Origin of the sequence: Actinomadura sp. 3N508 (genome assembly GCF_044326375.1) — a bacterium.
Taxonomy (GTDB): Bacteria; Actinomycetota; Actinomycetes; order Streptosporangiales; family Streptosporangiaceae; genus Spirillospora.
Map to the genome: position 1 here is coordinate 567,171 of NZ_JBIRAX010000002.1, position 461,373 is coordinate 1,028,543.

Sequence of the window (461,373 nt, forward strand, 5' to 3'; positions counted from 1 at the left end):
ACCTACAACGTGCTCCGGCTGGCCGCGCAGCGCCTCAGCCGCAACGACCTCGTCGACGGCGAGCGGGGAGCGATCGTGCTGACCGCCTCGGTGGCGGCCTTCGACGGCCAGATCGGGCAGACGTCGTACTCGGCGTCCAAAGCGGGCGTGCACGGCATGGTGCTGGTGGCAGCCCGGGACCTGGCCTCGCGCGGAATCCGGGTCAACGCGATCGCGCCCGGCATCTTCGACACGCCCATGCTGGCCCGGCTGCCGGAGTCGACCCGTGCATCGCTGTCCGCGACGGTTCCCTATCCGAAGCGGCTCGGCGACCCGGCCGAATACTCCGAGCTCGCTCTCCACCTGCTCTCCAACGGCTACCTCAACGGGGAGACGATCCGGCTGGACGGCGCGATCCGGATGGCGCCACGCTGACCCGGACAAGACCACACCGACGGCGAGGCGGGACCGGTGCGGTTCCGCCTCGCCGTTTCGCCGTGTGTCCCGTTCAGGCGGCTCAGGCCGTCGGTACCAGGCTGACCTGTCGCGCGAGCCGCTCCGCCTCGGTGGCCAGCTGCGCGACCCGCTGGCCGAGCCAGGACAGCGGGCCTTCGAGCGAGAAGCCGATCGCGCCGTAGGTCTGATGCGCTTGGTAGACCGCCTGCCGGGAGGCGCGCGCCGCGGCGCGCAGCGCGATGTGCACGCCGATCTCGGCAGCGCGCGGGTCGCCGGCGCCATCGAGCGCGTCCGCGGCCCGCCGCGTCAGCAGCATCGCCGCCCGAACCTGCGCGTCGACCTCGGCCAGCGGATGGGCGACGGCGGTGAAGTCGCCGATCCGGGTCCGGAACTGGGTGCGTTGTCCCGCATAGGCGACGACATCGGACAGCACGCGCTGGCCCGCGCCCGACAGATAGGCCGCCAGACCGAGCCGGGCCAGCAGCGCCCCGCGGGGCTCGACCAGCGACTCCGGGCTCGCGGGAACGAGTTCCGCGGCGACCACGGGCTCGTGGCCGAGGGAGACCCAGGCTTCTCGCACCTCGCCGAGCGAGACCAGCCGAACCCGCCAGCCGGCTTCGTCGTACGGGCCCAGCTCGAAGATCCGGTCAGCGGTGGCGCCCCACGGGATCGCCGTCGCGGTGCCGGCGGTCAGCACCAGCGTGCCGGCCATCGCCGCCTCCGCGTCCTCGGCCGGTAGCGCGTCCAAGGTCAGCAGGGTCTGCCACCACGGGCCCGGGCAGCCGCCCTGACCGAGCGCGTCGCCGGCCGCGACCACGTCCATGGCGCCGGCGCCGGACTCGGGTGCGGTGAGCGCCAGCGCTCCCGCCTCGGCGATCGCGGTCCATCGGCCCTGGGGGAAGACCGGCTTCGCCTCCGGTTCGGGCAGATCGGACAGGATGCGCGCCAATGTGCGCTGGAAATCGCGCTGTTCCTGAGAGTAGGACCAGTCAATGCTCATCGAGCCACCTCTTCAGCGCTCGCTTATCGATCTTCATCGCGGTGGTCAACGGCATCGCATCGCGGACGACGATCCGCTTGGGCACCTTGTACTTGGCGAGCCGTTCTCGGCAGTGGCGGTCCAGGTCGCCGACCAGGGCGTCCGCAGGCGCCGCCGCGGGCACCACCACCGCCTCGACCCGTTCACCCCAGTCGTGATCGGAGACCCCGACGACGGCGGCCTGCGCGACGTCCGGGTGCTCGCACAGCACCCGTTCCACCTCGATGGGGTAGACGTTCTCGCCGCCGGTGATGATCAGTTCTTTGAGCCGGCCGCGCAGCTCGATGCTGCCGTCAGGTGCGCGGACGGCCAGGTCGCCCGAGCGCACGCCCTCGTCGGGCACCGGCTGCAGCACCCCCTCGGCAAGGTAGCCCGCCATCTGCCACGGCGCCCGCACCACGAGCTCGCCGACCTCGCCCGCCTCGACCGGCTCACCGGCCGCCGAGACGATTCGCAACTCGGCGCCGGGAACCGGCCAGCCGATCCCGCTCATCTTCCCGCCGTTCTCCCACGAACGGAGCCGGGCCACCGCGCCGAACTCGGTGGCTCCGTAGCCGGTGATCAGCGTGGCGCCGCCGAAGCCGCGGCTGAGCCGCTCGGGCAGGTCGGGCTCGGAGGCGGTCGAGCCGAAGAGCACGGCGCGGACGTGTCCGGTACGGGACGGGTCGAACGCGGCATGGTCGAGGATCCGGTTGAGCGCGGTCGGGGGGCCGAACAGCCGGTTCGCGCGCCCGGCGAGCAGCAGGTCCACCGCCCGGCCGGCGTCGAAGCGGGGCTCGACCACCAGACCGCCTCCGGCGTACAGCGTCGAGAGCGCGCAGGTGGCGAGCGCGACGTGGAAGAACGGCGCGAAGTACAGCTCGGTGTCGGTGCGGCGCGCTTCGAGGACGAGCGCGCTGCAGGCGAGGTAGTCCACGAGCCCGGCGGTCGACCAGACCGCGCCGCGCGGCGTACCCGTCGTCCCGCCAGTGCCGAAGACGATCGCCGGCGCGTCGCCGGACGTCCGGTGGTGCTCCCAGGACGCGTCCGCCCCGGCGAGTTCGCCACTCGGGTAGGACGGCACCCGTGCCCGCGGGTGATGTCCGTCGCCGACCACGATCGCCGACGGCCGGACCGCCTCCAGGTATCGCGCCAGTTCGGCGGGCGCGAGCTTGACGTTCAGCGGCGCCGCCGTCGCACCGCAGGCCATGATCCCGATCAGGACGGCGAGGTGCTCCGCTCCCGGGTCCAGCGCCGTCCCGACCCGGTCGCCCGGGCCGACGCCACGGTCCGCCAGCGCGCCGCCGACCTGGCGCGCACGCCGCCACAGATCCGTCCAGCTCCAGGCGGTCACGGGATCGGCGACCGCCGGTGCCCGCGGGGTCTGCGACGCATGGCGGTGCACCACGTCCACGAACGAGCCGGTCATCGGCCACCGAGCCCGAACTCGGCGCGCGCCAGCACGCCGCGCATGATCTCCGACGTCCCGCCGGCCAGGGTCTCCATCATCGACTCGCGCCACAGGAAGGCCAGGTCGTCCTCGCGGCGAGTGGCCTCCAGGTGGCCGAGTTCCAGCGCCGCCCGCGCGATCTCCTGAGTCGCCCGCGACCCCACCAGCTTCACGCGCGCGGCCTCCGCGGTGCAGTCGGCGCCCTCCAGGGTGCGCGCCAACGCCTCGGCGGCAAGCACCTCGACCGCCTGGACGTCGACCGAGAGCTGCTCGATCCGGTCCCACAGCAGCGGGTCGCCGAGGAGGCCCTGCGCCCGTGCCCAGCACACCAGGCTCTCCAGGTCGCGGCGGACGCGGCCGGGCAGCACCATCAGGTGGCGTTCGACCGCCAGCGCTTCCCGGATCAGCCTCCAGGCCTGACCTTCCGCACCGACCCGGTCGGTCGCCGGCACGACCACGCCGTCGAGGAAGACCTCGTTGAGGCGGTGCCCGTCGATGGTCTCGATCGGCCTGATATCGACTCCGGCCGCTCGCAAGTCGAGGATGAGCAGCGTGTGCGGGTCGCCCTCGGCCACGCCGTCGGCCCGGCAGAGCAGCCAGAGGTAGTCGGAGTGGTGGGCGTCGGACGTCCAGCGCTTCTCCCCGGTGACCCGGTAGACGTCGCCGTCGCGGACCGCCCGGGTGCGCACGCCGCGCAGGTCCGAACCCGCCTCCGGCTCGGAGTAGCCGAGCGCGAAGGAGATGTCGCCGCGCGCGATCCCGGGCAGGAAGCGCTCCTTCTGGTCCGCGGTGCCGTGCACGACGAGCGTCTTCGCGACGATGCCGGCGGCGAGGTCGGGGCGTGCGGCGCGGGCGTAGGCGAGCTCGTCCCAGAGCACGAACTCGTGGACGAGCGTTCCCGGAGCGGTGCCGTCCTCACCGGGCCAGCCCAGCGACAGCCAGCCGCGCCGGCCGAGCTCGCGGTAGAGGTCGCGTGTCGCGCCGCCGCGGCCGTGGAAGAACTGACGTGGGTGAAGACCATCGCCGATCTCGTCCAGCAATGCCCTGATCTCGGCCCGGAAGGCGTCAACGTCGGCGGGCTCAGCCGTCATGACCGGCCGTCCACCGCGCCGGGCGCTTCTCGGCGAAGGCGCGGGCGCCCTCCAGGAAGTCGGGGTGCGACCAGTGCCGCTGAGCCTGTCGCCAGGCCTCCTCGGCGGCATCGTGCGGGCGACGGCCCAGCGAGTCCCACAGCAGAGCGCGGGACAACTCGACGGCTCGCGGCGAGTTCGCGGCGATGCAGGAAGCCACGTGCAGCGCGGTCGGCTCCAGTTCGGCGGCGGGGACCACCTCGTCGACCAGTCCGAGCGTGTACGCGCGCGCGGCGCCGAGCCGGAAGGAGGAGCCCTGAAGCGTCATCCGCATCGCCGTCCCGAAGGGCAGCCGGTGGGTCAGGCCGATGTTCTCGACCGCCCCGACCTGGCCGACGCTGACATGGGTGTCCAGGAACGTGGCGTGCTCGGCGGCGATCACCACGTCGGAGTCGACGACGAAGTGCAGCCCGCCTCCGGCCACGATGCCGTTGACCGCGCACACCACCGGCTTGCGGACGCCTGCGGCCACAGGCGACCAGACGATCGGTTCCTGCGCGGCGGCCGCGGACGGGGCCTCGCCGGTCTCGGCGATCTCCTTGACGTCGGCACCCGTGCAGAAGTGCCGGTCGCCCGAGCCGGTCAGCACCACGGCGCGGATATCGTCGTCCTCATTGACCCGTGCCCAGATGCGCGCCATCGGCTCGCGCATCCGGCGGCTCAGGGCGTTGCCGACCTCCGGCCGGTCGAGCCGGACGACGAGAACGCGGTCGACGGCCGAGACATCGAACCCGTCGTACCCCGCGGCGCCGCCGCGGTCGGACTGCGAAGGTGAAGTCATCGGACACTCATTCACTATAAAGAACGTTATTCACTAGAGAATACGAGCGTCGCGTGGCCGAGGTCAAGGACGCCCGGGCGCGCGGAAGACCGCACGGGCGTCGCAGAGCCCGTCGATCTCCGCCCTGTCCAGGCCCAGCTCCGCGAGCAGTTCGGCGGTGTCCGCCGCCTGCCCGCACCGGGGCCGGGCCACCGCGGGACTCGCCGAGAGCCGCGGCGCGGGCGCCGGCTGCGGCACGCCGTCCCAGTCCACGAAGACCTCGCGCACGGCGAGCTCGGGGTCGGCGACCGCCTCGGCCGGAGTGGAGACCGCGGTGACGCAGGCGTCGGTCCCGCGAAACCGCTCCACCCATTCGGCCCGGGTCCGGCAGGCGAAGATCTCGGCCATCGCGATCCGCTGCTCCGCCCAGCGGGACCGGTCGTGCTGTGGCCACTGGGCCGGATCAAGGCCGAGGCCGTCCATGAGCGCACGGTAGAAGGCGGGCTCGATCGCACCCACCGCGACGTACCGGCCGTCGGCCGTGCCGTAGGTGCGGTAGAAGGGCGCGGCCCCGTCCAGCAGGTTGGCGCCGCGCTCCGGACGCCAGGCGCCGGAGCCGAGCATGGCGTGGATCATCGTGGTCAGCGACGCCGCGCCGTCGACCATCGCGCAGTCGATCACCTGGCCCCGTCCGGTCCGCTCGCGCTGGATGAGCGCCGCGAGCACGCCGAGCACCAGGTAGGCGCCACCGCCGCCGAAGTCGGCCACGAGGTTCAGCGGGACGGCGGGCGGCCGGTCGGGGTCACCGATCGGGTGCAGCGCCCCGGAACGAGCGATGTAGTTGATGTCGTGCCCGACGGTCTGGGCGAGCGGTCCGTCCTGTCCCCAGCCGGTCGCCCGGCCGTAGACCAGCAGCGGATTGACCGTGTGCAGGTCCGCCGGCCCCAGGCCCAGGCGCTCCATCGCCCCCGGACGCATGCCTTCGAGGAGGACGTCCGCGGAGGCTGCGAGCCGGGTGGCTATCGCGCGCCCCTCCGGATGCTTCAGGTCTATTCCGATCGAGCGCTGGCCACGGGTCCGCGGATCATCGGCCAGCGCCGTGCCGATCACCCCGGCGGCCCCGGCGCGGTCGATACGGATCACCTCGGCGCCCAGGTCCGCGAGCAGCATCGCCGCGAACGGCACCGGGCCCAGCGCCGTGGGGAAGACCACGCGGATGCCGGTGAGCGCCTGCTCTCCGGTCGGAGGAACGAACGTCGGGAACAGGGCCAAACCGGTACCTACCTACTGAGTTGCCGCGACTGCATGCTGACCTCGCCGATCCGGTCGCAGACCTGGCGCAGCTGGGCGCCGTACTCGGCCGCGGTGTCGTCGTCGATGAGATTGGAGAAGACCACCGCGGCCACCACCAGGGTGACCCGCCCGTCGGCGTCGAAGATCGGGGCCGCGACCGTGGAGATGCCGAGCGCGTATCCCTCGTGGTCGACCGCCCATCCGCGCTCGCGGACCAGCTCCAGCTCCCGCCGGAACGCCGCGACGTCGGTGAGGCTCTTGGGGGTGAAGGCCTGCAGCCCGTGCCGCAGGACCAACTCGAGCGAGTGCGGGTCCTCGTAGGCGAGGAACGCGCGACCGAACGAGCCGCCCTGGATCGGGATCCGCTCGCCCGGCTGAAGGGTGATCCGGACCCGGTGGGGGCGCTCCAGCTTGTCCAGCAGCGAGATCTCCTCGGTGCTCACCCGCCGGTAGATCACGATGGTGGCCTGCAGTTTCTCCAGCAGCTCACCGAGGTAACGGCGGGCCAGGGAGAGCTCGCCGAACTGACCGCTCGCCGCCGCGCCCAGCTCGAGCAGGGCCGGGCCGAGCCGGTAGGTGCGCATCCGCTCGTCATAGTCGACGGCCTCAAGGTTGGTGAGGGTGCGCAGGATGTAGAAGACCGTGCTCTTGTTGATGCCGGTCGTCTCCACGATGTCGGCGAGCACCGAGGGTCCACCCTGCGCCAAGGCGCCAAGCACCGCGAAGGCACGTGTCACCGCGGGTGCCCGGTCCTTGTCATCGGCCATGGATGTCGTCCTTTCGGGGCCACGTGGTCAACAGCGCTTCCACAACGCGCGATACAGCCAGGAGAAATGATCCCAGACGTGCGCCGCCCTCCTCTCCGGAATCAAAGATCACGTTCACCGGCGAGCAGGCGGCGGGCGACGAGCCGGCGCAGGATCTCCGCGGACCCGTCGGCGATCTGGACGGTGCGGACCATCTGCCATGCCTCGGCCATCCCCACCTCGGTCGTGATGCCCATCCCGCCCAGGGTCTGCATCGCCCGGTCGATCGTCCGAGTCGCCATCTCGGTGGAGAGGATCTTGCACATCGCCGACTCCTTGAGGGCGCCTTCGCCGGCGTCGATCCGGGCGGCGGTGTCCAGGCCGAGGACGTGCGCGGCGTGTACGTACGTCGCCGATTCCGCCAGCGGGAACATCACTCCCTGGTGCTCGGCCAGCACCTTCCCGAAGGAGCGCCGCTCCGAGGCGTAGTCGAGCGCCTGGTCGAGCGCCCAGCGCGCCAGCCCGACGGACTTGGCGCAGTTGTACATCCGGCCCAGGCTGATCCCGCCCAGGCCGATGCCGGCCGCCCGGCCCTCCTCACCCACGAGCAGCTCGGCCGCCACGGGGACGTCGTCGAGCGAAATGATCGCGTGGTTGCCGCCGCTCTCGCCGTACAGGCCGATGACGCTGTCCACCCGGAGCCCGGGCGCGTCCGCGTCGACGAGGAAGGCAGAGAGGCCGCCGCTGCGCTCGGCCAGCGCGGCCGGGTCGGTCACCGCGAAGACGAGGCCGTAATCGGCGTAGGGACCGTTCGTCGTCCACTGTTTGGTGCCGGTCAAACGCCATCCGCCGGACGGGTCGGGCACCGCCCTGGTCCGCATCGACCAGGCGTCGGACCCCGCCTCGGGCTCCGACATCATGAAGCACATCGTCTTCTCGCCGGACATCAAGCCCGGCAGCACCCGATCGCGAACGTCCGCGGAGACCAGCCCGAAGACAAAGCTCGGGCCGGTCGCCCAATGCGCCAGCGCCTCATGGGCGAGCCAGCGATGCGGCCCGCTCAGCCGGTAGATCAGCTCCCAGGCGGCATACGTCGTGACGGCTCCCTGACCGCCGCCGCCGAGATCCTCCGGTGCGGTCATCGTGAAGAAACCGGCCTCCGCGGACGAAGTACGGACCTGGCGGCGAAGCTCCTCGACCTGGGGCACGTGCCGCCCGGTGTCGTCGTAGCGGCGGCGCGGGTCGTTGAGGACGGCCGAGTGCTCCTCGTGCAGCGGGAAGACCTCTGCCTGAAGGAAGCCCTCCAGGCCGCTCAGGATCGCGGACGTCTCCTCGGACAATCCGGTCATCGCCATGACCAACTCCCTTTTTGAACGCCGTTCTGAATATAGAATAACATGGCCGGGCCAGCCTGGGACGTCCGAGGAGGACACATGGAGAAGGACACAGGTGCCGCCGTCCTGGTGGACGCGCACGAGGGGATCCTCACGATCACGCTGAACCGGCCCGAGAAGCGCAACGCGGTCAACCGTCCGGTCGCCGAGGCCGTCTCCGCGGCACTGGACCGGCTGGAGGACGACGACGCGCTGCGGGTGGGCGTGATCACGGGCGCCGGCGGCACGTTCTGCGCTGGACTCGACCTGGACGCGTTCGCCCGCGGCGAGACCGCCCGCTCGGCGACCCGTGGTTTTGCCGGCATCGTGGAGCGCCCGCCGTCAAAGCCCCTGATCGCGGCCGTGGAAGGCTGGGCGCTCGGCGGGGGGTTCGAGATCCTGCTCTCCTGCGACCTCCGGGTCGCCTCCTCGACCGCCGTCCTCGGCCTGCCCGAGGTCAAGCGCGGACTGGTGGCCCGTGGCGGCGGAGCACTCCGCCTTCCGCACCACCTGCCGCGCGGCCGCGCCCTGGAACTGCTGCTCACCGGCGACCCGATCACCGCCGCGGACGCCCACGCCTACGGGCTGGTGAACCGGCTGACCGAGCCGGGCCGGGCACTGAAGGTCGCCCAGGACCTCGCGCGCACCATCTCGGCGAACGCCCCGATGGCAGTGTCCGCGGCGAAGCAGATCATCACCGAGGCGCCGGGCTGGCAGCCCGACGAGGCGTTCCGCCGCCAAGGCGAGATCCTCGCCCCGGTCTTCGACTCCGCCGACGCCCGCGAGGGCGCCCTCGCCTTCAAGGAGAAACGAGCCCCCGTCTGGCAGGGCCGATAGGCAGAACCTCAAACGCCCACAACAACTCGGTATGCCGACACAGCGATACTCGGGGTACATCGGATCCGCTGCACGTCGCCGGTCGTGGTCCTCGGAGCTTTCCGTTATCGACCTCGGCCTGGCGGACCCAGAAACGCCGCACCGAGGGCTTGGGCTCAGGCGAGGTGGAAGGCGAGCAGTGTGTTGCCATGTGCGGCGGCGAGGGTGTGGCCGTTGGTGCTGAGTTCCCATTGCCTGTTGGAGGCAGGGGTTGTTACGGGGTAGTTCCAGATGATTCGCCCTGTCTTGGCGTCCCAGGCGTAGAGCCCCGAGCCCGTGCCGCCTGCCACGCCGAGGCAGATCAGCCCGCCGGCAACGACCAGTGGGGCGGTGCCGGGCGCGGGGGTGTCGGCGGACCAGAGACGCCTGCCGGTGCGGGCATCGAGGGCGACCAGTTGTGGGCTGTCCAGGACGTAGGCGTATCTCCCGTCGACCAGGAAGTTTCCTGCCCGGCCACCGGGTGGGGTCGGCGTGTAGGTCCACCGCTGCCGGCCGGTGGCCGCGTCCAGGGCGTAGATGGTCGGCCCGTTCATGTAGACCAGTCCGTTGGCCACGGTCACGTTGAGCAAGAGCGCGTTCTTGCCGTCTGGGTCCCTTGCGGCGTTGGGGAGGTCGGCGCTCCAGACCTTCTGGCCGGTGTCGACCGACAGCGCGTCGAGAGTGGTGTGAGAAGGGCTCCTGAAGATCAGGTCACCGTTACCCGGCACCATGAGCATCGTCTCGCGCGGACTGGACCACCGGACCGCGCCCGTCGTGATGTCGAGAGCGATGTGTCGGCTCTCGCCTTTCTCCCTGGCTGCCTCGCCGAGAAGGGTGCGGCCCTGGATGCCGTAGAGAACGGTGTACGACGCCTGCGGCCACTGGCGAATCCAGAGCCGGCGGCCGGTGCCGGGATCCAGGCCGGTGATCGTCTGATCCCCGCTGAGGGCCAGCAGTTCGTTGGCCGAAATCATGAGTTCGGGATACCGATATTTCTCCGGTGCGTTGTAGGTCCACTCGACCGTCTGGGACTCGTCCATGGCGACGACCGTGCCTTCGGAGTTGGCCGTCGTATAGATGAGCGTCGGCCCGGCGGCCATCTCGCCGGTTTGCGACCAGATCTGCCGTCCGGTGGCCAGCGAGTAGCCGCGGGAATCGTCCTCGAAGACCTTGCGGGCGGTCGAGATGATCGATCGAGAGCGGACCAGGAGAGTTATGTCGTCCTCGTCCTGGATCGAGGTTCGCCACAGCAGCTTCGGCGGGGCGAGCCGGTGTCCCTTCGCGTCCTGGGTCGCGGCCAGTGCCGCGGCGGTTCCGCCGCCGATGGCGGCGAGCCCGGCGATGGCGGCCCCGCCGGCCAGCAGCCGTCGCCTGGTGCGGGCGACGGCGACCGTTCGCAGATCCAGGACGAGGGTGTCCTCCCGCTGCTGCAACACGTCGCCCATGTCGTCCGGGAGCCAGCCGGGCGTGACCGGCTGGGCGGCCGGCAGCGTCGGCAGCAACTTCGCGGGCGGGCGCCGGTCGGGATCCCGGCTGAGGCAGGCGCTCACCAGCTGCGCCAGGGAAGCCGGGACGCCGCGCAGGTCGGGTTCTTCGTGCAGGGTCCGATGGATGATCGTGGGAACCGCGTCCCTGCCGAACGGCGGGCGGCCGGTGGCGGCGAAGGCCAGCACGGCGCCGTAGGCGAACACGTCGGCGGCCGGCGTGAGCCGTGCTCCGTGGATCTGCTCGGGGGACATGTAGCCGGGAGAGCCGATGAACTGGCCCTCCGCGGTGAGCGTGGCGGTGCCGGCGGCCTTGCTGATGCCGAAGTCGATGACCTTGGGGCCGTCCTTGGCGAGCAGGATGTTGGCTGGTTTGAGGTCGCGGTGCAGCAGGCCCGCCTCGTGGATGGCGACCAGGGCCTCGCCCAGCCCGGCGCCGAGGGTGCGCAGCGGCGCCTCGGGCATGGGTCCGTACCGTTCGATCGTCTCCTTCAGGCTGAGGCCGTTGACGTACGCGATCGCCAGCCACGGGACGGTGCCGTCGGGTTCGGCCTCGACGACCGGGCTGGTGAACGCGCCGCTGACCTTCTGGGCGGCCTCGACCTCACCCCGGAATCTGGCGCGGAAACCGGGATCTCCGGCGAGCTCGGGCCGCAGGACCTTGATGGCCACCGCCCGTCCCGCCGGGGACGCGCCCAGGTAGACCACCCCCATGCCGCCCTCGCCCAGGCGCCGCAGCAGGCGGTACCGCCCGATGCGTTCGGGGTCGCCGGGCTCCAGCGCCGCCGCCGTCATCGCCCCGCCTGGAAGCGGTAGAGCCGCTCGTGGTCGGTCGCGAAGACCGACGAGCCGGACGCCGCGACCTCCCAGCCGCGCTGCGTGTCCGCCGGCCCCCGGTGCGCCCACAGTGCCCGGCCATCGGTCCCGGCGACGAGAATGCCCTGGGACGGGCCTGCCGGGTCGTTGAAGGCGGCCGCGACGAGGCCGCCGGTCGCCGCGACGTGTCCCCGGTCGTCGGCGAACGGTTCTGGACCGGCCAGCGTCCACCGGGCGGCGCCGGTCGCCTGGTCGTAGGCCTGGAGAACCTCTTCCTTGAAGATCACGTTGGCGCCTGCGGGAACGACGGTGTCGAATTGCTTGTCTGCGTCTCGCGACCACACGGGCCTCCCGGTGGCGGTGTCAACCGCCTGGAGGGTGTCGCCGAAGTTACCGAACACCCGTCCGCCGGCGACCACGATGTCCAGGCTCCGCCCGTCCCGGTTGCCGCCGCTTTCGTACCATGCGCGGACCCAGCGCTTGCGGCCCGTGGCGGGGTCCAGGGCGGTGAGGGAAGGCTCGGTACTGAGGTAGAGGCTGGACTGGTCGACCGCTCCGGAGGTCAGCCCTTCGCCGGAGAGGTGCCACCGAATCTCGCCGCTGGTCAGATCCAGCGCCCAGACGTCCCTGCTCGAACGCACGATGACCGTGTCGCCGACCACACCGAGGACGGACGAGGGGTTGACGTCGCGCGGCGTGGGAAGGTTCGTGGTCCTGCCGGTCGGAGCATCGACCAGCGTGATCGTCTGGTCCTCGAAGTCGCCGACCACGCCGCCGAGGACGACGAACGTCGATCCGCGGGCGGGGTTGCCCGAGTACGCGGCGTTGGCTTTGTCCTTCGCCCACAGTTGCCGCCCTGAGCCGGCGTCCACCCCGTACATCTCCTGTTCGCCGCCCCACAGCACGACACCGTCCGCCACCAGCACCATCGACGTCCCGGTGACAGGCCGAGGCGGGGTGAACGTCCACGCGGGCGGGGGCGCCGCGGCGGGGGCGGTGGCGCGGGGAGCGGGCCTGGCGGGCTTGGATCTCCCGCGGGTCAGCACCCAGCCCGTCGTCCCCGCGCCGATGCCGGCGACGGCGACCGCACCAGCCAGTCCCAGGAACCGGCGTCGCCCGACCCTGCCCGCCTCCGTGTCATCGACCCGCAGCGGCGGTGGGGGCGTGACCGGCTCCGACGCCACCTTGGTCGCCTCGGCCTCCCTGGCCGCCACCTCCTGACGCAGCGCGGGTGAGTTCAGTGCCTGGGGATCGGCAGGGGTCAGTGCGGCGAGCACGGACTCCAGGGCGGGACGTTCGGCCGGCTCCTTGGCCAGGCAGGCGGCCAGCAGTTCACGCAGTGACGCGGGCACGCCGTCGAGGCACGGCTCTTCGTACATGACCTCGTAAAGCACTCTGGCCGGGTCCCGCTCGCCGAACGGCTTGGCCCCCGAGGCCGCGTAGACCAGCACGGCCCCCAGCGAGAACACGTCCACCGCGGGCCCGGCGTCCGCGCTTCCGGCAATCTGCTCGGGAGCCATGTAGGCCAGCGTGCCGATCATGGCGCCGGTGCGGGTGAGCCGCGTGTCGTCGGTGACCTTGGCGATCCCGAAGTCGATGATCTTGGGGCCGTCCTCGGCCAGCAGGATGTTGCCGGGCTTCAGATCGCGGTGCACCAGGCCGACCCCGTGGATCGCTCGCAGCGCTTCCGCCAGTCCCGCGCCCAGAGCCCGGACGGCGGGCTCGGGCAACGTTCCGACGCTCGCGAGGGCCTCGCTGAGCGTGGGCGCAGGGACGTAGCCGGCGGCGAACCAGGGCTGTGGCGCGTCGGCGTCGGAGTCCAGCACCGGGGCCGTGTACAGCCCACTCACCTTGCTCGCGGCGGCGACCTCGCGGCGAAATCGCACCCGGAAGGCCGCGTCGTCGGCGAACTCCCGCCGGATGAGCTTCAGTGCGGCCAGGCGGGCGCCCGGCGACCGCGCGAGAAAGACGATCCCCATCCCGCCCGCGCCGAGCCGGGCGAGGATCCGGTACGGCCCGACCCACACGGGGTCCCCCGGTTGCAGCGACCGCACGCCCACCCCCACTTCAAATGAACATATGTATCTATACGTTCATGAGGACGCACACAACCCGGCGCAGTTCAGCTCTCCCACCTCAACCAGTCCCCGGCCCTGGTGGAGCCGAGGACGCCCACCAACGACGGTGCGCTCGCCGCTACGCCCTGGTTCGTCCACCAGGGGCTCTTGGAGCGGGGCGGCCGTTGGGCGGTTCACGCTTGCCGCCACACGCCACCTACGGGCGACGATCGGATCACGCCGGGGCGTAGTCGGCGAGTGAGGGCTCCAGCAGGGCGAATGCGCGGTCGGCCTCGGCGGTGACGGTGGCGGAGATCCGGGCGTTGTCCTGGCCCGCGAGGGTGAGTTCCTGGATGCGCTGGAACAGGGTGCGGTGGACGGCGCCCAGCAGGGCGGCGGCGGCGCGGGGGGTGATGTCGTCGCGGGTGGCGCCGGTGGCCTCGGTCAGGGCGTCGGCCAGGGCCGCCTCGCGCAGGTCGTGCAGGTCGCGCAGGCGGGTGGAGAGGGTGGGGCTGTCGGCGATCATGCGGGCGAAGTCGGGGCCGGAGAACCCGGCGACCGGGTCGGCGGCCGTGGCCGCGGCGGTGAATGCTCGGTGAAGCGCGGTCAGGGCCGACTCGCCGGATCGGCGGGCGGTCACGGTGCGGGCCAGGGAGGCGATGAAGGCGTCCTGGTGGTCCAGGGCCAGGTCTTCCTTGCGCGGGAAGTAGTTGGTCACCGTCTTCTTGGCGACCCGTGCGGCGGCGGCGATCTCGGCGATGGTGGTCTGCTCGAAGCCCTGGGCGATGAACAGGCGGGTGGCGTGGTCGGAGATGAGCCGCCGGGTCTCCTGCTTCTTCGATTCCCGCAGGCCGGAGGTGGGTGCGGACGAGGTGGCGTCGGTAGTCATGGGGCAATCTTACGCTCATAGTATTTTTATGTTGACACTATCAGGGAACCAGGCTAAGTTTACGTCCGTCGTAAGTTTTTGGATCGCGGCTAGCCCGACCCGGATCCGACCGGCACCCGAAACTCCCCCTAGCGGAAACCACCGAGGAGACCCATTGCAGATCACCGCCTCCACCGTCTCGCTCACCGTCGACGACGTCGCCGCCTCCCAGCGGTTCTTCACCACCCACCTGGGCTACACCGAGCAGGCCGCCGCCGAGGGCTTCGCCTCCCTGGCCCGCCAGGATGCGGCGGTAGACATCGTCCTGCTCGCCCGCGGCACCCAGGTCCTGCCGGCCGACCAGCGCGACCGGCACGCCTCCGGCCTGATTCTCGCCTTCACCACCACCGGCATCCAGGACGAGGAGAAGCGCCTGCACGCCGCGGGCGTGGACATCACCATGCCGCTGCGGGAGGAACCCTGGGGCGAACGCCTCTTCCAGGTCACTGACCCCAACGGCGTGATCGTCCAGTTCGTCGAGTGGGCCGAACCGGCCGCTCCCTGATCCCACGAGCGATCCCACGTCGCCGCCGTCACGCCCTACTCCCGCACAGAGGAGACATCCCATAGGACCTCCGCTACCCCCTGGCCGGCCTTGCTGCGCCCCGCCTCGCGCGGCGCGCACGGAAACGTCATCGAACGACATCGACCGGCCCGGCCGAGAACAGGGGAACAGCGCCATGCGTACCTCACAACTGATTCTTCGCGACATCACCAAGCGGTACGGCGACCACGTCGTACTCGACCGGGTGAGCCTCACCGTCAAGCCGGGCGAGAAGGTCGGTGTCATCGGCGACAACGGCTCTGGAAAGTCCACGCTGCTCCGACTCATCGCCCGGCAGGAGCGCTTCGAGAGCGGCGAGTTGACCGCGATCTGCGCCTGCGCGTGGGAGAACTCTCCAACGGACAGCGGCGCCGGATCGAGCTGGCCCGGCTGGTGAGCCACCCGGTGGACCTGCTGCTCCTCGACGAACCCACCAACCACCTCGCACCCGCCCTCATCGAGGAGCTGGAAGAAGCGCTGGCCGACTACCAGGGCGCCCTGGTAGTCGTCACCCACGACCGCCGGATGCGGTCCCGGTTCACCGGATCGCACCTCGAACTGCGCGACGGCCGCATCGCCACGCACCAAGCGGCGGCCTGACCCCCTGCTGCGGCCGGGCGCGGGGAGTCCCGCGCCCGGCCCACGCGGGCCCCCCGACCACCTGATCCGAACAAAGAGACTGAGAGGGGGCCGCGAGTTGGTCGCGGCTGAGGTCGGCCCCGCACACGCGGAGATGGTTCGCAGAAAGCCGGTAGTCACGGTCCTGCCGGAAGACCGGCACTCACTGGGATGGTGTGCAGAGACGACCACTCCGACCGATGCCTGGTGAGCTCCACACGGGGAAGATTCGAGCATTTAGAAAGCCGAGTCAACCGTGGGCTCCGCATCCAGAGGCATGCTTCTCAGGCTCCTCACGGCCCAGGACAAGGGAGCACGGGAACCACTTCCTGGGCGGGGGCTGCGTGCGTGAAGGCCGGTTCTGGCCCGGCCGTCTCGGGTCAGGCGTAGTGCATGGCGAGCCGCCGAATCGCCCGATATGGTTCACCCACGCTGGGACGGAAGGGCAGCAATGCGGGGGCTTGGGCCGGTTCGGTATGCGCTCCTCACCCTTCTCATATCCGTCTCCGTCTTCTTGACCGACGATCCCGCCGCGGCCGCCACCACGGACACTGCCGAGGACGCCCGCCTCGTCTACTGCCTCGACCCCACGCACCAGGTTGAGCTGGTCAACGCGGCGGTCACTCTGGGGGTCGGAGGACGAGCCACAGCTCGTACTCACGTCACGGTCGCGGGCAAGGCGATGTCCCTGGACACTTGGCGCAAGCAGAATCCCAAGGCCTTCGACCGGGTGTGCAACGCGCTGTACGAGGCGTCAGCGCGAGGCGGTTCGAGCGGAGGCGGCTCGGGCGGCCTGAGCGTGTCGGAACTGCTGAAAATCCTGCTCGCTGCCTTGGTGGGGGCGGGGCTCACCATGTTCGTGGGCGACTGGCGCAGCGCGCGCGACACCGGCATGCTCCGGGCCGACGGGCTGCGCCGCGCCGTACGCGAGTACAGCTCGGCGGCCTCCGAATACGCGCAGGCGTGGGCCGCGTACAGCGCCGGCCCGTTGCCTTCTGACGCGGCGGTCGCCAGGACCCGGGCCGAGCTGGACGCGCAGTTGCGCCGCTACGAGCTCTTGCGGAAGAAGTGGCGCGTCCCCACCAAGCTTCGCATCGAGCTGGCGACCGCTCCGCTGGGCGATGCGCTCAGCGGCGGGTGGGGCGGCACGTCGCCCGGCGACCGCGCGGCCCGTGGCCTGACCATCGACAGGGCGCTGGGCGTCCTGCGGGACGGCTGCGAGGAACTGGCCTTGGCGCTGGAGCGTCCAGGCCGTCCTCACTCCGAGATGAGGGCATGACGTGATCCTGAAGGAGCGAAGGTGATCCCGTTCCCCGAGCTTGGGCCGCTGTGCCCTTGGAAGTCCCCGGAGCATGGCGGCCACTATGCCGCCGTGGACCATGCTCAGCACGCTTTCGAGGAGTTCCAGCGGGGGCTTCCAGACTGCGGCCCACTTCTGGGGAGGGGACGGATGGTGCTGGTCTCGGGCGGTAGCAAGTGCGGTAAGACCTCGCTGATCCACCGGTGCGCGCACTGGCTGAAGGACCACCCGCCCGCCGGCCACCAGGTCGGGATCACCAATCTGACCCGGGACGACGCGAAGGGTGCATCGATCGATGTCCGCATGCGGGACGTCTGGAAGCGGCTCCTGCACGAGCTCAGGTTCTCCGGGATCTTCGAGAGGCATGAGCTCGATCTGCTGAGCGAGCAGATCGACGAGCCGCCCGTGCAGGCCTATGACACCCTCTCACGGCTGCTCAGGCCCAAGAGCTGGATCTTGGTCCTGCTGCTGCCGCAGTCGTCGGTGGCCGAGGAACTGGTCCGCTTCGGGCACCTGGCCGCCGAGCCCAACCTTCTGTTCTTCACCGAGACCTCGTACGAGGGCGTCGCCAGGGACGGGGTGCGGTTGTTGTCCCCGGATGCGCCGCCGCTCTGGCTCAGCGTCGGCACGCTGGACGTGGAGGACGGCTGGGCGTATCTGAGCCACTTCGTCGCGGACGGCTCCTCGCCCGCCGTCACCGAGGAGACCATGCGCAAGGTCGTCCAGGAGCGCAACCTGGGAGTTCAGCCGATGACGGTCACCGGGCTGCAGCGGTTGATGCGGGGCATGTGGCAGTACGCCGTCGAGCATGGCAAGACCGACCTGACCTTCGAGGACTTCATGACTTACGCGTACCGCACGGCGGAGTACTAGTGAACGCCGCGCGGAGCACGGGCAACCCGTTCCCGGCCGCCGCCGTCGCCCGGCGCTCGGCGCTGTCCGACGACCTCATCACCGTCCCGACCGCGGCCATCCAGCAGGCGCTGTCCTTCGCCGACGACTACCTCGCGGGCTGGAACGCCGGCGGCGGGGCAAAGGCCGCCTCGGGCAACGTGGTCGCCGTGGTCGGCGAGTACGGCATGGGCAAGACCCACCTGGCCTTGGAACTCCTGCGGCACATTTCGCGGGCCGCCGGCCAGGACGTCCGGCACCTCTATCTGGACGCGCCCGCCGACACCTTCCTGGCCCTCTACAAGCAACGCTTCATGGCCGAGCTGACCAAGGACGAACTGCGGCAGCGGGTCCAGGACTACTACGCGGACCTCGTCGCGGACTCGCTCTCCCAGTCGAAGCTGACCGACCACGCCGCGCAACGGCTGCGCGACCGCAAGGTCCAGGCCGAGGCGGTCATCGAACGCCTCGGCCTCATGGAGAGCGCGTTCGTCCAGACGCTTCGGGAACGGCTGGGGGCCATCACCGAGAACGAGGCGTTCGCCACGGCGCTCACGCTGTTCCTGCAGCCCGAGTTCGAGTACGCGGTCTGGGAGTGGCTGTGCGGTCACGTCCCCGATCAGGCACTGGTGGAGCGGGGGATCACCACGGCGATCGACACCGACACCGCCGCGCTGGAGGCCATCGGCGTGGTGGCCTTCCTGTACGGGCGGCAGAGCCGCCGGTTCGTGCTGGTGATCGACGAACTGGAGAAGGTGCTCTCCCCGCCGCACTCCCCCGGGACCGACACGGCGCGGGCGTTCAAGAAACTGCTGGAGGTGTTCGGCGCCGCGCGCGCGTTCCTGGTGCTGTGCGGGCTGCCCGACTTCCTGGAGGCCCTGCCGGAGGACGTGCGCCAGCGGGTCGGCTGCATCGTCCGCCCGTCGGCGCTCAGCCCCGCCGAGACGCGGCAGTACATCCTCGACAGCCAGGAACGCGCCGGTCACCCCCGCGAGCTCACCCCCTTCACCGACGCGACGATCGACTACCTGGTGACGCTGGCCAACGGGAACGCGCGCACGATCGTCAAGCTCTGCTACCACGGCTACCGCATGGCACTCGCGAAGGGCACCAACGTGACCCAGGCGATGATCCGGGAGGTCGCCCGGGAGCAGTTCCAGCTGGCCACCCGCGACGACGTTCGCTCCGAGATCGCCCGCGTCCTGGACCTCGGCGGCTGGCTGTTCCAGGCACAGGCCGCGCCGAAGGGCACCAAGGCAAGCGCCGACTTCTGGGTCGTCCACGGCGAGGACGGCGGCGGCTGCGCGGTGCTGATCGCCGACTCGGTCCTCGGCCAGAAGGACGGCTCGGCCCTGGCCAGGCAGGTCGAGAAGGTGAAGGACGGCCGCGAGGACCGCGCCGTCCTGCTGGTGGTCAACGGCTACCTCGCCGAGACCGCGATTCCCGTCCTTTCCGGCGCCGGGGACCGTCCGCCGCTGGTGCACAGCCAGCGCCGCTTCGCCGAGGACTTCGACGCCGCGATCAAGGGCGTCATGCAGCGGCTCGAGGCCGCCGACCGGGAGAGCGAGCTGAAGGTCCTGCGCCGGCAGATCGACCGGCAGGGCCGGCAGCAGTCGCAGATCCTCAGGGAGATCCAGTCGGTCGGGCAGGAGCGGGACGAGGTTCGCCGCGTCCTCGCCGACCTCGGCGACAGCCACCGCCAGGACACCGAGGCCCTCTCCGCGTCGCTGAACGAGCTCGCACGGCTGACCCAGCAGATTTCCGAGTCGGGCGTCGCGGGAGCACGAAATTCCTACGACTCCACGACGGGGCTGAACGAGCCGACGATCCACGGCGACGTTCATATGCATTTTCACGGGCCCGCCGAAAACTCACCGGAGCCCACAAAGCCCCGCGTCCTGCCAGAGCAGGTCGACGCACTGTTCACCGACGCCCTCGACCGGCTCGAGAAACTGACCCCGCAAACAGAGGTCATCGCGTCGATGTTCGGCGGCCAGGCCGACCGCTCCGCGCACCGGAGCATCACAGACGTCACATCGGACTTCCTGCTGGTGGTCGGCACCTGGACCGTGCTGCGGGAGACCATCGTGGCTTTCCGCGCCGCGATCGACGCCTGGTTCCGTTCCGACCCGAAACAGCCCGAGGAACTAAGGGACCTGTGCCGAAGCTACGACTCGGCCTTCAGCTTCCTGTCACCACGGGCGATCGAGGATCTATCGAGGTCGATGGGCCCCGACAACAGCGGCAACGTCCACCGCACCTTCGCGGACCTGGGCCTCCGCATCTTCGACGCCGCCCGCGACGCTCACATCTGACGAATAGGCGGACCCATGACCGGCCACCGCACAGGGCGCTGGTTCTCCGGTCGTCAGCAGGGGCCGTTGTCGGTCCAGACGTCCTGGGAGTTCTCGCCGGGGACGTCGCCCTGGGTCCACCATCTGGCGGTCCAGGTGCGGTCCTTGTACGACACTTGCTGACCACCGGTGTAGGCCACCGAAGACTCCCACTCGGGTACGGAGCACGTCCCCGGGGGGCCGTCGGTCTTCCACGGCACCTGGCTCGATCGGTAGAAGTCGATGCCCATGACCTGCCACCGCGGTCCCTGTGCGCCCAGCCGCTGCCGGAAGGCGCTCCAGTTGTGGGTGGACTGCGGCGACCAGCCGAGCTCGGCGATGGCCGGCAGGCGGGGGAAGGCCATGAACTCGATGTCGTCGATGTTCTGCAGCGTCTCCGACCACAGCGGCGCCTCGATGCCGAACAGCTGCGATTCGGTCACGCCGGACAGGTACGCACCGGGGTTCCACTCGTAGGCGGTCTGCACCTCGATGAAGCCGGCCCAGCTCAGCCCGAGTCGCGTGCTGGAGTTGTACTTCATGTCGAGGTAGGCCTTGTTGGCGGGTGACATGAGGATCTTGTTGCCGCGGCGAGCGGCCGCCTGGACGCCCGCGTGCGACGTCCCCGTCTGCCAGTACTGCGGCACGGCCGAGGTCGGCGGGGTGGCGTCGACGATGTCGTGCCAGCCCATCGCGGTCTTGCCCTGCTGCTGGACGAGCGGCAGCACCTTGTTGAGGAACGTGTTGTAGTCCTGCTGGGACGTGGAGTTGGCCTCGTCGCCGCCGATGTGGAGGTAGGGGCCGGGGGTGAGCGCCGCGACCTCGCGGATGACGTCGGCGACGAACTTGTAGGTGACGTCCTTGCTGATGCACAGCGAGCTGTAGCCGACCGCGATGTCGGTGCGGCGCGGCACCGCGACGCCGTTGCAGTTGAGCTCCGCGTACGAGGCCAGCGCCGCGTTGGTGTGGCCGGGCATGTCGATCTCGGGAACGACGGTGATGTGGCGGCTCTGCGCGTACGCGACGATGTCCCGGTACTGGTCCTGGGTGTAGTAACCGCCGGGGGTGCCGCCGACTTCGAGCTCGCCGCCGTACGTCGCGAGCCGGGGCCAGCTGTTGATCTGTATCCGCCAGCCCTGGTCGTCGGTCAGATGCAGGTGCAGGTGGTTGATCTTGTACAGGGAGATCTCGTCTATGTACCGCTTGACCTCGTCGACGGTGAAGAAATGGCGGGCGACGTCGAGGTGGGCGCCGCGATAGGCGAACCGCGGATGGTCGACGATGCGGCCACCGGGGATCTGCCAGGGACCCGGCTGCGTACTGGTGCTCTCGACCGCCGCCGGGAGAAGCTGCCGCAGCGTCTGCACGCCTGCGAACAGCCCGGCGGGCTGATTCGCCCGGATCACCACCGCGGACGCCTTGACCTCAAGCTGGTAGCCCTGGTTGCCCACGGTCGGGTCGGCGCCGGTGAGCAGCAACGATATGCCGTCGGCGGGCGTGGCGGGCGCGGTCTTGACCGGCAGCGGGTAGCCGGTCGAGCGGCGCAGGAGGGCGGCGAGATAGTCGCCCACCCCGGCCGAACCGGGCTGGACGTAGATCGACGTGTCGCTTGTGATCGTGTGGTCGGCGCCGGTGGCCGGCTCGGTCGTGACCGGCACCGGAACCACGTCCTGCATGCTCGCGACCTGGGCGGCGGCCGCCGGATGAACGCCCGCACTCACCACCGGCCCCGCACCGCCGACTGACAGCGCCAGCGCGGAGAGGATGACCATGAGCTGCTTGGAGCGCGATCGTGCGCGTGGAAGCCGGTCGGTGTTCATCGGAGCGGACCCTTCAGCGGCGGGTAATTGAAAGGTTTGTTGCCAGTTAGACCTCTCCCCGCCCCGCTGTCAAGGGCTCTCCGTGCCCGACCGACCCGCCACCCCGGTTCCAGGCGCCGACCAGCCGACCGGCCGCCGCGCCGACCACCGCCACAGCCGCGAGCCTCGGGTGCGGCCATCGAGGTGAAGGCGTTCGGGGACCTTGGGATGGTTGTCAAGATGTGTCGTTCATGGCGTCTTTTATGGACTTGATGGCGTCCTCTAGCGCTGCCACGAGTGCCGCGCGTTCGGTTTCATAGGTGCCGACAAGCCCGCCGGAGGCATGAAAAACTGCAGAATATTCCAGCCAGCACCGATAGACCGACCCTACTCCTTCGAGGGCCAGCAGACCGTAAAGAGTCTTGTCTTTGAAGGACTTCGGGGGGTCATGTTGCTCTGCCCAGATCGTGAACTCGGCCTGGAGGGCCACATGTCCCCCTACGAGCTTGATGATGTCGTTTCCTATGATCCCGCTGCCGAGCAAGATCACAGCAAGGTTGAGGTGCGGGGATCTAGCCGGGTACCGCAGTTCCTTCGGAGGTTCCCACGACGGCGGGAGTTCGCTCACCCATTTCCACTCGTCCGGAATCGAGGCCATCAGAGCCTCCTTCGCGGATAGGCTAAATTCGGCAACCTGCCCACAACGTTCTCCGTTCCCATGTGCGACGGTGGCCTTGACCGCGGTGATCTGGACGTGGGTGCCCGAGCTTGTCCGGAGCCACATGCCGGGTTTGAGCCGGCCGACTTGGGTCCATTGCTTCTGCTCGGGGGTTCAGAAGGGTGGTGTCAGCGGCAACGAGGATGCTGGGTTTGGTGCCCTGAGTGCTGTCGGTGTCAATAGTCAGTGATGAGGAGGGGCATGGCGAACTTTGAGCGGACTCAGGAGTTGATCGAATTCGGCATCTGAGAGGGGGCCACCCCGACCAAACCCGACCCACGCTTCAGTTTCTCTCAGCACCTCCACTGGAATTATGAAGGCTTCAAAGAAATACCGAATGAAGTGGAAGAATTTTGTGATATCGACTTGCCCAACCAGCCACGCAGCGATCCTGGTAGGAGAATCCCCTTGCAAAGCCATCCGCTGCATCTCAGCGATGATTGCCTCGTCGTTGTGCATGTCAGAAGAACACCATCATCGCGCTGGCATATTCCCCTGGTGGTCCCACCAGAGATTCGAATCGGACATTAGAGAATCCATGCCTCGCTGCCATCTTGCCCGTGAAAGTATTCAGTGCCGCTTCTTCCCCTTATGGCGCATTTCGCGGACAGACTCGACTAGCCCAGCCACGAGGTCGGGGCTGTCGATGTACTTAAGACCTGCTTCCCGGCCTCCTGCACAGTCAGGCCTTTCGATGCCGCCCAGCCACGCCGCTCGCCATGGCGGCGACCTCGGGCTCGACGTCCGACTCAAGGCGAGCAAGGGCCGGCATTGCCTCCTCGAACGCGCGATCCACCGCAGTTTCCCACTCGATCTTATCGGCGTAGTTGCCAACGTATTCAGGTTGAGCATTTCTGGCCGAACTTCGCCAGGCATGCGAAGAACGAGATATCTCAACCACGAGTTGCATCAATTCCTTCCTAATGACGGATTTATTGGTCGCGATGATGTCGATCAATATCGGCAGGGCGGCAGCGGTCCGCTGGTTGACCGCAACGCCTTGAGGGCAGATCTTCATGCGGAGGTGAAACAGTGCGTCGAGAGCTGCTTCCGCTTCGCCGCATTTAATCTCCTGAAGCAGGTCCGGTAGTTCACGGCTTTCCGGCAATGGAACCTCGCGTCGTCATCTTGACTTATCCGAATATCGTCGAAATTCCCAGTCTGGGAAGGAGTGCCTCACAGGCTTCAGGACACGGCGCGATAGGGGTGAGATGGTGGGGCGTGCCAGGCGCGAAATGCACCGACTCCATCACCGCATCATCCATGGGATCCCAAGCTTCGAACGCGTCGCTGATACAACCGATTTCAGCGCACCCCATGTGGTGTCCCCCGGCCGCATCGATTGCCTGGCGAGCGTCCCAGTCGACGTCCCCGACTTCACTTCGATTCATGTTGTGCCCGAAATAGCCGCGAGGGTTCAGCCGAGTGGTCAGACGTGAGACTACGTGGATGCCCTCATCCTCAGGCAACCCAGCTGCATATTCCGCCAACTCGGGTGAACAGTTGTGTGTGAGAACCGGAGTGGTGCCCGCGAGTACATAGTAGGTGTGGTCGGTGTCGACGGTGAGGTTGTGGACACGCTGCACGGACCTCGTCCACGCCTGGGTCTCCGTGACCTGAACAGATGTGCCAGCGCTGGTGCGGAGCACCATGCCGGGCCGGAGTTCGCCCGCGTCGATCCACTTGCCCGCCGCGGGTACCCAGAAGGGGTGGCCGTCGGTGGCGGTCAGTACGCCGGTCTTGTGTCCCTTCTTGCCGTCGCTGTCGACGGTGAGCCGGACCATGCGTTTGGAGCCGGTGCCGGTGATGGTGGCGACGACCGGGCGGGACGTAATCCTTCCGGTGGCGGGGTCGGTGGCCTGGACCCTGTCGCCGACCTTGACGTCCTTGATGGGTTTGCGCGTCCCGTCGGCCATGAGGACCGAGGCGCTCGGGACGAAGCTGTTACATGGGGGGTTTCCGCCACCGCTCGCTACAGGTTTGCTCGCTGCGGCCTTACCGGGGTTCTTGGCCGCCGGGGGCGCGGTTTTCGCCGCGGGGTTGCCGGCCGTGCCCGCGCCGCCGCCCTTCGGCCTGCCGCGAAGCTTGTCGAGAACCTTGGGAGCGACTCTCTTGACCAGGGGGCCGACGACTTTGGCGACCTTGAGGCCCGTCACCGTCATGCCGACTTCTAATGCCGCACCGGTCAGGGCCGCTTTGAAGCCGCCCAGAAGGGATTGTTGGTCGGCTGGTGTGTTCTGGTGGTAGCTGACGGCGCCGTAGACCCATCCGGCGATGGCGGCGCAGCCGACGACCGCGGTGCCGCCCGTCGCGGCGGCGCATGCCACGCCCGCCGCGATTCCGGCGATGGTCGCCCGGTGTTTCTTGACGAAGCCGCCGACTTTGCCGACTTTGCATTTCCAGCCGCACGGCTTCTTGACCGGTACGGGGTCTCCGCCAACGGTGCCCCTGCACCCGACCCAGCAACCACCGCCTCCCGGCAGCGAAGGCTGCCGGATGTGGGAGCGTCCGCCTCCGCCACGCCGGAACGCGTTGCTGTGCTGGTGCGCGTTGTCCCAGCGTTCGGCGTTTCCGTGGTTGCCATGGCTGCTGCCGCCTGGACGGAATCCGCCGTCGCGGTATTGGCCGGTGGGGTCGGCGTGGTCGATGGGGTTGTTGCCGGCGTAGGAGTAGCCGTTGGCGGTGAGGGGGTCTCCGCCGCCGGTGACGGGGTCGGTGCTGAGGAAGCGTCCGGTGCCGGGGTCGTATTCGCGGGCGCCGAGGTGGGTGAGGCCGGTGCTGGTGTCCTTGGTGCCGCCGACGTAGCCCTTGTCGAGAATGGCGGGCCAGACGCCAAGGGGGCTGCTGCGTTCGGTGCCGAAGGGCGCGAACCGGCGGCGGCTCCAGGTGTTCTGGTCGACGGCGTTGACGGTGGTGTCGGTGCTGCCCTGGTAGTCGGGGATGAGGAACTGGATGGTGGAGCTTGAGGTCCCGGTTCGGTAGGCGACGGTCTGCCCGGCGTGGCTGTAGTAGCGGATCGCGCTGACGGTTCCGGTGGTGGAGACCTTCACCTCTTGGCTGGGCAGGTAGAGGGTCTTGCCGTTGGGGTCCTTGCGGATCAGACGGTTCCCGGAGGCGTCGTAAATGAAGCCGGCCAGTTCCTTGTTGTTGTCGTCGGTGACTTTGACAAGGTGGCCTTCGGCGTCCCAGTGGAGTTTCTGGCCGGGACGGGCGGTGGTGTTGCCGGCCTGGTCGTAGGTGTACAGGTCGGTGACGCTGTTGCCGCCTTGCGTTTGGGTGAGCGACTTCAGCGCGTGCGGGCTGTCGGTGCCGCTGTTTCCGAGCGGGGCGGGGTAGTCGTAGGTGCGGGTCTTGTCGGTGGCGGGTCCGCCGGTAAAGGCGTGCTGGATCTCCTTGGTGCGGTTGCCGACCTTGTCGCCGTAGTTGCCGGACGCGTCGTACTGGTAGCTGGTCCAGTAGGGGGCGGGCCCGCCGATGGTGGCGGCGGTGGGCGCGGCCGAGCAGTCGGTGCTGGTGGTGGACCAGGCCTCGGTCAGGCGTTGGGCGTAGTCGTAGGTGAAGCACTGCCGGTCGGCGGGCTGGTCGGGGGTGTTGGTCAGGATGGATCTGATCGAGCCGGCGTCGGTGTAGTCGTACTTGGTTTCCTGGTCGTAGGCGGCGGGTGAGGACTGCCGCTTGACGGTGGTGCGGGTGAGCCGGTTGGTGGCGGGGTCGCGGTCGAAGGTCTGCCAGATGAACTTGTCCGACACCGACGCCATGGCCAGCTGGGTGATCTCGCCGTGCCCGTCGTAGACGGTGTCGGCCACGTAGGCGGCCAGCCCGTGCGTCCAATCGGGCAGGCCGTCCCCGTTGTACTCGGTGGTGACGTCCTCGGCGGGCAGTCCGGTGGCGCCGCCGACCGCGGGATAGGACGTGGTTAGCGGGGAGCCGTTGAAGTTGTAGGACTGCGTGGTGGTGTAGGTCCCGGCGAGCGCGCCCTCGGACGCCGGGATCGTGACGGTCGTCCCCTTGGCCTGATAGAGCGCGTCATATCCGGTGACGGCGGTGGTGTACTCGTCGGTGCCGACGTGGCGGGTGGCGGTGGCGGGCAGGCCCTTGGCATACGGGACGGTGTCGTAGGTCATGGAGGTCAGCGGCGTGGTGCCGTTCTTGGCCTCCAGCGGGCGGCCGAGCCGGTCGTAGCTGAGGCTCAGCGTCGTGCCGCGGGCGTCGGTGCTGGTGCTGACCTGGTCGAAGAAGTCGTAGGTGAGGGACGAGGTGCCCTTGTCCGGGGTGGTGCTGGTGGCCGGACGGCCCTGGACGTCGTAGGTGGTCTTCCAGACGTTGCCCGCGGCGTCGCGGGCCTCGGCGGGACGGCCCGCGCCGTCGTAGGAGATCTTGGTCGCCAGGTAGGCGCCGTTCAGGTCGGTGGTCTTGTACTGGCGGTTCTCCACCGTCCGGCCGAGAGCGTCGGTGAGGGTCGCCGTGGGCATCGCCCCCGAGGGCGGGATGACGGTGGTGCGCTCGCCCTCGTACTTGTTGGTGGTGGTCCACTTCTTGGTGGAGTGGCTGTAGAGCGTGGTGGCCAGGATCCGTTCGGCGCCGTCGTAGGTGCTGAGGGTCTGGCTCGGGACCTGGTTGTCGTCGGCGCTGGTCAGGACGCCGGACGGGTCGCCGGTGAGCAGGTAGGCGGCGTTGGTCTTGAAGACCAGGCCGCGGCTGTCGTACTTGGTGTCGGTGACCATCCGGCCGCCGCCCGCGGCCTCGTTCTGGGACTGGCGGGGCCGCAGCAGGCCGTCGAACAGGTCGACGGAGGTCTCGTAGGTGACCGGGTCGGTCTTGGTGAGCGTCTTGGTGGTGATCGAGACGGGGTTGCCGTCGCTGGGGAAGGCGTAGGCGTAGGTGGTGGAGGGCCGGTCCGGGTTGGTCCGGCGGGTGTTGTTGGGCAGCCAGGCTCGGACGAGGCGTCCGAGCCCGTCGTATTCGCCCTCACCGACTCGTCCGTTCGGGTCGGTGATCTTGGTGGGGGTGCCGCGGGCGGGGTTGTACTCGGTGGTGGTGGTGAAACCGGCCGGGGCGGCGCCGCCGACGCTGACCGGCGGCGTGGTCACGGTGCTGGATTTCAGCCAGCCCTCGGGGGCGCTGGTGTAGGTGGAGGTGGTGGTGCGGTCGTCGGCGGGGGTGGCGGGGTCGCCGACCCTGGTGGTCTCCAGCACGCGGCCGTAGCCGTCATAGGTGGTGGTGGCGGCGGGCGCCATGACCGAGCGGCCACCGGAGACGCCGGTGACCTTCTCCGTGCGGGTGGCGTTGCCGACGGTCGGGTACGCGCCGTAGGCCTTGCCGTCGTACATGATCTTCGCGTCGGAGATCATGTCGGCGGCGACCAGGTTGGGTTCGTGGCTGGCGTCGTCGTCGCAGTCGACCGCCACCGCCAGGGTGCGGATCGGCAGGGTCTGGATCGCGCCGGCGGGGGCGGTGCCGCTGGGGAAGACCGTGCGGGTGCAGGTGTCGTCGTGGGCGGTGGTGACGTCGCCCTCGTCGTCGACGGCGACGATCCGGCCCAGGGAGTCGTAGGCGTTGGTGATCTGGGTGACGAAGTCGGTGCCGTCGGCCTTGCGGGAACGGCTCTTGGTCCACGCCGCCTGGACGCGTCCGCCGTCGACGGTGATGTCGTCGTCGGAGTTGGTGTCGCGGAAGGTGCGGCTGACGGTCCTGTCCCATTTGGGCCGCGCCACGGTCGCGCCGATTTCGGCGGCGTCGGTGAACGCCCCGTTGAAGGTGCGGGTCTCCAGGACGGTGCCGGCGAGCGGGTCGATGTCGTCGATTCCGCCGAGCAGGTTCTTGGAGTCGGTTACCGTGACGCTCTGGCGGGAGTTGCCCTTGCCCTGGTAGTTGCCGTCCATTCCGCGGGCGTAGGTGGTCTCGGTACGCGACTGCTGTTCGCCGTTCTGCCCGTCGCCCACGACGGTGTGGACCTTGGCGTAGCCGCGCCACTGCGACCAGGTACGCCATTTGTCCTTGGTCATCCCGTCGTCCTCGGTGTACCGCCAGGCGGCGCCGCCGAGATAGGAGTATTTCGTGATCTGGGATCTGGATTGGCCGGTGTTGTCGGCCTCGATGATGTAGTCGGCGACGTACTTGTGGTACCAGTCGTTGATCAGTTTCCCGTCGGGCTGTTCCCATTTCACCGGGAAACAGCGTCTGGTGTTGTTCTTCGGGTCGGGCATTCCACCGGCCGAATAGACGCACTCCCCCGCCGGAGTGGGCGCGGCGTAGGGGTCGGAATAGGCGACGGTGGTGGTCGCGCCCGTGCCGTTGTCGATGCCCACCAGGCGGGGCCGGTCGTAGCCGGGCAGGGCGTCGACGCCGGTGCCGGACCGTCCGGTGATCACACGGTTGGTCATGAGCTGGCCGAACAGCGTGATGCGCGGGGCCTTGGTGTCGGGGCCGTCCCGTCCGGTCTGGTCGATGGTGTGCAGCCAGAGCGCACGGTTCTGGTAGGTCTGGCCCAGATCCCACGTGTCGACGACCTTGTAGCCGGGGTCCTCGGTCCCGGTCACCTTGTCGTCGCGGAGCTTGGCGGTGACCTTCGTGAGCCGTTTGCGGTCGAAGAACGTCGGCGATGTCTTGGCGTATCCGCAGGTCTCGTCGGCGTCGCAGATCCGGTCGTCGGGAATGTCGGTGCGAGAGGAGACGGAGAAACGGACGCGGGCGGTGGCCTTGGCGCCGTAGGTGGAGCCCTTGCGCTGGCCGTAGTCGATGTGGTCCAGGTACCCGCCGGAGTTGTACCGGGTGCCGTCGCTGGTCTGCAGATAGCGGGTGTAGTGGTTGGTCTCTTTCTTGTAGAAGTAGGTGATGGTGCTGTTGTGCGGGTCGACGACGTGGTCGAGGTTCCACCGCCACGCCTTCTGGCACCAGGCGTCCTTGAAATTGCTGTCGTAGCAGGGTTCGCCGTCGTTGTCACCGTAGACCGGGACGGTCCAGGCGGAATTGGTCTCGGTGTTGCCGTTCTTCCAATCGTCCGGACGGTTCACGCCGAAGTAGTACTCGACGCCGTCCATGTCGGTCAGCTTCCAGTACTCGCCGTCGTGGTCGCCGTTGGTGGCGCCGGTCAGCCGCTCGATGGTGGAGCCGTCGTCGATACGGGGACGCCAGGTCTTGGCCGCGGTGTCGTACAGCAGTTCGGTGGAGCGGCCGTTGAGCGACAGAACGGCATTGTGACGGCCCCAGCAGAAGTCACCGGAGGCGTGGCCGGCGTCGATGCACGGCTTGTACTTGCGTTCGATGAACCCGGGCCAGTAGTCGAAGCCGTCGCCGATCCAGGACGCCTGGGAATTGTCGGCGGCGGTCTTGCCGTCCACCGCGCCGGAGCTGTAGGCGATGGTGACCTCGGGCACCAGCTCGCCGGGGACCGGCGGCAGCCGCACCGGGTAGTTCCAGGAGAACTCGCCGGTGTTGGTGCCCGCGTTCCAGTTGGACGCCGGGGACAGGCTGGTCGCGCCCCAGTCGCCCGACGGCCCGGACGGCCCGGATTCGACGGCCAGCACCGTCGCCGCCGCCGCGGTGGAGGGGACGGACACGTCGGACGACAATGTCGCGGTCTTGGCGTCGTTCACGGTCGGCAGCACGGTGCGCTTCAGGCATCGCGCCTGCTCGGGCGTGGTCAGGGCGCACGCGGGCAGCTGCACCAGGCGGAGCCGGGACGCCCAGTCACCGCCGTGGGCGTTCTTGAACGTCGCGTAGCTGAGCCCGACCTTGACGCTGCCGGCCTGTGATCCCGACACGGCCGCGATCACTTCGCTGTGCGCCTTTTCGGCCGCCTTGCGGTCGGCCAAGCTCACCTGGACTCGCGGTGGGATTCCTGACGCGGCCGCGCGCTCTCCCTTGCGAGCGGTGGGGGCGCCGACCCAAACGGGCAGCTTGCCGGCCCGCACCCAATCCCCGGAGCTCCGGGGAACGGGGCCCCGCGCGCCGGAGTCCCGTCCCCCGGAGTTCCGTCCGCCGGGGCTCCGTTCGCCGGGAGCCCGGCCGTCCCTGGTGGTCAGCGCGGACAGATCGGCGGTGCCCTGGCCCTGCTCCGGCCAGACCGGCGCGACGCGCGGGTCGGTGATCGGCGACCCCGGCGTACCGGGAAGCTCGGCGGGCCGGGCCTTGACCGGCTCGCCCTTGACGCGAGGCGTCTTCTGGGTGTCCGGACGGCGACCGGCGCCGTCCTCCGACAGGGTGGGCCGCGCCGCGGCGGCCGCCTCGCCCGCCATCCCGGCCAGCAGCACCGTGGCGAGCACGACCGCCACCGCGGTGATCAGGCCGTTCGCCCGGCCGAGGGCGCGTGTCACACCGCTCATCGACGCCTCGCTTCCGCGCGCCGTGGCCTTCGCCGTCATGGCCGGTACTCCAGCTTCCAGATGTGGCGTGATGGGATCGGCTCCGCCGGATCGGCCTGGAGCACGCGCGCGTTCTCCGGCGCTCCGTCGTCCTTCGCGTCGGCGACCAGGGCGCTGTGTTTGGCGATCAGGCGATAGCCGAGTCCGCCGTCGTCGGCGACTCCGGCGACCTTCCACAGCTGGTACTCAGCTCCCGGTTCGCACGTGCCCTGCTGGACGGTGGCACCGGCCTGTGTCTGGCCGTCCGCCACCTCAAGGCACCGGACCGCCGCCGGATCGCCCTTCAACGTGTTGACGTTGATGAGCATGAAATAGCCGTCGCCGTAATCAGCGAACTTCCAGTCCTGCCAGGCGCCGCCATTGCAGGCCCACGGCATCACGAAGGTCTTGTCGGCGGTGGAGCCGCCCGCGACGTCCAGGCATTTCTGGGTACTGGCGACACGCAGCCGGTACTTGATGCCGTCGAGGTGATGGCGCTTGAGCGCGGTGATGTTCCACAACTGCTCCTCGGCGACCGGTTCAGCGCAGGACCACTGCACGACGTTCGCTCCCGGGTTCGCCGATCCCGAGTCCACGGTCAAGCACTTGTCGCTCCGCCGGGATTTCAGCCGGTAGCCTCCGGCCTTCTTCTCCGGTTTCCACTGCTGGCCCGTGCTGCCGTTGCACTCGAACTGCCACACGTTGCGTCCGTCGGCGGTGCCCGAACCGTCCGTGCCGTCGACGTCCAGGCATTTGCCGCTGTTGGAACTGGTCAGCGTGTAGTAGCCGTCACCGACATCGGTGAACTGCCAATCCTGCGCCGGGTGCGAGTTGCAGTTCCACTGCTGCACGTTGGTGCCGTTGCCCGTACCGGCGCCCGCGACGTCCAGGCAGTGACCGGAACTGACGCTGTTCAGGCGCAGTGTCTTACCGGCGAATTCGCGATCCTGGACCGACTCGGCGTAGATCACGTCCAGGACGGATTCGTCCGGGTGCGCGAGCGGCCACAGCTGGGAATCGTCCACCCAGCCGTTCCAGAACGCGCTCCTGCCTGCGGCGGCGCCGGGTGTCGCGCCGACCAGCAGGGAGCCCGAGCCCGCGGCCGGTGTCCAGGCCGTGGCGACCGACTTGATCTCCGGTGGCATGACCCGCTGCGTTGAACAGTTCCACGGTTCCTTGGGGTCGCACACCTGGCGGCTCCCTTCGGCCTGGGTCCGCAGCCAGATCTCCTTCTTGTTCGGGTCGTAGCCGGCCATCAGCGAGACCCAGTGAGCGGTCCATGGCTGCCCGTCCCCGGCCTGCGCCATGTCGCGGGTCACGGCCGACAGGACCGTGCCGTCGGCCTTGCGGTGGCGGAACGTCCACCTTCCGGCCAGCCAGCCGAGCTCGAAGACCGTCCCGTCGGACGCGGCCTGGCTGACCGCCACCTGGTCACCCTGGACGGAGGCGAGCTTCAGCCAGGTCGAGAACATGAACCGGCGGCTGGTGTCGACCAGCGTGACCGGCTTGCCCTCCAGGTCCGTCCACGGCTTCACCTCGCCGAACTGCGTCGAGCCGTCGAGCCGGACCGCACGGTCCGTGGGCGACGCCGCGCCGAGGTTGCCCGGCTGCCCGAACGCCGGGCCGCCGCCGAACACCAGGTCGGCGTTCGGGTTCACCGAGCCGCTCGGGCCGATCGCGCGGGCGACGTTCCCGGTGGGCTCGTCCATCGACCAGGCCGCGTCGCGCGGCGGCTGCTCCACGCCGAACTCGTACTTCTTCGCCACGCTCGGATTGCCGGCCCGGTCGAAGGTCGTGACCTCGACCCACTGGGGCCCGAACCGCTTCGGCGTCCAGGCGATGGAGGACGACGCCCCCGCCGCGACCGCCTTCGTTCCTTCGGTCCCATCGGCGAACTTGTAGTGGTAGGTCACCACGTCGCCGGAACCGGCGGGCGCGAACGTGAAGTTGCCCGGCACATATCTGCGGGCCACCGGGTCATATCCCGATGTCGCACCGGCGGGGTACTCGGGTGAGGCCACCTCCGGCGTGTTCGGTCTGCGCGCGTCCACCGTGTATTCGCACCATTCCGACCACGGGCCGCGCAGGTTCGTGTCGTCCATCCCGCGGACTCGCCACATCCAACTCGTCCCGCCGTCGGGGGTGGCCGGGAAGTCATCTCCCTTGACCACCGTCAACGACGCGTGCAAATAGCCGTCAGCGCTGGCATGTTGGAATTTGCCTTGTGCGGGGACGTAGCGGTTCCAGCTCTCCGCCGGCTTGCCGAGGGGCGCCAGCTCGTATTCGGCCGCCAGCGGCTGCCCGTCGAACCCGCCCGAGTTGTCGCCGTCATAGTCGGTGACCAGAGCGTTGGCGGTCCGGTCCCGGGAAACCCCGACCCATGGACGGCCGCTACCGCGCACGCATCCGTACTTGGCCGTCCCGCCGTTCTTCATGTGGACGTCCTTGACCGGCATGGGATAGCGGGAGAACTTCACGACCATCCGCGGATCGACGTCCATCACCTTCCAGGTGTGGGTGTCGTTGTGGTCCGCGTCCGGGAAGAGCCCGATCGTGAAGAAATCCCAGCGGTGGTCCGTCGCCCACTGGACGAGACGGGTGAGATGGGAATGGGTGAACTTCACGTCGTTCGACGACCCGCCATCGCCGCACCCGGGGCGACCGACATTGACCGACGCGGTCGCAAGCCCATTCGTGGACCAGCCCGACCCCGGAGGGATGAACGACCCCGGACGCGAGTTGTACGTCGTGGACGAGGAGATGTGCTCGACGTTGTACAAGCGGACGTCGCGTGCCGTGCACGACCACGCGTGCATCACGTCAAAGGTGATCGCCGCCGAGTTCACCTTGACCTGCACGCTGCCCGACCATGCGTGCAGCGGCGTGGAGTCCATCCGGATATAGGAACGCTTGTTGGTGTGGTCCTCGATTTCACGACCAGTGGGCAGCCGATCCGGCTTCCAGTACGGCTGGTTCGGAAACACCTGGTCGACATAGGCCCAACCGGACTTCTTGGCGCTACCTCCGTCGCCGTCGCCCTCCCGGTGACCGGTCCAGGTCTGCCAGGACGGGTCCAGGACGATCGGGAACGTGGCGTCGGCGGCCGTGAGCAGATCAGGGTCGGGAGTCAATGTGAGCACGCCATTCTCCGCCGCCACCGACATCGGCGCCACGCTCGCCTTCGGAGCCGGCCCCGCCGCGATCTCCTCGGTATTCGCGGACTCGTTCGACGCCTCCGCAGCCTCTGTCCGCCCCTCCCACATCAAAGGCGCGGGCGCGGTGAACACCTCGTTGCCGGCCTCGTCCACGGCCGCGAGCCGGTTGCCGGACAGCTCCTTCAACTGGACGCCCGCAGCACGGACCCCGAACTCGATCTTGGCCAGCCCCGGATCCTTCGCCGCCTCCGGCGTCTTCACCACCACGTAGTGGGACCACCCGGTCGGCGTCGAGCGCACCATCAGGTCCACTCCGGCGCCGCCGCCGTCCACGAAGGTCGCGCTCTGCCCGTCGAGCACGGGCGCCGGAAGCCTGGCCCCCGGCCAGGTGAGCGTCAGGCTCTTTCCGTCCCTGGTCATCGTGGCCAGCACGTCATCGCCACCGGCGCCGAACGTCACCCCGTTGACCGACATCCGCGACGCGTAACCGCCTCCGGCCGTCCGCTCCAGCGTCAGATCGGCGTCGTGGAAGACACCGTCCCGCTTGACACGAACGGGGACCGGCGCGGTCTCCAACTCGAACTGCCCGTCGGGCAGGGCGGTCAGCTTCCGGGTCTCCGACGTCCGCTCGGCGACCTCGACCGGACCACCGGTCCGTCTGGCCTTCGCCGACGCGGCGTCCAAGGGCGCCGGAGCAGGCGAAGTGACCTCTTCCGCCTGCGCCGGGACGACAGGCACCGAAACCAACGAGGCCACCAGGGCCAATGACATCAAACCCGACAGAAGCCGGGAGCGCCGACACATTCCGTCAGCAAGTAATGACGGGAAGGATAAGAACCGATCAGCCGAGATGCGCACAATGACCTCGCCAAGTAAAGCTCGTCAAAGTTGCGTTAAAAGTAAGCCGTAGATCACCGGGCCGGAAGATCAACCCATGTGGAACTTTTGTGATCTAGGTCACATTGCCATTCGAGGACTTGCGTGGAATGCGCGCGCGCGATCTCTTTTCAACCCATGTCGAGACCGGCGACGAAAGGTGAACACCCGGCTTCGGAACGCAATCAGAGGCCTGACCAGATCCGGCCGCCAGTAGACACTTCAATGAAATGTTCCTACGTCAGGCCGCGGAACAGCGCCACTCTTCCCCGCCAAGTCCGTGACCTGGCACACCGCAACAGAGCGGGAGAACGCGGCATTTGAGAGCCCGACGGCGAAACCCCAGATACGGCGGCGCCACCATCACGAACGACACCGCTCAACGCGCTCCAACCTGGCCGGCTCGTGGAGGTCTCGGCGTCAGCTGTCGGTAGTCCTTCACCGTGACCTGGGCAAAGTATGAGCGTTGATCGGTGTGCCGCCGAGCGCACGATTCACGTCGCGGCGTCAACTTCTTGCACGGGGGTCATGGCGGAGCCGGGGTCGACCGCACTGGACAGGGAGTCTCGACCGATGAAACTCGACTACAGGACGATCTCGCGGCGGTCCCGGAACCCATCGGCACGGGGCTCGATGGAGTCACGCCTCCTGCGCCGCCCGGCGCGCTTGCTGCTCGTCGCGGTGCTCTCGTTCTTCCTGGCCGGAGCATCGCCGGCACCGGGAATCGCGCTAGCCACAAAGTCCGGTGACCGCAGCACGACGGTCTGCTTCGTCGCTCGCAACCACCCAGACCGGGAACGTGCGATGCGCGTGCCGTCGCACGCCGTACCGAAGATCCTGCGCACGTCGCTGTCGTATCTCGGCCCATGCGCGGAGTACGGCCACCCGATATCACTCGGCGACGGCGCGCTGCGCACGTACACCCAGCGTGTACGCAGCCGTCCGCTCGCGATGGGCGTGACGTTCCCGGCGTCGACATTGCGGAACCTGCCCGTTCCGGTGAGCGACGGCAAGCACTGCTTCGACAAGGACGGCGACGGCGAACTCGACCTGCACAAAGAATGCGCCGTCGGCCATGAGCACGTCCTCGACCTCCCGCGCGGGTTCCGCAAAGCCATCGACACGCCATTCGAGTGGTCGCTGACGAACTGGAACCCCGAAGGGCACATGCCGAGCGGCGTCTACAGCGTGCCCCACTTCGATTTCCACTTCTACATCCAGCCGCTGGCGGAACGGAACCAGATCCGCCCCGGCCCATGCCCGATACTCACCAACTGCGACGACTACGCACGCGCGAAACTGCCGGTGCCCGAGCGCTACCGCGCACCGGACTTCACCGATGTCGACGCCGTAGAGCCCGCCATGGGCAACCACCTCATCGACCTGACCAGCCCGGAGTTCCACGGCCGGCCGTTCACGCACACATGGATCTACGGCCAATACGACGGTGAGATCACGTTCTATGAAGCGATGATCACCAAGGCTTGGTTCAACGGTCAGCGCGCCAGCAAGACCCGCGACATCTGCGTGCCGTTCAAGCAGCCGCGCGAATGGCAGCGGTCCGGCTGGTATCCGACGAACTACTGCATCGCCTTCCGCGAAAACCGCGACGACTACACCGTCGCCCTAACCAACTTCCGCTACCAAAAAGCGTCTTGACGGAAACTCGCTTGTTCACGAACCCGCACAGGTGCGCGATCTGATCAACCACACCGTGCACCAGGTTCGCAGCGCGGCCCACCAGCGGCAGGTCGACGAAGCACGCGCCCCCGCGGGTGCGAGGTCCCCCTGGGGTACTGGGATCAGTTATCTTCTTGGGTTTTGGTGGTGGGGTGGTGGTGAGCTGTGAGGCCCATGGCGGGTTGGCTAGGAGAGGGTTGGTGGCGGGGATAGAGGGGTTCTGCTGGTGGGACGCTCCGGGCGGGGTTCTTCCCTCGGCTCGGCTGGACGACGAACGGTTCCGGGCCCTGGCCGACCTGCTGACCAGTGACATCCGGACCGACAGGGCCGGTCTGCTGGAAGCCCTGATGCTGGTCGAATGGGCACGCGAGGGCAGGGCGGGCATCGATGAGTGGCAGGGCGACTCCTCCGTCGCCGAGTTCCGGCCGGACGGCGTGCTCATCACCGATCTCGGTCCCGACCCGAAGACCGAGCAGTACTCCCTGGACGAGGTTCACGAGGCGCTCGTCAGGTATTGGCAATTCATCTTTCCCGGCACTGGGCAACGTCAGAGCGCCTTGGAGGCATGGGCGCGTGGCTTCGAGCGGGAGAACCCGGGGGGCGAGAACCCGCGGCATCCTTGCCTTGCGCATCTGCCGCTCTGATACCGCTCCAGTTCGCTCTCAGTTTCGCGCTGCGTTCTGTGAGTGAGCGAGGGCGCCGTTGACGCATATCGGACCCGACGAAAACGCGGTCTGAGGCACGGGCACTGGCGGCCGTGTCCTGGTGCGGACGTTCGGGGGAAACCAGCAGGTCATCCCTGGAATGACCATGTGCGGACACAGACCGGCGATGACCCGGCCCCGTAGCTGATGCACGATGTGCGTGCGGTGGACGAAAAGCCGTCCTCCGCGGACGCTCCCCTTTCAGTCGCGTTTCTCTCTTGAGCTCGGCATCAAGAATCGCTCGGTCAATTCGGCCTGCCCATAACTGCGGACGGCGTCGATTTCCAATGTTTCCCTCTAGGCAACCCCATCGGTTCCGGAAACACCCGCCACCGGATCGTCCGGCATGGCTTGCAAAGAAGGAGAGGGTTGATGAAGGCACGATTCAAGCTCGGGATGACCGCACTCGCCGCCGCCGCGACGTTGGTCGCCGTGGCTCCGGGCAGTGGCTCGGCCGATGCCGTCCGGCTGAAGGCGTACGGGATCTCCAGCGACGGCACGCTGATGGCCGCGTTCAAGACCGACACCCCAGAGGTGCTCGACTGGGTGCGGAACCCGGTTGGGCTCGTCACCGACACGGCGCTGATAGGGATCGACTTCCGGGTGCAGGACGGCAAGCTCTACGCCGTCGGCAACTACGGCGGCATCTACACGGTGTCGCTCGCCGCGGGATCCGAATGCACCCTCACGAAGGTCTCCCAGCTCACCGTTGCGTTGAAGGGCACGTATTTCGGGGTCGATTTCAACCCGGCCGCTGACCGGCTGCGCGTGATCAGCGATAACGGGCAGAACCTCCGGCATGACCTCAACACCAACACCACCGCCATCGACAGCCCCCTGTCGGCCACGTACGTCTCCGCCGCCGCCTACACCAACAACGACCTGAACGCCGACACCGCGACCACGCTGTTCGACGTCAACACCGACACCGACCAGACCGTCATCCAGTCCCCGCCCAACAACGGCACCCTGGCCGCGACCGGCTCTCTCGGCGTGAACGCGGCGGCCAACGCCGGCCTCGACGTCTACAGCGTCCTCGGCCGCGGCAAGACGGTCTCGAACTCGGCCTTCGGGACCTTCATCTCGGCGCTCGGCAGTTCCACCTTCTACACCGTCGACCTGCTCACCGGCGCCGCCACCGCGGTTGGCAAGTTCCCGCTCGCCATCACCGACGTCGCCGTCGCACTCGACCAGAGCTGACCCCACCGGCCTACCGCCACGGTGCGCCCGTCCCGGCTGGCGGGACGGGACGGGCTCACCACCCGCCTCAGGCGGATCTGCTGATATCTGGGACGTCGGGGCCGGTCAGCCAGTGCCGGTCCAGCGGTTCGGGCGGCGTCGGGGTGGCGTTCGACGTGTCGCGGCCGAGGTCCGAGGGGCGGGGGCCGATGCGCCGGGCGATCGGGATCAGTTCCGCGCGGTCGAAATGGAACATCTCCACGGCCGCCTCGCCGAGCATCACCCGGGTCTCGTCCTCCGGGATGTCGGCGAAGGTGTAGGCGATCCATTCCCTGGTGTGCGGCCAGCTTCCCTCCGAGTGCGGGAAGTCGTTGCCCCACAGGATGTTGCCCACCCCGATCTGGTGGCGGTCGGCGAGTTCCCTGCGCTTGGCCGTCGAGGCGCCGACGAAGCAGTTGGTGTCGAAGTACTCGCTCGGCCGCCGCTTCATGTGCGTGCCGAGATCCGCGAGCTTGCGCGTGCCGTGCTCGCGCTCGAAGGCCACGTCCATCTGCCAGAGCAGGCTCGCCACCCACCACAGGCCGCACTCCTGGACGCCGAACCTCAGCCCGGGGAAGCGCTCGAAGACGCCGCTCCAGATGAGGAACCACATGGGACGCGCCGACCACCAGGAGACCTCCGTGGCGTACAGCCCCAGGTAGAGGCCGAGGTCCTCGCTTGGGGCGGCGGAGGCGTGCGTCTGGACGGGCAGGCCCAGCTCCTCGCAGACGGCCCAGATCGCGTCGTACTCCCGATCGTGGTAGGGCCGGTTCCCGTGCCCCCAGAGGGACGGGATCATGACGCCGCCGCGCAGCCCGTCGGCATGGGCGCGGCGGATCTCGGCCGCCGCGGCCTCGACGTTCCCGACGATGGGGGCGACGATCACGCCGCGCCGGCGTGCCGGGCTCTGCGCGCACAAGCCGGCCAGCCATCTGTTGTGCGCGCGGGCGCCCGCGAGCGCGAGGCTCGGGTCGTAGCCGCTGCCGGACATGCCGAGGCCCGCGCTGAAGGGCACCGCCGTGGCACCGGACTCGCCGTCGGCGTCCGGGAAGATCACTTCGCCGGTGACGCCGTCCCGGTCCAGTTCCTGGTCCCTGCGCGCGGCGTCCCAGCCGCCCGCCAGGCCCTCGTCGTGCTCCGCGCGCCACTCGCTCACGAACTCCTGGTCGTAGAGCTTCTCGCGCATTCCGGTCGACGCCCGCATCCGCTCCAGGTAGCGATCCAATTGCGGATGGTATCTGGACTCGAGAAAGTCCCGGTACTGGTCGGTGCGCAGCCCGGCATGGGTGTCGGACGAGATGATCAGGTAGGGGGCGTTCTCGGCTGCATTGCCGGCGGATTCGGGCACGCTCTTTCTCCTCTGCGACGTGATGCGTGATCTGGCGGCCGGTCCGGTGCTCGGCCGGCGGACGCGGCCGCCCGCCGCTCAAGGCGCCGCGTGGTGCGCGGGAAGATGCCGTCCCATCCCGGGAATTCTCCCGCCGGCCGACGGCCGATCAATAGTCATTGCTGGGGAGAGTCACACTTTCTATGTATGCCGAAGGTACTTCTCCGCGGTTCCCTGAAGAGCTTGACGTCCTTTCTTCGGCATACCAGCATGACGGGGCGTCAGGAAAGGGAAGGTGGCTGGGAAGCATGATTATCGGCTTCATCGTGGCCTGCGAGATCGGCTTCTGGGCCGTTCTCGGTGCCGGGCTGGCCGCACGCTACCTGCTCGGCCGGCGGCGGCTCGGCGCCGTGCTGCTCGCGGGGGTTCCGCTCCTCGACCTCTTCCTGCTCGTCGCCTCCTATCTCGATCTGCGCGCGGGAGCGTCGGCCGGGGCCGAGCACGGGCTCGCGGCCGTCTACATCGGGTTCTCCGTGGTGTTCGGCCCGGGCATGGTCCGGTGGGCCGACGCCCGGTTCGCGCACCGCTGGGCCGGCGGCCCTCCCCCGCCCCGCAAGCGCCCCACGGGCAAGGCGCACGTACGTTACGAGTGGCGCCAGTTCGGCAAGGCATGCCTGACCTGGCTCATCACCTGCGGGCTGCTGCTCGCGATCATCCTGTCGATCGACGACTCCGATCGCACCAAGGAACTGTGGCCATGGATCAGGTCCATGTCGACCATGCTGTCGGTCTGGATCATCTGGCCCATCTGGGCGTGGTTCTCGCCCCGCGAGGATGAGAAGGACCCGCCGCAGGACGAGCCGTCGAACTGAGCCGTCGAGCTGATCCGTTGAGCTGATCCGTTGAGCTGAGCCCCGCCGTCCGGAGAGCCCCTGTCGACGAGCGGTCTTCGCGCGCGGTCGCCGAACTGTAGCCGCCGGACGGAGTGCCGCCTGTTCCGCCGCGCGGCCCAGGCCACCATCTCCCCATCCCGAAAGCGCCTCATTCCTGACTGACTACCGGTGACCTGACGCTACTTATTTCGCAGTAGTCCGCCTACCGATTCCGGATGAGCACGCCACCGGGAAAACCTCGGTCTACCAGGGGCGATGCACCGGGACTATGCATTTTGATGGACGACCCTCTCCTTAATCTAAATATCTATACGGCGCCGGAATCCAGCGACTTGATCGACCTTGACACCCCGCATAGCGGTGCGCATTATTGCCCTTGCGTATCTGACCTTGAATCGGATTGCGAGACGGGCGAATGACGGATCTTTCTGTGTCCAGCGGCCGGCGGGCCGACTCTGTGGAAGTCTCGGCGGAAAAGCTCCGTGCCGTCTTTCCGGGTGGAGAAATCCACGCGGTGAGCGACGACGAGACGCTTCTCGGCGCGGCCTCCCGGTACGGGCTCGCGAGCACCCCGATGGCCGAGGTCGATGAGCTTCCGGCCGGGGCCAACGTGGTCCTGTTCCTCCGGAACGCGCTGCTGAGCCGGGAGCTTCGCAAGAGGTTCCGCAAGTTCAGGGTCCTTTTCGTCCCCATCTCCAGCTTCGACGGCGGGATCGAGGCGGCCCTCTACACGCTGCGCCTCACGCTGCTGACGGATTACGCGGCCGCCTGCGAGCGGTCCCGCGGCTGGATCGACGAGCTCAGCAGCCACACCGAACCGCTCACCTTCGTCTCGAAGCGCCCGTGCTCGGACGGCGAACCCGGGACGAACTTCGTCTGCACCCTCGGCGACGACATCTCGATCGACGCCTGGGCCTCGCTCGTCATCGAGCCCGGGCAGTGGATCAGTGTGGGGAGCTACTGCGAGCTCGCCATCACCACCCGGCCCTCGCCGGACCGCCCGCGTCCCTTCACCATCGACGGCACCGCCGTGGCCTCCAGCGTCCTGGTCGCGCGGGACCCGCGGTTCGACGAGGCCGGCGACGCCCGGATCCGGGCCGCGGACGACCTCCGGCGCGAGCTCAACCGGCGGGCGCCGATCGTGCTGCGGCTCAAGGGCGGGGTGCTCTCCGACGTGCGCGCCGGCGGTGAGGACTTCACCGAGGCGCTCCGCGAGGTGACCAACCCGGCGTACGGGCTGCACGCCCTCGAACTGGGTCTCGGCACCAACCAGCACGTGCTGCCGCACGTGGACTGGTCGTTCAACTCGCAGCTCAACGAGGGCGCGGGGCCGGTGCACATCGGGTTCGGCGAGGGCATGACCGGCGCTCACATGGACTTCGTCGTCGCTGAGGCGACGCACCATTTCGGCTCGTCGCACTGACGGCCGTCATTGATTTCCCATCCGTTCGAGATGGCGAGAGGAGGTGAATGTCAAATGCGCAACCTGGTGATCCGTGACCAGTCTTGGACCATGTCCGAGACGCCGGACGAGCTGGTCGAGGCTCCTGAGGTGAAGGAGCAGGAGTCGGAGGAGAGCGAGTACACCCTCTCGTTCTCTTACGCTCGCGTCTGATCTGAGCACGTCCAGTGGGGCGGCGGCGGCCACGGCTCCGCCGCCCCACTGTTCTATTCGGAAGGGATTCATCAATGGTCGCATCAGACCGGCACATCGTGATCTCGGCGGACTGCCACGGCGGTGCCCCGCTCTTCGGATACCGGGATTATCTGGAGTCGTCCTATCTGGAGGAGTTCGATAGCTGGGCGGCGGCCTACGAGATCCCGTACGAGGACATGAAGGGCGAGGACGGCCCCCGGAACTGGGACTCCGGCCGCCGCCTGCACGATCTGGAACAGGACGGGATCGTCGCGGAGGTCATCTACCCCAACACCGTCCCGCCGTTCTTCTCCCTCTCCTCCCTGGCCAGCGGGCAGATCGCCGTGCGGGACGCGGCGGAGCTGCGCCGCCGGCGGGCGGGGCTGCAGGCGCACAACCGCTGGGCGGCGGACTTCTGCGGCATGGCGAAGGGACGCCGCGCCGCGGTGATCCAGGTCGTGCTGCACGACATCGACGCGGCGATCGCCGACATCCGCGCGGCGGTCGACGCGGGGGCGCGCGGAGGGGTGCTCCTCCCGGGCGCACCGCCGGGATCGGGCCTGCCGCCGCTCTACTACCACGACTACTACGGCCCCCTGTGGGAGACGTGCATCGAGCTGGGCATCCCCATCAACTGCCACAGCGGGGGCTCGGGCCCGAGGACGGGCGACCGTCCCGAGGACGACATGTTCTTCCTCATGGACATGAAGTGGTGGGACCAGCGGACGCTGCGCCAGCTCGTCCTCGGCGGCGTCCTTGAGAAGTACCCCCAGCTGAGGGTCGTGTTCACCGAGGTGGGCGTCAACTGGATCCCGGCGCTGCTCAGGTCCATGGACCGGTTCTTCGAGTCGGCGCGCACGTCGTCCGGGCTGGCGGGCGACGGGGTGACCTATCACGGGTCGCATGCGATCGACCAGCTGTCCATGCGCCCGAGCGACTACTGGAAGCGCCAGTGCTACGTGGGCGCGAGCTTCCTGCACCCGGCCGAGACCGCCAAGAGGGATCTGGTCGGTGTCGGCAACATCATGTGGGGCAGCGACTACCCGCACGTCGAGGCGAGCTTCCCCTACTCCCGGGAGGCCATCCGGTTCGCCTTCGCGGGCGTGCCCGCCGACGAGACGGCGGCGATGCTCGCCGGGAACGCCGCCGACCTCTACGGGTTCTCGCTGGCCGAGCTCCGCACGGTGGCCGAGCGCATCGGCCCGGGACGGGACGAGGTGGTCGCCGGAGTGGATCCGGCGACGCTGCCGCCCGCCGCGGCCCAGTGCCCCGCCTTCGCCGGCGCGATGCCCGGGGCCGCGACGACGCAGATGGGCGACAACCGCAAGCTCGTCGAAAAGTGACCATGGACGCGGGCTACGCGATCCAGGCCGAGGGCCTGGTGAAGCGCTTCGGGGAGACCGAGGCGCTGGCGGGCGTGTCGTTCACCGCCGAGGCGGGGACGGTCCTCGGCGTGCTCGGTCCCAACGGGGCCGGGAAGACCACCGCCACCCGCGTCCTCGCCACCCTGGTCGAGCCGACCGAGGGCACGGCCAGGGTCGGCGGCCACGACGTGGTCCGCGCGGCTCACCAGGTGCGCCGGCTGATCGGCCTGACCGGGCAGTACGCCGGGGTCGACGAGCTGCTCACCGGCACCGAGAACCTGCTCATGATCGGCCGGCTGCTGGGGTTCTCGCGCCGCGACTCCAGGGCGCGCGCGGCGGAGCTGCTGACCCGGTTCGGTCTCAGCGACGCCGCCGAGCGTCCCGCCAGGACGTACTCGGGCGGGATGCGCCGCCGCCTGGACCTGGCCGCCAGCCTGGTCGGCCGCCCGCGGATCCTGTTCCTGGACGAGCCCACCACCGGTCTCGACCCGCGCAGCCGCACCGAACTGTGGGACATGGTCCGCGGCCTGACCGCCGGCGGTGCCACGGTGCTGCTGACCACCCAGTATCTGGAGGAGGCCGACCGGCTGGCCGACGACATCATCGTGCTGGACCGCGGGCGGCTCATCGCGCACGGCACGCCCGACGAGCTCAAGGCCCAGGTCGGCGGGCACGTGCTGGAGATGCGCGTCCGCCATGAGGGCGACACCGCCGGCGCGGCCCGGCTCGCCGCGGAGCTGGCCGGTGCCGCCGCCGAGGTGCGCGAGGACGGGCTGATCGCCGTGGCGATCACCGATCCGGCGATCATGCCCGCGATGGTCCGGCGCCTCGACGACGCGCACCTCGTCCTGACCGAGCTGTCCATGCGCAAGCCGGGCCTGGACGAGGTCTTCTTCTCCCTCACCGGCCACCGTCCCGACAACACCGGAACCGAGGCCGAGGCCGACGACCTCGACGCCAAGGAAGGGGCCGCGGCGTGAGCGCCACGGGAATCGTGTCCCCGGCGGCCCGCGGCCTGCCCCGGCGGGTGCCGCCGGGGACGGCCGCGCGCAACACCGCGACGCTCGCCTGGCGGAGCCTGCTGCAGATCAAGCACAACCCGGGGGAGCTGATCACGCTCAGCCTCCAGCCGATCATGCTCGTGCTGCTGTTCACCTACATGTTCGGCCCGGCGATGGCGGGCAGCGTCGAGGCGTACCTGCCGGTGGTGATCCCCGGGATCATCGCCCAGAACGCGCTGTACGCTGGCATGACCACCGGTTTCGGGCTCAATACCGACATCGAGCAGGGCGTGTTCGACCGGTTCCGCAGCCTGCCCATCAGCCGCTTCGCGCCGCTGACCGGGCGGATCATCGCCGACACCGCCAGGCACGCCTGGTCGATGCTGGTCCTGCTGGCGGTGGGCTTCGCCATCGGCTTCCGGCTCGGGACCTCGATCCCGTCGCTGCTGCTGGCGTTCGCGCTGCTGCTCGCCTTCGTCGTGCTGTTCTCGTGGACGCCGGTCTACATCGCCATGAAGGTCAAGCAGGCGGAGAAGGTGCAGATCTTCGGCTTCGTGGTGATCTTTCCGTTGAGCCTGCTCAGCACGTCGCTCGTTCCCACGACCCAGGGCGTCCCGAGGGCGGTCGGCTGGATCATGGAGAACAATCCGGTCAGCCATCTCGGTGTGGCCATGCGCGGCCTGCTGGTCGGCGGCCCGGTCCTGGACCACGCGCTCATCGCGCTGGCCTGGGGCGCGGGGATCACGCTGGTGTTCGCCCCGCTGTCCCTGCGCGCCTTCAAGAAGCGCACCTGAGCACCTGAGCACCCGAGTACCTGTGCGCCTGCGCGCCTGAGTCAGACCAGGTCGAGTTCCTGCGCCAGGATCGCCGCCTGGACCCTGCTGTTCATGCCGAGCTTGGCGAGCACGCGGCTGACATGGGTCTTGGCGGTGTTCTCGGCGAGCCCGAGCTTGGTGGCGATCTGCCGGTTGGACAGGCCGCGGCCCACGCAGACCAGCACCTCCTGCTCCCGCGCGGTGAGCGGCTCCAGCACCTTCGCCTGCTGCTCGCGCGCCTCGGGCGGCGACATCCGGGTGGCGTAGTCGGCGATCAGCCGTCGCGTCACGCTCGGCGACAGCACCCCGCCCCCGGTCGCCACGGACCGCAGCGCCGCGATGAGCGAGTCGGCGTCGGTGTCCTTCAGGATGAATCCGGCCGCGCCCGCGCGCAGCGCCCCGAACAGGTACTCGTCGCCGTCGTAGGCCGTGGTCAGCAGGACGTTGGTCACGCCCAGCACGCCCATCCGCCGGGTGGTGGCGATGCCGTCCAGGCCGGGCATGCGGATGTCCATGAGGACGACGTCCGGGCGGAGCACCTGCGCCAGCCGCAGCGCCTGCTCGCCGCCGGCGGCCTCGCCCACCACCTCCAGGTCGTCGGCCGAATTGATGATCATGCCGAGGCCCAGCCGGACGGACAGGTGGTCGTCGACGACGAGAACGCGGATGGTCATGATCAAGAACCTCCGGACAGGGACGGTTCCGGACGCACCCGTCCGGACGGGCTCAGCGGAAGCACGGCGTGCACCGTCCACCCGGCCGTGTCGCGCCGGGCGGTGCACGTCCCGCCGACTCGCGCGGCACGTTCCGCCATGCTGAACAGGCCGACCCCGGAGCCGCCGAGCGCCAGGTCGGGGTTCGTCCGGGACAGGTCGTTCGCCACGGTGATCACCACCCGGTCGGGCAGGTAGGCGAGGACGGTCTCGACGGCGGCCCCGCCGGCGTGCTTGAGCGCGTTGGTGAGCGATTCCTGGACGATCCGGCAGGCGGCCGCCTCGATCTCCCCGTGCAGCTCGACGGGCGTGCCGACCGTCCGCAGCCGCGCCGGTGACCCCAGGTTCGCCATGCGGTCGACGAGCGAGCGCGCCAGGTCCAGCACCCCGGGCCCGGGCTCGGGCGCCGTCGCGCCGGTGCGCAGCGTCGCGATCAGGCGGCGGGCCTCGGCGACGCCGTCCAGGCTGCTCTGCCGGATCGCCGCCAGGACCGTCAGGTGCTTCTCGTCGTCGCGCGGCGCGGTGGCCGTCGCGGCCGTGGACAGCAGCGCGATGGCGCTCAGGTGGTTGCAGACGATGTCGTGGATGTCGCCCGTCACCCGCGCCCTCTCCCGCAGCACCGACTCGCGGCATTCCACGGCGCTCCTACGTCGCGCCTGCTCGGCGCGTTCGGCTTGCTCGCGGTGCCTGCGGACCGTCAGCCCCATCGCGAACGGCCAGGCCGACAGCAGAAAGGTGCAAGCCGCGGCGGGCAGCGCGCCCCGGTCGGACCGCATGGACGCCAGGACGACCAGCGTCGCCAGCCCGGACACGGCACAGCCCCCAACGACCAGCCACGGAACCACGCGCGCAGATCCGTACAGGGTCGCGTTGTAAAGCAGGTCGGCCAGGACGAGCACGGGGAGAAAGGACGGGCCCACCAGCAGGTCGGCGGCGACGGCGACCGCCGCCAGCACCAGCCCGAGCAGGGGTCTGGCGCGGCGTAGCGCCAAGGACCCGCAGGCCAGGACCAGCGGAGGGACGAGCCACACCGCGCCCGCCGTAGCCGAATAAAGGTAAAAGGCGTCGACCCCTAATAGAACACAACCCGAAAGCAGCGCGGCGATCGCGATCAGGGCGTCGTTCGCTCCGGGTGCCCGGTGCCGTCGCGCACGATTCATGAGCGCCAGCAGCCGATCAGTTCGCATAGGAATCATCAGAGCCGAAAGTTGATCGCTTTGCAAGCCTGTCGGACCATGGACTCTACTCTCAATTGAGTACACCGCCGACGACGTACTGCCTGAAGTATCACGCCAGTTCAGCATGCGCGGCACACGCGCCGCAACCGAGAGCGGACTGAGCGCGACTAACTTGTATAGCCGGAATATAGCCCGCTCTTGGACACTCCGTAGCGTCAGGCCGGAACACCTCACGACAACGATTATGAATGACGGAAACAGGACCTGTCGGCCGCTTCCATTCGTGTCGGACGATGAAATGGACATGGCCCATTCACGCGGGCTCCGAAGGCCGCGGATGAAGCCACGGTGAACGATCGGGAGCCGACCCCACGCTCGGTGCGAGCCGCGACCGCGAACGGGCGGCGCACACCGCCCCCCGTGATCATTCCCCGGATAGGGTGGGACCGGCCTGAACAGTGACTGGTGGAGCCTATGGACATCCGGCTTCTCGGGCCGGTGGAGGTCTGGACCTCGACCGGGCGGATCGGGCTGAGCGCCACCAAGGTGCGGACCGTCCTGGCGATGCTCGTGCTGGCCCGCGGGCATGTCGTCTCCGACGCCAAACTGACGGAGACGCTGTGGGGCGACGAGCCGCCGGCGACGTCCAACGCGCAGATCCAGACCTACGTGTCCAGGCTGCGCGGGACGCTCGGCGCCGCGGTCGAGATCCGCAGGCAGTCCCCCGGATACGTGATGGCGACGGGCACCGCGCGGGTGGATCTCGTCGAGTTCGAGACGCTGGTGTCCCGTGGCCAGGCCGCGTCGTCGGCCGGGCGGGCGGCGGAGGCCGCCGGGATCCTCCGGGACGCGCTGGCCCTCTGGCGCGGCCCCGCGCTGTCCGGTGTCACCGAGTACCTCGGCGACGCCTGGCGTCCCCAGCTGGAGGAGGCCAAGCTCGCCACGCTGGAGGACCGCATCGGCGCCGACATGGACCTCGGCCGCCACGACGAGCTGATCTCCGAGCTGATCGGGCTGGTCGCCACGCATCCGCTGCGGGAGCGGACCCGCGGGCACCTCATGCTCGCGCTGTACCGGTGCGGCCGCCTCGCGGAGGCGCTGGCCACCTACCGGGAGCATCGCGGCATCCTCGCCGCGGAGCTGGGCATCGACCCGGGCCCGGAGCTGGAGGCGCTGCACCGCAGGATCCTGGCGACCGACGCTTCGCTGGCGCTTCCGGCGCGCCGGGCGACGCCCCGTCCCGCCGTGGCGGAGGTCCGTGGCGCCGACGTCCGGCCCACCCACCTGCCCCCGGACATCGCCGACTTCACCGGGCGGCAGCGGGAGGTCACGTCCATCGGAACGTCGCTGGCCTTCGGGACCGGGCCGGAGCCCAAGCCCCGCGTCGTCATCTCCGGCGCCGCCGGCGTGGGCAAGACGACCACGGCCCTGCACGCCGCGCACCGCGCGCTCGGCGAGTATCCGGAAGGGCGGTTCTTCGTCGATCTGCGGGGCTCGCGGCCGCGCCCGGCGGACCCCGCCGAAGTGCTCGGCGGGATGGTGCAGTGGCTGGGCGTCCCCGCCCGCGAGATCCCGTACGGGCTCGACGCCCGCGTCCGGCTGTTCCGCAGCAGGGCGCACGGCCGCAGGGTGCTCGTGGTGTTCGACGACGCCGCCGACGAGAAGCAGCTCAGGCCGTTGCTGCCGGCCGGGACGGGAAGCGCCGCCATCGTGACCACCCGGCGGCGGCTGACCGCGATCGAGGGCGTCCGGCTGATCGATCTGCCGATGTTCTCCGCCGCCGAGGCGCTGGACCTGCTGGCGAAGATCGTCGGGCGGGGACGGGTGGCGGCCGAGCACGCCGCCGCGGAACGGATCGTGGCCTCCTGCGGCGGGCTGCCGCTGGCGGTCCGGATCGCCGGGGGGCGGCTCGCGGCCAAGCCGCACTGGTCGCTGTGCTCGTTCGCGGACGCGCTCGCCGACGGCCGCAGCCGGCTGACCGAGCTGGCCCTCGCCGACCTGGAGGTCCGGGGCCGCATCGAGGACAGCTACTGCCTGCTGCCCGAACCGGCCCGCCGGGCGTTCCGGCTCCTGGCGCTGCTGGACGCGCCCCGCTTCGGGGTCTGGACCGTCGCGCTCGCGCTGGACGCGACGATCGCGCGGGCGCGGGAGCTGGTGGAGCAGCTCGTCGACGCGCGGCTGCTGGAGGCCGTCAACGAGGGCCGGTCACCGAACCACGCCTGGTACGCCTTCCACGACCTGATCCGCGCCGTGGGCTTCGACCTCGCGGTTCGCGACGAGAGCTCGGAAGAGCGCTGGGCGTCGCTGAACCGGCTCTTCCGGCCCGCCGACCGGACGCTGGAGACCGGCTGACCACAGCCCCCCGGGCCAGGTCGCCGCCGCGGGCCCGGATCCGGGCACCGGCCGGACGGCGAGCCGGTGCAGCCGCGGCACCGGCCGCACGCGTGACCTGCGGCCCAGCTCGTCGAGCAGCGGCACCAGCGCGTCGGCGGCGAACAGGTGGCGGATCAGGTCGTGGCTCAGCCCGGTTCCCGTGCGGTCGCAGAGCGTGCCGCACGGCACGATGACCACATCGGCGACCGGCAGCGGCGAGTGTCCCCCGAGCCGTGTCCGGACGATGGCCTTCAACCGGGCCGCGACGTCCGAGCAGGCGGTGTCGCCGTCCAGTTCCACGACCACCGCGATCTCCCTGCCCAGGGGAATCGTGAACACCCGGTGGACCTCCTGGGCGAGCAGGCCGCCCAGCCGCCGGACCCGCTGCTCGATCGCCTCGGGATGGATCGTGCGGCCACCGATGACCAGGCGCTCGTCCAGCTTCCCGACGAGGTAGAGCTCGCCGCCTTGGACGGCGCCGAGGTCCCCGGTGCGCAGGAAGCCCCCGTGTGGTGCGCGCGCAGCCGGGTCTTCACGCCAGTGGCCTTTGGTCACGCCTGGGACGCGGGTCCAGACCTCGCCGATGATCCCCGTCGGCTGCACGCTCCCGGAGGCGGGGTCGACGATCCGGATGTCGTCGCCGTCCACGGGCCCGTGGGCGACGAGTTCCAGGCCGCCCGCCTCCTCGTCCACCTCGACGAGTCGTCCCCGCTGGAGGCTCTCCACGCACACGGGCAGCACGCGCGGCGGCCCGCCGGCCGGACCGGCGGTGACGATCATGGTCGCTTCGGCCAGGCCGTAGGCGGCCGCGAAGGCCTCCGGGCGGAACCCCGCCTTGGTGAAGCGCTCGGCGAAGTCGCCGATGGTCTTCGCCCGCACGGGCCGTCCGATGGTGACCGCCTGCCGCCATCGGGACAGGTCGAGCCGGACCAGTTCGTCGTCGCTCACTTGTCCGGCGCACCGCTCGTAGCCGTTGTCGGGCGCGATGGTGATGTCGACGCCGTAGCGATCGATGATGTCCAGCCAGCCGGACGGGTGCCGCGCGGGATCGGCGGACGCCATCTGCACGGTGGTGGCCCCGACGACGAGCGCCTCAAGGAAGGCGATCAGGCCCGTGGGGTGATGCAGGGGGAACCAGGCGCTTAACCGCATGGCGGGGCCCCAGCCCAGGAGGCGTGCCGCCCTCGCCGCGTTGCCGGTCAGGTTCCGGTGCGAGACCGCCACGCCGCGCTGGTCGCCGCCCGTCATGGACGCGTACTGCAACAACGCGGTGTCGTCCGCGGTGATCTGGGGTGGCTTCCACTGGGTGGGCGCCAGGTCCGCCGCCCCGTCGCTCGACAGGCAGCCGATCCGGCCGAGCCCGTCCTGATCGGCCCACGCGTGCACGGTCGGCAGGTGCGCCGGATCGGTGAGCGCCACCCGGGGCGAGGCGTCCAGGGCGATGCCGGTCGCCCGCGCCAGGTGGTGGGGCCCGGAATCGTCCGGCACGGGGCAGGCGATCGGTACGGCCCCCGCGTACAGGCAGCCGACGACGCTCGTCACGAATTCGATGCCCGGCCGGTGCAGCACCAGGACCCGGTCACCCGGTTCGACCTGGCTCCGCAGGTAGGCGGCCATCGCCCGGGCGCAGCGATCGAGTTCCGCGTACGAGAGGGCCTCGGCCGAAAGGGGGTCGTTCGGGCCGGAGGCGAACACCACCGCCAGGCTCTCGGGGGTCCTGAGCGCGTGGCCGATGACCCGGCCCGGCACCGTTTCGTCAATCGAGGTCATTACCGTGTCCTCCCCGTGGATCGACGCGCTGGCCAGCAACGTTCCATCTGCCGGAGGGCGATGACGCCAACCGGGCCAAAGCCCGAGAAAAACTCATGATTGGCGGTTCGCATTACTCCGGGTGGCGCACCGAACACAGATTTCATTCCCCGCCCCGATAGCCCAGTACTTGACCGCCCGGATCCATTGTCATCGACCTTGGCTTACCGTTCGCTAACCGCTTCTCAGCAGTTCTGTGAACCATCAACCAAACACGCCGGGAGCGCCGACCCGAATCCGGATCGAAATAACGGAACGTATCCGGAAAAGAGGAAAGCGTGACATGCGCCACCGGGGAGCGCTCGGCGAGGCCGCCCGGTTCGCAGGGGAGGTGGGCGAACGCGAAAGCAGTGCGGCCATGGACGAACCTGACCGCACTGCTCGGCGACTCTCTAACGGAGCTCTGCTCCAAGCCCTATCTGAGGACGGCTCCACGAACCATCGGAGGTGCCACGGTCACGATGCGACCGCGCGGGAGAGCCTCCCGGTTTCGGGGACGGCGACGCCGCGACCGGGACGACCTTCACCGCCGCCCGGGTCGGCCGCGATGCCCCGGCCACGGACGATGACGCCGTGCTCGATCGCGTAGATGGCCGCCTGCACCCGCGAACGCAGGTTCAGCTTGGCGAGCACGTGATTGACGTGGATCTTCACGGTCCCCTCGCCGATCTTCAGGATGCTCGCGATCGCGCGGTTGCTGTGTCCCTGCGCGAGGAGCGACAGCACGTCGTCCTCCCGTGCGGTGAGGCTGCGGAGCTCGGGGGACAGCGGCAGCGGCGAGAGCACGGCCAGCCGTTCGATGACCCGCCGCGTCACCAGCGGGTCCAGCAGCCCGTGCCCGCGGTGGGTCCGCCTGATCGCCTCGGCGAGCACCGCGGGGTCGGCGTCCTTCAGCAGGAAGCCGGACACGCCGGCCTGGAGCACGTCGAAGAGCTGGTCGTCATCGATGTCCGCGCTCATCGCGATCACCGCCTGCGGCATGTCCGGGGCGGTCAGGATCCGCCGGATGGCCGCCGTCCCGCCCATCTGCGGCATGTCCAGGTCCATGAGGACGACGTCGGGCAGGGTCCGTCCCGCCAGGTCGACCGCCTCGACGCCGTCCGCCGCCTCGCCGACGACCTCGACGTCGGCCACCGGCGCGAGGAGGCTCCGCAGCGTTCGCCGGCCCGCCGGATCACCGTCGGCGATGAGAACCCTGACGGCCGGCCCCGGCCCCGGCCTTCCCGCATCCATCAGCTGACGCCCGTGTGTCCGGGTCGGTTGTTTCCTGTTGCGAGCATGCATCCACCGGCTCCTTCCACGGATACCGATCTGTTCCACGCTCACTATTGGGGCCCGTCCTATATCCGCGCTATATACGTGACCTGAAGGGATTACGCGACGCGCTCAGGCGACCGGGACGGGCGTTTCCAGAAGGGGGTTCAGCCGGTCCGGGCCGATGCGGTCGCGCAACTGCTCATCGGTGACGCCCAGGCCGGATTCGGGGGCCATGCACAGCACGCCCACCTTTCCCATATGGGCGTTCCGCTGGACGAGCCGGACCGCTTCTGCGGCCTCGTCCAGCGGGTAGACCCGCGACAGCGTCGGCATCAGGTGGCCGCGCTCGAACAGCCGCATGCACTCCCACTGCTCGCGCAGGTTCGCGCCGTGGCTGCCGATGACCCGCTTGAGGTTCATCCACAGATAGCGGTTGTCGTACCTGTGCTGGTAGCCGGTGCTCGAACCGCAGGTGACCACCGTGCCGCCGCGTGCGGCGAGGAAGATCGACAGGCCGAACGTCGCCCGGCCGACGTAGTCGAAGACGATGTCCGGATCGCCCCCGGTCTCGGCCCGGATGGCCCTCCCGAGGCCCTTGCCGAGCCGGATGGTCTCGTCCGGGGCGAGGTCATCGCCGCCGATGCCGAACTCGGTGCGGTCGAGGACCACGTCGCAGCCCAGCGCCCGCAGCCGCTCCGCCTTGTCGGCCGAGCCGACCACGCCGACGGCGATCCCGCCCCCGTTCCGCACCATCTGCACCGCGAACGCGCCGAGCCCGCCCGTGGCCCCCCAGATCAGCACCGTGTCGCCCTGCTTCATGCGGGCACCGTGCGGGCCGACCAGCATCCGGTAGGCGGTTCCCCCGCACAGCGGGATGCACGCGGCCTCCTCCCAGGTCAGATGCGCCGGCTTGGGGATGAGCTGGCTCGCGCGCACGACGCCGTAGCAGGCCAGGCCGCCGAAGTTGGTCTCGAAGCCCCACGCTCGCATCTCGGTGCCGAGCATGCCGTCGTCGTGCGTGGCGGCCTGCTGGTCGTCGACGTGGACGGGGCTGACCACGACCCGGTCGCCCACCCGCCAGCGCCTGACCCCCGACCCGGCCCGCACGATGACGCCCGCGGCGTCCGAGCCCACCACCTGGTAGGGCCGGTCGTGGCGGGACGCGTGACCGCCGGTGCGGCCGAGGCGCTTCAGGAACTCGAAGGTCGGCACCGGCTCGAACATCGCCGACCACACGGTGTTGTAGTTGACCGAGCTGGCCATCACCGCGACCAGCACCTCGTCCGGGGCGAGTTCCGGCATGGGCACCGGGCCGACGCGCAGCGACGCGCGCACGTCCTTGTCGCCCGTGACGCCGCTGAACATGCCGGCGTCTTCGGCGCGCAGGTGCAGGGCGGTGTACTCGTCCGGCACCGGAGTCCGTTCCAGCACTTCCGCCGGGGCGTCGCCCAGCAGGGCCTCGGTCATCGGATCCATGTCGCTCCCCTGTGCATCGTGGTCGTCCTCCTGTGCGGACGCGCGGGCCCCGGCACCTGCGCCGGGCGCGCGCGAGCGGGAGCCGCCTTTCCTGGATATCCGTCCATTGCAAATATGCCGGGGCGCGGCGATGGCGTTTCGATCCCGCATTTCGGAAGTGTGCTGAACAGGGCAAGATTCGCCAACTCGGGGCCGCCGTGTCAACCCCTTGCAAGCCAATGAAGGGCGGTGGCGAGCGCTCTATATCAATGGGTGTATAGACAAGGATAGATGGCATATATGTGATCGCGCTGGAAGGATCGTGCGCATGTCTGACCTGGCTATGGATTCGAGGTGGAATTGGCGATGACGATTTCGCTGGAGGCGTCCGATGTCGACCTGAGCGAATCCATGGTGGACGTGCTGCGCCGGCTCGCCCGGCACGACCCGGCGGCGCCGGCCTTCACCTTCGTCGAGTTCGGCGGCGGGCGCCGGTCGGAGTCGGCCGCGCTGACGTTCGGCGAGCTGGACCTGCGGGCGCGGGCGGTCGCCGCCGAACTGCAGGCGCTGACCGTCCCCGGTGACCGGGTCGCGCTCCTGCTTCCCCAGGACGCCTCTTACGTCGTCGCGTTCTTCGGGTGCCTCTACGCCGGTGTCCTGGCCGTGCCGCTCTTCCCGCCGGACGGGCGGCAGGCCGAACGCCTCCGCTCCGTCCTCGCCGACTGCGGCCCGCGCTACGTCCTCAGCACCGTCGCGGGCAGGGAATCCGTCGACGCGTTCCTGGACGAGTTCCCGGACCACACCGTCCAGCAGGTGATTCCCGTCGACGAGATCCCGGCCGGGGTCGCCGAGCAGTGGCACCCGCCCGAGGTGGACCTCGACCAGGTCGCCTACCTCCAGTACACCTCCGGCTCCACCAGCCGCCCGGCCGGTGTGCGCGTCACGCACCGCAACATCGTCACGGCGTGCTGGCAGACCCGCCACCGCGGCGGGTTCTCGCGGAACGGCGTCGTGGTCTCGTGGCTGCCGTTCTTCCACGACCTGGGCCTCGTCGTCGGGCTGCTGATGTCGGCCAGCGTCGGCGCCCACGCCGTGCACCTCACCGCGTGGGCGTTCGTCCAGGACCCGCGCCGCTGGCTCGACGTCATCACCCGGTACCGGGGCACCTACACGGCCGCGCCCAACTTCGCGCTCGACCTGTGCGTGCGCCGGGTGACCGGGGACCGCAAGCAGGGCCTCGACCTGAGCTCGCTCAAAGACCTGCTCAGCGGCGGCGAGCAGGTGCGTCCCGCGAGCATGGCGGAGTTCGAGGCGGCCTTCGCCGTGTGCGGGCTGCCCGAGCACACCCAGGCCGCGGGCTACGGCCTCGCCGAGGCCACCCTGGGCGTCACGTCCTCGACGCCGGTCAAGGGCAGGATCGTCGGCCACTTCGACCGGGACGCGCTCGGCCGCGGGCACGCGCTGACCGCCGACCCGCCCACCGGCTCGTCCACCGCCGACTGCCTGCCGCTGACCAGCTGCGGGACGCCGCTGCCGGACGTCGAGCTGCGGATCGTCGACCCGTACGGCCGCCAGGCGCTGCCGCCCGGCCGGGTCGGCGAGGTCTGGGTGCGGGGACCCAACGTCGCCGACGGCTACTGGGCCCGGCCCGACCGCGACGCCGAGGTCTTCGGCGCGCACCTGGCGGACGGGACCGGCCCCTGGCTCCGCACCGGAGACCTCGGTTTCCAGCGCGACGGGGAGCTGTTCATCACCGGCCGCCGCAAGGACCTGATCATCGTGGACGGCCGGAACCACTACCCGGACGACATCGAGGCCACGATCATGGAATCGCCGGCCGCGGCCGCGCTCGGCCGGGCGGCGGCCTTCGCCGTCGACTCCGGCGACGGCGAGTCCCTGGTGGTCGTCGCGGAGGTGCATCCGGCCAAGGCGCGGGCCGAGGCGCTCACCGTCGAGTCGATCGAGCGGACCGTCCGGGAGCGCGTGGCCGCGCACCACGGGCTGGCGACCGGCACGGTCGTCCTGACCCGGCCCGGTACGATCCCGCGGACCAGCAGCGGCAAGGTGCGGCGCCGATCCTGCCGGGACCTGTTCCTGTCCGGCGGGCTGCCGAAGCAGGACTGGTCATGACCGCGCCCACCGCGCCGGGCACACGACCGGACCCGGCGCCGCGCTCGTGCCTGGTGACCGGCGGCAACCGCGGCATCGGGCTGGCCATCGCGGCGGACCTGGCCCGGCACGGCGACGACGTCGCCGTCACCTACCGGACCGGGGAACCGCCGCCGGGCCTGCTGGGCGTCCAGTGCGACGTGACCGACAGTGCGCAGGTCGACGCGGCGTTCAAGACCGTCGAGGAGCGGCAGGGGCGGGTGGAGGTGCTCGTCGCCAACGCCGGCATCACCCGCGACAGCCTGCTCCCGCTGATGTCCGACGAGGAGTTCATCTCGGTCATCGACACCAACCTGATCGGCGTCTACCGGGTGGTCCGCCGCGCGATGCGCGGGATCCTGCGGGCGCGGCGCGGCCGCATCATCCTGATCTCCTCCACGGTGGGGATGCTCGGCGAGGCGGGCCAGACCAACTACGCGGCGTCCAAGGCGGGCCTGATCGGGTTCGCGCGGTCGCTGGTCCGCGAGGTCGGCGCGCGCGACATCACGGTCAACGTCGTCGCGCCCGGCTACGTCCAGACGGACATGACCGCGAGCCTGCCGGAGAGCGTGCTCGCCAAGTTCGTCGAGCACACACCGCTCGGACGGGCCGCGGCGCCCGCCGAGATCGCCTCCGTGGTGCGCTTCCTGGCCGGCGACGAGGCCGCGTTCATCACCGGAGCCGTGATCCCGGTGGACGGCGGCGCCTCCATGGGCCTTTGACCGCCGGCCGACAGGAGCCCCCGATGCCTTCCCCCTCCACCCCAGACGAGTCGCCCATCGACGAGCGGCTCATCCCCGACGAGGTCCCGCGTTTCGGGCCGCCGTACGACTGGGCGGCCATCGATACGGCGGTGCTGGAGTGGGGAGCGGCCGTCGTCGGCGGGCTGGTCGAGCGTGAGCTGCGCGACCGCGTCAACCAGGAGGTGGACGCCTGGCTGACGCAGGACCGGGAGGAGTCCGGGCTCCCCCACAGCGGGACACCGGCCTACGACACCTTCCTCGGGTTCCGGACGGTCCGCCTGCTGGGCCTGGCCACCAGGTTCCCCAGCGCCCGCGAGCTGATCGCCCATGAGCAGCTCCTGGCCTGGGGGAACCGGATGCTCGCACCGCTGTGCCGGCGGATCCTGCTCAACAGCGCCGACATCATCCAGATCGGCCCGCGGGAGACCCCGCAGATCATGCACCGCGACACCGACGGCTGGTGGCCCGAGCTGCTGCACCAGGAGCACCCGGTGGGCGTGACCGCGATGCTGGCGCTCACGCCCTTCACCGCCGAGAACGGGGCGACGCGCGTCGTGCCGGGCAGCCATCGCTGGCCGCTCGGGCGGCGGGCCACCAGGTCGATGCTCCGCCCGGCGATCATGGCCGAGGGCGACGTGCTGCTCTTCCGCGACGACGTCGTCCACGCGGGCGGGGGCAACCGCACCAGGGACCAGTACCGGCGCGGGTGCGCCGTGAGCTACTGCGTCGGGTGGCTGCGCCAGCGGGAGAACGGCACCCTGGTCGCCCCGCCCGACGTGGCCGCAGACCTGCCCGTCGAGATCGCCGAGCTGCTCGGCTACGCCGCGCACGACACCACGTCCACGGGCGGCGGGCTCATCGGGATGTACGACAACGGCGATCCGCGCGTCCTGCTCCGGCGCCAACCGGCCGGCCGCCCGTGATAGGCGGGTCGGCCGTGGTTGGCGCGCCGGCCGGGCTGAACGCGCCGGCCGGGCTAGGCGCCCATCGCGTGCGCGCCGCCGTCGACATGGACGATCTCGCCGGTCGTCGCCGGGAACCAGCCGGACAGCAGCGCCACGCACGCCTGCGCCGTCGCGGTCTGGTCGCGGGTGTCCCAGCCGAGCGGCGCCCTGCGGTTCCAGGACTCGTCGGACTCGTCGAACCCCGGGATGCTCCGCGCCGCGGTGGTGCGCAGCGGCCCTGCGGCGACCAGGTTGACCCGGATGCCGTGCGGCCCGAGGTCGCGGGCCAGGTAGCGGGCGCAGGATTCCAGGCCCGCCTTGGCCACGCCCATCCAGTCGTAGCCGTCCCAGGCCACCCGCGCGTCGAAATCCAGCCCGACGATGGACGAGCCCTTCCGCAGAATCGGCAGCATGGCGGCGGCGAGCGCCTTGAGCGAATAGGTGGAAACGTGCAGCGCCGTCGCGACATCGTCCCAGCCGGTGTTCATGAAATTGCCGCCAATGGCCGACTGCGGAGCGAAGGCGATGGCGTGCAGAACGCCGTCGAAAGCGTCCAGGTGTTCACTGGCGCGGGCGCTGAGCGTCGCCAGCTGGCGGTCGTCGGTCACATCGAGCTCGATGACCGGGCAGGGCTCGGGAAGCCGCTGCGCCATCCGGTTGACCAGGCTCATCCGGCCGTAGCCCGTCAGCACGACCTGGGCGCCCTCCCGCTGCGCGAGGCGGGCCGCGTGAAAGGCGATCGAGGAGTCGGTGATAACTCCGGTGATCAGAATGTTCTTGCCGTCCAGAATGCCCACGAAATCCTCCAGCCAAAGGAGTGCCTGCAACGCTCGCTAAACAATTAGTCGACGGTCGTCGGGGTGTCAACCTTTACATCGGATTTTCCATCCATTTTTCATCAATCGTCCGGCGGTCATTTCGGGCTGTCTTTTCAGAGGTGAGGATCTCGCGATGGTGCGCAGAGGGCAGGTGCGCGACTGGCTGATCGGCTGGCTGGCCGGACGGGTGAACGAGCCGCCGGGCGCCGTCGACCCCGACCGGACGTTCGACGCCTACGGCCTGCGCTCGCGCGACCTGGTGGAGCTCTCGGGCGAGCTGGGCGAGCTTCTGGACCGGCCTCTCGATCCGCAGGTCGTCTACAGCCATCCGACCATCACCCTGCTCGCCGGCTACTGCGCGGAGCCGACGGAGGGCGTCACGGCCGGCGCGGCGGAGGCCGGCGGTCAGGCCGCTGCCGCCGCTCGTCCGGACGAGCCCGTCGCCGTCGTGGGGCTGGGCTGCCGGTTCCCCGGACGGGCCCACGACCCGGCCGAATACGCCGCGCTGCTCCTGTCCGGGCGTTCCGGCACCCGGGACTTCCCCGCCGAGCGCTGGGGAGATCGGGACCGGACCACCGGCGGCAGGGGCGGCTACCTCGACTGCGACATCGCGGAGTTCGACGCCGACTTCTTCGCGATCACGCCGAGGGAGGCGGCGGCGATGGACCCGCAGCAGCGGCTCGTCCTGGAGGTGACCCAGGAGGCGCTGGAGCACGCCGGCCTGGCCACCCGCTCGCTCGCGGGTTCCCGGACGGGCGTGTTCATCGGCGCCTCCACCTCCGACTACAGCCTGCTGCAGCTGCGGGACCCGGCCGCGGTCGACGCCTGGACCGCCACCGGCTCCTCCCCCAGCATCCTGGCGAACCGGGTCTCCCACCTGTTCGGGCTGCGCGGGCCCAGCATGGTGATCGATACCGCCTGCTCGTCGTCGCTGGTCGCCGTGCATCTGGCCGTGCGGAGCCTGCGGTCGGGCGAGAGCGACGTCGCGCTGGCCGGCGGGGTGAACCTGATCATCTCCCCGGCCATCGCGATGGGCTTCACCCAGGCCGGTGTCATGGCGCGCGACGGCAGGTGCAAGACCTTCGACGCCGCCGCCGACGGCTACGGGCGCGGCGAAGGCTGCGGGATCGTCGTGCTGAAGCGGCTGAGCGACGCGGCGCGCGACGGCGATCGGGTGCTGGCGGTCGTCCGGGGCAGCGCGGTCAACTCCGACGGCGCCACCAACGGCCTGATGGCGCCCAACCCCGCGGCCCAGGAGTCCGTGCTGAGGGACGCGTACGCCGCGGCGGGGATCGACCCGCGCGAGGTCGACTACGTGGAGGCGCACGGCACCGGGACCCTGCTCGGGGACCCCATCGAGGCGAACGCGCTCGGCGCCGTCCTGGGCGGCGGCCGGCGGGCCAGCAGGCCGCTGCTGATCGGGTCGGTCAAGTCCAACCTCGGGCATCTGGAGGCCGCGGCCGGCATCGCCGGGCTGATCAAGGTGGTGCTCGCGCTGTCGCACCGGCGGCTGCCCGCCAGCCTGCACTTCCACGCGCCCAACCCGCACATCCGCTTCGACGAGCTTCGGCTGCGCGTCATCACCGCGCCGGTCTCGTGGCCGCGCTACCGGGGCGCGAAGCCGCCGGTCGCGGGCGTGTCGTCGTTCGGGTTCGGCGGCACCAACGCCCACGTCGTCCTTGAGGCGGCTGCTGGAGGGCGCGAGGCCGGGAACGCGGCTCCGGACGCGCTGCCCGCGCCGGGCATCTTCCTGATCGGCGGGAGCCGGCCCGAACGCCTGGCCGACGCGTCATCGACGCTGCGGAGGCGGCTGGATTCGCCGGGCTCCGGCCCCTCGCTGACCGACATCGGCTATTCCCTGGCCCGGCGGGATCGCACGGCACACGCGGCGGTCCTGGCGCGGACGGCCGGCGAACTGCGCGAGGGACTCGACGTCCTCGCCGAGGGCGGGGAAAGCCCCCACGTCGTGCGCGCTCCGGACGGAGGCCCGCTGAACGGACCCGTCTGGGTCTTCTCCGGGCAGGGATCGCAGTGGCCGGGCATGGGGCGGCGGCTGCTGGAGGAGGATCGCGCGTTCTCCGATGCGGTGGACGCCCTGGATCCGCTCTTCGTCGCGGAGGCCGGGTTCTCGCTGCGCGGGCTGCTGGAGTCCGGGGAGGCGCCGTCGTCGGTGGACCGGATCCAGCCGGTGCTGTTCGGGATGCAGGTCGCCCTCGCCCGGACCTGGGAGGCGATGGGCATCCGGCCCGCGGCGGTCATCGGCCATTCGATGGGCGAGGTCGCGGCGGCGGTGGTCGCGGGGGCGCTGTCGAGCGAGCACGGGCTCGCGGTGATCGCGCGCAGGTCGCGCCTGCTGCTGGACGTGGCCGGGCACGGCACGATGGCCTCGCTCGACCTCGCCGAGGACGAGGTGCTGAAGCTCGTCGCCCCCTACGAGGGGGTCGAGGTGGCGGTGCGCTCCTCGCCCCACCAGACGGTGATCGCCGGCGGCACGCGGCAGGTGCGGGCGGTGGTCGAGCAGGTGGTGCGGGACGGCGGCCGGGCCAGGCTGGTGGCGGTCGACTACGCGAGCCACTCGTCCCACATCGACCCGATCCGGGAGCGGCTGGAGGCCGCGCTCGCCGGCGTCCGGGGCGGCCCTCCGGCGGTGCCGTTCTACGGCACCGTCCTGGACGATCCGCGGGAGGTCCCCGCCTTCGACGCCGCCTACTGGGCGGCGAACCTCCGCCGCACGGTCCGGTTCAGCGCGGCCGTCACGCACGCGGCGGACGACGGTTTCACCTGCTTCGTCGAGGTGTCTCCGCATCCGCTGCTGCTGCAGGCGGTCAGCGAGACCCTGGAGGACCGCGCGCGCCGTCCGGCCGTCCTGCCCACGCTGATCCGGGACCGCGACGAGGCCGCGACCATGCGCGCGCAGGCGGCGACGATCCTGCTCGGCGGCCGTCCGTCCGCCCCGGACCGGCTGTTCCCCGGCGGCCGTGTCATCGACCTGCCCACCACCGCGTGGCGGCGCAGCCGGCACTGGATCGACGAGGCCCGGCTGGGGACGGGCAGCGGCGGCGGCCGTGCAGCCCCGAAGGCCGGGACATTGCTCGGCGAGCGCGTGGACGTGCCGGGCGTCCACGGGCTGGCGGTCTGGCAGGCGCGTCTCGGCCCCGGCACGCTCCCCTACCCCGGGCGGCACTCGGTGGAAGGGGTCTCCCTGGTACCAGCCTCCGTGCTGGTGCACACGGCGCTGCGCGCGGCTCCCGGGACGGAGGTCTCGGCGATCCGGCTGATCCGTCCCGTGCTGCCGGACCAGGAGCAGGACGTGCAGGTGACGGTCCGGGACCATGCGCTGGACGTCCACGTGCGACCGGCCGGACAGGACGGCGCCTGGGTGCACAGCATGACCGCCGACGTGCTCCCGTCCGCTGCCGTCGCGGAGCCGCGCGCGACACCCGGCGGAGACGAGAGCGCCACCGACCCGGCCACGGTCCAGTCGGCGTTGACCGCCGCCGGGATAGAGGGCAACGCGTATCCATGGCAGGTCACGTCCCTGTCGATGGGGGCGACCGGCCTGACGGCAGGCATCGTCTTCGCAGATGACGACCCGACATGGGCGGGTGTTCTCGACGCCGCGCTGAGCATCGCGCCCTTGGCGGCGCCGGACGCGGCCGTTCGAGTGCCCGCAAGTATCGACCGTCTATCGGCGTACTCGCAGGCGGGCTCCCGCTTCGTTCTGCGCGTCGTCCAGCGTCAGGGCGAGTCGGAGCACGGCGAGCTGGTAGTCGACATCAGCGCTGAAGACCAGCAGGCAGGGCATCGCATTCTGGGCCTGACCGGCGTCCGCTACGCGTCTCTCCAGGAAGACGAGACGCTGGACGTGCGGCGGCTGGTCCACACCGTGGGATGGCGACCGCTAGGCGAAGGCTCCGCAACACGAACGACACCCCCAGCGGACGTCACCCTGCTAGGCCCACGCTCGGAGCTGGCCGACCTACTCCGCAACCGCATGCAGGACGCGGGCGCCACCGTCCGGCAGCTCGTGGACATCGAAGCGTCCACGCTGTGGGACGCGCCGCCGGGGACGTTCGTCCTGCTGCCGCCCGCCCCGGCGACCATGCTCGACGGCTGCCGCCGCGCCCTGCAAGTGATCAACACGCTCGCCGAGCGCCACCGCGCCGGCGGGGCCGTCCTATGGCTCGTGACGGACGGGGTGCAGGCGGCCACGGACGAGAACGCACCGGCCGCGGCCACCCTGTGGGGCCTGGCCAAGGTCGCGGCGGCCGAGTACCCGCACCTGCGATGTGCCGTGGCCGACCTGTCCCCGGGAAGCGTCCCCGAGCGGGCCACTTGGCTGGCGCGGCTGCTGCTCGATCCGCCGGACGAGAGCGTCGTGGTCGCGGCCGACGAGCCCCTGGTCCCGGCCGTCCGTCCGGCGGAACCCGGGCAGGATCAGGGCGCAGGGCAGCCGCTGAGCTGCGCACCGGACGCCGGATACCTCATCACCGGCGGCCTGGGCGCGCTCGGCCTCCGCACGGCGCGGTGGCTCGCCGATCGCGGCGCCCGCAGGCTCGTCCTCGCGGGCCGCACCGGACCGCCGCCCCGCAATACGTGGGACGGCACCGTCGACGAACGCTGGCAGGACCCGATCGCCGCCATCCGGCGGCTGGAGCGGCAGGGAGTCGCGGTAAGAGTCGCTCCGCTCGACGTGGCCGACCCCGAGGCTGTCGCCCGGCTGCTGGCCGACCTCGACCGCGAAGGCCATCCGCCGATCCGCGGGGTCGTGCACGCGGCCGGGGTCCTCGCCGACCGGATGCTCGCCGACACCGGCGCCGCAGACCTGGAGGCGGTGCTGCGGGCGAAGGCGGTGGGCGCGTCCGTCCTCCATCACGCCTTCCCGCCCGGCACCGTCGACTTCTTCGTGCTGTTCTCGTCCGCCGGCACCTTGGCCGGAGTGCCGGGACAGGGCGCTTACGCGGCGGCCAACGCCTCCCTCGACGCCCTCGCTCACCTGCGACGGAACCGGGGATGCGCCGCGACGAGCATCAACTGGGGCGTGTGGGACGGTCTCGGTTTCGCCCGGCACCCGGCGGCCAGGCTCGCCATCGACGAGCTGCGCGCGGCGGGACTGCGGCCGCTCCGCCCCGGGGAGGCGTTCACCGGCTGGGACCACGCGCACCGCGTCGGCGCCGCGCAGGCGATCGTGGTCCCGGTCACCGGAACCGCGCCGGAGATCAAACCGCCCGGCCTGCTGGGCGAAGTCGTCGCCCAGGCGAATGCCTCGAACTCCAGCCCCGGCGTCCAGGAGGCGGATGTCTGGGCCGGGCTCGCCCCCGCTGAGCGGCGCTCGCGGGTCGAGGCGACGGTCACCGCCATCGCGGCCGACGTCATGGGCACGCGCCCCGGCGACGTGGAGACCCGGCGCCCGCTCGCCGAGCTGGGCCTGGACTCGATCATGGCGCTGATGATCCGCAACAGGGCCGAGCGGGCGTTCGGCCTCCGCATCCCGGCGACCGCGCTGTGGAACCACCCGACGATCGACGCCCTGACCACCTTCCTGGACGGGCGGCTGGGGGACGCGGACGACGCCCCCCCGGCAGAACCACCCGGCCCCGCGGCCCGTGGCTGGAACGACCTGCTCACCCATATCGAGAGCGCCGAAAGGAGCTGAGCCATGACAGGCATCACCGAACGGCTCACCGATCTGTCCGAGGACCAGCTCGCCGCGCTGTCGGACCGGCTCGCGGACGCGGCCGGGACGATCGCGGCCGAACCGATCGCGGTCGTCGGCATGGCGTGCCGCTTCCCCGGCGGAGCGGACAGCCCCGAGGCGTTCTGGAACCTGCTCGTCGAGGGACGCGACGCCGTGACCGATGTCCCGGCCACCCGCTGGGAGTCCGCGGACCGTTCCGCCGCCTCGCAGCGAGGCGGGTTCCTGACTGACGTCAGCGGCTTCGACGCCACGTTCTTCGGCATCTCGCCGCGCGAGGCCGAGGCGATGGACCCGCAGCAGCGGATGCTCCTGGAGACCGTGTGGGAGGCGCTGGAGCGGGCCGGTATCGGACCGGGCTCGCTGGCGGGCAGCCGGACGGGGGTGTTCGCCGGGATCTACCACACCGACTACCAGCAGCTCACGACCGAGATCGACGCCTACAGCAGCACGGGCAACGCGCACAGCGTGGCCGTGGGCCGGATCGCCTACCTCCTCGACCTGCACGGCCCCTGCACGGCCGTGGACACGGCCTGCTCCTCCTCCCTCGTGGCGGTGCACCTCGCGGCGCAGAGCCTCCGCCTCCGGGAGAGCGACCTGGCCCTGGCGGGCGGCGTCAACATGATCCTGAACCCGTCCACGCACGAGGCCATCGGGCAGTGGGGGGCGTTCGCCGCAGACGGCCGCTGCAAGTCCTTCGACGCCGCCGCGGACGGCATGGTGCGCGGCGAGGGATGCGGCGTCGTCGTGCTGAAACGCCTCGGGGACGCGCTGCGCGACGGGGACCGCGTGCTGGCGGTCGTGCGCGGCTCGGCGGTCAACTCCGATGGACGCTCGCAAGGCGTGACGGCACCGAACGCGAACGCCCAGGCGGCGGTGCTCAAGGACGCGCTCAAATACGCGGACGCGCCACCGGCCTCAGTCGGGCTGATCGAGGCGCACGGCACGGGCACGCACCTCGGCGACCCGATCGAGTTCGAGGCGCTCGACCGGGTCTACGGAACCGGCGACCTGCCGTGCGCGCTCGGCGCGGTCAAGACCAACATCGGGCATACGGAGGCGGCGGCCGGGATCGCCGGGCTCATCAAGTCCGTGCTGGCGCTCCAGCACGGCGTCATCCCCCCGAACCTGCATTTCACCAAGTGGAACCCGGCCATCGACGCGGACGGCGGCCGCTTCTTCGTGCCGACCGAGCCGGTCCCGTGGCCCGCCACCGCCGTCGCGAGCGAGCCGCGCCGGGCCGCGGTCTCCTCGTTCGGGCTCGGCGGCACCAACGCGCACGTCGTCCTGGAGGCCGGGCCCGCAGCCGTATCGAGTGCCGGCGCCGAGTCCGGTGCGGGCGTGTACCTGGTCTCCGGATGGAACAGCGAACGGTGCGCCGAGTCGGCCGGCCTTCTCGCGGACTGGCTGGACGGGCCCGGCGCCGGCGTCCCGCTGCCGGACATCGGCATGACGCTGGCCCGGCGGGCGGGCGTCCGGCATCGCGGGGCGGTCGTGGCGGCCGGTCGCGACGAACTCGTCGCGGGGCTGCGCGGCCTGGCCGCGGGGCGCGCCACACCGGGTGTCGTGGCGCCGCAACGGTGGGGGGAGCGTCGCCAGGGGCCGGTTTGGGTGTTCTCCGGGCACGGATCACAGTGGCCAGAGATGGGCCGCGAGCTCCTGGAGTCGGAGCCGGCGTTCGCGGCGGCGATCGCGGAGCTGGAACCGGTGATCAAGGAAGAGGTGGGCCTTTCGCTGAGCGAGACGCTGGCGGCGGGCCGCCCTCCGACCGCGCTCGCGGAGATCCAGGCGCTCATCTTCTCCATGCAGGTCGCCCTCGCCGCGACGTGGCGGTCCTACGGGGTGGAGCCGGCGGCGGTGATCGGCCATTCGATGGGTGAGGCGGCCGCGGCGGTCGTCGCGGGTGCCCTCAGCCCCGAGGAGGGCGCCAGAATCTTGTGCCGCCGTGTCCACGTGATCGCGGACGTGGACGGCGAGGGCGCCATGGGGTCGATCGAGGCGCCGCCCGGCGAGGTCGCGGCCCGGCTGACCGAGCTGGGCGTGGCCGGCGCGGTCGGCGTGGCGGTGCTGGCCGGGCCCTCGCTGACGGGCATCGCCGGACGTCCGGACGAGGTCGCAAGGGTCATCGCCGACTTCGAGGCGCGGGACGTCCCCGCCAGGTCCCTCCCGATGGGCGTCGCGTCGCACACCGCGCTGATGGACCCGCTCGCCGAGAAGGTGCTCACCGCGCTGGACGGTCTAGGCCCGGGATCCACCGAGCCGCAGCCGCCGGGCCGCCCCTTCTTCTACTCGACGGTGACCGACGATCCGCGCGAGACGCCGTCCTTCGACGGACCGTACTGGGCGGACAACCTCCGCAAGCCGGTCCGGCTGTCCGCCGCGATCACGGCGGCGGCCGAGGACGGGCACGAGGTCTTCGTCGAGGTGAGCCCGCATCCGATGCTGAAATGGGCGCTGGAGTCGACGCTGGAGGCGGCCAAGGTCCGCGACCCGCTCGTACTGCCGACCCTGCGGCGGGACCAGCCCGCGCAGGCCACGATGCTCGCCCAGCTCGCCGCGCTGTGCTGCGACCACCTGCCGGTCCCGGGAGAGCGGTTGTTCCCTGGTGGCGGCGTCGCGCCGCTCCCCACCACCGTCTGGCATCGCCGCAGCTACTGGAGGTCGTCGCCACCCGACGCGGGCGCAGCGGGTGCCGCGATCGGGCGCGTCGCCCCGCAGCCGGTGCCGAGCCTCACGAGCAGCGAGGCGGCCCACCCGCTCCTGGGCGCGCGCACGAAGCCAGCGATCAGCCCCGGAACCCATCTCTGGCACGGCCGGCTCGATCCAGCATGGACGGACGGAAGCTCCGGCCTGCCGGAGGAAACGGTCTCGCTCGCCATGTTCGGGGAGATGGCGCTGGCCGCCGCACGAGCCGCCGGACTGCACGCCGCCGTGGCGCGCGACCTCTGCGTCCACGAGCCGCTCCAGCCGGGCGAGCGAGCGGACATCCAGACCGCCCTGACCCCAGAGGATCACGGCGGCGGGACCCTGTTCGGTGTGAAGATCTTCACCCCGGACGGCGGCACGGACGGCTGGCGGCTGCGCGCGTCCGCCAGGATCCACCGGGCGCCCGGGGAGCCCGCCACCGGCAACGGTTCGGAAGGCGCCGGACGTGCGGCGGCACTCGCCAGATGCCTCCACGACCTGGCGGCGGAGGTGGCCGAGAAGGCACAAGTCTCCGGGGCGGTGGTGCCCGTGGGCGCCGACACCCTCACCTGGGATCCGGCCGCGGACGCTGTGAGCGCGCGCCTGCTGTCGGTCGAACCCGCTAACGCGGGCCCGGGGCTGGCGGTGTCGGCAACGCTGGACGGCGCCAACGGCCATCGGGGATCGCTGCGAGGGCTCCGCCTTGAGCCCGCCCCCGGGCCGGTGCCGAGCTCATGGGTGCACACGGTCGGCTGGCAGGAGCGTCCCCTTCCGGACGGCGGTCCGGCCGATGAGGGCGGCTGGCTCATCGTGAGCGATGGGTCCGGCGTGGCCGACGCCCTGGTCCGCGACCTGGCCCAGGCCGGGGCCGAACACCGCGTCGTCCCGATCCAGGACCTGACGGCGTCCGAGGCCGAGGAGCGGATCGCCCGCCTAGGAACGCTGAGCAGCAGCACCAGGGTCGTCCTGCCGGTGGGCTTGGACGCAGGCGAAGGCGAAAATGGCGACGATCCCGCGACCGCCCATCGCCTGACCCTCCAGGCGTGGCGGCTCGTCCACGACCTCGCGTCCGCAGGCGCGGACACCCCCCGCCTCTGGCTGGTGACCCGGTTCGCCCAGGCGGCGCGCCCCGGGGACCCGGTGCACGCCGCGCGGGCGGCGGTCTGGGGCGCGGCGCGGAGCCTCCTGCCCGCCCATGCCGGGCTGCACGGCGGCCTGATCGACCTGGACGACGGCCCGGCGGAACGCGCGGCCGAGCTGATCCGCCGGGAGATCACCGCCCCGGCGGCCGAGGACGAGGTCTGCCATCGCGCCGAGACCCGGCTGGTGCCGCGGCTCATGCCGGGCGCGCTGCCGTCCGGTCCGCCGCTGTCGATCGACCCCGGCGGCTGCGAGCTGGTGGTGGGCGCGACCGGGCGGGTCGGCCCGCTCGTGCTGCGGCAGCTCGCCGACCTCGGCGCCCAGCATCTGGTCGCCCTCTCGCGCCGCGGGCTCCCGGACACGGCCCCCATCGTCCAGGAGCTTCGCGACCGCGGCGTCACCATAACCAGCGTCGCCGCCGACGTCGGGGACGAGGCCGCCATGCAGGCCCTGAGCGACCGCTTCGGAACCGACCTCCCCCCGCTCCGTGGCATCTACCAGGCGGCCGTCACCGGCGCGATGACCCCCCTCGACCAGATGGACGAGGACCACCTCGCCGCGATGTTCGGCTCAAAGGTCACCGGCACGCACCTGCTGCACCGGCTCGCCGAGTCCCACCAGGTCACGCGGTTCGTGTGCTTCTCCGCGCTGGGCGCGCTGCTCGGCGGCTGGGACGCCGCCTACTCGGCCGCCAACTGCTTCCAGGACGCGCTCGTCCTGCACCGGCGCTCCCGCGGCCTCCCCGGGCACACCGTGAACTGGGGGGCGTGGCGCGAGGGGCTCGCCGGGGTCCCGCAGCAGAAGCTGTTCGAGGGAGCGGGGCTCCGGCTGATGCCGGGTCGCAGGCTCACCGCCGTGCTCGGGCTGCTGGACGGCCGGGCCGCCCCCGGCCGGCTGGTCATCGCCGACGCCGAGTGGTCGCAGGTCGGGACGGCCGACGGAAGCCGCCCGCCCAGCCTGCTCGCCGGCTACCTCGCCGAACCCGCACAGAGCGGTGCGCCACTGCCCGCAGACGTCGGGACCGGCCTCCACGACCAGGTCAGGGCCGTGATCGCCGAGGTGCTCAAACTTCCCTCCCCCGAGGCGCTCGACCCCGACCAGAACATCTACGACCTGGGCATGGACTCGCTGATGAGCATCCTGATCATGCGCGGGCTGCGGTCCCTGCTCGGGCATCCGCTGCCGCTGGTGGAGCTGCGCCAGCACCCCACCGTCAACGCCCTGACCGGACGGATCGAGGAGATCCTTCGCCGGGGGGAAAGGCTCTGATGTACGCGTTCGCGACCGCGCCGCCCGGCGGCCCGGCGGGACCCACGCCCGGCACCCGGGCCCGCGGGGACCTCCAGCAGGTGCACGACCAGTCCATGGACCTGGTCGCCGCCGGCCTCGAATCGCAGCGGCGGCTGCTGGAGGTGCTCACCGAGATCACGCCCTACGACGCCGCCCGCGACGAGCTGCACCGGGCCGTCCGCACGCTGACCGGCGCGACCTGGGAGATCGCCCGGAGCGACCCGGGCAGGCTCGGCCGGGTCGCGGTCTTCCTGCCCTCCAACAACGTCTTCTACTCGTACGTGCTGTTCGGGCTGGTCCCGGCCCTGTACGCGGACGAGGTCGCGATCCGGCCGTCGATGCGCACCCGGGACACCGCCCTGGCGCTGCACGAGACGATGCTCGCCCGGCGCCCGTGGCTGCGCGACCGGATCAGGCTCGCCGACGCGTCGCAGCGCGACTTCGTGAAGGTGTGCGCCGACGCGGACGCCGTCGTGTTCACCGGCCAGTACGACAACGGCCGCAACGTGCTGGAGCGCGTCGGCCCCGACCCGCTCTTCCTGATCATGGGCTCGGGTCCGAACCCGATGGTGGTGGGCCCGGCCGCCGATCCCGCCGAGGCGGTCCGGGCGCTGCTGATCTCCCGCCTCTACAACAGCGGTCAGGACTGCCTGTGCACCGATCTGGTGTTCGTCCACCGGTCCCGGCTGGACGCCCTGCTCGGCCTGCTCCGTGACCACCTGGACGGCCTGCCGGTCGGCGACCGGAAGCGTCCGGGAACGGTGGTCGCGCCGCTGGTCTACGAGGACGCTGTGCAGGGGGCGGCCGAGTTCCTGACCGCCTACCGCGAGCATGTGGTGTACGGCGGGGAGGTCCGTGCGGAAGAGGGCCACGTCGACCCCAGCATCGTGGTCCTGCCGCATGCCGCCGGGTTCGCGCCGCCGGAGCTGTTCGCCCCGATCTTCTGCCTGTGCCCGTACGACGACGTGGCCGAGATCCGGGAGTGGGCGGAGACCCCGGCCGAACTCGACCGCGGCATGTACGCCACGGTCTTCGGCGAACCGGCCCTCACCGGGGAGCTGCTCGGCAGCGCGGTGATCCGCCGGGACCAGACCACCTTCGACGCCGAGGACGGCAACCAGCCGTTCGGCGGCTACGGCCCGCAGGCGTCCAGCGTCCACCTCGGCGGGGAGCTGGTGGCCAGGCCGCTGCTGCTGTCCGCCGAGGCGGGGCGGGCGCGCCGCCGGGCGGAGGGCGCGCGATGACCGGCGTGTGGGACCTGGTCGCGGCCACGCTGGCGGAGGCCGGCTGCGGTGTGGTGGTCGGGCTTCCGTCCGACGAGCCGGGCCTGCTGGACGCCGTGCGGCGCCGGCCGGACCCGGCCCTGGCGGCGGTGGCCGTGCGCGACCAGCGCGCGGGCGCGTGCGCGGCGGTCGGCCACGCCGTGGTGTCGGGACGGCCCGCCGTGCTGGCCCTCACCTCCGGGCCGCCGTTCCCCAACGCGCTCACCGGGCTGCTCGAAGGGGCCTCGCTGTGCGCGCCCGTCGTCGTGGTGACGACCCGCATCCCCGCCTCGGGCCTGGGGCGCGGCGGATTCCAGGAGGTGGACCAGGCGGCGCTGGCCCGTCCGGTCGCCAAGGCCCACCTGCTCGTCGACGACCCCGACCGGCTGGTCTGGGCGCTGCGCCGCGCGGTGCACCTGGCCGTCAACGGCAGGCCGGGCGTGACCGTGGTGGAGATCGCCGACGAGGTGCTGCACCGCCCGGCGCCGCCTCCCGGCCAGGGCGGGCTCGTCCGCCGGTTGCGCGCGCTGCCGCCCGGACCGGAGCTGGAGCGCGCCGCGGAACTGCTCGCCGGTGCCGAGCGGCCGCTGATACTGCTCGGCGGCGGCGCCAGGGCGGCCGAGGCGGGACGGGCCGCCATCGCCCTCGCCGAGCGCTGGCAGGCACCGGTCCTGACGACGGCGGCCGGACGCGGCGTGATCGACGAGGGGCACCCGCTCGCGCTCGGCCTGGCCGGGCTGTATCTCACCCCACCGCTGGACCTGGTGACCTGCGACGTCGACGTGCTGCTGGCCGTCGGCACCCGGCTTGAGGAGACCGCCCGGATGGGCTGGCCCGAGCTGGACGCCGTACGGCTGCTGCACGTGGACTGCGATCCGGAGGCGTTCGGCACGTCGCTGGAACCCGTCCAGGCGCTGCTGGGCGATGCCGCCCTGACCCTCGCCGCGCTGGACGAACGATTCGCCACCCGCGCCGGGCGGACCGCCGGGAAGAACCGCGCCAACTGGCTGGACCAGGCGGCTCGGCTGCGGCAGGCGGCGCTGGACGACCACGCGGCGCCGCCGCCGTTCGACCAGAGCCCGGTACGGGCGACGCTGGCCGCCGTCGCGGAGGTCTTCGGCGACGGCGCGGTGCTGGTGCAGGAGAACGGGCTGAACGACCTCTGGTCGTATCACTGGCCGGTGCTCAGCGTCGGCGCCCGCACGTCCGTCGTGGTCCCCGGCGAGCAGACGATGATGGGGTTCGGGGTGGCCGCCGCGCTGGGCGCCGCCGTGGCCGACCCGGGCAGGCCGACCGTGGTGCTGTGCGGTGACGGCGCCCTCACCATGAGCCTCCCGGCGCTCGCGAGCGCCGCCGAGCTGCGCCGCGGGCTCGTCGTGGTCGTCTTCGACAACGCCGGTTTCGGCTGGCCCCGGTGGCTGCGCGGGCAGGAGGGCGCGCCCGACGAGCTGACCCGCTTCCAGGCCCGCCTCCCCTTGGACGCCATCGCCACCGGCCTCGGCGGAACCTACGCGGCTCCGGCCGGCGACGCCGGACTACGAGAAGCCATGCGGAAGGCGAGGAAAGCCGCGGCGGACGGACGACTCGCCATCGTCACCGTCCAGCCACGAGAGGACGACGTGCCGGCAGGCGTCCGCCGCCTCTTCGGAACCGCGCTATAGCCCCCGCTCCGGGAGCCCGGAACGACTCGGCCGGGTCCGGCGTCACGCCGGCCCGGCCGATCCACGGCGCCCCGGACCTAGTGGCCGAGTCCGGCCCCACGGTTCAGCAGCAGGGAGAGATGGTCCTGCGGCCGGTTCGCCAGATACTCCTGGAAGACCTTGAACGCCTCCCGCTTCTCCGCCTGCGGGACGGTGTCCGGCTGGAGCTGCAGCGTCCGGACGAGCTCGTAGTAGTCGTCGCGGAGCAGGGAGAACACGACCGCGTCGTGATACTCGCCGTCGAGGAAGTAGTAGTCGCGGAGGATGCCCTCCAGGACCATGACGCCCTGGGTGACCATCCGCATCGGCTGCCGGTTGAAGAGCCCGGCCTTCATCTCCACCCGGTGCGCGTTGCGCGCGTGGAAGATGTACTGCAGGAGCAGCAGCACGGCCTCGACGCCGTACCCGTCCGTCCAGGCGCTCTCGTCACCGATCGCGACGCCCAGCTCGTAGCTTCCGACGTACTGCAGCTGCCGCCACGACACGACGCCGATCCGCTCGCCGCCGTTGCGGACGACCATCAGGAAGGTGTCGGCGCCGCGGCTCAGGTCCTCGGGGCGGATGAAGTGCGGGGAGCCGGCACCGTAGGTCCCGACGCGCCCGCCGATCCAGTCGGCCAGCAGCTCGAAGTCGCCGTCCTTCATGCGCCGCAGCGAGACGTAGTCGCCCTTCATGCCCTCACTCCCCATCCTGGTCGGTCATGGTCGCCTCCGGCCATCGCTTGGCGACCAGCACGGCGTTGTGCCCGCCGAAGCCGAACGAGTCGCTCATCACGACGTCCGGCTCGTGCCGCCGCGCGACGTGCGGGACGAAGTCCAGCTCCGGGTCCTCCGGGTCGTCGCAGTTGATGGTCGGCGGCAGCATCCCGGTCCGCAGCGTCTGGACCGCCGCGACGAACTCCACGGCCCCGGCCGCCCCGATCATGTGGCCGAGCATCGACTTGATCGAGCTGATCGGGATGCGGGGGGCGTCCGCGCCGAAGACCGCGCGGATCGCCGCGATCTCGATGCGGTCGTTCAGCACGGTGCTGGTCCCGTGCGCGTTGATGTAGTCCACCTCGCCGGGACGGACGCCCGCCTCGGCGAGGGCCAGGCGCATCGCCCGCTGGGCGCCGAGCCCCTCGGGGTGCGGGGCCGTGAGGTGGTAGGCGTCGGTGGTGGCGCCATATCCCGCGAGCTCGGCAAGGATGGTCGCGCCTCTCTGAGCCGCGTGCTCGGCGTCCTCCAGGATCACCACTCCGGCGCCCGCCCCGTACACGAAGCCGGTCCGCTCCCGGTCGAAGGGACGGCTGGCCCGCTCCGGCTCGTCGTTGCGGCGCGACAGCGCACCCGCGATGGCCGTGCCGGCGATGTTGAGGGCGCTGATGGAATCGTCGCAGCCACCCGCGATCACGACATCGGCCTCGCCGCGCTGGATCAGCCGCATCCCTTCGCCGATGCTGGTCGCGCCCGTCGCGCACGCCGTGTTGATCGACGCGGACGGGCCGCCCGCCCCCACCCACAGGGCGATCTGGCTGCCCGCGATCCCGCCGGACGCGGTCGCCGCGTAGTGCGGCGGCACCTTCCGGTATCCGTGGTCGCGCAGCCGCATCTGGCACTCGGTGATGAACCGGTCGGGGCCGTCGCTGCTGCCGACCAGCACCGCGGTGCGCTCGCCCAGCGCGGGATCGATCTTCAAACCGGCCTGGGCGAGCGCCTCCTCGGCGGCGGCCAGCGCGAACAGCGCCGACCGGTCGAGGCGGCGGACGATCTCGCGCGGCCAGTCCTCGGGCGGGGTGAACCCGTGGACCTCGGCGGCGAACCGGACCGGCAGGTCACTGGCGTCGAACCCGGTGATCGGGCCCGCTCCGCTGCGGCCCTCGAGCAGGGCCGCCCACCACTCCGCGACCGACGTGCCCACCGAAGTGATCACACCGGTGCCGGTGACCGCGACCCGGCGGCGCGGCGGCTGGTACTTGTCGTTGGTCATAACGATCTCGGTTCCCTTCCCGCGCCATGGCACGGCTGAGGTATCCAGACGGGGTCATGCACGGGAATCTCCACCGGCCGCCGATGCGGGCGGCCCGAACACCGCCTCCCGGCAGATGCGGTGGAGCTCGGTGCGGTCGGTCTTGCCATTGCGGTTGACCGGGAACCGGTCAAGGACGACCACCTGGTCGGGCTGTTCGTAGGGAGCCAGGTGGGCGCCGATCCGCCGCCGCCACGTCCGGGCGTCCTCGGCACCGGGCTCGGGGTCCTCGACGGCGAAGATCAGCGTGCAGCCGCGCCGCTCGTCGTCGAGCGGGACCACCGCGACCGCCCGGCCGATCGCCTCCGCCCTGCGCTCCAGCGCCTCGGGGTAGAGCGTGTGGCCGAGCCGGTGCACCGCCTGCTTGCGGCCCAGGACGAAGAGATGGCCTCGATCGTCCAGGTAGCCGAGATCCCGGGTGCGGTAGGGGGGAGGCGGCGCCGGGTCGACGGTGCCGTCCGCCGTGAGATACCCCGCCATCATGTCGGGGGACGAGACGACGACCTCACCGACCTCGCCGGCGGGCGCGGCACGGCCGTCCTCGCGCAGGATCCCGAGCTTGATGCCGTCGAGTGCGTGACCGCACCCCACGGGCGTCTCCGGGGTCGCCAGGGCGACGTTGCCGAGCTCCGTGCTCCCGTACCCGTCGAGCAGGGGGTGCCCGAGCACCTCTCGGAACCGTTCCGAGAAGCGCGCATCCATCGGCGCGCCTCCGGTGCAGTACAACCGCACCGACCGCAGCCGCTCCGCAAGTTCCGGTCTGCGTTCCAGGAGCGACACCAGGCTCCGGTGCGTCGCGGGCGTGGCGTCCAGGACGGTCGCACGCTGCGCCGCACGCAGCACGACGCCCAGCCGGCGATACGGGCCGACCAGCACTCCGGCACCCGATAGCAGCGCCAGGAACAACAGCGAAAGCCCATACTGATGGGAGAACGGAAGCAGCGGGAGGAACATATCCGTGGGCCGATAGCCCATCGCCTTCCCGGTGCGTTCGATATTCCCGAGAAACGCCTCACCGGTCCGCACGACGCCCTTCGGCCGGCCGGTGGACCCGGACGACCAAGTGATCAACGCATCGCGCCTGCGCCGCCATCCGCCGAGATCCAGGGCGTCCGCCCCGCTCCCCGCGGGCGCCTTTCCCTCCAGCAGCCGCTCAAAACGAATCACCCGCACCCCCGAGGGCGCGGGAATATCCTCGCCGAGCAGCGCCCATTCCACTTTCGCCAGCTCAATAACGCGCCGGCTCTCCGCCACCGTCTGCTGGTGATCGACCAGGACCAGCGAGACATCGAGATGGATCAGCGCGAACAGCACGACGGCGAGGGCCACCGAGTTGTCGGCCTTGAGCATCACCCGGTCACCTGCGGAGACACCGGTGTCTCGCAGTCGCCGGGACATCTCGATGGAAGCGGGCATGTCGGCGGCCGAGTACTCCCCCACGCCGGCGGGTGACAGCACGGTATCCACTTGCCGTCACCTCCCCAGGGCGAGTGATCATCGGCCGGACAGTGGCATAGTAGCCACCACAAACAATGCCGACAAGAGCCGACAAAGCCAACTCCACCCACGGCTATGCAATTCGATATAGCACATCTATCAATGGTTATAGATTTTCGCCGCCACCCTGAACAAAAGTGGGCAACACCTTGTTAGACGAGGGCGGCCGGTACATAGTTGTCGGCATATCATCCACCGCCGCTCATGGTGGCGGCAGGGATCCCTCGATCAACCCGGAGGTGTTTGATGGAAGTGTCCGAGACACAGGTTCTGCAGGGGATCGGTGAAATTGTGGAGGACATCATCGGCGTACCCGCCGAGGGCCTCACGCTGGACTCGCACCTCGTGGACGACCGCGGTCTCGACTCGCTGGCCATGGTCGAGCTCGGGTTCGCGCTGGAGGACAGGTTCGGCGTGGAGATCGCCGAAGAGAACATCAAGGACCTCGTCGTCGTCCGCGACATGGTCGGCTACGTCATCGGCCGCGCGGCCAGCGTGGCGAGCTGAGCCCGCCGGCGTCCGGTTCACCTCACCCGGAGGCCCTCGCGGCACCGCGGCCGCGCATCGTCCTCGATCGGGACGTTCGGTGCGGCGCCCAGATCACCGCGAGGGCAGGGTGAACAGCCCGGACAGCCGCGTCAGCCGTTCGGGGATGACGCGGTAGTACACCCAGGTGCCGCGGCGTTCGCCGTCGATCAGGCCGGCCTGGCGCAGCACCTTCAGATGGTGGGAGATGGTCGGCGCGGTCAGCTCGAAGGGGACGGTCAGGTCGCACACGCACGCCTCGCCGCCCTGCGCCGAGGCGATCATGTTGAGCAGCCGCAGCCGGATCGGGTCGGCGAGCGCCTTGAACACCGCGGCGAGCTCGACGGCCTCCGCCTCGCCGAGACCGGCGGCGCTGAGCGGAGCACAGCACACCGGGGCGGTGACGTCTTCCAGGACGATCGACTTCGACATGCTTCTAATTTGACATCCATCTATGCACGGATGCAAACTGGCGCTTGATTAGAAGAACATCGAAGCAGTTCTTCCGAGCGGGAAGGGAGACAGGATGAGCGAGGCGAAGCCGTCCGGGGAGACCACCGAGACGGCGGTCGAGAGCGCCTGTTGCGGAGTCGGCGGCTGCTGCACCGATGCCGAGCAGTCCCTGGATCCGGCGGTCACCGTGACAGAAGCCAAGACGAACGCGGGCTGCGGATGCGTCAACGGCGCCGAGGATGCCACGACCGGGCTGCCGGTGGTGGTCATCGGGGCCGGGCCGGTGGGGCTGGCCACGGCGGCGCATCTGGCCGAGCGGGGGCTGGACTTCGTCGTCCTGGAGGCCGGGCCGCGGGTGGGGGCGGCGATCTCCGAGTGGGGCCACGTCCGGTTGTTCTCGCCGTGGCGCTACGACACCGACGCCGCCGCCCGCCGCCTCCTGGAGCCGACCGGCTGGCGGCTGCCCGACCCCGACACCCTCCCGACCGGGGCCGAACTGGTCCGCGACTACCTGGCCCCGCTCGCCGAGGTGCCCGCGCTGGCCGGACGGATCCGCACCGGCACCCGCGTCGTCGCCGTCACCCGGCAGGGCATGGACGTCACCCGCACCATCGGCCGCGACGAACAGCCCCTCCTCGTCCGGGCCGCCGGCCCGGACGGCACCGTCACAGACCTGGCCGCCCGCGCGGTGATCGACGCGTCCGGGACGTGGGGCCACGCCAACCCGCTCGGCCATTCCGGCCTGCCCGCGCCCGGAGAGGACGAGGCCGCCGCGCATCTGACCGGCCCGCTGCCGGACGTCCTGGGCCGTGACCGTGACCGTTTCGCCGGACGCCGTACGCTGGTCGTCGGCATGGGACACTCGGCTGCCAACACGCTGCTCGCCTTGGCCGAACTCGCCAAGGCGGCGCCCGGCACGCGCATCACCTGGGCGGTGCGCGGAGCGTCGGTCGCCCGCCTGTACGGCGGCGGTGACGCCGACGGCCTGCCCGCCCGCGGCGCGCTCGGCACCCGCCTCAAGAAAGCCGTGACCGACGGCGAGATCGAGTTGATCCGCGCCTTCACCATCACACAGTTCACCACCGGCGACGGAGCCGTCCAGGTCACCGGCACCACCCCGGACGGGCAGCACGTGATCGCGGCCGACACCGTGGTCGCGGCCACCGGGTTCCGTCCCGACCTCGACATGCTCCGCGAGATCCGCCTCGACCTCGATCCCGGCACCCAGGCCCCGGCCAAGCTGGCCCCGCTGATCGACCCCAACTTCCATTCCTGCGGGACCGTCCCGCCACACGGCGAACGCGACCTCGCCCACCCCGAAGCCGGGTTCTACCTGGCCGGGATGAAGAGCTACGGCCGCGCCCCCACCTTCCTGATGGCCACCGGATACGAGCAGGTCCGCTCCATCGTCGCCGCGCTCGCCGGGGACCGGGAGGCGGCCGACACCGTCCAGCTCGACCTGCCCGCGACCGGCGTCTGCTCCACCTCACTGGCGCCCGAGCCCGCGACCCAAGCCGAATCCACGGCCGAATCCGCGGCAGGTGGCGGCTCATGCTGCGGCGGCGGACCGGCACCCGAGCCGATCAGCATCGGCATCGGCGCGCCCGCCGGGCTGGGCTTCACGACCGGAACCGAGCACGGCTACTCAGGCGAGGCCGAACGCCCCGATGCCTGACGCGGCCGAACCAGCCGCCCGAGACCGGGCACCGGAGGCACCGCCCGCCGGTGCCCGGTCGGTGCGTGACCACGCCCGGCGGGCGGTGAACAGCCCGCTGGCCGCGCTGTGCGTCACCGAGATCACCAGCTGGGGCGTGCTGTACTACGCCTTCCCCGTCCTGGCTCCCGCGATCACCCGCGACACCGGCTGGTCCACCGGCGCCATCACCGCCGCGTTCTCCGCCGCCCTGATCGTGGCCGCGCTGGGCGGCATACCGGTCGGCCGCGCTTTGGACCGCCGCGGCCCGCGCGCGCTGATGACCGGCGGGTCGGCGCTGGCGGTGCTGTCGGTCCTGGGGCTGGCGGCGGCACCGAACCTGTGGTGGTTCACCGCCTGCTGGCTGCTGGCCGGTGCGTCGATGGCCGCCGTCCTCTACCAGCCCGCGTTCGCCGCGCTCACCCGCTACTACGCACCCCGGCACGTCACCGCCCTGACGACCCTCACCCTCGCCGCCGGACTCGCCAGCACCGTGTTCGCGCCGCTCACCGACGCGCTGTCGTCCCAGCTGTCGTGGCGCGGGACCTACCTGACGCTGGCCGTCGTCCTCGCCGTGGTGACCATCCCGCTGCACTGGCTGGCCCTGCGCCGCCCCTTGCCCCCACCACATGATGGCGCGACGCACCCCAACGCCCCCGCCAAAAGCCACGCCACAGGACGCGCCGCCGTGTGGAGCACCGTGGGCACCCGGCCGTTCCTCCTCCTCACCGCAGCGCTGACCCTGTCGGCCTTCACCGCGTTCGCGGTCGTGGTCAACCTCATCCCGCTGCTCACCTCGCGCGGAGCCGACGCCAGCCTCGCCGCCTGGGCGCTCGGCCTCGGCGGCGTCGGCCAGGTCGCCGGACGCCTCGGCTACCGCACGCTGGCCCGCCGCACCGGCGTCCGCGCCCGCACCGTGGCGATTCTGGCCCTGTCGGCCGCGACCACCGCCGCCCTCGCCCTGATCCCCGGCCCGATCGCCCTGCTCATCACCGTTGCCTTCCTCGCCGGGATGACCCGCGGCATAGCCACGCTCCTCCAGGCCACCGCCGTCTCCGACCGCTGGGGCACCGCCGCCTACGGCTCCCTGTCCGGAATCCTCGCCGCCCCCATCACCACCGCCAGCGCCACCGCGCCCTTCGCCGGAGCCGCCCTCGCAGCCGTACTCGGCGGCTACCCGAACATGTTCCTCGCGCTCACCGCAGCGGCCGCCCTGGCGGCCGTCCTCGCCCTCGGCACCGCACCACCCGCCCCAAAGGGCCGATGACGCGGACGGACGGCCCTCTCAGGCCAGCCGTTTCCAGATTTCTCTGGACGTCCTGCCGCCGCTGCCGGTCGACTCCATTTCGAGCTCGTCGGCCGTCACCCGGACGACGTCGTAATCGATGAGCTCGTCGTCGTCGAGTACGTTCCGGACGCGATTCCCCAGGACGGGAATGACACGACCGGCGGACCGGAGGAAGCTCCAGAGCGGATTGGCCAGATCGGTGACCCTCATTTCGAGCCTCGGCGGCCGGTCGGGGTCTGCCCGCCCAACGCGCCATTCGCCGCTGATTTCACCGAGCAGCGCGCGTGCGCTGTAGGTCGACCACGTGTCCTTCAGCCGGAGAATGCGGAAGGTGAATCTCTCGTCGGGGCGGAAGTCGATCACGCCGTACGGATCGCCCGGGTCGTTGACCTGCCTGCACTCCCATCGTCCGAGGAAGGCGGAGTCGGCGGCTGCCAGACCACCCCCACCCGACCCGGCTCTTGCCGGTTCGCGGAGATGCAGCCAGCCGACGGCACGGGTCTCTTTCACATCGACCTCGATGCGCCGGAATTCGCCGGGGTCGACCGCGCCGGGCCAGCCCTGGATCACCTCGCGGTAGAACGGGTCGGAGACCACCAGGCCGAGCGGCGCGGACGAGGAGCCGAACTCGCGCTTGAACGCGGGGGCGTCCAGGAGGCGCGCGACGTGGTTGACGGTGTCGCCGACGATGCCGTTGTCGTCGGAACGCACGAGCCCCGCGTGCAGGGCGACGCGGAGGCGCATCCGCGCGTCCTTCGTGGAGTGCTTGTTGTACCAGCGCAATGCGCCGCGCAAATGGTCCGCCAGCGGATGGACGAGCCGCAGCGGCTGGTGTTCCTGGTGCGGGACGATGATGGCTCCGTCCCCGCGGTCCTCCCGGTAGCAGAGGTGCCAGGGCAGGTCGGACGCGTCGAAACTCTTTTCCAGCGCGGCGTACAACTCGCCGCGCAGCCTGGCCTGCGTATCGTTCGGCCGTCCCGAGAATGCGGCGATGTCGCAGGCGAAGACGCTGCAGTGCCTGGTCCAGCCGCTTTCGCCTTGGCCTGCGGGTGCACGCATCGGCTCGGGGCTCCCTCCCGATGAAGGGTCTCCAATGTGCCCGCGTGCCGGCTCCGCCGACAAGCGGATCAACAGATTCCCAGTGTCTCAACAGCATCGCCGGAGGTCGGTATCTTTGCCCGGTCGGGATTCTGATCCGCGCGATCGGAGGGGTGATGCCGGGCTATCCGCATTCTGAAAGCGACGGGTTCGTGCCCCTTCCGTTCGGTGCGCAGATCGTCCCGGCGCTGGGCGGCCCCGGCGCGCCCGTGCGGGTCGTGGACTGCGGCCTGGTGGACGGGCGGCCGGTCGTGATCAGCGACGGGCCCGACCACCTGGTCCGCCTCTGGGATCTGGCGTCCCACCGGCAGATCGGCCCGCCGCTGGAGGGCGAGTCCTCGATCTCGGTCTGGTCGCTGGCGTTCGGGACCCTGGACGGGCGGCCCGTCGCCGTCCGGGGCCACGGCGACCTGACGATCTGGGAGCTGACCGGGCACGGGCGGACCGAGCGGCCCGCCGAGCCTCGCTACGTCAGGTACAACGCCAGGGGTTCGATCTACGCGGTGGCCTGCGGTGTGCTCGGCGAACGTTCGATCGCGGTGACCGGCGCCTACGACCGGACCGTCCGCGTGTGGGACCTGGCCGACGGCACCCCGGTCGGCGCGCCGCTGACCGGCCACGAATCCGTGGTGCGGGCGGTGGCGGTCGGCGTGCTCGCCCAGCGGACCATCGCGGTCACCGGCGGCGAGGACAACACCGTCCGGGTCTGGGACCTGTCCAAGGGCGGGCGGCATGGACGGCCCCTGACCGGGCACACCGAACCGGTCCGCGCGGTGGCCGTGGGCATGCTCGACGGCCGGCCCGTCGCCGTCAGCGGCAGCGACGATCACACCCTGCGGCTGTGGGACCTGCCGACCGGCCGGCAGATCGGCCCCACGATGACCGGCCATACCGGGGCGGTCCGGTCCGTGGCCCTCGCCGCGCCGGACGGCGTCCCGATCATCATCAGCGGCAGCTCCGATTACAGCGTGCGCGTCTGGGACGCACGCACAGGCGAGCAGATAGGAATGCCCCTCACGGACGGCCGTACCCTCGGCATCGATTCGGTCGCCTATTCGCTCCTGGGCGGCCGACCCAGGGTGGTGGCCGCCGACGGCTACGGATTCGCCCGGATCTGGAACCTCGACGCGCACCGCGCGATGGGTCCGGGCTCGCCCACCCGCTACGCCGCCGAATTGCCCGGCACATGGACCGACCCCGATTCCGGCGACGTCTACGACCTGACCGGCCCGCTGGTCGACGACGAGGGCGGCGAGTGGAAGTACGTCGACTTCGACGGCTTCGAACCGCTCGTCACCGATACCGACGACCCCCGTCTCGGGCTGAGCGTCGCCTTCGCCCACTATGAATGGGGCTTCAGCGACATCGTCACTCCCGGCCCGCCGGCGCCCGCCTTCACCCCGATCACCACCGAGGAATGCCCGTCCTGGGGACCCGCCGGCGCGTCCGCGGCCATGGCCGCCGAGGGTCGGGAGCGGCGACCTCCTGTTCACGTCCTATGACGACGCTCCGCAGGACATGACCCTGCCGGTCCCCACGGAACTCGCCGACCAGATAGGCACCGGCTGGACGGTATGGGTCCGTCTCGTCCAGACCGAATCCGCCGGCTGGCAGTTCAGCCAGATCGGAACCGTCTTCCCCTGACCACCACTCCGCCTGCGACGGCGCCGTCCGGCTCGGCGATGCGGTGATTTCTTCAGAACTGGCGGGTGGTCGGCGGCGTCTATAGCGGTGGCGATTGACGAGTCCATGGGCGGGACGTGATGGCTGACCCCTTGCTCTCAGGTGATCCTCGGCAGCTCGGTTCGTACTGGCTCGCGGGACGGCTCGGCGCCGGTGGCCAGGGCGTCGTCTACGAGGGATATGACGGCGCGGGCGGCCGGGTGGCGGTGAAGGCGCTGCGCGGCGACCGGGTCGGCGACGCGTTCCGCGACCAGCTGGGCCGGGAGGTGGAGGCGCTCGGACGGGTGGCGCCGTTCTGCACGGCGCGGATCATCGAGGTCGGTCTCGATGACGTCCAGCCCTATCTGGTCAGCGAATACGTACCGGGCCCGGATCTGCGGACCTGGGTGGAAGAGAACGGCCCGTACGATTCCGGGGAGCTTTTCCGGCTGGCGATCGGCGTCGCGACCGCGCTGGCGTCGATCCACCGCGCGGGCGTGACGCACCGGGATCTGAAGCCGGCGAACGTGCTGCTGGGGCCCGATGGCCCGCGCGTCATCGATTTCGGCATCGCGCGTACCGAGGAAATGACGCGGAGCGCGACCGGGCAGATCAAGGGCACTCCGCGATGGATGGCCCCGGAACTGTTCCAGGGAGAGCACGCCTCACCGGCCGTCGACGTGTGGGCGTGGGGCGCGATCGTCTTGTTCGCGGCGACCGCCCGGCCGCCGTTCGACGCCGACACCCTCCCCGCGCTGGCCTTCCAGATCCGCAACAAGGACATTGATCTGGGCGTGCTGCCGGAGCCGTTGCGTTCCCTCACCGGAAAGGCGTTGTCGCGGGATCCGGAACAGCGGCCCAGCGCCATGGAACTGCTGGAGGGCCTGCTCGGCGACGAGCACGCGGACTCGCGGCTGGAGGCGGGCACCCGCGCCGCGGGTGGTCTGCCGGCGGGCTCCGTCCGCCCATCACTGGGCGAGGTCGCGGAGGACGCATACGCCCGGCTCGCCCCGGAAGCGCAGGCCGTGGTGCCGCGCATGCTGCTGCGGATGATCATCACCGCCTCGGACGCCGACCACGCATTCCGGCAGGTCACCGCAGAAGAGCTCAACGACACCGAAACAAGCGCGGAAAGCGTCCAACAGGCCCTCGATGGATTGTGTGAGGCCGGCCTGCTGGTGCGCGAGGGCGACGCGGTCAGCCTGGCGACACCCGCCCTCGTCCGCGCCTGGCCCAGGCTGCGGGAATGGGTGGACGACGAGCGCGACGCCCTCGCAGGCCACCATCGGCTCACCGACGGCGCGCGGCGCTGGAACGATCACGGCCGCAAGACCGGTGACCTGCTGCAGGGCACGCCGCTGGACGAGGCCGTCACCCGTGCCGTCGCCGGCCACCGCCATCTCGCGCTCAACCCGCTCGAACGCACCTTCCTCGATCACTCGGTGCGCGCGGCCCGGCGCAGGAACCGTAACCGCACGCTGGTGAGCGCCGCGCTTGCGATCCTGCTGGTCGTCGCCACGGCGACGGCCGGGTTCGCGGTCGCCCAGGGCCGTACCGTCGCCCGGCAGCGGGACACCGTCGTCCAGCAGCGCGACCGGGCGGTCGGCACCCGGATCGCGGCCGTGGCCGCCACGCTGCGCCACACCGACCCGGCCACCGCCCGGCAGTTCGCGGTCGCCGCGGCGAGCCTGTCGCCCGGCGGCTACGAGGCCAGGAACGCGCTGCTGACCACGGACAACCAGCCGGTTCAGTACACCTATCGTCCGCCCGGGATCGACCGGACCTGGCGCTCGGCCGCCGACCGGACCGGCCACCTGCGGGTGTACGTCCGCGGCAACGAGGTGAAGGTCGCCGACATCGACGCGCGCCGGGTGATCTCGTCGTTCCGGTTCCCGGGCGAGCCGCTCGACACCCGGTCCCCGTCCGCGGGCATCGTGTCGCTCAGCGCGGACGGCAAGGTCCTGTCGCTGGTCCTGAGGGATCACACGATCGGGATCTACGACACGATGACCGGACGGCGGTTCCCCGCGAGTCTCCGGGCCCCCACCCCGATCCAGCAACTCGACAGGCACGGCAAGCGGCTGCTGGTCGCCGAGTCCGACGGTATGAGCGTGCGGGACACCACGTCCGGAAAGCCGCTGCTGACGATCCCGTACGCGATGGGGATGGTGGACTTCACACCAGACGACAAGTACCTGGTCACCACCCATGGACCTGAGGTGGACCTCTGGGACCTGGAGGCGGGCCGCAAGGCGCGCACGCTCCGCCTCGTCCCGGGCAAGGAACGGATCTCGAACCTGGCACTCAGCCCTGACGGCACGCTCATCGCCCTGCACCAGGGCGACGAACTGTGGGTCGGGCCGTTCGACGAACCCAACCCATCACAAATGGCATTCCAGAAGGTCCCGGAACCCGCCATCGGCGAGAACCTGGCCTTCAGTTCTGGTGGACGATATGTGACTCTCCAGGGCTCGGTCTGGGACACCCAGGACCTTTCCTCGTGGATCACCGACCGGCAGCCGACCTTCAAATACTCCGACCCCGGTTGCCGCGCCGGAACGTTCGGCCCCGGGGACCGGACGCTCCGCTGCATCAGCTTCGACAACGTCGTCACCGTGGTGTCGCTGGGCGCGATTCTCGACCCGGTCGAGATATTCGGGCAGCGCAACCTCGTCGGCAACCCTCTGCTGAGCCAGGACGGTTCGACTCTCGCAGGGGTCGTACGGACCTCGTCCAACGTAGAAATGTGGAACCCCATCAAGCAGGCGCGCCGAGGATCGCTGCCGTTCCAAGGAAACAGCCCGGTAGTGAGAGGCGAACTGTCCACGGACGGGCGGCTGCTGGCAAAGGCCCATGCGAACGGGGACATCGAGATCTGGGACGTCCGCTCCAAAACACGGAAGACCACCCTGAAGACGCGCCGCCACCTGGAGTACGAACCCTTCACCGGAGACACCGTTCAGATCGCGATCTCTCCCGATGGCAGGTCACTCGCCGTGCTCACCAACGCGACCGGCCGGGCGAGCCTGCTCGAATTGTGGGACATCGCCTCGGGAGCCCGGCTCTCCGCGTCCAACGGGCAGCCGCCCGCGGGAGGACAGGACCGGATCGAGGCGGAGCACCAGACCGGCGGCGTCCGGATCCTTTTCAGCGGTGACAGCCGGACGGTGGTGTCCGCCCCGGACCAGGGCGTCGTCGAAGCCGCCACCGGCAGGCGGCTGGCCGCCCCGAATTTCGCGGTCGGCATGCCCTTGGCCGTGAACAGGAACGGCCTCGTCGCGGCGAAGAACCCCGACGGAAAGATCGCGCTCTGGGACGGACGGTCGCTCCGGCACGTCGCCGACATCACCCTCGCCAGCACCGGACCGCACGCTCCGGCGGCCTTCTCCCCCGATGGGCGCCTCCTGGCCGTCGCGGACGAGATGACGAACCAGATCCGGCTGTGGGACCTCACCCGAGGTCAAGCCCTCGGCGCACCGCTCACCGGTTTCTACCGCGACAAGAAGGACTACGGCGCCCCCATGATCGGGCGGCTGGCCTTCACTCCGGACAGCTCGGCCATCATCGCCATCGACACCCGCGGCCGGCTCCGCACCCACCGGATCGCCCCCGACAAAATCAAAACCGCTCTCTGCGCGCAGTTCGGCCCCCTGTCCGAAGCGACCTGGAGAGCACACATCCCCGAAGTCCCATACCGAAGCACCTGCTGACTAGACAGGACGACCCCACTACCGCCCGCGGCCATTCTTCGATCGCGATGGAGGCGAACACCGGCAGGAGGGGGGAACGGGCAGCAGCCAGGGAGCAACGCCTGAGCATTCAAGTGCGGCGAAGGCGAGCGGCCTCGTCCTGCAAAGCCGTCATCATCGCCTGCGCCTGGGCCGACGGCCGCGGCCGAGTCACGGCGACGGTCGCACGCCCGGTCCAGCCGCTGTCGGTGACGGCCACGGCTCGCAGGCCCGCTGGCAGGGCTGGGAGCGCCAGGGTGGGGACGACCGTGATGCCCAGCCCGGCCGCGACCAGCCCGAGACGCGTCGACCAGCTGCGCGCGGTGCGGGCGATCCGCGGGCTGGACAGGGTCGGCCAGGCACCGAACTGCGGCTCGCCGGACGCGCCGTCCCCCGCGATCCACTGCTCTTGGGCCAGGTCCGCCACGGTGACGGCGGCGTGGCTCGCGAACCGGTGCGTGTCCGGAACGGCCACCAGAAGATCCCCCTGAAGGACCGTGGTCTGCCGGAGGTCGCTCAGGTCGTAGTCCGGCAGGCCGTGGCCGACCCCGATGACCGCCACCTCCAGCCGCCCCGCCCGCAGCCGCCGGAGCAGGGCGGGCGTCGAGGCCTCGTCCAGGACCACGGCGAGCCCCGGATGGCCGGACGCCACCCGCGCGATCGCCTGCGGGACCAGCGCCATCGCGGCGGTGGGATAGGCACCGACCGTGAGGCGGCCCGCGAGCCGGTCACGCAGCCCGGCGAGCTCCAGCTCGGTCGTGGCCAGGTCGGCGAGGATCTCCGTCGCACGCCGGACGAGCACCTGCCCCGCCGGAGTGAGCGCCACGCCCCGCCGCCCGCGGTCGAAGATCGGCGCTCCGGCCGCCGCCTCCATGGCGGCGACCTGGCGAGAAACGGCCGACTGCGTGTAGCCGAGCGACTCGGCGGCCCGCGTGAACGACCCGGTGGCGGCGACCTGGTGAACGATGCGCAGGCCAGTAAGAGTGAACTCGGCCATGCCCGGACGCTACCATGCGCATTCCTCATGCAAAGGATGCCAAACCATCGTTAGACAACATGGCTTACGGCGGGCAGCCTGGATGACATGACGACGACACAGCAATTCACCAGAGATGAACTCGTAGCGCGCCTGGTCCGCGCCGGGGAGCTGGAGGTGTCGGGCGAGGACCTCACCGAGGCCGCGTCGTACTTCGACACGGAGAAGTTCCGCTTCCACGGGCCAGACGGCTTCGAGTCCGACTTCGACGGCCTGAGCGACTACTTCGCGGCAGTGCGCGAGGCGTTCGACGACCGGTCGATCCGGCGCGGGATCGTGGTGGCGGAAGGCGACCACCTGGCCTGCCAGACCTGGATCGAAGGCACTTTCGCCCGCACGTTCAGCCAGTCGCCGGCGGGCCCGCTGCCACCCAACGGCGAACGCGTCGTCTTCGACCTGATCAACATCTTCCGCTTCGACGCCCAGGGCCGCATCGTCGAAGAATGGGTGCGCACAGACAACCGCTCCCTCCTCCGCCAGCTAGACGCCAAAGGCGCTGTTGCAGCTGATTGGTGACGGCCTTATCCGGCCCGGCGGCGGAGGCTTTCTACAGCTGTGACCCAAATCCCCAAACGTGAGCGAGCGGGCTGTCCAGCAATCGACTGCATTCTCCGTGTATCGGATTCCGAGTCGCGAACGCTCAGGCGAGTACGGCGGCTACACGGCGCCTTGGCTCGGCTCCCCTGTCCGTAGCGGAGCGGATGCGTCGCGGGCGCCGGCCGGGCAAGCCGATCCGCGCGAGTAACTCCTCAATCTCGTCCGCCACGCAAGCGGGTCAGCCCCCGGGCACCTCTTCGCTGGCAAGTACGGCCACTGGGCTCAGTTGAGTTCGTACGTACCTCGCACAGTCGTGCGGTGGCCGTCGGCCTTCACGCCAGCATGTGGTTCCTCATGCTGGACGGGGGATCTCCCGGGCGATCGAGTCGATGAGTCCCTGCGGGTCTTCGAGGATCTCGATCGTGGCCTGGTCGACGAGGAAGTACTGGCCGCCGTCCTCGCGCGGGTTGGTGTAGGCGGCGGTCGCGACGAGCCGGTGGAAGTCCGCGATCACCGCGATCGGATAGCCCTGGTCGAAGACCTGGCCGTGCGCGGCCGTGGCGACCGTCCCGGCCTCGTACCAGGTGATGAAGTACTGCGCCGGGCCGATCTTGAAGACGCGCAGCGTCGGCTCCGTCTGCTGCACGCCGGTGAAGTCGCCGGACATGCCGGTCCACACCATGGTCGACTCGTCCGCGTAGTGCTGTTGCAGCACGTTGCCGGATCCGTAGTGGAAGTTGGCGCGCAGGCCGACGAGGTCGGTGCTGACGGGATGCGTGCCGGGCACGGGGAAGAAGCGCATGTCGAGGTCCATGCGGCGCCTCCTTGGCGTGGTAGCGGGACAGTGGCCGGAGGGACGGACGCCCTGGGACGTCACCCTCCGGCAATGTCGTTTGCTACCAAACAATATCGGGTCGGCGGCTCCCGGCACAGGTGTTGGTGGGCCTTGCCTCGGGGGCGGCCCAGAACGCGCCGCCAGGGCGGGACGGGCGTCCATCGTCCGGATGGCGGGAAAGTGTCGGCTCGCGGGCGTGGTGTGCCGGGCTGCCTGCTGAGACCGTGGGCACCCTGGTTGGACGAACCGTACGGACATGGGAGGTCGCGGTGCAGGAGAGGTCGGCAGGGGCGCGGGTTCGCCGGTTGCGGGTGCGGCGTGCGCTCACGCAGGAACAACTGGCTGAGGCGGCCGGTGTCGCGGTCCGTACCGTCCAGCGGGCGGAGGAGGGGTCGATGTCGGCCGAGACGGTGACGGCCCTGGCCGCCGCGCTGGAGGTGCCGGTCGAGACGCTCACCACCGCCGGCGAGACCGGGGACTACCCGCAGATCACGCCGATGCTGTACTACGCGGACGTCCGCAGCCTGGACTGGCTGGTGCGGGTGTTCGGCCTGACCGAGCGGACGCGGTACGTCGCACCGGACGGGCGGATCGAGCACGCCGAGTTGTGCCTGGGCGAGGGAGTCATCATGGCCATCGGCCCGTCCGAGGCGGGCGTCTCGACGACGCCTGCGGCGCTGGGCGGAGCGTCCACGCAGAGCCTGTACGTGATGGTCGACGACGTCGACAAGCATTGCGAACACGCCCGCGAGCACGGCGCCGAGATCATCACCGAGCCGGAGAACGCGCACGGCCACCGCCGCTACCTCGCCGCCGACCCGGAGGGCCATCACTGGCAGTTCTGGACGGCCCTCCCATAACCCGCGCGGGCGCGGGCACGCTGCACCCGGGGTGAACATCGCCGCCCGCAACAGATCAGGCGTAGCCCCCGCCCCTCCTGGTGCGCGCGGCCTGCATGACGGTTATGCGTCGGTCATTCGGGGTGGGTTACGCGGATTTTGGATTGGCCGTGCGGGAGTTCTTCCCAGTCGTCCATGAAGCGAGCGGCGAAACCGTGCCGCTCGGCGAGGGAGATCAGCGTTTCGGTGCGGTAGTAGAAATCCTCGCGGAGGACGTGATGCTCGGTCCCCTCGGTGCGGTCGAAGGTGAAGTCGAAGAAGCCGTCGGGTGCGAGAACGCGGCCGACGTTGGCGAGGCATTGGTCGATCACCTCGATGGGCGAGTGGCTGAACACGCTGTGCGCGTGGACGACGGAGAAGTGCTTGGATGGGAGGAACTGCAGCGTCAGGTCGTCGACCAGCGTCAGGTGCGGCAGTTTCTCACGCAGTTCCTGACGGACGAGCGTGTTCTGCGCGGCGAGCAGGATGTCCGGGGAGATGTCGATGCCGTAGTAGTTCCCGGCGTCGAGGTAGTCGATGAAGCGCCACCCGGCCCGCAGGTTGCCGCAGCCGATCTCCAGGACGCGGTCGTCCGGCTTGAGGCCGTGTTTGCGCAGGTAGTCGAACTGCATCTGGCCGAGCGCAAGCCAGCGTTCGTGGCTGCGGCTCCCGACCGCGGCCTCCGGGTTCTTGGCCGTGTCGGATCTCATCACGGCCCGGTAGTAGGCGACGTGGTCGCGGCTGGAAAGCCGGAATTTGAGGTCCCTGGTCACCCGTGCCAGGTATGACTTGATGCGATCCGGATTCTGCGCGGCATAACGCACTTTGTACGTCAGGCTCGCGCGGTTTCTGCGGGTCGGCGGGAGCGGTTCGGTCATCGGTCTCGTCCCCTGGTACGCACTCCGCGGGCCGATTCGTCGCCCGCCCCATGTCCGGCCCCTCGATGAGAGAACCGGCTGGAAGGGCCCCTACCCAGCCCCCTAGCCGATAAGCCGCCACCCGCACGCCCACGGCACGGCCCCGGCGCCGCGCGACCGCGGCACAGCACGACCGCGGCACAGCACGACCGCGGCACAGCACGACCGCGGCACAGCACGACCGCGGCACAGCACGACCGCGGCACAGCACGACCGCGGCACAGCACGACCGCGGCACAGCACGGCCGCCGCGCCACACGACCGCGCACGACCCGCCGCCTGCCTCGGGTCGGCTTCGCGTCCGATGAGTTTCGCCTCACCGGATCGTCTACATAGTGACAATGTCCCTTCCGCGTCTGCGGGGGAAGCCCGAGACGAGATCACGAGGAGCGTGCGCACGATGGTCGAGGAGAACGTGAGCGCCACCCTGGTGTTCAGCGTGCCCGCCGCGAGGGTGTTCGCCGTGCTGGCGGACCCGACGACGCATGCCTCGATCGACGGCACCGGCTGGGTCCAGCAATCCGCCGACCAGGCGCCGCTGACCGAGGTGGGGCAGATATTCCGGATGGACATGCATCACCCGAACCATCCCAACGGCGGCTACCGGACCGCCAACAAGGTCCACGTGCTTGACCCGCCGCGCGCCATCGGCTGGTTCACGGGGACGGAGGACGACGACGGCCGTCTGGAGTTCGGCGGCTGGTTCTGGCGCTACGACCTCGCACCGCGCGGCCCGTCCGAGACCGAGGTCACGCTCACCTACGACTGGTCGGCGGTGCCACCGTCCATCCGCGAATACCTCACGTTCCCGCCGTTCGGCCCCGAGCATCTCATCAACTCGCTGCACCACCTGGCCGAGCTGAGCGCCGACCCCTCGAAAGGCTAGAGGCGCAGGTCAGCGGCATAGTCGGCGAAACGAGCGTCGACCTGTTCGCCGGTCAGCCCGAAATCTTGCAGCGCGTACCGATGCGCCGGTTTGGCAGCCCCGGAGGCGCTTTCGCGGTGCAGATCCGTCATAGCCCTCCGCGCGGCGTCGGTGAACGGCAGGCCGAAATGGCGGTAGACGCCCTCCACCGTCCCGATCGGGTCGCGGACGAAGTCGTCATACCGCACGTCCGCGAACTGCGCCGGATCATGCCGGGCCCGCTCGCTCCGGAACCGGTCGAGGCCGCGGCTCCACAGGTCGAGCTGGTCACGGCCGATGGTCGCGCCGGTGAACACGTCCGACCAGCCCGCGGTGGCGTGCGCGGCGAGGCTGCACATGGACGCCATCGCGGTACGGGGCGCCCGGTGCGTCTGGACGATCAGCGCGTCCGGGTAGACCTCCAGCAGCGCGTCCAGGGCGAACAGGTGGCTGGGGTTCTTCAGCACCCACCGCCGTCCCGCATCGTTCAGGCCGATGAGCTGCAGGTTGCGGCGATGCCTGCGGTAGGCGGGCGCCCAGTCCTGTTCGGCGAGCCAGGACGAGTAGGCCGGGACGTGCGCCAGGCACTCGAACGAGATCGACTGCATGCTCTGCCGCAGGAGCTGCCAGCACTCCTCGACCGTGTCCGCCGAGATGTAGTGGACGCCCATGAACTCGGGATTCTCGACGTGATGCCAGCGGTATCCGGCGTCGATCGCTTGGAAGACCGGGTCGTCCGCCCAGGTCTCGCGAGGCGGGCGCGGTTGCGGCACCTCGGCCAGCCAGAGGTCGAGGCCCTGGTGGGCGGGGTCGGCGGTGAGCAGCCGGTGCAGCGCGGTCGTGCCGGTGCGCGGCAGCCCGGTCACGAAGATCGGACGCTCCACCGCGACGTCGGCGTGCCCGGGGTTCCGCCGCCACGCCGCCTCGGAGAACTGCCGGGCGACCAGGGCACCGCGCAGCATCGCGCGCTGCGCCTTGTTGCCGAGCGGGGTCAGCCCGGCGTCCTCGGCAAGGGACTCCAGCAGGACCCTCAACCCGGCCAGGTACGCGCCGTCGCCGAAGTCGTCCAGGCCGGTTACCCTGGCGGCGGAGGCATGGAGATCCTCGACCGTGCCGACGCTGTCGCGTCCTGTACTCATCGACGCCTTCCCGGGGATGCGATGGGTGCTCAGTGGTGCCATTCGCCGGAATTGACGTCCAGGCACTGGCCGGTGATCGCGCGGGCCAGCGGCGACAGCATGAACACCACGGCGTCGGCGACCTCGTCCGGCTCGGGCAGCCTGCGCAGATCGGTGGTCGCGGCGTTCTCGTCGTACACCTGCTGCGCCGGGACGCCCCGCTTCTTGGCGAGGTGGTCGAAATACCACTTCAGGTTGTCGGCCCAGATGTATCCGGGCGCGATCGTGTTGACCCGGACACCGCGCGGCCCCAGCTCCGTCGACAGGTTCTGCGCCATCGCGAGCAGCGCCGCCTTGGCCATCTTGTACGCACCGAACGTCCGCCGCGAGTGCCGCAGCACCGCTGAGTTGATCATGACGACGGAGCCGCGGGACTCTTCCAGCATGGGGACGAACAGGCGGGTGAGGCGCAGCGCGGCCAGCAGGTTCGTCTCGAAACCGGCCCGTACCGCGTCGAGGTCGACCTTGGTGAGGTCGGTCAGCGGCGGTGTCGCGAACGCGTTGTTGACCAGGCCGTCCACGCGCCCGAAGGTCTCGCGGGCCACGTCCGCCAGCCGCTCACAGGCCGCCGGATCGGTGATGTCGGTAGGGACGGTGACAGCCCGTCGCCCGACCCCCTCGACCTCCTCGGCGACGTCGGCAAGCCGCTTCTCATTGCGCGCAGCAAGGACGACGTCCGCCCCAACCTTGGCGCACTGAATCGCCAGCCCACGTCCCAAACCGGGCCCGACCCCAGAGATGACAACGACCTTCCCACCCAGCAGCCCGGGCCCCAACGCCTCAACACCCGACACCTCGGCAGACACCTCACCCACCACCCGAAGATTCAGCACCCGGCAGGCCGACACCCCGCGCGCCGCCGTCGCCCGACAGCCCGGCGGATGACGCCTCGATGGCCAACGAGTAGACGACCGAAAGTCCGGCACCCGGCAATCGTGTGGACGACGGGGCGGCAGACGCCCCATTGACAACGGGCAAGTCGGCGAACAACAGGCGGGCGCCTGACGATCCGACGACCGAGGGCCCGGCACCCGGCGGCCCGGCGGCAGGCGGCCAGGCGGCTGGCGATCCCACGACCGAAGGTCCAGCGGACGGCGCATCGGCGCCCAGCGGAGCGGCGTCCGGCGAAGCGGCGAACGGTCCATCGGCGGACGGCCCATCGGCGGCCAGGGCATCGGCGCCGGGCAAGCCGGCGGATGGCGGGTTGGCGGGCATCAGCCGAGCATCCGGCGGGCGACGGCGACCTGGCGGGTCGCGATCCGTTGCGTCCATTCGGGTTCGGTGACGCGCTGCCGCTCGTAGTAGGGGAGCCGGCGCGGCAGCTCACCGAACGGCATCACCTCCACGGACGGGCCGTCAGCCGGCGTGAGGTCGCGGGTGAGGCGCTGCCAGCGGAACTGCAGGTAGCCACGACGGTGTCCGGTGCGTTCGACCCAGTTGGCGAGGCCGGGGTCGCGCTCGCTGACCACGTAGCGGATCATGCCGTCCTCGTCCACGCGGGCCTGGTCGGCGGTGAGGCTCGTCTGGTGGTTGATGTAGTCGAGCGAGATGTACCACATACTCCCGAGCTGAAATCCCTGGTAGGGCGCCACGGCGCGGTCGACGGCCGGGGCGGTGATCACCATCACCTCGTCGTCGTCCAACTCGTAGTGGCCGACGGACGAGAACTGTGTGGCCAGCCCACCCGGCGTGGGTCGCGGCTCCGTCAGCGTGTTGACCGGCAGCTTCAGGTAGTGCCATTCAGGAAAGGCCAGAAAGGTGCGCAGCCTGGCCAGCAGCATCTTGCCCGCGACCTCGTACCGCCTGGCCATCCGCTCGGACGGGACGGGTGACGGCGACGTCCCGAGCGTGTCGGCGCGATGGATGCGGATCTCACCCGGCCGCTCGTTCTCCCAGTCGCTGAACACCTCGCGGACGATCAGCATCGCCGAACCCGGAGGCAGCGCCACGTACCCGGAGCCCGCGCCCGGTCTCGGCGGGCCGAAGCGGAGCTGGAACGTCCCGTCCTCGGCGATGTCCAGCTCACGGTCGTCGAAGGCGGTGAGGCTGTCGGGCGACCTGCTGGGCGAGTAGTCGCCGTTCATGATCTGAAAGCTCAGATCGGCGGTCGTGCCACGCCGCCCGGTGACCACATACTCGGCGTCGTCTCGCAGGTAGGCGTGGAAGTACAGCGTGTCGGGATTGTCGAGGCCCAGCTTCGTGTAGGGCCCGGTGGAGGACGCGAAGTAGGGGTGTTCGTGCTGGTAGGCGCCCACCATGTGCAGCGACGCCTTGATGCTGCCCGCGAGGTAGTCGAGCCCCTCCGCCAGATCCTGATCGGACGTGACGTGCGGCGCGCTGCGGATGATCCGCTCCGCCTCGACGACCGCTTCAGCGAACGACTGCGTCGCCGACCCGGAATGGCCGATCTGGCTCGCGGCTGGGTCGATGGCCACCGGACACTCCTGGGATCAGAAACGGCATGCAGCGCACGTCCTCGGAACGGACGACGCTAGAACCCGTTCTATATCGAGTCAACGCGCTGTCCCGGTCAATGAGAAGTGGTGAACTTCAGGCTCGGTGCGTCGTCCAGGGAGACCGTGTACTCGTACGTCCGCCGGTGGCCCGTCCGCTCGACCCGCCACTGCCCGTCCGCGCCCCGCCGGTACGCGTCGTGGTAGAACGCGGCACCTCGGATGAGCAGGCGATGCTCCGGAATGATGATCGTGTCGTCCAGCGACCAGATGCCGGTGGCGCGCTCACCGTCCACGTCGATCTCGGGGCAGCCCGCCGTGTGCGTGGAGATCTTGTCGGGCCCGAGGTTCGCCCGCATGTACTCGATGATCGCGTCCCGCCCCTCCAGCCTGAGCGTCTTACCGAGCAGCGGAGTGTCGTACTCCGCAACAGCATCTTCGGTGAACACTTCGCTGAACTCGTCCCACAGCTTCAGGTCGACGCACCGCAGGTACCGATGCTTCAACCGGCGGATCTCTTCCAGCGCAACAAGGTCCATGCATCCACCCTGACGGATGAGACAACCCCAGACAAGAACGTGTTCTAACTCAACTCATCACCCAAGGGGCCCGACCGCCACGCTCCCCTAGAGCACAATGGCGAACACCCAACTCAAACCGTCCGGAGAGCTCGCCCGCCCCCATGAAGAACCTCGGCCAGCAGCAACCACCCACGATCGGCCGCTTTCACCACACCGCCGACTGGCCGGCACTGACCCACGCCTACGGCCGGACCGCAGCAGCCGTGCCCGAACTGCTGGAGCAAGCCGCCTCGGACGATCCGACACTGGCCGAAAAAGCCCTGCACAACCTGTCCGGCACGATTTACCACCAAGGCTGGGTCTACCCGGCAACAGAGCCTGCCGTCGCCGCACTCTACGAACTGGTCTCGGCCCCGGCCACCCACCACCGCCCGCGCATTCTGGGACTTCTCTCCGACATCGCCACCGCGATCTGGGACCTGGACGAGCACGACGAGGCCGAATACGACGACCCGTCCCTCGCAACCGTCCTCGACTGGGCACGAGCGGCCCGCAGCGCGGTGGAGGCCGGCGTCCCAGCACTCCTGACCCTGCTGGACGACGCCGACCCATCCGTAAGGGCAGCGGCCCCATTCGTCCTAGCCGACTTCCCCACCCACGCCCCCGACCTCGTGCCACGCCTCCAAGAAGCGACAGCCACCGAACAAGACGCGGGCGCCGCCGCAAGCATGATCCTCGCCATCGGCGACATCTGCTCGGACCGCAGCGACCGGCCGCTGACCTGGCTCACCAAGCGATCGACCGACCCGAGACGCGAGGTACGAGCCGCCGCCGCGGTGGCGGCGCTCTGGTGCGGCACCGGCGATGACCTGCTGGAAGCCATCACCGAGGAGGTCCAGGCGGCCGAGTCGGCGCTTGACGACCAGCTATGGGTCCTGGACGGTGGCCGCACTGCCCTCCTCCTCGCCGCAGTGAACGAACACCCCGTCCAGCACATCCGCCTGACCCGCGACGCACTCACGGCACCCAGCACGCCAACCGTCCATCGCACAGGCGAGATCATGCGCACATGGCGCGCGGCCCCGGCGGAGCTCCTCCCTGCACTCGCCGACCTCCTCACCACGGACCTCACCAAAGAAGCCATCTGGGAGATCAAACAAGGCGGCCCGGACATCGCCCTCGTCGCCGATGCCCTCCTCCCCCTCCTCACCCATCCCGACGATCTGATCGCGGGCAGCGCCCTGGAGGCCCTGGCCCGAACAGGCGACGCGCGATGCATCCACGCATTAGCCGCCGATCTGGCCGAGCCGCGCCTGTCATTCCACCCATCCGCGGCACTCGCCGGCATGAAAGACCACACCGCCGCACTCCTCACTCCCATCCAGGAATTCCTAGCCACCCCAAAGAAGGGCACGGACTTCGCAGGCAATTACCTGATAAGCATCCTGAAAGCACTACCCACATGGGGCGACCAAGCCCTGCCCCTGCTCCCCGAACTAATAACCCTCCTAGAACGACGCAAGGCAGTCCCCGCCACCGCAGAAGCCTTGGCCGCTCTCGGCCCCGCCGCCACGGAGGCCGTCCCCGCCCTACGCCGCTTCCTGGGACGCAAGCACGGCCCCCACACCAGCCAGAACGCGGCCTGGGCCCTATGGCAAATAACCGGCGAAGCCGAGGAACCCCTCCGCTACCTCCAGAGCACTTTCCACCCAGCCCTACAAGACGAAGACGCCGAACGCCTCTTCAACTTGGGGCCGGCCGCCAAGCCCGCACTTCCCTTCCTAGACCTAGAAGCCGCCCCCGCAATCATCCACCGAATAACAAACGACATCGATAGAACGCTCCCACACCTACTAAACGCCGTAGCCGCGACCCCCACCGGGATGCTCGCACTCCACTGCCTAGCCGAAATCGGCCCGCCCGCAGCAGCCGCCATCCCACCCATCCGCGAAATCGCCGAGAGCCCACGCGTCCTAGCAGCCGGCCCCAGCGCGGAAAGAATCGCCACCGACCGCACCTACCAGGCCACAGCCACCACAGCCCTGGCACGAATAGAAATCAATCGAGGGCCCTCAAGCGAGCGGCAACATTCCTAGCCAGGCCCACCACCTGCGCCCGCTCCTTCTCCCCCGGCTCCGTATGCGTACGAGCCGACACGTCCACAACCACGTTCGAGATCCGAAACTTGGCGTGAATGTCGAAAACCTCAACCCGAGCAAACACAATCACATAAGAGGCTCTATCAGTGGCCCCGTAAATCTTCTCCGCACCATCCACCACCGACACCTGCGATCCGCGCCGAACCCGATTCTCGTACCAGCGAGCCAGATCCTCCTTCGCACGCTCCGGCCCCGAGCCGCCCGGGCTCGCATGCACCGTCTCGGCGAACACCCGAACCGTCCGGAACGGGCGGTCGACCCCTCTAGGAACGCTGCTCCACTTGCACTCCGACTGAGCATCGCCACCCAGCCCAAGAAATCCCCGAGGCTCGGAATCCCCGGGTTCCCGCCCCCCATTGCTCACCAAAGTCGCGAGCGTCGCCGCATCAGGCAAGATCCGGCAGGCGTCGACGTCCTCGAACCGCCCATCCGAGTTGAACACCCCCAACTGCCACCCCGCCATCGCCCCACACCCACCAAGAAGGGCGACAAGCCCCGGCACAAGTACGAACACCAGCCGCGAACGCCCCCTGGCCCGAACCGCTGCAACCACCCACTCAGAGTGACACACCGCACCACCACACCAACCCCAGACGACCAAGAACCCAACAGCCAGATCAACACCGACCCATCAATTCTCAGGAGGGCAGCGCCTGATGACCGCTAGTTCATGGCACGCTTCGCCCCCGAGAACATCACAGCTCACCTTCCGGGCTGGCGACCGCAGGCGTACTGCCGAGCGAGACGGCCCGCGCTGCCGCATCCGCGCCTTACCTTCCCGGTAAGCCCGCGTTTCACTACCCGAACAGACAAACATCTAGCCCTAGCCAATCGCATAGCGACTACCGGCGCCCGGACGCCATATCCCCACACCTGGCGCGACGTCCAGCAGGCAAGCGACTGCGGCCGCTCCGTGTAAGAGAGGGGCCGGCCACGGCGCTGAGATCTGCGTGACCAGATTCGGCGACGGCTGGGCCGCAGCCCGCCCGTGGTCAACACGCCGAGGCCTGTCGACAGCGGTGGCCCTCGAGTTGACAGCAACGCTCCTGGCATGCGGCTACGACATGTCGCTTCTCGCCTCCCCGGTGAACGGACCCGCAACGATCTCTCGCTAGCCGCGCCAGTCACCCTGGGCTCGACGGCACTCCTGGACGACGAAGTATGGCGCCCGAACGGCCGTGCGCGGGCCTCTGACCGCCGCCGCCTTGCCTCAGCACGTCCGCCGTACGCGAACATGTCCAGAATGTCGGTACATTCCGCCAGAATCTGACCATGGCCGCATCGACGATGCTTTCTGTCGGACAGATCGTCAGGTATCCGGACCCGCCTGCCCCGGAGCCTGAGCACCTTGACGGCTACCGGAACTTCTTCAACCTGACAGCCATGCCGGCAAGCCGCCGACTCATCATGAACCGCGGCATCGACCACCCCGCGTGGGTCTCCGCACCAGAGGGCCGGAGGCGACCAGTGATCTTCCTCCGGTCCAATCCGCTCCAGGCTGGCTCGTCCAAGACACCGTGGCATGACGAGATTGATGTGGTAGGCGGGCGAGTTGTCTACTACGGCGACCACCGTCCGGACACACCCGCCCCTTTGGGGAGTACCCGCGGCAACGCCATCCTCCTTCAAACGGCAGAGGCTCATACGTCCGATATCGCTGATGTACGAGCAGCAGCGCCTCCGCTTCTCATCTTCCGCTCGACTCAGCGCAACCAGAGCAGCAAGGGGTACCTCGAGTTCTGCGGTATCGGAATTATTGAGCACGCCACGATCGCCGAACTCGAAGACCCAGGTAGTCACAAGCATTTCTCCAACTACGTGTTCCATATCTCGCTACTCGATCTCCGCCCCGAAGGCAACCGTCTGGACTGGCGTTGGATAAACGCGCGACGCGACCCCACTTCCACCCTCGACACGACGACCGCCCTCGCACCGGACTCTTGGGTGAACTGGGTCAAGGGCGGCGCCATCAAGAAAAGCCGAGTGGAGCCCAAGATGAGATCACCAGACTGGGTATGGGATGAACTGGTCCTGGCATGTGCACTCGTCCACCGAAATAACTGGCACGAGGTGAAGCATTACGACAAGCGCGCCTCCGAACTGTCCGAACTTTTGCAGCAACTACCATTCCATCCTCCGACGAATCGCGGTAGCGACTTCCGCAACACCAACAGCGTCCAGCGGAAGACCGCCGACATCGTGACCGCTCATCCGGACTACACAGGAGCAACCACACGAGGTGGCAGAGCAACGCGACAGATCGTCGAAGCCTTCCTCGCCGATCCACCGAGAATGCTCGCCGCCGCCGACCGCATCGCGGCGGCGATAACTTCAGGAGATCAGAACCTTCGCGAGGTTATCGCGACTCCGAGCCCTGACGAGGACGAGGAGACCGCGCTCGAAGGGCGGAGCCTTGAACGCCTGCACCGCTTCCGTGAGCGTGATCGCGGGCTACGAAAGAAGAGAATAGACAAGACCCTCGCGGAGGGAGGCGACCTCGCCTGCGAGGTCTGTGGGTTTAACTTCACTCGGGCCTACGGCACGCATGGCGACGGTTATATCGAGGTCCATCACCTGATTCCGTTGCATGAAGCCGGGGAATCGGAGACGAAACTGAGTGACCTTGTTCTCCTCTGCGCCAACTGCCACCGGATGAGCCATCGGCGTCTTCAGACGACAGGCACGTGGCCTTCGCCTGACGAACTACGTGACCTCATCAAATAGCTACCCTTCCACCAAGCCGTCTCGCCTGCCGGTCACGACGGATTGGGATTCGCCTCGCCGAGGCCATTCGGCTACTTGCGGAGAACTTACCGATTCACTCATTCTGGCCACTGTTGGTCGGACGCAAGCGCTCTATGGGCTCGACTCACATCAGGGCCCGCGAAAGTCGTCAAGTTGGCTCTGAGGCGCACGAAGTGAATCTCTGGTTAAGCCGTGGCCTGCGGTCGCGAATGTGCGGTTGGGCGGGATTGTGATGTAACTCCTTTCTGTGTTCAGGTTGCCGACAGATTAGTTGCCGTGTTCACGATGGGGCCACTGCTGCAGCGCTTCAGAGAGTTGCGCACGGCAAGACAAAATGGCTTAGGACGCGGCACCAGAATTGGAAGATAGCGGCAGAACAGAGTTAACTGGCGGCGAAGCTTCTAGGCTCAAAACGAGTTCTGGGAGGTGCTTGGGTCATTCGATGGTAGGGAGGTGGTCATTTGGTGTTTATCTGGTGACCAAGTTTGGGCGGTAGTTGTGGGGGGTGCGTGTTGTTCTGGGGGTTTTGCTGGGTTTTGTGCTCGTGGGGTGTTCGGCTGCGGGGGCTTCTGTTTCGGGCGGCGATGTCGTCGTGGTCGGGGTGAAGGCCGATCAGCCTGGGCTCGGGTTCAGGGAGGGTGCTGTCTTCCGGGGGTTCGAGGTCGATGTGGGGACGTACATCGCCCGGCATATCGGGGCCTCGCGGGTGGAGTTCCGGGAGGTCAGGTCGGATGACCGGGAAGAGAAGCTGGACGAGCGGCAGGTTGATCTGGTGCTCGCCTCGTACTCGATCACGCCGGATCGGGCGAAGCTCGTCACGTTCGGTGGGCCCTACTACGTGGCGCACCAGGACATCATGGTGCGGCGCGGGGAGACCCGGATTCGGGGGGTGCGTGACCTGGCGGGGCAGCGGATGTGCCAGGCCAGCGGGTCGGTTTCCACCGAGCGGGTGGTCACGGGGCTGAGCATTCCCGCGAGGCTTGTTCCGGGGTCGTCCTATAGCGATTGTGTGGCCAAGTTGCGCGGTGGGATTGTTGACGCCGTTTCCACGGGGGATCTGGTGCTGGCCGGGTTCGCGGCCCAGGATCTGGAGATCGTGAACGCGCCGTTCACCGATGAGCGGTACGGGGTCGGGCTGCGGAAGGGCGACGTCGACGGGTGTGAGGCGGTGAACCGGGCCCTCACGACCATGTATCAGGACGGGACGGCCGGGCAGTTGCTGCGCAAGTGGTTCGGGAAGAGCGGGATCGAGCTGGTCGAAGAGGTGCCGCAGTTCGAGGGCTGCTCATAATGTCGGTGCCGCTGCCTAGAGTGGGCGGGTGGCTGAGGACAGGGTTGTTTGGGACGAGCTCCTGGCGGCCGGCTTCCTGCATGCGCTGAGGGAGGCCCACCGGGACGCGACGCTGGCCGTCCTGGGGTCCTTGAGCCGGGCGGCGGGGTTCACGGAACGGTCGTACGGGGTCAGCGCGTTCGACGTGCTGGCGACGTGGATCGACCGGGTCTTCGAGGACGAGCCGCAGGTCGTCCGGGACGATCTGAACGGCTCGCCCGGCTGGCGGTATGGGCCCTACCGGGTGCTGCTGAAGCGGCACGAGTTCGGGAACGTGCGGGGCATCCGGTGGGATCGGGACAGTCCCACCAAGCAGGCCGTGGCGCGGCAGGGATATGTCGAGGATCCGCAGCTGGAGCTGCCGCTCGGCATCGGCCGCGACACGCCCGGGGTCGTGACATTGGTGCTCGCGCACAGCGCGACCGATGAGCCGCTGGAAATGGAGCTTTTCCTGGGGCGGCCCAGGTGGAACGCGGACGGAGGGACGGCCTGGCACTGGGTGCGGCAGCTGGACGACGCCATTGGCCCCGATCCACGTCGTAAGCTCGTCGAGCGGACGATGCCGTTGTGGGACGACGGGGAAGCGGATGTCCCGATGCGGCTCCGTGGGGAGACGAAATCGGCCTAGCAAAGGGTGGCGCGGGTGCTGTTCGACTGCGAGCGGCTGACGCTTGCCCGGCGGCTCAGGGGGTTGCGTAAGAATCAGGTCGCGCAGGCGGTGGGGACGACGCCGAAGGCGATCGGGCGATACGAGGCCGGGGTGCAGGCGCCCGAAGAGCCGATGGTGCGGCGTTTGGCGATCGCGCTCGGCGTCCCCGTGGAGTTCTTCCAGGGCGGGCAGAGCCGCGTTTCGCTGGACGGGGCGCATTTCCGCTCGCTGAGGTCGACCAGCCAGATCGAACGTGACCAGGCCCTTGCTTACGGGCGGATTGCCACGGATGTGGTCGGCGCGCTGGAGGCCCTAGTCGATTTTCCCGAGGTCGATCTGCCGGAATACACGGTGTCGCCGGACGAGATCGCCGGAAACGGACCGGTCGAGGCGGCGCGGGTCGCGCGAAAGGCGCTGGTCGGGGAACCGGGCCCGGTGCCGCATATGGTGCGGCTGCTGGAAGGGCACGGTGTGATCGTGCTCGTCCTGCCGGACGCTGCGGAGCGGGTCGACGCGTTCAGCGTGGGCGTCCATCCGCGGCCGATGGTGTTCTTCAATCCGGCCAAGGGCGATTACTGGCGCAACCGTTTCGACGCCGCGCACGAACTGGGCCATTTGGTCATGCACGCCGATGCCGAGCCTGGGGAGAAAATCGTCGAGGATCAGGCGCACCGGTTCGCGGCGGAGTTCCTCATGCCGGAGGACGACATCGGCGGCGAACTGCCTGCAAGCCCTGAGTGGGATCGTCTGGCAGAACTGAAAGCGGCGTGGGGCGTCAGCATGGCGGCTCTCCTCTATCGGGCGCGCACATTGCGCATCATGAAAGAGGCCGTGTACCGGAACGCGATGAGCGTGCTGAGTTCGCGTGGATGGCGGCGTCAGGAACCAGGGCCGGCGAAGCCGCTTGAGCAGCCCACGATGCTGACCCGGGCGATCGAGATCGTCGGTGCGGCGGGCACGGACCGCGACCGCGTGGCGGAGCGGGCGCGGGTGACGAGAGCCGATCTCGATCTGCTCGTTCCACCGCGCTGAGGCCGTAAAAGTGGAACGATCCTGCCTGGACGTTCACGGACAATGATGTGATTTGTACACCAGGTCGGCGGTTACATACCTCTGACCGGAGGTTGCCTGCGCGTCCAACTTGCCTGTGAGACGCTCCGAGAGTTGTCGCGACGTACGAGACGCTGGAGATCTTGTGCTTGACCATCGGCAGGCCGGCCCGACCGCGCTGCGCATGCAGATCGGCGCGCGGCTGCGGCGGTTACGGGAAGAGAAGGGCATCGGACGGGCGGAGGCGGGGGCCGCGATCCGCGGGTCGGCGTCCAAAATGTGCCGGCTCGAGCTCGGGCGCCACGGTTTCAAGGTGCGGGACGTCCTCGACCTCCTCGACCTGTACGGCCTGGACGACGAGGACGAGCGCAAGAGCTTCCTCGATCTCGTCCGGGAGGCGAAGAAGCCGGGCTGGTGGCAGAGCTACGGCGATGTGGTGCCGACCTGGTTCGAGCAGTACGTCGGGCTGGAGCAGTCGGCGTCGACGATCCGTAACTACGAGGTCCAGTACGTCCCGGGGCTGCTGCAGACGGTCGACTACGCGCGGGCGGTCATCGGGCTGGAGCACCACCGTGCGCCGTACGACGAGCTCGACCGGCGCCTCAAGGTGCGGATGACCAGGCAGGACGTCCTGCTCCGCCCGGTCAACCCGGTCAGGTTCTGGACGGTGATCGACGAGGCCGCGCTGCGCCGCCCGATCGGCGGAGCCGACACGATGCGCGCCCAGATCGAGCACCTGATCAACGTGGCGGAATGCATGCCCAACGTGAAGGTGCAGCTCCTGCCGTTCTCCGCCGGCGGCCATCTCGCGCTCGGCGGCCCCATCACGGTCATCCGGTTCGCGGAGCACGACCTGGACGACGTCGTCTACCTCGAACAGCTGACCGGCGCCCGCTATCCGGAGGGCAGGGAGGCCGACCGCTACAAGGAGATCATGGATTCGCTGGCCGTCCGCGCCGCGCCGCCCGTCCGCACCGTCGCGCTCCTCACCAACATGCTGAAGGCTCTCTGACCGCCCCTGATCGAACAGATGTTTGACTGGCCGGGTACAGTGGGCGCATGTTCCAGGCCTCGCTGCTGGACGACACGGACGAGCGCGGTCCGCGTCCGCTGAGCTCGGCGCGGCGGACACCGCTGGCGCACGGCGCCTGGGTGGACGTCCTGCCCGGCTGGATTCCGGGTGCGGACGCGCTGTTCGAGCGGCTGCACACGTCCGTCCCGTGGCGCGCGGAGAGCCGCCGCATGTACGAGCGTGTCGTGGACGTGCCACGCCTCCTGGCGTTCTACGACGAAACCGACGCGCTACCCGATCCAGTGCTGGACGAAGCCAAGACAGCGCTCGACGACCACTACGCGGAGGAACTCGGCGAGCCGTTCCGCACCGTCGGCCTGTGCCTGTACCGGGACGGCCGCGACAGCGTCGCATGGCACGGCGACAGGATCGGCCGCGGCGCCACGGAAGACACGATGGTCGCGATCCTGTCCGTAGGGACGCCGCGGAACCTGCTGCTCCGCCCACGTGGTGGCGGCCAGACGATCCGCCACGAACTCGGACACGGCGACCTCATCGTGATGGGCGGGAGCTGCCAGCGGACATGGGAGCACGCGATCCCCAAGACCACCCGCGCCACCGGCCCCCGAATCAGCATCCAGTTCCGCCCCCGCAACGTCCGCTGACCCCACGTACAACCCAAGACCACGCAGAACCACCCGCTCAAGCGAGACCGTGCAAGCGCATGGGAGCCCGCGCGGCACCGAGGCCGCGCAGTCCGCGGCCCGACCGAGCCCCGTACTCCAGGGGAACCTGTGGGACGCGGGCGACGCTGCAGACCGCGTGAACCGCGCAGGGTCTGACAGCGCGGGGCTGAGCAAGCCACGGGAACCGGCGACGCTGCGCAACCAGGGCGAGCCCAAGCGGGGCGGGACGTACCGGGGCGGGACGTACCCGGGCGGTGGCGCTGTGCGGTAGCCGGGGAAGACTGCGCCGCCGTTCTCGCTGGGGGTTCCGACGTCGTGCGATCATGACGGTTGTCCGGTCGGAGGGCGGGCTGGCTCGTGCGTCATCGGACGTCGTGCGCGGGGCGTCCCGAGGAGGTGCGGGACGGCAGGAGCGGCGGCGCGACTTTCTCGCTCGCCACCGGGACGAACCGGGGCATCGACCTCGAATAGTGCAGGCAGCTCGCGGCACGAAAGGTAGTCCGATGATCTTAGTTACCGGCGCCACCGGCACGATCGGCTCCGAGCTCGTCGGTCTTCTGACAGCGGCGGGCGTCCCCGTCCGAGCCCTCGTTCGCCGGCCGCCATCCGGTCAGGTAGACGGTGTCGAGTACGTCACCGGCGACCTCGACGACCCCGCCTCGCTCGCCCCGGCGCTGGACGGCGTCCAAGGCGTCTTCTCCCTCCCCGGCTACCGCGACATGCCGGGCGTCTTCGCCGAGGCCCGCCGCGCCGGGGTGGAGCGCGTCGTCCAACTTTCGGGCGCATCGGCGGCCAGCGGCGACATGACCAACGCGGTCACGCGCTACATGGTCGCCACCGAACGCGCGCTCCACGACTCGGGCCTGCCGTGGACGATCCTGCGGCCCAGCGCCTTCATGTCGAACGCGCTGCGCTGGCTCCCGCAGCTCCAGGCCGGCGACACGGTCCGGCTCCCGTTCGCTCACGTCCGCGCCGCCGCCGTCGACCCGCGCGACATTGCCGCCGTCGCCGCCAAGGCCCTGCTGGACGACGGTCACGAAGGGCAGACCTACTACCCGACCGGCCCCGAGTCGCTCCTGCCCGCCCAGCAGGTCGCCGTCCTCGGCGATGTGCTCGGCCGTGACCTGCGCTTCGAGGCCCAGCCCGACGACGAGGCCCGGGCCGAGATGACCACTCAGATGCCCGCCGAGTACGTCGACGCGTTCTTCGACTTCTACGTAAACGGCTCCCTGGACGAATCAATCGTCCGCTCGACCGTGCAGGACATCACCGGCACGCCACCTCGAACCTTCCGCCAGTGGGCCGAAACCCACAGCTCCGCCTTCGCATGATCGCCCCGAAGCCGCCAAGCCGGCCGGACCACCCGGGTCACGCGGCCAGGCGCGCCGACGCCGCCGAACTCGCCGGCCGGGGCGAGCGATCGAGCAAGGCGCCGCCTGCTGGACGCACGTCGAGTCGCGTGAAACCGCCGAGGCGGGCTGATCAGGCAAGGTGGAGAGGGTGTCGGGTGTGTTGACGGATCCAGAGCGGCCGCTTGTAGCGCTTGCCACTATCGATGCGGCGACGCGGTCCCTTCTTGCCACGGCGGAGGGCTTCGATGACGGTGATGTCCGCGCGGCGTCGCTGCTGCCCGGCTGGACGCGCGGGCACGTCCTCACCCACATCGCCAGGAACGCCGCTGGCGGCACCCGCCTGCTCACCTGGGCCCGGACGGGCGTCGAGTCCTATGAGTACCCGAGCATGGAGGCCCGCGCCGCCGAGATCGACGCCGGTGCCGGACGTCCCGCCGCTGAGCTCGTCGACGATGTGCGGGAGAGCGCCCGGCGGTTCGCCGACGCTTACGCGCTGATGCCGGACGAGGCGTGGGCGCGGACCGTCCAGTGGACGTCGGGCGCACGCCACCCGGCCGCCCGCGCCGCCGACGCCCGCCTGACCGAGGTTCTAGTGCACCATGTCGATCTCGACGCCGGCTTCACGCCCCGCGACTGGCCTGCGGCGTTCACGTCACGGGCGCTCGACAGCGTCGCCGCCGCCTTCGCCCGCCGTGCCGATGCCCCGCGCCTGCGGTTGCGCGCCACCGACACGGGACGCGAACTCGGCGAAGCCGAAACCGTCGGCACCGGCGAATCCAAAGCCGTCGGCGATGGCGAAGCCTCCCGCGCCAGCGAAGCCACCCGCACCGGTGACGGCGAAGCCACCCGCACCGGCTACGGCGACGCCACCCGCGCGGGCGAAGCCCTCGGCAACACCGGAGCCGTGCGCGCGGGCGAGGCCCTCGGCGACGCCGGAGCCTCCGTCGACGGCGGGGCTTCCGGCGCCGGCGGCGGCCCCGGTGATGGCGACGGGCTGGTGGTCGTCGCGGGGGCGGAGGCGTCTCTGCTCGCCTGGCTGATGGGGCGCTCCCGGGGTGAGGACCTCACCGGCGCCGCAGGCGTGACACTTCCCTTTCTCTACTGAACACCCCGGCTTACGTCCGCGCCGACGCACGCGGCATCTGCGCAGCTCGGGCGGCCTCCCGACCTCGGGCGGCCTCTCGAAGGAGAAGAAGTTCTTCCACCACTTCCCCCGTTTCGTCCGCCGCGGGACGGGCGGCGGTATACGGAGATCGGCCTGCCGGAGACCGGCTCGTGAACGTCGCTCGACGACCGACCGCGGCGGTGCCGTTTCGGGGCGCCGACGACGGCTCGGCTACTCACCGGCGGTGACGATACGGGTGGTTCCGCCGCCGCGACGGAGTGGTCAGGTACGGTTCAGGCCCGATTCAGGTTTCGCTCAGGGTCACTGGACCGTCCCCGGTTCGCAGGATTGTCAATAATAGCCAGTCAAGGCTTCCGGCCGTCGCCAGGTTCGACAATTTCCGCGATAGCCCCGAAAAAGAGTCCCGCGACTCAACGTCCGTCGAGATCACCGCTCTGGATCGCGCTCAGCAGTCGATTCCACTGGCTGGAATCAAGGGCGATGACGCCCGCCGAGTGGTCGCGTGAGTCCCGGACCAGCACCGACGGGCCCAGCGCCGCCACCTCGACGCAATCATTTCCGCCCTGGCTTCGCCTGGCCTTGCGCCAGTTCAGCACCGTTCCGCGAATCGATCGGCACACCATCCAGCAACCCTCCATCCATTGCCGGCGGGTGCCGTCTCGCCAACCGATCGGACAAGAACACCCGCCCGGCGAGCACCAAGCAGGGCACGGCAAACCACGACCTTGTGGATAATTTCCCGGTCATGAGTGTAAACGGTTCTAGTTATTCCGCCTACAAGGGACCACAAGATCACTCTGCGTGCTATGAAGGCCACTCGCCTTGGGGTTGCCCGATGCGGCCGTCACCTCCCGGTCGTGTGGAGTCGAGTTGCGGTACTGGAGTCAGGCCAGGGCCGGCGGCGGGGGCCATGGCCTGATGTGAGGCGATGGCTCCGGAGGTCAGGCCATGAGATCTTCGGCGGCCTGGCGGAGCAGCTCGATCGACTTCTCGGCCGGCAGTGCCTGCTCCAGCAGGAGCTCGAACGTGTCCCGGTACTCGGGGATCCGGTCGTCATCACCGCTGATCATCAGGCTGGCTCCCGCCCGGCCTTCCAGGTAGAGGATGTCGTCCAGGTCGCCGTCGAACTCCAGGAGGCTGAACGGCCCTTCGAGTCCGAGGTGCGCGCCCGTGCTGAACGGGAGGACCCGGATGGTCAGCCGGTCATCGCGCTCGGCGGTGTCGGCGATGCGGATCAGCTGGTTCGGCATGATCGCGGGATCGACCCTGATGCCGACATGGCGGCGGATCACGGCCTCGTCCACGATGTAGTGCTGGCGCGGCGGGTTCTGCCGCTTGGCGAGCTCCTGCTGACGCTGGATGCGCAGTTTCGCGCCGAGAGCGCGGCCCTGCTCGGACACCTTGCCGGTGGAGAGCACCTCGGCGTATTCGGGCGTCTGGATCAACCCCGGGATGACCGACCCGTGGAACTGCCGGATGTAGGCCGCACCCGCCGAATAGCCGACATAGTTCAGGAAGTTCGGGTCGAACTCGCCACGGTAGGTGTTCCACCACGCGGGCTCCCGCGCGCCGCGGGCCAGCGACTGGAGCCGTTCCTGCCGCCCCTCAGAGGTCACGTCGTACACCCTGAGCAATGCCTGCAGGTCCGTCCGGGTGATGGCGTTCTTCCCCCCTTCGACCCGGATGAGCTTGGACGGAGACCATTCGAGCTGCCGCGCCACCTGGTCCTGCGTCAGTTTCTTCTCTTTGCGCAGGCGGACGAGTTCGGCGCGGAGCAGCGCGCTCTGGACGATCGGCCCCTGGTCACTGGTCATCTCAATCGCTCACTCTATGTAGTAGATGCCACCAGCTCGCATGCAACCTGGCAGCCCGCCATGTAGCGCGTTACGTCCCGCCAGGGCGCTACCTGACCGGTCCGTGAGAACCCGTCCCCGAGGGCCAGACCCGTCATATCGCTCGAAACTCGGCGATGGAGCTGCCAGACTGCTGCATGCCCGTAGACTATGTTGTAATGTGCTAGGTAGCAAAGTAGCAGACGCCGACCTGCAACCCGACGTGTTGCTACATAAGAAACAGGGAAAGACTTGACGCAGGGTGAGGGCTTGGACGAGCCGCACGCGCTCCGTCCCGGGCCTCCCCGTCGGCGAACACGGGGACGGGCGCCGACGCGACGAAACAACTGATACGCGCCGGGACGGGGAGGACAGGACGCCACGAAACGCCGAACATTCCGGAAACACCAGAAAAGAGAATAGAGTCGCCCGCCGCCTTCCACCGATCACCGGTTGCGAGCCAAGACGATCGAAGGATGGCGGAGAGCGACTCCTCGAGACCGCGCGAGACCGTACCGGCCGGTCCTGTCGGACTTTCGTGCGAAGCCGTGAAAGATCCGGCCTGACCTGCTTAAACGTTCTCTGCGGACTCACCCAGTCTAACCGCGATCATGCGGTTCGGGCTAGTAGGTGAATGCGACTCGGTCCCCCCTGAACGAGCCGACGCCTGGCTTCATCCCAGGCAGCCGGACGTATGGCGTCCGAAGTCGCGATTCGAGACAGGGGTTCTCGACATGTCAAGACTTCAAATTCTTGCACGGACCATTGACGTCCACCGCCCCGCGAACACACCATTCGTTACCCCCCGATTGCCCCTCCGACCACCCTCTACCACCCGGTCGGCCGACTGGCGGGTGCGCTGATGGACGACCACGCCCGCCAGCACGACCCCGACCAGATCGTCGCGTCCGAAACCGGCCCCGCCGCCGACATCGCGTGGCCGCCGGCTCACGACCGTCCCGAGAGCGGCCACCGGGAGGTCGAACACCAGCACCTGCCCATCCACCAGCACCTGCCCATCCCGCCGGCCCGGACGGGCTGGCAGGTCCGGCCGGTTTCGCCGCCCCCGAGCCAGGGTTTCTGGGGCTACCTCACCGAGAGCGAGCGGAACGACCTCCTCGCGCGCGCTGACGAGGTCGTCTACCCGGTCGGCACCGTGCTCTGGTTCGAGGGCCAGAACGCCGACCAGGCCGTCGTGATCCAGTCCGGCTCGATCCGGGTGTCGATCAACCGGGGTGGACGCGAGCGCATCATCGCGTTCCGCCGACCCGGCGACATCGTCGGCGAGCGCGCGGCACTGTGGCTGCGCCGCCGGTCCGCGACGATCGTCGCCATGGACATCGTCCGCGGCCTGCGCATCACCACGCAGCAGTTCGTGTCCTACCTGAGCGACCACCCCCGCGTGGTCGCCGTCCTGGAACGCGAGCTGTACGACCGGCTCACCGAGCAGTCCGACCTGACGTTCCAGCAGCAGCCGCCGTCCCAGTACATGGCGGCCGTCCAGTACCCGCCCAACGCACCGCACGACCCCGCCGTCCAGTACGGCTCCATCACCTCGCACGGCTTCGCCGGGCCGGCGCAGCAGCAGCCCACCGCACCGCTGGCGCCCGTCCCGCCGCAGCTACCGAACCCAACGCAGCTGCCAGACGCGTCGCAAATGCCTGACACCTCTCAAGCGCCCTACACGCAGAGCGGGGCGCAGGGGTACGCGACCGTACCGATGCCGATGCCGATGCCGGTCCGCACGCCGCAGGCTGATCACGTCCACCACGCGGGGGCGGTGAACGGCGGAGCGGCCTACCTGATGCGATCGTCCGCCCTCGGCCCGTTCGAGGACGAGCCGACGCAGCCCATGACCGTCAACCGGAACGAGCCCGCCGGAGCGACGTGGGCAGGCCAGAACTGCACGATCGTGTTCACCGACATCGCGGGCTTCAGCGCGACCCACCGCAACGACCGTGACCGCCTCGCCATGCGCCGCGCCATGTACGCGCTGCTCAGCGAAGCGTTCATGGAGTCGGGAGTGCCCTGGGAAGCGTGCCACATCGAGGACCGCGGCGACGGCGCGCTGATCGTCGTCCCGCCCGAGGTGCCGACCGCCGCCGTCATCGATCCCATGATCGCCTCGCTGGCGGAGGGGCTGCGCCACCACAACCAGCAGTCGAGGGACGCCGTCCGCATCCAACTCCGGGTCGCGGTGCACGTCGGTCCCGTGATGCCCGACCCACCCGGAATGTCCGGCTGGGCGCTGATCCGCACCGCCCGGCTGCTGGACGCGCGCCCCCTCAAGGACCGCCTCGCCGCGACCGGCGCCGACCTCGGCTTCATCGCGTCGACGTTCGTCTACGAGTCCGTCATCGCCCACGGCCCCGGCTACGTGAATCCGGCAGAGTTCAAACCCGTCAGCTTCACCGTGAAGAAGCTCAAGACCGAAGGCTGGATCCACCTGCGCGGCGTACCCGCCCGCTCCGCGATCTGACCTGCCGCCCCGCCGGCCCGTTCCCGCACGGGCCGCTCCAGCCCCCCGCTACCACCCCCGCGTGCACCACATACGCGGGGTTTTCCGCTTTCTATGCGCCCTCTCTCCTGCGCGGCGCCCGCACTCAGGGCGCCGCGCAGGCGACGGCGTCCCGGCCGCCGGCCACCGTCCCAGTCACGTGCCTCGACGCGCCCCTGGCCGCAGGCCGCCCTGAGCCGGCCACCGCCTACAGGGCCTGACGCCGCACGCGCGCGCCGCCGCGCCCCAGCCACACGGGCCGCTCGCGCCCGCCGACAGCCGACAGGACGCACGTCAGCCATGCAGGTTGCCTGTTCTGGACGCAGGCTACGAGTTCTGGACGGCTCGGTCTCGCGGGATTCGGAGGACGAAGCGGGCACCCTTGGGGCTGTCCTCGATGGTGAGCGTCCCGCCGTGGAGCCGGGCGATCTCGCGGGCGATGGGGAGACCGAGCCCGGTGCCGGCCGGATCGCGGGACTTGCTGGCCGCCAGGCGGGCGAAACGCTGGAAGACGAGGTCCCGGTCCTGTTCGGCGATGCCCGCGCCGTCGTCCAGGACCTCCAGGACGGCGACCGAACCGGCGGCCGAACCGGCGGCCGAACCGGCGGGCGAACCGGCGCTTGCCCCCCCGGCGGGCGAACCGGCGGGTGAGTCTTCGCGGCGGACGGTGATGTCGATCCGCGACTCGGCGTGCCGTTCGGCGTTGTCCAGCAGGTTCGTCAGCAGCCGGACGAGCCGGAGCCGGTCGCCGAGCACCGTCACGCCCTCCTGGATGTGCGGGACGATCCGCTTCGTCCGGTCCGACCTCGCGACCTCGATCGTGACGAGCGCGCCGAGGTCGACGAGTTCGGTGTCCTGCCAGGCCGCGGCGTCCAGGCGGGCGAGCTGGAGCAGGTCCGTCACGATCGCCTGGAGGCGTTCCAGGCTCTGCAGGACGGCCCGTCCCGTCTTCGGCCAGTCGGTCTGGTCCGGATACAGCAGCGCCTCCTCGATCATGGCGCGCGCGCCGGCGATGGGGCTGCGCAGGTCATGGGACGCGTCCGAGGTGAAGCTGCGCTGCCGCGCCAGGGCACTGTCGAGGCGGTCGAGGGTCTCGTTCGCCGCCTCCGCGAGCAGCCTGATCTCGTCCCGGTTCTCCGGTACCGTCACGCGCCGGCCCGACTCGCCGGCGGTGATCTCCGCGAGCTCGGCGCGGATCGCGTCCACCGGGGCGAGGGTCTGGTCGACGGTCCCCCAGGCGCGCAGCGACACCAGCAGGACGGCCAGCAGCGACACGCACACCAGGAACATGATCAGGCTCGGATTGACGTACCAGGGGACGGTGGGGATCGCCGCGTAGACGATCCAGTCCCCGTCCGGCTGGTACACGCGGATCGAGACCACCCACATGCAGCCGCTGAACCCGCGCGGCGGGCACACGACCCTGGTGGAGTAGATGTCCCGCTCCGCCGGGCGGAACCGGGCGATCGGCAGGCCGCGCAGCGCCTTGCCGGTTCCCGCGATCACTCGGTGCCGGCTGTCCAGGAGTTGCAGGACGACCTCGTCCGGCGCGGAGAGCCCGCCCTTCAGGGCCGGTTCCCGCCTGACCTGGTAGGCGAGCCGCGCAGCCGCAGCGGTGGCCTTGCTGCGCTTGTAGTCGCCCGCCTCGCCGCGCACCCCGACGACGATCAGGACGATCAGCACGGCGCAGATCAGGGCGGTGACCGTTCCGGCAATCACGGTCATCCGCACCCGTATGGACCATGTGCGCCGTCTGTTCACCCGACCTCCTGCAGGTGAGGTAATCACCGTCCAGACCGGAATCAGTCCTCTGAACAGCCGCAGAACGCCTAAGAGAGGACAAAGAAATGGTCTGCCGCACCGCTGGCCCGTCCCGGCCACTCCAGAAGCCCCAGCGCTGGACAAGGCCGCTGTTAGCATCGCCGGTTATGGAGCTGCGCCAGCTTGAGTACTTCGTCGCGGTGGCGGAGGAGGCCGGCTTCACCAGGGCCGCGGCCCGGTTGCACGTCGCCCAGCCGGGCGTGAGCGCCCAGATCAAGCAGCTCGAACGGGAACTCGGCCAGCCGCTGTTCGACCGGTCGGCGCGGACCGTCCGGCTGACCGAGGTGGGCGAGGCCGTCCTGCCCTACGCGCGGGCGGCGCTCGCGGCGGTCGAGGGGGCACGGCTGTCGGTGGACGCGCTGGCGGGCCTGCTGCGCGGGCGCGTCACGATCGGCACCAGCGACTGGATCGAGTCTCTGGACCTTCCGGGCATGCTCGCCGGTTTCCGCCACGACCATCCGAACGTGGAGATCACGGTCGTCCAGGAGAAGGCCGACGCCCTGTTCGGCGCCCTTCGGGACGGACGGATCGATCTCGCGTTCCTCAGCATGGGCTCCGAGCCGCCCGAGGGCATCACGACCCACGTCGTCACCGAGCAGGACCTCTACGCGGCCGTCGGGCGCGGCCATCCGCTGGCCCGGCGATCCACGATCCCGCTGCGCGCCCTCGCCGACGAGGACCTGATCTGCCCGCCGAAGGGCACCGGCCCGCGGATCGTCCTGGACGCGGCGTGCGCCGACGCCGGCTTCAGCCCGCGCGTCGCGTTCGAGGCCGGCGAGGCACCCGTGCTCGCGCAGCTCGCCGCGCACGGGCTGGGCATGGCCGTCGTGCCCGAGCCCGCCACCCGTGCCCGCCCGGACGGCCTGCACGCGATACCGGTCGTCCGCCCACGCCTCATCGCCCGCACCGCCCTCGCCTGGCGAACCGAGGCCCCCCGAAGCCCCGCCGCCCGCGCCCTGATCACCCGGGCCCGCGACCACCTACGCCCACCCGGCACCTGACCGGCACCCGCCACAGCCGCCCCCGGCCGGGCACCCGATCCAGCCGGGCGGGCGCCCGGAAAAGGCGCTGAGGCGGCCGGACAAGGCGATCAGGCGGCCGGACCAGGCGATCAGGCGGCCGGACAAGGCGATCAGGCGGCCAGATAGGGCGCCAGGCGTCAGGGGTCGGGGGTCGGGGGTCAGGCGGCTGAGCGGTTGGAGGCGGCGGTCTCGGTCAGGACGCGGCGGAGCACATCCGGCTTGTTGGTGATGACGCCGTCGACGCCGAGCTGGACGGCCTTCCTCATGTCGCCGCTGTCGTCGACCGTCCAGGTGAGCACGTCCATGCGGGACGCGTGCACCTGCTTCACATAGGACGCGGTCAGATCGCGGAACGGCGGATTGATCTGGTCCGCGTAGGTGGCGAGCTCGGGCAGGTCCCCGGCCTTCGGCGTGCCGAGCAGCCCGATCGGGACGTTCGGCAGCACCGAGTGGAAGCGTCGCATCGACTCCCAGTCGAACGACTGGACGGCGAGGCGGCGTTCCGCCGGGTCGGGCTTCAGCCAGGACGGCGAGTTCCGCAGGGCCGTGGCGACGCGCTTCTCGATGCCCGGGTACAGGTTCGGGCTCTTGATCTCCACCAGGAGCCCGAGGCCCCGGTCGCGCATGGCGCTGAGCGTCTGGTCGAGCGTCGGGACGCGTTCGCCCTTGTACTTCGCCCCGAACCAGGAGCCCGCGTCCAGTTTCTGGATCTCGGCGAGGGTGAAGTCGGAGACCTTCCAGGGCCCGCGGCCGGGGTACAGCTGCTCGACGTTCGTCGTCCGGGCGAGCGTGGTGTCGTGCATGATGACGAGCTTGTGGTCCTTGGACTCCTGGACGTCGAGCTCGAACACGTCCGCACGCTGCTTCACGGCCAGCCTGAACGCCGCGAGCGTGTTCTCGGGCGCGTAGGCGGACGCGCCGCGATGCGCGACGTTCGTGACGTCGGCGGCGGCGATACCGTGCGCGGTGCCCGCGCGCGGGTGGGGTTCCGGGACGCCGGACCGCGCGGCCGAACCCGGCCCGGCGCCCGCGGCAGCGGGCAGCACCGGGACGATGATCGCCGTCGAAGCGGTGACGGCGACGAGCGCGAGACGATTCCGTCGGTGCATCTTCACCTCTCGGGGAGCCAGTCGGGAGCCGGGGTTCGCCGCGCGGCTTGCCGCGGCCCTGCCGCTCCCAACCCTCGGGCCGTCCGGTGACACGAGCGTTACGGGCCGGTAGCAGACCGTGTACTGCCGGGGACGATACGCATCGTCGCGCATCCGGCACGGCCGCGAGCGCGACTTTGATCAGAAATGGACGGCGCCGTCCGGGCCCGATTCCGGCTTGTCGGGTTTGCCGTCCATCCGTGCGTCCTTGGCCGCCCTGGACAGGATCAGCGCCCCGAGCAGCAGCTTCCGGCTCCGCCGCAGCGGCCGCGGAAAGCGGACACGACGGATGAACGCCCTGCCCACGGGCGCCCCTGTGGGCGCCTCCACCCCCACCGCCCCGTCCACTCCTGACACCCCGTCCACCCCGGTCCGTCCCGCCGACAAGGCCGGCGACATCGACGGCGCCGGCGTACGCGGCGTGCCCAACCGCGTCGGGCGGCTCCGCCCGCGCAGCGTCACCGACCCCTCAAGATCCCACTCAGCGGCCTCGCCACGATGCGCCAGATCCAGGACGGCCGCCGAGGCCAGCACCTTCCCGGGCGTCCCCTTCGCCAGGTCGCTGAGCCGGGCCGCCTCGTTCACCGGATCGCCGATCACCGTGTACTCGAACCGCTCCTTCGCGCCGATGTATCCGGCGACGACCTCTCCCGCGGACACGCCGATCCCCGCGTCCAGCATCGGCACCTCCGCGCGCAGCCGCCGCGCCAGCTCCCGGGCGGTGCCGAGCGCCGCGCCCGCCGAGTCCTCCAGCTGCGTCGGCGCCCCGAAGATCGCGAGCGCCGCGTCGCCCTCGAACTTGTTGATCCAGCCGCCGTGCCCCGCCACCACCGTCACCACGACGCCGAAGAACCGGTTCAGCAGCCCGACGACCTCGTCCGGGCTCCGCGTGTCCGCCAGCCGCGTCGAGCCGGTGAGATCGACGAACAAGACGGCCACCTCACGCGTCTCGCCGCCGAGCGTGATGTCGCCGCGCTCCAGCGCGAGGTCGGCGACCTCCTCCCCCACGTGCCGTCCGAACAGGTCGCGCAGCCGTTCATGCTCGCGGAGCCCCGCCACCATGTGGTTGAAGCCGGCCTGCAGCTGCCCGACCTCGCTCGCGTCGTACACGTCGACCTCCGCGCCGAGGTCGCCCCGCTCCACCTGCGCCATGCCCTTCCGGACGGCCCGGATCGGATCGGCGATCGCCTGTGTCGCCATATAGGTGACATAGACCCCGGCGACGAGCGCGGCACCACCAAGGCCCAGGATCGTGATGGCGAGCTGGGTGACGTTGATGTCCGGCGCGGCCAGCGCGGCAACGGCAACGCAGATCAGCCCGAGCACCGGGATCGCCGTCCCCAGCGCCCACGCGAGCATGACCCGCGTCGTCACCCCCGGCAGCCGGGTCCTCCGCGGCCGCTCCGCCGCCAGCACCAGCGCCGCGGCCGGACGCAGCAACCGCTCCGACAACAGATAGACGATCGTGCAGGTCGTGGCCGCGCCCAGCAGGCACGTCAAGCTGGTCTTCACCGCCAGCCGTCCGGTGAACAACACAAGATCGAGAACAGCCCACCCCAGCGCCCCGACGACCCACAACGCGCCGATGAGAAGCGTCAACCGCAACGGCCCAAGGAGCACCGCCCGCCGCTGTTGCCGATCGGGCGTCCCCCCGTCCCGAACAAACGACACAACAGGCCGCCACAGCCACAACCCCAGAAACAAAGCCACAGGCACCGCAACGACCGGATAGCTGAAGAACGCCACCGCATTGACCAGATGGGCGTAGTCGCGATCCTTTAGCGGCGGATCGGGCACCACGAACGTCGCGAACAGCAGCACCACCACCGAGCCGACCGCGTTGGCGACGCCGACCACCACGAGCAGGACCCAGCGCACACGGATCTCGAGCATGCTCGTCACGTGCGCCTCCGGAGGGATGGAACCGCCCACAGGGATCATCGCACGCCACGAAACGTCCCGGCGGCCGGGGCCGCCGGGACGTCCCGCTCAGACGCCGGTGCTCGTCTCCACGGCGACCTTCACGCCCGTGGCGTCCTGCGAGGCACGCCGCACGAACGGCCACCCCACCACCACCATCACGGCCCACGCCGCCATCACGTACAACGCGATCCGGGTGTCGGCCTCCCAGGCAATCGTCACCGTCACGAAAGCGAAGAACGCCAGCACGGCCCAACTGCTGTACGGCGCCCAAGGCATCCGGTAGGACGACGTCTTCAACGCCCCCGCCTTGGCCTTCCGCCGGTAGATCATGTGCGACACCACGATGACGGTCCACACCGCAAGCGCGCCGCCGGTCGACACCGACGTGATGTATTCGAACGCCTTCTCCGGCACCACCGCGTTGATCACGACCCCGATGCCCATCACGAGCGCTGAAATGACCACCGTCAGCACGGGCACACCCCGCCCGTTCAGCCGCGACAGGAGCCGCGGGCCGTCACCGTTCACCCCGGCCGTCCGCAGCATCCGCGACGTCGAATACAGCCCGCCCGCGTTGCAGGACGACAGCGCCGCCGTGAGCACCACGAAGTTCACGATGTCCGCGCCGCCCGGAATACCGATCTTGTCGAACGCCAGCACGAACGGGCTCGCGCCGCCCTTGAACGCCGTCCAGGGCACCACCGCGAGGATGACCAGCAGCGACCCGAGGTAGAACAGCGCGAACCGCAGCGGCAGCGCATTGATCGCCCGCGGAATGTTCTTCTCGGGATCCTTGGCCTCGCTCGCCGTCACACCCACCAGCTCGACGCCCAGATACGCGAACATCACCATCTGCAACGTCATGATCGTCGCGCTGTATCCCTCGGGGAACACACCCCCGTGATCCCACAGGTTCCCGACCGCCGCCGTCTCCCCGGCGTCACTGAACCCGAAGGCCAGCACCCCGATCCCCACCATGATCATCATCACGATCGCGGCGACCTTGATCATGGCGAACCAGAACTCCAGCTCACCGAACAGCTTGACCGAGATCAGGTTCACCACGAACAGGATCAGCAGCGCCACCAGCGCCGTCTGCCACTGCTCGACCCCGGGCCACCACTTCTGGATGTAGGTGCCGGCCGCGGTCAGCTCCGCCATGCCGGTCGTGACCCAGATGATCCAGTACGTCCAGGTCGTGGCGTATCCCCAGAACGGACCGAGGAACTCCCGGGCATACCCGGCGAACCCGCCCTCCGTCCGCCGGTACGTCAGCAGCTCACCGAGCGCCCGCATGACGAAGAACAACGCCAGCCCCGCGACGGCGTACGTCAGGATCAGGCTCGGCCCGGCCTTGGCGATGTTCTCCCCTGCTCCGAGGAACAGCCCGGTACCGATCGTCCCGCCGATCGCCAGCATCTGGATCTGGCGCGTCCCCAACCCTCGCTGATAACTCTCCGCACCCTGGTCTGGGAGCTTTGCGACCACGCGGCCTCCCTCGCATCTAGGGCACCGTCCCTCCTGGAACGGCGCCACCCTCCGGTCACGCACCGCTGCGCAACCCGGACAGACTAGGAGCCCCGGGCGCATAACACGAAACACGGCCGACAAACCGGTAACGCCCCGGTATCTCTCCGTGACGACCTTCCCCCTCAACCCGACCGTTAACGAGTTGGCGACCACCTCGGGCATCGCGTATGCTCTCGGACGTCGCCAAGCGTTAAGCGCGCCCCTCCGGAGCCGCTAGGCTCGGAGCAGCAAGGTCCTGTGGAGCAGCTAGGAGTGCTCGCCACCCTGTCAAGGTGGAGGCCGCGGGTTCAAATCCCGTCAGGACCGCCCAGACGTGCACCAGCACGTCCCGGGCAGGTAGCTCAGTCGGTACGAGCGTCCGCCTGAAAAGCGGAAGGTCGGCGGTTCGACCCCGCCCCTGCCCACCTCAAATGACCAGCGAAAACGCCCCGGAGCCACACGGCCCCGGGGCGTTTTGACGACAACGCTGACGACAACCTACGCGGATGCCCTAGTGACGCTCCCTCCAAGCACCCTGTTCAAGGAATCGCACACGATTGGGTTGGGCTCAATCTCTCCTGAGAGCACCTGGCGCACCGCCGTCACCAGGCCCCTAGGCGAGATCACATAGACGTGCCGTGTCGCCTGGTGATCTTCGAGGACCTCGGGCCAAAGCACGTAGCCAGCCCGCGCAAGCTCCGCACGGAGACCATCGACGCGCGGCCGGCTGGTCTTCTCCCAAGGCAGTCCACGATCTTGTGCGTAAGCCTGGACTACATCACCGAGCTTGAAACATTCGATGCCACCGATAGTCGCATCGACCTTGCGCTTAATCTCGTCGAGCAGCACGACGACCTCCATAAGTGGGAACAGGGGAAAATCACAGCGTCCCAGAGGATTGAACCTCTGGGACGCCGATGGCCTCATACGGTCTTATTGGAGGGCGTCCCCCAGCTTCCGAAGGGCCGCGCGCTTCTCGTCGAGGGCCGCGTGTGCGTAGATCGTCATCGTCACCTCAATGTCGCTGTGTCCGACGATCTCTCGCACGATGTGCGGCGGGACGCCGAGGTCCAGGAGCAGCGAGACGCAGGTGTGCCGCATGTCGTGCAGGCGCATCGAGCCGAGGCCCGCAGCGGCGCGGATACGGCCCCAGCTACGGCGGAGGTTGTCCGGCTCCATAGGAGTGCCGAGGCGGGATGGGAAGACGAGCCCGTGATCCTGCCAGCGTGGCCAGGCGTCGGACCGTTCGGCGTCCTGCTTCACCCGATGCTCGCAAAGCGCCGTGACGCACAGGTCCGGCAGCGGGATGGTTCGCGTTGAGTCGTCGGTCTTGGGCGGGACGAACCGCAGTTCTCCGGCGACCCGTTGGAGGGTCTGCACCACCTCAAGCTTGGCGTCTTGAATTCCCGTTTCGGCGCAGTGCGCGCACGGGTCGCCGTCGAGGGTGCCGCCCTCTCCCCCGCAGGCGCGACACGGCGTCAGGGTGATGTCCTGCCAGCGCAGGCCGAGCAGTTCCCCGCGCCGCAGGCCGAGGCACAGCGCCAGGACGTAGAGCGCGTAGAGCCGCTCATCCTGGGCCGCCTTGAGGACGGCCCTCGCCTGGTCGACCGTGAGGCCCCGGTTGACCTTGTACTTGGGTGTGGTGACCGTGACGAGCCGAGCGACGTTCCTCATGAGAATCTCCTCGCGGACAGCCGACTGCAGAGCATTGCGGAGCACGGCCAGGACGAACTGAACCATGCGCGCCGAGAGCCGGGACTTGCAGCATTCGCCGCCCTTGAGGGCGCAGCACTGGGGCGTTTCCCGGCTGGCGTCCCATCCGTGGCGGCAGCACTGGCACGACTCGCGGACGGTGGTGATGAACGCCCGGACGTCACGGGCCGTCAGCTTGCCGAGCCGCTTCTTGCCCAGCCCGGGGACCAAGTGGAGCCGGATGACACTCTCGTATCCCTGGACGGTCTTGGGGCGCCGTTCGACGCGTACGACGTTGTCCAGCCAGTACGCGAGGTACTGCTCTACCGTCCAGCTCACGGAAGCGACCGGGACACCGGCGTCGGCCTGTGCCTTGAGCTTGACGTACTTCGCGTGGCATTCCTCGCGGGTCTTGCCGTACACGCTGACGCGCTTGATCGTCCCGGCAGTCGTCGGGACGAAGACCTTCGCCTCATACCGTCCGTCCTTACGCTGGACGATCGTCCCCTCACCGTTGGCACGCCGACGAGTGCGAGCCTTACGAGGCTTGCGCCGCTCGGGCTCCTCGGGCTCCTCGGGCACGGCGAGCAGGGTCGTGGTCATCAGGCAGCAACCTCCGTGAGCTTGTCGAGGTACTCGGCGAGGGCGTTGACAGGGACGAGTCGGCGACGGCCGATCTTGACCGTGCGGAGCTGGTTAGAGCGGATGAGGTTGTAGAGCGTCCAGCGGCTCACGCGGAGCCGTTCGGCGGCTTCATCAACGGTCATGAGCAGGTCGGTCACGCGGGACTCCTCGCGGGCATGGCGGACGGGCCGAGGGACGGCAGGGGTTTGCCGGTGAGGGCAGCGGTCAGGAGCGCCTCACCTGGGGTGAGTCCCTGGCCGAGGTAGCGCCAGTGGGCGATCACGAGGACCTGGTCGTCCTCGAACGGAAGGCGGCCGGTGGTGATCTGGTCGTGTTCGCGGCGGTTGTGCTCGATGCGGTCGGCGCGCAGGCGGCCGAGGGTGACCGAGTAGCGGCGGGACTTGGTGGAGAAGTGGCCGCGGAAGCCGAGCATGTGAGCCCACTCGGCCAGCCGCAGGCCCGCGTATTCGTCGAGCGCACCCAAGCGGAGGCATTCGGCGATGAGCCGCCGCGCGTGCCCGGACACCGGCAGGTCGGCCGGGTCGTCGGTGGGGCGTATGCGCCGGTCGAGGGTGCCGACGCACTCAGCGGCTTTGGTGGCGTATTTGGCGATGTAGCCCGCCACCGCGGTATCGGTCAGTTCTCCGGTGGTGGTGATCGGCCGGACGTCGATCTGGGTGCCCCACACGTGCTCTTTGGCCGGGACGTCGCCCGCCGCCGGAGTCGACACCGTCACCGCTCCGGCCGCGTGATCCACCGCCGCCTTGAGCAGTTCGAGGGTGGCCCAAGAGGGTGGGGCGGCCGTTGGGCCGCCGGGTCCGTCGAAGCGGATGACGGCGTGAAAGTGCACCAGGCCGCGCCGCTGGTATTCGGCGACCTTGGCGAAGGAGACCGTGAGCACCTCGCGCAGGTCGGAGACCCGTAGACCGGCCGAGCGCGCGACGTAGCGGCGGAAGGCCAGGGTGAACCGGCGCCATAGTTCGGGGGCGTGTGCGTTCCACAGCACGGCGCCGGTGTAGTCGAAGCAGTCGGGACAGATCGGTTGTCCGAGCCGTGTGTCATCGGCGGAGTGCCGGACGGTGCAGGACACCGGCCGCCCGTGTGGGCAGGTCCCGCCGCGCCGGGGACGGCACGCCACCACGGCGCCGCTCTTACCGGTGCGGCGAGTGTGCACCGGGCCGAACGAGGGCGCGGTCAGAGTGACGAACGCGGCCGGGTGTGCGGTGACCGAGGCCGGGACGCCTTTGCCGCCGACCAGGCCCGCGCGGATGAGTTGGTAGGTGTCAGCGCGGTAGGTCTCGGCGCAGGCAGGGCAGCGGGACGCGCGCCGGGTCTTGCACGCCACGCGCAGCACTCCGCCCGGTTCCCGCGCGGTCGAGTAGTGGTGCAAAACCTCGCCCGTGGCCGGGTCGAGGTGGGTGACGCGGCCGCGGAGGTGGACGGGTTGGGCACAGCCGCCGGTGGTGTGCGCGCGGCGGGCCCAGGCGCGGAAGTCGGACCGGTTGTACCGAGCCGCCATGTCGCGGGCCGCAACGTCGGTGACGAGTGGAGCAGGGTGAGGCACGATGAACGGGTCTCCTTATCCGTGGATGCGGATGGTTGGGGATGGGGCCCGGCGTGGCCGCGTGTGCTTGCCGGCGACTGCGGCCACGCCGGGCGATCAGAACGCGGTGGTGAACCGGGCGAGTGCGTCAGCGACCAGCGCCAGGCCGCCGACGAAGGCGCGGGTGGCGCGTGCGGCCCGTTCGGGCTGACGGGTCAGGAACAGGCCGAGGACGAGCCAGAAGCAGACGAAGGCGCAGCGGCGCAGGAACATCGAGGCGCCCCCTTCAGTAGGTGTGGCCGTGGCCGTTGCAGTCGAGGCAGGTGGAGCCGTCGGAGGCGACGCCGCCCCCGCCGCACGTCCCGCACACCCAGCCGAGCGCGATCCCGACGAGCGTGAGGAACGTGACCAGCGGTCGCGGGTGACCGGTGCAGACGTACATCAGGCGGCCCGTCCGGTGTCCTGGTCGCCGTCCTGGCCGGTGTGGGTGGTCATGGCGGTTTTCCTCCAGTGCTTAGGAGAGGGACGCGGTTTCGGTGCGGAGTTGGCGGAGCAGTTCGGAGGCGAGCTGGTTGGACACGCCGAGCCGGGCCCGGAGTGCGTCACGAGTGATCGGCCGTCCGTGCTCGGTCTGGTGTTCGGCGGCGACACGGCGCGCGAAGTCGACCAGCGGCCCCGCCGCAGCCGACGAAGCCGAGGAGGGTGCGGTCGGTGCCTGCTGGGCGGGAACGGGGATGAAGGTCTGTCCATCCCGCTCGCCCCGCGCGTGGTCGGTGTCGCGCTGTGTTGCCGGGACGGCAGCGGCGGCCGTGGGACGGTCGTCCTCCCACACGACCCACGGGGACGAGGACGAGCCCGACGAAGATGGGGACGGGGACGGCGTCGAGGACGGACGGCCGAAGGAGTCCGGGACCGCCGAGGGTTGCGCCGTCGCAGGGGTGACGGCCTTTCGGCGCTCCAGCATGGAGACGGCGACCAGGAACGCGCCCGCCGGAGTTCCGGCCGTGATCCAGCCCCACACCGACGGGTCGGCTTGCGCGAGGTTCGCGGCGAGCGAGAGCAGGATGCCGCCGACCAGGACCAGGGTCGGCCAGGTCAGCCGCCCTGTCTGGCGTCCGGTGCGCTTGTCGCGCTGGCGTTCTCCGGCCGCCATGACGCAGGTCAGGTCGATGCAGACCGCGATGGCCCAGGCCATCCAGCCGTGTTGACCGTGTTCGGTGGCGGTGTCGCGGATATGGGTGAACGACCCGGCCGCCGCGATGCCCGCCAGCACGACGACCGGCCCGGAGTCGGCCACGGCGGCGAGGATGCGGCGGGTCATGCCGCCCGCCGGACGGTGATGAGCGCCAGTAGCGCGGCCAGCTCAGGGTCACACCGGTGCGTGTCGGCCCAGTCGTCCACCTCGCCCGTGCGGGACGAGGTGAAGGAGTCGGCGCAGCGCTGGCACCGGGCGATGTGCAGGGACCGGAACTCGTCCCACTCGACGCCGACCGGCCACACGTCCCAGGACGAGACAGGGGACGGCCGGGACGGGGACGAGGACGAGAGCGAGGACGGGCCGGACGAGACGACGACGAATCGAGGACGGGGACGGGCGGAGTGCGCGCGGGAAGTCATCGGGCAGCCTCCAGGGAGCCGGTTTCGGGCATGGATCGGGTAGGGACCTGGCGCGATCAGAGCTCACGCCGAGCCGAATGTGAGGAAGGGAGAGAACCCGGTTACGCGGCCGGGCGAGCGGTCGGGACAGAGCCGGTCAGCGCGTCCCAGTCCGGGGTCAGGTGGGCGTAGTCGTGGGCGGCTTGCTCGGCGGCGGACTCGGGGACATTCACCGACCGGGCCCGGTGCCAGGAGCCGTCTTGACCGGCGACCACGCACACGCCCGGAGTCTCGGCCGGGATGGCGCGGGCAGCGTCCAGGGCGGCCGGGTCCAGGTCCCCGAGCGTCATGTTCGCCGTCTCCGGGTCGTTGACCCGGTGGCACACCCGCCCCGAGAGTTGCGCCCGCAGCGCGGTCACGCCGGGCCCCAGGTCGGAGCCGATGCGTTGCCCGCACACCACCAGATAGACCGCGAACGCCCGCCCGAGCTGTGCGAGCCGCAGCAGCGCGGTAGCCGTCCGCGCCACCTGGTCTTTCTCGGATTTGTCGGCAATCAGGAACAGTTCGGCGACCTCGTCGACCAGGACCACGACCGGCACCGGCCGCAGCGGTTCAGCAAGGGTCCACACGTTGCGGGCACCGTGTGCGCGGCACAGCGCCATGCGGTTCTCGACCTCGCCGACCAGATCGGCCAGCAGATCCACCGACTCCTTACGGGTAGTCGCCAGCGCCGACAGCCGAGGCGCGTACGGGGTGAACTCCACCCCGCCCTTGAGGTCGAACCCGACCAGCGCAACCGGTTGCGGAGCCAAACCCTTAATGAGCGCATTGGCCAGGTTCGACTTGCCGGACTGTGTCGCCCCGGCGTTGATCCAGTGCGGCACGGTGCGGAAGTCGATCACCCAGTCTCGGCCGTTCTCCAGCTTGCCGGGACGCACCCGCAGCAGTTCACCGGTCTCCGGCTCAGCGACCACGTCCACCAGCGGGTCACGCATCGTGGCCCACAGCGTGACGAACCCAGGCCGGACGTCGACCACCCGCACCGAGTGCACCCGCCAGGCGTGCGCGACCCCTTCGGCCGCTTTCTCGTAGTCGGCCGGGACCTGGCCGTCATGCAGCCGCACCCGCATCCGCCAGCCCAACCGGGTAGGCCGCAGTACCCCCAGCCGCGGAGAGCGCTCGACATCCACCCGCCGCACCCGCCGCTTCTGCTCGACGACGGTCGCGGCCGAGCGACTTGCCGGCCCCACCACGGGGATGGCGTCGAGGGTGAGCCGGAACCGCCGCCGGTTGCGGGTCAGGCGGCAGCCCGAGGCGACGTGATGCCAGGTCAGGTACACCAGGACCGCCCGAGCCGGGAAGCCTACGCCGTACCAGAACGAGACCGGTTGCCACCGGCGCCAGGCCCAGAGCCCGACCGCCGCAGCGGCCAGGACTCCGAGCACCAGGACGAGATCAGTCATGACCAGGCCGCCGTTCAGGCCACGTCCGCCGACGCCGAACCAGCCACGGGACCGGACGCGTGGCCAGACGCCGAGACCGGGCCGATCTGGTCGGCGCGGTAGGCCACGCCCCACCGCTTCTCACCGCCCAAGACGGCCTCCCACGGGAAGGCGACCAGCCCGACCGGCGTGACGATCTCGCCGATGGTCACCGACTGGTCGCCGACCACCGCCACGTTCAGCAGCTCCACCCGCCCCGCGGCGTCGGCCGCCGACAGCCCGACCGTGAACACCGTCTGCCCGTTGCGGTCCACCTTCACCTCCCCCGTGTCCTGGTTGATGACCTTGGGACGCGGCGCGGACACGCACACGAACGTCAGCGCCGACACGTCCACCGGGATGTTGCGCATGAGGAACCTCCGAGGTTCGTTGAACTACTTAGCCAACATAGTCGACTTGGTCGTCTAAGTTGTCAAGGACGCCATGGTTTTCTTGGCCGGTCAGGTGTGCTGAACTTGGGGGAGGCCCCCGATGGAAGGCGGACGATGGTCGAGAGGACCGGACGGCCGGGATATCTCCAAATAGCCGATGACCTGCGGCAACAGATCAGAGACGGACGACTGCCCCCGGGACGCTCCCTGCCGTCGACGGCCAAACTCGGCGACGAGTACAAGGTGTCCGCCGGAGTGGTGAAGGCCGCCATCAGCGTGTTGCGGACCGAAGGTCTCGTCATCGGCCAGCAGGGCAAGGGCGTGTTCGTTCGCGACAACGCAGACGCCCACGCGGCGACCCACGCCGCGCCGTCCATCGCCGAAGGCGACATCACCGTGAACCAGCTCACGGAAGTACTGGCCGCCGTCCGCGACCTCGGCGAACGCGTCGCCCGGATCGAGCGGACCGTGTTTCCAGAGCCTCCGCCAACTGATCGACCCGGCAAGTAAGGTCGTTCAGCTCCGCAAGGATCTCGTCCAGCAGCTCCCGAGGTGTTCGCCCGTGCTCGCCGTCCGCCGCCATCGGTGGCCGCCTCCCGTAATGATGCGTTCTCTCGTTCGGCACACCGATATTTCACTTCGGGAGGCACGCAAAGCCCATCACTAATGCGTCATCGGGTTCTTACACGCGCGCTTATACGTCCGCTTTCACGTCCCTCAAACACACGGCGCACCCGCCCGAAAAATGCCGATCTCCGCGCTAACGAAAGGCCGGAAGTTTGACCACGTCCAAGCAGCGAAACGGCTGGCAGCCGCACAGGCTCCGTGAACGCAGGGAGAGCCACGGCTTGACCCTTGAGGCCGCAGGCGACAAGCTGCGCCAGGTCGCCGACCGGGGAGGGCTGAGAGTCGCGGCGAACTTCCAAACGCTGTGGGGACACGAGAGCGGCACCATGTACCCAGGCCCGCACTACCGTCGCGCCTACTGCCTCATGTACGAGGCCACCGAGCCCGAGCTCGGCTTTCGCCTCCCTCTCCCCGCCGAAGAGTCCGGAGACCTCACCCTCCCGTTGCCCAACCCCCTCACCCCCGCAGCCACCGAGGACGCCGCCAACGCGATCACCCAGGGCCTGAACCGAGTCTCTGACCAAACCCAGGGCCAGGACCCCACCGCCGGCGACGCACTCAAGGCCCGCGTGGTCAGCGCATGGCGTGGCCGAGCCATGAGCGGCAGCCTCACGACAACGACTCTCGCCCTGGTCGGCGGCTACGCCGGATCAGGCAAGACGGAATTCGCGCGATTCCTCGGCGACATCTCAGGCTGGGCATTTCTCGACAAGGACTCCCTAACCCGCCGACTCGCCGAACGCCTACTGATCTCCATGGGCGGCGACCCACACGACCGCCACACCGACCTCTACCTGAACGAGGTCAGGCCACTGGAATACAAGTGCCTCATGGACACCGCAAACGACAACATCGACTGCGGCATATCCACCATCCTCGCCGCCCCGTTCATCGCCGAGTTGAAAGACAACGCGTGGTTGAGCCGCCTCACCAACCGGTGCAAGGCCAAGGGCGTGGACGTCGCCGTGATCTGGGTCCGGTGCGACGTCGACTCCATGCGCGAGTACATCGAGTTCCGCGACGCCCCGCGCGACGCCTGGAAACTCGCCAACTGGGACGAGTACGCCAGCACACTCGACACCCAGACCAGCCCGCCCGGCGTCCACCTCACCGTCGACAACCGCCTGGGCGCAGCGATCAGCATCGCCGACCAGACCAGGGAAGCCCTGCGTAGAGTCCTGCCATGACCAGTCCCGGCGTGATCCTCTACGGCCCACCGGCCAGCGGCAAGGACACCGTCACCGCCGAACTGGCCCACCTGGACGACCGGTACACCCTCCTGCCCAAGCTGAAACTCGGCACTGGCCGCAGCACCGGCTACCACCACGTCTCACCCGCCGACCTGGAGAAGCTGCGCGCCACCGGCCGCCTGGTCGTGGAGACCCACCGTTACGGCAACGTCTACGCCATCGACCGCGACGACATCGCCGCCCTGGTCGAGGCCGACAAGGTCCCCATCGTCCACATGGGCAACCTCGCCGATCTCCAGCGCCTACGCGCAGCCGTCCCACTCGACTGGACGGCCGTCCTCCTCTGGATACCCCGCACCGTCTGCGCCGACCGCTCCAAGCACCGCGGGGACGCCGACACACCCGAACGCCTTCAGGCATGGGACGAGACGCGCAACGACCTCCGCAGCACCGACGCGCCCGCCATCCATCTGCTCGTCCGCACTGACCAGGTCGACCCCACCGACACGGCCCGCCGCATCATCGCCGCCGTCGCCACCGGCCCCGCACACCCTGTGGCCGTCCCGCCCGATCTCGAATAGCGATGACCGCGCGGCAGGGACCCGGCCCCACCGTTCACCCGCCGCGCGGTCATCAGGGCCACGGCCACCCGCCGGGGCACGTGATAGCCATGGCCAGCTCTCGAAGCGACAACGCCCCCACCAGCCGCCGCCACGGAACTCCGAAGCGTTCCGCCACCTCATTCAGGGCCGCCCCGGCAATCATCAGACTTCGCCCGTCCTCCCGGACGAGCCCGCTACCGACACCCACGGCCGGAGCAGAGCCGAAACCTCCGACACCGCCAGGTCGACATCCGAGCATGGCGCGAGCAACTGCCCCGTACTCGATCGGAACCACCACCCGCTATCGACCCGGATAACGGTGATGCTGTCCCCGCCACACGGAGAGGCCGCGGAGTAGACCCGTAGCATCACGAGCGGCTCGTCGTACCGGCGCTCCACCGTCCACCCCTCGCGCCGCAGCGCCCGCCGAAGCCGGTTGAGCAGCAGTCGCGCGGTCAGCGGCCGAGGCGGCGCAGCAGGTGCATCCGGGGGGATCGGTACCCGCCGCGCCGCCTCAACCTCCCCCGGGACCGCGCCGGGCTCAGACGCGGCCCCAGCCGGTGACAGTGGGAAGGTCCACACCACCATCACCAGGCCCTCTTGGTCTCACACCCCGCACGCTGCCTCTCCTGCACCAGCGCCTCACGCAACGCCGCCGAGTCTGAGCGGATCACCGTCGGGTCAACGCCGGCGGCCGGGTCGACGAGCGTCGCCACCCAGTCACCAGGACGCCCGTCCCCTCGCCGGGACCGCCAGATCCGGTGTCCGGTGAAGTCCTCCCGGAGCTGGCGGAGCACCGGGTCATCAGTCTGCGCACGCGTTTCCATCGGGAGAGTCCTCATGGGGGTTCGTCGTCGGGCCGGACCGGCCCACGCGGCATCTCGTCAACCGCCCCGCCAGCGTCCCGCCGCCCCGTGATTTACAAAGGAGCCTGACAGGGGGCCAGCCGGGGGCCACACTGGGTGACGGGAGGTAGCCGCCCATGACCACCGAGGCACGACGAGCGTTCGGCGCATACCTGGCCCGCCTACGCGGCAGCAGAAGCCAACGCGCCTTAGCCGCCCAGCTCTGCGACCTCGCCGGTACTGACACACTCACCCGACACGAGGTGTCCCGCTGGGAACGCGGTCTACGCATCCCCGACGACTGGCTTCCCTACCTCGCCCGCGCGCACAACGTCCCGTTGCCCGTCCTAGAACGCATGGCCGCCCAAGCCCACGGCCGCACCCCCGACCAGGACGGCACTCCGTTCGACCTCTCGGCCTTCTTCTCCGGAGGCCACACGCTCAAGACGCGCCTGGCCAACGCCTGGCACGGCCGAGCCGTAGCCAACGCCGGAGGCAATCCCTTGCTCATCCTGGTCGGCGGCTACGCCGGATCAGGCAAGACCGAGTTCGCTCGCTTCCTCTCCGACCTCTCCGGCTGGGCCTTCCTCGACAAGGACGCCCTCACCCGCCGCATGACCGAACGCCTCCTAATCTCACTCGGCGCCGACCAGCACGACCGCCACACCGACCTCTACCGCACCGAGGTCCGCCCCCACGAGTACCGCTCCCTGATGAACGCCGCCTACGGCAACATCGACTGCGGCGTCTCCATCATCCTGGCCGCCCCCTTTGTCGCCGAGCTGAACAACCCGAGCTGGCTGCAACGCCTCACCCACCGATGCCGGGCCAAGGGCGTAGACGTCACCTCCATCTGGGTCCACAGCGACCTAGAGACCATGCACGAGTACATCGAACTCCGCGACGCCCCACGCGACGCATGGAAGCTAGCCAACTGGGACGCCTACACCAGCACCCTCGCCCCAGACGACCCACCCGACGCCGCCCACCTCACCATCGACAACCGCCTAGGCGCAGCCGTAAGCCTCGCCGACCAGACCCGCCGAGCCCTTACCAGACTCATGGCTTAACCCAGGTCAGCGAGGCGTACCCCGCGCCCGATGAGAACTTTCTCTACGTCTTCAAGGGCGCCCGCTACGCGGCCGCCAGCGGGCGGTCGGGGCCGGGCATGCGGCCTCTCCGGGCCGACCCGGACCCGAACGCCCGCTCTAGTTACGAAGTGCGAGGCGCTGTCAGTCGTCGTCCAGCGCTGAGACCTCGAGGATTGTCAGGGTGCGGCGCACGTGACCGTCGGGTTGCTCTTGCAGAGCGACCCGTACACGGAGCACGACCGCGGCGCCGATGTGCCATTTGCTGATCTCTTGCGGCGGTAGCTCCTTCGCGCTCATCTTCACCGTCTCGCCATCAGGGAGCGCGACCAGCCAATGCTGCAGGTCACTTACCGTCCGCAAGGTCCCAGTAAATGTCTGCTCCTCGGAGTCGAGACCTCGCCCGGCCACAAAGCTCTGCATACGCCGAGCCGTCATTGGTGTGATGCTTGCCCTGACGATACCCAAGCCGGGCTCAGCCCATGTGGCATCGAGCGTGATGTCAGAACGGCTGATCGCCCTGGCGAGATTGGCTAGGGTACTCCCGACGCGGGGGCCAAGGTCCCGCAACGACGTGGCTACGCTGTCATCAATGACAGGACGGTCTGTGTCGAATCTGCCGAGTAGACCAATGAGGGCTTCAGAGGCACGATCGGCGAGTGGCCGAGGAGTTTCGATCATTGACACGTTTCCCCCAGGCTCGACCTCATCCATGGGAGAAGCCTGCGGTTCCAGGCTTAGAACGATGGACCCTGCCGAGGGCGCAGCATTCAAAACTAGGGTCGTGCGTTGGACGATATCGGCGGGAAGCACCCCTCGAAGTGCCTTGGACTTCTCAAGCGCTGCTCCGGTAGCGGAGACAGCCCGCTGCCAGCCCGCCGCGATCAAGCCAAGTTGGCCAAGCTCAGCTGAGTGGCCACGGACCCCGTTGCCGTGCAAACGAAGCTCTCCTCGGGAGCGCACGGCGCGTACGGTACCGGTCCGTCGAGCAATAGACGCCTCGATGCTCCGTCGGTTCCACTCGGCTGACCCTGCTGATGCAAGAGTGGACTCCCCAGGCTCAGGGGTGTGCTCAAAGAACCAGGCCAGTTCATCTGTACCCATCGATGATCACCTCCAGGTAGCCACGCCGTGGAATGGAGCCCAGGCGAGGGTCCGCATCACGAATCCGACTCCACAGGTCATCCCAGTAGCCTCGGGCTTCCCTGTATTGGCGCGCTTCTGGCTCGGGATCAGGACCGGGGGTCGGCATCCATTGCAGAATGTACGAATCAATACGCACGCCATAGATGTCCTTAATCTGGCCTGTTGCTGCGGCGGAAAGGAGAGCCAGCGCTCGCGGGTCTGAGGCTGCAGCGTTTTGAAACTTCACGGCGTCGACCAAGTAGACGCAGTCGATATCCGCCGGATCTGGCTTAGCCGAGAAAAAGCTGCCCGAGAGCCAGCATGCTGGCACCTCGCCGACAAGCTGCCGAAGTGCCCCTGTGAGCTGCTGCCACTCAGCCCAGATCGCCTGCCGCTCACCGGGCTGACCCGTCACGTAGGTGGACTCAGCTTCCTCCACCGTGCAGACCCATCGACCTAGCGGGATCTGACCGTCGACCAGTTGGGGCGGCGTCACTGTGATGCTCCTGTGGGCATGCATGCATCATGGCTGCTCACCCATGCTAGCCACATGCGGCGGCCGCATTAGGTCACAGAACAATCCCTGCCCAGTCGGGATACACCCAAACTTGCAGCAGCGTCCTGCTGTGTGTCCGGCAGGTCACTTGGGGCGGCGAGCAACGGCACGTGGTCACGTCAATCTTTCCTTGATCATCTCATCGCCGACTTATCACCTCGCAAGCACTAGGAGCTTGGTCGGACCCGCTCGAACCAGGGGGCTGCGCCGCCCCCTGGACCCCCGCGAGCCGGGGCACTCGTTCGCGCGAGACGGTCTGTCATACCTTGCGCGCCGTTCGCGCGAACGAGCACCCCGGACCGGCGCCAACGTGCGGCGTGCGCGCGAGCACAGGCGCAGTTAGGCCCAAGCTGTCACAGCGTCTGGCCCTGGAGCCGCCGGGGGCGCACGATGAGCGTGGTGTCGGATGGGCAGAGGGGGAGATGAGCTGCGACCTCTCTCAGTGAGATCGAGATGCGACTTCGGGCCGTCGAGGTGCCGGTAGGTCGGCATGAGGAGGACATAGCCGTGCTCGTGGACACTGGCAGTCAGACGCTCACTCTCGTAAAGGCTCTTGCCCGTCGTGCGGGTTTGGACGTTGAGGAGCTTGCTCGCCGAGGTCGAGGAAGACGCCGAGGACTAGCAGGTCAGCGCCGCCGAAACTGACGACAGCCCTGACGACAACGTGGGCAATCAACCGGCACCATGGGCGTACGTCGAGCACCGTCCGACCTCGGTAGACGCCACGGCGGCAGGGTGGTTGTTACTTCTGAAAAGCGGAAGGTCGGCGGTTCGACCCCGCCCCTGCCCACACAGGTCCTCTGACCAGCGGGAACACCGATAACGAGTTGATCACCGTCGGTGTACACCGCTTGAACAGAGGAAAACTATCTCCCGATGGGTACCGCCCGTACGCGGCGCCCGAAGGACCTCCGAGCAGGTACCTTCCAGCCCGCGATCAACTCGTTCACCCTCCACCTCAACGCTGAGGGGAAGTCCCCGAAGACCGTCCGCACCTACGCCGAAGCAGCGCAGTGGTTCGCGGCCGAGCACCTTCGACGCAACACCGAACACTCCGGCTGGGAAGACGTCACCGCCGACGACGTCCGCGCCTGGACGGTGTGGCTCCTCAACACCTACTCCGACAGCTACGCCAACAACCAGTACCGAGCCCTGCAGCAGTTCTTCAAGTGGTGGTCCACCGACGAGGAACTGCCCAACCCCATGGCCAAACTCCGCCCGCCCGTCATCCACGACAGAGCCCCGGCGCACACGGCGCCGGGGCTTCGCCTTGATTCAGCCCTTCCTCCGCGCCTGGGCCGACCGCTTGGCCAGCCGCAACATGTAGGCCCGCTTGGCCAGTTCAGCACGCTCCCGCCGCTCTTCGGCCGGTAGCACACCTTCCGGATCGACCTCCCGCTCGAACCTGGCCAGGAATGCATCCCTGGCTGGCCTGGTACGCCGCTTCCTATCCTCGGTCCTGCTCCAGGACAGAAGAACAGCGATTCGCTTGTCGATCCCCGCCATGGCAACCTCCGCGTCCCGCGATGGAAAATTTCAGGCCATCTCCCTCCGCCGCCAATGCCAAGAGCACCTAAGACACCCGAAGTGTCTTGTCCATGCCCCGCGCTCCGCAAGATGCCCCTGCCCACACCAGCGTAACCATCAGCCGGGTACACCACTTGCCTTCCCCTAACGTGACCACAAGTCGCCCACTCCGAGCCGTCCTGAATCTACCTAATCGCCCAATGCCGCAGCCAGCAATGGCGGGTGGCACCCGGCCGGCACATTAGCGCTTACGAAAGTCATCTCATTGCGAGCCTCGCTCGCAATGAGAGCGGGCGCCACGATGTCCCAAGAGCTCTTGCCCTCGCCCGCCGGCGAAGGCGGCCGCCACCTCGCACGCCGACGCGCACGGCCAGACCATTCCCGCGTTTCGATCCTCGCCCGCCGGTGAAGGCGGGCGCCACAGCAACTGACCTCGCAATACTACGCGCAGCTACATCGAAGTCACTTGCATGAACTGCACAATAATACATAAAACGGCCCAGACCTCCTTCGGAACTTCGCAGGTATCGCGTGCGCACTAGAGGTTCCGAAGGAGGTCTGGATCTGATGGCATCAGCGAAGCTTCTTTCCTTCCCTCACCTTCGACCCAACGCCACATTCCGCCGAAGAGAAGGAGCTTCACCGCAATCTCCTGAGTTCGATCGGAACACCCGCGCAGCTGGAAGACCTGGGCCTACCTCTTGATCAAGTGATGGCAGACACGCCGAATGTCTACTGGGGGACCATGTCGTACGTCGGACTGCGCATCGAAGACGACGAGGTGCACGTCGCACTCCAGAAGTGGCAGAGCATACCCCACGACGTGATCAACAATCTCGCGAAGTGGTATGGCAATATGTCTGGAGATACATGGTCCGTACGCCAGCACAATTGGATCCTCGTTGACCACAAGACCGGCGAACCAATTTTCTAGATTCTGAAACAAACGATGCTCGGAAACCAACGCGGGGAGGGCTGGGAAGAGGCGTGGTCGCCGGTGTTTCACCGGCGACCAGGGGTGTGCCCCGGTGGTCACCGGGACGGGCGGAGGGTGCGGGTCGGGGTGTAGCGGGTGAAGGCGGGCGGCATGACCTTGTTCTCCTTGCCGTACTCCGCGACCTGGTGGAAGCGCGGATCGAACCGGTTCGCGGCGGCGTTCAGGTGCCGGGTGCCGGTTTGCGGCCAGTCACCGGTGTCGATCTTGGTCAGCAGGCTGCGCAGGGCGGTGATCTCCTCTGCGGCGTTGAACGAACAGTGCCCGCCGCGTTCCACGTACAGCTGGCGCAGCAGGCTCGGGTGGCCGTTGCCGCGGACCTGCCCGGCGTACCAGCGCCCCTGGTCCGGGGGAACACCGGCGTCTCCCGTGGTGTGCAGCGACACCATCGGGACCCGAATGCGCCCGGCCGGTACCCCGTACCGGTACATGTAGCCGAGCGCGTCCTTCTCGGGTGCGATGCGGGGGGCGTCGGCCAGGGTGGCCAGGTCGGTGCGAAGGCTCAGGCCCGCCTCCCGGTACGCCCGCTCGACGACGCGCCGCTGGCTGGAGCGGGCGAGTTGCCCGGAGTAGTTCACGCCGACGTTCCACAGCGGATTGCCGCCCGCCCGCTCGGCGATGTCGGCGAACGCGGCCGTGCCGTTGCCGTGCACCTTCGCCCACTTGACCCATTCGGACTGCTGCCGGGTCCACTCGGCCGTGTCGGTCGGCTCGGGCTCCTGCGGATGGAACCAGCCGGTGACGTTGCCGAGCGCGGCGGCCAGCGTGAGGCGGGCGCGTCCTGCGGGGGTCTCGCGGGCCTGGTCGATCGCGGCGACCAGCGCGTCCCGTCCGCCTGGCGGGTCGGCGGAGTTCACCAGGTCGATGTCCTGGCCGGGAGCGAGGAGCGTCTTGACCGCGAAGTTGACGTCCAGAGCGGTGTTGAAGGTGTTCAACGGGTCGTAGAGGGCGCACAGGTTCAGCACGCCGTCGAACCGCTGCGGATACCGCTCGGCGAGCAGCGTCGCGATCGCTCCACCCATTGACTGGCCGCTCAGCACGGTCCGCCGTGGCCGTCCGACGTTGGCGTTGAACCAGTCCAGCAGCGCCAGTTGGTCGTTCATCGCTTCCTTGACCAGGTAGCCGACGCCCTTGTTCTGGTACTCCGAGGCGGCCAGCGCATAGCCGTTGTCCAGCAGCCATTCCCGGGTCTGCTCGTTGTTGGAAACGAACACCTGGTTGAAGACGAAGCCCTCCGGCTGGTAGCCGTGGCTGTAGAGCAGCAGCGTGCCGTTCCAGCGTTCCGGCATCTCGACCCGGTAGCGGGCGCCGTTGATGGTGCCTTCGTGGGGAGGTGGCTCCTGCGCCACCGCCGGTGTGGCCGGCCGACCGCCGCTGCGCAGACCAGAACGCCCGCGAGGAGGGCGGCAAGCATTCTCTTCATGATCATCATCTTCCTGGCTCGTCCGGGCCCTGTCCCGGAGACCTTCCGATCACAGGTCGAACGGGCGGCCCGCGGATCGACACGATCGGAAGATCACTTCGCACGAACGTCGTACGGCGCGGTTCACTCGGGGATGGTGGTGACGCGAACGCGGACGCGGTCGGTCAGGGCGGTCAGGGCGCCGTCCAGTACGCGCCGGTCACCAACCGCACGGAGGTTGGACGGTCGCCATGCTCGGGCCGGGATAATCGTGGTACTCCTGTACCTGCCAGATGGCCGGAGTCAGCAAGATGAGAGCCAGGAATAGCGAGGGGACGCTGATGAAGCTCGCCCAGAAGGGCGACCTCCGCACGACGGTGAATGCGACCAAGGCTGAGATCATTGCGAGCACGAGCGCCGTCAGCGAGAACACCGGAACAATGAACGGATACCCTTTCGTCCAGTGCGCCGTCGACGGGTTCACCTCACATGCCCGATAGGTGGCACGGACGGCCCGGTCTCCAAGAAGATCCATCAGCCAGAGAAGCAGGGCCCCCGAGACGCTGAAAACCGCCGCGGCCAGGCAGGGCCACCTCCAGAGCCGTTGGCTTCTTCCCCTTGGTCCCACAGCAGATCCCGTCGTCAAGACGACCCCTGGGCGGGCTGCGCCTCGCGGAGACGCCTCCCACCCAGGGGTGTCAGGAAATCGCGGTCACAGCGTCGGGTCGCTACCCCTCATTCGAGCACGTAAGCGAAGCCGAGTGCGCTGTAACGCCCGCTGGCCAGCCCTTTCCACAGAGGCTTGTAGCTGTCGTGGTTCGGCGAGTTGTGCTGAGCATAGTAGATCGAGTACTGATCGGGGCCATCGACCCGGGAGACGATGGACGCGTGGGTGAGAATCCCCTTCGACTTGCTCTCCCAGTACATCGAGTCGCCGACGGTTACCTCACTGTACGATTTCTCCCAGTAGACCCGGCCCTGGCCACTGAAATGGCGATGGTGGTTCACCACCGCGCCCCAGGTGTACGAGTTCTTCCAGAAGAACAACTTGACTTTTCTGTGAAACCACCAGGCCTTGTCGCTCTTCCTGTCCCCGTCCCTCTCCGGGGCCTCTCCGCCGAAGCGGATCGCTTTGGAGATGAAGTTGGTGCAGTCCGGGGATTCGTCGTGCACCTCCGTCGGCGCGTGCTCCGCGGCCCAGACCCCGATGTTGTGGTTGTCGATGTCCCCGCGACGGGCGACGCGCTTCTTGGCCGCCGTCACCGTCCCGCCGGCGCTGTCGAGGGGGAATGACTGGCCGCTCTCTAGCCCTTGAAGCCGCCGGGCCTGCTCGGTCGTAAAGGCGTTGATGCGCTCGTGGCCGGTGATTTCGCCATCGGCCGCAACGGCCGCGACCGACTGCACCAGTGACGGCGGAGCATCGGCGGCCGAACCGGCTCCGCCCCCGGGTGGAAGCGCGAAGGTGAAGTCCCCGGTGCGGACGAAGTTGTTGGTGACGCGTTTCTCGGCTTCGGTCCCATGGCCGTTCGCGTAAATCGTCTTGCCGCGCAGGGTCGTGCGGACGGTGACGGTCTGATCCGCGGCCGAATAGCTCACCAAGGTGTCGGACGGATCCATCTCGGTGCTGACCTGAGCGGCTTTACCGGCCGCCCCATAGGCACGAGTCGCGAGAAGCTCCTCGGCCTCCGTGTAAAGGACGGGACGGAACATCCCACCCTGAGAATTGGCGCCGACCGCCTGCTCAGTGTCACGGTACCGGCCCTCCACCAGCCCCTCGCGGCTCAGCGCGTACTGGCTGACGCCATCGAGGTAACGCTGCTGGCCACCGGGCACCGCCTTGGGTGTGAAAACGCTGCTCTCCTTCCATGCGCCGACGCCGTAGGCGGTCCGTGCGCGCACCCGGAACGTGTAGGACTTGCCGTTCTCCAGGCCGGTCACCACGGCACGAAGGCCCTTCACGTAGAGCGTTCGCTCAACGGTGTCGTAGGTGTCCAGAACCTGGAGTTCGTAGTCCTGGACGACATTCTGGTCCCCGGGTGCGTGCGCGCCGAGATCCTCCGGAGGCGCCCAGACCGCGAGCGCGCCGCCGTCCCCGGCGCGGCCCGAGATGTCCGGCGCCTTGCCCGGGGGGCCGGCGGGAAGGTATTCCAGCACCACCGACATCTTCTCCGGCGCACCATCCGCGCCGAAGGCCACCGGATCGGCGGCGTTCTTGGCGGTCAGCGCCACGCCAGTCGCGGCACCCGGAGTGTTCTGCCAGATATTGGCGAGCCCGCCGAGGCCGAGTTCCGCGCCGTCCAGCACCGACTCCGAGGTCGGATCCGGCGACAGGTTCGTGGAAACGTCATTGCCTGTGGGGTTGTCCGGCAGCGACGACGTCACCTGGTGCGCCACCACCCTGCCCTCTCCAGGACAACCGGGCGCGCACGACGCCGTGCCGAGCTTCAGCTTCGCCGAAACGATTCTGGCTCCCGCGGGCAGCGAGCTCAGGTCGACCTTGACCAGCGACACGAGCGCCTCGGAGCCATTCCCGCCGACGCGGACCTGTGAATCCGAACCGAGAGGACACGGTTTACCCGAGCAGGCGTCCGCCGCCGATTTCGCGGTGGCGATACTGAGCTTGTCCTTGCCCAGGGTCACGGTCTGGGTCGTGGGCTCGGGCGGTGCGGCCGGCACGGTGAACCGCTTGTCACCGACCGTCTCGTTGCATATCCACTGAACGCACGCCTTCAACTGCCAGCGGTAGGTCTTGCCCGTCTTGACGAAATTGTCCGGCAGACGCAGCGATACGCGCGGGTTTTCGCTTGACGAGGCGACGCCGGTTGCGTACGGACGTGGCTCGACCGGGTTTCCGGCTTCGTCGTAGAGGAAGAATTCCCCTGTGGCGGGCCGACCGGATGGCCGTGACACGATACCGGAAAGGACGGGGTTCTCCGGATCGATCCGGGTCGTGGTCGTGCTCCCTCGCGGTGTCAGCCCTGTCGGGGCCAAGGGGGCGTCCACGGTGAACTGTTTCCACCCGGACCAGCCGCTGGAGCCGGTTTCATCGGACGCACGCGCCCGGAACTTGAACACCCCGGGATTACGCAGTTTCGCGGTCACGACTGCCCGCGCCTCCTGCCCCGAGGGTACCCCTTCGGCGGTAACGGTCTGCACCGCTCCGGTGGCTTCGTCCAGGAGCTCGAAGGCGTAGTTCAGCTTGTCGCCGTCCGGGTCGACCGCCGTCGCCTTGAGCGCGGGCTTATCACTGAACACGACGGCACTGCCGGGCGTTTCCACCGGCCCGGCCTTCAGATCCGCCGGTGTCTGCGGCGGCCCCGCGGCGATCGCCGTGCCTGGCACCGCGACAAGCACCAGCAGGCAGCCCATGGCCGCTGCCAGGACGCCTACGACCCTGCGTCTTAATTCCGTCATTGGTCGAGTTCTCTATCCTGCCGGTTACTGGACACATGCGCTCTCGGGAGCATTCGCGCCTAACCTCCTGTGTGGACGTCGTCCTTTTTGATTGGCCGCCCGAATAGACGCTACGAAAACCTGATCACGCGAACAAGAGATCGAACGCACACGAACGGCAACAAGAATCATAACCAGTGGTCATGTGGTGTGTCATAGGTCGGCCGCATCAGGTCAGAGCCGCAGGTAAACCGAAGGACTCGATTAAACGTCGACTGAGGCCGGCCAGCCTCCGCCCCATCCGCCGCCCGTCCCCGAGCCGTTGTCTGTGAAGTTCGCCCGGTTCGTTCCACGGCGGCAGGCCCCGACCGCGTTGCGGGTGCCCCTACGTCCTGGTGTCCGGCGAGCGTCCATGCGCTTCGCGCGCACCAGAGCGACGAAGAGGCCGCTTCCGGAAGATCGGAAGGGCCTCTGAGGATGCTGTGTACTGGGTGGGCGAGACTCGAACCCGACCCGCACAGGGGGCGTGGGGGCGGAGCCCCACATCGGGGGTTGCCCCCGGAAAACACTGCGGGCCACTGGGAAGGCGTTCTTGCGCCTACTACAGTGAGCCCTTTCGCTTGCGGTCAGGAGCCCGCTGATCACGTGATGATCGCGGGCGGTGTGTCGGGCCCGGAACGTGGTGAAGCCCCTGGTAGGAGAGGTGATCACCACAACCTCCACCCCTGACCAGAGGCTTCGCATGCTGTTGTACCGTGCTTCGCTGCCGTTGTCGCGTTCGACCCTGAAATACGTGACCGGAGTCGTCCGCCGGCACCGCACCGGTCTGGGCGGCAATCCCCGGGCGCTGCCGCCGGGCAGCCAGGCACTGATGGTGCTGGTCTACCTGCGCAAAGGCGAGACATTCGCCGAACTCGGCGCCGGGTTCGGGGTGTCGACCACGACCGCCTGGCGGTACATCAACGAGACCGTCGAACTGCTGGCCGCCCGTTCACCCACGCTCACCCGGGCGCTGCGCAAGGCCGTCCAGGACGGGCAGCTCTACCTGGTGCTGGACGGCACCCTCATCCCGATCGACCGGGTCGCCGCCGACCGGCCGTTCTACTCTGGCAAACACAAGCAGCACGGAATGAACCTGCAGGTCATCGCCGACCCGGACGGCTCGGTCGTGTGAGTGTCGGGGGCGCTGCCCGGCAGTGCACACGACCTGAAGGCCGCGCGGATCTGGGGCATCCCGCGCGCACTGCAGGCCGCCGGACTGCCGGTGCTGGCCGACAAGGGCTACCACGGCGCGGAAGAACCGCTGCTCATCCCCTACAAGGGCAAGGGCAAACCAGAGCCGCAGAAGGACGCCAACCGTTCCCACGCCCGCCTGCGCGGACCAGGCGAACGCGCGAACGCGCAGCTCAAGAACTGACAGATCCTCCGCAAGCTCCGCTGCTGCCCACACCGCGCCGGACACCTCGCCAAAGCCGTCCACGTTCTACAAACCCGCGAAGCACACGCCTCCTGAAAAAGGTTCACTGATGAGTCCGGCGGCCTTGGCGGTGTCCATGTTCTGTTGCGATCCTCGCCCGCCTGCGAGGGCGGGCGCCACGGCACTTGAACTGCAGTTACTACAACCAGTAGCTGTCACACCGCAGATTCGATTGCCGGCAAGCCTCTCAAAGCAGAACATACGTCCTTCGGAACCTCCCCGGCTTCCCGTGAGCACTCCAGGTTCCGAACCGACCCACTATCACTCGGCCCAGGACACTCCTAGCGCATGAATGCCGCTCCCACTGGGTAATGGCCGAGTAGCGCGCTGTGCTATAGCCTAGCGGGGAACACAATCCGCTTATCGGCTTCTCGCTCGTGGGCGACCTGGGTTTTCGCAGGTCAGTACAGCGCTCAGGCGTTGTGACCTGAAAAGCGGAAGGTCGGCGGTTCGACCCCGCCCCTGCCCACCTCCACACCTCTGACCAGCGCAAACACGGTCAGAGGTGCTTCACTTTCCGGCCCGAAACGGCCTCAAGCGGACGCACGCCGCTCGAACACCTTCCGCCTATCGACTTCGACCGGTCCAGGGAACGACAACTTCTCGACTGCCACGTCCGCCAGGTCCCGTGACCGGCTCCTGCCACACGGCAAACCTTGCCCCCACCACGCTCAGCGGCATGAGAATGAGCCCAGCCGGCTGGTGAAGGGCCTGTCAACGACACGACCACGTCCGACCCCAAATCGGTCACCCGGCCACTCCCGCGGGAACGCCGCGATACGCACGCTCGCTGTGTCGATGTGGGGGCTCACGACATGCTTAACCGTTTGTTCTCAGGACAGGCTTGACCGAACGCGGCAAGATGCTCGCCCAGGGTGACCGTGGTGTCGGATGTGTCCTTGGGTGGTGTGCGTGGATCAGGCGGCGTTGGCGGAGTATCGGTACCGGGCGGTGCGTGAGGTGTTGGCTGGTTCTCCGATCGGTGAGGTGGCGGTCCGGTACGGCACGTCGAGGCAGTCGCTGCATGCGTGGCGAGAGCGGTTCCAGCGGGAGGGGATTCCGGGTCTGGCGGATCGGTCGCGGCGGCCGAAGACGAGCCCGAGCCGGGTCGCCGCCGGCATTGAGGCGTTGGTGTGTGAGCTGCGGCGGTTGCATCCGCGGTGGGGTGCTCGACGGATCGTCTTCGAGCTCGGGCAGCGTGGTGTGGATCCGGTGCCGGCTCGCGCCACGGTGCATCGGATCCTGGTGCGCAACGGTCTGGTGCAGCGCCAGGAGCAGGAGCACCAGCGCAAGTACCGGCGGTGGCAGCGCGAGGCGCCGATGCATCTGTGGCAGCTGGACATCATGGGTGGTGTCCCGTTGGCCGATGGCCGGGAGTGCAAGCTGGTCACAGGCATCGACGATCACTCGCGGTTCGTGGTGATCGCCGCGGTCGTGGCCGTCCCCAGTGGACGCGCGGTCTGCGCCGCGTTCACCGCCGCGATGCGCCGTTACGGAGTTCCGTTCGAGGTGCTGAGCGATAACGGCAAGCAGTTCACCGGCAAGCACATGAAGCCGCAGCCGGTCGAGGTGATGTTCGAGCGGATCTGCCGGGAGAACGGCATCACTCAGCGGCGGACCAAGCCCCGCTCACCCACCACCACCGGCAAGATCGAACGGTTCCACAAGACGTTCCGCCGTGAGTTCCTCGACCATGTGGCCCCGTTCGAGTCCCTGACCGCTGCTCAGGAGGCGATCGACGGGTGGGTGCAGGCCTACAACCACCAGCGCCCGCACCAGGCCCTGCAGATGGTGACCCCGGCCAGCCTGTTCCGGCCGCACCATCCACCCGCAAAGACTCCGCCCGTTGACGTCGGGCCCGGCCTGGACGAGGTGTTCCCCGCCGAGCTGATCGTGCCGCCGACGCCTTCGGGCGAGGCCGCCGTCGAGTTCGAGCTGCGGGTCCCGCCCAGCGGCGAGCTCGTCCTGGTCCCGGGCGGGCAACGCACATCCGTCCCGCGCGCTCTGGCCGGCCGGACTTTGACCATCTGGGCCGACCTGCGCAGCCTGCACCTCACCCTCGACGGCGAGCTGATCCGGACCATCGTCTCCCGGCTACTGCCCGAGCACCTGGCCTACCTGACCATGCGCGGCGCCCGCCCGGCAGGCGCGGCCCCGGCCGCGCCCGCGATCCGCCGGGTCAACGGCAACCTCGTCCTGACGGCCGGAGAAGCGATCGAGATCGACCGGAGCGTCCACCGCGACGGCCACATCAACCTCGCCGGAACCAAACACCAGATCGCCTTCGCCCTGGCCCACCGCACCATCACCCTTCGGCTGGACGGTCACCTCATGCACGCCATCGCCGACAACGCCCTGGTCGGCACCTGGCCCTGTCCCATCACCCTCGAACGCGCCGCCCGCCTGCCCGGGGCGCGAACCGCCACCACCGCGCTACCTCCGCCACCGCTGCCCGCCGGATCCCTGCGCGCTCAACGCCGCGTCCACGCCAGCGGCCGCATCGTGATCAACAAGCAGCACATCAAGCTCGGCCCCCGCCACGCCGGCAAGCTCGTCACCGTCGTCATCGAAGACACGCATTACCGCATCCTCCATGGCGACGAAGAGCTCGCTGTCCGGCCTCGCCGCGACACCAGCCCCATCACCCGCCTCCACGTCCGAGGCAAGGGCACCCACGGGCCAGCCACGTCAAGCAACTCCTGAGAACAAACGGTTAAGCAAGTCCCGAGACCGCACATTGACATGGCCGAGTTTGTTTTGCTTGTGCCGCATTACGGCCATCGAGTGCGACGGCGCGGTCGAATCGTGTGGTGCTGGAAGAATTTGGCGCCTGAACCGTGGTCGCGGGCCTTCTGGGGCCTGCTTTCTGTCGGGCCCGAATTCGGTTTCATGTCGGGCTGCCGCCTCGCTGGGCCCGGCAAGGATCCAGGGCATCCTGTGTGCGCGGGGCGGGTGGCGACGTCATAATCGGTTCTTCGCGGACCCACAGGCGGTGGAGTATTTATGGCAGACAAGCGTTCCCAGTTGCTGGAAGTGGTACTGCCCGACGGAACGGTGGTGTTAGCCGAAGCCTCTGGGAGCGCTGGCGGGGATGTCGGTGGCGGTCTCAGGCGGTTCTCGCTGGACGAGGCCGCCACGGCCTTGAGTGGAGTGGGCCAGTGGGCGCTCGAAACCGTCCGCGCGTCCCTTCCGGAACAGCCCGACACCCTTGAGGTCGAGTTCGGGCTCAAGCTCGCGGTGAAGACGGGGAAGCTGTTCGGTGTCCTCGCCGAGGCGAGCGGCGAGTCCTCGCTGCTCATCCGGATGACCTGGGACAAGGAGACCGGCACGGATGCTGCGCGGGTTGGCTGACCTGGCGCGCCGTCATGCGGTCGCCTTGTTCGACGGCGACGGGTTCGTCGGCGGAGGCTTCCTGGTCACCGCGGACACCGTCGTCACCTGCGCTCATGTTGTGGCGTACCGGGGCCCGCTCCACATCTTGCGAGACGGCACGTGTTTTCCCGCGGAGCTAGTCTCACTGTTTCCCGCCGATCCGGGCGATGGCGACTACCACGCCTATCCCGACCTGGCGTTGCTCGCGCTCAAGGACCCCGTCGAGGACGGCCTTGAGGGGGTGTGGCTCGCGGACGAGCCCCCGCGGGAGGGCGCGACGGTCGTCGCGTACGGCTACAGCGACCACACCCCCGAGCCCGGCGTCGCGCCCGACACGCTCCGCCTCACCGTCGCCGGGGTGGGCGGCGGGTTCGTCCGCGTGCTCGGGGACAGGGTGGTTCCCGGGTTCAGCGGCAGCCTGGTGCTCGATGAGGTGACCGGCCGGGTCTGCGGCGTTGTCAAGGCGTCCCGCGACTGGGATGAAGTCCAGGGCGGGTGGATCGTCCCGGCGCCCGTCCTGCCGGCCGTTTTTGCCGGACTGGCCGCCCGGCTGCCCGAGCATCGGCCTGGGGGAACGTGGTTCGACCTGGCCCGTGAGCGCGCGCGGCGGCAGGAGGAGATCTTCGGCCGGGATTTCAGAGGCCGCGCCCGCACGCCCGCCTCGCTGCTCGTCGCCGCTCAGGAGACGATCCCGTTCGTGCACCGCGCGGAACTCGCCGATCTCGTCGAATGGTGTGAGGGCCGCGGCGACGTCCAGGGCATCGTTCGGCTGGTGCACGCGCCGGGAGGCGCGGGCAAGACGCGGCTCGCGGCCCGGCTCTGCGCTGACCGGCGCGAACACGGCTGGCTCGCCGGGTTCCTCGCCGGCGGGGATCTGGCCGCCCACGCGGAGAAGATCGTCGATGGACTCGACGCGGGGTTTCCCGTCCTGCTGGTCCTGGACTACGCGCAGGACCGCCTGGCCTCGCTCGGTGCGCTGCTCGATCACCTCGCCCGATATGTCGAGCCGGACGCGCCGATCCGTGTCCTTCTTCTCGCCCGGTCGCACCGGCCCTGGTGGGAGGCACTGCCCGCCGAGTTGGGCGCTGCGGGCGACTGGGCGCTGTACCGGTCCCGCGCCGTCGCGCTGCCGCATCTGACCGACAGCATCCCGGCGGCCGACCTCGCCGAGGACGCTTTCCGTGTCTTCTCCGAACAGCTCGGCGGTCCCGGGGGCGAGCCGCCCGCCTCCCTTCGCGTTGCCGCGCGCGGGCACCGGTCCGTGCTCGCCGTCCACGCGCTCGCGCTCGACGCCGCACTGACGCTCCGGCAGGGTGACAGCTGGGACCACTGGAACGATCCGCTGGTGCGGATTCTCCGGCACGAGGCCCAGGCGTGGCGGAGAGGGCTCGCCCGCCGGGGTGCACCGGACCTGGCGGAGCAGATCCTCCCGGAGGCTCTGCTGCTCGTGCCGACGCTGGTGCCGGGGCTGGGTGAGCGGGACACGACCGCGGTCCTGCGCCGGGTGCTCGATGCGCTCCCCGCGGCGCCGGCCCTCGACCCGGAACCAGTGTGGAGAACGCTGCGTGAGCTGTACGGCCGCCGGGACGGCACCCTCGCCCCGGTCGAGCCGGACCGGATCACCGAGGTGCTCGTCCGCACGGTCTTCCGCGCGCTGGCCGACGCCCCCTCCGCGGCCGGCTATCTGATCGCTGTGGCGGAGGGCGGCCGGCACGCCTTCGACGCCGGCCTCCAAGTGCTGGCCCGGGCCCGCGGCTGCACGACGACGGGCCGGATCGTCGATGACGACGCCTATCCGGTCCTGGACGCCGCCCTGGACCGGTTGCTGCGCCGGAATCCCGCGGCGCTGCTGCCCTCCCTCGCGGGGATCTGCGGCGTGCTGCCGCACGCCGAACCGATGGCCCCGCTCATGACGGACCTGGCCCGCGAGTGCGAACCGGCGGTCCTGCACGCCACCGAACCGCGTCTTCCCCGCTACCACACGGCGCTGTCCGCACCGGCGGCCGTGATCTACCGCCGGCTGCTGGAGGACCTCGGCGACGCGGACGGCACCCCCGCCCGGCTCCGCCGCGTCCATCTGCTGACCCACGCCGCCTTCCGGTTCGGCGAGACCGGACGGTACGAGGAGGGCCTGAGCGCCGCCGCCGAGGCCGCCGCCATCTGCGAGGACCTGGCCCGCGGCGGGGACGGCGCGCACCGGGCCGCGCACGCCGCCGCCTTGAACAACCTCAGTCTCCTGCTGGGAGCACGTGACGACGCCGGCGGATCGCTGCGGCACAACCTCAGCGCCGAGCGGATCTACCGTGAACTCATCGACGACCCCGAGCAGCCGGGCGACCACCGCATCGACCTCGCCGCCATCCTCAACAACCAGGCGATCCTGCTGAATCGCCGCGACCGTCCCGCCGAGGCCGTCATCGCCGCGGCCAGCGCCGTGCGGCTCTACGAGCAGATCATGCCAAGCCCCCGCCAGGAGGACGGCATCGCCAAAGCCCTGCACAACCTCGCGCTGGCGCAACCCGCACAAGGCGACCTCGCCGAGGCGCTTGCCTCCTCCCGCCGCGCGGTGGACGTCTACCGCGACCTCGCCGTCCAGAACCCGGGCCGCCACCTGCTCGACATGCTGGACGCCATGCAGATCAACGCCGTCCTGCTCAGCCTGCACGACGACGGCGCCCTCCGCTCCGCCTACCTCATGATGAGCGAGGTGGCCCGGCGCCGGCGGTCGTTCGTCCACGACCGCCGAGACCTCCGGCACAAACAGCGGCAGGCGCTCTCCTTCCTCCAGCAGTGGGCCGCGCGCCTTCCGGAGTTCACCAAGGACCGTGCGGAGTGGTCCAATGAGTCGGACATGCACGCGGCACTCCCGGACACCTGAGAGGGCGAAGCGATCAGCGCCACACCGGCCGACCCCCCGGCCCCGATCGAGCGGACCCGGGCGGTCGAGGTCTTCCGCAACGCCTTCGGCCGGCTCTACAACGACGAAGTGGTATCACCGCACGGGCGGCGCGGACGCTACCTTCGCTGGCAGTGGCGCGACGACGGGGTGGTCGCCGTACCGCACCGCGACGGGCGGTTCGCCCTGGTGCCCATGTTCCGCTACCCGATCGGCAGGGTGTCGCTGGAATTCCCTCGCGGAGCACGCGAACCGGACGAGGCCGCCACCACGGCCGCGCTGCGCGAGCTTCGCGAAGAGGCCGGGCTGGCGGGTTCGGAAGCCGTGGTCGTGGGACGCCTGCACGCCGAGACCGGCCTGATCGAGTCGCCGGTGGACGTGGTGCGCGTGGACGTCCCCGCCGGCGCCGAGTGCGCGCTGAGCCCGGAGGCCATGGAATCCGTGGGCGCGCCTTGGTGGCTGTCAGGCGCCGACATCGCCCGCCACGTCGGCGAAGGCCGGATCACCTGCGGCATCACGCTCGCCGCGCTCGCGATCGTGCTGCTCGCCTAGACCGCCGCCGGTGTGCGGACGATGGCCCGCGACATCGCGTCCTCGATGTCATCGCGCGGCACCGGCGGCTGGTCCGTCGCGATGGGGCTGGCCTGGCTGAACAGCTCGCAGAACCCCGGAACGGGCTCCCCCTCGGCGGACACGACGTCCAGAGCCGCCGCCTCGGAGCCGTCCTCGCCCACGATGTGCCGGCAGCGCAGCTGAGCCTCATGCCAGCGCAGCACGTTCAGCGCCTTGGCGTCCGCGCCCCCGAAGCTCTCCAGCGCACTGCGATGGAACGTTTCCACGAACTCGGCCAAGCCGTCCAGCAGCTCGCCGCCAACGTGCTCACCGTCCCGGATACGCGCCATCGCCGCCAGCGCCGCGCCGCGCGCCGGTGACGCAAGCGCCGCGACCAGCACGTCCGCGTGCACCCGGCTGAGCGCGCCCGCCCTGAGGATCGTCGGCGGCAGACGCACCTCCCCGCGGCTGCCGCGGCCCTGCGCCGACACCCGCAGGACGCTGCTGCGGTCGGCCATCGCCGACCCGAGCGCGGCCGGCAGCGCCGAACGGTAGGCCAGGCTCGTGCACGACTCCAGTACCCCCAGAGCCGTCAGCGCGTCCCCTGACCGATCCGGATATTCGTCCTTCCAGTCCCTGATCGCCTTGTAGAAGAGCTGCTCCTGCCCTTCGACCCACACCCGCGCGTCCTCCAGCACCTCCCGGTACCGTCCCGTCGCACGCGTCACCGCTCCCGCCAGCTGACTCCGCAGCCCGGACCGGAAACGAGACGCCACCTCGGCCCCGTCGTAGACGACCAGGTGCCCGGCGGTCACCTCATCCAGCCACTCGGCGTACTCGGGCGAAGGCACGTTCTCCACCCCGCGAACGGCCTGCTCGTCACGAACCGCGCGGAAGGACGGCGCAGACGCGCGCCGCGCCAACCGCAAATACCCTTTCTGTAACAGGACCGCCAGGTCATGCGGGCGCTCCGGCCCCACCATGAACAGCTCCCGCAGATAGGGATTGTTCAGGCTCTGCGAATCCCCCAGAACCAGCGTCTCACCGAAAAGCATATGCAGGACGACACGAGCCCGCAGATCCGCCGCCGCCCGGAAAGGCTCAGGCAAATGCGGCTCCGCATCCGCCAAATACACCGGAACCTGCTCGCGACCGGACACCGGATCCCCCTTACACAGTCACCAACAAGGGCCCAAAGGCCCCTGAGACAGGACACAGCCCCGCGAGGCGGAGCGTAACCCATCAACACTGCTTTCGACCGCGTTCTCCGCAAGCCTCTATGGCACTGCTACAGAAGTCGCCGGCATCCAGGAACCGCCTCCCCCGCGGGCACAGCGTTCAATCGGAGGTTGTCCGGCTCCATGGGAATGGCGAGGCGGGACGGGGAGACGAGCCCGTGACGGGCGAGCTCGTCGCGGGGTGTGTCACGCGGGGCCGTCGAACGTCGCGACCTTGGCGATGCGTTCGGCGGCGAGCTGCATGCGCGTGATCAGGTCGTCGATCCGGTCGTCGCCGAGCCGGACCGCCGGGGCCTCGATGCACAGTCCCGCCACCGTCTCCCCGCCCGGGCCCTTGACGGGGACGGCCAGCGCCCGCACCCCGACGTTCATCTGGCCCTCGTTGACGGCGTAGCCGTCGGCGCGGATCGCGGCGAACTCGTCGAGCAGCTTCTTAGGGTCGGTGACGGTGTCGGGCGTGTACGCCTTCAGCGGACCGAGGGCCTCGATCATCTGCGCGGGAGCCCGCGTCGAAGGGATGTCGGCGCGGATCGACCTCGTCCCAGGTCAGCGACCACGGCGCCATGGGATATTTCACGCCGCGAGCATCCCACGGCGAAAGGGCATGATCCACTGGATAACCGGGCGACACCGACGGTCACGAGTCGTGGCGCGGGGCATGGGGTCTTGGCGCTATTCGCGCGGCCAGAGGCCGGCCAGGCGGGCTATTCGTAGGCCCGCGTGCAGGTCCAGCCGGGTCGAGCCGTCGGCGATGTCGCAGCCGGTTATCTCGCGGATCCGGTCCAGCCGGTGGTACAGCGTGCTGCGGTGGATGTTCAGCCGCCGGGCCGTCCGCTGGATCTCACCGCCGCTGTCGAGGTAACCCTCCAGGGTGTCGGCAAGTTCGACGCCCTGTGGGGAGGCCAGCAGGCGTTGCACTCCGACAGGCAACTGGTCTGGCGTCAACCGGTCAAAGGGCAGTTCGAGGAGGAGGCGATCGAGCCCCAGGTCCTCCCAGAAGACGCGCCTGCCGTAGCGTCGCGGATCCGCGGCTGACGCACGGTATGCGATCTGTGCCTCCCGGTAGGAGTCGACCGCATCCGGCAGTGCGGATTTCGCGCTTCCCACTCCGGCTGAGACCGGTTCCAAGCCGGGTCTCGCGAGAACCCGGTCCAGCCTCGCCCGGTTGACCGGACGCGGGAACAGCACGACTCCATCACCGCCCAGGACGCCGCCCACGATCTTCACTGTCGTCGATCGGGTGGTGAATTCCAGAGTCGCCTCGACCGCCAGCCGGGTGAGCGATCTCGGATGTGGGTCCGGAGTCCGGTACAGCAGAACCGAGTAGTGCTCGACGTCTTCGATCAGCCCCTCACGCAACAGGGCCTGCGCTGATTCTCCGCGTGCCGTCGCCGAATCACCCAGCAATGCCGACAGCAGTTCTGTTGAGCGTCCCGCGCCTCGCCTTAGATCGGACAGGCGCAATGCCAACAGCATTCCGAGTTCCGGGCCCGCGGATTCCAGAAGGCGCATGTCGTCGGCGTCCGACGTTTCCCGGTCGGCCCGGTCGTCCCGGTCGTCCAAATAGTAGATGTAGCCGAGCAGCCGGTTCTCGTGGCGCAGCGGCAGGACCACCAAGGGCGCGGATTCTGCGTCCGGAAGTATTCGCACCGGGTGCGCGGCGGTGCGCAGCCGGTGCTCCTTCACCAGGGACTCGGTCAGCGGCGTCGCGGATTCCGCGAGCAGCCCGGCGAGCCGGGCCCGCCGTGGACCGGTGTCGTGGATGCTGTACGCCGCCACCTTCAGGTCGAGGTCCAGGACGACGAGCGGGACGCCCAGCCGGTCGGCCACGTCCTGGACGGTGTCGTCAAGGCTCATCGGATCGTTCCTCTCTCCGACGCGGCCGACGCGACACGGCGTCGGGTCGCGGCCGACAAATCGCGACAGAACGTATGAAGCACATGCGCCTGCCGCCTGGCTAGGGTGAATACCATCACACAAAGTTAGCAATGTGTGAGGTAAAAGGTGATGGCCGCCGTGCTCGCAGCCCGTGCGAGTGGCGGCCGGGAAAAGACTGCCCGGTCCCTGACCCGCAAAGCCGGTAGCTCAGGTGGCGCCGGGACGAATACCGATACGTCGCGGTACACGATGTCGCCTGCCCGTGTCTCCGGCATTCCATGAGACGCGTTTGGCGCTACCGGAAACGCGATGAAAGGAACCGATTCAAGTGACCGAGATCGCCGAACGCACCGTCGAAACGAATGGCTATTCCACGCTCCTCCTGGACGGCGGCGGCGGCGAGCGCGCGCATCCCGAGACCGTGATTCTTCTCCACGGCGGTGGTCCGGGGGCCAACGCCTCGTCGAACTGGCGCGGTTTCATCCCGGAGCTAGCCGGCGACTACCGGGTTCTGGCGCCGGACCTGGTCGGCTACGGTCGCACCGACCATCCGGAGGACATGCCGCGCAGCCTCACCGGATGGATGCGCATGCGGGTGGATCAGGTGCTGGCCATGATGGACGCCCTGGGCATCGACAAGGCACATCTTGTCGGCAACTCCATGGGCGGCGCCCTCGCCATGCACCTCACGATGACCGCGCCGGAGCGCTTCGTGCGGGTCTCCCTGATGGGCAGCGCGGGCGGGGAGTCGCACCCGACTCCCGAAGTGATCCGGATGGTCTCCTTCTACAAGGATCCGTCGATCAGCTCCCTGGAGAACCTCACCAAGTGGTTCGTCCATGACGAGACGGCGCTGGGCGAATCGCTCACGGCGATCGTGGAGCAGCGCTACCGGGAGGTCATGCGGCCGGAGGTCCGCCGCTCCTACGAATGCTTCTTCTCCTCCCCGCCGACGGAGATGGCCGTCCCTCCGTCCGCGCTGCGGCGGATGCCCCACCCGTTCCTCATCGTCCACGGCCGCGAGGACCGGTTCGTGCTCCCCGAATCCAGCGTTTACCTGCAGAGGCACCTGCCCAACGCGCAACTGCACATCTTCGATCACTGCGGCCACTGGGTGCAGATCGAGCGCGCGCGTGGCTACGCGGCCCTGCTCCGCGACTTCCTCACCGACTCGTACTGACGGCCTCGGCCGATCTCCCATCCGAACAGTCAGGTTGGAGCCAGACAATGGACATCAAGCAGCTCGGATACCTGGGACTCTCCGCGCGCGAACCGGACGCTTTCGCCGAGTACGCCACGAGCATCCTCGGAATGCAGCGCGTGCCGGGAGAAGACGGTGTCACGCACTTCCGCATCGATGATCGGCACCACCGCGTCTCGGTCGAGGCGGCGGAGCACGACGGCGGCGCCTACTACGGCTGGGAGCTCGCCGACGCCTCCTCGCTGAGCGCCGCGATGGACGAGCTCAGCGACCGGGGCATCGAGGCCGTGCCCGCGACGCAGCGCGAGCTGGAGATCCGGCGCGTGGCGGGGATGGCGCACTTCCTCGATCCGGCCGGCAACCGGGTCGAGCTCTACCACGGGGCCGCGGCGGGCGACGGCGAGTTCACCTCCGCCCGCGACGTCGAAAGGTTCGTCACCGGCGATCTCGGCCTCGGGCACGTCGTCCTCGCCAGCCCGGACGTGGCCGCTCAGCAGCGGTTCTACACCGACGTGCTGGGCTTCAAGATCAGCGACACGATGCGGGCGCCCTTCCACGCGTCGTTCCTGCACACGAATCCGCGGCACCACAGCATCGCCTTCGTGGACGGTCCGTTCTTCGGCGTCGACCATCCGTTCCTGCACCATTTCATGCTCGAGGTCCCCGACATGGACCAGGTCGGGCACACCTACGACCTCGCGCTCGACCGCAACGTACCGATCACGATGACGCTCGGCAGGCACACCAACGACAAGGTGTTCTCGTTCTACGCCGAGTCCCCTGTCGGGGTGCACACCGAGTTCGGCAGCGGCGGCGTCCTCATCGACGACGCGACCTGGGAGGTCACCGAGATCCCCGGCCCCGACCTCTGGGGACATCGGCACTGAGCCCCCGGCTTCGCCGGGCCGCCCCCGCCGGGCCGGCTCCGCCGAGCCACACCCTGCCACCCGTCCAACCCGTCCACCCGTCCACCCGCGAGACGCGTCGCCGAGGGACGGTGTTGACCGGCCCGCGCCGACGCGGCGCTTCCCGCTCCCTTCCCGCCCGGCCTTCCCAACGCCGGCTCGGGCCGCGATAGCCGCGTTCAGGGCGCGGCGACTCCCCTATCTCTAGGAGCAACGACACATGGAAACTCTCAGCGGGGTTCTGGAAACGGAAGTCCTCGTCGTCGGCGCCGGACCGGCCGGCGCCACGGCCGCCGCCCTGCTCTCGACGTACGGCATCAAGAACGTGCTGCTCAACAAGCATGCCGGAGTCTCGAATTCGCCCCGGGCCCACATCACCAACCAGCGGGGCGTCGAGGTGCTCCGGGATCTCGGCATCGAAGAGGAACTGCTCAAGCACGCGACGCCGCAGCACCTGATGGGCGAGCACGTCTACGCGACCAGCCTCGCCGGGCCCGAGCTCGGGCGGCTGCGCACCTGGTACACCCATCCGCACTTCAAAGCCGAACACGACCTCGCCAGTCCCTGCTCGGTGTGCGACATGCCGCAGCACCTCATGGAGCCCATCCTGGTCAACACGGCCGCCTCGCGCGGATCGGTGGTGCGCTTCAACACCGAGTTGCTGACGTTCGCGCAGGACGCGGACGGCGTGACCGCCCGGGTGAAGGACCGGGTGACCGGCGCGGAGTACGACATCCGCTGCCAGTACATGATCGGCGCGGACGGCGGCAACTCGATCGTCGCCGAGCGGCTCGGCCTGCCGCTCGAAGGGGAGATGGGGCTCGGCGGCTCGATCAACGTCGTGTTCGAGGCGGACCTCACGCGTTTCGTCGAGCACCGGCCGGGCGACATGTACTGGCTCGTCCAGCCGGGCGTCGGGCATGACGGGAACGGGATCGGCGTCCTGCGGATGGTGCGCCCGTGGACGCGGTGGATCGGCGTGTGGGGCTACGACGTGAGCGCGGGAAAGCCGTCGCTCACCGAACAGGACGGCATCCGGATCGCCCACCAGCTGATCGGCGACGACAGTGTCCCGGTGAAGGTCGACTCGATGTCCACCTGGGCCGTCAACCACATGTACGCGACGGACAATATGAAGGGCCGGGTGATGTGCGTCGGCGACGCCGTGCACCGCCACTCGCCGATGAACGGCCTCGGCTCCAACACGTCCATGCAGGACAGCTACAACCTGTGCTGGAAGCTGATGCTGGTCCTGCGCGGCCAGGCGGCGCCGACGCTGCTCGACACCTATCGCGACGAGCGGGTGCCGGTCGGCCGGCAGATCGTCGATCGGGCCACCAGGAGCAACGGGCTCATGCCGCCGATCTTCGCCGCGCTCGAGCTGCCGACCGCGCCGGACGAGCAGACGATGAGCAAGGCGATCACGGCCCTCGCGGAGCCGACGCCCGCGGGGACCGAGCGCCGCCGCGTGTTCGACGCCGCACTGCAGGGCACGCTCATGTGCTTCAACACGCACGGGGTCGAGACCAACCAGCATTACCGTTCCGCCGCCGTCGTACCTGACGGCACCCCGGAGCCGGAGGCGCCGCGCGACGAGGAGGTCTACTACTTCGCGACCACCCGTCCTGGACGTCATCTGCCGCACGTGTGGCTGACGCGGGACCAGCACCGGGTGTCCACGTTCGATCTCTGCGGCAGGGGCGAGTTCACCTTGCTGATCGAGATCAATGGAGCGGCCTGGCGGGAGGCGGCGGATCGCGTCGCCGAGCGCTTCGGGGTGCCCATCCGGGTGCGCTCCATCGGTCGCGGCTGCGACTACGAGGACAGTTACGGCGACTACCGCACCATGTCGGAGGTCGAGGAGGACGGCGCGGTTCTGGTCCGTCCCGATCACATGGTGGCCTGGCGGGCGGCTTCGATGCCCGCGGATCCGGCCGCCGTGCTGTGCTCGGTCTTCGAGCAGATCCTGGGCCAGGCCGACCGCGCCGAACAGGACGGCTGGGCCGGCCAGGCCGTGGCGGCGGCGCCGCCCGAGCCGCTCGGAGCCTCCGGCTAAGACGACGCCCGGTCCGGCGCGACCTCGCGCGAGCCGCCGGACCCGGACGTCTCCGTGCACCGCGTCCATCCCCGCGGTGCCTGATCGAGGAGCAGTGATTCATGCGTATCGCAGTGGCGGGCGGCGGGCCCGGCGGGCTGTTCTTCGCCGCCCTGATCAGGCTGGCGGACCCGTCGGTCGAGGTCAGCGTGTTCGAGCGCAACCGCGCCGATGACACCTTCGGCTTCGGCGTCGTCTTCTCCGACCGCACCCTGGCGGCGATCCACGCCGCCGATCCCGTGCTGCGCCGCGCGCTGGCCGAGCACGGCCGGCACTGGGACGACATCGAGGTCCGCCTCAAGGGCGAGCGCATCCGCTGCGGCGGCAACGGGATGGCCGCGGTCGCGCGGCGGACACTGCTCCTGCTGCTCCAGGAGCGTGCCCGCGACGTCGGAGCCGACCTGCGGTTCTCCACCGAGGTGACGCTCGACGACCTGCACGGCTACGACCTCGTCGTCGCCGCGGACGGGGCCGGGTCGAAGATCCGCGACGCGCTCGGCCCCGGCCTGGGCACGGCGGTGGAGACGGCCACCGCCAAGTTCATCTGGTTCGGCACCGACCATCTCTTCGACGGGCTCACGTTCGTCCACGAAAGGAGCCCGGACGGCGTCTTCGCGGTGCACGGCTATCCGATCTCCGACACCGTGTCGACGTTCATCGTCGAGACCGACGAGGCGTCCTGGCGGCGCGCCGGCCTCGACGAGTTCGACGTGACCAGCCCTCCCGGCCCGAGCGACATGCGCTCGAAGGAGTACCTGGAGGAGTTGTTCGCCGACCAGATCAACGGCGCCAGGCTGCTGACCAACAACTCTCGCTGGGCCGGCTTCCGCACCCGCCGTACCCGCCACTGGCACACCCTGGTCCCGCGCCCCGTCGTGCTGGTCGGCGACGCCGCGCACACGGCGCACTTCTCCGTGGGATCGGGCACCAAGATGGCGATGGAGGACGCCGTCTCACTCACCCGAGCCCTGACCGATCACCCCGGCGATCTGGCCGCCGCCCTGAGCGCCTACGAAGGGGCGGCCCAGCCCTCGGTCCGCGGTATCCAGGACTCGGCGCGGCCGAGCCTCGCCTGGTGGGAGAACTTCGCGCGCTACTACGACGCGCTCGAACCGTGGCAGTTCGCCTACCACTTCCTCACCCGCAGCATCACCGACGGCCGCCTTGCGCGCCGCGCACCGGACTACGTCGAGGCGGCCCACCGCAGATGGCGCGGGGAGTACGGCACGGAGCCGCTGGACACGCCCTTCGAGACGCCCCGCTGGTCCGCGCCCGCCCGCCTCGTGGACGTCACGACCGCCGCGGACGGCACCCCGGCCGCGGTACGGGGCATGGGCGACCTGACGCTGTCCGCGCACCCGGCGCCCGGCGCGTGGGGCGCCCTCCTCGACGCACCGGACACCGAAGCAGACCTGCCCACGCTGTTCGACCAGCTCGACGGACTCAACCGGCTCCCCGGTCACAGCGACCCAGTGCTGGTCGCCGTACGCGGAGGCACCCCGCTGACCCGCACCCTGCTCTGCGAGCGAGCCAGGCTGCGGAACGGGCTCCCGGCCCTGTACATAGAGCCGGAACCCGACCGGGATCGGGCGCTGACCACCGTACTCTCCGGCCGCGCCGACCTCGTAGGGGTACTGAGATGACCAGTGCCCCGCACCCCGCGCTCGCCGAACCGGGCAGGCCCGCGCCGGTAAAGCCGCTCGACGCCGTCATCCTCACCAGGAAGGCCGACGATGCCCACCCCGCTCGCTGAGAACACCGTGCCCTGGCCGGACGAGGACCGCGAACGCTACGTCGCCGAGGGCTACTGGGCCGGAATCCCGATCGGCACGCTGCTCCGCGAGGTCGCCGACCGGACCCCCGGCGCGCCGGCCCTCGTCGACCCGGTTGCGCTCGGCGGGGCCGGGCTCCGGCTCACGCACGCGGAACTGGCCGAGCGCGCCGACGCCACCGCCGTGCGCCTGCTGGACCTCGGGATCACCGCGGGCGACCGGATCGTCGTGCAGCTCGGCAACTCCTGGGAGTTCGTCGTCCTCACCCTGGCCTGCCTGCGCGCGGGGATCGTGCCGGTGATGGCGCTCCCCGCGCACCGCCGCACCGAGCTCGGCCACCTGGCGGTCCACGCCGAGGCGGTCGCGATCGCCGTCCCGGACCGGATGCGCGGCTTCGACCACCAGCCTCTCGGCCACCAGCTGGCGCCGGAGGTGCGCGCCGCCACCGGGGCGGACTGGCACGTCCTGGTCGCCGGGGAGGACGTCCAGAACGGCAGCGTCGACCTGCGCGCACTGTGCGCGCCGGCCACGGACGCCGAGGCCGACCGCCGCCACCTCGACGCGGCCGCGCCCTCGCCCGGAGACGTTGCCGTATTCCTGCTCTCCGGAGGCACGACAGGGCTTCCCAAACTGATCGCCCGGACCCACGACGACTACGCCTACAACGCCCGGGCCAGCGCCGAACTCGCCGGGATCGCGCCGGACAGCGCCTACCTCGTCAGCCTGCCCGCCGGGCACAACTTCCCGCTCGCCTGCCCTGGCATCCTGGGCACGCTCCTCGCCGGCGGCCGGGTCGTCATCCTGCCGTCCCCGGAGCCCGAGCGCGCCTTCGCCACCATCGCCACAGAGGGCGTCACTCACACCGCCGTCGTCCCCGCCATCGCCGGCCGGTGGCTGGAGTACGCCGCGGAGCACGGTGCGGATCGGCTGCGCGGCCTCCGCGTCCTCCAGGTCGGCGGCGCCCGGCTGGCCGACGAGCTGGCGTACAAGGTGCGGCCCGTGCTCGGGGCGTCGCTGCAGCAGGTGTTCGGGATGGCCGAAGGGCTACTGAACGTCACCCGGCTCGACGATCCGGAGACCGTCGTGTGCACCACCCAAGGCCGGCCGATGTGCCCCGCCGACGAGATCCGGATCGTCGACGAGCTGGACCGGGACGTACCCGAGGGGCAGCCCGGCCTGCTGCTCACCCGCGGCCCCTACACCCCGCGCGGCTACTACCGGGCCGCGGAGCAGAACGCCCGCGCCTTCACCGCCGACGGCTGGTACCGCTCCGGCGACATCTGCCGGCGCACTCCCCAGGGCAACCTGGTGGTGGAGGGCCGCGACAAGGACATGATCAACCGGGGCGGGGAGAAGATCTCCGCCGAGGAGGTCGAGAACCTCGTCTACCAGCTCCCCTCGGTGAGCCAGGTCGCCGCGGTGGCCATGCCGGACCCCCGGCTCGGCGAGCGCGTATGCCTCTACGTCGTCCCCCGGCAGGGCGAGACGGTCACGCTGGAGGAGATCCGCGCACTGATGGAGAAGGCGGAGGTCGCCCGATTCAAGCTGCCCGAACGGCTGGTGATCGTGGACGAACTGGCGGCGACAAAGGTCGGAAAGATCGACAAAAAGGCACTACGCGCGGACATCGAACTGCGCCTCACCGCAGAGCCGACCCCCTGACCGCCCGCCCCGGCAACGCTCGGCGCGACGCTCCATCCAGCCCACGCCGCTCCTGCAGACGGAGGGCATCGTGGCGATCACCAGGAGGGATGGATGTTCGCCTTGCCGTCACCGGATGGGTGCCGACACTGCCGAGTGAGTGGTTGTTGGGATGGTCACTCGGGTTGGGCTGGTGGCGGCGTTGTTGGGGTGTTCAGGAGGGTGTCGAAGCGTAGGCCGCTTGAGGCCTCGCCTCGGCCTGTGCCGCGGTGGGCGCTTAGCCAGAGGACTACGCGGCCGTCTCGCCAGCGGGTTCGGTTGAAGGCTACGGAGAGGCGGGTGCCCGCTTGCGGGACTTCCTCTTCGTTGACGAAGTACTGCTTTCCTGCGTCGAAGCCATAGCGGAGGAGAGTGGTGCGAGCGGGAACGGGTTTGCCGTCCAGGACGCTCGGCATTGCGGCGCGTTGTAGTTGGATTTCGCGGTTGTCGCCTGGCACGCGCACTGGGATGAACGGGATCCAGTGTTCCGGGATTGTGTTCATCGCCTGATATGAGATCGGGGCGCGTGGGGGGTCGTCGGCGGGTGGTGGCGGTGCGTGGCGCCGGCGGAACGCCAGGGCCTCGGCCGCGGCCTCGCTGCCGCGGCGGGGTTCGCCGGTCGGCATCCGCACGGTCTGCTCGATGCCCCAGACCAGGTTGGCGTTCTCGTCGCGGATCAGGAGGACCTCTTCCAGCGCGGGCCCCTCGGCCACCTTCGGGACGCTCGGCGGGAGCAGGAGGTCGGTGTCCGCGGGGACGTGGGCGGTGCCGATGGTGTCCAGGGTGAACATCGACCAGCGCCGCTGGTCCTCGTCGTCGCCGGCGCCGGCGGGGGTGAGCCAGAGTTTCTCCCCGAAGACGTCGGTGACCACCAGGCCGCGGATCTTGTTCATCGTGCCCACGGGCAGGTCGCAGGGCAGCTGGTACCAGTCGTTGCTGAACACGAGCGCGAATTCCAGGAAGATCAGGCGCGCCAGGTCGGTGCTGTCCGGACGGACGGCGGCGAAGTTGGTGCGGCCGTCCTCGATCGCCCACCAGCGCGGCAGCGGCATTCCCGAGAAGCGGACCGGGGCCGGGAAGACCGTGCGGCTGAGGGTCTTCTCCGGGGGCTTCGTCCCGCCGAGGCGCGGTCCGGGGTCGACGGAGAAGGCGTGCCAGTCCAGTTCGCCGCCGGGGTATTCCTGGGCGGTGATGACCTTCTCACCGCCGCCGGGCACCGAGGCGGAGACGGAGAAGCGGTGTTCGAGGCGGCGCGGGTCCCAGGTGGCGTCGCCGTCGGGGCGTTCGGCGGTGACGCCGGTCGGCTGGTCGATCAGCGCGTCGAACCAGGCGACCAGGCGCTTGCCGAGGTTGTTGAGGGTGGTGCGGTGCAGCAGGCCGTTGATGCCGTCGGCGGCGTTCCCGCCGCCCTTGATGTGCCGGTAGAGCAGGTAGCCGTCCAGCCGGCGGCCGGCGATCGTCTGCATCGTCGCCCAGACCTCGGGGTGCGCGAGCCGGGCGGTGTCCTCCGCCGCGGGGTGCTCGGGGTCTGGCAGCGCGATGGGGTACTTGGCGATGTACTGCCGCTCGAAGCGGAAGAGGTCCAGGCCGAGCAGGTTGTGCTTGCCGAGCAGCTTCAGCCAGCGGTGGCCGATCAGCACGCGCAGGTCGAAGGCGATCTCCTCGTCGCCGAACGCGAACGGAAGCAGGCGGCGTTCGGCCATGGTCTCCAGCGGCCGGTCGGTGGGCAGGTCCTCGGGCGGGCCGCCGTGCGGGCGGAACCGGGTGGGGCGCGACGGGCTGACCGAGTAGGTGGCGGTGACGGGCGATCCCGCGTCCGTGCCGCGGAACTCGCCGAGCTGCCACTGCCGGGTCAGCATCCACAGCGGGTCGCGCACCTCGACGCGCAGCGCCCGCTCGAAGTCGGCGGTGCGGGGGCGGCCCTCCAGCCGGTTCCACACGCCCACGGTCGGGTGGCGGCGTTCGGCCAGTTCCGCGGCGAACGTCGGCGGGACGGGGTTCGGCTCACTCATGGGCGGCCCTCCAGCGCAGGTTGGCGATCGCCAGGTCGGTGCCGATGGTGATCTGCCGCCGGGTCGCGGACATCACCGTGGCCGGGAGCAGGTGCGCGTACGCCGTGCCGCCGAGATGCTCCGGCTCGACGGCGCGGGTCTTCGCCAGGTCGAAGGTCTCGACGATCGCGTCGATGAGGTCGCCGGGCGTCCAGTGCCCGGCGGGGTCGCGTACCGGCGGGACGACGAGGAGCATCGCCTGCGGGGGTTCGGCGTCCGGGCCGTCGTAGTGCATCGCGATGCCGGTGGTCTCGCGCTCGGCCGGGATCACCTCGGTCCATTCGTCGAACACCAGCCCGCACTGGTCACCGATCAGCGGGGACGTGTAGTGCGCGGTGAACAGGAGGCGGTCCTCGTCGAGCTGGTCTGGCAGGTTCGGGTCCTTCGCGAATTCCATGGCGAGCCAGTGGTCACCCGCGACGTACGGCAGCTGGACGGGCGACAGCGCCGGTTCCTTCCAGCCGAGGATTCCGAGGAGCCCGCCGGGCCCGAGGAGCCCGCCTGCGAGGGTCACGGTCTTTTCCCACAGCCGCGGCTTCTCTCTGACGCGGGCCATGCCGTGCAGCCAGTCGTCGACGGGGAAGTCCCGTGCGGGGGTGAGGTGCGCGACGAGTCTGTCGCTGTCGTTGCGGGCCTTGCTCCATTGCTGGAGGAGCTGGCTGGGCGGGGTGAACTGGGGCACGGCCAGGACGTCCTCGCCGAGCATGGCTTTGAGCGCGTCGAGGGCGGCCTGTACCCGGTCCGGGCCGGGGAGTGCCTTGTCGTAGGTCTGGAGGGCGGTGTTCGCGGCCTCGCCGCGGGCGGACAGCTCGTCTTTCAGCTTGCCTGCGCGGGTGAGGAGTTCGCTGCCGAAAGCGATCACCTGGTCTTCGTAGGGCGTTAGGTCTAGCCCGGCGGGGTCTACGTCTGTCAGCGGCAGGTGGGCCGCTACCTCGGCTAGCAGGCCGCTCAGGGTCGTTTTGGTGGTCTTGGCTATCCGGTTCAGCTTCTCCAGGCGCTCGGCGAAGTCGTCGCGGAGGTCGTCCACGCGGTCCCGGAGGTCGTCCACGTCCGGTGGGCGCGGGCCCGGCCTGGTGGTGAGCAGGCCCTCGGCCTGCTGCAGGATCCGGAACCGCTCCTCCACGGGGGCGGACGGCGGCAGCGCGTCGTACTGGGCGAGCAGCGCGTCGGCGGCCCCGAGCGCGCGGGTCATCCGCGCGGCCACCTCGGCGACGGCGGCCAGGACGGCGGCGAACACGCCGCGCCGCCACAGCGCCACCTCGCCCCAGCTGCTGCGCACCAGGCCGAACCCGCCGGCCGCCGCGGTCAGCTTCGCGTACCGGGCCAGGAACGTGTCGATCCCGCTGATCAGCGCGGCGCGCGCCGGGGGCGCGCCCGCGGGGTACAGCTCCCCGAGGTCGGTGATGTATTCGGCGACGTCGTCCCGCAGGCCGGTCAGGGCCTCAAGGACCTTGGCCGGACGTTCCCGCGGCAGCGTGACGGCGTCGTCCGCGGCCCGCGCGACCGGGGCGCTCCCGGCGGCCGGGGCCAGATCGCTCGGACGCAGCGGACGCGCGGTCGTCAGCAGCGTGCGCAGCGCCGCGACCAGCGGTGACAGCTCGAAGAAGCCGATCTTGCCGGCGAATCCGATGCCGTCCTGGTCGGAGATGCGGGTGGTGTACTCGATCGTCAGCTCGACGTCCGGGCGCGGCTTCGACTGCTCGATGACGACGCCGAGGATCCGGTCGTCCAGGTCGGTCATCGCCGCTTCGTCCGCCGGGCGCAGGGCCCAGAGCAGGTCGATCGCTTCCAGGCCGGTCTCGTGCTGGGTGACCAGGCGGTGCCGCCGGGCTCCGCTGTCCGGGTCCTTCCAGGTGACCAGGGCGGCCACGGCCGTGGGGCTCGGCAGCACCGCGGGCAGCCAGGCGTTCACCGCCGGTTCGGCCCTGGCGCGGGGCGTGCCGAGGCCGGGGGGACGGTCCGCCATGAGCTGGAGCCCGAAGCGGTGCGTCAGGGTGGTGCCGCTGCGCGGGGTCTCCACGATGGACGGCTCGGGCGCGACGCCCTCCTTGGCGTAGGCGTCCATGGTCGCCGAAGCGCGTTCCGGGTGGCCTTGCAACGCCTGGTGGGTGCCCTCGGCCACGGCGAGATCCGCGAGCGCGTCGTGGACGTTGCGCAGCGCGTCGATCTCCTTGCCGATGTCCGCGACCACGCCCTCGTCGGCGGGTGGCAGGTCCGTGAAGCCGAACGGGTAGTGCTGGTCCGCCTCGGGCAGCGCGTTCACGTGCCGGAGCAGCGCCAGCCCGTCGATCACGATGCGGGCCTCGACTTCCTCGATGCGCTCGGGCGGCGCGGGATCGTCCGGTCCGGGGGCGGTCTCGTCGATCTTGTTGGCGCGGAGCGGGAACTTCAGCCGCAGGTCGGCGATGTACCGATCGAGGCCGATCCTGCGGTCGTGCAGGCCGCGTTCGAAGCGGTAGCCGAGCAGGGCGGCCAGTGACTGGCCCTGGCGCATGCCGTCCAGGATGGTGAGGGCGAGCCGGACGCGCTCGGAGCTCAGGTTCACGGCGAACGCGCTCGTGTCCGGCGTCCTGTTGGCCAGATATCCGGCGCGGAGCACGGCGGCCGTCCGCGCGTGGGCGGGCGACGGCGCGTGGACGTAGCCGCCGTTGTCCGTGTCGATCGGGATCGGGGCGGTGCCGAACACGGTCGCGAGGTCGGCGGGCGGGGTGACGTGCTCGACCTCGTCGCTCTCCCGCCGGGTGATGTTCTCCAGCCAGCCGTACGCGCCCAGATGGACGCCCCGCTTCGCCGGGGCCGTGCCGTCAGGGCCGTAGCGCAGTTCGGCGAGGCGCTCGTTCGCCAGGCCGAGCCGCCACGCGTCAAGCCGGTAGGTGGCGCAGTCGATGTGCTCGGCGAGCACCCGCTCCAGCCGCGCCGTGGGCAGCCCGGCCAGCAGGCCGAGCGCCTTGGTCTGCTCGTCCAGTTCCGTGGTGGCCGGGTGGGCGCCGAGGACCGTGCGGAGGTGTTCGTGCACCAGCGTGGTCTGGCTGCCGGTCATCGGCGGGTTCGTCGAGTACAGCGTGCGGTACCGGCTCTCGCTCGGGATCGGCCGGCCCGGCCTGGGGATCTTGATGTGGACGAACGGCGCGTCCCGCGGATCGGGTACCGCGGAACCCGGGGTGGCGAGCGCGAGCCGCCGCGCCGCCTCCGCCCAGCCGAGCAGCACCGCGTGCCGGGCCAGCAGGTACAGCAGGGCCGATGGCGGCAGGTTGTCGAGGAAGCCCTCCTCCTTGCGCACCCTGTCCAGGTCGTCGCGGGCGTGGTCGGCGAGCCAGCGCAGGTAGTTGCGGCGGTCGGCGGTGTAGGCGCGGATCGGCTCGGTCTCCGACAGCGGCCGGTCGTCGACCAGCGGTGCCAGCAGCGGATGGTGGACGTCGGTGAACAGCCGGCGCAGCAGGTCGGGGTCGGCCGCCGGGTCGCTCGTCGGGCGGCCGAACCGGGCGAGCAGCGCGCGGATCGGCTGCGGCATGGCCAGCTGGTCGAGCGCGCCCTGCACCTGGGGGCCGAGCGCGCGCAGGTTCTCCCGGTTGAAGATGTCCTCGACGCTCTGCGCGTAGCGGTGGTGGAACTCCGCTGACGTCGGGTGCAGAGCCAGGATGTCCAGGAGTTTCTGGTGCGGGGCGTCCGCCTGGTCTTCGGCCGGGCCGTTCAGGTGCTTGACGTGTGCCAGCGCGGCCTGCCAGTCCTTCGCCGCCTCCTTGAGGACGACGTTCAGCGCCCTGCGGTGCCTCGCCGCGTCCGGCCAGGCCAGCCGGGAGAACACGGTCGTCGGCAGGATGCCGTACGGCTGGCGGCCGATCTTCACCGCGGAGAGCGGGCCGCGCCCGGACACGTGCTCAAGGAAGAATCTCCTGGTCTGCGCGATCTGCTCGTCGCCGAGCACGCCGTTCAGCAGGGCATGCAGGTAGTGGCCCCAGGTCGCGGGCCAGAGCGCGGTGTGCGCGGCCCGCGCGTCGCGCCGGTCGGTGCCTTCGGCGTTCGGCATCCCGGCCAGCACCGCCGGGTCGAGGCCGAGCAGCTCGGCGAACCACTCGCCGTCGGTCTTGGTCGTCCAGTCCGCCGCGGTGGCGGCGAACCCGGCGGCCGTGGCAAGCGCCGCCTCGGCCTCGGTCTCGGCGTCCTGGCCGGCGGGGGCCTGCTCGGTGTTGTTCGTCGGCGTGCCCTGGGGCAGGAGGGTGAACCCGGACGGGCTGCGGAGCTGGCGCGTGAACAGGCCGCCGAGCGCCGTCGCGGACTGCTCCGGCGTGGCCTGCTCCCGCAACCCCAGCACGATGAGCCGGTCGACCCCGTTCCGGAACGCGGCTTCGAGGGGGATCCGGATTCCCATCCCGGCGTTGACCGCCTCGTTGAAGTCGGTCAGCCAGCGCAGCGCGGGCGGCACGGTCAGCACGCCCGTGGTCTCGTCGATCTTGAGCTGGTTCGCCTTCGTCTCGCCCGGATCCGGGCTCACCGCGAGCGCCGGCCGCACCGGGCCGCCGGGCTTGGCGAACACCTGCGCGCCGTTCACGTACCCGAAGACGACGAACCGGTCGGGCAGCAGCGTGGCCTTCGCGGCCACGGTCCAGGACTGCGGCGCGATCTGGTCCGCGGGCGGCGGGGGCAGCACGAGGAACGCGACCACGACGTTGTTTCCGCTGGTGACCGCAGCGTTGTCCACACCGTGTGGACGGCGGGCGCGGATCGCGTCGGCCCGGGTCTTCCCGACGGACGCGAGCAGCGCGATGTCGGCGTCGCGCAGCTTGGCGCGGTCGCCGTGCGCGCGCCAGACGGCCGTCCAGTACGTGACGGCGGGCTGGCGGTCGTTCGCGGCGAGCGGTGCGGCGCTGACGATCACCAGTACGGTCGTCTCCGCCGGCACCCCGGCCGGGCGATCGGCCGGGTTGGCCGGGCGGTGCCCCTGTAGCAGCCACCCCGCGCGCCCGGCGGGGACGCGGCCGGCCAGCTCCTGCCAGGCGGCGCGCTCCCCCGCCGCCGACCCGCCGGACGCCCAGATGCCCGTCCAGTAGGCGTCCAGGGCGGCGATCTCGGCCCGGGTGGGGCGGGGCTCGAACTTGTCGATGGCCCACTCGTCGGGGAAGACCCGGACGAGCAGCTCGTCCTGCGTGAAGCGCGTCTCCACCCGGACGGGGCCGAGCAGCACCGGGAAGTCAAGACTGAGGTCGGGCATCCGGCAGCATCTCCTGTGCGTGTACGGCCACCAGAACCGGTGCTTGGAAGAGGATGTAGGCGACGTCCGCCGAGCTGATGTCGGACTGCCAGCCCGCGAGGATCTTCACGTCGTCCAGGCGCTGTTCTGCTTTTTCCTGGTCGTCCTCGTCGCCGTTGAACTCGTCGGCGAGCTTGACCTTGATGTCGGCGTCGAACTGGATGAAGCCGTGCCGGTCCTGCGGGTCGACGCGGCCCCAGGACAGGTCGTTCCACACCTCGACCGGGGGCAGCTCGCCCGGCGGGTCCTCGTCGACGCCGAAGCGCGGGTCGCCCGGCCGCTCCTTGATCACGAAGAACCAGCCGAGGTCGCCGCCCTCGCCGCGCGCCTCGTCCGCGTCGAGATCGAAGCCGAGCAGGTGGACGTCGGGCTCCACCCTGGCCTCGTAGACCGGCAGTTTGACCAGCTCGGGAGGCGGGGGCAGGTTCGCCGGGAGCTTCGCGAGCTCGCGCTCGCCGCTGGTGTCGGGCGCCCCGGGCGGGTCCTTCAGGACGGGCCACGCCGCCTTGTGCGCGTAGATCGCCGCGTTCGGGTACTTCTTCAGCAGCTCGCCGCGGATCACCAGCACGAGGTCGTTCTTCCGGCGGCTGTTCCCGCCCAGCCCGGTGGTGGTGCTCCACCTGTGGACCGGCGGGATGTCGTACAGCCGCTCGCGCCGCTCGGCGGCCGTCTCGCCCGGCCGGGGCAGTGCCGTCCGCGGATCCCAGAACTGCCGGAACGGGGTCCCGCGCGAGTCGGACGGGAACTCCCGCCAGAGCATCTCCCGCGCCATCTCGTGGTTGAGCCCGACCAGATAGGACTCGATGAACCGGCGGTTGTTCTCCAGCAACGTGATCGAGTTCGCCGGGATCAGCCCGAGGTTGGGCACGAACGTGTCCACCGACATCTTCAGCAGGTCCTCGTACATCGGCATGTCGAACACCGGGTAGGCCATCACCTCGGTCAGCTCGGACAGCTCGCCGGTGGGGGGCCGCAGCCGGGCCGGCAGGTTCATCGAGGCGAGGAGGTTGTCCAGGACGGTCTTGTCGGAGCGCAGGCCGGTCATCATGTCGGCGGTCGCGTCGACCACGCCCAGTTTGGGCGGGTCGTCGACGTGGCCTCCCGCGGCGGCGGCGTCCCATCCGGCGTAGAGCTCCCGCAGCGCGTGCTTGAACGCCGCCGCCTCGTCGCTGTCGTGGTCCCCGACCGGCGTGGTGGCGGTCTCGCCGTACTCCCGCAGCTCGAACAGCGGGTTGGGGGGCAGCACGTCGACCGGGTGGCCCGGCGGCTTCGGCGGGAGCCGTTCGTCCAGCTCGGCGGGGGTGACGACGGCGGGCGGGGTGCCCTTGGCGGGCGCGGCCGTGACGTCCAGCTCGTCGATGCGCGACACGAGCGTCTCGGCGGGTCTGACCTCCGGGAACTCCAGCACCTTCATCAGCCGCGAGCCCGGCCGGGTGATCCGGCGCATCGCCGCCGACACCGGGGCCGCCGCGACGCGGCTGCGCGCGACCTTGAACCCGACCGCGAGCTGCTCGCCGGGGTCCGGGAGGGCGGTGAGCGTCCCGGATGCGCGGGAGAGCGCCTCGGGTCCGCGGGAGACGGGTGCGCGTTCGACCACGCGGCCGTGTGCGGGCGCGGTCAGTGTCAGCGTCCTGGCCGAGGCCAGCGGCGGCGGCTCCGCCGCGGCGCGCGCATCGGCCACGGCGGGCGGCGCGGCGGGGAGTTCGAAGTGCTTGTCGTGCAGGCGGTTGCCGACCTCGCGGGCGAGCTGCGCCGCCCGGATCTTCTCGTTCGCCCGCCGGGCCTCGCCGAGCTGGTTCCAGGCGGCGGCCATCAGCTCCTCCTGCCGCTCCTGGACGACCTGCGCCCCGAACTGCGCGGCGACCCGGAAACGCGGATCCAGGTTGAGCCGGTGCACCCAGTTGCGGAGGACGGCGTCGCCGACCGGGTCGCCTTCGGCGTCGATGAGCAGCTGCGGCGTCAGCGCGTGCCAGCGCCCGTACAGCGGCGGCGTGATCACCGGGTCGGTCTGCGCTGCCAGGCCGGAGACGTTCGCCGCGAGCGCGGTGTTCGCCGTCGCCGCCGGCTGCCGCTGGTACGCCTCGGCCAGGTTGATCAGCCCGGCCATCGCCTGCTGCCACTGGTTCGGATACTGCGGCGCGGGCGGCGGGCGCAGCTTGTAGAAGTTGTCCCAGTTCTCCCAGTCGTCGGGGTTCTCGTCGGAGTCGGGGAGCTGCAGCGCGCCGCCGAGCCGCAGCACACCGTCCGGCCGGGTCGGGGTCGTGACGCCGGGCAGGCCGAAGCCGGGGCTGCGGTGCGCGTCCATGTCGCGGCGGCCGACCGGCTCCTTGGCCTCGAACGGCTTCAGCAGCCGGACGAGGTACTCGAAGTCGCCCACCGAGCCCGTCGTGAACGACCAGCGGTGGTAGTAGGGCAGCTGGCCCGTGGCCACCTCCTGCGGCACGCCCCAGCTCGGCGTCATCGCCGCGATCGCGCCCGGCTCGATGCCGAGCCCGGCCCGCCGCCCGGTCTCGAACGCGGGCACCAGGAACGCGTCGTAGGACGTCTTGGGCGACAGGTGCCGCGGGCAGATCACCCGGGAGCACGCGCTGTCCGGGGCCTCGCGCAGCACGCGCCCGAGGTTCGCGAGCGCCGTGCCCATGCCGGCGGGATCGTCGACCGCCAGCGGGTCGTCGAGCTCGCCGTTGACGTGGACGTGCGCCCACGCCCCCAGCTCGCCGGGCGGCTGCAGCGCCCGCGGATCGGTGACGGTGATGAACGGCAGCGGCCGGTCCGGCGCGGCGCCGTCCTCGAACTCCGTCTCGGCCAGCACGATCAGGGCGAGCCATGGCGCCAGCCGTTTCGTGCCGCCGTCCGGCGCGGCCGGGCTGTACCGCCACGGGAGGATCTCGTCGTAGAACTCGATGTGCGCCAGGAAGTTGGGCTCGAAGGTGGCGATGTACGGCAGCGGCTCGACCCGCGAGATCGCCCGCGGGTCAACGCCGATGACGTCGCCGGGGCCGTAGAGCTGGAGCGGCTGTTCGACCAGGCGGCTCGGCGGCTGGTCGCCGTCCTTGAGGGCGTCTCCGGTGAGCTTCAGCTCGACGTTGATCGTGGCCCGGGGCGCGGTTCCAGGGGGCTCGGTGATCTGTGTCGTCAGGCCCGTCCGCAGCCAGGGCAGGAAGGAGTACGCGTTCGCGCTCACGAACCGCTCCCCCGCCGCTCGGACGTCTTGGTCAGCTCGGTGCCCTGCCCGGTGGCGGCGGCGAGCCCGGTGCGGGCCACGCCGCCCACGACGATCACATTCGCCCCGGACGCCGCGGCGGCGAAACCCCACCGGCCCTCGGCGAGGCCCGACACCGCCGTCCACGTGCCCGCGGAGTACTCCAGGGCGCTGCGGAATCCGGCCTCGTTGCGGACGTCGTCGGTGCCGCCGACCACCAGGACCTTCCCCGAGCCCAGCGAGACCGCGCGGTGCAGCGCCCGGCCCGCGGGCATCGGCGCGGTGTCCTGCCAGGTCCCCGGTGTCAGGTTGTAGATCTCGGCGGTGGCGCGGGCGAACGGGTCGAAGCTGCCGTCGCCGGGCGCCCCGGGCGCGCGGCCGCCCGTGACGAGCACGGTCGTGTCGGACAGCGCCGTCGCGGTGTGCGCGCTGCGCGGGTGGCGCAGGCTGCCGGTCGGCGTCCAGGTCTTGGCGTCGGTGTCGTAGAGCTCGCAGAACGCCAGCGCGGGGTCGTCGCCGGTCCCGACCGGGACGCTGCCGCCGCAGACCAGCACCTTCTTACCGGCCTGGAGGACGACCGCGGTGTGCCCGGTGCGGGCGTCGGTCATGTCCTTGGCGGCGGTCCAGGTCTCGTCGGCCGGGTTGAACAGCTCCGCCGAGCGGACCGCCATCACCGCGCCGCCCGGCCTGGTGGTGCTGCCGCCCGCGACCAGGACCTGGCCGTTCGACAGCAGGACCGCGCTGTGCCCCCAGCGTCCGGCGGCCATCGGATGCTTGGTCGCCGTCCACGTGCCCTGGGCCGGGTCGTACAGCTCGGCGGTGGCGAGCGCGGGCGCGCCGGGGCCGCCCCTGCCGCCGGTGACCAGCACCTTTCCGCTCGGCAGCAGGGTCAGCGCGTGGAGCTGCCTGGCCGTGCCGAGCAGGACGGGCGCCGCCCACGTGTGCTGCTCCAGGTCGTACACCGCGCTCTGCCGGACGGCGGCGGACGCGGCATCGGCACCGCCCGCGACCAGCACCTTCTTGCCGTCCTTGAGCACCACGGCGGCGTCGTGCCGGCCGAGCCAGCTCACCGAAGCGGCGTAGTCGGGGGCGGACGACCACGCGTCGGCGGCCGCCAGTGTGGCACTGGTCATCGCGTTGCACCCTTCGCCAGGGAATTCGTCAGGGGATTCGTCAGGGGAGGTAGATCTCGGCGGTGGCGGCCGGTTCGGTGGGATCGGGGCCGGGCGCGGCGGCTCCGGACAGGGCCAGGCCGCCGGACACGAACACCCGGCCGTCCGCGAGGTCGACGGCCGGGAAGTCCCAGCGGCCCGTGCCCAGGGGGTCGGTGGTCGTCCAGGTGCCGGAGGACGGGTCGAAGACGATGACGTTGCGGTAACCGGTGGTCGGACGTGGCCGTCCGGTGCCGCCGGTCACGACCACGCCGGTGGGCGTCCAGACGCCGCGGTGCCCGCTGCGTCCTCCGCCCGGCATGTCCGGGACGCGGGTCCAGGTCCCGGCGTCCGGGTCGTACAGCTCGGCCGAGGCCAGGCTGTCCGGGCGGTACGGAACGGCCGGGACCGCATCGCCTCCGGTGACGAGCACCCGGCCGTCGCCCAGCAGCGTCGCCTGGTGGCCCTTCCGCGGCACGAGCAGGCTGCCGGTCGGCGTCCATGATCCGGTTTCCGGGTCGTAGATCTCGCAGAACGCGAGCGCGCGCTCGCCCTCGCCGGTCGGCAGCGCGCCGCCGATGACGAGCACCTTGCCGTCGATCGGCACCGCCTGGTGGCCGCTGCGGGCGCAGTTCATCGGCGTGACCTCGGTCCATTTCAGCGTTCCGGGATCGAGCAGCTCGGCCGACGCCAGCGCGGCGCCCCGCGTTCGGGTGCCGCCCGCTACCAGGAGCCGGTCGCCCGCCGCCGTGGCGGAATGCCCTGACCTGGCGGTGTTCAGGCTGGTCTGGGGGGTGCTCCAGACGGCGGCGACCGGCTCGAACACCTCGAACGAGGCCAGCGGCACGCCGTCGGCGCCGAGCCCGCCCGCGGCCACGACCCGTCCGTCCGCGAGCTTCGTCGTCGTGTGCCGCCGCCGGGCCGTCTTCAGCGGCGGGGTCGCGTCGGCCCAGGTCCCGGCGATCGGGTCGTACACGGCGGCGGCCGCCACGGCCTTCCCGGCGGCGTCGGCGCCGCCCGCGATGAGCACCTTGCCGCCGGTCAGCCGTACCGCGTCGGCGCCCGAGACGGCGGACGGCGGCGGGCTCGCCACCGTCCACGTCCCCGGCTCGGCCGCCGCGCCTCCGCCGGCCTCGGCCTGGGGCAGCACGTGCAGCTGCCCGGCCAGGGTCGCGTCGGCGCGGACCCAGTCGGCCATGGCGTCGGCCGCGGTCGCCGCGCTGCGGAAGCTGGAGGTGGTGGAGCCCGCCGTCGCGGGCGGGAACGCCTGACGGTTGTTGCGCCGGTACGCGACGACGAAGCGGTCGCCGGTGACGCGCACGGTCTCGTCCGCCGCGAAGGGCTGCCGCAGCCGCGCCTCCCGCTGCGAGATCGGCGACCGGGCGGTGCTGCTGCCGTCCAGCAGCTGCCCGAACACCGCCGGCGGCGGGCTGTAGAGCTTCGGCGCCCGGGGTACCGCTGCCGCAGCCGCCTGCCCGTTCGCAGCCATGCGGGTGACTGTGCCTGCGGACGTCGCCGGCCTTGGGGGCTTGCTGTCGATGATGTGCAGCTCGTACCGCGCGCTGCGCCGGACCACCCGCGGCGACGCGATCGCGCCCTGCTCGGCGGTCAGCTCGATGCCGGCGTCCTGCTGCTCGTACGCGGGACGCGACAGCTTCGCGGCGTCGTCCATGTCCTGGAACTGGGCCATGGCGAACTGGTCGTCGGTGTCCGACACCCGCTCCAGGCCGCTGCCCCGTACCGGCGCGACGGTGAACCGCTTGCCATCGCTCGGCCGCTGCGCGCCGACCCGGTCGATCCGCACGCCGAGCGGAACGGCCCGCTGATGGATGAACAGCGTGCCGAGCGGATGCAGCACCAGCTCGTCGCCCGCGGGCAGCTGGCGCAGCGTGACCAGCGGGTTCGCGCCGCCCGCCGGGAGCCGGGTCTGCCAGCCCTCGGGCTTGCGCACCTCGCGCTCCAGCAGTTCGAGCACCGCGACCGGCGGCAGCGTGGTGGCGCGCTCCTCGCCCCAGGAGATGTCGAAGTCCGCGGAGATCTCGAAGAACAGCAGGGAGATCGAGCCGCGGCCGTGCGCCCGCCAGGCGTTCGGCCCCTCCAGCTTGAAGTGCAGGTCGATGCCGAACAGGCCGACCCCGAACGCCTTCAGGGAGACGCCGGCGGAGATCTCGATGACGAACGCGAACGGCGAGAACCGGAAGAGCGCGTCGAACGCGAGGTGCCCCTCCAGTCCGAAGTCGTCGAAGCCCAGCCGGATCTCCGCCTTCGCGCCGAACTGGGCCGTGTTGCTGGTGACCGCGAAGTAGCCGGACACCCGGATCAGCCGTCCGGGGGCGTTCAGGATGTCCATCGACACCCGCGGCGGGATCGGGAACGGCAGCGGCGGCGGTTTGAACGACGGGTGGAACCCGCCGACCGTGAGGACGAAGTCGGGATTGTCCCCCATGTCGATGAGGAGGCCCATCCCGCCGTCGATGGTGATGGTCAGGACGCGGGAGTCGAACAGCTGCGCGTAGAACCACAGCCGCGACTTGTCGACCTCGAACGCGCCGATGAAGTTGACCTGGAGGACGAGCAGCGCCACGTCCTGGCTGGGCAGGGCGCACCTGAGCACGCCGAGGATCGCGATGTTGCCCGGCGGGATCTCGACGATCAGCCCGAGCGAGACGCTGACCAGCGTCGGCGTGCCCCAGCCGATCTTCGCCATCGGCCCGACGAGGAAGCGGCCCTCCTCCGGCGGGAAGAACCTCCGCAGGTCGCTGACGATCCGCGGCGCGTTCGCGATCACGTCGCGCGGGAACATCACCGACTCGACCGCCCCGGTGGCGACCCCTTCGGCGAGCGCCGCGAGGTCCATCCGGCGGTTCAGCCCGAGGATGCCGCCGACGCCGAGCAGCGTGAACCCGAACCCGAGCTGGATCCCGCCGCCGCCGAACTCGGCAGTCAGGACGATCAGCAGCGAGAACCCGGGCCGGCCGTCCGGCATCCGGGTGGTGATCAGCCCGATCGCCTTGACCTCGATGAACCCGGCGAACTCCAGCTCCAGCGCCCCGGCGTACTCGCCCCGCTCCGGGTCGAAGGACAGGTACCCGCCGCCGGCCACGATCCCGGCGTCGATCGCCAGGCCGACGCCCTTCGGCGGCTTGAACCCGAGCGCGAGGTCGACGGGGCCGAGGTTGCCGCCCCCTTCGGGGAAGCGCGGCGTGGCGACGATGCCGACGCGCTCGACCGACGCCTTGACCGGCCCGAGCGCGCCCTTGAAGTCGGCGGAGACCTCGATCGGCAGGGAGCCGTCTGCGGGCAGGCCGACGCTCAGGTGCAGCGTCGTGATCTCCAGCGGGCCGAGCTTCAGATGCAGGGGCAGGGCGAGTTCGAGCGTCTCGCTGCCCTCCAGCTGGAGGCCGGACGACGGCGTCCACAGCAGCCGCAGGTCGAAGTCGGTCTCCAGCTTCGCGCCGACCAGCTTGCTGATGAAGCCGTCGGCTCCCGACAGGTCGATGACCAGGCGGCCGCCGGTGAGCTCCACCTGGGCGGACGGCTCCACCGTCGCGGTTCCGTCGAGGCCCGCCCGGGCGTTGAGCGACACCCCCAGGCTCACCGTCTCGATGCTCAGGCCACCGATCCGGGTGTCGCCGATCAGCGTGATCGGCTCACCGGCCTTGCCCGCGGTGAAGGTGACCGTGGTGGAGAACGCGGCCGAGGGCGCGCCCGCCGGGGACACGACCGTCACGTCCAGGGCGGGCGAGAGGCGCAGCTCGGAGCCCGCGGTGAGGCTGCCGTCGACGCCGACGGTGACTGCGGTGTGTTCGCCGAGCGGGAACTGCTGCGTCGCCTTGCCGGCGATGCCGAGCCGCAGCGGGAAGGCGAGGCCGCCGTCGCGCACGCCGGCGATGAGCGCCGGTCCGATGAAGACGGCGCCGACCCCGCCCGCGCCGGTGGTGATGTACGGGCGGTCGAAGCGTTCGTCACCGGTGTCCATCAGCTGGGCGAGCAGCTCGAACAGCAGCTTCCCGTCGAAGCCGGGCGCGCCGAGGCCGTAGGCGTCGCGGAGCACCGACGGCGGGTCCCCGAAGAACCGCCCGATCCGGCCCCAGTGGATCGTCCAGGAGAAGTGCGGCGGGAACATCGGGTCGGCCGGATCGCCCCGGTGGTCGCGCCCTTCGAGCAGCCCGGACGCGGCGAGGAACATCGTCACCTTGGGCAGCCGCACGCGGAGCCGGTCGACGACCATGCGGGTGATGATCAGACTGGGCAGATCGTCCAGCAGCGCCTGCGCCCGGGCGCGCTGCTCGGGCGTGATCGAGGCCGAGTTCAGCGCCGCGTTCACGCCGTTCTCCACGCTCGCCAGCCCGGTCAGGACCGTGCCGATCCGCTGCGCGACCGCCGCCCCGTTGGCCGTGATCGCGATGCCGTCGTCGGTGTCGATCGCCACGTTGAGCGCGGTGACGAAGTTGCCCAGGTCGACGATCGCGCGGGCGGTGTCCGCCGCGGCGCCCGCGACTCCGGCCAGCGCGTCGTGGTCGATCGCGACGCCGAACTCGACGAGCAGCTCGCCCGGATCGGCCAGGGCGTCGGCGAGCGGCCGCAGCGCCTCGCCGATCAGCGCGGCGACCCGTTCGAACGTTCCGGCCTCGCTCATGGCGTGCTCGCAGGGGTCGCCGCCAGCGCGGCGGCCGCGTCGAGCTTGCCCGCACCCCACACCGCGTTGGGCAGCACCAGCTCGGGCGGGATGTGGTCTTTCTTCGTCGTCGCGGCGAGGATCCGCCGCACGTCGACGTACGTGAGCTTCGGGTTCTTCTGGAACATCAGCGCGATGACCCCGGTCACGTGCGGCGCGGCCTGGCTCGTGCCGGAGAAGATGACGTGGTGGTCGAGCATCCAGCCGCCGAAGCGGGCCCTGATCAACTCTGGGCGCCTTTCCTCCGAGTCACAGGAGGAGATGATCCGCCGGCCGGGCGCGACCATGTGGGGACGGACGCGATCGGGCGGCACGCCGGAGGCACTGTCCAGGCCGCGGCTTGAGCCTTCCGCGATCGAGCCGTAGGACTTGAAGTCGCTGCCCGGCTCGGACGTGTAGGCGCCGACCGCGATGACGCTGCGGGCCGTGGCCGGCGAGGTGACGGTGTTGTCGGTGATGTTGTCGCCGAACGCGAGCCGCGGCCACGCGTCGAGGTTCTCCCGCTCGACCCACACGTCGACCGCCGCCGCCGCACCGCCGATCTCGTGCAGCTCGATCTTCCAGATCCCCCTGCGCACGGGACCGACGAGCGTCACGTCGATCTTGCGCTTGCCGTTGCTCGGGTCGGGCTGCGGCGGTGACACGACGGTCGCGACCTTCGTTCCGCCGACGGAGATCGTGCTCTGCTGGCCCGGCTGCGTCCACCCGCTCGGGGTCGACCGCGGCGGCGTGAGGCGTAACTCGATCTTCGCCGCGCCGTCGTACCAGAAGTAGAGCTGATCGTCGTTGCGGTCGTCGGACAGCTTGCTCCCGTTCGGGAAGACGATCTCTTCCACCTCCAGCCGGAACGACACGTTGCCGGACGCGTTGATGTTCTTGCGGCCGTGGCGGCGGGCATCGCCCTCGTTTCCGGCGGAGACCACGATCGCCCGCCCGGGGATGGGGTTGCCGTTCGCGTCGTGCATCAGCTTGTCGATCGCCAGCTCCATCGCGCTCGACCCGTCGCGCGCCCCTTCGTGCGTGCCGAAGCTCATGTTGATGACGCAGGGGGCGCCGCGCTTCGCCGCGAGCTGGTGGATCAGCGCGGTGGCCTCGCTGACGCCCTTGGCGGTGGTGAGCATGGCCGCGTTGGCGAAGACGAGGTCGGCCTCCGGCGCGACGCCCACGAACGTGAACGGCGCGAACGGGCCGTCCTTTCTCGACCCGCTGCCCACGGCGATGCCGGCGACGTGCGTGCCGTGGTCGAACTCGGCGCTGGTCCAGATCTCGTGGAAGAGGTTGTGGGCGACGACATGGGCGACGGCGGCCTCGTCCCACCAGACGCCGTAGTTGAGCCCGGCCGAGAATCCGAATTCGCTCGGCGGCTTCTGTCCTGGCTTGGCTCCGGAGATCTGGTCCCAGTAGCCGACGATGCGCGACTTCGGCGGCGTCGTGTTCGGCACGACGAACGTCGGGTGGGTGACCGTGAGGCGATTGTCGATGACGCCGACGAGGACGCCCTTGCCGGTGAGGCCGGGCAGCCCGCCCGCGTTGTACGGCGGCGAGTTCGCGCGGAGCGAGGTGGCCTTGATCTCGCCCATGCTGCGATCGATGTGCAGATGCGGGCGCGCGGACGCGGCGACCCAGCGCACACCTTCCGCCGCCGCGAGCCCGGCGACGTCGGCGAGGGCGACCGTCCCGGTGACGAGATCGCCGTTGACATGGCCGGGGTCGAGGCCCGTTTCGGCCAGCTCCTTGACATCCCCGTCGAACGTGACGAACACGTCGACGCGCTCGTCCGGATCCGCACCGCGCCCTTCCCAGGCGACAAGGGCGCGCAGCACTTCAGCGTCACAGTTCGAGCACGTCGTGAGGGCCGACGTCGATGTGACGACCTCCGACGAAGCAGCAGTCACGCCAGGCCTGCCTTCGATCGCCATGACAACCCCTTAACTCGCGCCCGTTGGCAAGGTGACACAGAACACCGATGACTTAACAGTCCGTGGCCAGTCCCGGCCTCTCCGTAGCCCCCCACCGAACTCTCGAACCGGGCTCGGAGGTGCACCGACATCGGATCGATCTCACGAAAAAGCAGCGACCCCTGGGCGTCCTGACGCGCCCGCACAACTCCCGCCTGAACCACCGCCGAGGAACTCGACCAGTTCCCAGTCGCCTCACCCACGGGCGCTTCCTCATCGCCGCCCCTCCAACCGGGCCCGGCGGGGCGGGAGGCGGGATCAGGCGGCTCCGGCGCGATTCAGGAATTCGTGCATGGTGTCGACGGGGAGGGCCGGGTTGCTCGCCGCGTGCTCGGCCAGCTTGTCGTCGTCGAGTAGGCCGAGCAGGATCTCCAGCGGCAGCCGCGGGTCAGCCGCCGCGCCGCGGTGCAGGCGGTAGCGGACGCTGGGGTCGAACTCGAACTCGAACTCGATCGCCGACCGCTCCTCTTCGCTGAGCGCGGGATGGGTCGCGGCAGCGCGGCGCACCCTTGGGTCCTCATCGGTGGCGAGCGTCCTGACGAGGTCGGCGGGCAGATGCGGGTTGCCGGCCACATAACCGCGCACCCGCGCTTCCGCGTGCGCCGCAAGCCGTTCCGCCAGCTCGCGCCCGAGCATCCGGCTCTCCACAACAACCTCATCGGCGAGCCGGCGGCGGACGACGCCCCTGATGTGCTCGGGGTCATGGTCGAGCAGCCACAACACGACCGGGACGGGGGCCTTCGGGTTCTCAGCCAGCCCGAGGAGCCAGGCCCGGGGCGGGGGCACCGGATCACCGAGCAGGAACACCGCCATGCTGCCCCTCCCCGCCCGGCACGGCGTGATCTTAACCGGGCCGCGGACGCCGCGACGGGAAGAGGCGGCGGATCAGGAGATTATTGATGCCCCCGCGCCGGCCGGGCGTCACCAGACATTTCGGCAACTGACAGCGCGGCTCAGTTTGGTGACGACGATTCCAACCTTGTTTGCTGAATGGCGGCCCGTCACGGCGTGTCCGCCTTAGGGAGTTTCGGAACATGCGCTCGTCGGGCACGTCCGAATGGCGGCTTGATATCGCCGTGGAGCGGTGTGCTCATTCAGGATTAGGCAGGGAGGATGTTGTGGGTGCGCCGGAATACGTTGCCGGGGTCGTAGCGGCGTTTGACCGCGGCCAGGCGCCGGTAGGTGTCCGGCGGGTAGGCCGCCGCGACGTCCGCGGGTTCGGCCGAGCCGAGGAATCCGACGTAGGCGCCCGAGCCCAGGGCGCTGACCCGCGACCACCGGTGCAACGCCTGTTCCAGGAGCTCGGGCGGTGCGGCGTCCGGGACCAGGAAGGCGGCCGCGACCATGACTTCGGCGTCCCGGTGGGCGAAGGCGGTCGCGTTCTGGCTGACGCGCGCGGCCTCGCCGCCCATGCTGCGCAGTGAAAGCGCCGCTCCGCCGCCGGTGAACAGTTCGTCGACGGCGGCGACGCGTGCGTCGTTGAGCGTGCTGAAGAAGGTGTTGCGCACCTCCATGCGCAGTCCGGGAGGCAGTGGCCCGGCGTCTTCGAGCACGTCGGCGTAGGGCATGGCCCTGATGTCGTCGGAAATGACCGGCGCGAGTGCTCGGAACGGGCGCAGCGCCTGCTCCGCCTCGCCGGCGTCCGAATCGGCGTAGCAGCATGTCAGCGTGACGCCCGCCGGATGCCCCGGCATCGCCGGCATGAAGCTGAGCGTCGTGGTCAGCTTCTCGTCGGCGGCCCGCATCAGGTCGCGCCAGCCGGCGATGAGTCCCGGCAGGTCGCCGACCTGGTAGGTGATCGTCCCGAACTGCACGGAGGTGATCGGCTGGGCGATGAAGTCGAAGCCGACCGCGACGCCGAAGTTGCCGCCGCCACCGCGTAGCGCCCAGAACAGATCGGCGTGCTCGACGGTGTCCGCGCCGATCAGCCGGCCCTCCGCGGTGACCAGCTGGACCGCCGCGAGGTTGTCGATGGCCAGACCGTGCAGTCGTACCATCCAGCCGATGCCGCCGCCCAGCGTCAGCCCGCCCACACCGACCTGCCTGGTGTCTCCCGCGGTCAGCCCCAGCCCGTGCGGGCTCAGCGCCGCGGCCACCGCACCCCAGGTCGCGCCCGCGCCGACGCGCACCCGCCCGGAGGCCGGGTCCAGCAGGCGCACACCGTTGAGCCGCCGCGTGTCGATGATCATTCCGCCGGTGCTCGTGCTCAGCCCCGCCATGCTGTGCCCGCCGGACCGCACCGTCACGTCCAGCCCGGTGTCGGCCGCGTGGCGCAGCGCCGCCGCCACCCCGGCCGCATCGCGGGGACGGACCACCAGGTCGGGCGTGCCGTCGGCGAACAAGACCGCCGCAGCCTCGGGGTAGCCGTCGTCTCCCGGCCTCAGCACCTCCGCGGCCGTGTCCAGCACCGCTGCGGGACGTTCGCTGCTCGATATCTGTGTCATGGGGACGATGCTGCCGACCCCGCAGGCCTCCGGTCGTCGGGCACAGGGAGTGTCTTTCTCCTGCTCAGCGGGGAGTCAGCCGACCGCCCATGTACTACGGCGGGAGTAGGCGGCAATGGGTCCGCCGGGAGGATGTGCCTGCGGGACCGGCCCGTATCCTCGGAGAATGCGTACCGATCGCGGCTTGCGGAGGCTCTACGGGGCCGGATGGCTCATCTCCGCGGGCGTCATGCTCGTCGCCGCCCGCATGTGGCGGCTTCATCTGCGCGAGGTGGAGCAGCGCGCGGAAGAGGCGGAACGGACCAAGGACGAGGCCGCCAGGCGCAGGGCCGTGGAGGAGCGGTTGCGCATCGCGCGGGAACTGCACGATTCGCTCACGCACAGCATCTCGGTGATCCAGGTGCACGCCGGCGTCGAGGTGCACCTGGCGGGCAAGCGCGGCGAGCAGGTGCCGCCCGCGCTGCTGGCGATCCAGGAGGCCGGCGCGGACGCCGCCAGGGAACTGCGGGCCACACTCAGCGTGCTGCGCGCCGACGAGAACAGCCGGCCCAGCGGCCTCGGCCAGCTGGAGAACCTGGTGGCGCGGGCGCGCACGGCCGGGCTGCAGGTCACCGTGACGGTGACCGGCACCCGCCGCCGGCTCGCGCACGACGTCGACCAGGCCGCCTACCGCATCGTGCAGGAGGCGCTCACCAACGTCTCGCGGCACGCCGCGGGGGCGAGCGCCACGGTCGAGGTGTGCTACGGGCCGGACGAGCTGATCATCCAGGTGGTCGACGACGGCGCCGTGACCAGCGTCCCGTCGACGGGCCAGGGGCTCGGCCTGATCGGCATGCGCGAACGGGTCACCGAGCTCGGCGGCCGCCTGCACGCCGGACCGCGCCAGGACGGCGGCTTCCGCGTACGCGCCGAACTGCCGATCCGGGCGGCGGCATGATCCGTGTCCTGCTGGCCGACGACCAGGTACTGATCCGCAACGGGATCCGGTCCCTGCTCGACTCCGAGGACGACATCGAAGTGGTCGCCGAGGCCGCCGACGGGCAGCAGGCGATCGCACTGGCCGCCGAGCATCGCCCGGACATCGCACTGGTCGACATCCAGATGCCGGTGCTCGACGGCATCGAGGCGACCCGGCAGATCGTCGCCGACCCGCGGCTGGCGGGCGTCCGCGTCGTCATCCTCACCAACTACGGGCTGGACGAGTACATCTTCCGCGCGCTGCGGGCAGGCGCCAGCGGCTTCCTGCTCAAGGACACCCACCCCGCCGAGCTGCTCCAGGCGCTGCGCGTGGCCGAGCGCGGCGACGCGCTGCTTTCTCCCGCGGTCACCCGCCGGCTGATCAGCGAGTTCGTCGCCCGGCCACCGGACGTGCTGGCCGCGGCGGGAATGGAGTCGCTGACCAACAGGGAACGCGAAGTCGTCGCCCTGGTCGCCCACGGGCTGAACAACGACGAAATAGCCGAAACCATGGTGCTCAGCCCCACCACGGCCAAGACCCACGTCAGCAGAGCGATGACCAAGCTCGGCGCCCGCGACCGCGCCCAACTCGTCGTGTTCGCCTACCAGAGCGGCCTGGTAAGCCCCCGCGACCCCAGCCCACCCACCAGCGACACCCGCTGAACCAACCGCCCCCTTCGAAAGCTCTCACGAGACCGTCCGCGACACAGATATGCCGCTTCGGCCGGATCTGCGGAGGGTGCGGCGGCTGAGCCGGGGCGGCGGTCGTCAGGACAGCAGGCCCACGATCACGATCATGAGCGCCAGCGCCACGAGGGGAACGAGTGCGAAGATCGCGAGTTGGAGCAGGCAGCCCCGCTGCTTCACGGTGCCGGGAGCTCCGATGGCGCCCGCGAGGTACAGGGCCGCAGGGCCGCGGTACTCCAGGTCAGGTGGCTGCTCAGGGGTGAGAACCGTGGTGGCGACGCCGATCTGACCGCTTCCCTGCGACACGGCGACGTGCACCGGCCTGTCCGCCGGGATCTCGAAGGCCGCCCTCCCCCAACGCTGGTGGTAGTGGGCACCGTCGATACCGACGGTGACACCGGCCTTGGCAACCGCCCCGCGGCGCGTGCGGAGATGCAGAATCCTGGTGGGGCCGTCGTGGTGGCCGGCGTAGGGGATGGGCATCTCGCTCATGCCCGCCATCGTTATCACAGGGCTCTTTGCCGGACCAGCTAGGGCGTCACCGTGGAAGGCAGCGCAAAGACGTCACCACGCAGACAGTCACTCCTGGGCTCTGGGCGCAGGGGAAACGGCTCATTGACCACGATCTCCGCACGCCACCCGCCCACCGTGAGGCCGTCCGCGGCGAGATCAAAGAGTCGGCCGTCGGCTGCATCGCCGAGCAGACCGGCATGCTCGAGAATGACGAAGAGCGCGTCCGTGGCGGAGGTCACCACTTCAATGGCTTCGGCAGCGTCGGCACCCGGGTTGAGCTCACCGTAGAGGCGGCGCGCGGCGGCAAGGAGACGATCGGCATCGGCGACGGTGAAGTCACGCCGCAGCCGCACTGACAAGGCCATCGCGTCCGCAAGCGGCTCATCCCCGACCACGCCGTCATCGCCCGCCATGCGGACATCGTACGGAACCACCCCGGACGGCAGGCGCCGCCAAATCGGCCGCGGAACATTCGGTGGCTCCACCCGGCCGGCGGTGGCGAAGTGACGGGGTGAAAAAGCAGAGTGAGCGGTCGACGCTCCTGCCCGTTCGTCATCACGCGCCCCTAACCGCAGTTCAGAGTGGCGATAGGTGCTCGCGGACACGTGAGATCCTCCGCCAGGGCCGCTTCTGGGATTGCCATGCCCTACGAGCTCCTCTCACGGGCGCGAACTAGGGCGACGTGATGAGTTCAGCGGCGATGAAATGGGGGGCGTCGTGTCAGCAGGCGTCTCTGGGGCGTCGCCGGGCCCGCACTCAGGGGGCCGCCGTTCCTCGTTCGGTAAACGATCATTCCCGTGGCCTTCACGCCAGTCCTCTCCGCCTACACACCAAGTAGGCGCCGTTAGGAGCCCATTTTAGGGCGATGGTCCTGGACGCGATGCGAAACCGCTGGTTGGATGGCAGATTTCCATACGGCCTCTCGGGACCTCACTGTCCGACGGTAAGCTGCTGGTGGAAGTGTCAAGATCGTTCCACCTTGGGCGCGCTCGATCATCTTGGGACGGTCCTCGGTGATCTTGACAGGCGGGCAACGTCCATCTTTCTAACCTCGATGAGATCGCAATGACGGCAAGGCACGTCGATTCACGCTCCTACTCTGCCGATGTGGAGCGCATTTTTCAGGCATGCGCCGACGCCATCCAGCCGTGTGGGTTCACCGTGGTTTCGCTGGACCGACGACAAAGGATCGTTCACGCGACCGTGTCTTCGGTCGAGCAGTTTGACGACACGGGCATCGGAGCAGCCGTGCTTCTCGGTATGTTCCGAAAGAAGTTCGAGGATACCTTCGGCGAAGATATCCGTTTGCAGGTGCGCTCCGACGGTTCGGTGGAAATCGAAAGCATTTCCCGGCCGCGGACGACCGTGTTGGACCAAGGCAGAAACAAGCGAAACGTCACACGACTGTGGGCAAAATTAGATGAGTATCTTCGTCATCCGCCGGGAGGTATCGTGAACGTGCACGGCAGCAATAATGTTACGATTTCCGGGAACCATGGGCCAGTGCAGTATGCAGGTTCCAATGCTCGTCAGAACATTCAGGGGTCAGAGAGGTCTGATCTCGATCGGATAGCCGACTTCCTGAAGCGGTTCGATTCCGAGGCCCATCAGCTCGGGCTGAGCGGTGATGACTACAACGAGTTGCAAGCAGAAGCGGAAACGATCCGGGCCCAGATCAGGTCGCCGAAGCCCAAGTGGCACGTCATCGCTGAAAGCGTTCGCTCGATCCGTTCGATCCTCGAAGGCACGTGCGGAGGCTTGGTTGCAGCGGGTCTGCTAGAAGCCCTCCCGCAGATTCATTTGTGACGAGACCTTCCACCCATGAGGGCGCAGCGGCGCGGGCCCCAGGGTTGGGTCATTCGGTTTGGGAGCGTAGGTAGGTCATTAGGGCCTTGCCTCGTCGGGAGAGGCGGTAGCCGGTCTCCAGGCTTTCGGTGAGGCCTAGGGCCTTGAGGCGGCGGACGTCCGCCTTGAAAGGGAGTTTGTCGCGGTTCAGGCGTTCGGCCAGGTCCAGGGCGCGCAGGCCGGGGTGTTCCTCGATGAGGCGGAGCACCTCCCGGGTCCAGGGGCCGCGGCGGCTGCGGGTATCGATGGTGTCCAGGGTGGCTTTGAGGTCGGCCAGTTCCTGGTCGGACAGGTCGGCGTTGTCGGCCAGCTCCGATCTGGGGTCGGGGCCGCCCAGATGGAGCATGACGCGGTGGTAGCCGCCCTCCTTGGTGCTCTTGGACAGGGCGGTCAGCAGGGCCGCGCGGTCTTTGAAGCCCGAGCGGACGGCGTCCTGTTCGGTGATCTCCTCGGGGGTGACTGGGGTGACCGAGTCGATGACGATGATCCCCGCCCAGGTGCGCTGGGTGCTCCCTGCGCGGACCCGGGGTTCGGCCCACACCCGGAACACCCGGTCGATCCGTCCGCCGGCGATCCCCTCAAGGACCTCTCGCTTGAACAGCATCGTTCCCTCCCGGTGATGCGCCTCTTCTTCCCCCATTCTTCTTCGGAAGCACTTGGGAAGGGCCATAGGGGTCCTCGCCAATCTCCCGCTTCGCAGGAGGCGCGTCGTGGTCGCGTCCAGGAGGTGGATCATGGCTATCTGCCTCGGGGGACGGGCGCGGGCTGTCGGGCGATAGCGTTCGCGTGTGTGGCAAACGAGGTCTGGGGGTGAACGGGATGGCTGACGCCGAGGACGTTTGCCGGTTGGCGGCTGCGCTGCCTCACGTGGTCGAGATCGACAGCGACGGCTTCGATTTCCGGGTCGGCGGCAAAGGGTTCGTCTGGTCCTATCCCGAGCGCAGACCCGGTAAGCCGCGCGTCATCCGGACCGATATCGCTGTGCTGTACGTCGGCGACGAGGCGGAGAAGCAGGCGTTGCTCCTCGGTGAGCCAGAACGCTTCTTCACCACGCCCGCCTACGACGGGATGCCTCTGGTCATGCTGTGGCTGGACCGAGTGGACACCGACCGTCTGGAAGAGCTCGTCACCGACGCCTGGCGCATGCGTGCGCCGAACGCGCTCGTCGGTGATCTCGACGTCGAGGCCGATTAGTCCAGATTGGTAATTCGGTTCAGGACGGCCGTGTAGATGCCTCTGCGGTCTGGTCTTGCGCGGCCGGTGGTGTGCTTGAGGGCCGGGACGGCGGGTTCGCCGATCAGCACGAGTCCGTCGGACGCGGCGCGGCGCACGGTTGCGCGTTTGTCGGTGAGCAGGGCGATCAGGGCCGGGATGGCCGGCTCCCAACTCGCGTGGGACAGCGTCCTAGCGGCCGAGATGACGACGTTGGAGCGGTTGTCGTCCAGCAGCCGTGTGGTCTGCTCCAGGTAGGCGGGACGGTCCATGACCCGGCGGGCGATCCGGTGGGCGTGCAGGCGGACCGACGGTTCGGAGTGGCCGATCAGCTCTGTCAGCAAGTCTTCTAGGTCTTGGTCGGGTTTGTTCGCCGTCCATGCTTCGGCGAGGAGGGTGAGTGCCTGCCGGACTTGTGTGGTGGTGCCGGTTCGAGCCGTGTGCAGCAGGTCCTGGTGTGAGGGGCGGTCCCGGTGAGTGGCCGGGGCGAGGGAGCGGTCGCGGAGTGCGGCCAGCACTGCGGCGTCCTCGGCCGCCGCGTCTGGATCGCGCAGCGGGCCGTCCAGGAGGGTGATCGGGTCGGTCAGGTTCTGGCGTCCCTCGGCGTGCAGCCGTTGCCATGCCCTGGTCAGGGCCGGTGTGCGCCGGAGGTGGGACCCCTTGAGCAAGTCGAGGACGCCCCAGGCGCCGACGTCGAGGTGGGCGGTCAGCGCTTCGGCCAGCTGGTCGGGGTGGGCGCCGCGCAGGAACTGCTCGATCGTGGTGCGGGTCGTGGCGGAGCTGTCGGTCCACCATTCCAGCAGCAGCGGGATCAACGGCGCCCGCGACGGGGCGTCCAGGTGGACGGCGAGGCGGACGAGGCGCTCCCGGACGTCGCCGGACGCCTCCCGCAGTTCGGACTCGTCCAGCTGGCACAGGGTGCGGGCGAGTCGGTCGGTGCCTGGGAGGTCCGCCTTTCCGTGCAGGTAGGCGCGGAGGACGGCGACACGGGTTTCGGGTTCCGGCCAGCTGAGCAGGGTGTTGGCGGCGGTGGCCGACCGGGCGGGATCGTCGAGCATCGTCAGCAGACGTTCGCGCTGGGCCTGTGAACGCGGTTGATCCAGGTCGCCGGGGCGGGGCGTGCGGGCGTCGTCGTCGTCGGGTGCCGGTTGGTGTGCCTGTTCGGCGAGGGTCCAGGGCGGTGCCCCCAGCGGTTGTAGTTCGAGCATCTGGTCCAGTAGTTCCCTGCGGGCACTGGTGTCGGCGGTGGGGAAGGCCTTGATCAAAGCTTCGAGCTGTTCCCGTGAATCGAGCTGGTGCCCGTCGGGAGGTCTGGGGGCGAGATCGAACGCCTCTCGCAATACCGGCTCCTCGGCTGTGGGCGCCGTGGCCAAGGCCCGCTCCAGGTCGTCGCGCGTCGGAACCCCGCCGCATTTGCGCAGCACAGCCAACTCCGGTGCGCCTAGCACTGGCAGCGCTCGGATCTGTTCGGCGATTTGCGGTGCCTGACCATCGGGCAGGCGCGCGACGGCCTCACCTATCAGCGCGAGCAGCCGGGGGCGGTGAGTCGCTCCGATCTCGGCCAGGCCGGCGGCGAGTGTCGGCAGGGAGCGGGCGAAGGCTTCGAGTTCGTCCGCGCTCCAGGGTGGTGGGCACAGCCGCATCGTCAGCCGCAGGACCGCGTCCCGGTCCGCCGTCACGGCCAGGTCGAGCCAGTGCGCGAGCATCGGCCGTAGGCGGGACATACGTCGCAAGCCGGGCGCGTCGGGGTCCTTCTCATGCAGGTCCACCGCTTGCCGCGCGACCTCGACCGTCCAGCCGCGGTCGGCCAGGTCGTCCACCGGGCTGCTGGACGGGTCGGCGCCCGCGTCCGGGAGCCTGGCGAGCAAGGCCAGCCCGGCCGGTGAGCCCTGAGCGGCCAGCGCGCGGATCGCGCGGTCGGAAAGCGTGCCCGAGAGGCTGTCGACCAGCAACGATCGGGTGCGCGCGTCTGCGGCGCGGTCGGCAGCGGCGACGACGGTTGCGGCGTAACCGTCGCCGAGCACCGTTCGCAAGCTCCCTGTCAGTTCCGCACGCAGTCCCGGGTTCTCATGGCGGCCGAGCCAGGTCAGCAGCTTCGGCACCACCATCGGGGTGCCGGTATGGGCAAGCGCCGCGGCAGCGGTCTTCTTGACGTTCATGTTGGGGTGGTCGAGGCACGCCGCGATCGCCTGGGCCGCGCCGTGGCCGCCGGCGTGCCCGAGTGCCAGCAGCGCCTGCCGGACGGTCTGGACGTCCGCCGCGGCGGTCAGCGGGATCAGGCTGGCCGACACCGCCCGCGCGTCGCAGCTGCCGGGGTCGCGGGCGAGCAGGGCGATGGCGTGCTTGCGCACATGGGGGTCGCGGTCGCGTAGGAGCGGGTGGATTCGCTCTCGGATGCGCCGGTACGGGACGTCCATGAGCATCCGCAGCAGGACGGTCCGTTCGGCCGGCGTCGCGTCGGCTTCGTCCAGCAGGTCCAGGGCGATTTCGGCCAGCAGGGCGTCGCCCGCCTCGCGTGCGTCTGCCGCGTCCAGCAGGCAGCGGGGCCTGATCTTGCCGCGTTCGTAGAGCCGCCCGCCCAGCTCGCGGACGGCTGCCACGACCTGCGGCGGAATCTGCGGCGCCTGCGGGCGCTGCGGAGCAGGCGGTGGCTGCGGCGGCTGGTTGTCCTGGACATGCGACGCGACCCTCATGAGGAGGTCGGCGATGGCCGGGACGGTGCCGGCATCGCCGTTGCGCGCGAGCGTGCACAGCGCGTCCACCGGCTGGTCCGGGTCCAGACCTGCGCGTAGCAGGGCGAGTTCTCGGACATCCGGGCCGCCCAGGTCCGAGGCGATCCGTGGGGGCAGGTCGCGTGGGTCGAGCCTGTCCAGGAGCGCACGTCGAGCCTCGGGGTCTTCGGTGAGATGCCACAGGAGTTCGAGGGCGCGGTGCCGGACGGGTATCAGGTACGGCGCGATCTCGCCTTCCAATGCCTCACGCAGGACGGCGGCTGTTCGCTCACCGCCCACGGCCTCCAGGGCATCCAGCGCCGCCGCCGGTGAGCGGGGCAACGTCTGGAGAACGACCTCCTCGGCCCGCGTGTGCCTCAGGGCGCGGATCGCCTCCAGGAAGAGGGCGGGGTCGGGGGCGACCGGCAGCAGCGCGGCGACGGCGTCGCCGATCGGCAAGTCCCCCGTACCCTGCGCCGCCAGCGCGACCAGCAACTCCAACCGGCGGGGCCAGGTGGTGTCGTCGTGGGCCGCGTCGGTCGCCTCGCGCAGCAGGGCGCGCCGGACCGTGTAGAGCAGTGTCGCCACATCTTCGGCGTCGACCGAATGGTCGGCGAGCGCCAGCGCCACGATTGCCGGAACGTGCTCGTCACCGGGGAAATGTCCCCGCTGGTGCATTTCCCGTAGGCAGCGGATGGCGGGCACCGCGAGGAGCAGCGGGTCCGTGCCGGCGATATGCACCAGGTCGCCGACGTCGTCGCGGGTCGCCAGGCTGCCTAGCAGTTCCAGGGCGCGGCGTCTCAGCGCGGGCGGCCGTTCCGGATCGGCGGCGGTTTCGCGCAGCACCTCCCCGTGACCGTGCCGAGCCGCCGCCTCGACGGCCTGGTCAGCCGCAACGGGATCCCCGATGAACCGGACGAACCACTCGCCGGGCACGGGATCGAACAACGCCCACGGCTCGGCGAGTTCGCCCAGCACGCCCGCTGCGAGATCGGGCGCGGCATCGTCCAGGAGCGCCAAGAGCAGGCGCCTGGCGCGGGCCGGCGCGAACAAGCCCAGGCGCACGCCCTCACGCGTGACGCGCAGCGCCTCCCCGCGCAGCACCGCATCGTCCTGCCTGGCCAACATCCGGGCGAGACCTTCCAGATCCGCGACGTCGGCCGCGTCCAGACCGTGCACGGCCTGGTACAGAAGCTCGCCAGGGGGTTCGGTCGCCAGAGTCGCAGGGTTGGACGCGATCTCGGCCCGCAGCCAGGCGATCCGCACCGGCATCGGCAGATCGGCCGTACGCCACCGTGGCCACGGTTCCGGCCCGGGAGATCGCACATACCGCTGCGCCATCGCCAGCGCCGCCTCCGGCGACCCATCCCATTCGTCAGGCCCTGTCACCATGTCCACCGATCCTAGAAACGAACAGTTCTCGTACTTGGGTCTTGGGCGCTCGCTCCCAGCGCGAAGATCACCACTGACGCGGCGAGAGCTGGTCAACCGGTGTTGAGGAACCAGCGGAGTTGGCCGGCTTGGTGGGGGCCGATGACCGGTTCGGCTGTGTCGATCAGTTGACGGAGTCGTAGCACCATTGGCTCCGCGGGTGGGCGGTATGTGGTTGCCGCGTTGTGGTGGATCCAGTCGGTCAGGTCGGCGCGTGCTCGGGTGCTCAGTTCTGGGTCGCTGGCGGCCAGGAGGTGGAGGTCGACGTGGACGCGGGTCCAGGAGCCTTTCTCGCGCAGCTGGTCGTAAGCGCCCAGCCGGACGTGCGGGGGTGAATCGGCGGCCAGCAGGGGCCACAGGCGCTCGGCCGGTACCGCGTCGGGCTCGTGGCGAAGTGCCTGCTTGACGGCTCGGACGACCACCGGGGCCGGATCGGCGAGCATGCCGGTGATCTGGGTCATGGGACCGCCCAGGCGCCGGACGGCCCGTACCGCTTCGGCCCGTACGCGGGGACTCGGGTGCTCCAGGTACGGCAGGAGCACGTCCACATCCTGACCTGTGCCGCACTCCCCAAGCCCGGCGACCAGCGCGCGAGCCCTCGGCCGGTTCGCGGTCAGGGCTTCGCGGTAGATCGCGGCTGGAGAGCGGCCGGCGCGCCGGGCGGCCCACTGGGCGGTGGCGCGCATCAACGCCGAGCGATCCGTCAAATGGGCCACACCCGCTTCAGGACGGCCGAGTTTCACCAGAGCGGTGAGCGCCTCGACACCGACCATCGCGCTTCCCTGGCTCAGCAACCGCTCCAGCACATCGACGCGGGAGGCGCCGCCGGACGCCAGCCACTCCGCGCAGCGGAGCCGGCTGATTCCATCGGGTTCGTCCAAGGCGGCACGCATGACCTCCTCGTCGCGGCAACGGCCTGATGCGAGCCACAACCGGTACGCCAGCCGCCGCACGCCGAGGTCGGAATGGCCGCGGGCTGACGCCAGCATCTCGTCCGGAGCCGCGGCGAGCGCCGCGGTGGCGGCGTCCAAGGCAGGTCCGCCGCGGGCCCATGAGCCGATCGCCACCGCCATGCTCACCGCCGACAGCAGACCTGGAGCGCTCGCCGACCGGAACGCCGTCGCCAGTGATCGGCGTGCACGCTCGCGCACCTGCGGTACCCAGTCGGCGGTTCGCAGCACCAGAACGGGCAGCAGGGACTCGTCGGTGAGTGACGCGACCGCCGACTCCCGTTGGCGGCCGTCCCAGGAGCAGGCAGTCACCAGGCGCGACAGTCCTTCGTCCGGTGTCGGGCCGTTCGGTGGGGCGGTCGCGCTTCCGAAGCACGTTGTCGCCCGTAGTGCCCGGTCCAGTTCCACCCAGGTCTTCGCTCCGGCGACCGAGAGCATCGCCGTGACCTCGTCCGGAGATTCCCGGCCGGCGGCCGCTTCGATGACCCGTGCCGCCAGCCGGCCGTGCCCGGGAGCGTGGAACTCGCGGACGACGCGGATCTGGCCGACGAGGTGAGCGTTGAATTCGTCCAGTTCCCCGGCCGGAACCCACAGCTCCAGAATGGTCCGGCCGCCCGCCTGCCGCACCGGGTAACGGCGCGCGAAGTCCGCGTCGACCGCGAAACGCGTCACGAATCCGGCGCCCGAGGCCGGCACATTCCAGTCCCGGGCGATCCGCACCGCGTACGCCTCGTTCAGCACCGGGTAGAAGATCGGCTGATCCGGGCGCCGGAGCGGCCAGGCCCGCCATTCTGACGCGTGCAGCGACGACAGCTCAGCCGGTCCGACCGGGCGCCACAACGTCACCGTCCCCCGCCCGCGCTGACGCGCCTCATCGGTCATGGCAATTGAGTCTGGCGGCGTGGCCGGACTCCGACAACCGGATAACCTGCGGCGCCGCGCCGGCGGCAGGCGGCTTCGAGTTCGACGATTGAGTGGTGACGTTTCGCCGGTGACGGAGGGCCGGCCGACGATCGTCCGGCTCGCGGCCCTGTCCGGCTGGCGGCCCGGCCGGTTCGCGGTGGCTAGGACCGTGCGGCGGGGCGGTTTCGAGATCGCCGGCACCTCCCGCGATCGCCCAGCGTCGCCGCCGAGGTGCTGGCCAGGGGCGGCACGCCTATCGGGCGTTCCGCGCTCGTGCAGGGGTCAGTCGTGTGAGGACGGCTCGTCGCGGCCGGGCTCGATGGCCTCGATGTCCGCGGGTCCTTCCTTGAGGGTGCGGTAGCGGTCGAGGATGCGTTCCAGCTCGCGGCGGTCCCGCTTGGTCGGACGGCCCGCTCCGCGCTCGCGGCGGCCGACCGGGATGAGCGCCTCGCGCGGTGGCGGGGGCGGGCTCTTGTCGATCAGGCATTCCGCCGCGGCGGGCGCCCCGACCCGCTTGCGGATGATCCGCTGCACGATGACGATGCGTTCCCGCCCGTCGTGGCGGAGCCGGATCTCGTCGCCGGGCTTCACGGCCGTGGACGGCTTCGCGCGCTCGTCGTTCACGCGGACATGGCCCGCGCGGCAGGCGGTCGTCGCCATCGAGCGGGTCTTCAGCAGGCGCACGGACCAGATCCACAGATCGACCCGCACCGTCCCCTCGTCGCCCATACGTCCATGATGGCACCAGGCGACGGGTGCGCGGCCGGTCAGCGGGTCCGCGGCCGGGCGTGGGTTCGGAGGCCGTGGCCGTAGGGGAACAGCGGGTCGTAGTCACGGTCGCCGATGTTGGTGGGTTCCTGATCTTCGCTGCGCGGCCAGGTCACGGGGAGGCGGCCGGTGAACGGGCGCTTGCCGAACAGGACGTCGGCGACGCCCGCGCCCTCGCTGCCGGGCAGCCAGGACATGACGAGCGCGTCCATCGCGGGCAGCCGGTCGGTGACGATCTGGGGGCGTCCGGCCACGTCCAGGACGACGCACGTCCTGATCGCGCCGCAGACGCGGTCGATGTTCGCCCTGTCGGCGGCCGACAGGTTCAGCGTGTGGCCGTTGCCGACGTCGCCGGCGCCTTCCGCGTACGGCCTCTCGCCGATCACGACGATGCCGACGTCATGGCCCGCCATGGGCGCCGACGCGTCCGGGCTGTAGCTGACGTGGGACGAGTTCTGCCTGATCCCGTCCAGGATCGTCGTGCCGGGGATGGTGTCGCCGGACGAGCCCTGCCACGTGACCGTCCAGCCGCCGGCCTGGTTGCCGATGTCGTCGGCGCTGACGCCCGCGACGTAGATCTTCTCGTTCCGCTCCAGCGGCAGCGCGCGCCCGGAGTTCTTCAGCAACACCTGCGATGCGGCGACGGCCCGGCGGGCGACGGCGCGGTGCCGCGGCGAGCCGATCGTCCCGGCGTACCGGCGGTCGGTGTACGGGTGCTCGAAGAGGCCGAGCTCGAACTTCGCCTTCAGGATGCGGCGGACGGCGTCGTCGATGCGGGAGGTCTTCACCCGCCCGGCGTCGACCTCCGCGAGCAACGTCCGGACGAACCGCGGGGCGGTGTGCGGCTCCATGAACATGTCCATGCCGGCGTTGACGGCCGTGCGGACCTGCGTGGCGTAGTCACCTGGGATCTGGTGGACGGCCGACCAGTCGCTGATCAGGAACCCGCCGAACCCGATCTTCCGCTTCAGGACGTCGGTCAGCAGCTCCCTGCTCGCGCTCATTTTCACCGGGTTGCCGACGCCGTCCTCCGTCCAGTCGACGCTGGAGAACGACGGCATGATGCTGCCGACGCCGTACTTCCGCACGGCCGGCACGTACGGCGCGAGGTCGATCTTCCCGAACGTCCGGCGGTCGGTGACGGTGACGCCCTGGTCAATGGTGAACGTTCCGGTGGTGGACGAGCCGAATTTCGTGTCGCCATCCCCCGCAAAGTGCTTGGCGGTGGCGAGGACGTGCCGGGGGCGGGCCAGGTCGCTCTTTCTCCGCCCCTGGAAGCCCTCGATGCCGGTCTCCATCTGGATGACGAGCCCAGGTTCCTCGCCATAGCTCTCATACGTCCGGCCCCAGCGCAGGTCACGTACGACGCAGACGCACGGCGCGAACGCCCACTGCGGGCCGGTCGCCCTCGTCTCCATGGCGGTGATCTGCTGTTGCTCGCGCACCAGCCCCGGATCGCGGGTGGCGCCCATGGCGAGGTTGTGCGGGAAGATCGTGGCGCCGATGAGGTTGTTGTGGCCGTGGACGGAGTCGACCCCGTACAGCAGCGGGATCTTCAACCGGGTGGCGAGGGCCTTCGACTGGTAGGCGTCCACCATGTCCGCCCAGCCCTTGGGCGTGTTGCTCGCAGGGACCGAGCCGCCGCCCGACAGCACCGACCCGAGGCCCAGCTTCGTGATCTGGTCGCGATCGCCGTCGATGGCCACGCGCTCGGCCTGGGCCATCTGCCCGATCTTCTCTTCCAGCGTCATGCGCCCGAGCAGGTCGTCCACCCGCTCTCGTACGGGCAGCCGCGAATCGGGATAGGCGGCAGGAGTTCCGGCCGTTGCGGGTGGTGCGGCGACGATCGGCGGGAGCGCGGCGACGGTCGCGAGCGCGGCCAGGGTGGCGATGGCGCGCCTGCGGGGGTGTGGCAACTCGTCCCTCCAGGGTGCGCCGCAAGGTCACTTGGAACCTCTCCCGCACCCCGGCCACCTGTCAACGAACCTGACCGTTGATTACCGCAGCCCGGCGAAACCCTGAATCAGGGCAGAAGGGCAGAAAGGACGGGCGCCCGGCCGCGCCGGCGGGTGAACGGCCGGCCAGGCGCACCGTCATCCTGGATGGCGGGCGGACGCCCCGGCCGGTCGGCGTTGGGGTGACCGGCCGGGACGGGTCATTTGGAGGGGCCGCGCTCGGAGGAGCGCTCGCCGCCGTGCCCTTCGTCGCGGGTGACCTCGACGCGCTCCTTGCGGAGCTCGCCGCGGACGGTCTGCTCGTCCTGCACCCGCTCGGTCCGGACCCGGACCCGCTCGACCGGGACGGCCTCCTTCGCGACGATCGGGCGCTCCTCGTAAAGGATCAGCTCCAGATCGTCCTCGGAGATGGTGACCTCCGGGCCCGGCCTGCCGTCCGCGATCGGCTCGCGGTCGATCTTGAGCTCGTCGTGCCCGACGGGGATCGTGCGCTCGACCATCTCGGTCTCGATCCACTTGTGCACGTGGACGCGGCCCGACTCGTGCCGTTCGGTGTCGACGCGCATCCGCTCCTCCGACCGGGTGATCTCGGTCAGCGGCGCCTCCGCGCCGCGCGGCGAGCGCTGCGGCATCCCCTTCTCGCGGTCGGGGTCGCCTTCGCGTCCGCGCTTGCCCTTCTCGGGGCGGACGGCCATCCCGGCCGCCCCCGCCATCCCGGCGGTCCCGGCCGCGCCCGCCATGCTCTCCGACCCCGTGCCGGAGGAGGTGCTCTCGGCCCCGGCCTTGCCTTCGCCCTTGCCCTCGGCGCCGGCCATGCGGCGATCTTCGGACGAGGTGTCCGCCTCGCCACCGGTGCGGCGCCCGGCCGGGGGACGCACGCCGTAGTGGCGGTAGAGGTCCACGATCTGGGCGTGCGACAGATGCTCGTCAGCGTCCACGTTCGGTGCGCCCTTGATGGTCTCCTTGTCGTACGGGACCTGCAGCATGCCCTCGGCCTTCCGCGCTCCGGACAGGGGGACGAAGCTCTCCCGCATCCCGAACCAGCCGGTGTGCACGGTCACCCATTCGGGGGCTCCGGAGTCGTCGTTGAGGTAGACCTGCTTGATCGTGCCGACCTTCGTCCCGTGGGTGTCGGTCACGCTCATGCCCATCAGTTCCCGCACCTGTGTCTGCGTCTGCACGTTGAACACCTCTGCTTCCGTGAACGCTGCCGGACGGCGGGGGGTGAGGGGAGGCGTGCCCGCCACGCGGTAGCGGTGAATCTCGGCCGGACACCGGCAACTCCGTCGTCTTGTGCTGTTGATCCCGAGTTGCCGGATTACTCCTGGCTTTTCCGTGCAGCCCATCGATAAACACGTTTACCAGATTATTGGCATTGATTGACCGAAGACTTACGCGGCCACCTCCGACATTTCCGGCGACAAATTCGCCGAACCGGCCGATTCTGAATGACCTCTTTCGCGAGATGGTGATCATTTTATCGGCCGGCGGTTTCTCTTTTCCCGCCCCACGCAAAGACTCCGGAGGACGCGCTCCCACACATCGGAGAACTCAGATGCACGGATTCTCACGCGGCGCCAAAGCGACGAGCGTGCTGGCCGCCGCCTTCGCCTGCACGGCGGCGACCGGTGCCGTCCCCGCCCGGCCGGAAGCGCGTCCCCCCACCTGGTGCAAGACCGGCGGGACGCTGTCCGCCCGCGCGATGCCGCAGAAGGTCAGGATCGCCGACTGCGACCTGCGCGGCCGCGCCGTCCGCGGCCCGAACGGCCTCACCGCCGTGGTTCCGGCCGACGGAACGTCCCTGGTCGCACACTCCCTGCGCACCGGCGGAGCCTCCGGCCTGCGCATCCTGGTCGACGACCAGGCAGGCGAGATCACCATCACCACACGCGGCGGACGGGTGCCGGAGGGCAGGCCGCGCACGTCCCAGGCCCCGCAGGACGCCTGCAAGGACGGCACGTACCAGACCGAGCCGAGCAAATGGCCGAAGGGCGGCACCGTCCAATGGCGCTACCACGCCGGGAGGGGGCGGCTGCCGAGGACGGCCGTGGCCAAGGGCGTCGCCAATATGGTCAACGCCAATACCGACTGCACCGACGAAGGCCGCTTCACGCCCGCTCCGGACATCCGCGAGCGCTATGCCGGGCTGTCGGCCCGCGGCCCCAACGTGACCCGCGACGCGACCTGCGGCACCCGCGACCGCGTCAACACGTTCGGCGGAAAGGCGATGACCGGCGCCGAAAGCGACGTCCTGGCCGCAACGTGCATCTGGTTCCTGGGAACACGAACCGTAGAGACGGACATGGCCCTACAGGAGCACGGCAAGCGCTGGTGGTCAGGCGGCCTGTGCTTCCCCGGAAGCTATTCGATCGAGGCGGTCGTAACACACGAGACGAGCCACGTCCTGGGCCTGGCCCACGTAGAGGGCGCGGACCACACGAACCTGACAATGGCCCCCGCCGTAGCGGCCTGCAACAAGGACCTGGCCACCCTAGGCAAGGGCGACTACGACGGCCTGATCTCCCTCTACGGCCCCCGCTAGGGAACCCCCAGAACACAGCCAGGGACATCGAGCCAGACCGGCCAGTGGTGTGCGGCAGGCGTCATGGAACGCAAAACGGCCCCGGCCGGCGGGCGAACGACGCGGGCGAACGACGCTGACGGCCGAGCGGGATGAGGCGGGCGGCAGCGGGACGCGCTTTTCTAGGGGCTCAGCGTGCGTGGCCCCCGCCTGGTTGAGGCGGGGGCCTGGGAGGTTAGGTGGTGCGTTTGTGGGTCAGTTTGCCGACTACTACTAGGCGTCGGCGGTCTGAGCCCTTCGGGGTGCAGGTTATGAGCGTTATGTACTGGCCGTCGGGTGCGCTCAGCGGCTTGAACGGGACCGGTTCCAGGGCGCGGCGGTCCCTTGGCTTGATCACTCGCATGGTCCGCATCGTGTAGGTGTAGGTCGTGCGGCCCGCGCGCAGGACGATCCGGTCGCCGCGGCGCATCCGGTCGAGATCGTGGAACGGGCGGAGCCAGGTGGTCCGGTGGCCCAGCAGGACCGTGTTGCCCTCCCGTCCGGGAAGGGCCGTCCCCGGGTAGTGTCCGGCGCCGCGCCGCAGCACCCGGTCGCCGACGCCCTCCCTGACCGCGACCTTCAGGCCGATCCGCTTGATCCTCAGTTGCGCGAGCACCGCGCCTTTCTGCGGGCGCGCCACAACGGACATCGTCTGCGCATGCGCCGCCTGCGGGACGCCCGTAACGGGCAGGCCGCAGCAGACGGCGATGGCCGCCGCCGGGACCGACTTCCGATCGAGCATGGGTTCACTTCCATCGATTCCAGGGTCTGGTGACAAGGGGAAAGGGGCGGCACGTCTGCCGCCCCCTTCCGCCGGGCATCGGGCGCGGATCGTCACCCGTGCCGATGCCGATTCGGTTCAGTGCTGTTGGGTCACTTCAGGATGGGGGTGCCGATCTTGACGGGGACGCCGTCCTTCGACGGCAGCTCGGGGCCGATCTGCCCCGGCTTGACGTCCACCCCGGGAATCTTGACGGACCCCTTGAGCGAGTTGATGAACTGGTTCACGGCGGGCAGCTTGTCCGCCTTGCGGTAGCCGGACGCGGCGGGTCCCGCCATCCGGTACCTGGACGTGGCCGGCTGCATCCGCTGGGCCTGCTGGGACTGGTACGCGGCGGCCTTCTTCGCCTGCCGGGCCTTGGCCGCGGCGTCCGACTCCGCCGACCGCAGGGTCGACGGCAGCTTCTTCTTCCCGGCCGCGGGACGGTGCTTGGACGGCTTGTACTTCGGCGTCCGGAGCGTGGGCGGCAGCGGCTTCGGCTTCTCGCCGCCGCCGACCGTCGCGCCGCCCTTGCACTGCGCCTGCGCCAGGCCGAGGACGGCGACCGCGTTGCCGCAGATGTTGATCGGAACGCTGATCGGCGCGTACACCTGGTTGCCGCCCAGGATGCTGAAGTTGCCCGAGGTCTTCATCTTCGGGTCTCCGCCGGACTTGCGCTCGACGGACGCGCCGCCCTTGCACTGCGCCCGCGACAGCCCGAGCACCGAGACGGAGTTGCCGCACACGTTCACCGGGACGCTGATCGGCGCGTACACCTGGTTGCCGCCCAGGATGCTGAAGTTGCCGGAGGTCTGCATGCCTCCGCCGCCCTTGCCGCGCTCCGCGCTGCCGGTCGCGGTGCGGTAGCCGGAGCTCTCCCAGCCGCCGGCCGACCGGTGGTGGGACTTGACGCTGGCGCCGCCCTTGCACTGCGCCTTCGCGAGCCCGATGATCGCGACCGCGTTGCCGCAGACGTCCACGGGGACGCTGATCGGCAGCTTCACCTGGTTGCCGCCGCCGACCGAGAAGTTCCCGGACGTCTCCATGCCGCCCCCGCCGCCGTGGCGGGCGCCCTTGACCGAGGCGCCGCCCTTCGACTGGGCCTGCGCCGCGCCGATCGCGCCGACGGCGTTGCCGCTCGCCTCGACCGGGACGGAGATCGGAGCCTGCACCTGGTTGCCGCCCAGCACGCTGAAGTTGCCGGACGTCGTATCGGCGACGGCCCCGGATCCGAACGCCGCGCCGACGGCGACGGCGCCCGCGGCGACCAGGGCGGCACGGCCGGTGTTCCTAGCCCACATGCGCATGGTGTTTCTCCTTTGTTGCTCGATTCGGTGGTGATCGCTGCGCGCGTAGCGCAGCCCGCGACCGGCCGGGCTAGGCCGGTGCTGATCGAAGAAAGATCGTTGGAATGGCCGGGGCGGCGGCGCGCGGCGCGTGAGCGGGGCGCGGGCCGTCCGGGGACGTCCTAGTCAGGGACGACGGAAGGGCCGCCGGGCGCGGACACGTCCGTCAGCGCCGTGCGGTGAAAGGTGCCCGGCCCGATGGCGGGCGGGGCCGCCGGGGAGCGGACGCTCCTCAGCTCGGCGACCGGCGCGAGCTGGTGCCCGCCGGAGGAGCCGCTCCACGGCTCGTCCTGGTCGGCGGGCAGCAGCGGACCGTGCCGCTCGCCGCCCTGGCAGCCGGTGCAGTCGCGCGTGTCCCGGCCGCTTTCCGCTTTGCCGGTGGACGCGTCGCGCGAGGGCGCGGCGTGGTCGCCGGGCCGCTCGGTCGCGAGGTGGCCGGACGCCTGCTTCGCGTGGCCGTGCTCCGGCCGCACTGCGTCCGGGGCGGAGTCCGGCTTCACGACATCGCGCACGATGGGCGCGTGCCGGACGTCCGCCAGCTTCACCCGCGGCACCCCGGCCGCGTCGGTCAGGCCCTGCAGCCCGTGGACGGCCCGGTCCTTGCGGTCGAACACCTCGTGCCGCCGCTTCTGCAGGTACCGGACGGGGTCGTCTTCGAGGTCCCGCACGTTGCCGGTGAGGTCTCCGACGTCGTCCTGCCACGTCCGGAGGAGGCGGTCGGGACGGTCGCCGGACTCCCACGACCCGGCCGGGGTCTCGCCCGGCCGCGCCCCGAGGTCCTTCAGCGGACGGTCGCCGATCTTCTCCACGCGGCTGGACAGGAGGTCCCACGAGTCAGGACGGTCCGCGGTGGCGCTCTTGTGCGGGGTGCCCGGCTCTGCCGCGGAGGCGGGGCCGCCGCCCAGCGCGGAAAGGGCCAGCCAGCCGGCGAATGCGAATCCGGCTATGGCGATAAGGCGGACAAGGAGCGAAATCAAGGCATGGCGCGGCCGACCCAGGGGGCGAACCGCCCCGCTCCGGATCGGTGCGGACTCCATTGCCTGTCCTCTCCTCGTCCTGGTTCGGTCGGCACGAACGTAGCACCGCGGAACGCGCGATCAAGGAGCCATTGTTTCTCTCCCGGCGTGTCTCGCCATCATTTACCGGACCATTGTTTTCGCTTTTACCGTGATCGACCATGCCCGCATTGCCGGGTTTCGGGGAATTGCGGGCGGATCGTGGGGCGGCACCGGCCGTTCATCCGAAGTTGGCATGCCGGATGGCGGACGGTATCGAGTGCGCTACATTCGGTGAAACGGGTGGCCGCGGGGGCCGTCCGACCGAGGAGCCTGCGATGCCCGTCCGCTCGTCCGCGATAGCGCGTCTGCGGCCCGCGCGCCGCCGTTCCGCGCCGCGCCGGTTCGTCACCCGCGCGGACGTCCACCTCATCGTCCTGCCCGGCGATTCCGCAGGTGAGAGGGACCGTTCGCGGAGCGCGCGAACCTGCATCTGGACGCTGTACTCCCGCTGGGAGTGGACCATGGCCATCGCGCGCGCCGAACGCGCCCGCCGCCGCGCCCGTCCACCCTGGGTGTAGCGGGGCCCGGGAACCACCCGCCCGCACCCGCGGGCCCCGCCATGCCAGGCACCGGAGGAAGATTCTCCACCGCTGATTTTTCTTACTCCGCGAGCGCTCCGCTTCGGGGGTTCGGACGGCGGGTGGGCGGGCGCATGGCGGGCGTGCTGCGGATGATGTGGTGCGCGATCCGGCGGGCGGCGAAGTCGGCGCCGTGGACGAACCGCATCACCGGCCCGAAGGTGGCCGCCGCGGCGAGGCCCGCGAAGTAGAGACCGGGCGCCGAGGCCTCGAAGTCGCGGCTGAGGACCGGGACGCCGAACCGGGTCGCGACGCGGCGGCGCAGGTCGGACGAGAGCAGCGTGAGGCGGTCGAGGTCCGGGACGAATCCGGTGGCGGCGATGACGTGGTCGGCCTCGGTCACGAGGCGGCGGCCGGTGCGGTCGGTGGTCGTGACGGCGACGCCGCCGTCGTGCTCGACCGCCTTGGCCAGGAACCGGCCGGTCGAGACGCGGACGCGCCGGTCCAGCCGGTCGCGCAGCCACCACGCGCCCGCGGGCGGAAGCGTCTCCTTGATGATCCGCTGCCGCGTCCGCTCCGGCAGGTGCCGGACGAGCCCGGGATGCTCCGCCCACACCCACGTCCGGTACCCGGCGCCGAGCCCGGACCGGGGCCCGCCGAGCAGCTTGGTCCGCAGGGAGCGCGTCCGCTCGGGCACCGCGTTCCAGTCGATCTCGCGCCTGCGGGCGAGGACCTGCGGGTACGCGCCCGCGTCGGCGAGCAGCACCGCCGTCTCCAGCGCGGACTGCCCAGCACCGACCACGGCGACCTCCTGGCCTGCGAACATGCCGAAGTCCCGGTGCGCGGTGCTGTGCGAGACGAGCCAGGACGGCAGCCCGGCCAGCTCGTCCGGGATGTGGGCGAACGGGCCGACGCCGACGGCGACGACGACCGTGCGCGTCGCGATCGTCTCGCCCGTGGACAGCGTGACGGTGTAGCCGCTCGCGCCGCCTCGCTCGACGTTCACGACCTGCGCGTCCTCGGTGCCGGGGATCACGACGGACGCGAACCAGCGCCCGTACTCGATGAACGTCTCCAGCGGGATCGGCTCGCCGACCCGCCAGTCCGGGTGCCGGTCGGTGAAGCCCATGCCCCGCTGCGGCGCCCCGAAGTTGGACGCGAACGGCTCGGATTTCAGGAACATGCCGAGCGGCATGTGCTCGTCCCAGAACCGCATCGGCTTGCCGATGATCCGCACGTCGAGCCCGAGGTTCTGCAGGTAGGCGGCCGTGGACAGGCCGTAGGGTCCGGCGCCGGCGATGACGACGTCACAGGCCGAGTCGTTCATGATCGTTCCCCCCGTGTGAAAAGTGGATTACCTGGTGCGGAGCCGCCCTACCGCGCGGAGCACGCTCTGCCGGCCCATCGCGAGGAACGGCGGCAGGTCGTCGCCGGCGTACCAGGCGAACTCGTCGGCCTCGCGCAACGGACGGAGGGTCGCCGGCCGAGACCGGATGGCCTCGGGCAGCGCGCGGAGGGTCGCGGGCAGGGGGAGGAAGGGCCTTGGGTGAGGGACGGCGGATCTGCGGAAGGGGGCGACGGTTCTGGGCAGGGCGCGCAGCGAGCGGGCGGCCGACTGCTGGAGGTAGTGGTTCTCGACCAGCAGGTTGCGGCCGAACGCCGGGCGGACGGCCGGGACGCGCCGCCCGGACTGGGCCAGGTGCAGGACGCGGATCTGGTCGAGCCCGTTCTGGTCGGTGAAGAGCCGGAACTGCGCCCCGAGGCGGGGATTGAAGTCGAGCAGGTGGTAGCCGCCGCCGTCCGGGTCCAGCCGGAAGTCGAGGTCGACGAGCCCGCGGCAGCCGAGCAGCCGGACGATCCGGACCGCGAGCCGCCCGAGCTCGGCGTTGTCGACCCATTCGCCGGAGACCGTGTGCCCGGCCTGCGGCGGATGCGACAGGTGCTTGCGGCCGACCCCGCCGAACAGGCACTCGAGGGACTCGTCGAAGTAGCCCTGGAAGAACCAGTCGCCCCCGCCCGGCGGGATGTGCCGCTGCAGGATGAGCCGGCCCGCCTCGCCGTCCAGGTCGCGGTCGCGGACGCGGGCGTTGTCGCGGCTCGCGGCGAACAGCCGGTGCGCCTCTGCGAGCGTCCGGACGAGCGTGGTGCTGCGCAGACCCGGGCCGCGTAGCCACGGCCGCGCCCATTTGGCGATCAGCGGCAGGCCCCAGTCGCGGGCCGCCTCGTCGACCTCGCGGGCGGACGTGGGCGTCCGGCTCGGCGGGCACTGGATGCCGTAGCGGGCGCACGCGTCCAGCAGCAGGCTCTTGTCGGCGACGCCGAGGGGGACGTCCGGGTCCTGGTGGGGGAAGGCGAAGTGGGGGGCCAGCGCGTCCGCGTGCTCGGCGACGAAGATCGCTCCGGCGTCGTCCAGCGGGACGAGCAGGGCCTGGCGGCCGACCCGCTCGCCGATCGTGCGCAGGTGGCTCAGCAGCGCGGCCGGGCGGGCGGCGGGCGGCGCCCACGGGTGCCCGCGATGCAGGTAGCGGGAGCGGGACGACGGATTCCCGCGGCCCTCCAGGATGGCGTGCACCGGCACCCCGGCGCGGCCGAGGCTCCGGATGGCGGCGAGCGTCCCGTGGTGGAAATGGTTGCGGTCGGTGCGCAGCAGCAGGGCGGGCAGGCCGGTGTCGAGCCGCGCCTCGGCGGCGGACGGGACGTGCGTGTCGAAGAACATCCGTTCAGCGGACCCGGTCCAGCGAAGGGCGGGGCACCGCGACCCTCCTTTGTCGTGATGATTCTTTTCGCCCGAATTACGAGGGCGATCCCCCTGCAAATTCCGACGATACGCCTGCGGCCCGCCGATATCCATTTGCGCGGTCGCCGCTTTTGGCGGCGGCGCCGGCAAAAGGCATTTTCCTTTCTGTCCGCTATTCGGCCGCACTGGTCAATATGTGTGATCGAGGACGCGCGCGAGCTCGGCGTCGGGTATTCCGTCGAGGCCGCCCAGTACGTCGATGTCGCTCAAGGCTTCGCCCGGGGTGCCGGGAACGCCGGGGAAGCCGGGGACGGTGGGCGCGTCCGGCAGCCCGGCGACCTCGCGGGTCAGGGCGGCCAGGAGCGCGACCGTCCGGGAGATGTCGTAGGCGGCGGACGCGGCGGCCGCCTCCCTGCCCTCCTGCTCGGCGATGCTCGGGTAGAGGAGCCGGCGGGCGATCTCGTCCGCGAGCGCGGCGGGATCGTCCACGGGCACGAGCGCCCCGGCCCCGGGCCGGACGACCTCCGCGATGCCGGGAATGTCCGTCCCGACGAGGGGGCGTCCGGTGGCGAGGGCCTCCAGCGCGGTCAGCGGCAGCCCCTCCCACCGGGACGGCAGGACGACGACGTTGGACGCCGCCAGCCAGTCCCGCGGATCACGGACGGCCGGGACGAACAGCACCCCGGCCACGGATTTGCGGCGCAGTACGTCCAGGTCCTCGCCGTCCCCGACGATGGCGAGCCGCGCGGACGGGCACCGCGCGACGACGCCCGGCCATGCCGCGACCAGGACGTCCTGCCCCTTCTGCCGGGTCAGCCTGCCGATGCAGACGGCGAGGGGCGTCCCGGCGGGCAGGCCGAGCCGGGTCCGCGCGCCGACCCGGGCGATGGCGTCGGCGGGCCCGAAGCGGCCGCGGTCCACGCCGTTGCGGACGAGCCGGTACGGCCCGCGCACGCCCGCCCGCATCCCCTCCCGCAGCTCCCCGACCCCGACGCAGACGATCGCGTCGCTCCAGCGGGACGCGAGCCGTTCCCATCGGCGGCTGAGGGCGTCCTGCCGTCCGGTCACGGCGAGCCAGGACCAGCCGTGCGGCTGGAAGATCGTGGGCGTCCCGTGCGGGCGGCGCAGCAGCCGTCCCGCCAGGCCCGCCTTGGACGAGTGCAGATGGACGACGTCCGGCCCGAAGCTCTTCACCAGGCGGCGCAGGCCGAGGGATTCGAGCAGTGTGCGCGGCCCGGGAGCGCGCCCGGCGGGCCAGTTGAACCAGGGCACGCCCGCCGCCGCGCACCGCGCGGGCAGATCACCGCCCGCCGGGCACGCGACCCCCACCTCCCAGCCGCGTTTACGCTGGTCACCGGCCACCTGACCGACATAGACGGCGACCCCGCCCGCATTCGGCTGGCTGACGTGCAGCACCCGGATCGGCGCCGAGGCCCCGCCCGGCGCCGCCACGCCGCCGCAGTCAGCCATGCGCGACGGGCCATCGACGGCGACGGCGGCGCGCGGCGAAGAACGCGAGGATCTCCGTCACGAACCCACCTCGGCCTCGACGCGTTCGGCGGGCGACTGCCCGGCGGACACCTCTCGCGCATCCGCTCTGCCGCCATCCGGGCGACGGCGCCGCCGCTGCGTGCTCAGCACGGCCGCGCTGAGCCCGGCGAGCAGCACCCCGGAGGCGGTGCCGACCGCGACGCCGAGCGGCAGGTTCGGCGACGACGGCGCCGGGGGCGGGGCCGCGCGCCCCATCAGCGCGACGCGGACACCGGTGTCGGCGCGATGGGACGTCCCGTACCGGACGAGCGCGTCGGCAGCACCATTCGCGAACGCGGCGGCGTCGCGCGGCGTGCGCCCGCTGCCCGCCAGCCTGATCACCGGCGTGTCCGGCGACGTGGACGCCCGGACGTGCTCGCGCGTGGAGCCGGGCGGCGCGTCCGGCAGCGGGAGCGCGGAGTACCGGAGCGTCTCCTCCAGCGGCGCGAGCCGCCCGTACAGCTGCGCGAAACTCAACGCCGCCGGACCGGACCTGTCGGGCCCCACCTCGTCCACCACCAGGACGAACGCGCTCGCGGTATAGGTGGCGGGCGCGTACAGGGCGTATCCGAGCCCGCCGAGCACCCCCGCCGCGACGAACGCGATGGACGGCCCGCACCATCGGGGCAACACGGCGAACGGCATACGCGGACGCCTCCTCACACCGGTCGCCCGCCGCCCGCTCTGCCCGGCGTCACGTCGCGGCATCTGTCGCGGCATCTTGAGCCCTTTCTCGCATCGGAATGACCTCGCTGGACGGCGGCTCCGGGCGGTAGAGCCGGGCGAGCTCGGCGGCCTGCGCCGCGATGGCGTACCGGCCGGTGACGGCCTCCGGCACGCGCGTCCTGTCGCGGGTCTCATGCACGGTGCGCCGGATCTCCTCGGCCCAGATCCGCACGTCGGACGGCAGGCGCCGGGCGGCACCATCCGGGACGGCTTCGCCGCGCGGAAGGTCGTCGAGCGCCGGGCACGTCGTGTAGAGGACGGGCAGCCCGGCGGCCAGCGCCTCCACGACACCGAGCCCGAACGTCTCCTGGACGGACGGCGCCGCGAGCACGTCCATCGCCGCCAGCGCGCCCGCCACATCCGACGTCCCGCCCGCGAAGTGGACGGCGGCGCCGACGTCGTCCGCCAGCCGTTGGAGCGTTCCGCGCAGCGGTCCCGTCCCGACCAGCAGCAGCCGGACGCCGTCGAGCCGCGCCACTGCCTCGATCAACAGGTCGAACCGCTTGGTCGGCACGAGCCGTCCGACGGCCCCGACGACCGCCTCGTCCGCCCCGATGCCGAGGCGCCGCCGCGTCGCGGCCCTGCGCGCGGCATCGAACGTGAAGTCATCAGCGTCGATCCCATTCGGGATCACGACGATCCGCCCCGGCCGGACGCCCCAGCGGCGCAGCCGCGCCGCGACGGTCGGCGACACCGCGACGGTCGCCGTCCCGAGCCGTTCGGTCGCCCGGTACAGGGCCCGGACGCCGCGCGTCACGGCACGCCCTTCGATATGCCCGTCGCCCAGCGAGTGCTCAGTGGCGATGATCCGGGGCGTCCCAGCCATCCACGCCGCGACGCGCCCATAGACGCACGCCCGGTACAGGTGCGTGTGGACGACGTCGTACCGCCCCCGCCGGATCAGCCGCGCGAGCCGAGGCAACGCGGCAAAGTCCCGATTTCCATGCATACCGACCTCATGCACAGGCACGCCCGCCGCGCGAATCTCCGCACCGACCGCCCCCACCCGCGTCAAGGTCGCGACCTCACACCGCACAGACGGAGGCAGATGGCGGAGCAGCAGCGCGAGCTGGCGTTCGGCGCCGCCGTGCTCCAGCCCCGTGATGACGTGCAGGACCCGGGTCACACGCGGCTCCGTCCGCGCAGCTCGTGCCGGACGAGCTTGGCGCGCATCCGCAGCGGCCCGTCCCGGTCGCCCACATAGGTGCGAGGCAGCGCATGCCGGCTGGCCTCATCAGGGACGATGTCGCACGCGTAGTCGTAGCCGGCCGCCCGCACCGCATCGACCTCCCGCGACGTGGCGTGCCCATACGGATAGGCGAACCCGGTGACGGGCCCGTCGACCAGCTCCTCCAGGGCCGCCCGGCTCTCCTCCAGCTCCTCGCGCAGTTCGGTGTCGTCCGTCCTGGGCAGCGAGACGTGGTGCCGCCCATGCGACGCGATCTCGATGCCCGCCCCCGCCACCGTGCGGATCTGGTCGGCCGTCATGAGGGGTTTGCGCGGCCCGTCGTCCCACGCGTTGTAGGTTCCGATCCGTCCGGTCACGATGAACGCCGTCGCGCCGAACCCGTACCGCAGCAGCGCCGGGACGGCCCGGGTCGCGAAGTCGGCGTACCCGTCGTCGAAGGTGAGCCCGACGAGGCCGCGCCCCCGTCCGGCGGCGTGCGCGTCGAGCAGCTCGCGCATGCCGACGCCGCGCAGGCCCCGCGCCCGCAGCCAGGCGAGCTGCCGCTCGAAGCGGGCGGGCGACACCGTCACCAGGTGCGGGTCCTCATCGAAGTGATCGACCGAGTGGTACATCAGCACCAGCGGCGCCGGCCGGATCTCCTCCGGCGGGCGCGGGGGCGCCGGTTCGGTCACTCGTGTCGGTTCGGTCGGCTGGCTCACTGGTCTCCCCCGATTCGATACGGCCGCGCCAGGAGGCGACGAGGCCGGGTCCCGCCAGGACGATCAGGACGGCGAACACCGCCGCGGTCACCAGCCCCCCGGCGGCGAGCTGGACGATCGGCGGCATCCGCCCGCCGGACGCGCCCGCGACGGCGACCCCGGCCGCGCAGGCCCCGGCCGCCGCGAGCACTAGCCGCGCCACGTCGGCGGCGATCCGCCGGACCGCGACGGGCGCGACGCCCGCGCGCAGCCCGGCCAGCAGCAGGACGGCGGCGAGCGTGATCCCGGCGGCGTTCGCGGCGGCCAGCGCGACCGTCCCGGCGGACGCGGCGAACGCGCCCCCGATCGCCGCCGTGACCGCGAGGCCGCCGAACAGCACGGCGGCGGGCCGCCAGGTCGGGCGGCGCTGCGCGAAGAACGCCCGCGTCGCGAGCCCGACCGCCATCTGCCCCCAGAGGCCGAGGGCGTAGACGCGCATGACGGACGCGGTGCTGCGCGTGTCCGCCGCCGTGAACTCGCCGTGCTCGAACAGCACCTTGATCACGACGGGCGCGAACGCGATGAGGAACGCGGTCGCGGCCAGCACCATCGCGCTCGCGACCGCCAGGTCCTGCTGGATACGGCGCGCGACGAGCCGGGTGTCGCCGTCCGCCGACGCGCGGGCGAGCCGCGGGAACGTCACCGTGACGATCAGCAGCGACAGGATCATCGGCACCTGCGCGACCTTCTGCGCGTAGTTCAGGTGGGAGATCGACCCGGCGGCCAGCTCCGACCCGAAGAACCGCTCGACGAACACCTGCGCCTGCCGGGTCACCGTGTACACGACGACGGGCGCGGCGGCCGCGAGCCCGACCCAGACATCGACATCCCTCTGGACGGGGCCGCCGTCGACGATGCCGGGCCGGGATTCGCGCAGGCAGCGCACGAAGGCGGGCCCCTGAACCACGACCATCAGAACGCTCCCGCACGCGACACCGATCGCCGCGCTCGTGACGCCGACGGCCCCCGACAGCCCGGCGATCAGCGCGAGGATGCCCACGTTGTACGCGAGGTAGATCGCGGCGGGCGGCCCGAACCGGTGATGGGCGCGCAGCGTCGCGCTCATGAATCCCGCGACGCCGAACGTCACCACCGTGATCGCCGTCAGCCGGACGCACCGGATCGCCGGGTCCCGTTCGGTGAGGCCGGGGGCGAGGGCGTCCACCAGGATCGGCGCGGCGGCCATGAGCGCGACCGTGACCACCGACAGGCCGAGGATCATGCGCGGCAGCGTCGTCCCGACGAGCGGACGCAGCCCGCCGCCGCGCGCGAGCAGCCGCGTGACCGCGGGGATCATGAGGAGGGCCATGGCGTCCTCGATGAGCAGCGGCGAGACGGTCTCGGGGATCGTCCACGCGACGAGGAACGCGTCCGTGCTGCCGCTGGCGCCGAACAGGTGCGCCATCTGCAGGTCACGCAGGAATCCGAGCCCGGTCCCGGCGGCGATCAGCACCCCGGAAAGCGCGGCGGCCCGTCCAACGGAGGACCCGGCGAAGTTCCCGCCAGACGCCGCCTTAGCAGAGGCGGAGGCGGAAGCGGAGGCGGCGGTCATTCGCGCACCACCCCGAACGCACGAGACGCGACAACCCCGAACATGATCGCCACCAGCGCGCACGTGGCCCCGCCCAGGTCGGCATACAGGAAGTCGACCAGCAGAAACGCCACGAGCCCGACACTCACGAGCCAGAACGGGTCACGAACATCGCGCCGCCGCCACAACCCGCCCACCATCACGCCCACCAAAGCCGCGAAACCCGCGAAACCCACCACACCCTGCTCCGACAGGAACAGCAGATACTCGCTGTGCGGTGACAGAAGCGGCTGCCGGGCGTATCCATGCACCGGATCATCGGTCTCGCTGCCGGACGACAGCTCGATCCCGGCATAGGCATCACGGAAAGCCGGGAAATTCTTGACCCCCACGCCCGTGCCGGGATTGTCCTCCCAGATCCGGATGGCGGCCGTCCACAGGCTGTACCGGTCGTCCACCGACTGGTCGGGGTCGCTGATCGAGCCGACCATGCTCTTGGACCGCTCGACGACGGCCTGCGCCCCACCACCGAATCCCCCGCCGACGACCAGCACGAGCAAGAGGGAGCAGCAGGCGAGCACCTTGACCGCCGTCCACCGGTCGAAGAGCACCAGGACGAGAACGGCGGCGGCACCGATCGCGATCCAGGTCCCACGGCTGAGCGAGGCGGCCAGCGCAACACCCAGAACCCCGAGCCCGCCCACCGCAACGACGACGGCACCAACGCCCCACGCACGAGCGAACAACGCAAAAGCCGTCAACGTCAGGAACGCGATCCCGACCACGACGGACATGCCCATCACGTTGCCCGCGCCGAACGTCCCGACGGCCCGGATGTAGGCGCCGCCCATCGACGCGCCGTTCCCGGTGACCGACTGCCAGATCCCGAACCCGGCCTCCCAGAACCCGAGGGCGAGCACCGCCGAGCAGACGATCGCGAAGTCGCGGCGGTCGCGGACGAGCAGCACGACGGCCAGCGGCACCAGCACGAAGATCTGCATGTCCCGGACGAATCCCGGCAGGCTGGACGCGATGTCGGCGGAGCACACCGTGCTGATCCCGAGCCCGGCCACCAGCGGCCCGAACGCGAGGAGAGCCCCGCGCGGCATCGCGACCCGCCCCGCGACCAGCAGCGACGTCGCGACGAGGACCAGCACGGCACCGGCCACGTCCCCGGCCGTGACCTGCATCCCGTCGCCGATCACCTCCGACCCGGGCGGCACCCCGACACTGACCACACCGGCGGCGACCAGCCAACCCGGCCGCCTGACCAGCCCACGACCACCCGCCAAGGGCGCGGCGGACCCCGCGGCGAAGGGCGGCGCGGACGCCGTCATCCCGCCCCCCGGAAGATCATCGCCCGGACGGTCAGCAGCAGGATCTTCAGATCACCGCTGAACGACCAGTGGTCGATGTAGTGGTTGTCGAGCCTGGCGCGCAGCTCGATGGAGGTGTCCCCCCGGAACCCGTGGATCTGCGCCCACCCCGTCATCCCGGCCGGAACGCGATGCCGCAGCATGTATCCGGGACAGCTCCGCGAGAACTGCTCCACGAAATGCGGCCGCTCCGGACGCGGCCCGACCAGGCTCATATCGCCGCGGATAACGTTCCAAAGCTGCGGCAGCTCGTCCAGCGACGTAGCCCGAAGGAACCGCCCCACGCGCCCGATCCGGTCGTCGTCCCGCACCGTCCAGCGGGTGTCGGACTCGCGCTCGTCCACCTTCCGCAACGTCCGGAACTTCAGCAAGACGAACTCCTCGCCCCCAAGCCCAATGCGCCGCTGCCGGAAAACGACACCTGGCCCGCCTTCCAGCCGCACCGCCACGGCGCACACCGCGATCACCGGCAGCGCCGCGCAAAGGATCAGCGACCCGGCGACGAGATCGAGCACCCGCTTGGCAAACCGGGCGGACGGCCCGCGAAGCCGCCAGTCGACCCGCGCGCACGGCAGCCCGGCGAGCCGCTCCCGCCGCGTCGCCGCAACAGGCACGACATCCGACGGCGGCTGGACGAGGAGCGTCTCGCACGGCAGCCCGAACGAGATCCGCAGCACGGTGCCCAGATGGTTCGGGTGGACGTCCTCCGCGATCACGACGAGCGTGTCGATCCCGTGCCGTTCGACGAGCGAGGGCAGGTCGACGGTCTCCCCGAGAACGGGCACCACAGACCGTCCACCGGAGCCTTCTTCCGCCACGGGAATCCCAGCCGCCACCTGCCCGACCGCCGCGAGCCCGAGCTCCGCCCGCTCCCGCAGGATCCGGGTCAGATGCGCCGCCATCCCGCCCGTTCCCACGATCAGCGCAGAACGCCCCCTCGACCGCTGACACCGATACGTCCTGATAGCGAAATAGGCGACTCCACGAGCCCCCAGCGCCGCGACCCCGCCCACAACACTCACCCACAACCAGGCCGCCGCACCCCCGCCGCCCACTAGAACCACAAACGCACCCACGCCGGCCACCCGCCAAACAACCAACGGCATATCCGCGAGCAGTGAAGGAGTACGGCGAGCCCGATAAAGCCCGCCCCACCCGTTGAACGCGACGACCATCACAGCCGCCACACCGGTCAACCCGACGCCCGCCCCCGGTGACACCAACACCACGGCGACCGCCATGGCCCAGCCGTCCACCACCGCAAGACAGACCGGATACAGGACGCCAAGGACCCGCGCTCCCGTAATTCCACGCCGGTACGGAACGGCCGGAGCGAGCAGAGCCGGCCCGTCGGCCGAAATGAGATCCGCAGGGGCTTCCGAGTCGATGGAAGGACTCAGCCCCTGGGCTCTCATCGCGCGTCCCTTCACAGACAAGAACTCACCGGGAGGTGACCTGGCGGGGCCGTCGCGGGCCACCACGACCCAGCATCGCAGCGCTTCCCAGCGCGGATCACCGCTTTTAACCGCGCCCACCCCAATCTTGAATAGAAGATCAAGACCGAAGTGGCGACCTGCGAAAGGCACCCCGATAATGCTCATCGAGAGGTCAAAACAAGAACCAATGCGCGGCCAACCCCAGCACATTTCCTTATTGGCCCGATTAAGCCATTTTCATCCGCCCGCGCCACGCCACCCCGCCACCGACCCCGCAGCCCGCGCCGCCCACCCACCGCCGGCAGCCGGGAAAAGATCTGAGAACCGCCCACCCGGACCGAACCTTCGGGGGACCATGGACGTTACAACTAATCGGACGCCGAGAACCCGCCGCCCGCGACCGCGCAGGCCGGCGACGCGAGGGCCGTTCCGTAAGCGATCTTGTTGCCGTCCCGCCGTCGCGCGGGCCCGGCGGGCTGATGAGGGAGACCGGTGCGAGGTAAGGCGTTGGCGATGGCCCTGGTCCTGGGGCTGGCGGCGGCATGCGGCGGCGGTGACGGAGGCGGCGGGACGACCGCCAAGGGCGGCGACGACGGCACGCCGAAGGTGACGATCACCCCCGCGAACGGCGAGGGCAAGGCCCGCCCCGACAACGGCGTGACGGTCACCGCCGCGGGCGGCGCGCTCAACCAGGTCTCCGTGAAGCTCAAGGGCACGGACGTCCCCGGCACCTTCTCCGCCGACAAGAAGACATGGCGTTCCACCTGGACGCTCCGCCCGGGCGGCAGCTACCAGGTGTCGGCCACCGCGGCGGCCCCGAACGGCAAGTCCACCACCGCGACCAGCGCGTTCCGCACCACCCGCGCCGTCGCCGCGACCCGCGTCAACAACGTCGTCCCGAGCCAGAATGAGACGGTCGGCACCGGAATGCCGGTGTTCGTCCAGTTCAACAAGGCCGTCCCAGAGAAGGCGAAGGCCGCGATCGAGCGCAGCATCGAGATCTCCTCCTCGACCCCAACCGAGGGCGCCTGGCGCTGGCTCGCCCCAGGCGAATCGTTCAACGGCCTCCCCTCCGTCGTCTTCCGCCCCCAGCGCCCCTGGAAGCCGCGCCAGAAGGTGACGGTCACCGTCCACTACGCGGGCCTGAAGATCGGCGACGACGTCTTCGGCGACCGCGACGTGACCCGCACCTTCCAGATCGGCGACTCGCACGTCGTCAACATCAACGCCAAAACGCACCGCGCCACCGTCAAGAAGAACGGCCGCGTCATCCGCACGTGGGGCGTCAGCCTCGGCAGCGGCGGCGACGTCCAGCGGGACGGCGTCGACCATCTGCTCACGACGAGCGGCGTCCACCTCACCATGGACCGCAGCCGCCTGGAGCGCATGCGCCCGCCCGGCAAGAAGAAGGGCGACCCGGGCTGGTATGACGAGAAAGTCCCGTGGGCCACGCGCATTTCCAACAGCGGCGAATACATTCACCAGAACATGGACGACCCGTCCTGCCTGGGCCGCCGCAACTGCAGCCACGGCTGCGTCCGCTCCCCCGCCGAGGACGCCAAGTGGTTCTACGGCTGGTCCTACCGCGGCGACATCGTCACCATCACTGGCACCAAGCGCAGCCTCGCCTGGTGGAACGGCTGGGGCTACTGGCAACTCCCCTTCACGAAATGGGCCAGCGGCAGCGCCCTGGGCAAACCGGTCACCACAACCGCCCTCCGCTGAGGCTCCACGGATTCACCCGGGCCAGATGGCACAGTAGGTAACTGCGCCATCACCCGGGGGATCCATGGCCGCGAAGGTCGTCCTGCACATCGGCCTGCAGAAGTCGGGAACGACGTTCCTGCAACACATGCTGCACGCAAACCACCAAGAACTCGCCGAAGCAGGCGTCCACTACCCCATACCCCGCGACTGGACGCGCGGGAAACGAACCGTCCCCAACCACGAATGGTCGACCTACGGCCTCCTCGGCACCGAGTACCCCTGGGTGTCCCCCGAACGCGCGGCCAAGGAGTCAACGTCCTGGCAGGACCTGCTCAACCAGACCAGAACATGCCCCGGCACGGTGCTGCTCTCCGCCGAGGCCCTCTCAGTGATCCGGACGCCCGCCGTCCGCCACCTCCTGACCTGCCTGGACACCGACGACATCGAGGTCGTCGTCACGACCCGGAGCCTGGACCGCGCACTGCCGTCCCTCTGGCAGCAGCACATCCGCAACGGCAACAGCATCAGCTTCAACGACTACCTGGAAAACCTGGCCCGCCACCGAGAAAGGAACCTGGAGGACGACCCGTCCGCGCACATATGGAGAGCGTTCACCCTGAGCAAACTGATACAACGCTGGTCTAAAGCAGGCACGACGAAAATCTCCGTAGTAACCACCCCCGGCTCCCCGCCAAGCCTCCTCTGGGGCCGCTTCACCCAGGCGATCGGAACACCCTCCCTAGCCCAAGCCCCTCTTACCAAGGAAGCCCACACCGGCCTGACAGCCCCAGAGACCCTGTTCCTCTCCACCCTGAACGCAACCCTGAACTCCCCCAAACGAGAAGCAGACCGCATAAGACAGACCATCACCGAAAGACTCCAGACCCGCCCCCAACGCGGCGGCAAGATCACCATCCCGCCCGAATGGCACCCTCGCCTCACCGAATGGACAGAGGAAGACCTGGCCGCCCTCCAGGAAACACCCGCGCACATCATCGGCAACCTCAACGACCTGCGCCCGTCCGCCACCCGGACGAGCCCGCCAACCCCGGAAGAGACCGCCCAGGCAGGCGCCGAAGCGGCCCTGGCCGTGGCCGGTCTCACCCCGAACCCGTCCCAACTCCACCGAACGGCCCGCCGCCTCCGCCGCCTCTTGCCCTGACTCACCAGGTGGACGGGTACATGCGGTGCTTCAACAGCAAGTCGACCCGCTTCGCCGCCGCCTTGGCGTCCCCGCACGGGTACAGGTAACCGGCCGTCCCCCGCCGGACGTCGTGGTAGGCCCAGATCCACCCGCCGTACAGCCGCGCCCCGACCATCACCCCGACGTCCTCAGCGACACCGCTCGCATAGACCCACAGCATCGGCCTGGGGAATTCAGGCCCGTAAAGCCTGACGCACCGCCACCCGAGCACCCTGACCGCGAGTGCCAGCGCGTCAAGCTGCCGGACGGCCGTCCGCCGCCCCCGCCACGTCCGAACCGGATCAGCACGCGACCGCCGCCCACACCCACTTCCCGACGGGCGCCGTCTCCCTGACCCCACACTCGGACGCCAGCCCGCGGACGATCTGAAGCCCCCGTCCGCCCTCCTCGTGCCCCGGCTCCAGGGCCAGCGCGTCGGCCACGATGTCGTCCAGCGACATCTCCACGACCGGCCGGACGACGGGCCTTTCCTCGCCCGAGTCCCACACCGCGAAGACCACGCCCCGGGCCTCCCGCGTGAACCGAACCCGGATCTCCATGTCCGGCGTGCTCCGCACCGCATTCGCGACGAGCTCGCCAACGATCAAAAGCACATCGTCCGCGACCCGCACGAGCCCCCATTCAGCGAGCCGGAATTCCACCAACGACCGCACCATCCTCGGCACCGTCCGCGAAGCCCGACAAGAAATGTCCAACTCGCCCGTTTCCACGGCTTTCGCGACCATTTCACCCACCTTCCAGTTCCGTGGTTTGCGGGACAAGAATGGCCACACTCGGTTAACTTTGGATGGTTTGGTTCAACACACAAAACCAAAGGGATCTTTCATGGCCCCCAGGGAGGATCTCGACCCCGACTCCTCCGTATGGCACTGGATCGCCGCTGAGCTGCGCCTCTTCCGCGAGCTCTTCAATCTCAGAGGCACCGAGGTGGCAGAGATCCTGGGCCTGGAAAAATCATCGGTTTCGAACATGGAAGCGGGCCGCACAAAACTCCGCATGGAGCACGCCGAAAAGCTGGACCAGCGATACAGGACCGGCGGCCACTTCCGTCGCCTCGTGCGCCTCGCGGAGACGGCGCATGATCCCGACTGGTTCGCCCAATTCACGAGGTATGAGCGCCGATCCACCACGATTAGGCCATATTCCGCACTAGTGGTGCCCGGCCTGCTCCAGACCCCCGACTACGCCCGAGCCCTCATCGAGTGCAGTCAGTTTGTGGGTGACATCGACCACGCCCTCGCTGACCGCATGGCACGCCAGGAGATCCTGAACGGCGACGCTCCTCCTGAGCTACATGCCTTGATCAAGCAGTCCGTACTGGAGGACCCAATCGGTGGCCCAGAAGTCATGCGAGAGCAACTGGCCCACCTGATCACCATGAGCCACCTCAAGAACGTCATCGTCCGGATCATCCCCCGATCGCTAGGGGCTCACCCCGGGGTGGACGGCTCATTCACCCTGCTCACAACCCCCAACGCGGAGTACGCGTGGTCTGAAGCCGTCGGCGGTGGGAGACTGGTCTCAGACCCCACCAAGGTGCGCTTTTACCTCAATCGGTACGACCAGCTAGGGGCAGACGCTCTGCCCAGAGGCTCCAGCAGGAGTCTTATCGCTAATGTCATGGAGGCTATGCAGTGAGTGAACTCATGTGGCGCAAGTCCAGCCATTCCGGCACAGGCGACGCCGGTGGCCAAGAGTGCGTCGAGGTTGCCAAGCTCTCACACGCCATCGCCGTCAGGGACAGCCAAGCCCCTGAGACCGGCCACCTCACCCTGACACCCCACGCCTTCGCCACCCTCCTCGCCCAGGCGAAGCGCAACGAGCTGCCCCACTGAGGAGGGCCGTGATGCCATCCGCGTGGCGCAAGAGCAGCCGAAGCACTCAAGGCACCTCAGAACAGTGCGTGGAACTCGCGCAACTCCCCAACGGAATCGGCCTCCGAGACAGCCAGTCCCCCCACACCGGCCACCTGATCCTCACACCCCACGCCTTCGCCACCCTCCTCACCCAGGCGAAGCGAGACGAGCTGCCACACTGAGGAGAGGCGTGAACCCACCGATCTGGCGCAAGAGCAGCCGAAGCACAGGCGGCACCTCCGAGCAATGCGTGGAACTCGCGCAATTCCCCAACGGCATCGCCATCCGAGACAGCAAGGCCCCCGAGACCGGCCACCTCACCCTCACACCCCACGCCTTCGCCACCCTCCTCGCCCAGTCGAAGCAAGACGAGCTGCCCCACGGAGAGAAGCCATGGCCAGATGGCGGAAGTCCAGCCACAGCGGAAGCACCTCAACCCAGTCCGACTGCATCGAGATTGCCGATCTAGGCACGTCCATCGGCATCCGCGACAGCAAGTCGCCCGATGCGGGCCACCTCGTCCTCACACCCGCTGCCTTCGCCGACCTCGTCGTCCGGGCGAAGCGGGACGAGTTGAGCCTCTGACCTTGTCCTTTGATCGCCTGAGGCTTCTCCGCTGGGGAGACGATGGAGCCGACACCGATCAGCCGTGAGGACTTCCGCGCGCTGTTCCACTCGTCCCGCCGGGCGTTCCACCTGGAGTTGAGGGACGCCTATGGGGTCGATGAGGAGAACGGGCCGTTCCTTGCGTGGCTTAACGGTGAGCCGGACGACTATCAATGGCGTACGTCCTGGCTAGCCCATATCCGAGCGGTCGCCTCGGCGGGGGTGACCGTCCAGCGCTTGCGGGTGGTGACCGAGCCGCACACGGACTACGTCCGGTGGGAGTTGGCCATGGACCCGGCCAACATCGAGGCCGGCGAAGACGTCCGGTATCTGCCCCGTCACCAGGCCAAGGACATTCTGTTCCCGGACGAGGATTGCTGGCTGTTCGACGATGAAGTCCTCGTACTGAGCCTCTTTCAGCCGGACGGCCGGTCCGGCGGCTTCGCCTTGGCCCACGATTCCGGCCTTCTGGATCGGTACCGCCGCGTCCGAGACACCGCTTGGCGTCGCGCCATCCCGTCGACCGATTACGCCGTTTGACCTGAGCCCGTTGTCACCCCCAGCTCGTCAAGCCCGCGAAGCCATACGGCTGGTAGCAAGAGAATGACCGCCTGAAAGCTCTTTGGCCACCGCCCCGGCTCCGGTTTGTCGTGCAGGAGATCGGCCCTGAAGTTCTCGGACGATGTGACGCCGCCTGCTTACTCCCAGGGCGCCTCGATTTCCCCATTGGCGTCCAAGCCGAAGCGGCGGAGTCGTTCGGCGCTTTCAGGGTCTCCGGCGCGCTCGCGCAGCCTCGCCAAGCGCCACAGCCCATTGCCTCCGGCGTCGAGGATCTGTCGGTACAGCCGTTCGGCCCCAGCGCGGTCACCGGCTTCCTCGCGCAGCCTCGCCAGCTCCTCCGTTGCCTCGATGTCTCCGGCGGCGGCGACCTGCTGGTACAGCCGTTCAGCCTCGGCACGGTCACCGGCTTCCTTGCGGAGCCTCGCCACGTCCCTTAGCGCGTAAATGTGTCCGTTGTCGACGGCCTCCCGGTACAGCCGTTCGATCCCAGCACGGTCACCGTCGGGCCTTCGCATTTGTTCCAGGCTCCACAGTGCTTCGATATCTCCGGCATCGGTGGCCTCCTGCGCAAGTCGTTCGGCCTCCGCATGGTCACCGGATTTCTCTCGAAGCATCGCCAGGTCCGTCAGCGCGCCGACGTCTCCAGCGTCGACGACCTGCCAGTACAGCCGTTCGGCCCCAGCACGGTCACCGGCCCTCTCGCGAAGCCTCGCCAGGTGCAACAGCCCGCCGATGCCTCCGGCGTCGGCGGCCTGCTGGTACAGGCGTTCAGCCCCAGCACGGTCACCGACCTCCTCGCGCAACCCCGCCACCTCCTCCAGTGCCTCGATGTCTCCGGCGTCGGCGGCCTGCCGGTACAGCCGTTCAGCCCCAGCACGGTCACCGCGCCGTCGATGCAGTATCGCCAGACCCCATAGCACGCGGGCGCCTCCGGCATCGGCGCGCTCCTGCGCAAGTCGTTCGGCCTCCGCATGGTCACCGGCCTCCGCGTGCAATATCGCCAGGTGCCACAGCGCACCGCCGTGTCCGGCGTCGGCGGCCTGCCGGTACAGCCGTTCAGCCCCAGCCGGGTCACCGAGCGCCCCACGCAGCCTTGCCAGACGCACCAGCGCGTCGGTGCTTCCGGCATCGGCGGCCTGCCGGTACAGGTGGGCGGCCTGGCGATAGCGGCCACGAGCCTTTGCGGCATCGCCGAGGGTGGCCAGGTCTGCCGGGGTGTGGGCGGGGGCGTCCCAGAAGGCTGCGGGCGGACACAACAGGATGCGTTCGCGGCGGCCATGCTGTTCTAGGTAGTCGGCCAGCCGGTACAGCGGGACGGGTGGGGACGGCTCACCGGGGCGAGGCCGATGCTGGATCAGGGGGCCCGGAAGCTGCCGGTGCGGGGCGGTCAGCCGGTCCAGCACGGGGATGAACCAGTCCGTGCCGCCGACCTGGTCCCAGGTGTGATCACCCAGGTAGCCGGGGGCGGCCTCGCGGAGCAGCGGCTCGGGCAGGTAGAGGCCGTGGCCCAGGCGGCGGGCGTCCATCGCGGCCCACAGCACCGCACGCTCGGCCGGGCCGCCGTGCCGGTAGCGGCGCAGCAGTTCCGGTGCACCGGCCAGCTCCTGGGTGATCTGTCCGCTCGGCGCCCGCTCCGCGGCCGTTTTCAACCGGGGGTCGGACGAGATGGTCACGCCAAGCGCGGTGAGCTGCCCGGGGGTGAAGGTGGGCGGGACAGTGACCTCCAGGGCCTGGCCGAGCAGGGTGCGGGCGGCCCGGTGCGGGTCCGGGCCCGACGGCTGGTGGGGCGTTGCGGTGAGCGTCCGCCAGAAGTCCGGCCACATCGTTCCCAGGATCAGCACCGGTCCTCGGTCGTTGTCGGCCAGCAGCGCTTGCAGCTCGGCGGCGACCCGCTCTCCCGCCTGCGGTGCTTGGAGGTAGAACTGGGCCTCGTTCAACCGGATGACCGTCCGTCCGGCGATCCGGTCGCTCCGCAGCGCCTCCACCACCGCCAGCGGCCGTTCCGGGGTCAGCGGATGCCAGATCCGCCAGTCCGGCAACTCCGCGCGGACCGCCTCCCAGCAAGCCCGTGTCTTGCCCGCCGAGGAGCCGCCGACCACCATCACCAGGCGGCTGCCGTCCACGGCAGCCGCCACTTCCCCACGCAATCGGTCGTCGAACCCTGGCCGTTCCAGATACGGCGGCAGCACCGGTGCCGCATGGGAGGACGGACTCGCAGCCGCGAAGGCCTGGTGCACCTCCAGCGACAGGGCGTCCTGTTCCTCCAACTCAGCGATCACCCGCCCGAGCGGCTCGTCGCCGGGCCGGGCCGGATCAGGTGCAGGACACGCGCGTGCCGCCCGCGCGGCGGCGACCAGTCGCGCCCGCGCCGCCAGCCACGGCCCCGGATCCTCACCGCACGCCTGGACGAAGCTCTCCAGCGTTCTCACCCGCGGGAGCGCGGTGGCGCCGTTGATCAGTGCGTGCACGGTCGCCGCGCTCAACCCCGCGTCGGTGGCCAGGCGATGGATGCCGTGCGGGTACCGGGCGGCCAGCAGGGCCACTTGCTCGGCCAGCTGCCGGCTGGTCGTGATCCGGTCAGCGTCGACCGCCGCCATCCGCACTCCCCGACCGTTCGGAAACGTTCGGGTTCACCTTTACATCCGACGCAGCGACCTGGTCATGCGATCAGGGTCATCCGTTATCGCCCAACCTCCTCGAACCCGAACACCCACCGGCGCGACCGTGCTGTCCTTAGCCACCCAGCAGCAAGGGAGACCAAGTGGACGGCACCACTCGCAACCCTCACCCCCGTGGACGCGGCCCCGGCGTCTTCGTGCCACGGCATGTGATCATCGCGGCCATCTGCCTCTCCGTGGGCGTGGTGGCCGGAGTCCTGGTGTGGCTCGTTCCTGGCGTGGGGCTGCCCGTCGGGGCCGGAATCTCGGTGACCGGGCTGTCGCTGGCGCTGTGCGGACTCTGGCGTGGTCGCCATAGCCCCTGACCCCGCAGCCTTCGCCGCCGCCCTCGCCCAGGTGAAACGAGCTGCCCGTTGCCAGCAATAGAGGTCGTGCCTCAGATCGTCGTCCAGGGGCGGAGTTTGTCGGGGTTACGGATCACCCAGATGTGCTTGATCCGGTTGCCCGTGACCTCGAACGCGAACACCGTCACGATGACGCCGTCTTCCAGGGCCACCAGGCCGGGCTGGCCGTTGACCGTGCGTTCCTGGAGGGTCATGGTGTCGAGCCTGCGGTCGGCTAGGTCGGCCCAGACGCGGGCGATCTGCTCGCCGCCTTCGATGGGGTCGAGGAAGGTGGAGGCGAGGCCGCCACTGTCGGCGGTCGCCGTGGCGGTGGGGTCGAGAAGGCCGATGAGGGCGGTGATGTCCTTGGTCTCCCAGGCCCGCTTGAAATCCCGGACGACGTCATCGGGCCGGACGGCCGAAGTCGTCGCAGAAGGTTGCGCGGCCCGGATGCGGCGGCGGGCCGAGGAGGCCAGCTGGCGGCAGGCCGCCGGGGTCCGGCCGACGATCTCGGCCACTTCGGCGAATGGGTGGCAGAACACGTCGTGCAGGATGAACGCGACGCGTTCGGCCGGGGTCATCGATTCCAGCACGACCAGGAAGGCCAGGCTGACCGACTCGTCCAGGGTGACCTGGTCGGCGGGGTCTGCGACGGTGCCGTCCGGGATCGGCTCGGGGATCCAGTCGCCCACGTAGGTCTCGCGCCGGGCCCGTGCCGAGCGGAGCTGGTTGAGGCAGATACGGCTGGCGACCGTCGTCAGCCACGCACCGGGCGACTCGATGGCGTCCCGCTGGCGCCGGGACATGGCGTACCAGCGGGTGTAGGTCTCCTGGACGGCGTCCTCGGCCTCGGCCAGCGAGCCCAGCAGCCGGTACGCGAGATTGATCAGGTGGCGCCGCTCGCTCATGATCGCGTCCAGGCCCGGGTCGGGCCGGACCTGCTCTGGCTCGGATCGGGTGGTCACGCCGTCGGCTCCCTGTGTCGCGTCGGTCCTCACCAGTACGACACGACGGCGCACCGGAGTGTCAGGCGAGGCACCGGCCTCACATTTCTGAGGGCTGCATTGTCGAACCGCTGAGACCAGCACATCATCCAGCGGACAGGGAGCTCAGACCCATCATGACCACCTCGGTTCCGGAAACGTCATTCGCCGACGCCGCGTCCGGGCGGCGTCTGGAGCGGGCGGCCGCCGCGCTGGCCGCGCACGGCTTCACCGTCGAGATCCTCGATGACGCCGCCGCCGCGCGTAACCGTGTCAGAGAGCTGATACCCGAGGGAGCCAGCGTGTTCACCGGGTCCAGCGAGACCCTCCGCCTGTCCGGCATCGACGCCGACATCAACACCGGTGGGCGCTACGAGGCTGTCAAGCCGCGCGCCCTGGCCATGGACCGCGCCACCCAGGCGGACGAGATCCGGCGGTTGTGCGCCAGCCCGGACGTCGTCGTGGGCAGCGTCCACGCGGTCACCGAGACCGGGTCTCTCGTGATCGCCTCGGGAAGCGGAACCCAGTTGCCGAGCTACTCCGGGGGCGCCGCCCGCGCGATCTGGGTCGTCGGGGCGCAGAAGGTGGTGCCCGATCTGAGCGTCGCGCTGCGTCGCGTCGAAGAGCACTGCCTGCCGCTGGAGAACGCCCGCACCCTGGAGACCTACGGGTGGCCCAGCGCCATCAACCGCCTTCTCGTCCTAAACGCGGAGTACCAGCCCGGACGTGGCACCGTCCTGCTGCTCCGCGAAACCATCGGTTTCTGAACCCGCGCGCCGGAACCACAGCCGCCAACGGGCCTGTATGTATTCGTTGACACGAATATTCGTTGTAGTGAATACTTGACTCATGGACGCAGCACTCCTCGCCGCGCTGGCTGACCCGGCTCGTTGGCGGCTCGTATGCCTGCTGGCTGAGCGGCCACGGTCGGTCGGCGTCCTGGCCCAGCTCGCCGACGCGCGCCAACCCCAGACGACCAAGCATCTCCAGACCCTCGAACGCGCGGGCGTCGTCACGTCCCAGCGGAACGGCCAGCGCCGCCTGTACACGCTTCGGCCCGGCCCACTGCGAAACCTGGCGGCCACGCTCAACCAGCTCGCCGACACCGCGGGCCGGCCCGGTGGCCCGCTCGAGACCCACGACCGCCACGCGGCCAGCCTCGACGCGGAACGGCGCGCCGCTCAGGAGCCGGGCTGGGCCGACGGCCGCACCTTCGGGTTCCGCCGGACGCTGGCCGCACCTCCCGAGCCGGTCTGGCGCCACCTGACCGAGCCCTCGCTCTTGACCCGCTGGTGGACGCCCAACGACCTTCGCGTCTCCGAACTCGTCTTTGATGCGCAGCCCGGCGGACGAATCGTCCTGGAATACCGCGATGCCGAAGACGCCGACGACTCCGACCTGGTCGTCGGACGCGCCGAAGGCGTCGTCGAGGAGGTGCATCCCCAGAAGCGCCTCACCTACCGGATGTCCCCGCTGCTTCCCAATGGCGAGCGGGCCTTCACCGCCCACGTCGCCTTCACCCTGCGGTCCACCGGCACCGGCACGCAGCTCGACGCGCAATGGCGGATCGACGGCAGCACCGTCGAGTCCGCCGACTTCGTCGCGGGGATCGAGATCGGCTTCGGCCAGAGCCTCGACAAACTCGCTGAAACCCTTACCGCCACCGCATGACGTCACACCGACCACTGACACAAAAGGAGCGTCCCGTGGGACGACTGATCATCAACGTCGCAATGACCGTCAACGGCGCCTTCGAGGCACCTGCCGCTGAACCGCAGGGCGGCTGGCTTGTCACCGACCCCTACAGCATGCAGGCCGGGCTGGAGATGTGGCAGGCAGCCGACGCCATGGTGCTCGGACGCAGGACCTACGAGGGACTGGCCGCCGCCTGGCCGCAGCTCGCCCACGTCCCCGGCTTCGAGGCGTACGCGGCCCGGATGAACGGCATGCCCAAGTACGTCGCGTCGCGGTCCCTGACCGGACCGCTGGAATGGAACGCCACCCTGCTCGAAGGCGACCTCGCCACCACCATGCGCCACCTCAAGGACGAACACGACGGCAACCTGATCGTCCCGTCCGCCGGAGAGTTCGCCCGCGACCTCATCGCCCACGATCTCGTCGACGAGTTTTGGTTCACCGTCAGCCCCTACCTATGGGCTACCGGACCGCGCATCTTCGACGACATCGGCCCCGTCCGGCTGAACCTCGTCAACACCACGACCTTCCCCTCGGGCGTGGTGCGCCTCTGCTACCAACCCACCCCCGCGTCCACCACCTAGCCCCCAACCCCGGACGGACCCCGCCCCTGGCCGGTCCTATGCACGGTCTTGGCCCCGCCCGCCACCGCCCGTAGCGTGGGCGCCATGACGCGGGCCGAGGTGCTGCGGGATCTTGTGGCCAGAGGGCGGGAGTTCGACACTGCGAGGCTGCACGAACTGGCGGACGAGCTGGGTCTGCCCATCTCAGACCTATTCGTGATCGCGGGGCATCCGGTGCCGGCTCGCCTGCTGCCCCCGGACCGCGATCGTGAGGTCATGCGTGATTTCGCCTATCGGGTGACCTTCTGCGACCACGCGCAGCTTTCCTCCCTGAGGGATTTCGTGTCATGCCTGGCGTCGACCAATCCGGCGCGGGCAGGCGAGTTACCTCGGGACGCGGAAGCCGCTCCCATAGGTGTGGACGGTTTCCCGAGGATCTTCGACGGGCTCCTGCGCAACCGCGGTTTCCGCAGGGTTCCGGATCTGCCGTTCACCGGGATGTCCCGCAGCACGATCAACGGCATGCTGAGCGGACGCTGGTACAGCCTGCCGCAGCTCAAAACGATTGCTGGGCCGCTGGGCTGGGAATTCGCTGACCTGGCCGCCGTGGCAGGCGAGCCGCTGGGAACCTACGGCGTCGGTCCTGTGCTCTGCCATCACGTAGGCCGGGTGTACGTGGCCGCCATTCCCCTCACGACCGCGCAACTGATGCAGGCCGCCGTCGAGGCGGATCGCCGGAGCGGGCGGGAAGACCAGGGTGCGTGGCGACCGTGGGTCGCCAACCTGTGCCCAGACGGATCCTCGCCTTAGACCGACGTCGAGCATCCCCGCTCCCGACCCTTCTACGATCGCGTTGGTGCGGTACCTCACGAGCTCGTTCGCCGCCGGCGCCGTGCGCCGGGGGCGGGCGATCAGCCAGTTGCTCGGTCGTTCGAGGAGGACGGACGCCGCACTTCTCGACGGCAGGGTCAGTGTGAATGAACCTGGGAATGGGCCTCTTCGAGAGAAGAGCCTGCCAGGAGCGCTGCGACCGCGCTGGCGAAGTTGGAGCACTCGAAGATGTCCTCGTGCGGGCAGGCCAGGCCATGGGCGATGGCGGTGCGCGCCACCTGAGCCTGGGCGATCCGTTGGTCCAGCTCAGCGAGCTTGCTCTGGTACAGCTCCCGCCAGCCGTCGCCGGCCGGCGAACGAGAGGTCATGAGCGCGTTGACCTCGCGCAACGTGAAACCGACATTTCGCAGCGCTAGAACCACACCGACCAGCTCGACCGCCGATGGCGGATAGCGCCGCTGGCCTGAGACCCGGGCCGGCGCCGGTAGCAGGCCGAGTTCCTCCCAGTAGCGCAGCGCGGAGGTGGCGACACCGGTGCGGCTCGCCAGCTCGCCGATCGTCAGGTGCTCGCTCATTTGACTTCAAGCGTACTTGAAGTCGTTGCCTGGCGATCATGCAGGCAAAGGACGCAGCTCCCAAGCAGCGCGCGATCAGATGTCTGGTGCACCAGGCCCGTCACCCACGGGGGGTCGTCGGGTGGGCGTTCGGCTGGATGTTCGCTCTTCGCCCCTCCAACCGGCGGCGCAACATCTGGGCGGTGTCGTTGCTGGACGTGCAGCCCACCGACCGGCTACTGGAGATCGGCTTCGGTCCCGGCGTCGCCATCGCCGCGCTCGCCGCCCGCGCCACCCGGAGCCATGTCTTCGGCATCGATCACTCCCAGGCCATGGTCCGGCATGCCGCTCGTCGCAACGCCGCCGCCGTGCGTGCCCACCGCGTGCACCTCACGCGCGCGTCCGTGGAGCAGTTGCCGAGCTTCGGTGATCCGCTCGATGCCATCCTCGCCGTCAACTCCGTGGGGTTCTGGCCCGACCCAGTGGAGCGGCTTCGTGAGCTGCGCCGCCTGCTCCTCCCCGCAGGACGCATCGCGCTCGTCAGCCAGCCCCGCAGCCCCGGCGCCACCCGGGACACCACCACCCGAGCCGCCCAGATGCTCCAGGCCATGCTCACCGAGGCCGGCTTCGCCCACACCCGGGTCAGAACCCTCGACCTCGACCCGCCCGTCGCCTGCGTACTCGCCACCAACCCGACCGACATGACCTCATGACCGCCGACTTCACACCGGCCAGCGGTCAGTAGCTCCAGATGTAGAGCCCGCCACCCGTGTTCAACGTAGACGTCGCGAGCCGGGCTATTCCTGCAAGACCGCCGGTAGGTCGTCCTCAGTCATGTCGTCGCCGTCCTCAGACCAGAGCCGCGTGGTCCAGCCGATCGCCGAGAGGGCCGCCACCGGTTCCGAGCACCAGCGCGCCGCGATGCTCGCCCTCGCGCACGCCCTGGCCGCGGCCGACGAAGCGGCGCTCCACGCCGCCTACTCCGCGGCGATCGGCAGCACACCCATCAGGCTCACCAGCATCCCCAGCCCTGCCGCACCGCCCGTCGCCGCCGGGCTGGACGTCCTGCACCGGACGCTCCAACGGGAGACCGCTCTCGTCCTCGGTTTCGGCGCCTGATCACGGCCCGACCCGGCCTCAGTTCGGCGGCTCACTCCGGCGACTCGCGTCTTGCCGACCCGCGTCCCGTCCCACCGGCCGCCGGTCGGCCCCCGGAGACCGGCGTATCCTTCGGCCGTGGAACTGCGCTTCGAGACGCGCCCGTCCGACTCGCCGTGGGTCGACACCGTGTGGACCTGCACGAGCGAGCAGGTCACGGAGATGACGTCCGTGGCGGCTGTGCGCTGGGGTCTGGTGTTCTGGCAGCAGGACGGCCGCACGTACGCGAGCGTCACCGGTCCCGAGACCCGGACCGGTACGGCGCCGGTACCGGAGGGCGCGAGTTTCACGGGCATCGAGTTCGCGGTGGGTACCTCGTTGCGGGCCGTGGCCACGTCGGCGCTGGTCAACGCGGGGCTCGAACTCCCCGACACCACGCGCCGGACGTTCCGGCTGGACGGCGCGCGCTGGGAGACGCCCGGCCCCGACGACGCCGAGGCCCTGGTCGAGCGTCTCGTCCGGGCCGGGATCGTGGTCAGCGACCCGCTCGTCGCCGAGGTGCTGCGCGGTCATCGGCCGGACGTCTCGGAGCGCACGGTCGAACGCCGGTTCCGTGCCGTGACCGGGCTGACGCAGGGCGCCGTCCGGCAGATCGAGCGGGCCCGCACGGCGGCGGGTCTGCTGGCGGCCGGTGATCCGGCCGCCGACGTCGTCGCCAAGCTCGACTACTTCGACGAGCCGCATCTGGCCAGGGCGCTGCGGTCCTACGTCGGACGGACCGCCGGGCAGTTGCGCGAGGGCGCCGTCGGCGCGATCGCCCTGGACCTGGATCAGCGCTCGACGTCGATCGGCGCCGGACCTGGATCAGGCGCTTGACGTCGACCAGCGCTTGACCTCGTTCAGCGCTTGACCTCGTTCAGCGCTTGACCTCGATCAGTGCTTGACCTGGTAGACCAGCTTCGTGATCCCGTTCGGGTAGGTCTCCGACTCCCGGAGCGTCAGCATCTGCTTGTCGCGGTCGGCCCGCCCGAACAGGCTCTTCCCGGCACCGAGCAGGACGGGGAAGACGAGCAGGTTGTACTGGTCGATCAGGCCCGCGTCCGACAGGCCCCGGGCCAGTTCCGCGCTCCCGTGGATGAAGATCGCGCCGCCCTCGCCCTCCTTGAGCGCGACGACGTCCTCGGTCGAGCGCAGGATCGTCGTCGGGCCCCATCCGTCGACAAGGGCGTCCTCGGACAGCGTGCTCGACACCACGTACTTGGGGAGTTCCTTGTAAGCGGCGTGGTCATCCGAGTCGCGCCAGACCGGTGCGAACGCCTCGTAGCTGCGGCGGCCGAACATCAGCGCCGTCGTGTCGGCGAGTTCCTCGGCCTTCAGCGACCAGGCTTCCGGGACGAACTCGAGGTCCTTGAACACCCAGCCGCCGCTGCGGTGCTCCTCTCCAGGGCCTCCGCCGGGCGAGTCCACAACGCCGTCGAGCGACATGAAACCGGTGTAGACCAGGTCACGCATAACATTTTCTCCTCATGAGTCTGGCGAGCTGCCGGGATTCACTCTAGGTCGCGGACGCGGCGCCGTCTTGGACGGAAACGACAGCGGCCGGCACGCGTATCGGAACGAACGGCGTCGCCGATGCACGTTCGGGCCCTAGGACGGGGTGGAGGTGAGCGCGTCCCAGGCGGCCATCGCGCAGGTGATGACCGCCTCCAACTCGTCACGGGTGGCGCCGTCCCGGGCCTGGACGGACAGGCCCTGCACCACGGTCGTGTAGTAGCGGGCGATGCCGTCGAGCGCGGCGGGCGGCACGGCGAGGTCGCCGTCGTCGACGCCGCGGACGAGCCGGTCCCTGACGGCGCTGAGCTGGCCGCGCCGCAGCTCGGCCAGGAACTCCCGGACCTCGTGGTTCTCCTCGGCGCCGGTCGGCGCGGCCAGGATGAGCATGCAGTAGTGCGGCGCGTCCGGACGGGTGATCTCGTCGGCGGTGGCGCGCAGCATGGCGTGCATCGCGGCGCGCGTGGTCGGGTGTTCGCGCAGCGCACGCCTGGGCCGCTCGCCCGACGTCGCGCCGTAGAGCGCCATGACCTTGCGGAACAGCTCCTGCTTGCTGCCGAAGCAGGCGTAGATGCTGGCCGACGCGATTCCCATGGCCTGGGCGAGGTCGTTGAGCGAGGTGCCCTCGTAGCCCCGCTCCCAGAACAGGTCGAGAGCCGTGCGCAGGGCGATGTCGGGGTCGAACGTGCGCGGCCTGCCGCGAGCGGCCATCCAGCGTCCCTCCACGATTTCTTTGTCGTTCGACCAACTTTACCTTGACCTGCGCCACGCCGTCATGGCACGGTTTGTTGGCCGTTCGATAAACAAATAAGGGAGGCGGCCGCCGTGAGCATCCCGTCCACCATGCGCGCCCTGCGACAGACGTCGCTGGACGGCCCGCAAGACCTGCGCCTGATCCCCGACGCGCCGGTACCGGCCCCGGGGCCGGGCGAGATCCTGATCCGGGTCGCCGCCGCCGGGGTCAACTTCGTCGACATCTCGCAGTCCCGCGGCACGTTCGCGGGCGGCCCGCAGCCGCCGTACGTGGCGGGCATCGAGGGGGCCGGTGAGGTCGCCGCCGTCGGCGAGGGCGTGTCCAGCCCGGAGCCCGGCGACCATGTCATCGGCGTCGCCATCGGAGGCGGCGCCTTCGCCGAGTACATGCTCCTGCCCGCGGCCGCCGCACTCCCCATCCCGGCCGGGTGGACGGACGAGCAGGCGCTGGGCCTGGTCGTGAACTGGCCGACCGCGCTGGCGGCACTCAAGCCACTCGGCGACCTCACCGCAGGACAGACCGTCCTGATCCAGGCTGCGGCCGGAGGAACGGGCCAGGCCGCCGTGAAGATGGCCAAGCACTACGGCGCGACGGTGATCGCCGCCGCCTCACCGGACAAGCACGAGACCGTCCGGGAACTGGGCGCCGACCACGTCATCGACTCCCGTGCCGGCGACCTCGCCGCCGAGGTCCTCGCCCTGACCGGTGGCGCGGGCGCCGACCTGGTGCTCGAGTCGTCCAGAGGCCCCGCCCTGGACGCCGCCCTCGCCGCCGCCAAACGAGTCACGGGCCGCGTCATCGTCTACGGCCTGGCAGGCGGCGAGGCCGCGATCACCAACTGGGACCTCGTCTACAAGCACCAGGTCCACATCATCGGCCTGAACATCGGCATCCTGATCCGGTCCGCACCGCACATCTTCGGCGAAGTCATGGGCGAGCTGTTCGGCCTCCTGACGGCCGGGGTGCTGGGCCCCGCCCAACCCACCACGCACGACCTGTCCGAGGGCCCCAAAGCGCTAACCGAACTGGAAGCAAGAGCCACCACAGGCAAACTCGCCCTAACCCCCTGAACAGTCTGCGGAGATCTTCGCCAAGGCTCGTTGCGCCGAGACACGGACCGCGGACCATTCCGCGGAGGTTCGCACGCTCTGTCCCGTCCAGGCACCGGCCCCCTGCCTGGTCATCTCCGCAAAGCGCGCATCAACCTCGGACAGCGCACCAAGGACGGTGGCGGAAACGGAACCTTCGGCGACCCTGGCCCGGACAACGTTGAGCGCGTCATCGAAGGTGCCGGCCACCCTCCAGGCGGTTCGGGTCAGCGCGGGGAGAAGAGCCAGGGGTTTCGTAGGTCGTAGAAGGTGGGTTCTTCTATGTAGTGGGACATCTCATTGTCCCGCCACGCCTTGAGGTCTGGGGGCATCGGCCTGCGCTCGCCCTCGCGGGCGTCCTCCTCGGTGGTGAAGTAGACCGCGATGGTGCAGCCGCCGTCCGGGTGGACGATGAACAGCCCGCCGATGGTGTCCGGACGCGCCTCGGCCATGGCCCGGCCTTCGTCGTCCGTCCAGAACGGGCGCAGCGCCTCCCGGTCGCGGACGCGCGTCTGGATCAGCTGGACGAACTCGGCCGAGTCCGAACCGCCCGCCCCGAACGACTCGATGTCGGTGCAGTCGTGGACGGTGGGTTCCCCGTCGAGCAGCGCGGACGTCGACTCCCACCACTCGCGCTGTGCCCGCCGTTTCTCGTTGCGGTGCGCCGCGCGGGGCGACTTGAAGCGCTCCAGCCAGATGAACACGCCGTCGTCGGTGAGCCCGGCGGTCGTGCCCAGCCAGCCCCGGGAGCCGGGAGCCAGCTCGCGGTTCCAGCGGTTGACGGCGTCGCGCAGCCCGGCGGGGTCCCGCACCCTTCCCTGCACGATCCGAACGTGCATCCTGCCCTGGAATGGCATCCCGCTCCCGCACCTACTTTGCCCCGGTCAGGCCGGACGTCGCCGTCCGGACACTCCTACCCTGCGTCGCCGCGTCCTCACATTGCGACATGTGCGTGGACGACCCGCTCGACAAACGCGGTTCGCAAGGGGGGAGGTGCAAATCAGGGCATTTCACTAGGATGCCCCCGTGCACGAAGATCAGGGTGTCCCGGACGACGGCGTGCTGACCGCGCCGCTCCGGTCGGCGGGCAACGGTCCGGCCGCTGGGCCGGCCGACGAGCTGGTCGGCGGACCAGCAGACATATTGGCCGGCGGGCCGGCGGACATGCCGCTCGGTGTGCCGGTCACCAGGGGCGAGGCCGCGGCCGCCGCCGGGGCCAGGGTCGATCCGGGGCCCGTCCGGGAGTTCGGCAAGGACGTCGAGCGGCTCGCCGAGCTGGTCCGGCGCCTCGCCGCGACGGCGTCCACCCTGGGTGATCGCCTGGACGGCGAAGTGCGCAGCGCGCTCGACAGCGCGGAATCGGCGCTGGCCGAGGCGAGCGGCGCACGCGCGGAGGCCGCCGAGGCCGACGACCGGACGCGGCAGGCCGAAGCACGCGCCGAGGCGGCGCTGAAGGAGGCCGCCGACGCGAAGGAAGAGCTGGAGAAGGTCACCGCGGCGGCGCAGGCCAGCGTCGCGGCGGCGCAGGAGAGCGAGGCCAACGCGTGGAAGGAGGCCGGGGCGTCGCAGCAGGCCCGCGCCACCTCCGCCAACGAGGCCGCGCACGCCGACGGGCTCCGCAAGCGCGCCGAGGCGGCGTGGAGCACCGAGCACCAGGCCCGCACGGACGCCGAACGGGAACGCGACGACCTGTCCGTCCGGCTGACGAACGAGCAGACCGCGCTCGCCACCGCCCGGACGGAACTCGCGAACATGCGCGCCGACCTGACGGACGCGCGCGACAAGCTGGAGGCCGCCACCGAGACCGAGCGGCAGCTGCGCGCCGAGCTGGCCGCCGCGAAGGGCGAGATCGCGGGACTGACCGTCGAGCGCGACTCCGTCGTCGCCCGCGCCACCGAGCTCGCCACGCGCGCCGACCGCGCCGAGAGCCGGGCCGAGGCCGCCGAGATCCGGGCGGAACGGGCCGAGCAGCGCGCCGACACCGCCGAGATCCGCATCGACCGCGACTCCACCGCCGCCCGCGCGCTGCAGGACACCCTGCGCGCGGCGCTGGACCTGCCGTCCATGGAGGAGCTGGCCGACGGGCTCGGGGTGCGGGTCGGCGAGACCGGCGCGGTCACCGCCAAGCCCGACGCGCTGATCGGCGTCGAGCACGTCCCCGACACCATGGACGGCGAGCTGGCGGGACGGTTCGCGCGGGCTCTTCTGGCCGTCCGCGTCCACCAGGCCACGCGCCGCTCCGTCCACGACGACCTGGAACATCCGGCGGACGCCGAGGACACCGACACCGACGGCGAAGAGGACACCGCCGCCACCGAAGACTGAACCTCCGGACGCACGGACGCGAGCGCGACGATCCGAGGTCGGGCGGTGAACCCAGGCGCACCAGGTGCCTGGACGGGGCACAGCAGCAGTAGTAGGGGTTCGCATGCAGGACCAAGTGCAGGACGCGATCGAGCGGCTCGTCGAGTCGGGGGCGGAGACGGGGATACAGGTCGCCGTCTACCAGCGGGGCGAGGCCGTGGTGGACGCCGTCGCGGGCGTGGCCGACGCTGAGACGGGGCGTCCGATGACGTCCGATACGCCCGTGTACGGGACGTCCGCCGGGAAGGCGCTCACGGCGACGGTCGTGCACGTGCTGGTGGAGAAGGGCGTCCTGGAGTACGACACGCCAATCGTGGAGTTCTGGCCGGAATTCGGCGCGCACGGCAAGGAGGGGACGACCGTCCGGCACGCGCTGACGCATTCGACGGGCGTGCCCGGCGTCCCCGAGGACACCACCCCCGAGGATCTCTGCGACTGGGACAAGATGTGCGCGGCCATCGAGGCGGCGCGGCCCTGGTGGGCGCCCGGCGAGAAGACCGGATACCACGCCCAGTCGTTCGGCTACATCCTCGGCGAGGTGGTGCGGCGCGCGACAGGGCGGCGGATCTCCGCGGTGCTGCGGGACGAGATCGCCGGTCCGCTCGGCGTCGCCGGCGAACTGTTCCTCGGCGTCCCGGCGGCCGACCTGCCCAGGGTGGCGCGGCTGGACGACCCGTCCGGCACGAGCGAGATCCCGGCGGAGATGCTCGCGTCGATGCCGATGTTCCAGGTCGTCAACGGGTACACGGCGGGCCCGCCGAAGGCGATGCCGAGCGCCGGGTTCGGGAACCGTCCCGACGTGCTGGCGGCGGACATCCCGGCGGGTGGCACGATGACCGCGCGGGCCGTGGCGCGCATGATGGCGGCGCTCATGGACGAGGTGGACGGCGTCCGGCTCGTGTCGCCTGAGCGGTTCCGCGAACTGTCGGCCGTCGCCCGCGACGACAGGGACGAGATGTTCGGCGGCCCCTCGGCGAAGTCGCTCGGCTTCCTCATCGGCGCACCGTGGCCGGCCGAGGGCCGGACCGTGATCGGCTGGGGCGGCAGTGGCGGCAACGGCGTGTTCGCCGACGTCGAGTCACGGACGGTCGTCGCCGTCTCCAAGAACCGGTTCAGCGCGGGCGACTTCACAACAGTGCAGAAACTCGCCCCCATCTTCACCTGACACACGACGCTCCCCTACGCCGCCCGCCAACCGAAACCGCCCGCCACACGAACGCGCTCGCCAGGCGAACGCGCCCGCCACACGAAACCGGTCGTCGCCTGGACGACGGCGGGCGTTAGCGGAGGGCGGCGGGGGCCGTTTTCGGGACAGCGGGGTGGTCTGGCAGGACGCGGTCTACGCGCTGGTAGGCCGACCCCGGCTCGGGGCGCGTGTCCTTCTCGCCCCGGTTCGGCCAGAACGCCATCGCGCGTTCGGCCATGGCCGTGATCGTGAGGGACGGGTTGACGCCCAGGTTCGCCGTCACCGCCGACCCGTCCACGATGTGCAGGCCCGGGTACCCGTGGACGCGGTGATACGGGTCGATCACCCCCGTTTCCGGGGTCTCCCCGATGACACAGCCACCGAGGAAATGTGCGGTCGTCGGAATGTTGAACAAGTCGAACCAGGTACCGCCGGGGGTTGCGTCGAGTTCCTCGGCGAGCATCCGGACCGCGTCGTGCGCGACGGGGATCCAGGTCGGGTTGGGGTCGCCGTCGCCCTGCCTGGCGACGAGTTTCCGGCGCCCCAGCCGCCCGCGCTTCTCGCCGAGGGTGATGGAGTTGTCGGCGGTCTGCATCACGAGGGCGATGACAGTGCGCTTCGCCCAGTCCTTGAGGGACAGGCCGCGCAGGATGATCGTCGGATGCCGGGCGGCCTGCCCGAGGAACTTGAGCCAGCGAGGCGGTCCGCCGCCGTCGACCAGCAGGGTGCGGATGACGCCCATCGCGTTGTTTCCGGCGCCGTACCGGGTCGGCTCGATGTGGGTCCGCTCGTCGGGGTGGAAGGACGAGGTGATGGCGAGTCCGGTGCTGTGGTCGACGTCCTTCTTGCGGTGCCACACGGTCATGCGCTCGACGCCGAGCAGCGCCTCGGAGTTGGTGCGGGTGAGTTCGCCGAGGCGGGACGACAGGTGCGGGAGCCGTCCGGCGGCGCGCATGCGGTGCAGGAGGCGCTGCGTCCCGTACGTCCCGGCGGCGAGGACGACGTGCTCGGCCGTCAACGTCTTCCGGCGTTTCCGGAGCGGCCGGGTCTGTTCGGTGCCGACCTCGTACCCGCCGCCGTCGCGGGGCGTGACCGCGATGACGGTCGTGTCGGGCACGACCTGAACACCGGCCCGCTCGGCCAGGTACAGGTAGTTCTTGGTGAGCATGTTCTTCGCGCCGACCTTGCAGCCGATCATGCAGGAGCCGCAGCCGGTGCACGTCGTGCGGCGCGGTCCGGCGCCGCCGAAGTAGGGGTCGTCGGCGTCCTCGCCGCCTCGTTCGCCGAAGAACACCCCGACCGGGGTGGCGTGGTAGGTGTCGCCGACGCCCATCCGGTCGGCGACCCGCTTCATCGCCTCGTCGGCGGGCGTGACCAGCGGGTTGACCGTGACGCCGAGCATCCGGCGGGCCTGGTCGTAGTAGGGCTTCAGCTCGTCCTGCCAATCGGTGATGTGGCCCCACTGGCGGTCGGTGAAGAACGGGCGCGGCGGCTCGTACAGCGTGTTCGCGTACACCAGCGAGCCGCCGCCGACGCCCGCGCCCGCCAGCACCAGCACGCCCGCCTTGCCCCCGATCAGGTGGACGCGCTGGATGCCGCGCATCCCGAGGCGCGGCGCCCACACGTATTTCCGGAGCCGCCAGGACGTCTTCGGAAGCGACTCCTCGTCGAAGCGGCGTCCGGCCTCCAGCACGGCGACCCGGTACCCCTTCTCGGCCAGCCGCAGCGCCGTGACGCTGCCGCCGAACCCCGAACCCACCACGATCACGTCGAAGTCGTAGGCGTCACCGGACACCGCACACCACCCTCGTCGCGGAGATCACAAAGCCTCCGAGTGTGGACCTCCGCTCCGTCGCCCGCCATGCACGCGGAGCAACGATTCGAGAACGCGTTTATCACTCAAGTGACAAATTCGAGGGCACGATCCATCGCCGCCGGGAGAACCGCATCATGCCGCTTCGGGTTCCGGCGCGGTGGCGCGCCGCCGGGCCGTCCCCGCCGGCAGGCGTAATGGACCGCGGGCTAGCGCGGCGGGGCCGCAATCCTGCCGATGCCGAGCGTGTTCTGGGCGGGCATCAGGCCGGTCTCCAGGACCTTGACCAGGATCGGCATCGTGAGTTCCGCAAGGCGTCCGGCCTTGCCGGCGCCGAGCGTCCGCCACGGCTCGTAGGCCAGGTCGTCGGTGGTCCGTTCGACGGAATCGCGCAGCTCACGGCCCCGGCCGGTGGCGGTGCCGTCCGCGTTGACGAGCCCGCGGGACGCGAGACGGTCGTGGGCGGCGGACCATTCGGCGTCCGTCCAGCCCCGGCTCGCGAACACCGTCGCGGGCGCGGCGCCGACCGCGGCGAACGAGACGAGCGCCTCGACCGGGTCGAGACCGGCGGTGAGCAGCGCGGCCACATGCCCGTCGCCGCGCTGCTCGCGCAGGATGCCGATGGCGTGCCAGAGGACGAGGTGCGGCTCGTCCGGCCAGGGCAGGCCGGCGTTGGCGGCGGCGAGCGGTCGTCCCGCGGTGCTCGCGGCCTCGGCGGCGGCACGGGCCAGGCCGGCGGCCTCCGCGAGCTCGGGGGCGTGGACGCCGGCGTCGCCGAGCAGCGCACGGTACATCCGGTCGACGGCGCGGGTGCGCGCCTCCAGGACGCGGTCGGGCGACGCGACCGTCCAGGCCGCGGGGATGTGCTCGGCGACCATCCGCGGGCTGAAGCTGTAGAAGGCGGACGAGACCGCCTCGGGCCCGGCCGCGCCGAGGGGTGCGGCACGCCAGGCGAAGTAGCTCGGCCAGCGGTCATCGACCTTGTAGCCGAGCGCCGCGGCTTCGGCGAACACCTCGGGCGAGTACCAGAACAGGGCGTGCACGGCTTCGAGCTGGTGCCACATCTGCCGCGCCAGGCCGGGATCGTCCGTCATCGGTCGTCTCCTTGTCTCCATCACTAATCTAGTCATTGTCAAGATTAGCCGATGGGTACGCTCGGCCGCCGGACGGGGTGGACGTTCCCCGCCGGGCGGCGTTCGTCGCTTGGGTACGCTGGTCCGACCATGGCGACGACCGGCGGGCTGCGCGAGCGCAAGAAGGAGTCGACGCGCCGCGCGCTGCACGACGCCGCGATGCGCCTGGCCGCCGAGCACGGCCTGGACGAGGTCACCGTCGAGGCCATCGCCGACGCCGCGGGCGTCTCCCGCCGCACCTTCTCCAACTACTTCGGCGGCAAGGAAGAGGCGCTCCTCTACGGCGCCGAACGGCGGATGCGCGCCCTGCTGGAAGCGTTCGAGGCGCGTCCGCGCGGCGAACCGTCCTGGACCGCCCTCCGCGCCGCGCTCGACGAGCAGGCCGACGGCGACGGCGTGACGGCGTGCGCCCCGGTGTGCGCCGAGCAGGCCCGGCTCGCGCGCGAGAACCCGGCCGTCCTGGCCCGGCTCCTCGCCCACTACGCCGGGTTCGAGCGCGACTTCGCCGACCTGATCGCCGCCCGCGAGGGGCTGCCGCCCGGCGGTGTCCGTCCCCGCGTCCTGGCCGGGGCCTTCATGACGGCGCTCCGCATCGCCACGCTGGCCGAGATCGACGAGCGCCCCGCCCGTCCCCTGGCGGACGCGACCGACGAGACCCTCGCCGAAATGGCCCGCCCCTTCCATTAGCCGGGAGCCGCTCGGCGGGCTTTTTCCTTGTCCGAGCCCGCCTCCCCACCCGGAAGACGCGCCCCCTTGTGAGCGGTGAGCTGGTCGCCGAGCGGGCTGCGCCGGTACAGGACGCGACGTCCCTGGCGGGCACGGCTGACCAGGCCGGCCCCGTGCAGCACACGCAGGTGCTGGGACACCGCACTCGGCGTCACCCTCAGCCGGTGGGCGAGTTCGACCGTCGCCAGCGGTTCGTCCAAGAGGCGGAGCAGTCTGGCCTTGGGTTCGCCGACCAGCGCCCCAAGCGCGGTCACGTCGGGCGCCGGCGCGGGGGCCCACAGCGTCGCCACCGCACGGCAGGGGTAGGCGAGCAGCGGCGGCTCGTCCGCGCTCACCGGAGGCGCGGGCCGGTGGGCGAACACCGACGGGATCAGCAGCAGTCCCCGCCCGGACGACACGACGCGATGCTCGCCGATCGTCCTGTCGATCGTGAGGACGCCGTCCCGCCAGCGCAGGTCGGGGTGCATGTCGGAGAAGAGCAGCCGCGCGCCGCCCATGGCCAGCCGCCGCGCGCGGTAGGTCATGTCCGCCTCCAGCACCAGCCGCATCTGCGGCCAGACCGGTTCGACGGCCACCCTCCAGTACCGGAGCAGTGCGTCGCAGATCGCGTCACCGAGCCGGGCCACGGACGCGTCGTCCCCGCTGACCGCCGCACGCAGCGCCTCGGGCACCGGGCCCGGCGCATGGACACCGGCGAGATCCCGGCGCACCACATCGGGACGGCTGCGGCGGACGACGTCCAGCTCGTCCTCGAAGGCGGGAGCGAACGCGGCCGGCGGCGGCGTCAGGAAGTCGGGCAGGGCGAGGCGCCGTCCGATCAGCGACATCAGCAGCGCGGAGTCGACGTCCCCGAGCCGGGTGAGGGCCGACCTGCGCCACAGCAGATGCAACGCGTGCAACCCGGGGTCGCGCAGCACCCGCAGGCTGAGCACGGCCTCTTGCAAGGGCGAGACGGCGAACCGGGCGTCGGCGAGGTCCTCGACGTCGAGCACAAAGCTGACCATTAAGCCGCACGCTACCTTCATTGGCACCGGACCACCGCCGCCATGAAATGTCGGCATGACGCACGAATCCTCCGGCGACCGCCCGGCCCGTCCCGTCCTGGCGCCCAGCATGCAGGCCCAGCTCGACTCCTCCTCCTACATGGGGGTGCCGACGTTCGGGCTCCGCCCGCACCTGACCGAGCCGGAGCAGCTCGACGAGTGGCGTCCCGACGTCGCCGTGATCGGCGCGCCGTGGGACGACAACACCACCAACCGTCCCGGCGCCCGCTTCGGCCCCCGGGCGCTGCGCGCGAACGCCTACGACGCGGGCAGCTACCACCTCGACCTGCAAGTCGAGATCTTCGACCACCTGACGGTGGTCGACTACGGCGACGCGCTGGTCTCGCCCGGCATGTGGGAGGCGTCCCGCGAGGCGATCCACCGGCGGGTGCTGGACGTCGCCGGCCGCGGCATCATCCCCGTGGCGATCGGCGGCGACCACTCGGTGACCTGGCCGAGCGGGACGGCGATCGCCGCCGCCCACCCGGGCCGGATCGGGATGGTCCATTTCGACGCGCATGCCGACACCGCGGACATCCTCCGCGGCAACCTCGCCAGCCACGGGACGCCGATGCGGCGGCTGATCGAGTCGGGTGCGATCGCGGGGCGGGACTTCGTCCAGGTGGGGCTGCGCGGCTACTGGCCCCCGGCCGACGTGCAGGAGTGGATGCGCGAGCAGGGCATGCGGCATCACACCATGCAGGAGATCTGGGAGCGCGGGATCAAGGCCGTGATGGACGACGCCGTCACCGAGGCGTGCGACGGCACCGACGGGATCTACCTGTCCATCGACATCGACGTCCTCGATCCGGGCTTCGCGCCCGGCACCGGCACGCCCGAACCCGGCGGGCTGAGCCCGGCCGACCTCCTCCGCGCCGTCCGCCAGGTCGCGCTGCACACCAACATCGTGGCGATGGACGTCACAGAGGTCTGCCCGCCCTACGACCACGCGGATCTGACGGTGAACAACGCCCATCGCCTGATCTGGGAAGTACTCGCCGCCCTAGCCCACAAGAAGAGCGTCGAAACGCCGTGACCACGCTGCACCCCGCGGGTATCGCGCCGGCGGTGCCTGGTGTTCTATGACGCATGACCGATCTGAGCAGTGACGTCCTGCACTACACCGCCTTCGCGACCGACCCCGGGGGCGGCAACCCGGCCGGGGTCGTCCTCGACGCGTCCAAGCTGGACGACGCGGCCATGCTGGCGGTCGCGGCGGACCTCGGCTATTCGGAGAGCGCCTTCCTCACCGCGCCGCCGGACGGCCTCGGCGAGCCGGGCAGGGCGTTCACGCTGCGCTATTTCAGTCCCAAGGCCGAGGTGCCGTTCTGCGGGCACGCCACCGTCGCCACCGCGGTGGCCCTGGCGGAACGGCTAGGACCGGGCGCGTTCACGTTCGCCACCAGGAGCGGCACGGTTCCCGTCGAGGTCGCCGAGGTCGGCGGCGTCCTCAACGCGACCCTCACCAGCGTGGAGCCGTACCTGGAGGAGGCGGCCGACGTCGCCGAGGCCCTGGACGCCCTGCGCTGGGACGACAACGACCTCGATCCCGGCCTCCCGCCCCGCTTCGCCTACGCGGGAGCCCGCCACCTGGTCCTGGCCGCCGCCACCCGCGAACGCCTCGCCGACCTGGACTACGACTTCGACCGCCTGCTCGCCTACATGACCGCGCACGACCTGACCACCGTCCAGCTGGTGTGGCGGGCGTCGTGGTACGTCTTCCACGCCCGCGACCCGTTCCCGGTCGGCGGTGTGGTCGAGGATCCGGCCACCGGCGCCGCCGCGGCCGCGTTCGGCGCGTACCTGCGCGAACTCGGCGAGATCGCCTCCGCCGCGACGCTCACGCTTCACCAGGGCGAGGACATGGGCCGTCCCGGGCTCCTCACGGTCGAACTCCGCGACGGCGATCCCCGCGTCCGCGTCTCAGGCGCCGCCGTCCGTATCCCGACCTGAAAATCGCCGCCCGGTCACGGTCTTGGGATGTTGCGGAGGTTGCTCCGGGCCAGGTCCAGCATTTTGCCGACGCCGCCGGTGAGAACGGTCTTCCCGGCGGCGAGGGCGAAGCCCTTCACCTGCTGCGGGGTGATGTGCGGCGGAATGGAGAGGGCGTTCGCGTCGGTGACGACGTCCAGGAGGTAGGGGCCGGGGGCGGCCAGGGCGCGTTCCATGACGGTGCGGACGTCGGCAGGGCGTTCCACGCGGGCCGATTCGATGCCGATCGCTTCGGCGATCGCCGCGTAGTCGACGGCTTCGTGGTCGGTTTCGTAGGACGGGAGGCCGTCCACCATCATCTCCAGCTTCACCATGCCCAGCGACGCGTTGTTGAACACGATGATCTTCACGGGAACGCGGTGCAGTTTCACCGTGAGGAGTTCGCCGAGCAGCATTCCGAGACCGCCGTCGCCGGACACGGAGATGACCTGGCGGCCGGGCGCGCCGTACTGGGCGCCGATGGCGTGCGGGAGCGCGTTCGCCATGGACCCGTGGACGAACGAGCCCATCACGCGACGCTGTCCATTGGGGGTTATGTAGCGGGCCACCCAGACGTTGCACATGCCGGTGTCGACGGTGAATATCGCGTCGTCGGCGGCGAGGTCGTCCAGGACGCTCGCGACGTATTCGGGGTGGATCGGGATGTGTTTCTCGATGTCGCGCGTGTAGGCGGAGACGACGTTCTCCAGGGCGCGGGCGTGGCGGTGCAGCATCTCGTCCAGGTACGACTGGTCGCGCTTCTGCTCAACCTTCTCCAGGACGAGCCGGAGCGTTTCCCCGATGTCGCCGTGAACCGCCAGGTCGAGAGGAGTGCGGCGGCCCGGCTTGGACGCGTCGTCATCGATCTGAATGGTGTTCTTGCCCGGCAGGAACGGATCGTACGGAAAGTCGGTGCCGAGCAGCAGGACGAGATCCGCCTCCTGCATGGCCTCGTAGCAGGCGCCGTAGCCGAGCAGCCCGCTCATTCCCACGTCGAACGGGTTGTCGAACTGGATCCATTCCTTGCCGCGCAGCGCGTGCCCCACGGGCGAGAGTAGTTTGTGGGCGAGCTCCATCACCTCGGAATGGGCGTCCCTGACGCCGTAGCCGCAGAACAGCATGACCTTGCGCGCCCGGTTGAGCGCGCCCGCGAGCTGCGCCACCTGGTCGGACGGCGGCACGACGATCCCCTTCCGGAAAAGGAAGTCGTGCTCGCCGGTCGCGTTCGCGGCGTCCTGGCTGGCGATGTCGCCCGGCAGGGTCAGCACGGCGACGCCGCCGAGCCCGACCGCGTGCTGGATCGCCGTCCGGAGGATGCGCGGCATCTGGGCGGGCGTGCTGATCGACTCGCAGTAGTGGCTGCAGTCGACGAAGGTCCGTTCGGGATGGGTCTCCTGGAAGTAGCCGCTGCCGACCTGGATGCTCGGGATCTGCGAGGCCAGCGCCAGGACGGGCGCGCCCGAGCGGTGCGCGTCGTACAGGCCCTGGATGAGGTGGGTGTTGCCGGGGCCGCAGCTCCCGGCGCACACGGCGAGGCGTCCGGTCGTCTGGGACTCGGCCGCCGCGGCGAACGCGCCCGCCTCCTCGTTGCGGACATGCACCCATTCGATGCCGTCCGTGCGGCGGACGGCGTCCACGACCGGGTTGAGGCTGTCGCCCACCACCCCGTAGATCCGCCGGACGCCGGCCTGCCGCAACACCTCGATGAACTGGTCGGCGACCGTCGCCATCGTCCCTCCCCGAGCACGCTTCCCCTGGAGATGCCCGATGATCTCCGGCTGACACCCGGCGCCCCTCCGCGCCACCCGGCGCCGACCGGCTGACACCCGCGCCGCGATCGAGTTAAATAGTCAAACCATGAATCACATTGGGAAGGATCCGGCCGCGAACGGCACCGGCGAGCAGCTCGACTTCTGGTCGTTCGTCGACCTCGCCGGGCACCGGCTCGCGGACGAGTTCGGCTTCCCGCACCGGCTCGCGACCCGGCTGCTGCTGACGCTGAACCGGGCGTCGGCGATCGTCACCTACGACCTGGAGTCCACCGTCCACCGGCCGCGCGGGCATTCGTGGGCGGCGTTCCGGCTCCTGTTCGTCACCTGGCTGGCGGGCCCGCTGGAGCCCGGACGCGCCGCGACGCTCGCCGGGATGAGCAGGGCCGCCGTCTCGAACCTGGCCAAGACGCTCGTCGCGGACGGGATGCTCGCCCGCACGCCCGGTGAGCGCGACGGCCGGTCGGTGATCATGTCGCTGACCGAGGACGGGCGCCGCGCCATGCTGGAGATCTTCGCCGTGCAGAACGAGCGCGAGCGGCAGTGGGCGGACGTGCTCACCGAGACCGAGCAGCAGATGCTGATCATGCTGCTGGACAAGCTGATCGCGGGCCGCGAGCAGTTCGACGCCCGCGAACGCAGCTGATGACGAGCCGGCGACCAAGCCGGCGACCAAGCCGGCGACTTCCCCGACGTTAGGCCCTTCCCTCCTCCGGAGAAGAGTCGTAGTGTCGGCACAAACTAGTTAACACATTAACCATCGGAGGCGAGGGAGCATGGCCCACTACCGCCGGGTCGGCCACGTGCCGCCGAAACGCCACACCCAGCACCGTCACATCGAGCACGGGGACGGCGAAGAGCGGCTCTACTTCGAGGAACTGATGGGCGAGGAGGGGTTCTCGTCGGACTCCTCCCTCCTGTACCACCGGGAGATCCCGTCCGCGATCGTCGACTCACAGGTCTGGGAGACCCCCGACGGGACGACGACGCCCAACCATCCGCTCAAGCCGCGCCATCTCAAGCTGCACGAGCTGTTCCCGAAGGAGACGTGGGCCGAGACCGACGTCGTCACCGGGCGGCGCCTGATCCTCGGCAACAGCGACGTGAGGCTGTCGTACGTCGTGTCCGCCGCCGACTCCCCGCTGTACCGCAACTCGACCGGCGACGAGATCGTCTACATCGAGTCCGGCACCGCCACCGTCGAGACGATCTTCGGGACGCTGGCGGCGAAGCAGGGCGACTACGTCATCATCCCGACGTCCACCACGCACCGCTGGCTGCCGACCGGCGACCAGCCGCTCCGCGCGTACGCCATCGAGGCCAGGGGCCACATCGCGCCGCCGAAGCGCTACCTGTCGCGCTTCGGGCAGTTCCTGGAGAACGCCCCCTACTGCGAGCGCGACCTGCACGGCCCGGCCGAGCCGCTCCAGTCGGACGCGACCGACGTCGAAGTCCTCGTCAAGCACCGCAGCTCGCGCGGCATCACCGGCACCCGCATGACCTACGCCCGGCACCCGTTCGACGTCGTCGGCTGGGACGGCTGCCTGTACCCGTTCACGTTCAGCGTCCACGACTTCGAGCCGATCACGGGACGCGTGCACCAGCCGCCGCCCGTCCACCAGGTGTTCGAGGGCCACAACTTCGTGGTGTGCAACTTCGTCCCGCGCAAGGTCGACTATCACCCGCTGTCGATTCCGGTGCCCTACTACCACTCCAACGTGGACTCCGACGAGATCATGTTCTACTGCGGCGGCGACTACGGAGCGCGCAAGGGCTCCGGCATCGGGCCGGGGTCGATCTCCGTCCATCCCGGTGGGCTCGCGCACGGCCCGCAGCCCGGCGCGTACGAGCGCAGCATCGGCGTCGAGTTCTTCGACGAGCTGGCCGTCATGGTCGACACCTTCCACCCGCTGGAACTCGGCGAGGGCGGCCTGGCCTGCGAGGACGAGGCGTACGCCTGGACCTGGGCGAGGCGGGGGCAGTGAGCCCCTCGTCCGGCTTCGCCGGTTTCCCGATCTTCCCCGCCTTCGCCGCCGGGCTCTTCGACGACGCGGCCGTGTTCCCGCCGGGGCTCGCGCCGCTGGACGTCGCCGTCCCGGCCCACCGCGCCCACCGCTCGGCCCGCTACGCGGAACTCGTCGGCCCGCTCATCCTCCCGGCCAGCGCACTCGACGCGCTGGACGAACTCATCGGCGACGCGAGCAGCACCGGCGGCGCCCCGCCGCTCGACCTGGCGATCACGGCGCCGGACGGCCCGTGCGAGGCCGCGAAGGCGCTGGCCAAGGCGGCGGAACTGCCCGTCGACCTGCGCGGGCTGGAGGTCGCCGTGCCGGCCGGGATGGAGGCGGACGAGTTCTTCCGCCTGCTCGGCACCGTCGACGTGCCCGTGTACGTCGAGGTCCCGCGCGACGCGCGCCGCCCGTCGATCATCGACGCCGTCGCCGAGCTCGGGCACCGCGCGAAGTTCCGTACCGGCGGCGTGAAGCCGCACCTCTACCCGAGCCCGGACGAGCTGGCCACCGCGATCAAGTCGGTCGTGGACGCCGGAGTCCCGTTCAAGGCGACCGCCGGCCTGCACCATCCGGTCCGCAACACCGACCCGGAGACCGGCTTCCACCAGCACGGATTCCTCAACCTGCTGCTAGCGACCGACGCCGCCGCCGAAGGCCGCCCGGTGGCCGAACTGTCCGCCATCCTGGCCGACCGGGACGCGCCGTCGATCGCGTCCCGCGTGGACGCCCTGGACATGGACCGGACGGACGCCGCCCGCGCCCGCTTCCTCTCGTTCGGAACGTGCAGCATCACCGACCCACTGAACGAACTCACGGACCTGGGCCTGCTCGCGCCCGTCCTTCTGGAGACCACCCGATGACCCGTATCCCGATACCGGAAGACTCCCTCTTCGGGCTCGCCAACCTCCCCTACGGCGTGTTCTCCGCCCCTGGTCTGGCCACCCCGCGCGTGGGCGTCCGCGTGGCCGATCACGTCGTCGACCTCACGCTCGTCGACGCGGTCTTCGACGCGCCATCCCTCAACCCGTTCATGGCGCAGGGCCATGCGCGCTGGGTGGAGGTCCGCGAGCGGATCCGCGCCCTCGTCGCGGGCGACATCGACGACAACGCCGTCCATCCCATCGGCACCGTGACGCTGCACATGCCGTTCGAGGTCGCCGACTACGTCGACTTCTACGCGTCCGAGCACCACGCGTCCAACCTCGGGCGGCTGTTCCGGCCCGGCTCCGAGCCGCTCATGCCGAACTGGAAGCATCTCCCGGTCGGCTACCACGGCCGCGCCGGGACGGTCGTGCCGTCCGGGACGGACATCGTCCGGCCCAGCGGCCAGCGCAAGGCCCCCGCCGACACCGCGCCCACCTACGGGGCGAGCCGCCGCCTGGACATCGAGGCAGAGGTCGGCTTCGTCGTCGGCACGGGCTCCCCCATCGGCGCCCAAATAACCGCGGACGATTTCGACCAGCACGTCTTCGGCGTCGTCCTCGTCAACGACTGGTCGGCACGCGACATCCAGGCCTGGGAGTACGTGCCGCTAGGCCCGTTCCTCGGGAAGAGTTTCGCGACGTCCATCTCGCCTTGGGTCGTCCCCCTCCTCGCCTTGGAATCGGCCCGCGTCGCCACACCGCCCCAAGACCCGGAGCCTCTCCCGTACCTGCGGGAGAAGAACCCCTGGGGGCTGGACCTCGATCTGACCGTCTCCTGGAACGGGCAGGTCGTGTCCCGGCCGCCCTACCGGCAGATGTACTGGTCGCCTGCGCAGATGCTCGCGCACCTGACGGTGAACGGCGCGTCGTCCCGTACCGGCGACCTGTTCGCGTCCGGCACGGTCTCCGGCCCGGACAAGGACCAGCGCGGCGCGTTCATCGAGCTCACCTGGGGCGGCAAGGAACCGGTCGAGGTCAACGGCGAACCCCGCACGTTCCTGGAGGACGGGGACGAGGTCGCCATCACCGCCACCGCCCCGGGCCCGTCCGGCACCCGGCTCGGCTTCGGCGAGGTGACCGGCCGGATCCTCCCGGCCCGCTGACATGCCCCCCGCGCACGAACGCGCAACCAGGATCCAGAGCGCGACACATCGGGCATTAGAGTCGGGCTTTGTGACGCCCGCGAGCCCGAGCCCCACCTTCCGCACCGCGACCCCGGCCGATGTCCCCGGCCTCGTCGCCCTCATCGAGTCCGCCTACCGCGGCGACGCCAGCCGCGCCGGCTGGACGACCGAGGCGGACCTGCTCGGCGGCCAGCGCACGGACGCCGACATGGTCCTGGCGGTGGTGACCGACGCCTCCGGCCGGATGCTCGTCGCCGAGACCGGCGACGGCGTCCTGGCCGCCTGCTGCCAGCTGGAGAACCGCGACGGCCACGCCTATTTCGGCACGTTCGCGGTGCGCCCGGACATGCAGGGCGGCGGCCTCGGCAAGCAGGTCCTCGCCGAGGCCGAACGGCTGGCCCGCGACGAGTGGGGCGCGGCGGAGATGCGCATGACGGTGATCAGCGCCCGCGCGGAGCTGATCGCCTGGTACGTCCGCCGCGGCTACGTCCGGACGGGCGAGCTGTCACCGTTCCCGTACGGCGACGAGCGCTTCGGCCTCCCCAAACGCGACGACCTGCAGTTCGAGATCCTCACCAAGAAACTCCGCTGACGACTCAACGCCCCGCTATGCGCCGGTCGCGCCGTCGGCGAGTTCGCGGACGACGTCGAGCTGCCCCACGTGACGGGCGTACTCCTGCAGAACGTGGAACAGGATCCAGATCAGGGCCGGGTGGTGTTCGGGCGGGGTGAAGCCGCCGCCGGTGCGGGCCACGTCCTGGAGGTCGGCCGCGGCGACGATCTCGCGGGTGCGGGCGCACTCGTCCAGGAAGAGGGCCCTGATCTCCTCCGCCGACTCGTCGGGACGGACGTGGAAGGCGCCCGTGTCCGGATCCCGGTCGCCGCCGGTGTCGTCCAGCCGCTCGGCGGCGAAGCCCCAGCGGAACCAGCGGCGTTCCACGTACGCCAGGTGTTTGAGCAGCCCGAGCGGTGACCAGCCGGACGGGAGCCTGCTGGCACGCAGGTCCTCCTCCGGCATGCCGTCCAGCTTCCGCAGCAGGGCGTCGCGGTAGAAGTCGAGGTAGCCGAGCAGTAGTTCGCGGGTGCCGGTCAACGTGTCCGGCGGCTCTTCGCTCATGCCCGGACGCTAACCCGCGCCAGACCACCCCCACGACCGGTTTTCAACACCCTCCGACGGCCTTCCGACGCCCTCCCGAGCCCCTTTGACGAAATTACGTAGTTACGTAGTATTGCCATCATGGAGGAGCAGGGGCTGCCGGAACGGGTCACGCGGCTGGAGGAGCGCGTGGCCGGGCTGGAACGCACGCGTCCCCACGACGCCGAATCCCCACGGCGGGACGACGACACGTTCTGGGCCCTGGACACGCTGAAGGACCGCGTCGACGACCCCGGCGCGGTGCTGTTCACCGGCTCGGTGACCCTGCCGGGCGGCGAGCACTACGAGTGGCAGCAGGGCCATCCGGTGGACGACCTCCTGGCGGACGACTGGTCGCAGTCGGCCGAGAGGCTGGCGGCGCTGGCGCACCCCGTCCGGCTCCTGCTGCTCCGGGAGATCCTGCACGGTGCCCGCACGACCGCCGAGCTGGCCTCGCTGGAGCGGCTCGGCACGACCGGGCAGCTCTACCACCATCTGCGTCAGCTGGTCGCCGCCGGCTGGCTCCGTACCACCGCGCGGGGGCGCTACAGCGTCCCCGGCGAGCGGGTAGTGCCGATACTCACGATGCTCGCGGCGAGCCGCCGCTGAGCGCTCCCATCGGAGGCGGAAATGCACAGGACTTTGGCTCGGTTCAGGACGCTCTTCGTCCTGCTGGGAATGGGCTTGGCGCTGACCGCGCCGCTGCACGGCGTGGGCGCGGTGACGGTGGCGGGGTTCGTCCTGATCGCCGCCGGGGTCGTACTGATCTTCGTGCCCGGTGCCGCCTCGGGGCGGGAGCCCGTCGTCCTGCGGTGCCCGGTGGAGGGGCGGTGGGTGCCGGTGAACAGTCCCGCCGACAAGGTTCCCAGCCACGGGACGCACGAGCTGGGCCAGGCGTACGCGATCGACCTCGTCCACGTGCCCGATCCGGACCGGGAATGGCGACCGCTGCGGAAGGGGCTGCTCGCGCCCCGGCCGGAGACGTTCCCCGCGTTCGGACGTGCCGTCACCGCCCCCGCCGACGGCGTCGTCGTCCAGGCGGGCGACCGGCAGCGCGACCACTGGGGCCGCAACACCCCGCTGGCGTTCGCATACCTGCTGGTGGAGGGGCTCGTGTTCCGGCCGGTGCTGTCCCTGCTGACGCTGTCGGCGGGACGGTTCGTCATCGGCAACTCCGTCGTGCTCGATCTCGGCGACGGGGTGTACGCGCTGTTCGCGCACCTGCGGCACGGGTCGCTGCGGGTCAGGAAGGGCGACCGGGTGCGGGCCGGGGACGTGCTCGCCGAGGTCGGAAACTCGGGAAATACGTCCGAGCCGCATCTGCACTTCCACCTCATGGACCGTCCGCGCCCGCTGGCCGCCGCCGGGCTGCCGTTCGCGTTCCGCTACGAGAGCGACGGCGAGACCCACACCGGCGTGCCGGGCGGGCGCAGGCCGTTCGTCCCCGCCACCGGCGAACCCGCCTCGGCCTCCTAGCCGGGCCTGCGCCAGCCCGGGTCCCGGCCGGAGGCGGCCAGCGCGCTCTCGAACGGCGACGCGCCTTCACCCGGCGACGGCACGGCGGCACCGAACCCGTCGTACTGGCGATACATCTCCGCGTACTGCTCGACGACCTGGAGGATGAACCGGCCGGTCTCCGGCGAGACGCGATAGTCCTGGCCGGTGGCCTTCGCGACGTCCCAGCCGTGCAGGGCCATCTCCAGGATCATCATCGCGGCGATGTCGGGGGCGGGCGTGCCGTTGATGTCGCCGTCCCATACGGCCGGGTCGGCCCAGGCGGCGACCGCGCGGTCGAGCTGCGCCGCGTACTCGTCCGGCCAGGCGGTGCCGGCGGTGAAGTCGCGCCCGGTCAGCTCGTCCGGGAGTTCCTTGCGCAGCGCGCGGTGCTCCAGCCCGTGGGAGGTGTAGAGGACCAGATGGTTGACCAGCGCCCGGAGGTCGAACTCCGCGCACGGGGTCGGGTCCGTCCACCGGTCGTGCGGGACGGCCCGCGCCACGCGAGCGGCCTCGGCGGCGCATTCCTTCATGTGAGAGTGCTGTTCGTGCATGGCCCTCACGCTACGGACGCCCGCCGGGCCGCCTCTTGGACAAACGCGCCAAGTACGCTGGTCAGGTGGCGGACTTCGGACGCGGAGTGCTGTATCCCCACGAGCACGCGAGCATCGCGAAACTGGACCGGCGAGCCCCTTCCACCGCCCTGGCGCGCTTCGTGGAGTTCTACTGGCACGTCCGGTGGCGGACGGACGAACCGTACGAGACGAAGGTGCTCTCGCACCCGAACGTCCACCTCGTCTTCGAGGAGCCCGCCCCGCTGGTGTACGGGGTGGACCGGAGCCTCTTCGTCCGCCGTCTCGAAGGCCGGGGCCAGGTCCTCGGCGTGAAGTTCCGGCCCGGCTGTTTCCGCCCGTTCGCGGGCGGGCCCGTCATCGACCTCGCCGACCGCCGGGTCCCCGCCGCGACCGTCTTCCCCTCCCGGGTGGACGAGGTCGGCCACGCCGTCCTCCGGCACACCGGCCTGGACTCGATGGTGCGCCTGGCCGAGGAATTCCTGCTGGACGGCGACGTCCTCCCGGCGCCGGATCCCGTGGCCGAGGAGGTGGCGGCCATGGTCGAGACGATCACCGCCGACCCGGCCCTGTTCCGCGTCGACCAGGCCGCCGAGGCGTTGCACGTGTCCGCCCGCACGCTCCAGCGGCTCTTCGCCGAATACGTGGGCGCGAGCCCCAAATGGGTGCTGCGCCGGGCGCGGCTGCACGAGGCCGCGTCGCGTGCGGACGAGGGCGTCCGCGTCGACTGGGCGGCGCTGGCCGACGACCTCGGCTATTTCGACCAGTCGCACCTCACCCGCGACTTCACGGCCACGGTCGGCGTCTCCCCGGCCAGATACGCCGGTCTAAGCTCGTGACGCGGAAAAGGCGATCGTGGAGGTGGGGCCGTGAAGTTCGTCCTGGAAGTCGACATGACCGAAGGCGCCGTAGCCGATGACGCCGTCCGCGAGCTGCAGCGAATCCTGCGTTACTGGGGCGGGAACCTGCACCACTACGAGCTGAAGCCGGGCGACGAGTCGGTCATCTACGACTCCGCTTACAGCGAGGTCGGCGCGTGGCGCATCATCTCGGAGGACGCGGCGGCGGCCCCGGAGCCGGAATGAGGCGGAAGGCTATGAAGGCCGGGTGGTCCTCCAGTTTCGCGTGGTCCTCGGGATAGCGGTCGGCCATTTCGGGGACGGGACGCGGCTCCAGCAGTTCCTCGATGAGAAATCCGGCTTCACGGAACTCGGCGCAGATCGCGGTCAGCGGGCGGCGCCAGGCCCGGATCGGCCAGTCCCGCTCCGGGCTCAACGATTCCTCGACGGGTTCCTCGGTGAAATAGGAGCCGCCCAGGCGCGCCCATGCCGTGGTCGGATGCTCGGTCGACAGGACCAGCGCACCGGACGGCGCCAGTATCCGGCGGAACTCGCGAAGCAGCGCCACCCGGTCGTCGATGTAGTGCAGCGCCAGGGCGAACACGACCAGGTCGGCGGAGCCGTCCCGGACCCAGGTCAGCGGTTCGGACAGGTCGTGGACGCGCAGGTCGGCGCGGCCTCCGCAGCGGGCGCGGGCGAGGTCGACCAGGGTGGGGCTCACGTCGCAGCCGGTGACGCGGGCGCCGCGGTCCAGCAGTGCGCGGGCGTACAGGCCGGGGCCGCAGGCCGCGTCGAACACGGCGCGGCCGGCGACGTCGCCGGCGAGGCCGAGCACGGCGGGACGGTCGTAAAGGGCGTTGTAGGCGCTGTCCTCGGCATGGGCGGCGTATTCGTGGGCGAAACGCTCGTACATGCATCCGATCTTCCCAGAAGGGGTCAATCGGTTTTGTCAGGAGCGCACTACCGAATTGTCATGGGTTCTGGTATCAGCTCCGCTGGGCCTCGCGTTGTGCGTCTCGGGACTCTTCCGCAATGCGGTCCAGTTGTGCGACGCGTTCCTCGTCGCGGGTGAGGTTCTCCCCGGTGGACGGGTCGAAAATGTGAATTCTGGACGTGTCGATCCACAATTCCGCCTCCCGCCCCGGCTTGATCTCGCTGGCCGCGTCCAGCGCCACGACGGCCTGCGTGCGGAGCTGGTCGCTGTCGAGCTCGCGGGACAGGGCGCGGAGCTGCGCGGCGAGATCTGCGGGCGCCTCGTACGGGACGTAGGCGTACTGCTCGTTGCCCAGCCATTCGGTCACGTCCACCCGCGCGCGGACGATGCTGCCGTGCGGCTTCTTCTCTTCGGGCACCAGCGACGCGTCCTCGAAGTGCTCCGGACGGATCCCGACCAGCACCACGTCGAGGTCGCCGGCGGCGGCGACCTTGCGCTCGTCGTGCACCTCGAAGCGCCCGAGCGGCGTTTCCAGGAAGGCGCCGTCGACCGACGCGGGCAGGAAGTTCATCGACGGCGACCCGATGAACCCGGCCACGAACAGGTTGACGGGCTCCTCGTACAGCTCGCGCGGGCTCCCGACCTGCTGCAGGACGCCCGTGCGCAGCACCGCGACACGGTCGCCGAGCGTCATCGCCTCCGTCTGGTCGTGCGTGACGTACACGGTCGTGACGCCGAGCCGCTTCTGCAGCCGGGAGATCTCGGTGCGCATCTGGCCGCGGAGCTTCGCGTCCAGGTTCGACAGCGGCTCGTCGAACAGGAACGCGTCCGCCTGCCGGACGATCGCGCGGCCCATCGCGACGCGCTGCCGCTGCCCGCCGGACAGGTTCGCGGGTTTCCGGTTCAGATGCTCGGTCAGCTCCAGCGTCTCGGCGGTCTCGTTGACGCGGCGGCGCACCTCGTCGTCCGGCGTCTTGGCGAGGCGCAGCGGGAACGCGATGTTCTCGAACACGGTGAGGTGCGGGTACAGCGCGTAGTTCTGGAAGACCATCGACAGGTTCCGCTCGCGCGGCGCGACCTTGTTGACGACCTTCTCGCCGATGCGCATCTCGCCGGACGTGATGTCCTCCAGCCCGACGATCATCCGCAGCAGCGTCGACTTCCCGCAGCCGGACGGGCCGACCAGGATCATGAACTCGCCGTCCCGGACGTCCAGGGACACGTCGTTCACGGCCGGGAAGCCGTCGCCGTACTTCTTCACGATGTTCTTCATGCTGATGGCGGCCATTGCTCTCCTCGGACGGGCTCCCTGGGACTCAGCCCTTGACGGCGCCGGACGTCAGCCCGGCCACGATGCGGCGCTGGAACGCCAGGACGACGATGACGACCGGGACCGTGACGACCACGGCGGCCGCGCAGATCGCGGTGGTGGGCTGCTCGAAGTAGGACTCCCCGGTGAAGAACGCCAGCGCCGCCGGCACGGGCCTGGCCCGGTCGGTCGAGGTCAGCGAGATCCCGAAGACGAAGTCGTTCCAGCAGAAGAAGAAGGTCAGGATCGCGGCGGTGAACACCCCGGGCGCGGCCAGCGGGACGATCACCTTCCGGAACGCCTGCCAGGAGGTGGCGCCGTCCACCTGCGCGGCCTGCTCCATCTCCCACGGGATCTCGCGGAAGAACGCCGACAGCGTCCAGATCGCCAGCGGCAGCGCGAACGAGATGTAGGGGATGATCAGGCCGGGCCAGGTGTCGTACAGGCCGATGTTGCGCCACAGGTCGAACAGCGGCCCGACCAGCGACACGACCGGGAACATCGCGATAGCCAGCGCGAACGACAGGATCAGCTTCTTGCCGGGGAACTCGAGCCGCGCGATCGCGTAGGCGACCAGCGTCGCGAACACCACCCCAACGAACGTCGCGATCAGCGAGATGCCGATCGAGTTGATCAGCGCGGAGGTGAACAGGTCGGTCTTGAAGACCGTCTCGTAGTTCTGCCAGGTCCAGTCCTGCGGGAAGAAACCCTGGACGTTGCCGATCTCGCTGGGCGTCTTGAACGACAGCATCACGATCCACAGGATCGGGAACGCCGTCCACACCAGGATCAGCAGCGACGCGACGATCCACAGCGTCTTCGAGCGTGCCGTCTCCATCACCGATCACCTCGCACCTGGGAAAGATCCACGCGGAACCCCTTGATGAACACGGCCGCGATCAGCACCACCGACAGGAACAGCAGCACGCCGACCGCGTTGCCGAGACCGAGCGCCGTCCGGGTGATGATCTGCTGGTAGGTGAGGAACGACAGCACCTGGGTCTTCTCCTGGCCCGCCGTCATGATGAACACGTTGTCGAAGATCCGCCACGCGTCGAGCGTGCGGAACAGCACGGCGACGAGGATGGCGGCCTTCATGTTCGGAATCGTGACGCGCCTGAGCCGCTGCCACGCGGTGGCGCCGTCCACCGTCGCCGCCTCCCCCAGGTCGCGCGGGACCTGCGCGAGCCCGGCGAGGAGCAGCAGCGACACGAACGGCGTCGTCTTCCAGATCTCCGACAGGACGATCACGAACAGCGCGGCCCAGCGGTCGGAGAACCAGGCGTAGTCGCCGAGCCCGAACCACGAGTTGACGAACCCGGACTGGACGTCGAACGCGTACTTCCACGCGAACGCCGAGATGACCGTGACGATGCCGTAGGGCAGCAGGATCGCGGTCCGGACCGTCCGGCGCCCGAACACCGCCCGGTGCATGACCACGGCGAGCCCGAACCCGATGACCAGCTCCACGCCCACCGTGAGCACCGTGATGATCAGGGTGGTGAGGACGGTCTGCCAGAACAGCGGGTCGGTCAGCGCGGTCGCGTAGTTGCCGAGGCCGACGAAGCGCCGGTCGTCCGGCGCGGTGAGCCGGTAGCTGAACAGCGACTGGTACAGGGCGCTGCCCAGCGGATACGCGGTGACCAGCAGCATCACGACCACCGCGGGCGCGGACAGCAGCAGCCCCAGCCGGCGCTCCCCCCGTTCCCGGTCGGAGATCTCCGCGCGCTTGGCCGGCCGCCCGCTCTTCGGCGCCGTTTCGACGGTTGTCATCCGAACACCTCCGTTAAAGCCGTCGGGGCCTCAGAGCAGGGCCTTGTCACGCAGGACCTCGCGGATGAACCGGGCGGACTCGCGCGGCGTCGTGTCCGGGCGCACCGACGCGGGCGGGTGCCAGCGGTTCTGGATGGCGCCGGAGACGTCCGCGTAGTACGGCGTGGCCGGACGGGGCTCGGCGGCGGCGATGGAGTCCCGCATCAGCGGGGCCATCGGGAACTCCTTGACGATGTCGGGATCGTCGAAGATCGCCGGACGGGCGGCGACGTTGCCCTCGTCGAGCATGTACTGCTTCATGCTCGCCGGGGACGTGATGCAGCGGACCGCCTCTATCGCCAGGTCGTTGCGGTGCTTCCCGTACGCGCTGACGCCGATCTCGATGCCACCGAACGGGGGCTTGCTCTCCTGCTGCGGGTTCACCCGCGGATAGCGCGCCCAATCCAGGTCGTCGACGATCCGCTTGTCGATGGCGCCCGCCTCGGCGTCGCCCTTCTCCGCGCGCCAGACGTAGCCCCAGTTCAGCAGGAAGCCACCGCGCGGGCCGTTGATCGTCGCCCGGGACTGCTCCTCGATGTCGGTCGACAGCGTCGGGCCGGCGGCGGTCGATCTGGCCAGCTTGCCGATGATCGCGGCGGCCTGCCGCCCTGCCGGGGAGTCGATCTCGATGGTGGCCTCGTCGCCCTTCTCCGCGTCGCTGATGATCCGGCCGCCGGCGGACGCGATGAGCGCGTTGATCCACACCATGTAGCCCTCGTACCGGTTGCCCTGCACGCCGATCGTGGTGTTGGTGCGGACGGCGGCGTCGATCAGCTTGTCCCAGGTGAAGTCGGGGGCCTTCGGGTCGATGCCCGCCTTCTGCGCGACGGACTTGCGGTACCAGAGGAGCTGGGTGTTCGCCCAGAACGGCGCCGCGTAGAGCTTGTCCTCCCAGGTGGAGCTCTGCACCGCGGACTCGAAGACGCCCTCGGTCAGCGGCGCCGCCTCGCTCGCGGTGAACGGACGGAGGAACCCGGCGTTCGCGGCCTCCGCCACGAAGACGGGGTCAAGGCTCATGAGGTCGACGCCGGAGTCCTTGGCCGCGAGCCGCCTGATCAGCTGCTCGCGCTGCCCGCTCGCGTCGCTGGGGAGCAGCGCGGTCTTGATCCGGTACTTGCCGCCCGCCGCCTTAGTGCACGCCGCGGCGATCTTCGCCTGGCCGCCGTTGTCCGGGTTGATGTACCAGTTCAGGGCGGGGATCCCGCCGCCGCCCCCGCAGGCCGTCACCCCTCCGGCCAGCAGCGCCAGCGCGACTCCGGCCCGCAGCGGCCCCGCCCGCGCAATCCGCGCGGCTCCTGCGGTTCGCGCGGCCCCTGCGGTTCCCGCAGCTCGCGCGGCTCTTGCGACGTGTCCGATTCGTCCGACTGGTCCGACCATCGGGCCTCCCGAAGCCTCCCACCAGGTGCGACACTTCGCCGGGCCGCGTCCGTGGCGGTTCCGTCCCCATTCGATCACCGGATTCGGTGACTGTCGAGATCCAGAGAGTGATCTAAAGAGACCGTGTCCCGCGCGTAACAATCGCTTCACACGTCCCGACATGCGCTCTTATCACAGAAGCGCTCCTTGATCAACACTGTGGAAGGCGCACGTCGCCGCACTCGAAACCACGGAATCCAGCCGCTCTTTAATAGCCGAATCTCGTCGTCTCAACCGGGGTCGTAGATGTAGCCGTGGTAAAGGATTCCCTTGATGGTCGTCCGGATCAGATGGAAGTGCGCGGGCGGCAATGCGCAAAAGCCGCTGCAGACGACTTCACGGAAGATCTGGTCGGAAACGATGAGCGCGACGTTCCGCTCCGGATGGACGACCAGATAACGGCGCAGCGGGCGGGCGTCGAGCAGCCGGCTCACGACCACCGGCGCGTCCCCGGCCGGCCGAAGAACGCCTCCGGCCCCATGATCAGGGCACCGTGGTGGAGCGCGAGCCGCACGCGCAGGCGGCGATCGGGAGCGGCCGTGCGGTTGGTCGCGGCGAGCGCGCGTTCAAGGGCGGGGGCGTAGCGGCCGACGACCGTGACGATGTCGTCGTCTCCCGGTAAGACGTCCAGCTCGCCGTCACCGCTGACCTGCTGCGTCCAGCGTTCCCGGTCCAGCCCGGATTCGTCCGCCGCGACCTCCATCGCGGCCAGCAGATCCATTTGGGCCTCGAACTGCATACGGGGCGTCCGGGCGCTGTAGCCCATGATGTCGATGGCCAGCAGCGGGGAAAAGCAGCCGACCGGACGGGCCGGAGCCGCCGGACGCGTGATCGTCATGTGCCGATGGTTCCAGTGCCGGAACAACTGTCATGGCGTCCCACCCCGAATGGACCCTTGAGATCGGCTAGACTCGGCTGAGTCGCCTTCAGGATGGCACCTAAGAAGGCCACCGAAAAGGCATTATCCGCGTGTGAGCGGGCAGAATGCCACCTTGCACCGAGCCACCCGGCGCACCGCCACGGAGCATTGTGTGACGTGCCTATTCCGGGGCCGGGTGAACGCGCTGGTAATGGATTTCAGCGGGCGAGCCACAAGACGTTCTGCCACCTGGCACGGCGACAGTTGATAACACCTATCCATCCGGCCATATCTCCGTGCACGGCCGCCAAGAAGGCGCGGAGGATCGCGAACCCCGACCGACCCGCGAGCCCTCCGCGCCTTCGCCCGTGGGGCGGCTAGCGCGACGGGTGCTGCTCAGTAGCCTCCACCCGTCCCGTAGCCGCCGCCGTTCCCATTGCCGTTTCCGTTGCCGTAGCCACCGTTGCCGTTGCCGTTGCCCGAACCCGAGCCCTGACCCGAGCCGGTGACGGCGGCGCGCTTGCCCTCGGGCGTCGTGGCCCACCACACGCCGCCGACGCCCTGACCGTTCACGTCACCGGGCTGCTCGTCCTTCTCGTAGTAGTACATGGGCCAGCCGTTGATGGTGAGCTGGCACTTGCCGTCGTCCTTGCGCTCGATGAAGTCGACCAGCTTCCGGTCGACGCCCTCGACCTTGAGCTTCTTCCAGCTCCTGAAGATGACCGGCGGCCACGCCTTCTTGCACGCGCCGAAGCAGTTCGTGGTGGGCGGCTTGTCGGTGTCCTTGTCGAAGCGATACATCGTGCGGCCGTTGCCGTCCGTCAGGATGAGGCCGAGTTTCGGGTCGGTCCTCGCCTTGACGACCGTCCAGCCCTTCCAGCGGTCGTCGGTCTGCGGCTTCGCCGGGGCGGCCTTCGTCCCGGTCGGGGACGCGGCGTACCAGGTGCCGCCCACGCCCTGCCCCTTCACGTCGCCGAGGCTCTCGTCCTTGGCGTACCGGTACAGCGGCCACCCGCCGAGCGTGACCTGCCACTGGCCGTCCGGCCGCTTGACCTTGCCGACCAGCGACTTCTTCACGCCGTCGACCTCCGGCGCCGCCTCGGTCGCCATGACCGGCGGCCACGCCTTGGCGCAGTCGTCCGCGCAGGTCGACGCGGGCGGACGGGCCGTGTCGTTGTCGAACCGGTAGAGCGTCCTGCCGTCCCCGTCGGTGACGACCTTGCCGAGCCGCGTGAAGTTCGCGACCTCCAGCGAGGTCGGTTCGGGCACCGGTTCGGCGGACGGGTCCGCCGACGGGTCGGCCGGGGCCTGCCCCTGGGTGCCCGCGGCGTTCTGCTGTTTCCCGCCGTTCTCCTGCCCGCATGCGGTGAGCACCAGCCCGGACGCGGTCAGGGCGGCTGCAGCGGGAATCACCCATCGTGGGATCTTCATCGTCGTTGGTCCTCCGTGTCGTCCGGGTCCCGGCTCTGGTTCGAGGTCCCCTACGTCCGATCCCGGTCGAGCCGCCGCACCGCTCGCCCGGATCGAGGAGCAGTACGGTGAATCCCTCGGATCGGGTTCAACCCCCCGGAACCGGCAGCCCGCGGGCCGGGTCAGATGCACAGCTGTTCCATCGACGGTTCGCAAGGCAGGCATTAGTGACAACCGGCGACGACTCCCCCGCGGACGCCCCGATCAACCTGAGCAAGAACCGGCAGCCCGCCCCGGCGCGGCCGGCTGCCCCGGCGGGCCCGGCCGGTCCGGCGTGGATCGTGGTCCCGGCGCGCGTGATCGCGCTGATCGTGCTGGTCCCGTTGCGGCTGGTCCACGACCTCGTCGTGGTGACCGCCCGGGCCGTCCGGGCGGTGTGGAACGGTCTGATGCGGGCGCCGGGATGGCTCGCCCGGCTCATCGGCCGGATGCTGGGCGCCTTCGGCCTCGCGCTCTACCGCTGGCTGATCGCCCCGATCGGACGGCTCCTTCACCTCCTCATCGTCCGGCCGCTGCGGTGGCTCGCCGTCGTCGTGATCCTCGGCTTCCTGCGCTGGATCTACCGCTGGCTGATCGCCCCGGTCGGACGCTTCTTCGCCCTCGTAGGACGCGGCCTGGCCTGGCTCCTGAACCTGCTCCTGCTCACGCCGCTCCAGGCGCTCGGCCGCGGCCTGCTCTGGCTGCTGTCCCTCATCGGCCAGGGGTTCGTCCTGCTGGCCAAGGGAATCGGGCTGCTGATCGGCGTGCTCGTGATCATGCCGCTCGTGCTGCTGTGGCGGTACGTCCTGCGGCCGCCGCTGGCCGCCCTCGCCTGGCTCGCCCGGGGCATCTGGCGCGGCCTCGCCTGGCTGGGACGCGGCACCCTCTCGTTCCTCGGCGCGATCGACGGCCTGCTCGCGGCCGGATGGCGCGCGTTCGCGGCGACGCTCGTGTGGTCGTGGCGGCTGATCGGCCGGGGGCTGGCGTGGCTGGTCCGCGTCCTGATCGTCCTGCCCGCCCGGACGGTCTGGCGGTATCTGCTGGCGCCGATCGTCGCCGGATTCGTCGGCACGTGGCGGCTCGCCGCCCGCGTCCTGCGGTGGCTGTGGCGGACGTTCGTCGTCGTTCCGACCCGGGTCCTGATCGTCGCGCCCGCGCGCTGGGTCAAGGTGAGCGTGCTCCGCCCGATCGGCCGCGGCATGCGCGAGACCTGGCGGGTCGGCGTCAGCGAGCCGGTCCGGGCGGCCCGCCGGACGATGCGCGACGCGGGCCGGGACGTCCGCCTCCAGCTCCGCCGCACCTTCCGCGGACGCTGATCGTCGCCCCGCCGCGGGCGGCTGAGATACTTGCGGACGATGTACCGACTCCTGTTCGCACTGGTCATCTCCCGGATCCCGGCGGAGACCGTCCACCACCTGACCTTGCGCGCGCTCCGCGCGGTCCAGGCCGTGCCCGGCGCGGCGCCGCTGCTGCGGCGGCTGTTCGCGCCCCGCGACCCGGCGCTGGCCGTGCGCGCGCTCGGGCTGGACTTCCCGTCCCCGCTCGGCCTCGCCGCCGGATTCGACAAGGACGCCGTCGCCTACGAGGCGCTCGGCGCGTTCGGGTTCGGCCATGTCGAGATCGGCACCGTGACGGGACGCCCGCAGCCCGGCAACCCGCGCCCGCGGCTGTTCCGCCTCGCCCCCGACCGGGCGGTCATCAACCGGATGGGCTTCAACAACGCGGGCTCGGAGGCCGCCGCGCACCGGCTGCGCACCCGGGGCCCCGGCCGGACGGTCATCGGGGTCAACATCGGCAAGACCAAGATCGTCCCGGAGGCCGAGGCCGCCGCCGACTACGTGGCGAGCACCGGGCGGCTCGCCCCGTACGCGGACTACCTCGTCGTCAACGTCAGCTCCCCCAACACGCCCGGCCTGCGGAACCTCCAGGCCGTCGAGCATCTCCGCCCGCTGCTGACCGCCGTGCGCGAGGCCGCCGACCGGTCGTCGCCCGCGCGCCGCGTCCCGCTGCTCGTCAAGATCGCGCCGGACCTGGCGGACGACGACATCGACGCGGTCGCCGACCTCGCCGTCGACCTCGGCCTGGACGGCATCATCGCGACCAACACCACCATCGCCCGCGACGCCCTGCTCAGCCCGCCCGCCCTGGTGAAGGAGACCGGCGGGCTGTCGGGCGCGCCGCTGAAGGACCGCTCCCTCGACGTCCTGCGCCGGCTGCGCGCCCGCACCGGCGACCGGCTCGTGCTGATCTCGGTCGGCGGTGTCGAGTCGGCCGATGACGTGTGGGAACGCGTCCGCGCGGGCGCGACCCTCGTCCAGGCGTACACGGGCATGATCTACGGCGGCCCCTTCTGGGCGCACCGCGTGAACCGCGCCCTGTCCCGTCGCCTTCGCGAGAGCGCGTTCCGCACCCTCCCCGAAGCCCGCCGCTGACCGCGCTAGACCACCGCGAAGAACCCGTCGGCGATCAGTGCGGGCAGGACGGCGTCGGCATGCGCGCGGACCTGCTCGGGGTCCATGCCGGTGAGCTGTGCGATGGCGTCCAGCAGGGGGTCGAGGGGCAGCGAGCCGTCGCAGACGCCCGCGAGGGCGGCCTCGACCGTCCCGACACCGGCGGCGCGGCGGAGGCGTCCGGTCTGGCGCAGCACGATCCGCTCAGGATCTTCGGCGCCGGGCGGGCCGATCTGCTCCTGGACGAGACCCGGCACCGCACTCACCGTCTGTCCACAGGCTGTGGAAAACTCCTTGCCCTTGACGAAGCCGTCAAGGACGTCCGGGACGTAGGCGCCGACCGGCTGATCGACGGCGTGCCGCACCTCCTCGACCCGGACGGCGCCGCTCCCGCCCCGCCTGAGCGTGATCCATCCGAACCCGATCCCGGTGACGCCGTTCCGCTCGAAGTGGTCGAGCCACGCCTCGTACCGGGCGCGGTACTCCGGCGTTCCCGCCTCGCAGGAATCCCGGAGCCACAACTCAGCGTATTCCGCCGGATCCTGGACGTCCCGCTGGACGATCCACGCGTCGCACCCGTCCACCCACGACCCGACACGCTCCTCCCAGGGAACGCCCTCGACATGCAGCCAATTCGCCAGGAGCTGGCAATATCCGCCGTCGGTGAGGTGCTCTGGAGCCTCGGCGACCAGCCGCCGGCAGAAGTCGTCGCCCGGTAGGCCGGACTCGCGGTAGGTGAAGCGGCGGTCCCCCGGCGGCGCGACGACGAACGGCGGATTCGACACGATCAGATCGAACCGGCGCCCGTGGACCGGCTCCAGCAGCGAGCCCTCAAGGAACTCGACCGCACCCTCCGGCGTGCCGGACAGCGCGCAGCTCATCCCGGCAAGATCGAGAGCCCGCGGATTGACGTCCGTCGCGGTGACGCGCGCCCCCGGATTGCGGCTCGCCACGTGCACCGCCTGGACGCCGCATCCCGTCCCGACATCGAGCACGTTATCCACAGCCCTGTGGATAACCAGCCGCGCCAGGTTGCCGGACGCGCCGCCCGCACCCACCACATGATCCGCCGCCGGGAGGCCCCCGCTCCCCGGCCGGACCTTGAGATCGGACACGACATACCCGGCATGCCCGCCCCCGTCCGCGACCGCTTCGACCGGCTCGACCCGGAGCCGGGCCCGCAGCTCCCCTCCGGACGCCTCCACCAAGCCCGCCGCGACGAGATCGTCCGCCCGGATCGACGGCGCGTCCACGGGCACCTGCAACCAGAACAGCCGCGTCAGGGTCTCCAGCGGCGAGCCGCCACCGGTCGCCCGCAGCGCCGGGACGATCTCGTCCCGCGCGAGCGCACCGCCCGCGACGGGCCCGAGCAGTTCCCGCACCCCCGCGACCGTGTAGCCGGCCCCGGTCAGCAGCTCGCGCACGCGAAGAAGATCAGCCACCCGCCCATCCTGCCCGCCCGGGGGCCGGGGCGAAGCTCAACCGAAGGCGAACGTCAACGGAGGGCGAAGGTCAGCGGAGGTACGCCTCGAAGCCCTTGGCCAGGGACTCGGCGATGCGCTGGCGGAACGGCGCGCTGGACAGCTTGGCCGCGTCGCCCTTGTTCCGCATGTTGCCGCACTCGATGAACACCTTCGGGACGGTCGACAGGTTGAGGCCGCCGAGGTCGTCGCGCCGGTCGATGGCGTCCTTGCCGAGGTAGTTGGAGTACGGGATGCCGGTGCCCGCGCGGTAGGAGTCGCGCAGCGCCTTGCCCAGCTTCGCGGACCGCGGCACCATCGCGGCGTTCCCGGGGACGGCGAGCGGCTCGATGATGTGGAACCCGTGCCCGGACGCCGACGACCCGTCCGCGTGGATCGACACGGACGCGTCGGCCTTGAGCCGGTTGCCGATCGCCGCGCGCTCGGTGATGCAGGGGCCGACGCCCTTGTCGTCCTTGCGCGTCAGCGTGACCTTGGCGCCCTTCGCCCGCAGGAGCTTCGCGAGCCGGTTGGAGACGTCCCAGGTGAACGCGTGCTCGCCGTAACCGGCCGCGGTGCTGGTGCCGGTCGTGTCGCACGCCTTGCTGCCGTTGCCGATCTTGACCTGCTTGTTGATCTGGGCCGGATGGCGCGCGTTGCCGCCGTTGTGCCCGGGATCGATGACGATCACCTTGCCGTCCAGCGCGGACGGGCCGCCGCCGGACGCCGGGTCGGTCCCGTCCTCCGGGGCACCCGAAGCCCGGCCTGTCGCGGTCGGCGGGTTCACCGTCCCGCCGTCGTCACCCTGCGGATCGGCGGAGGCGTCGCACGCGACGAGCGCGCCGAGGCACAGCGCGAGACCGGCGGTCGCGAGACCGCCTCGATGGATGCGCACCGGCCGTTCCTCCGTGATGACTTCGTTACCGATCGGACCCTGACAGTCTGCACACCGCCGAGGGTTCGTCAAACGAAGTCCGCGAAACCCGGCGGTCAGGTGAGCGGGTCGTCGTCCTTGCCCAGCAGGGCGGCGAGGGCACGCGCCTCGTCCGCGTCCAGGCCGAGGACCACGCGGGGACGGCCCCACGGGTGATCGATCGAATGGGCGACATAGCTGGCCACGGACTCCGAGACCTGCTCGGCCAGCCCCCGCGCGTGCCGCCATTCCGACCACGCGCGTTCCAATTCGCTCGCCGCGTGCTGCGCGCACGACACCAGTTCCGGATCACGCACGACTGAACCCCCTAGTGGACTGTGTCCGTCCGGCGGGTCCGGGGCCCTCCCGGTGGTCTCGCCCGGGCGGCCTCCCCTCTAGGCCACCCGGACCTTCAGGCCGCCCGGCCCCACCCGCCTTACGGTGAGTCCATTAACCCGCCGGGGACGGGGCGCGGGCCGGGGAATGCGGCAGTCTTGGCCTGCCCCTTACCTACCGCAGACCGGTTCTTATCCGACGCACGCAGGCACACCGCCCAACACGCCGCACGCACCCGGCGTACGCCGCCGGACGTGCCCGCGTACGCGGGTGCACCCACCCGGCCGTACGCGGGCACGCCGGAAGACCGGCCGTCGCCAACGTTCCAGGCGCATGGCCGGGAACGGCCACGGCGGCCGCTGTGGGGTGGGTCGAACCTTGGGAGCGATTCGAGGCGGGGGGTCTACGCCCTGTGACCGGGGCTCACAGGGTGGGAGCAGGCCCCGTCGTCGAACGGACCACCAGGTGCGGGACGACCAGGTTCTGCCGGGCCACCCGGGACGGGTCGCCGATGCGCGCGGTCAGCATCTCGGCGGCCACCCGTCCCATGTCCCTGCGGGGCTGGTCGACGCTGGTCAGCGAGATGTGCCGGATCGCCGCGAGGTGGGTGTTGTCGTACCCCACGATCGACAGCTGTGCCGGCACCCGCATCTCCAGCTCGTCGGCCGCCGACAGCGCACCGGTCGCGACCAGGTCGTTGGGCGCGAAGATGGCGGTCGGGCGCGGGTCACGGCGCAGCAGCGCGCGGGCGGCGCGGTAGCCTCCGTCCTCGGTGAAGTCGCCGGGCTCGACGACGATCTCGTCGGCGAGCCCGTGCCGGTGCATCGCCTTCTCGTACCCGTCGCGGCGGTAGCGGGCCGTGGTGGAGCGCGCCCCTTCGATGTGCGCGATCCGCCGGTGCCCGAGCTCGACGAGATGGTCGACGGCGAGGCTCGCACCGAGCTCGTCGTCGTCCACGACGATGTCGACACCGACGACGTCGCGCTCACCGACGACCACGACCGGGACGCTCGCCGCGGCCTCCTTGAGCGACTCTGGGACGACGCTGAGCAGTACCAGCCCGTCCACCCGCATCTCCAGGAACGCCTCGACCGCCTCCGCCTCGAACAGCGGATCCCAGCGGCCGCTGCCGACCAGCATCCGCAGGCCGGCGCCGTGCAGGCTCTCCTGGAGCCCGTCGAGGAACTCGGCGAAGAAGGGGTTGTGCAGGTCGGCGACGATCGCGCCGATGAGCCTGGTGCGGCCTTCGACGAGGCTTCGCGCGACGGCGTTCGGGCGGTAACCCAGCTCGCGCGCGGCCTGTAGGACGGCCTGTCTCCGCCTTTCGCTCACATGGGGTGACCCTCGCATCACGAGGGAGACGAGTGATTTCGAGACGCCGGCGCGTTCGGCGACGTTGCGGATCGTCGGTTTGGGCGCCGGTACGGCTCTACCCTCGTCGCGTCTGGCGGGAGACGGTTCATTGCGCGGCCTTGGCACCGCGGTCTGTTCCCGCATGTTTTGCGGGGTATTCGCCTGATCAGCTGACATGGCACTCCGTCCAGGGGGACCTGTGGGACCTGCCTCGACGGCGCGCGGCGGGGTGTGGAACGCGCCGTCCTCCACTCGAGGGGGAGTTGCCATGATGCCGCGCCTTTCCCCCAAAGCGCCGCAACAGTGAGTAACGGGCATCCGACAATGGTGGTTCGGGCCTGTGGTGTTCGGTATCACAGTCCGGCCGGAGAGTGATCATGGGCGGCGAAAAGCCCGTTCCAGCCCACTTTCGGGCGACCGTGCGGCCGTCCTGGCTCGGATACGCTGCCCAGGTGGGAGATCGCGCGGTGGCCGGCAAGGCGCGTAGCCGGCAGAGCGGTGGCCGTGGCCGCCGCAGGCTCAGCGTCGACGAACGGCGGGACGAGCTGATCGAGGCGGCGCTGCAGCTGTTCAGCACGCGCTCGCCCGAAGACATCTCGATCGACGACGTCGCGGCCAGGGCGGGCGCGTCCCGCGCGCTGGTCTACCACTACTTCGGCGGCAAGTACGAGCTGTACATCGCGGCGCTCGGCAGCGCGGCGAAGAAGCTGTCGGTGCTGCTCGAACCGCCTACGGAGGGCAAGCCGCTCGACCGGCTGCGGATCTCGCTGCGCCGCTATTTCGACTTCGTGGAGAGCCACGCGGCCGGTTACACAGCGTTGCTGCGCGGTGGCCCGGCCGACCGCTCGGGTGAGGCCGGCGAGATCGTCGACGGCATCCGCCAGCTGCTGCTCGACCGGATCCTGCACTCGCTGGACGTCGAGACGCCGCAGCCGATCCTGCGGATCACGCTCCGGGCCTGGATGGCGGCGGTCGAGACCGCGGGCCTGGACTGGCTGGAGAACCGCGACGTTCCCCGTCCTCAGCTGGAAGGACTGCTGATCGACCACCTGGTGGTCATGTTCCACGCGGCCGGGCGCCACGACCCCGGCACGGGCAGATTGTTCGACCGCCTGGCCCAAGAAGAGATGGGCTGACCTCAAGAAAGGTGGGCTCGGCCCAGGTGAAAGGCGGCTGACCCCGGGAAACAGCCGGGTCGGCGCCCTCGTCCGAACGGGCATTTCCGGCCCGGACGGCTTCGCTTTTGGACGCTTTACCCAAGAGTGACGAGCAACGTCCTAAATGGAGACTCTGTCCTCATGTGGACAAAAAGTCGTCCATGTCCCAAATTCCGTGCACGTCAGCGGCGCTTTTCGGCCAAGCCGGCCACCCGCTCGCCCTTGGGCAGGGCACTGGACGCGCCCGGATCCCAAGGGCGACGCGGGTGAGCACGGCTACAACGGCCATCCCCCCAACGCCATGACCGATCCCGGCCGCCGGAATCGTCCGGCAACGGCACCGGCCATCGCGATTCGCGTGCGACACCGGGCCCGCACGAGGCGAGAGCCCGAACGCACACGGCGACGGCGAACCGCCTCCCTACTCCGAGCGCTGCTGCGGGATTCCCGCGAGCAGCGCCCGCACCTCCGCCTCGCGGTAGCGGCGGTGCCCCCCGAGCGTCCGGATGGACGTGAGCTTTCCCGCCTTCGCCCACCGCGTGACGGTCTTGGGGTCGACGCGGAACATCGTCGCCACCTCCGCCGGCGTCAGCAGGGGCTCGGCCTCTGGCGTACGTGCTGACATGTTTGCGGCCTCTCCTCCGTGGACCGATGACAGCGATCCTGCGATTGATCCTCGCGTGGTCACTGATGTCCCCTATGGCCCAAGTTGGGTCACTATGACATCACAACGTGTAACCTTGCCACCACTCAGCGCAACAAGCAAGTCCCTGGCGGTAGTTGCGTGCAAACATCCCCACGAGTGCGGGGAGCGGCGTGTATCCGGTGGCCAGCGGGTCACGCTGCGTGATTCTAGCGATACGTATAGTCGTATCGCGCGCGGATTCGGGAAATTTGTTTTAGTTCGCCGCCTCAAGGGCCCGGATGGGCCTCCAGCGGGCGAGGAGCCGCTTGTACATCGCGACGGTCAGCTCGACCTCACCGCGCTCCATCCCGGTGATCGCCACGGCCATCTCGGCCACCGACTCGTCCAGGCTGAGCGTCCGGTCGTCCAGCAGATGGACGAGCCCGCCGTAGTCGAGCTCGACGAGCGCGCTCGGGTGGAAACCGTCGAGCCACCGGCCGAGCGTGTCCAGCCGGCCCGCCGACAGCAGGTAGACCTCACCGGTCCCGTCGCCGAGGTTCTCCCGGACGACGGGCAGCGCGTGCGCCACCCTCCGGCGCGCCTCGTCCATCGAGGTGACGTAGATGAGCGTACGCGCGGGCGCGGCCGTCGCAGAGCTCTGACCTGGGGCGGGCGGTTCGGCGTGTTCCTCGGACGCGTCGCCGGCCTTGCGGTACCCGGTCCCCGGCGTGCCGAGCATCAGGCACCGCTCCTCGCGCGTGAAGGGCACGAACCAGTCCAGCGGGATGTGCCAGGTGCTCGTCAGGATGTGCGGGCGCAGGGGCTTGCCCGCCCGCTTCCACTGCTCGAAGTCGCCCGTCACCCGCTCCGAGACCGGCGGCGGGACGAACGCGGCCGCGAGCGCCGCGGCGTGCTCGTCCCGGAAGCGCTCGAAGGCCAGCCACGAGCGCAGCCGCGTCTCCCACGGGCACACGTAGATCATGTCGTCCAGGCGGCGGACGTAGGCGTCCCTGCTCTCGCGTTCCGGGACGACGTCGGGCGGCGAGCCGATAAGCCGGAGCGAGGCGGCACGGTGCTCGACGCCCAGCGCGTGGATCCGCCGCGGACGCCGCCGGGAGTCGGCATAGACCGTCCACAGGGTCCGCGCGGGCTCCGGGAAGGCGGTCACCGGTTCATAAACCCGTAGGTACGCGGCGTACGGAAGCACCATCGCATCGTGACATGAGATTCGGCCGGGCGCGGTGGCATCACGCGCCCTAGGCTGATCTTAGAGACAGAGAGGAGGGCACTACCGTGCCTAATGTCTTCGGGGCGCCCCACAAGGGCACCGAACCCCGTCACGAGCAGGTCGTCTTCTGCCAGGACGAGGCCAGCGGCCTGCGTGCCATCATCGCGATCTACTCAACCGCGCTAGGCCCGTCCCTGGGAGGTACCCGCTTTTTCCCTTACGGGACCGAGGAAGAGGCCCTCGCCGACGTGCTGAACCTGTCCCGCGGCATGGCGTACAAGAACGCCCTGGCGGGGCTGGACCTCGGTGGCGGCAAGGCCGTCATCATCGGCGACCCGGCCATCGACAAGTCCGAGGCCATGCTGAGGGCCTACGGGCGGTTCGTCGAGTCGCTGAACGGCCGCTACTACACGGCCTGCGACGTCGGCACGTTCAGCGAGGACATGGACATCGTGGCGCGGGAGAGCCGGTACGTCACCGGCCGTACGGTCGCGCACGGAGGTGCGGGCGACTCGTCGATCCTCACCGCGTTCGGCGTGTTCCAGGGCATGCGCGCCGCGGCCAAGACCGTGTGGGGGGCGCCCACGCTCCGCGGCAAGCGGGTCGGCGTCGAAGGGGTCGGGAAGGTCGGTCATCGGCTGGTGGAGCACCTCGTGGAGGACGGGGCCGACGTCGTCATCTGTGATGTGAACCAGTCGGCCGTCGACCGGGTCAGGTCGGCGCATCCCGAAGTCGAGGTCGTCGCGGACACCGACGTGATGGTCCGCACAGAACTCGACGTGTACGCGCCGTGCGCGCTCGGCGGCTCCCTGAACGACGACACCGTGCCCGTACTGGCGGCCAAGGTGGTGTGCGGGGCCGCGAACAACCAGCTCGCCCACACCGGCGTGGAGAAGAGCCTTGCCGACCGCGGCGTGCTGTACGCGCCCGACTACGTGGTGAACTCCGGCGGTGTGATCCAGGTCGCGGACGAGATCGGCGGCTTCAACTTCGACCGCGCCAAGGCCCGCGCCACCGGGATCTACGACACCACCCTGAAGATCTTCGCGCTGGCCGCCGACGAGGGCGTCCCGCCGGCCGTGGCGGCCGACCGCCTGGCCGAACGGCGGATGACGGAGATCGGCAGACTGCGCGGCATCCTGCTCTGAGACCGGTCTTGCCCGTGGCCAGAGACCGGGTTTGCCCGAGACCATGGGCCGCCGTGGGGAGCCCCCAGGGGTGTACTGCGGCGGCCCTTAGCACGCCCTCGGGACCACCGGATACACTGTTGTCATAAGCAACAGAAGCGCCGCCACGTTCCGTCCATGTACCGAGCCGGGCGCAAAACGGGTACGGTTGTACCCGTGACTGACGCATGGCTCATCAGGCACCAGTTCGTGTGGTACACGCGCGCGTTGATGGGCCCACGAAAGCCCTGACCATCGAGGGGGTCGAGCCAATGGGTCGCGGCCGAGCCAAGGCCAAGCAGGTAAAGGTTGCCCGACAGCTCAAGTACAACAGCGGCAACACGGACCTCGACCGCCTGAAGAGCGAGCTGGGAGTCAACGAGACGGGGGACGACTCCTACGACGAACTCGCCGAGAAGTACGCCGACTACGCCGACGATTACGGCACGGAGGAGCGCAAGGACGGCACCTCCGGTTGACCGGCTGACACCGACGCCACTGCCCGCGCCATCGGGCAGTGGCGTTCGTCATTCGGAGCCCCTGAACGCGTCCGTGAGCCGCGTTCGACGTCCCTTGGTACTCGTGTGACCCTTGGGGCCCGAGAGACCCTCAGCGGCCACCTCAGCCCCGTCCATGGACGGTTGCGGCGCCGCGGCGCGCGTCGCCGGGTGGGCGTGACAATGATCACGCTGGTCGCGGATCGCGGGATCAGACGAGGGTCGCCTTGCCGGTGCCCGCGGTGATCTCGCCGAGGTGCCAGGCCGGAACGCCGCGGGACGCCAGGACGCGCAGAGCCTCGTCGGCGGCGTCCGGTGCGACGACGGCGGCCATGCCTACGCCCAGGTTGAACGTCGTGTCCATGGCTGCCTGGGAGACGTCCCCGTAGCCCTGGAGGACACGGAACAGAGCCGGTACCTCCCAGGAGGAGCGGTTCAGCACGGCGTCCATGGTCGGGGGCAGTGAGCGGGCCAGGTTCGCGGCCAGGCCGCCGCCCGTGATGTGAGCGAACGCGTGCACACCACCCTTGCCCGTCAGCTCAAGGCAGTCCTTGGCGTAGATGCGGGTCGGGGTGAGAAGTTCCTCGCCCATGGGACGATCGAGGTCCGCGGGCTTGGAGTCGAGGTCCAGGTCGGTCGTGGCCAGGATGTGCCGGACGAGCGAGTACCCGTTGGAGTGGATCCCGGACGACGCCATCGCCAGGACGGCGTCCCCCACGCGAACACGGTCGGGGCCCAGGACATCGTCCGCTTCGACCACGCCCGTCCCTGCGCCGGCGAGATCGAACTCGTCCGCCTCCAGGAGGCCGGGGTGCTCGGCGGTCTCGCCGCCGACGAGGGCACAGCCGGCCAGGGCGCAGGCGTCCGCGATACCGCCGACGATGTCGGCGATCCGTTCCGGGACGACCTTTCCGCAGGCGATGTAGTCGGTCATGAACAACGGTTCGGCACCGCATACGGCGAGGTCGTCGATGACCATGCCGACCAGGTCGTGACCGACCGTGTCGTACACGCCGAGGCGGCGCGCCAGGTCGACCTTGGTTCCGACGCCGTCCGTGGACGTGGCGAGCAACGGACGCTTGTAGCGCGCGAGAGCGGACGCGTCGAAAAGCCCGGCGAACCCGCTGACGTCGTCCACGACCTCCGGACGCCGTGAACGCGCCACCCGCGACTTCATCAGCTCGACGGCGCGTTCGCCCGCCGCTATGTCGACCCCTGCGTCCTCGTAGGACGTCATCGGATGACTTCCAGGACGTGCTTGCCGCGGGCGTCCTCATCCACCGGGATGGGGTAGACGCCGTCGAAGCACGCCCGGCACAGGTTGTCCTTGGGGATTTGCGACGCGGAGATGAGCTCGTCCAGGGAGATGTAGCCGAGCGAGTCGGCGCCGATGGAGTCGCGGATCTCCTCGACCGACAGGTTCCCGGCGATCAGCTCGGCGCGGGTGGCGAAGTCGATGCCGTAGAAGCACGGCCAGGAGACGGGCGGGCTGGAGATCCGCACATGGACCTCGGCGGCGCCCGCGTCCCGCAGCATTCCGACGATCGCGCGCTGGGTGTTGCCGCGCACGATCGAGTCGTCCACCACGACCAGCCGCTTGCCCTCGATCGCCTCGCGCAGCGGGTTGAGCTTCAGCCGGATGCCGAGCTGGCGGATCGTCTGGGACGGCTGGATGAACGTCCGGCCGACGTAGGAGTTCTTCACCAGGCCCTGGCCGTAGGGGATGCCCGACGCCTCGGCGTAGCCGATCGCGGCCGGGGTGCCCGACTCCGGCGTCGGGATGACCAGGTCGGCCTCGACGGGATGCTCGCGGGCCAGGCGGCGCCCGACCTCCACCCGGGTGGCCTGGACGCTGCGCCCCGCGATCGACGTGTCGGGCCTGGCCAGGTATACGTACTCGAACAGGCAGCCCTTGGGCCGCGCCTCGGCGAACCGCTCGGAGCGCACACCGCCGCCGTCGATCGCGACCAGTTCCCCGGGCTCGATCTCGCGGACGAAGCGGGCGCCGACGATGTCGAGCCCGGCGGTCTCGGACGCCACGACCCAGCCGCTGTCTTCCAGGGCGCCGAGGACGAGCGGCCGGATGCCCTCCGGGTCGCGGGCGGCGTACAGGGTGCCCTCGTCCATGAAGACCAGGGAGTACGCGCCACGGGTGGCGGGCAGGATCTCTCTGGCCGCCGCCAGGGGGCCGCCCTCACCGCCGTAGGCGAGCAGGGCCGTCAGCACCTCGGTGTCGGTGGTGGCGGTCAGCACGCCGGGCTCCAGCCGCTTGGCCAGATCGAGGGTGTTGATGAGGTTGCCGTTGTGGACGAGCGCCAGCCCGCCCGCGTCCGACGACCGGAACGTGGGCTGCGCGTTCTCCCACGTGGGCGAGCCCGTCGTGGAGTAGCGGCAGTGGCCCACGGCGATGTGGCCGCGCAGGGTGTTCAGCACCGACTCGTCGAAGACCTGGGCGACGAGGCCCATGTCCTTGAACACGACGATGCGGGAGCCGTCGCTGACGGCGATGCCCGCGGACTCCTGCCCGCGGTGCTGGAGCGCGTACAGGCCGTAGTAGGTGAGCTTGCTCACCTCGGCCCGGGACGCCTGGTCAGCGGGGACCCAGACGCCGAAGACCCCGCAAGCGTCCTGCGGGGGGCGGTCGGTGGGATCGATGTCGTGGCTCAGACGTCCGTCACGGAGAGGCACGTTCATCAGTCTAGATGCCTGATTCACCTGCTCCGATCGGCGGTATCTCCTTAAGGGACCTTTACCCCGCGGAACCACGGGCATCAAGTGAAGCGGGGGAATCTGGTGACCGACACGTGGAGGATCGCATGACGCTGCCCGGGTACCAGACGTATTCGCCACCGGCTCCGCCCAAGCGGAGCACTCTGGCGAGGGCTTCTCAGGTGCTCGGAATCGTTGGCCTGGTGGGCCTCGTCCTGTGTCTGGCGGGTGTGATCCCCGCGCTCATCGGGGTCGTCTTGGGGGCGGTGTCCCTTGTGCGCCGTGACGCTGACCGCCGCCCTGCGATCGTGGGCGTCGTCTGCTCGTCCCTCGCCCTCGTCATAGGCGCCACGATGCTGTTCGTGCTGCTGAGCAAGGCGGCCCAGTGCGGCGACGAGGCGCGGTACCCGGACGACACGTCGCGTCGAGACTGCGTCGAACGCGAATTCCCCTTCGCCCAGGCGAACCGGACCCCGTAGGCAGAAGCCCGTAGGTCACCCGGGCTGGGTGCCCTCCCGGTCGAGGGGCAGCGGTACATGCCCTGACAAGTCCGCGCGAGCGCCGCTGGCACGGACCCGTCCGTCCGCTACGGCGTCGTCCCAGGCCAACCGGCCCGTGGCCAGACCGATCCAGGCGGCGGCGTCCATCTCGACCACATTCGGGGGTGTACCCCGGGTATGGTGCGGGCCGTCGATGCATTGAACGGCGGCATAAGGAGGAACACGGACCTCCACCGAACGGCCGGGCGCGAGCTCGGCGAGCCGGTCCAGCAGGAACCGCACCGCTCCCATCACGACCGGCCGGGACGGTTCGGCGCTCCCTGCCTCGATACCGGCCAGAACGGTGTCCAGCGCCGCGCGACGCAGCTCGGCGGGTTCGTCGGCGCCGGCGTACGGCGGCAGGCCGAACGCGCCGCGCTGGTCGTTCAGAACGGCGAGGGTGAGCGGTTTCCGCGACATCGCCACCGACGCTACCGGGTCGCGGCCGATGGACCGCTCCGGCCCGCGATGGCCCCTCGGCGCCGCGCAGACGGTAAAAAGGACGCGGTGCCAGGCCAGGGGGTGGCCGCGGGAGTGAAGAAGACGGGGACGCCGGGGACGCTCCCCGGAGGACACGGAGGTTCGTCAGATGCCCGAGGCGCTGCCCCTGCAGCCGGGTGACCCGCGAAGACTCGGCGCGTTCGAGATCACGGGACGGCTCGGTGTCGGCGAGCAGGGCGCCGTCTTCCTCGGCAGGGACCAGGTAGGCGGCCCCGTCGCCGTGAAGGTCCTGCACGTCCGGCTCAGCGGCGAGCCCGCCGCCAGGACGCGGTTCGCGAACGCGTTCACCTCCGCTAGGAAGGTCTCCGGTTTCTGCACGGCGGCGATCCTGAGCGCCGATGTGGAAGGCGACCGTCCGTATGTGGTGAGCCAGTTGGTCGACGGGCCGTCCCTCCAGCAGCTCGTGGACGAAGAGGGCCCGCGGGGTGGCGCCGTCGTCGAGCGCATGGCCGTCGGTACGGCGATCGCGCTCACGGCCGTCCACCGGGCCGGTGCGCTACATCACAATCTGAAGCCCGGGAACGTTCTCCTGGGGCGGGACGGGCCACGCCTGAGCGATTTCGGTATCGCCCATGCGCTGGAGGCAGTGAACGCGTCCTTCAGCGGGCACATCACCGAGGACCCGTCCTACAAGTCGCCCGAGCAGCTCAGCGGCACCGGCATCGGCCAGCCCGCGGACGTTTTCGCCTGGGCGTCGACCATTCTGTTCGCCGCCACGGCACAGCCGCCGTTCGGGGACGGTTCCCCGTCCGAGGTGATGCAGCGGATCGTCTACGACGAGGTGGACCTGTCGGACGTCCCCGATTCACTCCGCGAGATCCTGGCCGACGCCTTCGTCAAGGACCCGGCCCACCGTCCGACGGCCAAGGACGTCCTCCAGCGTCTCCTGGACGAGAACGGCTCGCTGATAGGCCGCATGCCGCCCTCGATGGCGGTCGAGGGCCGAGCACTGGCCTTCGGCGCCCCCATGCCGCAACCCGCCCAGATGGCACCGCCACCGATGCCGCCACGGACGCCCATGGGAGCACCGCCGCGTCCCATGGCCACCGGCCCAGGCGCCCCCACCGCGTTCACCCCCGCCCCTGGGCCTCCGCCGAGCGCCCCGCCGACCCCGGTGCAGGGAACCCCGACGCCGTCCGTCCCGCTCCTGGGAAAGCTTTCACGCAAGCGCCGGTCGCGCCCGGAGTCCCAGCCCGAGCCTCCCGCACCGCCCGCGGCCGACCTGGATCCGGCCGCTTTCGAGGAGACGGCGACCTTCAAGGCGTTCGCCTCAGATGACCCGAACCAGCCCGCCCAATCGGACAAGACGGCGGCGTTCAGCGCGGTAGGCCCCGACCCAACGGCGACATTCGACGCCGTAGACCTGGACGAGCACCCCAACGCCACCGAACCGACCCCGCACCTCATCCCTGGGCTGGGACAGGGCCGAGACGCCACCGAACGGCCTCCCTCCCCGTTCGCGCGGATGCGGCGCCCCAGCAACCACGTGCTCGGTGTCGCGCTGTCGCTGTTCATCGGGGTCGGCGTGGGCATCGCGATCATCGCGCTGGTGCTGTGGCCCCAGCTCAAGGCCGACGACGACGGGTCGCCGCCCGACAGCACCAACGCGTCCAACAACCGCCCGGTGACGACCATCCCGTCATCGTTCGCCGGGACGTGGAAGGGAACGGTCGTCAACACCAACCGCAACGTCTCGTTCCCGGTAGAGGTCACGTTCCAATCCGGCGGGACGACCGGGCGGGTGTTCTATCCGAAGGAGAAATGCGTCGGGGCGCTCCAACTGACGAGGGGCACGGAAAGCGCGCTGAAAATGTCGCTGTCGGTCGCTAAGCCGTGCACGTCCGGAGTCGTCCAGATCACCCGCCAGCCGGACGGCACGCTCCAGTACACATGGAGCCGACCAGGCACGAGCCTCGGCTACGGGGGCCGGCTGAACCGTGGATGAGTCCCGTCCCGTACCTGGAGAAGTGACTGTGAGTCGTGTCACGTAAGATGGCTCGGCCCCCAGCGAGCGAGCAGGGCTTATTGCGCTTCGCACCGCCCCACCCATCCCTGGGGTTTAACCTTGGCGATGCACTGATGGCACTTTAAGGTCCATTGACCTACGGCCAGGACGAGAGGAGAACACGTGGAGACCCCCGCCTCCGCACGCCCACGCGGTGGAAGGCGCGCCGCCATGGCTCTCGTGGCCTTCGCCGCCGCGCTGCCTCTGGTCGGCACCGCCACCCCGTCCGCGGCGGCCCCGCCCGCCCTGGCCGCGCTCAACGCCTACGCCGCCGACCCCGGCGACAGCAAGAAGTTCAACCAGCTGAGCCGGCAGATCGAGAAGCTCGACAAGCAGTACGGCGGCGACCTCGCCAAGCTCAAGGACGTCCAGTACGCGGCGGAGAAGTCGCTCAAGAAGGCCAAGGACCTCCAGCAGGACCTCGTCGAGGCCCGCAACCTCGTCGCCCAGCTCGCCGCCACCCAGTACATGATGAACGGCGAGGACCCCACGATCACGGTCGTGACGTCCACGAACCCGAGCGACCTCCTCAGCAACGCCACCCTGGTCAGCCACCTGTCGCAGAACAAGGCCGCGAAGGTCGCGCAGATCCAGAAGCTCGTCAACGAACAGCTCCAGGCCCGCCAGCAGGCCCAGGCGAAGATGGCGGAGCTGCGGAAAGAGATCAAGGACCTGCTCAGCCGGAAGTCCAAGATCCAGGCCCTGGTCAAGCAGTACAAGCCCGAGTCGCCGAGCATCGGCATGGGCGGCATCACCCCCCGCATGCTCAAGGTCAAGAACACCATCGACCTGGAGACCGGCCCGTTCCCCGTGATCGGCTGCACCCGTCCCGGCGACCCGCAGGACCACGGCACCGGCCGCGCCTGCGACTTCATGGTGACGACCGGCGGCGCGATGGCCTCCGGCAGCGCCCAGGCCCAGGGCGACCAGGCCGCCCAGTACGCGATCTCCCACGCGAACGCCCTCGGCATCAAGTACGTGATCTGGCGCCAGCGCATCTACGACATGCGCAGCCCCGGCTGGCGCATGATGGAGAACCGCGGCGGCACCACCGCCAACCACTACGACCACGTCCACATCTCGGTCTTCTAGCCGTATCCCGTAGACGTATCCGCACTAACGCGAAGGGCGCCCCCGGTCTGGGAGGCGCCCTTCGCGTTGAGTGGACGGGTCAGTCGGCGTAGCTGGGGAGCATGTGTTCGTGGGCCTCGCGTAGTTCGTGCAGAGGGATGCTGAACAGCTCCTGCTGGTCGCCTTCTGGGGCGCGGCCCGTCACGGTCAGGCTGTCGCCGCCCGCGACGCCGAGCTGGGCCACGGGGACGCCTGCCGACTCGCACAGGGCCGCCAGGCGCGCTTCGGCGCCCGGCATGACCACGACCATCGCGCGGGCCACCGACTCGCTGAACAGCGCGACGAACGGGTCGCCATGCAGGGTGATCTTGGCGCCGAGGCCGCCGCGCAGGCACGACTCCACCAGGGTCTGGGACAGGCCGCCGTCCGACAGGTCGTGGACGGCGGTGACCAGCCCGTCCCGGATGGCGTTGACCAGCACGGACGCGAGCGCCGCCTCCGCCTTCAGGTCCACCAGCGGGGGCAGGCCGCCCAGGTGGCCGTAGACGACGTGCGCCCATTCCGAGCCGCCGAACTCCTCGCGGGTCTCGCCGAGCAGCGCGATCGTGGCGCCGTCGGTGGTGAGCGACATGTTCACGCGGCGGCGGACGTCGTCGTGGACGCCGAGGACGCCGATGACCGGGGTCGGGTTGATCGCCGCGGTGCCGGTCTGGTTGTAGAAGCTGACGTTGCCGCCGGTGACCGGGACGCCGAGGTACTGGCAGCCGTCCGCGAGGCCCTCGACCGCGCGGGCGAACTGCCACATGACGCCCGGGTCTTCCGGAGAGCCGAAATTGAGGCAGTTTGTAACGGCCAGGGGGCGCGCGCCCGTGGCGGCGACGTTGCGGTACGCCTCGGAGAGGGCGAGTTGCGCGCCCGCGTACGGGTCGAGGCGCGTGTAGCGGCCGTTGCCGTCCAGGGACAGGGCGATGCCCAGGCCCGACTCGTCGTCGATGCGCACGACGCCCGCGTTCTCCGGCATGGCCATGACGGTGTTGCCCATGACGTAGCGGTCGTACTGGGACGTCACCCACGTCTTGCCCGCGAGGTTCGGCGAACCCGCCAGCCACAGGACGGTGCGGCGCAGCTCGTCGCCGTTGGACGGGCGCGTCAGCCGCCCTGGCGTGTCCGATTGGAGGGCGCCGAGGTCGGGCGGCGGCTGGAGCGGGCGCTGGTACACCGGGCCCTCGTCGGCGGCGGTGACCGGCGGGATGTCGACGATCGTCTCGCCGCGCCACGTCATGACGAGGCGTCCCGTGTCGGTGACCGTCCCGATCACGGTCGCCGGGATCTCCCAGCGGGCGCAGATCTCCAGGAAGCGGTCGACCTTGCCGGGCTCGACCACCGCCATCATGCGCTCCTGCGACTCGCTCATGAGGATCTCCTCGGGGAGGAGGGTCTCGTCGCGGAGCGGGACGGTGTCGAGGTCGACGTGCATGCCGCCGGTGCCGGCCGCGGCCAGCTCGGTGGTCGCGCAGGACACGCCGGCCGCGCCGAGGTCCTGGATGCCGACGACGAGGTCTTCGCCGAACAGCTCCAGGCAGCACTCGATCAGCAGCTTCTCCATGAACGGGTCGCCCACCTGGACGGACGGCCGCTTGCGGTGCGACTCCTCGTCGAACGTCGCGGAGGCGAGGACGGACGCGCCGCCGATGCCGTCCGGGCCGGTGAGCGCGCCGAAGAGGATCACCTTGTTGCCGGGGCCGTGGGCCACCGCGCGCTTGATGTCCTCGTGCTTCAGCACGCCGACGCAGAGGGCGTTGACCAGCGGGTTCTGCTCGTAGCAGGCGTCGAAGACCGTCTCGCCGCCGATGTTGGGCAGGCCGAGCGAGTTGCCGTAGCCGCCGATGCCCGCGACCACGCCGGGCAGGACGCGCTGGGTGTCGGGGGCGTCCGCCGGGCCGAAGCGCAGCGAGTCCATGACCGCTACGGGCCGCGCGCCCATCGAGATGATGTCGCGGACGATCCCGCCCACGCCGGTCGCGGCGCCCTGGTACGGCTCGACGTAGGAGGGGTGGTTGTGCGACTCCACCTTGAAGGTGACCGCCCAGCCCTGCCCGATGTCGACGACACCGGCGTTCTCCCCCATGCCGACGAGGAGCTTGTCGGTCTTCGGGGCCTTCTCACCGAACTGGCGCAGGTGCACCTTGGAGCTCTTGTACGAGCAGTGCTCGCTCCACATGACCGAGTAGATCGCCAGCTCGGCCGACGTCGGGCGCCGCCCCAGGATGCTGCGGACGCGCCGGTACTCGTCTTCGTTCATGCCCAGCTCGGCGAACGGCTGGGGGCGGTCCGGGGACGCGGCGGCGACGGCGACCGTGTCCGTGCCGGAGTAGCCCGGCGCCGGGGCCTCGATGGCCGGTTGCGGGCCCGTCCCGGGGCCGACGGCGGGCAGCGGGCCCGTGCCAGGACCCACGGCGGGCAGCGGGCCCGTGCCAGGGCCCACGGCGGCCTGCGGGCCGGTGCCCGTGCCTATGGCGGGTTGAGGTCCGGTGGTCCGGCCGATGGCGGGCTGCGGGCCGGTGCCGGGGCCGACGGCCGGCTGCGGGCCCGTGCCGGGACCCATGCCGAGTGCGGGCAGCGGACCCGTTCCGAGGCCGATGGCGGGCTGCGGGCCGGTGCCCGGGCCCACGAGGGGCTGCGGGCCGGTGCCCGGACGGACCGCTGGCTGCGGGCCTGTGCCACTGCCGACGGCGGGCTGCGGGCCTGTGCCGGTGCCTACGGCGGGCTGCGGCCCTGTGTTCGGGCCGACTGCGGGCTGCGGGCCCGTGTTGAGGCCGACCGCAGGCTGAGGGCCCGTGTTGGGGCCGACTGCGCGCTGTGGGCCCGTGTTCGGGCCTACGGCCGGTTGGGGGCCGGTGCCGGTGCCGATGGCGGGCTGCGGGCCCGTACCGGAGCCTACGGCGGGCTGCGGGCCGGTGTTCGGGCCGACCGCGGGCTGCGGGCCGGTGTTCGGGCCCACGGCCGGTTGCGGGCCCGTGCCCGTTCCTACGGCGGGCTGCGGGCCGGTGCCGGGGCCGTGGACGGCCGGGTTCGACGGGGCGGCGGGCCCCATGTACTCGCTCACGTCAGGAGTGGTGAGCGTCGGGTCGGCCAGGGTGGACGAAGGGTCGCCGGAGGCGCGCTCCTCGGCGAGGGCGCGGGCGAACTCGCCCTCGGGCCCGCCAAGCACACCGCCGGGCGGTACCTGGAGGGGGCCAGGGGCGGGCTGGGCGGCGACGAACGCGTCCTGCACGGCCGGGTCGACGCGGATGGCGGGATCGACGCGGACGCCCGGCTCAGGCCGCGCGGCCTGCTCCGGCCGGGCCGGGCGGGCGGACGGGTCCGCGGGCTTGGCCTCTTCGAGCATCGCCTCGAACGCCTGGGTCACCGAGGGGTCGACCGGCTGGAGTTCGGGGTCGTCGGCGTCGGACTTGAGCTCGCCGAGCCACTCCATCGAGGGCTCGTCCTCCGCGGACTCCCGAGGTGCTCGGGCGGGGGGCTGGGGCCGTTGCTCGCTCATGCGGTGACCAAACTCTTGACGATCGAGGTGAAGAAGCCGAGCCCGTCGGTGGACGGGCCGGTCAGGGACTCCACTGCGTGCTCGGGATGGGGCATGAGACCGACGACGTTCCCGGCCTCGTTGCAGATTCCGGCGATGTCGTCGAGGGAGCCGTTGGGGTTCAGGTCGACGTAGCGGGCGACGATCCGGCCGGTGTCGGCCAGTTCGGTCAGGGTCTCGCGGTCGGCGGTGTAGCGGCCGTCACGGTTCTTGACCGGGATCACCAGCTCCTGCCCTTCCCGGTAGTCGGCGGTCCATGCGGTGGCGGTGTTCTCGACCCGGAGCCGCTGGTCGCGGCACACGAAGTGCAGGCCCGCGTTCGGCAGCAGCGCCCCGGGCAGCAGGTGCGACTCGCACAGTACCTGGAAGCCGTTGCAGATCCCGAGGACCGGGAGGCCGGCGCCGGCGGCGGCGACCAGCTCGGTCATCAGCGGGGCGAACCGGGCGATCGCTCCGGCGCGCAGGTAGTCCCCATAGGAGAACCCGCCGGGGAGGACGACGGCGTCGACCCCCTGTAGGTCGTGGTCGCCGTGCCACAGGGCGACCGGCTCGGCGCCGGACAGCCGCACTGCGCGTGCGGCGTCCTTGTCGTCGAGTGAACCGGGGAAGGTGATGACCCCGACCCGGGCAGCGTCCATCTCTTCTGTTCCTCCGAAATGAGGGGCGGCCGGGACGGGCGGGTCGTTCCGCCGATCACCCCGATGCGCGTCGATTCTCCCCCGCGCGCGTACCAATCTACCCGGCGCTGTGCATGAGCCTGCGGTCGAGGCGCCGGACCAGGGCCCCGTCTCGCCAGGTCAGGCGCTTCCGCAGGTGGACGACCGTGCCCCTGTCCGGGGTGGAGTCGATGTCCAGATCGTCCACCAGCGCACGCATGATCTTAATGCCGCGCCCGGATTCGCTCAAAATCCCCCGTTCTTCGGGGGCCGGCCTGGGCCCGCGGCCCTGGTCCGTGATCGTGAGGGTGCAGACGCCCTCGTCCACCCGTCCGGCGATCTCGTAGTCACCGGTGGCGCGTGCGTGCTGGACGACGTTCGTACACGCCTCGGAGGCGGCGACCAGGACGTCGTCGACGCAGTCATCGGAAACGCCCAGCCCCCGCAGCGCGTCTCCCACCACGCGGCGGACCACCGGGATGCTCAGCGCCTCGCACGGTAGCGAGAGCGAGATCCTCATATCCACCCGGACACCTCGTGTCCGCTCCGGGCTGCGACCGTTCCCCCGGTCCCGGAGCGTGCTCGACGACTCGACGCAGCTAACAGTTCCCCGGCGGAATCTTCCGTAATCGCTATAGTCGCGGGTCTTTCACGATCACCGCGTTGGCACGCTCTAACCCGGACCATCGCCTGGAACGCACCAATGCGCTCGGAATCGAACGGTATTGCATGCCATTCCACGTCAGGGGCGCCGAACGGCGAGAACCCCTGAAACGCGCGAAGTGTTTTGGACCGTTTTAGACGCTTGCGACGGCCGATAGCGGCCGTAACGCCTGGGAGCGCCAGGACGGGTGGGAGCGCTGGGACGGCCGCCACGCCGCCCAGGACGGCTAGAGGACGCGGAGCTCGTAGTTCTCGATGACCGGGTTCGCCAGCAGCGTCTCGGCGATCTTGCCGACCCGCTCCAGGGCCGCCTCGTCGGCCTCGCCCTCCAGCTCCACCTCGAACCGCTTGCCCTGCCGGACGGCGACGATCCCGTCGAACCCGAGCTGCGGCAGCTTCCGGGCGATGGCCTGACCTTGCGGGTCGAGGATCTCCGGCTTGAGCATGACGTCGACGACGACACGCGCCACGGCAGCCCCCTCACTCATCAGCACTTTTTCCTTACGATCCTGAAGCGTACGGCACCATGGCCAGTCACAGCCCACCCCGTGCCCGTCCCGCCCCCCAGCCCCACGCCGGAGCCGCCCGATGAACGTCGAGGACCTGACCCCGCCGGAGCGCCGCCTCTGGGAAGCCTTCCCGAAGGGCGAATCGGTCGACCTGACGTCGGGGGACCCCGCGTTCGACGACATAGCGCAGGCCGACCACTGGGGGCATGACCGGATGGTCAGGGCAGAGGTCCTGGTGGCCCTGCTCGTCGGGGCGGTGGAGGCGGAGCCGGGGCAGGTCGCGGCCGTCCGGCTCGGCGGGGCCCGGATCACCGGCTCGCTCAACCTCGGGCACGCGGACGTCAGCGTCCCGCTGGCGCTCACCGGCTGCTCGTTCGACGAGGCGCCGCACCTGTACTGGGCGAGCATGAACAGCGTCCATCTGATGCGCTGCCGGCTGCCCGGGCTGATCGCGTCCGGGACCCGGGTGGACGGGCATCTGTGGCTGGAGGGCAGCCGGATCACCGGCGGGCTGTGGCTGGACGGCGCCAACATCACCGGAATCCTGAACATGTCGGGCGTCCAGCTGAGCAATCCGGGCGGGGACGCGCTGCTCGCCGACCGGCTCACGGTCGAGGCGAACGTCTACTGCGACCAGGGGTTCACCTCCAACGGGGAGGTCAGGCTGCCCGGGGCGCGCATCGGCGGGCAGTTGATCCTGCGGGGTGCACGGCTGAGCAATCCGTCCGGGCCCGCCCTTTACGCGAGCCGCCTGGACGTCGCGGCGAACGTGTTCTGCGACGGCGGGTTCACCGCCGAGGGCGAGGTCCGGCTGCGCGGCGCCAGCGTCGGCGGGTACCTGTCGTTCGTCGGCGCGCGGCTCTCCGCGCCGGGGCGTACCGCGCTGAACGCCGACGATCTGACCGTCGAGACCGACATCTACTGCTCGGACGGCTTCACCGCCGTCGGCGCCGTCAGCTTCTCCGGCGCCCGCGTCACCGGCCAGCTCAGCCTGCGCGACGCGCGGCTGCGGCACGACCAGGGGACGGCCCTCAGCCTGCAGCGCGTCCAGGCGGAGGAGCTGCTGCTGCGCACCGCCGAGCCGATCCACGGCACCGCCGACCTGTCCTACGCCCGCATCAACCTGCTGCGCGACGACGCCGCGTCCTGGCCGGAGCGCCTCCAGCTCGACGGCCTCCAGTACGAGACGCTCGAACCGCCGCTCACCGCCCGCCAGCGCCTCGACTGGCTGCGCCGCGACACCGACGGCTACGCCCCGCAGCCCTACGAGCGCCTCGCCCAGACCTATCGTGCGCTCGGCCTGGACGCCGACGGCCGCTACGTCCTGCTCGCCAAGGCCCGCGACCGGCGCCGGACGCAGGGCGTCTCCCGCAAGATCATCGGCTGGTTGCAGGACGGGCTGGTCGGCTACGGCTACCGCCCGTTCCGCGCGGCGAGCTGGCTGATCGGGCTGCTCGCCTTCGGGACGATCGTCTTCTCGCTCCACAAGCCGGACGTCCTGGACAGCGGCCAGAAACCGCATTTCAACCCGTTCTTCTACACCCTGGATCTCATCCTGCCGATCGGCACGCTCGGGCAGGAGATGGCGTTCGCGCCCAAGGGCGTCTACCAGTGGATCGCCAACTTCATCGTCGCGGCCGGGCTCGTCCTCGGCCTGACCGTCGCGGCGGGCGTGACCAGGGCACTCTCCCGCGAGTAGATGATCCGGCCCGTCGGCCCGGGTGGCATGTGTCACGTTTGCGTGCTCTGCCATTGCCGGGGGTAGGTGTCCCGTTGGCAGGACTTGCATCGCGGGGTGTGAGGTCTGCCACGATGGCATAAGCGGCTTTTGTCCCTTACCGGGGACGGAGGTCGTGGACATCGGCCGATCCGCGCGGCGATCCCGCGCGCCGGCCCCGAACGAGGAGTGTCATCGATGACGATCGACTCCGTGCGAGGCGCGCCCGATAACCCCGAGCTGGCCGAACCCGAACTCGTCCAGCTGCTCACCCCCGAAGGGGAGCGCGTCGAGCATCCCGACTACCCCCTGGACCTCAGCGCCGAGGAGGTACGCGACCTCTATCGCGATCTGGTCATCGTCCGGCGGCTCGACCTGGAGTCCGTGGCGCTGACCCGGCAGGGCGAGGTGGGCCTCTGGCCCTCGCTGCTCGGCCAGGAGGCCGCGCAGATCGGGTCCGGACGCGCGCTGTCCGAGAACGACATGGTCTTCCCGACCTACCGGGAGCACGGCGTCGCCTGGTGCCGGGGCGTGGACCACCTCAACATGATCGGCCTGTTCCGCGGGGTCAGCCATGGCGGCTGGGACCCCGCCGAGCACAACTTCCACCTGTACACGATCGTGATCGGCAGCCAGACGCTGCACGCGACCGGCTACGCGATGGGCGTCCAGCGCGACGGCGTCCTCGGCACGCCTTCGGCGGCCGCGACCATCGCCTACTTCGGCGACGGGGCGACCTCGCAGGGCGACGTGCACGAGTCGTTCGTGTTCGCGTCCGTGTTCAACGCGCCGATCGTGTTCTTCTGCCAGAACAACCAGTGGGCCATTTCCGAGCCGCTTGAGAAGCAGTCGCGGATCCCGCTCTACCGCAGGGCGCAGGGGTACGGGTTCCCCGGCCTGCGGGTGGACGGCAACGACGTCTTCGCCTGCCTGGCCGTGACGAAGAAGGCCCTGGAGAACGCCAGGACGGGCCAGGGCCCGACGCTCATCGAGGCGTTCACCTACCGGATGGGCGCCCACACCACGACCGACGACCCCACGCGCTACCGGCTCAAGGCCGAAGAAGAGGCGTGGAAGCTCAAGGACCCGATCGAACGCGTCAAGGCGTATCTGGTGCGCAATGACCTCGCGGAAACGGGATTCTTCGAAAAGGTCGAGGACGAGGCCAAGCAGCTCGGCCGGGAACTGCGCAACGGCTGCCTGTCGATGCCCGACCCGCAGCCCCTGGCGATGTTCGAACACGTTTACGCGGAATCGCATCCATTGATGTCCGAGGAGCAGGAGCAGTTCGCCGCCTATCTGGCGTCGTTCGAGCAGTCCGGCGAGGAGGCCCGATGACCACGCTCACCCTCGGAAAGGCGATGAACGAGGGCCTGCGCAAGGCCATGGAGAACGACTCGAAGGTCCTCGTCATGGGCGAGGACGTCGGGAAGCTCGGCGGGGTGTTCCGCATCACCGACGGCCTGCAGAAGGACTTCGGCGAGGAACGCGTCATCGACACGCCGCTGGCCGAGTCCGGCATCGTCGGGACGGCGATCGGGCTGGCGCTGCGCGGCTACCGCCCGGTGGTGGAGATCCAGTTCGACGGGTTCGTGTTCCCCGCCGCCGACCAGATCATCACCCAGCTCGCGAAGATGCCGATGCGGTCGCTCGGGACGCTGTCGCTGCCCGTCGTGATCCGGATCCCGTGGGGCGGCGGGATCGGCGCGGTCGAGCACCACTCGGAGTCGCCCGAGGCGTACTTCACGCACACCGCCGGGCTGCGCGTCGTGGCGTGCTCGAACCCGCTGGACGCGTTCGCGATGATCCAGCAGGCGATCGCCTCACCCGACCCGGTGATCTTCTTCGAGCCGAAGCGCCGCTACTGGGACAAGGCCGAGGTCGATGTCGAGTCGTCGTCCGCGGACTGGACGCCGCTGCACGAGGCGCGGATCGTCCAGCCGGGCGAGCATGTGACCGTCCTCGCCTACGGGCCGTCGGTGAAGACGTGCCTGGAGGCCGCCGCCGCGGCGGCCGAAGAGGGGCGGACGCTGGAGGTCATCGACCTGCGCTCGCTGAACCCGCTCGACATCGGCACCGTCGTGGAGTCCGTCAACCGGACGGGGCGCTGCGTCGTCGTCCACGAGGCGCCGGTGTTCAGCGGTTTCGGCGCCGAGCTGGCCGCGCGGGTCACCGAGAAGTGCTTCTACCGGCTGGAGTCGCCGGTGCTGCGGGTCGGCGGGTTCTCCGCGCCGTACCCGCCGTCCCGTAACGAGGACCATTACCTGCCCGATCTCGACCGCATCCTGGACGCGGTCGACCGGACCTTCGCGTGGTGACGCCGGTGAGCCCGAAGATCTTCAACCTGCCGGACGTGGGCGAGGGCCTGACCGAGGCCGAGATCGTCAAGTGGCATGTCCAGCCCGGCGACACGGTCGAGATCAACCAGACCATCGTCGAGATTGAGACCGCCAAGGCGATCGTGGAGCTGCCCTGCCCGTTCGAGGGCGTGGTGACGGAGCTGATGGTCACCGAGGGCGCGACCGTGGACGTCGGCTCCCCGATCATCTCCGTGGACGCCGAGGCCGACGGCGGCGTCGCGACACCGGTGTCGGAGCCTCCGGCGCAGGCCGCGGCGCTGCAGGAGACGGACGCCGTGCCGACCCCGAACGAGCCGGGGATCGTGTCGTCCGAGGCGCCGCCGAAGCGCCAGCCCGTGCTCGTCGGGTACGGCGTCAAGGAAGGCGCGACGAAGCGGCGCCCGCGCAAGCAGGCGGCCAACGGCGCACCGCCACCGCCCGCCGCGGCCTCCCCCGCACCTCCCTCCGCGCCGCCTGTCCAGCGAACACCTCCCCCGGCGTCCCCGGCGGCTCGTCCACAGGCTGTGGACAACGGGTTGCCGCTGGCGAAGCCGCCGGTCCGGAAGCTGGCGAAGGACCTCGGGATCGACCTCGCGACGATCACCGGTTCGGGCCCGCAGGGCTCGATCACGCGCGACGACGTCCTCGCCGCGCAGTCCGGGGCGGCACCGGCCGCGGCCGCGCCCGCCGCGCCCGTGCAGGCGGGGGCCCGCGAGGAGCGGGTGACGGTCAAGGGCGTCCGGAAGGCGACGGCGGCGGCGATGTCCGGCTCGGCGTTCACCGCGCCGCACGTCACCGAGTTCCTCCAGGTGGACGTGACCCGGACGATGGAAACCGTGAAACGCCTCCGCGAGCTGCCCGAGTTCGCGGACGTGAAGGTGTCGCCGCTGCTGCTGGTCGCGCGGGCGCTGCTCACGGCCGTGGCGCGGAACCCGCAGGTGAACTCCACGTGGGTGGACGGCCCGTCCGGCGCGGAGATCGTCGTCAAGCGGTACGTGAACCTGGGGATCGCGGCGGCCACCGAGCGGGGCCTGATCGTCCCGAAGGTGAAGGAGGCGCAGGACCTCGACCTGCCCGGCCTGGCCCGCGCGCTGCAGGAGCTGACGGACAAGGCGCGGGCGGGCAAGGCGTCCCCGGCCGACCTGTCCGACGGCACGATCACGATCACCAACGTCGGCGTGTTCGGGGTGGACTCCGGGACCCCGATCCTCACCCCGGGCGAGGCCGCGATCCTGGCGTTCGGCCAGATCCGCGACATGCCGTGGGTGCACGAGGGCGAGCTGGCGATCCGGAAGGTCACCACGCTGTCGCTGTCGTTCGACCACCGGATCGTGGACGGTGAGCTGGGGTCGCGGGTCCTCCGCGACGTCGGCGCCATGCTGGAGGACCCGGTCCGGATGCTGGCCTGGGGCTGATCAGGCGGTCGTAGGGCCGGTGCCGCACGGGCGGCACCGGCCCCGTACGGCGGCCCGCGTGTTCAGGTGCGAGGCGGGTTGTCGCCGTCGTACATGCGCTCGTCCCGCTGCCTGGATCCGAGCCGCGGCCCGCGCTGCTGCATCCGGGACATCATCAGCAACTGGAGCAGGAAAGTCGCGCCGCCGACGATGATCAAGATGACGCCGATGATGTGGATGTCCACCGGATCGGTCATCGCATCCGGCTTGATCGCGAACTTGAGGATCAGCCCGAGCGTGATCGTGAAAACACTGACACCGAGACCCATCGATGACCTCCGCCGGACGATCTGTGTGCGTGCTCTTTAACTATCCGTTCAGATCGTCCACCACACGTCACGCGATCGGCAATCATCCCCGGGCGGTGTCCACGGCGTACGGTGATCTATTCGCAACGTTCTCACTCTATGTAATTAGTCACTCACTATCGGGATAGAGAGCCGGTGGGCGCAGACGTCTGGTCGCAGCGCTCGGAAGGAGACAACCGTCATGCGAATCACCCACCGACCCGTCACGGCTCTGGCTCTGGCCGTGGCCGCCCTGGGCTTGTTCCAAAGCCCCGCCACCGGCGCCGGACCGAAGCCGGAGCCGGAGCCGGACACGGCTCCGGCGGCCGCCGCCAGCGGCCTGTACGCCTGGGAGAGCGCGCACCCGAGCGGGCCGCCCGACCAGGTCTACCAGGGCTTCGGCTGCCGGAACACCGGCAGCCGCTACAACGCCTGGCGCGCCGTGGAGCGAGGGACCGTCGAGGTGTGGGCGCTCTTCGCCGACCCGCACTGCCACGAGTTCCTCGGGCTCGTCAACCCGCGGCCGGAGCCGCTGGCCGTACCCGGTGTCGAATCGGTCCAGCGCCTGCGCTGACCGGGGCGCCCGCGCCCGCGGACGCGGCTACGAGACGGGGACCCTGTCGAACTTCCCGAAGGGGCCCGCGTCGAAGGTGACGGACGTGACGTTCCCCGGCGGCGCCGGCAGGTAGACGAAGCCGCGGACGGGCTGGTTCACGGCGGTGCGGAACACGGCGCGTCCGGGGGCGACGTAGGCGCTGGGGCCGCTCGGCGTCCTGGGCCCGACGCGGACGGCGCGGTACACGTCCTTCCCGCCCGGGACCTGGACGGAGAAGGACGTGAACACGCCGCCGGGGTAGTCCGGGTGCGCGTAGGAGGCGTCCTGCGGGGTGGCTCCGGGGCCCTCGTTGACGATCTCGAACACGGCGACGATGTAGGCGCCGTCCCGGTAGAACGGCTTGACGTCCATGCGCCGTTTCGCCGCGCCGAAGCGCGCGGAGCGGCTGGCGTAGGTCTTCCCGTCCTGCGGCCGGAACGCCGCCGCCCCGTGCGTCGCGGACGTCGTCCCCGTGTCTCCGGCAGGTGAAGGTTTGAGCTGGTAGGTGATCTCGACGCGGTGGTTCCGGGCGCGGGCCCTGGCGTCGCCGGCGCCGCCTTCCCTGGCGACCGGCTCCGTCCCGCCCTTGCCGCGCGCGGTGTAGGTGAAGGCGTTTCCGAGCCGCGTCTTCAGCTCCTTCATCACGGCGTCGGCGCGCTGCTGCGACAGTTTCTGATTTTTCGCGCTGTCGCCCTTGGTCTCGGTGTGCCCGGCGAGCGTCACCGGGCCGGTGGCCTTCGTCTTGATCTGCTGCGCGGTCTCGTCGAGGACGGCCTTCGCGCGGCTCGACACCTTCGCCGAGGCGCCGTCGAACAGCACGTCGGCGCGCAGGCCGGCCGTCACGACCGAGCCGCTGGACGCGACGTCCTGGTTCGCGCTCTCGGTGATGTCGTACAGATCGACGAGGTTGACGCCGCCGCTGCCGGTCACGGGCGGCGGCGTGCCCCCGGTGGACGACCGCGGCCCCGTGGAGCGCCCGCTCGGCAGCGGCGACGGCGCGCGGGCGGTCAGCGGATCGGCCGCGTTCTCCGGCAGCCGGTACCACCAGGTCGGCCCCCCGCGCGTCGCCCGCGCGAACCCGCCGGGAGGCGGGGAGAAACCAGGCGGCGGCGAGAAACCGGGCGGCGGGGAGAAGCCCGGCGGGGGCGAGAACCCGGGTGGGGGCGAGAACCCGGGCTGTGGGCCGGAGCCGCCGCCGGGTGGCGTGGACGTGGCCGGCCCGCTCGTCACCGGTATCCCGGTGAACTCGCCCGCCGTGCCCGGCGTGAGCACGGTGACCTTCTCGGCGCTCCGCGGGAGCGCCGGGTACTCGGCCGCCATCTCGCGTGTCGCGCCCGGCGCGAACGCGGCCCCGCTCGTCGAGCCGGTCGGCTTGTAGAGCTTGCGCGCGACCGGGTCGAGCAGCTCGATGGCGAACGGGACGGACTTCGTGGTCGTGTCCAGCGACGTCACCGTGTAGCGCAGCACCACCCGGGCCGACTGCCGCTCGACGCCCTTGATCTCGACGCGCGCGTGCAGGCCGTCCGCGCTTCCGAACCAGCCCTCCTTCGCGAATCCCGGGCTCGTGGTGGGGGTCCCGCCGACGCCGGCGGTCGGCGGATCGCTCATCTCCGCCCTGCCGGTGTCGGCGCAGCCGGCGGTCAGGACGAGCCCGGTGAGGGAGACGGCGAGAGGCAGAGCACGCATCGTGGATCCGGTCAGGGGGAGGGCCAGCGGGGAGCCCGGGCGGGGGCGGACGCGCCAACAGTAGCGACACGCGGCGGGCCCCCGCCAATACCCCAGCGAGGGCCCGCAACGCAAAACGATCAGCGGGTCAGAACGCCGCTTCGGGCAGCTCCATCACGTCCAGATCGGTGGCCTCGGCGATGGCGCGCTCGGCCGCCAGCCGCGGCAGGACGGTCCGGCAGAAGAACTGCGCGGCCGCGACCTTGCCGGTGTAGAACGCCTCGTCCGGGCCGGAGGCGTCGCCCAGCGCGGTGAGCGCGACCTCGGCCTGGCGGCACAGCAGCCAGCCGACGATGAGGTCGCCGAGCGCGAGGAGCAGCCGGGACGTGTTGAGCCCGATCTTGTACAGCTCCTTCGGGTTCTCCATCGATCCGAACGCCCATCCGGTCATCGGTTCGATGATGCCCTGGACGTCGTCCAGCGCCCGGCCGAGCAGCGCCCGCTCGTTCTTGAGCCGCCCGTTGCCGGCGCCCGAGTCGGCGAACGCCCTGATCTCCCCGGCGAGCACGTTCAGCGCCGCGCCGCCGTCCCGGAGGATCTTGCGGAAGAACAGGTCCTGGCCCTGGATGGCGGTGGTGCCCTCGTACAGGGTGTCGATCTTGGAGTCGCGGATGTACTGCTCGACCGGGTAGTCCTGGAGGAAGCCGGAGCCGCCGAGCGTCTGCAGCGACTCGGCGCCGAGCAGCGCGTACGCCCGCTCGGACCCGAAGCCCTTCACGATCGGCAGCAGCAGGTCGTTGACCTTCTCGGCGGTCTCGTCCTTGCGGCCCTCGTGCTCGGCGATCTGCACGGCGTCCTGGTAGGACGCGGTGAGCAGCACCAGCGCCCGCATGCCCTCCGCGTACGCCTTCTGCGTCATGAGGCTGCGCCGGACGTCCGGGTGGTGGGTGATCGTGACGCGCGGGGCCGTCTTGTCGGTCATCTGCGTCATGTCCGCGCCCTGGACGCGCTCCTTCGCGTACTCCAGCGCGTTGAGGTACCCGGTGGAGAGGGTGGCGATGGCCTTCGTCCCGACCATCATCCGCGCGTACTCGATGACGAGGAACATCTGCTTGATGCCCTCGTGCACGTCGCCGACCAGGTACCCGACGGCCGGGTGCTTCTCGCCGAAGGTGAGCTCGCAGGTCGTGGAGACCTTGAGGCCCATCTTCTTCTCGACGTTCGTCACGTACGCGCCGTTGCGCTCGCCCAGCTCCCCGGTCTCCAGATCGACCAGGTACTTGGGGACGAGGAACATCGACAGCCCCTTGGTGCCCGGCCCCGCGCCCTCGGGACGCGCCAGCACCAGGTGGAAGATGTTCTCCGCCATGTCGTGCTCGGCCGAGGTGATGAAGCGCTTGACGCCCTCGATGTGCCACGTTCCGTCCGGCTGCTCGACGGCCTTGGCCCGGCCCGCGCCGACGTCCGACCCGGCGTCCGGCTCGGTCAGCACCATCGTCGCGCCCCACTGCCGCTCAAGGGCCAGCTCGGCGAACCGCTTCTGCTCCGGCGTGCCGATGTGCCAGAGGATCTGCGCGAAGCCGGGACCGGACGCGAACATGTAGACGGCCGGGTTCGCGCCGAGCACCTGCTCGGCGACGGCCCAGGTCAGCGAGCGCGGGGCGCGGCTGCCGCCGAGCTCGGGCACGAGGTCGAGCCGGTACCACTCGGCGTCCATCCACGCCTTGAAGGACTTCTTGAAGCCCTCGGGCATGGTGACGGCGCCGGTGGCGGGGTCGAAGGCCGGGGGGTGGCGGTCGGCGTCCTCGAAGGACGCGGCGATCGGGCCCTCGGCCAGCCGCGCGACCTCGTCGAGGACGCTGCGGGCGGTGTCCTCGTCGAAGTCCGCGTAGGGGCCGGAGCCGAGGAGGTCCTGGCGCCTGAACACCTCGAAGAGGTTGAACTCCAGGTCGCGGAGGTTGCTCTTGTAGTGGCCCATGCGAGCCTCCGTGTCGTCCGGCGGAGCCCCGGCGGCTACCGGTCCCGCAGCGCTTACTCGTCGGTAACTCATCACCATGCTACCCGCTGGTAACCGGTACCGAACACCCCGCGGCGGTTCGGTGGGAAGATCGTGTGCACGATCACATCCCGACCCTCATGACACACACCCCGAACCCCGCGACACACCCCGAACCCCCCGCGACAGCAGTTCACCCGCGGCAGAAAGAGGAGGTGCACATGAAACACAGGGAGGCGGAGGTCCCGAGACTGACCGTCATCGGGACCGGCTACCTCGGCGCCACGCACGCCATCTGCATGGCCGCGCTCGGCTTCGAGGTCCTCGGCGTGGACGTCGACCGGCACAAGATCGGCAGGTTGGCGTCCGGCGAGGTCCCGTTCTTCGAACCCGGACTGCCCGAGCTGCTCACCAAGGCGCTCGACTCGGGCCGGCTCCGGTTCACCACGTCCTATGCGGAGGCCGCCGACTTCGGCGACGTCCACTTCCTCTGCGTCGGCACGCCACAGCTCCCCGGCTCGGACGCCGCCGACCTCACCTACGTCGACGACGCCGTCCGCTCCCTCGCCCCGCTGCTGCGCCGCCGCGCCCTCGTCGTCGGGAAGTCGACCGTCCCGGTCGGGACGGCGCGGCGCCTCACCGGCGTCGTCCAGGAACTCGCTCCCGCGGGCACCGACGTCGAACTCGCCTGGAACCCCGAATTCCTCCGCGAGGGCTTCGCCGTCGACGACACCATGCGTCCCGACCGGCTCGTGTTCGGCGTCGCCTCCGGCTGGGCGGACGAGCGGCTGCGCGCCGCGTTCAAGCCCCTCCTCGCCCTCGGCACCCCCGTGGTCCGCACGGACCTCGCCACCGCCGAGCTCGTCAAGGTCGCCGCCAACTCCTTCCTCGCCACCAAGATCTCCTACATCAACGCGATGGCGGAGGTGTGCGAGGCCGTCGGCGCCGACGTCAAGGACCTCGCCGACGCGCTCGCGCTCGACGACCGGATCGGCGGCCGGTTCCTGCGGCCGGGGCTCGGCTTCGGCGGCGGCTGCCTCCCCAAGGACATCCGGGCGTTCGCGCACCGCGCCGAGGAGATCGGCGTCGGGCACGCGGTGTCGTTCCTGCGCCAGGTGGACGAGATCAACCGGCGGCGCCGCGCGCGCACCGTCGACCTCGTCCGCGAGGTGCTCGGCGGCGAGCTCGCGGGGCGGCGCATCGCCGTGTGGGGCGCCGCGTTCAAACCAAACTCCGACGACGTCCGCGACGCCCCCGCGCTGGACGTGGCCCGCACCATGCACGGCCTCGGCGGCGACGTCCGCGTCTACGACCCGGCGGCGCTCGGCAACGCCCGCCGCGCGTTCCCCGAGCTGCGCTACGGCGACAGCGCGTTCGACGTCGCCGGGAACGCCGACGTCGTCGTCCTGCTGACCGAGTGGTCCGACTTCCGGGAGGTGCGCCCGGAGGCGCTGGCGCAGGTCGTCCGGCACAAGCGGATGGTGGACGGGCGGCACGCGCTCGACGCGGCGCAATGGCGCGCCGCGGGCTGGGAGTACCGCGCCCTCGGCCGATCCTGATCATTCTTGGTGCGAGCGGAATGCCCCACGGCACGGGGCCGTTGAGGCTGGCGAGGGCCCGTGGCCCTCCCGGACGAGGTGCGTCGTACCCGGCAGGCGAAGACGGCGCGTGACAGCAGTCGTCTCGTCCCCGGGAGGGTGACCATGCCCTGGATCCTCGTCATCGCCGCCGGCCTCTTCGAGGTCGCGATGGCCCTGTGCCTGAAGGGCAGCAAGGGCTTCACCGAGCCGCTGCCGTCCATCGGCTTCCTCGCCTTCGCCGTGACCAGCTTCGGGCTGCTCAGCCTGGCGCTGAAGCACCTCGACGTCGGCACCGCCTACGCGGTGTGGGTCGGGATCGGCGCGGTCGGGACGGCGACGCTCGGCATGCTGTTCCTCGGCGACCAGGTGTCCGCGCTCAAGGTCGCCGCGCTGGCGTTCATCCTGGTCGGCGTCGTCGGCCTCAACCTCGCCGGTGGTGGCCACTGACGGCCGTTTTGCGCGGCGATTCCCAGGTCACGACCACACTCAGGAACGTAATCTCCCGTAGCAGCGTCTATGGGACGTGGGCGCCCGGACGTAGGGGACGGAAGCGCCCGGAGTGCTCGGAAACGGGAGGACGGACCTTGGTCTTCAAGAAGCTGCGTCAGGCGATGGGCATCGGCGGCCCGTCGATCGAAACGACCCTGCACGACCCGAACACCAGGCCCGGTGGTGCCATCACCGGCGAGATCACCATCATCGGCGGCCAGCACGACTCCGACATCAAGTCGGTGAACCTCGCGCTGCGCACCAGGGTCGAGATCGAGTCTGGCGACAACGAGTACACGTCCAACCTGGAATACGCGAAGCTGCCGGTGGCCGGTGCCTTCGAGCTCGACGACGGCGCCCGGCACAGCATCCCGTTCCAGTTCGCCATCCCGTGGGAGGCGCCGCTCACCCACATGTACGGGCAGCCGCTGCGCGGCACCACGGTCGGTCTCGCGACCGAGCTGGAGGTCGCGGGCGCGATCGACCCGGGCGACCTCGACCCGATCGCGGTGCACCCGCTGCCCGCGCAGGAGCGCATCCTCGCGGCGTTCTCCAACCTGGGCTTCCAGTTCCGCAACGCGGACTGCGAGAAGGGGCGCATCTGGGGCGTCCACCAGGAACTGCCGTTCTACCAGGAGATCGAGTTCTACCCTCCGGGCACGTACGCGCGCGGCATCAAGCAGCTCGAAGTGACGTTCGTGTCGTACCCGCAGTCGATGGAGGTCGTGCTGGAGCTCGACAAGCGCGGCGGGGCCTTCACCGAGGGCCGCGACGCGTTCAGCCGGTTCACCGTCGACTACGCGACCGTCGAGAACACGAACTGGGAGCAGCAGCTCGACGGCTTCCTCCGGGACGCCGGACGCCGCCGCGGCTTCCTCTAAACCGTCCAGCTCACGTGAGATGCCCTCTACCGTCCTCCAGCCCCCACCCACCACCAATCAATCGACGAGCTTCGCTCGGCCCTGGCTGGGGATCGCAGAGGGCATCTCCGCGTAGAAAGAGTGTCCGTGCCCCAGCCCCCCGGACTCAACGACGCGGAACAGCGCCTCTGGGCCGCGTTCCCCACCGGCGCGACCGTCACGCTCGGCGACGACCGTCCCGCCGGTCCGCTGCCGGATCGGATGGTCCGCGCCGAGATCATCACCCGGCTGCTGCTCGGCGCCGGGGACCCCCGTCCCGGCACGGTGGCGGCGGTCCGCCTCCGCGGCGCCTACATCCTGGGATGCCTGGACGTCTCGGGCGGGTCCATCGAGCACGAGCTGCTGCTGGACGCGTGCCGGCTCGTCGAGGCACCCGACTTCTCCAACACCGAGACCCGCCAGCTGCGGTTCAAGAACTGCTGGATGCCCGGGTTCGACGGCGGCGGGCTCCGCGCGGACGGCTACGTCAGCATGTCCGGGTCGCAGATCGACGGCACGGTCAAGCTGCCGCGCGCGCAGATCAGCGGCGGCCTGCGGATGAACGGGACGACGATCACCGCGCCGAGCCCGGAGGAGTGGGCGCTGTTCAGCGGCGGCCTCGTCGTCGACGTCGGGATGTTCGTCCGCGACTCGGTCATCACCGGCGGGGTGCGCCTCGTCGGGGCGCGGATGAACGGCGGGCTGTTCATGGAGCGCACGTCCCTGATCAATCCCGGCCGCATCGCGCTGGACGCGCAGAACATGGTCGTCGAGGACACCGCCGAGTTCAGCCGCGACTTCTCCGCGCTCGGCACCGTCCGGCTGCGCAGCGCCCGCTTCAACGGCATCCTGTCGTTCTCCAGGGCGCGGCTCGACTCCGGCGACCCGGCCCGGATGGCGCTGCACGCGAGCCACATGCAGGCCGACGAGCTGCTCCTGTGGCCGGAGGAGAAGATCAAGGGCCGGGTGTCGCTGTCGTACTCCCGGATCGCGCAGCTCCTGGACCATCCGTCCGTCTGGCCGGACGAGCTGTACCTGAACGGCATGACGTACGAGACGCTGCGCGGCGCCGAGCTCAAGGACCGGCTGAGCTGGGTGTCCCGCGACCCCGAGTTCCACCTCCAGCCGTACGAGCAGCTCGCCGCCTGGTACCACGGCATCGGCCACGACGACCTGGCCCGCAAGGTGCAGCTCGCCAAGCTCCGGGCGCGCCGCCGGCACCTGCACCCGGTGGCCGGGGCCTGGAACCAGCTCCTCGACTGGACGGTCGGGTACGGCTACCGTCCCTGGCTGGCGTTCGCGTGGTTCGCGGCCCTGCTCGCCATCGGCACGACGGTGTTCTCCATCGAGGAGCCCCGTCCGGTCAAGCCGGGCAACGAGCTGCCCGCCTTCCACGCGCTGATCTACACGCTCGACCTGCTGATCCCGCTCGACACGTTCGGGCAGCAGCTGTCGTACGACGCCGTGAACTGGTCGCGCTGGGTGGCGTACGGGCTGGTCACGACGGGCTGGGTGCTCGCGACCGCGCTCATCACGGGCGCGACGCGCGTGCTGCGCCCGGCGTCCAGCCCGAACTGAGCCGGGCGCCGGGAGCGAGCCGCGCGCGAACTCGCGAGCGGCCCCGGGCGTCCACACGGACAGAGGATCCACAAGAATGGGACGACATGGGCACGTATCTGATCACGGGGGCGTCCGGCGGCATCGGCACGGCGGTCGCGGTGCTGCTGCGCGAGCGCGGGCATGACCTCATCCTGCTCGGCCGCTCGCTTCGGCGCCTGGACGAGCTGGCTGGCCGGCTGCGCGGCGGCGCGCACGCCCCAACCCAGGTCATCGACCCGAACGCGGTCGGCTCGGCGCGGCGCGACGCGTCCATCACGACGGTCCCGGTGGACCTGACGGAGCCGCTCCGCATCGAGGCGTCCCTCGCGGGGGCCGGGCTCCCGTCGCGGCTGGACGGCGTCGTCCACGCGGCGGGCATGGTCCATCTCGCGCCGGTCGCCGACCTGGAGGCCGACGAGTGGATCCAGCACCTGTCGGTCAATCTGGTCTCCGCGGCGGAGCTGACACGCCTCCTGCTCCCCGCGCTGCGCACCGCAGAAGGGCACATCGTCTTCGTCAACTCGACCGCGGGGCTCCGCGCCAACCCAGAATGGTCGGCCTACGCGGCGAGCAAGTTCGGCCTGCGGGCGCTGGCCGATTCGCTGCGCGCCGAGGAGCCGTCCTTGCGTGTCACGACCGTCTACCCGGGACGGACGGCCACGGAGATGCAGCGGAAGGTCCGCGCCCAGGAAGGCCACCCCTACGCGGAGGACGACTTCGCCGCCCCCACCACCGTGGCACGCGTACTGGTCTCCACGCTGGAAATGCCACGCGACGCAGTGGTCTCCGACGTCACCGTCAGGCCGAGCTAGCCCCCGCGCCGGCGTCACGGTTCGGGCCGCGACGCAGGACCCAGGCGCCCAGCACGCCGCCGATCAGCCCGAACAGGTGCCCCTGCCACGAGATGCCCGCGTCGCCGGGGATGACGCCGAACAGCATCGTCCCGTAGACGGCGACGACGGCGACCGCGATGGCGATGTCGGCCAGGTGCCGCTCGAAGATCCCGCGGCCGACCAGGTAGCCGAAGAAGCCGAAGATCAGGATGCTCGATCCGAGCGTGTTGGCGGAGCTGGTGAACCACACCCCGAGCCCGCCGACCACGATGATGATGAGGCTGGCGACCAGGAACTTCGCGATGCCGCGCACCGCCGCGATGAACCCGAGCACCAGGAACGGGACGGTGTTGGCCATCATGTGCCCGAGCCCGCCGTGCATGAACGGCGCGGCGAAGATGTCGGGCAGGTCGTTGACGTCGCGCGGCTGGATCCCGAACCGGTCGAACCATCCGTCGGCCGCGTGGTCGAACAGCTCCAGGGCCCACATCACCGCGGTCACGGACCCGATCAGGACCGCCGACGCCAGCGCACGCGTCCCGTGCTTGGCGAGCCCGTCGGAACGCCGCTTCTCCGGGATATAGCTCATGTCAGCCACCGTAAGTCTCGACGACCCCTTACGGTCAACGCGTGAAACGTCCGGAACGTGCCAGGTCGCGGCCTACGCGGCGGAGGCGTGCTCCGGCTCGGACGCGTCGCCCCGCACGACGATGACGGGGAGGGGCCGGCGCGCGGGGGCGTCGGCCGTCCGGCGCAGGTAGCGGCGCTCTTCCGGCGTCGTCCCGCCCCAGATGCCGTCGGGCTCACCGACGCGCAGCGCCCACGCCAGGCACTCGGCCTTCACGGGGCAGTTCGCGCAGATCGCCTTGGCGGCGTCCTCCTGTGCCTGCAGTACCGGTACGGAGTAGCCGATCGGGAAGAAGAGGTCGGGATCGGCACCGCGGCAGATGGCGTGGTCACTCCAGTGTTCTTCGTTCTCGTTGTGGTGCATCGGATCTCCCTGCGCGGCGACGAGACCACCGGCAGCTCGGCTCACTCGAGGTGGTCTCCACTCAACGTAGTACTACAAGATGTAGTACTACAAGACGTTCGTGAACGTTGCAAGTTAGCGCCCGGATAGCCTGTGACGTGTGCAGCGTGATCAAGAAGTGACCTTCCGCGAGGCGACGGCTGACGATCTGCCCCAGATCGTCCGGCTACTGGCCGACGATCCCCTGGGAGCCACCCGCGAAACACCGGGGACCGAGATTCCGGACGCGTACTTCACGGCCTTCGCCGCCATCGAGAAGGACCCGAACAACTCCGTGATCGTCGCCGAGGTCGCCGGCGAGATCGCCGGGACGCTGCAGCTGACCTTCATCCCCGGCCTCACCTACACCGGCAGCGAGCGCGCCCAGATCGAGGGCGTCCGGGTGGCGTCGTCCCAGCGCGGCCGCGGCCTCGGCCAGGACATGATCACCTGGGCCATCGACCGGGCCCGCGCCCGCGGCTGCCGCGTCGTCCAGCTCACCACCGACCGCCAGCGCCCCGACGCCATGCGCTTCTACCAGAAAATCGGCTTCCGCCCGTCCCACATGGGCATGAAGTACCACCTCAGCTGAGCGCCTCGTGCCATCGGGCGGTCTCGGTGTACTGGTGCGGCCATGAGATCAGGCCGTCGGTCACCCGCCACAGGTGCACGAACTCGGCCTCGTACTCGCGCCCGGCGATCCTCGACACGCCCCGATAGTGCCCGGTGACCACGACCATCCCGTCGGCCGTCTCGTGCCGGCCTTCGGCATACGGGGCGGTGTCGTACTCGGCGAACACCGCGCCCCACACCCTTACCAATGCCTCACGAGGCCCACGGAACGTGCCACCGGCGCCACAGGGCATGCCGGGCGCGATGTGCGCCTCGAACGTCTTCGCCACGATCGAAGTCCCGTACGGCGCCGTCCGCCGCCACCTCCCGGACCGCCGCCCTCCACCCCCGCTGGTGGACGACCTGATCACCACAACCTGCCGCGCCGTCCTCCCCATGACGCCGAATGTTCACTCCGGCCACAGATCGTGGATTTTCTGGCTCTTTCCGGTGCAGACCTCGGGCGGCGCTATCTGATCAGCGTTCATTCCGTAGCCGTCGAGAAAGTCTGTTCTCTTGGACACGGCATGGACCTGCATGATGCTGCGATAGTCGCGGGTCGCGTCTCCCGCGGTATCGATGAAGCACGCATCCACATTCGCGACAAAGGCGGCCAGGTGATCGGCGAGCCCAGGGGCGCGGGACGGATCGTAGTCTGAGAATTGCTTCCTGCCCTCGCGAGGGCGCCAGACGAACGGCTCCCTGTCGAGGGACGACCACAGGCAGACCGCATCAGCGTATGGGCAGGCCAGGGGGTCGGGACGTGCGGCGGGCTCAGCGCGCACGCCGGCCTCCGGGTGCGCCGCCTCGGCCGAGAAGGCCCACCGGTAGGCGGACTCACCGACCGGAGTGAACGCGACGAGAAGGCTCACCGCCGTGGCGCAAATCGCACCGACCTCAAGGGCGATCTTGAGCCTGCTTCTTTGCGAATTGGAGGAATTGTCGGACCGAGCGAAGTCCTCTTGTTCCATACAGAAAGCGTAACCCAAGATCAGCATTCACCGAATGGCCAGACTTTCATATGGCGAACATTCGATTTGTTGGCGAGTGTCGAGAATCGCCGTCAGCCGCGCACCTTGAGCGGGCACCTTGGACGTCTGTCGGTGGGTGGTGCGAGTATCTGGCGCCATGGGTGTTCTGTACGGATACTTCGCCGCCGCCGATGACGACGACGCCGTCCGGGCGATCGTCCGCGACGACGGGGAGCCCAGCGGCACCGGCTACGACCAGCTGGTCATCAAGGGCATCGACCCGGTCGTCGAACTGGCCCCCGCCGAGGCCCTCCTGACGGGCCGTCCCGAGGACGAACTCAAGTCCGACCCCCGGCACGGCGGCCTAGTCGGGATGCTCGGAGAAGGCGAAGTCGTCGTGGTGTCCCTCACGGACCCCCTGCGCGACGCGCTGGCCGCCGCCCAACCCGCCTCCCTTCGCGAGGTCGCCACAGCCTGGGCGAACACCGACGATGCCTTCTACTATCCAGCCGACCCAGACGACCTCACCGATTTCCTGGAGCAACTGTCGGGACTCGCCAGCCGGGCCATGGCCCGAGGCGCCCGCCTCTACTGCTGGATGTGCCCCTGACCGTCACGGCAGAGGCCCTGGGGGTGCGGTCCAGCCTTGGAGGGGAGGGTGATCACCCGTTCGGGGGAGGGCGGGGCCGGTGGGTGAGCGAGAACGTGGACATCGCTGAGTACAGGAGGTAGCGGTGTCTCGGAAGTTGAAGGTCAAGGGCGCGGTCGTTGTCGCGCTCTTCGCGCTCATCGCGGTGGCGTTGCTGGTCACGGGGTCCGGCGAGGCCGGCGCGCAGGCGATGGGGGGCGTTCGATGACCGCCGTCGAAGTGCGTGTTCCGGGCGTCCGGACGGCGGCGGCCGGGACGCGGGGGCCGGTACCGCGCTGGGCCGACTGGGCGGCGCAGGCGACGCTGTGGTGCGCTCTCCCGTCCGGAATCTGGCGGATCTTGTTCGCCGCAGGGCTGCCCGCAGGGTTCACCGGCTCGCAGGACCCGCAGGGTACCTGGTACGCGCTTCCCTACGTCATCGTGTTGTCCGTCCTGTCGGAGGCGGTCGCGTTTCTGAGCCTCGGGCTGGTTCGGTGGTGGGGGGAGACGTGGCCGCGCTGGGTGCCGTTGCTGGGCGGGCGAGCGGTCCGGCCGGCCGCCGCGATCATCCCGGCGTCGCTCGGGTCGGTTGCGCTGGTCTGCCTGTGGACGCCGCTCGCCTTCGGCTTCGACACCGGCGATCCCGAGTTGCCGCACGGCGCCAAGCTCGTGATCATGCAGGCCTGCTACCTGCCGCTGCTCGCCTGGGGGCCGCTCCTGGCCGCGGTGACGGTCGCCTACGCCGTACGCCGGCGCCGCTACGGCTGATCAGGCGCGGAGGATCGCATCGATGACGGCGGCGGTGTCGGTGAGGTCTGGAAGGACCACCTCGGCTCCTGAGAGGCGCAGGTCGGGGGCCGGGGTGGCGCCGGTCGCGACGGCGACCACGTGGGCGCCGCCTTCGTGGCCGGCGCGGACGTCGTGCGGGGTGTCGCCGATAAGGACGGTGTTCGACGCGGTGAAGTCCTCGTCGTATTTCGCGGTCGCGCGTTGTTGCGCGAGTTTCACCAGGGGCGGGCGTTCGATGCCGTCCATGCCGTAGGCGCCGGCGTCCAGGTCGAAGAAGTCGATGAGGGCGAATGCCGTCAGTTTGGCGATGGCTATTGGCCGCATGTTGCCGGTGAGAGCTGATTGGACGACGTCGGTGCGGGCGGCGAGGGCTTTGAGGGCGGCTCGGGCGCCGGGGAGGACGTGGCCCCACTCCGCGATGTCGTCCCGGCGGGTGGTGAAGATCTCTGCCAGGGCCTTGGTGAAGGACGACATCAGTTCGCTTGTGGGTTCGATACCGTGGTGGCGGAGGGTTTCGGTGGTGATGGCGAGGTCGGTGCGGCCGGCCATCTCGGCGATCTTCTCGGGTGGACGGCCGATGAGCCGGTGGAACACCGTCCCGTAGATCTCGGAGCTGATGCCCCCGGCGTTGATGAGCGTGTGGTCGATGTCCCAGAGAACCAGTGTGCGCACCCCCGCATGCTAGGTCGGTGGATGGGGCTGACCACGAGATTTCTGTTGTTGTTCACCTTGGCGTGGAATGCTTGTCAACTGGGTGTGCGCCGCCGTTGCCGACGTCCTTGAGGAGCTGAGCGTGGCCGAAAGGCATCTCGAGATCGAGCAGAAGTACGATGCCGCCGCCGGGTTCGTCCTGCCGGAGCTGGACGGCCTGCCGGGCGTGGCGTCGGTCACCGAGCCCGAGGTCCATGAATTGCACGCCGGCTATTTCGACACCGCCGATCTGCGGCTCGCGGCGCACGGGATCACGTTGCGGCGGCGGCGGGGCGGGACGGACGCCGGATGGCACCTGAAGATGCCCGCCGGGCCGGACAGCAAGCAGGAACTGCGGGCGCCGCTGGGCCGTCCGCTGATCGTCCCGGCGCGGCTGGCGGGGCTGGTCGCGGCGTACACGCGCGGCGAGGAGCTGCGTCCCGTCGCGACGCTGGACACGGTGCGGACCGTCGTCCGGCTGCTCGACAGGGACGGGACGGAGCTGGCGGAGGTCGCCGACGACCTGGTCACCGGGCGCACGGACGGGGAGCCGGTGCGGTGGCGTGAGATCGAGGTCGAGCTCGGCAGCGGGTCACCTGACTTGTTGAAGGCGACCGGCAAGCGGCTGCGGAAGGGTGGTGCGCGGAAGGGGAAGTCGTCGTCCAAGCTGGGGCGGCTGCTGGGGGACGCGGTCGTGCCGTCGGAGGCGGCGGCCGCGCGGGCGGCGGCGCGGTCGTGGATCGCAACGGCGACGTCCAACGGGAAGGCGCCCGCGGTGACGACCGGGGAGGTCGTGCTGGCCTACCTCGCGGAGCAGGTCGCGGCGGTGCTGACGTTCGACCCGAAGGCGCGGCTGGCGGAGGACGACGCCGTCCACCGGATGCGGGTCGCGGTGCGGCGGTTGCGGAGCGCGCTGCGCAGCTACCGGCCGGTTCTGGACCCGGAGCGGACGGCGCCGCTGGGTTCGGAGCTGCGGTGGCTGGCCGGGGTGCTCGGTGAGGTGCGTGATCGTGAAGTGTTGCGGATGCGGTTCGCCGGAGCGCCTGAATTTCTGCTGGACGATCTCGAAACGCAGGAGCGGGCCGCTTACCGGCGGATGAATGCGAGCCTCAAGGAAGCCCGGTATTTCGCTCTGCTCGATGAGCTCGACCGGCTGATCAGCGATCCGCCGTTGGCGCCGGAGGGCGAGCGGAAGGCGCGTAAGGAACTGCCCGCGCTCGTCACGCGGGCGTGGGACCGGATGGCCCGCGACTACGCGTCGATCAAGACGGCGGACGACCCGGACATCGCGCGGCACGAGACGCGGAAGGCCGCCAAGCGGGCGCGGTACGCGGCGGAGCTGGCGGTTCCGGTGCTGGGTGTGGCGGCGCGGCGGGTCGTCAAGGACGCCCGGCGCATCCAGGAGGTCCTCGGGGAGTACCAGGACGGCGTGATCGCCATGGAGCATCTCGAAGCGGCCGGTAAGCGCACGAGGGTCCCGGCTGAGGCGTTCGCGTTGGGTGTTCTTTATGGGAAGGAAGAATGCCAGGCGGTGGCGGCTCGGGATCGGCTGCCGACTACTTGGTCACAGACGCTGGGGCCTGCGTTTTAGGGCTGTGGCGTTCCAGGGCGGCCATCTGACCGGCGGCCAGGTGCGCCACCCAGAATTCTGACTTGCGAAGGCTCGGGTCGTCCGGGACCTTCTCCCCCATTTCCCGGCACAGTCCGGTGACGAGTTCGGAGACGACCTCGCCGTGGGTGCTCACGATCGTGGGGATGCCGTCCGCGGCGAGGGCGAGGAGGCGTTCGACGGCCCGTCCGGGGCTGGTGGCGCCGACCGTGAACGCCGCCTCGGTGCTGATCGGCCTGCGGACGAGCCGCGCATACGGCAGGACGCTCTCCAGGCAGCGCGCCGTCGCGGAGCTGACGAGCCGGGCCGGGCCGTAGGAGCGCAGGAGGGCGGTGAGCCCGGCGGCCTCCTTGCGGCCCGCGGCGTCCAGCGGGCGCAGCTCGTCGGCCTCGCGCCATTCGAGCTTCTCCCCCGCTGAGGCGTGCCGCAGGATCACGAAGGGCGCGGTGTTCAGAGGGCCGCGCAGGAACTCGCGGAGCAGGTCGACGTCGTGGCTGTAGCTGAGCCTGGCCTCGGCTTCGGCGGGCGGGAGCCAGACGAGCTCGTCCACCTCGTCGTTCGGGGTGAACGCGCTCTCGGCCACCGGCCTGGCCGCCCAGTAGTAGACCTGTTTGGTCCGTTCCCGGACGGGATAGGTGCTGGTCGGCAGCCTGCGGCCGAGGCGCGGGACGATCCCCGTCTCCTCCTCGGTCTCCCGGACGGCCGCGCGCAGCATGTGCTCGCCCTTGTCGATCTTGCCTTTGGGGAACGACCAGTCGTCGTAGCGGGGACGGTGGATCACCGCGACCTCGGGACCGGCGGCGGGACCCGTCCCAGGGCCGTCCCGCCACAGCAGCGTGCCGGCGGCCCGGACGACTACCGGCAGCGCCACCTCACACCTCCCTGCGGAACGACCGCACACGCACGCGTCACTGAGCTTCGACCGTCCTCCACCGGCGGGTCTTGACCAGGTGGGTCTGGATGTCCTGCAAGGTCTCGCCCGGACGGGCCGTGAGGCGCGTCCAGGTGCCGTCGCCGTCGAGGGCCCACGCGTCGGTGCCGTCGCCCATGGCGCGGTCGAGCAGGTCGAGCAGGCCGTCGCGCTGGGTCCGGTCGGTGACGGTGACGAGGGCCTCGACGCGGCGGTCGAGGTTGCGGTGCATGAGGTCGGCGCTGCCGAGCCACACCTCGGGCTCGCCGCCGTTCTCGAACGCGAACACGCGGGAGTGCTCCAGGAACCGGCCGAGGACGCTCCGCACCCGGATCATGTCCGACAGGCCGGGCACGCCGGGCCGCAGCGCGCAGATGCCGCGGACCCAGACGTCCACCGGCACCCCGGCCCGCGACGCCCGGTACAGCGCGTCGATGATCACCTCGTCGACGAGCGAGTTGCACTTGATCCGGATGCGGGCGGCATGCCCGGCCCGGCGGTTGTCGATCTCGTGCTCGATCCGCTGGACGAGCCCGGACCGCAGGCTGTTCGGCGCGACCAGCAGCCGGTGGTAGGAGCCCTGCCGCGAGTAGCCGGTGAGGTGGTTGAACAGGGCGCTGACGTCCTCGCCGACCTCCGGGTCGGCGGTGAGCAGGCCGAAGTCCTCGTAGAGCCGGGCGGTCTTCGGGTGGTAGTTGCCGGTGCCGATGTGGCAGTAGCGGCGCAGCTGGCCCTCCGCGTCCTGCCGGACGATCAGCGCCAGCTTGCAGTGCGTCTTCAGCCCGACGAACCCGTACACGACGTGGCAGCCGGCCGTCTCCAGCTTCCGCGCCCACGCGATGTTGGCGCGCTCGTCGAAGCGGGCCTTCAGCTCGACGACGACCACGACCTGCTTGCCGGCCTCGGCGGCGCTCATCAGCGCGTCCACGATCGGGGAGTCGCCGCTCGTCCGGTACAGGGTCTGCTTGATCGCGAGGACGCGCGGGTCGGTGGCGGCGTCCTCGATCAGCCGCTGGACGGTCGTGGTGAACGAGTCGTAGGGGTGGTGGAGGAGGACGTCCCGCTCACGGATGGCGCTGAAGATGCTCGCATCCGCCGGCAGCGCCTCCTTGGACGGGACGAAAGGGGGATATTTCAGCTCCGGCCGGTCGAGGTCGGCGATGGCGGCGAGCCCGCCGAGGTCGAGGGGGCCGACGACGCGGTAGATCTGGCCCTCGTCCACGGCCAGCTCGGAGGTCAGCAGTTCGAGCACGCCGCCGGAGATCGACTCCTCGACCTCCAGGCGGACGACCGGGCCGAACCGGCGGCGCAGCAGTTCCCGTTCGAGGGCCTGGAGGAGGCCCTCGCTGATGTCGTCGTCGATCTCCAGGTCCTGGTTGCGGGTGACGCGGAAGGCGTGGTGCTCGACGACCTCCATCCCGAGGAAGAGCTGGCCGAGATGCGCGGCGATGACGTCTTCGAGCGGGGTGAACCGGTCCGGGGACGCCTCGATGAAGCGCGGCAGCAGCGGCGGGACCTTGACGCGGGCGAACATCGTCGCGTCCGTCTCCGGGTCGCGGACGATCACCGCGAGGTTGAGCGAGAGGCCCGAGATGTACGGGAACGGGTGCGCGGAGTCGACGACGAGCGGGGTGAGGACGGGGTAGATGCGGTCGCGGAACAGGCGCCGCATCTGCTCCTGCTCGGTCTCGGCGAGCTCGTCCCAGCGCAGGATGTCGACGCCCTCGTGGCCGAGCGCGGGCCGGATCTCGTCGCGGAAGCAGGCGGCGTGCCGCTGCATCAGCCCGTGCGCGACCTCGCCGGTGCGTTGCAGCACCTCGCGGGGCTGCCGGCCGCTCGCGGACTGGACGGCGAGCCCGGTCGCCATCCGCCGGGCGAGGCCCGCGACGCGGACCATGAAGAACTCGTCCAGGTTGCTGGCGAAGATCGACAGGAACCGGACGCGTTCGAGCAGCGGCAGCGAGGGATCCTCCGCCAGCTCCAGGACGCGCTGGTTGAACCGGAGCCAGCTCTCCTCCCTGTCGAGGAAGCGGTCCTCCGGCAGCGCCTCCGCCTGGTGGGGTATATGTCCTGGATTGACGGTCATACAGTAATTTTCCCTGAGCAAGGTGAACGACAGTCGAACTCGGTTGATTAGCCGAAGTATCAGACACTTCGGCTATCCCCCAGGTTCCCTGGAGGCAATCTCCAACTCAGGCCAAGACCATGCGAACTCGGGCCGGGCCATGCGGCCGTCACGCCGGGGGCTCGGAACATCACATACCGCAATGGCCGGTGATCAGGCGGTGCCCTAAGCGGTGGGTCAGGTCGTGGACGAAGGCGTCCGTGAGCGGGGGCCAGTTCCAGAAGCGTAGGCCCAGCTCGGCGAACGCGCACGGGACCGGCCAGGCCCAGCCGTTGAGGCCCGTCCGGGCGGCGCAGCGGGCGCAGACCAGCGAGTCGGGGCCGCCCTCCAGCCACTCCTCCACCTCGGGCAGGACGGTCTCGAACGGCAGCCAGGCCGCGCAGTGCGGGCAGCTCACGCGGTCGTCCTCGCGGGCGTTGCCGTAGAAGGCGGTGCGGCCGACGTCGACCTCCAGGCCGTTCGGCCACACGTCGGGGAAGTCGGCGAGGTCGCCGGTCACGATCGTCGAGGCGCACGGGCCGGGCGCGTACCCGCCGGGGACGTCGCCGAGCACGCAGTCGGTCCGGTCGGCGACCACGACCCCGGCACCGACGAGCCGGCCGAGAACCGCGCGGGCAAGGTCGGGCGCGTCTCCAGGGTGGGCGTCCACGTCCGCGACCCACCAGCTCCGCTCCCCCACAAGCCAGCACAATACGCCGCACAGTCTGTCAAAGGGGGCGTTATCACTGCGGGGAGCATCGAACTCTCCACGAAGAGGGCTTCACGGGGACGGGGAGCGTTGGTAGACCGAGAAAGGTGACCCATCACGAGCCTTTCCCGCCGTCCACGACCGCGGTGTTCTGGCCGCGGTGCTCAGCCGTCCAGGGATGCATGGGACGCGCCGTCGTCGATGGGCCGGGCGGCTGCCCCGCCCATCTGCCCACGGCCGAGTTCGAGCGGTTCGTGAGGACGCTCCGGCCGGGCGGCGACGTCGATCTGCGGGGCGTGACCGTCCCGGCGTGGCTGCTGGACGCCGTCCTGGACGCCGTGACCGGGCCCGACGGGCGGCCGCACCTGGGCCGGACCCGCTTCGACCGGGCGGTGCTGCCGGCCCACGCCGCGCTGCGCGGCTTCTGCGTGGAGGGCGACAGCTCGTTCGACGGCGCCTGCTTCCTCGGCGGCGCCTCCTTCTACGACGCGCGGTTCTTCGGCAACGTCTCCTTCCGCGGAGCGCGCTTCGGGCGCAACGTGTCCTTCCACGCGGCGCGCTTCCACCGGCACGCATCGTTCGAGGAGGCCGTGTTCGCCGAGGACGCGCTGTTCGGCGAGGCCGGCTGGCACGCCGACGCCTCGTTCCGCCGCGCGGTGTTCATGGGCGCGGCGTGCTTCGACCGCGCCCGGTTCGGGCGGGACGCGGCGATGCAGGCGGCGTGCTTCGGCGGGCCGGTCTCGTTCAAGCGCGTCCGGGTCACCCGGCACGCCCGGCTGGAGCGCACGAAGTTCCGCCGCGGCCTGTGGCTCGGGCCGCTGGTCGCGGGCGGCCGGATCGGGCTGGCCGACAGCACCGCGCACGGCGGCCTCCGCGTCCACGCGGCGGCCCGGTACCTCACGGCGCGGGGCGCGACCGTCCACGGGGAGGCCGACTTCCGGCTCCGGCACACCGAGCTGGACCTGGAGGACGCCGTCTTCGACGCGGCGGTGTCCGTCCGGACGCTGGCCCATCCGCTCCAGGGGCTGCACGAGCCGTCCTGGCCCGGCCCCGGGACCGTCCGGCTGACCTCGCTGCGGCGGGTCGACGCGGCGCGGGTCCGGCTGGCCGACGTCGACCTGAGCGGATGCGGCTTCCTCGGCCTGCGCCACCCGGCCGCGCTGCGCATCAGCGGCGACTGCGCGTTCCCGACCGCGCCCCGCAGGTCATGGCGGCGCCGGGGACCCGGGCGCGCCGTCCTCGCCGACGACGCCGCCGAGACCTGCGGCGACGACCGCCTGGCGGCCCTGTACCGCGACCTGGCCCGCGCCACCGCCGACTCCGGCCGCCGCCGCCTCGCCAGGGACTTCCGCTACAGCGCGCTGGAGAAGCGCAGGCACAGCGAGCCCGCCCGGTTGCGGCGCTGGGGCCTGCACGTTCTCTGGCTCACCTGCGGTTACGGCCTCCGGGCCGGACGCGCCGTCGCGTGGATCACCATCATCGTCGCGCTCGTCTGCTCGGGCGCGGCGCTCCTGCGCCACGACAATCGCCAGGACGCCGCCCGCATGCTCCACATGAACGGCGACAACACATAACCGCCCCGTGATCTGATGTGCGGGGCGTCCCGGGCGTCACCGAAAGGGCTGCGGGCCCGTTTTGTCAGACCCTTGGGTAATCATTCTTGTTATGAGCAGAGACACCCATCCGGGGGTGCAGTGCCCGCACTGCCAATCGCATCTCGCGCTCGTCCCCGTGCCCGGAAACACCGCCGCCGCACCGGTTCCCGTCCTGCCGCTCACACTCAAGGAGGAATGGCAGCCGCCGCCCGTCGCCGAAGTCCTCGCGGTTTACGCCGGACGCGCCAAGGACGCCGCGACCGCCACCCGCGGCGCCGCCAAGGTCAGGGAAAGCCTCAACCGCGCCCGCGCCGCCGCCGCGCAGCGCAGGGCCGCCCAGAAAACCGCCCGCCGAACCCCCAAAAGCGCCTGATCACATATAGATCACTAACACTTCGCACCGCGGCATGAGGAAGGGACGGCACCGCCCGCGCGGCACCGTCCCCACCCGCTCGCGGGCTCAGCGCGGCGCCGAGTCCGTCCACTCCGCGGTCAGCAACACCTCGGAGTCCATCGTCCGCCCGGCGGGCACCTCCGTCCCGGCCGTGGGCTTCATCATGACGTTCGCCCTGGCCAGCGCCGTCCCGGTGGCCAGATCGATGATCATCTGATCGCGGATCACGCCGCCCGGCGTCGCGGCGTCGACGGCGATCGCGCTCCCCGGCCGGCCCTCCGGGTCGGCGACCCGGCCGACCGAGGTCACCCCCGGGAGCCCCGCCAGCATCCGGAACCCGGCCGCCCGTACCTCGGGCCGCACCGGCATGTCCATCACCAGCCCGCTCGCGACGCGGTAGAGCCATTCGCCGCCGTCCATCGGACGGTCGGACTCGGTGTCGTGCCCCTCGAACCACCGCATCAGCTCGGCCTTGAGCCGCGCCGGGTCGGACGGCAGCGCCCGCACCTGCTTCATCGTGACGTTCCGTCCGAGCCAGAACACCTTGTCGCCGTCGACGAGCGGTGACGCGCTGAGCTTCGGCGGCTGCGGCGAGGCGGCCGCCAGCTTCGCCCGGTACGGCTTGGTGATCTTGCTGCCCGGGCTGATGGGCACCCGGATCTCGAACGTCTCCGGCGCCCCGGCCCGCCGCCAGGCCGCCTCGTCCGCCGCCGTCGCCGGCTTGGCCCCGAGGTACTGCTGGCGCCCGTACACCGTGCCGCCGGGCTTGCTGGGCGTCCAGGCCTCGTACCTGTCCCGGACGGTGACGCTGTACCGGGCCCCGGCCTTCCCGACCGTGTACGTGTGGGACGAGATCGACACCGTGTGCCAGTACGCACCCATCGTGTCGCTCTGCCCGCCGGCCTTCTCGGCGGCGGCGAGCAGCACGGTCCTGGCGTCGAGCCGCTGCGTCTGCCCGGTCTGCCCGCCCGCCCGGGACCGCTCCGGCTCGCCTCCCCCGCCCGGGACGAGGACCACCGCGGCCACGGTCCCGGCGGCCACCGCGCCCGCCAGCCCGATCCCCCACACCGGCCGGACACGCCTCCGCGCGCCCCGTCCAATCACCGGCTCGGGCGCGGCGGCCATCGCACGCGCCAGCTCCGCCTCCCGGACGCGCGCGTCGGCGGGCACGTCAGGGTCGAGCTCGGCAGGCCGGGCCTCCCGCAGCGTGCGCAGCACGTCGTTCATCACATCTCCTCCTGAATGGTCGCCACCTGCCGACGCGCCCCGACCCGCTCGGCCGCGCCCGAGGCATCGGTGGCCTCGGTGACCTCGGTGGCGCGGGCCAGGCGGCGGCGGGCTCGGTGCAGGCGCACGCGCAGGGCGGCGGGCGAGCAGCCGACGACGCGGGCGGCGTCGCGCGGTGTCAGGCCCTGCCAGGCGACGAGGATCAGAATCTCCCGGTCGCCCTCCGGCAGCGCCGCCATCGCGCGGACGACGGCGAGGCGTTCCGCCACGTCCTCGGCGATGTCGCCGGCGGGACGGGCCGCCCGCCGCCCGAGCTCGGCGGTGAACGACTCGCGCCGCATCTCTGCCCGGTGGCCGTCGCGCAGCACGTTCCGCGCGACGCCGAGCAGCCACGGCAGTGCCGGGTCGGGCACGTCGGCGAGCCGCCGCCACGCGATGGCGAACGTCTCGCTGACCACCTCGTCCGCGGCCTGCCGGCCGGCGCGGGCGGCCGCGTAGGCCCACACGCGCTGGCGGCATTCGTCGTAGATCGCGGTGAGGCGCCGTTCCCGTTCCTCGTGTGCTTCGTCTGCCACCGCCTGCTTCTCCGTCCGTCCGGGGTCGGGTGTTCGCGTCACCAGGTAGTGGCCGGGGGAGGCCCATCGTTACGTATGAACCCCAGAGCGACGAACGAGAGAAGTACGTTAAGACCGACATGGCTCCGTTTCGGGGGGAACTTCCGCTCTAATATTTGCCCAACGGCAAGCGACGTCGCCAAGGGAGCTGAGAGATGACCGCGATGCACAGTCGCGGCGCCGAACGGCTCCTCGGCGTCGCCGGGTCCCCGCACCTGCTGCTCGTCGAGGACGATCCGGGCGACGCCTTCCTGTTCGAGGAGCTGCTGGCCGAGGCGCAGCCCGGCGTGCGGATCACGGTCGCGACGACGCTCGCCGAGGCCCTCGACGCGCTGCGGCCCGAGATCCAGTGCGTCATCGTCGACCTGTCGCTGCCGGACGCAAACGGCCTGGACGCGCTGCGGCAGGTCCGCGGGCACGCCCCGGCCACCGCCGTGCTGGTGCTGACCGGGCTCGCCGACGAGCACGTCGGCGTGGAGGCCGTCGCCGCGGGCGCGCAGGACTACCTCGTCAAGCAGGACGTGGACGGCGCGCTGCTCACCCGGGCGATCAGCTACGCGATCGAGCGCAAGCGGGCCGACGAGTCGGAGCGGCAGCTCGTCGAGGCGCGCGCGCTGAGCAGGGAGAACGCTCGGCTGGAGCGCGGGCTGCTGCCCGTCCCGATCCTCACCGACACGACGTTGCGCCACCACACCCGCTACCGTCCGGGACGCGACCGCGCCCTGCTCGGCGGCGACTTCCACGACACGGTCGAGACCGCCGACGGCGCCGTGCACGTCGTGATCGGCGACGTCAGCGGGCACGGCGCGGACGAGGCGTCGCTCGGGGTGCGGCTCCGCATGGCGTGGCGGACGCTCGTCCTCGCCGGGCACACCGGCGACCGGCTCCTGGACACGCTCGACGCCGTCCTGCAGCACGAGCGGTGGGGCGAGGAGATCTTCACCACCGTGTGCATGCTGACGATCGCGCCCGACCGGCGCACGGCACGGCTGCACCGGGCCGGGCATCCGCGCCCGCTGTTCTTCGGCCCGGACGGCGTGACGGCCGTCCCGGACGAGCCGCGCGGCCCCGCGCTCGGGCTGCTCGGCCTGATCCCCGGCGTGGAGTGGCCCGCCATCGACCTCGAACTCGGCGACTCGTGGAGCCTGCTGCTCTACACCGACGGCCTCATCGAGGGGCTCGCGGGCGACGGCGGCGGGCACCTCGACCTGGCCGGCCTGGTGGAGCTGGCGACGGCCGCGCACGGCGACGGCCGGCGCGGTGACGTGCTCGTGGACGGCCTCATCGCGGAGGCGGAGCGGCTGAACGGCGGCGTCCTGTCCGACGACCTGGCGGTCCTGCTGCTGAGCCGCGGAGACGGCTGATGCCTTCCGACGACCCCGCAGGAGGCGCACCGCCGCCGGAGCCCGGGACGCGGCCGGGACCGCCGGGGACCGGTGGGCCGGCCATCGTGTTGCCGGCGGCGGACGTTCCCCAGGGGCGCGGGATGGGCCGGATCCGGCTCGTCCAGATCTACCGGATCGGGTCGCTCGTCCTCGGGCTGCTCCTGCTGGCCGCCTTCGTGCAGACCGGGTCGGCGCTGTACGGGAACAACCGGGCGCGGGACGTCCTGATCGACCGGGTCGACCCGGCGGCGCTGGAGCAGTTCCAGCTCTCCGCCGCGGTCGCCGCGCAGGATACGGCCATCCGCGAGTACGCCCTGGACGGCGGCCCGGACCGGCTCGCCGACTACCGCGCGGCGATCGCGCAGGAGGCGGCGTCCGCGGCACGGATGCGGCGGCTGCTGGCCGGGGTGCCCGGCAGCGCGGAGGTCGTCCGCCTCCTGGACACGGCGATCGCCGGTTCCCGCGCGTGGCGCGACGCCTTCGCCGACCGGATCGCGGCCGGCCCCGGCGGGCAGGGCCTCCAGCCCGAGCAGGCCCGGCTGTCGCGGCGGCTGCTCGACCGGGCGCGCGGCGACATGACACCGCTCCAGGCCGCCCTCACCAGGCTGCACGACCGGACCGCCGACCGGCTGCGGGCCCGCGCGGCGACGGTGATGTGGTCGACCGGCGCCGCGCTGGCCATCGTCGTGCTGGCCGCGCTCGCGCTGACCGTGCTGATCCGGCGGACCGTCCTGACGCCCGTGTCCACGCTGACCGGACGGGTCCGCGCCGTGGCGCAGGGCGACTTCGCGCATCCGCTGGACGTCCCGGGCCCGTCCGAGATCAACGAGCTCGCCGCGATCATCGACGCGATGCGGCACCGGATCATCGACGAGTGGCGGGCCACCGTCGAGCAGACCAGGCTGCTGGACGAGCAGGCGGAGGAGCTGCGCCGCTCCAACGCCGAGCTGGAGCAGTTCGCCTACGTCGCGAGCCACGACCTGCAAGAGCCGCTGCGCAAGGTCGCGAGCTTCTGCCAGATGCTCGAACGCCGGTACGGGGATCAGCTCGACGAGCGCGGGCGCCGCTACATCGAGTTCGCCGTCGACGGCGCCAAGCGCATGCAGGCCCTCATCAACGACCTGCTGAGCTTCTCCCGCGCCGGGCGCCCGAGCGACCTGGCGGACGCCGTCGACCTCAACGACGTCGCCCGGCAGGCCCTGGACGATCTGGAGGCGGCGCGCGAGGAGACGGGCGCCCGGGTCGACGTCGGCGACCTGCCGAGCGTGCCCGGCGACCGCGCGCAGCTCGTCCGGCTCTTCCAGAACCTCGTCGTCAACGCGATCAAGTTCCGCCGCCCGGACGAGCCGCCCCGCATCACCATCGACGCCCGGCGGGCCGGGGACGAGTGGGAGTTCCGCTGCGCCGACAACGGCATCGGCATCGAGCCCCGGCACGCCGACCGGATCTTCCTGATCTTCCAGCGGCTGCACCCGCGCGACCGGTACACCGGCACGGGCATCGGCCTCGCCCTCTGCAAAAAGATCGTCGAGTATCACGGCGGCCGGATCTGGCTCGACACCGGCACCGGCACCGGCTCGGGCACCACCTTCCACTGGACGCTGCCGGCCCGGCCCCGGAAACCGGCGGCGGCCCTGGGCGCCCCGCTCACGGACACGACACCGATGAGGGACATCACCCCATGAACCAAGCCGCCCACCCCATAGAGGTCCTGCTCGTCGAGGACGACCCCGGCGACGTGCTGCTGACCGTCGAGGCGTTCGAGCACAACAAGGTCCGCAACACGCTGCACGTCGTCAACGACGGCGAGCAGGCGATGGCGTTCCTGCGGCGGGAGGGCGAGTACGCGGACGCTCCGCGTCCCGACCTGGTGCTGCTCGACCTGAACCTGCCGCGCAAGGACGGGCGGGAGGTGCTCGGCGAGATCAAGGCGGACGCCGCCCTGCGGGCCATCCCCGTCGTCATCCTCACCACCTCCGAGGCGGAGGAGGACATCCTGCGCAGCTATCACCTGCACGCCAACGCCTACGTGACCAAGCCCGTCGACTTCGACCAGTTCATCTCCGTCGTCCGCAAGATCGACGACTTCTTCGTGACGGTGGTCAAACTCCCCCGCTGACCGGTCCGTCGGCGCGGCCCGGCTCGTCCGCGCCCGGCCCGGCGGCGCGGCCCGTCCAGTCGAGGCAGACGATCACCGCGTCGTCGGCCGGTTCGGTGTCGTCGTGGAAGTCGAGGAAGTACCGGATCATGGTCCGGACGGCCTCGGGCGGCTCCTGCATCCGGGTGGCGCGCAGCGCCCGCGCCAGCGCCGATCGCGCGAACGGGACCCCGGACGGCGACAGGGCCGCGTGCACCCCGTCGCTGACCACCACCAGCCGGTCCCCCGGCTCGACGGTGAACTCCTCGACCGCGTACCTGGTGTCGCCGAACATCCCGAGCGGCATCTGCGCGTCGAACCGGATGCTCTCGGCGGCGCCGCCCCGCACCCGGAAGATCAGCGGTGAGCCCGCGTCGACCGCCCGGACCCGTCCGGTCGCGAGCTCGAAGTCCAGCAGCAGCGTGTCCACGTGCCGCTCGCCGCGATGCCGCGCGTACAGCGTCTGGTCGGCGAGCGCGGCCTGCTCGACGAGGTCGCCACCGGACCGCCGCGCGTTGCGCAGCGCGCTGATCGCGAGGTGGGTGAGCACGGCCGCGTCGGTTCCCGAGCCCATTCCGTTGCTGACGGTCAGCGTGAGCCTTTCCTCGGACGCCGCCCAGTCGAAATTGTCGCCCCACACCGCGTAGGCGGGTTCCAGCTGCCCCGCGAAGTGGAATTCGGCGGCGTCGCAGGACGGGGCGGGCAGCAGTTCCCACTGGATTTCGGCGGCGAGCGTCAGCCGTGTCCGCCGCCGGATGCGCCGGAACAGGTCCGTGCCCTGGTCCGCCATTTTGAGGGCACGGGCGACGACGATCGCGAAATCCTCCAGCCAGCCGGGCCCGCCGTCCGGGAGGCTGACGGTCAGCACGCCGAGGCGTTCGCCCTGCACGGACAGTGGCAGATGGACGAGCCGCCCGCCGTCCTCGCGCGCCGGTTCCCAGGCGATCCGCTGCGACGCGAACGCCCGCCCGGGAAGCGTGTTGTCGACCGGCACGTCCTGGCGCCCCGGGACGGTCGGGACGAGGAACGCCTGCCGGTAGTCGATGAGGAGGATCCCGGCGTCGCCCCCGTTCGCGTACCGGCCGACCAGGCCGTTGGCGACCTCGGCCAGCCGGTGCGGCGGCGCCGCCCAGATGGCCTGCTCGATGGTGCGGAACTCGTTCTCCGCGGGTCTCTCATATGTGCTCATATCGGCACTGACTCCTTCCTGACGGGGGCGGACGCCGCCGGCCGGGGCGGCGGGCGTGCCCTGGCGGGATGCCTTCGGGCGACGTGGTGTGTAACAGTGGGAGCCATGGTGGGGACGTCGGGCGAAGGAGCCGCGGAATCCGCGGCGGCGCTCGACGATGCCGCGTTCACCCTGATGGACGTGTGGTCCCGTGCCCATAACGCGTCGGATGTGCCGGTCCCGTCGACGCAGCTCCGCGCGCTGTTCGTGCTGGAGCGCGGGCCGGTCAACGTCAGCAATCTGGCGGGCGAGCTGGGCGCGCTGGTGTCGTCGGCGAGCCGGCTGTGCGACCGGCTGGAGGCGTCCGGGCTGCTGACCCGCGACCACGGCCGGGACCGCCGCGAGGTCACGGTCCGGCTGAGCGCGGACGGCGAGGCGCTGCTCGACCGGCTGCGGCGGCACCGGCGCGAGGAGCTGACCCGCGTGCTGGCCTCGATGCCGGCACCGGCGCGCGCCGCGCTGCTGTGGGGGCTCACCGAGTTCCACGAGGCGGCCTCCAAGCCGGACTCCGAGGGTGGGTCCTTCTCCATGCCCGCCTGAGCCGTCCCTAAATATCCGCTTTTCCGCAGACCTTTCCGTCGTGCGCATAGCTTCCAATAATTCGGAGAATAGCGCCATTTCTGCGGCGGAGGCCGGCTCGATTTCGGCCATTTCCATTGCGCCCTCTCCAAGCAGCAGTAACATCCCGCCTCATGGCGATTCAAAAAGCCCCGCGGCATTCCCGCCGCGCCGTTCCGGCCGCGAGGGACCCGGCGGCGCGCGTGCGCTTGGTCCCGGCGGTCGCCGTCGTGCTGTTGCTGCTCGGCGCCTGCGGAGGCGCACCCCACGGCGCCGCGTCCACGGCCGGTGACGCCCGGAGCAAGGGCGCGGCGGGCGCGGCGGGCGGCGCGCCGTCCAAGCTCCCCGAGGCGACCACGTTCACCACCGTCACCGGCGCGCCCAAGGACACCGCACCGGGCAGCGCCACCGACGGCCTGGTCGTGCACCCGGACGGCCCGACCCCGGTGCTCGACCGTCCCGGCGGGCGCCCCGTCGCCACGCTCCCCGCCGAGCAGCTCGGCGGCCCCACCTGGGTGCCCGTCGTGGAGAGTTCCGGCCCCTGGCGGCGCGTGCTGCTGCCGTCCAGGCCCAACGGGTCGAGCGGCTGGATCTCCGGCGACGGGCTGAGCACCGCGCGCACGCCCTACACCGTCCGGGTCGAGCTGGCGAAGCGGCGGCTCACGCTGTTCAGGTCCGAGCGGCGGGCCGGGCGCTGGACGGTCGCGATCGGCGCCCCTGCGACCCCGACGCCCCGGGGCCGGACGTTCCTGCTGGCGACGCTCGCCCCGGCCAAGAAGACGCCGAGCCCCCTCGTCCTGCCGCTCGGCACCCACTCCGCGACCCTCGACACCTTCGGCGGCGGTCCCGGCACCGTCGCCCTGCACGGCTGGCCCGACGCCTCCGTGTTCGGCAAGGCCGTCACGCACGGCTGCATCCGGGTGCCGAAGGACGCGCTCCGGACGCTATCGCGCGTCCCGCTCGGCTCCCCGGTGCTGATCACCGCCTGAGCCCGGCCCCTGAGCCCCGCTACAGCCGGCCGGCCGACGACACGGCGGCCGGCCCCGTCCCAGATCTCGAGAATCGGAGAACGATCATGAGTTACAGACGCCTCACCATCACCGGCCTGCTGGCCACCGGCCTGATCGCCACCGCGGCCCCGGCGACGGCCGCGGCTCCGGCGACGGCCCCGGCCGCCCCGCGGCCCGAGGGCTCGGCGTACGGGCTGACGGTGGACGGCCCGCTCGCCGTCCCGCCGCTGCCGGCCGTCTCGTCCGCCGCCGGGCCGGTCAGCAAGAGCCTGGCGCGCGAGGCCCACACCAAGCTGCTGAACGCGTCCGCCCTGGACGTCACCGCCTCCTCGACCCGCGCCCGCTCGACCGTCGCGCACCTCGCCGTCCCGCCCGCGCAGCTGCTGGCCAGCGCCGTGTCCGCGGAGTGCGACGGCGGCCGCGGCTCCGCCCACCTGACCCGCGCCGCCCTCGCCGGCAAGCGCCTGGACGCGACCCCGCCGCCGAACACCACCATCCCGGTCGACGTGGACGGCCTCGGCCGCGCCTCGCTGATCCTCAACAAGCAGCAGCGCATGGCGGACGGCCGGCTCGCCGTCACCGCAATGGAGCTCCGGCTGCCGCTGCCCGGGAAGGCGTCGACGGTCCGGGTCGCGTCCGCGATGTGCGGGCGCGGCGCGGTCCCGCCGGAGGCGCCCGCCCCGGAGCCGGTGAAGCGCGACCTCCCCGTCACCGGCTGACGGCCGGCCGCACGGCGCGGCGGCCCGGCGGCTCACCCGCCGTCCGGGCCGTCGCCCCGGCCTCTCCGTCAGCTCGCCAGCGACTTCTCAAAATGCACGATCGCGCCGTCGCGGTGCACGCGATCGGCGATGCGCAGCTCCTCCGTGAACGCCCGCATCAGCTGTAGACCCCGCCCGTGCTCGGCCAGCAGCGCCCCCTGCGGGTCATCCCAGCTGACGGGTTCGGGCTGGGCGGCTTCGGACTCGCCGCGCGCCACACCCCCGTCGATGACCTCGACGACGCATCTCGTCCCGTCCATCCGCGCCCGGACCTCGTACTCCATACCGTGGGCGGCGTGCTGGATGACGTTCGCACACGCCTCCCCGAGGGCGAGCGAGATATCGGCACGGATCTCGGAGGCGACCCCGAGCCCGCGGAGCGAGGCGTCGAGCGTGTGCCGCACCAGCGGAGCGCTCTCGGCGTTCCTCGGCAGGGTCATTTCGAGAACGACCTCCATGCCAATCGCCTCCGTTCCTCTAGCAGCCAGATTTCCCGTTGCTCTCCAAGGGAAACTCCAGCCACCGGAAAACACGTCCGACCAGCACGTCCCCGCCACTATTCGGAGCGAATTCCGTGTGCGGCGACCACTTGACCCAGGGCGGCGGACGGGCAGACTGGGACGGTGGTCAAGTCGCTGCGCCCCCAGAACTACAACGAGGTCCTGTACGTCGGGCACTACTTCCGCAAGGGGATGCCCGTCCTCATGGACCTGACGGACGTCACGGACGCCGAGGCGAAGCAGATCGTCGACTTCGCCACCGGCCTGGTCTTCGGCCGCGGCGGCGCCATGGACCGCGTCGACCGCAAACTTTTCCTCCTCCAGCCCTGACGAACCGGAGGCGGGATTTAAGCATCTATTCCTCCGACATGGTGTTCGCCTGAGGAGGACCAGTGTTCCGTTCAGTTCCCGCTGTGGCCGGCCTTACGCTCGGTGCCGTGCTCCTGCTCTCCGGCTGCCAGAGCAATTCGTACTCCTGCCGGAACGGCCAGTGCCATGTGACGGTGTCGGGTGCCGGTCAGTCCATCGAGGTCAACGACCTGGACGTCACGGTCTCCGAGATCACCGCCGAGGGCATGACGGTGTCCGCCGGCGGCTCGGCCCCGGCGACGATCGCGGTGGGCGAGAGCGCCCAGGTGGGCGGCGTGACGATCAAGGTCACCTCGGTCGAGGGCGACAAGGTCAAGTTCGACCTGAACTGACCGGCCCGTGCGAGCGGGGCGGGCGGGTGAGCCGTCTGAGCAGGTGAGCGGTGTGAGCGGTTTGTGAGCCGCGACGGCCAGCCTGCGAGACATGAGCTACGCGTTCCAGGCCGAGGGCCTCGCCAAACGATTCGGGAAGACGACCGCGCCCTTTGTCAGTCTCCAAGGAACCACAGGTAGCGATGTGGCGCTTGGAGTGCGATGGCGCATAGCTCCCGGGTCTCCTCGACCCAATCGCCGCCCACCTCGTCCGGTAGCCGATCCAGTTCCTTCAGTAGCACCGGTATCTGGCGTTCGTTGAAGACCGCGTCCGCGTAAGGGAGCAGTGCCGTCAGCATCGGAAAGGCCGCCGGATCGAGGCCGCCGAGCTCGTTGGTCCATGGAAGTCCACAGCGTGCGCGCGCAATGACGGCACCCGAATCGCCGCGTACAGCCATATTGATCACCTGCGGATGCTAGCGGGGAAGGTAGGCAAGGAGTTTCGTCAGCCGGGCCATCTCGGCGGGCGGGTCGATCACTGGCTGGATGAGCAGTTCGTCGATGCCGGCATGGTGCAGGGCGGTGATGCGGGCGCGGAGGTCGTCGGGGGTGCCGACCAGGGCCAGGGTGTTCATCAGGGAGGGCAGGATCAGGTCACGGTCCTGGGGTGCGATGCGTCCGAGGTAGTCGCGGTAGAGCTTGGTGTGCCGGTCGGGTGCGGTGGCGGTCGTGCCGCGTCGGTCCAGTAGTCGCCGCACCGTCGCGCGTTCTGTGGGGCCGAGCTGGTCGATGAAAGCGGGTGCGTCGGCGGCGGTGTCGGCGGCGAAGGCCAGCAGGGACAGGACGAGGTGGCCGGTGGCGTCCCGGGCCGCGTCGCTGTCGGGGGCCTCGTTCTCGCCGAGGATGTGCAGCGCGGTGACCACGTAGGAGTCCGTGCGGGCGTCGGGGTCGTGGGGTGTGTGGCGGGCGGCGTTGCTGCGGGCGTGGTGGAGTGCGTGCCAGGCGGTGGGGTCCAGCAGGCCGAAGGAGATCAGGCCGGTGCCGCGGCGGCCGGCGACGGCGGCGGCCTTGGGCCCCAGCGCGGCCACGACGAACTCGACCGGGTCGGCGGTGTTCGCCTGCGTCCCGGTGTGCAGGAAGCGGACGTCGCGGACCCGGTCGCCTTCGCGGTACTCGATGGTGCGTCCGGCGCATAGGTCCTGCAAGGCGGCTGTGAAGGTCTCCATCGTGGCCGCCGTGGTCGGGCGCATGCCCAGCGTGCGGCGGGCGGTGTTTCCGGTTCCGACGCCGCAGATGATCCGGCCCGGTGCCAGCGCGTTGAGACTGGCCAATGCGCTCGCGGCGGCCGGGGCCGAGCGCAGCGCCGGTGAGGTCACGCCGATGCCGAGCCTGATGCGGCTGGTGGCCTTCGCGCACAGGCTCAACGCGACGAAGGCGTCGCCGTGGACCATCGGGGTGTCGTTGACCCAGAAACTGTGCAGGCCTAACTCCTCGGCCTGGACGGCGAGATCCTCCACACCGGGCTGCGCGGTGACCACGACGCCTGCACGCATCGGAACCTCCTAGGCACGAGGATCGCAACATGCTCAGCTTGTCAGCTCACCGGCTCTGCACTTCCAGGAGTACGCCGACAGAACCATGAGAGATGCCGACGGGCTCGATGTCGTGCAGCCAGGGCTTCAGTGACCATTTGGCCTACGCGCTCCGGCCTTTACAGGACGTCTGCCAGGCGGTCCACCTGGGTGGGGTCGAGGCCGTAGCAGTAGAGCATGACCTCGTCGGCGCCCAGGTCGGCGAAGGCGGCGACGGCGTCACGGATCTGGGCGGGGGTCGTGAGCATTCCGGCGACCATCCGTTCGGGCATGCCGGTGAACGTGTAATACATGTGCATGTTGGCGCGGGCGTCGTCGATCACGTCCTGCGGACCGAGCGCGACGTTGACCTGCGCGACGAGGCGGGGCTCGCCGTCGCGGCCGTGCTCCTTCCAGAGCGCGCGGACGGTGTCGAACAGTCCGCCTGCCCATGACGGCTCCGCGGCCGCGAGGAATCCGTCGCCCCAGCGTGCGACGCGGGCGAGTGCGGCGCGCTTGAAGCCGCCGAAGAGCACCTCGGGGCCGCCGGGACGGGCCGGGGCGGGGCCGATCGGGCCGACGTCGTCGCCGTACCGCTCGCCGGACCAGATGCGGCGCATCACCGCCATCTGCTCGTCCAGGCGGCGGCCCCGGGTGCGGATGTCGACGCCCGTGACCCGGTGGTCGTCGTCCCGGCTCCCGACGCCGAGGCCGAGGACCAGCCGGCCGCCGGTCATCCGGTCCAGCGTGGCGGCCTGCTTGGCCAGCAGGGCGGGCTCGCGCAGCGGGGCGAGCAGCACTTCCGTCTGGACGCGGACGCGAGAGGTGGCGCCCGCCAGGACGGCGAGCGCGACCAGGGGTTCGGGGTTGTGGAAGACGAGCCGGTCGAGCAGGCCGAGCGTGTTGAAGGGTCCGGCGTCGGCGCGCCGCGCCCAGTCGAGCAGGACGGCCGGGTCTCCGATGGGCAGGCCGATACCGACGTTCATGAGCAGAACCTCCGGGGGGAAGGGTCGACAAAGACTGCTGCCGCCCCTCCGACACCTCAGGGAGGTGGGACGCTCCCGCGTTGCGGCGTCCTTCTGGAGAGCGTCTCGTCGAAGTGATCGTCACTGTAGGACGAACGGTGTTCGTCGAGCAAATCGCCGGGCGTTCGGTCCTGGCGGGTCATCGGCGGCCGGTGCTTGCGGATGGTTCCAGCACCCATCGGGCGAAATCGGCGGGTTCTACGTTGCTTCCGCACAGGATGGTGGTGACGCGGCGTCCGGCGAACCGCTCGGGCTGCTCCAGGACGGCGGCGACCCCGAGCGCGGCAGATGGTTCGACGACGAGGCCCGCGTGCTCGTGGAGCGCGCGCATGCCGGCCTTGATCGAGTCCTCGCCCACGAGCGCCACGTCGTCGAGGACGACGAGCAGGTCGTCCAGCACCTCGGGGATGGGGCAGCGCCCCGCGACACCGTCCGCGATGGTCTCGATGCGGTCGGTCTCGACGACCGTGCCCCGCCGCCACGACAGCGACATCGCGGGCGCTCCGGCGGGCTGGATTCCGATCACCTGCGCGTGACCGGCGAGCGAGCGCAGGACGTAGCCCACCCCGCTGGCCATCGCTCCGCCGCCGAGGGCCACGAGCACGACGTCGAGCGCCGGATCGTCCCGGACGAGCTCAAGGCCGATGGTCGCGGCGCCTTCGCAGGTCGCCAGGTCCAAGCTGTCCTCGACCAGGTAGGCGCCATCGGTCTCCGCGATCTCGCGTGCCAGCAGGCGGGCGTCCTCGATGTCCTCGCCTTCGAGCCGCACCCGCGCGCCGAGGTCGGCGATCCGGCGCAGCTTGAGCGGGTTGGCGGTGGTCGCCGCGACGACGGTGACGTCCAGGCCCCGGCGCGAGCCGCTGTAGGCCAGCGCCTGCCCGAGGTTCCCGGCGCTCGCGCACACCATCCGCGACGCGCCCTTCGCGCGGGCCGCGGCCACCACCGTTTCCGTGCCGCGCCCTTTGAAGCTGCGCACCGGATTGAGCGTCTCGATCTTCAGCGTCAGCGAGCAGCCGAGCGCCCGGCCGAGCGTCGCGCACTCCAGCGCGGGCGTGTCGAGGAAAACCGGGTCGATGTCGCCGATCGCGGCGCGAATCCGATCGAGCCGCAGCCGAACACGATCAAGATCACTCACATCGCCCAGAATGCCACCTCCCGCTCCGGTTCGCGGCGTTCGCCGGGTCCGCCATGAGGAGAGGCAGGGCGGACCCGGCGCACGCCTGAGAGGAGTTCGTTCCGTGAGGCGTGAGGCTCGACCGCGCCGGGATCCAGCAGCGTGAGCGGGAGGTCGCTGGTGGACGGCGCGGGGCCACGGGGATGGCTCAGTTGGTGAAGGTCACCACGGCGGCGTTCGCCGTGAAACTTCGCACGCCGCCGAGTCCGCAGAGGCCGTCCTGGCTGACGATCACGGGCACGGCGGTGATGGTGTCCCCGGCCATCACGCCGCCGTCGACCTGGGCCGACAAGCCGAGGTCCCCGCTGGTGGGGTCGGTACTGATCTCGAACGTGAGCTCGCTGGTGCCCCCAGTGTTCCACTCGATCGCCGCTTCGCCCCCGATCTGCAGCGGCAACGGGGCGCAGCCCTCGGCCACCGCCCCGGGCGTTCCGTTGACCTGGCCCGACAGCAGCTCCGGCCGGCTACCGTTCGGGGACTGGCAGCTGACGATCGTGGCGTTGCCGTCCGCGTCGACGGTGTTGAAGTCCAGCGCCGGGGTGAAGTTGAACTGGAACGTGGCGGTGCAGACCAGGTCGACGTCCTGGGCGTGGGCCGCGGGTGCGGGGGCTGCGACCAGCCCGGACGCGGCCAGGGCGAGGGCGCCGAGGATGGTTCTGGACGGGGTTCGCGCGCATGCTGCCATGGACATGGCGGCTCCTTGGGTGGGGGTGATCGACTCGCGTGCCCGGATTCCGGCCGGTCATGACCAGGCCGAATTCCGTGTGCAGTCAGTCAATTACACTGGGTGTCCGCATTGACAGTGGCGAAAGGGCCATATGTAGCCACCACCCGGGAACGTCGCACTCTCCCTATATGGGTGGCCCAGTGGTCACTTGTTCTGGACCGGCAATCTGCGGCAGGGAGACAGGTATTCACCGACCCAGATGGCGCCCAGGCCGGCCACGGATCAGGCGCGGCGGGCGAGGAGGTAGGCGCGGCGGGTTTCCACCTCGTCGGGATGGTGGACGCGTTCCATTCGCATCTCCACCTTGAATCCTGCGTCCTCTAGAAGATCGGCGACGTGTGCGGCCTCGAAGAATTGGAAGTCGATGTTCACTTTGTGGCCCCACCACTCGTCCAAATGGCGGATGTGCGTGCCGACATGGAAGGCGACAAGGAACAGCCCTGCGGGACGGAGCGTCCGGCGGACCTCAGCGAAGGCCCTCGGCAGCTCGGCCGGCGCCAGGTGGATGATGGAGTAGAACGCGATGGCCGAGCCGAACTCGCCGTCCGCCGCGGGCAGTTCGAGCAGGTCGCCCACGCGGAACTCCACGTTCGGGTGCTCGCGACGTCCGGTCGAGACCATCGCCGCGGAGAGGTCGATTCCTACACTCTTCGCGCCTCTTTCGCTGAGCCAGGCCGCTATGTGCCCTGGGCCGCAGCCGAGGTCGGCAACAGGGGCGTCAGGGGCCGTTTGTTCGATGAGGGACGCGAGCAGGGCACGGTCGAGCGGTTTGGCGGCGAGTTCGTCACGGAATCTCGCGGCGTACGATTCGGCGACGGTGTCGTAGCCCTGGCGGGTGTCGTCGTGGTTCACGATCACGAGCCTTGCACAGCGCGTCAGAAATGGCCTTCCAGGTCGGCGAGAAGGAGCCGCTTGGGCTTGGCTCCGACGATCTGCCGGACGACTTCCCCGTCCCGGTAGAGGTTCAGCGTCGGGAAGCCCATCACGCCATACCGGGCCACGATTTCGGGATGGTCGTCGCCATTGAGTTTCGCGACCGTCAGGCGGTCGCCGTGCTCCGCCTCGATCTGCTCAAGGATCGGTGCGATCATCCTGCATGGCGGGCACCAGTCCGCCCAGAATTCGACCAGTACCGGCTTCTCGGCGTGGAGCACGCGAGCGTCGAAGTCCTCCGCCGTCAGGTTGATCATTCGTCCCCTCCCGGGTGAGCAGGCAGCCCGGGCAGGCCCGGGCCATCTGGTCGGAAATGTCGGCGCGGCGGCGGATCAGCGCGCGGATGTCGCCGTCGATCTCGGCGAGTTTGCGCTGGTAGACCGCGACCGATTCGGGGCAGGCGGCACCGTCGCGGTGCCCGGCGCGGAGGCAGTCGACGAACGGGCGGGTGTCGTCCAGCGTGAAACCGGCCGCCAGCAGCGAGCGGATCTCCGCGACGAGCCGGACGTCCGACTCCTCGTACTGCCGGTAGCCGTTGGCGGCGCGCCGCGCGGGCAGCAGCCCCTGCTGCTCGTAGTAGCGCAGGGTGCGGGTGCTCACTCCGGCGCGGGCGGCCAGCTCCCCGATCCGCATCGGCCCCTCCTCGCTCACTCCGCGACCGCTATGCCCGATTGCGACGGTATCCCTTCACACCGGCGTCAAGGTCAAGCCGCCGTGCTCAAGGCCAAGCGGCCGAGCCCACCATGGGTCAAGCCGCCCGGCCCTGCCAAAGGTCGAGGCGGACGCGGGACGGGCCCGGCGGTGGGTACCGCCGGGCCCGTCACTGCGAGGGTTGAACCGCTAGCGGCCCTGGAGCCTCTTCACGTTGTCGCCGAAGGTCCAGTTCTTCGAGCCGTCCCAGTTCATGGACCAGGTCATCAGGCCCTTGAGCTGCCCGTTGAAGCTGTTCCATGCCTGGCTGACCAGGCTCGTCGACATGTACCCGCCGCCGGCGCCCGGCTGCGCGGGCAGGCCCGGGGCCTGCTTGTCGTAGGGCACCTTGATGGTGACGCCTTGGATCACGAGGCCCTTGTTCAGGCACTCGGTCTGCTTGACGAAGCCCTCGACCGTCCCGGCCGAGTAGGAGTCGCCGGAGCAGCCGTACATGCTGCCGTTGTAGTACTGCATGTTCAGCCACCAGAGGCGGCCGTTGTCGGCGTACTTCTTGATGATCGGCAGGTACGCGCCCCAGATGGAGCCGTAGGTGACGCTGCCGCCGGTCACGTACGCGGTCTCCGGCGCCATGGTGAGGCCGAAGTTGGCCGGCATCGCGGCGAGCACGCCGTCGATGATGTGGATCAGGTTGGCCTGGGACGTGGACGGCGTGGCCGGGCTGCCCGAGCCGGTCAGGCCGGTCTCGATGTCGATGTCGATGCCGTCGAAGTTGTACTTCTTCAGGATCGGCACGATCGTCTCGATGAACCGGTCGGCGACGCTGCGGGAGCCGAGGTCGATGCCGGCGGTCGCGCCGCCGATCGACATCAGGATCGTCGCGCCGGCTTCCTTGGCCGCGCACATCTGCTCGGGGGTGGCGACCTTCACCGTGTTGTCCATGCCGTCCTCCCAGAGGACGGTGCCGTCAGAGCGGATCACGGGGAACGCCGCGTTGTAGACGTTGTAGCCGTGCTGCTTGAAGATCGGGTTCTCGATCGGGCTCCAGCCGAACGGCGGGTGGACGCCGTTGGACGCGCCGTCCCAGTTCTCCCAGTAGCCCTGCAGCACCTTGCCGGCGGGCTTGCCCTTGAGGGCGCAGGTCGGCTCGCCCTCGGTGGGCGGCGTGGTGGTGGGAGGCGTCGTGGTCGGGGTGGTGGGCGGGGTGGTCTGCGAGTCCTCGCAGGCGCCGAGGTCACGCCACAGGGTGGGGGTGGCGGCCGGGTTCCAGTTGGCGCCCCTGTAGGCGGTGTGGGAGACGAGGGACTCGTAGCCGCGGCCGCTGTAGGAGACCTTTGTCCCGGCCGTGTAGGCGTTGCCCTCGCTCCACGCGGGGTAGGTGCAGGCGGCGGCCAGGGACGGCTGGGCGGACGAGGGCGCCGACAACACGACCAGCGCGACGGCCGACAGCAGGATCGCCGTGGCCACCGAGGCCAGGGCGGCGGTGAGCGCCGACCATCGTCTGTGCATGAAGTTGAAACGCTTGGGGGGGTGGTGTTTCACGGGACTCCTCGGCAGGACGGGGGGCACTGAGGAGCCGGTGGAGGGCCAGACACAAAGTCCCTGACGGAACTCTCCCAAGCGCTTGGCACAAAACCGGCATTGGACGCCAGTAGCAGAGTAGCGGCGTCATTCCGGACCTGGAAGACCTCTAAACCGACCTCATGGGCTATGCCGGCCGGCCGGACCGGGCACAGCCGAAGGGATTGTCAATGACGTACCGCCAATGGCCGTCGGATCCACGGCGAGCGACGTCGGTGGCCGTGCCCTCGATATGAACGGCGTGCCCGGCACGGTCCACGCCGTCGATTACCCAGTCGACGATCAGCAGCGCGAGATCTCCGGCGGTATAGACGTGCCGGGGATTCACCCTGATCGGCACTCCCAGGTCCATGAACTGCACGTTCGCGGCGTGGGCGGCCGCTCCGGTGAGCGGCGTCCCCGGCTCCGGGACGAACACGGCACCGTCCTCGTACACCTCGGCCAGCGCGGCGGGATCACCACCGTTGAACCGCTCCGCGAACACCGCGGGGACGTCGTCGGGCCGGTCGGCAAGTGGGCGCATGGTGATCCTTCGCGGTAGACAGGGATGGCACTGCCCCGGACGCTAGGAGGCCGCTTCGTGACTAACCAAACGGTTGGCCGCCCGGGTCTGCCCGCCGATCCCCGGGCGGACGTCGCCGAGCCGAGCCCGTCCTGCCCGGTAGAGATCACCCTGGACGCCCTGCGCGGACGCTGGACGACCCTCGTCGTCCGGGAGCTTCTCCGCCACGACCATTCCTTCAGCGAACTACGCCAGGCCCTGCCCACGCTCTCGGACAAGGTCCTGACCGACCGCCTGGCGCACCTCGTCCAGTCCGGTGTCTTGGACCGCCGGCGAGAACCAGGGTGGCCACCACGCACGCGCTACGCCCTGACCCCGCACGGCCGCGCGCTTGGCCCTGTCCTCCAGGCACTCTGGAACTGGGGCAACGAAGCGCGTCAGCCCCCTGACAAGGCCGCGACGAGCTGACCGGCCGGGGTCTCGGCCGCGTTCCGGAAGGACTCCCCGGCCCACAGATTGACCCCATCGGGATCACCCGCCGCAGCGGACGCCTTGCGCAACGGCGAGGTGACGTAATGGACGTCGGGGTAGGCGGCGGGCGCATACGCGGAATGCTCGGTAAGGAACCGGTTGACGAGGCCGCGCGCGGGCCGTCCGCTGAACGCCCTGGTCATGGCCGTCGAGGTGAAGCGCGGATCGGCCAGCGCCGACTTGTGGACGGCACTCGCGCCACTCTCCGGACACCGCACGAACACCGTCCCCAACTGCGCGGCCGCAGCCCCGAGCCCCAGGACGTCGGCGACGTCCTCGGCCGTCCCCAGCCCACCCGTCGCGATGAGCGGCTGGCCCGAGACGGCGAGAACGTCCTGAAGCAGAGTGCGCAACGGCACAGGATCACCCAACGTGTTGGTGAAGGAACCCTGATGCCCACCCGCCTCCGCCCCCTGAACACACAGCACATCGGCGGCCGAAGCCTGCCGGGCCTCCTCAACGCCGGTCACGGTGACGATCACCACGGCGCCGCTGTCCTGGAAGGCCCCGATGAGGTCCGCGGACGGGCAGCCGAACGTGAAGCTCACGAACGCCGGAGGGTCGGCCAGCAGAGCGGCGACCTTTGCCTCGTAGCCGTCGTCACGGGCGGCGGGAATGCCCGGCGAGACACCCAGGCGCTCGGCGTCAGGGAGGAGCCGATCGCGGTAGGCGGCAACGGCGGCGGGGTCGATCTCGTCGTCCGGCGGCATGAAGACGTTCATCCCGAACGGCCGGGACGTCAGCTCCCGCGTCGCCGCGATGTCGGCCCGCATCGCCTCGACGGTCTTGTATCCGGCGGCGAGGAACCCGAGACCGCCCGCGTCCGACACGGCAGCGGCCAAGGCCGGAGTGGACGGCCCGCCCGCCATCGGAGCCTGCACGATCGGAACCTCAGGCCACGGCGGCAGCGTCATGATCACCACGATAACGAAGCGGGCCGATCGTGGCGGCGGCCTACGGCTTGCAGGACCAGTGGCGGAAGTCGACCTGCTCCTCGCGAGGCAGGTTGCGGCGACGTGAAGTGACCATTGCCTCACCGGTGCTGCAAAGCAACGTGTCGCCCGCCAGGCGAGCGCGCCGCTCGAGTTCCCGGAATGAAGCCCCGACCACGCCTTCAGGGCACGCAACTGAGCCTTGAATTCCTCGACCGTCGTAATGTTCTCCGGGCCCGGACCGGAAACGGTGTCCACAGGTCGTTGTCCTCCTTAGTGGACACCCGCGCACTGACCTGCGCGGACACATGCCGTGGACATTCGTGGACGTCTTTGCCCGCTGTTTTATCTTGACTTCCCCGCCAAGCCGATCAACAGTTGCTTCATCCGGCGGATGATCAATGGTTGCATTCTGTGCCCGCGTCGGCACCCCCGGCCCTTGGAGGTCGACAGTGGACAGACACAGGAATCCGCCGGCCGCCCTAGTGGCGACCAGAACCGCGACCTGGCCCGTCCTGGGTGGCCACAACGCGTATCGGGGGCTCACCGACCGTACCCGCAGCACGGCGGTGATGCCTGGCGAACACCGCTGCACCAAGCAGATCAACCCCGGGAAAGAGAATCGCATGCACAAAGGGATCGCACTTCCGGCCGTGGCCGCCGCCGCGCTCGCGCTGACCGCCGCGTCCCTCACACCGGCCGCCGCGTCCGCGCCGACGAGTTTCCCGCCCATCGAGATCAAGATCCTGAGCCAGAGCGGCTCCGGGTGCGAGGGCGGCACCGTCGCGGCGCGGATGGCGGACGACTTCGAAAGCTTCTCCCTCACTTTCGCCGACTACACGGCCCATGCGGGCGGTTCCTCAAAGCCCGCCGACGGGCTGAGGGACTGTCGGCTCAGACTGGACATGAACTTCCGAAAGGGCTATTCCTACGCCATCTCGCAAACGGACTACCGCGGGACCTTCCAGCTTCAGTCCGGCGCGCGGGCCATCCTCAAGACCAACCACAACTTCCAGGACGGCCCGCAGAACGAATTGAAGACCCACGAAGCTCGCGGCGTCTATGACGACAACTTCCAGTTCACCGACACGGCGTCCCAGCTCGTGTGGCAACAGTGCGGCACGGAGCCGGCGCTCGACATCACCACGGAACTGCGAGTCCTCCCGGGATTCGACAAGCTCAAGGTCAACTCCGCCTCCATGAGCTCCTTCGACGGCAGCATCAAGCAGATCTATCACCTCAAATGGAAGCCGTGCCCCTGAGCCACACGCTCCCTGCCAGGACGAACCCCGCCGTCACGCCCCTCGCCCACCCCCCGCAGCGGGCGAGGGGACGCCCGTCGTCGTGCTCAGTGACAGGTCCCGTCCGTCCCGAGCACGGCCAGCACCCCGTCTCGATCGCCCGCAGCGCACGCACCGCCCGCTCCTCACCGCTCACCATGGCCTCGTCCTGGAAGGGCACGTGGTGGATGTACTCACCCGCGCGCTCCTCGCGCAACGCGCCGTAGGCCTGCGACCGCAGCATGAACGCGTGCCATGCCGGGCCCACGGGCGAGGTCGCCACGATCCGCTCCCACACCCGCCCCTCCCGCCGAGCCCGCACGATCTCCGCCTGCGCCTTCAGAAAGACCAGCGCCTGCCCCAGCATCCGCTCGGCGTAGCCGAGCGTGACGCGGTGGTAGCGCCGCAGGTTCTAGGCCAGGAGGTTCCACACCTCGAGCGGGACGAACTGGCGGCCCGGTCAGCGGTGATGGTCACGTGCCCTCCAGCGGCGCGCGCCTCGTGGTTGATGCCGCCGCTCCAGGTGCGCGCCTTTTGGCCCGGAGTGCGGAGTCTGGGGAGATGCCCGTCCACCTCCGCGAGCTCGCGCGTGATCGCGTCGAGCGCACCGGCGATGTCGGACGCGGAGGCGAAGGCGTGGCCGCCAGCCGCCCAGCAGAACCACCACCCGCCGTCACGGAAGTCGCAGCCGATCTCGGCCGTCCGGCGCGGACCGCCGTACCGGACGACGCTCACCCAGCTCACGCCGCGCCGCTCGATTAGCCCGCCCGCCAACTCCGGGTGAGTCCGCACGCCCTCGTGCAACGCGGAGAGGTACTCGCGCCGCTCGTTGCGCGGCGGCGCGTCCACGGCCCCCGCGTGCCGTCCCTTGTCGAAACTCATCGGTTCACCTCACTGTGTGCTCGTCTTCTCGGCGGCGGAACGCGGACGGTGCACCCGGGGGGACGGAGTGCACCGCCCGCGCTTCCGGGCCCGCCGGCCTATGACCAGCGGCCCCGGAACCGGCGACCAACGCGGAGCCTCACGGCACCTCCGCGCGTCACCGGAACCTCGCGCGCATCTCGGCGCGCTGACCCTCCTTGACCAGCGCCGCGCGCAGTTCCTCGGCCGTGGGGCACATGACGGTCGGGTCGACCCCCGCCGCCGGGTCATGCAGGCTCGCCACCCACTCCCCGAGCGACCCGTCCACCCGCACGGCCCGCCAGAACCGATATCCGACAAATTCCGCCCGAAGCCGGGCAAGGGCCTGGTCATCAAGGTGCGTGCGCGACGCGGGGGCTTGCATCTCCGGACTCCTGACTGGTGTCGGTCGCCTCGTTCCACGGACAAGGATGCGCCTCTCGGGTTACCTTCGGAAGGTTCGCGCAACAGACGCAAGTTCGGAGGGTCACCGATGCCACGTCGAGAGTCACCGAATCCAGCGGACTCCCTGTGGAGTCTCATTGCCGTTCAACTGCGCAGACACCGTGATGAGCGAGGGCTCTCAGGTGGAGATCTCGCTCTGCTCTTCGATCGCGATCGCTCTACTGTTTCGCGACTTGAGCTGGGAGAGATCAAGCTCACCGAGGAGCTCGCGCGCGTGGCCGACGACGCGTGGAACACGGGCGAGCTCTTCGTGACGCTCGTCCGCTTCGCCAAAGAGGGCCACGACCGCGAGTGGTTCCAGGCGTATCTCGATCTCGAAGAGCGGGCGTCTGAACAGCGGATATGGGAAGCCCTATGGGTTCCCGGATTGCTTCAGACCGAGGGCTACACGCGAGCTCAGGTGTCGGCGGCCGGATTCCTGGACATCGACGCGCGAGTCGCGAAGCGCATGAAGCGGCAGGAATGCCTAAAGAACGATCCGCCGCCGCTCCTGCGGGTGATCCTCGACGAGGGCGTCATCACGCAGCCCGTCGGCTCGCCCGAGATCATGCGCGAGCAGCTCGCCCGCCTCCTGGAGCTCGCCGCGCTCCCGAACATCACGATCCGGATCGTCCCCAAGGCCAAAGGCGCCCACGTGGGACGGGACGGATCGTTCAAGATCATGACTGTGGACGGCGTGGACTCGGCCTACATCGAGGCCGCCGAGGAGGGGAGGCTGGTCCAGGATGCGGCGGATGTACGCTCCTTCCGAGTACGGTTCGACCGCATCAGTGATCGAGCTATGGACGCTGATGCGTCCCTTGAGCGCATAAGGCAAGTTATGGAGGGCTTTCAGTGACTCCCATCTGGCGCAAGTCAACCCGTAGTGGAAGCAGCGGCAGCCAGAGTGACTGCGTCGAAGTTGCAGGGCTGCAACGCAACATCGGTGTTCGAGACTCCAAGGACCCGCACGGCCCCAAGCTCACCCTCGCCCCCACCGCATGGCACGCCCTCACCCGCCAAATCAAGAACGGCCACCACGACCCGACCTGACCCGCGTACTACTCGACGAGCCCTCGACCAGACGGCGGTCGGGGGCTCTGTGCTGTCCGGTCCGACCTGGGCCATGAGCGCGCTCTGGCGGTTCAGGCGGAACTGACGACCCGCGGGCAACACCGCGCTCCCAGCCCCCTTGACCTGCTTGTCGCTGCAACCGCGGACCTGCATGACGTCACTCTCATGCACTACGACCGCGACTTCGACCAGGTCGCCAACGTGTCCAGCCAGGCGATGCAGCGGCTGGCCGACCCCGGAACTTTCGACCTACCCAAGCCGCGCTAAATCAGAAGGCCACGCGAGCCAAAGGCCGCCGCCAACGTCGGCGATCAAGCCTGAAGTTCGGCGGAGGTGCGTCCGGCCGCGCCGCCAGGGGTGTCGATCAGTTGGGCAAGGGTGTCGTTGTAGCTGGCGCGGTGGGACGGTCGGGCGGCGGTGCCGGACTCCGGCGCGTTGACTGCGGGTCGCCCGGTCTGAGCGCTGGCGGATTCTTTGCGCACGCATGACTGCTTCCCGTACGGATGCGCCCACAGGCGGGTAGGGGGCTGAAGTCGCACGAAATGCCTGTTGAAGCGTTCGGTGAGGGAGCCGGGCTGAGGGTGGGCAGTGGCGCGTGCGGTGTCGCGCGCCCGTACTTACGGACCGCCGAGGAGGTTGCTGCGTTGAACGGGAATGCTCTGCGGTTCGGCACCGGGTGAGGCGGCCATGGCCATCACCGGAAACCGGCTTCAGCGCCTGGCCCGCAGCACGGCGGGCGGGCTTCCCGGCGTCAGCCACGGTCGGCCGTTCACCGACAAGCTGGACGTCTACAAGGTGGCGGGGAAGGTCTTCCTCATCGTCACCGACGACCCGCATGAGCAGATCATCACCGTGAAGGCCGAGCCCGAGCATGCGCGGTCCCTGCGGCGACGGCACGAATCGATCATGGCGGGCCGGTACCTGAACAAGAAGCACTGGATCTCTCTGGCCGCGGGCCAGGAAATCACCCCCACGCTGGTCAAGGACCTGGTCGCGCACTCCTATGACCTGGTCGCGGCGTCAGTGCCCGCCCGCCGCCGCTCCGGGGCCGGGTGAGCGGCCACGGACCCGCTCCGCAGAACCGGCGCCGGGCGCATCGAGGGAAAGGGGATGTCCATGCACACCATGTCGACACAGGAGTGGCACGACTTCGTCACGCGCGGGGCCCGCACGGGGAAGTTCTCGACGGTCGGGCCCGACGGCGCACCGCACATCACTCCCGTCTGGTACGTCTTCGACGGCGAAGTGTTCGCGTTCACCACCAACGGCGGAACGGTCAAGGCGCGCAACCTGCGGCGTAATCCGCGCGCGGCGCTGTGTGTCGACGACGACGCCCCGCCCTTCGCCTACGTCGAGGCCCGCGGCGAAGTGACCTTGAGTGAGGACCCGGACGAGCTGATCGATGTCGCCACCCGGGCCGGCGCCCGGTACGCGGGACCGGACCAGGCCGAGGAGTTCGGCAAGCGCAACGGGGTGCCCGGCGAGATCGTCGTCCGGCTGCGCCCCAGGAAGGTGATCGCCTACGCCGGGATCACCGATTAGACCATTGCCCGCCCTGCAGCTTGTCAAGCTTTGTTGGCTGTTGCTCCGTTGGGAGCGACCCGCGACGATCATCGTTGTGAGCCCATCACGTGAAGAAGCCGGCTACCAGGTGCGCATGGAGACTCGGCAGTGGCTGGTCATCGACGGCACCATGGACAACGAAGTGATCACAGAGGCCCAGGACGGCGATCCGAGGGGCGTGGTCGACCTCGGCTCCAGCATCCGCCAGGCCGGATGGGACCAGATCCCGGGTTGGCCGCGGGACGTGACGGGCTTCCTGACTTGGCCGACCCCAGGACAGATGTCGACGATGGTCTTGGAGGGCTCGCAATGGGCGTTGGTCGTCTCTGTTCTGGATGAATGGGCTGCCGTTGAAGAGAGCCTCGACCACGCGGACGGCGCCGAAGAGATGCGAGCTATCGCTGATCTGGTCCGTGGCCAGTTGACCGAGCAGGGATGGTCAGCTTCCTGAGAAGCGGCTGTATGCCTGCGCTGGTCACTTTCGCTTCGTCGGCTGCTTGAGGTGATCGCGGCAGCAGGTCTCGATGTCCGTGCCGAATCGCGTCCACGAGCGGTTGGAGCCAACTGGGTCGCGGAGGAGCTCCAGCGTTATGGCCTTCTCCAAGACGGCAGGCGCATCCGACTCCCGGTAGCGCCGTCCTCCTTTGGAGACCTCCCGCATCAGGATCCCCTTGGGGTCCGCCAGCCGACCTGTGTCCTTTCCCCGGTACTTCGCCGGGACCTTCCATGAGCCGACCAGGTCGGACAACGCATCGGGAAACAGGAGCAGCCAAGCCTCCATTTCCTCGACGGCCAGCACGTAGTGGACGTTGCCCAGCTCCGCGCGCAGTGCTTCCTGCACCCGGTGATGGATCTCGGGATAAGCGTCACCGTCAGTGCCGTCGAGATCCTCGTGGACGAAGACGCAGGCTAGCTCGGCCCCCTCGGCGACGGCTCGCGCTCGCACTAATCGCGCCAGGTCGGAGATCCTCTGCGGCAGGCGAGCCGCAGGCACTTTGAGTAGCCTCACCGGCTCGTTGACCTCTACCAGCCGACCACGCATGTCATCGCAGTGCGCTTCCAGCAGGATGCGAAGGCACCGCCGATCATTGCGGTCCTCGCCCGCCAGTACGACGATCGGGCGCCGCGTGGCCCGGATCCTTGTCCCGGCCTTTCGACTCACAGGGAGCCGCCCAGCGCCCCCGAGAACCAGAGCCGTCCAAGCGGGAGGTCGTCGCTGCTCTCGGCGATCTCCTTGACCTTGGCCTCCGGGATGGCGGGAATCGCGGACGAGCCGTCGTCAAGTCGCTCGCACACAAGCAGTTCGCCCGGCTTCAATCTGTCCGCGAAGGCCGGTGAGTGGGTCGCGATCAGGAACTGCGTGCGCACACTCGCCTCGCGCAGACGCTCGACCAAGAGCTCAAGGGCCTGCGGGTGAAGCCCATGGTCGATCTCCTCAACGCACGTGAGAGCGGGGGGACGGGGGTCGTAGAGCATGGCCAGTAGACCGAGCAGACGGATGGTGCCGTACGAGGCATCGGCCAATTGCGTCGGTCTACGCAACCCTCTCTCATGAAGAACCACGACGACTTCGCTTGCGGCCCTCGACGGATACTCAAAGCTCAGGCCGTCCAGTTGTGGAAGTACTTCCATCGCGTCTTCCACGAGCTGTTCGAGCACCGGGCGTTGCTGCTCCTCCAGGAGAAGCAGGAAATCCGCGAGGTTCGAGGCGTCGTCCTCCAGCATTCCGGATCTCCGGAAGCGGGTCGGGCGGCGAGCCCTGTCGACGTCGATGTCGAAGACTCGAAATGACGCGAGACGCTCTGCCACAGTGGCGACCTCGTTGCCACCCTCGTCATCGGAAAGGCGAGGCAGCGTGGACAGGCCGCTGCTCAGGCGGCGGATCCCGAGGCTGTGTCCCTTGGTGGGCTCCCGGTTCCGGCTGATGTCCTCGACGCTCACCGTCTGTCCAGAGATGGCGATGCTGCGCTGCCCATCTCCCTGAGGCCGGTTGAACCGGAAGTTCTCATGCCGCCTGAGCGAGGGGCTCGTCTCGGGTTGCGCTCGCCGTTCCACTCGGAGGGTGTACTCGTCCGGGGCGCTGGGGCTGCTGTGCGCCGTCCATGTCGCCTTCAGCTTGATCCGGAACGACGCGGGTTCTTTCGGCCCTCCCCAGAAGACCAGTTCATCGAACCCTCCTCGAAGTTCCAGCGCCGGCTCTAGATCTGTGCGAATAACGTCGGCGAGGAAGCGGAAGACTTCCAGCACGTTGGTCTTTCCCGCGCCGTTCGGTCCTACGAGCACATTGAGCGGGCCTAGTGGCACGGTGATTTTGCGCAGGCTGCGAAAGTTCTGTACTTCCAGCTCGATCAGCCGGTCGTTCATCGTCCCGCCCCCACGATCGTCAGCCCCGGCGGCCATACCTGAAAGATCAGCCTATCTTGAGCCGCGCCGCAGGCAGGGGCGTGCGGGGGATGTGGCGAAGACGGTGCGGCACGGGGTCGTGGAGGGTGCCCACGCTGGTCTGTTGGGTGGCCGTTGTGGGGATGCGTCATGATCTGGAAGGTGGGAAGGGGTTCGTGATGCGGGTGTTGTTGCACTTTGACATGGAGCATGAGGCTTCGGGGCTTGATGTTGTTAGTTGCTCGGAGCAGGACGATGCGCGGTTCTATGAGTTGTTGCCGGACGCTGAGGTCCTCTGGCATGTGCTGCGGCCGTTGACGGCTGACGATATGGATCGGGCGCCCACGTTGCGGTTGATCCAGAAGCTCGGGACGGGTGTCAACACCATCGATCTGGACGCGGCCGAGGAGCGCGGGATCGCGGTGGCGAACATGCCCGGGCAGAACGCGCAGGCCGTCGCGGAGACGAGTCTGCTGCTGATGCTGGCCGTGCTTCGCCGGGTCGTTCCGTTTGATGCGCGGACGCGGCGGGGCGAGGGGTGGCCGGCGGATCGGGGGCTGGTGGGCGGGGAGCTCGGCGGGCGGACGGTCGGGCTGCTTGGTGGTGGTGAGATCGCGACCTTGCTGCGCGGGATGCTGGAGGCGGTTGGCGCCCGGGTGCTGTTCACGTCGCGGCGTCCTCGGGTCGATCCGGCCTGGCGGGAGCTGGACGAGTTGCTCCGGTCAAGTGATGTTGTTTCGGTGCACGTGCCGTTGACGGACGAGACCCATCATCTACTGGACGCTGAACGGCTTGCGTTGTTGCCAGCGGGCGCCGTTGTTGTGAATACGGCGCGCGGGGCGGTGATCGATGAAGCCGCGCTGGTGGCCGCGCTGGAGTCGGGGCGGTTGGGTGGAGCTGGGCTGGACGTCTTCGAGAGTGAGCCCGTCGGCGCGGGCAACCCGCTGCTGGCGCTCGACAACGTCGTCGTCATGCCGCATGTGGCTTGGCTAACGCGTGAGACCTGGGATCGGTATTTCGCGGTTGCGGTGGAGAACTGTCGGCGGCTTGGTCGGGGCGAGGAGCTGCTGCACCGCGTCCGCTAGCGCAACGAATACCGGACGGGGAGTCGTTTGAGGCCGCCGACGAACGTTGTTGCGATTCCGACGGGTTCGCCTGCCAGCTCTATGGATTCCAGGCGAGGCAGGAGTTCCTCGAAGAACGCGCGGAGTTCTACGCGGGCCAACGCTGCGCCTAGGCAGTAGTGGACGCCGAATCCGAATGCCAGGTGTTTGTTCGGGTCGCGGCCTACGTCGAAGCGGAACGGGTCGTCGAAGACGTCCTCGTCGCGGTTCGCGGACGGGTAGGAGAGCAGCAGCGAGTCGCCCTCGCGGATCTGGACGCCATGCAGTTCGGTGTCGTGGACGGCGGTGCGCATGAACTCTTTGACCGGCGTGACCCAGCGGATCATCTCGTCCACGGCCAGCGGCATCAGTTCGGGGTGCTCGCGGAGGCGGCCGAGCTGGTCGGGGTGTTCGATCAGCGCGTGCAGGCCGCCGGTGATCGTGGCGCTGGTGGTGTCGTGCCCGGCCGTCGCGACGATGACGTAGTAGGACGCGGTGTCGAAGTCGTTCAGCGGCTCGCCGAACACGCGTGCGTTGGCGATCGCGGATGCGAGGTCGCCGGTCGGGTTCTTCCGGCGTTCTTTCGTCAGTTCTTGGAAGTAGGCGAAGAAGTCGAGCAGGACCTCGAGTTTCTCCTCCTCGGACGCGCCGCGCCGGTACTCATCGTCGTCGCCGCCGAACAGTTCTTGCGTGAGCTTCAGCATCCGGTCGAAGTCGCTCTCGGGGAGCCCCAGCAGCGAGAGGATCACGTACAGTGGGAAATTCGCGGCGATCTCTTGCGCGAAGTCACATTCGCCGCCCGCCTCGGCCATCCGGTCGACGTAGCGGCGGGCGAGTTCGCGGATGCGGGGCTCCAGGTCGCGCATCGCCCGGGGCCGGAACCAGTCGGCGCCGACCGCGCGGAAGACGCGGTGGTCCGGGTCGTCCATGTGGACGAGGGTGCGCAGGGCGATGCCGTCCTGAGCGCGCTGGCGGTTCAACTCGTCGAAGCGGGCGGTGGCGAGGAGGGGGCGCGGGGCGTTCAGGAACCGGTCGTGGTTCCGTTCGACCTCCATGATGTCCTCATGCTTGGTGACGGCCCAGAACGGGTTGTAGCCGGGCGCTTCGACGCGATGCACCGGGGACTCGCGGCGCAGCAGCGCGAGCGCCTCGTGCAGGCGACGGTCGTCGGCGTAGGTCTTCGGGTCGGCGATCGCGAGTCCGGCTTCGTCCACGGTGAGCGTCACGCGTCGGCTCCTGGGTCGGTTCGAGCATCACTCCGGTAATGATCAACTTACTCGCCTGGGCCACGGCGTTCCGTGAATCTGGCGGCGCCCTTGACCGCGTCGTCCAGCGATCCGAGGCCGTGCCGGTACTCGACGGCGATCGCCTCGTCGTCCGGCAAGCCCTCCGTGTCCAGGACGGACAGGCGGTCGTTGCGCAGGCATGTTTGAGGGAGAGCGGCCAGTTCGGCCGCCAGTTCTTCGGCGGCGCGCCGCGACTCTCCGGGTGGGACGAGGCGGTTCGCCAAGCCGATGTCGAACGCTTCTGCGGCGGTCACCGGGCGGCCCGTGAGGATCAGGTCCATGGCGCGGCTCGTGCCGATCAGCCTGGGGAGCCGGAACGTCCCGCCGTCCACCAGGGGGACGCCCCAGCGGCGGCAGTAGACGCCGAACGTCGCGTCGTCCTCGACGACGCGTAGGTCGCACCAGAGTGCGAGTTCCAGCCCGCCTGCTACGGCGTGCCCGGCTACGGCCGCTATCACCGGCTTGGACAGGCGTAGGCGGGTGCAGCCGAGTGGGCCGTCTGCCGGGGGCGGGTCGACGCGTGGGGACGTCTCGGTGCCGATCGAGGTCAGGTCGGCGCCGGAGCAGAACGTCCCGCCGTCGCCCCATAGGACTGCCACGCTCGCGCTTTTGTCTGCATCGAAGGCTCGGAAGGCGGCGGCCAGGTCGCGGGCCGTCGGACCGTCGATGGCGTTGCGGGTCTCGGGGCGGGACATGACCACGGTGGTCACCGGGCCGTTCCGTTCGGTCCGCACCGCCACCTGGGCCTCCCGGTCAGTCGCGGGTGTCGATCAGGGCGCCGTCGGTCAGGTCCTTGAAGCGTTCCTGGTCCTCCGCCGGGGCGTCGATGGCGCGGAGCGGGCCTGTGTCGGCTAGACGAGAACGAGCGTAGAGGCGTGCTACTAGCGCCTTGCGATCTGTACCCGAGTCGGCGCGTTCCCATCCGGCCTGTTCCAGGAGCAGTGCCGCTGCGTAGACGTCCGCCATGTACTGGGCCAGGGGGTAGAGGCGTGCCTCGGCCACGGTTCTGTCCAGGCCGCGCCACCTGTTTATGGCCTCGCGGAGGTGGGCTATGCGGTCGGTGACCAGGTCGGCGGTGGCGTCGTCGCCGGGTGGGGCCTGCTGGACGGCTTCGGTGAGGCGGTCTAGGAACGGTTCGTGGGCGTCCTGGCGTTCGATGGCGCGGCGGACGTCCAGGCACAGGATGTTGTCGCCGCCCTCCCAGATGGGGTTGACCTGCGCGTCCCGAAGGATGCGGGCCACCGGCCACTGCTCGATGTAGCCGTTCCCGCCGTGGATCTCGATGGCGTCGCTTGCCGCCGTCACCCCGAGCCGCGCGGCGCGCAGCTTGATCAGCGCGGCGCCGACGCGCAGCCTCGGACGGCCCAGGTAGCCGTCGAACACGAGCGCCTGGACGGCCTCGGTCTCCACGATCAGCTCGGCGAGCTTCCGCCGCATCAGCGGCTGCTCGGCGAGCGGCGCGCCGAACGCCTCACGTGTGGTGGCGTAGCAGAGCGACTCGACCAGGGCGCGGCGGGCGCAGCCCAGGCCCATCATCGAGATGCCGAGGCGGGCGTTGTTCGTCAGCTCCATCATGCGGGCCAGGCCCTTGCCGTCGCCGCCCCGGCCCGCGCTTGTGGACGGGGCGAGCAGGAACGCCTCCGCGTCGGTGAACTCGATCTCTGCTGATGCCACCGAGCGCGTGCCCAGCTTGTCCTTGAGGCGCCGGATTCGGACGCCGTTGCGCGAGCCGTCACGCCGCTCCCTCAGGACGAGGAACGGCGCGATCCCGCGTACGCCGTCTTCGGCTCCTACAGATTTGGCCAGCACGACGAATGCCGAACCGTTGGCGTTGGACGCGAACCATTTGAGCCCGTTGAGCCGCCAGGCGTCGCCGTCACGGAAAGCGGTCGACTCCAGGGCGCCCAGGTCGGAGCCGCCCGAGCGCTCGGTGAGCATCTGCGCGGCCTCGCCGGACATCTCCCCCTCGGCGAACAGTTCCCGCACGCGCGCCTTGACGTCGTCCGGCGCGAACGCCTCGGTCAGCGCGACGACCATGTCGCCGCCGGTGCCGAGCGCGCATGCCATGCCGATGTCGGCCTGGTCGAGGAGGTAGCTCCAGGCCACGCCCAGCGGGGCCGGGTCGACGCCGTTCGCCTCCGCCTCCGCCACAAAGGAGGGACGCGTGAAGGACGTCGCGACGAGATCCCTGCGCGCCGCCTCGAACGACGGTGGCATGACGACCTGGCTGATGTCTCGTCCCCACCGGTCGTACTTCTCCAGGCGCGGCGGGTTCCGGTCGGTCTCCTCGGCCCGCTCGGCGATCGGGCCGCCCATCAGCGCGCCCATCTCGCGCAGCCGCGGCTCGGCCCACCCGAATCCGTCCCCGAGATGGCGGCGCATCAGGAACCGCAGCGTGGGGTCGCAGTCGTACCAGTTGAGGCCGGCCGCCCCCTGGTAGCGCTCGGTAGCGTACCGGCGCGACTTCTCCGCGCCGCCGAACGGGAGCCGGTCGAACGGCTCGGTCAGATAGGACGCCATACCCCGACATTACGCTCTAGTTTCACGTGATGGAAGACTGTAATCTGGGGAGCCTCTCCACCGACCCGGATAAAGTCTCGACCAGCATGGAAAGCCTGGAGATCCGCCCCCTCACCGCGCGCTCCGTCGTGCTGAGCACGCTCCTGGGCGTCCACCCGCCGCAGCTCCCGGCCCGCTATCTGGTCCGCGTCGGCGGCCTGTTCGGAATCGCGGAGGGAACGATCCGCGTCGCGCTCTCGCGCATGGTGAATTCGGGCGATCTCGTCCAGTCCGGTGGCTCGTACTCGCTCAGCGAACGGCTTCTCGCACGCCAGACCCGGCAGGACGAGAGCCGCCTCCCCCCGACCCTCCCCTGGGACGGGACGTGGGAGATCGCCGTCATCACCGCCGAGCGCCGTCCGGCCGGGGAGCGGGCCGCGCTCCGGCAGGCCATGTCCGCGCTCCGGCTCGCCGAGCTGCGCGAGGGCACCTGGCTGCGCCCGTACAACCTGACCCGGGCGCGTCCCGACATCGTCGTGCGGCAGTGCACGTTCCTGCGCGGACGCCCGGAAGAGGAACCCGCCGCGCTGGCCGCAAGCCTCTGGAGCCTCGACGCGTGGGCGGCCAAGGCCCGCTCCCTCGGCACGTCCCTGGCAGAGGCCCCCGCAATCGCCGAGCGCTTCACGCTCGCCGCAGCCGTGCTCCGTCACCTGATGAACGACCCGATCCTCCCGGCGGAACTGCTCCCCGCCGATTGGCCTGGGCCGACGCTCCGCGCCCAGTACGAGCAGTTCGAGAAGGAGTTCGAGCAGCTCCTCACCGAGCGCGTCCTGACGTAAGAGGCGCTATTCGTCGTCGGCCCGAGGGTTCAGGGTGCCCGCCCATTCCAGGTCGGACAGTTTCCAGATGGCGTCCATGACCTCGTCGGTGATGACGCGGCGGGCCTGCCCCGGCGGCAGGTCCTTGTAGCGGGAGAAGTCCATCGGCTCACCGAAGCGGACGGTCGGACGGACGTTCAGCCGCGGACGCCACGTCCCGAGCGGGATGATGCGGTCGGTCCCGCCCAGCGCGACGGGGACGACCTTCGCACCCGACTTGAGCGCCAGCCAGGCCACGCCCCGGCGTCCGAGGTAGAGGCGCCCGTCCGGGGAGCGGCTCCCCTCCGGGTAGATCGCGACGCCGCCGCCCGCGTCGAGGTAGCCGACCATCTGCTCCAGCGCGCGGACGGCCGCGCGGGTCGGGCCCCGCCTGATCGGGACGTTCCCCAGCGCGAACATCGCCCACCGGATCGCCCGTCCGGCCGGGCCCGGCAGCTCGAAGTACTCGGCCCTCGCCAGCCACCACAGCCGGCGGGGGATGACGGGCGACAGGACGAAGCTGTCGGCCATCGACAGGTGGTTGCTCGCCAGGATGAACGGCCCCTCCGCCGGGATGTTCTCCCTGCCCTCGACGCGCGGGCGCAGGAGCAGGCGGAGCAGCGGCCCGACCGTGTGCGACACGACACCGTAGTACACGCAGCCTCCCGTGACTCGGCGCACCGGGGACCGGGTGCGCGATGCCGAATCTAGGAAGCCTCGCGCCGGTTCGCATCCGCCATGTGACCAGCCTCATGCACCGGCCCCGGCACTCGCCCTGGAAATTAATCGAACGAGCGATTATTTTAGGAGACGTAGCCGGACACGGCATCGGAGCAAGGAGGCAGCGATGCACGAGAAGGGCAAGCCCATCGCCGTGATGGTGGTGGTGTCGCTGATCGGACTGATCTTCACGGGGTCGTTCCTCGGGGCCCTGCACCACCTGGAGCCGCACGACGTGCCCGTCGCCGTCGTCGCGCCGGAGGCCGCGGTCGACCGGCTCGGCACGATGATGGACAAGAGGGCCGACGGGGCCTTCGACCTCACGGCGTACGGCGATGAGCAGAAGGCGCGGGACGCGCTGCTGGAGCGTGAGGTCGACGCGGTCTTCGTCCCCGGCGTCCCCGGGCGGGGCGGCGCGAAGCTCGTCCTCGCGGGTGCGAACGGGAAGATCGAGCAGGCCGCGCTGACCACGGCGTTCCACGGGGTCGGGCAGGCGACCGGGCAGCCGGTCACGGTCGAGGACGTCCGGCCGCTGCCCGCCGACGACAACAACGGCGTCTCCGCGATCTTCTTCGTGATCACCACCGTCATCCCGGCCGTGATCCTGGCGGTCATGCTCGCGGTCGCGCTCCCGAAGGCCGGTGCGCCGCAGCGGCTCGGGCTGCTCGCGGCCGGGTCGATCGCGCTGGGCGGGGCCAACGCCTGGGTCGCCGCAGGGCTGACGGGCGCGCTCGCCGGCGCCCCGCTGGAGCTGTGGGGGCTCGGCAGCCTGCTGGTGTTCGCGGTCGCCTCGTTCGCCGCGGGCGCGCTGCGCGTCGCCGGGCCGCCCGCGCTGGCGCTGACCGCGCTGGTGCTCATCCCCATCGGCGTCCCGGCGAGCGGCGGGCCGATCGGCCCGCAGTTCATCCCCCAGTGGTTCGCGGCGATCGGCGAATGGCTGCCGGTCGCGGCCGCCATCGACGCGGTGCGGAACACCGTCTACTTCGACGGCAACGCGATCGGGTCGCCGCTCCTCGTCCTGACGGTGTGGGCCGTGGCCGGGCTCGCGCTGGTCCTCGTCCCGGCGAAGGCGCGGCAGCTCGCAGGCCGGAACCACGGCGCCGCGACGGAACCCGCCGCGAGCTCATGAGAATGATCGGGGCCGTAGGCAGGTCCACCGGGCGGACCGGTGGACCTGTCCGGCACGCTGCACTTGTAATACGAACGGGTCAGGGGCAGGTGGAACGGGGAGGGAGCGAGAGGTGCCGATAACGCCGGAGGAGCAGGCGCCGGGTCAAGCGCCCGGACAGGCGCGGCGGCGGCCGGGGCGTCCGCCGAAGACGCAGGCCGGGGACACCAAGTCCGAGCTCGTCGAGGCGGCGCTGCGGCTCTTCGCGCAGAAGGGGTACACGGGCACCTCGATCCGCGCGATCGCCCGCGAGGTCGGGCTGAGCGAGAGCGTCCTCTACGCGCACTTCGCGAGCAAGCAGGACATCTTCGAGGCGGCCGTGGCGAAGCTCGGGCCGCAGGGGCTCGTCGCCGGACGGGAGATCCTGGGCCAGGAGCTCGCCGACCGCGACCCGCCCGGCTACGTCCGCGCGCTGGTCAGGCACGTCCTCGAAGCCTGGGACTCGCCCAGCGGGCGGCTGTTCATCAGCCTGATGGTCCGGGACGGGCTCGTCCACAGCGCCGCCATGGGCGACACCATCGGCCGCTCCATGGAGGAGACGGGCACGCTGTTCCAGCAGTGGATCGACGCGGGCTGGATCCCGGAGGACCTCGGGCGTCCCGCCGACCTGGCCTGGGCGCTGTTCGGGCCCATCGGCCAGGCGCGGCTACTGTGGTTGCACGCCGACGCCCCACCCGAGGAACGGCGGAACGCCCGGGAGCGGGCGCTGCGCCACACCGAGCTGTTCATCAGGGCGGTCTTCCGCGAGCCGCGGACGACCCCGGCCGGATGATCGTGGAGGACGTGATCATCGATGACGGGACTGAACGGTGACGTCAGGCGGCCGCCGGCGGACACGCCGCCGCTGAGCGCGGGCCCACTAGATACGGTTCCTACCGTGCCCGAAACGATCCGGATCCTGCTGGCCGAGGACGTCGCGCTGCTGCGCGGCGCCCTGGCCGGGCTGCTCGATCTGGAACCCGACCTGGAGGTCGTGGCGGAGATCGGCAGCGGCGACGCGATCATGAAGGCGGCGCTGCGGCACCGGCCGGACGTCGCCGTCCTCGACGTGGACCTCCCCGGCGTCGACGGCGTCACCGCCGCCGCCGAACTGCACGAGCGGATGCCGGAATGCCGGGTGCTCATGCTGACGGGCCTCGGGCGTCCCGGTGACCTGCGGCGGGCGCTGGACGCGCACGCGAACGGGTTCGTCCTCAAGGACGTGCCGCCCGCCGAGCTGGCCGCCGCCATCCGCCGGGTCGCGGCGGGCGAGCAGGTGGTCGACCCGCAGCTCGCCCTCGTCGCGCTGCGGCAGCCGGAGAGCCCGCTGACGCCCCGGGAGGCGCAGGTGCTGCGGCTCGCGGCCGAGGGCGCGGACGTGGACGACATCGCGCTCGCCCTCAACCTCACGGTCGGGACCGTCCGCAACTACCTGGCGAGCTGCATCACCAAGCTGAACGCGCGCAACCGGATCGACGCCATCCGCATCGCGGGCGAGTTCGGCTGGGTGTGAGGCCCGGCCGCCCGGCCCGGCCGCCCGGCCCGGCCGCCCGGGTGTGAGCAAGATCCATGTTTGAGGCGCGTATGAGAAACGCATGGCCCGACCCCCGGACGATTCACATGCGGATCGGTGTGCACCGCACTGGCCAGCGCTAACGCGCGATGACAGGCTCCGGAGCATGGTGGGGGAACCTTTGCATGGACGCGCGGCCGAGGTCGCCGAGATCGACCGGCTCCTCGACCGCGCCCGGCCGGGCGGCGCGGGCGGCGGCGTCCTGATCCTGCGCGGCGAGGCCGGGATCGGCAAGACCGCGCTGCTCGACCACGCCGAGGCGCGGGCGGCGGGGATGAGCGTCCTGCGCGGGAGCGGGATCGAGGCGGAGTCCGGGATCCCGTTCGCGGCCCTGCACCTCCTCCTCGGCGACCGCCTCGACCAGCTCGACGCCCTGCCCGGCCCGCAGGCCGCGGCCCTCCGCGCCGCGCTCGGCCTGGCCCGGCCCGGCTCCGGCGACAGGCTCCTCATCGGCCTCGCCCTGCTGACCCTCCTCTCCGAATCGGCCGACGCTCCCCTGCTCTGCCTCATCGACGACGCGCAATGGCTCGACCGCGAGTCGGCGGACGCGCTCCTGTTCGCCGCCCGCCGCGTCGCCTCGCGCGGCATCGTCTTCCTCATCGCGCTGCGGGACGGCGACGGCACCGGCGGCTGGGCGCGCACCGGCCTCCCCGAACTCGCGCTGACCGGCCTCGACGCCGCCGACGCCGCCCGCCTCCTGGACGAGCGCGCCCCCGAGCCGCCGTCCGCCGAGCGGCGCGACGGCCTGGTCGAGCAGGCGCGCGGCAACCCCCTCGCCCTCATCGAGTTCGCCGCCGCCGGGTCGGGACGGCTGGCCGCCGTCCCGGCCGAGTTCGAGCGCACCGTCCGTGACCTGCCCGAACCGGCGCGGCTGCTGCTCGCCGTCGCCGCCGCGGACGACTCCGGCGAGCCGGGCGTGGTCGTCCAGGCGGCCCGCGATCTCGGTGTCCCGTTCGGGGCGCTGGAGGCGGCGGAGGACGCGGGCGTCGTCGCCGTGACCCGCACCACCATCGGTTTCCGGCATCCGCTGCTCCGCGCCGCCGCCTACCAGGGCGTTCCGGTCACGCGGCGGATCGCCGTCCATCGGGCGCTCGCGGAGGTGCACGCGGGGGCGGGCCGCACGGACCGGCATGCGGACCTGCGGGTCCGGCACCTGGCCGCCGCGGCCCTCGGGACGGACGAGTCCGTCGGCGCCGAACTGGAGTCGGCGGCCGACGACATCCGGGAACGGTCGGGCCCGTCCGGCGCCGCGTCCGCCTACGAGCGCGCCGCCCGCCTCGCCGGTGACCCGGAGGTCCGTGCCCGCCGCCTCGCCGCCGCCGCGGAGGCGGAACTTGCCGCCGGACGCCTCGTCCACGCAAGGTCGCTGGCCGAAGACGCGGCCCTCGCGGGCGACGCGGAGGAGACGCGGGCGCGGGTCGACATCGTCCGGGCGGGCGTCGATCTGGAGCACGGCGTCCCGCAGGCCGCAGGCCGCCTGCTGCTGGAACGGGCCCGCGCCTACAGCGACCAGGCCCTCCGCACGCGGCTGCTCGAAGAGGCCGTGTTCCACGCATGGTCGTGCGGTGATCGTCCGACGGCCGTCCAGGCAAGGGACGCGCTCGCAGACGGCTCCGTCATGGCCCAGGCGCTGTCGGCGCTGCTCGACGAAGACGTCACCAAGGCCCGGCACCTGCTCGCCGACGCATGCCCCGAGGACGAGCGGCTCTGGCTGCTCGCCGCCGAGGTGACCCTGCTGGCCGGGGACGACGCGGCGGCCGCCGAGAGGGCCGCGCACCTCGTGGCCCGGTGCCGCCGCCGCGGGCTGCTCGGTCTCGTGCCCCGCGCGCTGGCCGTCGAGGCGTGGGCACGGCTCCTCCACGGCGAGCACGACGAGGCCCGCGCCCTGTCCCGCGAGGCGCTGGAGATAGCCGAGCAGACGGGCCAGCGGCGGCAGGCGGCCGTGGTGAGGTCGATCCAGGCGCGGCAGGCGGCGATCGAGGGCGACGAGGTCCGCTGCCGCGCGCTGTCCGCCTCCGCAGACGGGCGGGTCGGGGACGCGCTCGGCCTGCTCGCCCTCGGCCTGGGCCGTCCCGAGGACGCCCTCGAACACCTCCAGGACGCGAACCGGGACGCCCCGGCCGCCACCCCACCGGAGATCCTCGCGCTCATCGACTCCGTCGGGGCCGCCATCGCGGCGGACCGTCCCGGCGCGGGCACCGAGCCCATGGCGCGGCTGGAGGCGCTTGCCCGCGACGCCGGGCAGCCGTGGCTCGACGGCGTCGCGTCCCGCTTCCGGGCCCTGCTCGCCGCCGACCCCGACGAGGCGGAGCGGCACTTCACGCTCGCGCTCGCGTCCCACCGGGAGGGCGGGCGGCCGTTCGAGCGCGCCCGCACGGAACTCCTCTACGGGGAGTGGCTGCGCAGGTCGCGGCGCCGCGCGCAGGCCAGGGCCCGGCTCCGGGCGGCGCTGGACATCTTCGAGCGGCTCGGCGCGGCCCCGTGGGCGGAGCGGGCGCGCAGCGAGTTGCGGGCCGCGGGCCAGGGCGGCGTCCGGACGGGCGGCGACGCCGACCTCCCCGGACAGCTCACCGCGCAGGAGATGCAGGTCGTCCGGCTGGCGATGACCGGCGCGACGAACCGGCAGATCGCGGCGCGGCTGCGGCTCAGCCACCGGACGGTCGCCTACCACCTCTACAAGGCGTTCCCGAAGCTCGGCGTCGCCTCCCGAGCCGAGCTGCACAGGCACGTTCCCGCCTGACGATCACCATCCCCGCCTGACGCTCGCGCCACAAAAGTACCGCCGGGAAAATATTCAAGCGCTTATTTCCCTTGATCCGGCGGCCCCGGCGTTTCATCATCCGATGGGACGGCGTTGGGGGGCCGGTGAGCAGAGCGTGACCAGGGCGCGACAGGACGAGCCCGCGCAGCAACGAGGCGCGCCGGCGGGGCCAGGTGGCATCGCCGGTCGGACGCCTCTTTTCGCGCGCACCATCACCGGCATGTACCTCGTCCTGATGTTGCAGACGAGGCTGGTGAAGCAGGCGGAGACGGGCCCGTCCCACATGCTGCTGTCGGCCACCCTCGTGATCATCGGGATCTTCGGCGTGCAGTGGCTGCTCGTCCTGTACGGGCCGAGGTCACAGCGTCCCCGCCGCTGGGTGATCTGGACGCACCTGTCAGTGCAGACCGCGCTCGCCCTGCTGCCGCTCCTCGTGTTCGGCACCAACTGGTATCCGGTCGTCGGCGGGTTCCTCGCCGGGTCGATGCTGCTCCTGCTGCGCCCGCCGCTGTCGTGGTTCATGGTGGCGGGCGTCGCGGCCGGTGAGGGTCTGCTGCGCTACTACCAGGGCTGGTCGGCGGTCGACGTGTCGTTCTGCGTGATGGCGACGGTGAACGTCGGCATCTCGATGTACGCGATCACGCGGCTGTCGGGGTTCGTCCGGGAGCTGCACGCGACGCGGGAACGGTTCGCGGCGGCCGCGGCGGCGCGGGAACGGCTGGAGGCGGCGGGCAGCCTCCGCGCGGTGCTCGGCGCGGCGCTCACCCGGATCGAGGAGCTGAGCCGCCGCGCCCGCGACCGGCTCCCGGTCGACGCGCCCGCCGCACGCGACGACATGGAAGAGGTCGCCCGGACGGCACGGCAGGCGGCGACGGACGTCCGGTCGATCGTCGGCGCGCTGCAGGGCCCGTCGCGCCGCCGGGAACGGCCGGGACGCGTCACGCAGTCCCGCCTCGCCTGGACGATCATCCTCATCCTGACCGCCGGTTTCGCCTGGCAGCAGATCATCTACGTCTACGCCGGGACGGACGGCTCCTGGCGCGCCACCGCCGCCGCCGTAGTGGTGACGGCCGCGATCTCCGCGCTCGTCCTGCGGCACTCCTCGACCGTCCTGCGCAGGCGGCGGCCCCGCGGCGGCGCATGGACGCTCTCCGCGCAGATCCTGCTGGTCTTCGTCCCGTACGCGCTGTTCGGCCCCGACTGGGCGACGATGGCGTCCCTCGCGACCGGGTCCGTCCTCCTGGTCTCGCGCGGACGCTGGGCCTGGATCCTGTTCTCCCTCACCATCGTGGCGTGGTGCGTCCCCGCGCTCTGGGCGTCGCACGGCACACTCTTCTACCTCTACACGTCCGCCATCTCTGTGCAGATCGGCGTGGTCGTCTACGCGCTGTACCGGCTGCCGATGCTCGCCCGCGAGGTCGACGTCGCCCGGGAGCGGCTGGCGCGGATGGCGGCGCTGAACGAGCGGCTGCGCATCTCCCGCGACGTCCACGACCTGCTGGGCCTCGGCCTCTCGACGATCACGGTCAAGGCGGAGCTGGCGCGGCGGCTCGTCACCTCCGACCCGTCCCGCGCCGCCACCGAGATCGGCGAGCTGGCCGACCTCGCGGAGCGCTCGCGAGCGGAGGCCCGCGCCGTCGCCGAGGACGACCGCGCCCTCTCCCTCCGCGACGAGGCGGTGTCGGCACGTGCCGCACTCGAAGCCGCGGGCGCCGACGTCCACGTGGACCTCCCCAACGAGACGAGCCTCCCGTCGTCCTCCCCCGTCGACGGCGTGCTCGCCGCCGTCCTCCGCGAGTCCGTCACCAACGTGCTGCGGCACGCGCATCCGGAGCACTGCGCCGTCACGGTCACCGTCCAGGACGGCGCCGCCCGGCTCACTGTCCACAACGACGGCGTCATCCCGCCGTCGTTCACGGGCTCCGACCCCGGCACCGGGAAGGGCCTGTCGAACCTCACGGCCCGCGCGGGCGCACTCGGCGGCTCCCTCTCCGCCGGGACGGACGGGAAAGGCGGGTTCACACTCGTCGCAGAGGTGCCCCTAGCTGCGGGTTCGGGTACCGGGGAAGTGCCCCGTCACATGACGGATTCGCCGCTCCCCTTCCGTGCCTAGCGTTCCGGTCATGAAGCAGGACTTCGACCTTGACCGCTATGTGCGCAACTCCAAGGCGGTCGATCTGTCGGGGGTGGAGTGGGACACGATCCCCGCCTTCCCCGTGTCGGGTGCGGAGGCGCGCACGCTGACCTTCATGATGGACATCGAGACCCACACCGTGATGTACGCCCGCGACCTGCTCGCGACCCGGGCCGCGTTCGACCCGGAGATCACGGCGTTCATGAGCTGCTGGATCTACGAGGAGTTCTGGCACGGTGAGGCGCTCTCCCGGTTCCTCGGCGAGGCCGGCTTCACGCTGGCGCCCGACCGCGAGCGCGTCACCGTCCACTCGCCGTACCCCACCAAGGTGGCCCGCAACGAGCGGATCCGCCGCGCGCTCGGCCGCGGCGTCTACACCGGGCACCTCGTCTCGATGCTCGGCTCCGCGCTGACCCGCGACTTCGTCGCGATCCAGATGACGTGGGGCGCGATGAACGAGCTCAGCGCCATCAACAGCTACCAGTCGATGATCGAGAAGAGCGAGAACCCGGTGCTCCGCGACATCCTGCGGCGCATCATCAAGGACGAGCGCCGCCATTTCGCGTTCTACCGGGCGCAGGCGCGGCTCCGGCTGGAGCGCAGCGCGCGGGCGCGGCGGATGGCGCGCTGGGCCATGCAGCGCCTCTGGGCCCCCGTGGGAACCGGGCTGCGCCCGCAGGACGAGAGCGACTTCGCGCTCGTCTGGCTGTTCGGCGACGACGACGGCCTCGACCGGCTCCGCCGCCTCGACGCCACCATCGCGCAGCTCCCCGGCTTCGCCGGCGCGACCCTCGCCGAGGACGCGCGGCAACGTTCGCTGGAACGGCTCCCGCGCCACCGCATACCCCAGATGGCCTCCGACTGGGCACTCGCCCACGCCGGCGTACACAGGGAGACACAGGCAGCATGAGCGATACCCCCGCACACGACGGGTTGGCAGGAAAGACACTCCTGCTTACCGGTGTCACCGGTTTCATTGGGCAGGCGCTGTTGGAGCGCGTCCTGTCCCGGCATCTCGAGACCCGCGTCGTCGCGGTGCTCCGGGAGAAACCGGGCGTCACCGCGGAACAGCGGCTGGACGAGCTGATCGACAAGCCGGTGTTCTGGCCGTGGCGGGAGCGGGTCGGCGACGACGCCGCCCGCGCCGCCGTGCGGGACCGGGTGCGGGTGGTGGCGGCCGAGCTCACCGAGTCCGTGCCGGAGCTGCCGGACGACATCGACGCCGTCATCCACGGCGCGTCGATCGTGTCGTTCGACCCGCCGATCGACGAGGCGTTCCAGACGAACGTCGTCGGCACCGTGGCGCTGTACGAGGCGGTGCGGCGGGCCGGGCAGCGGTCGGGGAAGTCGCCGCACATCGTGCACGTGTCGACGGCGTACGTGGCGGGGTCGCGGAAGGGGATCGTCCCGGAGACGACCCTCGACCACGCCATCGACTGGGAGACCGAGCTGGAGTGCGCCGTGGAGGCGCGCCGGTCGGTGGAGCGTGACTCGCGGCGTCCCGAGGTGCTCGGGCGGCTCCGCGCCGCGGCGCTGAAGGAGCAGGGCAAGGCGGGCCCGACCGCGGTCGCCGCCGACACCGAGCGCCGCCGCCGCGAGGAGGTCGACGACCGGCTCATCGCCTACGGGCGCGAGCGGGCCCGCAGCCTCGGCTGGCCGGACGTCTACACCCTCACCAAGGCCCTCGGCGAGCGGGCCGCCGAGCAGACCGCGAGCGACGTGCCGCTGTCGATCGTCCGTCCCGCGATCGTGGAGAGCGCCCTGGAGCTGCCGTACCCGGGCTGGATCGACGGGTTCAAGATGGCGGACCCGCTGATCCTCGCCTACGGCCAGGGGATGCTGCGGGCGCTCGCCGGGATCGCGGACGGCGTCGTCGACATCATCCCGGTCGACCTGGTCGTGAGCGCGCTGCTCGCCGCCGCCGCCGCGCCGCCGGAGCCGGGTTCGCCCGCGTACTACCACGTCGGGTCCGGCGCCCGGAACCCGCTGACGCTGCAACGGCTGGTCGAACTCGTCAAGGAGTACTTCGACCGGCATCCGCTGCCCGGGACCGACGGGCGCGGCGCGATCCGCCCGCGCGAACTGACGCTGCTCAGCGAGGGCCGCGCCGACCGCATGCTCGGCCACGCCGAGCGCGCGATGGACGTCGCCGAGAAGGCGCTGATGATGCTGCCGAGCGGGGACCGCACCCGCGGCTGGCAGCGCAACCTGTACAAGCAGGGCCGCGAGGTCCGGATGCTGCGCCGCTACCGCGACCTGTACGGCGCGTACGGCGCCGCCGAGGTCGTCTACGCCGACAGCGCCACGCTGGCGCTCGACAAGTCGCTGCCGGAGGGCGCGGGCTGCGACTCGGCCGTCATCGACTGGGCGCACTACCTCCGCGACGTGCACTGCCCCGCCGTGACGTCCGCGTTCCGCCACGCGCAGCAGCCCTCCCCGCAGCCGCGCCCGATCGGGACGTCGGCGCGCCCGAAGCCGCAGCCCTTCAAGCTGGAGGAGCGCAGCGACGTCGTCGCCGTGTTCGACCTCGACGGCACGATCGTCGCGTCGGACGTCGTCGAGGCGCACCTGTGGGCCCGCCTCCTGGACGTCCCCCTGAAGGCGTGGCCGACCACCCTGCTGCCCGTCCTGCGGAAAGTCCCGCACTACATGCGCACCGAGCACCGCGACCGGGGCGAGTTCCTGCGCGAGTTCGTCCAGCGCTACGAGGGCGCGGACGAGGAACAGCTGAGGGCGCTGGCCCGCGACCGGCTGGGCGACGTGCTGCTGCGCCGCGCCTGGCCGCAGGCGATCCGCCGCATCCGCAACCACCGCGCCGCCGGGCACCGCACCATCCTGCTCACCGGCACCCTGGACGTCTTCGTCGAGCCGCTCCGCACGCTCTTCGACGACATGCTCGCCGCGCACCTGCGCGTGGTCGACGGGCGCTGCACCGGCAGCTTCGAGCAGCCGCCCCTCATCGGCGAGTCGCGGGCCGCGTGGCTGCGGGCCTGGGCGCGCGACGAGGGCGTCGACCTGTCGGGGAGCTGGGCGTACGGTGACCACTACTCCGACCTCCCCGTCCTCCAGCAAGTCGGGAACCCCGTGGCCGTGAACCCCGACGCCCGCCTGTACCGTCACGCCAAGCGGCAGCGCTGGGCGATCGCGGACTGGGACGGCGACTCCGGCGCCCTCTCCACGCTCCTGGACGCCGCCCTGCAAGGCGAAGCTCAGAAAGGTGGGGTCCGATGATCCTGGCGCTGGAGTACCACCGCTCACCGGCCCGCTACCTGGCCGCCTCGCGGCTCCCGGGACGGCTCCGGTCCGCCGCCGTCCCGTCGCTGGCGCCGCTGCGGCTGACGTCCAAGCCGCCGCCCGGGACGCCGGGACCCGGCTGGGTGCGGCTGCGTCCCGTCCTGTCCGGGATCTGCGGCTCCGACCTGTCGATGGCCGCCGGGAAGGTGTCCCCGTACCTGGCGCCGCTGACGTCGATGCCGTTCGTCCCCGGCCACGAGATCGTCGCCGAGCTGATGGACGACGCGGGCGACGGCCTGACCGCCGGGACCCGCGTCGTCATCGACCCGGTCCTGCCGTGCCGCGCCCGCGGCACCGGCCCCTGCCCGCCCTGCGCGGAGGGCAACGAGAACCGCTGCGACCACGTGAACGCCGGGCGGATCTCCTCCGGCCTCCAGACCGGTTTCTGCGCGGACACGGGCGGCGGCTGGTCGGAGCGCCTGGTCGCGCACCGCAGCCAGCTGCACCGGGTCCCGGAGTCGCTGCCGTCGGTCCGGGCCGTGCTGGCGGAGCCGCTGGCGTGCGCGGTGCGTTCCGTCCGCCGCATCGACGTGCCGCGCGGGACGTCGATCGTCGTGGTCGGCGCCGGAACGGTCGGCCTGCTGACCGTCCTCGCACTCCGTGAACTGACCCCGGCCGGGCCCATCACGGTGATCGCCCGGCATGCGGGCCAGCGCCGCCGCGCCAAGGCCCTGGGCGCCACCGAGACGATCGACCCGTCGGCGGCACTCCGCGGATTGCGCCGCATCACGGGCGGCGCGGTCGTCCGCCCCGAACTGGGCCCCGGCTACCTGCTCGGCGGCGCCGACATCGTCGTCGAATGCACCGGCGGCGAAGGTCTCGACACCGCGCTGCGGCTCGTCCGCGCGGGCGGGACGGTGCTGCTGTCCGGCATGCCCGCCAAGCCCGTCGACCTGACGCCCGCCTGGTACCGGGAGCTGAACATCGTCGGCTCCTACGCCAGCCGCGGCGCCACCGACTTCCAGGCCGCGATCGACCTGGCCTCGCACGACGCGCTCGACGGCTTCGTCGACAGCGTCTACCCCCTCACCCGCTGGCGGGACGCGCTGTCGCACGCCCTGTCCGCCGGACGCTCCGGAAGCGTCAAAATCGCCTTCGACCCCCAGAACGGGGACCGACCCTCGCTTGGCGAAACCCCCGACCGCGAAGGAGCCGTTAGTTGACTTTCTCCCCGCGGCTAGGGCCGGGGGATTCCAGCCTTCGCGGACTGGGGTTCCTGCTTCACCGGCGAGTGCATCCGGTTGCCCGGACGTCCGACCTCACCTCCACAGGCCGTCACCGCTCGACCAGCGGCCAGTATGTTCTTGGCGGCGTTGACGTCCCGGTCATGCCGGGTGCCGCAGGACGGGCAGCGCCACGTCCGGGTGCGGAGCGAGAGCCGTACGAGCAGGTGCCCGCACGCCGAACAGGTCTTGGAGCTCGGATACCAGCGATCGACCACCACGAGCGTCCGGCCCGCCCGCGCGCATTTGTACTCCAGTTGGCGGCGGAACTCGCCCCATCCGCAATCGGAGATCGCACGCGAGATCCGGCGGTTGCCGACCAAGTTGGCCACCGCGAGGTCTTCGACAACGATCACATCGTGTTCACGGACCAGCCGAGTCGAAGTCTTATGGAGGAAATCCCGGCGCGCGTCGCGCACCTTGCCGTGAGCACGGGCGACCTTGGTCCTGGCCTTCCTGCGGTTACTGGACCCGGGCTGCTTGCGTGCCATGCGCCGCTGGTAGCGGGCCAGATTGGCCGCCTTACGCTCCAAGTGCCGGGGGTTGGCGATCCGCTCCCCGTCGGACGTCACCGCGAAGTCGGCGACCCCCAGATCGACGCCGACCATCGCGCCAGTGGCCGCGGCCTGGTCGGGATCGGCGGCCTCCACGGCCAGGGAGACGTACCAGCGGCCGTCGGGGTCGCGGGAGACCGTCACGGTCGTCGGGACAAGTGTGGCGGGGTCGACATCAGGCCAGGACCACACGAAATGCAGGTGCGCGTTGGTCTTGGCCAGTGTCAGGCGTCCCTCTCGCCAGCGGAACCCGCTACGGGTGTACTCCATACTCTGGCGGCCACGCCGGGACTTGTAGCGCGGGTAGCGAGCCCGTCCGGCGAAGAAGTTGGCGAAGGCTCGTTGCTGCGTGCGAAGCGCCTGCTGCAGCGGCACCGAGGAGACCTCGCTCAGCCACGCGAATTCCTCGGTCTGTTTGAGCCGCGTGAGAAAAGCGTTCGCCTGCGGCACATTGGTGCCAACTCGATCCTGACGCCATCGGTGGTGCCGCCAAGCCAGTGTCTGGTTCCACACCACGCGCACGCATCCGAACGTGCGATTAAGCATCGCCGCCTGTTCGGGGGACGGATAAGCCCGACACTTGTACGCCATCCGCATAGGCGGAATTTTAGCAGGCGACATATGTGCTGCTTAATGCCGCTTTGTTCTGGCAACGGAACAACCTCCATCGTGCCTCCAAGTGGCATGTTCATTTTCCTCCCCAGGGCTGAAGCCCAGAGTTCCCAGCGAAAGGAAGTCCGATGAGCAGACCGGGACTCGTTCTGGAGGTGGACGAGCGGACGCCACCGCTTCTCGTGCACGAAGGAGAAGGGTTCCGGCTGGAGCGTTTCCCGCTCGGCACCCGCGTGATCTACCCGCCGGACTCGCTGCCCGGCATCCGCGACGTCACCGGCCGGATCCGCGACGCGCTGCTGAACCCGCTCGGCAGCGAGCCGCTGCCCGAGCTGCTGCACTCCGGCATGCGGCTGACGATCGTGTTCGACGACCTGTCGCTGCCGCTGCCGCCGATGCGGGCACCGGACGTCCGCGGCCGGGTGATCGAGCAGGTCCTGGAGATGGCCGCCGCCGCCGGGGTGGACGACGTCGAGCTGATCGCCGGCAACGCGCTGCACCGCAGGATGACGCCCGCCGAGATCAAGCACATCGTCGGCGAGCGCGTCTTCAACTCGTTCTGGCCCGACAAGCTCGGCAACCACGACGCCGAGGACCGCGACAACCTCACCCTGCTCGGCCAGACCCGGCACGGCGAGGACGTCGAGATCAACAAGCGGGCCGCCGAGAGCGACCTCATCGTGTACGTGAACATCACGCTGGTCGCGATGAGCGGCGGCGCGAAGTCGGTGTCGGTGGGGCTGGCGTCGTACAAGAGCCTGCGGCACCACCACAACGTCCACACGCTGCGGGAGTCGCGCTCGTTCAACGACCCGCCGAACTCGGCGATGCACCACTCCTACGACCGGATGCACAAGCTCCTGTCGGAGTCGGTGCGGGTGTTCCACATCGAGTGCACGGTCAACAACGACCAGTTCCCGTCGCCGTTCGAGTTCCTGAACAAGCGCGAATGGGAGTGGACGCTCAAGGACCAGGCGAAGTTCCTCGCGGGCAAGCGCGCCAACGACCTCGCCCCGGCCGGGGCCCGGCACAAGGTGTGGCAGGGCATGCGGGCCCCCTACGGGATCACCGGGGTGCACGCGGGCGCGACGGACCTCGTCCACGAGAAGACCCTCGCCAACGTGCACCGGCAGCAGCTCACCGAGGTGCAGGGCCAGTCGGACGTCCTCATGCTGGGGCTGCCGTACCTGTGCCCGTACAACGTGAACTCGGTGATGAACCCGATCCTCGTGTACAGCCTGGGGCTCGGCTACTACTTCAACATGTACAAGAACAAGCCGCTCGTCCGGGAGGGCGGCGCGCTGATCATGTACCACCCGATGAAGTCGGAGTTCCATCCGCTGCACCACCCGAGCTACATCGACTTCTACGAGGAGGTGCTGACGCAGACGACGGACCCGGCGACCATCGAGACGAAGTACGAGGAGCAGTACGCGACCGACCCCTGGTACGTCCACCTGTACCGGAACTCGTACGCCTACCACGGCGTCCACCCGTTCTACATGTGGTACTGGGGCGCGCACGCGCTGTCACACCTCGGCGACGTCATCTGCGTGGGCGCCGACCGCCGTGTCGCGTCCCGGCTCGGGTTCCGCGCGGCGAGCACGCTCGCGGACGCGCTGGAGATGGCGGGCGAGACCGTGGGCCGCAGCCCGTCGCTCACCTATCTGCACACGCCGCCGATGACGCTGGCGGACGTCCGATGAGCGGCGGCTCCGGCAAGCGCGGCCGGATGAAACTCGTCGAAGAGGTCCGGCTGCTGCGGCGCGGCCGCGACTGGCGCGGCCGGGCCCCGGCGCCCCGGTCGGCGCAGCCGTGGCAGACGGCCCCGCCCAGCCGCCCGTTCCCGACCGAATGGGCGCGGACGCCACTCGCCATCGCGGCCCGGAAGGTCGCGTTCGACGGCGTGCTCAGGACGCTGACGTGGAGCCAGACACGTCCCGAGATCCACGGCGCGGAGGTCTTCGACGAGTTCAAGGGCCCGGTCGTGTTCGTGGCGAACCACGCGAGCCACCTGGACACGCCGCTGATCCTCGGCTCGCTGCCCGTCCGGATCCGCAACCGGGTCGCGGTCGCCGCGGCGGCCGACTATTTCTTCGACGCCCGCTGGCGGGCGGTCGCGACCGCGCTGACGTTCAACGCGTTCCCGATCGAGCGGCGCGGCTCGGGCGGGGCGCTGGACCTGGCGTCCGAGCTGCTGCAGGACGGCTGGAGCCTGCTCATCTACCCGGAGGGCACCCGCTCGACGGACGGCTGGGCCCGGCGGTTCCGGATGGGCGCGTCGCTGCTGTGCCGCGAGCAGGGCGTCCCGGCGGTGCCGCTGGTGCTGCGCGGGACGTACCAGGCGATGCCGCGCGGCGGGTTCTGGCCGAAGAAGGGGCGGCCGGTCGTGTCCGTCCGCTACGGCAAGCCGCTCACCCCGGACGAGGACGAGTCGACGAGCGCGTTCAACGCCCGCCTGGAGGACGAGATCGGCCGCCTGTGGGTCGAGCACGACGAGGACTGGTGGACGTCCCTGCACTCCACCGACCGCCGCCGCGCGCCCCGGGGCCCGGACGCGGCCGAATGGCGCCGCAAGTGGGAGTCGACCAAGCCGCAGGCGCCGTCGTCCCCGCACAACCGCATCTGGCGCCGCCGCTGACCGCGGTGCTCAAGCGTGGGCGCCCGCCGGCCAACGACGTCCGGCGGGCGCCCTTCCGCTTTCAGTCCGTTTCGCCGAGGACGACCTGCGTCACGTTGGGGAAGTCCCCGAAGATCTTCGTCCCCGCCCCGAACCCGTTCCCGGTGACGGTCATGGACGGCATGGGCCCGAACTCGGTCGCCAGCGTGACCAGCAGCGCGGTGCCGGTCGGCGTCGCCATCTCGGAGTCGATGTCGTGCCCCTGGATGGGCGCCTTGGCCCGGGCGAGAAGCTCGACAACGGCAGGCCCCGGGTTCGGGATGAGCCCATGCCGGCACCGGATGAACCCTCGTCCGACAGGAATGGGCGCGGCGCGCACCTCGTCCACACCCAAGGTCTCCAGCGCGGCACACGTTCCCACGATGTCGACGATCGCGTCGTGCCCGCCGACCTCGTGGAAGTGCACGTCTTCCGGCGGCGACCCATGGACGGCGCCCTCGGCCTCGGCCAGCGTCCGGAACACGTTGAGGGCGCGCTCGCGCACCCGCTCCGGCAGCGGCGAAGCGCTCACGACCTCCTCGATGACCGCATGAGTGCGTGAAACGGCATCGTCCTTGACATCGACGATGGCGCGCGTGGCCGCGATCCCGCGCCGCGAAACCCGCTCGACGTCCAGGGACCAGCCCGGAACGTCCAGCCCTTTCAGCATGGCCCGCACCTCATCGAGGTCGGCGCCCGCGTCGAGCAGCGACCCGAGCGCCATGTCCCCGGCCACCCCGGCGAAACAGTTGAAGTACGCGATCTTCGTCATGTCAGCATCCTTCGCGCTAGTACCGCGGCTCCGAGCCCGTCGTCGATCCCGGTGACGGCCAGGCCGGGCGCTCCCGAGTTCAGCAGCGCGGACAGCGCCGCGAGCCCGCCGCCGGAACTGCCGTAGCCGACGCTGGTCGGCACCGCGATCACCGGCCGCGACGTCAGCCGCGCCGTGACCGAGGGCAGCGCCCCGTCCATGCCCGCCGCGACGATCAGCAGCCGCGCCTCGTCCAGCCGCTCCCGCACTGCGAGCAGCCGATGCAGCCCGGCGACCCCCACGTCGGCGATCAGTTCGACGTCCAGCCCGAACGCCGCCGCCCCCGCCATGGCCTCCTCGGCCACCGGCAGGTCAGCCGTCCCCGCGGACAGAACGGCGACGGGCACCGGCACGGCGGCCCGCGGGCGCGTCAGCACCACCAGCCCGGACCGCGCATGATGGACGGCCCCCGGCGCGGCCTCCTTCGCCGCCTCGTACTGCTCGCCCGACGCCCGCCGCAGAAACGCGACCTCGGCGTCCCGGGCCAGCAGTTCCTTGACGCGCTGCCGCACCTGGTCCGCATCGAGCCCGGCCGCTTCGGCGACGGCGACGATCGGCCGCATCACGCCCCCGCCGCGTTGACGAGATGAGCCGCGTAGCCGGCCCCGTATCCATTGTCGATGTTCACCACGACGACACCGGCCGAGCACGAGTTCAGAGCCGACAGCAACGCAGCCTGCCCGGCCTGCTCGCCTCCCCCGGACGTGGGCAACGCGACGACCATCCGGTCGGTCAGCCCCGAAACAAGCGTCGGCAGGGCGCCACCCGTCCCGTCCGCGACGACGAAAACGCCAGGCGCGTCCTGCTCGCGAAGCCACTCGGGCAGGGCGGCGGGATCATGGACAGGCGCGTCATAGCGCCTCACCACCCGGCTCCCCATGGCCTCCGCGACCAGCGCCGCCTCCTCGGCCGCGGCCTCGTCCTCCGGCCGCCCGCACACGACCTCGACGCGTCCCACCCCGGACACCGCAACAGGCGCAAGCACAGCCAACCGGGCCCGCTCATGCACCACCGTGCCGGGGAACGCGGCGCGCAACGCGTCCAGCGTCTCCTTCCCGGCCCGCGTGGCAAGCACATTGACCGCCCCAGACCCGATCAGGCTCTCGGCGATGGCGACGACCTCCGCAACGGTCTTGCCCTCGCAGTAGACGGCCTCCGGATGCCCGCGCCGCCGCCCCCGCCCGATGTCGACGCGCGCGAACCCCAGCTCGTCAACGGTCATGTCGCCGCCCGCACCCGAGGAAGCCCGAGCACCGCGTTGTGACTGCCCTGCCGGTAAGGCTCCAGATCGAGCGTCACATAGCGGAACCCGGCCCCCTTGAGCAGCGCGACGAGCTCGCCCGCCCGCTCCGCCGCACGCCCGATGTCGGCCGCCTCGACCTCGATCCTGGCGAGGTCGCCGCCCTGGTCGCGAACCCGGAACCGGCCACCGAACCCGGCGCGCCGCAGCGCGTCCTCCGCGTCCTCGACCCGGCGCAGCGCGTCCCGCGTGACGGGCACCCCGTACGCGAGCCGCGACGACAGACAAGCCGAAGCAGGCTTCTCAGAAGTAGGCAGCCCCAGCTCCCGCGCGGCCTCCCGAACCTCTGCCTTGCTCAACCCTGCGTCCACCATGGGGAACCGCGCCCCAAGCCGCCGCGCCGCACTCTGCCCCGGCCGGTGATCGCCGAGATCATCCGTGTTGACACCCAGCAGAACGGGCCAGTCCCCCGCCTCGGCCGCCACGGCGCCGAGCACCGACACGAGCGCCTCTTTACAGAACCGGCACCGATCGCCCCCATTGGCGACGTACCGCGTGTCCTCAAGCTCCTGCGTCTGCACGACCCGATACGGCATCCCGAGCCGCTCGGCCTGCGCACACGCGTCCGCCAGCTCCGCCCGTGCCAGCGACGGCGAGTCGGCCGTGACGGCGAGCGCCCGCTCCCCCAGCTCCTGGTGCGCGACGTAGGCGAGCAGCGAGCTGTCCACCCCGCCCGAGTAAGCGACGACGGCACCGGGCAACGCGGCCAGCGCCTCGCGCAGCGCCCTGACCTTGGGCAGCGCCGTCACTTCCGGTGAAACGAGGCTGTGGGCCATCCGGTTCTCCTTCGGCGTCGTCGTCCTCCGGCTCGTGAGGCTAGACGCCCGAACGCCCTAGGCGAATCCGTCATCCGACGGGCGACTTCAGCATGCCCCCAAGGAATAATTCAGAATACGATCTGATATTTTGGTTGCATGAGCGCAACAGCCCGCCCCGACTCGGTGACCTTCTCCGACCTGTCCCGTAATCCGCGGGCCGTCGCGGAGCGCGCCTCCCGGCTCGGACGAGTCCGCGTCACTCATCGCGACGCGCCGGACTTCTTCCTGACGGCCGCCGACCGCGAAGAGCAGCGCGAGGAGACGCTGGCGACCGCCTCCAGGATCTTCCTGGCCCTGATGAAGCACGATCCGGGTGCCCGAGACCTGCTGCTCGCCATGCCCGAAGTGTTCCCGTGGGTACGTCACCTCAGCACCGAGGAGGTTCGCGCGTTCACCGTCGAACTGGTGGAGGCGATCTCGGACGCGGCGGAACTCGATCTCGACGCCTCCACGGGCGAGGTGATCGCCGGCTGGCGCGCGACCGCCCGCATCAAGGCCGACCCTGCGCAGCTTGCGGACGCGGCCCGGCCGACCAGCGGTGACTTCGGCGCCGTGGAGGTCCATCCGTGAGCCCCAAGCGCGGGGACAGGGTCACCGTCCCCCCACCGGACGGCGAATGGGACCTACGGTTCGGCACCAGCGAAGCAGTGCGCGGATGGGAGGAACTGTGTCGCCTTGCCTTAGGCAACACGCGGCGGTGCTACGAGACGCTCCGCTCTGACCCACGCTCCCGAGCCAACCACGAGCGGCAGCATCGGCTCCGCGGGGAACTCGCGACGCACAGGCACAACGGTCGCGACCTCGAGCAGTGGGAGTACGAAGTGACGAGCGGCGGGCGGGTGCGCTACGTCATCAACGACGACGACCGCATCGTCTGGATCGTCTACGCATCACCACGCCATCCGAAGGACACGGACGGCTGACCAATCCCCCGCTTGCGCCGGACTGCGCCCCTGCATTCCCGGCGGGTCGTTGACAGCCGGCAGGCGACTTCAGCATGCCCCAGCACAAGGCACGACGCCCTCCAGGCCGCAAGGGAAAGGTTCTGAGCACGATCCCGGCCTGGAGGGCGCCGCGGTCTGGGCGCCCTGCGGCTAGCCGCGGGCTTTGTCGAAACGGGCTGTGACGTCCGTCCAGTTGACGAGCGACCAGAGCTTCTCCACGTAGTCAGGCCGCACGTTCCGGTACTGGAGGTAGTAGGCGTGCTCCCACGCATCGAAGACCAGCAGCGGTGTCGTGTTCATCCCGACGTTCCCGTGGTGGTCATAGACCTGCTCCACGACGAGCCGCTTCCCCAGCGGTTCCCACGCCAGCACGCCCCACCCGGACCCCTGCACGGTGGACGTCGCCGTAGTGAGCTGCTTGCGGAACGCGTCGAACGACCCGAAGTGCTCATCGATCGCCGCCGAGAGCTCCCCGTCGGGACGGTCCCCGCCGTCCGGTGACAGGTTGTCCCAGAAGACCGAGTGCAGGACGTGGCCGGACAGGTTGAACGCGAACGTCTTCTCCAGCCCGACCAGCCCTCCGTACTGCTCCTTGTCCCGCGCCTCCGCCAGCCTCTCCAGCGTGTCGTTCGCGCCCTTCACGTAGGCGGCGTGGTGCTTGGAGTGGTGCAACTCCAGAATCTCCCCGGTGATGGCGGGTTCCAGAGCGGCGTAGTCGTAGGGCAGATCGGGAAGCACGTAGTCAGCCATACGGCCACTATTGCAAATGACTTGCAACTACGTCCAGGCGGCAACTGCTGCCTGGACGAGCGCGTTCCGTGGTCCGGGACGAGGGGTCAGCGGATGTAGACGAGGCCGTCCGTGGCGACCGTGGGGCGGCCCGAGGTGCCGGCGACGACGATCTTGATGGTGTGCTTGGCGCTGGTGGTCCAGTTGCGCGTCCACAGCAGCTGGCGGTAGGCGGTGGACGTGGCCCGGGTGTCCAGCGTCGCGACCTTTACGCCGTCCGAGTAGATGTACACGGCCCCGTACTTGGCCGCGCGCGTGAAGACCAGGCCCACGCTGGTGCCGGTGAACGTCCAGCTCGCGCTCGCGCCCCGGGCGGTGGTGTAGAGACCGCGCCCGCCCAGGTAGGACGTGCTGGTCACCGTCTTCCACGTGCCCGTGCGTACCGCGGAGCCGTCGCTGAAACCGCCCGCGTAGCGGCTGATGGCGCCGGTGGTGCTGTTCCCTGCGGCGTCCTCGGCGGTCAGCGACCACGACTGCGTCGCGAGCGCCTTGGCGGTCGCGGGCCAGGTCGTCGCGGTCGTGGCGAAGGTCTGCGCGGACGGCGACGTCGCCTTCAGCGAGCTGAGCAGGGTGTTGTCGCCGGCCTTCCAGCCGAGCTGGACGGGGTAGGCGGTGGCGTTGACCGTCGCCTTCCGCAAGGTGAGCGACTGGGACGAGAGGACCGGACGAGTCGTGTCCGCCACCACCGTGAAGACCGGGGACTCCGATGTGGTGCCGTCCTCGAAGGCGGCGCGCAACTGGACGGCGTGCGTGCCCGGGACGAGGTTCAGCGTGGCGGACTCGGCCCCGGCCGCCGGCTCGGCGGCCGTCGCACCGTCCACGCTGACGGTGTAGGTCGATATCAGGACGGATCGACGACCGTGCGGTCTCCGTCCGATTCGTAGGCCACGACCTGGGCGATCGGCAGGCGGGCCGTTTCCGGGGACGGGCCGCCGGCGCGCGGGCCCGCCACCACCAGCAGGAGCCCCCCGCGGTCCCGTTTCTCCTCGTGGGGACCCAGCTCGCCGACCGTCTTCAGGCGCGTGACGTCCGGGCCCGCCGCCGCGACGAGATGCCAGCGGCGGGGCGACCGCCACCAAACGGCCGCGGCGACCGTCCCGGCGGACGAGCTGAAGTCGCTGTTCGTCCCGCCCCGCTCGGACAGCGCCCGCCCGTCGTCCGACATCAGGATCGAGCGGCCCGGGGCGCCCCACGGCGTGGACACGTCCACCGTCAGCAGCGTCGCCCGGCCGCCGCCGTCGGGCAGCTCGCCGCTCCACAGGCGGCCCAGCCGCAGGTCGTTCGACTCGCTCAGCGTGGCCGCGCCCTCGCAGGTGACGGCGCGCAGCGCCGCCCAGCTGAACCGCATGTCACGCTCCGGCGGATCGCGGAACCACACGCGCGGCGCGGCGGAGCGGGGGTCGTGCGAGGCGAGCTGGACGACGTGCCGCGGCCATCCGCCGGTGGGCGCCCGGAACGTCATGCCGAACACCACGTAGTTCTGGCAGCGCGGCGTGAACCAGCGCCAGGGCAGCGGATCGGTCAGCCCGTCCTTGACGGCCACCGGCATGTACTCCGGAGATTGGCTGGACGGCCTCGCCACCCGCACGTCCCGCAGCCACGGCGGGACGAGATAGCGCCACGTCAGGCCCACCATGATGAGCTGCCCGGCGCCCGTCCCGAGCCTGCGGACCGACTCCACACCGCGCGACAGGCGCCGCTCGAAGTACTGCGCCACGTTCGGCGGCAGCCGCAGCCCCGGAGAATCGCGCAGGACGACCAGCGACGCACCGTCCACCCTCCCCGCGTACAGCACGACGACCGGCCCCTGCGGCGGGTCATGCCGGTCGCCCCGCCAGGCTTCGGCGGCCCGGCGCAGCAGCCCGGCGTCGTCCCGCAGCTCGCCCTGTGCGGGCCATTCGTAGACGGTCGGCAGGCTCGTCCGCTGCCACGCGCGCGGGTCGACCGCGGTAGGAGCGTCGGGCCCTTCGCCCGACGGGTTCAGGACGAAACCGGCGACCGCCAGCACCACGGCCACCAGCCCGGCCGCGACGGCGGCGCGCCACGCCCGCGGCACGCTGCGCGGCGGGCGGAGCCGGACGAGGTCGGGTTCGAACGCCTCGATCTCGGCCCGCTGCGCGGCTTCGTCCAGGCCCGTCCGCTCGTCGACGTCGCCGGTGACCTCGTCCACGTCCCAGGAGTCGATCCGAAAATGGTCGCCCAGCTCAGCGGCGACCTCGGGCGCGGTGAGCCCGTCGAGGCGCAGCAGGTACGCGAGCCGCTCGGGCGGTGACAGCTCCCGCAGCGCCTCCCGGACCGACCCCTTCGGAGCCGGCACGGCCTCGAAGAAGAGCCGATGCGGCTGGGGACGTCCGGCGGGCGGGTCGGAGAGCAGGGTCGCGACGAGCCGCGCCCGCATCGCGGAGTAGTCGCCGTTCTTGACCCGGGCCGCACGCGCGGCGGCACGGCGGGCGCGCATGAGTGGCGCGTCGCCGTCGTCCAGCACCAGGTACGCGAGCCGCAACAGGCCGGCGTAGCGCTCGCGGTCCACCGTTCGCACCGGGCACCTCCCACCCGCATTGTGCACGGCCCGCCTAAAAAAGCACTGCGGCCGCACAAAGTCCCGCGAATTAGTCATCCAGCAACCACCCGGACACGAATGTCAGGCGGCCGTTCGCGCGGCACCACTACCGCTCGCGAAAGGGAGGACCCCATGAAGGACACACTCGGTGGCGCTCGGCGGTGGGCGCTGGCCTCGTTCACCGTCCTGGCAACCGCAACGGCGCTGGTGGGCACCGCGACCAGCGCCTCGGCCACCCCGACGGACTGCACCACCGTCAACGGCGGCAACTTCGCGGAGAGCCGCTGCACCGGCGGCACCGGCGAGCACCGCGTGATCATGGTGCAGCAACACTTCAACCCGGCCGTCGGCCTGATCGCCTGCGAGGGACCGTGGGTGCCGGTCGGCTCCGTCTCGCGCGCGCCCTGCGCCAACCAGACGGTCGTCTCGGTCACGGTGCAGACCCGCGGATGACACCTGTCCTCTGGACACGGACAGCCCTTGATCGTCGGACGAGGTCAAGGGCTGTACCAGGTGACCACCCGAACGGCGCCCCCGGGCTACAACGTCTGGACCGGCGGCGCCGGGGCGGTCGCCTCGTCCGGCCGGGTCAGGCGGTACGTCCACGCCGCGACGACGGTGATGATCGCTGCCCACGCTCCGTAGATGGCGGCGAAGAGCCAGAGCGCGCCCATGTCGACCTCGGGCGCTGTGGTCTCGGCCGTCCCGCCGGCGATGGCCATTGCCCCTAGCCCGCCCAGGACCATGCCGACGGCGACGCCGAGGACGCAGTTCATGCCCCGCGTCGGCACCCGCCGCGACCACCGGACCAGACGCCAGCCAGCGCTGCAGACGAAGAGAAATCCTGAGACGGCGAGCACGATCGCCATGGCCAGCATGGTCTCGGCCATGGTGGAGGGGCTCGCGAGCGTGGCCTGCTCGGCGTCCCGGGTGGCGATCTTCACGACTGCACCGCGCCAGACGGTTCCCCTCACCCGGTCGCCGTCATCCAGGGTGTTCAGCAATGGCCCGTCGTTCCGGTACGCCGTCGGCCACTCGTACCCCTGCTCGGGCGTCGTGAGCATGGCGCCGATGCCCTCGTTCCGACCCTCATAGAGCTGGATGTCGGAGACGATGAATTCCTGCGTCCACGTGCAGTCCGCCGGACGCTGGGGCGGCGCGGCGCAGTCCGGCGCGTCCCGCAGCGCGTGCAGTTCGTCCCTCCGCTCGGGAAACTCGGCCGCCGCGAACACCGACCCCAACAGCATCCCGATCCCGATCAGCAGCACGGGGATGGCCGCGATCCGCCAGGTCAGGAGGGGCCGCTCGCGCACATCGTTCGCAGCCCCACCCATGATCGGATTCTCTCAGCCCCGGTCAAGCCGCTCCCGTCCGGATACGGTCAGCGCGGGCCCAGGGACTTGGATGCCGTCCAGCCGCCGGACGATGTGCTCCACCGTCTCCTGGAGGTCGATGAGGGGGCGCTTGAGGTAGCGGCCGGGGCCGTCCTGCCAGCAGAAGTGCCGGGGGTGCACCCACACGTTGAGGCCGGGCAGCACCAGCACGGACACCCCGTGCCCGTCGCTCGTCCGCATCCCCGGAAAGCCGCGCCGCGTGACGCACGACAGGAGGCATTGCGCGGCCGTGCCGGGGTGGACCTTGAGCGTGCGGCCCGGCCAGGTACGCGGGAGCGGCAGCGCGAACCACACCGCCTTCCCCCGGACGACGGGCTCGGCGGCCCGCGACCGCGTCCTGTCGCACCCCCACGCGGCGGTGAACTCCGCCACCAGCCCGAGCCCTTTGCCGTGCTCGTCGAGCAGCCCGCTACTGGACGCTCGCGGCAGCTCCGTCCGCGCACCGTCGAACACGGACACGACGAGCTGCGGCGCCGGGACGGTCCGCGCCCAGATCCACAACTCGGGCACGGTGACCGGACCGCCCGCGGCCCTGCCGTGCCGGAGCGCGTTGGTGGCGATCTCGGACACGGCGAGCTTCCCGTCCTCGATCACGTCCCGGTCGGCCCCGAGCCCGTCCATCGTCCGCTGAAGAAGCCGCCGCGCCGCCGCAGGCCCACGCTCATCCTCGGGCAACCGCCAAGCACAAACCCCACCCGGCGTAAGCCGCTGCCCACCCTCACACTCCATGGGTCACACCTCCCGGCCGCGATCACGATGTGTGTGCACCGCGTCACATGTCGTACGGACGGCTCGATCCTGACCCACGGGAAGATAAGATGCAATCCCGTTTTGAAAACTCATAAGAGATGACCGAGTTGGACTGTGTGTGCTGATTTCACCACGCAAGGTGACTTCGGGAGTGGAGAATGACCACCGAGAACCGAGGAGGTGCCTCCATGCCACGCCCCGAGAGCCCGACCGTCCGCCGCATCATGTTGGGCATCCGTCTCCGCGCGCTGCGCACCCGCGCAGGCGTCGCGGCGGACGACGCGGCCCACCACATCGCCAGGACGGACTCGACCATTAGCCGCATGGAGACCGGGCAAAGCTCCGTGCCCGCCCGCGTCCTCGAACGCCTCGTGGACCTGTACGGCGCCACGCCGGAGGAGACGGCGCAGCTGACCGAACTGGCCAAGGCCGCCCGGCAACGCGGCTGGTGGCAGCGCTACGGCGAGGTCCTCCACCCGGGCTTCGAGCTCTACCTGGGCCTCGAAGCCGAGGCCACGGAGATGCACGCGTACATCAGTGAGTGGGTGCCCGGTCTGCTCCAAACACCCGAGTACGCTCGCGCGATCATGGCGGTCGAACCACGTCGCCCCTCAGACGAGGAGATCCAAGGGAGGGTCGAAGCCCGGCTTGCGCGACAGGCGATCTTGGACGGCGATGACCCGCTCCAATACTGGGTGGTTCTCAACGAGGCGGTCCTTCGCCGGGTGGTGGGCAGTCCACAAGTGATGGCCGAACAACTGCAGGCGCTCGCAACCAAGGCACGAAAGCGGAACGTGAAAATTCAGGTCTTGCCGTTCAGTTCAGGCGCGCATCCAGCAGTGAGTGGCCCGTTTACGCTGGTGACGATCGATCTCGGCGAGTCGGCAGTTGCCGAGTACGCCTACGTCGAGAACCGGGCAGGCGCCCTACTGATGGACAAGACGGCAGAAATCGATATACATAGGCTGACGTTTGATGCCCTCCGAGCCGATGCGCTCAGCCCGGAGAAGTCGACCGCTCTGATCGAGAGGGCAGCCGCAGAGCTGGCATGACGAAGAGGCGGGATCTCACGATGCTTGACCACAACTCAAACCGTCCTGCATGGCGCAAGAGTTCTCGTAGCGGGAGTTCCGGCGGTGACTGCGTGGAGGTCGCGCTGCTTGGCGGGCTGAAGGCTGTGCGGGACTCCAAGAACCCGGAGGGCGGCCACTTGACCGTCGAACGGGACGCCTGGGCCGCACTGGTGTCACAGATCAAGCAGGGCACCTACGACCTCTGACGCAGGAGTCGGGGCGTCCGGCGGCACGTCGGGGTCGGGTGATCTCGGCGGGATACGGTGGCGCGCATGGGCGGTGCGAGCGAGTTCGACGTTCTGGTGATCGGTGCGGGGGTCGTCGGGCTGACCACCGCGATCACTCTTGCCGAGTCCGGGCTGCGGGTTCGGATCCACACGGCGGACCCGCCTGACGGGGCCACGTCCGCCACGGCGGGCGCGATGTGGTGGCCGTACCGGGTCGAGCCCTATGAGCGGGCCAAGGAATGGGCTCTCAAGAGTTTCGATGTGCTTGCGGATCTTGCCGCGTCCCCGGCCGTCACCGGGGTTCGAATGGCCGATGGCATAGAGGCGGGACGGAAGAGCTACCGGCCGCCGGAATGGGCCTCTGGAACGGGTGCCCGGCCGTGCGATGCCGACGAACTCCCGGCAGGCTTCGCGGAAGGCTGGCGCTACAGGCTGCCGCTGCTCGACATGCCGGCCTATCTCGCCTATCTAGTCGGACGTTTCGAATCCGCGGGCGGCGTTCTGCAGGTCAAGAAACACCGGGACATTCCCCTGGCCGCCGCCCCTGTCATCGTCAACTGCACCGGAACGGGGGCGCGCCTGCTGGTGGACGACGCGAACGTGGTCGCCGTCCGAGGGCAGGTCGTCGTGATGGAGAACCCTGGGATCACGGAATTCTTCTGCGAGGACGACGACGGCGGGACGGACCTCGTCTACATCCTGCCGCACGGCCGCAAGGTGATCCTGGGTGGGACGGCCGAACCGTCCAGCTGGGACCGGGAACCCGACCCGGACACCACGCGCGCGATCTTGGAACGTTGCACGGCCGTCCGGCCCGAGCTCGCCGGTGCACCGTTCCTCGGCCAGCTGGTCGGGCTCCGTCCGGAACGTTCCACCGTCCGGCTGGAGGAGGAGGTGCGGCGCGACGTGGCGGCGCCGCACGGCCGGTTGATCCACAACTATGGGCACGGCGGCGGCGGGGTCACCCTGGCCTGGGGCTGCGCCGCCGAGGTCGCGGAGCTCGTCCGGTCAGCGCCGGACCTGCCATGACCTGCCACGGAACTCGGCGATGCCGCCCTCGGGGCCGCGGCGGAAGAGGTAGACGACCGCCCGCGCCGTGAGCGTGGCGGTGACGGTGAGCGTCCACAGCCAGACCCCTGTACCGGCGAGACTCAGCAACGTGCCGGCGAGCGGCGCGATCCCGGTCAGCACCGCGAGGGTGCGCGTTGGCAGGGTCCATGAGAAACGGTCGGCGATGGAAAAGGCCGAGGACTCGTAGATCAGCAGCCCGGCGGACAGGACGGCCGCGACCAGGATCGCCGACCATCGCGCCCTGGTGACCTCCGCGTACGTCATGGGCAGCGAGATGATGAAAGGCAGCACCCCGCCGTACTCCGAAAGGACGTTGCCCCATTTCATGATATTGCCGAAGACATTGGCCTTGATACGCGCGAGCTCGCCGGACGCGCTCGCGTAGATGATGAGCGAGAGCGTCGTTAAGGCCGTGGCGGCGATGAGCAGTACGCGAACGCTGTCGGGGTAGCGGGCGGAGGCGAAGGCGAAACCGAGCAGGAATGTCATGGCCGCCAGCACCGCCCCGGAGAAGGCGATTCCCGCCGCCGCCTCGGCCGACTGGAGTGCCGCGGGGTCGTCCCGCTCGAACCGGGACACCTCGAACGACGTTCCGACCATGCCGGTGATCGCGTGGTCACCGCCGTCCAGGAAGGCGAAGAGCTGGTCGGACGCGGACGCCGGGACGAGGTATCGCTCGTCCGGGTCAACGTAATGGACGCGCGCGTTGTACTGGCAGTAGAGCAGGCGACGTTCCCCGTCCCGGACGACCCGTGCGGCGAAGAAGCCGCTGCCCAGCAGCAGCCGGGCGGCCGCGTGGTCGGCGGTGTCGACCAGGGCCGAGAGCGAACAGTTCTCCGGGCCCAGTTCCCTGACCCGCAGCACCTCATGCAGGAGCGCACTGACCCCGCTGCCTGCGAGCGTGACCAGCCGGAGATGGCCCGAGCCGGGAGCCTCGAAGATCAGCACACCGACGATCGTCGTGCTCTCCTCGGCCACCCACGCCCGGCCGTCCGCGAGGGCGCTCCGCAACCCGTCGGCATCCGCTCCGTGCAGCCCGGGGCGATCGAATGAGGCGAGGACGTCCTCGTCCGCGCTCGTGGCGACTCGCATGGTCGGCGACATGGGTCCTTTCCGCTCCCACACGGCCATGCGGCGGGGGCTTTGAGGACAGTGACTTGCCGACGTGAGGATCGGTTCCCTCTATCGCGGAGACGTTGGTGGCCGATGGTGGCGACCTCCTCCTACGGAAAACCGCGACCGCCGCGCTGCGGATCTCCTTCGGGAAGCCCCGGTCACCGTGACCGGCGAACGGCCCTTTCCGGCCAAGTCGAGAACTCGCCATATTGGTCAGTAAGGGCGATTGAACCGCTGGTAATCGGCTGGGATACTGTCCGCGTTTTGATCGTTCTCAAGGCGCATTCCCCTCGACCATGACCATTTGACCGTTCCATAATCTGCGTGAAGCTGGCCATGAGCAGGGCGGATAATCCCAATGTTCGGGACCGGTCGCGGACCGCAACCGCGGCCTCGTCCGCGTGACAGCGGGCGAGGGAGAGGTGGCGAAGTCATGATCGGTTCGGATGGCGGGGCGGGGCGCGGCCCAAGGCTCGCGGGCGCGTTCAGAAGGATCGCGCGGGCCTCCGTGCTGCGCGTGATCGCCGTGTGCGCGCTCGCGCTGCCGCTGGCCGCGTGCGCGACACCGCCCACCACCAGGGACATGTTCGGCGAGTACCTGCGCTCGACGGACGTCGTCGGCGACGAGTTCCAGAGCGCGAACACTCAGGCCAGGGTGGCCGGTTTCGCCACCATGGGCTCCCCCGAAGAGCTCATCGGACGGCTGATGGCACCGCGCCCCTGCGAACCGTCCGGCTGCGTCCGGCCGTGGGAGCAGGGCGGCGGTTCCAGCAAGCCGGCGCCGGGTTTGGACGCGGCCAATGCGCTAGCAGGGCCGAACGGAAAGGTCTACGAACGCAAGATCCTGGTCCAGCGGGACGGCGACAAGCTCGAACTCATCTCGCTCTACCTGGTGCACAAGGCCGACGGCACCAAGCTGCTGGTCGATTCCAAGAAGAAGAGTCACACCGGCGGGCTGGACGGCTTCCGGAAGACCAACAACGTGCTCGACTCCGACGATTTCATGCTCGTGACCCGCGACCTCACCGCCGTGTCGGGCAAGAGCGAGATCGTGGTCGTCTCCGGTCACGTCGCCCCAAGCCGGAAACCCTGGCTCATCGGCGGCGGCGCCTTCCTGGTGGCCGTCATCGCCCTCTGGGCAATCGTGCGCCGCGTCCGCAAGTCCTAACGGCCAGCGCCCCTCCAACCGGCGGCCCGCCCCCTCGGCAGGGCGGGCGGTCGAAGGTCAGGCGCCCAACATCTTGCGGACGCGTTCGAGTTGCTCGGTGACCTCCTTGATGGGGTCGCTAGACCGTCCGATCCGGTTGGGCAGGTCCTCCAGGCCTTCCGGCATCTGCGGGGTCTCGCCGCGCATCACCTTCTGGAGCAGTGGATTGGCGGCCGTGATCGGCTCCATCAGCTGGGAGATCTGTTCCTGGACGTTCTGGGCGGCGTTCTGAGCGGCTTCCAGGATCGCCTCACCCAGGGCTTCGGAGCCCATGCGCATCGCACGCGGGTCGATGGTGACGCCGCGCAGCGCGCCACTCGTCTGCACCTCGACGCGTACCTGCCCGTTGGACGCCTCACCGACGCCGGTGACCTCGCTGAGTTGCTCGCGGATCTCCTGCGCTTTGCGGACCTGCTCCATCGCGCTGGCGACGAAGCGGTCGAGTTCAGGGTTTCCCGTTGACATCTTCGGCTCCTCGGAGGGGCTCAGTCGTTCGGCGGCTTGATATCGAGGCCCTGCCAGTCGACCTTCAGGTCGATGAATGTCGTCTGCTCTCCACCGACGCCGATTTCCAGCTTCTTGAACCCCTGCGCGTCCTGCATTGCGGTGCTGAGGACGCTGAATGCCTGCCAGAGGAAGTAGCCGATGGTGACGACGATCCCGCCGGCCACGGTGACACCGAGCACCGAGCCCAGCATCTCCTTGGCGGCCTCGGCCGCCGGTGCCGCCGGGGTCCCGACGAAGAGCGTCAAGTAGATCAGGTAGGCCAACGCGGCGAATGCGATCGCCGCGGTCGTATCCATCATCGTGTGTAGAGAATTGATGATCGACTCCATGGTGGTCGCCATCGAGTCGGCATAGCCTTTGGCCTGCCCGGCTTCCGCGCTGAACGCCTTCACCCATTCATTGAAAGCGTGCCTGCTCGCACTGGAGTTGGACCATTCTTCATCACCAAGGATGCTCAGCGAATTATCCAGGCTGAACTTTTCCAAGTAGTCCGAGGCCTTCTCCCAGGTGCCCTTGGCGCGAGCGATCTCGTTGTCGTCGGGCCGGACGAGCCACCAGGCGGTGGCCGCGACCAGGGCAGTGGGGGCGAGGAAGCTGGCCGCGCCGAGAGCGCCCGCCACGACCATGAAGGCCGCGCCGAGCCCGACGCCCGCAGCAGCCGGGCCGGATTCGATCGCCACCCGCACTGGCACGTCCGTGCTCTGCTTCGGCGGGCTGGTGTCCACGCTGAACTTGCGTGCGGGGTCGATAGTGCTGGCCCGCTCCGCCGCATCGAACCGACCGGCCACTTCGAGCATCCCGGCGATCATCTCGTCCAGCTTCTTGGCGCCGTCCTGCAGATTCGTCGTCTGGCTCTGCCGAGCGGAATCGTAGGAGGACATCGCCGGCATTCCGATGACGCCGAAGGCGATCTGCGACATGCTCGTGTACTGCTCGACGAGTGCCTTCGCGCCGTTGAGATATGTTTTCGGCTCGGTGGCGACGAAGCTCGCCGCACGCTTAATCGCCTGAGCACTATGTTTGGTTTCTTCGGACATGACGACAGTCTCCAATCTTGCCGATCAGGCGTGCTAGCATCGCGACGTCAAAAGAGAGGGCGGACAATGTCTGAGACAATCGTCTTCCACTCCCGTAACGCCAAGACGCTCCCCCTCGGCTTGGCGGCGGTGCTCTTTTCGCTGGCGGTCGGCGCCGGTGGGATCTACGCGGGCCTCACCACGAGCCCGGGCATGCTGGTCTTGGGCTCGGTGGGTTTGCTCGCGGCCGTCGGCATAGGCCGGGGGATACTTCAGGTCAAGGACGGCTACCGTCTCACCGTGGATTCCCAAGGCCTGGGTGTGGGAGTCCGCGACTCCGTGGTCGAGATTCCGTGGTCCGCAGTCGAACAGATCGGTTTTGATCCTGCGCGGCATACGATCGCGGTTGCACCGCGGGCCGAATACGGGCAGCCACGCACGAGGAAGCCGGCCCCCGTGTGGGAGGCACGGCGTGGCCTGTTCCATCTCTGCCGTGTGGACGCCATGACCGTCGAGCCGAAGCAGATTCTGGACGTCCTGCGCCGATACGGAGGGGACAGGTGGCACGAGCGCCTGACGACCCCGTGACCGCCGCCGCTCGCAGCCGACTGCCTCAGGGCTCGGTTCCGACAAGTTGCCAACCGCCCGGGAGTGGAGACCCGTCCCCGTCAGTCGCATGGGGCGCCGTTCCGTAAGCCCCGGTCACACGCGAGTCCGATCCGATCTGTCTGTCCGGCACTACTTGAGCCGACGACCGAGCGCGGACGTATCGGGCGCATTTCCGACACGGTTTTAATGATCTTTGTGTGCACCCCAAAGGCTCCCGTCCCCGCACGCTCACGCCGCCATCAGCAATGGCCGTAACATTTTGACACGAGATCGGGAATAGGGAACACCCCGCGTGGGAGGGTTTTAGGGTGGGCATGCCACATTCGCCCCGGCCCCAGGCTGTGACCTCGCCATTCTCCTCGTCGGGCATCCGAACGCCTGTCGGGCGGAGTCCGACACGTCGATCAACAGAATCCCGTTCTCCCTTTTCGGCAATCAAATAAGCGGAACCGGTCCCGTACATAACGACACGCGACGGCATCTCCGGCTCTGCTCCGGACCTGGCCCATGCAACCCTGCCTCCGCTCGAAACCTCCGACATGGAAGAGGCACCCACTAGTGGCCAGCGCGGACTGGCCTGGTGGTCGGTCCCTAACGACATGCGGCACGTGATCGCCTACCAGAATGAGCATGGGTGCCCGGCGACCGGCGCCGCGGCCGCCATTCCCCAGAGGGTCAGGGTGGGCGCTAACGGGGTGGAAACGGCCTGGGCGGCGGTCGAGTCCAGAAGCAGAGGAATCGGGGCGGTGCTCGGTGCGGCGTCAGATGACCCGTCGCCGGCCACGCATGATCTTGACTGAAGGCTTCTGGACCACCAGGGATGGTGAAGGGCCCGTCCCTCGTGGGGACGGGCCCGGGCGTAGGTCGGGTCTGCTCGGGGTGTGGTCAGCGACGGCGGCCACCGGTGTCAGTGGCGGGAGCCGCCGCGGACCTTGGCCAGCAGGCGGCGGGCCCTGGCCTGGGTGCGGGGGTCGCGGGCGAGCCGTTCCGCCCTGGCCCGTGCCTTCTGGCCTTGCGGGCTCCGGATGAATTTCTTAATCCGGTCGATGATGGAAGCCAACGTTCTTCCTCCTCGGCCTAGCTTTGACAGTTCAACGTCTGCCCACTCTGGAAAGTTCGGAACCGTCCCAGAGGTGCGGATCATCTTGCTCCCTCTCACGCCCGCCGGGTACTCCACACGGCCAGGAAGGTGAGAACGGTCAGCGCCGCGCCGAACCACAGGACGGCGGTGGCGGACGCGCCGTTCACCACGAGGCCGCCGAACAGCGCCCCGAGCGCGATCGCCAGGTTGAACACGACGGTGTTGAGCGCCGTGGCCGCTTCGGCGTGGTCGGGCGCCGCCTTCAGGATCCACATCTGGACGGTGACGGGCACGCCCCCGAACGCCAGGCCCCACAGGACCAGGAGGGCGACCCCGGTGACGGCCGTCGCGCCGAGCAGCGGGAACAGGGCCAGGACGGCGGTGAGCAGGACGCTGACCGCGGTGATCGTGACGCGGACGTTCTTCCCGGCGGCGGCTCCGGCGACGAACGTCCCGGCGATGCCGGCGGCGCCGAACACGAGCAGCAGCGGGCCGATGAGGTCCTCGTCGATGCCGGAGACGTCCTGGAGGACGGGGCTGACGAAGGTGTAGGCCGCCATGTGCCCGCTGACCAGCAGGAACGTGGCGATGGTCGCGCCGCGGACGAACGGGTTGCCGAAGAGCGCGAGCAGCGGGCCGAGGCGGATGGACCCGGTGGCGGGGATGCCGGGGAGCAGCACGAACAGCGCGGCCACGGCCAGGAGGCCCAGGCCGGAGAGGGTGAGGAAGGCGATCCGCCAGTCGGTGAGGCCGCCGATGAGGGTCCCGGCCGGGACGCCGAGGACGTTCGCGGCGGTCGCCCCGCCGAACGCGATCGATGTGGCGCGGGGGACGTGGCTCGACGGGACGAGACGGACGGCGATCCCTGCGGCCAGGGCCCAGAACCCGCCGATGGAGATCCCGACCAGGAAGCGGGAGGCCAGGAGGACGGGGAAGTTCGGGGCCAGGAAGGAGAGGAGGTTGGCCGCCACCATCAGGCTGATCAGGGCCAGCAGGACGATGCGGCGGTCCAGGCGTCCGATCGCGACGGGGACGAGAAGCGCGCCCGCGGACGCGACCAGACCGGGCACGGTGACCATCAGGCCCGCCGTCCCCTCGGAGACCCCGAGGTCTCCGCCGATGGAGGTCAGCAGGCCAACGGGCAGTTGCTCGGCCGTGACCACGAGAAACGTCCCGACCGCGACCGCCACGACGGCCAGCCAGCGCTTGAGGGACACATGCTCGGAGGCGGCCTCGGCCGCCGCGGACGGTTCGACGCGGTTCATCGCTGCACACTCCCGGCTCGACGGATCATCTGGTCAACGTCAAGTAGATGAACGTTAAGATTTATTCCGTTGAGAGAGTACCGGGATCCGCAAGACGCGCAACGGCCTGGCTCCGGAGCACCGTCCAGAGCCAGGCCGCCACGTAGCGTTCAGAAGGCTTCGTTTAGGGAGACGGTTCCCTCCACGCCTATCTGGTACGCCGAGACGCGACGTTCGAAGAAGTTTGAGAGCTCCTGGACGTCCTGTAGCTCCATGAAGGCGAACGGGTTCGGCGTGCCGTAGCGGGCCGGGAGGCCGAGGCGGACCAGGCGCTGGTCCGCGACGTACTCCAGGTAGGCGCGCATGTCGTCCGCGCTCATCCCGGGCAGGCCGTCGCCGCACAGGTCTCGGGCGAAGTCGAGTTCCGCCTGGACGGCCTCGTCCAGCATCCGCGTGACCTGCTCCGTCAGCTCGGCGTCGAACAGTTCCGGCTCCTCCGCCCGGACGGTGTCGACCACGGAGAACGCGAACTCCATGTGCGCGGACTCGTCGCGGAACACCCAGTTGGTTCCCGAGGCGAGGCCGTTCAGCAGCCCGCGCGAGCGGAGCCAGTACACGTAGGCGAAGGCGCCGTAGAAGAACAGCCCCTCGATGCACGCCGCGAAACAGATCAGGTTCAGGAGGAACGCGCGACGGTCTGCGGCGGTGCGGAGTTCGTCCAGGGAGCCGAGCGAGTCGATCCAGCGGAAGCAGAACTCCGCCTTGGAGCGGATGGACGGTATGTGCTCGATGGCGGCGAACGCCTTGGCGCGTTCGTCCTGGTCGGGCAGGTAGGTGTCGAGGAGGGTCAAGTAGAACTGGACGTGCACGGCCTCCTCGAACAGCTGGCGCGACAGGTAGAGGCGGGCCTCGGGTGCGTTGACGTGCTTGTAGAGGTTGAGCACCAGGTTGTTCGCCACGATCGAGTCGCCGGTGGCGAAGAACGCGACGAGCCGGTTGACCAGGTGCAGTTCCGCGGGCGTCAGGCGGGCGAGGTCCACGAGGTCGGACGCGAGATCGACCTCCTCGACCGTCCACGTGTTGCGGATCGCGGCGCGGTAGCGCTCGTAGAAGTCGGGGTAGCGCATGGGCCGCAGCGTCAGGTCCATGCCGGGGTTGAGCAGCTTCATCACTGGCAGGCCTCGCAGGTCTCGGGGTTTTCGAGGGAGCAGACGGCCGCCGCCACCGTGGTCTGGGCGATGCGGGTAGCGGGGCGTGAGCGGAGGTAGTACGTGGTCTTGAGGCCGCTTCGCCACGCGTAGGCGTACATCGAGGAGAGCTTGCCGATGGTCGGCGTCTCCATGAACAGGTTCAGCGAGTGGGACTGGTCGATGTACGGGGTCCGGGCCGCGGCGAGGTCGATCAGCGATTTCTGCGGGAGCTCCCATGCGGTGCGGTAGAGGGCCAGCATGTCGTCCGGCAGGTCGACGAGGCCCTGGACGGAGCCGTTCGCCTTCTTGATCGCCTCCCGGACGGCCGGCGTCCACAGCCCGAGCGACTTCAGATCGTCCACCAGATAACCGTTGATCTGCAGGAACTCGCCGGACAGCGTCTCGCGCTTGAACAGGTTGGAGACCTGGGGCTCGATGCACTCGTAGCAGCCCGCGATGGACGCGATCGTCGCGGTCGGCGCGATGGCGATCAGCAGCGAGTTGCGCAGCCCGACCTCGGCGACGCGCGCCCGCACCCGCTCCCATTCGCCGGGACGGGTCGGCGCGGCGTCCGGGAAATGGTCCAGGTGGAGCTGGCCGTGGGCGGTGCGCGTCCGGTCGTAGGCGGGCAGCGGGCCGTGCTCGGCGGCGAGGTCGGCGGACGCGTCGTAGGCGGCCAGGGCGATCTCCTCCGCGATGCGCGTCGACAGCGCTCGGGCCTCGTCGGAGTCGAACGGCAGGCGGAGCGTGAAGAAGACGTCCGCGAGACCCATCACGCCCAGGCCCACCGGACGCCATTTCCTGTTCGCCGTTTCCGCTTCCGGGGTCGGGTAGAAGCCGCGGTCGATGGTCCGGTCGAGGAACCGGATCGCCGTGCGGACCGTGGAGCGCAGCCGCTCCCAATCCATGCCGGACGGCCCGACGTGCGCGGCGAGGTTCACCGATCCGAGGTTGCACACGGCCGCTTCGCCGTCGCTCGTCACCTCCAGGATTTCGGTGCACAGGTTCGACAGGTGGACGGTCTGACCCGGTTCAAGGGTCTGGTTGCAGGAGCGGTTGGCGGCGTCCTTGAACGTCATCCATCCGTTGCCCGTCTCGGCGAGCGTCCGCATCATCCGCCCGTAGAGCTTGCGGGCCGGGAGCTGCCGGACGAACCGTCCCGCCTTCTCCGCCGCCCGGTACGCCTCGTCGAACGCGTCGCCCCACAGGTCCGCCAGCTCGGGGACCTCCTTCGGGTCGAACAGCGACCATGTCCCGTCCTGCTCGACGCGGCGCATGAACTCGTCCGGGATCCAGTTGGCGAGGTTGAGGTTGTGGGCGCGGCGCGCGTCCTCGCCCGTGTTGTCGCGCAGCTCCAGGAACTCCTCGACGTCGGCGTGCCACGGCTCCAGGTACACGCACGCCGCGCCCTTCCGGCGCCCGCCCTGGTTGACGGCCGCGACGGACGAGTCGAGCGTCCGCAGCCACGGGACGATCCCGTTCGAGTGGCCGTTCGTGCCGCGGATCAGCGAGCCTCGGGAGCGGACCTTCGTCCAGGAGATCCCGATGCCGCCCGCGTACTTGCTGAGCCGCGCCACCTGCCCGTACCGCTCGTAGATCGACTCCAGCTCGTCGCGCGGCGAGTCGAGCAGGAAGCAGGACGAGAGCTGCGGGCGGCGGGCGGCGGAGTTGAAGAGCGTTGGTGAGCTGGGCAGATACGAGAGGGTGCTCAGCAGCGCGTACAGATCGGCGGCCTCGTCGACGGAGTCGGCCAAGCCGCACGCCACGCGCAGGAGGAAGTGCTGCGGACGTTCGAGGACGAGCCTCGATCGCGGATGCCTCAGCAGGTAGCGGTCATAGAGCGTCCGGAGGCCGAAGTACTCGAAGCGGTCGTCGGCGGACGGGTCGATGAGGGCGTTGAGCACGGACGCGTTGGCGGCGACGAACGCGGCCGGAGCGTCCGCGAGGAGACCCTCCCGGTGCGCGGTGGCGACCGATTCGGCGAACGTCCGGACCCCGGCGGACGTCGCCTCGTCCCGTATCCGCAGCCCGAGCAGGCGCGCCGCGACCTTGGAATATCCGGGTTCGGAAGGAACCAGCGCGCTCGCCTCACCGATGGCCAGATCGCGCAGCACCGCCGCCGCGTCCGGGCCGTCCATCCCTTCCCCCGTGCGGACGGCGGCCAGCACCCGCCCCGGCTCGACGTCCGGCACCCCGTCGCAGGCGGCCTCGACTTCGGCGGCGACGGCCGCGGCGGCCTGCGCGAACGCCGTCGTGCGCGGCTCCACCGGTACGGCCAGGTCCTGTGTCACGTGCTCTCTCCCCTCGCAGCCGCCCCGCGGACGGCATGCGAACGGGACACGAGCGGCCCGACCGATGGGCACACCGCGCTCCGCCCCCGGCCCACCCGCGAAGCCTGGACGTGTCGATCCGAGGGGCGACCCCGGATCATCGTGCGGGCAGGTCTTCGGACTCGCGGGCACCGCGCCTTCCCGGAACCGGACGAAGGCGCGTCCTACTGGCCGTCGCTTCCCAGGCCGGTGGATTCCGGCCCAGTGCGTGAATACGGCGGTCGTTCCCACTCACCGCTGCGGGGCAGTCCCGGACTCGCACCGGGTTCCCTCTTGCGACGCCCCCGCCGACGAAACGGCGCCGCCGACCAGCGGCGGGGGCGAACCAGCACGGGATTGAACCCTACATGTAGTTGACGATCTTTGCACAACCCCAAGATGTTGGGCGTGTCAGAAAGGGCACGGGGCGACTATCCGGACGCCGGATGTGGTGGGACGATGGTCACGCCATGTCCCCGCGTCCCCCGCAACCGGGCTTCCGAACCGCGCGCGCGGTGGTGTTCGCCACCGTGTGCGTCACGCTGGCGACCGCCGGGCACGTCCTCGCATCGGGGACGGTGATCCCCATCTGGGCGGTCCTGACGGGGTTCGTGGCCGTGCTGGGCGTGACGCACGTGCTGGCGGGCCACGAACGGTCATTGGCGACGATCCTCGGCGGCCTTCTGGGCGGCCAGTTCGCGCTGCACGCGCTCTTCACGAGCGCCACCGACCCGGTCAACCCGCCCTTCGCGTCTCTGCAAGACCCGGCCGCGCGCGCCGCGGCCCTGCACCAAGCCGGGATGCACGACACCGCCGGCCCGGGCGCGGCGATGGTGGGCTCGGACATCCTGCTGCCCGTCACGCAGCTCACCGGCGGCGCGACGATGACGCTCGCGCACACCGTCGCCGCGCTGGTCGCGGCATGGTGGCTGCGCCGCGGGGAGCGGGCCGCGTGGTCGCTGGCCCGGCGGGTCGCGGGCGCGGCCGACCGGTCGATCCGGCTGGTCTGGCTGCTGCTGCTCGCGTTCCTCACCACCGAACCCGCCGCGGCCCCGCCGCGCATCACCGCCGCCGCACCGGCGACGGCCGCCCTCATGGCGATCGGCCGGACGCTGCGGCATCAGGTCGTCCGGCGGGGTCCCCCGCCGCGTTCGAGGGCGCTCGCCCGCACACTTCCTTCCAGCTGACCTGCGGGCCTGCGGGCCTGCTGACCCGCTGAGCGAGCGCCGTACGTCACCGGACGCCGACCCCGGCGCTTCCGGAATTTCCCGTACGTAGACTCGAACGGAAACCCGCCATGCCTTCTCTTTCTCATGCCCGCCCGTCCGGCGCCACCGCCCGCAGGCTGGGCGCCGTCGCAGGCCTTGCCGCCGTGTCCGTGCTCGGCCTGGCCACCGCCGCGTCCGCGCACGTCACCGTCAACCCGAAGACCGCCGAGCAGGGGACGTACGCCAAGGTGGCGTTCCGCGTGCCGAACGAGCGCGACAACGCGTCCACCACCAAGCTGGTGGTGCACCTGCCGGCCGACCGTCCGCTGTCGTCGGTGTCGGTCCGGCCCGTCCCCGGCTGGACGGTGAAGGCCGAGAAGACCAAGCTCGCGACCCCGATCAAGACCGAGGGCGGCGAGCAGACCGAGGCCGTCACCAGGATCACCTGGTCCGGCGGCAAGATCGACCCCGGCACCTTCCAGGAGTTCGACGTCTCCATGGGACGGCTGCCGGCCGACACCGGAGAACTGATGTTCAAAGCCGACCAGACATACTCGAACGGCGAGGTCGTGAAGTGGGACCAGCCGCCGGCCGCCGAGGGGGCGGCCGAACCCGAGCACCCGGCGCCCGTGCTCAAGCTGGTCCCGAAGGGCCAGGGCCAGCAGTCCGCGGTCGGGCTGACCGCGACCACGCAGGGCAAGTCGGCCGCCACGGTGTCCGCCGATGACGGCACCGCACGGCTGCTCGGCGGGGTCGGCATCGCCGTCGGCGTCCTCGGCCTCGTGGTCGGCGGCTACGGCCTGACCCGCGCCCGGAGCCGGTCATGACCCGCGCGAAGACGGCGGAACGGCTCACGCCCGGCCACGCAGCGGGACGGCGTGCGCCCGGTCGCATGGCAGCGCGCATCGCGGCGGGGGCGCTGGCCGTCGGGACGGTGCTTGCGGTGTCCGCGGCACCGGCCTCGGCGCACACCGCGCTGACGGCGTCCAACCCGAAGAAGGGCTCGTCGGTCGCGGCCCCTTCGGAGATCGTCCTGACCTATACGGAGAACATCCGGCTGCCGCGCGTGCTGCTCACCGACGCGTCCGGCAAGCAGTACCAGGCGGGAACCGCCAAGGCCGTCGACAACAAGGTCACCCAGCCGGTCAGCGGCGCGTTGCCGAACGGGAAGTACACGGTCGGCTGGCGGGTCGTGTCGGTGGACGGTCATCCGGTGTCGGGCACCTACAAGTTCACGGTGGAGGGCTCGGCGACGGGCACGGGCGGTTCGTCCGGTTCGACGGCGTCGCCCGGTGCCGCGAGTTCGGACCCCTTCGTTCCGGCGGCGTCCCCGTCGAACGCCGCGTCGTCCGAGAGCTCGGGCGGCGGCTCGTCCGGCTGGCTGTGGATCGGGCTGATCGCGCTCGTCATCGCCGGGGCGGCCGGTGCCGTCGCCTGGTTCCGCCGCTCGTCCACGTCTGAGGGCTGACGGCCGAACGACAAAGACGATCATTCTGCTTCCGGTCGGGTGATTACAGGATTACAGTGATTACCCGACCGGTCGCAGCTGGGGGTTCCATGATCGTCGAATACATCCGCTACCGCATCGACCCGTCCGAGACGGACGGGTTCGAGGCCGCCTACGCACGCGCGTCCGCCGCCTTGGCCGCCGCGCCGCAATGCGTGGACTACGAACTGTCCCGGTGCGTCGAGGAGCCCGCCTCCTACATCCTTCGCATCGGCTGGACGTCCGCCGACGACCACCTCAAGGGCTTCCGAGGCGGCGAGCACTTCCCCGCCTTCTTCGCCGAGATCAAGCCGTACGTCCAGCAGATCGAGGAGATGCGGCACTACGAGCGGACGTCCGTGCGCGGCGCGGGCGGGTCCGTCCCGACGATGTACGAGTGGGCGGGCGGCACCGAGGCGTTCGAGCGGCTCACCGAGGTCTTCTACACGAACGTGTTGAAAGACGACCTCCTCCGCCCCCTCTTCGAGCACATGGCCCCGGACCACCCGAAATGGGTCGCGATCTGGCTGAGCGAGGTCTTCCGCGGCCCGGAGCGCTACAGCGCCGAGCGCGGCGGCTACCACCACATGGTCCGGCAGCATCTCGGCAAGGCCATCACCGAGCCGCAGCGGCGCCGCTGGGTGTCGCTCCTGATGGACGCCGCAGACGAGGTCGGCCTCCCGGACGATCCCGAGTTCCGCGCCGCGTTCACGTCCTACATCGAGTGGGGGACGCGCATCGCCCTCGCCAACTCCCAGCCGGACGCGAAACCGCCGCTGGAGGCCCCGGTGCCGCACTGGGGCTGGGGCGTGGCCCCGCCCTACATCCCCTCCAAACCCTGACGCGTCAGAGCGGGCATATGCCGTGGTGGGTGGGACCTGTCGTGTAAAGGAGCTTCTCGGCGAGGATCTCGGCGGCGAGGCTCCGCCGATGGACGAGCTTAGTCCGCACGGTCGGAATCGAGACGTCCGCCCGGCATCGGCGAGCCCGAACGGGACCATCGCGCGGTACTGGACGCCCCACCAGGCGACCGGGAACACCCCGGGCCCGGTGCCGCCCGGCTGCGTCCCGAACCTCGACGAGATGCGCGCCCACGGCCTGCCCCCACGCCCGTCCGGCGGAAACACCCGGTCCATCCCCGAGTTCCCCAGGGTCGGCGACGAGCTGCTCATCAAAACGAGCAGAGCGATCGGGATGAATCCGGGTGAGCACCGCCCGGACAAGATCCAGGACGGAGACCCAGGACCAAAACGCAACCAACGGTTGCGCATCACCACTCACCAGGGTTACAGTGATCGCGCAACCAAAGGTTGCAAATGAATCCACAGCAAGGAGAACGGCGATGAGCATCGAGCACGAGATCCTGATCGACGCACCCGTGGACGTCGTCTGGCGGACGGTGACGGAGCCGGAGCAGATCGCCCAGTGGTTCAGCGACAAGGCGGAGATCGACCTGAAAGCGGGCGGCGACGGCACGCTGACCTGGGTCGACAAGGAGACGGCCGCGCAGGAGCAGGCGAAGCTCGTCGTGGCCGCGGTCGAGCCGCCGCACCGGTTCGCCTACCGCTGGGGCAATCCCGAAGGCACCCGGCCGGGCGAGGGCAACTCGACCCTGGTCGAGTTCAAGCTCGTCCCGGACGGCGAGCGTACGCTGCTGCGCGTGACCGAGACCGGCCTGGACGAGACCGACTGGACCGACGAGCGGAAGACCGCCTACGTCGACGACCACAACGAGGGCTGGTCCAAGCACCTCGCCGACCTGGCCACGTACGCGACGACGGGGGTCTCGCCCAAGTGACCGAGCATGACGAGGAGCTGCTGGCGGCGGTCGCGGAACCGAGCCGCCGCCGGCTCCTCGACGTGCTGCTCGCCAAGGGCGAGGCGACACCCACCGCCCTAGCCGGCGAACTGCCGTTCACGCGTCAGGCCGTCGCGAAACACCTGGCCGTCCTGCAACGCACCGGCCTGGTGACAGCGCGCCGCGACGGCCGGGAGGTCCGCTACACCGTCCACCCCGACCGCCTGGACGAGGCGTGCCGCGCCCTAGCGGACGTGGCCTCCCGCTGGAACACCCGCCTCCAACGGATCAAGACCCTCGCCGAGTCCGCCCACCGCGAATCCCATCGCGAACCCGAGCCCGCGGCTCAACAGGACGAGCGCCACTGACCGACTCTGGTCTGTGGCGCGCTGGTCCAGAGGGTTGAGGCCGCCAGACACGAATGTTCGTCTGTCATGCTTTTTTGCGTGGTCGAGATGATCGGGCGATACCGGCTGGTTCGGAAGCTTGGCCGCGGCGGAATGGGGACGGTGTGGCTCGCCGAGGACGGCGGCGGGCGGCCCGTCGCGGTCAAGGTCATCAACGACGAGCTGGCACGCGAGCCCGAGTTCCGCGAGCGGTTCCGGCAGGAGGTGGAGGCGGCGCGGCGGGTGCGGCGGTTCTGCACGGCGCCGGTCCTGGACGCCGGTCTCGACCAGGACCCGCTGTGGGTGGCCACCGACTTCATCGACGGCCCGACCGTGCGGGAGGCGGTGTCCGCCCACGGCCCGCTACGCGGAGCCGATCTGGACGCGCTCGCGGTCGGTATCGCGACGGCCCTGTCCGCCATCCACCAGGCCAGGTTGATCCACCGGGACCTCAAACCGTCCAACGTGCTGCTGTCGCCGGTAGGTCCGCGCGTCATCGATTTCGGCATCGCCCGCGCTCTGGATGCCACCGGGCAGTTGACGCGTACGGGAACGGTCATCGGCACGCCCGGCTACATCGCGCCCGAGCTGTTGGCCGGTGGCCTGCCGCTACCGGCCGCCGACGTGTTCTGCTGGGGGGCCGTCGTCGCCTATGCGGGCACGGGCCGGCCTCCCTTCGCCGGGGCCGGCGGCGCCGAGATCAACGACCGGGTTCAACACGCCGAGCCTGATCTGGACGGTCTCGAACCACATCTTCGCCAACTCGTCGCGCGTGCCCTCGCCAAGGATCCCACCGCCCGGCCGACCGTTCCGCAGCTGCTCTCCGAGCTCACCGGCTCGCCGTCCGCCCCACCCCCCGGCGGGGACCCGCACACCCGTCGGCTAGCAACGCGGGTCGATCCTCCCGCTGCCCGGCGGCTCGCCTGGTACGCGGGTCTGGGCGCGGTCGCGCTCGTCGCGGCCGGTGGCGTCGCGCTCGCCCTGGCCGCATACAACGGGAATACCGGAGCGGGAGGCGGGGGCCGTGCCGCGACGGTGACCCCGCCCGCCACCAGCGCCACACCCTCGGCGTCACCCACGAGCCCGCAGCCCGCCACCGCGCCTGCGCCCAACGCGCCGCCCAGTGCGCAATCCCCTCTGTCGAGCCCTGGCCCGATCACCAACACCGCCAGCGGACTGTGCATCGACACCGACGGCCCTCAGGGGCCCGGTGTCCACGTGCAAGTCCGAAAGTGCGGCCACTTCAGCGGCCAGGAATGGAGCTACGACCCGGCCACTCAGCACCTCGCCAACCCACCCAGCGAACTGTGCCTGGACACGGCGGGACCTCCCGCCGAGGGTGTCAGCGCGGTACTGAACAGGTGCGGGAACTACACCGGCCAGCAGTGGCGATACGACCCCGGCACCGGCCGGTTCACCAACGTCACGAGCGGCTTGTGCCTGGACACAGCCGGGCCCCCTGCCAACTACGTCCCTCTGGTGCTCAACCCCTGCGGCAACTACACCGGCCAAGGCTGGCACGGCTGACTCGCACCTTCGTGCCGTGATCGACATTGGCGGCGGGCGGGTAGGACTACCCCCGTTCGGGGGTGGCGTGGGTCACTCCGGATGGCGAACGATCCCCCTGACGGGTGTCCGTGCGGCTACGAGGAGAGACCATGCCCGCAGTCGAGTTCCGTGCGGCGCGCGACTTCCTGCTCGCGCATCGCGACGACTACGCGACGGCGTACGAGAAGTTCCGCTGGCCCGTCCTGACCGGGTTCAACTGGGCGCTGGACTGGTTCGACAAGATCGCCGAGAGCAACGACTCGCCCGCGCTGTGGATCGTGGAGGAGGACGGCTCCGAGGCGCGCTACTCGTTCTCGCAGATGGCGCGGCGGTCGAACCAGGTGGCGAACCTGCTGCGGCGGTCGGGCGTGCGGCGGGGCGACCGGATCATCCTGATGCTCGGCAACCAGGTCGAGCTGTGGGAGACGGTGCTGGCGGCGATGAAGATCGGCGCCGTGCTGATTCCGTCGACGCCGCTGCTGGGGACGGCCGATCTCCAGGACCGGCTGATCCGTGGCAAGGCCCGGCATGTGGTGGTCGGGTCGGCGGACGCCGGGAAGTTCGACGGCGTCCAGGGCGACTTCACGAAGATCGCCGTGGGCGAGCCGGTGGACGGGTGGGTGCGGTACGCGGAGGCGTATGAGGAGGCGGAGTCGTTCACCCCGTATGGGCTCACGATGTCGGGCGACACCCTGTTGCTGTACTTCACCTCTGGGACGACGGCTAAGCCGAAGCTGGTCGAGCACACGCACGCGTCCTATCCGGCCGGGCATCTGTCGACGATGTATTGGATTGGGCTGCGGCCAGGAGATGTCCATCTGAACATCTCGTCGCCGGGCTGGGCCAAGCACGCGTGGAGCAACGTGTTCGCGCCGTGGGACGCGGAGGCTTGCGTCTTCATCTTCAACTACACGCGGTTCGACGCTGATCGGCTGCTCGACACCCTGGAGCGGTGCGGGGTCTCTAGCTTCTGTGCGCCGCCCACTGTCTGGCGGATGCTGATCCAGGCCGATCTGGGACGGCTCGCCAACCCGCCGCGTGAGGTTGTGGCGGCCGGTGAGCCGCTCAATCCCGAGGTGATCGAGCGGGTCAAGGACGCCTGGGGCCGGACGATCCGGGACGGCTTCGGGCAGACCGAGACCACCGTGCAGATCGCCAACACCCCGGGGCAGAAGGTCAAGCCGGGCTCGATGGGACGTCCTGTGCCGGGCTACCGGGTCGCGCTGATCGATCCCGTGACCGGGGAGCCTGGCGAGGAGGGCGAGATCTGCCTTGACCTGGAGGATCGTCCGCTCGGGCTGATGGTCGGGTACCACGGTGACGACGCGCGCACCGATGAGGCGATGGCGGGCGGCTACTACCACACCGGCGACATCGGCTCCCGGGACGAAGACGGATACATCACCTATGTCGGCCGCTCCGACGACGTGTTCAAGGCGTCCGACTACAAGATCTCGCCGTTCGAGCTGGAGAGCGTGCTGATCGAGCACGAGGCCGTCGCGGAGGCCGCCGTGGTGCCCTCGCCCGACCCGGTCAGGGCCGCCGTGCCGAAGGCGTACGTGACGCTGGCGGCGGGCTGGGAACCGGACGCCGACACCGCGAAGGCGATCTTCGAGCACAGCCGGGCGCAGCTGTCGCCGTACAAGCGGATCCGGCTGCTGGAGTTCGGCGCGCTGCCGAAGACGATCTCCGGCAAGATCCGCCGCGTCGAGCTGCGGACGAGCGAGATCGACAAGCATCCGGGCGCGGACGACCGGCCCGAAGGCGAGTTCCGCGAGGAGGACCTGCGGTGACCCTCTCGTACGCGTCGGGCGTGTCCGGCACGCCGCTGCTCGGCGACACGATCGGCGCGAACCTCGCCAAGACGGTCGCCGCGTTCGCCGACCGCGACGCGCTGGTCGAGCGGGCCTCCGGCCGCCGCTGGACGTACGCGCAGCTCGCCGACGACGTGGACGCCGTCGCGCTCGGCCTGCGCGAGCGCGGCGTCGTCAAGGGCGACCGGGTCGGGATCTGGTCGCCGAACTGCGCGGAGTGGACGCTCGTCCAGTACGCGACGGCCAAGCTCGGCGCGATCCTCGTCAACATCAACCCGGCGTACCGGGTGCATGAGCTGGAGTTCGTCCTTAACCAGGCGGGGATCAGGACGCTGGTGTCGGCGCCCGCGTTCAAGACCTCCGACTACGCGGCGATGATCGAGCGGGTCAGGCCGGAGTGCGCCGCGCTGCGGGACGTCGTGCTCGTCGGCACCCCGCAGTGGGACGAGCTGATGGCGGCGGGCCGCGCGGAAGACCCCGCCGTCCTCGACGAGATCGGCCGGACGCTCACCGCCGACGACCCCATCAACATCCAGTACACGTCCGGGACGACGGGCTTCCCCAAAGGCGCGACGCTCTCGCACCACAACATCCTGAACAACGGCTTCTTCGTCGGCGAACTGTGCGCGTACGACGAGGAGGACCGCGTGTGCGTTCCCGTGCCCTTCTACCACTGCTTTGGCATGGTCATGGGCAACCTCGCGGCGACGAGCCACGGCGCGTGCGTCGTCATCCCGGCGCCGGCGTTCGACCCGAAGGCGACGCTGGACGCCGTCGCCGCCGAACGGTGCACCTCGCTGTACGGGGTGCCGACGATGTTCATCGCCGTCCTGAACGAGCCGTCGCTGGACGACCTCGACCTGTCGAGCCTGCGCACCGGGATCATGGCCGGGTCGCCGTGCCCCGTCGAGGTGATGAAGCAGGTCATCGAGCGGCTCGGGATGGGCGAGGTCGCGATCTGCTACGGCATGACGGAGACGTCCCCGGTGTCGACGCAGACCCGCGCGGGCGACTCGCTCGACCGCCGCGTCTCGACGGTCGGGCGCGTCCAGCCGCATCTGGAGATCAAGATCATCGACCCGGAGACGGGCGTCACCGTCCCGCGCGGGACGCCCGGCGAGTTCTGCACGCGCGGCTATTCGGTGATGCTCGGCTACTGGGACGAGCCCGAGAAGACGGCGGAGGCGATCGACGCCGCCCGCTGGATGCACACCGGCGACCTCGCCGTGATGGATGACGACGGCTACGTCAGCATCACCGGCCGCATCAAGGACATGGTGATCCGCGGCGGCGAGAACATCTACCCGCGCGAGATCGAGGAGTTCCTCTACACCCATCCCGACATCGTGGACGCGCAGGTCATCGGCGTCCCGGACGAGAAGTACGGCGAGGAGCTGATGGCCTGGGTGCGGCTGCGCGAGGGCGTCGCCGGCCTCACCGCCGCCGAACTGCGCACGTACTGCGAGGGCAGGCTCGCCCACTTCAAGATCCCGCGCTACGTGCACGTCGTGGACGAGTTCCCGATGACGGTCACCGGGAAGATCCGCAAGGTGCAGATGCGCGCGGAGGCCGTCGACATCCTGGCCCTCGGCGACGCCTAGAACCCCCCTCCTTCTTCCCGAAGGGCTTTCGGGACGCCGCCTCACCGGGCATGCTCGGAGCATGGGTGCGCCTATCTCGGGGAGCGAACGCCGGGCGAGCGGGGAAGCGCGTTCACCAGTGGCCGGAGACCTTCCGGGGCTCCCAGGATGACGCGCGACGACGCGGGCGCCGTCCGGTCGGCGGTGCTCACCCTGCACCGGACGACCCGGCTCCCCGTGGTGTTCGGCGGCGCCGTGTCCGGGGGCGGGAGCGCGGCGGGCGGCGGGCACGACCGGCTCCGCATCACCGAACTCGTCGGCAACACGACCGATTCGCTGGACGGGCTCGTCGTCCACCACGGCAACGGGCTCGGCGGCAAGGCGATGGCCCTGGCACGCCCGCTCTGGGTCAGCAACTACCCGTGCTCGGCGTCGATCAGCCACGACTACGACAAGCCGGTCTCGCGTGAGGGACTGCTGTCGATCCTCGCGGTGCCGATCGTCGTCCGGCGGCGGGTTCGCGGCGTCCTGTACGGCGCGCTGCGCGAACCGCTGTCGATCGCCGACCGTGTCGTGGGCGCCGCCGTCCAGACCGCCCGCGACCTCGAACAGGACATCGCCGTCCAGGACAGCGCGGACGAGGCGCTCGCCCGTGCGGCGCGTCCCGCCGCCGTTCCCGTCCCGGAGTCGGCTGCCCGGTGGGAGGAGGTCAGGGCGGTCCACGCTGAGCTGCGCGCCCTGGCCGAACGGGTCACGGACGCCCCGACCCGTGATCGCCTCCGCGAGGCGTCGCTCCGCCTCGCCGCCGCCGGGCTGAGCGAGCCGAACGGCTCCGCGCGCCCGGTGCTGTCGCCGCGCGAGCTGGACGTCCTGTCGTATGTGGCGCTCGGCTGCACCAACGCCGAGGCCGCCGACCGCCTGGGCCTGCTCCCCGAAACCGTCAAGAGCTATCTGCGCTCCGCGATGCGCAAGCTGGACAGCCACACCCGCCTGGAGGCCGTCACCACCGCCCGCCGCGCGGGCCTGCTCCCCTAGCCGGCCGCGCCAGACCACGCCTGACCACGCAGGACGGTGAAACCGCGGGGCCGCGCGGTTTTCACTCTCTCCTGCGATCGGCCCGGCGACGGGGTCAGCCCCGCGTGCGGATGCGTCGTCCAGTGCAGATCGGCCCCCGTGGCGCACTGCCTGGACGGACCGCTCACCACACGCCGGCTGCGCCGGGCCGTGATCGCTCGGCCGTCCCGTCCCGCTCCGTGGACGGGGACGTCCGTCCCCCGATATGCACTGGAAACCGTAACATCTCGGCGAACAACAATGTTCGTAGTATTCGTGGTAAACGGCTTACCTCGACGGGCCCGAACACGTTGATAGCTTGTCCGTGTGGACTCCGACGGCTTCCCCTCGCTGCCGCGCGGGCGTCATCACCTCACCCGCGCGCAGGTCTCGGCCTCCCAGCGGGACCGCATGCTCCAGGGCATGACGCAGGCCGTCGGGGAGAAGGGGTACGCCCGCACCACCGTCGCCGACGTGCTGAAGCGGGCGCACGTCTCCCGCGAGACGTTCTACGAGCACTTCGCCGACAAGCAGGCCTGCTTCCTCGCCGCCTACCAGGCCGCCGCCGACCGCATCGAGGGCGTCGTCACCGAGGCGCTCGCGGCGCCCGGCGAACCCGTGATGGGACGGCTCGAACAGGCGTTGTACGCCTACCTGCGGGAGCTGGCGGCGGACGGCGGCGCGGCGCGCATGTTCCTGCTGGAGATCTACGCGGCGGGCCCGGCGGCGACGGCGCTGCGGTACACCGTCCAGCGCGGGTTCGTGGAGATCGTCGCCGGGCTGCTGCGCGAGGACGAGCGGTTCCGCAGGCTGCCGGACCCGGAGTTCGCGTGCGAGATGCTCATCGGCGGCGTCGCGTCCCTTGTGACGGGCATGGTCGCGACCGACCAGCTCGCCGCGCTCCCGAAGCTGTGCGCGCCGATCCTGGCGCACTTCAGGTCGCTCCTCGAACGTTGACGAACGCGGGCCGGTGACCGGCGCCGGGTCGACCGGTGACCGGCGGGGCCGCCGCGCGCAGGCCCCGCCGGTCGGCTCCGGTCAGATGAAAGTGCTCAGGACGGCCGCCATGGCGAAGCCGACGATCGACAGGATCGTCTCCAGCACGGTCCAGGTCTTGATGGTGTCGCGCACGGACATGTTGAAGTAGCGGGAGATGATCCAGAACCCGCCGTCGTTGACGTGCGAGGCGATGATGGAGCCCGCGGAGATCGCGATGGCTATCAGCGCGATGTGCGGGTCGGAGTAGTCCTCGGCCTTCACCAGCGGCGCGACGATGCCGCCCGTGGTGACGATCGCGACGGTCGCCGAGCCCTGCGCGATGCGGAGCCCGCAGGCGATCAGGTAGGCGAGCACGATCACCGGCAGGCCCGCGTCCGACATGGTGGTGGCGAGGGCCTTGCCGACCCCGGTCGCCGACACGACCGCGCCGAAGAACGCGCCGCCGCCGATGACCAGCAAGATCATGCCGATCGGGCGGAGCGACCTGGCGGCGAGGTCCGACAGCTCGGCGGTGCCGATGCCGCGCCGGATGCCCAGCAGGTACATGGCGAGCAGGACGGCGATGGTGAGCGCGACGACGGGGTTGCCGAGGAACGTCAGCGTGGGCAGCAGGGGGCTGTCCTCCCACCAGACGGTGCTGAACGTGGCGAGCAGGATCAGCACCAGCGGCACCGCGATGATCAGCCCGACGAGGGTGAGCGACGGCTCCGGCTCCGGGTCCTTCACCTCCTTCTCGGCCTTTTCCTTCTCCGCGACGACGTACTCGTCCGGCACCTCGATGAAGATGCGCTTGCCGATCCACGCGCCCCACGCGACTCCTGCGACGAGGAACGCGGGGATGCCGCAGATCAGGCCGAAGATGATGAGCCAGCCGAGCGGGACTTCGAGGAGCCCGGCGACCGCCACCGCACCGGGGTGCGGCGGCAGGAACGCGTGCGTCATGGACAGCCCGGCGAGCAGCGGCATCGCGTAGAGGACGAGGGAGCGCCCGCCGCGCCTGGCGGTGATGTAGACCAGCGGCGCGAGGACAAAAATGCCTACGTCGAAAAATACGGGGATGCCGAAGATGAGCCCGGCGAGGCCCATCGCGAGCGGCGCGCCGCGTTCACCGGCGACGCTCAGCAGCCTTCGGGTGAGGACGTCCGCGCCCCCGGACCGCTCCAGGATCGCGCCCAGGATGGTGCCGAGCCCGACGATCGGCGCGATGTGCCCGAGGAGCCCGCCGAAGCCCTTCTCCAGCACCGACTCCCTGGAGCTGAGCGCCGTCCCGACGATCTCCTCGACGCTCAGCCCGGCGACCAGCGCGAGGGCGAGGCCGGAGACGAGCAGCGCGATGAACGGTTCCAGCTTGACCTTGATGATGAGGAACAGCAGGACCGCGATGGACACGGCGCACAGCGTCAGCAGCCCGCCCGTCTCTTCTTGCAGCCAATGGAGCATTGACGTGACCCTCTCGGTGAATGGGGGGTTGGGGGTGCCGAGGGTGTTGGGCGGGGTGGGGTGAGCGGCGGGGGTGAGCGGCGGGGGCGGATGGCGGGTCGTGGCGGGTGGAGGCGGGTTCTGGGGAGTCGGGGGGCGGGAGTCGGGAGGCAGGGGAACGGGAGTCGCGGCGGGGGCTGGTCAGGGGGTGCGGCGGGTCAGGTGGTCGTTCCGGTTTCGGTGCGGCGGAGGGAGCGGCCGGGGAGCGCTCCGGTGTGGCGCCCGCCGGAGATGACGGGCGTCCCGCCGACGAGCACGTGCTCGACGCCCTCGGCCTGCTGCTTCGGGTCGTCGAACGTGGCGGTGTCGCGGACGGTCTCGGGGTCGAACAGGACGAGGTCGGCGTGGAACCCGGGGCGGACGAGCCCGCGGTCTTCGAGGCGGAGGCGGCGCGCGGCGCGTCCGGTCAGGTGCGCGACGCACTCCTCCAGGGACAGGACGCCCAGCTCGCGGACGTAGTGGCCGAGGTAGCGCGGGAACGTCCCCCAGGCGCGCGGGTGCGGTTTCGCGGCGGCGAGGAGCCCGTCGCTGCCGCCCGTGTGGCACGGGTGCCGCATGATCGCCTGGACGTTCTCCTCGTGCCCGACGTGCTGGAGGATCGTGGTGGAGAGGTCGTCGGCGATCAGCCGCTCGCAGTAGACGTCGAACTCGGGACGCCCGGACGCGGCGGCGAGTTCGGCGATCGTCCGTCCGACGACGGAGGGGTCCGGGGAGCCGGAGATCTCGATCGTCTCCCATTCGGACGGGACGCCGTGGCAGCCGTCCGAGCCCTCGACCTCCATCGAGTGCCGGATCCGGGCCCGCTCGGCGGGGTCGTGGAGCCGCGCCAGCAGCGCCGAGGGCCCGCCCACGGCCGCCCAGCTCGGCAGCAGCGCGGCGAGGGTCGTGGATCCGGGCAGGTAGGGGTAGGTGTCGAGGGTGATGTCGCAGCCGTCGGCTATCGCGTCGTCCAGGAGGGCCAGCAGCTCGGGTGCGCGGCCCCGGTTGACGCCGAAGTTCATCGTCGCGTGGGCGAGGTGCAGCGGGCAGCCGGAGCGGCGCGACAGCTCGACCATCTCGGCGTACGCCTCCAGCGCGCCCGCCCCGTACGAGCGGTGGTGCGGCGCGTAGAACCCGCCGAGCGACCCGACGACGCGGCACAGCTCGGCCAGTTCTTCATCGTCGGCGTACATCCCTGGCACGTACGTGAGGCCGCTCGACATCCCGACCGCGCCCTCGCGCATGCCTGCGGCGACGAGTTCCCGTTGCCGGTCGAGCTCTGCTTGCGTCGGCGGACGGTCGTCCCAGCCCATCGCGAGCATCCGCACCGTGCCCTGCGGGACGAGATAGCAGGCGTTGACGGCGATGCCCTGGTCGAGGCGGTCGAGGTATTCGCCGACGGTCCGCCATGACCAGTCGAAGCCGGGCGGGTCGGTGTTCCAGCCGGCGATGGCGCGGCGGGTGTCGGCGAGGGTGGCGTCGTCGACGGGCGCGTAGGACAGGCCGTCCTGGCCGATGACCTCGGTCGTCACGCCCTGGCTGACCTTGGCGAGGTGGTCGGGCTCGATGAGGAGCGCCAGGTCGGAGTGGGCGTGCATGTCGATGAACCCGGGCGCGAGGACGAGGCCGTCCGCGTCGATGACGGTCGTCCCGGTGAGGCCGGGCCCGATCTCGGTGATCCGGCCCTCGTCGATCGTGACGTCGGCGACGCGGCCGGGGGTGCCGGTGCCGTCCACGACGGTCGCGCCGCGGATCACGGTGCCCGGCATCAGAACCACGTCCTGACGAGGTCGATCACGACCGGTTGTGCGGCGTCGGCGTCGTTCAGCACGGGGATCAGCGTCCATTTGTCGAGTGCGGTGCACGGGTGCGAGAGGGCCAGCCGCACCACGTCGCCGGGTTCCACGGCGGAGTCCACGAGGAAGGCGTGCTGGTCGTTGACCGCGGTCACGGACGCCTTCTCGACCGCCTCCGCCCCCTTCTCTCTCACGAGCTGGGGCACCGGAAGCCCTTCGTCGAACGGCAGGTCGCGTTTGCCGGCGTCCAGCAGGGCGAGCGCGGGCTCCGGCCGGGACACGACGCGCGCCCAGCCGTGCATGGCCGACCGCAGCCGCGCGTCCCCGGCGACGCCCCGCGAGAACGGCGAGATCTCCCGGTAGAACCCGTCGTCGTGGACGATGTACGCCCCGGACCGCAGCACGACCTGCCCTCCCGCGTCGCCCAGCACGTCCGCGACCTGGTCGAAGAAGGAGCTGCCGCCCGCCGTCACGATCGGCTCGTCGCTCTCGTAGTCGAGGCCGGCGAACAAGTTCGCCATCCGGCGCAGGTAGGCGTCAACGGCGCCGCGCCCCTCGTCGGACGCGTCGTGCGCGAGCGCGCCCTCGTATCCGGCGAGCCCGGCGAGGCGGAGCGTCGAGGCCTCGCGCACGGCGTCGGCGAGGGCGCTGGCGTCGCCGTCGTCCCGGACGCCGGTGCGGCCGTGCGGCCCGCCGATCTCGACGCACACGTCGACGCGGCGCTGGGCGCGGGCCAGGCGCAGCGCCTCGTCCATCAGCTCGACCGAGCGCGGCGAGTCGACCCAGGACACGAACTCGAACTCCGGATGTTCCTCCAGCTCGGCGGCCAGCCAGGCGAGGCCCGCCGGGTCGAGGAGCGAGTTCGCGAGCATGATCCGCCGGACGCCGAACGCCCGCGCGACGCGGAGCTGCGGCAGGTTCGCGACCGTGATGCCCCACGCGCCCGCGTCGAGCTGCCGCCGCCACAGCTGCGGGGCCATCGTCGTCTTGCCGTGCGGGGCGAGCGCGACGCCCGCCACGTCCGCCCACCGCGCCATCGTCAGGACGTTGTGGTCGAGCGCGCCCGCGTCCAGCGTCAGCAGCGGGGTGCCGAAGTCGTCGAGGGGCGGACGGCTCTCGCGCACATCCGCCACCGACATCCCGTGCAGCGACGCCGGAATCGCTTTGAAGCGCCAGTCGAGCCGTTCCTCACCGAGCGCGTCGACCGCCCCCGCATCGATGCTCCCGACCATCATGACCTCCGAGATTGCACATAATGCAACGATAATTGCGTCTTGTGCTGTTGTGGTTGTAACATCACCCGCGGGTGCCGGTCAACGACCCAGGGCTTACCCACGGAGGGAGCCTGATGAGCCGATGAGCCAGAGCCTCGGGCGCGCGCTCGCGATCCTCGGCGAGCTCGGCGAGGGGCCCCGCACCCTGGACGAGCTGGCCGCGACCGTCGGCGTCCACAAGACGACCGTGCTGCGCCTGCTCCGCACGATGGAGTCCGCCCGGTTCGTCCACCGCGACTCCGACCACCGCTTCCACCTCGGCTCCCGGCTGTTCGCGCTGGCGGGCGCGGCACTGGAGCAGCGCGGCGTCCGGGACGTCGCCGCCCCGCACCTGGCCCGGCTGAACGACGAGACCGGGCAGACCGTCCATCTCGGCGTGTACGAGGGCGGCAACGTCATCTACCTGGACAAATACGACTCGCGGCACTCGATCCGCATGTACTCGCGCGTGGGGCTGAGCATGCCGCTGCACGCCACCGCGATCGCCAAGGTCCTGCTCGCCGACCTCCCCGAACCGCGCCGCCGCCGCGTCGCCGAGGAGATCGAGTACACCGCGTTCACCGAGCACACCATCACCGGCCCTGACCGGCTCCTGGACGAGCTGTCCCGCGTCGCCGCCCAGGGCTACGCGCTGGACGACGCGGAGCACGAGACGTTCATCCGCTGCATCGCCGCGCCCGTCCGGGACGCCACCGGACGCGTCATCGCCGCCGTCTCCATCTCGGTCCCCGAGGTCGTCCTGACCCGCGACGAGGTCCTCGCCCTCCTGCCCGCCCTCCTCGAAACCGTCCAGACCATCTCCACCGCCTGCGGCCACACGGAACCCGGCTAACCGAACCGCCCTGTGGCCACCAGCTCCAGGGTGATCAAGACGGCGATCGACTCGACGGCCAGGAGCCCGACGAGGACCAGAAGCTGGATCGCGCCCGCCTCCACCGGATCGGCGCCGCCGAGCAGGACGCCGACGAACGCGCCCGGCAGCGTGACCAGCCCGACCGTGCGCGTCTGGTCCAGAGCGGGGAACAGGCCGAGCGCGGCGGCGGGTCTGCACACCTCCAGCGCCGCGTCGCGAGGGAGGAGACCGAGCGCCAGGCCGCCCTCGTACTCGCCGCGCCGGGTGGTGAGCTCGTCCAGGGCGCGGCGGCCGGTGAGGCCGGTCGCGGACATCGCGCCGCCGATGAAGATCCCCGCGATGGGCAGCACCGCCACCGGACGCGACGGCACCGCCGTCGAGGCCAGCAGCAGGACAAGGACGGGCGCCACCCCGGCGACGATCGGCAGCAGCGTCCACCAGCCCGGCCCGAGCGTGGCCCCGGTGATGCGCCGTCCCGCCGTGGCCGCCGCGACCACGACCATGCCCGCGACGAACACCGCCGTCCAGCCCGCGCTGCGCAGCACCGCCGCGATGAGCAGCGAGACGGCCGCGAGCTGGACCGCCGCCCGCACCGACACGACGAGCACGTCCCGGCCGAGGCCGGGACCGAGCCCGCCGGCGCGGACCGCCAGCGCGGCGAACGCGGCGAGCGCGACCAGCACGAGCACGAGAACGGGCCCGAGTTCGGGCACCGCGCTCACCCGTCCCCCTTGTGGGTTGAAGATCCCATAGCGGCCTCCTACCCGGTTAAACACCGATAGCGTTGGACATGTGGAGGTTGATCTGGCCGGCGAGGCGTCGAAGCTCGCGTCCCGCCTGGCGTCCCGCCGCGAAACGCTCTGGCTGATGGGTGCGGCGGCCGGCCTCACCGTGCTGGGAGCCGACGGCGCCCGCCCCTCGAAGGGCTCCAGCGCCGCGGTGGAGACGGCGCCCCGCACGCGGCCCGCCGCTAACCCGGCACCGCCGCCGAAGCCCAAGCCGAAGCCGCGCCCCGCCGCGTGGACGCCCGCGAAGCTCACCGCGGTGGAGACGCCCGTCCGCGAACTCTCGCAGCTCTCCCCCGCGCCGCCGCCGAAATCGATAGCGCTCACCATCGACGACGGCCCGAACCCGAAATGGACGCCGCAGATGCTCGACCTCCTCGCCGAGGAGGAGATCCGCGCGACGTTCTTCATCATCGGCGAGCAGGTCAAGGAGTATCCGGCGCTGACCCGCCGCATCGCCGACGCCGGGCACCAGATCTGCAACCACACCGAGACGCATCCGATCGGCATCGGTCGGCTTTCGGCGAAGCGCGTCCGCAAGGAGATCGTCGAGGCGCACGACCGGATCGCCGACGTGACCGGCGTCGTCCCGCAGTACTTCCGGTCGCCGGGCGGGGCGTGGTCCAAGACCGTCCTGGACGTGACGGCCGAGCACGGCATGCTGCCGATCGACTGGGCCGTCGACCCGCGCGACTGGGCCCGGCCGGGCGTCGGGCGGATCCGCAGGTCCCTCCTGGCGGGCAAGGAGGGCGACATCGTCCTGTGCCACGACGGCGGCGGCGACCGCTCCCAGACGATCAAGGCCCTCAGGGGCGCCATTCCGAAACTGAAGAAACGCGGGCTGACCTTCGTCGCTCTTTAGCGCGCGAAAGCCCCGGCCGAAATGGCCGGGGCTTTCGCATGGGTGTCAGTTCTGCGGGATCAGCGGTTGCGGAGCCGGTGGCGGCTGGATCGGGTCGGGGACGGTCTCCTCCCCATGGGAGATGCGCGGCAGCCAGCCCAGCCAGCGCGGCAGGTACCAGTTCGCCCGGCCCAGCAGCGTCATGATGGCCGGGAGGAGCACCACGCGGACGATCGTCGCGTCGATGAGGACCGCGACCGCCAGGCCGACGCCCAGCTGCTTGAACGCCTGCATGGTGAGCGTCCCGAAGATCCCGAACGTGGCGATCATGATGATGGCGGCGCTGGTCACCGGGCCCGCCGTGGCGAGGATGCCCTCCCGGACGGCGCGCGTCGTGTCCAGCCCGCGGTCATAGGCCTCGCGGATCCGGGAGACGACGAACACGTGGTAGTCCATGGACAGGCCGAACAGGACGACGAACACGAACAGCGGGATCCACGACTCCAGAGCTCCGGCTCCCGTCGTACCGACGAGGTTGTCGCCCCAGCCGTGCTGGAACACCGCGACCATCACGCCGTACGCCGCGCCGACCGACAGCAGGTTGAGGGCGATGGCGCTGGCCGCGATCAGCAGCGAGCGGAAGAAGACCAGCATCAGCAGGAACGTGATCCCCATGACGAAGAGGAAGACGGGGACGATGCTCGTCCTGAGCTGCGCGTTGTAGTCGGTCGACCAGGCGAGATCGCCGCTGACCGGGGCCTCGCCGACCTGCCCGACCGTCTGCGGGACGATCCGTTCCCTGAGCGTCTCCAGCGCGTGCGTCGAGGTCGCGTCGGAGCCCGTCCCGGCGAGCGGGATCTCGATCTCGGCGAGGTTCTCCTTGCCGTGCACGGTGACCTCGATCGGCTCGTTCATCTCCTTCGACGCGACGGCCCGCCGCTTCAGCTCGTCGATCGCGGCGGTGACCTCCGGCGCGTTGATGTCGCGGGCCTTGACCACGACGACCGCGGGGTCCGGGGTGCCGGGGAACGCCTCGTTCAGCTTCGTGTAGGTCTGCGCGATCTCCTCGCCCGGCGGGATCTGCTGGTCGATGCGGAGCTGCTCGGTCTTCATCCCGAGCGCGGGCGCGGCCAGGGCGAGCAGCAGCCCGGCGGCGAGCACGGCCGCGATCCCCGGACGGGCCAGGACGGGCTTCAGCAGCGTCCCCACCACCCCGGCGCGGTCCTCCGCGGCGCGCCGGCCCTGGCGCCGGGTCCGGCCCCGGAACGGGATGCGCGCGAACTCGACCTTGTCGCCGAGCAGGGAGAGCAGCGCGGGCAGGACGGTCACCGACCCGAGCATCGCGATCAGCACGACGAGGATCGTCGCGACCGCGAAGCCCTTGAACAGCAGCAGCCCGGACAGGAACATCCCGGACATCGCGACCATCACGGTGAGCCCGGAGACGAGGACCGACCGTCCCGAGGTGGCGGCGGCGATCGCGAGGGCCGTGCCCCTGTCCCGGCCCTTGCGCCGCTCCTCCCGCTCGCGCTGCAGGTAGAACAGGCAGTAGTCGACGCCGACCGCCAGGCCCATCAGCAGCATCACCGAGTTCGTCGTGTCGTCGACGTGCAGCGCGTGGCTCGTGACGGCGAGGAGGCCGCCCGCGGCGAGGAACGCGGTGAACGCCAGCATGACGGGCAGCACGGCCGCGACCAGCGCGCCGAACGCGACGAGCAGGATGCCGAGCGCGAGCGGCAGCGCCGTCACCTCGGCGCGCTGGAAGTCACTGCCGAAGACCTCGTCGAACCACGCGTCGGCGGTGGCGCCGCCGAACTGCCCCATCTCGACCGACGGGTTGTCGCGCTCCGCCTTCGCCACCGCGTCCTGGATCGCGGGCAGCGGGTCGGGCGCGTCGTCGGCCACCTCCGGGACGGTGAACTGCACCATCACGTGCCGCCCGTCCTTGGACGTCACGTCCGGCCGCAGCTCGGTGATCTTCCCGGTGGCCTGGACGTTCGCCCGGACCGCCGCGACCGCCCGCCTCATCTCCGGCGACCCGGCCGCGTGCGCGCCGCCGGAGACGAGCACGGTCTCCTGGTCCGGGTCGTCGATCCCCGCCTCGGTGAGGAGCTGCTCGGCCCGCGCCGACTGCCCGGTGCCCTGCTCGTGGCTCTCCATCGTGACCTGACCCGTCGCGCCGCCGAGCAGCGTGGCCAGGACGACGAACAGCAGCCATCCGAAAATGGCGGTCAAGCGATGCCGCGCGCTCCATCCGCCGAGCGTGGCGGCGAAATTCCGTTTCATGGGTTCCCCGAGAATCGTCGGTTAGGGATGACCCCATGAACGCTAGAAAGCCCGGGAACTCCGCGACATGGCCCTAGACGCCGTCCGACGGTGTAGCTAAGTACAGGTGTAGTTAGCTACACCCCCTACGCAGGATCGGGGGTCAGCGCTGTCCGGCCTTGTCGACGATCGCCGCCCGCAGGGTCGCCGACCAGCCCAGGATCTGGCCTTTCTTGAAATGCGATTCCCCGTCGTCGCCCTTGGTGGTGTGGTTGCGCACGGCGGTCGCCCGGTGGCCCATGTATTCGTAGGTCCGGGGATCGATGATGATGTCGGTGCGAACCCAGCCCTCGTCGACGCGTCCTCGAACGTGTGCGCGAGCATCACAGCCGGTAGCGTAGGATGTGAGGCATGGCGCGCACGGTGAAGCGGGCGTTCAAGTACCGCTTCTACCCCACCGCTGAGCAGGCGGCCGAACTCGCCCGCACGTTCGGGTGCGTGCGCCTGGTCTACAACCGGGCCTTGGCCGAACGCACCCGCGCCTGGTACTCCGAGCAGCGTCGTGTCTCCTACGTGGAGACCTCCGCGATGCTCACCGCCTGGAAACGCACCGGGGAGCTGGCGTTCCTGGGCGAGGTGTCCAGCGTGCCGCTCCAGCAGGCGTTGCGGCACCTGCAGACCGCGTTCACCAGCTTCTTCTCCAAGCGCGCGAAGTACCCGCGTTTCAAGTCGCGGAAGAGGTCCCGGCAGAGCGCGGAGTACACGCGCAGCGCGTTCACGTGGCGGGACGGCCGCCTGACGCTGGCCAAGATGTCCGGGCCGCTGGAGGTCCGATGGTCGCGGCCGCTGCCCGAGGACGCGGAGCCGTCCACGGTGACGGTGTCCCGCGACGGCGCGGGCCGGTGTTTGTGTCGATCCTGTGCACCGACACCATCGCCCCCCTCGACCCGGCCGATCGGGCGGTGGGGATCGACGCCGGGCTTACGTCGCTGGTCACCCTGTCCACCGGGGAGAAGGTCACCAACCCCCGGCACGAACGCCGTGACCGCGAACGGCTCGCCCGCGCGCAGCGGGACCTGGCCCGCAAGGCCAAGGGGTCGAAGAACCGGGACAAGGCCCGCCGGAAGGTCGCGCGTATCCATGCGCGGATCGTCGACCGGCGCCGCGACTTCCTGCACAAGCTAACGGCTCGGCTCGTCCACGAGAACCAAGTGGTCGTGATCGAGGACCTGAACATCGCGGGCATGGTCGCCAACCACTCCCTCGCCCGTGCGATCTCCGACGCGGCGTGGCGGGACCTGCGGGCGATGCTGGAGTACAAGGCCGACTGGTACGGCCGGGAACTGGTGGTGATCGACCGGTGGCTCCCCTCTTCCAAGTTGTGCGGGAGCTGCGGCACGGTCCGCGAGGAATTGCCGCTGGACGTCCGTGAGTGGACGTGCGAGTGCGGCACCGTGCATGACCGCGATGTGAACGCCGCGAAGAACATCGTGGCCGCCGGGCTGGCGGTAGCGGCCTGTGGAGCCGACGTAAGACCCAAACGGCGCAAGCCGGGAGGGCAGACGGCGACGAAGCAGGAAACCCGATCCGCGAGGGTCGGACTCCCCCGCCTTTAGGCATGGGGAGGAAGTCAAGCCAGGGACTCCTCACACCAACCCCCACCCCCACCCCCCAGGTCAGTCGTCCGGTTCCATCCCCCCTTCTCGACCGCACCGGCCCGGGCGATTCCCCATTTCTCGGTGGGCCCGTGCCCCGGGGCAGGTGTAGCCAGGTACACCCCATCCTTGGGTTGCGGGCACACTGTGCGGAAGGGCGCTGGCCAGAAGACTGGACGTCATAAGCCAGCGACCCTTGGGGGGACCCCGTGAACAGTGGATTGTCGAAAGAGACGCGGGTGACGGAAACGCGATCGAAGGAGACCCGGCCGCGGGAGACGCGGCTGCAGCTGCATGTCCGTGCGCCGTGGCGTGGGCTGGCGTTCTGGCTGCTGGGCATCCCCGCGATGCTCACCGGCGCGTGGTTCATCACGGTCGTGTCGATGATCTCCAGCTTCCTCGGCGTGCTGCTGTTCCCGTCCGCGGTGATGCTGCTGCGCACCCAGCTGGACGCCTACCGCTCCAGGATCAACAACTGGACCGACGTCCACATCGAGCGCCCCTACCTCCCGGAGCCCGAGTACCAGCCCGGCTTCCAGGGCATGATCAAGCGCTTCGTCCGGCTGATCACCGACCCGGCGACGTGGCGCGACTACCTGTGGGTCGTCGCCGACCCGATCGTGGTGCTGTTCACCGCGGCGCTGCCGGGCCTGCTCGTGTTGTACGGGCTGTGGGGCTTCGCGGTCGCGACGTTCGCCGGCGGGTGGATCGGCCACTACGGCGGCAGCGACTGGTACGCCTACATCCACATCACCGAGGGCTACGACCAGGACGTCTCGCGCATCGTCTCCACGCTCGTCATCGCCACCTTCTGCATCGCCGCCGGGCTCCTCATCGGCCCGAAGATGATGAACGTGTACGGCCGCTGGGGGCGGTTCATCCTCGGCCCGACACGGAAGTCGGAGCTGGCGCTGCGCGTCCGGCACCTGACCGAGACGCGGTCGGAGGCCGTGGACGCCTCCGCCGCCGAGCTGCGCCGCATCGAGCGCGACCTGCACGACGGCGCGCAGGCCCGGCTCGTCGCGATGGGCATGAGCCTCGGCGCCATCGAGCACCTCCTCGACAAGGACCCGGAGAAGGCCCGGATGCTGCTGGCGGAGGCGCGCGAGTCGTCCGCGAAGGCGCTGCACGAGCTGCGCGACCTCGTCCGCGGCATCCACCCGCCGGTGCTCGCCGACCGCGGCATCGGCGACGCGGTCAAGGCCCTCGCGCTCGACCACCCGCTGCGCGTCGAGGTCGACGCCGACCTGCCCGCGCGGCCCGAGCCGCCGGTCGAGTCGGCCGCCTACTTCGCGGTGTCGGAGATCCTCACGAACGCGGCCAAGCACTCCGGCGCGTCCCGCATCTGGGTGGACATGCGCTACGAGCGCGGCATGCTGCGGATCACCGTCACCGACGACGGCCACGGCGGCGCAAAGCTGGACGGCGGGACCGGACTGCGCGGGATCGAACGGCGTATCGGTACATTCGACGGCGTCCTCGCCCTCAACTCCCCCGTGGGCGGTCCGACGATCGTCACCATGGAGCTGCCGTGCGCGTTGTCATCGCCGAAGACCTCGCCCTCCTGAGAGAGGGCCTGGTCAGCCTGCTCGAAACGCATGACTTCGAGATCGCGGCCGCGGTCGACAACGGCCCGTCGCTGCTGAAGGCGCTCCTCGACCACCGCCCGGACGTGGCGGTGGTCGACGTGCGCCTGCCGCCGTCCTTCACCGACGAGGGGCTGCAGGCCGCGCTGGAGGCGCGCCGCCAGGTCCCGGGCATGCCGGTGCTGGTGCTGTCGCAGTACGTCGAGCAGCTGTACGCGCGGGAGCTGCTCGCGGACGGCAGCGGCGGCATCGGCTACCTGCTGAAGGACCGGGTGTTCGACGCCGCGCAGTTCGTGGACGCGGTCCGCCGGGTCGCCGCGGGCGGCACCGCGATGGACCCCGAGGTCATCTCCCGGCTCGTCGCCAGCAACACCCGCAACACGCCGATCAGCCGCCTCACGCCGCGCGAGACCGAAGTCCTGGAGCTGATGGCGCAGGGCCGCTCCAACGCCGCGATCGCGGAACGGCTCGTCGTCACCGAGCGGGCCGTGACCAAGCACACCGCGAACATCTTCACCAAGCTCGACCTGCCCGTGACCGGCGACGACAACCGGCGGGTTCTCGCCGTTCTGGCCTACCTGAACCGCTGACGGCTATCTTGCTCGGCGGGATAGCCCTCAAGAGGCCCGAAGACCGCAGCGAAGCGAGGATCTTCGGACCTCCTCTCCGGGGGTCTGGGGGTCGCCCCCCAGAAAGGCAGGCGCGATGACGGTGGTTCTGGTGCTGCTCTGTTTGGCGATCGCCGGCCGGGAGCTGTATCTGGCGTTCGAACGCAAGCGGATCCCGGGCGCCCCCGAGATCGCCGACATCCGTACCCAGCTCCGCGCGCTGAAGGGGACGCGGGAGGAGCTGGAGAGCGTCCGCACGTCCCAGCGCGAGCAGCTCGACCGGCTGACCCGCGAGCAGGACCGCGACCGCGAGGCCCTGGGCGAGGCCGACGCGCGGATCCGGTCGCTGATCGCGCAGATCAACGACCGCATGGTCCCGGACGTCAACGAGAAGCTGAGCCGCCAGCGCGAGGCGATGGCCAGGCAGGAGGAGGTGCTCCGGGGGCTGGCGGCAGAGGTCGCCGGGCTCCGCGCGAACCTGGCCCGGCGGCTCGACCAGGCCGTCGCGGCGTCCCTCGGCGCCGAGCCGGTGGACGTGGTCGGCGGGGTGGTGCGCGCCGAGCCGGCTTCCACGCAGGAGGCGCTGACCGGCCCGTTCGAGCGGTTCGCCGAACACCATGGGCTGCGCGTCGAGCTGAGCGAACTCGGCCGCTACTACCTGTCGGGCCGCAGCCCGCGCGGCCTCGAACGCGACTTCCTCGACCTCGTGCGCTCCCTGCGCACCGGCTCGGGAGACGCGGCGGAGATCCAGGAGCTGCTGGACGTCCTCGGCTCGGCCGACCGGGGCGCGGTGCGGATCGGGCCGCTGCTCGCCGTCCGGACACCGGAGTCGCTGGTCTGCGGGGTGCTGCCGCTCGCCGAGCTGCTCCGTCCCGAGGCCGCCGGGCTGCCCGACGACCCGTCCGCCGCCGCGCGCCGCCTGCGCCTGCTCCCCGGCACGCGGTTCGCCGTGCTCAGCGGCGGGGGCGGGACGGGGCCGTCCAGCTGAAGCCGGGGTCGCGGCGTTCGAGGAACGCGGCGGCGCCCTCCTCGACCTCGCCGCTCGCGGCCATCTCCTCCAGCCACCACTTCGCCCGCTCCCCGACAGGCCCGGAAGCGACGACGGTGTCCACGATGTCCTTCGTCGCGCACTGGGTGAGCAGCGAACGGGACGCGAGCGTCGCGGCGAACTCCGCGACCCGCCCGCGCAGCCCGGCGCCGCCCGCCGGGACGACCTCGTCCAGCAGGCCGATGCGGAGCGCGTGCTCGGCGCCGATCAGGTCCGCCGAGTACAGCAGGTACTTCGCGGCCGACGGCCCCACCAGCCCGACGATCCGCGCCGTCGCCGCGACCGGGTAGACGATGCCGAGCCTCGCCGGGGTGATCCCGAACCGGGCGCCGTCCGCCGCGAACCGCAGGTCGCAGGCCGCGGCGAGCTGGCAGCCGCCGCCGACGCAGTAGCCCTCGATCGCCGCGAGCGTCGGCTTCGGGAACGCGGCGAGCGCCCGCTCCGCGACCGTCCCCAGGTGGGTGTCGTCGTCGCGGTGGATGGCGGCCAGCTCGCCGATGTCGGCGCCCGCGCAGAAGTTCCCGCCCGCCCCGGTCAGCACCACGACCCGCACGCCCGGGTCGGCGGCGAGGCCGTCGAGGATGCCGGGAAGCGCCCGCCACATGTCCGCGGACATCGCGTTGCGCTTGGCCGGACGGTCGATCACGATCGTGCCGACCCCGTCCGCGACCTCCGCGCGCAGCCTGCCGTCCGGCGACTCGGCCATGATCCTCCCTCTGCTCGGACGCGGCTCATCGTACGGAAGCCGGGGACGCGCCCCGCCGGGAGGCCGACCGGGGCGGCGGGCCACTCCGTCCGAGGCGGCGGGCCGCTGCGGGACGATCCGTCCGAAAGCGGCCGATGAGCTCCGGGAATGCGAAACCGCCCCGGAGTGCTGTACTGTCGAGGCAACGTCTTCGGATTTCCGCCACACGCGGCGAGGGCGTTTCTTCCCCGCCCGGGCCATCTGAGAGCCCGGTGATTCCCGGTTCAGTACGTCCAGAGCAGCGTGCTGGGTCGCCGTACAAGGGAGCCGACGTCAGCCCGGTGAACCGAGCTGCATTTCTCTCGTTCCACTCGCGTACGCGCCGCGGGTTCCGCCGCCGTACGCGAGATTCGACCCCGGGCCGCGCGGAGCGTTCCGCACCGGCCTGAGAAGGGACCCACATGTCCACTTCCACACTCACCACAACAGAACGTCCCACCACCGCGTCCGAGGGCCGCGTCGCCGGCTCCGAGGGCCGGGCGGCGAGGGCACCGCACAGCGTGTCCTCGCAGAGCGGCGGCCGGAAGAGCCGCCAGGGGCGGCGCCCCGCCGAAGAGGTCCCGCTCGTCCCGTTCCAAGGCGTCCTCGCCGTCCAGGACAAGCACGCGTTCGTCCGCACCTCCGGCTACCACCCCGGCCCGGACGACGTCCACGTCTCGCTCGCCCAGATCGACGCCAACAACCTGCGTCCCGGCGACGTCGTCGCGGGAACGGCGCGGCCGCCGAAGTCCAACCGCGAGAAGTTCTCCGCCCTCGCCCGCGTCGAGACCGTGAACGGCGTCGCGCCCGCCGACGCGGCCGACCGTCCCGAGTTCGGCAAGCTGACCCCGCTGTTCCCGGACGAGCGCCTCCGCCTCGACACCGGCCCGCTCGCCACCCGCGTCATCGACCTCATCGCGCCGATCGGCAAGGGCCAGCGCGGCCTCATCGTGTCGCCGCCGAAGGTCGGCAAGACGATGGTGCTGCAGTCCGTCGCGAACGCGATCGCGCAGAACAACCCCGAAGTGCACCTCATGGTCGTGCTCATCGACGAGCGGCCGGAAGAGGTCACCGACCTGCAGCGGACGGTGCGCGGCGAGGTGATCCACTCGACGTTCGACCGTCCCGCGCAGGAGCACACCGCGCTCGCCGAACTGGCCATCGAGCGGGCCAAGCGCCTCGTCGAGCAGGGCCAGGACGTGGTCATGCTGCTCGACTCGATCACCCGGCTCGGCCGCGCGTACAACCTGGCGGCGCCGTCCAGCAGCCGCATCCTGGCGGGCGGTGTCGCGACGACCGCGATCTACCCGCCGAAGAAGTTCTTCGGCGCCGCCCGCAACATCGAGAACGGCGGCTCCCTCACCATCCTCGCCACCGCGCTGGTGGAGACCGGCTCCCGGATGGACGACGTCTTCTTCGAGGAGTACAAGGGCACCGGGAACATGGAGCTCAAGCTCGACCGGGGCCTCGCCGACCGCCGCGTCTTCCCCGCCGTCGACATCGACGCGTCCAGCACCCGCCGCGACGAGCTGCTCATGTCGCCCGAAGAACTCGCGCTCTCCTGGCGCCTCCGCCGAGCTCTCCAGGGGCTGGAGAAGCAGCAGGCCGTCGAGCACCTCCTGGAGAAGATGAAGGGCACGTCGTCCAACGCGGAATTCCTCCTCCGCCTCCAGCAGACGCTCTGACCCCCGCCTTCACGACTTCTCCGGACGGAACGAACTGAGGATCTTGTCGTAGAGGCGCTGGCCGGGCGTCCACTGCCGATCGGGCGCGTAGAAGCAGAACTCGTACCCCGCCGCCCGGCTGCACAGCACATGCTTGGTCCTGTGCTCCCGGATGGAGTCCCTGCCGGGCCTGCCCGCGACGGCGGTGCCCTGCGCGACGCTCCGCCAGGTGAACTCCCATTCCGCCGCGCCTTCGATGACCTCCGGTACCCGTTCGAGGCGCAGCCGGTGGTATCCCGGGTAGCGGTTCTCCGCCATGGCGGCCCGTTCCTCGGCGCGCAGCCCCTCCAGCGGGTCCCCGAGCACCGGGGCGATGCGCAGCCCGCGCCCCGTGTGGACGTCCTTCCAGCGCATGACGGGCCCGCGCCGCTCCGCCTGCCAGCCCGCCGGCACGCGCACCGAATAGGCGCCCGCCTCCCGGTACTTCGCGGTCTTGGCCCCCACGCCCGATGCCGGACGCAGCGCGACCGCGTCGCTCTTGCCGATCGACGTCCAGCGGGCCGCCCAGGTGCCGGTCCCGGCCGCGACCGCGGCGAGCACCGCCACGCCCGCCACCGCGCCGGGCCGCACTCTGCGTCCCGCCAGTAGCACCGGCGCACGCAGCCGCAGGGGACGCCGGGGCCGCCACGCACCGCGGCGACGCCACCAGCCACGGTCGAGCGACCAGCCGCGGACCGCCCACCGGCGCCGCTGGGGCGAACCGCAGGGCGGCGACGCATCGTCCTGCCGCTCTCCTGGGGGCCGGGGGTTGCGGAGCGTCCACGGGACGCGCGGTCCGCGGAAGACGCGGGAGCGGGCCGCGTCCCGCGACACCCACGACCCGCGCTGGGCCCACGGCACGCGGTGCCGCAGCGTGAGCCGCCGCGCCGAGAACGCGCGTGTCTCCTGCGGGAGCTTCGCGCGCGTGGCGCCGGGCATCGGAACGTTCCCGAGCACGTCCTGCAACAGTTCGGCGGTGGCCTCGGCCGTCAGCCGGTCCTCTGGCCGCTGTCTCAGCAGCCCTTCGATGACGGGCGTCAGCGGCCCGGCCCGCACCGGACGCGGGAAGTCGCCCAGGAGCACCGCCACCATGGACGCCAGCGCGTGACACCGCAGGAACGGCGAGAACCCCTCGACGGCGGTGTAGAGCGTCGCGCCGAGAGACCACAGGTCGGACGCCTCAGCGCCCTGGAGCCGGTTCACCCGTTCCGGCGGGAGGTAAGCGGGGGAGCCCTCGATGCCCGCGGGCATGGTGTCGGCGGTCTCCTGCCCGTGGTCCATGTGGACGGCCAGGCCGAAATCAGTCAGCAGCACCCGCCCGTCGTCGCAGACCAGGATGTTGCTGGGCTTCACATCCCGATGCAGGATTCCCGCCGCGTGCGACGCGCGCAGCACCGACAGGACGGCCGCGCCGATCTCGGCCGTCCGGCGGACGCCCAGCGGCCCGTCCTCGGTGACGAGCCGGTTCAGCGAGCACGACTCCAGGAACTCCATGACGATCCACGGCCGCCCGCCCTCGATGAGGAGGTCGTGGACGGCGACCACACCCGGATGCTTCAGCGCGGCGGTGGCCCGTGCCTCGGCCAGCAGGCGCCGGCACATCACCTTGCGCTCGCTCTGGGTGATGCGCCCGGGGAGATGGACCTCCTTGACGGCGACGTGCCGGTCCAGCACTTCGTCATAGGCGCGCCAGACGGTTCCCATGCCGCCCCTGCCGACCACAGAGAGCAGGCGATACCGCCGCGCAAGCGGTATCAACCGATCCCCGTTCATGGGGAAGTTAATCGCCCGGAAGCGCTCAAGGCATGCTCCCTCGCCATCAATCATTTCTTGACGGTGAGCCCGGGAGAGAAAGCGACCGAATGTGGTATAAGACCGCGCCTCGGGGAAAAGGGCCTTTAGGCGAGTACGCTCCGTGCCCACTTGTAGTCGGATTTGCCGACGGCGGTGCGTTGCACCTCGTCGACCAGCTTGAGCTGGCGCGGCAGTTTGTAGCCGGCGAGCCGCCCGCGGCAGTGCCCGGTCAGTTCCTCCAGCGTGAGCGTCGCGCCCGGCCGGGGCGCGACGACGGCGGCGACGCGCTGCCCGAACCGGTCGTCCGGCAGGCCGACCACGACGGCGTCGAGCACGTCCGGATGGTCCTTCAGCGCGACCTCGACCTCCTCCGGGTACACCTTCTCCCCGCCCGTGTTGATGACCAGGGAGCCGCGGCCGAGGAGCACGATCGTGCCGTCGTCCTGGCGGGTGGCGAAGTCGCCGGGGATCGACCAGCGGGTCCCGTCCGCCGCGGTGAAGAACGTCGAGCGGGTCTTCTCGGGGTCGTTGTAGTACCCGACCGGGATGTGCCCGCTCCGCGCGAGCCGGCCGATCTCTCCCGGCGGCACGACGTTCAGCTCGTCGTCCAGGATGGTGACGTCGGCGTCCATCTTGAACCGGGCGGTGCCGTCGGTCCCATCGACGGAGGGGCCGCACGCCCCGGTCTCCGAGGCGCCATAGTTGTCGAGGAACATGATGTTCGGAAGATGGTCACGCAATGTTCGCTTGACGCCCTCGGTAAGCGGCGCGCCGCCGGACGCGATGCCGATCAGCGAGGGCACCTCATATTGGCCGGTGGCCAGCGCGTCCGCGACCGGACGCGCCATCACATCGCCCACCAGCATCAGCACATTCGCCTGTTCCTCCGCGACCAGCCTGAGCGCCTTACCGGCATCGAAAGCGTGATCCGTGTAAAGGACGACTTTGGCGCCGCTGAACAATCCCATGAACGCGACCCATTGCCCGGCGCCGTGCATGACGGGCGCGCAGTCGAGCACGGCCGTCGCGGGCTGGCCGGCGTTGGCGGCGAGTTCCTCCGGGCTGCCGATGGGATCCCCGAAGACGTTCCCGCCGCCGAGCGCGCCGAAGAAGATGTCCTCGCAGCGCCATTCGACGCCCTTCGGAGACCCGGTCGTCCCGCCGGTGTACATGATGTAGCGATCATCATTGGACCGCTCGGGAAATCCCTCATCCGGATCGGCCTCGGCGAGCGCGGGCTCGTAAGGCACCGCCCCCGGGATCTCGACGTCCGACCCGTCCTCCAGCACCACCACATGCCGCAGCTTCGGCAGTTCCCCGCGGATCTCCTCGGCCTTCGCCAAGAGCGAACGCTCGCCGATCAGCGCGACGGAGTCCGAATCGGCCAGGACGTGCCGCAGCTCCGCCGCCACGTACCGGTAGTTCACCGGGATCGGCACCGCGCGGATCTTGAACGCGCCGAACATCGCCTCGATCCACTCGGCCCGGTTGTGGGCGAGGATCGCGACATGCTCCCCGGCCCGCACACCGGCCTGCGCCAGATGCCGTCCGACCCGGCTCGCACGCTCGTTGAGCTGCGCATACGTCCGCCGCTCGGCACCCGCCACGAGCGCGGGACGCGCCGCCGCCGCGGCCGTCATGATCTCCAGCAGGTCGGCCGGGTTGTAGCTTCGCACCATGCCACGGTCCTCGCATATCGGGGCGGGGTGCCCCCGATCCTGCATGCCGGACAGCGCGAACACAATCCTTATTGTCACTCAGTCCAATGAAATGGATCACACGCTCGCGGATTGCCTGATCCGGCCACGGCGCACGCTTCTTACACGGCTCTTATCCGCCTACCGGCATGCTTGGCCGTAACGATTCAGTATCAGACGGGGGTAGTGGTGAGCGCAGGCGCTATGGCGTGGACCCCGCCGAGCTGGGAGGAGATCGTCAGCGAGCACTCCACCCGGGTGTTCCGGCTGGCGTACCGGCTGACCGGCAACCGGCACGACGCCGAAGACCTGACCCAGGACGTCTTCATCCGGGTCTTCCGTTCCCTGTCGTCCTACACCCCCGGCACGTTCGAGGGCTGGCTGCACCGCATCACCACGAACCTCTTCCTCGACCGCGCCCGCCGCAAGCAGCGCATCCGCTTCGACGCCCTGGCCGACGACGCCGCCGAACGCCTCCAGGGCCGCGAGCCGTCCCCCGCCCAGGCCTACGACGAGCGCCACCTGGACGCCGACATCCAGCGAGCCCTCGACGACCTGGTCCCGGAATACCGCGCGGCGGTGGTTCTCTGCGACATCGAGGGCCTGTCCTACGAGGAGATCGCGGCGACCCTGAACGTCAAGCTGGGCACCGTCCGCTCCCGCATCCACCGAGGCCGCGCCCACCTGCGCGACGCCCTCGAACACCGCCGCCCAGAGGTGACCACCCTCACCACCGACCGCTGACGACCCTGCCCCGAACAGCCCGCTGAACCTTTGCCGGTCCTCTTCGGGGGCCGTCCGGGCATGGCCGACATCCGGTCAGCGGGCGAAGCGGCCGATGAAGATGGCCAGGCGTTCGTCGTGGGCCTCGCGGGGGAGGCGGCCGCTGCGCATCAGGGTGATCAGCCCGTGCAGCCCGCTCCAGAACGTCTCGGTCAGCGTCGGGAGATCGTCGTCGCCCGCGAGCGGCCGCAGGGCCTCCACCAGTTCACCGAAGGCCTGCTTCAACGGCTCGGGAGCCTCCGGGGTGGCGAACGGCAGGTCGCTGGCGTGCGTGAACATCGCGTCGTACAGCGCGGGCCTGCGCTCGGCGAACGCCGCGTACGCCGCGCCGACGGCGGCCAGCGCCTCCTTCGGACCCGATGCCGCGGTCCGGGCGGCGTGCAGTTCGGCGGCCAGATCGACGCAGCCCTCGATGGCGACGGCGGCCATGATGGCGTTCTTGCCCTTGAAGTGGCTGTAGAGGACCGGCTGGCTGTACTCGATCTCGGCCGCCAGCCGGCGGGTGGTCACCGCGTCCCACCCCTCGGATTCGGCCAGTTCCCGCGCCGCCGTGACGATCAACCGCTCTCGCTCTGCCCGCTCGCGCTCCCGGCGCGCTTGGATCGACATGCTCCCGATTCTAGCAGTGATAGACATGCTGCCGACGCTCTGCTAGCGTCGTCCTCGTTTCTAGCACTGCTAACTACCGGAGATCCTCATGCTCACCCTGATCGCCTACGGGCTCGCCATCGCCCTGGTCGCCATGGTCACCTTCATCGGCCTGCGGTTCCTGCTGGTTCCCCAGCCCGCGGCCGCCGGCTACGGCGTGCCCGCCAAGCAGGACGGCGATGGCGCGTACCTGACCATCAAGGGCCTGCGCGACTTCACCTTCGGCGTCCTCGGCGCGGCCCTGCTCGCCTTCGCCAGCCCGGACGCCGCCGGCTTGTACATGCTCGTCGTCGCGATCGCTCCGCTGGGCGACACCCTCATCGTCCTGCGCCACGGCGGCACCAAGGCCGTAGCATTCGGCATCCACTTCGCCACCGCCGTCGCCGTGCTCGTCAGCGCCGCCCTGCTGTTCGCCGTCTGAACCTGCTCACTAAGGATTCACAGCCATGTCCCAGCTCACGCCCGACTTCGACCAGGCCGTCATCGTCCGCGGCGCCGAGGCCGAGGTCATCGGCCGGGCCCCCACCACCATCCGGCTGCTGGCCGACAGCAGCTCCACCGGCGGCGCGCTGTCGACCCAGCGCGTCACTCTCGCCGGCGGCGCCGACGGCGCCAAACCGCACCGCCACGACAACTCCGCCGAGATGTTCTACATGCTGGACGGCACCGCCCAGCTCCTGTCGGGCGACCAGGTCGTCACCGCCGAGCGCGGCGACCTGGTGATCGTGCCGCCCGGCGCCGCGCACGCCTTCGCCGCCGCACCGGGCGAGGACGCCGACATCCTCATCGTCATCACACCCGGCGTCGAACGCTTCGAGTACTTCCGCCACCTGGAGCGCATCGCCTACGGAAAGGTGCCGCCCGAGAGCCTCCTGGACGTCCAGGAGCTCTACGACACCTACTTCCTCGCAAGCACCGCCTGGGAATCGGCCAGGTCCTGAGCAGCGCGAACGCCGCCCCGCCTAGAGCGCCGAGAACAGGTCACGGCCATCGAGCACCTCGATGGCCGTGATCGCCGTACCGGTCAGATCCAGGCTCAGCCAGAAAATGGTCTCGCCGTCCCGCCTCAGCTCCGCCATATAGGGGCTCCCCGACCCCACCGGGGCGGTCAGCAGGTTCTCGCACGCCGGAGTACAGGTACACCGGCCGCAGAAGGGGAGGTCTTCGACGCTGCCGGCGAGCGGGTCGCCCTCGGCACGCAGCAACTGAACGATCTCGGCGACCAGCTCCGGAAACTCCTCCACCAGACGCGGATACGGTTCGGCCGTCATGCCCCACACGCTACGCCCGTGGCGACGCCGCCGAACGCCGCCAAGACGGGCAGGCGTCACCCGATCCGGCGGGCGGCGGGGGTTGGAGCCCGGAACCGTCCACACGCGGACGCTACCTCGCCGCCCCTCCCCAGCACTCCGAGCCGTTTCCAACCCTCGCGCGTTCACACAGGTCAGAAGGCGTTTCCTCGGGGTCTCTCCGACAGGAAACGGGGATCCTCTTGTCCCGCTCCCGGCGCTCGGGCCACGGTGAGGGCGTCACGAAACGTGATCGCCTGATTGCTCTCGGTCGCGACGCTCGTCCGAGGCGGTCAGGCGACCGCGAACGATCAGGAGGGACGAACATGAGGAAGATCGCACTGACGGTGACCGCGTGCGCGCTCTGGGCGGCGCCGGCCGCTCTCACCGCATCGGCCCTGGCCGACGTGCCGGCCCAGCCCGGCCAGGCCGTGGCCGCAGCGGAGGCGGGGGCGTCCAGCGCGCGGATCGGCGACGACTACCCCTACCGCAACGGCGACCCGCGCAAGCCGGACCGCTGGAACTTCTACCAGCGGGAATGCACGTCGTTCGTCGCGTGGCGGCTCAACCAGCTCGGCGTGCGCTTCCACAACCACTACAAGGGGGTCCGCTGGAGCAACGCCAAGAACTGGGACGACGCCGCCCGTCGCGTGGGCATCAGGGTCGACCACCGGCCGACGGTCGGCTCGGTCGCCCAGCGGAACGGCGGCAGGTTCGGCCACGTCGCCTACGTCGCCAAGGTCAGCGGCAACAGGGTGCTGCTGGAGGAGTACAACCACCGGGGCACTCACCGCTACAAGAACCCGCCTCGGTGGATCAACGCGGGCGAGATGGACAACTACCTCCACATTGCACGCTGACCTGACCGGATCCATCTAGATCCATCCAGGTCCGCCCGTCCCGTCCCCGGCTCCCCCTGGGGGCGGGGCGGGCACACCGGCTCGGCCGGGACCGGCAAGGGAAGGGCCCGCGCGCGCCGCGGGCCCTTCCCACCCGCGTGCCCGGTGACCCGGGCGTGCGGAAGGGCCCGCGCAACCCCACGTCCGCGGGCCCTTCCTGTGCGTGTGTCAGCCGGTGACCGGGAGGTCGCCGGTGACCGGGGTGGGCGCGGGCGCGGCGTCCGGCGGGGTGTTCGGCTGCGCCGGCTTGCCCGGGTCGGACGGCTGCGACGGCGGGGTGCTCGGCTGGCCGGGCTTGTCGCCCTTGCCGCAGGTCACGGACGAGATGGCGATCGTCTGGGTCTTGCCGGCGAGGGTCAGGCTCACCTCGATGGCCGTGATGGACAGGTTGCCGTCGTGGTCGCGGACGTGCTTGTTCAGCGTGACCGTCGCGGCGCCGAGGCCGTTCAGGTTGACGGTCAGGGCCGAGTTGGGCGCCGCGGTGAGCTTCAGCTTGCGGCCGTTCAGCGACGCCTGCTTCAGGTGCGAGACGCCGTTGCCGTTCTCGCACTTGGCGGTGACCGCGCTGGCGCTCAGGCCGATCTTGGCGATCCGGAGGTCGGCGACGGACGCGCGGCCGTGCCCGGCCCAGGCGGCGGCGTTCAGCACGCGCGCCTCGATCCCGAGCGCGTTGGCGGGCAGCTCGGCGACGCTCTTGCGCTCCGGCTTGTGGCCGGTGGACGTCACGGACGGGGTCGGCGGGATCGCCACCGGCCCGGTCGCGGAGATCGCGACGGCGGAGCCGACGCCGCCGCTCGTCGCGGACGCGGCGGGGACGAGGGCCGTGAAGGGCAACGCGAGCGCGCCGGCGACGGCCGCGCACTTCGTGAGGGTCTGCAAACGCACGATTGCTCTCCTTGAGGGTTCTGAACTGTGAATGGCGCGGATTGGCGGGGGGCACCCGGCCGGGCGGTGCGCGGGGGCGGACCGCGGCCCCGGGGCCGGGAGTTCGAGGGCCGTCAGGCGGTGACGAGGACGGGCGTCCCTAGCGGGGCCTTCGCGAGGCGCTTCAGGGCGTCCGGCGGGACGCGCACGCAGCCGTGGGTGATGGCCTTGCCGAAGACGTCCGCGCTGGGCCAGCCGTGGAACGCGACCGTCCCGGGGCCGCCGCCGAAGGTGTCGAGGGTCTCCGAGTGCGCGCCGACCGGCAGGATCAGCGGGCTGTAGGTCGGCTTGGCCGGGGCCAGCGAGGCGAGGACGAACGTCCGTCCGGTCGGGGTGGGCGTCTTCGCCGCGCCGACCGCCACGGACCAGCTGCCCTCCTTGCGGCCGGAGTTCAGGAGGGTGAGCTTGCGGTCGCTGACGTCCACCTTGATGACGTGCGAGCTGCGCGCGACCTTCAGCCCGGAGTCGGGGATCCAGCCGGTGACGCCGTTGGGGCGGCTCGGCAGCAGCACGCGCCGCCAGCCGGGGCGGGTCTCGACGACCGGCACCCAGGTGTCGCCCTTGAGCTGGTCGGCGGGCAGTTCCGCGACGGCGGGCGCGCCGGGCTGGGCCGACACGGGGGCGGTCGCGGTGGGGTGCACGACGGTCCCGTCCAGGGCGGTGGTGGGCGCCGGGTCGGCGGGCAGGTCTTTGAGGGTCGTGTACGTGGTGGCCTGGGGCAGCTTGCCTCCGGCGCCGCCCTCGGCGGCCGCCTTGCCCGCGCCCGGCTCGCCTCCCCCGCAGCCGGTCACGAGGACGGCCGTGGCCGCCAGTACGGCCGCGCAGGCCGCTCCGCCCGCCGCTCCGCGGGCCTGGCGGGGCCGATGGACCGGGCGGGCCGCGCCGCGGATCGCGGTGCGCGGTAGTTCGTCGCTCACGAGGACTCCCGATGATCGTGGACGCCGGCGGGACGGGCCGTTCGCTCTCCACCCGGCCCACCTGTGTGCCCGCTGATTACGCACGACCACCCCGTGTGGTTGCACGCCCCGGGAACAATCCTCGATTTGACTATGTTTGAACCCTCAACTAACCTGCGCGAGTCGTTGAAGTTTCAAGCACATACCCGTCCAACACCGCTAGGAGCCACCATGAGCATCGCCGCCGTCGCCCCCGAACTGACCGTGGGCACCTGGAACATCGACCCCGCGCACTCCGAGGTCACCTTCGTCATCCGGCACCTGATGACCAAGGTCCGGGGCGCGTTCACCGAGTTCAGCGGGTCCGTGCAGATCGCCGAGGAGCTCTCCGAGTCCAGCGCCACGGCCGAGATCAAGGTCGCCTCGCTCGACACCCGCAACGCCGACCGCGACGCCCACGTGCGCACCGCGGACGTGCTGGACGTCGAGAACCACCCGCTCATGACCTTCGTGAGCACGGGCGTCCGCGCCGAGGGCGGCGAGTACTTCCTGGACGGCGAGCTGACGATCAAGGACGTCACCCGTCCGGTGAGCCTGTCGGTCGAGTTCAACGGCGTCGCCGAGGACCCCTGGGGCGGGACGCGCGCCGGGTTCTCCGCCCACACCACCGTCAACCGCAAGGACTGGGGCATCGAGTTCAACGTGCCGCTGAAGGGCGACAAGGCCCTGCTCGGCGACAAGGTCGACCTCAACCTGGAGGTCCAGGCCGTCCGCGCCTGACCCTCGTTCTCCCAAGGGCCGCCCGATGATCGGGCGGCCCTTCGCCATTTCGGGCCGGGTCAGTGCGGGCGGGGGGACGGGAAGCGGCGGAGGGTCGTGACGAGCGGGAGGCGGAGGGTGAAGCGGGCCCCGGACGGCGGATCGCCCTCGACGCGGAGCGTCCCGCCGTGGGCCTGGGCGATCTCGCGGGCGATCGCGAGGCCGAGGCCGGTGCCGCCGGCGTCGCGGCTGCGGGCCGTGTCGAGGCGGGTGAAGCGCTCGAAGACGCGCTCGCGGTCGGCGGGCGCGATGCCGACGCCGTCGTCGGTGACGGTGAGCAGGGCCTGGCCGCCGTCGCGGGTCACCTCCACCGTGATGGACGACTCGGCGTACCGCTCGGCGTTGTCCAGCAGGTTGCCCAGCAGCCGGACGAGCTGCATCCGGACGCCGCGCACCGGCACGCGCCCGGCGAAGGACGTGCCGACGTGCCGGCCGAAGGCACGGCGGCGGATCTCCGCGTCGGCGAGTTCGGCCAGGTCGATCGGCTCCTGCGCGGCCGTCCCGCCGGTGCCGATACGGGCGAGCAGGAGCAGGTCGGTGACGATCGACTCCAGCCGGTCGGTGTCGCGCAGCGCCGACTCGACGACGGCCCGCAGGTCGTTGTCGTCGGGGTGCATCGACGCGTCCTCCAGGTTGGCGCGCAGCGCGGTGATGGGAGTGCGCAGCTCGTGGGAGGCGTCGGAGGCGAACTGCCGCTGCCGTCCGACGGCACGTTCCAGCCGGTCGAGCGTCGCGTTGGCGGTGCGGGCGAGCTGCGCGATCTCGTCCTGCCCGGACGGCTCGGGGACGCGGCGGCTCAGATCGGTGGCGCTGATCTCGGCGAGCTGGGCGCGGATCGCCTCGACCGGGCCGAGGGTGCGGCCGACGATCCGCCAGGTGATCCACGCGGCGAGCCCGGCGAGGAGCAGCACGCCGGTGCCGAGCCCCACCTCCAGTAGCCCGGTGACCAGGTAGGACGGCATGCGCTCGGACGCGTACACGACGACCGAGTCGGGTGCGGTGGAGACGCGGATGGCCTCGATGACGTAGCACTCGCGCTCCGGCCAGACGCCGTGGCACTCGACGTAGTCGCGGACGCGCACATTGCTCGACGGCCAGAGTCTGCTCACCGGCGGCCTGTCCGTAGCGGCGGGTGTCGCATTTGTGACGTGTCCGCCGGGCTCGACGACCTGGATCAGTATCCGGCCGCGGGTCTCGTCCGCGATCTGCCCTTCGAGCGTCCCGTCGCGGACGCCGCCGCTCACCCGCCGCCCCTCCACCTGCGTACCGTGGAGAAGATCGGTCTCGACCCTGGTCCGCAAGGCGAAGTCGACGCCTATGGCGGCCACGCCCAGGACCAGAGCGGCGATGACGGCGGCGATGAGCGTGTCCCTGGCCCGAATGGACCGGGGCCGCATGCGCATAGGCCCTCCCCGCTGGGAATAGCCAGGTTTCGGACGAAGCACACACGCTACCCGTCGGTCACAAATCGGGAGAGTCCGAAACCAACGCGCCGGGTTTTCACCTACTCGCACCGGGAGATCCCGTTTATGACGGTTCCTCCGGAGTACAGGGACGGACACATGGGCAGGGACGTGGCTTCGGTCACCATCAGCGGCGAGGACCGGCGGCGGTACCGCGACAAGGTGCGCAGGTGCCTCGACGTGCTGGCCCGCATGCTGGGCGAATCCCAGTTCGACTTCCAGCGCCCCCATATCGGGCTGGAGATCGAGCTCAACCTGATCGACTCACTCGGCGATCCGCTGATGCGCAACGCGGACGTGCTCAAGGCGATCGCCGACCCGGCCTGGGCAACGGAGCTCGGCCAGTTCAATCTGGAGATCAACATCCCGCCGCGGGAACTCGGCGGGACGGGCACCGGCGAGCTGGAGGCGGAGGTCCGCGACCATCTCGTCCACGCCGACGCCCGCGCCCGCGAGGTCGGCGGGCGGCTCGCCATGATCGGCATCCTGCCGACGCTGCGCCGTTCCGACATCGGCGAGGAGACGCTTTCGTCCAACGCGCGCTACAAGATGCTCAACGACGAGATCTTCGCGGCGCGCGGCGAAGAGATGCGCATCGCGATCGACGGACCGGAACCGCTGCGCATGCACGCGGACACCATCACCCCTGAGGCCGCGTGCACGAGCGTCCAGTTCCATCTGCAAGTCAGCCCCGACCAGTTCGGCGCCTACTGGAACGCGGCCCAGGCCATCGCCGGCCCGCAGGTCGCGATGGGCGCGAACTCCCCCTTCCTGTTCGGGCACAGGCTGTGGCAAGAGACCCGCATCACTCTGTTCGAGCAGTCCACCGACACGCGCCCGGAGGAGCTGAAGACACAGGGCGTCCGGCCACGGGTCTGGTTCGGCGAACGCTGGATCACATCGGTCTTCGACCTGTTCGAGGAGAACAGCCGCTACTTCCCCGCACTGCTCCCCCTCTGCGACGACGAGGACCCGCGCGCGGTCCTGGACGACGGCGGCATCCCCGAACTGGGCGAACTGAGCCTCCACAACGGGACGATCTACCGCTGGAACCGCCCCATCTACGCCGTCGTCAAGGGACGGCCGCACCTTCGCGTGGAGAACCGCGTCCTGCCCGGGGGGCCGTCCGTCTCCGACGTCATCGCCAACGGCGCCTTCTATTACGGTCTCGTCCGCATGCTCGCCGAGGACGAACGTCCGGTCTGGACACGGATGTCCTTCGCGACCGCAGAGGAAAATCTGCACCGCGCCGCCCGCGATGGTCTCGAGTCCACTCTCTACTGGCCCGGCATGGGCGAGGTTCCCGCCGCCGAACTCATCCTCCGGAAACTGCTCCCGCTCGCCCATGAGGGACTGAAACGGTGGGGCGTCGACTCGTCCCGCCGCGACCGCCTCCTCGGCATCATCGAACGCCGCTGCGTCACCGGCCAGACCGGCGCCGCCTGGCAGATCAACACCGTCGACACCATCGAGGACACCTGCGGCGTCTCGCGGCACGAGGCGCTCCGCATAATGATCCGCTCCTACGTGGAGCACATGACCGACAACGCCCCCGTCCATACCTGGCCCATCTAGGGGCCGCCCCCTAAATCCCCTGTTGCGGTCGGGGATCTTCACAAGTCCTGCACAGATCGCGCCCATTGCATACATAACGGGCTTCTAGAGTCTGCTCCGTGACAGCGAACGAGACGCGGATCCTCATCGTCGAGGACGAGCCGACGATCGCGCGGGCGGTCGCGGATCGGCTGGTCGCGGAGGGGTTCGGCGTCGACGTCGCCGGCGACGGACCGACCGCGGTCGAGCGCGCCCGCGCGTACGAGCCGCACCTCATCGTGCTGGACGTGATGCTGCCCGGATTCGACGGGCTGGAGGTCTGCCGCCGCGTCCAGTCGGAACGTCCCGTGCCCATCCTGATGCTGACCGCCCGCGACGACGAGACCGACCTGATCGTCGGGCTGGGCGTCGGCGCCGACGACTACGTGACGAAGCCGTTCAGCATGCGGGAGCTCGTGGCCCGCATCCGCGCGGTGCTCCGCCGCGTCGAACGCCCGGGCACGGCCGCCGTCGCCGATGACGCGGCGGGCGCCGTGTGCATCGGGTCGCTGGAGGTCGATCAGCGGGCCCGGCGCGTGCGGCTGGACGGGCGCGAGGTGCATCTCACGCCGACCGAGTTCGACCTGCTCGCCTGCCTGCTGCGCAACCGCGGGGCGGTGCTGACCCGGGCCGTCCTGCTCGAACAGGTGTGGAACTGGGCGGACGCGTCCGGGACGCGGGTCGTCGACAGCCACGTCAAGGCGCTGCGGCGCAAGCTCGGGCAGGGGCTGATCCGGACCGTCCACGGCGTCGGCTACAGCCTGGACGCGGCGTCATGACCCTCATCCCGCGCGGCTTTATCCACAGGCTGTGGGCAAGGCTTCCGCGGCCGCTGGACCCGCTACGTTCGATCAAGGTGAAGTTCGGCGTCGTGGTCGTCGCCACCGCGTGCGTCGCCGTCGTGATCGTCCTGTGGGGGTACCCGCTCGGGTTCCGGGCGCGGGAGACGCTGCCCCTCGGGGTGCTCATCTCCCTGATCATGATGCAGCTGCTCGCGCACGGGATGACCGCGCCGCTGCGCGAGATGACGGCGGCGGCGCGGGCGATGGCGCGCGGCGACTACAGCCGCCGGGTGCGGGCCACGTCCCGGGACGAGGTCGGCGAGCTGGCGCAGGCGTTCAACCGGATGGCCGCCGACCTCGCCGAGGTCGACCGGCAGCGCCGCGAGTTCGTCGCGAACGTCTCGCACGAGCTGCGCACCCCGATCAGCGCGCTGCGGGCCGTGCTGGAGAACGTCGCCGACGGCGTCACGCCCGCGACGCCTGATGTCCTCGAAACCGCGCTCGACCAGACCGAACGGCTCGGGCGCCTGATCACCCAGCTCCTCGACCTGTCACGGGTCGAGGCGGGCGCGGCGCCCCTGGACGTCACCGACATCGACGTGGCCGCGTTCGTCGCCGACGTCACCGCGGAGGCCGCCGCCGGACGTCCCGGCGCGGTGTTCGAGTCCGACATCACCCCGGGCCTGCGGGCCGCGGCCGACCGCGACCGCCTCCACCAGATCGTCGCGAACCTGCTGGACAACGCCGCCCGCCACGGCCCCGACGGACGCCCGGTGACCGTCACGGCGCGCCCGTTCCCGGGAAGCCCGCCGGGCGGCCTCGTCCTGGAGGTGGCCGACGAGGGCCCCGGCATCCCGCCCGAGGAACGCACCCGCGTCTTCGAACGCTTCTCCCGCGGATCGTCGGTCGGCTCCGCATCCGGCCCGAACGCCGCGACGCGCGCCGGGACACCGGGCGGCGGCACCGGCCTCGGCCTGGCCATCGCGAGCTGGGCGACGGACCTGCACGGCGGCGACATCACCGTCCTGGACACCCCGAGGGGCTGCCGCATCCGCGTCACGATCCCCCCGACCACCGGAGACCCCACATGACGAACTCGCCCCCGGACGACACGTCCAAGCAACCGGACAAGCCCGCATCAGAACCGCCCAAGGAGGCCCCGGCAGGCTCAGAAGAGCCGTCCGAACAGCCGGCCACCCCCGCGACCCCACCAGACAAGACCGACCCGGCCGATACGCCCAAGCCAACAGACGATGCCGCAACTCCACCGGCCAAGGCCGACCCGCGCGGCTCCGGCACGGCGGCCGAACAGCCGGCTGACGCCGCAGGTTCGCCGGGCAAGGGCGGCTCGGGCGGCTCGGGCGACGGCGCTGGGAGGTCGGGTAAGGCCGGCTCGGGCGCGGGGGCCGGTGGGGCCTCGGGGGCTGGTGGGGCTGGGTTCGTGGCGCCTGGTGGGCCGCCTGGGGCCGTTGCGGGGGCGCGGCCGCAGGGTGGGTGGCCTGCGCCGGGTGGGCAGCGGCCGGGGTCGCCGCCACCGGCGCCGGGGCGGCCCGGGTATCCGCCGCCTGGCCATCCGCCGCCGCCGGCGGTCTACACGCCGACCAAGTTGGAGCTGGCGATCACCGGGTGGAAGCGTCCTGCGGTTCCCATGTCTTCGGCGCTTCTGGTGGGGTCGGTCATTGCCGGGGTCATCGGCGCGGTGTCGATCGGTCCGGCATTGCTCCACGGGGAGCTGGGCGTGGGCGTGCTCGTCGCTGGGGCGGCGGTCGCCTACGTGACCGGGGCCTCGGGTTGGGCGGCGGGGCGGCTCGTCCGGTCCTCGGCCGGCAAGGGGAGCCTTCGGACACGCTTCAACCTGACCGGGCTCTTGTTCGTCCTGCTCGCGTTGTGCCTGTCGGCCACGGCGGCGGTACGGGATGCAGATTGGTTCGTCGTCTCCGCGTTGCTGCTCGCCGTCGCCGCCGGCTCGTACGGGGCGTCCGGCGGGCGGTCCTGGCCGGAAGTGCTCGGCGGCGGGATCGCCGTGTTCCCGGCGGTCGGCCTTATGGTGCCGTGGGCGGGACGGGGCGCGTACCGGTCGATGTCGTCCGGACGGGGTACGGCGTGGCCCGCCATCCGGACGGGCCTGATCGCGGCCGGGCTCATCGGGGTGTTCGGCGGGCTGTTCATCGGAGCGGACGCGGCGTTCGGCACGATCGCCTCGGGGCTCGTCCCGGAAGTGTCACCGGGGTCTGTCATCGTGTACGGGATGGCGGGTTGCGGTGTCCTGCTGCTGGCGAGCGCGGGCGCGTTCCTCGCGCAGGCGCCGCCGCCGCTGCGGATCCTGGTCCCGGATCCCGCGAAGCCCGCCGGACGCTGGTCGTGGGCCGTGCCGATCGCGGCGCTCGACCTGCTGTTCCTCATGTTCTGCGCCATCCAGGCCGGGGTGTTCCTCGCCGACGACAAGGACAAGCTGCTCCGCTCCACCGGCCTCACCTACGCCGAGTACGCCCGGCAGGGGTTCTTCCAGCTCGTCGCCGTGACGGTCCTCGTCCTCGGGGTCGTGGCGGCGGCGAAGCGGTACGCGCCGTCGGCCGAGCGCACCGACCGCGTGATGGTGCGCGTGCTGCTCGGGCTGCTGTGCGCGCTCACGCTCGTCGTCGTCGCCGTCGCGCTGCGGCGCCTCTACCTGTACGAGGAGACGTTCGGCTGGACGCGGCTGCGGCTGTGGGTGCACGCGTTCGAGCTCTGGCTCGGGGTCGTGGTCGTGCTGGTCGCGGTCGCGGGCGTCGTGAAGGGGCGGACGCCGTGGCTGCCGCGGGCGGTCGCGGCCACCGGGGCGGTCGCGATGCTCATCCTGGCGTTGATCGACCCGGACGGGTTCATCGCCGAGCACAACGTCGCCCGTTACCAGGACACCGGCAAGATCGACGTCCCGTACCTGCGGGACCTGTCCGCCGACGCCGTCCCCGCGCTCGACCGGCTGCCCGAACCGGAGCGGTCCTGCGCGCTGCGCTCCATCGCCCTGGACCTGGACGACAATGAGCCCGCCATGAGCGGCAACCTCGCACGCAGCCGGGCCCGCGAGATCCTCGACGCCCGCCCTGCGGACATGAACGTCAACTGCCCTGGCTGGCTTCGTTCATATTGAGAAGCGCATAGGCCGCGAGGGTCGAATCGTCGGTGATTCGGCCCTCGCGCACGAGCGCCTTGAACTCGTCCCTGGACATCCACTTCTGCCGCATGTCCTGTTCCTCGGGCTCCCGGTCGGTCGCCCCCGCCTCAAGCCCCGACGCGACGAAGATGTTGAAGCCCTGGCCGCTCGTCCCATGCGAGCAGTTCAGGTAACCGAGATGCGTCAGCGTTGACGCACGGAAACCGGTCTCCTGCGCTAGTTCGAGGCGGGCCAGCTCCTCTGGTTCGGCGTCCTGGCGTCCAGGGAGCGTGCCCTGCGGGAAGCTCCACGTGCGTTTCCCGATGGGATACCGGTACTCCTCGACGAGATGGAACCCGTCGCCTTCTACCGGGATGACGACGACGAAGTCGGGTTTCTCGACGACGCCGTAGATGCCGCGCGATCCGTCGAGCCGCTCGACCTCGTCCTCCCGGACGACCATCCAGGGGTTCTCGTAGACGACCCGCGAACCGACCTGCCGGACTGCGGGCTTTTCGTCCTCGTCGCTCATGTCAGGCTCCCGACCCGTAGCGGTAGACGAGCTCGTGCCGGTCACCGACCACCACCCTGTGGGTGACCTCGACGACGCGGCCGTTCTGGTCGTACGCGCGGCGCCACAGAGTCAGGACAGGCCGGTTCGGGCCGACCTTCAGAGTGTCCTGCTCGTCCGCGCAGGGGAGACGGCACGTCACCGACTCCTCGAACGTGATCCGATGCCCGGCCTCCTCCAACCGCGAATAAATGCCGCCCGGACCTGTGTCGACCTCACGCAGCACTGGAATCTGCTCCACAACGTCCAGGATCACCCAGGTCGTCGCCGTCTGAATGGGCGGTTCGCCCTCCACGCCCTGGACGCGTGCACGTTCCAGTACCCGCGTCCCTAGCGGCACGTCGAGGTGCTGTGCCATGCGTTCATCCGCCGCTATCTCGCTGACCGTCGTCCGCGTGTACGGCGTGCGCCCGTCCTTCTGCGCCGACACGTGGAACCCGCGCCACGCGCCGACCTGCCGCGTGATGTCGGCCGCCGCGCGCCGCACCCGCCGCGCCGTCCGCACCTGCGCGCCCGACCCGTGCCACAGCTGGACGAGCCCCTGGTCGGACAGCATCCGCAGCGCCCGCCGGACGGTGGAGCGGTCGGCCTCGTAGTGCCGCGCCAGCTCCCGCTCTGACGGCAGCCACGTCCCCGGGTCGAGCTCACCCTCGACGATGCGGGCGGCGAGCGCGTTCGTGATCGCCTGTGCTTTCGTGGGGGGTCGCGGCATACCAGATTCCTGCTCCGGGATAGTGCGTTGACCTCACACCGTACAGATCCCACCACCTCCGGCACCCTTTCGGGGTTGCGCCGAACGCGTTGTGGGCGATCCTTGGTCGGCTTATGGTAGACCCACCATAGGCCCACCAAGGGAGTCCGTGCGATGTCGGTGATCTTGTGCATGCCCGGCTGGCACAGCGAACGCTCGGCCAAGGGCGGCCTGCGGGCCACCCGGATCTCCCCCTTGTCGGACTACCAGCTCCTCAACGGCTGCCTGGAAGAGATCGTCGCGATGGACGAGGGCGAACTGTGGCTCCTCTGCGACGCACAGACCCGTCTGGCCGAACGCGTCGCCACGGCGGAACGCCTCCGCGCGACCACGTGCGGCCAGACGAGCGCCGCAGCGGGGAAGGGTCGTCCCGCCGAGGAAGGTCAGGAGCGGCGGAAGGTGACGACCCTGCCCGGCTCGCCGACCGCCTCCCCGGCCGGCTGAAGGATGCGCTCGCCGGCGTTGCCGGCCAGCAGCGCGCGGGCGCGCAGCACGATCTCCAGGTCGAACCGCAGGTCCGGGTCGAGGAGCTGGTCGCCGAACAGGTCCTCCAGCTGACGCAGCCGGTACCGGACGGTCTGCGGATGGACGTGCAACCGCATCGCGACCTCGTTGGCGTTGCGTCCCGACTGGAGCCAGGCCAGCAGCGTCTCGGCGAGCCGGTCCTGCTGGCCGGGACGCAGATGCGCCAGCGGCGCGAGACGCAGGTCGGCCAGCGACGCGATGAGCCCCTCGTCCTGGAAGAGGATGAGCGTGGACATGTGCTCCACGCTGCGGATCACTCCGCCGTCCGCCTCGATGACCCCGCGCTGGACGAGACCCAGCGTCCGGCGGGCCCACTGCATGGAACGGGCCGCCTCCAGCAGCGGGACGGTCGGGCCGACGACGGCGAGCGTCCCGGCGAGGGCACGGTCGACGAGCTTGGCGCGTCCGGGACCGTCCGGGTCGGGGACGATCAGGCTGGGGGTGCGGCGGCCGAGGTCGACGAGCACGTCGGGCGGGAAGGCGGGCCGCCGGACGTCGGGGGGTTGGCGGACGTCCTGACCGGGGGCGTCCTGGTGGCGGCGTCCGAGCGCGACGGCGGCGACCGTCCGCGCGAGGGGCCAGTGCGCGGCGGCGGCGAGGTCGGCGATCGCCTCCCGCGCGGCGGGCGGGTCGGCGAGCAGCAGGTCGAGCAGGCGCCTGCGGCGGCGCTGCTTCTCACCGGCGACGGCCGCCCTGGCCTGCGAGTATCCCTCGGCCGCCGCGTGCGCCAGCTCGTCCTGGAACTCCAGGAGGATCTCGCCGACGGTGCCGAGCGTCCGCGGGGAAACCTCCAGCGCGTCGGCCCCTTCGGTCAGCCGCCGCCAGGCCACCATGCCGCCGACCCGCATCGCGGTCTGCATGGCGTCGAGGCTGCGCCCCTCCCCGGCCTCACCACGGCCGATGGCACGGAAGAAGTCCGCGACCTGCGCGGAGTCGTGGCCGGGGTCGCCGACCCGGTCGACGAAGTAGTGCAGGACGCGCTCGACGGCGAGCCGGAGCGTTCCAGAGTAGGAGCCGTCGCCCGGCCGGTCGTACTCCCTGACGCGCGTCTGGATCTCGTGGATCATGTCGTCGGCCACCTCGTCGAGGTGCGGGCGCATATGGTCCGCCAGTTCCCTCGGCAGATTCGCCCACAGGCTTCCGTGCGTGGTCGAACCGTCGTCCGCCACAGCCCCTCCCGCCGCTCGTCCCCCTGCGTCGCGCGCCATACGCACGGGGTAACTAGTCGCTTATGCGACCTATGTGAGGCACAGCATGGCCTGTGACGTGCCCGAACGCAAAGCCCCTCCCGATATCCGACCGCCTCCGGCCGGACGCGGGGCGGGCCGGCCGCCGTCCACATTGATGCGGGATGACTGGACGAATAAAGCAGGGCAAATACCCACATCTACGACTTTGCGCCAATCGGCGGGACCCCTCTCGGCCCGTCGAAGCTAAAGTGCCGTGAGTGACCGACTCGCCACGTCCCTCCCCCTTCGAGAAATTCGTGACGCGGGGCATCAATCCCGTCGGCTTCGTTCTCACCTTGCTCGCGTTCTTGTTCCTTCCGTGCACCGCCATGTCGTCATGGGATTTCCCTTCCCGTGTGGAGGAGATGTCCCCGCTGGAAGGTCTCCTCGAAATCTCCTCGACCGGTGCGAACATGGCCGTCCACCAATCCGACTACCGCTGGCCGATCGCCATTCGCCTGCTCGCGATCGGCACGCTCCTCGCCATGGCGGCCGGCGCCGCAACCGCCCTCGCTCGCCCCGCCCGGCGACGATCTCTCTATGCCGCCATCCTCGCCGCAGCTTCCGGCCTGCTACTGGTGGTGACCGGGCTCTCCGCCGCCGCACGGATGGAGAACGCCGCGCGGGAGTTCCTCACCGTGCTGTTCTCGACCATTCCCAAAAGCGAGAGCGCACCTCTGATCAACCAGTCGGGCGACGCGGTCAGCCTGGGAACCGCTTTCTGGCTCCCTCTCGTCGGCCTCACTCTGATGACCGCGGTCAACCTCGTCGCCATTCTCCGCGCCCGGCTCGGCCCCGCGAAGGCATGACCCGGCTTTCAGGCAAGCCACGTCACGCGGTACCGCCGTTTCAGGCGGAGCTCCATTTGCGATCGGCAACACCGGCGCTGGAATTGGCGTAACGGGCCAGGACGAACAACAGGTCGGCCAACCTGTTCAGATACGCGGCGACATGATCGCTCACGGGCTCGGCGCGGCGCACCGTGGTCACCCGCCGTTCGGCGCGGCGGCACACGGCCCGCGCCAGGTGCAGATTCGCGGCTTCGGGCGTCCCAGTCGGATGGATGAAACTGGTCAGCTCGGGCAGCTCCGCCTCGATCTCATCGATGAACGACTCCAGCCGCGTGACCTCGTCGCCGGTCAGCCGCGGCACTGAACCGCCCGAGCCGGTGCGATCGGGCGCCATGAGCTCGCAGCCCACCACGAACAGGCAGTCCTGAACCTCGGCGAGAATTCCGGCCACGTTGCCGGGCAGGGCCGCGGCGGCCGCCGCGATGCCGACGGCGGCGTTGCACTCGTCCACCGCGCCGATCGCCTCCATGCGGACATGGTCCTTGTCCAGACGGCGGCCGCCCCAGATGCCCGTCTGCCCGCCGTCCCCCTTGCGCGTATAGATCTTCATCGCCCGACACTCTCACTTCAGGCGACCGGCGACACCCCGTTACGAGACGCCCTGCTCCGTCGACTGGTCCATGACGTAGATGGTCGCCCCGCCCGGGTCCTTGTAGGTGGCGAGGAAGCCGCCGGGGATCTCCGAGGGCGCCTCGACGACGTCGAGCGTCTCCGCCCTGCCCGCGTGGAAGTCCTGAACGTTGTCCACGACGAACAGCGGACCGACCGGGGCATCGGGGTCGTTGGCGTCGAGCATGACCTGGGTCTCGGTGCCCGGCAGGGCCAGCGCGACGGTCGCGTCGCCCTCGCGCCACACCTCGGTGAAGCCGAGGCTGTCGCGGTAGAGGGCGAGCGAGGCCTTCAGGTCGGAGGTGGGGACGAACAGGAACTCGAGCTTCACGGCGCATCCTTCCGTTGCGTAACTGGATTTAGGGACACCATAACGGCATTATGTAGGGATGCGCGAATGGGTCCCCGTCTCGACATCCCCCCGGGGCCGGCTTGCACTCGCGGCGGTCGAGGCGTTCGGCTCCCGCCCGTTCGCCGAGGTCACGGTCACCGAACTGGCGGCGTCGGCGAAGGTGACCACGGGGGCGCTCTACCACCACTTCGGCAGCAAACTCGGCCTCTACGCCTTCGCACGGCAGGACGTCGAACGACGCCTGCTGGACCGGATGGAAGGCGCGCTGGCCGCAGCCGAGACCACATCATCGGACCGCTCGGCGGCCGTGACGTCGGCGATGCTCGTCGGCCTGGACTTCGCCGTCCGCGAGGGTTTCCTCCACATCCTGGGAGACCCGCCCGCAGGCACGGACCAGGATCACCTGACCGAGATGCTCACCAAGAGCATCGCCCCAGCGACACCGCTCCTCGGCCAGATCCTCACGGCGGCTTGGCGCGCCGCCCTAAGAGCGATCGCCGAAGGCGCACCCCCAGAAGAAGCCCGCACCGCCATCAAGGCCCTAAAACTCCAACTCCCCAACACCCCCTAAACCCGCACCAGCCAAGCGCTGCGAACAACGACCTCCAGCGGGCGTCGGTGCGTCGCGCTGCTCAGGGTTGGGCCAGGCCGTCCGGTGGCGGCAGGCCGCGATGCTCTTCGCGCAGCCGCTCCGCGAACTCCGCCACCCGGCGCTCACGCGGATAGCGCTCCTTCAGCCCGCCGCACAGCTCCGCCGCGCGAGGCAGGAGATCACCCGACCGGCGCGCCGGTTCCAGGGCGGCGCGGCCGTGCTCCACGGCGCGGTCGAGGTTCCCTCGCCGGGTGGCGACCAGGCCGAGATCGAGGTTGGCCATGGCATACCGCATCGGCCACCGGACGGTGCCGTCCGGCCGCCGGCACTGCGCGATGACCTCGCCGGCGTGCTCCTCGGCGGCCTCGTCCCGCCCCAGCATCGTGAAGATCGTTGAGCTGAAGAGCTCGTACTTGTCGTGGTCGAACACGAAGTGGTGTTCGGGATGGTCGGGACGCGGCAGCCGGTTGAGGATCTTCCGTCCGACGCGGAGCGCCTCCAGGGCCCGGTCGTCACCCATCCGCGCGTACCCTCGCCCGGCCTGCAGGGTGAGCTGGACGGCGGCGTTGGTCATGCCCGCGTGCCGCGCGCCCGCCTCGGCATGGGCGACCACCTCGTCATAGCGGCGCGCGACGAGCGCGAACCAGGCGGCGATCTCCCAGGACCATCCGATGATCTCGCCGTGCCCGGCCTGCTCGCCGAGGCGGCGCGCGGTCCGCCGGACGGCCTCGGCGCCGGTGGGCTCTCCGGCGTCGAAGAGCGTGCAGGCCAGGAGGATCGACAGCCACCCGGCGCGGACGAGCAGTTCGCGGTGCTCGTGCAGGGACGTCCGGCCGTCCAAGAGCCGCAGGACGTAGGCGAGATGGGCCCGGCCTCGTACGCTCAGCGCGGCGGGGGCGACGGTCGGGTAGTCGCGGCACAGCCGGTCCACCACCCTGTCCAGCAGGTCGAGCGTCCCCTCGGGGACACGTCCGATGCACCTTTGCCGACGTATGCGGGAGGAAGTCTCCCCCCTTCTTCCCAGCAATCTCCCCTGGAGGTGTTCCCCGAGTTCGTGTGCCGATACGAGGAGTGGCTCGACGTGCCGCCCCCGTTTGCTAGTCGAATTCGAGGGTGGTGGTGGAGGCGTTGGTGTGGGCGGCGATCGTTGCGATGTCGGGGGCGATTGTGTCGCGGAGCTGGGCGAGGGGTGTGCTGAATGGGCGGAGCTTCAAGGTCAGGTGGTCACCGGATCGGTGCTGGCGCCAGGTGCCGGCTATTTCGGCGTCCAGCAGGAGGATTCCCGGGTTTGCGGCTGGTCGCCAAACTGTTTTGCGGTGGGTGGCGTCAGGGAACACCAGGTGCCGGTCGGCCAGCTCGGTGATCGGGTCGTACGGAGGGAGCAGCCGGGGCCCGTGCGAGGTGGTGGGGTCGGGTGTCCGGAGGCGGTCTAGATGGTCGATGTGCGCCCAGTACTTGGTGCCGTCCACTTCTACTGGGCGTAGTTCATCGGCGATGAGGCCCCACCAGCGGCGGGCCGCCTTCGGGGTGATGGCCAGCCAGGACGCCAGGTGCGCGGGGCGGGCGGGGCCGAAGGTCGCCAGGAAGTCGCGTACCAGCGTGGCGCGGCTGTCCATGGAGTCCGCGGGTGGGAACGGGGCGGCCGGACGGTAGCGGAACCGGCTCGGGGTCGAGGCGTCGACCTCGATGGCGAGCCCGGCCTTGAGGGTGGCCAGCCGGAAGAGCTGGTCGTGGACGTGGGCGGCGCCGCAGCCTTCGCACCATGGCGTGAGCCGTCGGTCCACTTCGGGGCTCACCGCGCCACTGAGTTCGCCTTTGGTGAGTGGGCATGTGACGGCGGCTCGCATTGCCGTGGCGACCTCGCCCAGGGCGGAGTCGAAGGCGATGCCTTGATCGGCCAGTTCGGCGCCGAACGGGCCGATCGACTGGGGCGGCAGGTCCCGGACGTCCTCGATGCGGAGGGCCGCCGCCAACCGTGGCAGATCGGTGGCGCGGTGCAGGTGCATGGCGCCCCGGATCGAATGGACGAGGATCGTGGGCGGGGGCGAGGAAGTCCGGAGGCGGAGGGCGAGCGTCGCGCTTCGTCCTGGCGGGTAGTCCTGCACGCCGGTGGCGAGGACCGCCGCGCCGTGGCCGGGGGCGTTGGGGTGGAGGTCGTGGGCGGCGTAGCGGAAGGCGAGGACCTGTGCGCGGCTGAGAGTGGTCATCGTGTTGGCTGCGGGGTGGTTTCGCAATCCTGGTTGGGGCGCGGCATTCGGCGTTCGGTGGCGTTGATGTAGTCGTGCAGGGCCTGCCGGGAGCGGACGAGCGTGTCGATGTGTTCGTCCAGGCCGCGTAGGCGTGTGCGCAGGGTGGCCAGGAGTTCGGGGCAGGGCTCCAGGTCGGGGGCGGTGCCGGTGGCGCAGGGCAGGAGGAACGCGATCTCCTGGGTGGACAGCCCGGCTTCGAGCAGCCTTCTGATCTGGGTCACGGTCAGCACGGCGTCGTCGGCATAGTCGCGGTAGCCGTTGCCGCCGCGGCGGGGTTCCAGCAGGCCCTGGGCCTCGTAGTAGCGGAGTTGGTGGGCGTTGACTCCGGTCCGTCTGCTCAGCTCCCCGATCAGCACCGGTGCGCTCCTTCTTGACCTTCATATCGATGTGAAGGTTGATGATTCTGCCATGAAACCACTGCCGATCTCGGGGAGCAGATGATGGGGAACAGCGAGGCCGGTCGTGCGCCGCTTCCCAGGCCCATCAAGGGTCTGGCCGGGCGGGCCGTGGCCGGTGGACGGGGCGGCGACGGTTACGCTGCGTTGATCGAGCAGTACCGGAAGCCATCGGAGGCGTGACGTGACCACTGAACCGTTCGAGCCACGGGCGCTGCTCGCGGAGAGCCGGCTCGGCATCCTCGCCACCATCAAGTCGGACGGGCGCCCTCAACTCTCCCCCGTATCGCCCTTCTACGACGAGGCGGCCGGGGTCATCTACGTGTCGATGACCGAGGGACGGGCCAAGACGGTGAACCTGCGCCGGGACCCGCGGGTCTCGCTGCAGGTCACCAGCAAGGACGGCTGGTCCTGGGCCACCGCCGAAGGGGTCGCGACGCTCACCGGGCCGGGAACCGATCCGCACGGTCCCGAGGTCGAGGCGCTCGTGGACTACTACCGCGCCGCCGCCGGAGAGCACCCCGACTGGGACGAGTACCGGTCGGTCATGGTGTCCGATCGCCGGGTGTTGATGAGGATGACCATTGACCACGTCTACGGCGACAAGATCCGCTAGCGGGGGGCGTCCAGGAAGGGGAGCAGGGCGGCGGTCAGTTCGGCGGGGCGGTCTTCGGGGAGCAGGTGGCCTGCGTTGTCGAAGAAGCGCAGGTCCGCGTTGGGGATGAGGGCTGCGAGTTCGCGTCCGCGCTCTGCGGGGACCCAGGTGTCGTCGGCGCCCCAGCAGACCAGGACGGGCAGGTCGATCGCGGGATATCCGTCCCGGATGCGGTCGATGTAGGCGGGGTCGGCGCGGCGTTGGGTGAGCTGGCGGTAGAACGCGGCTTGCCCGGCCGTGCCGAGCCAGGGGGCGGTCAGAGTGTCCAGGACGTCGGGGCGCAGGCCGGGCGAGCTTGCGGTGGTGACGTACTCGCGGAGCATGGCGCGGTGGAGCGGGCCCGGGAGCCGGCGGAAGATGTCCGTGTGCTCGCCCACCAGCGCGAAGAACTCGCTCCCCCAGGGCGGCAGCGACACCGCGTCCACCAGGGCCAGGCGCCGGTAGGGGACGCCTCGGTCCACGTGCGCGCCGAGCGCGACGGCGCCGCCGGAGTCGTGCGCGACGACGTCCGGGCTGGTCAGGCCCCAGTGGTCGACGAGTTCGGCGAACACTCCGGCGAGGGCGTCGAGTGACAGGTCCTGGGCTTCCGACATGGCCGACGTGCCGTAGCCGGGCATGTCGAAGACGTACACCGTGCGGGCGGCGGTCGCCAGGGCGCGGGCGATGTGGCGCCAGATGAACGAGGAGAACGGGGTGCCGTGGACGAGGACGAGAGGCCGGTCGCCGGGGTCGCCGAATCGGTCCCATCGGACTTCTCCCTGCGAGCTCTCGTAGCTGTCGCGCAGCGTCCAGTCGTCGTCCATTGGCGCCTCCTTCGGCCCTCCGGTTCGGTTTCGGCCGACTCTACGGGGACGGTGCAGCGCACATAACTTCCGTGAGCTGGGTAGATGTAGGGCCTGACGACGCTTGGGACCCGACGGCTGGATGTGTGGAACATGCTCGAGGTCGAGGACATTCGGGAGTGGCGCGGCCACGATGTGATCGACGCGTCCGGGAGCAAGATCGGCGAGCTGGAGGCGGTGTACGTCGACACCGGGACCGACCAGCCCTCGTTCGTCACCATCAAGATCGGCCTTCCGACGCGGCAGCGCCTGGTGTTCGCGCCGCTCGCGGGGGCGGCGGTCGGGCCGGGGCATGTCCGGGTCGCCCAGGCGAAGAAGCAGGTCAAGAACGCGCCGTCGATCGATACGGACGGTGAGCTCCTCGCCGAGGACGAGCAGGCGCTCTTCGACCACTACGACCTGCCCTATGGAGCGGCCCCGAACGAGCGACGGCTGGCGCGTCGCTGATCGGCTGGTGGCGGGCCGGGGTGGCCGGCCGGTTCAGGGTTCCGGCGGCTAGCGTCCGTCGAGGAGGGGTCGGCGGGGGTCCCAGACGGTGCCGTCGCGGGCGTCGCGGCGGCGGCGGGCGATGCCGGACAGGGACTCCAGCACGACGCGGTTGGCCAGGGCGGACGTGATGTCGGCGTTGTCGTACGGCGGAGACACCTCGACGACGTCGATACCGGCGACGGGAAGTTCGTAGGTGACGCGGCGCACCGCGTCCAGCAGCTGCCGCGCGGTGAGGCCGCCGGGCTCGGGCGTGCCGGTGCCGGGCGCGTGCCCGGGGTCGCAGACGTCGATGTCGACCGACAGGAACACCCCGTCGCATTCGTCGGTGGCGATCTGGAACGCCTCGGTCAGGCATTCGTCCAGCCCGCGCGCGACGATCTCGGTCATCTCGTAGGACCGCATGCCCTGCTCGGCCATCCAGGCAAGCGTTTCCGGGCCGGGCCAGTAGCCGCGCAGGCCCAGCTGCAGGAACCGGTCGCCGCGCACCGCACCCGACTCGATCAGCCTCCGCATCGGCTGGCCGTGTCCCACCAGCGACCCGAAGGTGACGTCGCCGGTGTCGGCGTGGGCGTCGAAGTGGATCATCGAGACGCGGCCCGCGCCCAGATGCTGCGCGACGCCTGCCGCGTCGGGCCAGGCGATGGTGTGGTCGCCGCCGAGGATGAGGGGGATCGTGCCGGTCCGGGCCACGGTGTGCACGGCTTCTTGCAGGTCGCGGACGGAGCGTTCGGCATCGCCCGAGTACATCTCCACGTCCCCGGCGTCGTGGACCGTCAGGTCGCCGTGCAGCCCGTCCACGCGCAGCGCCAGCGACGGCCGCGACCCGTTGGACGGCAGGTAGCAGGTCTGCCGGATGTACCGCGGGCCGAACCGGGTCCCCGGCCGGTGGGACGTGCCGCCGTCGAACGGGGCCCCGAGAATGACCACGTCGGCGTCGGCGTACGTCGACGGATCCGACCAGGTGCAGCGCGGCACTCCCAGGAACGTGATGTCCGGGCCGAACTGCGGCCCGTACCGTCCCCGCTCTCTGGACGTCATCTGCGCTCCCCCGATCCGATGGCCCGGCTTCCAGCCATCAGCCACCCTGCCCGGGACGGCGAGATCTATGACATGCGCGTGGGTCGGCCTTAAGGTGGCCTCAGGGGCTCAGCGGCGGTACAGGGTCAGGGTCTTCTCGCCGATGCGTTCGCGGAGGGACGGGTCGTCCACGCCCTGGCCGTCGGACGTCGCGGCGCAGAGGACGGCGACCTTCCCGACATGCTGGTTCGTCTGGACGGCCCGGGTCGCCTCCCCGGCCTCGTCCAGCGGGAACACCTTCGAGAGCGTCGGGTGGATCATGCCGAGGCCGATGAGGCGGTTCGTCTCGACGGCCTCGTGGTAGTTGAAGCCGTGCGAGCCGATGATGCTCTTGAGGCGCATCCACAGGAAGCGGTTGTCGTATTCGTGCTGGTATCCGGTGGACGACCCGCAGGTGACGACCTTGCCGCCGCGCCGGGCGACGTAGACGGACGCGCCGAACGTCTCGCGGCCGAGGTACTCGAACACGATCCCCGGGTCCTCGCCGACGAGACGGCGGATCGCCTCGCCGAGCATCCGCCCGGCCTTCGGATGGCGGAAGCCCTGCTCGCCGAGGTCAAGCTCGCTGCGGTTGATGACGTGCTCGCAGCCCTGCGCCCGGACGATCTCCGCCTTCTCCTCCGACGACACGACACCGACCGGGATGCCGCCGCCGTTCCTGACCAGCTGCGTCGCGAACGAGCCGAGCCCGCCGGTCGCGCCCCAGACCAGCACGACGTCGCCCTGCTTCATCCGGGCGCCGTGCGACCCGACGAGCATCCGGTAGGCGGTGGCGGCGCACAGGGTCGTGGAGCCCGCCTCCTCCCAGGTGAGGTGCGCGGGCTTGCGCACCAGCTGGTTGGCCTTGACGATGCAGAACTCGCCGAGCGACCCGAAGTTCGTCTCGAACCCCCAGGCCAGCTGGGACTCCGACATCATGCCGTCGTCGTAGGAGCCGTGGTCCTCCTCGTCCACGTAGCACGGGGACAGGACGACCTTGTCGCCGACGTTCCAGCGCTTCACGCCGCCGCCCGTCCGGACGACGACGCCCGCGCCGTCCGAGCCGAGCACGTGGTACGGCAGGTCGTGGCGGGCGCCGTGCCAGCCCTGCCGCCCGAACCGCTCCAGGAACGCGAACGTCGGGACGGGCTCGAAGGTCGCCGACCAGACGGTGTTGAAGTTGATCGCGGCGGACATCACGGCGACGACGCACTCGTCCGGCGCCAGTTCCGGCATCTCGACCTCGCCGACGTGCAGCGAGCGCCGGACGTCCTTGTCGGCGTGCCCCTCGAAGATCCCGACCTCGTCCTTGCGGGTGAACGCGGCCCGGAACCGGGTCGGCAGCTCGATCTCCCGCAGCTCGGGCCCGCTCGCGCCGGACCGTACGGCTTCGAGGAGGGCGTGGGACGACGAGCCGTTCTGAGCAGCCATGGGATGTCCTTAGTCGGGGCCTTCAGCTGTCGGGGCCTTCAGCGGGCGGCGAGCCGGTGCTCCAGGTGGGCGGCGAGAACGTCCACGCCCGGCGGGTCGAGCAGGTTGAGGTGGTGCGCCCCGGGGATCGTGACGATCTCCAGGTCGGGGCAGAGGTCGCCGAAACCGTTCGTCTCGTCGAGTACGTAGCGGGCATCCCGGACGGCCCATGGGGTCTCCTCGGGCGCGCGGTACAGGATGACGCGGCCGTCGTACGGCCTGGGCCGGTACGCCTCCAGGGAACGGGTGTCCTGGTGGGACGTGAGCTGGTGGGTGAGCGCGGCCGGCGGGATGTGGTCCACGAGGGGCGCGGCCCGCTCCGCGACCAGCGCGAACTGTGCCTCCTCGTCCAGCCCGGACAGCTCCTCGTAGGTGAGCGTGACCTCCAGGCCGTACGTCTCGTTGATGTAGTCGGCGAACGCGGCGAACCGCCGGGCGAGCGTGTCGGACTCGTCGTCGACCGGCCGTGGCAGGCCCGCGTCGAACAGCGCCACGAACTCGACCTCGCGTCCGGCCCGCTGGAGCCCGCGTGCCGTCTCGTAGGCGAGGACGCCGCCGAACGACCAGCCGCCGAGCCGGAACGCGCCCTCCGGCTGCGCCTCCAGCAGATGCCGGACGTAGCGGGCGGCGCGCTCCTCCACGGGCGGCGCGTCCTCGAACCGCTCCAGCCCGAAGACCGGCTGGTCGTCGCCGAGCAGGTCGATGAGCGGGCGGTAACAGGCCGTCGTTCCGCCCGCCGGATGCGCGATGAAGAGCGGGCGGCGGTTCCCAGAGGGTTTCAGCGGGCGGACGGTCCGCCGCGCCGCCTCCTCGTCCGCGGCCCGGATGAACTCGGCGACATGCTCGGCCGTGGGGACGGCGAACAGCTCATCGCGGCCGACGGGCTCGGCCGCTTGGCGGGCCAGTTCGGTCTTGACGCAGGCCACGACCTCTTCGGCCTGGCGGTCCGCGCCGCCTAGTTCGTTGAAGAAGTCGGCGGTGACACCTACGCGATCGACGCCGAGAACGTCCTCGAAGATCCGGACGGCGAGACGCTCGGCGGCGTCGCGTGGCATGACGTACCCGGTACGCGGTGGCTCGGCCTCCGGCACGGCCTCCTGGTCTGGGGCGGGTGGAAGGCCCAGTTCGTCGGCTGCCCAATCCTCGAAAGCCTTGGCGCTCGCGCCGCGCAGCAGCACGGATGCGGGGACCGTCAGACCGAGGTCGTGCTCGATGCCGCTCTTGATCCGGACCGCGACGAGCGAGTCGAGGCCGAGATCCGTCAGCGGGACGGACGCGTCGAGCCGCTCCGGCGCGAACCCGAGAACGGCCGCGATCCTGTGCCTGACCTGCACGGCGACCATCATGCGTGCGGTCTCCGGATCGAGGCCGTCGAGCGCCGCCACCCCGGGCCAGTCGCCCGCGTCGCCCGCTCCCGACTCGTCCGCCGCAGCGGTCAGCGCGGCGAAGTACGGCATGCGGCGGATCTCGGGGAAGAGCCCGACCGCCGTGACCGGGTCGAAGCGCAGCACCCCGGTCGCGGGCAGGTCGTGGACGAGCAGCGCCTCCAGCGCCTCGTTCCCCTCCGCCGGGCTGATCGGGTCGATGGCGGTGACCGGTGCGTCGGCGGCTCCGCCGACCTGTGACCATGTGCCCCAGTTGATGGTGGTTCCCGGACGCCCGCAGGACCTCCGATACGCCATGAGCGCGTCGGCCGCGGCGTTCGCGGCGGCGTAGGCGGCCTGGCCGGGCGAGCCGAGCAGGGCGGCGGCCGACGAATGGAGCACGAACCAGTCGAGGTCGAGGTCCCAGGTGGCCTCGCTGAGCCGCCGCGCGCCGTCGACCTTCGCCGTCCACACCCTGTGGAGATCATCGGCGCCGAGGTCGTTGATCAGCCGGTCGTCGATGGCCCCGGCGCCGTGCACCACGCCGCACAGCCGCGTGCCGCCCTCCTGCGCGACCTGGACCAGACGCTCGGCGACACCGGGCAGGGCGACGTCGCCGAGCACGACACCGACGTCCACGCCTTCCTCGCGGAGCCGAGCGATGACCTTCTCGGCGTCGGTACCGGGGCCATGCCGCCCGGACAGGACGATGCGTCCCGCACCGCGCTCGGCCAGCAACCGCGCCGTGACCAGGCCGACGCCGCCGTACCCGCCGGTGATCACGTAGGCGCCGCCGCGCCGGACCATCCGCTTCGGCCGTGGCCCTGGCCGTGGGCTTGGCGTGTCGGGGAGGGTGGCCCGCGCGAGCCGCGCCTCGTATCGTGTGCCGCCGCGCCAGGCGACCTCTCGCGCGTCGCCATCGCCGAGCAGATCCTCGACCAGATCGGCTGGACGGTCCACGTCCACGTGCGTGGCCCGCTGGACGGTCCGCTCGAACGCCATGACCCGGGTGAGCGCGCTGACGAAACCGTGGCCGGGCTCGCCTCGCTCCCCGTCCTGCACGGGAACCGCCCTACACGTCGCGATGTATAGGCGTGGGCCGTCCGGAAGGGAACGACTCACGCGCGCGACGGTCAGGACCAGCTCTTCATCCACCAGCTCAGCGGACGGGACGAGAACGACGCCGTCCATGGGCGGGTGCTCGCCCGGTGGCCAATCCGCCAGCGAATGGCGGACGACCGTCCTGCCTCGTCCCTCCAGCCCAGCGGAGACCGCAGCGGCGAGCGCATCATCCTCATCGGCCAACACCGTCCACACACCCCCAGATGTGTCGGCCCTCTGGAGTGGTGCCGCATCCCAGACGCGTTCGACCAATTTCTCCGCGAGCGGCACCGGAATGTCATGGCGCTCAACGCGGCGCAGGGAAATCCCCGTGGCCTCCACTAGAACCTGGCCGTCCGCCGCAAGGAGAGCCATCGACCCTGTCATGGCGCTGTCGTCGTCCCGGACCACCGTCGCCTGGACGTGCCCACCCCGATGGGTCGGCCCATACACGCGAAGCGAACCGATCGCCTCGGCTACCCACACCCCATCGGACACACCGGCTTCGGTGACCAGGGCGGAGAGGCAGCGGTGGAAGACCTCCGGGTGGAGTCTGTAGTGGCGGCTGCCGCGCTCGGCGGGGGCTATCCCCGTAGCGGCTCCCGGGCCGCCGGACGATGCCGGGGCGCGGTGGTCGACGCCGACGTTCGCGCTGGCCAGGCGCGTCCAGGTGCCCGCCGGTGTCAGCGCGTGGACCTCCACCCGCTGCTCCGCCTCCGCGAACGTCGTCGTCACCGTCGTGTGATCGGCGAGCGCGAGCGGCCGCTCCAGCCGCAGGCCGTCGACGCGGACGTCGTCCGTCCCGAGCGCGATGGCCCCAGCGGCCAGCGCCATTTCCGCGAACGCCGCCAGCGGCAGGGTGTGGAACCCGTGGACGGTCAGCCCGTCGAGCCACGGCTGGGCGGCGATTCCTACGTCGGCGCGCCAGGCGTGCCTGTCCTCGCCGGGCAGTTCGACGTGCGTGCCGAGGAGCGGGTGCTCATCCCGTTGTCCGGCCGGCCATGCGCGCTTCGGCAAATCGACCCAATGCCGCTCATGCCGCCATGGCGCCTGCGGGACGTCGATGATCCGTCCACCTGCGGGCTCGGCGACGGCGACCGCCTCGCCACGTGCGGCCAGTGCGGCGACCTGGGCGTGGAACGTCAGGGTGTCGTCGGTCTCCACCCCCTCCGGGGCCCGCTTGAGGGTGTGGGTGACGAGTGCGCCCGTCCCCTCAAGGGTCTCCGCGACCGCGTGGGCGAGGATCGGGTGGGCGTTGACCTCGACGAACGTCCGGAAACCGTCCTCGGCGGCCGCCGCCACCGCATCGGTGAGCCGGACGGCGTTCCGCAGGTTCGCCGCCCAGTGATCAACCCCCAGACCTCCGCCGCCGCCGCTGCGCCCGCCCGAGTCCAGGAGCGCGCGGGGATCGTCGAGGGCGGTGGTGTAGAGCCTGATGCCGTCGGCGAAGGGCTCGCCCCGCTGAGCACCCACCCCGGCGAGCAGTCCGCGCAGGTCGGGCAGGAGAGCGTCGACTTGAGGGGAGTGTCCGGCGCCCTCGGCTTGGATCGTCCGGGCGAGGCGTCCCTCCGACTCCGCCCGCCGGACGATCTCGGCGACCTGACCGGCGTCGCCCGTGACGACGGTCTGCCTCGGCGCGGCATGGACGGCCGCGTACACCTCGTCCAGCCCCTCCCCGAGGCGCGCGACCTCGCTCGCGGACGCGCCCAGGACGGCCATCGCACCGCCGCCGACCAGCCGCGACAGCAACCGCGAGCGACGGCAGATCACGCGGACGCCGTCCTCAAGGGTGATCGCCCCGGCGACGACCGCCGCCGCGACCTCGCCCATCGAATGGCCGATGACCGCGCCCGGTGCGACGCCGTACGACGTCCACATACGGGCCAGGCCGATCTGGATCGCGAACAGTACCGGCATGGTTTCCGCGGGGCCGCCGTCCGGTTTCCGCCCCTCCTCAAGGAGTGTCCACAGGCTGGGGCCGTGCTCGTCGGCGAAGAGCCCGTCCAGGTCGTCGATGGCTTCGGCGAATGCGGGCTCCTCCTCCAGCAACCGCTGCGCCATTCCTGCGCGCTGCGCCCCGTAGCCGGAGAACACCCACACGGGACGGCGGCCAGGCGCACCGAGCGCCGTGCCGCTCACCACACCGGGGTGTGGACGTCCTTCGGCGAGAGCAGCCAGCCCGTCAACGAGGCCCGCCTGGTCCCGGGCCACAACAGCCGCGCGGGCTCGGCCACGACCGTTGCGCCGGTGCAGTGTGCGCGCCAGGTCGGAAAACTTCAGTTCTTGGTCGGGGAGCCATTCGGCAAGAAGGGCGGCGTGGTCGCGTACGCGGTCGTGGCTGGCGTCGGACAGCGAAAACGTCCTCACAGCACCCGGCCGGGTTGCCGTTTCCAGCCGGACCTGCGCGGGCGCCTCTTCCAGCAGGACGTGTGCGTTCGTCCCGCCAAAGCCGAACCCGGAAACGCCGGCACGCGCGGGACGCCCCCTCTCGGGCCACGGCATCTCATCCGCCACCACCGCGATACGCAATTCATCAAACGGAATGTGGGGGTTGGGCTCTTTGAAATGCGCGCTCGGCGGGATGACCCGGTGCTGCAACGCCAGGACGGTCTTGATGAGCCCGGCCATGCCCGCCGCGGACTCCATGTGTCCGAGGTTGGATTTGGCCGAACCGAGCAGCAGAGGGGCATCCGATTCACCGCGCCCCGCGCCGAGAACATCGCCGAGTGCCTTCGCCTCGATCGGGTCGCCCAGGAACGTCCCCGTCCCGTGGGCTTCGACGTAATCGACCTCTCGCGTGTCGACGCCCGCAGACCTGTAAACGTGCCGCAGCAGCGCCCGCTGCGCCTCCGAATTCGGGGCGACGAGGCCGTTCGATCGTCCGTCCGAGTTGACGCCGGAGCCCCGGATGACGGCGAGGACCCGGTCGCCGTCCCGGACCGCGTCCGGCAGCCGTTTCAGGACGACGGCGCCGCACCCTTCCGCGCGGACCATCCCGTCGGCGGACGCGTCGAACGGCTTGCAGCGCCCGTCCGCCGCCGTCCCGCCCGCGAGGTCGAACGTCATCGTGACCGCGGGCGAGAGCAGGACGTTCACGCCGCCCGCCAGCGCCACGTCCGCCTCGCCGCTCCGCAGCGCCCGCACCGCGAGATGCGCCGCCACCAGCGACGACGAGCATGCCGTGTCGACGATCATGCTGGGGCCGCGGAGGTCGAGCAGGTACGACAGCCGGTTCGCGATGACGCTCAGCGCGGCGCCCGTCGCGGTGAACGGTTCGAGGGACGCCAGGTCGGACGCGGTGAACGCGGCGTACTCGGGCGCGGACACGCCGACGAACACGCCGGTTCGGCTGCCGCGCAGCGACGCCGGGGCGATCCCGGCGTGCTCGAACGCCTCCCACGCGACCTCCAGGACGAGCCGCTGCTGCGGATCCATCACCGCCGCCTCGCGCGGCGTGATGCCGAAGAATTGCGCGTCGAATTCGGCGATGTCGTGGAGGAAGCCGCCGAGCCGGGTCGTTCTGGCGAGCAGGTCGCCGACTTCTGGGGAGCCGTCGTCGAATGCGTCCCAGCGTCCGTCCGGCACTTCCCGAATCGCGTCGCCGCGCCCGGTCAGGAAACGCCAGTATTCCTCGGGGCCGGTCAGGTCGCGGTCGCCGCCGGGAAAGCGGAGACCGATGCCGACGACGGCCACCGGCACATCGTCCGCGGCCACTGCCGTGCGCGCCGGCACGTCCGCCGATTCCGGGGCGGTGGCGATGTCACCCGCACCGGCCAGCGCCGCGGAGAGCCGGTCGATGGTCGGATGCTCCCAGACGAGGGTAGCGGGAAGGGAACGTTCCAGCAGTTCCTCAAGCTCGCCCGCGATCGCGACCGCGTCCCGCGAGGCCAGCCCGAACTCCTCCAGCGGACGGTCGGGATCGACGTCGGCGACGGCGATCCCGGAACGGCGGGCGATCTGCTCGATCAGGTATCGGCGGATCGATTCCGCGCCAATCCGGGTCGCTTCCCGCTCGGCTTCGGAGGAACGATCGTTGCTCTGCATGCGGTGGGTTCCCCCCATGAAACCGGATCGGTCGCGGAGGCGGGGGACCCACCTTGTCCTACGCCGACCGGCTCATGATGCGCATCCAGGCCACTTTTCTCATCCACTCCTTGTCACGGCGATGACAAGACTCAGCGCGGCCATTGTGGCCTGATGGGACGGTTCAGAGCAGTTCAGGGCAGTTCAGGAACACAGCCGAGCGACGAGTAACGAGTAACCAGATATCAACCAATAGTAACAATTGCTCGTTGAAATATGGGACAGTGACCCAGGGCCGGTACCGGTGGACGCTCGCGGTGGTGGCCGTCAGCGCATTCATGATCACCATGGACAACACGGTGGTCGCGAACGCCCTGCCCACCATCATGAGCGACCTCGGCATGTCCGACTCCGCCAAGGACTGGGTCGCGTCCGGCTACATCCTGACGTTCTCCTGCCTCATGATCGCGGGAGGCCGGCTCACCGACGTGTACGGCTGCCGCATCACCTTCGTGTCCGGGATGGCGGTGTTCACGGCCGCGTCCGCCATCTGCGGGCTCGCCCCCGACTCCGCGACGCTGATCCTCGCGCGCGTCGTGCAGGGCGCGGGCGCCGCGCTCGCCCTGCCCGCGACGCAGGTCATGGTCACCGTCGGACGCACCGACCGGCAGCGCTCCCTCGGCACGATCGTCTGGGTCGGCGCCGCGTCCGGCGCCATCGCGCTCGGCCCCGCCATCGGCGGTCTCATCGTCCAGCGGTGGAGCTGGGGCTGGATCTTCCTCATGAACCTCGCGCCAGGCGCGCTGGTCATCCAGCTCGCCCTCGCCGTCCTCACCGGCGCGGGCGCCACCCCCCGCAGCGCTCGCGCCGCTCGCGTCGACCTGCCCGGCGTGCTGATCTCCGCGACGATGCTGTTCGCGTTCGTCTACGGGCTGGAGTCCGGCGGCCGGTACGGGTGGACGGACCCGTCCGTCCTCGCCGTCTTCGCGCTTGCCGCCGTGGCCCTCGCCTGCTTCGTCGTCGTGGAGCGCTGGGCCCCCGACCCGATGATCGACCTACGGCTCTTCCGCAACCGCGTCTTCACCGGCGGCCTGCTCTCCCAGATGCTCTACGGCATCGGCTTCAACGGGATGATCTTCTATTCGGCCACGTTCCTGCAGCGTTTCCTCGGCTTCTCCGCGCCGGAGGCGGGCCTGGTGATGCTGCCGCCGGCCATCGCCATCATGGTGCTGACGCCGGTCGCGTTCTGGCTGGCCGCCAAGCTCGGCCCCCGGCCCACCGTCGGCGGCGGCCTCGCTTTGATGGCCCTCGGGATGTTCCTCTTCTCCACCCTCCGGCAGGGCGACGGCCACGCCGACCTCATGCCGGGCGTCATGATCGTCGGGGTGGGGGCGGCGCTGGGGATGCCGCTGGTCATGTACGTCCTGAAGGCCGTCCCGGAGCACCGGGCGGGGGTCGCCGGCGGGGTCATCAACGTCGTCCGGGAGGCGTCCGGCGCCTTCGGCATCGCGATCATCGGCCTGCTGGTCCACCACGTCCCCGAGCGGGGCGCGACCGCCGCCGACCTGGAGACCTTCCGCGACGGCACCGCCGCCGGACTCGTGCTCGGCGCGGCCCTAGTCCTGCTCGGCGCCCTGATCAGCGGCCTCACCCTTCCCCGACGCCGCCGCCACGGCCACGGCCACGGACGTCCAAGCCCGAAACACGGCAAGAGGTCCCTCGACGACGAACCGGCGGCGAATCCGCAGCCGATGGCCGCAACGACGCCCGGCAGGCTCACATGAGCAGGATCGTGATCTTCGCGGCGGGGTCGCGGGGCGACCTCCAGCCCTGTGTCGCGCTGGGGAAGGCGCTGCGGCGGCGCGGCGACGAGGTCCGGCTCGTGGCGAGCGCGCGATACGCGACGATGGCGACGGCCGCCGGAATGGAGCTCGCGCCGCTGACGGCCGATCCGACGGAGATCCTCGAATCGGACGCCGGGCGGGAACTGCTGGCCGGGGGCCGGAATCCGGTGAAGTTCCTGAGCGGCTTCCGGCGAATCCTGGGCCCGATGGCCGAACGGCTCCTAGCCGAATGCACGGACGCCTGCAAGGGCGCCGACCTCATTCTAGGCCCCACTTTTTGCTACCTTCCAATGCATCTCGGCGAACATCTCAACGTCCCATGGGGGTTGATCCATTTCCAGCCGAGTCAGCCGACAAGCGCGTTCCCGCACCCGCTCGTTCCACAGGCGCGGCTCCTCGGCGGATGGGGAAACCGGATGAGTTATCTGGCGGTCGAGCAGATCGCCTGGCAATTGTCGCGGCCGTTCATCAATCCCTGGCGGGCCGAGGCGCTCGACCTCAAGCGGCTGCCCCTCCGGGGCAGATTTTCCGACGGCGCCCACCCTCCGCGCGGCGGCCCCGTCCTGGCCTGCTTCAGCCCGGTCGTAGTCCCGCGCCCGAAGGACTGGCCGTCGCACGTCACCATGACGGGCTACTGGTTCCTGGACGAGAACGGCTGGGAGCCCCCAAAGGATCTGGCCGATTTCCTCGCGGCCGGACCACCACCGGTGTACGTCGGGTTCGGGAGCATGGTGCCCGAGGACGCCGAGCACACAGGGCGGACGGTCCGGGCGGCGCTGCGGCTGGCCGGGGTGCGGGGCGTCGTGCAGGGCGACCCTGAAACGTCCGACGAGCGCGTATTCGCCGTCCGGGACGTCCCCCATTCGTGGCTGTTCCCGAGAATGGCCGCAGTAGTACACCACGGCGGCGCGGGAACGACAGCCGCAGGCCTCCGGGCGGGAGTCCCAAGCATCATCTGTCCATTCTTCGGAGACCAGCCGTACTGGGGAGAACGCATCGCGTCCCTGGGCGCAGGCCCCGACCCGCTACCCTTCCGGACATTGACCGCGCCACTCCTCGCATCCAGGCTACGGCGCACGCTCGTGAACGAGAAAATCACCGCCCGGGCAGCCGAGTTGGGCCAACGCATCAGACTCGAAAACGGAACCGAACGCGCCCTGCGAGTAATCGACTCGACGATCCAAGCCACCGGATACTGACGCAACACGCGACTCAATGGGCGTCAGGGCCCGGAGGGGGACGTTCCCAGTTGAGGGTGTAGGGAAAAGGCTGCTCGTCCGGAAGCGGAGGCGGGACGGCCACAGGAGCGGAGGTGGAGGCGGGGTCGAGAGCGGTCGCGGCGGCGGTGTGCTCGCGAAGGTCCATACGTGCGTGCAGCCCGCTGAGAATGCCCGGCAGCCACCAGTTGGCGGCGCCCAGGAAACGCATGGTGGCCGGGACGAGGAGAGAGCGGACGAGCACGGCGTCCACGACGACGGCGACGAACATGCCGACGCCGATGAGTTTCACGACGGTGATGCCGGCCGTGCTGAACCCGGCGATGACGACGAGGAAGAGCAGCGCGGCGCTGGTGATGACGCCGCCGGTGTGCTGCATGCCGGACGCGACCGCCGCGCGGTTGTCGTGCGTGCGGTCCCATTCCTCGCGGATGCGGCTGAGGAGGAAGACCTCGTAGTCCATGGACAGACCGAAAACGACGGCCAGGATGAGAATCATGCTGGTGGCCTCGACGCCACCGGTAGGCGTGAAGTCGAGGACGCCCGTGAGGTGCCCGTCCTGGAAGCCCCACACGATCGCGCCGAACGACGCGCCGATCGACAGCACGTTCATGACGATGGCCTTCAGCGGCAGGACGAGCGAGCCGAAGAACATGAAGAGGAGGACGAACGTGGCGAGCCCTACGACGAGCATCATCTTCGGCAGGGTGCGCAACAGGCTGGACATCAGGTCCATCTGCGCGGCCGTGATGCCGCCGACATCGATGTGCATCGGATAGCCGTCCTTCGACAGGCTCATCCTGCGGATTTCGGTGACGATGTCCTGGGCGTGCTGGTCCATCGGCTCGTATTTGTGCGTGACGGAGATGCGCACGCCGCCGTACGTCCCTGAATAGCCGGTGAACTGGGCTTCGGTCACACCGGGGAGCGTTCCAAGGCGTTTCCTGAAGGCTTCGAGGTAGGGCGGGATGGGGTCGCCCTTACCGGTGGGCGTCCAGTTGCGCGGAATGAGGTCTCCGGAGACGACGACGTCGATCGGCTCAGCAGACCCGTTGGGGAAGTCCGCCCTGAGTGCCTCCACGACAGCGCGCGAGGAGCTGTCCTTGGGCAGCACGCGGGCGTCCACGCTCCCGAACTGGACGTGCAGGAACGGCCCGAACATCACTCCCAGGATGACGAGGACGACGGCGAAGTACGGCAGCGGATGCTTCATCACGCTGTGGCCGAGCCGGTACCAGAACCCGGTGTCGGTCCTCTTCGCTCTGGATCGCCGCCGCCAGGGCATCTGGCCGAATTCGACGCGCGGGCCTAGGAGGGCCAGGAGCGTCGGGAGCAGGACGGTGGCTCCGAACACGGCGACCATGACGGTGGCGATGCCCGCGAGCCCGATCGTCCGGAGGAACATCTGCGGGAAGAGCAGAAGTCCTGCGAGAGCAGCCGACACGGTAACGCCGCTGACCACGATGGTGCGCCCGGCGGTCGCCATGGTCGCGGCCAGGGCGTCCGGTGCGGCTAGGCCACGGGCGGTTTCCTCACGGAAACGGCTGATGATGAACAGCGAGTAGTCGATAGCGAGGCCGACGCCCATCATCGTGACGACTTCCAGAGCGAAGGACGTCACGTCCACGGCATAGGTCACCACGTGCAGGACGGCGAGCCCGCCGATCATCGAGAAGAAGCCCACGACCAGCGGCAGCAACGACGCCGTCAAGGCACCGAACAGGACGACGAGAAGGATGAGCAGCGGCAGGGCCGTGATGGCCTCCGCCCGGACGATGTCATCGACGACCTGCTGCCCGAACTCCTCCCCGAGAGGAATGTTGCCGCCGACCTGGACGTCGAGCCCTGGCGCGGCCAGACGCTCCTTGACGGCGTGATAGTTCTCGACCTTGGCTCCGACATCCTTGCCTCGCAGCTTCACCGAGACGAACGTCGAACGCCTGTCGCGGGACGCGAACGAATGCGCGGCCTTACTGTCGAACGACCAGTACGTGATGACTTCTTCGACGTTGCCCTTGGGCAGCCGTGCGACGGTGGACCTCACGCTGGCCTTGTAGCGCGGGTCGTCCACCGTCATGGTGTCGCTGCTGTAGAGGACCAGGACGTCGGGGTTGGTACTGCCGAAGTAGGTGGAGCCGAGTTCGGCGACGAGGGTCGAGGACGCGTCCGGGTCCTCGAAGCCGCCCTCCTTGAACTTGGAGAGCACGCCGAGGCCCCACACCCCGGCCAGCGCCGTCATCACCAGGATCAGGACAAGGCTGGTCCACCGGCGTCGGTGGATGAGACGCCCCAGCCCCGAAAGCATGTTCCTCCTGCGGCTACCCGCGAGACACCAGGCGAGCGGCGGTCGTCGCCAGGTCGCCGTCCAGGTAACGCCGCCGCGTGGCAGCACGTGCGATCTTGCCGCTGGACGTGCGCGACACGCCACCCGGCTCCACCAACACGAACTCGTGGACGCTCATCTCATGCTGGACGTTGATGGCACCCCGTACCGCCGTCTCGACCTCGTCCACGTCCAGCCGCCCAAGAGGAACGCGACGGTTGCGTTCAGCGACAACGACCAGCCGTTCTGTCTCCTCCCCAGGCAAGGCGAACGCGGCGACGTGATCGGGCCGGACGGCTGGGTGCGCCTCCTGCGTAGTCACCTCGATGTCCTGCGGATAGTGGTTGCGGCCGTCCACGATGATGAGGTCCTTGATGCGGCCTGTCACGTACAGCTCGCCCTCATGGACGACCCCATAGTCGCCGGTCTTCAACCAAGGCCCGACAGGCAGAACGCCACCCCCGGACAGCTCTCCGCAGAACGTCGCCTGGCTGCGTTCAGGATTCCGCCAGTAGCCGGCCGCGACGTTCGGCCCATGCACCCAGATCTCGCCGACCCGGCCGTCCGGCAGTTCCGCACAGGTCTCGGGGTCGACGATCGCCACGATCTGCCCGCTGGGACGCCCGCACGACACCAGCGAGCTGGCCCGCTCGGAACCCTCGTCGCAGAGCCGCAGGTCACCATGCGTGAGCGCGTCCCTGTCCGCCGAGACGACCTTCGGCGGGACGTTCTCCGCCGCCGCCGTGACGAACACGGTCGCCTCGGCCAGCCCGTATCCCGGTGCCTGCGCTCCCGGCCGCAGACCGGCCGGCGCGAACGCGTCCGCGAACATCGCCAGCGTGGACGGACGGATCGGTTCCGCACCGTTCAGGCACGTCGTCAACCCGGACAGGTCGAGTTCAGCGATCCGCTCCGCCGCCGCATGGCTCGTGACCTGGGACGCGACGTACTCGTACGCGAAATTGGGCCCGGCCGTGTAGACGTTCTTGCCCGGACGCTCGGCGATGAGCCGGAGCCACCGCATCGGGTTCATGATGAACGAGACGGGGTCGGTGTAGATGGCGTGGTCGCCGTGCACCAGCGGCAACGCCATGGTGGAGATCAGCCCCATGTCATGGAACAGCGGCAGCCAGCTCACCAGCTCTGGGTCGGGCTTCTCCGGCGCCCATCCCGCCCACAGCTGAGCCGCGTTCGCCGTCACGTTCCCGTGGGTGATCTCCACTCCGGCGGGGCGGCGCGTAGAGCCGGACGTGTACTGCAGATAGGCGAGGTCGTCGAAAGCAACCGCCTCGTCCTGCCACTGCCTGGCCAAGGAGAGATCCACCTTGTCGGCGAAGACGAGTTCATTCGGCTGCGGGACGTCGTGGTCGGCCAGGAACTTCTCCACATGCGGGAGCGCGCTCCGCGTCGTGACGATGACCGCCGGCTCCGCATCGGTGTAGGCGCCGATGAGCCGTTCGGCGTGCCCCGGCAAGTCGGGCGAGAACAGCGGCACCGCGATGACGTGCGCGTGCATGGCGCCGAGCATCGCCATCATGTATTCGAGCGTCTGCGGCATGAGCAGCGCGGCCCGTTCACCCGGCCCGGCCACCGCGCGCAACGCGACGGCCATCGCCCGCGCCCGCCGATCCGTCTCGGCCCAGGTCGCCATGACATGCGCCCCAGCCGGATGGGCCGCGTAGTCGACGAAGGTGTAGGCCGGGGCGTCCGGCTTCTCTTGCGCCCACCGTGCGACCCGCTCGATCAGCGGGATGCGGCCGGAACCGCCCGGCAGGAGTTCGGGAAGCAGCGACCCCAAAGCCATCGATCATTCTCCCGAGGGACGGGCCAGGCGGCCCTCAGCGAGCAGGGGCGCTGTCGGCGGACGTGAAGCGCGTCGGCCCGGCGACCCTGCCCGACGCCCAGGAAACCGGCGATGGGCGTGAAGCTACCGGACGGTAGCCAGCGCGCGATACTAGCCCGCGCTCACATTCGTCCAGGCAGGGTTGTCACCCCTGTGACAAGAGGTCCTCCGCGCCCCTCGAATCGGCGGCGCGCTGGAGCGCGATCCGCCGCCGCCAGAGCATGACGCACGCGGCACCCCACAGCAGGCCCATCTCGGCCACGAGCGCGATGCCGACGACGACGGCCCAGTCCGTCCCTTCCCCCTCGTCCAGGCTGGCGGGGGCCATCAGGGTCATCTGGCTCTCCCCGGACGCGGCGCGCGTCGGCGGTCCCCCCGGCGCGGTCAGCGGCGGCAGGACGACCGGGCCCTGTCCGGGCGCCACCGGCTGGCCCGGCGCGGCCGCTCCCGGCGCGGGCGCCCCGGGGGCCGCCTGGCCTTCGGCCCACCCGGGCGCTCCGGCTCCCGTCCCGGCGTCCCCTCCAGACGGCCCAAACGGCCCTGACGGCCCGACCGTCCCCGGCCCGGGCATCGGACCGGCCGCGCACTCACCGGCCTTGTCACGCTCGCACGGCGGCTCATCGCCACCCCAAGGCGGGCTGTCCACAGCGGGCGGACCGGCCGGACCGGTTGCGCCGGGCGGCGGCGGCTCAACACCGCCGGTCCCACCAGGAGTCGGCTTACCGGACGAACCACCAGTCGGAGACGGCTGGCCAACCCCACCGGGCTTAGCCGCACTAGGCCGATCCCCACTGGGCTTGGGACCGCTGGGCTTAGGCCCACCGGTCTTGGGTTGGCGTGGCTTGACGGTTCCGCGTGGCTTCCCGGTGTGGCAGGACGGTTTTCCACTGGCAACGGCGTCGTCGCCGCCGGGTTTGGCCGTCGAGCCCTGGCACGACGGTTCGTCGTCGTCCGGGCGCGTGGTCGAGCTGGCGCCGCTGGAGAAGCCGATGACCGCGCGGATGGATCGTTTGGGCGTGTTCGCGGCGTCCGCCACTGCGCGAACGCTCAAGGACTTGCCGAACTCCCCCGAAACCACGGAACGCGGTACCCGGACGGTCGCCGTTCGTTTCACCACGGCCTTGCCGACGTCCCCGACGTCGCATCGCAGCCGCTGGTCACCGGAGCCCGCCTGCCGAGCGCACGTGGCCGAATGCTTCGTCCACGCCAGCGGACGGTCGGCCGTGAGCTGCAAGACCACATCCCGTGCAGTGCCGCCCTGGGCCGTCATCTGGACGGTGTAGGTCAACGCATAGCCCGGCCCGGCACCCTTGCTGCCGCGAGCCGAGATGTCCATGTTCAACCGGACGGGCGACGGACGTCCGTCCAGCGCTGCCGCAGCGTTCGGCACCGCTGGAGCGCTCGGCGCGGCCGCAGCGCTCGGGACGGCCAGCGTCAGTGCCGGTACGGTCAGTGCGCCGCTTGCCGCGATCGCACCCCAGCGTGTCGTTCGGCGCCCCGTTCGCACCCGATCCCTCTCCCCGGTTCTATCCGTACGGCTGCCAGGGGGCGGCGACGCGGGCGCCGGGCAACGACCATTATTGCCAGGTCAGAGCCACAAGTAACGTACGCGGTCCACTACCCCGGCAATCTTTGGCAGCGAAATCACCGCTCTCCGTAGACTCGGGTGGGTCGCGACCGAGAGGAGACGCGGGTGGCGGAAGCGGTCCGTTCGCTGGAGCGGGCGTTCGATCTGCTCGAACATCTGGCGGACGCGGGGGGCGAGATGGCGCTGTCCGAGCTGACAGAGGTCTCCGGGCTACCGATGCCGACGATCTACCGCCTGATGCGGACGCTCGTGAACAAGGGCTACGTCCGCCAGGAGCCGTCCAAGCGCTACGCCCTGGGCCCGCGGCTCGTCCGCCTAGGCGAGGGCGCCGGTCGCCTTCTGGGCACCTGGGCGCAGCCCGTCCTGTCCCGTCTCGTCGACGCGGTGGGTGAGACGGCCAACATGGCGGTGCTGGAAGGCGATGAGGCTGTCTACGTGGCGCAGGTGCCGTCCAAGCACTCCATGCGGATGTTCACCGAAGTGGGACGGCGCGTCCAGCCGCATTGCACGGGCGTGGGGAAGGCGCTTCTGTCGCAACTGTCCGACGAGAGGGTTCGCGGGATTCTCGCCCGGACGGGCATGGACGCGCACACCCCGAACACGCTCACCGACGTGGACACCCTCCTCGCCGAACTCAAGCGCATCAGGGAGCAGGGCTACGCGCTGGACGACGAGGAACAGGAACTCGGTGTGCGTTGCGTGGCCGTGCCTCTGCAAGGCGCTCCGGCCTTGACGGCGCTTTCGGTGTCCGGGCCTTCTGGACGGATGACAAGCGATGCCGTCCCGAACGTCGTGCCCATCATGCAGGACGCCGCCGAGCGCTTCGCCAAGGAACTCGGCCCGCCAGCGTCCTGACCCTTGGGCTCGCCCTACGGATGTCAGTCGACGGGTTCGCCCACAATGACGGTCGGGCGCCCGCCGCGCTCCCACATGACGAAGTCGCCCGCGGACCTGACGAGGACGGCGAGCATCCAGAGGGCGAGCCCGGTGTCGTCCACGATGCCCACAACAGGGATCACGTCGGGGATGGCGTCGATCGGGGAGATGATGTAGACGACGCCCAGCGCGAGCAGCCCGAGCGTCCCGAAGGACATGCCCTTGTACTGCCCCCGCACGACCGACTTCAGCATCCGAGGAACGGAGCGGACGCGCTCCCAGAGGCCCGGTGCGTCGGGCTTCAGCGTCTCGGCGTAGATCTGCCAAGCCTGACCTGCGGCGGCCGCGCTGCGCTTCTTGTCCACGAGCACTCCTCAGAGGGACGTTCAGAGGGCGCGCCCCCGCGGCGCCCACGACCTACTACGACGCGGCCTGTGCCGGTTTTGTTCCCTTGGAACGGCCTTGAGGACCATGACACAGGCACCGCACCCGCAACGGCACCGGAACGATCGCGAAACGCCGGGGCCGGACATGCACTCGAACATTCGATTTGGGTTACCTGAGGTGAGGTCTTCATCACTCTCACGGGCGACGTGCGGCGATTCACGGTGTGTTGCCCGCCGTCCGCTGCCAGCATGGGGCGCGCGGGGGGGCCGCTTCCCGGGGGAGCGCTCCCCCGAGCACGAGCACGACCGGTACCGCCCGTCGAGCATCGCAGGAGATGACGTATCGACATGAGCGGCGACCACCATACGAACAACCACCCCGTCCATGGCACCGCGGCAGGCGACGCGTACGTCGCGCTGCCCCCGACCGCCGTCGACGCGACCGCCTCGGGGCCGACGCGGCTGATCGTGGCCTGGCCCGGGTTCGATCCGCCCCGGACGGCGAGCGCGCTCGCCACGGCGATCCCGATGACCGGCGTGCCGGTGTGGCGCGTCTACCTCGACCTGCCCGGCCGCTCGCCCGGCGGGCTCGGTTCGGGCGCGATCCTGGAGACCGAGACGATCGAGACGTACTGCGCGGCGGTCGAGAGCGCCGTCGAGCGCCTCCCGGACGCCCTGGCGGACATCCGCCGCGATCTCGGCCTCCAGGACGGCTCAGAAGCCCCAGACGGCACGGAGGGCTCCGTCGGGCTGGTGGGCTTCAGCGCGGGCGGCGCCGCCGCCATGCTGGCCGCTGCGCGCGGCACAGTGCCGGTGAGCGCCGTCGCTCTCGTCGCCCCCGTCGTCGCCCCGTCGCGGGTCGCGCGGGCGGTGGAGAAGCGCTCGGGCCGCGACCGGTCCTGGACGGACGGCGCCACCGCGCTCGCCGACCGCCTCGACCTCGGCTCCCTCGCCGGCGAGCTCGCCGGACGGGACGTCGCGACGCTGCTCATCGGCGGCGCCAAGGACCGCGTCGTCCCGGCCCGGGAGATCACGTCCCTGCGCGACCTGCTGCGCCGCCACGGCGCCGGACCGGTCGAGTCCGCGACGTTCCGCATGGGCCACGCGCTGGCCGCCGAACCCGGCACCGAGGCGCGCCCGCCGATCACCGAGGCCGTGCGCGTGGACGGCGTCCTCACCGACTGGTTCCGCGACCGCCTCGCCACCCCGGCGCCCCATCTGGCCAACAACTCGCCGGCCGAAGCCGAACGGGTCGACGGGCCGGCACCCACCGCGAACACTCACCCGGCCGCGCCTCAGCCGTCCGGCAACGAGCCCTTGGACGCCGCAAAGGTCAACACCCAGCCGATCAGGGTCCGCCCTGCCGAGAAGCAGCCGGCGACCGTCCACCCAGGGGACGCCTCCCCCGACGGCACCCAACCGGTCAATGCCCAGGGGCCAGACGCTACGCCGGCGGACGCAGAGGCTCCCCGGCCATCGGCAAGCGGCAACGGCGCATGGTCGAACAGCGCTGACGACGCAGAGACGCAGTCCGCCCCAGCAGGGTGCGGCCTAGGCCACACGCGCTGAGCTGGTAAGCCGCCCGGCAGGCACGGTTCGGCGCCCGCCGGGCGGGTGCGACTGCTTCAGGATCAGCCCCTGGACAGGACCTCGTACCGGACGGGGATCACGCCCGCTCCGGTGCCGCCGACCTTCTTCATCGCGGCCCTGGACAGGTCCAGGCACCGGCCGCCCGCATACGGGCCGCGGTCGTTGATGCGGACGATGACCGAACGGTCGTTGTTCTTGTTCGTCACGCGGACCTTGCTGCCCATCGCCAGCGTCTTGTGCGCGGCCGTCAACTCGCTCGGGTCGAAGGCCTCGCCGCTCGCGGTCATCTGCCCCTCCCAGTAGTAGGAGGCTTCGCACGAGCCCGACTTGATGACCTTGTACCGCTTCTTCTTCACGGGTTTGGCCACCTGGCCTGCGCTGCTGTCAGACCGGTTCTTATCTGCCTTCGTCTTCTTTGGCGAGGGCTCAGGTGAGCGGGTCTGGCCACGGCTGGCACGCGTGGGCTCAGCCCGTGGACGGTCTTGCAGCGGTGAAGTGGTCTCTGCAGCGGATGCCGATTTCGCTGGTTCGTCGCCGTCGGCGAGGGCGACCGCGCCCACTGCGAGGACGGCGGCACCGGCACCGGAGACGATCAGGACGGTAGTGCGTAGACGCGCTCGTAGAACACGCCTGAAAGGGCTACCCACAGAGGAGTCCTTTGTTAGGGGACAGGACCCCGGACGCCCGGTGGTGTGCTCACGGCGTGTTCAGGCGACGTCGCTCGTCCCCGAATCCCCCGCCGCCGGCGGGCTCGCTCGCCCGCGTCCGCGCCGATCTTCAGCGCTGCCGCATCATCGCGGCTCCGGCGTCCGGCAGGTGCGGCGAGGGAAAGGCATCTTCACTTTTGATCTCTAAGACGCCGCACAAGTCCTTGACCGTACGGCTTATCGCGCATTAAGCAAGCCGCAGAGCCCTGGTTTGTGGGGTTTGTCACCCTATATTTTGCCCTTCGAAGCTGATCAACTCCGCTGGGTAGCCGGGTTCGTAGATCAGCTTTACTACCCATAGAACCTGTGATCTCGGACAAATAACAATCACTTGCCTGCTAACGGAACGCCGCGTCTCGATGATCGTCAGCCGACCCCGGGCACCTTCGGGAGCCCGAGTCCGGAGGTGTCCGAGAGCCCGAGCCCGGACGTGTCGGGCAGCGACAGCGGGCCGTCCGCCGACCGCTTCGAGGCCGCCACGCCACGCGCCTTCAGCACCTCCACCACGCTGCCGACGGCGCTCCCGGACTTGTCGATCTCGCCGCCGAGCTGGTTGACCGCGCCGTTCGCCTGGCCGACCAGATCGTCGGACGGGGCCGGCTTCGCATGCCGCGCGGCCCGCGGGAAGAGCGTCGAGCCGACCGGCTGCACGACGGGCCGCACGACCGGCTGCACGAGGCCGAGCGCCGACGGAACGTCCGCCAGCCCGGGAACCCGCTCGGCCCCAAGCGCGGACGGAACCCCTGGCACCGCCATGCTGAGCGGCATCGCGGCCCGCTGCCCACCCGGCACCGCCGCGCGGCGCCCACCCGGGAGGGCGGTGCGCACGCCGGGCAGTTCGCCGAGCTTGCTGTTGCGGATCGCCGTGCCGACCTTCTCGGTGTCCTTGGCGAGCGTCTTCGGCACCCTGACCACGGCGTCGGCCGGGGGCGGCAGCTCGCCCGTCCCAGCGTGGCGGTTAGCGGAAAGGCAGTCGCCCTTGGGCAGCCCGCCCACCGGGACCTTGCCGAGGGACAGCGGGGTGTTCGGCAGGCTCGTCCCCGCGTGGGAGTTGACCGTCTTGCCGGGGTTCAGCTTGCACTGCGGCGCGCGCGCGGAGCGAAGGCCGGGCGATGTGGGAGCGACGTCGAGCAGACCGTCAACCGCTCCCGTCGCCGACTCGGTGGTCGGGCCGGCCGCCTGCGTGACCGGCTCGGGGAGCACGCCGGTGACGGGGCCGGGCGCGGCGTTCGCGGGCGCGGCCGTGACGGCGACCGCCGCGACGACCGAGACGGTCAGCAGGCTTCTGGCGGATCGATTCATGTTTCCCCCGGGGATTTCGGATTGTCCCTGCACGTGTGGGTGCGCGCCCGCGCGGTCTGCAAATCCGGCGCACCGTCGAGCGGGGACGTTAGTACACGCCCGGGACGCGCACCGCCATTTGGAGAAGCAATTGGTAAACGCCATATAGATCTACTGAACCCGTCCGCCGACATCCCCACGCGCACCAAATGACGACAAGTTCCACTAAATGCGAAGCGGGGGCGCCCCTAGGGACGCCCCCGCCTGACCAGACGATCGGCTATTCGGCCGTGCCGAGGGAGATGGCCTGGTCGACCTCCTCCTTGCGCCCGGCGAGCTCGGCCGCGTACCGCTCCTCGTCGACCTTTTCGGCGATCTCCTCGTCCTGCTTCATCAGCGCTTCGAGGTCGGCCTTGGCATTGTCGAGGACGCCCATGTCCGCATAGGCGGCCTGCACCTTGTCGCCCCACAGCCCAACATCCCGGACGCACGGGACGATCCGGCTGAAAAGCAGCGACTGATAGAGCGTGTACATGTCGGAGTTGTCGACGAACTCCATGCATTTCTCGACCGGCATGTCGAGCTGCTCGAAGATCTCGCGCCCCTTGAACCGGTCGCGCATCAGGTAGCAGCCCTCGACGACGAACTCCTCGCGCTCCGCCCGCTCCTTGTCGGTGAGCTCGGCGTAGTAGTCCTTGAGCGCGAGCCGTCCGAACGCCACGTGCCGCGCCTCGTCCTGCATCACATACGCGAGGAGCTGCTTGACCAGCGGGTTCGTCGACATGTCGCGGTAGAGGCCGAACGCGGCGAGAGCGAGGCCCTCGATCAGGACCTGCATGCCGAGGTACGGCAGATCCCAGCGGCTGTCCTCCAGCGACTCGGCGAGCAGCGTCGCGAGGTCCTGGTTGATGGGGTAGTACATGCCGATCTTCTCGTGCACGAACTTCGTGTACAGCTCGACATGGCGCGCCTCGTCCATCGTCTGAGTCGCGGCGTAGAACTTGGAGTCCAGATCGGGCACGGACTGGACGATCCGCGCCGAAACGTTCAACGCGCCCTGCTCGCCATGCAGGAACTGGCTGAACAGCCAGGAGCCCTGATGCCGCCCGAACTCGTCACGCTCCTTCTGCGACATCTTCTCCCAGATTTCGGACCCGAAGAGCGGGTTGAAGTTCTCCGGCAGGCCCGCGACGTTGATCGGATCGACCTCGATGTCCCAGTCGATGCGCTTCTGCGCGTCCCACTGCTTGTCCTTGCCCTTCTGGTACAGGTTCAGCAGCCGGTCGCGGCCGTCGTCGTACTCCCAGGTGAACCGGGCATCGCCCGCCATGGGGACATTCCACGTGTCCGTGGGGACAGGCGTGGCGTAGAGGTCGTAGGAACTCACGGGGAATCCTCCTCGGGGGGTGCGCCGCCCGAGCGCGACGCTGGTGTGCTCCGCCCACGGCTTTACATACCTTCGTAACATGTAAACCCGCACGCCGACCACCCCCCTGCAGAAACCCGCCCCGCCGCACGCCACGAGCCCAAGCCCCACCTGAACGCCAACACCCAGAACTGCCGCAACCAGAAGACCAACACACCACCGATCCAAGGCGGCCACACACAGAAACGCCCCGGGAGCCCAGCGACAGACCAGAGACCGGACCCAACACAACCCCGAAGACCAGCACGCCAGCGCGACCTGAGGCGGCCCAGGCGCCGACACAACCCCCGAGTCTCAAGCACCAGCAAGCCCAAGAGGCTAAACAGCCGCAACCCAAGTGGCCGCCCGGCAGCGGACCAGGACTGGACGCCGCCGACACGACCGAAACGCTTGAGCACTGGTGCAGTCCTGAGGCACCCAGGTGTTGGCGGACCCATACGGCTAGACAGCTGCAGGATCCGAAGTGGCCGCTCGGCGGCAGGCCCAGGGGCGGCAGACTGCCGACGCAAGCCAGACATGCCAAGACGCCGACGCCTTCTGAGGCGCCCCGGACGCCGGCGGAACCCCCGAGTCTCAAGCGCCGGCGAGTGCAGAGGGCTGGACGGTCTCAGGGGTGGAAGTGGCCGCTCCGCGATGGGCCGAGGGGTGGTTGGACGCGCCTGGACGCCGGCGCGGGCTGAGGTGTCCTCGGGGGTGACGTAGTCCGGGGAGTTCTAGGCGTCGGCGAGCACCGCGATGGCTGGGAGCGGTGTGGGTCCGCAGGGTGGGGTTAGCGGGATTGGAGGGCGTCCAGGCCTACGGCTTGGGCTATTACCAGGCGGCGGTCTAGGCGCGGGTCCTTGATCTCTACGACGTAGCGGTCGCGGAAGCCGAACTTCTTGACGACGGAGAAGACGAGCTGGTCACCGGCGTAGAAGTCGAAGTGGTACGGCCAGGCGAACGGGAGGGCGTCCACGTACGGGATGAACTGCCAGACGCGGCGCAGGACCGCGACGGTCTTGTTGCGCTCGCTGCCCGTCGTGGTGCCGAGGCCGGGCTGCTCCAGGTGCCAGGTCGAGGCGAGCAGGGACTTCTTGAAGTCCTTGCGGAAGACGCCGATCGGCTGGCCGCTCGCGTCCGTGATGTCGTAGGCGGACGCGAGGTCGATGCGCTTGCGCGCCTTGAAGCCCAGGATCGGACGGGTCTTCGCGTCGTCCGCGTAGAGGGTCACCTGCTCCTTGAAGGCCAGGCGCTTCTGCTGCGCGAATGCGAGCAGTTCACCCTCGCTGCCGTCCGGTGCCTGGGCGTGCACCTCGTACTGGTTCACCATCAGGCGCATACGCTGCCGGATCAGCAGCGTGCTCTGCGCCTGGAGCCGTTCCTCGTCCAGCGAACTCACCCGTTCTGTAGCGTTTTGCGGAGTCTGCCACAGATGGGGCGTTCTGAGTCAGGACTCCTCGATATGCGACGCCAGATAGCCGTGGATCAGCCGCTCCGCCTCGGCGACGATCAGCGGATCGCCGCCCGGGTCGCGGCGGAAGGCCATCTTCAGGACGGCGTCGCCGGCCTCCACCGCGATGGCGAGCGCAGTGGCGAGGCGCGGGGTGTCCCGGACGCCG

General features: G+C 70.4%; 397 protein-coding genes, 2 tRNA genes, 6 pseudogenes and 2 riboswitches (2 of these 407 running past the window's edge). Of the genes and pseudogenes, 195 read left to right on the forward strand and 210 right to left on the reverse strand.

Annotated elements, in window-relative coordinates:
* On the forward strand, positions 1-414 hold the 3' portion of the coding sequence (locus ACH34S_RS08950; RefSeq protein ID WP_395952000.1) for an SDR family oxidoreductase. 339 nt of this gene lie to the left of the window's left edge; only the last 414 of its 753 coding nucleotides appear in the window; the start codon falls outside the window, past its left edge; it ends in the stop codon at positions 412-414.
* A gap of 82 nt (positions 415-496) precedes the next feature.
* On the opposite strand, the gene ACH34S_RS08955 is transcribed toward ACH34S_RS08950, so the two are convergent.
* The 7 genes from ACH34S_RS08955 to ACH34S_RS08985 form a co-directional block, all read right to left on the reverse strand.
* On the reverse strand, positions 497-1,435 hold the full coding sequence (locus tag ACH34S_RS08955; RefSeq protein ID WP_395952001.1) for an acyl-CoA dehydrogenase family protein: 939 nt from the start codon (positions 1,433-1,435) through the stop codon (positions 497-499).
* The gene (locus tag ACH34S_RS08960; RefSeq protein ID WP_395952003.1) at positions 1,425-2,882 is read right to left on the reverse strand and encodes a class I adenylate-forming enzyme family protein; all 1,458 of its coding nucleotides are present in this window, start codon (positions 2,880-2,882) and stop codon (positions 1,425-1,427) included. The genes ACH34S_RS08955 and ACH34S_RS08960 overlap by 11 nt, the downstream gene beginning before the upstream one ends.
* Positions 2,879-3,994 (reverse strand): acyl-CoA dehydrogenase family protein, encoded by a 1,116-nt coding sequence (locus ACH34S_RS08965; protein WP_395952005.1) that lies wholly within the window; start codon positions 3,992-3,994, stop codon positions 2,879-2,881. Before ACH34S_RS08965 ends, ACH34S_RS08960 begins: the two co-directional genes overlap by 4 nt.
* Positions 3,984-4,814, reverse strand: coding sequence for an enoyl-CoA hydratase/isomerase family protein (locus ACH34S_RS08970; protein ID WP_395952006.1), 831 nt, complete (start codon positions 4,812-4,814; stop codon positions 3,984-3,986). The genes ACH34S_RS08965 and ACH34S_RS08970 overlap by 11 nt, the downstream gene beginning before the upstream one ends.
* Positions 4,815-4,877: 63 nt before the next feature.
* Positions 4,878-6,065, reverse strand: coding sequence for a CaiB/BaiF CoA transferase family protein (locus ACH34S_RS08975; RefSeq protein WP_395952007.1), 1,188 nt, complete (start codon positions 6,063-6,065; stop codon positions 4,878-4,880).
* Between the two features lie 8 nt (positions 6,066-6,073).
* Positions 6,074-6,853: an IclR family transcriptional regulator gene (locus ACH34S_RS08980; RefSeq protein ID WP_395952008.1), complete on the reverse strand. Its 780-nt coding sequence runs from the start codon at positions 6,851-6,853 to the stop codon at positions 6,074-6,076.
* 101 nt (positions 6,854-6,954) lie between these two features.
* Positions 6,955-8,187, reverse strand: a complete 1,233-nt coding sequence (locus ACH34S_RS08985) for an acyl-CoA dehydrogenase family protein (protein ID WP_395952009.1) — start codon at positions 8,185-8,187, stop codon at positions 6,955-6,957.
* A gap of 78 nt (positions 8,188-8,265) precedes the next feature.
* Between ACH34S_RS08985 and ACH34S_RS08990 the strand changes: the two genes are divergently transcribed.
* Positions 8,266-9,042: a crotonase/enoyl-CoA hydratase family protein gene (locus tag ACH34S_RS08990; protein ID WP_395952010.1), complete on the forward strand. Its 777-nt coding sequence runs from the start codon at positions 8,266-8,268 to the stop codon at positions 9,040-9,042.
* Positions 9,043-9,197: 155 nt separating this feature from the next.
* Here ACH34S_RS08990 and ACH34S_RS08995 read toward each other — a convergent pair whose 3' ends face one another.
* The 3 genes from ACH34S_RS08995 to ACH34S_RS09005 form a co-directional block, all read right to left on the reverse strand.
* Positions 9,198-11,339 carry a PQQ-binding-like beta-propeller repeat protein gene (locus ACH34S_RS08995; protein WP_395952011.1) on the reverse strand — a complete coding sequence of 714 codons (2,142 nt, stop codon included), beginning with the start codon at positions 11,337-11,339 and terminating at the stop codon, positions 9,198-9,200.
* A complete protein-coding gene (locus tag ACH34S_RS09000) occupies positions 11,336-13,426 on the reverse strand; it encodes a PQQ-binding-like beta-propeller repeat protein (RefSeq protein ID WP_395952012.1) in 2,091 nt (696 codons plus the stop codon). The genes ACH34S_RS08995 and ACH34S_RS09000 overlap by 4 nt, the downstream gene beginning before the upstream one ends.
* A 226-nt stretch (positions 13,427-13,652) precedes the next feature.
* Entirely contained in the window at positions 13,653-14,306 is a 654-nt protein-coding gene (locus ACH34S_RS09005; RefSeq protein ID WP_395952013.1) for a TetR/AcrR family transcriptional regulator, read from the reverse strand.
* Positions 14,307-14,460: 154 nt separating this feature from the next.
* Between ACH34S_RS09005 and ACH34S_RS09010 the strand changes: the two genes are divergently transcribed.
* From ACH34S_RS09010 to ACH34S_RS09030, 5 genes and pseudogenes are all read left to right on the forward strand, one after another.
* A complete protein-coding gene (locus tag ACH34S_RS09010) occupies positions 14,461-14,850 on the forward strand; it encodes a VOC family protein (RefSeq protein ID WP_395952014.1) in 390 nt (129 codons plus the stop codon).
* 247 nt (positions 14,851-15,097) lie between these two features.
* Positions 15,098-15,489: pseudogene (locus ACH34S_RS09015) on the forward strand (ATP-binding cassette domain-containing protein); the annotation flags it as partial.
* Between the two features lie 532 nt (positions 15,490-16,021).
* On the forward strand, positions 16,022-16,786 hold the full coding sequence (locus ACH34S_RS09020) for a hypothetical protein (RefSeq protein ID WP_395952015.1): 765 nt from the start codon (positions 16,022-16,024) through the stop codon (positions 16,784-16,786).
* Positions 16,787-16,957: 171 nt separating this feature from the next.
* Entirely contained in the window at positions 16,958-17,680 is a 723-nt protein-coding gene (locus ACH34S_RS09025) for a hypothetical protein (RefSeq protein WP_395952016.1), read from the forward strand.
* Positions 17,680-20,013, forward strand: coding sequence for a hypothetical protein (locus ACH34S_RS09030; RefSeq protein ID WP_395952017.1), 2,334 nt, complete (start codon positions 17,680-17,682; stop codon positions 20,011-20,013). Before ACH34S_RS09025 ends, ACH34S_RS09030 begins: the two co-directional genes overlap by 1 nt.
* A 53-nt stretch (positions 20,014-20,066) precedes the next feature.
* Here the strand turns inward: ACH34S_RS09030 and ACH34S_RS09035 are convergent, their stop codons facing one another.
* The 6 genes from ACH34S_RS09035 to ACH34S_RS09060 all read right to left on the reverse strand — a co-directional run bounded on the left by ACH34S_RS09035 (position 20,067) and on the right by ACH34S_RS09060 (position 34,783).
* Positions 20,067-21,851 (reverse strand): family 20 glycosylhydrolase, encoded by a 1,785-nt coding sequence (locus ACH34S_RS09035; RefSeq protein WP_395952018.1) that lies wholly within the window; start codon positions 21,849-21,851, stop codon positions 20,067-20,069.
* A 214-nt stretch (positions 21,852-22,065) separates the two neighbouring features.
* Positions 22,066-22,488 carry a hypothetical protein gene (locus ACH34S_RS09040; RefSeq protein WP_395952019.1) on the reverse strand — a complete coding sequence of 141 codons (423 nt, stop codon included), beginning with the start codon at positions 22,486-22,488 and terminating at the stop codon, positions 22,066-22,068.
* A gap of 243 nt (positions 22,489-22,731) precedes the next feature.
* A complete protein-coding gene (locus tag ACH34S_RS09045) occupies positions 22,732-23,007 on the reverse strand; it encodes a hypothetical protein (RefSeq protein WP_395952020.1) in 276 nt (91 codons plus the stop codon).
* Between the two features lie 223 nt (positions 23,008-23,230).
* A complete protein-coding gene (locus tag ACH34S_RS09050; RefSeq protein WP_395952021.1) occupies positions 23,231-23,656 on the reverse strand; it encodes a hypothetical protein in 426 nt (141 codons plus the stop codon).
* Between the two features lie 25 nt (positions 23,657-23,681).
* Positions 23,682-30,872, reverse strand: a complete 7,191-nt coding sequence (locus ACH34S_RS09055; protein WP_395952022.1) for an RHS repeat-associated core domain-containing protein — start codon at positions 30,870-30,872, stop codon at positions 23,682-23,684.
* A gap of 35 nt (positions 30,873-30,907) precedes the next feature.
* Positions 30,908-34,783 carry an RICIN domain-containing protein gene (locus ACH34S_RS09060; protein WP_395952422.1) on the reverse strand — a complete coding sequence of 1,292 codons (3,876 nt, stop codon included), beginning with the start codon at positions 34,781-34,783 and terminating at the stop codon, positions 30,908-30,910.
* A 711-nt stretch (positions 34,784-35,494) separates the two neighbouring features.
* Here ACH34S_RS09060 and ACH34S_RS09065 point away from each other — a divergent pair.
* From ACH34S_RS09065 to ACH34S_RS09075, 3 genes are all read left to right on the forward strand, one after another.
* Positions 35,495-36,580: a hypothetical protein gene (locus tag ACH34S_RS09065; RefSeq protein ID WP_395952023.1), complete on the forward strand. Its 1,086-nt coding sequence runs from the start codon at positions 35,495-35,497 to the stop codon at positions 36,578-36,580.
* A gap of 221 nt (positions 36,581-36,801) precedes the next feature.
* Complete coding sequence (locus ACH34S_RS09070) at positions 36,802-37,245, forward strand: hypothetical protein (protein WP_395952024.1); 444 nt, start codon at positions 36,802-36,804, stop codon at positions 37,243-37,245.
* Positions 37,246-37,677: 432 nt separating this feature from the next.
* Positions 37,678-38,505: a DUF4394 domain-containing protein gene (locus tag ACH34S_RS09075; protein WP_395952025.1), complete on the forward strand. Its 828-nt coding sequence runs from the start codon at positions 37,678-37,680 to the stop codon at positions 38,503-38,505.
* Between the two features lie 67 nt (positions 38,506-38,572).
* Here the strand turns inward: ACH34S_RS09075 and ACH34S_RS09080 are convergent, their stop codons facing one another.
* A complete protein-coding gene (locus ACH34S_RS09080; RefSeq protein ID WP_395952026.1) occupies positions 38,573-39,871 on the reverse strand; it encodes an amidohydrolase family protein in 1,299 nt (432 codons plus the stop codon).
* Positions 39,872-40,158: 287 nt separating this feature from the next.
* Here ACH34S_RS09080 and ACH34S_RS09085 point away from each other — a divergent pair, with 287 nt between their 5' ends.
* The 6 genes from ACH34S_RS09085 (at position 40,159) to ACH34S_RS09110 (ending at position 45,538) form a co-directional block, all read left to right on the forward strand.
* The gene (locus ACH34S_RS09085; RefSeq protein ID WP_395952027.1) at positions 40,159-40,722 is read left to right on the forward strand and encodes a hypothetical protein; all 564 of its coding nucleotides are present in this window, start codon (positions 40,159-40,161) and stop codon (positions 40,720-40,722) included.
* 535 nt (positions 40,723-41,257) lie between these two features.
* Positions 41,258-42,166, forward strand: coding sequence for a hypothetical protein (locus tag ACH34S_RS09090; protein WP_395952028.1), 909 nt, complete (start codon positions 41,258-41,260; stop codon positions 42,164-42,166).
* Positions 42,167-42,220: 54 nt separating this feature from the next.
* The gene (locus tag ACH34S_RS09095) at positions 42,221-42,358 is read left to right on the forward strand and encodes a hypothetical protein (RefSeq protein WP_395952029.1); all 138 of its coding nucleotides are present in this window, start codon (positions 42,221-42,223) and stop codon (positions 42,356-42,358) included.
* A gap of 74 nt (positions 42,359-42,432) precedes the next feature.
* Entirely contained in the window at positions 42,433-43,722 is a 1,290-nt protein-coding gene (locus tag ACH34S_RS09100) for an amidohydrolase family protein (protein WP_395952030.1), read from the forward strand.
* A 2-nt stretch (positions 43,723-43,724) separates the two neighbouring features.
* On the forward strand, positions 43,725-44,723 hold the full coding sequence (locus ACH34S_RS09105; protein WP_395952423.1) for an ATP-binding cassette domain-containing protein: 999 nt from the start codon (positions 43,725-43,727) through the stop codon (positions 44,721-44,723).
* Positions 44,720-45,538, forward strand: a complete 819-nt coding sequence (locus ACH34S_RS09110) for an ABC transporter permease (protein ID WP_395952031.1) — start codon at positions 44,720-44,722, stop codon at positions 45,536-45,538. The genes ACH34S_RS09105 and ACH34S_RS09110 overlap by 4 nt, the downstream gene beginning before the upstream one ends.
* A gap of 41 nt (positions 45,539-45,579) precedes the next feature.
* Here ACH34S_RS09110 and ACH34S_RS09115 read toward each other — a convergent pair whose 3' ends face one another.
* Entirely contained in the window at positions 45,580-46,233 is a 654-nt protein-coding gene (locus ACH34S_RS09115; RefSeq protein ID WP_395952032.1) for a response regulator, read from the reverse strand.
* Positions 46,234-46,235: 2 nt separating this feature from the next.
* Positions 46,236-47,459: a sensor histidine kinase gene (locus ACH34S_RS09120; RefSeq protein ID WP_395952033.1), complete on the reverse strand. Its 1,224-nt coding sequence runs from the start codon at positions 47,457-47,459 to the stop codon at positions 46,236-46,238.
* A gap of 465 nt (positions 47,460-47,924) precedes the next feature.
* Here ACH34S_RS09120 and ACH34S_RS09125 point away from each other — a divergent pair, with 465 nt between their 5' ends.
* Positions 47,925-49,802: a BTAD domain-containing putative transcriptional regulator gene (locus ACH34S_RS09125; protein ID WP_395952034.1), complete on the forward strand. Its 1,878-nt coding sequence runs from the start codon at positions 47,925-47,927 to the stop codon at positions 49,800-49,802.
* 570 nt (positions 49,803-50,372) lie between these two features.
* On the opposite strand, the pseudogene ACH34S_RS09130 reads toward ACH34S_RS09125, so the two are convergent.
* The 3 genes and pseudogenes from ACH34S_RS09130 to ccrA (ACH34S_RS09140) all read right to left on the reverse strand — a co-directional run.
* Positions 50,373-51,593, reverse strand: a pseudogene (locus ACH34S_RS09130) (AMP-binding protein); the annotation flags it as partial.
* A gap of 495 nt (positions 51,594-52,088) precedes the next feature.
* Entirely contained in the window at positions 52,089-52,916 is an 828-nt protein-coding gene (locus ACH34S_RS09135; RefSeq protein ID WP_395952035.1) for a response regulator, read from the reverse strand.
* Between the two features lie 102 nt (positions 52,917-53,018).
* Complete coding sequence (gene ccrA / locus ACH34S_RS09140) at positions 53,019-54,365, reverse strand: crotonyl-CoA carboxylase/reductase (RefSeq protein ID WP_395952036.1); 1,347 nt, start codon at positions 54,363-54,365, stop codon at positions 53,019-53,021.
* 345 nt (positions 54,366-54,710) lie between these two features.
* On the opposite strand from ccrA (ACH34S_RS09140), the gene ACH34S_RS09145 reads away from it, so the two are divergent.
* From ACH34S_RS09145 to ACH34S_RS09155, 3 genes are read left to right on the forward strand one after another with little or no spacing between them, the layout of a single operon-like run.
* Positions 54,711-56,474 (forward strand): fatty acyl-AMP ligase, encoded by a 1,764-nt coding sequence (locus ACH34S_RS09145; protein ID WP_395952037.1) that lies wholly within the window; start codon positions 54,711-54,713, stop codon positions 56,472-56,474.
* A complete protein-coding gene (fabG, locus tag ACH34S_RS09150) occupies positions 56,471-57,214 on the forward strand; it encodes a 3-oxoacyl-ACP reductase FabG (protein WP_395952038.1) in 744 nt (247 codons plus the stop codon). Before ACH34S_RS09145 ends, fabG begins: the two co-directional genes overlap by 4 nt.
* A 23-nt stretch (positions 57,215-57,237) precedes the next feature.
* Positions 57,238-58,158: a phytanoyl-CoA dioxygenase family protein gene (locus ACH34S_RS09155; RefSeq protein ID WP_395952039.1), complete on the forward strand. Its 921-nt coding sequence runs from the start codon at positions 57,238-57,240 to the stop codon at positions 58,156-58,158.
* 53 nt (positions 58,159-58,211) lie between these two features.
* On the opposite strand, the gene fabI is transcribed toward ACH34S_RS09155, so the two are convergent.
* The gene (fabI, locus tag ACH34S_RS09160) at positions 58,212-58,976 is read right to left on the reverse strand and encodes an enoyl-ACP reductase FabI (protein WP_395952040.1); all 765 of its coding nucleotides are present in this window, start codon (positions 58,974-58,976) and stop codon (positions 58,212-58,214) included.
* 154 nt (positions 58,977-59,130) lie between these two features.
* Between fabI and ACH34S_RS09165 the strand changes: the two genes are divergently transcribed.
* The 4 genes from ACH34S_RS09165 to ACH34S_RS09180 are packed head-to-tail and all read left to right on the forward strand — an operon-like array spanning position 59,131 to position 72,730.
* Positions 59,131-64,653 carry an acyltransferase domain-containing protein gene (locus tag ACH34S_RS09165; RefSeq protein WP_395952041.1) on the forward strand — a complete coding sequence of 1,841 codons (5,523 nt, stop codon included), beginning with the start codon at positions 59,131-59,133 and terminating at the stop codon, positions 64,651-64,653.
* A gap of 3 nt (positions 64,654-64,656) precedes the next feature.
* Positions 64,657-69,786: a beta-ketoacyl synthase N-terminal-like domain-containing protein gene (locus tag ACH34S_RS09170; RefSeq protein ID WP_395952042.1), complete on the forward strand. Its 5,130-nt coding sequence runs from the start codon at positions 64,657-64,659 to the stop codon at positions 69,784-69,786.
* A complete protein-coding gene (locus ACH34S_RS09175) occupies positions 69,786-71,051 on the forward strand; it encodes an aldehyde dehydrogenase family protein (RefSeq protein WP_395952043.1) in 1,266 nt (421 codons plus the stop codon). Before ACH34S_RS09170 ends, ACH34S_RS09175 begins: the two co-directional genes overlap by 1 nt.
* Positions 71,048-72,730 (forward strand): thiamine pyrophosphate-binding protein, encoded by a 1,683-nt coding sequence (locus tag ACH34S_RS09180; protein WP_395952044.1) that lies wholly within the window; start codon positions 71,048-71,050, stop codon positions 72,728-72,730. The genes ACH34S_RS09175 and ACH34S_RS09180 overlap by 4 nt, the downstream gene beginning before the upstream one ends.
* 77 nt (positions 72,731-72,807) lie before the next feature.
* Here the strand turns inward: ACH34S_RS09180 and ACH34S_RS09185 are convergent, their stop codons facing one another.
* The 3 genes from ACH34S_RS09185 to ACH34S_RS09195 are packed head-to-tail and all read right to left on the reverse strand — an operon-like array spanning position 72,808 to position 76,243.
* On the reverse strand, positions 72,808-73,443 hold the full coding sequence (locus ACH34S_RS09185) for a GNAT family N-acetyltransferase (RefSeq protein ID WP_395952045.1): 636 nt from the start codon (positions 73,441-73,443) through the stop codon (positions 72,808-72,810).
* 4 nt (positions 73,444-73,447) lie between these two features.
* A complete protein-coding gene (gene fabF / locus ACH34S_RS09190) occupies positions 73,448-74,737 on the reverse strand; it encodes a beta-ketoacyl-ACP synthase II (protein ID WP_395952046.1) in 1,290 nt (429 codons plus the stop codon).
* A gap of 54 nt (positions 74,738-74,791) precedes the next feature.
* On the reverse strand, positions 74,792-76,243 hold the full coding sequence (locus ACH34S_RS09195; protein WP_395952047.1) for a class I adenylate-forming enzyme family protein: 1,452 nt from the start codon (positions 76,241-76,243) through the stop codon (positions 74,792-74,794).
* 282 nt (positions 76,244-76,525) lie between these two features.
* On the opposite strand from ACH34S_RS09195, the gene ACH34S_RS09200 reads away from it, so the two are divergent.
* Positions 76,526-76,780, forward strand: coding sequence for an acyl carrier protein (locus ACH34S_RS09200; RefSeq protein ID WP_395952048.1), 255 nt, complete (start codon positions 76,526-76,528; stop codon positions 76,778-76,780).
* 93 nt (positions 76,781-76,873) lie between these two features.
* On the opposite strand, the gene ACH34S_RS09205 is transcribed toward ACH34S_RS09200, so the two are convergent.
* Complete coding sequence (locus ACH34S_RS09205; RefSeq protein WP_395952049.1) at positions 76,874-77,230, reverse strand: metalloregulator ArsR/SmtB family transcription factor; 357 nt, start codon at positions 77,228-77,230, stop codon at positions 76,874-76,876.
* Positions 77,231-77,324: 94 nt separating this feature from the next.
* On the opposite strand from ACH34S_RS09205, the gene ACH34S_RS09210 reads away from it, so the two are divergent.
* Both ACH34S_RS09210 and ACH34S_RS09215 read left to right on the forward strand, forming a co-directional pair.
* Positions 77,325-78,926, forward strand: a complete 1,602-nt coding sequence (locus tag ACH34S_RS09210) for an FAD-dependent oxidoreductase (protein ID WP_395952050.1) — start codon at positions 77,325-77,327, stop codon at positions 78,924-78,926.
* A gap of 61 nt (positions 78,927-78,987) precedes the next feature.
* Positions 78,988-80,211 (forward strand): MFS transporter, encoded by a 1,224-nt coding sequence (locus ACH34S_RS09215; RefSeq protein ID WP_395952051.1) that lies wholly within the window; start codon positions 78,988-78,990, stop codon positions 80,209-80,211.
* An 18-nt stretch (positions 80,212-80,229) separates the two neighbouring features.
* Here ACH34S_RS09215 and ACH34S_RS09220 read toward each other — a convergent pair whose 3' ends face one another.
* Positions 80,230-81,291, reverse strand: a complete 1,062-nt coding sequence (locus ACH34S_RS09220; protein WP_395952052.1) for a hypothetical protein — start codon at positions 81,289-81,291, stop codon at positions 80,230-80,232.
* Positions 81,292-81,446: 155 nt separating this feature from the next.
* Between ACH34S_RS09220 and ACH34S_RS09225 the strand changes: the two genes are divergently transcribed.
* The 3 genes from ACH34S_RS09225 to ACH34S_RS09235 all read left to right on the forward strand — a co-directional run bounded on the left by ACH34S_RS09225 (position 81,447) and on the right by ACH34S_RS09235 (position 86,702).
* Complete coding sequence (locus tag ACH34S_RS09225) at positions 81,447-82,832, forward strand: WD40 repeat domain-containing protein (protein ID WP_395952053.1); 1,386 nt, start codon at positions 81,447-81,449, stop codon at positions 82,830-82,832.
* A 16-nt stretch (positions 82,833-82,848) separates the two neighbouring features.
* A complete protein-coding gene (locus ACH34S_RS09230; protein ID WP_395952054.1) occupies positions 82,849-82,974 on the forward strand; it encodes a hypothetical protein in 126 nt (41 codons plus the stop codon).
* Positions 82,975-83,093: 119 nt separating this feature from the next.
* Positions 83,094-86,702: a protein kinase gene (locus ACH34S_RS09235; protein ID WP_395952055.1), complete on the forward strand. Its 3,609-nt coding sequence runs from the start codon at positions 83,094-83,096 to the stop codon at positions 86,700-86,702.
* Between the two features lie 109 nt (positions 86,703-86,811).
* Here ACH34S_RS09235 and ACH34S_RS09240 read toward each other — a convergent pair whose 3' ends face one another.
* Positions 86,812-87,717: a LysR family transcriptional regulator gene (locus tag ACH34S_RS09240; RefSeq protein WP_395952056.1), complete on the reverse strand. Its 906-nt coding sequence runs from the start codon at positions 87,715-87,717 to the stop codon at positions 86,812-86,814.
* Positions 87,718-87,804: 87 nt separating this feature from the next.
* Between ACH34S_RS09240 and ACH34S_RS09245 the strand changes: the two genes are divergently transcribed.
* Complete coding sequence (locus tag ACH34S_RS09245) at positions 87,805-88,272, forward strand: ester cyclase (protein WP_395952057.1); 468 nt, start codon at positions 87,805-87,807, stop codon at positions 88,270-88,272.
* Positions 88,273-88,645: 373 nt separating this feature from the next.
* Here ACH34S_RS09245 and ACH34S_RS09250 read toward each other — a convergent pair whose 3' ends face one another.
* The gene (locus ACH34S_RS09250; protein ID WP_395952058.1) at positions 88,646-89,107 is read right to left on the reverse strand and encodes a MoaF C-terminal domain-containing protein; all 462 of its coding nucleotides are present in this window, start codon (positions 89,105-89,107) and stop codon (positions 88,646-88,648) included.
* 290 nt (positions 89,108-89,397) lie between these two features.
* Here ACH34S_RS09250 and ACH34S_RS09255 point away from each other — a divergent pair, with 290 nt between their 5' ends.
* Positions 89,398-89,988: a VOC family protein gene (locus tag ACH34S_RS09255; protein WP_395952059.1), complete on the forward strand. Its 591-nt coding sequence runs from the start codon at positions 89,398-89,400 to the stop codon at positions 89,986-89,988.
* A gap of 113 nt (positions 89,989-90,101) precedes the next feature.
* Here ACH34S_RS09255 and ACH34S_RS09260 read toward each other — a convergent pair whose 3' ends face one another.
* Positions 90,102-90,884, reverse strand: a complete 783-nt coding sequence (locus ACH34S_RS09260; RefSeq protein WP_395952060.1) for a class I SAM-dependent DNA methyltransferase — start codon at positions 90,882-90,884, stop codon at positions 90,102-90,104.
* Positions 90,885-91,323: 439 nt separating this feature from the next.
* Between ACH34S_RS09260 and ACH34S_RS09265 the strand changes: the two genes are divergently transcribed.
* Entirely contained in the window at positions 91,324-91,809 is a 486-nt protein-coding gene (locus tag ACH34S_RS09265; RefSeq protein WP_395952061.1) for a hypothetical protein, read from the forward strand.
* On the opposite strand, the gene ACH34S_RS09270 is transcribed toward ACH34S_RS09265, so the two are convergent.
* The 4 genes from ACH34S_RS09270 to ACH34S_RS09285 form a co-directional block, all read right to left on the reverse strand.
* Positions 91,806-92,966 (reverse strand): sulfotransferase family protein, encoded by a 1,161-nt coding sequence (locus tag ACH34S_RS09270; protein WP_395952062.1) that lies wholly within the window; start codon positions 92,964-92,966, stop codon positions 91,806-91,808. The two genes, ACH34S_RS09265 and ACH34S_RS09270, sit on opposite strands and share 4 nt — an antisense overlap.
* 29 nt (positions 92,967-92,995) lie before the next feature.
* A complete protein-coding gene (locus tag ACH34S_RS09275) occupies positions 92,996-93,823 on the reverse strand; it encodes an SDR family oxidoreductase (protein WP_395952063.1) in 828 nt (275 codons plus the stop codon).
* A 396-nt stretch (positions 93,824-94,219) separates the two neighbouring features.
* Positions 94,220-95,440: a hypothetical protein gene (locus ACH34S_RS09280; protein WP_395952064.1), complete on the reverse strand. Its 1,221-nt coding sequence runs from the start codon at positions 95,438-95,440 to the stop codon at positions 94,220-94,222.
* Between the two features lie 95 nt (positions 95,441-95,535).
* Positions 95,536-95,997 (reverse strand): nuclear transport factor 2 family protein, encoded by a 462-nt coding sequence (locus ACH34S_RS09285; protein WP_395952065.1) that lies wholly within the window; start codon positions 95,995-95,997, stop codon positions 95,536-95,538.
* A 143-nt stretch (positions 95,998-96,140) separates the two neighbouring features.
* On the opposite strand from ACH34S_RS09285, the gene ACH34S_RS09290 reads away from it, so the two are divergent.
* Positions 96,141-98,075, forward strand: coding sequence for a HEAT repeat domain-containing protein (locus ACH34S_RS09290; RefSeq protein ID WP_395952066.1), 1,935 nt, complete (start codon positions 96,141-96,143; stop codon positions 98,073-98,075).
* Here the strand turns inward: ACH34S_RS09290 and ACH34S_RS09295 are convergent.
* A complete protein-coding gene (locus ACH34S_RS09295; RefSeq protein ID WP_395952067.1) occupies positions 98,038-98,691 on the reverse strand; it encodes a hypothetical protein in 654 nt (217 codons plus the stop codon). The two genes, ACH34S_RS09290 and ACH34S_RS09295, sit on opposite strands and share 38 nt — an antisense overlap.
* 719 nt (positions 98,692-99,410) lie before the next feature.
* Between ACH34S_RS09295 and ACH34S_RS09300 the strand changes: the two genes are divergently transcribed.
* From ACH34S_RS09300 to ACH34S_RS09335, 8 genes are all read left to right on the forward strand, one after another.
* Complete coding sequence (locus ACH34S_RS09300) at positions 99,411-100,862, forward strand: HNH endonuclease (protein WP_395952068.1); 1,452 nt, start codon at positions 99,411-99,413, stop codon at positions 100,860-100,862.
* Between the two features lie 526 nt (positions 100,863-101,388).
* Positions 101,389-102,174, forward strand: a complete 786-nt coding sequence (locus ACH34S_RS09305; RefSeq protein ID WP_395952069.1) for a glutamate ABC transporter substrate-binding protein — start codon at positions 101,389-101,391, stop codon at positions 102,172-102,174.
* 28 nt (positions 102,175-102,202) lie between these two features.
* Positions 102,203-102,841 (forward strand): hypothetical protein, encoded by a 639-nt coding sequence (locus ACH34S_RS09310; RefSeq protein ID WP_395952070.1) that lies wholly within the window; start codon positions 102,203-102,205, stop codon positions 102,839-102,841.
* Between the two features lie 15 nt (positions 102,842-102,856).
* Positions 102,857-103,894, forward strand: coding sequence for an XRE family transcriptional regulator (locus ACH34S_RS09315; RefSeq protein WP_395952071.1), 1,038 nt, complete (start codon positions 102,857-102,859; stop codon positions 103,892-103,894).
* 163 nt (positions 103,895-104,057) lie between these two features.
* Positions 104,058-104,924 carry a helix-turn-helix domain-containing protein gene (locus ACH34S_RS09320; RefSeq protein WP_395952072.1) on the forward strand — a complete coding sequence of 289 codons (867 nt, stop codon included), beginning with the start codon at positions 104,058-104,060 and terminating at the stop codon, positions 104,922-104,924.
* Positions 104,925-104,971: 47 nt separating this feature from the next.
* Positions 104,972-105,589, forward strand: a complete 618-nt coding sequence (locus ACH34S_RS09325; RefSeq protein WP_395952073.1) for an alpha-ketoglutarate-dependent dioxygenase AlkB — start codon at positions 104,972-104,974, stop codon at positions 105,587-105,589.
* A gap of 524 nt (positions 105,590-106,113) precedes the next feature.
* On the forward strand, positions 106,114-106,941 hold the full coding sequence (locus ACH34S_RS09330; RefSeq protein ID WP_395952074.1) for an NAD(P)H-binding protein: 828 nt from the start codon (positions 106,114-106,116) through the stop codon (positions 106,939-106,941).
* A 178-nt stretch (positions 106,942-107,119) separates the two neighbouring features.
* Positions 107,120-108,067 carry a maleylpyruvate isomerase family mycothiol-dependent enzyme gene (locus tag ACH34S_RS09335; RefSeq protein ID WP_395952075.1) on the forward strand — a complete coding sequence of 316 codons (948 nt, stop codon included), beginning with the start codon at positions 107,120-107,122 and terminating at the stop codon, positions 108,065-108,067.
* Between the two features lie 431 nt (positions 108,068-108,498).
* Here ACH34S_RS09335 and ACH34S_RS09340 read toward each other — a convergent pair whose 3' ends face one another.
* On the reverse strand, positions 108,499-108,711 hold the full coding sequence (locus tag ACH34S_RS09340; protein WP_395952076.1) for a DUF397 domain-containing protein: 213 nt from the start codon (positions 108,709-108,711) through the stop codon (positions 108,499-108,501).
* Positions 108,712-109,029: 318 nt separating this feature from the next.
* Positions 109,030-109,902, reverse strand: coding sequence for a helix-turn-helix domain-containing protein (locus tag ACH34S_RS09345; protein ID WP_395952077.1), 873 nt, complete (start codon positions 109,900-109,902; stop codon positions 109,030-109,032).
* Between the two features lie 880 nt (positions 109,903-110,782).
* Here ACH34S_RS09345 and ACH34S_RS09350 point away from each other — a divergent pair.
* Positions 110,783-112,399 carry a cyclic nucleotide-binding domain-containing protein gene (locus tag ACH34S_RS09350; RefSeq protein WP_395952078.1) on the forward strand — a complete coding sequence of 539 codons (1,617 nt, stop codon included), beginning with the start codon at positions 110,783-110,785 and terminating at the stop codon, positions 112,397-112,399.
* A 345-nt stretch (positions 112,400-112,744) separates the two neighbouring features.
* Here the strand turns inward: ACH34S_RS09350 and ACH34S_RS09355 are convergent, their stop codons facing one another.
* Positions 112,745-114,142, reverse strand: coding sequence for a sensor histidine kinase (locus tag ACH34S_RS09355; RefSeq protein WP_395952079.1), 1,398 nt, complete (start codon positions 114,140-114,142; stop codon positions 112,745-112,747).
* A gap of 203 nt (positions 114,143-114,345) precedes the next feature.
* Between ACH34S_RS09355 and ACH34S_RS09360 the strand changes: the two genes are divergently transcribed.
* On the forward strand, positions 114,346-115,239 hold the full coding sequence (locus tag ACH34S_RS09360; RefSeq protein ID WP_395952080.1) for a LysR family transcriptional regulator: 894 nt from the start codon (positions 114,346-114,348) through the stop codon (positions 115,237-115,239).
* A gap of 179 nt (positions 115,240-115,418) precedes the next feature.
* On the opposite strand, the gene ACH34S_RS09365 is transcribed toward ACH34S_RS09360, so the two are convergent.
* The 3 genes from ACH34S_RS09365 to ACH34S_RS09375 form a co-directional block, all read right to left on the reverse strand.
* Positions 115,419-116,369, reverse strand: coding sequence for a glycerophosphodiester phosphodiesterase (locus ACH34S_RS09365; protein ID WP_395952081.1), 951 nt, complete (start codon positions 116,367-116,369; stop codon positions 115,419-115,421).
* Positions 116,370-116,549: 180 nt separating this feature from the next.
* Positions 116,550-118,301, reverse strand: a complete 1,752-nt coding sequence (locus tag ACH34S_RS09370; RefSeq protein ID WP_395952424.1) for an adenylate/guanylate cyclase domain-containing protein — start codon at positions 118,299-118,301, stop codon at positions 116,550-116,552.
* Positions 118,302-118,397: 96 nt separating this feature from the next.
* The gene (locus ACH34S_RS09375) at positions 118,398-119,819 is read right to left on the reverse strand and encodes an amino acid permease (RefSeq protein WP_395952082.1); all 1,422 of its coding nucleotides are present in this window, start codon (positions 119,817-119,819) and stop codon (positions 118,398-118,400) included.
* 273 nt (positions 119,820-120,092) lie between these two features.
* Between ACH34S_RS09375 and ACH34S_RS09380 the strand changes: the two genes are divergently transcribed.
* Both ACH34S_RS09380 and ACH34S_RS09385 read left to right on the forward strand, forming a co-directional pair.
* Positions 120,093-120,167, forward strand: a tRNA-Asp gene (locus ACH34S_RS09380).
* A gap of 24 nt (positions 120,168-120,191) precedes the next feature.
* Positions 120,192-120,265 (forward strand) — tRNA-Phe (locus ACH34S_RS09385).
* A 73-nt stretch (positions 120,266-120,338) separates the two neighbouring features.
* On the opposite strand, the gene ACH34S_RS09390 is transcribed toward ACH34S_RS09385, so the two are convergent.
* From ACH34S_RS09390 to ACH34S_RS09435, 10 genes are all read right to left on the reverse strand, one after another.
* Complete coding sequence (locus tag ACH34S_RS09390) at positions 120,339-120,689, reverse strand: hypothetical protein (RefSeq protein WP_395952083.1); 351 nt, start codon at positions 120,687-120,689, stop codon at positions 120,339-120,341.
* A gap of 84 nt (positions 120,690-120,773) precedes the next feature.
* Positions 120,774-122,135 carry a tyrosine-type recombinase/integrase gene (locus ACH34S_RS09395; RefSeq protein WP_395952084.1) on the reverse strand — a complete coding sequence of 454 codons (1,362 nt, stop codon included), beginning with the start codon at positions 122,133-122,135 and terminating at the stop codon, positions 120,774-120,776.
* Entirely contained in the window at positions 122,135-122,314 is a 180-nt protein-coding gene (locus ACH34S_RS09400) for a helix-turn-helix domain-containing protein (RefSeq protein ID WP_395952086.1), read from the reverse strand. The genes ACH34S_RS09395 and ACH34S_RS09400 overlap by 1 nt, the downstream gene beginning before the upstream one ends.
* Positions 122,311-123,675 (reverse strand): replication initiator, encoded by a 1,365-nt coding sequence (locus ACH34S_RS09405; protein ID WP_395952425.1) that lies wholly within the window; start codon positions 123,673-123,675, stop codon positions 122,311-122,313. Before ACH34S_RS09405 ends, ACH34S_RS09400 begins: the two co-directional genes overlap by 4 nt.
* A 141-nt stretch (positions 123,676-123,816) precedes the next feature.
* A complete protein-coding gene (locus ACH34S_RS09410; RefSeq protein WP_395952087.1) occupies positions 123,817-123,972 on the reverse strand; it encodes a hypothetical protein in 156 nt (51 codons plus the stop codon).
* Between the two features lie 13 nt (positions 123,973-123,985).
* Positions 123,986-124,141: a hypothetical protein gene (locus ACH34S_RS09415; protein ID WP_395952088.1), complete on the reverse strand. Its 156-nt coding sequence runs from the start codon at positions 124,139-124,141 to the stop codon at positions 123,986-123,988.
* Between the two features lie 72 nt (positions 124,142-124,213).
* On the reverse strand, positions 124,214-125,020 hold the full coding sequence (locus tag ACH34S_RS09420) for a DUF2637 domain-containing protein (RefSeq protein ID WP_395952089.1): 807 nt from the start codon (positions 125,018-125,020) through the stop codon (positions 124,214-124,216).
* Positions 125,017-125,316 carry a hypothetical protein gene (locus ACH34S_RS09425; protein ID WP_395952091.1) on the reverse strand — a complete coding sequence of 100 codons (300 nt, stop codon included), beginning with the start codon at positions 125,314-125,316 and terminating at the stop codon, positions 125,017-125,019. Before ACH34S_RS09425 ends, ACH34S_RS09420 begins: the two co-directional genes overlap by 4 nt.
* 101 nt (positions 125,317-125,417) lie before the next feature.
* Positions 125,418-126,758 carry an FtsK/SpoIIIE domain-containing protein gene (locus tag ACH34S_RS09430; RefSeq protein ID WP_395952093.1) on the reverse strand — a complete coding sequence of 447 codons (1,341 nt, stop codon included), beginning with the start codon at positions 126,756-126,758 and terminating at the stop codon, positions 125,418-125,420.
* Positions 126,759-126,772: 14 nt separating this feature from the next.
* Positions 126,773-127,147, reverse strand: coding sequence for a hypothetical protein (locus ACH34S_RS09435; protein WP_395952094.1), 375 nt, complete (start codon positions 127,145-127,147; stop codon positions 126,773-126,775).
* 135 nt (positions 127,148-127,282) lie between these two features.
* Here ACH34S_RS09435 and ACH34S_RS09440 point away from each other — a divergent pair, with 135 nt between their 5' ends.
* The 3 genes from ACH34S_RS09440 (at position 127,283) to ACH34S_RS09450 (ending at position 129,566) form a co-directional block, all read left to right on the forward strand.
* Positions 127,283-127,678 carry a winged helix-turn-helix domain-containing protein gene (locus tag ACH34S_RS09440; RefSeq protein ID WP_395952095.1) on the forward strand — a complete coding sequence of 132 codons (396 nt, stop codon included), beginning with the start codon at positions 127,283-127,285 and terminating at the stop codon, positions 127,676-127,678.
* A gap of 338 nt (positions 127,679-128,016) precedes the next feature.
* Positions 128,017-128,982: an AAA family ATPase gene (locus tag ACH34S_RS09445; protein ID WP_395952097.1), complete on the forward strand. Its 966-nt coding sequence runs from the start codon at positions 128,017-128,019 to the stop codon at positions 128,980-128,982.
* A complete protein-coding gene (locus ACH34S_RS09450; RefSeq protein WP_395952098.1) occupies positions 128,979-129,566 on the forward strand; it encodes a guanylate kinase in 588 nt (195 codons plus the stop codon). The genes ACH34S_RS09445 and ACH34S_RS09450 overlap by 4 nt, the downstream gene beginning before the upstream one ends.
* 608 nt (positions 129,567-130,174) lie before the next feature.
* Here the strand turns inward: ACH34S_RS09450 and ACH34S_RS09455 are convergent.
* A complete protein-coding gene (locus ACH34S_RS09455) occupies positions 130,175-130,414 on the reverse strand; it encodes a hypothetical protein (protein WP_395952099.1) in 240 nt (79 codons plus the stop codon).
* A gap of 155 nt (positions 130,415-130,569) precedes the next feature.
* On the opposite strand from ACH34S_RS09455, the gene ACH34S_RS09460 reads away from it, so the two are divergent.
* A complete protein-coding gene (locus tag ACH34S_RS09460) occupies positions 130,570-131,502 on the forward strand; it encodes an AAA family ATPase (protein WP_395952100.1) in 933 nt (310 codons plus the stop codon).
* Positions 131,503-131,664: 162 nt separating this feature from the next.
* Here the strand turns inward: ACH34S_RS09460 and ACH34S_RS09465 are convergent, their stop codons facing one another.
* A complete protein-coding gene (locus ACH34S_RS09465; RefSeq protein ID WP_395952101.1) occupies positions 131,665-132,234 on the reverse strand; it encodes a hypothetical protein in 570 nt (189 codons plus the stop codon).
* Between the two features lie 376 nt (positions 132,235-132,610).
* Positions 132,611-133,141 carry a DUF6932 family protein gene (locus tag ACH34S_RS09470; RefSeq protein ID WP_395952102.1) on the reverse strand — a complete coding sequence of 177 codons (531 nt, stop codon included), beginning with the start codon at positions 133,139-133,141 and terminating at the stop codon, positions 132,611-132,613.
* A gap of 936 nt (positions 133,142-134,077) precedes the next feature.
* On the opposite strand from ACH34S_RS09470, the gene ACH34S_RS09475 reads away from it, so the two are divergent.
* Positions 134,078-134,575 (forward strand): phage integrase N-terminal SAM-like domain-containing protein, encoded by a 498-nt coding sequence (locus ACH34S_RS09475; RefSeq protein WP_395952103.1) that lies wholly within the window; start codon positions 134,078-134,080, stop codon positions 134,573-134,575.
* A 1,185-nt stretch (positions 134,576-135,760) separates the two neighbouring features.
* Here the strand turns inward: ACH34S_RS09475 and ACH34S_RS09480 are convergent.
* Together ACH34S_RS09480 and ACH34S_RS09485 are read right to left on the reverse strand one after the other, a co-directional pair.
* Positions 135,761-137,071, reverse strand: a complete 1,311-nt coding sequence (locus ACH34S_RS09480; protein ID WP_395952104.1) for an alpha/beta fold hydrolase — start codon at positions 137,069-137,071, stop codon at positions 135,761-135,763.
* Between the two features lie 788 nt (positions 137,072-137,859).
* Complete coding sequence (locus ACH34S_RS09485) at positions 137,860-140,493, reverse strand: amidase domain-containing protein (protein WP_395952105.1); 2,634 nt, start codon at positions 140,491-140,493, stop codon at positions 137,860-137,862.
* 766 nt (positions 140,494-141,259) lie between these two features.
* On the opposite strand from ACH34S_RS09485, the pseudogene ACH34S_RS09490 reads away from it, so the two are divergent.
* From ACH34S_RS09490 to ACH34S_RS09510, 5 genes and pseudogenes are all read left to right on the forward strand, one after another.
* Positions 141,260-142,030: pseudogene (locus ACH34S_RS09490) on the forward strand (transposase family protein).
* Positions 142,031-142,885: 855 nt separating this feature from the next.
* Entirely contained in the window at positions 142,886-144,697 is a 1,812-nt protein-coding gene (locus ACH34S_RS09495; protein WP_395952106.1) for an IS481 family transposase, read from the forward strand.
* Between the two features lie 300 nt (positions 144,698-144,997).
* On the forward strand, positions 144,998-145,345 hold the full coding sequence (locus ACH34S_RS09500) for a CU044_2847 family protein (RefSeq protein WP_395952107.1): 348 nt from the start codon (positions 144,998-145,000) through the stop codon (positions 145,343-145,345).
* On the forward strand, positions 145,326-148,244 hold the full coding sequence (locus ACH34S_RS09505; protein ID WP_395952108.1) for a trypsin-like peptidase domain-containing protein: 2,919 nt from the start codon (positions 145,326-145,328) through the stop codon (positions 148,242-148,244). Before ACH34S_RS09500 ends, ACH34S_RS09505 begins: the two co-directional genes overlap by 20 nt.
* 108 nt (positions 148,245-148,352) lie before the next feature.
* Positions 148,353-148,814: an NUDIX hydrolase gene (locus tag ACH34S_RS09510; protein WP_395952109.1), complete on the forward strand. Its 462-nt coding sequence runs from the start codon at positions 148,353-148,355 to the stop codon at positions 148,812-148,814.
* On the opposite strand, the gene ACH34S_RS09515 is transcribed toward ACH34S_RS09510, so the two are convergent.
* From ACH34S_RS09515 to ACH34S_RS09525, 3 genes are all read right to left on the reverse strand, one after another.
* Positions 148,811-149,974 (reverse strand): hypothetical protein, encoded by a 1,164-nt coding sequence (locus ACH34S_RS09515; protein WP_395952111.1) that lies wholly within the window; start codon positions 149,972-149,974, stop codon positions 148,811-148,813. The two genes, ACH34S_RS09510 and ACH34S_RS09515, sit on opposite strands and share 4 nt — an antisense overlap.
* A 264-nt stretch (positions 149,975-150,238) precedes the next feature.
* Positions 150,239-150,544: an IclR family transcriptional regulator C-terminal domain-containing protein gene (locus ACH34S_RS09520; RefSeq protein WP_395952112.1), complete on the reverse strand. Its 306-nt coding sequence runs from the start codon at positions 150,542-150,544 to the stop codon at positions 150,239-150,241.
* A gap of 180 nt (positions 150,545-150,724) precedes the next feature.
* On the reverse strand, positions 150,725-151,909 hold the full coding sequence (locus tag ACH34S_RS09525) for a PucR family transcriptional regulator (RefSeq protein ID WP_395952113.1): 1,185 nt from the start codon (positions 151,907-151,909) through the stop codon (positions 150,725-150,727).
* 349 nt (positions 151,910-152,258) lie between these two features.
* Here ACH34S_RS09525 and ACH34S_RS09530 point away from each other — a divergent pair, with 349 nt between their 5' ends.
* The 5 genes from ACH34S_RS09530 to ACH34S_RS09550 all read left to right on the forward strand — a co-directional run bounded on the left by ACH34S_RS09530 (position 152,259) and on the right by ACH34S_RS09550 (position 159,565).
* Positions 152,259-153,110 (forward strand): alpha/beta fold hydrolase, encoded by an 852-nt coding sequence (locus tag ACH34S_RS09530; RefSeq protein WP_395952114.1) that lies wholly within the window; start codon positions 152,259-152,261, stop codon positions 153,108-153,110.
* Positions 153,111-153,157: 47 nt separating this feature from the next.
* Complete coding sequence (locus ACH34S_RS09535) at positions 153,158-154,018, forward strand: VOC family protein (protein ID WP_395952115.1); 861 nt, start codon at positions 153,158-153,160, stop codon at positions 154,016-154,018.
* A gap of 238 nt (positions 154,019-154,256) precedes the next feature.
* Positions 154,257-156,092, forward strand: coding sequence for an FAD-dependent oxidoreductase (locus ACH34S_RS09540; RefSeq protein ID WP_395952116.1), 1,836 nt, complete (start codon positions 154,257-154,259; stop codon positions 156,090-156,092).
* A gap of 101 nt (positions 156,093-156,193) precedes the next feature.
* The gene (locus ACH34S_RS09545) at positions 156,194-157,774 is read left to right on the forward strand and encodes an FAD-dependent monooxygenase (protein WP_395952117.1); all 1,581 of its coding nucleotides are present in this window, start codon (positions 156,194-156,196) and stop codon (positions 157,772-157,774) included.
* A gap of 90 nt (positions 157,775-157,864) precedes the next feature.
* Positions 157,865-159,565 (forward strand): (2,3-dihydroxybenzoyl)adenylate synthase, encoded by a 1,701-nt coding sequence (locus ACH34S_RS09550; protein WP_395952118.1) that lies wholly within the window; start codon positions 157,865-157,867, stop codon positions 159,563-159,565.
* Positions 159,566-159,720: 155 nt separating this feature from the next.
* Here ACH34S_RS09550 and ACH34S_RS09555 read toward each other — a convergent pair whose 3' ends face one another.
* From ACH34S_RS09555 to ACH34S_RS09590, 8 genes are all read right to left on the reverse strand, one after another.
* Positions 159,721-161,595 (reverse strand): hypothetical protein, encoded by a 1,875-nt coding sequence (locus ACH34S_RS09555; RefSeq protein WP_395952119.1) that lies wholly within the window; start codon positions 161,593-161,595, stop codon positions 159,721-159,723.
* Entirely contained in the window at positions 161,588-166,843 is a 5,256-nt protein-coding gene (locus tag ACH34S_RS09560; protein WP_395952120.1) for a hypothetical protein, read from the reverse strand. The genes ACH34S_RS09555 and ACH34S_RS09560 overlap by 8 nt, the downstream gene beginning before the upstream one ends.
* Positions 166,824-170,066: a hypothetical protein gene (locus ACH34S_RS09565; protein ID WP_395952121.1), complete on the reverse strand. Its 3,243-nt coding sequence runs from the start codon at positions 170,064-170,066 to the stop codon at positions 166,824-166,826. The genes ACH34S_RS09560 and ACH34S_RS09565 overlap by 20 nt, the downstream gene beginning before the upstream one ends.
* Entirely contained in the window at positions 170,063-171,217 is a 1,155-nt protein-coding gene (locus tag ACH34S_RS09570; RefSeq protein WP_395952122.1) for a Kelch repeat-containing protein, read from the reverse strand. The genes ACH34S_RS09565 and ACH34S_RS09570 overlap by 4 nt, the downstream gene beginning before the upstream one ends.
* A gap of 40 nt (positions 171,218-171,257) precedes the next feature.
* Positions 171,258-175,874: a DUF6603 domain-containing protein gene (locus ACH34S_RS09575; RefSeq protein WP_395952123.1), complete on the reverse strand. Its 4,617-nt coding sequence runs from the start codon at positions 175,872-175,874 to the stop codon at positions 171,258-171,260.
* Entirely contained in the window at positions 175,871-177,736 is a 1,866-nt protein-coding gene (locus ACH34S_RS09580; protein ID WP_395952124.1) for a S8 family serine peptidase, read from the reverse strand. The genes ACH34S_RS09575 and ACH34S_RS09580 overlap by 4 nt, the downstream gene beginning before the upstream one ends.
* A 393-nt stretch (positions 177,737-178,129) precedes the next feature.
* Positions 178,130-178,684: a hypothetical protein gene (locus ACH34S_RS09585; RefSeq protein WP_395952125.1), complete on the reverse strand. Its 555-nt coding sequence runs from the start codon at positions 178,682-178,684 to the stop codon at positions 178,130-178,132.
* Positions 178,685-178,971: 287 nt separating this feature from the next.
* Positions 178,972-180,315 carry an FAD-binding oxidoreductase gene (locus tag ACH34S_RS09590; RefSeq protein WP_395952126.1) on the reverse strand — a complete coding sequence of 448 codons (1,344 nt, stop codon included), beginning with the start codon at positions 180,313-180,315 and terminating at the stop codon, positions 178,972-178,974.
* A 166-nt stretch (positions 180,316-180,481) separates the two neighbouring features.
* On the opposite strand from ACH34S_RS09590, the gene ACH34S_RS09595 reads away from it, so the two are divergent.
* Both ACH34S_RS09595 and ACH34S_RS09600 read left to right on the forward strand, forming a co-directional pair.
* Positions 180,482-181,252: a sensor histidine kinase gene (locus ACH34S_RS09595; protein WP_395952127.1), complete on the forward strand. Its 771-nt coding sequence runs from the start codon at positions 180,482-180,484 to the stop codon at positions 181,250-181,252.
* The gene (locus ACH34S_RS09600; RefSeq protein ID WP_395952128.1) at positions 181,249-181,935 is read left to right on the forward strand and encodes a response regulator; all 687 of its coding nucleotides are present in this window, start codon (positions 181,249-181,251) and stop codon (positions 181,933-181,935) included. The genes ACH34S_RS09595 and ACH34S_RS09600 overlap by 4 nt, the downstream gene beginning before the upstream one ends.
* A 105-nt stretch (positions 181,936-182,040) precedes the next feature.
* Here the strand turns inward: ACH34S_RS09600 and ACH34S_RS09605 are convergent, their stop codons facing one another.
* Both ACH34S_RS09605 and ACH34S_RS09610 read right to left on the reverse strand, forming a co-directional pair.
* On the reverse strand, positions 182,041-182,451 hold the full coding sequence (locus tag ACH34S_RS09605) for a hypothetical protein (protein ID WP_395952129.1): 411 nt from the start codon (positions 182,449-182,451) through the stop codon (positions 182,041-182,043).
* Between the two features lie 38 nt (positions 182,452-182,489).
* On the reverse strand, positions 182,490-182,885 hold the full coding sequence (locus ACH34S_RS09610; RefSeq protein WP_395952131.1) for a hypothetical protein: 396 nt from the start codon (positions 182,883-182,885) through the stop codon (positions 182,490-182,492).
* A gap of 652 nt (positions 182,886-183,537) precedes the next feature.
* Between ACH34S_RS09610 and ACH34S_RS09615 the strand changes: the two genes are divergently transcribed.
* Positions 183,538-184,278, forward strand: a complete 741-nt coding sequence (locus tag ACH34S_RS09615; protein ID WP_395952132.1) for a hypothetical protein — start codon at positions 183,538-183,540, stop codon at positions 184,276-184,278.
* Positions 184,279-184,327: 49 nt separating this feature from the next.
* On the opposite strand, the gene ACH34S_RS09620 is transcribed toward ACH34S_RS09615, so the two are convergent.
* Entirely contained in the window at positions 184,328-184,921 is a 594-nt protein-coding gene (locus tag ACH34S_RS09620) for a hypothetical protein (protein ID WP_395952133.1), read from the reverse strand.
* A 215-nt stretch (positions 184,922-185,136) separates the two neighbouring features.
* Between ACH34S_RS09620 and ACH34S_RS09625 the strand changes: the two genes are divergently transcribed.
* Positions 185,137-185,511, forward strand: coding sequence for an MmcQ/YjbR family DNA-binding protein (locus ACH34S_RS09625; protein ID WP_395952134.1), 375 nt, complete (start codon positions 185,137-185,139; stop codon positions 185,509-185,511).
* Here the strand turns inward: ACH34S_RS09625 and ACH34S_RS09630 are convergent.
* The 6 genes and pseudogenes from ACH34S_RS09630 to ACH34S_RS09655 form a co-directional block, all read right to left on the reverse strand.
* On the reverse strand, positions 185,508-189,632 hold the full coding sequence (locus ACH34S_RS09630; RefSeq protein WP_395952135.1) for a HEAT repeat domain-containing protein: 4,125 nt from the start codon (positions 189,630-189,632) through the stop codon (positions 185,508-185,510). The genes ACH34S_RS09625 and ACH34S_RS09630 overlap by 4 nt on opposite strands.
* A gap of 92 nt (positions 189,633-189,724) precedes the next feature.
* A complete protein-coding gene (locus ACH34S_RS09635) occupies positions 189,725-191,059 on the reverse strand; it encodes a HEAT repeat domain-containing protein (protein ID WP_395952426.1) in 1,335 nt (444 codons plus the stop codon).
* Between the two features lie 81 nt (positions 191,060-191,140).
* Positions 191,141-191,503 (reverse strand): annotated as a pseudogene (locus tag ACH34S_RS09640) (ADP-ribosylation/crystallin J1); the annotation flags it as partial.
* Between the two features lie 303 nt (positions 191,504-191,806).
* Positions 191,807-192,253, reverse strand: a complete 447-nt coding sequence (locus ACH34S_RS09645; protein ID WP_395952136.1) for an RNA-binding S4 domain-containing protein — start codon at positions 192,251-192,253, stop codon at positions 191,807-191,809.
* A 38-nt stretch (positions 192,254-192,291) separates the two neighbouring features.
* Positions 192,292-194,208, reverse strand: coding sequence for a glycoside hydrolase family 3 protein (locus ACH34S_RS09650; RefSeq protein ID WP_395952137.1), 1,917 nt, complete (start codon positions 194,206-194,208; stop codon positions 192,292-192,294).
* Positions 194,209-194,447: 239 nt separating this feature from the next.
* The gene (locus ACH34S_RS09655) at positions 194,448-195,428 is read right to left on the reverse strand and encodes a PRC and DUF2382 domain-containing protein (RefSeq protein ID WP_395952138.1); all 981 of its coding nucleotides are present in this window, start codon (positions 195,426-195,428) and stop codon (positions 194,448-194,450) included.
* A 374-nt stretch (positions 195,429-195,802) separates the two neighbouring features.
* Here ACH34S_RS09655 and ACH34S_RS09660 point away from each other — a divergent pair, with 374 nt between their 5' ends.
* Entirely contained in the window at positions 195,803-196,789 is a 987-nt protein-coding gene (locus tag ACH34S_RS09660; RefSeq protein ID WP_395952140.1) for a matrixin family metalloprotease, read from the forward strand.
* Positions 196,790-197,003: 214 nt separating this feature from the next.
* Here ACH34S_RS09660 and ACH34S_RS09665 read toward each other — a convergent pair whose 3' ends face one another.
* The 3 genes from ACH34S_RS09665 to ACH34S_RS09675 all read right to left on the reverse strand — a co-directional run bounded on the left by ACH34S_RS09665 (position 197,004) and on the right by ACH34S_RS09675 (position 199,890).
* Entirely contained in the window at positions 197,004-197,549 is a 546-nt protein-coding gene (locus tag ACH34S_RS09665) for a class E sortase (protein WP_395952141.1), read from the reverse strand.
* A gap of 131 nt (positions 197,550-197,680) precedes the next feature.
* Positions 197,681-198,874 (reverse strand): chaplin family protein, encoded by a 1,194-nt coding sequence (locus ACH34S_RS09670; RefSeq protein WP_395952142.1) that lies wholly within the window; start codon positions 198,872-198,874, stop codon positions 197,681-197,683.
* Between the two features lie 161 nt (positions 198,875-199,035).
* Positions 199,036-199,890 (reverse strand): hypothetical protein, encoded by an 855-nt coding sequence (locus tag ACH34S_RS09675; protein WP_395952143.1) that lies wholly within the window; start codon positions 199,888-199,890, stop codon positions 199,036-199,038.
* Positions 199,891-200,246: 356 nt separating this feature from the next.
* On the opposite strand from ACH34S_RS09675, the gene ACH34S_RS09680 reads away from it, so the two are divergent.
* A complete protein-coding gene (locus tag ACH34S_RS09680; RefSeq protein WP_395952144.1) occupies positions 200,247-200,489 on the forward strand; it encodes a hypothetical protein in 243 nt (80 codons plus the stop codon).
* 82 nt (positions 200,490-200,571) lie between these two features.
* Here the strand turns inward: ACH34S_RS09680 and ACH34S_RS09685 are convergent, their stop codons facing one another.
* From ACH34S_RS09685 to ACH34S_RS09725, 9 genes are all read right to left on the reverse strand, one after another.
* Complete coding sequence (locus ACH34S_RS09685; protein ID WP_395952145.1) at positions 200,572-201,816, reverse strand: NAD(P)-binding domain-containing protein; 1,245 nt, start codon at positions 201,814-201,816, stop codon at positions 200,572-200,574.
* Between the two features lie 27 nt (positions 201,817-201,843).
* On the reverse strand, positions 201,844-203,205 hold the full coding sequence (locus ACH34S_RS09690; protein ID WP_395952146.1) for an ATP-grasp domain-containing protein: 1,362 nt from the start codon (positions 203,203-203,205) through the stop codon (positions 201,844-201,846).
* A 210-nt stretch (positions 203,206-203,415) separates the two neighbouring features.
* Positions 203,416-204,696: a glycosyltransferase gene (locus tag ACH34S_RS09695; RefSeq protein ID WP_395952147.1), complete on the reverse strand. Its 1,281-nt coding sequence runs from the start codon at positions 204,694-204,696 to the stop codon at positions 203,416-203,418.
* 57 nt (positions 204,697-204,753) lie between these two features.
* On the reverse strand, positions 204,754-205,401 hold the full coding sequence (locus ACH34S_RS09700) for a hypothetical protein (protein WP_395952148.1): 648 nt from the start codon (positions 205,399-205,401) through the stop codon (positions 204,754-204,756).
* A gap of 49 nt (positions 205,402-205,450) precedes the next feature.
* Positions 205,451-206,608 (reverse strand): glycosyltransferase, encoded by a 1,158-nt coding sequence (locus ACH34S_RS09705; protein WP_395952149.1) that lies wholly within the window; start codon positions 206,606-206,608, stop codon positions 205,451-205,453.
* The gene (locus tag ACH34S_RS09710) at positions 206,605-207,282 is read right to left on the reverse strand and encodes a polysaccharide deacetylase family protein (RefSeq protein WP_395952150.1); all 678 of its coding nucleotides are present in this window, start codon (positions 207,280-207,282) and stop codon (positions 206,605-206,607) included. The genes ACH34S_RS09705 and ACH34S_RS09710 overlap by 4 nt, the downstream gene beginning before the upstream one ends.
* Positions 207,254-208,960 (reverse strand): lipid II flippase MurJ, encoded by a 1,707-nt coding sequence (locus ACH34S_RS09715; RefSeq protein WP_395952151.1) that lies wholly within the window; start codon positions 208,958-208,960, stop codon positions 207,254-207,256. The genes ACH34S_RS09710 and ACH34S_RS09715 overlap by 29 nt, the downstream gene beginning before the upstream one ends.
* Positions 208,957-210,276, reverse strand: coding sequence for an O-antigen ligase family protein (locus tag ACH34S_RS09720; RefSeq protein ID WP_395952152.1), 1,320 nt, complete (start codon positions 210,274-210,276; stop codon positions 208,957-208,959). The genes ACH34S_RS09715 and ACH34S_RS09720 overlap by 4 nt, the downstream gene beginning before the upstream one ends.
* Complete coding sequence (locus tag ACH34S_RS09725; protein WP_395952153.1) at positions 210,273-211,961, reverse strand: sugar transferase; 1,689 nt, start codon at positions 211,959-211,961, stop codon at positions 210,273-210,275. The genes ACH34S_RS09720 and ACH34S_RS09725 overlap by 4 nt, the downstream gene beginning before the upstream one ends.
* 303 nt (positions 211,962-212,264) lie before the next feature.
* Between ACH34S_RS09725 and ACH34S_RS09730 the strand changes: the two genes are divergently transcribed.
* Together ACH34S_RS09730 and ACH34S_RS09735 are read left to right on the forward strand one after the other, a co-directional pair.
* Positions 212,265-213,476, forward strand: a complete 1,212-nt coding sequence (locus ACH34S_RS09730; protein WP_395952154.1) for an Ig-like domain-containing protein — start codon at positions 212,265-212,267, stop codon at positions 213,474-213,476.
* 64 nt (positions 213,477-213,540) lie between these two features.
* Positions 213,541-214,620 carry a hypothetical protein gene (locus ACH34S_RS09735; protein WP_395952155.1) on the forward strand — a complete coding sequence of 360 codons (1,080 nt, stop codon included), beginning with the start codon at positions 213,541-213,543 and terminating at the stop codon, positions 214,618-214,620.
* 1 nt (position 214,621) lies between these two features.
* Here ACH34S_RS09735 and ACH34S_RS09740 read toward each other — a convergent pair whose 3' ends face one another.
* Both ACH34S_RS09740 and ACH34S_RS09745 read right to left on the reverse strand, forming a co-directional pair.
* Positions 214,622-214,822, reverse strand: a complete 201-nt coding sequence (locus ACH34S_RS09740) for a hypothetical protein (protein ID WP_395952156.1) — start codon at positions 214,820-214,822, stop codon at positions 214,622-214,624.
* Positions 214,823-214,943: 121 nt separating this feature from the next.
* The gene (locus ACH34S_RS09745) at positions 214,944-215,387 is read right to left on the reverse strand and encodes an ATP-binding protein (RefSeq protein ID WP_395952157.1); all 444 of its coding nucleotides are present in this window, start codon (positions 215,385-215,387) and stop codon (positions 214,944-214,946) included.
* 100 nt (positions 215,388-215,487) lie between these two features.
* On the opposite strand from ACH34S_RS09745, the gene ACH34S_RS09750 reads away from it, so the two are divergent.
* From ACH34S_RS09750 to ACH34S_RS09775, 6 genes are read left to right on the forward strand one after another with little or no spacing between them, the layout of a single operon-like run.
* Entirely contained in the window at positions 215,488-216,300 is an 813-nt protein-coding gene (locus ACH34S_RS09750; protein ID WP_395952158.1) for a helix-turn-helix transcriptional regulator, read from the forward strand.
* Entirely contained in the window at positions 216,297-216,497 is a 201-nt protein-coding gene (locus tag ACH34S_RS09755) for a DUF397 domain-containing protein (RefSeq protein ID WP_395952159.1), read from the forward strand. The genes ACH34S_RS09750 and ACH34S_RS09755 overlap by 4 nt, the downstream gene beginning before the upstream one ends.
* A gap of 11 nt (positions 216,498-216,508) precedes the next feature.
* Entirely contained in the window at positions 216,509-216,700 is a 192-nt protein-coding gene (locus ACH34S_RS09760) for a DUF397 domain-containing protein (protein WP_395952160.1), read from the forward strand.
* Between the two features lie 8 nt (positions 216,701-216,708).
* The gene (locus ACH34S_RS09765; RefSeq protein WP_395952161.1) at positions 216,709-216,987 is read left to right on the forward strand and encodes a DUF397 domain-containing protein; all 279 of its coding nucleotides are present in this window, start codon (positions 216,709-216,711) and stop codon (positions 216,985-216,987) included.
* The gene (locus ACH34S_RS09770) at positions 216,912-217,103 is read left to right on the forward strand and encodes a DUF397 domain-containing protein (protein ID WP_395952162.1); all 192 of its coding nucleotides are present in this window, start codon (positions 216,912-216,914) and stop codon (positions 217,101-217,103) included. The genes ACH34S_RS09765 and ACH34S_RS09770 overlap by 76 nt, the downstream gene beginning before the upstream one ends.
* Positions 217,104-217,145: 42 nt before the next feature.
* Positions 217,146-217,664 (forward strand): DUF6879 family protein, encoded by a 519-nt coding sequence (locus tag ACH34S_RS09775; RefSeq protein WP_395952163.1) that lies wholly within the window; start codon positions 217,146-217,148, stop codon positions 217,662-217,664.
* A gap of 158 nt (positions 217,665-217,822) precedes the next feature.
* Here ACH34S_RS09775 and ACH34S_RS09780 read toward each other — a convergent pair whose 3' ends face one another.
* Entirely contained in the window at positions 217,823-220,282 is a 2,460-nt protein-coding gene (locus ACH34S_RS09780) for a hypothetical protein (RefSeq protein ID WP_395952164.1), read from the reverse strand.
* Between the two features lie 164 nt (positions 220,283-220,446).
* On the opposite strand from ACH34S_RS09780, the gene ACH34S_RS09785 reads away from it, so the two are divergent.
* Positions 220,447-220,668, forward strand: coding sequence for a hypothetical protein (locus tag ACH34S_RS09785; protein ID WP_395952165.1), 222 nt, complete (start codon positions 220,447-220,449; stop codon positions 220,666-220,668).
* 71 nt (positions 220,669-220,739) lie between these two features.
* Here the strand turns inward: ACH34S_RS09785 and sigJ are convergent, their stop codons facing one another.
* Positions 220,740-221,651, reverse strand: coding sequence for an RNA polymerase sigma factor SigJ (gene sigJ / locus ACH34S_RS09790; RefSeq protein WP_395952166.1), 912 nt, complete (start codon positions 221,649-221,651; stop codon positions 220,740-220,742).
* A gap of 155 nt (positions 221,652-221,806) precedes the next feature.
* Between sigJ and ACH34S_RS09795 the strand changes: the two genes are divergently transcribed.
* From ACH34S_RS09795 to ACH34S_RS09810, 4 genes are all read left to right on the forward strand, one after another.
* Positions 221,807-222,436, forward strand: coding sequence for an LUD domain-containing protein (locus tag ACH34S_RS09795; RefSeq protein ID WP_395952167.1), 630 nt, complete (start codon positions 221,807-221,809; stop codon positions 222,434-222,436).
* A gap of 82 nt (positions 222,437-222,518) precedes the next feature.
* Positions 222,519-223,340, forward strand: coding sequence for a metalloregulator ArsR/SmtB family transcription factor (locus ACH34S_RS09800; RefSeq protein ID WP_395952168.1), 822 nt, complete (start codon positions 222,519-222,521; stop codon positions 223,338-223,340).
* Positions 223,341-223,375: 35 nt separating this feature from the next.
* On the forward strand, positions 223,376-223,948 hold the full coding sequence (locus ACH34S_RS09805) for a dihydrofolate reductase family protein (RefSeq protein WP_395952169.1): 573 nt from the start codon (positions 223,376-223,378) through the stop codon (positions 223,946-223,948).
* An 84-nt stretch (positions 223,949-224,032) separates the two neighbouring features.
* Complete coding sequence (locus tag ACH34S_RS09810; RefSeq protein WP_395952170.1) at positions 224,033-224,737, forward strand: hypothetical protein; 705 nt, start codon at positions 224,033-224,035, stop codon at positions 224,735-224,737.
* 158 nt (positions 224,738-224,895) lie between these two features.
* On the opposite strand, the gene ACH34S_RS09815 is transcribed toward ACH34S_RS09810, so the two are convergent.
* Positions 224,896-225,333, reverse strand: a complete 438-nt coding sequence (locus ACH34S_RS09815) for a MerR family transcriptional regulator (protein WP_395952171.1) — start codon at positions 225,331-225,333, stop codon at positions 224,896-224,898.
* Between the two features lie 137 nt (positions 225,334-225,470).
* On the opposite strand from ACH34S_RS09815, the gene ACH34S_RS09820 reads away from it, so the two are divergent.
* From ACH34S_RS09820 to ACH34S_RS09830, 3 genes are all read left to right on the forward strand, one after another.
* On the forward strand, positions 225,471-226,025 hold the full coding sequence (locus tag ACH34S_RS09820) for a class I SAM-dependent methyltransferase (RefSeq protein ID WP_395952172.1): 555 nt from the start codon (positions 225,471-225,473) through the stop codon (positions 226,023-226,025).
* A gap of 151 nt (positions 226,026-226,176) precedes the next feature.
* Positions 226,177-226,431 (forward strand): hypothetical protein, encoded by a 255-nt coding sequence (locus ACH34S_RS09825; RefSeq protein ID WP_395952173.1) that lies wholly within the window; start codon positions 226,177-226,179, stop codon positions 226,429-226,431.
* A 117-nt stretch (positions 226,432-226,548) separates the two neighbouring features.
* Positions 226,549-227,286 carry a helix-turn-helix domain-containing protein gene (locus ACH34S_RS09830; protein ID WP_395952174.1) on the forward strand — a complete coding sequence of 246 codons (738 nt, stop codon included), beginning with the start codon at positions 226,549-226,551 and terminating at the stop codon, positions 227,284-227,286.
* Between the two features lie 57 nt (positions 227,287-227,343).
* On the opposite strand, the gene ACH34S_RS09835 is transcribed toward ACH34S_RS09830, so the two are convergent.
* Together ACH34S_RS09835 and ACH34S_RS09840 are read right to left on the reverse strand one after the other, a co-directional pair.
* Positions 227,344-227,922 (reverse strand): dihydrofolate reductase family protein, encoded by a 579-nt coding sequence (locus ACH34S_RS09835; RefSeq protein WP_395952175.1) that lies wholly within the window; start codon positions 227,920-227,922, stop codon positions 227,344-227,346.
* 135 nt (positions 227,923-228,057) lie between these two features.
* On the reverse strand, positions 228,058-228,672 hold the full coding sequence (locus ACH34S_RS09840; RefSeq protein WP_395952176.1) for a TetR/AcrR family transcriptional regulator: 615 nt from the start codon (positions 228,670-228,672) through the stop codon (positions 228,058-228,060).
* Positions 228,673-228,786: 114 nt separating this feature from the next.
* Between ACH34S_RS09840 and ACH34S_RS09845 the strand changes: the two genes are divergently transcribed.
* Complete coding sequence (locus ACH34S_RS09845) at positions 228,787-229,785, forward strand: zinc-binding dehydrogenase (protein ID WP_395952177.1); 999 nt, start codon at positions 228,787-228,789, stop codon at positions 229,783-229,785.
* Positions 229,786-230,030: 245 nt separating this feature from the next.
* On the opposite strand, the gene ACH34S_RS09850 is transcribed toward ACH34S_RS09845, so the two are convergent.
* Complete coding sequence (locus tag ACH34S_RS09850) at positions 230,031-230,627, reverse strand: hypothetical protein (protein ID WP_395952178.1); 597 nt, start codon at positions 230,625-230,627, stop codon at positions 230,031-230,033.
* A gap of 202 nt (positions 230,628-230,829) precedes the next feature.
* Here ACH34S_RS09850 and ACH34S_RS09855 point away from each other — a divergent pair, with 202 nt between their 5' ends.
* The gene (locus ACH34S_RS09855; RefSeq protein WP_395952179.1) at positions 230,830-232,128 is read left to right on the forward strand and encodes a hypothetical protein; all 1,299 of its coding nucleotides are present in this window, start codon (positions 230,830-230,832) and stop codon (positions 232,126-232,128) included.
* Between the two features lie 103 nt (positions 232,129-232,231).
* Positions 232,232-233,332: a serine hydrolase domain-containing protein gene (locus tag ACH34S_RS09860; RefSeq protein ID WP_395952180.1), complete on the forward strand. Its 1,101-nt coding sequence runs from the start codon at positions 232,232-232,234 to the stop codon at positions 233,330-233,332.
* A 115-nt stretch (positions 233,333-233,447) separates the two neighbouring features.
* On the opposite strand, the gene ACH34S_RS09865 is transcribed toward ACH34S_RS09860, so the two are convergent.
* Positions 233,448-235,148 (reverse strand): FAD-dependent oxidoreductase, encoded by a 1,701-nt coding sequence (locus ACH34S_RS09865; protein ID WP_395952181.1) that lies wholly within the window; start codon positions 235,146-235,148, stop codon positions 233,448-233,450.
* 227 nt (positions 235,149-235,375) lie between these two features.
* On the reverse strand, positions 235,376-236,260 hold the full coding sequence (locus ACH34S_RS09870) for a hypothetical protein (RefSeq protein ID WP_395952182.1): 885 nt from the start codon (positions 236,258-236,260) through the stop codon (positions 235,376-235,378).
* 129 nt (positions 236,261-236,389) lie between these two features.
* Here ACH34S_RS09870 and ACH34S_RS09875 point away from each other — a divergent pair, with 129 nt between their 5' ends.
* Positions 236,390-236,986 (forward strand): TetR/AcrR family transcriptional regulator, encoded by a 597-nt coding sequence (locus ACH34S_RS09875; protein ID WP_395952183.1) that lies wholly within the window; start codon positions 236,390-236,392, stop codon positions 236,984-236,986.
* Here ACH34S_RS09875 and ACH34S_RS09880 read toward each other — a convergent pair.
* Positions 236,983-238,029, reverse strand: a complete 1,047-nt coding sequence (locus tag ACH34S_RS09880) for an ArsR/SmtB family transcription factor (RefSeq protein WP_395952184.1) — start codon at positions 238,027-238,029, stop codon at positions 236,983-236,985. The two genes, ACH34S_RS09875 and ACH34S_RS09880, sit on opposite strands and share 4 nt — an antisense overlap.
* A 55-nt stretch (positions 238,030-238,084) precedes the next feature.
* On the opposite strand from ACH34S_RS09880, the gene speB (ACH34S_RS09885) reads away from it, so the two are divergent.
* Positions 238,085-239,104 (forward strand): agmatinase, encoded by a 1,020-nt coding sequence (gene speB / locus ACH34S_RS09885; RefSeq protein WP_395952185.1) that lies wholly within the window; start codon positions 238,085-238,087, stop codon positions 239,102-239,104.
* Positions 239,105-239,157: 53 nt separating this feature from the next.
* A complete protein-coding gene (locus ACH34S_RS09890) occupies positions 239,158-240,021 on the forward strand; it encodes a PhzF family phenazine biosynthesis protein (RefSeq protein ID WP_395952186.1) in 864 nt (287 codons plus the stop codon).
* A 14-nt stretch (positions 240,022-240,035) separates the two neighbouring features.
* Here the strand turns inward: ACH34S_RS09890 and ACH34S_RS09895 are convergent, their stop codons facing one another.
* On the reverse strand, positions 240,036-241,769 hold the full coding sequence (locus ACH34S_RS09895; RefSeq protein ID WP_395952187.1) for a pyruvate dehydrogenase: 1,734 nt from the start codon (positions 241,767-241,769) through the stop codon (positions 240,036-240,038).
* Between the two features lie 127 nt (positions 241,770-241,896).
* Here ACH34S_RS09895 and ACH34S_RS09900 point away from each other — a divergent pair, with 127 nt between their 5' ends.
* The 5 genes from ACH34S_RS09900 (at position 241,897) to ACH34S_RS09920 (ending at position 246,459) form a co-directional block, all read left to right on the forward strand.
* Positions 241,897-242,454, forward strand: coding sequence for a MarR family winged helix-turn-helix transcriptional regulator (locus tag ACH34S_RS09900; RefSeq protein ID WP_395952188.1), 558 nt, complete (start codon positions 241,897-241,899; stop codon positions 242,452-242,454).
* 130 nt (positions 242,455-242,584) lie between these two features.
* Positions 242,585-243,793, forward strand: a complete 1,209-nt coding sequence (locus tag ACH34S_RS09905; protein WP_395952189.1) for a homogentisate 1,2-dioxygenase — start codon at positions 242,585-242,587, stop codon at positions 243,791-243,793.
* Complete coding sequence (locus ACH34S_RS09910; RefSeq protein WP_395952190.1) at positions 243,790-244,680, forward strand: hypothetical protein; 891 nt, start codon at positions 243,790-243,792, stop codon at positions 244,678-244,680. The genes ACH34S_RS09905 and ACH34S_RS09910 overlap by 4 nt, the downstream gene beginning before the upstream one ends.
* Positions 244,677-245,846 (forward strand): fumarylacetoacetase, encoded by a 1,170-nt coding sequence (gene fahA, locus ACH34S_RS09915; RefSeq protein ID WP_395952191.1) that lies wholly within the window; start codon positions 244,677-244,679, stop codon positions 245,844-245,846. The genes ACH34S_RS09910 and fahA overlap by 4 nt, the downstream gene beginning before the upstream one ends.
* Positions 245,847-245,916: 70 nt before the next feature.
* Complete coding sequence (locus ACH34S_RS09920; RefSeq protein WP_395952192.1) at positions 245,917-246,459, forward strand: GNAT family N-acetyltransferase; 543 nt, start codon at positions 245,917-245,919, stop codon at positions 246,457-246,459.
* A gap of 15 nt (positions 246,460-246,474) precedes the next feature.
* Here the strand turns inward: ACH34S_RS09920 and ACH34S_RS09925 are convergent, their stop codons facing one another.
* A complete protein-coding gene (locus ACH34S_RS09925; protein WP_395952193.1) occupies positions 246,475-246,984 on the reverse strand; it encodes a DinB family protein in 510 nt (169 codons plus the stop codon).
* Between the two features lie 120 nt (positions 246,985-247,104).
* Between ACH34S_RS09925 and ACH34S_RS09930 the strand changes: the two genes are divergently transcribed.
* Positions 247,105-247,611: an ArsR/SmtB family transcription factor gene (locus ACH34S_RS09930; RefSeq protein WP_395952194.1), complete on the forward strand. Its 507-nt coding sequence runs from the start codon at positions 247,105-247,107 to the stop codon at positions 247,609-247,611.
* 21 nt (positions 247,612-247,632) lie between these two features.
* Complete coding sequence (locus tag ACH34S_RS09935; protein ID WP_395952195.1) at positions 247,633-248,478, forward strand: M23 family metallopeptidase; 846 nt, start codon at positions 247,633-247,635, stop codon at positions 248,476-248,478.
* On the opposite strand, the gene ACH34S_RS09940 is transcribed toward ACH34S_RS09935, so the two are convergent.
* Positions 248,475-249,050, reverse strand: a complete 576-nt coding sequence (locus ACH34S_RS09940) for a TIGR03086 family metal-binding protein (RefSeq protein WP_395952196.1) — start codon at positions 249,048-249,050, stop codon at positions 248,475-248,477. The genes ACH34S_RS09935 and ACH34S_RS09940 overlap by 4 nt on opposite strands.
* Before the next feature lie 65 nt (positions 249,051-249,115).
* Between ACH34S_RS09940 and ACH34S_RS09945 the strand changes: the two genes are divergently transcribed.
* Both ACH34S_RS09945 and ACH34S_RS09950 read left to right on the forward strand, forming a co-directional pair.
* Positions 249,116-249,907, forward strand: a complete 792-nt coding sequence (locus ACH34S_RS09945; RefSeq protein WP_395952197.1) for a DUF6597 domain-containing transcriptional factor — start codon at positions 249,116-249,118, stop codon at positions 249,905-249,907.
* A 30-nt stretch (positions 249,908-249,937) separates the two neighbouring features.
* A complete protein-coding gene (locus ACH34S_RS09950) occupies positions 249,938-250,153 on the forward strand; it encodes a hypothetical protein (RefSeq protein ID WP_395952198.1) in 216 nt (71 codons plus the stop codon).
* Here the strand turns inward: ACH34S_RS09950 and ACH34S_RS09955 are convergent.
* The 8 genes from ACH34S_RS09955 to ACH34S_RS09990 form a co-directional block, all read right to left on the reverse strand.
* Positions 250,113-250,820, reverse strand: coding sequence for a class I SAM-dependent methyltransferase (locus tag ACH34S_RS09955; RefSeq protein WP_395952199.1), 708 nt, complete (start codon positions 250,818-250,820; stop codon positions 250,113-250,115). The two genes, ACH34S_RS09950 and ACH34S_RS09955, sit on opposite strands and share 41 nt — an antisense overlap.
* A gap of 73 nt (positions 250,821-250,893) precedes the next feature.
* Complete coding sequence (locus ACH34S_RS09960; protein ID WP_395952200.1) at positions 250,894-252,129, reverse strand: ABC transporter ATP-binding protein; 1,236 nt, start codon at positions 252,127-252,129, stop codon at positions 250,894-250,896.
* Positions 252,130-252,157: 28 nt separating this feature from the next.
* Positions 252,158-252,988: a carbohydrate ABC transporter permease gene (locus ACH34S_RS09965; protein ID WP_395952201.1), complete on the reverse strand. Its 831-nt coding sequence runs from the start codon at positions 252,986-252,988 to the stop codon at positions 252,158-252,160.
* Positions 252,988-253,923 (reverse strand): carbohydrate ABC transporter permease, encoded by a 936-nt coding sequence (locus ACH34S_RS09970; RefSeq protein ID WP_395952202.1) that lies wholly within the window; start codon positions 253,921-253,923, stop codon positions 252,988-252,990. Before ACH34S_RS09970 ends, ACH34S_RS09965 begins: the two co-directional genes overlap by 1 nt.
* A gap of 30 nt (positions 253,924-253,953) precedes the next feature.
* Positions 253,954-255,189 carry an extracellular solute-binding protein gene (locus ACH34S_RS09975; protein WP_395952203.1) on the reverse strand — a complete coding sequence of 412 codons (1,236 nt, stop codon included), beginning with the start codon at positions 255,187-255,189 and terminating at the stop codon, positions 253,954-253,956.
* Between the two features lie 419 nt (positions 255,190-255,608).
* Entirely contained in the window at positions 255,609-255,812 is a 204-nt protein-coding gene (locus ACH34S_RS09980) for a hypothetical protein (protein ID WP_395952204.1), read from the reverse strand.
* Positions 255,809-256,216, reverse strand: coding sequence for a hypothetical protein (locus ACH34S_RS09985; RefSeq protein ID WP_395952205.1), 408 nt, complete (start codon positions 256,214-256,216; stop codon positions 255,809-255,811). The genes ACH34S_RS09980 and ACH34S_RS09985 overlap by 4 nt, the downstream gene beginning before the upstream one ends.
* 417 nt (positions 256,217-256,633) lie before the next feature.
* On the reverse strand, positions 256,634-257,668 hold the full coding sequence (locus ACH34S_RS09990; protein WP_395952206.1) for a hypothetical protein: 1,035 nt from the start codon (positions 257,666-257,668) through the stop codon (positions 256,634-256,636).
* A gap of 206 nt (positions 257,669-257,874) precedes the next feature.
* On the opposite strand from ACH34S_RS09990, the gene ACH34S_RS09995 reads away from it, so the two are divergent.
* Complete coding sequence (locus ACH34S_RS09995; protein WP_395952207.1) at positions 257,875-259,002, forward strand: hypothetical protein; 1,128 nt, start codon at positions 257,875-257,877, stop codon at positions 259,000-259,002.
* 39 nt (positions 259,003-259,041) lie between these two features.
* A complete protein-coding gene (locus tag ACH34S_RS10000; protein WP_395952208.1) occupies positions 259,042-260,118 on the forward strand; it encodes a quinone-dependent dihydroorotate dehydrogenase in 1,077 nt (358 codons plus the stop codon).
* A 5-nt stretch (positions 260,119-260,123) separates the two neighbouring features.
* Here ACH34S_RS10000 and ACH34S_RS10005 read toward each other — a convergent pair whose 3' ends face one another.
* The 4 genes from ACH34S_RS10005 to ACH34S_RS10020 all read right to left on the reverse strand — a co-directional run bounded on the left by ACH34S_RS10005 (position 260,124) and on the right by ACH34S_RS10020 (position 264,375).
* Entirely contained in the window at positions 260,124-261,578 is a 1,455-nt protein-coding gene (locus ACH34S_RS10005; RefSeq protein WP_395952209.1) for a methyltransferase, read from the reverse strand.
* A 70-nt stretch (positions 261,579-261,648) separates the two neighbouring features.
* On the reverse strand, positions 261,649-262,485 hold the full coding sequence (locus ACH34S_RS10010; protein ID WP_395952427.1) for an N-acetylmuramoyl-L-alanine amidase: 837 nt from the start codon (positions 262,483-262,485) through the stop codon (positions 261,649-261,651).
* A 101-nt stretch (positions 262,486-262,586) separates the two neighbouring features.
* Positions 262,587-262,826 (reverse strand): hypothetical protein, encoded by a 240-nt coding sequence (locus ACH34S_RS10015; RefSeq protein ID WP_395952210.1) that lies wholly within the window; start codon positions 262,824-262,826, stop codon positions 262,587-262,589.
* Between the two features lie 442 nt (positions 262,827-263,268).
* Positions 263,269-264,375, reverse strand: coding sequence for a LacI family DNA-binding transcriptional regulator (locus tag ACH34S_RS10020; protein WP_395952211.1), 1,107 nt, complete (start codon positions 264,373-264,375; stop codon positions 263,269-263,271).
* A gap of 275 nt (positions 264,376-264,650) precedes the next feature.
* On the opposite strand from ACH34S_RS10020, the gene ACH34S_RS10025 reads away from it, so the two are divergent.
* Positions 264,651-265,334 (forward strand): TetR/AcrR family transcriptional regulator, encoded by a 684-nt coding sequence (locus ACH34S_RS10025; RefSeq protein ID WP_395952212.1) that lies wholly within the window; start codon positions 264,651-264,653, stop codon positions 265,332-265,334.
* A 442-nt stretch (positions 265,335-265,776) separates the two neighbouring features.
* On the opposite strand, the gene bldC is transcribed toward ACH34S_RS10025, so the two are convergent.
* The gene (bldC, locus tag ACH34S_RS10030; RefSeq protein ID WP_012850682.1) at positions 265,777-265,980 is read right to left on the reverse strand and encodes a developmental transcriptional regulator BldC; all 204 of its coding nucleotides are present in this window, start codon (positions 265,978-265,980) and stop codon (positions 265,777-265,779) included.
* Between the two features lie 274 nt (positions 265,981-266,254).
* Positions 266,255-267,148: a hypothetical protein gene (locus ACH34S_RS10035; RefSeq protein ID WP_395952213.1), complete on the reverse strand. Its 894-nt coding sequence runs from the start codon at positions 267,146-267,148 to the stop codon at positions 266,255-266,257.
* A 125-nt stretch (positions 267,149-267,273) separates the two neighbouring features.
* On the opposite strand from ACH34S_RS10035, the gene ACH34S_RS10040 reads away from it, so the two are divergent.
* Together ACH34S_RS10040 and ACH34S_RS10045 are read left to right on the forward strand one after the other, a co-directional pair.
* A complete protein-coding gene (locus ACH34S_RS10040; RefSeq protein WP_395952214.1) occupies positions 267,274-268,356 on the forward strand; it encodes a Leu/Phe/Val dehydrogenase in 1,083 nt (360 codons plus the stop codon).
* A 290-nt stretch (positions 268,357-268,646) separates the two neighbouring features.
* Positions 268,647-268,853: a DUF3073 domain-containing protein gene (locus ACH34S_RS10045; protein WP_395952428.1), complete on the forward strand. Its 207-nt coding sequence runs from the start codon at positions 268,647-268,649 to the stop codon at positions 268,851-268,853.
* Between the two features lie 229 nt (positions 268,854-269,082).
* Here ACH34S_RS10045 and purM read toward each other — a convergent pair whose 3' ends face one another.
* Positions 269,083-270,108 (reverse strand): phosphoribosylformylglycinamidine cyclo-ligase, encoded by a 1,026-nt coding sequence (gene purM / locus ACH34S_RS10050; protein ID WP_395952215.1) that lies wholly within the window; start codon positions 270,106-270,108, stop codon positions 269,083-269,085.
* Positions 270,105-271,565 (reverse strand): amidophosphoribosyltransferase, encoded by a 1,461-nt coding sequence (gene purF, locus ACH34S_RS10055; RefSeq protein ID WP_395952216.1) that lies wholly within the window; start codon positions 271,563-271,565, stop codon positions 270,105-270,107. The genes purM and purF overlap by 4 nt, the downstream gene beginning before the upstream one ends.
* Positions 271,566-271,762: 197 nt before the next feature.
* On the opposite strand from purF, the gene ACH34S_RS10060 reads away from it, so the two are divergent.
* Entirely contained in the window at positions 271,763-272,059 is a 297-nt protein-coding gene (locus ACH34S_RS10060) for a hypothetical protein (protein WP_395952217.1), read from the forward strand.
* Positions 272,060-272,074: 15 nt separating this feature from the next.
* Here ACH34S_RS10060 and ACH34S_RS10065 read toward each other — a convergent pair whose 3' ends face one another.
* Positions 272,075-272,539, reverse strand: coding sequence for a sterol carrier family protein (locus tag ACH34S_RS10065; RefSeq protein WP_395952218.1), 465 nt, complete (start codon positions 272,537-272,539; stop codon positions 272,075-272,077).
* A gap of 169 nt (positions 272,540-272,708) precedes the next feature.
* On the opposite strand from ACH34S_RS10065, the gene ACH34S_RS10070 reads away from it, so the two are divergent.
* Together ACH34S_RS10070 and ACH34S_RS10075 are read left to right on the forward strand one after the other, a co-directional pair.
* Entirely contained in the window at positions 272,709-274,565 is a 1,857-nt protein-coding gene (locus ACH34S_RS10070) for a serine/threonine protein kinase (RefSeq protein ID WP_395952219.1), read from the forward strand.
* 231 nt (positions 274,566-274,796) lie between these two features.
* Positions 274,797-275,717, forward strand: coding sequence for a coiled-coil domain-containing protein (locus ACH34S_RS10075; RefSeq protein ID WP_395952220.1), 921 nt, complete (start codon positions 274,797-274,799; stop codon positions 275,715-275,717).
* Between the two features lie 79 nt (positions 275,718-275,796).
* Here the strand turns inward: ACH34S_RS10075 and purL are convergent, their stop codons facing one another.
* The 4 genes from purL to purS form a co-directional block, all read right to left on the reverse strand.
* Positions 275,797-279,237: a phosphoribosylformylglycinamidine synthase subunit PurL gene (purL, locus tag ACH34S_RS10080; protein WP_395952221.1), complete on the reverse strand. Its 3,441-nt coding sequence runs from the start codon at positions 279,235-279,237 to the stop codon at positions 275,797-275,799.
* The gene (purQ, locus tag ACH34S_RS10085; RefSeq protein WP_395952222.1) at positions 279,234-279,914 is read right to left on the reverse strand and encodes a phosphoribosylformylglycinamidine synthase subunit PurQ; all 681 of its coding nucleotides are present in this window, start codon (positions 279,912-279,914) and stop codon (positions 279,234-279,236) included. The genes purL and purQ overlap by 4 nt, the downstream gene beginning before the upstream one ends.
* 97 nt (positions 279,915-280,011) lie before the next feature.
* Complete coding sequence (locus tag ACH34S_RS10090; RefSeq protein ID WP_395952223.1) at positions 280,012-280,452, reverse strand: ATP-binding protein; 441 nt, start codon at positions 280,450-280,452, stop codon at positions 280,012-280,014.
* Between the two features lie 370 nt (positions 280,453-280,822).
* Positions 280,823-281,065 (reverse strand): phosphoribosylformylglycinamidine synthase subunit PurS, encoded by a 243-nt coding sequence (gene purS, locus ACH34S_RS10095; RefSeq protein ID WP_171064619.1) that lies wholly within the window; start codon positions 281,063-281,065, stop codon positions 280,823-280,825.
* Positions 281,066-281,183: 118 nt separating this feature from the next.
* Here purS and ACH34S_RS10100 point away from each other — a divergent pair, with 118 nt between their 5' ends.
* The 4 genes from ACH34S_RS10100 (at position 281,184) to ACH34S_RS10115 (ending at position 286,575) form a co-directional block, all read left to right on the forward strand.
* Complete coding sequence (locus ACH34S_RS10100) at positions 281,184-282,803, forward strand: hypothetical protein (protein ID WP_395952224.1); 1,620 nt, start codon at positions 281,184-281,186, stop codon at positions 282,801-282,803.
* Positions 282,804-283,019: 216 nt separating this feature from the next.
* The gene (pdhA, locus tag ACH34S_RS10105; protein ID WP_395952225.1) at positions 283,020-284,159 is read left to right on the forward strand and encodes a pyruvate dehydrogenase (acetyl-transferring) E1 component subunit alpha; all 1,140 of its coding nucleotides are present in this window, start codon (positions 283,020-283,022) and stop codon (positions 284,157-284,159) included.
* The gene (locus tag ACH34S_RS10110) at positions 284,156-285,139 is read left to right on the forward strand and encodes an alpha-ketoacid dehydrogenase subunit beta (protein WP_395952226.1); all 984 of its coding nucleotides are present in this window, start codon (positions 284,156-284,158) and stop codon (positions 285,137-285,139) included. The genes pdhA and ACH34S_RS10110 overlap by 4 nt, the downstream gene beginning before the upstream one ends.
* 5 nt (positions 285,140-285,144) lie before the next feature.
* Positions 285,145-286,575 (forward strand): dihydrolipoamide acetyltransferase family protein, encoded by a 1,431-nt coding sequence (locus ACH34S_RS10115; protein ID WP_395952227.1) that lies wholly within the window; start codon positions 285,145-285,147, stop codon positions 286,573-286,575.
* A gap of 62 nt (positions 286,576-286,637) precedes the next feature.
* Here the strand turns inward: ACH34S_RS10115 and ACH34S_RS10120 are convergent, their stop codons facing one another.
* The gene (locus tag ACH34S_RS10120) at positions 286,638-286,883 is read right to left on the reverse strand and encodes a DUF6458 family protein (protein ID WP_395952228.1); all 246 of its coding nucleotides are present in this window, start codon (positions 286,881-286,883) and stop codon (positions 286,638-286,640) included.
* A 220-nt stretch (positions 286,884-287,103) separates the two neighbouring features.
* Here ACH34S_RS10120 and ACH34S_RS10125 point away from each other — a divergent pair, with 220 nt between their 5' ends.
* The gene (locus ACH34S_RS10125; protein ID WP_395952229.1) at positions 287,104-287,475 is read left to right on the forward strand and encodes a hypothetical protein; all 372 of its coding nucleotides are present in this window, start codon (positions 287,104-287,106) and stop codon (positions 287,473-287,475) included.
* 27 nt (positions 287,476-287,502) lie between these two features.
* Here ACH34S_RS10125 and ACH34S_RS10130 read toward each other — a convergent pair whose 3' ends face one another.
* Complete coding sequence (locus ACH34S_RS10130; RefSeq protein WP_395952230.1) at positions 287,503-289,182, reverse strand: OmpA family protein; 1,680 nt, start codon at positions 289,180-289,182, stop codon at positions 287,503-287,505.
* Positions 289,183-289,309: 127 nt separating this feature from the next.
* Positions 289,310-291,139: an acyl-CoA dehydrogenase gene (locus tag ACH34S_RS10135; protein ID WP_395952231.1), complete on the reverse strand. Its 1,830-nt coding sequence runs from the start codon at positions 291,137-291,139 to the stop codon at positions 289,310-289,312.
* Between the two features lie 239 nt (positions 291,140-291,378).
* Here ACH34S_RS10135 and ACH34S_RS10140 point away from each other — a divergent pair, with 239 nt between their 5' ends.
* From ACH34S_RS10140 to ACH34S_RS10160, 5 genes are all read left to right on the forward strand, one after another.
* A complete protein-coding gene (locus ACH34S_RS10140; RefSeq protein WP_395952232.1) occupies positions 291,379-292,716 on the forward strand; it encodes a UDP-glucose dehydrogenase family protein in 1,338 nt (445 codons plus the stop codon).
* Between the two features lie 49 nt (positions 292,717-292,765).
* Positions 292,766-292,828, forward strand: a riboswitch (guanidine-III (ykkC-III) riboswitch).
* A 32-nt stretch (positions 292,829-292,860) separates the two neighbouring features.
* Entirely contained in the window at positions 292,861-293,184 is a 324-nt protein-coding gene (locus ACH34S_RS10145; RefSeq protein WP_395952233.1) for a DMT family transporter, read from the forward strand.
* A gap of 137 nt (positions 293,185-293,321) precedes the next feature.
* Positions 293,322-294,107 (forward strand): sporulation protein, encoded by a 786-nt coding sequence (locus tag ACH34S_RS10150; protein ID WP_395952234.1) that lies wholly within the window; start codon positions 293,322-293,324, stop codon positions 294,105-294,107.
* Between the two features lie 126 nt (positions 294,108-294,233).
* Positions 294,234-295,703, forward strand: coding sequence for a hypothetical protein (locus ACH34S_RS10155; RefSeq protein ID WP_395952235.1), 1,470 nt, complete (start codon positions 294,234-294,236; stop codon positions 295,701-295,703).
* Between the two features lie 86 nt (positions 295,704-295,789).
* Positions 295,790-296,536, forward strand: a complete 747-nt coding sequence (locus ACH34S_RS10160) for an SDR family oxidoreductase (protein ID WP_395952236.1) — start codon at positions 295,790-295,792, stop codon at positions 296,534-296,536.
* Here ACH34S_RS10160 and ACH34S_RS10165 read toward each other — a convergent pair.
* Both ACH34S_RS10165 and ACH34S_RS10170 read right to left on the reverse strand, forming a co-directional pair.
* Positions 296,523-297,146 carry a rhomboid family intramembrane serine protease gene (locus ACH34S_RS10165; protein WP_395952237.1) on the reverse strand — a complete coding sequence of 208 codons (624 nt, stop codon included), beginning with the start codon at positions 297,144-297,146 and terminating at the stop codon, positions 296,523-296,525. The two genes, ACH34S_RS10160 and ACH34S_RS10165, sit on opposite strands and share 14 nt — an antisense overlap.
* A gap of 72 nt (positions 297,147-297,218) precedes the next feature.
* Complete coding sequence (locus ACH34S_RS10170; protein ID WP_395952238.1) at positions 297,219-297,548, reverse strand: WhiB family transcriptional regulator; 330 nt, start codon at positions 297,546-297,548, stop codon at positions 297,219-297,221.
* Between the two features lie 157 nt (positions 297,549-297,705).
* Between ACH34S_RS10170 and ACH34S_RS10175 the strand changes: the two genes are divergently transcribed.
* Positions 297,706-298,158: a GNAT family N-acetyltransferase gene (locus ACH34S_RS10175; protein ID WP_395952429.1), complete on the forward strand. Its 453-nt coding sequence runs from the start codon at positions 297,706-297,708 to the stop codon at positions 298,156-298,158.
* On the opposite strand, the gene ACH34S_RS10180 is transcribed toward ACH34S_RS10175, so the two are convergent.
* Together ACH34S_RS10180 and ACH34S_RS10185 are read right to left on the reverse strand one after the other, a co-directional pair.
* Positions 298,151-298,468 carry a nuclear transport factor 2 family protein gene (locus ACH34S_RS10180; protein WP_395952239.1) on the reverse strand — a complete coding sequence of 106 codons (318 nt, stop codon included), beginning with the start codon at positions 298,466-298,468 and terminating at the stop codon, positions 298,151-298,153. The genes ACH34S_RS10175 and ACH34S_RS10180 overlap by 8 nt on opposite strands.
* Positions 298,469-298,588: 120 nt before the next feature.
* On the reverse strand, positions 298,589-299,149 hold the full coding sequence (locus ACH34S_RS10185) for a hypothetical protein (RefSeq protein ID WP_395952240.1): 561 nt from the start codon (positions 299,147-299,149) through the stop codon (positions 298,589-298,591).
* Positions 299,150-299,306: 157 nt separating this feature from the next.
* On the opposite strand from ACH34S_RS10185, the gene ACH34S_RS10190 reads away from it, so the two are divergent.
* The 3 genes from ACH34S_RS10190 (at position 299,307) to ACH34S_RS10200 (ending at position 300,545) form a co-directional block, all read left to right on the forward strand.
* Positions 299,307-299,759: a hypothetical protein gene (locus ACH34S_RS10190; protein WP_395952241.1), complete on the forward strand. Its 453-nt coding sequence runs from the start codon at positions 299,307-299,309 to the stop codon at positions 299,757-299,759.
* A 124-nt stretch (positions 299,760-299,883) separates the two neighbouring features.
* Positions 299,884-300,006: a hypothetical protein gene (locus ACH34S_RS10195; protein WP_395952242.1), complete on the forward strand. Its 123-nt coding sequence runs from the start codon at positions 299,884-299,886 to the stop codon at positions 300,004-300,006.
* Positions 300,003-300,545: a hypothetical protein gene (locus ACH34S_RS10200; RefSeq protein ID WP_395952243.1), complete on the forward strand. Its 543-nt coding sequence runs from the start codon at positions 300,003-300,005 to the stop codon at positions 300,543-300,545. Before ACH34S_RS10195 ends, ACH34S_RS10200 begins: the two co-directional genes overlap by 4 nt.
* Here ACH34S_RS10200 and ACH34S_RS10205 read toward each other — a convergent pair whose 3' ends face one another.
* Positions 300,546-301,238: an HAD family hydrolase gene (locus tag ACH34S_RS10205; protein ID WP_395952244.1), complete on the reverse strand. Its 693-nt coding sequence runs from the start codon at positions 301,236-301,238 to the stop codon at positions 300,546-300,548.
* 121 nt (positions 301,239-301,359) lie between these two features.
* On the opposite strand from ACH34S_RS10205, the gene ACH34S_RS10210 reads away from it, so the two are divergent.
* Positions 301,360-302,847 carry a CHAD domain-containing protein gene (locus ACH34S_RS10210; protein ID WP_395952245.1) on the forward strand — a complete coding sequence of 496 codons (1,488 nt, stop codon included), beginning with the start codon at positions 301,360-301,362 and terminating at the stop codon, positions 302,845-302,847.
* On the opposite strand, the gene ACH34S_RS10215 is transcribed toward ACH34S_RS10210, so the two are convergent.
* The 3 genes from ACH34S_RS10215 to ACH34S_RS10225 all read right to left on the reverse strand — a co-directional run bounded on the left by ACH34S_RS10215 (position 302,813) and on the right by ACH34S_RS10225 (position 306,579).
* A complete protein-coding gene (locus ACH34S_RS10215) occupies positions 302,813-303,736 on the reverse strand; it encodes an NUDIX domain-containing protein (protein ID WP_395952246.1) in 924 nt (307 codons plus the stop codon). The two genes, ACH34S_RS10210 and ACH34S_RS10215, sit on opposite strands and share 35 nt — an antisense overlap.
* Positions 303,737-303,773: 37 nt before the next feature.
* Positions 303,774-305,861, reverse strand: a complete 2,088-nt coding sequence (locus tag ACH34S_RS10220; RefSeq protein WP_395952247.1) for an RNA degradosome polyphosphate kinase — start codon at positions 305,859-305,861, stop codon at positions 303,774-303,776.
* Between the two features lie 169 nt (positions 305,862-306,030).
* Entirely contained in the window at positions 306,031-306,579 is a 549-nt protein-coding gene (locus ACH34S_RS10225) for a hypothetical protein (protein WP_395952248.1), read from the reverse strand.
* Positions 306,580-306,770: 191 nt separating this feature from the next.
* Here ACH34S_RS10225 and ACH34S_RS10230 point away from each other — a divergent pair, with 191 nt between their 5' ends.
* Both ACH34S_RS10230 and ACH34S_RS10235 read left to right on the forward strand, forming a co-directional pair.
* On the forward strand, positions 306,771-308,162 hold the full coding sequence (locus ACH34S_RS10230) for a pentapeptide repeat-containing protein (RefSeq protein ID WP_395952249.1): 1,392 nt from the start codon (positions 306,771-306,773) through the stop codon (positions 308,160-308,162).
* Between the two features lie 91 nt (positions 308,163-308,253).
* Positions 308,254-308,556: a hypothetical protein gene (locus ACH34S_RS10235; RefSeq protein ID WP_395952250.1), complete on the forward strand. Its 303-nt coding sequence runs from the start codon at positions 308,254-308,256 to the stop codon at positions 308,554-308,556.
* 87 nt (positions 308,557-308,643) lie between these two features.
* On the opposite strand, the gene ACH34S_RS10240 is transcribed toward ACH34S_RS10235, so the two are convergent.
* Together ACH34S_RS10240 and ACH34S_RS10245 are read right to left on the reverse strand one after the other, a co-directional pair.
* Positions 308,644-309,804 carry a CU044_5270 family protein gene (locus tag ACH34S_RS10240; RefSeq protein WP_395952251.1) on the reverse strand — a complete coding sequence of 387 codons (1,161 nt, stop codon included), beginning with the start codon at positions 309,802-309,804 and terminating at the stop codon, positions 308,644-308,646.
* Positions 309,804-310,379, reverse strand: a complete 576-nt coding sequence (locus ACH34S_RS10245; RefSeq protein WP_395952252.1) for an RNA polymerase sigma factor — start codon at positions 310,377-310,379, stop codon at positions 309,804-309,806. Before ACH34S_RS10245 ends, ACH34S_RS10240 begins: the two co-directional genes overlap by 1 nt.
* Before the next feature lie 194 nt (positions 310,380-310,573).
* Here ACH34S_RS10245 and ACH34S_RS10250 point away from each other — a divergent pair, with 194 nt between their 5' ends.
* The 3 genes from ACH34S_RS10250 to ACH34S_RS10260 are packed head-to-tail and all read left to right on the forward strand — an operon-like array spanning position 310,574 to position 313,922.
* Complete coding sequence (locus tag ACH34S_RS10250; protein ID WP_395952253.1) at positions 310,574-311,782, forward strand: PP2C family protein-serine/threonine phosphatase; 1,209 nt, start codon at positions 310,574-310,576, stop codon at positions 311,780-311,782.
* Positions 311,782-313,488 carry an ATP-binding protein gene (locus ACH34S_RS10255; protein WP_395952254.1) on the forward strand — a complete coding sequence of 569 codons (1,707 nt, stop codon included), beginning with the start codon at positions 311,782-311,784 and terminating at the stop codon, positions 313,486-313,488. The genes ACH34S_RS10250 and ACH34S_RS10255 overlap by 1 nt, the downstream gene beginning before the upstream one ends.
* A complete protein-coding gene (locus ACH34S_RS10260; protein WP_395952255.1) occupies positions 313,485-313,922 on the forward strand; it encodes a response regulator in 438 nt (145 codons plus the stop codon). The genes ACH34S_RS10255 and ACH34S_RS10260 overlap by 4 nt, the downstream gene beginning before the upstream one ends.
* Here ACH34S_RS10260 and ACH34S_RS10265 read toward each other — a convergent pair.
* Complete coding sequence (locus ACH34S_RS10265) at positions 313,906-315,129, reverse strand: PP2C family protein-serine/threonine phosphatase (RefSeq protein ID WP_395952256.1); 1,224 nt, start codon at positions 315,127-315,129, stop codon at positions 313,906-313,908. The genes ACH34S_RS10260 and ACH34S_RS10265 overlap by 17 nt on opposite strands.
* 105 nt (positions 315,130-315,234) lie before the next feature.
* Here ACH34S_RS10265 and ACH34S_RS10270 point away from each other — a divergent pair, with 105 nt between their 5' ends.
* The 3 genes from ACH34S_RS10270 (at position 315,235) to ACH34S_RS10280 (ending at position 317,455) form a co-directional block, all read left to right on the forward strand.
* On the forward strand, positions 315,235-315,708 hold the full coding sequence (locus tag ACH34S_RS10270) for a MarR family winged helix-turn-helix transcriptional regulator (protein ID WP_395952257.1): 474 nt from the start codon (positions 315,235-315,237) through the stop codon (positions 315,706-315,708).
* 152 nt (positions 315,709-315,860) lie between these two features.
* The gene (locus ACH34S_RS10275; protein WP_395952258.1) at positions 315,861-316,715 is read left to right on the forward strand and encodes a L,D-transpeptidase; all 855 of its coding nucleotides are present in this window, start codon (positions 315,861-315,863) and stop codon (positions 316,713-316,715) included.
* Positions 316,716-316,801: 86 nt separating this feature from the next.
* Complete coding sequence (locus ACH34S_RS10280) at positions 316,802-317,455, forward strand: choice-of-anchor P family protein (RefSeq protein ID WP_395952259.1); 654 nt, start codon at positions 316,802-316,804, stop codon at positions 317,453-317,455.
* A 68-nt stretch (positions 317,456-317,523) separates the two neighbouring features.
* On the opposite strand, the gene ACH34S_RS10285 is transcribed toward ACH34S_RS10280, so the two are convergent.
* A complete protein-coding gene (locus tag ACH34S_RS10285; protein WP_395952260.1) occupies positions 317,524-317,934 on the reverse strand; it encodes an ATP-binding protein in 411 nt (136 codons plus the stop codon).
* A gap of 183 nt (positions 317,935-318,117) precedes the next feature.
* Here ACH34S_RS10285 and sepF point away from each other — a divergent pair, with 183 nt between their 5' ends.
* Positions 318,118-318,324, forward strand: coding sequence for a cell division protein SepF (gene sepF, locus ACH34S_RS10290; RefSeq protein WP_395952261.1), 207 nt, complete (start codon positions 318,118-318,120; stop codon positions 318,322-318,324).
* A 107-nt stretch (positions 318,325-318,431) separates the two neighbouring features.
* A complete protein-coding gene (locus ACH34S_RS10295) occupies positions 318,432-318,695 on the forward strand; it encodes a hypothetical protein (RefSeq protein WP_395952262.1) in 264 nt (87 codons plus the stop codon).
* Positions 318,696-318,850: 155 nt separating this feature from the next.
* Here ACH34S_RS10295 and ACH34S_RS10300 read toward each other — a convergent pair whose 3' ends face one another.
* The 10 genes from ACH34S_RS10300 to ACH34S_RS10345 form a co-directional block, all read right to left on the reverse strand.
* Complete coding sequence (locus ACH34S_RS10300; protein WP_395952263.1) at positions 318,851-319,141, reverse strand: hypothetical protein; 291 nt, start codon at positions 319,139-319,141, stop codon at positions 318,851-318,853.
* 9 nt (positions 319,142-319,150) lie between these two features.
* Entirely contained in the window at positions 319,151-320,227 is a 1,077-nt protein-coding gene (locus ACH34S_RS10305; protein WP_395952264.1) for an LLM class flavin-dependent oxidoreductase, read from the reverse strand.
* Between the two features lie 158 nt (positions 320,228-320,385).
* Complete coding sequence (locus ACH34S_RS10310; RefSeq protein WP_395952265.1) at positions 320,386-321,231, reverse strand: LLM class flavin-dependent oxidoreductase; 846 nt, start codon at positions 321,229-321,231, stop codon at positions 320,386-320,388.
* 178 nt (positions 321,232-321,409) lie between these two features.
* Complete coding sequence (locus tag ACH34S_RS10315) at positions 321,410-322,405, reverse strand: threonine/serine dehydratase (protein ID WP_395952266.1); 996 nt, start codon at positions 322,403-322,405, stop codon at positions 321,410-321,412.
* Positions 322,406-322,592: 187 nt separating this feature from the next.
* Positions 322,593-323,135 carry a hypothetical protein gene (locus ACH34S_RS10320; RefSeq protein ID WP_395952267.1) on the reverse strand — a complete coding sequence of 181 codons (543 nt, stop codon included), beginning with the start codon at positions 323,133-323,135 and terminating at the stop codon, positions 322,593-322,595.
* Positions 323,136-323,393: 258 nt separating this feature from the next.
* Complete coding sequence (locus ACH34S_RS10325; RefSeq protein ID WP_395952268.1) at positions 323,394-324,023, reverse strand: class I SAM-dependent methyltransferase; 630 nt, start codon at positions 324,021-324,023, stop codon at positions 323,394-323,396.
* Between the two features lie 23 nt (positions 324,024-324,046).
* Complete coding sequence (trxA, locus tag ACH34S_RS10330; protein ID WP_395952269.1) at positions 324,047-324,361, reverse strand: thioredoxin; 315 nt, start codon at positions 324,359-324,361, stop codon at positions 324,047-324,049.
* Positions 324,243-324,737, reverse strand: a complete 495-nt coding sequence (locus ACH34S_RS10335; protein ID WP_395952270.1) for a MerR family transcriptional regulator — start codon at positions 324,735-324,737, stop codon at positions 324,243-324,245. Before ACH34S_RS10335 ends, trxA begins: the two co-directional genes overlap by 119 nt.
* A gap of 207 nt (positions 324,738-324,944) precedes the next feature.
* A complete protein-coding gene (locus ACH34S_RS10340; protein WP_395952271.1) occupies positions 324,945-326,297 on the reverse strand; it encodes a carbohydrate-binding protein in 1,353 nt (450 codons plus the stop codon).
* A 166-nt stretch (positions 326,298-326,463) separates the two neighbouring features.
* A complete protein-coding gene (locus ACH34S_RS10345) occupies positions 326,464-326,859 on the reverse strand; it encodes a YybH family protein (protein ID WP_395952272.1) in 396 nt (131 codons plus the stop codon).
* Between the two features lie 57 nt (positions 326,860-326,916).
* On the opposite strand from ACH34S_RS10345, the gene ACH34S_RS10350 reads away from it, so the two are divergent.
* Positions 326,917-327,306, forward strand: coding sequence for a winged helix-turn-helix transcriptional regulator (locus ACH34S_RS10350; RefSeq protein WP_395952273.1), 390 nt, complete (start codon positions 326,917-326,919; stop codon positions 327,304-327,306).
* Here ACH34S_RS10350 and ACH34S_RS10355 read toward each other — a convergent pair.
* Entirely contained in the window at positions 327,276-328,559 is a 1,284-nt protein-coding gene (locus tag ACH34S_RS10355) for a nitronate monooxygenase (protein WP_395952274.1), read from the reverse strand. The two genes, ACH34S_RS10350 and ACH34S_RS10355, sit on opposite strands and share 31 nt — an antisense overlap.
* 194 nt (positions 328,560-328,753) lie before the next feature.
* Between ACH34S_RS10355 and ACH34S_RS10360 the strand changes: the two genes are divergently transcribed.
* Positions 328,754-329,563 carry a DUF4360 domain-containing protein gene (locus ACH34S_RS10360; RefSeq protein ID WP_395952275.1) on the forward strand — a complete coding sequence of 270 codons (810 nt, stop codon included), beginning with the start codon at positions 328,754-328,756 and terminating at the stop codon, positions 329,561-329,563.
* Here ACH34S_RS10360 and ACH34S_RS10365 read toward each other — a convergent pair.
* The 3 genes from ACH34S_RS10365 to ACH34S_RS10375 form a co-directional block, all read right to left on the reverse strand.
* Positions 329,541-329,948 carry a hypothetical protein gene (locus ACH34S_RS10365; protein ID WP_395952276.1) on the reverse strand — a complete coding sequence of 136 codons (408 nt, stop codon included), beginning with the start codon at positions 329,946-329,948 and terminating at the stop codon, positions 329,541-329,543. The genes ACH34S_RS10360 and ACH34S_RS10365 overlap by 23 nt on opposite strands.
* Positions 329,921-330,463, reverse strand: a complete 543-nt coding sequence (locus ACH34S_RS10370; protein WP_395952277.1) for a hypothetical protein — start codon at positions 330,461-330,463, stop codon at positions 329,921-329,923. The genes ACH34S_RS10365 and ACH34S_RS10370 overlap by 28 nt, the downstream gene beginning before the upstream one ends.
* A 157-nt stretch (positions 330,464-330,620) precedes the next feature.
* Positions 330,621-330,866: a hypothetical protein gene (locus ACH34S_RS10375; RefSeq protein WP_395952278.1), complete on the reverse strand. Its 246-nt coding sequence runs from the start codon at positions 330,864-330,866 to the stop codon at positions 330,621-330,623.
* Between the two features lie 108 nt (positions 330,867-330,974).
* Here ACH34S_RS10375 and ACH34S_RS10380 point away from each other — a divergent pair, with 108 nt between their 5' ends.
* The 6 genes from ACH34S_RS10380 to ACH34S_RS10405 all read left to right on the forward strand — a co-directional run bounded on the left by ACH34S_RS10380 (position 330,975) and on the right by ACH34S_RS10405 (position 334,013).
* On the forward strand, positions 330,975-331,784 hold the full coding sequence (locus tag ACH34S_RS10380; RefSeq protein ID WP_395952279.1) for a helix-turn-helix domain-containing protein: 810 nt from the start codon (positions 330,975-330,977) through the stop codon (positions 331,782-331,784).
* Positions 331,781-331,978, forward strand: coding sequence for a DUF397 domain-containing protein (locus ACH34S_RS10385; RefSeq protein WP_395952280.1), 198 nt, complete (start codon positions 331,781-331,783; stop codon positions 331,976-331,978). The genes ACH34S_RS10380 and ACH34S_RS10385 overlap by 4 nt, the downstream gene beginning before the upstream one ends.
* A gap of 102 nt (positions 331,979-332,080) precedes the next feature.
* Complete coding sequence (locus ACH34S_RS10390; RefSeq protein ID WP_395952430.1) at positions 332,081-332,266, forward strand: PIN domain-containing protein; 186 nt, start codon at positions 332,081-332,083, stop codon at positions 332,264-332,266.
* Between the two features lie 420 nt (positions 332,267-332,686).
* On the forward strand, positions 332,687-333,055 hold the full coding sequence (locus ACH34S_RS10395; RefSeq protein ID WP_395952281.1) for an MmcQ/YjbR family DNA-binding protein: 369 nt from the start codon (positions 332,687-332,689) through the stop codon (positions 333,053-333,055).
* Positions 333,056-333,109: 54 nt separating this feature from the next.
* Positions 333,110-333,541, forward strand: a complete 432-nt coding sequence (locus ACH34S_RS10400; RefSeq protein ID WP_395952282.1) for a PPOX class F420-dependent oxidoreductase — start codon at positions 333,110-333,112, stop codon at positions 333,539-333,541.
* A 76-nt stretch (positions 333,542-333,617) separates the two neighbouring features.
* Entirely contained in the window at positions 333,618-334,013 is a 396-nt protein-coding gene (locus tag ACH34S_RS10405) for a hypothetical protein (RefSeq protein ID WP_395952283.1), read from the forward strand.
* Between the two features lie 24 nt (positions 334,014-334,037).
* Here ACH34S_RS10405 and ACH34S_RS10410 read toward each other — a convergent pair whose 3' ends face one another.
* A complete protein-coding gene (locus ACH34S_RS10410; protein ID WP_395952284.1) occupies positions 334,038-334,604 on the reverse strand; it encodes a hypothetical protein in 567 nt (188 codons plus the stop codon).
* A gap of 116 nt (positions 334,605-334,720) precedes the next feature.
* Positions 334,721-335,926, reverse strand: coding sequence for an AAA family ATPase (locus ACH34S_RS10415; protein ID WP_395952285.1), 1,206 nt, complete (start codon positions 335,924-335,926; stop codon positions 334,721-334,723).
* A 197-nt stretch (positions 335,927-336,123) separates the two neighbouring features.
* Here ACH34S_RS10415 and ACH34S_RS10420 point away from each other — a divergent pair, with 197 nt between their 5' ends.
* Positions 336,124-337,029 (forward strand): NAD(P)-dependent oxidoreductase, encoded by a 906-nt coding sequence (locus ACH34S_RS10420; RefSeq protein ID WP_395952286.1) that lies wholly within the window; start codon positions 336,124-336,126, stop codon positions 337,027-337,029.
* Here the strand turns inward: ACH34S_RS10420 and ACH34S_RS10425 are convergent.
* Genes ACH34S_RS10425 through ACH34S_RS10435 form a run of 3 tightly spaced genes read right to left on the reverse strand, consistent with a single transcriptional unit; the run spans position 337,026 to position 340,853 of the window.
* A complete protein-coding gene (locus ACH34S_RS10425) occupies positions 337,026-338,273 on the reverse strand; it encodes a cytochrome P450 (RefSeq protein ID WP_395952287.1) in 1,248 nt (415 codons plus the stop codon). The genes ACH34S_RS10420 and ACH34S_RS10425 overlap by 4 nt on opposite strands.
* 47 nt (positions 338,274-338,320) lie before the next feature.
* A complete protein-coding gene (locus ACH34S_RS10430) occupies positions 338,321-339,073 on the reverse strand; it encodes a crotonase/enoyl-CoA hydratase family protein (protein WP_395952288.1) in 753 nt (250 codons plus the stop codon).
* A gap of 13 nt (positions 339,074-339,086) precedes the next feature.
* Positions 339,087-340,853, reverse strand: coding sequence for an acyl-CoA dehydrogenase family protein (locus ACH34S_RS10435; protein ID WP_395952289.1), 1,767 nt, complete (start codon positions 340,851-340,853; stop codon positions 339,087-339,089).
* A gap of 86 nt (positions 340,854-340,939) precedes the next feature.
* Here ACH34S_RS10435 and ACH34S_RS10440 point away from each other — a divergent pair, with 86 nt between their 5' ends.
* Positions 340,940-341,671, forward strand: coding sequence for a PaaX family transcriptional regulator C-terminal domain-containing protein (locus tag ACH34S_RS10440; RefSeq protein ID WP_395952290.1), 732 nt, complete (start codon positions 340,940-340,942; stop codon positions 341,669-341,671).
* Between the two features lie 6 nt (positions 341,672-341,677).
* Here the strand turns inward: ACH34S_RS10440 and ACH34S_RS10445 are convergent, their stop codons facing one another.
* Entirely contained in the window at positions 341,678-342,346 is a 669-nt protein-coding gene (locus tag ACH34S_RS10445) for a lysophospholipid acyltransferase family protein (RefSeq protein ID WP_395952291.1), read from the reverse strand.
* A 190-nt stretch (positions 342,347-342,536) separates the two neighbouring features.
* Here ACH34S_RS10445 and ACH34S_RS10450 point away from each other — a divergent pair, with 190 nt between their 5' ends.
* The 8 genes from ACH34S_RS10450 (at position 342,537) to ACH34S_RS10485 (ending at position 354,481) form a co-directional block, all read left to right on the forward strand.
* On the forward strand, positions 342,537-343,538 hold the full coding sequence (locus tag ACH34S_RS10450; protein ID WP_395952292.1) for a hypothetical protein: 1,002 nt from the start codon (positions 342,537-342,539) through the stop codon (positions 343,536-343,538).
* A gap of 112 nt (positions 343,539-343,650) precedes the next feature.
* Positions 343,651-344,349 (forward strand): TetR/AcrR family transcriptional regulator, encoded by a 699-nt coding sequence (locus ACH34S_RS10455; protein ID WP_395952293.1) that lies wholly within the window; start codon positions 343,651-343,653, stop codon positions 344,347-344,349.
* Between the two features lie 105 nt (positions 344,350-344,454).
* Positions 344,455-345,069 carry a DNA-binding response regulator gene (locus tag ACH34S_RS10460; RefSeq protein ID WP_395952294.1) on the forward strand — a complete coding sequence of 205 codons (615 nt, stop codon included), beginning with the start codon at positions 344,455-344,457 and terminating at the stop codon, positions 345,067-345,069.
* A 166-nt stretch (positions 345,070-345,235) separates the two neighbouring features.
* Complete coding sequence (locus ACH34S_RS10465) at positions 345,236-347,869, forward strand: AAA family ATPase (RefSeq protein ID WP_395952295.1); 2,634 nt, start codon at positions 345,236-345,238, stop codon at positions 347,867-347,869.
* 241 nt (positions 347,870-348,110) lie between these two features.
* The gene (locus ACH34S_RS10470) at positions 348,111-350,003 is read left to right on the forward strand and encodes a sensor histidine kinase (protein ID WP_395952296.1); all 1,893 of its coding nucleotides are present in this window, start codon (positions 348,111-348,113) and stop codon (positions 350,001-350,003) included.
* 10 nt (positions 350,004-350,013) lie between these two features.
* Positions 350,014-350,934, forward strand: coding sequence for a hypothetical protein (locus tag ACH34S_RS10475; RefSeq protein WP_395952297.1), 921 nt, complete (start codon positions 350,014-350,016; stop codon positions 350,932-350,934).
* Positions 350,931-353,255, forward strand: a complete 2,325-nt coding sequence (locus ACH34S_RS10480; protein ID WP_395952298.1) for an HAD-IB family hydrolase — start codon at positions 350,931-350,933, stop codon at positions 353,253-353,255. Before ACH34S_RS10475 ends, ACH34S_RS10480 begins: the two co-directional genes overlap by 4 nt.
* Positions 353,252-354,481: a zinc-binding dehydrogenase gene (locus ACH34S_RS10485; protein WP_395952299.1), complete on the forward strand. Its 1,230-nt coding sequence runs from the start codon at positions 353,252-353,254 to the stop codon at positions 354,479-354,481. The genes ACH34S_RS10480 and ACH34S_RS10485 overlap by 4 nt, the downstream gene beginning before the upstream one ends.
* A 14-nt stretch (positions 354,482-354,495) precedes the next feature.
* On the opposite strand, the gene ACH34S_RS10490 is transcribed toward ACH34S_RS10485, so the two are convergent.
* A complete protein-coding gene (locus ACH34S_RS10490) occupies positions 354,496-355,692 on the reverse strand; it encodes an RNA-guided endonuclease InsQ/TnpB family protein (protein WP_395952300.1) in 1,197 nt (398 codons plus the stop codon).
* 143 nt (positions 355,693-355,835) lie between these two features.
* On the opposite strand from ACH34S_RS10490, the gene ACH34S_RS10495 reads away from it, so the two are divergent.
* A complete protein-coding gene (locus ACH34S_RS10495; RefSeq protein WP_395952301.1) occupies positions 355,836-357,413 on the forward strand; it encodes a lactate racemase domain-containing protein in 1,578 nt (525 codons plus the stop codon).
* On the forward strand, positions 357,410-358,348 hold the full coding sequence (locus tag ACH34S_RS10500) for a lysophospholipid acyltransferase family protein (protein ID WP_395952302.1): 939 nt from the start codon (positions 357,410-357,412) through the stop codon (positions 358,346-358,348). Before ACH34S_RS10495 ends, ACH34S_RS10500 begins: the two co-directional genes overlap by 4 nt.
* Before the next feature lie 61 nt (positions 358,349-358,409).
* Here the strand turns inward: ACH34S_RS10500 and ACH34S_RS10505 are convergent, their stop codons facing one another.
* From ACH34S_RS10505 to larE, 4 genes are read right to left on the reverse strand one after another with little or no spacing between them, the layout of a single operon-like run.
* Positions 358,410-359,138: a LarC family nickel insertion protein gene (locus ACH34S_RS10505; protein ID WP_395952303.1), complete on the reverse strand. Its 729-nt coding sequence runs from the start codon at positions 359,136-359,138 to the stop codon at positions 358,410-358,412.
* Entirely contained in the window at positions 359,135-359,740 is a 606-nt protein-coding gene (gene larB, locus ACH34S_RS10510; RefSeq protein WP_395952304.1) for a nickel pincer cofactor biosynthesis protein LarB, read from the reverse strand. The genes ACH34S_RS10505 and larB overlap by 4 nt, the downstream gene beginning before the upstream one ends.
* Entirely contained in the window at positions 359,740-360,399 is a 660-nt protein-coding gene (locus ACH34S_RS10515; protein WP_395952305.1) for an AIR carboxylase family protein, read from the reverse strand. Before ACH34S_RS10515 ends, larB begins: the two co-directional genes overlap by 1 nt.
* The gene (gene larE, locus ACH34S_RS10520; protein ID WP_395952306.1) at positions 360,396-361,253 is read right to left on the reverse strand and encodes an ATP-dependent sacrificial sulfur transferase LarE; all 858 of its coding nucleotides are present in this window, start codon (positions 361,251-361,253) and stop codon (positions 360,396-360,398) included. Before larE ends, ACH34S_RS10515 begins: the two co-directional genes overlap by 4 nt.
* A gap of 138 nt (positions 361,254-361,391) precedes the next feature.
* On the opposite strand from larE, the gene ACH34S_RS10525 reads away from it, so the two are divergent.
* Positions 361,392-361,865, forward strand: coding sequence for a hypothetical protein (locus ACH34S_RS10525; protein WP_395952307.1), 474 nt, complete (start codon positions 361,392-361,394; stop codon positions 361,863-361,865).
* Positions 361,866-362,389: 524 nt separating this feature from the next.
* Here the strand turns inward: ACH34S_RS10525 and ACH34S_RS10530 are convergent.
* From ACH34S_RS10530 to ACH34S_RS10540, 3 genes are all read right to left on the reverse strand, one after another.
* Positions 362,390-362,989, reverse strand: a complete 600-nt coding sequence (locus ACH34S_RS10530) for a superoxide dismutase (protein WP_395952308.1) — start codon at positions 362,987-362,989, stop codon at positions 362,390-362,392.
* A gap of 86 nt (positions 362,990-363,075) precedes the next feature.
* A complete protein-coding gene (locus ACH34S_RS10535; protein WP_395952309.1) occupies positions 363,076-363,849 on the reverse strand; it encodes a hypothetical protein in 774 nt (257 codons plus the stop codon).
* Between the two features lie 20 nt (positions 363,850-363,869).
* Positions 363,870-365,567: a hypothetical protein gene (locus ACH34S_RS10540; protein ID WP_395952310.1), complete on the reverse strand. Its 1,698-nt coding sequence runs from the start codon at positions 365,565-365,567 to the stop codon at positions 363,870-363,872.
* A gap of 153 nt (positions 365,568-365,720) precedes the next feature.
* Here ACH34S_RS10540 and ACH34S_RS10545 point away from each other — a divergent pair, with 153 nt between their 5' ends.
* Positions 365,721-366,041 carry a hypothetical protein gene (locus ACH34S_RS10545; RefSeq protein ID WP_395952311.1) on the forward strand — a complete coding sequence of 107 codons (321 nt, stop codon included), beginning with the start codon at positions 365,721-365,723 and terminating at the stop codon, positions 366,039-366,041.
* Between the two features lie 86 nt (positions 366,042-366,127).
* On the opposite strand, the gene ACH34S_RS10550 is transcribed toward ACH34S_RS10545, so the two are convergent.
* Both ACH34S_RS10550 and ACH34S_RS10555 read right to left on the reverse strand, forming a co-directional pair.
* Positions 366,128-366,922 (reverse strand): hypothetical protein, encoded by a 795-nt coding sequence (locus ACH34S_RS10550; RefSeq protein WP_395952312.1) that lies wholly within the window; start codon positions 366,920-366,922, stop codon positions 366,128-366,130.
* Positions 366,923-366,934: 12 nt separating this feature from the next.
* Positions 366,935-367,657 carry an ATP-binding protein gene (locus ACH34S_RS10555; protein WP_395952313.1) on the reverse strand — a complete coding sequence of 241 codons (723 nt, stop codon included), beginning with the start codon at positions 367,655-367,657 and terminating at the stop codon, positions 366,935-366,937.
* A 233-nt stretch (positions 367,658-367,890) separates the two neighbouring features.
* Here ACH34S_RS10555 and ACH34S_RS10560 point away from each other — a divergent pair, with 233 nt between their 5' ends.
* From ACH34S_RS10560 to ACH34S_RS10570, 3 genes are all read left to right on the forward strand, one after another.
* Complete coding sequence (locus tag ACH34S_RS10560) at positions 367,891-368,784, forward strand: helix-turn-helix domain-containing protein (protein WP_395952314.1); 894 nt, start codon at positions 367,891-367,893, stop codon at positions 368,782-368,784.
* A 20-nt stretch (positions 368,785-368,804) separates the two neighbouring features.
* Positions 368,805-369,011: a DUF397 domain-containing protein gene (locus tag ACH34S_RS10565; RefSeq protein ID WP_395952315.1), complete on the forward strand. Its 207-nt coding sequence runs from the start codon at positions 368,805-368,807 to the stop codon at positions 369,009-369,011.
* A 66-nt stretch (positions 369,012-369,077) separates the two neighbouring features.
* Complete coding sequence (locus ACH34S_RS10570) at positions 369,078-370,061, forward strand: FAD-dependent oxidoreductase (protein WP_395952316.1); 984 nt, start codon at positions 369,078-369,080, stop codon at positions 370,059-370,061.
* Here ACH34S_RS10570 and ACH34S_RS10575 read toward each other — a convergent pair.
* Positions 370,041-371,195, reverse strand: coding sequence for a hypothetical protein (locus ACH34S_RS10575; protein WP_395952317.1), 1,155 nt, complete (start codon positions 371,193-371,195; stop codon positions 370,041-370,043). The genes ACH34S_RS10570 and ACH34S_RS10575 overlap by 21 nt on opposite strands.
* Positions 371,196-371,652: 457 nt before the next feature.
* Here ACH34S_RS10575 and ACH34S_RS10580 point away from each other — a divergent pair, with 457 nt between their 5' ends.
* Positions 371,653-372,387, forward strand: a complete 735-nt coding sequence (locus tag ACH34S_RS10580) for a hypothetical protein (RefSeq protein WP_395952318.1) — start codon at positions 371,653-371,655, stop codon at positions 372,385-372,387.
* A 57-nt stretch (positions 372,388-372,444) separates the two neighbouring features.
* On the opposite strand, the gene ACH34S_RS10585 is transcribed toward ACH34S_RS10580, so the two are convergent.
* Positions 372,445-372,891, reverse strand: a complete 447-nt coding sequence (locus ACH34S_RS10585; protein WP_395952319.1) for a YbaB/EbfC family nucleoid-associated protein — start codon at positions 372,889-372,891, stop codon at positions 372,445-372,447.
* A 20-nt stretch (positions 372,892-372,911) separates the two neighbouring features.
* Positions 372,912-373,970: a hypothetical protein gene (locus ACH34S_RS10590; RefSeq protein ID WP_395952320.1), complete on the reverse strand. Its 1,059-nt coding sequence runs from the start codon at positions 373,968-373,970 to the stop codon at positions 372,912-372,914.
* 66 nt (positions 373,971-374,036) lie between these two features.
* On the opposite strand from ACH34S_RS10590, the gene ACH34S_RS10595 reads away from it, so the two are divergent.
* Positions 374,037-374,537 (forward strand): hypothetical protein, encoded by a 501-nt coding sequence (locus ACH34S_RS10595; RefSeq protein WP_395952321.1) that lies wholly within the window; start codon positions 374,037-374,039, stop codon positions 374,535-374,537.
* A gap of 928 nt (positions 374,538-375,465) precedes the next feature.
* Here ACH34S_RS10595 and ACH34S_RS10600 read toward each other — a convergent pair.
* The 4 genes from ACH34S_RS10600 to ACH34S_RS10615 all read right to left on the reverse strand — a co-directional run bounded on the left by ACH34S_RS10600 (position 375,466) and on the right by ACH34S_RS10615 (position 380,364).
* Complete coding sequence (locus ACH34S_RS10600; protein ID WP_395952322.1) at positions 375,466-375,618, reverse strand: hypothetical protein; 153 nt, start codon at positions 375,616-375,618, stop codon at positions 375,466-375,468.
* Between the two features lie 95 nt (positions 375,619-375,713).
* Entirely contained in the window at positions 375,714-376,904 is a 1,191-nt protein-coding gene (locus tag ACH34S_RS10605; protein ID WP_395952323.1) for an MFS transporter, read from the reverse strand.
* Positions 376,905-377,053: 149 nt separating this feature from the next.
* Positions 377,054-378,052 carry a ribonucleotide-diphosphate reductase subunit beta gene (locus ACH34S_RS10610; RefSeq protein WP_395952324.1) on the reverse strand — a complete coding sequence of 333 codons (999 nt, stop codon included), beginning with the start codon at positions 378,050-378,052 and terminating at the stop codon, positions 377,054-377,056.
* Positions 378,052-380,364 carry a ribonucleoside-diphosphate reductase subunit alpha gene (locus ACH34S_RS10615; protein ID WP_395952325.1) on the reverse strand — a complete coding sequence of 771 codons (2,313 nt, stop codon included), beginning with the start codon at positions 380,362-380,364 and terminating at the stop codon, positions 378,052-378,054. The genes ACH34S_RS10610 and ACH34S_RS10615 overlap by 1 nt, the downstream gene beginning before the upstream one ends.
* Before the next feature lie 149 nt (positions 380,365-380,513).
* Positions 380,514-380,678, reverse strand: a riboswitch (cobalamin riboswitch).
* 174 nt (positions 380,679-380,852) lie between these two features.
* Between ACH34S_RS10615 and ACH34S_RS10620 the strand changes: the two genes are divergently transcribed.
* The 11 genes from ACH34S_RS10620 (at position 380,853) to ACH34S_RS10670 (ending at position 392,212) form a co-directional block, all read left to right on the forward strand.
* On the forward strand, positions 380,853-381,569 hold the full coding sequence (locus ACH34S_RS10620) for a hypothetical protein (RefSeq protein WP_395952326.1): 717 nt from the start codon (positions 380,853-380,855) through the stop codon (positions 381,567-381,569).
* Between the two features lie 110 nt (positions 381,570-381,679).
* A complete protein-coding gene (locus tag ACH34S_RS10625) occupies positions 381,680-382,417 on the forward strand; it encodes a YcnI family protein (RefSeq protein ID WP_395952327.1) in 738 nt (245 codons plus the stop codon).
* 65 nt (positions 382,418-382,482) lie between these two features.
* Positions 382,483-383,058 carry a copper resistance protein CopC gene (locus ACH34S_RS10630; protein WP_395952328.1) on the forward strand — a complete coding sequence of 192 codons (576 nt, stop codon included), beginning with the start codon at positions 382,483-382,485 and terminating at the stop codon, positions 383,056-383,058.
* Positions 383,059-383,147: 89 nt separating this feature from the next.
* A complete protein-coding gene (locus ACH34S_RS10635; RefSeq protein WP_395952329.1) occupies positions 383,148-383,918 on the forward strand; it encodes a group II truncated hemoglobin in 771 nt (256 codons plus the stop codon).
* 500 nt (positions 383,919-384,418) lie between these two features.
* On the forward strand, positions 384,419-384,874 hold the full coding sequence (locus ACH34S_RS10640; protein ID WP_395952330.1) for an SRPBCC domain-containing protein: 456 nt from the start codon (positions 384,419-384,421) through the stop codon (positions 384,872-384,874).
* Positions 384,871-385,242 (forward strand): ArsR/SmtB family transcription factor, encoded by a 372-nt coding sequence (locus ACH34S_RS10645; protein WP_395952331.1) that lies wholly within the window; start codon positions 384,871-384,873, stop codon positions 385,240-385,242. Before ACH34S_RS10640 ends, ACH34S_RS10645 begins: the two co-directional genes overlap by 4 nt.
* A gap of 87 nt (positions 385,243-385,329) precedes the next feature.
* Entirely contained in the window at positions 385,330-386,787 is a 1,458-nt protein-coding gene (locus tag ACH34S_RS10650) for a serine/threonine protein kinase (protein ID WP_395952431.1), read from the forward strand.
* 131 nt (positions 386,788-386,918) lie between these two features.
* On the forward strand, positions 386,919-388,601 hold the full coding sequence (locus ACH34S_RS10655; RefSeq protein WP_395952332.1) for an AMP-binding protein: 1,683 nt from the start codon (positions 386,919-386,921) through the stop codon (positions 388,599-388,601).
* Positions 388,598-390,223 (forward strand): AMP-binding protein, encoded by a 1,626-nt coding sequence (locus ACH34S_RS10660; protein WP_395952333.1) that lies wholly within the window; start codon positions 388,598-388,600, stop codon positions 390,221-390,223. Before ACH34S_RS10655 ends, ACH34S_RS10660 begins: the two co-directional genes overlap by 4 nt.
* Positions 390,224-390,370: 147 nt before the next feature.
* Positions 390,371-391,237: a response regulator transcription factor gene (locus tag ACH34S_RS10665; protein WP_395952334.1), complete on the forward strand. Its 867-nt coding sequence runs from the start codon at positions 390,371-390,373 to the stop codon at positions 391,235-391,237.
* Positions 391,238-391,582: 345 nt separating this feature from the next.
* Entirely contained in the window at positions 391,583-392,212 is a 630-nt protein-coding gene (locus tag ACH34S_RS10670; RefSeq protein WP_395952335.1) for a TetR/AcrR family transcriptional regulator, read from the forward strand.
* A gap of 81 nt (positions 392,213-392,293) precedes the next feature.
* On the opposite strand, the gene ACH34S_RS10675 is transcribed toward ACH34S_RS10670, so the two are convergent.
* From ACH34S_RS10675 to ACH34S_RS10685, 3 genes are all read right to left on the reverse strand, one after another.
* Positions 392,294-393,694: a GntP family permease gene (locus tag ACH34S_RS10675; protein WP_395952336.1), complete on the reverse strand. Its 1,401-nt coding sequence runs from the start codon at positions 393,692-393,694 to the stop codon at positions 392,294-392,296.
* A 197-nt stretch (positions 393,695-393,891) separates the two neighbouring features.
* Positions 393,892-395,481 (reverse strand): amidohydrolase family protein, encoded by a 1,590-nt coding sequence (locus ACH34S_RS10680; protein WP_395952337.1) that lies wholly within the window; start codon positions 395,479-395,481, stop codon positions 393,892-393,894.
* Positions 395,481-396,743 carry an amino acid deaminase gene (locus tag ACH34S_RS10685; protein WP_395952338.1) on the reverse strand — a complete coding sequence of 421 codons (1,263 nt, stop codon included), beginning with the start codon at positions 396,741-396,743 and terminating at the stop codon, positions 395,481-395,483. The genes ACH34S_RS10680 and ACH34S_RS10685 overlap by 1 nt, the downstream gene beginning before the upstream one ends.
* Before the next feature lie 121 nt (positions 396,744-396,864).
* On the opposite strand from ACH34S_RS10685, the gene ACH34S_RS10690 reads away from it, so the two are divergent.
* Positions 396,865-397,614: an IclR family transcriptional regulator gene (locus tag ACH34S_RS10690; RefSeq protein ID WP_395952339.1), complete on the forward strand. Its 750-nt coding sequence runs from the start codon at positions 396,865-396,867 to the stop codon at positions 397,612-397,614.
* Here the strand turns inward: ACH34S_RS10690 and ACH34S_RS10695 are convergent.
* Positions 397,611-398,357: an ABC transporter permease gene (locus tag ACH34S_RS10695; protein ID WP_395952340.1), complete on the reverse strand. Its 747-nt coding sequence runs from the start codon at positions 398,355-398,357 to the stop codon at positions 397,611-397,613. The genes ACH34S_RS10690 and ACH34S_RS10695 overlap by 4 nt on opposite strands.
* A 70-nt stretch (positions 398,358-398,427) precedes the next feature.
* Here ACH34S_RS10695 and ACH34S_RS10700 point away from each other — a divergent pair, with 70 nt between their 5' ends.
* Positions 398,428-399,282: a polysaccharide deacetylase family protein gene (locus ACH34S_RS10700; RefSeq protein WP_395952341.1), complete on the forward strand. Its 855-nt coding sequence runs from the start codon at positions 398,428-398,430 to the stop codon at positions 399,280-399,282.
* A 45-nt stretch (positions 399,283-399,327) separates the two neighbouring features.
* Here ACH34S_RS10700 and ACH34S_RS10705 read toward each other — a convergent pair whose 3' ends face one another.
* Positions 399,328-401,496, reverse strand: a complete 2,169-nt coding sequence (locus ACH34S_RS10705) for an MMPL family transporter (RefSeq protein WP_395952342.1) — start codon at positions 401,494-401,496, stop codon at positions 399,328-399,330.
* A 441-nt stretch (positions 401,497-401,937) separates the two neighbouring features.
* On the opposite strand from ACH34S_RS10705, the pseudogene ACH34S_RS10710 reads away from it, so the two are divergent.
* The 4 genes and pseudogenes from ACH34S_RS10710 to ACH34S_RS10725 all read left to right on the forward strand — a co-directional run bounded on the left by ACH34S_RS10710 (position 401,938) and on the right by ACH34S_RS10725 (position 406,363).
* Positions 401,938-403,142: pseudogene (locus ACH34S_RS10710) on the forward strand (RNA-guided endonuclease InsQ/TnpB family protein).
* Between the two features lie 278 nt (positions 403,143-403,420).
* Positions 403,421-404,749 (forward strand): histidine kinase, encoded by a 1,329-nt coding sequence (locus tag ACH34S_RS10715; protein ID WP_395952343.1) that lies wholly within the window; start codon positions 403,421-403,423, stop codon positions 404,747-404,749.
* On the forward strand, positions 404,713-405,357 hold the full coding sequence (locus ACH34S_RS10720; RefSeq protein ID WP_132176666.1) for a response regulator transcription factor: 645 nt from the start codon (positions 404,713-404,715) through the stop codon (positions 405,355-405,357). The genes ACH34S_RS10715 and ACH34S_RS10720 overlap by 37 nt, the downstream gene beginning before the upstream one ends.
* A gap of 115 nt (positions 405,358-405,472) precedes the next feature.
* Positions 405,473-406,363: a hypothetical protein gene (locus ACH34S_RS10725; RefSeq protein WP_395952344.1), complete on the forward strand. Its 891-nt coding sequence runs from the start codon at positions 405,473-405,475 to the stop codon at positions 406,361-406,363.
* On the opposite strand, the gene ACH34S_RS10730 is transcribed toward ACH34S_RS10725, so the two are convergent.
* Positions 406,329-407,129: an enoyl-CoA hydratase/isomerase family protein gene (locus ACH34S_RS10730; protein WP_395952345.1), complete on the reverse strand. Its 801-nt coding sequence runs from the start codon at positions 407,127-407,129 to the stop codon at positions 406,329-406,331. The genes ACH34S_RS10725 and ACH34S_RS10730 overlap by 35 nt on opposite strands.
* A gap of 485 nt (positions 407,130-407,614) precedes the next feature.
* On the opposite strand from ACH34S_RS10730, the pseudogene rho reads away from it, so the two are divergent.
* A pseudogene (rho, locus tag ACH34S_RS10735) lies at positions 407,615-408,832 on the forward strand (transcription termination factor Rho); the annotation flags it as partial.
* A 9-nt stretch (positions 408,833-408,841) separates the two neighbouring features.
* Here the strand turns inward: rho and ACH34S_RS10740 are convergent.
* Both ACH34S_RS10740 and ACH34S_RS10745 read right to left on the reverse strand, forming a co-directional pair.
* Entirely contained in the window at positions 408,842-410,677 is a 1,836-nt protein-coding gene (locus ACH34S_RS10740) for a serine/threonine-protein kinase (protein WP_395952346.1), read from the reverse strand.
* Between the two features lie 71 nt (positions 410,678-410,748).
* A complete protein-coding gene (locus ACH34S_RS10745; RefSeq protein ID WP_395952347.1) occupies positions 410,749-412,323 on the reverse strand; it encodes an acyl-CoA synthetase in 1,575 nt (524 codons plus the stop codon).
* 222 nt (positions 412,324-412,545) lie between these two features.
* Here ACH34S_RS10745 and sigE point away from each other — a divergent pair, with 222 nt between their 5' ends.
* A complete protein-coding gene (sigE, locus tag ACH34S_RS10750) occupies positions 412,546-413,085 on the forward strand; it encodes an RNA polymerase sigma factor SigE (RefSeq protein WP_395952432.1) in 540 nt (179 codons plus the stop codon).
* A gap of 75 nt (positions 413,086-413,160) precedes the next feature.
* On the opposite strand, the gene ACH34S_RS10755 is transcribed toward sigE, so the two are convergent.
* Positions 413,161-413,733 (reverse strand): TetR/AcrR family transcriptional regulator, encoded by a 573-nt coding sequence (locus ACH34S_RS10755; RefSeq protein ID WP_395952348.1) that lies wholly within the window; start codon positions 413,731-413,733, stop codon positions 413,161-413,163.
* Between the two features lie 88 nt (positions 413,734-413,821).
* Here ACH34S_RS10755 and ACH34S_RS10760 point away from each other — a divergent pair, with 88 nt between their 5' ends.
* On the forward strand, positions 413,822-414,193 hold the full coding sequence (locus ACH34S_RS10760; RefSeq protein WP_395952349.1) for a DUF4267 domain-containing protein: 372 nt from the start codon (positions 413,822-413,824) through the stop codon (positions 414,191-414,193).
* Between the two features lie 25 nt (positions 414,194-414,218).
* Positions 414,219-414,713, forward strand: coding sequence for a cupin domain-containing protein (locus ACH34S_RS10765; RefSeq protein ID WP_395952350.1), 495 nt, complete (start codon positions 414,219-414,221; stop codon positions 414,711-414,713).
* Positions 414,714-414,734: 21 nt separating this feature from the next.
* On the opposite strand, the gene ACH34S_RS10770 is transcribed toward ACH34S_RS10765, so the two are convergent.
* Positions 414,735-415,043 carry a hypothetical protein gene (locus ACH34S_RS10770; protein WP_395952351.1) on the reverse strand — a complete coding sequence of 103 codons (309 nt, stop codon included), beginning with the start codon at positions 415,041-415,043 and terminating at the stop codon, positions 414,735-414,737.
* A gap of 344 nt (positions 415,044-415,387) precedes the next feature.
* Between ACH34S_RS10770 and ACH34S_RS10775 the strand changes: the two genes are divergently transcribed.
* Entirely contained in the window at positions 415,388-415,921 is a 534-nt protein-coding gene (locus tag ACH34S_RS10775) for a CHAP domain-containing protein (protein ID WP_395952352.1), read from the forward strand.
* Between the two features lie 207 nt (positions 415,922-416,128).
* On the opposite strand, the gene ACH34S_RS10780 is transcribed toward ACH34S_RS10775, so the two are convergent.
* Both ACH34S_RS10780 and ACH34S_RS10785 read right to left on the reverse strand, forming a co-directional pair.
* Positions 416,129-416,845, reverse strand: coding sequence for a hypothetical protein (locus ACH34S_RS10780; RefSeq protein WP_395952353.1), 717 nt, complete (start codon positions 416,843-416,845; stop codon positions 416,129-416,131).
* A 113-nt stretch (positions 416,846-416,958) separates the two neighbouring features.
* Complete coding sequence (locus tag ACH34S_RS10785) at positions 416,959-417,801, reverse strand: L,D-transpeptidase (RefSeq protein WP_395952354.1); 843 nt, start codon at positions 417,799-417,801, stop codon at positions 416,959-416,961.
* A gap of 210 nt (positions 417,802-418,011) precedes the next feature.
* Here ACH34S_RS10785 and ACH34S_RS10790 point away from each other — a divergent pair, with 210 nt between their 5' ends.
* Complete coding sequence (locus tag ACH34S_RS10790) at positions 418,012-418,560, forward strand: YceI family protein (protein ID WP_395952355.1); 549 nt, start codon at positions 418,012-418,014, stop codon at positions 418,558-418,560.
* Between the two features lie 59 nt (positions 418,561-418,619).
* On the opposite strand, the gene ACH34S_RS10795 is transcribed toward ACH34S_RS10790, so the two are convergent.
* Entirely contained in the window at positions 418,620-420,002 is a 1,383-nt protein-coding gene (locus ACH34S_RS10795) for a sensor histidine kinase (protein ID WP_395952356.1), read from the reverse strand.
* Between the two features lie 159 nt (positions 420,003-420,161).
* Between ACH34S_RS10795 and ACH34S_RS10800 the strand changes: the two genes are divergently transcribed.
* The 4 genes from ACH34S_RS10800 (at position 420,162) to ACH34S_RS10815 (ending at position 425,567) form a co-directional block, all read left to right on the forward strand.
* Complete coding sequence (locus tag ACH34S_RS10800) at positions 420,162-421,637, forward strand: glutamate--cysteine ligase (RefSeq protein WP_395952357.1); 1,476 nt, start codon at positions 420,162-420,164, stop codon at positions 421,635-421,637.
* 98 nt (positions 421,638-421,735) lie between these two features.
* Entirely contained in the window at positions 421,736-422,434 is a 699-nt protein-coding gene (locus ACH34S_RS10805; protein WP_395952358.1) for a response regulator transcription factor, read from the forward strand.
* A 77-nt stretch (positions 422,435-422,511) separates the two neighbouring features.
* On the forward strand, positions 422,512-423,528 hold the full coding sequence (locus tag ACH34S_RS10810) for an ATP-binding protein (RefSeq protein WP_395952359.1): 1,017 nt from the start codon (positions 422,512-422,514) through the stop codon (positions 423,526-423,528).
* Between the two features lie 557 nt (positions 423,529-424,085).
* Entirely contained in the window at positions 424,086-425,567 is a 1,482-nt protein-coding gene (locus ACH34S_RS10815) for a DUF4153 domain-containing protein (protein WP_395952360.1), read from the forward strand.
* Here the strand turns inward: ACH34S_RS10815 and ACH34S_RS10820 are convergent.
* Positions 425,536-426,102, reverse strand: a complete 567-nt coding sequence (locus tag ACH34S_RS10820) for an NUDIX domain-containing protein (RefSeq protein WP_395952361.1) — start codon at positions 426,100-426,102, stop codon at positions 425,536-425,538. The genes ACH34S_RS10815 and ACH34S_RS10820 overlap by 32 nt on opposite strands.
* 1 nt (position 426,103) lies before the next feature.
* Positions 426,104-426,853 (reverse strand): GntR family transcriptional regulator, encoded by a 750-nt coding sequence (locus ACH34S_RS10825; RefSeq protein ID WP_395952362.1) that lies wholly within the window; start codon positions 426,851-426,853, stop codon positions 426,104-426,106.
* A 153-nt stretch (positions 426,854-427,006) separates the two neighbouring features.
* On the opposite strand from ACH34S_RS10825, the gene ACH34S_RS10830 reads away from it, so the two are divergent.
* On the forward strand, positions 427,007-427,336 hold the full coding sequence (locus tag ACH34S_RS10830) for a hypothetical protein (RefSeq protein WP_395952363.1): 330 nt from the start codon (positions 427,007-427,009) through the stop codon (positions 427,334-427,336).
* Here ACH34S_RS10830 and ACH34S_RS10835 read toward each other — a convergent pair.
* Entirely contained in the window at positions 427,276-428,586 is a 1,311-nt protein-coding gene (locus ACH34S_RS10835; RefSeq protein WP_395952364.1) for a PucR family transcriptional regulator, read from the reverse strand. The genes ACH34S_RS10830 and ACH34S_RS10835 overlap by 61 nt on opposite strands.
* 278 nt (positions 428,587-428,864) lie before the next feature.
* Here ACH34S_RS10835 and ACH34S_RS10840 point away from each other — a divergent pair, with 278 nt between their 5' ends.
* On the forward strand, positions 428,865-429,455 hold the full coding sequence (locus ACH34S_RS10840; protein ID WP_395952365.1) for a hypothetical protein: 591 nt from the start codon (positions 428,865-428,867) through the stop codon (positions 429,453-429,455).
* A gap of 40 nt (positions 429,456-429,495) precedes the next feature.
* Here ACH34S_RS10840 and ACH34S_RS10845 read toward each other — a convergent pair whose 3' ends face one another.
* Together ACH34S_RS10845 and ACH34S_RS10850 are read right to left on the reverse strand one after the other, a co-directional pair.
* A complete protein-coding gene (locus ACH34S_RS10845) occupies positions 429,496-430,047 on the reverse strand; it encodes a cob(I)yrinic acid a,c-diamide adenosyltransferase (protein WP_395952366.1) in 552 nt (183 codons plus the stop codon).
* Positions 430,048-430,086: 39 nt separating this feature from the next.
* Positions 430,087-430,437 carry a VOC family protein gene (locus tag ACH34S_RS10850; protein ID WP_395952367.1) on the reverse strand — a complete coding sequence of 117 codons (351 nt, stop codon included), beginning with the start codon at positions 430,435-430,437 and terminating at the stop codon, positions 430,087-430,089.
* A 58-nt stretch (positions 430,438-430,495) separates the two neighbouring features.
* Here ACH34S_RS10850 and ACH34S_RS10855 point away from each other — a divergent pair, with 58 nt between their 5' ends.
* On the forward strand, positions 430,496-431,029 hold the full coding sequence (locus tag ACH34S_RS10855) for a TetR/AcrR family transcriptional regulator (protein ID WP_395952368.1): 534 nt from the start codon (positions 430,496-430,498) through the stop codon (positions 431,027-431,029).
* 61 nt (positions 431,030-431,090) lie between these two features.
* On the opposite strand, the gene ACH34S_RS10860 is transcribed toward ACH34S_RS10855, so the two are convergent.
* The 3 genes from ACH34S_RS10860 to ACH34S_RS10870 form a co-directional block, all read right to left on the reverse strand.
* Positions 431,091-431,984: a hypothetical protein gene (locus tag ACH34S_RS10860; protein WP_395952369.1), complete on the reverse strand. Its 894-nt coding sequence runs from the start codon at positions 431,982-431,984 to the stop codon at positions 431,091-431,093.
* A 163-nt stretch (positions 431,985-432,147) separates the two neighbouring features.
* On the reverse strand, positions 432,148-433,257 hold the full coding sequence (locus ACH34S_RS10865) for a winged helix DNA-binding domain-containing protein (RefSeq protein ID WP_395952370.1): 1,110 nt from the start codon (positions 433,255-433,257) through the stop codon (positions 432,148-432,150).
* The gene (locus tag ACH34S_RS10870; protein ID WP_395952371.1) at positions 433,254-433,655 is read right to left on the reverse strand and encodes a MerR family transcriptional regulator; all 402 of its coding nucleotides are present in this window, start codon (positions 433,653-433,655) and stop codon (positions 433,254-433,256) included. The genes ACH34S_RS10865 and ACH34S_RS10870 overlap by 4 nt, the downstream gene beginning before the upstream one ends.
* 223 nt (positions 433,656-433,878) lie before the next feature.
* Here ACH34S_RS10870 and ACH34S_RS10875 point away from each other — a divergent pair, with 223 nt between their 5' ends.
* Positions 433,879-434,310, forward strand: a complete 432-nt coding sequence (locus ACH34S_RS10875) for a PPOX class F420-dependent oxidoreductase (protein WP_395952372.1) — start codon at positions 433,879-433,881, stop codon at positions 434,308-434,310.
* On the opposite strand, the gene ACH34S_RS10880 is transcribed toward ACH34S_RS10875, so the two are convergent.
* On the reverse strand, positions 434,307-435,152 hold the full coding sequence (locus ACH34S_RS10880) for an alpha/beta fold hydrolase (protein ID WP_395952373.1): 846 nt from the start codon (positions 435,150-435,152) through the stop codon (positions 434,307-434,309). The two genes, ACH34S_RS10875 and ACH34S_RS10880, sit on opposite strands and share 4 nt — an antisense overlap.
* A gap of 132 nt (positions 435,153-435,284) precedes the next feature.
* On the opposite strand from ACH34S_RS10880, the gene ACH34S_RS10885 reads away from it, so the two are divergent.
* On the forward strand, positions 435,285-435,638 hold the full coding sequence (locus ACH34S_RS10885) for a PRC-barrel domain-containing protein (protein WP_395952374.1): 354 nt from the start codon (positions 435,285-435,287) through the stop codon (positions 435,636-435,638).
* 48 nt (positions 435,639-435,686) lie between these two features.
* Here the strand turns inward: ACH34S_RS10885 and speB (ACH34S_RS10890) are convergent, their stop codons facing one another.
* The 3 genes from speB (ACH34S_RS10890) to ACH34S_RS10900 all read right to left on the reverse strand — a co-directional run bounded on the left by speB (ACH34S_RS10890) (position 435,687) and on the right by ACH34S_RS10900 (position 444,715).
* On the reverse strand, positions 435,687-436,718 hold the full coding sequence (gene speB / locus ACH34S_RS10890) for an agmatinase (protein WP_395952375.1): 1,032 nt from the start codon (positions 436,716-436,718) through the stop codon (positions 435,687-435,689).
* A gap of 108 nt (positions 436,719-436,826) precedes the next feature.
* Positions 436,827-438,167, reverse strand: a complete 1,341-nt coding sequence (gene ccrA / locus ACH34S_RS10895; RefSeq protein WP_395952376.1) for a crotonyl-CoA carboxylase/reductase — start codon at positions 438,165-438,167, stop codon at positions 436,827-436,829.
* A 38-nt stretch (positions 438,168-438,205) separates the two neighbouring features.
* The gene (locus ACH34S_RS10900) at positions 438,206-444,715 is read right to left on the reverse strand and encodes an SDR family NAD(P)-dependent oxidoreductase (protein ID WP_395952377.1); all 6,510 of its coding nucleotides are present in this window, start codon (positions 444,713-444,715) and stop codon (positions 438,206-438,208) included.
* Positions 444,716-444,963: 248 nt separating this feature from the next.
* On the opposite strand from ACH34S_RS10900, the gene ACH34S_RS10905 reads away from it, so the two are divergent.
* Together ACH34S_RS10905 and ACH34S_RS10910 are read left to right on the forward strand one after the other, a co-directional pair.
* Complete coding sequence (locus tag ACH34S_RS10905) at positions 444,964-446,478, forward strand: MFS transporter (RefSeq protein WP_395952378.1); 1,515 nt, start codon at positions 444,964-444,966, stop codon at positions 446,476-446,478.
* The gene (locus ACH34S_RS10910; protein ID WP_395952379.1) at positions 446,475-447,737 is read left to right on the forward strand and encodes a glycosyltransferase; all 1,263 of its coding nucleotides are present in this window, start codon (positions 446,475-446,477) and stop codon (positions 447,735-447,737) included. Before ACH34S_RS10905 ends, ACH34S_RS10910 begins: the two co-directional genes overlap by 4 nt.
* 13 nt (positions 447,738-447,750) lie before the next feature.
* On the opposite strand, the gene ACH34S_RS10915 is transcribed toward ACH34S_RS10910, so the two are convergent.
* The 3 genes from ACH34S_RS10915 to ACH34S_RS10925 all read right to left on the reverse strand — a co-directional run bounded on the left by ACH34S_RS10915 (position 447,751) and on the right by ACH34S_RS10925 (position 452,258).
* On the reverse strand, positions 447,751-450,060 hold the full coding sequence (locus tag ACH34S_RS10915) for an MMPL family transporter (RefSeq protein WP_395952380.1): 2,310 nt from the start codon (positions 450,058-450,060) through the stop codon (positions 447,751-447,753).
* A 13-nt stretch (positions 450,061-450,073) separates the two neighbouring features.
* Positions 450,074-451,882, reverse strand: coding sequence for a fatty acyl-AMP ligase (locus ACH34S_RS10920; protein WP_395952381.1), 1,809 nt, complete (start codon positions 451,880-451,882; stop codon positions 450,074-450,076).
* 184 nt (positions 451,883-452,066) lie between these two features.
* A complete protein-coding gene (locus ACH34S_RS10925; protein WP_395952382.1) occupies positions 452,067-452,258 on the reverse strand; it encodes a hypothetical protein in 192 nt (63 codons plus the stop codon).
* A gap of 529 nt (positions 452,259-452,787) precedes the next feature.
* On the opposite strand from ACH34S_RS10925, the gene ACH34S_RS10930 reads away from it, so the two are divergent.
* Together ACH34S_RS10930 and ACH34S_RS10935 are read left to right on the forward strand one after the other, a co-directional pair.
* Complete coding sequence (locus ACH34S_RS10930) at positions 452,788-453,204, forward strand: hypothetical protein (RefSeq protein WP_395952383.1); 417 nt, start codon at positions 452,788-452,790, stop codon at positions 453,202-453,204.
* 410 nt (positions 453,205-453,614) lie between these two features.
* Positions 453,615-454,364 (forward strand): IclR family transcriptional regulator, encoded by a 750-nt coding sequence (locus tag ACH34S_RS10935; RefSeq protein ID WP_395952384.1) that lies wholly within the window; start codon positions 453,615-453,617, stop codon positions 454,362-454,364.
* A gap of 23 nt (positions 454,365-454,387) precedes the next feature.
* Here ACH34S_RS10935 and ACH34S_RS10940 read toward each other — a convergent pair whose 3' ends face one another.
* Positions 454,388-454,750 carry a YkvA family protein gene (locus ACH34S_RS10940; protein WP_395952385.1) on the reverse strand — a complete coding sequence of 121 codons (363 nt, stop codon included), beginning with the start codon at positions 454,748-454,750 and terminating at the stop codon, positions 454,388-454,390.
* A gap of 369 nt (positions 454,751-455,119) precedes the next feature.
* On the opposite strand from ACH34S_RS10940, the gene ACH34S_RS10945 reads away from it, so the two are divergent.
* The gene (locus ACH34S_RS10945) at positions 455,120-456,340 is read left to right on the forward strand and encodes a hypothetical protein (protein ID WP_395952386.1); all 1,221 of its coding nucleotides are present in this window, start codon (positions 455,120-455,122) and stop codon (positions 456,338-456,340) included.
* A 62-nt stretch (positions 456,341-456,402) separates the two neighbouring features.
* On the opposite strand, the gene ACH34S_RS10950 is transcribed toward ACH34S_RS10945, so the two are convergent.
* The 5 genes from ACH34S_RS10950 to ACH34S_RS10970 form a co-directional block, all read right to left on the reverse strand.
* Positions 456,403-456,717 carry a septal ring lytic transglycosylase RlpA family protein gene (locus ACH34S_RS10950; protein ID WP_395952387.1) on the reverse strand — a complete coding sequence of 105 codons (315 nt, stop codon included), beginning with the start codon at positions 456,715-456,717 and terminating at the stop codon, positions 456,403-456,405.
* Between the two features lie 717 nt (positions 456,718-457,434).
* Positions 457,435-458,370 carry a hypothetical protein gene (locus tag ACH34S_RS10955; protein WP_395952388.1) on the reverse strand — a complete coding sequence of 312 codons (936 nt, stop codon included), beginning with the start codon at positions 458,368-458,370 and terminating at the stop codon, positions 457,435-457,437.
* Between the two features lie 259 nt (positions 458,371-458,629).
* Positions 458,630-459,736, reverse strand: a complete 1,107-nt coding sequence (locus tag ACH34S_RS10960; protein WP_395952389.1) for a ferritin-like domain-containing protein — start codon at positions 459,734-459,736, stop codon at positions 458,630-458,632.
* Between the two features lie 808 nt (positions 459,737-460,544).
* Entirely contained in the window at positions 460,545-461,153 is a 609-nt protein-coding gene (locus ACH34S_RS10965; RefSeq protein WP_395952390.1) for a hypothetical protein, read from the reverse strand.
* 48 nt (positions 461,154-461,201) lie between these two features.
* Positions 461,202-461,373, reverse strand: partial view of a TetR family transcriptional regulator gene (locus ACH34S_RS10970; protein ID WP_395952391.1) — the 3' end only. Its footprint extends 452 nt past the window's final position; 172 of the gene's 624 nt are visible here — the last part of the coding sequence; its start codon lies off the right edge, out of view; the stop codon is at positions 461,202-461,204.

Coding starts and splice junctions, on each gene's coding strand:
- ACH34S_RS10000 (WP_395952208.1), top strand. CDS start 259,042: ATGTACCGACTCCTGTTCGCACTGGTCATCTCCCGGATCCCGGCGGAG.
- ACH34S_RS09590 (WP_395952126.1), bottom strand. CDS start 180,315: ATGACACAGATATCGAGCAGCGAACGTCCCGCAGCGGTGCTGGACACG.
- ACH34S_RS10820 (WP_395952361.1), bottom strand. CDS start 426,102: ATGAGCGACGAGGACGAAAAGCCCGCAGTCCGGCAGGTCGGTTCGCGG.
- trxA (WP_395952269.1), bottom strand. CDS start 324,361: ATGATCAACCTGACGGCGGAGGACTTCGACGCTCGCGTGCTCCACGCC.
- ACH34S_RS10770 (WP_395952351.1), bottom strand. CDS start 415,043: ATGACGGCCGAACCGTATCCGCGTCTGGTGGAGGAGTTTCCGGAGCTG.
- ACH34S_RS10675 (WP_395952336.1), bottom strand. CDS start 393,694: ATGCTCCATTGGCTGCAAGAAGAGACGGGCGGGCTGCTGACGCTGTGC.
- ACH34S_RS10145 (WP_395952233.1), top strand. CDS start 292,861: ATGCCCTGGATCCTCGTCATCGCCGCCGGCCTCTTCGAGGTCGCGATG.
- ACH34S_RS10255 (WP_395952254.1), top strand. CDS start 311,782: ATGCCTTCCGACGACCCCGCAGGAGGCGCACCGCCGCCGGAGCCCGGG.
- ACH34S_RS09585 (WP_395952125.1), bottom strand. CDS start 178,684: ATGGCGGTGTTCCTGCTCGGTGATCCGGTGCCCCCGCCCCGGGCCTGG.
- fahA (WP_395952191.1), top strand. CDS start 244,677: ATGACCCGTATCCCGATACCGGAAGACTCCCTCTTCGGGCTCGCCAAC.
- ACH34S_RS10620 (WP_395952326.1), top strand. CDS start 380,853: ATGTCCCCGCGTCCCCCGCAACCGGGCTTCCGAACCGCGCGCGCGGTG.
- ACH34S_RS10485 (WP_395952299.1), top strand. CDS start 353,252: ATGATCCTGGCGCTGGAGTACCACCGCTCACCGGCCCGCTACCTGGCC.
- ACH34S_RS10395 (WP_395952281.1), top strand. CDS start 332,687: ATGGCCATCACCGGAAACCGGCTTCAGCGCCTGGCCCGCAGCACGGCG.
- ACH34S_RS09410 (WP_395952087.1), bottom strand. CDS start 123,972: ATGTTCCTGCGCCGCTGCGCCTTCGTCTGCTTCTGGCTCGTCCTCGGC.
- ACH34S_RS10165 (WP_395952237.1), bottom strand. CDS start 297,146: ATGAGCTATATCCCGGAGAAGCGGCGTTCCGACGGGCTCGCCAAGCAC.
- ACH34S_RS10685 (WP_395952338.1), bottom strand. CDS start 396,743: ATGATGGTCGGGAGCATCGATGCGGGGGCGGTCGACGCGCTCGGTGAG.
- ACH34S_RS10815 (WP_395952360.1), top strand. CDS start 424,086: ATGTCTTCGGCGCTTCTGGTGGGGTCGGTCATTGCCGGGGTCATCGGC.
- ACH34S_RS09300 (WP_395952068.1), top strand. CDS start 99,411: ATGGCCGCATCGACGATGCTTTCTGTCGGACAGATCGTCAGGTATCCG.
- purM (WP_395952215.1), bottom strand. CDS start 270,108: ATGACGTCCTACGAGGACGCAGGGGTCGACATAGCGGCGGGCGAACGC.
- ACH34S_RS10410 (WP_395952284.1), bottom strand. CDS start 334,604: ATGCGTGGTCGGCTGGTAGAGGTCAACGAGCCGGTGAGGCTACTCAAA.
- ACH34S_RS09925 (WP_395952193.1), bottom strand. CDS start 246,984: ATGAGCGAAGAGCCGCCGGACACGTTGACCGGCACCCGCGAACTACTG.
- ACH34S_RS09770 (WP_395952162.1), top strand. CDS start 216,912: ATGGCCAGATGGCGGAAGTCCAGCCACAGCGGAAGCACCTCAACCCAG.
- ACH34S_RS09645 (WP_395952136.1), bottom strand. CDS start 192,253: ATGGGCGACGAGGGGACGGTGCGGGTCGATCTGTGGATCTGGTCCGTG.
- ACH34S_RS09525 (WP_395952113.1), bottom strand. CDS start 151,909: ATGAGCCTTGACGACACCGTCCAGGACGTGGCCGACCGGCTGGGCGTC.
- ACH34S_RS10845 (WP_395952366.1), bottom strand. CDS start 430,047: ATGAAGATCTATACGCGCAAGGGGGACGGCGGGCAGACGGGCATCTGG.
- ACH34S_RS09625 (WP_395952134.1), top strand. CDS start 185,137: ATGGCTGACGCCGAGGACGTTTGCCGGTTGGCGGCTGCGCTGCCTCAC.
- ACH34S_RS09840 (WP_395952176.1), bottom strand. CDS start 228,672: ATGGCCGCTCGCGGCAGGCCGCGCACGTTCGACCCCGACATCGCCCTG.
- ACH34S_RS09745 (WP_395952157.1), bottom strand. CDS start 215,387: ATGGTCGCGAAAGCCGTGGAAACGGGCGAGTTGGACATTTCTTGTCGG.
- ACH34S_RS09180 (WP_395952044.1), top strand. CDS start 71,048: ATGACCGGCGTGTGGGACCTGGTCGCGGCCACGCTGGCGGAGGCCGGC.
- ACH34S_RS10070 (WP_395952219.1), top strand. CDS start 272,709: ATGCCCGAGGCGCTGCCCCTGCAGCCGGGTGACCCGCGAAGACTCGGC.
- ACH34S_RS09620 (WP_395952133.1), bottom strand. CDS start 184,921: ATGCTGTTCAAGCGAGAGGTCCTTGAGGGGATCGCCGGCGGACGGATC.
- ACH34S_RS10545 (WP_395952311.1), top strand. CDS start 365,721: ATGAAGGACACACTCGGTGGCGCTCGGCGGTGGGCGCTGGCCTCGTTC.
- ACH34S_RS09115 (WP_395952032.1), bottom strand. CDS start 46,233: ATGACCATCCGCGTTCTCGTCGTCGACGACCACCTGTCCGTCCGGCTG.
- larE (WP_395952306.1), bottom strand. CDS start 361,253: ATGGCCCACAGCCTCGTTTCACCGGAAGTGACGGCGCTGCCCAAGGTC.
- ACH34S_RS09425 (WP_395952091.1), bottom strand. CDS start 125,316: ATGACTTCCCGCGCGCACTCCGCCCGTCCCCGTCCTCGATTCGTCGTC.
- ACH34S_RS10440 (WP_395952290.1), top strand. CDS start 340,940: ATGGAAAGCCTGGAGATCCGCCCCCTCACCGCGCGCTCCGTCGTGCTG.
- ACH34S_RS10945 (WP_395952386.1), top strand. CDS start 455,120: ATGAGCGGCGACCACCATACGAACAACCACCCCGTCCATGGCACCGCG.
- ACH34S_RS10855 (WP_395952368.1), top strand. CDS start 430,496: ATGCGCGAATGGGTCCCCGTCTCGACATCCCCCCGGGGCCGGCTTGCA.
- ACH34S_RS09535 (WP_395952115.1), top strand. CDS start 153,158: ATGGACATCAAGCAGCTCGGATACCTGGGACTCTCCGCGCGCGAACCG.
- ACH34S_RS09455 (WP_395952099.1), bottom strand. CDS start 130,414: ATGGAAACGCGTGCGCAGACTGATGACCCGGTGCTCCGCCAGCTCCGG.
- ACH34S_RS10125 (WP_395952229.1), top strand. CDS start 287,104: ATGCGAATCACCCACCGACCCGTCACGGCTCTGGCTCTGGCCGTGGCC.
- bldC (WP_012850682.1), bottom strand. CDS start 265,980: ATGTCAGCACGTACGCCAGAGGCCGAGCCCCTGCTGACGCCGGCGGAG.
- ACH34S_RS09775 (WP_395952163.1), top strand. CDS start 217,146: ATGGAGCCGACACCGATCAGCCGTGAGGACTTCCGCGCGCTGTTCCAC.
- purL (WP_395952221.1), bottom strand. CDS start 279,237: ATGAGCGAGCAACGGCCCCAGCCCCCCGCCCGAGCACCTCGGGAGTCC.
- ACH34S_RS10885 (WP_395952374.1), top strand. CDS start 435,285: ATGCTCGAGGTCGAGGACATTCGGGAGTGGCGCGGCCACGATGTGATC.
- ACH34S_RS10565 (WP_395952315.1), top strand. CDS start 368,805: ATGCTTGACCACAACTCAAACCGTCCTGCATGGCGCAAGAGTTCTCGT.
- ACH34S_RS08955 (WP_395952001.1), bottom strand. CDS start 1,435: ATGAGCATTGACTGGTCCTACTCTCAGGAACAGCGCGATTTCCAGCGC.
- ACH34S_RS09350 (WP_395952078.1), top strand. CDS start 110,783: ATGGACGACCACGCCCGCCAGCACGACCCCGACCAGATCGTCGCGTCC.
- ACH34S_RS09240 (WP_395952056.1), bottom strand. CDS start 87,717: ATGGCCGAGTTCACTCTTACTGGCCTGCGCATCGTTCACCAGGTCGCC.
- ACH34S_RS10640 (WP_395952330.1), top strand. CDS start 384,419: ATGAGCATCGAGCACGAGATCCTGATCGACGCACCCGTGGACGTCGTC.
- ACH34S_RS10260 (WP_395952255.1), top strand. CDS start 313,485: ATGAACCAAGCCGCCCACCCCATAGAGGTCCTGCTCGTCGAGGACGAC.
- ACH34S_RS10740 (WP_395952346.1), bottom strand. CDS start 410,677: ATGATTGATGGCGAGGGAGCATGCCTTGAGCGCTTCCGGGCGATTAAC.
- ACH34S_RS09235 (WP_395952055.1), top strand. CDS start 83,094: ATGGCTGACCCCTTGCTCTCAGGTGATCCTCGGCAGCTCGGTTCGTAC.
- ACH34S_RS10380 (WP_395952279.1), top strand. CDS start 330,975: ATGCCACGTCGAGAGTCACCGAATCCAGCGGACTCCCTGTGGAGTCTC.
- larB (WP_395952304.1), bottom strand. CDS start 359,740: ATGCGGCCGATCGTCGCCGTCGCCGAAGCGGCCGGGCTCGATGCGGAC.
- ACH34S_RS10910 (WP_395952379.1), top strand. CDS start 446,475: ATGAGCAGGATCGTGATCTTCGCGGCGGGGTCGCGGGGCGACCTCCAG.
- ACH34S_RS09600 (WP_395952128.1), top strand. CDS start 181,249: ATGATCCGTGTCCTGCTGGCCGACGACCAGGTACTGATCCGCAACGGG.
- ACH34S_RS09370 (WP_395952424.1), bottom strand. CDS start 118,301: ATGCTCGAGATCCGTGTGCGCTGGGTCCTGCTCGTGGTGGTCGGCGTC.
- ACH34S_RS09815 (WP_395952171.1), bottom strand. CDS start 225,333: ATGAGCGAGCACCTGACGATCGGCGAGCTGGCGAGCCGCACCGGTGTC.
- ACH34S_RS10900 (WP_395952377.1), bottom strand. CDS start 444,715: ATGCAGAGCAACGATCGTTCCTCCGAAGCCGAGCGGGAAGCGACCCGG.
- ACH34S_RS09355 (WP_395952079.1), bottom strand. CDS start 114,142: ATGACCGTGATTGCCGGAACGGTCACCGCCCTGATCTGCGCCGTGCTG.
- ACH34S_RS09895 (WP_395952187.1), bottom strand. CDS start 241,769: ATGGCGACGGTCGCCGACCAGTTCATCGAGGTGTTGCGGCAGGCCGGC.
- ACH34S_RS09570 (WP_395952122.1), bottom strand. CDS start 171,217: ATGACCAGTGCCACACTGGCGGCCGCCGACGCGTGGTCGTCCGCCCCC.
- ACH34S_RS09960 (WP_395952200.1), bottom strand. CDS start 252,129: ATGGCCGCCATCAGCATGAAGAACATCGTGAAGAAGTACGGCGACGGC.
- ACH34S_RS09040 (WP_395952019.1), bottom strand. CDS start 22,488: ATGGCCTCGATTCCGGACGAGTGGAAATGGGTGAGCGAACTCCCGCCG.
- ACH34S_RS10825 (WP_395952362.1), bottom strand. CDS start 426,853: ATGCCGCGACCCCCCACGAAAGCACAGGCGATCACGAACGCGCTCGCC.
- ACH34S_RS10580 (WP_395952318.1), top strand. CDS start 371,653: ATGATCGGTTCGGATGGCGGGGCGGGGCGCGGCCCAAGGCTCGCGGGC.
- ACH34S_RS10630 (WP_395952328.1), top strand. CDS start 382,483: ATGGCAGCGCGCATCGCGGCGGGGGCGCTGGCCGTCGGGACGGTGCTT.
- ACH34S_RS09875 (WP_395952183.1), top strand. CDS start 236,390: ATGGCGACGACCGGCGGGCTGCGCGAGCGCAAGAAGGAGTCGACGCGC.
- ACH34S_RS09575 (WP_395952123.1), bottom strand. CDS start 175,874: ATGAGCGAGGCCGGAACGTTCGAACGGGTCGCCGCGCTGATCGGCGAG.
- ACH34S_RS09730 (WP_395952154.1), top strand. CDS start 212,265: ATGGCCCTGGTCCTGGGGCTGGCGGCGGCATGCGGCGGCGGTGACGGA.
- ACH34S_RS10635 (WP_395952329.1), top strand. CDS start 383,148: ATGATCGTCGAATACATCCGCTACCGCATCGACCCGTCCGAGACGGAC.
- ACH34S_RS10680 (WP_395952337.1), bottom strand. CDS start 395,481: ATGCCGGGCACCGTGATCCGCGGCGCGACCGTCGTGGACGGCACCGGC.
- ACH34S_RS09520 (WP_395952112.1), bottom strand. CDS start 150,544: ATGATCGAGGCCCTCGGTCCGCTGAAGGCGTACACGCCCGACACCGTC.
- ACH34S_RS09340 (WP_395952076.1), bottom strand. CDS start 108,711: ATGGTGTGCCGATCGATTCGCGGAACGGTGCTGAACTGGCGCAAGGCC.
- ACH34S_RS09405 (WP_395952425.1), bottom strand. CDS start 123,675: ATGGCGGCTCGGTACAACCGGTCCGACTTCCGCGCCTGGGCCCGCCGC.
- ACH34S_RS10120 (WP_395952228.1), bottom strand. CDS start 286,883: ATGGGTCTCGGTGTCAGTGTTTTCACGATCACGCTCGGGCTGATCCTC.
- ACH34S_RS09465 (WP_395952101.1), bottom strand. CDS start 132,234: ATGGATGAGGTCGAGCCTGGGGGAAACGTGTCAATGATCGAAACTCCT.
- ACH34S_RS09045 (WP_395952020.1), bottom strand. CDS start 23,007: ATGCACAACGACGAGGCAATCATCGCTGAGATGCAGCGGATGGCTTTG.
- ACH34S_RS10230 (WP_395952249.1), top strand. CDS start 306,771: ATGGGACGCGCCGTCGTCGATGGGCCGGGCGGCTGCCCCGCCCATCTG.
- ACH34S_RS10305 (WP_395952264.1), bottom strand. CDS start 320,227: ATGCGTGCAGGCGTCGTGGTCACCGCGCAGCCCGGTGTGGAGGATCTC.
- ACH34S_RS09550 (WP_395952118.1), top strand. CDS start 157,865: ATGCCCACCCCGCTCGCTGAGAACACCGTGCCCTGGCCGGACGAGGAC.
- ACH34S_RS10530 (WP_395952308.1), bottom strand. CDS start 362,989: ATGGCTGACTACGTGCTTCCCGATCTGCCCTACGACTACGCCGCTCTG.
- ACH34S_RS08995 (WP_395952011.1), bottom strand. CDS start 11,339: ATGACGGCGGCGGCGCTGGAGCCCGGCGACCCCGAACGCATCGGGCGG.
- ACH34S_RS10275 (WP_395952258.1), top strand. CDS start 315,861: ATGGCGATTCAAAAAGCCCCGCGGCATTCCCGCCGCGCCGTTCCGGCC.
- ACH34S_RS10265 (WP_395952256.1), bottom strand. CDS start 315,129: ATGAGCACATATGAGAGACCCGCGGAGAACGAGTTCCGCACCATCGAG.
- ACH34S_RS09415 (WP_395952088.1), bottom strand. CDS start 124,141: ATGTACGTCTGCACCGGTCACCCGCGACCGCTGGTCACGTTCCTCACG.
- ACH34S_RS09505 (WP_395952108.1), top strand. CDS start 145,326: ATGCTGCGCGGGTTGGCTGACCTGGCGCGCCGTCATGCGGTCGCCTTG.
- ACH34S_RS09560 (WP_395952120.1), bottom strand. CDS start 166,843: ATGCCCGACCTCAGTCTTGACTTCCCGGTGCTGCTCGGCCCCGTCCGG.
- ACH34S_RS10090 (WP_395952223.1), bottom strand. CDS start 280,452: ATGAGGATCTCGCTCTCGCTACCGTGCGAGGCGCTGAGCATCCCGGTG.
- ACH34S_RS09395 (WP_395952084.1), bottom strand. CDS start 122,135: ATGACCACGACCCTGCTCGCCGTGCCCGAGGAGCCCGAGGAGCCCGAG.
- ACH34S_RS09330 (WP_395952074.1), top strand. CDS start 106,114: ATGATCTTAGTTACCGGCGCCACCGGCACGATCGGCTCCGAGCTCGTC.
- ACH34S_RS09345 (WP_395952077.1), bottom strand. CDS start 109,902: ATGACCAGTGACCAGGGGCCGATCGTCCAGAGCGCGCTGCTCCGCGCC.
- ACH34S_RS10730 (WP_395952345.1), bottom strand. CDS start 407,129: ATGGCCGAGTCGCCGGACGGCAGGCTGCGCGCGGAGGTCGCGGACGGG.
- ACH34S_RS09205 (WP_395952049.1), bottom strand. CDS start 77,230: ATGTCGAAGTCGATCGTCCTGGAAGACGTCACCGCCCCGGTGTGCTGT.
- ACH34S_RS09220 (WP_395952052.1), bottom strand. CDS start 81,291: ATGCGTGCACCCGCAGGCCAAGGCGAAAGCGGCTGGACCAGGCACTGC.
- ACH34S_RS10790 (WP_395952355.1), top strand. CDS start 418,012: ATGAGCATCGCCGCCGTCGCCCCCGAACTGACCGTGGGCACCTGGAAC.
- ACH34S_RS09670 (WP_395952142.1), bottom strand. CDS start 198,874: ATGCGCATGTGGGCTAGGAACACCGGCCGTGCCGCCCTGGTCGCCGCG.
- ACH34S_RS09860 (WP_395952180.1), top strand. CDS start 232,232: ATGCAGGACCAAGTGCAGGACGCGATCGAGCGGCTCGTCGAGTCGGGG.
- ACH34S_RS10320 (WP_395952267.1), bottom strand. CDS start 323,135: ATGTCCATGGCAGCATGCGCGCGAACCCCGTCCAGAACCATCCTCGGC.
- ACH34S_RS10435 (WP_395952289.1), bottom strand. CDS start 340,853: ATGGCGTCCTATCTGACCGAGCCGTTCGACCGGCTCCCGTTCGGCGGC.
- sigE (WP_395952432.1), top strand. CDS start 412,546: ATGGCGTGGACCCCGCCGAGCTGGGAGGAGATCGTCAGCGAGCACTCC.
- ACH34S_RS10955 (WP_395952388.1), bottom strand. CDS start 458,370: ATGAATCGATCCGCCAGAAGCCTGCTGACCGTCTCGGTCGTCGCGGCG.
- ACH34S_RS10140 (WP_395952232.1), top strand. CDS start 291,379: ATGAAACACAGGGAGGCGGAGGTCCCGAGACTGACCGTCATCGGGACC.
- ACH34S_RS09225 (WP_395952053.1), top strand. CDS start 81,447: ATGCCGGGCTATCCGCATTCTGAAAGCGACGGGTTCGTGCCCCTTCCG.
- ACH34S_RS09965 (WP_395952201.1), bottom strand. CDS start 252,988: ATGGAGACGGCACGCTCGAAGACGCTGTGGATCGTCGCGTCGCTGCTG.
- ACH34S_RS10570 (WP_395952316.1), top strand. CDS start 369,078: ATGGGCGGTGCGAGCGAGTTCGACGTTCTGGTGATCGGTGCGGGGGTC.
- ACH34S_RS09545 (WP_395952117.1), top strand. CDS start 156,194: ATGCGTATCGCAGTGGCGGGCGGCGGGCCCGGCGGGCTGTTCTTCGCC.
- ACH34S_RS09285 (WP_395952065.1), bottom strand. CDS start 95,997: ATGGACCTTGTTGCGCTGGAAGAGATCCGCCGGTTGAAGCATCGGTAC.
- ACH34S_RS09665 (WP_395952141.1), bottom strand. CDS start 197,549: ATGCTCGATCGGAAGTCGGTCCCGGCGGCGGCCATCGCCGTCTGCTGC.
- ACH34S_RS09245 (WP_395952057.1), top strand. CDS start 87,805: ATGACGACGACACAGCAATTCACCAGAGATGAACTCGTAGCGCGCCTG.
- ACH34S_RS09485 (WP_395952105.1), bottom strand. CDS start 140,493: ATGGGCTGCCTGCTGGTGCTTGTCGCGGTGCCAGGCACGGCGATCGCC.
- ACH34S_RS09420 (WP_395952089.1), bottom strand. CDS start 125,020: ATGACCCGCCGCATCCTCGCCGCCGTGGCCGACTCCGGGCCGGTCGTC.
- ACH34S_RS10550 (WP_395952312.1), bottom strand. CDS start 366,922: ATGGGTGGGGCTGCGAACGATGTGCGCGAGCGGCCCCTCCTGACCTGG.
- ACH34S_RS10135 (WP_395952231.1), bottom strand. CDS start 291,139: ATGGGCCACTACAAGAGCAACCTCCGCGACCTGGAGTTCAACCTCTTC.
- ACH34S_RS09695 (WP_395952147.1), bottom strand. CDS start 204,696: ATGGCTGACTGCGGCGGCGTGGCGGCGCCGGGCGGGGCCTCGGCGCCG.
- ACH34S_RS08965 (WP_395952005.1), bottom strand. CDS start 3,994: ATGACGGCTGAGCCCGCCGACGTTGACGCCTTCCGGGCCGAGATCAGG.
- fabF (WP_395952046.1), bottom strand. CDS start 74,737: ATGACCAACGACAAGTACCAGCCGCCGCGCCGCCGGGTCGCGGTCACC.
- ACH34S_RS10490 (WP_395952300.1), bottom strand. CDS start 355,692: ATGCGGATGGCGTACAAGTGTCGGGCTTATCCGTCCCCCGAACAGGCG.
- ACH34S_RS10830 (WP_395952363.1), top strand. CDS start 427,007: ATGTCGGTGATCTTGTGCATGCCCGGCTGGCACAGCGAACGCTCGGCC.
- ACH34S_RS10515 (WP_395952305.1), bottom strand. CDS start 360,399: ATGACCGTTGACGAGCTGGGGTTCGCGCGCGTCGACATCGGGCGGGGG.
- ACH34S_RS09230 (WP_395952054.1), top strand. CDS start 82,849: ATGACCCTGCCGGTCCCCACGGAACTCGCCGACCAGATAGGCACCGGC.
- ACH34S_RS10075 (WP_395952220.1), top strand. CDS start 274,797: ATGGCTCTCGTGGCCTTCGCCGCCGCGCTGCCTCTGGTCGGCACCGCC.
- ACH34S_RS10270 (WP_395952257.1), top strand. CDS start 315,235: ATGGTGGGGACGTCGGGCGAAGGAGCCGCGGAATCCGCGGCGGCGCTC.
- ACH34S_RS09720 (WP_395952152.1), bottom strand. CDS start 210,276: ATGACGGCGTCCGCGCCGCCCTTCGCCGCGGGGTCCGCCGCGCCCTTG.
- ACH34S_RS10370 (WP_395952277.1), bottom strand. CDS start 330,463: ATGAGTTTCGACAAGGGACGGCACGCGGGGGCCGTGGACGCGCCGCCG.
- pdhA (WP_395952225.1), top strand. CDS start 283,020: ATGACGATCGACTCCGTGCGAGGCGCGCCCGATAACCCCGAGCTGGCC.
- ACH34S_RS10130 (WP_395952230.1), bottom strand. CDS start 289,182: ATGCGTGCTCTGCCTCTCGCCGTCTCCCTCACCGGGCTCGTCCTGACC.
- ACH34S_RS09710 (WP_395952150.1), bottom strand. CDS start 207,282: ATGTACCACTCGGTCGATCACTTCGATGAGGACCCGCACCTGGTGACG.
- ACH34S_RS10755 (WP_395952348.1), bottom strand. CDS start 413,733: ATGTCGATCCAAGCGCGCCGGGAGCGCGAGCGGGCAGAGCGAGAGCGG.
- ACH34S_RS09055 (WP_395952022.1), bottom strand. CDS start 30,872: ATGAGCGGTGTGACACGCGCCCTCGGCCGGGCGAACGGCCTGATCACC.
- ACH34S_RS09835 (WP_395952175.1), bottom strand. CDS start 227,922: ATGCGTGACCTGGTCTACACCGGTTTCATGTCGCTCGACGGCGTTGTG.
- ACH34S_RS10610 (WP_395952324.1), bottom strand. CDS start 378,052: ATGAAGCTGCTCAACCCCGGCATGGACCTGACGCTGCGGCCCATGCGC.
- ACH34S_RS09035 (WP_395952018.1), bottom strand. CDS start 21,851: ATGAACACCGACCGGCTTCCACGCGCACGATCGCGCTCCAAGCAGCTC.
- ACH34S_RS10285 (WP_395952260.1), bottom strand. CDS start 317,934: ATGACCCTGCCGAGGAACGCCGAGAGCGCTCCGCTGGTGCGGCACACG.
- fabG (WP_395952038.1), top strand. CDS start 56,471: ATGACCGCGCCCACCGCGCCGGGCACACGACCGGACCCGGCGCCGCGC.
- ACH34S_RS10190 (WP_395952241.1), top strand. CDS start 299,307: ATGGGTGTTCTGTACGGATACTTCGCCGCCGCCGATGACGACGACGCC.
- ACH34S_RS09155 (WP_395952039.1), top strand. CDS start 57,238: ATGCCTTCCCCCTCCACCCCAGACGAGTCGCCCATCGACGAGCGGCTC.
- ccrA (WP_395952376.1), bottom strand. CDS start 438,167: ATGGCTGCTCAGAACGGCTCGTCGTCCCACGCCCTCCTCGAAGCCGTA.
- ACH34S_RS10480 (WP_395952298.1), top strand. CDS start 350,931: ATGAGCGATACCCCCGCACACGACGGGTTGGCAGGAAAGACACTCCTG.
- ACH34S_RS08985 (WP_395952009.1), bottom strand. CDS start 8,187: ATGGCGATGACCGGATTGTCCGAGGAGACGTCCGCGATCCTGAGCGGC.
- ACH34S_RS08960 (WP_395952003.1), bottom strand. CDS start 2,882: ATGACCGGCTCGTTCGTGGACGTGGTGCACCGCCATGCGTCGCAGACC.
- ACH34S_RS09210 (WP_395952050.1), top strand. CDS start 77,325: ATGAGCGAGGCGAAGCCGTCCGGGGAGACCACCGAGACGGCGGTCGAG.
- ACH34S_RS10200 (WP_395952243.1), top strand. CDS start 300,003: ATGACCGCCGTCGAAGTGCGTGTTCCGGGCGTCCGGACGGCGGCGGCC.
- ACH34S_RS09605 (WP_395952129.1), bottom strand. CDS start 182,451: ATGAGCGAGATGCCCATCCCCTACGCCGGCCACCACGACGGCCCCACC.
- ACH34S_RS09890 (WP_395952186.1), top strand. CDS start 239,158: ATGACCGATCTGAGCAGTGACGTCCTGCACTACACCGCCTTCGCGACC.
- ACH34S_RS08980 (WP_395952008.1), bottom strand. CDS start 6,853: ATGGCCGATGACAAGGACCGGGCACCCGCGGTGACACGTGCCTTCGCG.
- ACH34S_RS09870 (WP_395952182.1), bottom strand. CDS start 236,260: ATGACGGACGATCCCGGCCTGGCGCGGCAGATGTGGCACCAGCTCGAA.
- ACH34S_RS09795 (WP_395952167.1), top strand. CDS start 221,807: ATGACCACCTCGGTTCCGGAAACGTCATTCGCCGACGCCGCGTCCGGG.
- ACH34S_RS10375 (WP_395952278.1), bottom strand. CDS start 330,866: ATGCAAGCCCCCGCGTCGCGCACGCACCTTGATGACCAGGCCCTTGCC.
- ACH34S_RS09685 (WP_395952145.1), bottom strand. CDS start 201,816: ATGAACGACTCGGCCTGTGACGTCGTCATCGCCGGCGCCGGACCCTAC.
- ACH34S_RS09025 (WP_395952016.1), top strand. CDS start 16,958: ATGGTGCTGGTCTCGGGCGGTAGCAAGTGCGGTAAGACCTCGCTGATC.
- ACH34S_RS09360 (WP_395952080.1), top strand. CDS start 114,346: ATGGAGCTGCGCCAGCTTGAGTACTTCGTCGCGGTGGCGGAGGAGGCC.
- ACH34S_RS09610 (WP_395952131.1), bottom strand. CDS start 182,885: ATGGCGGGCGATGACGGCGTGGTCGGGGATGAGCCGCTTGCGGACGCG.
- ACH34S_RS09450 (WP_395952098.1), top strand. CDS start 128,979: ATGACCAGTCCCGGCGTGATCCTCTACGGCCCACCGGCCAGCGGCAAG.
- ACH34S_RS10110 (WP_395952226.1), top strand. CDS start 284,156: ATGACCACGCTCACCCTCGGAAAGGCGATGAACGAGGGCCTGCGCAAG.
- ACH34S_RS10760 (WP_395952349.1), top strand. CDS start 413,822: ATGCTCACCCTGATCGCCTACGGGCTCGCCATCGCCCTGGTCGCCATG.
- ACH34S_RS09120 (WP_395952033.1), bottom strand. CDS start 47,459: ATGCGAACTGATCGGCTGCTGGCGCTCATGAATCGTGCGCGACGGCAC.
- ACH34S_RS09540 (WP_395952116.1), top strand. CDS start 154,257: ATGGAAACTCTCAGCGGGGTTCTGGAAACGGAAGTCCTCGTCGTCGGC.
- ACH34S_RS10800 (WP_395952357.1), top strand. CDS start 420,162: ATGGGCAGGGACGTGGCTTCGGTCACCATCAGCGGCGAGGACCGGCGG.
- ACH34S_RS09435 (WP_395952094.1), bottom strand. CDS start 127,147: ATGCGCAACATCCCGGTGGACGTGTCGGCGCTGACGTTCGTGTGCGTG.
- ACH34S_RS10160 (WP_395952236.1), top strand. CDS start 295,790: ATGGGCACGTATCTGATCACGGGGGCGTCCGGCGGCATCGGCACGGCG.
- ACH34S_RS10400 (WP_395952282.1), top strand. CDS start 333,110: ATGTCCATGCACACCATGTCGACACAGGAGTGGCACGACTTCGTCACG.
- ACH34S_RS09105 (WP_395952423.1), top strand. CDS start 43,725: ATGGACGCGGGCTACGCGATCCAGGCCGAGGGCCTGGTGAAGCGCTTC.
- ACH34S_RS09005 (WP_395952013.1), bottom strand. CDS start 14,306: ATGACTACCGACGCCACCTCGTCCGCACCCACCTCCGGCCTGCGGGAA.
- ACH34S_RS10465 (WP_395952295.1), top strand. CDS start 345,236: ATGGTGGGGGAACCTTTGCATGGACGCGCGGCCGAGGTCGCCGAGATC.
- ACH34S_RS09065 (WP_395952023.1), top strand. CDS start 35,495: ATGAAACTCGACTACAGGACGATCTCGCGGCGGTCCCGGAACCCATCG.
- ACH34S_RS10625 (WP_395952327.1), top strand. CDS start 381,680: ATGCCTTCTCTTTCTCATGCCCGCCCGTCCGGCGCCACCGCCCGCAGG.
- ACH34S_RS08970 (WP_395952006.1), bottom strand. CDS start 4,814: ATGACTTCACCTTCGCAGTCCGACCGCGGCGGCGCCGCGGGGTACGAC.
- ACH34S_RS09955 (WP_395952199.1), bottom strand. CDS start 250,820: ATGTACGAGCGTTTCGCCCACGAATACGCCGCCCATGCCGAGGACAGC.
- ACH34S_RS09440 (WP_395952095.1), top strand. CDS start 127,283: ATGGTCGAGAGGACCGGACGGCCGGGATATCTCCAAATAGCCGATGAC.
- ACH34S_RS10880 (WP_395952373.1), bottom strand. CDS start 435,152: ATGGACGACGACTGGACGCTGCGCGACAGCTACGAGAGCTCGCAGGGA.
- ACH34S_RS10745 (WP_395952347.1), bottom strand. CDS start 412,323: ATGGTGCGAAGCTACAACCCGGCCGACCTGCTGGAGATCATGACGGCC.
- ACH34S_RS10450 (WP_395952292.1), top strand. CDS start 342,537: ATGCACGAGAAGGGCAAGCCCATCGCCGTGATGGTGGTGGTGTCGCTG.
- ACH34S_RS10690 (WP_395952339.1), top strand. CDS start 396,865: ATGAGCCAGAGCCTCGGGCGCGCGCTCGCGATCCTCGGCGAGCTCGGC.
- ACH34S_RS09715 (WP_395952151.1), bottom strand. CDS start 208,960: ATGACCGCCGCCTCCGCTTCCGCCTCCGCCTCTGCTAAGGCGGCGTCT.
- ACH34S_RS10335 (WP_395952270.1), bottom strand. CDS start 324,737: ATGCGGATCGGGGAGCTGGCCGCCCGCGCCGGAGTGAGCACCCGCACC.
- ACH34S_RS10220 (WP_395952247.1), bottom strand. CDS start 305,861: ATGACCGTCAATCCAGGACATATACCCCACCAGGCGGAGGCGCTGCCG.
- ACH34S_RS10765 (WP_395952350.1), top strand. CDS start 414,219: ATGTCCCAGCTCACGCCCGACTTCGACCAGGCCGTCATCGTCCGCGGC.
- ACH34S_RS09500 (WP_395952107.1), top strand. CDS start 144,998: ATGGCAGACAAGCGTTCCCAGTTGCTGGAAGTGGTACTGCCCGACGGA.
- ACH34S_RS09265 (WP_395952061.1), top strand. CDS start 91,324: ATGGTCGAGGAGAACGTGAGCGCCACCCTGGTGTTCAGCGTGCCCGCC.
- ACH34S_RS10470 (WP_395952296.1), top strand. CDS start 348,111: ATGTACCTCGTCCTGATGTTGCAGACGAGGCTGGTGAAGCAGGCGGAG.
- ACH34S_RS09690 (WP_395952146.1), bottom strand. CDS start 203,205: ATGTTCTTCGACACGCACGTCCCGTCCGCCGCCGAGGCGCGGCTCGAC.
- ACH34S_RS09820 (WP_395952172.1), top strand. CDS start 225,471: ATGTTCGCTCTTCGCCCCTCCAACCGGCGGCGCAACATCTGGGCGGTG.
- ACH34S_RS09615 (WP_395952132.1), top strand. CDS start 183,538: ATGACGGCAAGGCACGTCGATTCACGCTCCTACTCTGCCGATGTGGAG.
- ACH34S_RS10345 (WP_395952272.1), bottom strand. CDS start 326,859: ATGCGCCCACTTGCCGACCGGCCCGACGACGTCCCCGCGGTGTTCGCG.
- ACH34S_RS10775 (WP_395952352.1), top strand. CDS start 415,388: ATGAGGAAGATCGCACTGACGGTGACCGCGTGCGCGCTCTGGGCGGCG.
- ACH34S_RS10560 (WP_395952314.1), top strand. CDS start 367,891: ATGACCACCGAGAACCGAGGAGGTGCCTCCATGCCACGCCCCGAGAGC.
- ACH34S_RS10495 (WP_395952301.1), top strand. CDS start 355,836: ATGAGCAGACCGGGACTCGTTCTGGAGGTGGACGAGCGGACGCCACCG.
- purQ (WP_395952222.1), bottom strand. CDS start 279,914: ATGGACGCTGCCCGGGTCGGGGTCATCACCTTCCCCGGTTCACTCGAC.
- ACH34S_RS09970 (WP_395952202.1), bottom strand. CDS start 253,923: ATGACAACCGTCGAAACGGCGCCGAAGAGCGGGCGGCCGGCCAAGCGC.
- ACH34S_RS09460 (WP_395952100.1), top strand. CDS start 130,570: ATGACCACCGAGGCACGACGAGCGTTCGGCGCATACCTGGCCCGCCTA.
- ACH34S_RS09905 (WP_395952189.1), top strand. CDS start 242,585: ATGGCCCACTACCGCCGGGTCGGCCACGTGCCGCCGAAACGCCACACC.
- speB (WP_395952185.1), top strand. CDS start 238,085: ATGACGCACGAATCCTCCGGCGACCGCCCGGCCCGTCCCGTCCTGGCG.
- ACH34S_RS09475 (WP_395952103.1), top strand. CDS start 134,078: ATGGGTACCGCCCGTACGCGGCGCCCGAAGGACCTCCGAGCAGGTACC.
- ACH34S_RS10235 (WP_395952250.1), top strand. CDS start 308,254: ATGAGCAGAGACACCCATCCGGGGGTGCAGTGCCCGCACTGCCAATCG.
- ACH34S_RS09365 (WP_395952081.1), bottom strand. CDS start 116,369: ATGCACCGACGGAATCGTCTCGCGCTCGTCGCCGTCACCGCTTCGACG.
- ACH34S_RS09430 (WP_395952093.1), bottom strand. CDS start 126,758: ATGACTGATCTCGTCCTGGTGCTCGGAGTCCTGGCCGCTGCGGCGGTC.
- ACH34S_RS10250 (WP_395952253.1), top strand. CDS start 310,574: ATGACCGCGATGCACAGTCGCGGCGCCGAACGGCTCCTCGGCGTCGCC.
- ACH34S_RS10650 (WP_395952431.1), top strand. CDS start 385,330: ATGATCGGGCGATACCGGCTGGTTCGGAAGCTTGGCCGCGGCGGAATG.
- ACH34S_RS09680 (WP_395952144.1), top strand. CDS start 200,247: ATGCCCGTCCGCTCGTCCGCGATAGCGCGTCTGCGGCCCGCGCGCCGC.
- speB (WP_395952375.1), bottom strand. CDS start 436,718: ATGACGTCCAGAGAGCGGGGACGGTACGGGCCGCAGTTCGGCCCGGAC.
- ACH34S_RS10240 (WP_395952251.1), bottom strand. CDS start 309,804: ATGAACGACGTGCTGCGCACGCTGCGGGAGGCCCGGCCTGCCGAGCTC.
- ACH34S_RS09985 (WP_395952205.1), bottom strand. CDS start 256,216: ATGACGATCACGCGTCCGGCGGCTCCGGCCCGTCCGGTCGGCTGCTTT.
- ACH34S_RS08990 (WP_395952010.1), top strand. CDS start 8,266: ATGGAGAAGGACACAGGTGCCGCCGTCCTGGTGGACGCGCACGAGGGG.
- ACH34S_RS09175 (WP_395952043.1), top strand. CDS start 69,786: ATGTACGCGTTCGCGACCGCGCCGCCCGGCGGCCCGGCGGGACCCACG.
- ACH34S_RS10020 (WP_395952211.1), bottom strand. CDS start 264,375: ATGTCAGCTGATCAGGCGAATACCCCGCAAAACATGCGGGAACAGACC.
- ACH34S_RS09880 (WP_395952184.1), bottom strand. CDS start 238,029: ATGGTCAGCTTTGTGCTCGACGTCGAGGACCTCGCCGACGCCCGGTTC.
- ACH34S_RS09660 (WP_395952140.1), top strand. CDS start 195,803: ATGCACGGATTCTCACGCGGCGCCAAAGCGACGAGCGTGCTGGCCGCC.
- ACH34S_RS10655 (WP_395952332.1), top strand. CDS start 386,919: ATGCCCGCAGTCGAGTTCCGTGCGGCGCGCGACTTCCTGCTCGCGCAT.
- ACH34S_RS09700 (WP_395952148.1), bottom strand. CDS start 205,401: ATGCCGTTCGCCGTGTTGCCCCGATGGTGCGGGCCGTCCATCGCGTTC.
- ACH34S_RS09170 (WP_395952042.1), top strand. CDS start 64,657: ATGACAGGCATCACCGAACGGCTCACCGATCTGTCCGAGGACCAGCTC.
- ACH34S_RS10505 (WP_395952303.1), bottom strand. CDS start 359,138: ATGACGAAGATCGCGTACTTCAACTGTTTCGCCGGGGTGGCCGGGGAC.
- ACH34S_RS09780 (WP_395952164.1), bottom strand. CDS start 220,282: ATGGCGGCGGTCGACGCTGACCGGATCACGACCAGCCGGCAGCTGGCC.
- ACH34S_RS10045 (WP_395952428.1), top strand. CDS start 268,647: ATGGGTCGCGGCCGAGCCAAGGCCAAGCAGGTAAAGGTTGCCCGACAG.
- ACH34S_RS09935 (WP_395952195.1), top strand. CDS start 247,633: ATGCACAGGACTTTGGCTCGGTTCAGGACGCTCTTCGTCCTGCTGGGA.
- ACH34S_RS09750 (WP_395952158.1), top strand. CDS start 215,488: ATGGCCCCCAGGGAGGATCTCGACCCCGACTCCTCCGTATGGCACTGG.
- ccrA (WP_395952036.1), bottom strand. CDS start 54,365: ATGGATCCGATGACCGAGGCCCTGCTGGGCGACGCCCCGGCGGAAGTG.
- ACH34S_RS09635 (WP_395952426.1), bottom strand. CDS start 191,059: ATGCTCTCGGTCGCCGGAGCGAAGACCTGGGTGGAACTGGACCGGGCA.
- ACH34S_RS09800 (WP_395952168.1), top strand. CDS start 222,519: ATGGACGCAGCACTCCTCGCCGCGCTGGCTGACCCGGCTCGTTGGCGG.
- ACH34S_RS10865 (WP_395952370.1), bottom strand. CDS start 433,257: ATGACCACTCTCAGCCGCGCACAGGTCCTCGCCTTCCGCTACGCCGCC.
- ACH34S_RS10185 (WP_395952240.1), bottom strand. CDS start 299,149: ATGGAACAAGAGGACTTCGCTCGGTCCGACAATTCCTCCAATTCGCAA.
- ACH34S_RS09270 (WP_395952062.1), bottom strand. CDS start 92,966: ATGAGTACAGGACGCGACAGCGTCGGCACGGTCGAGGATCTCCATGCC.
- ACH34S_RS10795 (WP_395952356.1), bottom strand. CDS start 420,002: ATGCGCATGCGGCCCCGGTCCATTCGGGCCAGGGACACGCTCATCGCC.
- ACH34S_RS10420 (WP_395952286.1), top strand. CDS start 336,124: ATGCGGGTGTTGTTGCACTTTGACATGGAGCATGAGGCTTCGGGGCTT.
- ACH34S_RS09810 (WP_395952170.1), top strand. CDS start 224,033: ATGACGCGGGCCGAGGTGCTGCGGGATCTTGTGGCCAGAGGGCGGGAG.
- ACH34S_RS09725 (WP_395952153.1), bottom strand. CDS start 211,961: ATGTGCTGGGGTTGGCCGCGCATTGGTTCTTGTTTTGACCTCTCGATG.
- ACH34S_RS09165 (WP_395952041.1), top strand. CDS start 59,131: ATGGTGCGCAGAGGGCAGGTGCGCGACTGGCTGATCGGCTGGCTGGCC.
- ACH34S_RS09250 (WP_395952058.1), bottom strand. CDS start 89,107: ATGGACCTCGACATGCGCTTCTTCCCCGTGCCCGGCACGCATCCCGTC.
- ACH34S_RS09930 (WP_395952194.1), top strand. CDS start 247,105: ATGGAGGAGCAGGGGCTGCCGGAACGGGTCACGCGGCTGGAGGAGCGC.
- ACH34S_RS09595 (WP_395952127.1), top strand. CDS start 180,482: ATGCGTACCGATCGCGGCTTGCGGAGGCTCTACGGGGCCGGATGGCTC.
- ACH34S_RS09085 (WP_395952027.1), top strand. CDS start 40,159: ATGATTATCGGCTTCATCGTGGCCTGCGAGATCGGCTTCTGGGCCGTT.
- ACH34S_RS09940 (WP_395952196.1), bottom strand. CDS start 249,050: ATGCACGAACAGCACTCTCACATGAAGGAATGCGCCGCCGAGGCCGCT.
- purF (WP_395952216.1), bottom strand. CDS start 271,565: ATGAACGTGCCTCTCCGTGACGGACGTCTGAGCCACGACATCGATCCC.
- ACH34S_RS10585 (WP_395952319.1), bottom strand. CDS start 372,891: ATGTCAACGGGAAACCCTGAACTCGACCGCTTCGTCGCCAGCGCGATG.
- ACH34S_RS09075 (WP_395952025.1), top strand. CDS start 37,678: ATGAAGGCACGATTCAAGCTCGGGATGACCGCACTCGCCGCCGCCGCG.
- ACH34S_RS09185 (WP_395952045.1), bottom strand. CDS start 73,443: ATGAAGGGCGACTACGTCTCGCTGCGGCGCATGAAGGACGGCGACTTC.
- ACH34S_RS10280 (WP_395952259.1), top strand. CDS start 316,802: ATGAGTTACAGACGCCTCACCATCACCGGCCTGCTGGCCACCGGCCTG.
- ACH34S_RS10665 (WP_395952334.1), top strand. CDS start 390,371: ATGACGCGCGACGACGCGGGCGCCGTCCGGTCGGCGGTGCTCACCCTG.
- ACH34S_RS09760 (WP_395952160.1), top strand. CDS start 216,509: ATGCCATCCGCGTGGCGCAAGAGCAGCCGAAGCACTCAAGGCACCTCA.
- ACH34S_RS09900 (WP_395952188.1), top strand. CDS start 241,897: ATGAATCACATTGGGAAGGATCCGGCCGCGAACGGCACCGGCGAGCAG.
- ACH34S_RS09325 (WP_395952073.1), top strand. CDS start 104,972: ATGTTCCAGGCCTCGCTGCTGGACGACACGGACGAGCGCGGTCCGCGT.
- ACH34S_RS09290 (WP_395952066.1), top strand. CDS start 96,141: ATGAAGAACCTCGGCCAGCAGCAACCACCCACGATCGGCCGCTTTCAC.
- ACH34S_RS09100 (WP_395952030.1), top strand. CDS start 42,433: ATGGTCGCATCAGACCGGCACATCGTGATCTCGGCGGACTGCCACGGC.
- ACH34S_RS10065 (WP_395952218.1), bottom strand. CDS start 272,539: ATGTCGCGGAAACCGCTCACCCTCGCCGTTCTGAACGACCAGCGCGGC.
- ACH34S_RS10525 (WP_395952307.1), top strand. CDS start 361,392: ATGAGCGCAACAGCCCGCCCCGACTCGGTGACCTTCTCCGACCTGTCC.
- ACH34S_RS10605 (WP_395952323.1), bottom strand. CDS start 376,904: ATGAACCGCGTCGAACCGTCCGCGGCGGCCGAGGCCGCCTCCGAGCAT.
- ACH34S_RS10920 (WP_395952381.1), bottom strand. CDS start 451,882: ATGGCTTTGGGGTCGCTGCTTCCCGAACTCCTGCCGGGCGGTTCCGGC.
- ACH34S_RS10100 (WP_395952224.1), top strand. CDS start 281,184: ATGAACGTCGAGGACCTGACCCCGCCGGAGCGCCGCCTCTGGGAAGCC.
- ACH34S_RS09990 (WP_395952206.1), bottom strand. CDS start 257,668: ATGAAGATCCCACGATGGGTGATTCCCGCTGCAGCCGCCCTGACCGCG.
- ACH34S_RS09125 (WP_395952034.1), top strand. CDS start 47,925: ATGGACATCCGGCTTCTCGGGCCGGTGGAGGTCTGGACCTCGACCGGG.
- ACH34S_RS10310 (WP_395952265.1), bottom strand. CDS start 321,231: ATGAACGTCGGTATCGGCCTGCCCATCGGAGACCCGGCCGTCCTGCTC.
- ACH34S_RS10475 (WP_395952297.1), top strand. CDS start 350,014: ATGAAGCAGGACTTCGACCTTGACCGCTATGTGCGCAACTCCAAGGCG.
- ACH34S_RS09260 (WP_395952060.1), bottom strand. CDS start 90,884: ATGACCGAACCGCTCCCGCCGACCCGCAGAAACCGCGCGAGCCTGACG.
- ACH34S_RS10415 (WP_395952285.1), bottom strand. CDS start 335,926: ATGAACGACCGGCTGATCGAGCTGGAAGTACAGAACTTTCGCAGCCTG.
- ACH34S_RS09495 (WP_395952106.1), top strand. CDS start 142,886: ATGTGTCCTTGGGTGGTGTGCGTGGATCAGGCGGCGTTGGCGGAGTAT.
- ACH34S_RS09145 (WP_395952037.1), top strand. CDS start 54,711: ATGACGATTTCGCTGGAGGCGTCCGATGTCGACCTGAGCGAATCCATG.
- ACH34S_RS10725 (WP_395952344.1), top strand. CDS start 405,473: ATGACGGTGGTTCTGGTGCTGCTCTGTTTGGCGATCGCCGGCCGGGAG.
- ACH34S_RS09740 (WP_395952156.1), bottom strand. CDS start 214,822: ATGCTGTGGGTCTATGCGAGCGGTGTCGCTGAGGACGTCGGGGTGATG.
- ACH34S_RS10575 (WP_395952317.1), bottom strand. CDS start 371,195: ATGCGAGTCGCCACGAGCGCGGACGAGGACGTCCTCGCCTCATTCGAT.
- ACH34S_RS10595 (WP_395952321.1), top strand. CDS start 374,037: ATGTCTGAGACAATCGTCTTCCACTCCCGTAACGCCAAGACGCTCCCC.
- ACH34S_RS09555 (WP_395952119.1), bottom strand. CDS start 161,595: ATGAGTGAGCCGAACCCCGTCCCGCCGACGTTCGCCGCGGAACTGGCC.
- ACH34S_RS09630 (WP_395952135.1), bottom strand. CDS start 189,632: ATGGTGACAGGGCCTGACGAATGGGATGGGTCGCCGGAGGCGGCGCTG.
- ACH34S_RS10365 (WP_395952276.1), bottom strand. CDS start 329,948: ATGCTGGGGCAGGCGCTGGTCTTTCTGAAGGCGCAGGCGGAGATCGTG.
- ACH34S_RS10170 (WP_395952238.1), bottom strand. CDS start 297,548: ATGCACCACAACGAGAACGAAGAACACTGGAGTGACCACGCCATCTGC.
- ACH34S_RS10500 (WP_395952302.1), top strand. CDS start 357,410: ATGAGCGGCGGCTCCGGCAAGCGCGGCCGGATGAAACTCGTCGAAGAG.
- ACH34S_RS10590 (WP_395952320.1), bottom strand. CDS start 373,970: ATGTCCGAAGAAACCAAACATAGTGCTCAGGCGATTAAGCGTGCGGCG.
- ACH34S_RS10915 (WP_395952380.1), bottom strand. CDS start 450,060: ATGCTTTCGGGGCTGGGGCGTCTCATCCACCGACGCCGGTGGACCAGC.
- ACH34S_RS10925 (WP_395952382.1), bottom strand. CDS start 452,258: ATGACCCTGATGGCCCCCGCCAGCCTGGACGAGGGGGAAGGGACGGAC.
- ACH34S_RS09135 (WP_395952035.1), bottom strand. CDS start 52,916: ATGCATGCTCGCAACAGGAAACAACCGACCCGGACACACGGGCGTCAG.
- ACH34S_RS09735 (WP_395952155.1), top strand. CDS start 213,541: ATGGCCGCGAAGGTCGTCCTGCACATCGGCCTGCAGAAGTCGGGAACG.
- ACH34S_RS09095 (WP_395952029.1), top strand. CDS start 42,221: ATGCGCAACCTGGTGATCCGTGACCAGTCTTGGACCATGTCCGAGACG.